The sequence below is a fragment of the Pseudomonas vancouverensis genome, assembly GCF_004348895.1.
Classification (GTDB): domain Bacteria; phylum Pseudomonadota; class Gammaproteobacteria; order Pseudomonadales; family Pseudomonadaceae; genus Aquipseudomonas; species Aquipseudomonas vancouverensis.
Map to the genome: position 1 here is coordinate 111355 of NZ_RRZK01000008.1, position 338901 is coordinate 450255.

Below are 338901 nucleotides of genomic sequence, written 5' to 3' on the forward strand. Positions count from 1 at the left end.
GCCCTTCAACTCACTGACAATCACCGCCGCCACGATCAACCCGGCACCAACCAGCGCAATGCCCGGCAAGCGTTCCCCGGCGATACGCCCGACGATGCCGGCCCACACCGGTTCGCCGGCGTAAATCAGGGTCGCGCGGGTCGGTGATACGCTTTTCTGTGCCCAGTTCATCGCCACCTGAATCGCCGCACTGGCCGCCCCCAGGCCCAGCGCGGTGCTCAGCAGCAGCCAGGAAAACTCGGGGATCGCTTCGTGGGTTGGCACTATCATCAGGAACGACAGTGCCGAGGTCACCGCCAGTTGCACCGCCGTCACCCGGCGCACGTCGACTTGACCGGCGTAGCTGCTGATCAGAATGATCTCGGCGGCAATCGCCACGGCGCTGATCAGCGTGGCGATTTCGCCCGGGCTGAAGTTGAAAGAGGCGCCCGAAGGCCCGGACAACAACATCAACCCGGTAAAGGCCATCATGATGCCGATGCTCGGCATCAGCCCCGGGCGACGCCCCAGCACCAACCATTGCAACAAGGGTACGAAGGGCACGTAGAGCGCGGTGATGAACGCCGACTGGCTGCTGGGAATGCTTTGCAAACCGACCGTCTGCAAACCGTAGCCAAGCAGGATCGCCACACCAATAAAGGTACCGGCCTTGAGTTCAAGCAGGGTCAACTCGCGCAGGTGGCGCCAGGAGAACAGCGCGACGATGCACGCTGCCGCGGCAAAACGCAGGCCGACGAAGAACATCGGGCCGCTGACGGTCATCGCATGCTGCACCACCAGAAAGGTGCCGCCCCAGACCATGGTGATCAGTATCAGTACACACTCGGCCTTGCTGAGGGAGGTGAAGCGGGAGGAAGCCTGGGGAGAGTTCAGCGACGTCATGACCTTGCACGCTACATAAGAGGGACGCACAATGCGCCGAATGTTGCGCAGTATACTGCCCAACCCCACCAAGTGAGCAATATAGTGCACAAAGATTCCACGCAGCGCGCCTCCGTCCTCCAGCACGTCAGCCAGAACGTTCGGCGACTGCGCCACGCCGCCGACATGAGCCAGACCACATTGGCGGAAAAGTCCGGCGTCAGCCGGCGCATGCTGGTGGCCATCGAGGCGGGGGAGAAGAACGTCAGCCTGACCACCCTCGACCGCGTTGCCGAAGCCCTTGAAGTCGGTTTCAGCGACCTGATCCAGGCCCCCGACGCCCGCGACCCCAGCCGCATCAACGAACTGGCCTGGACCGGTACGATTCCCGGCAGTAGGGCGGTGTTGCTCTCCAAAGCTGCTGCCAGCCGCGAAGTCGAACAGTGGGAGTGGTGCCTGCAACCGGGGGAGATCTACCCCTCGGAACCGGATGCCGATGGCTGGAGTGAGCAGATCTATGTCTTCGAAGGCTGCCTGACCGTGATGCTCGGCGAGCATGCGCAGAATATCGCGGCGGGCGAGTTCTTCATGTTCGCCAGCAACCAGCCGCACTGCTATCGCAACGACGGCGCGGTGGCGGCCCGTTTTGTGCGTAATGTGGTGATCTGACCCGAACTTTAATAAGGAAGGAGCCTGACCTTGACCCATGACGCGGACATCCTGATCGTCGGCGGTGGCCTCAGTGGCGCGATGTTGGCGGCGCAACTGCTGCGTCTGCCGGGCAAGCGCAAAGTGCTGGTGATCGAGCCCCGCGCAGAGCTTGGTCGAGGCGAAGCCTACAGTGCAGTGGAGCTGGGCCACACGCTCAACGGCAACGCGGCACGGATGAGCGTCGACCCGGACAATGCCGACGATCTCACCCAATGGCTGACCGAATACATCGCCGCCGGCGGCTGGCCGCAGTCCCATCAGCAGGCTGTACCGATCAGCGAGCTGTTTCCGCCCCGGGGCATTTTCGGTCTGTACGCCCGCCAGCGTCTGGCAGAAGCGCAAGCGAAGGGCGCCTTGAACGGCTCGACGGTCGAGCACATACAAGCTGAAGCCGTCGATTTGCAAAGCGATGCCGACGCCGTGCACCTGACCTTGAGCGACGGCCAGCAATTGCAGGGGGCCTTTGCGGTGCTGGCCACCGGCATGTTTCCCGCCGCGCGTACCCCACAGACCCAATCCAGCGGCTTGAATGCCGCCGCACTCGATCCCTGGGATGTGGCCGCCATGCGCCAGCTCGATCCGCAATCGACGGTGCTGATCATCGGTTCGGGCCTGACCATGGTCGATGCCGTGGTGTCCCTCGAACAGGCCGGGCACCGCGGGCCGATCGAAGTGTTTTCCCGGCATGGCCTGCTACCCCATGTGCGCCGCCAGCCACCGGCCTGGGTCGACTTTCTTGCCGACGACCTGAGCATCCGCACACCCCGTCAGCTCATGCGCGAACTGCGCCGCCACTGTCGCCAGGCCATGGCCGAGGGCATCGACTGGCAAGCGCCACTGGACACGATGCGTGCGCACATCGGCCGTTTGTGGCATCAGGCCACGGACGTGCAGCGCCGCCAGTTCGTGCGGCATGTGCGACCCTGGTGGGAAAGCCATCACCATCGCTCGCCACCCTTGAGCGCCGAGTTGGTGGCGCGCCTGCATGGGGAAGGGCGGCTGCGCATTCACGCGGCGTCCTTCAAGGGCCTGGTGCCTGGTAGCGGAAACGGCGTGAGTATTTGCCTGCGCCGTCGCGGTGAGGCGCAGACTTGCGTGGTCAGCGGTGCAGCGTTGATCAACTCCAGCGGCATCGAATACGACTGGCGCCGGGTCGCCCGGCCACTGCCACAGCAACTGCTGGCCCGTGGACTGGTGCAGCCGGGGCCGTTGGCCTTGGGCATTGCGGCGCAGGTCGATGGCGCGGTGCTCGGGGCTGATGGACAGGCGTCCAGCCGCGTGTTCGCCATGGGGCCACCGCTGCGCGGCATGTGGTGGGAAAGTACCGCCGTGACCGACGTGGCGAGCCAGGCCAAGGCGCTGGCTGCGCGCCTGGTGCAATAAAAAAACCGCAGCCCCTCACCCGGGCTGCGGTTGTTCATGCCGCGCGATTATTGCTGCAACACTGTTGCCTGGTTGGCCGTACCGTACTGTTGCACGGTGGCGGTCTGGGTCATGCCGCTCTGGTCGACGCTGGCAATGTTGCCGGTGCCGCCCTGGGTCACATAAGCCACGTTCATGGTGTCAGCCTGCTTGACGGTGATCATGTTGTCGCTGCCATACAGCTGCGCGGTGTACGCCTGGTTGCCGCTGCCGGACTGGTCGAACTCGGTGCTGTTGCCCGAACCCACCGAACTGCCCATTGCCAGGTTGGTTTCGCCACGCTGATCGGCGATGAGCACGTTGTCGCTGCCGTTCTGGTCGAAGTACAGCTCGTTGTACGAGTCGGCCTGGTTGATGGTGGTGGTGTTGCCGGTCCCGGTCTGGTTGGTGGTCACGACATGGCCGGCGCCATTCTGGGTGAAGTTGGCGACGTTGTTGGTGCCGTTCTGGTTGATGGTCGCCCGTTGGTTGCTGCCGAACTGGCCGCCGGACTGCGGGCCTTTCCAGTTGCTGGCATAGACCTTGTTGCCATTACCCACAGAGGTGGCGTTGAGCACATGGCTGTCGCCGCTCTGATAGGTGTAGTGCACGTTGCCGGTGCCTTGCTGGTACAGCGCCAGGGTCGAGCCGATGGACTCGAACTGGTCGGCATAGATGGCGTTGAGGTCGCCGACTTGCAGCACCTGCGCCGTGTTGTTTTCGCCGAAGCTCTGGTCGACCACGGTTTCGTTGGTGTTGCCGTACTGGTTGATGGTGGCCTGGCTGGCGAGCTGGGTGTCTTGCCAGACTTCGGTGCCGTTGGCGTCACCGTACTGGTTGATGGTCACGTTACCGCCCTGGCCGTTGCGCTGGTCGCCATAGGCATAGTTGTCGTTGCCGGCCTGGTTGATATTGATCTGCCCGCCGTTCTGGAACACCTGTTCGGCGGTGCCGTAGTTGGTGTTGCCGTACTGGATGATGGTCGCGTTGTTACCGACGCCCAGTTGCATCTGTTCGATGTTGGCTTCGTTGTTGTCGCCGAACTGGAAGGTCTGGGCAGTGGTGCCGTCCTGACTGTCCTGATAGACGAACGAGAAGTTGCCGTTGCCTTGTTGCTGCTGCAACGCCTGACTGCTGCCCACGCCGATCGACTGGCTGGCATGGGCGGTGTTGAGGCTGCCGCTCTGTTGCTGATTGATGGTGCTGCCGTTTTCGTACAGCTGTTCGGCGTAGCCGGCGTTGTAGTTGCCGAGCTGGTTCTGGTTGATGGTGCTGGAGGCGTTGTCCTGCACCGAGGCCGCATCGTTGCCTTCACCGAGCTGTTGCTGGGTGGAGGTGCTGATCGGCGCCAGGTTCTGTTTCACGTCGGCGATGTTGCTGGTACCGACCTGGGTCTGGTTGGACACGCTGTCGTCGGCCATTGCCTGGACACTGACGATGACCAGGATGGCGGCGGTGAGGGGCGTCAGTTTGAACATGATGGAACCTCCAAGGGGTGCAGGGCTTTAGCGATATTGTTTGACCGATACGCTCATGCCGTTTCCGGACTGGCTCACGGCGCTTTGCAGCCCCGTGCCGGCCTGGTCGATGCTGGCGCTGTTGTTGTTGCCGTTCTGGGAGATCTGTGCACGGTTGTGGCTGCCGGTTTGAGTGATCGAGGCATCGTTGCCGGAACCTTGCTGGGTGATCATTGCCATCAGGTCGCTGCCTTGTTGCAGGATGTAGGCTTCCTGATTGCTGCCTGACTGGACGATGTTGCCGAGCAGCGACTGACCGTTCTGTTGCACCAGCGCGATGTTGGCCTGGCCGTTCTGGTCGATCAGTGCGTGCTGACCCACGGGCGGTGGCAATTCACCCAGATCGCCGCCGGGACCGAGGTCGCCGTTGTCCATCAGGTCATCGGCCCGCACGCCGGCAGCGCTGCACAGCAGGAGCAGGCAGAGCAGGGCGGCGGTCGATGTTTTCATGACAGGGTCCTTGAGTTGGGGGGCTGGCCCCACCGACCGAACCGGCCGGTGGGGCATGCACTCACTGCACGGTGACAGTGACGTTGCGTACCGAGCCCGGGGTTGATCGGATGGTCGCCGTCGGGTTGAGCGACGGAGCGACCGTGGTGTTGGTGACTGTCAGCGTCCAGCGTCCGGTGATCGCCACAGGGGCGGTGCCCAGGGTGACCAGCCCGGCCGGGGTGGTGACCTGAACGGTGACCGTGTTGCCCAAGACCGTCGACGAGGTACCGGTGAAGTTCCAGGTGAAGCGGTTGCCGGCACGGGCAGTGACGGTGGCCGCCGTCACGTTGAACACTTCAAGCACCAGCGGTGGCGAGACTTGCACGGTGACCGTGGCCGGTGCCGACAGGGCGCCAAAGCTGTCCCGGGCGACGTAGGTGAAGGTCGTGGTGAAAGGCGTCAGTACCACGGCTGGCGGGGTGTAGGTCACGTTGGTGCCGCTGATGGCGACCGTACCGCGGCCAGCTGCCGGTTGCGTGATGCTGTCGATCGCCAGCGGGAAGTTGCCTTCCACATCAGTGTCGTTGGCCAGCACGCTGATGGTCACCGGTACACCCTGGGTTGCCGCGCTGTCGGCATTGGCTACCGGTGGTTGGTTAGGCGCCACGGTGACCGTCACGGTCGCCGGAGTGGCCGAGGCCAGTCCCTTGGCGTCTTGAACCTTGTAGGTGAAGGTGGTGGTCAGCGGCGCATTGACCACGGCCGGTGGGGTGTAGACCACGTTGTTGACCGCCATGGCCACGGTGCCCTGGCCTGCGGCCGGTTGGGTCAGCGCGGTGACGCTCAATGGCGTGTTGTTGTCCGGGTCGCTGTCGTTGGCCAGCACGTTGATGGTGACCGGCACGCCGAAGGTGGTGCTGGCGACATCATTGACGTTGATCGGCCGTTGATTCTGCCCGGAGTCCGGCGCTGTTCCGACCACCACGACCGGCTCGGTATCGCTGCCGCCAGCGGCAGATTTGACGGTGACGGTCGCGGGTGGCTGCTTCAGCTCAGTAACGGTCAGCGATTGCGTCAGGCCGTTCTTCGTCAGCCGACCGAAGCCCTGGGCAACCATGTCCGGCACTACCACTTCGTCCGTGGACGTGGCTTCGATCAGCAGCTTGTGGCTGCTCCAGTCATAGCGTGCCGTCTGCACTTTCACCACGTCGGACAGCTTGCTCGATACGGCGGTAGGTCGCGTGGTTCCGGCGGGATTGGTGGCGGTCACGACCACGACCGGCGGTACAGTGCCGTTGGCCAGCAGGTGCTGACCGAAGTAGTGGCCGTTGTTGTCCCCCAACATGCTGGTCTGGCACGGCGTGACAGGCGGGCCGGGGACCAGTGCAATGCTTTCGCGGAAGCACAGGGTCGAACCGTTGCCGGCCTTGGCGAACACTTCCACCCGGGTGTTGGTTCCATTGGTGCCATTGGTGCGCCGGTACGTGGCGCGATCGAGGTCCACCGCGGTTTGCGCGCGGCTGTCGAGCACCTTGCCGGCCACGGTGAAGAGGTTGGTCTGGATGGTCCCGGCCGGCCCCTGGATACGCACGAAGTTGGTGTTGTTGGGGCTGCCGGTCACTTGTTCGGTGAGGTTCGGATCGCCGACGAAGGTTTCCACCGCGCCCGTGTCCGGGTTCACCTCGGTGTAGGGACCATTGACGCTGCGCAGGAACGGACCGATGTCACCGGCCAGCGCGCCACTGAACACGCCCGGTGCGCCGATGCCGACATCGCGGGTGATGTTGATCGCCCGACGCCCGGGGGTGTCCACCCTGACGGTTTCCACGCCGTAGGGGTGAGTGATGGTGTAGGTCCCGGCGACGGGAATGTTCACCCTCATGCGAATCCGCGCGAAGCTGATCTGGTCGCCATCGAGCGGATTGCCACCGGCGAAGGCGGCTTCGATCCCGGCAACGTACGCGTCCATGCCATAACCGGCAGCATTGTTGGGGATGTTGGTTTCGGCGAGGAACCAGAAGGCTTCGTCCGGCCAGTTGTCGGGGAATACCATTGGCTGGGTGTCATCGAAAATACCGGGTGTCGGCAGCAGGGTGCACATGTACGCCGGTGGCGTGGTAGCACCGACCCGCGAGCTGACGGCCCGGGATTGGCACAGTTCCATCGACAGCAGATTCTTGTCCTGATACCAGATCGGGAATTTACCCGTGGCGAAGGTGTAAGGGCCGGGGTCGACGGCATTGAGTTGCGCGAAAGCGCTGCCGGACAGCGAAAGAGTCAGTCCCAGGGCGTTGAGCGCCAGGCGTGGCCAATTGTTCATGATGCCTCCTGATGGGGATCTGGGCATGTGAGCGTTCATTGCACGATGACCACTTCTTCGGTGTCGCTGCCGCCATTGGATGACGTCACGCGCACCTTGCTGGGTGGAATCGGCGAAATGCCGGTGGCCAGGCTTTTCGTGGCGCCGTCGCCACTCAAGGCGCCGATGGCGACACCTGTGTCGGTGGTCGCGGTCAGGACCGGTGGCGAGGTCTCGTCACTGGTCGAGGCGACGATGGTGATTTGCCCGCTGCCCAGGCTGTACTCGGCGCGGGAGATCACCACCAGGTCAGTCAGGGGCATGGGCAGCGTGGTGGGGGTGCTGCTGGCAATGGCCAGATGGTTGTCGGCGGTCACTTGCAGGGTGCTGGGCAGGGTCGGGTTGGTCGACGATTGCGCGTACCAGTGGCCGGTGGTGTCCGCTTCGGTGAAGTTCAGCACCGGGTTATTGCTGTCCAGGGTGACCGTGGCCGGTGGCGGTGGCGCCTGGACGAACACGTCCTGCTGGGCCACCGGGGCGCTGGTACCGGCATGCCGGGAATAGGTGCTGCGCTGGGTGATGACCGGCGTTGGCCGGACCACCGTCGACAACTTGCCGGACACAGCAAACAGCTCGGTGCGCAGGTCCAGGCCATTGGGCCCTTCGATGCGCACGTAGTTGGTATTGAACGGGCTGCCGGTGACGGCCTCGTTGAGGTTCGGATCACCGACGAACTGTTCGGCCTGGCCGGTAGTCGGGTTGGTCTCGGTGTAGGGGCCGTTGATGCTGCGCAGGAACGGCCCGACGTCACCCTTGAGCGCGCCGTCGTAGGTTTTCGGAGCACCGATGCCGATGTCCCGGGTCATGTTGATCGCCCGCCGCCCGGGGGTGTCGATGTTGAACACCTCGACGCCGTAAGGGTGAGTGATGACGTAGGTGCCCGCGGTGGGCACATCGACGCGTATGCGGATACGGGCGAAGCTGATCTGGTCGCCTTCAACCGGATCGCCGCCACTGAACGCCGCTTCCAGCGCCGAGACGTAGGTCAGGTCAATGCCCCGGGCAGCGTCGACGATGGTGGTTTCACCGGTGGCCCAGAACGCTTCGTCGGGGAAGTTGGTCGGGAAGACCAACGGTTTGGTGTCATCGAAAATCCCGGGATTCGGGATCAGCGAGCACATGTAGGTCGGCGTGCCCGGCGTCGTGGGAACCCTGGAACTGACAGCCTTGGACAGGCACAGGTCCAGGGTGCGGCCATGGGTGTCCTGATACCAGGCGGCGAAATTGCCATTGGCGGGCAGGTAGGGTCCGGGGTCTACAGCGAACAACGCCGCCTGGGCGACGCCTTGGGCCAGAGCGCTCACGACCAGGACGGTCGCGGTTTTGGACAGTAAAGGGTGCATGAGTATTCCCTCTATCAGATTACCTGCCCTTGGGGCTGGGTCAGTTGCGAGGGCATCGGCAGATTCCATGCCAACCGGCGAAAATGGCTGCGTAACGCCCGGCTCACAGGCGTTTGGCGCTTTGCTCGACGCCTGTGGGCTGAGCCGTCAGGCGGGCCACTGTCCCCAGCATTGGGGGCAAATGGGTGCAACGGGGCAGGTGGGGAATGGCAGACCCAGGTTCGGGCAAAACGCCATGAGTGGGCTATAAACCAATAGGGATTTTTGGAACTGCATCAAAATGAACACAATGGCCAAGACACTTCCGTCCGAAAGCGATATTCGCCTGAGCACGCGCAAGCAGCCGTTCAACCTGCTGCGCTGGTTCTCGTTGATCAGCATGGCGGTGATCGGCACGGTGGCCGTGGCGTTGGGGGCGGTGTCGACGCGGTTCGTGATTACCGAAAGCGTGCAGCGGGATGCTCTGCTGACCTCGCAGTTCATCCAGGCGATTGCCTCGGCCGAGGTGCGCCATGTGTCGATCCCCAACGTGCGCACCATGGGCGAGTTGCTCGACCCGCGCAAAGACCGCGAATACACCGACGTCGACCCCCTGGCCCGGGCCGCCGCCCGGGGCGAATTCCTTGACCATATCGAGCATCTGCCGGACGTGATCCTGGCCAACATCTATGCCCCCGACCGCATGGTGATCTGGTCCACCAACCCGGCGTTGATGGGCACCACGATCCATGCCGACGAAGACCTCGACCGTGCTTTCAAAGAGAAAATGCCGGTGTCAGCCAGTTACCACGACGTCGACAAGACGCGCATGGAACAGAAGTTCGTGACACCGCCGGAGTACATCTTCCTCGAGAACTACATTCCGCTGTTCGATGCCGATGGCAAGACGGTCACCGCCATGGTCGAGATCTACAAGGAACCCCAGGACCTGATCAATCGCATGGAGCGCGGGCTGGTGCTGATCTGGCTGGCCACGGCCCTGGGCGGCGGATTGATCTACCTGGGCCTGTACTGGATCGTGCGGCGCGCGGCGATACTGCTGGCGGCCCAGCAGAAACAACTGATCACCAACGAAACCTTCGTCGCCCTGGGGGAAATGTCTTCGGCGGTCGCCCACAGTTTGCGCAACCCGTTGGCCACCATCCGTTCCAGCGCCGAGCTGGCCCTGGAGTTCGACAGCGGCGCGGCGCACAAGAACATCAGCGACATCATTGGCCAGGTCGACCGCATGTCGAAATGGGTACGCGAGTTGCTGCAATCACTGCGACCGCTCAGCGACGAGGCGGAACCGGTGAACCTGGTGGCGGCGCTGCACGACAGCCTGATGGCCTACGAGCAGCAGATCGCCAAGGCCCGGGTCACCGTGGTATTCGACCCGGACCAGACGCCCATGGTGCTGAGCCAGCAGGTGCAGCTCACGCAGATCCTCAACAGTCTGCTGTCCAACGCGGTGGAAGCCATGGACAGGGGCGGCACACTGAGTATCACCTTGGAGCCTGGCGGCACCCAAGGTGTGAGCGTGGTGGTCGCGGATACAGGCAAAGGCATGACCGCCGAACAGCGCAGCATGGCCTTCCGGCCGTTCTTCACCACCAAGCAGGGCGGGCTGGGCGTCGGCCTGGTGCTGGTCAAGCGGATCATGGAGCGTTTCGGCGGTGCCGTGGCCCTGGACAGCCGCGAAGGCAAGGGCACGTCTGTCCGTCTGTCGTTCAAGTTGGTCCCCTGATTCTGGGGATGAACTTTCCCCGTTAGCGGGTGTCAATCCCCAGTCGTTTTTCCCGGTCATGGCACATTGATATCCATAAGCCATTGTTTTTCAGTGTGTTAATACTTTTGTATAACCCCGTTACAAAATTGGCGAGCTCCTTGCAAATCCCCCATCACCCCCTTCCCGAATACGAGGCGGCTGGTGATGGACAGAAAAGCGCGGTACCCCTCCAAGTGGTTCAAGCTGGCGCCATTGAGCGTCCTTCTTTCGATGACTTTGTGCACAGGGATCACGCGTGCCAGCCCCATAGACGACGAACGACAGCCGGAGCCTTCGGACCCTTCGGCCTACTACGATGAACCTGCAGATGAACCGGCGGCGCTCAATGCCATCCTCAGCATGCCGGAGGCCAACGAAGACTCTTTCGACCTGCCTGACGGGGTCAAGGGCACCCGTAACACGACCCGGGTAGAAAACCAGCTGCCACCGGCGCAGCAGACCAGTTTCAACTACCCCACCAATGGCAAGCCCAGCCCGTTGTTTGGGGCGCAGCCGTTCACTCAGCAGATGCTGCTGTTCGAAGAGTTCGGACCGGAAAAACTCGACCCCACCACACCGGCAGCGCAACTGCCGTTCCCGCCACCGGGGATTGGTCCGCTGCCAGCGCAAGATCCGACCAGTATCGCCCGCAGTGCGCCGCCCAGCCTGGCCCTCGACGCGTTCCTGCGCCAGCCAGGGTTGACGCCGTTCCCCAGCCAGTACTCCAACTCGGTCGACCGCAACCCTTGGCAGGTGCAGATCGAACAGTTCCTCAACCGCCATATCGGCTCGTCCGCCGAAGGCCGTCCACCAGGAAAGGGCTGGTCGCACCAGCGCTGGAACGAATTCTACCCGCAGTACGCCTACAAGACCGTGCAGACCGGTATCCGCACCAACGGCGGCCTGCGTGACAGTCGGCAAATGCACCACTACGCCGTGGGTGAGTTCGGCCCGGGCGGCCTGTATCACAACGTCGCCGGCATTCCGGCAACCGACGGTACGTCCAAAGGCGTCGAGCCACGCCTGCATCCGCTGATGCCGGTGCAGAACCACAACTCGGTGTGGACCTTCGACGGCACCTTGCCGCCCAAACTGTTGATGGTGCGCTACGGCCAGCCCGTGCTGATGCGCCACTACAACGGCCTGCCCATCGACCCGTCGGCGAACATGGGTTTTGGTCTGCACACCATCACCACCCACGAGCACAACGGTCACGCACCGGCGGAAAGCGACGGCTATGCCAACGCGTTCTTCTTCCCGGGGCAGTACTACGACTATCGCTGGCCGATCCAGCTGGCCGGCTACGACAGCATCAACACCACCGCGACCGACCCACGGGCAGCGTTCCCCTGCTCGCCGGGGGAAACCCTGTGGACCAATGACATGAGCCCGGGCCTGAAGACCTGCGACCACGGCACCATCAAGATCCGTGGCGACTGGCGCGAGACCATGAGCACCCACTGGTTCCACGACCACATGCTCGATTTCACCGCGCAGAACGTCTACAAGGGCAACGCGGCGATGATGAACTACTACAGCGCCCTGGACCGTGGCAACGAGGCCGTCGATGACGGCGTCAACCTGCGTTTCCCCAGCGGCAGTGGCTTGCCATGGGGTAACCGCGACTACGACGTCAACCTGGTGTTTGCCGACAAGGCCTGGGATCAGAACGGTCAGCTGTGGTTCAACCCGTTCAACACCGACGGCTTCCTTGGTGACCAGGTGGTGGTCAACTGGGGCTGGAAACCGACCCTGGACGTGCGCGCCCGCAGTTATCGGTTCCGCATGCTCAACGGCTCGGTGTCGCGCTACTACAAGTTCGCCCTGGTACGGGAAATCAAGGGCACCAGTGGCGAGTTCCAGGGACCCAAAGGCTCGGGTGTGTCCTATGCCCGTGTGCCGTTCCACATGATTGCCAACGACGGCAACATCATGGAGCACGCCGTGCCGTTCGACGGCACCATGGACCTCGACGCTGACGGCGACAAGCAGAACCACAACGCCATCCTGCCGACCCAAGGTATCGCCGAACGCTTCGACATCATCGTCAACTTCGCCAAGAACGGCATCAAGCCGGGGGACAAGATCTTCTTCGTCAACCTGCTGGCCCATGACGACGGCAAGGGCCCGAAAGAAGCGATCTCCCTGGCTGACGTGCTCTCCGAGAAATACCTGGCGGTGATCAAGCAGACCAGCAAGGGCCCGCAATGGGACAAGGGCGATCCGGCGGTGGGCAAGGTGTTGCAACTCAACGTCAAGGCCTATACCGGTCAGGACCTGGCCATGGACCCTTCGAAGTACGAACCGGCCAAACCGGGCAAGGCTGAAGGCCTGGTGATGATCCCGCTGAAGATCCACCGCGACAACGCCGCCGACAAGGTGCTGCTGTCCCAGGCCCGGCATCGCAGCTTTGTCTTCGGTCGCTCCGACGGTACCGATGAAGCGCCCTGGACCGTCAAGACCGACGGCGGCTTCGGCTATCACATGGACCCTCGTCGCCTGAACGCGGCCACGCAGCTGAAAACCGGCCCAACCGACGCTGGCACCAACGGCTTCGGCACCCTGGAAGTATGGAACATCAAGCTCGGCGGCAAGGGCTGGAGCCACCCGGTGCACGTGCACTTCGAGGAGGGGATCATCTTGAGTCGCGGCGGCAAGGCACCGCCTGAGTGGGAAAAATGGGCACGCAAGGACGTGTACCGCATCGGTTCGGAAAACGATGGCCTGGACAGCGTGGAAATGGCAATCAACTTCCGTGAGTTTGCCGGGACCTACATGGAGCACTGTCACAACACCCAGCACGAGGACAACTCGATGCTGCTGCGTTGGGACATTGAGAAGCCCGGACAATTCCAGTTGATGCCGACACCGCTGCCAAGCTGGGACGGCGTGCGCTACGTGAACTCTGCCGCGCTGCCAACCTTCCGCACTGGCGACGGCCTGGGTCCACAAGTAACAGTCAAACCATGAAGAGGGAGGGTGTCGACATGACGTTGAATACACCACGCAAACGCGCCTTGGGCATGCACCTGATCCTGGTGCTGGTCACGGGGTTGCTGGCGAGTCGACTGCTGATCGCCAACCAGGCGTCGTCGACACCCGCACCTGCTTCGTCCACCGAGCAAGCCCTCGCCAGCGCACCGGTCGAGAAGGCAGCTGCAGAACAATCCGCCACCCCGTGGGGTGGCGACTATTTCCCCAACACCCTGCTGACCGACCAGGACGGTCAGCAGCTGCATTTTTTCGATGACCTGATCAAAGGCAAGGTGGTGGTGATCAACTTCATCTTCACCTCCTGCAGCGACTCCTGCCCACTGGAAACCGCACGCCTGCGCCAGGTGCAGAAACTGCTGGGCGACCGGGTCGGCAAGGACGTGTTTTTCTATTCCATCAGCATCGATCCCTTGAGCGACACCCCCGAGGTGCTCAAGGCCTATTCGCAACGCTTCCAGGTCGGGCCGGGCTGGCGCTTCCTTACCGGGGAGTTCGCCGACGTCACCGAGCTGCGCAAGAAGCTCGGGCTGTTCATCGAAGGCGTCGACAACGGTCGCAGCAAGGACCACAACCTGAGCCTGATTGTCGGCAACCAGGAAACCGGGCGCTGGATGAAAGCCTCGCCCTTCGAAAATCCGTGGATTCTCGCCGACCAACTGGCCAATACCTTGCAAAACTGGAAACAGCCCAGCGTTGAACAAAGCTACGCCGACGCGCCGCAGATTCGTCCGCCGAGCAACGGCGAAGAACTGTTCCGCACCCGCTGCGCTTCGTGCCACAGCCTCGGCCCCCTGGACGGGCAGGGCATCGGCCTGCGCAGCATCGGCCCGGACCTGATCGGCGTGACCCGGCAGCGTGATCCGGCCTGGCTCAACCGCTGGATTCGCGAACCGGACCGCATGCTCGCCGAGAAAGACCCGATTGCCATGCAGCTGTTTGATCAGTTCAACAAGATTCCGATGCCCAACCTGCGCATGGACGAGCATTCCGCCCAGTCCATTATCGAATTCCTCCAGGCCGAGACCGACCGGCAGCATCCGCCAGCGCAGTCCTTGGCCAGCGAAAACGAAGAACCGCAGCATTACCACTCGGTCGCACCGACGAAAACCACGCAGATGCAATGAGTTAGCAGCAAAAGTATCGAAATAGTTACGGTGGCCAGTCAATTGCTATCAATTGTTACCTACACTGATTCGAAACATCGCTGAACAGGCTTGATTCACCAACCCAGGACACACCCATGCAGATACTGGAACAACAAAAAGTACCTGCGCCGGACGCTCCGGCAGCACCAGGCAAGGGGTGGCGACCGCAGTTCAATCTGCTGCGGTGGTTCTCTCTGGCGAGCTTTTTCATCATCGCCGCAGTGGCGCTGGGGCTGGGCTATATCTCCACGCGTTTTGTGGTGGATGAGAGCATCGAGCGCGACTCGATGTTGACTGCGCAGTTCATTCAGGCCATCGGCGAAGCCGAGATCCGTCATGCCGGCATCAACACCCGACACACCATGGGCGAGATGCTCGATCCGCGCATGGACCACAGCTATCCCGATGTCGACTCCGCTTCCCGGGCAGGCGCGCGCATCGAGTTTCTCGATCATGTGGAGCATCTGCCCGACATCCTGCTGGCCAACGTCTATGCCCTGGACCGGACCGTGGTCTGGTCGACCAACCCGGAGTTGATCGGCGCGCGCATCGACGATGACGACGAGCTGGACGAGTCGTTCGAAATGAAATCCCTGGTGTCCACCAGCTACCACGAGATCGACGAAGAGCGCCCCGAACAGCGCCTGCTGCGCGAGCCGGAATACCTGTTCATCGAGAACTACATTCCGATGTTCAATGCCGATAAAAGCAAAGTGATCGCCATGGTCGAGATCTACAAGGAGCCTGCGGACCTGGTCGAGCGCATCCAGCGCGGCTTCAAGTCGATCTGGCTGGCCACGCTGATTGGCGGCGCCGCCATCTACCTGGGGCTGTTCTGGATCGTGCGGCGCGCGGCGATGCTGTTGCAGACCCAGCAGAAGCAATTGATTGCCAACGAAACCTTCGTCGCCCTCGGGGAAATGTCCTCGGCGGTGGCCCACAGTTTGCGCAATCCGTTGGCCAACATCCGCTCCAGTGCCGAGCTGGCCCAGGAAATCGCCAGCCAAAGTGCGCAGAAGAACATTGGCGACATCATCAATCAGGTCGACCGCATGTCGCGCTGGGTTCGGGAGCTGCTGGTGTCGTTGCGGCCGATGAACGACGACTTTGAAACCGTTGATCTGCAACTGGCCATCGAAGACGCCCTGAGCGCCTTCGATCCGTTGATCAAGCGTTCGAATGTCGAGGTGCGTTTCAGTCCGAAAAGTGTCCCACCGATCGTCAGCCAACAGGTGCTGCTCACGCAAATTCTCAATAGCCTGTTTGCCAATGCCCTGGAAGCGATGCCCAAGGGCGGCGTGCTGACGATCGAGATCGACTCACCGGCCCCTGACGCGGTCCGCATGGCCTTGACCGACACCGGCAAGGGCATGTCGCGGCAGCAACAGCAAATGGTCTTCAAACCGTTTTTCACCACCAAGCAAGGTGGGCTGGGCGTCGGCCTGTCGCTGGTCAAAAGAATAATGGAGCGTTTTGCAGGCTCGGTCGAACTGACCAGCCAGGAGCAGGAAGGAACCCGCGTTTGTCTCAATTTCAAAGTGGCAACGGGAGGGGAATATGGAGCACAGCATTCTGCTGGTCGAGGATGACGAAATCCTTGCCGAGAACATCCAGACCTATCTGGAGCGAAAGGACTTCGAGGTGACCGTCTGCCATTCGGCCGAAGACGCCCTCGAGCAATTGGGTTCTTTCATGCCGGACGTGGTACTGACCGACAACTCTTTGCCCGGTATGAGCGGTCACGACCTGATCCAGAAGCTGCGCATCAGCGCGCCGGATCTGAAAGTGATCATGATGACCGGCTACGGCAATGTCGAAGACGCGGTGGTGGCGATGAAAGAGGGGGCGTTTCACTACGTCACCAAGCCGGTTGCATTGCCGGAGCTCAAGCTGCTGCTGGACAAGGCCCTGGCCACCGACCGCATGGAACGCACGCTGTCGTTCTATCAGGAACGTGAAGCCCAGGGTTCCGGCGTGCAGGCACTGATCGGTGAGTCGGCGCCGATGGCGTACCTGAAGAACACCATCAGCCAGTTGCTCGACGCCGAACGGCGCATGGCCAGCGGCGACCTGCCACCGGTGCTGGTCGAAGGCGAGACCGGTACCGGCAAGGAGCTCGTGGCTCGCGCCCTGCATTTCGACGGCCCGCGTGCCAAGGGCCCGTTCATTGAATTCAACTGCGCCTCGATCCCCTCGAACCTGGTGGAGTCGGAACTGTTCGGTCATGAGAAGGGCGCCTTCACAGACGCCAAGGACCGTCGCCTCGGGCTGGTCGAAGCCGCTGATGGCGGCACGCTGTTTCTTGATGAAATCGGCGAGATGGACCTGCTGCTGCAAGCCAAGCTGCTCAAGTTGCTGGAAGACCGCACCATTCGCCGCGTGGGTTCGGTCAAGGAGCGCAAGGTCGATCTGCGGGTGATCAGCGCAACCAATTGCAACCTCGAACAAATGGTCCAGCAAGGCAAGTTCCGCCGCGACCTGTTCTTCCGCCTGCGCATCATCTCGATCAAGGTCCCGCGCCTGTATGCCCGGGGCGCCGACATCCTGTTGCTGGCCCGGCATTTCCTGGCGATTCACGGTAAACGTTATGGCAAGCCGAACCTGCATTTCAGCGATCAGGCCGAAGACCTGCTGCTGAGCTACAGCTGGCCGGGCAACGTGCGCGAATTGCGCAATATGCTCGAGCAAACCGTATTGCTGACCCCAAGCGACACCATCGCCGCCCACCAGCTCAACGTCTGCCTGAGCCTGGTGGATGAGCCGCCGCTGTTCCAGCACGAACCGCAGTACAGCGAACCGCGTCCGTCCTACAACGGCACCGAGTCGATGAACCTGCCGGAGGTGGAACGCGACATGGTGCGCAAGATGCTCGACAAGACCGACTGGAACGTCACCAAATCGGCACGCCTGCTGGGCCTGAGCCGCGACATGCTGCGCTACCGCATCGAAAAACTCGGCCTGGCGCGCCCGGATAAACGCCAGTGGTAGCTGTCATTGCAACACCGGCCCTTGGCGCAAGCAGGACATCATGCAACCAGGATTGACCACTTCCTGGTTGACGTAGACACCACGCTCGGCATCGTAGGAGCGGATGAACACGCGCACCGAGGCATCGGCCACGGTTGGCAGTTGCGAGTCGGAGAACACGTGCTCGCTGGACACCGGGATGAAATCCCCGGGTGCAGTCGGGATATACGAGCCCGGCGGTACGGTGCTCAGGGATGGCGGCACGGGATGAGCGAAGGGCTGGTCCGCGCCGTAATAGTTGAACTCACTGCTGTAGTCGGTGGTGGGGGTGAGGTCGTCCGCCTGGGCGGCCATTGTCGCGGTCAGGCAAAGGGTGAACAGCAGCGTCAGATCGGTTTTTTTCATGGCAACACCTGCGGCATCGATTGAATGGCGTTTCCCCAAGGCCATTAACTATAGCTCTCGCCGCTGAACGTCGGCGCCGGGCGGCTTACATGTTCACAACACTCTACCGATTGGGCTGCTTCAGGCGCTGATCTAGACTCGTGCCGGTCAATCAGACTCGAGTGCAGGAGCGTGCAATGGAAATGCCGACAAAAGAACAGGCCATCGCGAGCAACCGCGAGGCGTGGAACGATTCCGCCCGTCATCACCGGGATGCGCCCGATTGGCAGGCGTTGCTGAACAACGTCAGCCAGGCCGGATTTACCTGTCTGGATGAGACGCTGACCGGGTTGCTGACCCAGGTCGGTGTCGACGGTAAGGATGTAGTGCAACTGGCCTGCAACAACGGCCGTGAAAGCCTGTCGTTGTACGCACTGGGCGCCCGCAGCGTGGTGGGCGTCGACCAGTCCTCAGCGTTCCTTGAACAGGCACGGGAGCTGGCATCGCGCTCGCCCCACGCCGCGCAGTTCATCGAGGCGGATATCCACCACTTGCCCGTTGAATTACATGAGCGTTTCGACCTGGCGTTGATCACCATCGGCGTGCTGAACTGGATGCCCGACATCGGCGAATTCATGTGCCACGTCGCCCAGACCCTGAAGCCCGGCGGGGCACTGGTGGTGTACGAAACCCACCCGTTCCTGGAAATGTTCGACCCGGATTCCGTCGACCCTTTCAGCCTGTCCAGCTCCTACTTTCGCCGCGAGCCGTTCGTGCAACACGAACCCATCGTCTACGAAGGCAAGGTCGAACAACCGGCCGCACCGTCCTACTGGTTCGCCCACACCCTGGGCGACCTGTTCACCGCCGCCCTCGCCGCAGGGCTGCGCATCAGCCACTTCCAGGAGTATCCGCATTCAAACCGCGAAGAGGCCTATGACCGTTACCAGCAACGGCCGGCGCAGTTGCCGTTGTGTTTCACCTGGGTGGTGATCAAGGACTGAGTCGAGGGATAGCCTTTAGTGATTGGCTGAATGACCCGCTTGGGCGTATAGGTTCATGCCCAGCGCGTGGAGAACACGCAAGACCGTTTCAAAGCGTGGTTTTGCGCCGGGTGCGAAGGCCTTGTACAGACTTTCGCGTCCCATTCCGGAGTCTTTGGCGATCTGCGTCATGCCCCGAGCCTTTACTACATAGCCAATGGCGCGAAGAAACTCCTCGTTATCACCGTCAGCCAGCACCTGGGACAGGTATTCGCTGATGGCTTCATCGCTGTCCAACAGTGTAGCCATGTCGAAAGCGGTCAAAGTCTGGCCCATGGTCAAACCTCCTGTGCCATTTTTTTTGCACGTTTGATATCCGCGCGTTGTGAGGACTTGTCACCTCCAGCCAGCAGGATAATGACCAGACCCTCTCGTATGGTGAAGTAGACCCGGTATCCCGCGCCCACGTCCACGCGCATTTCCGACACGCCATCCCCCACTGATTTGTTGTCACCCAGGTTGCCAGCCATCGCACGATCAATGCGACGGGCGATGGCGATCCTTGCGCGCAAGTCGCGAACAGAGGCGTGCCATGTAGCGAAAGCTGCGGTTTGCTGGACAAGATAATTCATCGCGCAACTGTATCCAAGTGGATACGGATGAGCAGTCAGACTTTTCCGCGAATGAATGGTTTTTATCTGTTCGTCGTGTAGGACCTGATCGCGAGCAGGCTCGCTGCCACAAGGCGATCGAAATCAATTTGTGGGAGCGAGCTTGCTCGCGATGGCCGCGACTCGGTTTGCGCGATGGAATCAAGCCTCCGCCGAAGCCGCCGCCACCACTGGCCGCCCCGGTTTGCGCAGTGGATCGAGGCGTGAGCCGCTGTAGGTGCTCTGCCGGTAGAAGCGCCAGCGGCCGAACAGCCCATACACATGGGTGACGCGGCCTTGCTCGTGGTAGCCCATGCGAATGTGCAGCTTCAACGCCGGGATGTTGTGGGTTTCGCAGGTGTCCACCACCTTGTTGCAGCCTTGCGCCGCCATGGCTTCCCACAGCGCCACTTGCACATCGACGGACAGGCGGGTGCCGAAGAAGGCACGAGTCATCTCGCCACCGAATTCGAAGAACTCACCTTCCTTCACCGGGAACCAGCAGCCGTAGTAATGGCGGTCGTGATAGTCCCGGGTACTGCCCCAGATGAAGGCCACGGCGTGGCCTTCGTCATCCAGATACATGTGCCCGGTATGGCCTTCAGCGGCCAGCTCGGCCATGGTCTCCACGCGATTACCGAAGTGCTTGGCAAAGGCAATGGCATTTTCCGGCGTAATGTCGACTTTGCGCACAGGCGGGTAGGGCCGCAACTTGTGCGGCGGGACCGGACTGACCAGGTCGCGCTCCATCCACAACAGTTCCCAATGAAAGAACACATAACGTTTCCACAGCGTGCCGAATGTTCGGCCCAAACCCTTTTGTCTGATGCGGTCGCGAAGCTTGTCGAGTGTGCTCATGAAGCCCTCCTTAGCGAAGGAAAGATGCTGCGGGGGTGAAGGTTATGATGGGTATAGATCACCATTGCGGGGGCATGGCCATCCTCTTGCCATCAATTTGTTTCAATGTATGTAACGTTATTGACACAATTTTCAGGCGCCAAAAAAGCGCCCGTCCAGCACTCAAAACTTTGCAGGAGCGAGCTCGCTCCGGGCGGCGTTCCGACGATGGAAGCACGGACAACGCGGGCGGTCTGGTTCCCCGCGTTATCGTCGACGACCATCGCGCGGATCGTTAATCGAGAAGGGCCTGTGGGCGCGCCGCGTGGCCATCAAGCGCTGCGGTATAGGCCACCCTCGGCACACCCGGCAAACGTTGCGCGAGCAAGGCACTCAGCGACTCTCCCGGCTCCAGGTAAGCGTCACCGAAATCGGCGCCAAGCTGGTTGGGGTGCGCGACGATTTCCAGCAGGCCGTCGCTTGGCGGGGCTGCGTTGCGCAGGTCCACCGGCGTACACACGTAGTCGGCGGTGGCGCCGCACAGATTGCTCAGGCGTCGATTGAGCAAGTCCTTGAAGACCCGCTTGGGCAGGCTGAGGTTTTGCCCGAGGTTGCGGGCCAGGCGCACCGGCACACCCTGGCGAGCGGCGAAGCGCGCGACGATTTCGCCGATCGGCCAGATGTTGTGCACGTGCTGATGCGAATCCAGATGGCTGGGGCGCATGCCGTGGTCCACGCAGCGTTGCCATTGCGCTTCGAGTTCTTCCTGCACCGCCGCGCGGTCACGCCGGCCGAGCCACAGGCGAGTGCGCGACAGGTTGAAGTCGAACACCCCGGCGCTGTCGCAAAACAGCGGACGCTGGAGGATGCTCTGGCTCAGCGGCTTGCCGTAGGTCAGGTTGAAGTGCAGGCCGATGCGCCCGGCAAGCAGCGGATGTTGCGCCAGGCCGCAGGCTGCTTCGAATGCCGGCATGTTGGCCATGGCGGTGGCGGAGCTGATGATTCCGGCCTGGAACGCACCGAGAATCACCGCGTTTTCGCAGGCACTGAGGCCGAAATCGTCAGCGTTGACTATCACTTGCCGAGGCATGTTCACCCTCCCTGTTTTTATTTTTTTTCGCGCTTGCCACCTCGGCGGGCACCGCCGCGAGGGGGGTAACCGGTCGAGTGGCGGCCGCTGCACGTTTGGCGCGCCATTGCTGCAATCCGGGTTTCAGACGCTGCCAGACCCGCAGCGCGAGGCCCAGCACCAAGCCACTGGGGCGCCAGGAATAGAAACTCCAGCGCCAGTGTTCCACTTGCCCGGTCATGCGTTCATGCAGTTGATGGCTGGAGTTTTCCAGGCTGACCCGTGACGCATCGATCCAGCGCCAATCGTCCTCCAGCCCCCAACGAATCCATTCTTCAAGCAGCACCCGGCCGCTGCCCAGATCGGCATACTGCGGCAGGAACGCCAGGTTGTAGTCATACAGCCGCCCCTGTTCCAGCAAGCCCAGGCGATAGCTGATGCAACGTCCTTCGAGCTCCAGCACCACCACCCGTACCAGACCCCGGGCGGCAAGGGCGGTGAAGGCACGGTTCATCCATTGGCGGTGGCGCTCGTCGGCGAAGATCCCCACGCCTTCGTCGCCTTTCCAGCTGACCGCTTCGACTTCACTGATGTCCTGCAACAACGGGCCCATGGTCACGGAATCGGGGATGATCCGCCGCACCTGCGCACCACACGCGGCGATACGCTTGCGCGCCCGGCGCAGTTTGTAGCGCGGATCACCGGACACCTCCTGATGGTCGGCGTCGCTGATCAGGTGCACCGGCGCCCGACAACTCAGGCGTCGCTCGGATGTTGAGGAGCCGGCTGCCCAGGCATTCAGCACCTGGTCGTCACCGGTCATCTCATTGAGTTGCAGCAGGGCATGGGGCAGGTGCCCGCGTATCTGCCTCAGGGCCATGCGCAGTTGATCGGCATCGAGTCGCGAGATCAGCGCGAGGCGGTCGGCCAGCGGGTAGCCCAGATGATGCAGGACCCGAAACGGCACACGTGCAAAACGCTCCAGCGAAGCCACCAGCGGCAGACACAGGGCGAGTTCGTCCTCCTGCCAGGCGAGCAGCACGTGCAGTTGTTCATCGGCCTGCAGTGCCCGTTCCGAGGCGCACAGCCAGGCCAGGGTATTGAACGGTGTGTGCGCCGTCACCCGCACGCGCAGCGCCTCATAGGCCGCTGCGGGAAAGTCGGGGGCGCACAACGAAGTGCGCCATTCGAATCGAGCCGCCATAGGGTCAGGTCGCCTCGGCCGTGGCCGGTTCACGCACCGGTTTGCGCAAGGTGTCCAGGCGCGAGCCGGTGTAGCGTGATTCACGGTAGAAGCGCCAGCGGCCAAACAGTTCGTATACGTTCATGATGCGTCCCTGTTCACTGTATCCGGTGCGGATGTGCAGCTTGAGCGCCGGGATGTTGTGCCATTCACAGACGTCCACGACTTTGTTGCAGCCCTGGGCGAGCATGGCTTTCCACAACTCGGTCTGCAGGTCCATCGACAGCCGGGTGCCCCAGTAGGGCCGGGCCAGCTCGCCACCGAATTCGAAGAACTCGCCGGGCTTCACCGGGAACCAGCAGCCGTAGTAGTGCTTGTCATGGTAGTTGCGCGCCGCGCCCCAGATGAACGCCACGGCATCGCCGTTTTCATCCACGTGCATGTGCCCGGTGTAACCCTCCCGGGCCAGCTCGGCCATGGTGTCGACCCGATCACCGAAATGCCGGGTAAAGGCCACGGCGTTTTGTGGGGTGATGTCCAGAATCCGCAGCGGCGGGTAGGGCTTGAGCTTGTGCGGCGGTACCGGGGTGACCAGGTCGCGTTCCATCCACAGCAGTTCTTCATGGGAAAACACGTAGTGCTTCCAGGCCTTTTTCAGGGTGGTGCCGAGGCCCTTTTGGCGAATGTGTTCGCTGATCTTGTGCAGTACGCTCATGTTATTGGCTCCTGACGGGATGTCCCGTGAGTGGAGTGAACCAGCGCGCGGCGACATGCCTGCGCGGCCAAACACAGAAGAGGCGGTCATGAGGCGATCCAGCTGAGGGCGAACAGGGTTTGCCCGGGCAGCTCGAAGGTCACGCGACCGTCCCGGCAGTCGAAAGGTGCGTCGCGGCTGCGGTTGTCCGCGCCGAAGTAACGCAATGAGCCCTTGTTCAGCGGGCATTTCGTTCCATTCAAGTCGACACGCTGCAAGCGCGAACCCTTGTTGACCCCCAACAGGCTGCGCTTGGCGTCGTCGGCCATGGCCAGTACGTCCACCTCGAAAGCGTCGTTTTCCAGCGGCAAGACCTTTTGCAGCCAATGCTGCTGGATGAACTGTTGGGCCAGACCCACCGGCTTGAGCTCGAAACGGTCGTCGCCCATTACCCGCAGCATGCCTTTGGGATACTCGGGTTCATCGGCGGCCTGGAACCAGTTGAGCATTTCCAGCAAGCCGTCCTGGGATGCGTTGATCACCACCGAAGCCCACCACAGGGCGGCGTAGTGGGTTTCCTGGTCATAAGGGCTCAGGCTCGAGCCGCTGGACATGTTGGTCTGGTCCAGCAGCAGGGCCTTGCGCGGCCGGCCTTGGGCATCCAGCCCGACGAGGTCGGCGGCACGCCGCACGCTGTCGCGATAGCTGCGGGTGGCCAGCAGATCGCGGACCATCCACTCGTGCCAGGCCAGTGCATCGACCTGCTCGCCGGACTCCTTCAGCAAGCGTCTGGCCCAATCGATGCCACGCTTGTCGGCGGCGTTGTCGGCAAACGGGCCGTTGACCAGTCGTGAACTGGCCGGCATGGCGATGCGCACGCCGGCCTTGGCATTGTCGGGGTTGCTGCGCACCTGGCGGGCCATGCTGTTGAAAATGCGTTGGTAGCTGGCGTAGTCCGGGTAGTTGAGATTCGGTTCGTCGGCAAAGCCGATGTAATGGGTGCCTTTGCCGCCGAGGGCTCGGGTCGAAGCCAGCCAGGCGTCGAGGCCGCTGTTACTCATGACGTCGGGGCGTAAATCGGCCTGACGCTGACTGCCGGCGAGCAGGGTGATGTCCTGGCGGATGCCGAAGCGGTCCTGATACAGCTGGCGGAAAGCGTCTTCGTACTGCGGCTTGCGCGCGGTGACATCGACAAAGCTGTAGTAGGCCCCGGCTTGCGGCTTGAGTGCATCGAGCACGGCATAACTGGAGGGCGGTGGCATCGTGTAGGGCAGGGCGATGCCCAGGTACGGCGTGTTGCCCACGGATTTCTGGCCCAGGTTCAAGCGGGTCTGGCCGGCGTCCTCGCGCAGCGGCTTGAGTTGCTGCGGACTCTGTGCAAACAGGTTGGCCGTGCCGTCGAGCCAGAACGCGGCCTTGCCGCTGCCTTGCAGGCGCAGGCGCCAGACTTGATCCTGGCTCTCGACCGGCAGCTCGGTTTTGTCGAATTGCCAGTAGGCGCGATAGGGTTTCAATGCCAGTGTCAGCTGTTTGCCGTCACCCACCCGTTGCGCCTGCAGGGCGCCGACACCGCCGTGGAACTTGCCGGCCAGCACCGCGTGTTCGCCGGCCGCGACCTTGAAGTACAGCTCGTCACCGTCGTGGGTTTCTGCACTGAAGTGCACCTTGGCCGGGGCAAACAGGGCGACGGTGCGCTCATCGTGTTCGACCCGGTAGCGACGGAAGCTGTAGCCGGGAATTTCCAGCCGATAGCTGCTGGCGCCCGGTGCCAATGGCCAGCTCTGGCTGCCGCGGGTTTCACTGGCGGCGATCTGCCGTTCACCTTGCAGCTTGCCTGCGCCATCGAGCAGGTACAGGTGTTCTTCGTTGGCCTCGGCCTGCCACGCCGGCACCCATTGCACGGTCAGGGTGTCGGGCCGATCGGCTTGCAGGTACAGGCTGCCGTCGCGGATGTCCGCCCAGCGCATCGGCCCGGCGTAGGCATCGACGGACAGGCCAAGACCCACCAGCAGGGCAAAATACTTCATGCCGACTTCCGTTGCAGGACCAGCAGCATCGGCGCGATGTCGCTGGGCAGGATAATCAGGGTTTGCCAGAACGGTACGTGACTGAGGCGGCAGTACATCACCAGCAGGGCGACCGTGACCGCGAGATAAGCGATCGACGAAGCCGCCGCCGCGCCGACAATGCCGTAGGCCGGAATCATCACCAGGTTCAACGCCAGGTTGAGCAGGGCGCCGAGGCCCATCATCAGCGAGATCGAACCGGGTCGATTCTTGCCCAGCAAGTCCAGGCGCAGGATGCTCGCGTAGCACAGGCCGAGCAGGCCCGGCAGCAATGCCAGCAGCGCTGGATAGGCCGGTTGATAGGCCACGCCGAACAGGGTGACGATCAGCCATTCGCCGATCACCGCCATGGTCAGGCAGGCGCCGAGCATCACGGTAGCGGTCAGGCGCAAGGCCAGTGGCGTGACTTTTTCGATGCCTTCTTCCTGTTGCAGCAAACGCTTCATCAGCGGTGTGGTCACGGCCTCCGGAACGATCAGCAGCAGTTCGGCGGCGGCGCTGGCCATGGCGTAGTGACCCAGTGCGGTGCTACCGAGCAGGGCGCCGATGAACAGGTAGTCCGAGCGCAGGATCACTTGCTGGAACAACAAGTCCGGATGACTGCGGGCGCTGTAGCGCAGCAGCTCGTTCTGGCTGGCGCGGTCCCATTGCAGGGTCAGCGGCTGATTGCGCTTGAGCCAGACCCAGCCGGCGACCACCACCAGGCTGATGCCGGCCAGCCAACTGATCAGGGCCGCTTCCAGCGCTGCGCTTTTCCACATCCAGAACAGGGCGAGAAACAGCAGCAACGGCGCCAGGGACTCGATCAGGCGCAAGGCGTTGAATGCGACCACACCGCCGGACGCGTTGTGCAGGGTCAGCAAACCGCTCTTGAGCACGGTCAGCGGCACCGCCAGCAGCAACAGCCAGGCGAGCAGGCCCAGTTGCGTGGTGATGTCCAGCTCGCTGCCAAACTCACGGGTCAGCGCCACCACCAGCAAGGTCAGCAAACCTGCCAGCAGGCAACCGAACACCAACACCTGACTGAGCAGCAAACCCATCGGCCGTTGCTTGGCCGCCTGGTAGCCCACCGCCGAATTCAGGCCGCCGCTGGTGGCGGCGCTGATCAGATCGGGCAGGGTGCTGAGCAAGGCAAACAGGCCGCGCTCACTGGGACCGAGAATGCGCGCCAACAGCACGTTGCGCAGCAGGCGCAGCGCAATCATCGCCAGTTTGGTGCCCATGCTCAGGGCCAGGTGTTTGATGTAGCTGCTGCGACTCATGGGCGAGCCCCGCGGTAAATGCGCCACGAGAGCAAGTCAGGATTGCGCGCGGTGCGCTGGCTCACGCCAAAACGCGGCAGCGCCATCGGGTCTTCAGCGCCGCCGCGATAGATCCCGGTGCCGGTACCCAGGGCAAACGAGAAGTCATGGTTGGCCACGTGCTCGCGCACCCGCGCATCGTTGTCGCCGTTGGGGTAGCAGTAAACCGGCAGCGGCCGATTGCAACCGTGGCGCAAGGCTTCGCGGCTGCGGCTCAGCTCTTCGTCCAGGCGTTGATCGTCGAGGCCGGTGAGGATCGCGTGGCTGGCGCCATGGGGGCCGAAGCGCACCAGGCCAGAGGCCTCCAGTGTGCGCACCTGTTGCCAGTCCAGGGCCTGGGGCAACGATTCTTGCGGGCACGCATCGGTGAGGTGATTGAGGTCCAGCGGTGACAGGGTTTTCAGGCTTTGCAGAAAGTGCAGCAGGGCCAGGCTGCGGCGCTGCATGTCCGGGTCGTCGCACAGCGCCGGCAAGGGTCGACCCATGTGTTGCAGGCATTCGATCAGGTGCGTGCGCGGCTGTTCGCCGTGAGTGCCCCAGAGGGTTTCGCCAATGCTTTCCCACCAGAACCGCTGGCGGCTGCCGATGTAATCGGTGGAGAGGAATATGCTCGCCGGCACCTGATACTTCTGTAACAGCGGAAAGGCATTCAACGCGTTGTCACGCCAGCCATCGTCGAAGGTCAGCGCCACCTTCGGCCGTTCCGAGCGCAAGGCACCCGGTTGCAGGATGTCCATCAGCGGCACACAGTCGAAGTGTTTTTTCAACCACGCCAGCAAGTGCTCGAAGGCTTTCGGACCGACGCACAGTTCATTGCGGTGCGGCAGCTCCGCGGCGCGGTCGTTGGCCAGCACCCGATGCAGCATCAGGATCACGCCCGCGCCGTGCAATTGATTGCGCCCGACCGGGGAGTTGAGGTACAGCCAGCCACTGGTGCGTTTAAGCAGTTGTTTGATCGCCATGGCATGCGCCTCTCATCGATTTTGCTCAGGGTTCCATTGGGCATATCGCTGACCGCGCAGGAACTGCCACAGGCCGATACTCATCCCGGCGAGGGTCACCAGCAGGAACGCGGCGAGGCGAAAAGGCTTGGGCAAGCGGTGTTGTGAATCGAGCAGGCCGGCAATCGCCGCCGAGTAGCCGAGCAATTGCGCAATCAGGCTCAGGCGATAGAAGCCGTGGTCGTCCCACAGCCAGAAATTGCTCAGCAGCAACGGCAGCAAGAGGATGGGCGCCAGACGCCGGATCAGCTTGTGGCTGATCAGGGCAATCGCGTACAGGCCGTGGGTCAGCGGATTGAGCAACTCCCGGCGTTGGGCCAGGCTTTGCAGACCGCCGACCGTGACCCGCTGGCGACGCCGGAACTGCTTGTCGGCCTCGTCCACACCCTGGTCGATCACCTGGGCTTGGGGCACGTAGACAATCCGCTTGAATGCCACCGGTGCGCAGGTGCTGATGAAGAAGTCGTCGTTGACCTCCGCCGGCACGTTCTGGAACAGCTCGCGACGCAGGGCGAGCAGCGCACCGTCGGCCGAGACCATGCAGCCGGTGCGATTTTCCACGTAGCGCAGCCAGCCTTCGTAGTGACGGTACAGGCTGTCGCCGATGCTCAAGCCCTTGCCGGTGACCGGGATCACCATGTGCCCGGCACAACCACCGACGCGCGGGTCGGCCAGCGGCGCGAGCAAGTGGCCGAGGGTGTCGGTCGACCACTGGTTGTCGGCATCGGTGAACACCAGAATGTCACCGCTGCTGACCGCGACACCTGCATTGAGCGTCGCGGCCTTGCCCTGGCGGGGCAGGTCGAGCACGCTGATGCGCGGGTCGTCGACACGGCGGGCACAGGCCACGGTGTCGTCGGTCGAGCCGTCGCTGGCCAGGATGATTTGCAGGGACGCCGCCTGATAATCCTGGGCGAGCACCGTGCGCAACTTTTCCTCGATATGCCGCGCTTCGTTGTGCGCGGCAATCACGATGCTGACGTTCATCGGTGCCGCCGGCCCGTGCCGCGCAGCCTTGTAAAACGGCGCCAGCAAGGTCAGTAACAACGGGTAGCCGAGGTAGGCGTAGACCGGGAGCAACAGGCACAACCAGAAAATGAATTCAGCCACGTGCAGGCCTCCTGGCATTCCAATGACAAAGGCTGAGGATGAAAGCGGCGCCGGCCAGGTGCAGGCGCACCCAGTGCAAGCCCCAGAGTTGCAGGGTCAACAGCGGATCACGATGCTTGGCGCTCTGACGCAGGCTGAGGGCCAGGCCCGGCAGCAAGGTGATCAACACCATGACCGCCGCGTGATGGGGAAAACCGTTGAACAGTGCCGAGACTGCAAAAAAGTCGAGGATCCACACCGCGATCGACAGCAGTGGAAAGCGCAGCAGGCGCAGGCTCATGCCGTGGGTACGCAGCAGCTGCAGGTGACTGCCCTGACGCCACATTTCCTTGCCCAGCCACTCACGCCAGCTGCATTCGTAACCCCAGTGCAGCGCCACGCTCTGGTTGACCGCGCGCAGGTTGGCGCCGCCGGCGGCCAGGCGCAGGGTCAAATCCTTGTCTTCACCGGTGCGCAGTTCTTCATTGAAACCGCCGACCTTGTCGAACCAGCGCTTGCGCATCAGCAGGTTGGAGGTGGGCAGCCATTGCACGGCGTACAGCGGCTGGTGGCGGGGGCGCAAGGTGCGGCGTTGCCAGGCATCGGCGAACCACGGCGCCTGTGCCGGGGTATGCAGGTCCAGCCCGATGACATCGGCCTGGCCACCGGCCTCGATGTCGAGCAGCAACGTCAGCCAGTTCTCCGGCATCTCCACGTCGGCGTCGATGAACGCCAGCCATTCGCCGGTGGCCAGTTGTGCACCGCGATTGCGCAGGGCGCCGATCAACAGGCCGGGCAACACCAGCACCTGGGCGCCGAACTGCCGGGCAATCTGCGGGCCCTGATCGCTGGAGCCGTTGTCGACCACGATCAGCTCGCATTCGAGATTGGCGGCATCGGCGGCAAGCTGCGCGGCGAGCAGGGTCCGGGCGATGTGCCGGGCTTCGTTGTACATCGGGATGACAATGCTGATACGACTCATACCCTGGCCTCCCTGCGGGGTGCTTCTTCAGCCTTGATGCGCAGCACGCTGGTCAGGGCCAGCATGATCCACACGTATTTCTGGTTGGGTGCGCTGAGGAACATCAGGAACAACGTCAGCGACAGAAAGCTCACGGCCAGGTGCGTCATCAGGTCGGCCTGGTGCCAGTCGTGACGTTGCAACCAGGCCGCGCGGGCGCGGATCAGGTTGTACAAGCCCAGCGCGAGCATGCCGACGAACAACAGCCCGGCGGGAATCCCCAGCTCACTGAAAATTTCCAGGTAGGTGTTGTGCGCGCGACGGTACAGGTCACCGATCTTGCGGTTGGCGGAAAACGCCTTGGCATAGCCGGTGGTGGCGTAGTGCAGCGGAAAGGTGCCGGGACCGGAACCGAGCAGCGGATTCTCGCGGATCATCTGGCTGCCAACCACGATGTACGAGGCGCGACGACCGAGGGATTCGTCCTGGCTCTTGGCACCGGCGCTGAGAATGCTCAGAGACTGGATGCGGGCGACATACCCGGCAGGCATCGCATAGATCGCCAGCGGGATGACGATGACCAGTCCGAGCATGGCAAAACCCAGGTGCCGTGGACGGATACGCGGTAACTGCGCGCGGTAGTGCCAGACGCCGATCATCAGGCTCAGGAACAACACCACCAGGCCCGAACGGGATTCGGTCTTGGTCATGCCGCCGAGCAACAGCAGGCAGCAGCCACCCCAGAACAGACGGTGCAACAGATTCGGACTGCGGATCACCAGCAGCAGGGCCATGGGCACGGCGAAGGCGATGAGCATGGCAAAGGCGTTGGGGTCTTCCAGCAGGCCGGCGGCGCGGCCCTGGTCCTGGTACTTGGTGGAAAACATCGCCAGTGCGCAGGTCAGCGAAACGCTGAGGGTCACCAGGCGCAAAAACAGATCGAGGTTCAGCTCGCGGCCGATCAGCAGGGTGATCACGAACAGGATCAGGCCGACACTCAATTCGCGTAAATGCCCCAGCGACATGCCCATGTCATCGGTGTTCAACAGGCTGAGCAAGTACAGCACCATGAACCACACCAGAAAGCGCCAGATGTTGCTGTGCAAGCGTTCGGAGGGGAGCTGCCGCAACGCCAGCTGCAGCATCAGGATCAGCGCCAGCGAGGCGCCGATTAGCTTGGACCCGGTCAGCATGCTGTCCTTGAAGAAACCCTCGAGTGGCACCAGTGCGGCAATGCCCAGCAGGCCCCACGCCGGTTTGCGGTACAGCACCGCGACGCCCACCAGGCCCAGCACCGCCCCCGGCGCCAGGTACGGATAAGGGCTGGCCAGCAAACCGAGGCAGACCAGACCGAGCAGACTGACGATCGAGAGCGGAAAAATCACGCGCGTGCCTCCCGTGCAGTGCGGATGTACAGCTGCGACCAGCGTTCGGCCAGGGCCTTGAGGTCGTAGCGATCCTTTTGCGTACGTTTTGCGTTGTCGATCAATTCGCCGGCCAATGCCGGGTCACGCAGCAGGGCGCCGATCTGGCGGGCGAGGGCAGCACTGTCGGCGGGAGTCGCCAGCAGGCCGTTGTGGCGGTCCTGCAACACATCGGGAATCCCGCCGACGCCGAACGCTACCACCGGCACGCCGGCCTGCATGGCTTCGAGCAGAATCATCGGTGTGCCTTCGGTGCGCGAGCTGATCACCAGCGCGTCGAGTTGACGCCACCACGGACGCATCTCCGTCTGGTAGCCCGGCAGCGTGATGCGTTGGCCAAGACCGGCCTCGTTGATCCGCGCCAGCAAAGCTTCGCGTTCAGGGCCGTCGCCGAGCATCACCGCGTCCAGTTGCGGGTACTGCTGGCACAGCGGGATCAACGCATCGAGAAACAGGTCAGGACCTTTTTCACTGCTCAGGCGCCCGACGTAACCGGCCAGCCAGCGCTGACGTTCGCCTGTGTGTGGCTGCACATCGGTGCTGGCCGGCAGACCGTTGGGGATCACCTGAAGCTTCTCGGCCCGCACGCTGGCCTGGCGGCACAACGTGGCGATGCTTTCAGCGACGCAGACCACCCGGTCCACCGAGGCGGTGCGGCACAGTTGCAGGCTCAGCCAGGTGTAGAACTTCTGCTTGCGGCTGCGTGGGGTGAAGCCGTGCTGGGTGATCACCAGGGGCAGGCGCAACAACGTCGCGCCGACCCAGCCGAACACCAGGCCCTTGAAGTTGTGCGTGTTGATCAAGGGCCGCTGGTCCCGCCGCTGGCGCAAATGCCCCAGCAACTGGCCAAGCCCCGCACAACCCCGGCAATCGACGCCGGCTTCCTGAAAGCGCGCGATCAGCTCCGGCGGCGCATCGAGAAACAGCACCTGGTGCTGTCCCGGCGTCGCCAGGCAGTGGTCGAGCAGCATCCGCTCCGCGCCGTAGAAGCCGCCACTGCTGAGCAAATGAATGATCGGCAGGTCGTCGCGGGCGGTGTCCAGAGGCGTACTCAATTGCGCACCCAATGGACGAAGCTTGGCACGCTCCAGTTCTTGTGCGGATTGCTTGGCAGGGTGTTCTGGTCGTTGATCACCAGCAGCACCGGCAGGCCCAGTTCGTGGGTGATTTGCGCAGGGTGCTTGAAGCGATGATCGAAGAACTCACGCACATAGACCAGGGCAATCGCCAACAGCAAACCGGTGAACAGGCCGAACGGAATGATCAGCAGCGGTTTGGGGAACGCCGCTTCGGTCGGTTCGAACGGTGGGCTCAGCACCCGGGCGTTGGACAGGTCGTTGTCCAGCGAACGGGCGGTGCTGCTTTCGGCGAAGCGCTGGGCGTAGGTGGAGAACGCCGCGTGCAGGGCGTCGATCTCGGTGTCCATCTGCCGCAGCTTGCTCTGGGTTTCCTGCAACTGGTGGATGCGGTTCTTGAACTCGGCGATGCGCGCGGTTTTCTGGTCGATCACCGAGCTGACAATCGCCAGGTCGCTGGTGCGCTCCTGAATGCGGTTGCTCACCACTTTGAGGAACTGCTGGCGGGTGCGGGCAATTTGCTCGCGGGTCAGCAGCATCGGCTCACTGCCCGGCTGGAAAATCGCCAGGTCGTTCATGTAGCGGGTGACCTGAGTGGTCAGCGCTTCACCCATCTGTTTGATTTCGCGGTCTTCGAAGGCCACGTTGTCGACGGTGGTGGTGAAGGTGTAGGGGAAGGTGTAATCGTTGAGTTTGGAGTTGCTGGCGGCGGCCAGGGCACCTTTGAGGTAGTCGAGCCAGCGCTGGCTTTGCAGCAGACGGTCCTGATACAGGTTGAGCGCCTGTTCCTCGGTGTTGATCGCGTTGAGGCGGAAGGTGATTTCCTCCTTCGGATCAGACGAGCCAACGCTTTCGAGCAGCGCCAGGCGAGTGCCTTCCAGGCCATCGAGGCGCACCTGGTATTGCTTCTTCTTGGTTTCGTAGAAGCTTTGCGGCAGGTCGATCGATTGCAGTTCCTGACGGCTGGCCAGGTAGTTCTGCAGCAACGCTGCGACGAACTTGGTGCCCTGGGCCGGGTCGGGGAAGCTGTAGACGATCGAGATCACGTTGGAGCCGGGCAGGGTCTCGACTTTCAGGCTGTCGACGGCTTGCTGGGTCAGGCCGTCGAGCACGGTGTCGCGCACCGGATCGGTGGCCATGCCCAGTGCGGACTTGACCGGGTTGATCAGGTGTTCGCGCAGCGGCGAGGTGATGTAGCGTTTGATCGGTTCAAGCACCAGTTTGTTGAACATGCCCGGTGGCGGGGTGTATTCGCCCTTGTCGCGCAGTTCGCTGATGGTCTGACGGATCAGCGCCGGCGAACGCAGGATATTGCTCTCGGTCTCCATGTCCGCCAGTGACGGTGGAATGAAGGTCGCGTTGTCCTGGGTCAGCGAGGTGGTCGCGTCGCCCTGGGACAGTTTTTTCGACTGGACGATCACTTGCGCAGTGATGTCGAAGCTTTGTTTAAGGACCAGCGGCAACACCAGGGCGATCACTGCAAAGATCAGGAATACACGCTTCACCAACTGCTTGTTGGCAAAGAAGATCCTGAAGAACTCGTGCAGGTAGTTTTCCTTTGGATTCATGTCAGGTCACCTGAGAGTCAGTTGTTGTTGCTGTCTTTGTTGTCGACGCGGTAGCCGAAGCTGAAGCCCACACCCTGGAACAGCACGACGTCAGCCAGTTGCCGTGCCAGCTCGCCGGCGCTGGCCAGCTTGGTCTTGGGCACGTAGAGCATGTCGTCCGGTTGCAGGTAGGCGATCTGCGAGGCGTCTCCCGCCAGGGCTTTTTCCACGTCGTAGCGCTGGGCCTGAACCTGATTGCCGGTGCGGCGCATGATCACCACCGAATCAAGCCGTGCCTTGACGTTGGAACCGCGGGCCAGGGTCAGGGCTTCAAGCACCGACACCGGACGGCGGATCGGGTACGAGCCCGGTTGGCCGACTTCACCCAACACATAGATTTCGTTGCCGGCGGTGGACTTGAGCAGCACGTCGACGGTCATCCGCCCAGGCAGTTGCGCGTAGCGTTTGTTGAGGAAGGCTTCCAGTTGGTTGACGGTCATGCCTTGCAGCGGCACGGCGCCGATTTCCGGAAAGCTGGCATAGCCGTCGGTGCCCACGGTGATCTCCCGGCTCATGCCGGTGGCGGGGTGGTTGAGGGCGCTTTTGAGGTTCTGCTCATTGGTCAGCGGGCTGATGATTTGCACGGTCAGCTGATTGCGATTGGGCTGGAACAATTGCTTGCGCTGATAGGCCCGCTGGATTTCCTCACGCGCCTCGTCGCTGGTCAGCCCGGCGATTTTCACCGAGGTGTTGGCGCCCGGCAGTTCGATGGTGCCGTCCGGCAGCACCAACTGATTGCCGTTGAGCTGACTGGCCGCGGTGAAGTTCAGGCCGATCTGGTCACCGGACTGCACGCGGTAGGCGTCCGAGCCACTGGTGCTGATATGGAAGATCACGTCCAGCACGTCCTGAGGCCGCAAAGTCTGCTCGACCTTGGGCATGTCGGTGGCCTGGGCGTTGGCCGGCGAAGCCGTGAGGATCTGCACCGGCATGCTCTGGGTTTCGTTCTGGTTACCGGTACTGGAGCAGCCTGCGAGCGGGAGCAACAGCAGGAGTAGCAGTTTGGTGTTCATGGTGTCGTCCTTTTCCGTTTGCTCACAGGTTTTTGTACAGCCACTTGGGCATGTAGTACTTGCGTCGGTTGAACACGCTGCCGACCAGCTTCGCCCCGGCCTGGCTCAGGCGCTGCACCGCTGCCTGGGCCACTTCCCAGCGGGTGTCCTCGGAGCGCACGACCATGATCACGCCGTCCACCTGGGTGCTGATGACCAGGGTGTCGGCAGCCGAATACACCGCATCGCCATCGATCACCACGAAGCGGTACTGGCTGGCGAGTTGATCGAGCACCGGCCCCAGGCGTTCGGCGGTCAGGTGTTCGGTGCCACGCGAATAACGCCCGAACGGCAGCACGTGGAAGGGCAGGCTGGACACGTTCACCACACAGTCCTGCAACAGCGGCGGGCTCTGGGTGTTGAACAGCAGGTCGCGGAAACCGCGCTCCTTGGTCAGGCCCAATTGCTGGGTCAGGTTGGTGGTCGACTGGCTGGCGTCGACCAGCAGTACCAGGCCGCTGCTCATCTGCGCCAGTTGACTGGCCAGTGCCAGCGCACTGGTGGTCGTGCCGGCGCCGGGGTTGGCGGCGGTCAGGAAGAGGATGCGCAAGTCCTGATCGAGCACGGTAGACGTCAGGTTGGACTCGCTCGGGTTGGCGATGCTGAGGCTTTTTGCAGTTGAACCGTCCATTTAACTTGCTCCGTGGCCGCTGAACACTTTGAAAGGGGTTTTCAACAGGATCTTCAAATCAAGCAGCAGGCTCTGCTCGGCGATGTAGCTGAGGTCCAACTCAACGCGCTGGTCGAAGTCGATATTGCTGCGCCCGGAGATCTGCCACAGGCCGGTCATGCCGGGGTAGATGCTCAGGCGGGCGAGGTGGCTGTCCTTGTAGCGGTAGGCATTGAACGAGGTTGGCCGCGGACCTACCAGACGCATGTCACCGGTGACCACGTTGAACAGGTTCGGCAACTCGTCGAGGCTGGTGCGCCGCAGGAAACCACCGATGCCGGTGATGCGCGGGTCCTTGTCGATCTTGAAGTCGATGGCGTCGGCACCGTGCTTGTTCAGGTGGCGCAGCGACTCCTTGAGCTCCTCGGCGTTGGTGACCATGGTGCGGAACTTGTACATGCCGAACATGCGGCCGCGGTAACCGGTGCGTTTCTGCACGAACATCACCGGTCCCGGGCTGGTGAGCTTGATCGCCAGCGCCAGGCCCAGCAGGACCGGCGAAATCAACACCAGGATCAGCAGTGCGCCGAAGCAGGCGACCACGCGATTGGTCCGCGACAGTGTCCACGGGCGACCGCCATCGCGACCGGTGATCCAGCCGCGACCCTGCATGTGGATCGCCGCATCCATGCGCATGCGATGCTCAGGATCCAGGCGCTTGTCACGGCGCATTTGATTGAGCGGCACACCTTTTTCATGTCCAGTCATAGAGTCCTCCGCAGAGTTCAGCCGCGAGCGGCGTTGGCGATAGGCAGTGAGTAATAAGTACGAAACCAGGCAACGAAGCGTCCAAGCCCTTCATCCAGTTCAATACGCGGCTGAAACCCTGTTGCGTGGGCCAGGTCACTGGCATCGGCGCAGGTATTGAGCACGTCGCCCGGTTGCAGGGGCAGCAGCTCGACCCGGGCTTTGCGGCCCAGGTGTTTCTCCAGCAATGCCAGGTAGTCCTTGAGCTCCACCGGGTGCTGGCCGCCGATGTTGTACAGGCGCCAGGGCGCCATGCTGGTGGCCGGGTCCGGTTGCTGGCGGTCCCAATCGACATCGGCTTGCGGCGGCCGATCGATCAGTCGCGCGATGCTTTCGATGATGTCGTCGATGTAGGTGAAATCGCGTTGGTGTTCGCCGTAATTGAACAGCTTCAGCGGCGAGCCTTCGGCAATCGCCCGGGCGAACTGGATCGGCGACATGTCCGGCCGACCCCAGGGGCCGTACACGGTGAAAAAGCGCAGGCCGCTGCAAGGTATGCCGAACAGGTAGCTGTAGCTGTGCGCCATCAACTCGTTGGACTTCTTGGTCGCGGCGTACAGCGACAAAGGGTGGTCGACGTTGTGCTGCACCGAGTAGGGGGTGTGGTGGTTGGCGCCATACACCGAGCTCGACGAGGCGTAGATCAGGTGCTTGACCGGGTGATTGCGGCAACCTTCGAGGATATTGAGGAACCCGCTCAGGTTACTGTCGACATAGGCCCGCGGATTCTCCAGGGAATAGCGCACCCCGGCCTGGGCACCGAGATGGATCACCACTTCGGGTTTCTCCCGGGCAAAGAGGGCCGCTATGGCCTCGACATCGGCCAGGTCAATCGTTGAGAGCTGGAAATCGCCAACCTGCTCCTGCACCCAGCGCACACGGTCGTGCTTGAGTTGCGGGTCGTAGTAATCGTTGAAGTTATCCAGGCCGAACACTTCGTGCCCATCACGCAACAGGCGTAATACGCAATGGGCTCCGATAAAACCGGCCGCACCGGTGACGAGTATCTTCATGGGTGCAGGGCCTCGGGCACGATGTGGCGTAAGCCGATGCCGCTGTAGTGCAGGCCCGCCGCTGCGACGTGTTCGGGGTTGTACAGGTTGCGGCCGTCGACGATGACCCGTGCGCGCAGCTTGCTCGCCAACAGGTCGAGATCGACCACGCGGAAATTCTTCCACTCGGTGCAGATCACCAGGGCATCGACATCTTCGAGGGTGTCGTCGCGGGTGGCGCACAGGTGCAGGTCATCACGGTAGCCGTAGAGGCGCCGGCATTCGGACATGGCTTCGGGGTCATAGGCGTGCACGCGTGCACCTTCGGCCCACAGCGCTTCCATCAGGTAACGGCTGGGGGCTTCGCGCATGTCGTCGGTGTTGGGTTTGAACGCCAGGCCCCACACGGCGATGGATTTGCCGGCCAGGCCGCCGGGGAACTGCGCCTTGAGTTTGCTGAACAGGATGTGCCGCTGGGTGTCGTTGACGTCGGTCACGCTGCGCAGCAAGCGCAGGGGCATGCCGCTTTGCTCGGCGGTGTGCAACAGGGCACGCAGGTCCTTGGGGAAACACGAGCCACCAAAGCCGCAACCGGGGTAGATGAAGTGATAGCCGATGCGCGGGTCCGAGCCGATGCCCTTGCGCACCGCTTCGATGTCGGCACCGAGCAGTTCGGTGAGGTTGGCCAGCTCGTTCATGAAGCTGATGCGCGTGGCGAGCATCGCGTTGGCCGCGTACTTGGTCAGTTCAGCGCTGCGGTTGTCCATGAACATCAGTTTTTCGTGATTGCGGCAGAAGGGCGCGTAGAGATCGCTCAACTGCTCGCGCGCCTCGTCGTCATCGGTACCGACGATGATGCGGTCCGGGCGCATGCAGTCGGCCAATGCGCTGCCTTCCTTGAGGAATTCCGGGTTGGACACCACCCGTACTTTCAGCGCCTCTTTGCCGCGACGCTGCAGTTCCTGCAGGGCCGTGGCATTGACCTTGTCCGCGGTCCCGACCGGTACGGTGGACTTGATGATCAGGGTGCGGTCGGCCTCCATGTAGCGGGCAATCTGCTGCGCCACATTCAGCACGTGGCTGAGGTCGGCTGAACCGTCTTCATCGGCGGGCGTACCGACGGCGATGAAGATCAGCTCCGCGTGCTCGACTGCATCACTGGCCTGGGTGGTGAACAGCAAACGCCCGGCCTTGATATTCTCTTCCAGAGTGCCCGACAGGCCAGGTTCACTGATCGGTGGAACTGCTTGTTGTAATTGCCTGATCTTATTGGGATCAATGTCGACACATAAGACGCGATGTCCAACATCGGCCAGTGCCGCTGCTTGTATCAGGCCAACATAGCCCGTACCAAATACGCTCACGTCCATATTGGCGTGCCTCGTAAGACGGTGGAGAGGTAAGAAATAAGACTGTCAAAAGGGGTATAGCCCAGCTGTGGCAAACCGTGTCAGCAAAATGACATGTTAAGTGGGTAAGACACCCCCAAAACTGGGGGGCCATTTGCCATCAAAGGCACGCCACTATTGGGCTCACCGTGATTTTGAAAGGGCTGCAGAGAATTTAAAGAAATCGATAGACGGTCGTAAGCCATAAAAATCAAGGGCTGTAGCTGCTTGAGTGTGTCGGAAATGAGTCAACTTTTTTTTGACGCTTTGTCAAAAAAACGGACATTTCTTGCGCTTTGATGGCGCAGTGCTAGTGTCAAAAAATGGCCGACAATCTATTGGCCCGTGCCCTTGAATGAACAGTGCGAAGATAATGACTCGATACATTAAAGAACTGTTGTTAGTTATTTATGTACTTACCAATTACGACTATTACTTTGAGCGCCTCAATGCAATTGGGATTGGTTTTCCATTAGTGTTATTTGGCGGGATGTTTATTGTCCTGACGGTGGCATTGTTTCTGACCGCTTACATTCGCCAGACCCTGCTGCGACATCTTTTTGCCCTGGCGATGTTTGTCTCGGCGGTGTTCTTCGACGTGTATTCGCGGGTCACGGCGGACTACCTGACCTACAGCAGCTTCGTCTCGCTGGTGTATTCCGGTGGTTTCATCCAAGAGGCCGTGTATCAGTACCGTGACGCAATCATCCACGGGCTGCTGCTCGGCTTGCTGCTGCTGTTCGGCATCGCGCTCAAGCCCCGTCGCCGGGTGCCGCTGCCGGGGGCGCTACTGGTGATGGCCCCGATCATGGGGGTCATGCTGCTCAGCGCGGTGCTGTTCGTGCGCGCGGGCGAGGGGGCCCGAGGCCTGCCGGTCATGTACACACCGCTGGCGTATTTGAACCTGTTCGCCTATGAGTCCCTGCACAACACCGTCGGTCCGCGCGAGCCGGTCAAGCTGGCGCGCATCGACCAGCCGCTCAACCACGACATCGTACTGATCATCGACGAGAGCATTTCCGGCAATTACCTGGACATCAACGCGCCGTTCGGCGTGCACAGCAACCTCAAGGAAGTGCACCCGGGGGTGGACATCTTCAACTACGGCTACGCGGCGTCCATCGCCAATTGCAGTGCTGACACCAACGTCACCTTGCGCTACGGCGGTACTCGCGCCGACTACATGCGCATCAACAGCACTTTGCCGTCGATCTGGCAGTACGCGAAAAAAGCCGGCTTGCACACGGTCTACATCGACGCCCAGCGCACCGGCGGCAACCTGCAGAACCTGATGACCGATACCGAGAAAAAGGACATCGACCAGTTCGTGCAGTTCGACCAGACCAGCGTGCGTGACCGCGACATGGCCGCGGCGGCCAAGCTGATCGAACTGCTCAACGATGACACCCCGCAACTGGTGGTGATCAACAAGGTCGGTGCGCATTTCCCGGTGCACGACAAATACCCCGATGCCTTCATGGCCTACCGGCCGACACTGCCCCGTGGCCAGTTCACCGAAGTGGCCGATACCGGCAAGCGTGATGGCTTCAATGGTCAGCCCGATGATTGGGTGCTGTACCGCAACGCCTACAAGAACACGCTGTTGTGGAACGTCGGCGAGTTCTTCTCGCGGGTTTTTGCCCAGGGCAGGCTCGACAACGCCTTGCTGATCTACACCTCCGACCATGGCCAGGACCTGCATGAACGCGGCAACCCGGGGCTCAATACCCATTGCGGCGGCGACCCGGTGGAGGAGGAAGGGCTGGTGCCGCTGGTGGTGATCCAGGGCAGCAACCTGAAGATCCTCGACTGGCAGGCACAACTGCCAACCAACAAGAATCGCTCCAGCCACTACAACATCTTCCCGACGCTGTTGCAGTTGATGGGGTATGACCTGGCCGCAATTGAAGCAGTTTATGGCAAGCCGTTGAGTGTGCCGACGACGGACGACTTCACCTTCAACTATCGCTTCAACGCGCGGCTGGGGGCCAAGCCCGAGTGGAAGCACATCGATCTGAACAGCATCGTGACGCCGGAGCAGTCGGCGACCAGTGTGGCGGCGGGGCAGTGAGGTTTTGATGTGCCTGCGCCGGCCCCATCACGAGCAAGCTCGCTCCCACAATGGATCGGCAGTGTCCACACGACCCCTGTGGGAGCGAGCTTGCTCGCGATGGGGTCAGTAGTTTCAACCCATCCGTGAAGGCCGCTAATGGCGCCCTCGATACACCCCCGGCGCACACTCCAGCCAGCGCAAACACGCGCGTTCTAGCGGTGATCAGGCAGGTCGGCAGATCTCGAGGATGAGGAGCCGGCCGGGTGGCCAACGCCAACGGACAAAACCTGTTCAAGGCCGCTATCCTTGGCCGACGTAAAGCGAACGGGATGTTCCATGCTTGAAGTCCGAGGCGTTTACAAAAGCTACGCCACACCGCAAGGACCGCTGCCGGTGTTGCAAGGCGTCGACCTGACATTGCAACCCGGCAGCAGCCTGGCGTTGACGGGTGAGTCCGGCAGCGGCAAAAGCACGCTGCTGCACTTGATTGCCGGGCTGGACAAGGTTGATCGTGGCAGCATCCACAGTGGCGAACACCACCTGGAGCAGATGAGCGAAGCGCAATTGGCGAACTGGCGGCGCAGCGAAATCGGCCTGGTGTTCCAGCAGTTCAACCTGATCGGCAGCCTGCGGGTCGAGGACAACCTGGCGCTTCAGGCGCGGCTGGCGGGGCGTCATGATCCGCGCTGGCAGGCGCATCTGGTACGGCGCCTGGGCTTGGGCGAGCTGCTCGGGCGTTATCCCGAGCAACTTTCCGGCGGTCAACAACAGCGGGTGGCCTTGGGCCGGGCGCTGGCCTCACAGCCCACATTGCTGCTCGCGGACGAACCCACCGGCAGCCTCGATGAAACCACCGGCGCCGAAGTGCTCAAGCTGTTGCTGGAGCTGGTCGATGACAGCGGCACGACCCTGTTGATGGTCACCCACAGCCCCAACGTCGCGGCGCGACTGACCCGGCAGGTGACGCTCCACAGTGGCCGACTGCTGCCGACGCCAGGGCACTGACATGCGCATTTTTCGCGAAACCCTGCGCGCGCTGCTCAGCCACTGGCGTCGGCATCCGGTGCAGTTTTTCAGCGTGCTCACCGGATTGTGGCTGGCCACCAGCCTGCTCACCGGGGTGCAGGCGCTGAACAGTCAGGCCCGCGACAGTTATGCCCGCGCCAGCCAGTTGATTGGCGGCGAGCCCCAGGCCAGTCTCAGTGCCCTCGGTGGCGGGACGTTCCCGCAGCAGTGGTTCGTCGATTTGCGCCTGGCCGGGTGGCCGGTGTCGCCGGTGCTGCAAGGTCGGGTCACGCTCAAGGGCCATGAAGATCAGCGCCTGCAGTTGCTCGGCATTGAACCGGTGTCGCTGCCGGCCGGTGCGGCGCTGGCCGGGCAGTCGATGGCCATCGAACAGGTGGTCGGGTTCTTCAGCCCGCCGGGCAGCACCTGGGTGTCAGCGCAGACCTTGCAGGCATTGGGCATGCAGGCCGGTGAGCGTCCGCTGGCGCTGAACGATCAGGCCTTGCCACCGTTGCGGGTGCAAGCCGGCATGGCCCCGGGCGTGCTGCTGGTGGACATCGGTTTCGCCCAGCAGATCCTCGGGACGCCGGAGCAACTGTCGCGGCTGTTGTTGCCGAAGAATTTCCACGCTGAGTTGCCGGAGCGGTTCGAGGGCAGCCTGCAGTTCAAGACCAGCGATGAAGAAAACAACCTCTCGCGTCTCACCGAGAGTTTTCATCTGAACCTTGATGCATTGGGCGTGCTGTCCTTCGTGGTCGGGCTGTTTATCGTTCACGCGGCCATCGGCCTGGCACTGGAGCAACGCCGAAGCCTGCTGCGCACCTTGCGTGCCTGCGGTGTCAGTGCACGGATGCTGATCAGTTGCCTTGCTGTCGAGCTTGGCGTCCTGGCCTTGCTCGGCGGTGTGGCCGGGGTGGTCAGCGGTTACTGGCTGGCCAGTGTGCTGTTGCCGGATGTCGCCGCCAGCCTGCGCGGGCTGTACGGCGCTGAAGTGGCGGGGCAGTTGAGCCTGAGCCCGCTGTGGTGGTTCAGCGGCATCGGCCTGAGCCTGTTGGGCGCCTTGCTCGCCGGCTTCAACAGTCTGCTGCGGGCCGCACGCTTGCCCTTGCTGGCCTTGGCTGACCCGCAAGCCTGGCATCAAGCCCATGCGCGCTGGTTGCGTCGCCAGGGTTGGGCGGCGCTGCTGGCCGGAATCATTGCCGGGTTGGCGTTGATCTTTGGCGACAGCCTGGCCAGTGGTTTCGTGTTGATGGCAGCGTTGCTGATCGGCGCGGCGCTGGCCTTGCCGGTGGCGCTGGGCACGCTGCTCAACATCGCCTTGCAACGCAGCAAGTCGGTACTCGGTCAATGGTTTCTCGCCGATTGTCGCCAGCAACTGCCGGCGTTGAGCCTGGCATTGATGGCGTTGCTGTTGGCCATGGCAGCGAACATCGGCGCCGGCAGCATGACCGCCGGCTTTCGCCAGACTTTCAGCAACTGGCTTGAACAGCGGCTGACCGCCGAGCTGTACATCACTCCACAAAACCCGGCCCAGGCTCGCGAGCTGTACACCTGGCTTAAACAGCAACCACAACCGGGCGCGGTGTTGCCCAGCTGGCAGGTCACGATCCAGTTGCAGGGTTGGCCGACGGATGTATTCGGCGTGATCGATCACCCGACCTATCGCCAGCATTGGCCGTTGCTGGAAGCGCTCGGCGACAACCCTTGGGAGCGACTGGCCAAGGACGATGCCTTGATGCTCAGCGAGCAACTGGCACGACGCCTGAAGGTCCGCCTCGGTGATCGCCTGACGCTGCCCACGCCCAGTGGGACATGGTCGCCACGAGTGGTCGGTATCTACGCCGATTACGGCAATCCCAAAGGGCATATCCTGGTCAACAGCAATCACCTGCTGCGGGTCTGGCCACAACTGACGCCGAACCGATTCAACCTGCGCATCGAGCCGCCGCTGATCCCGGCGTTCGTCAGTGCGTTGCAGGCGCGTTTCGCCCTCGATGACAGTCGCATCGTCGATCAGGCGCGGCTCAAGGGCTGGTCGAGCCAGGTGTTCGAACGCACCTTCGCCGCCACCGCCGCGCTCAACAGCCTGACCCTGTGCGTGGCCGGCATCGCCCTGTTCATCAGCCTGTTGACCCAGAGCCAGAGCCGCCTCGGGCAACTGGCGCCGCTGTGGGCGCTGGGGGTGACCCGGCGCCAACTGATGCTGCTCAACCTCGGGCAGACCTGGCTGCTGGCGCTCTTGACCCTGATCCTGGCGCTGCCGCTCGGTATCGCCCTGGCCTGGTGCCTGGATGCGGTGATCAATGTGCAGGCGTTTGGCTGGCGTTTGCCGTTGCAAGTCTTTCCGTTGCAATTGGCACAGTTGCTGGGGCTGGCGGTGCTGGCAACCTTGCTCGCCTCGGCATGGCCACTGTACAGCCTGTACCGCGCACAACCGGCGGACCTGCTGAGGACCTTTGCCCATGGGGATTAGGGCCGGCGTGTTAGTGCTGCTGATGCTGCTCGGCGGCTGCGATGCGCAGTCACCGCCGGAGCAGGGCTTCGCCGGGCTCGGCACCCAGGCGGCCGAGTTCACCAAGGTGGTGCCCGGTCGAGTGTTCAGCTTCCCGGCGGACCATGGCGCGCATGACGGTTTTCGCATCGAATGGTGGTATGTCACGGCCAATCTCAAGGATGCGCAAGGCAATGACTACGGCGTGCAATGGACCTTGTTCCGCAGTGCCTTGAACGCTTTGCCACAGTCGCCGGGGTGGAACAATCAAACCCTCTGGCTCGGTCACGCTGCGCTGACCTCGGCGTCCGTGCATTATGCCGCCGAGCGCTATGCCCGCGGCGGGGTCGGTCAGGCGGGCGTCGATTCCGCGCCCTTCAAGGCCTGGATCGACGACTGGCACTTCAGCAGCCAGGCATCCGCCGCCGACCCATTGGCCGATATGCAACTCAGCGCTGGCGACCAACACTTCAGCTACCAGTTACGGCTGACCTCGACAGGCCCGCTGGTGCTTCAGGGTGAGCAAGGCTTCAGCCAGAAGTCCGAACAAGGCCAGGCGTCGTACTACTACAGCCAGCCGTTCTTCCAGGCCAGCGGCACGCTGATCATCGACGGCAAGGCCGTTCAGGTCAGCGGTCCGGCGTGGCTCGACCGGGAATGGAGCAGCCAGCCCCTGACCGCCAATCAAAGCGGTTGGGACTGGTTTTCCTTGCACCTGGACAGCGGCGAGCAAGTGATGCTCTACCGCATGCGACAACGGCAGGGCGAGCCCTACCTCACCGGCACCTGGATCGATGCGCAAGGCCGGACGCAGGTGCTGCACGGCAGCGACTTCAGCCTCACGCCGCAAGACACCAGCCGTGTGGCGGGCCGCCGAATGCCGGTGCGCTGGGCCATCAAGATCCCCGGCAAACACCTCGATATCACCCTCGAGGCGGTCAATGCCAAGGCCTGGATGGATCTGCGCATTCCCTACTGGGAAGGGCCGGTGCGCCTGAGCGGCAGCCAGGCGGGGCAGGGGTATCTGGAGATGACCGGGTACTGAATTCGCCCCAGTCGATCCAGTGGCAATCCACCGCAGCAGAAACTGCGATCAGTCGCCGATCAACGTCTATGCTCATCGCACACACGGCGTTGAATGTCGTTTCGATGCCGTTTGCCGTCATCCATCACAGGGAAAGTTCTGCCTATGAAACGCCATGCACTGACCAAAGCCATCGCTCTCGCCACCGTGCTGTCCGCCACCAGTCTGGGCGCCATTGCTGCCGACATCCCGTTGTCTGCCGTCGTGGTTGCCGATCAGGTCACCACCACCGTCGTTTCAGTCGATACCGACAACCGCCTGGTGACCCTCAAAGGCCCGCAGGGCAATGAGTTTCCTGTCCAGCTGACCGAAAAGGCGAAGAATCTCGACAAACTGAAGGTCGGTGACAAGGTTGACGTCAAGGTCACCAGCGCCGTCGCCGTTTACCTCGACACCGACGTCGACTCCGGCCTGCCGGGCACCGTCGAGAAAGCCGGTGAGGTGCGTGCTGCGCCGGGCAGCGATAATCCGGCCGGTGAAGCCTATCGTCAGGTAAAAGTGCAGCTGAAAATCACCCATATCGATCTGAAAAAACACCAGGTGACCTTCGAAAACCCTCAAGGCAAATCGAAAACTGTCGACGTCAAGAAGCCTGAGGTACAAGCCAAGCTCAAGGACCTGAAAGTCGGGCAAAGTGTCTTCGTGACCTATACCGATGTCCTCCAGGTGACCAGTCGGCACTAAAGTTGTATAGGTTTTAGCCAAGTTTGATTATTCTTGTGCAAGTCTTGTACAAGAATAATCAACTTTTCAAACTTGCTGGTGAGTTGAGATATTAATCTCGATAATATTACAAATGACATTTTGTTAAATATTATGTCTATAAATTTCACTTTAATTATTCGGACAACTTCCGTTGCTTCCACTAAGATGCTTGGGGTTCGCCCAGTGCAGGCTCTTTACCAGTGCACGGATTGCCGAGGCCAAGGTGCTGGGCGAACGCTCCTTGTCTGTGCAGTATTGAAGTCTTGAAATGAAAAGTTTTGAAATAAAACAAGGCGACCTTCGGGTCGCCTTGTTTTTTTGTATTGCCTGCCTTGTCGGCGGGTTTGAAGAGCGGCGAGGTTTGTTGTTTAAAACCTTGATCAACTCTTAATCATTGAAACCGTGTTAATAGTTCGGTGCAGACCGGCATGTGCCAGAGTGCACCCTTCATACTTCAATCAAAGCCCAAGTTCGGCAAAGCACTGCTCGAGCGATCGCCGCTGACTCTCGGCGTACAGCTGCAACTCATCGATGGTGGAACGGCCCAGGGCTTGCTCGAACGCTTGCTGATTGGAATGCACCCCGTAGTGGGTTTGCGCCGCATCCCCGAGGTTTGACTGAAAGATCCCCGCTGCGCTGACGGGCAGAAAGTCCTCGTACACCAACGGCTCCATGCGCAGATAGCCCGCGCTGAGCAACGCCTCCACGGACGAGCCTTCTGGCTTTGCGGCGGCCACAGCCTTTTCCGTGACGAAGTAGCGAAAGAACGCCAGTTCCTGTTCACGCATGCCTTCCCAGGTATCGGGGAACGCTTTGAAATGCAGGGTCATCAGTTCGTTGTAACGCGCCGCGTTGCCCTCATTGGGGAAATCACCGAGCTCGTCCCGTGCCGCATTGAGCAATTGATCGTAGAGCGCGCGGCCCTTGGGGGTCAGGGCGGCGCCGCGCTGTTCGATTTCGCCGAAACGGGCACTGTGGCTGCCGCGGGGGTCGGCCTGATCGGTGAAGGCAATCGGTTCGTCCAGCGCCTTGAAACTGGTCTGGCGCAGCAGGATCGGGCACTGGCGACGTGGCGGCCCCTCGATGACCGCCTTGGGCGTGATGCCATGGGCCGGCATTTGTGCCTGCACGATGTCGATGTCCAGGGTGCGCGGGGTTAGGTGATTGATGTGCGGGCCCTTGAAGGCCACCACGTCGGCGATCAGCCGATGCTGGGCGCTGAGCTGTTGATACTGTGCGGCGGTGACCGTGGCGCTGTGGTGCCAACGGAAGGTTTCCAGGGCCTGTTCGACGAACTCATCGGCTTCCTGCTCAGTCAGTCCGCCCTGGGCCTCCGCACGTTCGATAAGCGCCAACGCAGACGCTGTGAAGATGGTACGTTGCTCGAGCACCGACTGGGCGAAGGCGCGCAACTCCGGGTTTTCGATCAACTCAAGGCGCAACAGGGAAGTGAACACCCGGAACGGGCTGACCTGTAAAGCGGTTTCGTGTACCGCGCGAAAGGCCGTGGAGTGTACCGGCACACCGGCCGGTGTCAGGTCGTAATAACCCACCGGCTGCATGCCCATCACTGCAAACAGGCGGGCGAGGGTGGCCAGTTCCTCAGCGGTGCCGACGCGGATGGCGCCGTGGCGCTCGAGGTCCAGGCGTTCGATTTCACCGGTGCTGCGCAGTTGCCGGGCAATCTGCGGATCGCTGTCGAGCACCTGGCGGTTGGTCTGCTCCACCAGTTCCATCAGGGTGCCGTACAGCGGCACTTCCTCGCGATACATGTCGGACATCGCCCTGGAGAAGCGTTGGCGGATCAGGTCGGGGCTGATGAAGGTCGGCTGGTTCATGAACGGGGTTCCTGGCGCGGTGACGTGAAGGATGCAGAAAAGATCGCAGCCTTCAGCGCCGCCGACAAACGAAGTTTCTGACGAACTTCATTCTTCCAGGGACTGCTTCGTCAATGCAGTCGTTGATCCTGTGGGCTTTCAGAACGCAGTGATGCCAAAAACTCCCGATACAGTCGTGCCGAACCGGACGGCGCCTCGACCATGGGCATGTGACCGATGGCGTCCCAGATGTACACGCGCAGGTCGGTGATGCCCTTGCTCCACACCGCCACGGCGCTGACATCGATCAAGCGGTCCTTGCGTCCCCACAGCAACAACGCGGGGGCGTTGATATCCGGCAGGTGTGGCTCCATCGGCGGGCTGGCGCGGAAATCCTGGAAGATTTCTTCCAGCTCTTCCCGCGACTGCTCGTAGCGCTGGGCAACGGCGTCGAGCACGATCTTCGGTACCCAGGGCGGCACGGCCATGGTCATGGCGTAAAAGCGGCGGAACTCTTCGCGTGAGTGAATCAGGAAAGGGTTGTGGCCCCTGGCGAGGTGCCGCTCGAGGTCGCTGGGTTCGGGGGAGGTAACGCCTGCCGGGTCGAACAGGGCCACCGAGACGATGCGCTCGGGGTAATTGGCTGCGAGCCATGCCGCCAGGTAACCGCCCATCGAGTTGCCGATCACATGGACCTTTTCCACGCCGCAGACATCCAGCAACTGGATCAGGCGCTTGGCCTGAAGCGGGATGTCATAACCACCACCGGCCTTGAAGCCGGTTTCGCCATGACCGGCGATGTCCGGAATGATCACCCGGTGACTGCCGACGAAATGCCGGGCAAAGCGCAGCCAGATGTTCTTGTCGGCGCTGAAGCCGTGGAGCATCAGCACATTGCTGGTGGCTTCGTACGGTCCACCTTGCCAGGTCGATACGGTCATTTCAGGGATGGGCACGACAATCTTGTGCAGCCGATACAGCTTGGCTTCAGTCGCCATGCTCAAGTCATACAGCCAATAGCCGATGGCCGGGTAGGTCAGCCAGCTCCAGGCCAGGAAAACTGCAACAACGACGACCAGTAACAGCATCTCGCATCTCCCTCTACAGCTCAGGACAACATGTGATCGGCGGGTTTGAGTGCCCGGGTCAAACGGTGAAAGCTGAAACTGAACCCGGGGAACATGGCAATCACATGACCGCTCTTGCTTTGATACCAGCTGTGGCAGCCACCGGATTTCCAGACGGTGCGTTCCATTTCCCGGTGGATCATTTCAGTGTAGGTACGTTCTGCCTCGGGGCGAACTTCGATGCTGCGCAGGCCGCGGCTTTTCAAGGTGCGAATGCAGTCAATGATGTAGTTCATCTGTGATTCGATGATGAACAGCGCCGAGGTGTGTCCGATGCCGGTGTTCGGGCCGGTGACGATGAACAGGTTGGGAAAGCCAGGCAGGGCAGTGCCCAGATAGGCGCGCGGATAGTGTTCCCAGACATCCTTGAGGCGAACCCCGTTCTTGCCGCTGACCGGGTAGGAAATCACCCCGTCGGTCGCGTCGTAGCCGGTCGACCAGACAATCAGATCCAGATCGATGTGCTGGCCGTCCCGGGTGACGATGCCGGTCTCATCGATGGCGGCGATGCCTTGTTCGCGACTGTGCAGGGTCACGTTGGAGCGACCCAGGGCCGGGTAAAGCGTGCTGGAAAGAATGACCCGCTTGCAGCCGATGGTGTAGTCCGGCGTCAGCTTGCGTCGCAGTTCCGGGTCCGGGACTTGCCGCTTGAGAAAGCGCAGGGCCTGTTGCTGGACCATGTGCACGGCGGGCCTTGAATACTTGAAGGCAATCACCCGGGTTTCGAACTGCCAGTAGATCATCCAGCGCAGCAGTTTGTACGCGGGTTTGAGCCCCAGCAGCCATTGCTGGAATTTGCCGAATGTACGGTCTGCCCGGGGCAGCACCCAATGGGGCGTGCGCTGGAACACATGCAGGTGCTCGACATCCGCGGCAATCGCCGGAATCACCTGGGCCGCGCTGGCGCCGCTGCCAATGATGGCCACGCGTTTGTGCCGGTAGTCGTAGCTGTGGTCCCAGTGGTTGGTGTGAAATGACTTGCCCTGAAAACGCTCGCGACCTTCGAAATTCGGGATCACTGGCTGGCTCAACGGCCCGGTGGCGTTGATCAGGAACCGTGCGCGAAACTCGCCCTTGCCGGCGGTGTAAACCGTCCAGCATTTCTCGCTGTCGTCCCATTCGACGCGCTCGACGTTCGCGTTCAACTCGACCTTGTCGCGCAGGCCGAAGTCCTCCACCACATGGCGGGTGTAGCGATGCAGTTCAGCCTGTGCGGCGAACATCTGCGTCCAGCGCCAGGGCGCGAATGACAGCGAGTACAGCGGCGAAGGCACGTCGACGGCGGCACCGGGGTAGGTGTTCTGGCACCAGGTGCCACCGAAGAAGTCCCGGCGTTCCAGCAGGCGAAAATCGTCGATGCCGGCCTTGAGCAAATTGATTGCTGCACACTGGCCACCAAAGCCGCTGCCGATGATCAACACTTGAAAGGTCTGCATGGGCCTCCGCTTCTGGTCATTGCCCACCTTCATGTATAGCCGTTTCTACGTCGCAGGCTTTCGCTTTTGCGCGTCGGGAATGACGGGATATTCAGCCTGCCAGCCGGTGATGGCTATTTAACCTCGCCCTGATAGACTCCAGCAGGCAGGTATACCGGTGTGATCGAGTCCGTCCAGTGGCACAGAGGCCCTATGGAAAAAACCGGAGGAAAGGGACTTTCATTGGCCAGGAGGCTTTACTCATCGCGCATTCTGGGGGTCACCCTGGGATTGGTGTGCGTCAGTGCGGCGATGTTCCCCCTCGACCCGGCACCCTGGGTCTGGTGCCTGATGCTGTTCAATGGCCTGTTCTGGCCGCATCTGGCGTATCAGTGGGCACGACGCTCGCGGGCACCTTATCACGCCGAACATCGCAATTTGCTGGTGGATGCCTTTCTCGGCGGCTTCTGGATCGCCGCCATGCAGTTCAATCCGCTGCCCAGCGCGACCACCATCTCGATGATGGCGATGAACAACGTGGCCATCGGCGGTTTGCGTTTTCTCCTGGCCGGAACGGCGGCGCAGATTCTGGGTGTTGGCGTCGGCTTGCAGATATTCGCCCCGGTATTCATTCCCGCCACCAGTCCCTTGCAGCTCTACGCCTGCCTGCCTTTGCTGTGCTTCTACCCGCTGGTGCTGGGCTGGATCTGTTTCCGCCAGGCGCACACCCTGGGGCGGCAGAAACGCGAACTGCTGGCTCTGAGCCGTACCGACAGCCTCACGGGCCTGCTCAACCATGGCACCTGGAAGGACCAGCTGGAAGTCGAATTTCAACGCTGCAAACGTCAGCAGAAGGGCGGCGCGATTGCGCTGATCGACATCGATCATTTCAAGGCCATCAACGATACCTACGGCCACGTGGCCGGGGACATCGTGCTGCGCCAGTTGGGCAAGATGCTCAAGCAGCACCTGCGGGCCACCGATGTCGCCGGTCGCTACGGTGGCGACGAGTTTTGCGTGATCCTGCCGGACTTGCCACTGAACCGTGCGGCGGCGGTGATGGAAGCCTTGCGTGATCGCTTTGCGACCCTGTGCTACGAGCACAACCCGACGCTGAAGGTCGGCCTGAGTATCGGCCTGGCGGCGTTCGACCCCGGGCATGCCGACGCAACCCTGTGGCTCGACGATGCCGACCATGCCTTGTACGAAGCCAAGACCAGCGGACGCAATCGGGTGATCTGCAGCAGCGACGACAAGGCGCCGCGGGCGTTGGTGGATTCGGCATAAATCCTTCTGGCAACGAACCCTTATGGCGAGCGAGCTTGCTCGCGCTGGGCTTGGAAGCAGCCCCCAGCCTCTCAATGCACCCAGAGACGGTTGCTGCGCCACCGAACGGGACGGTGCGGCGAGCCGACAAACGCCCTCGTCACAAAGGCAGTTCGCATCACTCTTTCACACTCATGAACTCCCTGGCCCAACGGATGTACTCCTCCGGCTGGGTGTAGGTGTGGGTCAGTTCGGTGGCGCTCAGGTCCGAGGCCTGGGTGAAGATCTGCCGTTGTTCGCGCAAGCAGTCATAGGTGGCCTTGATCGCGGCGAAGTAGGCGCCGTGGCCGTCGATGGTGACGCGCACGCCCAGGTCTGCCAGGCGTTGGTCGTCGCGCAGCGCCGGGTTGCCGTAGGTGACCAGCATCAGCGGCACGCTCAGGTGCTCGGCGATCTGTTCCAGGTGTTCGAAGTCCTTGATGCCGACCATGCAGATCCCGTCTGCGCCGGCCGCCTGATACTGCTTGGTGCGGTTGATGATTTCCTGCACCGGCAGGATGCCGGCGTGGGTGCGGGCGATGATCGCCATTTCCGAGTCACAGCGGGCTTCCAGCGCCGCGCGGATCTTGCCGACGCCTTCGGCGACCGTGATCAGGTCGGTGGATTTACGCCCGAACTGCGCCGGCAGCAAGGTGTCTTCGATGGTCAGGGCGGCAATGCCGGCGCGCTCGAGCTCGACGATGGTGCGCATCACGTTGAGGGCGTTGCCGTAGCCATGGTCGGCGTCGGCGATCACCGGTAACTGCGCGACACGGCCGATGCGGGTGGCCTGTTCGGCGAACTCGCTGAGGGTGATCAGGGCAAAGTCAGGGGCACCCAACACTTGCAGGGACGCGACCGAGCCACCGAGGATGCCGACTTCAAAACCCAGATCAGCGGCAATGCGCGCCGACATCGGATCGAAGACCGAGGCGGTGTGATAGCAGGTTTTGGAAGCAAACAGCTGGCGAAAATTGCGGCGCAAATCTTGATGGGAAAGCCTGGACATATGAGTTCCACCAATGGAATGGAAGGGCTTGAGCAAAAGTGTCAACGCCGAAGAAACGAAAGGCTATCACGCGGACGTGGGGAAAATGATGACGAATTTGCCCTCGGGCGACGATTGATAGCGAGCCCGAAGCGGGCTGAATTTGTGTAGTCGGTTTGAGTGTCGACTACAGAAAACGCTTCACGCCGCTGCAACCTGTCGTCGCTGATTGAGCAGCGGCACGGCGCGCACCGAGTCGCCCGGTTGCAGTTGCAGGCGCTTGGCGGTCAGGCGGTCAACGACCAGGCAGTTGCCGGAGCGAAATGCCGGTGCGCTGGTGATGCGGCAGTTTTCCATACGGCGATTGTGGATCAGCCAGACCGCCGCCCGTTCGTCCGGGGTGCCGACCGCCAGCACCAGGCATTGGCTGTCACGCACAGTGCGGATGCCCGTAACGGGCGCTTCGATCACTGGACCGGCGTCGAAGATATCAATGTAGCCTTTGTGGGCAAAACCCTCGGCGGTGAGGATGTTCAGCGCCGGTTCGATGCTCGGGTGGGCTTTGCCGATCACCGCCTGGGCCTGTTCGGTGAGCAGGCAGGTGTAGAGTGGTTGGCGGGGCATGAGTTCGGCGATGAAGGCCTTGTTGCCCAGGCCCGACAGATGATCGGCATGGCTGAAGTCCATCTTGAAGAAGTGCCGGCCGAGGCTGTCCCAGAAGGGTGAGCAACCTTCGTCGTCGGTGGTGCCGCGCAGTTCGGCGATCAGCTTGTCGCCGAACAGGTGCGCAAACTCGGCCACGAACAGCAAACGCCCCAGCGACAGCAGCCTGCCGTGGTTTTCACCGCGTTGATCGGCGCGTAGATACAGCGAGCAGACTTCCGATTGCCCGGTCATTTCATTGTTCAGGAACAGGGTCGGCAGATGACGCTGGATACCCAGGCCCGGCGACGCGTTGACGGTCAAGCCGAGCCGATAGTTGTACCACGGCTCGCGCAGTCCAACCCCTCCGGTCAGGGCGCTGACGCCCACCACTTGCTGCTCGTCATCCTCGAGCACGAACAGGTAGGCGGCATCGGCGCGGTCGACCTGCCCGGCAAAGGCACGTTGCCCCCAGCGAATGCGGTGGGCCAGTTGTTCTTCACTGTCGGGCAGGCCGCTGCCGCCACGCCCGGCGTGATGCGACAGGGCGAGCAGGGTGCCGAGGTCGGTGGGTTGTGCCGGGCGGACAATCATGTGGCTTGTCCTGTTTCGCGATTGCGCGCGCGAAGCGGGCTCACAGGGCGATCAGCCGGATCGGGCTGCCTTCGACGACCTGCAACGCCCGGCACATGTCGGCATCCAGCGCCAGCGGTTGCCCCGGCCTGAAGTCGAGATCGGCGACGATGGCGCGATAGCCCTGCAACGCTTCGTTGCTCAGCAGGTAGCGGCCACGGGCATCGAGGGAGGCGGTTGGTTGTGCCACTGCAAGGTGACTGTGGACGATCGAACGGATAGCCGTGGTACGCGCATACAGGGTCGGGCCACCGTCGAAAATATCCACGTAGCTGTTGGTCTCGAACCCTTCCCGGGCAAGGATATCGAAGGCTTCCTGGCCATCGGGGTGAATCCTGCCGATGCAGTCCTGTGCCGCCTGGGGCAGCATGGGCACGTAGATCGGGTATTGCGGCATCAGCTCGGCGAGAAACCTGCGGCTCTGTAGCCCGCACAGGCGTTCGGCTTCGGCGTAGGGCAGGTCGAAAAAGTGTTTGCCGACTGCGTCCCAGAAGGGCGAGTGGCCTTCGTCGCTGCTGTAGCCGACGATTTCGGTGATCACTGCCGGCGAAAAACGTCGGCCATGGGCGGCGATGAACAACAGGCGTGCCCGGGAAAGCAATTCCGAATACGCGGTGCGCACCAGCGTCGGGTCGATGTGGAAACCGCGTAGCAAGGTGTGTCCATTCAGGTCATGGCACAGCGACAGCGCTGCGACACCGTGTTCGATGTTCAGCTCACGCGAAGCACTGGTGAAATGCCGGTTGCGCAAGCTGTAGAAGGGTTCGTTGAACCCGGCAGTGGCGAGGATCTCCGAACAGCCGAGCAGTTGCCGTGTCTCCAGGTCTTGCAGGACGAAGACGTAGCTTTCCGGCCCCGGTTCCTGCACCAGCTTTTCCAGAGACGCACAGGCATCGGCGATTTTCTGTTGCAGGCATTCGCGATCGTCGGGCAGCGAGGTGACGCCCACCAGGCTTTCGCGGGCCAGGCGCTGCAACTGAGGCAGGTCATCGGGCTCGACCGAACGCAAGACCAGCATGGAGACACTCCTGTATCAAAAGGATTCGGTCAGACCGAACCTGACTATCACTGTCGGTTTTTTTCACACATCAAATCGACGGTCATCTGAGTGGTCGTCAGCTACCGTTGTTGTTCTTGTCAAATGCGTCTTGGTTGTTGCCGGATTAAACGCGGTTCGCGGCATTTGGCTAAACGCGGCGTGTTGAGGTCAGGGCGTGCGATGGAATTTTCGAGAGGGGGCATCCGGGCTCCTGCTGGATGAGGTGGGTGCGTTTCATAGTCCATTGAAAACAGTATTTAATTATCCCGTGGTGCCTGTCTAGTTAATTTTTGACGGGTCAAGGCGTGCGCGAAAATGGGGCGAAACGTCTGTCAGATGCGGCTGCAAGAAGGCCGAATTGCCTTGTAGGCCAACACCCATAACCTATGTCGGAAATTTCCGAATTGTCAGTCATAAACACGTCTGACGTTGTTTTTAAACGCGCAGTCTTACAACCCTGGACCACCTTTCTTGCAGCACATTTGCACAAGGGCCGATAACATGGCGTCGTTTTCTTTTTATCGACTGAGCAACCCTTTCGTGCAGGCAACCCATTTAACCTTGATCTGCCACGCCAGAACCGCCGCGCAAAAGCTTGCGCGCTTTGCCCTGGACGAGCCGCTGGAATTGGACTGGCAATCGGCCAGGCTTTCGCGGCGCGGGCAATTGAAGGGCGCAGCCCAGCTGTTGTGCGGTCCGGAATTGCGCACCCGGCAAACGGCCGCGCTGTTTGGCAGCGACCCGCAAGTTGTTGAAGCGCTGCGTGATTGCGACTTCGGACGCTGGGCGGGTGTGCGCATCAAGGATCTGCAGAAGGCGGAGTCCGAGGCGCTGCAGGGGTGGACGGTGGACCCGGACAGTGCGCCGCACGGAGGAGAATCCCTGACACAGCTAGAGGCACGGGTGGCCGCTTGGCTGACGTCATTGCAGTCGACACCCGGCCACATTGTGGCCATCACTCATCCCTTTATCATTCGCGCTGCGCTGGCTCATGTGCTGCAGGGCGTTTTGTCCAACCTGATCGACGTCGAACCGCTGTCGGCTGTTGAGCTGCGGTTCCATGGTCGCTGGCGGCTGCGCCTGCCGGGCATCGACCCCGAGGAAACACTTTAATGAAAAAGCTACTGGTCATCGGCATCGGCGCCGGCAATCCCGACTACATCACCCTGCAAGCCGTGAAGGCGTTGAATCAGGTCGACGTATTCTTTTTGATGGACAAGGGCGAGAGCAAAAACAAACTGATCGATTTGCGCCGTGAAATCTGTGAGCGCTACATCACCGAACCGGATTATCGATTTGTCGAAGCGCACTGCCCGGAGCGCGAGCGCGGCGACGTGGACTACAAGGCCAGTGTCGATGATCTGAACTTCGCCAAGCAGCAGACCTACGAGCGGATGATCCTTGAGGAAATGGCCGACGGTGAGTGCGGTGGTTTTCTGGTCTGGGGTGACCCGGCACTGTACGACAGCACCATCCGCATCCTGCAGGCGATTCAGGCGTCTGGTGCTTGCACCTTCGAGTTCGATGTCATCCCCGGCATCACCAGCGTCCAGGCGCTGACGGCGCAGCACAAGGTGCCGCTCAATCAGATCGGCCGCTCGGTGGAAATCACCACCGGCCGCAGGTTGGCGGCGGGGCAGGTGAGCGATGCCGACAGCGTGGTGGTGATGCTCGACGCCCATGATTCCTATCATCACGTCGCTGACCAGGAGACATACATCTACTGGGGCGCGTACCTGGGCACGCCGGATGAAATCCTCATCAGTGGCCAGCTCAAGGAGGTCGCGGACGAAATCGAACGGGTGCGCAAGGCGGCCCGGCTGGCCAATGGCTGGATCATGGACACCTATCTGTTGCGCAAATCCTGAGGGTGTCGCTCCCCCAACGTCCGCGCAGTAGCCTCTGTGGGAGCGAACTGCTCGCGATGGCGACCGGTAAACTACCTCAGGAAATCGCTTTACCCTCGCGCCCAAAACGTTCGCGATACACCGACGGCGGTACGCCGACCACACTGCGAAAGGCCACGCGAAAGCTTTCCACCGAGCGATAGCCGCAGCACAGGGCGATCTGCTCGGTGTTGTGGCGGCTGCTTTCCAACAATTCCCGGGCGCGTCCGAGGCGTTCGTGTTGCAACCAGGTTTTCGGTGACTGACCGCTGGCTTCGCTAAAGCGACGCAGGAAGGTGCGCTCGCTCATCGCCGCTTCGCTGGCCAGATCGCGGACTTCCAGTGGCTCATGCAAACGCTCGCGGGCCCACTGCATGACGCGGGACAGATCGCTTCGCGGCGTCGGGCTGACCGGTGTTGGAATGAATTGCGCCTGACCGCCGGTACGCTGCGGCGCCATCACCAGGCGTCGAGCCACCGCATTGGCCACCTGTGTGCCGAAATCCCGGGCCACCAGATGCAGACAGGCATCGATACCGGCGGCGCTGCCGGCGGAGGTAATCAGTTGGCCCGAGTCGACGTAGAGCACATCGGGGTCCACCTGAATGAGTGGAAAGCGTTCGGCCAGCTCGGCCGCGTAACGCCAGTGGGTCGTGGCGCCATGCCCATCAAGTAATCCGGTGGCTGCCAGCACGAACACTCCGGAACAAATCGACAGCAGCCGTGCGCCCCGGGCGTGGGCATGGCGCAAGGCCTCGATCAAGGGGTCGGGCACCGCGGCGTTGCGGTCGCGCCAGCCGGGAATGATGATGGTCCGCGCCTGGGCCAGCAGGTCGAGATTGCCATCGGCCAGCACCTGAATGCCGCCCATGGCGCGCATCGGGCCTTGATCAACGGCGACGATTCGATGCTCGTACCACTGAAAATCGAACTCCGGCCGCGCCAGGCCGAAGATTTCCACGGCGATGCCGAATTCGAAAGTGCAGAGGCCGTCGTAGGCAAGAATGGCGACCAGTCCTGGGGCGGTGTTCATTTGGCGGAAAGTTCCCGGTGAGTGTCCTGTGCGCCACTGTAGCGGCATGTGTGTGTCGGATAAAGTCCTCTCACACCCACACAGATCAAGGAGCTCGCCCCATGACCAGCCTGGTTCGGGAAATTCCCGCGGCACCGTCCGCCATTGCCCTGATGCATTTCAGCAATCGTCTGACTTTCGAAACCGATTGTTCCGACGTCTTCAGCAGCCAACAGGCGGGTCCCATCGATTTCATTCTGGTGGATGTGCGGGGACCCTTGGCCTTCGAGCGTGGGCACGTGCCGGGGGCGATCAATATCCCGGGACGGTTGCTCAGCGCCGAGACCCTGGCGGGCTACGGGAAAAACAGCCTGTTCGTGGTTTATTGCGCCGGCCCACACTGCAACGGCGCTAACAAGGCAGCGGTGAAGCTGGCGGCGCTCGGTTACCCGGTCAAGGAGATGATCGGTGGGGTGACCGGCTGGCTGGATGAGGGTTTTGTGCTGAATGTGCCGGTGCAACGGCCGGCCAGTGCGGTGATTGGCTGCGAGTGCTGAGAGGACCGAAAGCATCGCCGGCCTTGAAACAGCCGGCGATTGTTCGCAGCAGCGATCACGCTGCTGACGCCCACCACGAATCCAGTGTCGCCTGCAGCCACGCGGCGACCTCGGCGTAATCCGCATCGTTCTGTGCCCCGCGAGGCAGCGGTGACTCATCGGCAAAATGGGCGTTGAGCGTTGCCACCGATTCGGCGTTCCACTCCGGATGAAACTGCAAACCGACCCGTGACGGGCCGACGCGATACATCTGCTGTTCACACTGAACGCTGCTGGCCAGCAGTTCTGCCTGGGGTGGCAGGTCGATGGCGTCTTCGTGCCATTCCAGCACGTTCAGTTTCTGGCCATCGGTAAAGTTCACGGTGGTCCAGCCGGTTTCCGTCTGCGGCATGCGTCGCACATTGCCACCCAGGCTTAACGCCAGCAGTTGGGCGCCGAGGCAGATGGCAAATACCGCCGCACCTTGATCGAGACAGCTCGCCAACCATTGCCGCTCGGCTGCCAGCCAGGCCGGACCGGCGTTGGATTCATAGGGCCCGCCCAGCAGAATCGCCGGCGCATTACTCACCGGCGGCAGTTCGCCGAGGTCGGCGCGAAACACGTTCAGCGCCAGTCCCCGGGAAGCCGCCCATTCGGCAATGGCGCCAGGACCTTCGGCAGGGTGGTGCTGAATCAGGTTCAACGGCTTCAACCTCGACATCATGGGCTCTCGCTGGAATTAAAGGCTGCCAATGTGCAGCAAAAAAGCCTGTCCCGCCAGCCAGCTTGTCGCGCTGGTGTCATCAGCAAATCTTGCAGGTTTGCCTTGAAAAAAGTGAGCGTCAGGCAACCTCTGCACCGCGATGGAGCGCCCATCCAGCCATGGCCAGCTACTGGCCTCTATTTTGTAAGTATTTGTCGCCTCAACGCAATTTACCCGTTTATAGCCACTCTAGACTGCCGCCCACTTCGGTGATCGCTCACAAGGCGATGACTGAAAGCTGCCTATCGAAAGCTGCCAATAAAAGTCTCCGCACACGGGAGTTATAAATGAAGAAGCTAGTGATGTTCGGTGCCCTGGCACTGTCGATGTTGTCCCTGACCGCCGTGGCCGATGACGCCAAGCCGATCCGCATCGGTATCGAAGCCGGTTACCCACCGTTTTCGATGAAAACCCCTGACGGCAAACTCACCGGTTTCGACGTGGATATCGGCGATGCGCTGTGCGAGCAGATGAAAGTCAAGTGCACCTGGGTCGAGCAAGAGTTCGACGGCCTGATCCCGGCACTGAAGGTCAAGAAGATCGACGCGATCCTGTCGTCCATGACCATCACTGACGACCGCAAGAAGAACGTCGATTTCACCATCAAGTACTACCACACCCCGGCGCGCTTCGTGATGAAGGAAGGCACCGATGTGAAGGACCCGCTGACCGAACTCAAAGGCAAGAAGGTCGGTGTGCTGCGCGCCAGTACCCATGACCGCTTCGCCACCGAAGTGCTGCAACCGGCCGGCATCGTGCTGGTTCGCTACGGTTCCCAGCAGGAAGCCAACCTGGACATGGTCTCCGGTCGCGTCGATGCGCTGCTGGCGGACTCGGTCAACCTGGACGACGGTTTCCTGAAAACCGACGCCGGCAAGGGCTTCGCGTTCGTTGGTCCTGAGTACAACGATCCGAAGTACTTCGGTGGCGGCGCCGGCATTGCCGTGCGCAAGGGCGATACCGCCCTGGCCGAGCAATTCAACAAGGCCATCACCGAGATCCGCGCCAACGGCAAGTACAAGCAAGTGCAGGACAAGTACTTCAAGTTTGACGTTTACGGCGAGTAATCCGGCCGTTTGAAAAAGTGGCAGCCGTGGATGCGGTTGCCATTTTTTTTGTGATTTTTCCAATGCAAGGAGATCCTTGTGGGAGCAAGCCTGCTCGCGATAGCGGTCTGTCAGTCAAAAAGTCCGGTACTGACCCACCGTTATCGCGAGCAGACTCGCTCCCACAGGTGATTTCGCCGTTCTGACCCCAGGAGTTTCCCCCATGCAACGCATCGACCACACACTGCCCTGGAGCCACCTGGGCACCGAGCGCACCCTCAGCGTCTTCCGTTATGGTACGGGCACGCGCAAGGTGTATATCCAGGCCAGCCTGCACGCCGATGAGCTGCCGGGGATGCGCACCGCGTGGGAGCTGAAAAAACGCCTGGCGGAACTGGAAAGCCAGGGGCAACTGAATGGCGTGATCGAGCTGGTGCCGGTGGCCAATCCCATCGGTCTGGACCAGCACCTGCAAGGCAGCCACATGGGCCGTTTCGAGCTGGGCAGCGGCAAGAACTTCAATCGCTCGTTCGTGGAATTGAGTGCGCCGGTGGCCCGATTGATCGGTGATCAACTGGGCAGTGATGCTGCGACCAACATCGCGCTGATTCGCCAGACCATGGGCCAGGTCATCGACGACTTGCCGCCAGCACCTTCGCAACTCGAAGCGATGCACCGACTGTTGCTGCGCCATGCCTGCGATGCCGATATCACCCTCGACCTGCATTGCGATTTCGACGCGGCGATCCACATTTACGCCTTGCCGCAGCACTGGCCGCAGTGGCAATCCCTGGCGGCGCGATTGAAGGCTGGCGTGGCCTTGTTGTGTGAAGACTCTGGTGGCAGTTCCTTCGATGAATCCTGCTCGTCGCCGTGGTTGCGTCTGGCCCGGGCCTTCCCCGAGGCGGCGATTCCACCGGCCAACCTGGCGACGACCCTGGAGTTGGGCAGCATGGGCGACACCCGGGTTGACCAGGCCCAGGCCAATTGCGAGGCGATACTCGGCTTCCTCGCCGAACAGGGGTTCATCGCCGGCAACTGGCCCGCGGCACCGGGCGAGTGCTGTGAGGGCATGCCGTTCGAAGGCACCCAATACCTGTTCGCACCGCATCATGGCGTGGTCAGCTTCCTGCGCGAAGCGGGCGAGTGGGTGGAGAAGGGCGATGCACTGTTTGAAGTGGTCGACCCCTTGAACGACAAGGTGACCACGGTCTGTGCCGGTACCAGTGGCGTGCTGTTCGCCATTGACCGTGGCCGCTATACGCAGCCAGGTACGTGGCAGGCGAAAGTGGCCGGACGTGAGCCGATTCGGGCGGGCAAGCTGATCAACGACTGACAGGCCCGCCCCATCGCGAGCAGGCTCGCTCCCACAGGATTGCGGGTGTCCTTGTGGGAGCGAGCTTGCTCGCGAAGGGGCACTGGCGGACAACGAAGATCATCAGACAGGCATCGACTTCCCTCGCCACAATGCTAGGCTCTTCCCCGAATCCTGCGCTCTGTGAAGGAAGACCCATGCTCAAGCTTCTCGCCTTGTTCACCTTGCTGGTGTCCGCCGCTGTCCACGCCCAACCCTCGCTGCAATCCGACCTGCCACTCAAGTACCTGGAGCAGGCCAACCCCGATTCGCAAGACCAGCCTCTGGTGATTTTCCTCCACGGTTACGGCAGTAACGAACAGGACCTGTTCGGCATCAAGGATGACTTGCCGGCGACTTACACCTACCTGTCGGTGCGGGCGCCGCTGGTGGTCGGAGAGGGCAGTTTTCAGTGGTTTCGCAAGAAGGGCGAAGGTGCCTATAACGGCGAGACGGATGATCTGAAGACCAGCGCTCAAACACTGCTGGATTTCATAACCCAGGCGACAAAGAAGTACCACACCGAACCCGAGAAGGTGTTCCTGGTGGGCTTTAGCCAGGGCGCGATCATGACTTACGAAGTGGGCCTGCGCCATCCGGAAGCGGTGGGCGGGATCGCTGCCTTGAGCGGGCGTATCCTGCCGGTGCTCAAATCCGAACTCAAACCGGATGAAAAGCGCCGGTCGCTGGCGGTTTTCATCGGTCATGGCGAGCAGGACAAGCGCCTGCCCGTCACCGACGGCAGCGAGGCCAACAACCTGCTGCAAAGCGTGTCACTCGAACCCGAGTTTCACGCCTATCCGGGTGTCGGCCACAGCATCAGCGCCGATGAAATTCAGGATTTGAGCGCCTGGTTGCAGCGCCTCAATCCATAAGCTTACTTGCCGCTGACGATTTGCTTGACCAGGGTTTCGTGTGCCGCCATGTCGCCAGGGCGGGAAATCACCTGGATTACCGCGATCCGCTTGCCGGACGCAGCGACCAGTGTGGAGTTCAGGGTCTTGCCGCCACCCTGGGTAGCCGTATTGTCGACCTGACGCAGGCCCAGGCCGTTTTTCAGCGTGAAGCTCTTTTCGCTCAGCTTGTTGTAGTCGGGCAGGGATTTGCGCTGGGCGGCGTCGAAATCATTCACGGTGCCGTCAAGGAACGGGCCGTCGTTGTCCTTGACGTTGACGTCCGGGGGAAGGGTGTGTTCAGCGGCAATCACCACGGTTTTGGTGGCCTCGTTGCTGTACAGGGTACCGTTGGCTTCATCCGGCCCCTTGGGCAGCGGGTTGGCGACAAAGCCTTTGGGCAGGTTGTAGGTGAGCTTGCCATCCAGCATCGAGACTTTCTGAGCCGGTGCTTCAGCGGGCTTGGCCTTGGCGGCCTGCGCATTCAAAGCCCCCAGACTGGCAGTGGCAGCCAGCAGCAGGACCAGGGCTTTTTTACTCAACAGTGACATTGGGATCTCCAGGGAGGGTCGCGCGGTGAGGCGCGATCATCCCACGGAGGTTGCACTGCATTCCAGCGTGCCGTGCGCTCAAACTTCGCGACGCGACGGATAGCTTTCGATCACGTGCAGAAACTCGATCCGCCGTTCACTGGCCAGCAGCTCCGGCAGCAGCGCTTCGTAGGCTTGACGATACGGCTTGTTGAGGTGACGAGCGATAAAGTCTTCCTTGCTGCAATTCCAGGTTTCGTACAGCACCAGGGTATTGGGCTCGTCCTGAAGCTGATGCACCCAGGTGTTGACGAAGTCGGGCTCTGCCGACATCCGGTGCACCACGTCCAGCAGGCGTTCCTTGGTTTCGGCAAAGCGCGCCGGCTTGGCCGGCAGATAAACGACGAACGCGACTTGATCACTCATTTCATCACCTCACAAGGCAGCATGGACGGGGTTACGCCTGGTTCTGCGGGAACAGGTTGCGACGGGTTTCCTCGTCGAACTCGGCCTTGAGCACCAGCTTTTCTTTCAGGCCATGGGCGCGCTTGGCGGCCGGGCGGGCGCTGATTTCATCAAACAGGCGCTTGACGTTCGGATAGGCCGCCAGGCCGTTCTCGCCGAGGATGTAAGGCGCGTAGTTGGCCCAGCCCCACAAGGCGATGTCGGCAATGCTGTAGCTGTCGCCGGCCAGGTAAGGATGTTCGGCCAGACGTTGATCGAGCACGCGGTAATGGCGTTCGACTTCCTTGAGATAACGGTTTTTCGCGTAGGGCAGGTCTTCCGGGGCGTGGTGCAGGAAATGCACCGCCTGACCGGAGAACGGCGACAGGCCGGTGCCGATGAACATCAGCCAGGACAGCATCTGGGCGTTCTCGGCGGCGTTGGCCGGCACAAAGCGCTGATGTTTCCGGGCAAGGTGCAGGAGGATGGCCTGGGAGTCGAACACGGTAGCATCGCCGTCTACCAGCGCCGGCACCTTGGCATTCGGGTTGATGGCCAGAAAAGCGGGTTGGTGTTGTTCGCCCTTGAAGGTGTCGACGCCGATCAACTCGTAAGGGGTTTGCAGCTCTTCGAGCAGCAGGGCGACTTTCATCGGGTTGGGCGAAGGGTGGAAAAAGAATTTCATGGTGTTGGCCTCAGTCGGGTTGGGTTTGGACTGAGGCCATGGTGGGCGAAACCTGTTCGATTGACGTACGAGCTTGTTGGGCTACTCGTGCGAAACAATCGAACGTTGTCTGGTGGTCTTGAACGGTACCTTGGCGGTGGCAATGACGGCACCGGTGATGATCAGCAACGCCGGCACGATCAGGATCGCGCCGGCCTGGCCCTGACCGACGACTATCAGCAACAAGGTCGAGATCAACGGCGCGAGATAGGACAGCGCGCCCAGCGTGGCCAGGTTGCCGTGCTTGGTCGCGTGATCCCAGGCAAAGAATGCCAGCCCGGCCGGTCCCAGGCCGAGGATGACAATCGCCGCCCATTGATTGAGATTGGGCGACACGGTGGTTTCCAAGGCCAGGTGGCAGACCAGCCCGGCAGCCGCCGACATGCCGCAGATACCGCCGATGATGCTGCTCGGTACTTCCTTGAAGCGACGGTTGAACACCGAGTACCCGGCCCAGATCAGGGCACAACCCAATGCCGCCAGGTACCCGGCAATGAGCATCGTCGCGTCCGTGTGCGTCGCCCGCTGCTGCATGATGAACGCCGTACCCGCCAGGCCCAGCAAGGCGCCGAGCGCCTGGCGCCGGTGCAGTTTTTCGCCGGCGGCATAGGCGGACAACAACACCAACATCAGTGGCCATAGATAGTTGATCAGGCTGGCTTCGGCGGCGGGTGCCACTTTGAGGGCGAAAAAATACAGCCCGTGATAAACGAAAATCCCCACGAAGCCGGTGGTCCAAACGGCCCAGGGCTGACGCCAACTGCTGAACCCGGCGAGTCCGCGGCGCCCGAGGATGAGCAGACTCGCGACAAAGGCCACGGCAAAGCTCAGGGTCAGCAGTTCGAAGGGCGGAATACCTTCAGTGAGGGTGGTCAACAGCGCCAGACAAGACCAGAGGAAGATCGCAATCACGCCGACGGCCGTCGCCGAGCGGGCGTTGCGCACACGAGACGGGGCTTGAGTCATGTCTGTTCCTTCAGCGCGTTGAGGCGGGCAACATCCTGGCCCGATGACTCGATGCAGCTTAGCGCCTGATGACAGCCCGTCCAGCGTCGGTCGTCGGGCCGAACGGTCGCGCCAGCAAGCGTCGGGTCACGCCGAGCATGGCCACCGAAACTCCGACGGCCAGCACGAAGGCCTGCATGCCCATCGTCGGCAACGCCAGTGCCAGCACCAGGCAGAAGGCGGCAAACGAGTACATGCCGATAGCGGTGGCGCGCAGTAACAGGGCAGTAAAGGCCGGCCCGCGGGCTTGCTGGGAGAACACCGCCATCACGCTGCCCAGTACCGGGAACACCGCGAGCAGGCCGCTCCAGCGTTCGCCCACGGTGCTGGCGAGCAGGGTCACGAACAGGGTGAGCAAGGCACCGGCGACCATGCGCAACCAGAGCTTGTCGGATTTTGGTGCAGGGCCATTCAGTGCCGGTTGCACAACCGGGAACAGGTACGGCGCGGCGAGCAACGCCGTCGCAGCGGCACAGGCGGAAAACACCAGGGACGCTGGAATCAGCGACAGCACCACGGCGATCACTGCCCAGACCGACAGTGACACCAGCAGCGCCACCGGCCAACCGGCGCGCTGTGCCACCTGGGCGTAGCTGGCGCAGAAGGCAATCATGGCGAACATCGCCGACAGCGCCGCCGTGGCCGATTGCGCGGCGAACGCCGGGCCTTGTTCCAGGGCAAGGAACAACAGGATCGGTCCCACCACCACCGGCAAACCCGACAGCCAGCCGGCCACGCTCGGCCCCCAGCGTTTACCGGCCAGGGAAATCAGCAGGAGGAATCCAGGAATCAGCAACAGCTTGAGAATCAACACGGGCACGCGTCCTTACGATGTCATGTGGCAACGTTACCATCGCGAGGCGCAAATGGCGCTATCTGTATGCATAAGTTGTATACAAAAAACAAAGCCTGCTGAAAATTGTACGAAAGCACGTTTTACGCATAGGTTTTAAACAGGGCTTGTACGGGGACATCGCCATGAATCGCCAGCGCTCAAGGTTGCGCCACTGTTTTTGGTTGTTGTGGTTGCTTGGCTGCCCGGCGTTTGCCAGTTGGCAGGACTCGTTGCCGGGGGCGCAATTGATCGGCAGCGGCGAGTTCCGCAAGTTTGGTTTCGATGTCTACAGCGCGCGGCTGTGGAGTCCGTCGCGGCCGATGGTGGGGGATCAGCCGTTCGCCCTCGAGCTGATTTATCAGCGTTCGATTTCCCGGGAGGACCTGGTACAGGCCAGCGTCAAGGAGATCAAGCGCCTGGCCGGCCCTTCCGTCAGCGCTGAGCAACTGGCGGCGTGGCAGGCGCAGATGCAGGAATCGTTTGTCGATGTGCAGGCCGGCACACGACTGACCGGCGTGTACCTGCCGGGGCAGGGGGCGCGTTTTTTCCTCGGCCAACAGTTGCTGCGCGAGGTCGATGACCTGCAATTCGCCCAGGCATTTTTCGCCATCTGGCTGGATCCGCGGACCAAGGATCCCGAGTTGCGCGCGCAGCTGCTCGGCACCGTGCCCTGAAGTTTGCGATGATCAGCGAGCAACCCTGCGCCTAGTCACCTGCTGATGGATCATCGTGTGAAATTCAGTCACCTGCCGAAAACTGCAACTGCGCCGTTTTGCCCACCGGAAGTGGCCGGGACGGTAGTTGTCGATGCCCGCGCGTCTTTTTTCAAGCGCGCCTTGCGCTTTGCGGGGCCCGGTTTGTTGGTGTCCATCGGCTACATGGACCCGGGCAACTGGGCCACCGCCATCGAGGCGGGCTCTCGGTTTGGCTACAGCCTGTTGTTTGTCGTGCTGCTCGCCAGTCTGGCCGGGATGGCGGTGCAGTGCCTGTGCTCGCGCTTGGGCATTGCCACCGGACGTGACCTGGCGCAGCTATCCCGCGAACGCTACAGCACCGGCACTGCGCGAACCCAGTGGTTCCTTGCGGAAATCTCGATCATCGCCACCGACCTTGCCGAGGTGCTGGGTTGTGCCGTGGCGTTCCATCTGCTGCTGGGTTGCTCACTGACAGTCGGCATCGCCCTGACGGCATTCGACACGCTCTTGGTGCTGGCTTTGCAGAACCGCGGCTTTCGCCGGCTCGAGGCGATCATGCTGGTGCTGGTGGCGACCATCGGTGTGTGTTTCTTCGTTGAGTTAGTGCTGATCAAACCTTACTGGCCGGAGGTGGCCCAAGGTTTCAAACCCTCGTTGTCCGCCATCAGCGATGCCGCGCCCTTGTACCTGGCCATCGGCATTCTCGGGGCAACGGTGATGCCGCATAACCTGTACCTGCACACTTCCATCGTGCAAACGCGCCTGATCGGCCAGGACCTGGCGAGCAAACAGGACGCGGTCAGACTGGCGCGCATCGACACCATTGGTTCTTTGGCCCTGGCGTTGCTGGTCAACGCGGCGATCCTGATTCTCGCGGCAGCCGCGTTCCACAAAACCGGGCATAGCGATGTCGTCGACATACAGGACGCCTATCACCTGCTCGACCCATTGGTAGGCGGGGCGCTGGCCAGCGTGTTGTTTGGCGTTGCCTTGCTGGCTTCCGGGCAGAGTTCGACCTTCACCGGCACCATCGCCGGGCAAGTGATCATGGAAGGCTTTTTGAACCTGCGCATTCCCTGCTGGCAACGCCGTCTGATCACCCGCGGACTGGCGCTGATCCCGGCCTTCATTGGGGTGTGGTTGATGGGCGATGAGGCCATCGGCAAATTGCTGGTGTTGAGTCAGGTGGTGTTGAGTTTGCAATTGCCTTTTGCGTTGTACCCGTTGATTCGCATGACCAACGATGCGCGGTTGATGGGACCCTTTGTCAATCGGCTGCCGACGCGGGTGTTGGTGTGGGGATTGTTTGTGCTGATCAGCGGGGCGAACAGCTGGTTGATACTGCAGCTTTTTGGCTGACTGGACTGGGCTCATTGCGGTCTGCCGGATAAAACCCCAGGCAAAAAAGAACCCGGTGCGACTTGTATCGCACCGGGTGTTTTTCCAGCCGGCCAGCGGATCTTCGTGGGTCCCCGCCGCCGTCTGTTGAACACTTTATGCCCGCTCAAGCGCCAGGGCCACGCCTTGACCGCCGCCGATGCACAAGGTGGCGAGGCCTTTTTTGGCGTCACGCTTGAGCATTTCGTGGAGCAGGGTGACCAGCACGCGGCAACCCGAGGCACCGATCGGGTGACCGAGGGCGATGGCGCCGCCGTTGACGTTGACCTTGTTCAAGTCCCATTCCAGGTCCTTGGCCACCGCCAGCGATTGTGCAGCAAAGGCTTCGTTGGCTTCGATCAGGTCCAGTTGGTCGATGGACCAGCCAGCCTTGTCCAGGCAGCGACGAGTCGCCGACACCGGGCCGATGCCCATGATGGCCGGGTCGACACCGGCGTTGGCGTACGCGGCGATTTTCGCCAGAACCGGCAAGCCGAGGGCCTTGGCTTTTGCCGCGCTCATCAGGATCACGGCAGCAGCGCCGTCGTTCAGCGACGAGGCGTTACCGGCGGTCACCGAGCCGTCTTTCTTGAAAGCAGGCTTGAGCTTGGCCAGGGCTTCGGCCGTGGTGCCGGCCCGTGGTTGCTCGTCGGTGGCGAAGGACAGCGGATCGCCCTTGCGCTGCGGAATCAGGATCGGGGTGATTTCATCGACGAATCGTCCGGCTTCGATGGCAGCGACGGCCTTCTGCTGCGAGGCGGCGGCGAAGGCATCCTGCTGCTCGCGGCTGATGTCGTATTTTTCCACCAGGTTTTCGGCGGTGATGCCCATGTGGTAATCGTTGAAGGCATCCCACAGGCCGTCACTGATCATGGTGTCGACGATTTGCGCGTGACCCATGCGCAGGCCGGTGCGCGCACCGGGCATGACGTAGTTGGCCAGGCTCATGTTTTCCTGGCCACCGGCGATGATCACCTCGGCATCGCCGCAGCGAATCGCCTGGGCGCCCAGGTGCAGGGCCTTGAGGCCCGAGCCGCAGACCTTGTTCAGGGTCATGGCCGGTACGGCGAAGGGCAGGCCGGCCTTGATCGAGGCCTGGCGTGCAGGGTTCTGCCCGGCACCGGCAGTCAGTACCTGGCCCATGATCACTTCATCGACTTCAGCCGGGTTCAGGCCGGTTTGTGCCAGCAACTGACGGATCACCGCCGCGCCGAGGTCAACGGCAGAAACATTGGCCAGGGCGCCCTGGAAACTGCCGATCGCGGTACGCGTGGCGGCAACAATGACAACTTCTTGCATGGACTGATTCCTCACTGGGCAGCGAACTGCATTTCCGGCACGTGATCCGGGACGATCAGTTTACCAGCGGTTTTTGCGACGATTTCCTCGACGCTTACGCCAGGTGCGCGTTCCTTGAGGACAAAAGCGCCATTTTCGATTTCCAGGTAGGCCAGGTCGGTCAGCACGCGCTTGATGCAACCGGCACCGGTCAGCGGCAGGCTGCACTGGCTCAGCAGCTTGGACTCACCGTCCTTGGACGCGTGGGTCATGATCACGATGATGTTGTCGGCACCGGCCACCAGGTCCATCGCGCCGCCCATGCCCTTGACCAGTTTGCCGGGGATCATCCACGAGGCAATGTTGCCCTGCACGTCCACTTCGAAGGCGCCCAGCACGGTCAGATCGACGTGACCGCCGCGGATCATGGCGAAGGATTCGGCCGAGGAGAAAATCGACGCGCCGATACGCGCAGTTACCGTTTGCTTGCCGGCGTTGATCATGTCGGCATCGATGGTTTCTTCAGTCGGGAACGGACCCATGCCGAGCAGACCGTTTTCCGACTGCAGCATGACTTCCATGCCTTCGGGAATATAGTTGGCGACCAGGGTCGGAATGCCGATGCCCAGGTTGACGTAGAAGCCGTCCTGCATTTCGCGGGCGACGCGTTGAGCCATTTGTTCGCGGGAAAGTGCCATTGTTGTTATTCCTTCATTCGGTCCGGGGGCAGGGGATCACTTACGCACGGTGCGCTGTTCGATGCGCTTCTCGAACGTGCCGCAGATGATCCGGTCGACGTAGATGCCAGGGGTGTGGATCTGTGCCGGGTCCAGCTCGCCGGGTTCGACGATTTCTTCGACTTCGACCACGGTGATCTTGCCGGCGGTGGCGGCCAGCGGGTTGAAGTTCTGGGCGGTATGACGGTAGATGACGTTACCGAAATGGTCGGCTTTCCAGCCTTTGACGATGGCGAAGTCGCCGGTGATGGACTCTTCCATCAGGTACTTGCGGCCATGGAATTCACGCACTTCCTTGCCTTCGGCGACGGGGGTGCCAACACCGGTGGCGGTGAAGAAAGCCGGGATGCCGGCGCCGCCTGCGCGCATTTTTTCGGCGAGGGTGCCTTGCGGGGTCAGAATGACCTCGATTTCGCCTTTGAGCAGTTGTTCTTCGAACAGCTTGTTTTCACCGACGTAGGAGGCCACGACCTTGCTGATCTGGCGATCGGTGAGCAGCACGCCGAGGCCGAAACCGTCGACGCCGCAGTTGTTGGAAACCACGGTGAGATCACGGGTGCCCTTGCGCTTGATCTCGGCGATCAGGTTTTCCGGGATGCCACACAGGCCGAAGCCACCGGCGATCACGGTCATGCCGTCTTCAAGACCTGCCAGCGCTTCCTCGTAGGAATTCACGCGCTTGTCGAAACCTGCCATATGCACCTCTTTTATTCTTTGTGGGCGGCTGGCTAGCCGAATGGGGTTGAGTGTCGCGCTGGTTTATTCATTTGTTAAGTTGATTTTTAAGGTTGATTGATAGATAAAACTCAACAAACCACAGTCTTTAACTTGCAGCTTAAAGCTAGCAGCCTACAACTTGAGCGAAGCGAGATGACCGTCAAACAGATCCGTGCCTTCCTCGCCGTCGCGCAAAGCCTGAGCTTCGCCGTGGCCTGCGAGCGTCTGCACCTGTCGCAATCGGCCCTGAGCCTGACCATCAAGGCGCTGGAAGAGGGCCTGGGTGGGCGCCTGTTCACCCGCAACACACGTAACGTGGCGCTGACCGCTGAAGGTGAATCCCTGCTGCCACTGGCTCGCCGGCTGATTGCCGACTGGGACAACGCCGAGGATGAAATGCGCCAGCGTTTCACCCTGCAGCGCGGCCGGGTGACCCTGGCGGCCATGCCGTCGTTTGCCGGTAACCTGCTGCCGCCGATCCTCAAGACCTTCCGCGCCCGCTACCCGAAAGTCAACGTCACGGTCAACGACGTGATCAACGAGCATGTGCTGGAAATGGTCCGCGACCGCCAGGTGGAACTGGGCGTGGCCTTCGAGCCGACCCAGAGTTCGTCACTGCATTTCACGCCCCTGTACGTCGACCGTTTCGTCGCGGTGGTGCCGCTGGATTCGCCCTTGGCCGAGCTTGATGACATCGACTGGCTGACCTTGCTCAAGGAGCCGTTCATTACCTTGCAGCGCCCGTCGACGGTGCGGGTGATGCTCGAAGAACACTTGCAGGCCCGAGGCATGAAGCTGCCGGTGGAGTTCGAGAGTCATCAACTGGCGACGGTCGGGCGCATGGTCGCCAGCGGGCTGGGGGTGAGCGCGGTGCCGGCGCTGTGTGCCGGGCAGATGCGCGAGCTGGGCGCGCAGTGCATCACCTTGCGCGACCCGGTGGTGGAACGGGCGCTCGGCGTGCTGACCTTGCCGGGGGGCGAGCTGTCGGCGGCCGCGCAGGCGTTGTTTGATGTGTTGAAAGAAGAGAACTTCGGCGAACAACTGTCCATGGCCTGAACACGGGGCCCTGTAGAGAGGTCCTTGTGGGAGCGAGCTTGCTCGCGATGGTCGTTAACGATGGCGCGGGATACCTGAATTTACGCTGCGCCCTCACGTCCATCGCGAGCAAGCTCGCTCCTACAGGGGGTTGGGTTGCTCAGGGCGAGAGGCGTTGAGCCAGTTGCGGCAACAGCGCTTCGCAGGACGCTTCAATCTTCAGATCAAGCAGCTCATCCGCCCGGGTCTTGCCGATATTGATCGCGATCAGCGGCTTGCCCTGATCCACCACCACCCGGCACAGGCGAAACGCCGAATAGGCCATCAGCGAAGAACCGACCACCAGCAATCCCGCCGCCTGTTCAACCGCCGCCATCGCCTTGACCGCCGTGGCCTGTGCGACGTTTTCGCCGAAAAACACCACGTCGGGTTTCATCCGCTCACCGGCACAAAACGGGCAATGGGGCACCTGAAAGCGCGCTTCGAACGCCGGGTCGAGCAGGGTATCGCCGTCCGGTGCCTGCACCGCATCGACACCGGCCAGATAAGGGTTTTGCGCTTCCATCAAGCGCTGGATCCCATCGCGTTCGCTGGGCTGGCCACAATCCAGGCACAACACGCGATGCAGGCTGCCATGCAGTTCGATGACGTCATGGCTGCCGGCCTGGTCGTGCAGGGTATCGACGTTCTGCGTGATCAGCGCGCTGATTTGCCCTGCGCGTTGTAATTGCGCCAGGCTTTCATGGGCCACATTCGGCTGCGCCTGGCGCACCCGTGGCCAGCCGAGCATTGCCCGCGCCCAATAACGGCGGCGGGATTCCGGGGCGGCGAGAAATTCCTGATACATCATCGGCTGCCGGCCTCGGCGTACGCCCTGATTGTCGCGATAGTCCGGGATGCCTGAGGGCGTGCTGATACCGGCACCGGTCAACACGGCAAACGGTGCATCGGCCATCAGCGCCTGGAGACGGTCGAGCTGTTCATCAAAGAAGTTCAACACTCGGCGAAACCCCTTGCAGGAGCGAGCTTGCTCGCGGTGGTGGGTCAGGTAGACCAATGTATCTGATACACCCTCGCGAGCAAGCTCGCCCCCACAAGGGAAGTGGGCGGGATTACTTGCGCGCCTCCAGGATCAGGTTGAACGGCGTTTCCGTGGCCCGGCGGAAATGGCTGAAACCGGCTTCGCTGAACACCTTGCGCAGGCGCGCTTCACCGGCCTGGGCACCGAGGCCGAGGCCGACTTCCTGGGACAGCGAATTGGGCGTGCAGATGAAGGTCGAGGCCGCGTAGAACAGCCTGCCCACCGGATTGACGTTGTCGTCGAGCGCGTCGTTGGCGTAAGGCTCGACCAGCAGCACGGTGCCATCGGGTTTCAGCGACTCATAGGCGTGTCTGGCTGCGCCCACCGGGTCGCCCATGTCGTGCAGGCAGTCGAAATAGCAGATCAGGTCGTAATCGTCGCCCGGGTAGCTTTTCGCCGTGCCCTGGAAGAATCGTGCGCGGCCCGATACACCGCCTTCTTCGGCCCGTTGGGTGGCGACGGTGACGGAGGGGGCGTGATAGTCGAAGCCGACGAAGCGCGACTCGGGAAACGCCTGGGCCATGATCACTGTCGAGGCGCCGTGGCCGCAGCCGATGTCGGCGACTTTGGCGCCGGCTTCCAGTTTCGCCACCACGCCATCCAGTGCCGGCAGCCATTCGGCGATCAGGTGCGCCTTGTAGCCTGGCCGGAAGAAACGTTCGGTACCGCTGAACATGCACGGATGGTGATCGCCCCAGGGCAGGGCGCCGTTGCCGCGCATGGCCTTGACCAGTTTGTCCTTGTCGTGGAAAAACGACGCCACCACGCCGATGCCGCCGGCAATGTAGACCGGCGAGTCTTCGATACCCAGGGCCATGGCCTGTTCCGGCGGCAGGCAGAACTGGCCATCGCGGTGTTCCATGTAGCCAGAGGCGGCGTGGGCGCTGAGCCATTCGCGCAGCAGGCGGGTGTTGCAGCCGGTTTTTTCGGCGAGGGTTTCGGGGGTTGTGGGTTGGCTGTCGGCCATTGCCCGGTACAGGCCGAGCTCTTCACCGAGAATGACGTTGGCGAGCATCGCTGCGCCGCCCATGTCGTTGACCAGTTTGCCCATGAAGTCATTGAGTTTGGCCTCGTCCATCACGTGTGCTCCTGTGGCGGGATCAGGGTCCAGAGGGCATGTTTTTCGAGGCATTCGCCCCTGGGCGGTGGTCGTGGGAATGAACAGGACGCCGAGCGGGTCCTGTGTGCATTAAGTCTAGTTCGTCGATCGTGCACACGCTCCTACAAGGGATCTGTGTATCGCACTGTATCGGGAGCCACGACGGACACACTGCCTTGAAATCCGCCATGGGGTTGAACACAGAGCCGATACACCCCGGCGCTTAACTGTGTCTCAAGGCGAGCAAGGTGCTCGCGCCTTTGAACACAGTGCGAGATCAACATCATGCAGACTCCCATCACCCCGGTAACCAAGGCCAGTGCCGGCCTTGGCCTGCGCCGCGGTTTGATCAAAGACCTTCAGGCCGCGCCCACGGGCGATTTCGACTTTCTCGAAGTGGCGCCGGAGAACTGGATCGGCATCGGTGGCGCCCATGGTGCGGCGCTGCGCGCCCTGGCCGAGCGCTATCCGCTGTCCTGCCACGGCTTGTCCTTGTCCCTGGGCGGACCGTCGCCCCTCGACGTCGACTTCCTGGTGGAAGTCCGGCAGTTTCTCGATCACTTCAAGGTGCCTCTGTACAGCGAGCACCTGAGCTACTGCAGCGACGACGGTCATCTTTACGACCTGCTGCCATTGCCGTTCACCGAAGAGGCGGTGCACCACGTCGCCGCGAGAATTCGCCAGGCCCAGGACATTCTCGGCCGCCGCCTGGCGGTGGAAAACGTCTCCTATTACGCCGCACCCCGGCAAGACATGGACGAAGTGACCTTCACCAATGCCGTGTTGCGCGAAGCTGATTGCGAACTGCTGCTCGACGTCAACAACGTCTACGTCAATTCGATCAACCACGGCTTTGATCCGCAGACCTTCCTCACCGGGATCGATGCGAATCGGGTGGTGGCCATGCACATCGCCGGGCATTTCGACGAGTCCGACAGCCTGAAAATCGACACCCACGGTGCGTCTGTCAAACCGGCAGTCTGGGCCTTGCTGGCGCAGGCCTATGCACGCTTTGGCGCACAACCGACCTTGCTAGAACGGGATTTCAACTTCCCGGCGTTCAGCGAACTGGTGGCGGAACTGCGGACCATTCGCCGCCTGCAACAGGAGGGCATGAACCGTGGATAACGCCAGCCTTCTGCAGCAACAAACCGCCATGGGTCAGTACCTGCGGGACCCGGACAGGAACGCGTCACCCGGCGAAATGGACCCGGCGCGGGCACAGGTTTATCGCGATCTGGTGTTTGCCAATCTATCGACCCTGTTGAGCAGCACTTTTCCGGTGTTGATCCGGATTCTTGGTCAGCAGCGCTGGCGTCTGCTGGTGCGCAGCTTTCTGCGCGACTACCGCGCGCGCACGCCAAAATTCGGCGAGATTGCCCAGGAGTTCCTCGAGTTTCTCGCGGCTGATCCGCAGGTGTTGAGTGAGGGTGACTGGCCGCCGTTCCTGGTGGAACTGGCGCATTACGAGTGGGTGGAGATGGTACTGCAACAGTCCGATGACGAGCCGCTGGCTGTCGGCGACGCAGGGTTGTTGCTGCATCGGCCGCTGCAAGTGTCGCCGCTGGCCTGGCCATTGGCCTATGCGTGGCCGGTCCAGAAAGTCGGCCCCGATTACCAGCCGGATGCTGCGCCGTCGCAACCAACCTTGCTGCTGGTACGTCGTGGCGAGGACTGGAGCGTGAAGTTCTCCGAGCTGAGTCCGTTGGCCTGGCGACTGCTGCAACGCATTGGCGAGTACCCCGATCTGAGCGGGCTCGAGCAGTTGCACGGCCTGGCCGTCGAGGCCGGGATCGCAGCTGATACAGCCTTTCTTGAGAACGGTTTGGCGCTGTTGCAGCAGATGCACGGGGAAGCGGTCGTGGGTCTCCGGCACGAATGAGCGTGCCGGCCATCCCAAGGCGATCAGATCCTCAACGCAAACGCTCGAGCATCTGGTAATACCACATACCCGCCGCGAGCATCGGATTGCCCAGCAGGTCGCCCATCGGTACGCGAATATGCTGGCACGCGGCGAAGGTGTCGAACTGCTCCAGTTGCCCGGTGATCGCCCGGCCCATGATTTCGCCCATGATGTGGGTGGTGGCGATGCCATGCCCGGAGTAGCCCTGGCAGTACCAGACGTTGTCCGAAAGTTTGCCCAGTTGTGGAATGCGGTTGATCACGATGCCCATGGCGCAGCTCCATTGGTAATCAATGGCCACGCCCTTGAGCGCCGGGAACGTCTGCTCGATGCACGGTCGCAACTCGGCGGCGATGTCCCGTGAATCCTTGCCGCTGTAGTTGGCACCACCACCGAACAGCAGGCGACCATCAGCGGTCAGGCGGTAGTAGTCGAGCACGAAGCGGCAGTCGTACACCGCCAGGTCTTCTGGGTTGATCTGCTTCGCCAGGTCGCCCAGGGGCGCGGTGGTGACGATGCCGCCCATGGCCGGGAAGATCTTGCCCTTGAGCTTGCCCGGTTCGAGCTTGTGATAAACGTCGCCGGCCAGCAGCACCTGATTGGCGTCGATGCGCCCGTGGGCGGTGCGTACGCCAGGAACATCGCCGTGAATGATTTCCAGCACCTCGCTGTTTTCGAAGATCAGCGCGCCCAGGCTCTGCGCCGCACGAGCTTCGCCAATGCACAGGTTGAGCGGGTGCAGGTGCATGTTGCGGGTGTTCTTGATCGCGCCGTGGTACAGGTCGCTTTGCAGCAGGTCGCGCACCTGGCTGCGGTCGAGCAGGCTGACTTCGTCGCCCATGCCACGGCGCACCGCTTCGTCGTAGTCCTTGCGCAAGCCGTCCATGTGCGCGGGTTTATACGCGGCATGCAGATGGCCGTGCTTGAGGTCGCAGGCGATGCCGTACTTCTCCACCCGTTGCTGGATGATCTGGTGCCCGCGCCAGCGCAGGTGCCAGATGAAATCATCGACTTCATCGCCAAGGGTGCGGCGCATCTGCTTGCGCATGGCCTCGTCACCCGAGAGGCTGCCGGTGACCTGGCCGCCATTGCGCCCGGTGGCGCCCCAGCCGATCTTGTTGCTTTCGACGATGGCGACTTTCAGGCCTTTTTCCGCCAGTTCGACGGCGGTGGCCACGCCTGTGAAACCGCCGCCGATGATCACCACGTCAACCCGGTGTTGACCGCGCAGGGTCGGGTAGTCGGTGTCCTGGTTGAGGGTGGCGGTGTAGTAGGAGTTGCTGCGTTGTTGGGTCATTTCAGCGTCCAGACAAAAAAGGTAAGACGTAACGCAGACCCTGTGGGAGCGAGCTTGCTCGCGATGGCGGTTTGTCATTCAACATTTTTGTCGCCTGACACTCCGCCATCGTCGGAACGCCGCCCGGAGCAAGCTCGCTCCCACAGGAAAGTGGGGTATGGCTGATCGGAGGGCTTACGCCTCCGTCAGATACCAGCGCCAATCCTGTTCACCCACCTCGGCCATGAACTGGCGGTACTCGGCACGTTTGACCGCCAGGTACACCCCGAGGAATTCCGAGCCCAGGGCATCCCGGGCCCAGGCCGAGTTCTCCAGCGCCCGCAGCGAGGTCAACCAGTCGGTCGGCAGCAGTTGCGTGGCCTGGGCGTAGCCGTTGCCTTGCACCGGATCGCCCGGGTCGATGTTCTCGCTGATGCCGCGATGGATGCCCGCCAGGATTGCCGCAGCGGCCAGGTAGGGGTTGGCGTCGGCGCCGCAAATACGGTGCTCGATGTGCCGACTGTTGGCTGGGCCGCCCGGTACGCGCAGGCTGACGGTGCGGTTGTCGACCCCCCAGGTTGGCGCCAGCGGCGCATAGCTGTTGGCCTGGAAGCGGCGGTAGGAGTTGGCGTTGGGGCAGAACAGCAGCAGCGAATCCAGCAGCGACTTGAGCATGCCGCCGACCGCCGTGCGCAACAGTGGCGTACCGGCCGGATCCTGCGAAGCAAACAGGTTGCGCCCTTCGGCGTCGGCGATGCTGACGTGCATATGCATGCCGGTGCCGGCCAGGTCATCGAAGGGTTTGGCCATGAAGGTCGCCTGCATGCCGTGCTTGTGGGCTATGGCCTTGACCAGCCGCTTGTAGCGCACCGCCTGATCCATCGCTTCCAGCGCATCGCCGTGTTCGAGGGTGATTTCGACCTGACCCGGGGCGTATTCGGAGATTGCCGTGCGTGCTGGTATGCCTTGCAGTTTGCAGTTGGCGTAGAGGTCGGCGAGGAAAGGTTCGATCTGTTCCAGTTCACGCAGGCCATAGACCTGGGTGTGTCGCGGTCGGCCGCCATCAACGTCCAGTGCCGGTTGCGGTCGGCCATTGTGGTCGCGCTTGGCGTCGAGCAGGTAGAACTCCAGTTCGCAGGCCATCACCGGGTAGTAACCCTCGGCTTTCAGGCGGTCGATCACGCGGATCAGCAGGTGGCGCGGGTCGGCGATGCTGGCCGGCATGCCTTCTTGCGGGTGCATGCTGACCTGCACCGCGGCGGTGGGAATCTGCCGCCACGGCAAGCGCACCAGGCTGCCATCGAGGGGGTAGGCGCGGCAGTCGATATCGCCGACGTCCCAGACCAGCCCGGAGTTTTCGACGTCTTCGCCTTGCACGGTCAGGCCGAGGATGGTGCTCGGCAGCGGGCGGCCGCTTTCATACACGGCCAGCAGTTCTTCGCGGTGCAACAGCTTGCCGCGGGGCACGCCGTTGGCATCGAGAATGAACAGCTCGATCATGTCGATATCAGGATTTTGATCGAGAAAGCGTTGGGCATCTTCAAGGGCTGCAAATTTCATGGACAAGCACTCACGTTGGCGCCACTCGGGCGCACGAATTCGAGCCAACACACAGCAACGGGCAGACGAACCCGGGGCGTGCAGGCGTAAAAAATCAGCGAGGGGGAGGGCTCGACGCGTGGGGAACGCGCTTAAACGAGCTGAGTGCTATCCGGCGGACGTGCGGAGTGACGGAGTTTGGAACGGCTCAAGGCCATGGGCAAATTGACAATGCGGTTCATAAAGGATGTTTCCAGCATTGGATTTCGTCGGGCGGCCAGTGTGACAAGCCGTCCGGGCGTCGCTGGATACTAGGGGTGAAACCCACGGCTGTAAATGTCTATTGTTGGACAGTCCTGCGTGCGGGTCCGCATGGAGACATTTTCCCCTGTCAGTTCAGCACGAAATCCACCGGTTCCAGCAACGGCGGCAGCGGCGTATCACCCAGCGTGGCCAGCACATCGCGCTCGAGGATGCGCACCAGGGCATCGATGGGCAGCTGGTTTTCATCGCCACCGAACGGGTCTTCCAGCGCATCGGCAATCGCGTCCAGGCCGAAGAAGGTGTAGCTGACAATCGCGGTGAACACCGGCGTCATCCAGCCCAGCGGTTCGGCCATGGCGAAGGGCAACAGGATGCAGAACAGGTAGATGGTGCGGTGCAGCAGCAAGGTGTAGGGGAAGGGCAGCGGGGTGTTCTTGATGCGCTCGCAGATGGCCTGGACCTGGGTCAGGCGCGTCAGGTGATTGGCCATCAGCGTATAGCGCCATTCGTTGACCACGCCTGATTCGGCGAGGGTCGAGCATTGCTCGCCGGCCTGCATCAGAATTCGTCCGCAGAGGTCACCGGCGATGTCTCCCGGCACCGGGTCGAGCCAGGCCGTACTGGCGGCCAGTTCGTCCTTGCGATGCAGCCTGGCGTTGAGTGCGTGGGCGAAACCGCAGAGGCTGCGCAGCAGACGGCGGCGCGCCGGTTCGTCCTGAATGAACTGGGTTTCCCGCGCCATGGAGCGCACTTCCACCAGCAGGTCACCCCAGGCCTTGCGGGCTTCATACCAGCGCTCGTAGCAGGCGTTGTTGCGAAAACTCATGAAGATCGACAGTGACAAACCCAGCAGCGTGAACGGCGTCGCGCTGACCTTGGAGAAGTAGCTGGGGTGCCACATTTCCACCAGCACGATGACCGAGGCCAGCAGCGTGACCATCAGCGCGCGCCAGGCAATGCGTTTGGCGATCGAGCCCTTGAGCGAAGTCAGAATGCTGATGAGGTTGGGTTTGGGTCTGACGATCATGGTTGTGCGCCTGGGGTAAGCGGTGATGAAGCTGGCGTGCAAGCGCCGGTCAGGTAAAGGACGCGGCGCAGGCTAGAGGCTGTCCGGGCCTGCGTCCAATCACTCTGAATGACCGGCTGATCGATGGAGTCTATGAGCGTTTCCTGCCGTCATTGCGCGCCAAACATCGCCGTCCAGTAGATCCCCGCATCGCTCCTCGGGTCGGTCGCATAGGCCGCACCCAGTTCGCGGAATTGCGGGTTCATCAGGTTGGCGCAATGCCCGGGGCTGGCCAGCCAGCCTTCGACCACCTTGTGCGCGGTGTCCTGTCCGGCGGCGATGTTTTCGCCGATCTGCTGGAAGTCATAGCCGGCCAGCTCCGCACGATCGCCCGGGGTGCGGCCGTCGCGGTCCTTGTGGTCGAAGTAATTGTTGTTGGCCATGGAGCGCGAATTGGCTTCGGCGGCACCGGCCAGGGTAGCGTTCCAGGCCAGGGGCGCGGCGGCGGCAAAGGCTTGTCCGCCGCATTGGCGTGCCTGGGCGCGTGCATTGTTCAGCTCGGTGAGCACTTTCTGGCCTTCGGCCTGCGCGTCACCGAGGCGTGCGCTGAGCAGCGGGCGGGCGACGACGATGCGCCACTCACGGTCCTGGCGACTGACGCCAACGTCGACGAATTGCGGGTCGAGCACGATCTGGCAAAAGCTCTCCTGGATCGCCTTCATCGCCGAGGGCGCATCCCGCGGTCCGGACAGGCTGATCGCCTGCACGTTTTTCATCGGGTAATTGGCGCTGGCCATGGCCTGCTGCAGATTGACCACGCTGGCGGCGGACAGCACCAGGCGCGGATCGGCGGCCAGCGGCGGCAGTTCCGAGGAGGCCTGCCCGGCGCAGCGCTGCGGTTGGCTGCGGTAAAGGTTGATCGATTCGATCAATTGCATCTCGTCGCCGGCCACAGCCGAGGCGGCGAACGCCAGGCCCAGCGACAGCCCGGCAAAACGCAGTGCGAAAGAGTTCAAACGCATGAAAATCCCCCTGTGAGCTGACGGCACCCATGATGCGCGAAGTTGTCCCATCTAAGACAACGGATTTTTCCAAAGTGTAGTGGGCAGGATGCAATCATTTTACTACTACACTGATGCGTCACTGCCCAAGAGGTACGCCGACCATGCGCCTGCACTGGATCGCTTCATGCCTGGCCCTCACCTTGCTTGCCGGTCCGGTTTTTTCTGCGGACCAGGAACAACAAAAACAGTCAGCGGAAAGCAAGGCCGAAGTGCTGGAACAGAAAGCCGCGGAAAAACCCTCGCCCGATCCCACACCCGCGCCCAAGTCACAAGCCATTACCCAATCGGAAGTCCAGGCGGTCGACCCTGCCGGCGTCGCGCCGATGGACGACGCGATCACCTGCCTGGCCCGGACCATCTACTGGGAGGCCAAGGGCAAGGACACCGCCGACATGGAAGCGGTGGCCAACGTGGTCATGAACCGGCTCGGGCATGAGGGGTTTCCCGACAAGGTCTGCGGTGTGGTCAAGCAGGGCTCGGAGACCAAGAGCTGCCAGTTCTCCTGGTGGTGCGACGGTAAGTCCGATTCGGTGCAGGAGGAAACCCACTACGCGATGGCCAAGGAAATCGCGCGCAAGGCCTTGAACAAGGAGCTGCCGGACCGTACCGGTGGGGCGCTGTACTTCCATGACCGCACGGTTAAACCGGATTGGGCCAAGCAGTACATCAAGACCGTGGATATCGGTATGTTCCAGTTTTACAAGCCCCACAACGGCGATGCCAAGTAATTGCGGTTGATTTACAAATGCGGCTTTTTATTTGCAAAGTGGCTGCGAGGCATTATCAAAACTGAAATGTTTCTGTTTTATAAGTTTCATGACGTAACAACACGTTTGAAGCCATAAGCAGGGACACCAGATGAAGCTGACGAGGGTCTTGATCAGTCACTACGCGCCGCGGGCGCTGCATTTGTCGGCGTATGCCTCATGACCGTGCTGGTCACCGGCGCTGCCGGTTTCATTGGCATGCACACCGTACAGCGCCTGTGCCGTGAGGGGCACGAGGTGGTCGGGATTGACAACCTCAATGACTATTACGACGTGACGCTCAAGCAAGCGCGTCTCAAGGTGCTTGAGACCCTGCCGGGTTTTCGCTTCGTAAAAATGGACATCGTCGACAAACCGGCATTGTTGGCGTTGTTCCACGAGCACCGCTTCAGTGAAGTGGTGCATCTGGCCGCCCAGGCCGGGGTGCGTTATTCACTGGACAATCCTGACGTCTACGCACAGTCGAACCTGGTGGGTTTCCTCAACTTGCTCGAAGCCTGCCGCCAGCATCGCCCCGAACATCTGATCTATGCCTCGAGCAGTTCGGTGTACGGCACCAACAGCAAGATGCCGTTCTGCGTCGAAGACCCGGTCGAGCACCCGGTTTCCCTGTATGCCGCCACCAAACGCGCCAACGAGTTGCTGGCCGAGAGCTATTGCCATCTGTATGGGATGAAGGTCAGCGGCCTGCGCTTTTTCACCGTCTACGGTCCGTGGGGTCGTCCGGACATGGCGTTGTTCAAGTTCACCGACGCGATGCTCAAGGGCCGCCCCATCGATATCTACAACCAGGGCCAGTTATCCCGCGACTTCACCTATGTCGACGACATCGTCGAAGGCGTCGTCCGATTATTGCCACGGCCACCGCTGCCGCAAGGTTCGGCTGCCGGGGTTCATCGCCTGTTCAACATCGGCCGCGGACAACCGGTGGCCCTGCTGGATTTTATCGAGTGCCTGGAGAAAACCCTGGGGATCGAGGCGCAGCGCAATTACCTGCCGATGCAGGCCGGCGATGTGCTCAAGACCTGGGCCGACGTGTCGGCGCTGGCCGAATGGACCGGTTTCAGCCCGCAGGTGGCGCTGGACGTCGGCGTTGCTGAATTTGTGAAGTGGTATCGGCAGTACTATCAGATTTGAAGCGTTCGCCTCTGATCTCGAATAAATCAAACAGGCGAAGGGAGCACCATGAGCCAAGACATCTTTGTATCCGTACTGATTCCTGCAAAAAACGAAGCGAACAACCTCAAGCCGTTGCTCGAGGAAGTCCGGGTGGCGCTGGCCAATGAGGCCTATGAAATCATCGTTGTCGATGACGGCAGCACCGACGCCACCTTGCAGGAGCTGCGGCAGATCCGCCACAACGGTTTGACGCAGTTGCGCATCCTGCGCCATGAACGCTCCCTGGGCCAAAGCACGTCGCTCTATCACGCCGCGCGCGAGGCTCGCGGGCAATGGCTGGCGACCCTCGATGGCGACGGACAGAACGATCCGGCGGACATTCCCGGCATGCTGGAAATGGTCCGCGGCGAGCGAGGCAGGGGTGATGTGCAACTGGTTGCCGGGCACCGGGTCAACCGCCGCGATACGGCCAGCAAGCGCTACGCCTCGCGCTTTGCCAACAACCTGCGCCGCCGCTTGCTCAAGGATTCGACCCCGGACACCGGGTGCGGCCTGAAGCTGATCGAGCGCGAAGCCTTCCTGCGCCTGCCGTACTTCGACCACATGCACCGGTTTATCCCGGCGCTGATCCAGCGCCACAACGGCCGCATGATCGTGCATCCGGTCAACCATCGTCCGCGCACCGCCGGGGTGTCCAAATACGGCAACCTTGACCGCGCACTGGTAGGCATCCTTGATCTGGTGGGGGTCTGGTGGCTGATCAAACGCACCTGCCTGAACACTCACGCCCAGGAGCTGGAAGGATGATGCTGACTCGCGAAACCCTGTGGCTGGTGGTTGGTTTTATTGGCCAGATCGCCTTTACCGGGCGCTTCGTCCTGCAATGGCTGTACAGCGAATACAAGAAACGCAGCGTCATTCCGACCAGTTTCTGGTACCTGAGCATTGTCGGCAGCACGCTGTTGTTCGCCTACGCCATCTATCGTCAGGACCCGGTGTTCATCGTCGGCCAGGCCTTTGGTTCCATCGTGTATTTGCGCAATCTGCAACTGATTGCCAAAAGCAAAACCGTCAAGGAATAACTGATGCGTAGAACCCTCTCGCCCCGGGTGGAATGCCTGGGCCTGATGCTCCTTGCCCTGTTGCTGATCGGCGCCGGTCTTGGTTTTCGTACGGCGCAGAACGTCGATGAGGAACGTTTCCTCGGCGTTGCCCTGGAGATGCTGCAGAACGGCGCCTGGCTGATTCCACACCGTGCCGCGGAAATTTATGGCGACAAGCCGCCGATCTTCATGTGGACGGTCGCGTTCTTCACTTGGCTGACCGGCAAGCCGAATATCGCTTTGTACCTGCCGGGGCTGTTCTCCGGGGTGACGGTCACGGCGATGGTCTATGACCTGGGCCGGCGGTTGTGGACCCAGCGCACCGGGCGCAACGCGGCGCTGCTGTACCTGGCGACCTACCAGACCTACAGCATCTTGCGCACCGGGCAGATCGACAGTTTCCTGATCCTGTTCACCAGCCTCGGCCTGTATGGCCTGGCCCGGCACCTGTTGCTCGGGCCGGCGTGGCGCTGGTTCTACGTCGGCTGCGCGGCCATGGGCATTGGCGTGATCACCAAGGGTGTGGGCTTCCTCCCGGCCTTGCTGCTGATTCCCTACGCCTGGGCAGTGCGCAAGGACTGGCCCGGTGTCGTGGCCATGCCGGGCGAGGCGCGCAAGTGGCTGTTCGGTTTCGTCGTGATGCTGGCGGCGATTGCGATCTGGCTGCTGCCGCTGGCGCTGTCGATCATCTTCAATGGCGGGGCCGATGAAGTGGCCTACGCACGGGAGATCCTCCTGCGTCAGACCGCTGGCCGTTACGCCGATGCCTGGCATCACCGCGAGCCGTTCTGGTACTTCTTCACCAACGTCATTCCGCAATACTGGCTGCCGCTGTTCCTGGTGCTGCCGTGGCTGGTGCCGGCCTGGCGTCGGCAACTGAAAAAACACGATGGCCGGGTGCTGGTGCTGCTTGGCTGGGTGGTGCTGGTGGTGCTGTTTTTCTGCTTCAGCAGTGGCAAGCGCAAGCTGTACATCTACCCGGCGCTGCCCGGCCTGGTCCTGATCGCCGCGCCCTTGATTCCGTGGTTGCTCAAACGCTGGTTCAAGGGCCGTCCGCGCTTGCAGCGGGCCTTCCCGGCACTGGTCGCGGCCTGGTTCGTGCTGTGGTTTGCGCGGGGCTTCATCGAGCCGGTCAAGGACGGTGAAAACCCGGATCAGACGCTGATGGTCAAGGCCGCCAGCGTCAGCCACGGTGCCGACCTGGTGCTGGTCAACTGGCAGGAAGGACACTGGTTGTTCGCCCATCAACCGGTGGTGCATTTCGGCATGCTCGATTCCACCGTGCAGCGGGCCGCGCAATGGTTGAGCGAGCACCCCAAGGCCTACGCCCTGGTGCCGAGCGAACAGGTCGGCGAATGCTTCAAGACCGAAGGTGCGCAGGCACTGGGTGAAAGCTCCGGGTCGCAGTGGTCGATTGTCAGCGCCGATGCCGATAACGGCAAATGCCGGCCGGGCAGCGCCACGACCGTCTACCGGTTTGCCTGGGACAAACCGCTGTCGCCCGGCAAAAGCGTAACGCCGGCGCAAGCTTCGAATCCCTGATCAACCGGCAACAAACCGCCGACCTGTGGGCCACGCCCGGCGGGTCGGCGGCGTGTCTCACGCGCTTGTTGGCGATGGCCGGTTCTCGCTGCGCCAACGGATTTCGTCATCGGTCCCCGGTAACGGCGGGCGCACCCCGCCAATGGTCCACAGGCTGAACGGCGTTTCATCCACGTGCATTTCCCAACGCAGCCCGCGTTCGCTGAGGTAAGGCGTGAGCAGTTTGGTCACGGCGCCGAGGAAGCGCTGCTTGGTCTCATCGTCTTTCATCTGCCGCGCGATGTGGTCAACGCTGATGCGCACAAAATCATCCGCCGGTTCGCCGCCGATGTAGTACGACGATTTCGCCACCGCTTCGAACACCACTCCGACATAAAACGGCGGCAGATCGCGATAGATGCCGGTGATGCGCTGGGCGATGGCGTGTTTGTCCTCGATCGAGAACGCGTGCTCGGGGTGATAGACCTTCCAGAGTGGCATGCTGATTTCCTGTTATCGGTTGTTATGAGGGAAACTCCAGTTACTCTTGTTACTGGAGTGACAAAACCATAACTCTGGTTATCAGAGTAATCAAGGCCGATCCTTGGTCTGGCCGCTCCGGCCCGGTTATCCTCCACGTCAACGTTTCGAAAAAGGTTGATACCCATGCGATCCAAAGGCTTTGAAGGCATGACGTGCTCGATTGCCAGCGTGCTCGGTGCCCTCGGTGATCGCTGGGGCGCGCTGATCATGCGCGACATGCTGCTGGGACTGCGGCGCTACGATGACTTTCGCCAATCCACCGGCATCACCAACGCCACGTTGACGGACCGGCTCAAGGTGTTGGAGCACAACCAGTTGATCGAGCGTCGCCTGTACCAGACTCGCCCCGATCGCCATGAATACCTGCTGACGCCCAAGGGCACCGACATCGCACTGGTGGTGATGGCCTTGGCCCAGATCGGCGACCAATGGGACCTCGACGAACGCGGTGCGCCGCCCTTGAATTTCATCAACGGTCGCACGGGGAACGGGATCAAGGTGGCACTGCTCGACGAAGTGACCGGCGAGCCAGTGCGCTTGCGTGATGTGCGAGTGGAAGAGGGGCCGGCCGCCGACGACATGATTCGCTGGCGGCTGGCCAAGGCGCAGGAGTACAAGGCTACTGCGCAGTGACTACGGAGTTTTCAGCACGCTTGAGTGGATGGCCCGAACGTCACTTGCTGGCGTCCAGCACCACGCGATAGCGCGCCTTGCCGCTGCGCAAATGTTCGACCGCTTCGTTGACCTTGCTCATCGGGAACATCTCCACCTGCGGCAGAATCTGGTGACGCGCGCAGAACTCCAGCATGGTCGCGGTGTTGCTCGGCGAGCCGACGGGCGAGGCGGACATGGTTTTCTGCTGCGGGATCAGGTCGAACACATGCACCGGGATCGCCGCCGGTACCACCCCGACAAAGTGCAGGCGGCCCTTGCCGCGCAGGGTGGCGAGCATTGCCGTCCAGTCGAGGTTGGCGTTGGCGGTGACCAGCAGGAAGTCCAGGGTGCCGGCAATGGCCTTGAGCGCATCGCTGTCGGTCGAGGCCACCACTTTGTGCGCGCCCAGCCGCTTGGCTTCGTCCTGTTTGCTCAGGGATGAAGTGAAAGCGGTGACTTCACAACCCCAGGCATTGAGAAAACCCAGGGCCAGATGGCCGAGACCGCCGATGCCGACCACGCCGACCCGGTCGGTGGGTTTGATGTCGAATTCCACCAACGGGTTGAACACCGTGGAGCCTGCACAGAACAGCGGACCGGCCTTCGCCGGGTCGAGCCCCTCGGGGATCGGCAAGGCCCAGGCCCAGTGCGAGCGCAAGCGGTCGGCGAAGCCGCCGTTGCTGCCGATGATGGTCGGCTTCACCGTGCGGCACAGGTTGTGGGAGCCCTCGATGCACGACGAGCAATGCATGCAGCTTCCCTTGTACCAGCCGATCCCCACGCGCTGACCGACCTTCAGGCCATGGGCCTGATCGCCGACCCGCACAATGCGGCCGACCACCTCATGTCCGGGGACGAAGGGGTATTGGCTGATGCCCCAGTCGTTATCGATCAGCGACTGGTCGGAGTGACAGACGCCGCAATACTCCACGGCGACTTCCACTTCATCCTGTCCCAGAGGGCCGGGATCGTAGCTGTACTTTTCCAGTGGCGCGCCAGCCGCCGTGGCAGCCCAACCGGTGAAAGTCTTGAGTTCAGTGCTATCGCTCATGGGCGTTCTCCAGATCCGCAATCGAGGGGTGGCAACGTATGGCCACTGCAGAGCGAAGCAAGTGTAGCGGGTTGTGCAGGGCGCGCCGGGGCGTGACGCAGCCGTGGGGCGGCGATACAGGGTATGCAGTACCGGCGGCCGGCACTGAAGAAGCAACTACACTCGATGCTCAGGCATGGCGCCCCCGAACCTGTTGCATCGACAGGTAAACGCTTTGCGTCAGAGGAGTACGTCGCTTCCATGGACAATCCTTCCAAACCCCGCACCACCCTCAATCCGCCGGTTTTCTACACCAGTGCGATCCTCATCCTGCTGCTGGTGCTCTACGCAGTGGTGTTCCAGGCCGAGGCCCAGGCCCAGTTCAACAGCATTCAACTGTGGATCAACGCCAACGTCAGCTGGTTCTACATCCTGGCCGTGGCGCTGATTCTGATCAGCGTGGTGTTCCTCGCCGTAAGCCGCTACGGCGACATCAAGCTCGGACCGGACCACAGCGAGCCGGATTATCGCAATAGCAGCTGGTTCGCCATGCTGTTTTCCGCCGGCATGGGCATTGGCCTGATGTTCTTTGGCGTTGCCGAGCCCGTGATGCACTTCACCACACCGCCGGTGGGTGAGGGCGGCACGGTGGCCGCCGCCCGTGAAGCGATGAAAATCACCTTCTTCCACTGGGGCCTGCACGCCTGGGCGATCTACGCCATGGTCGCGTTGATCCTCGCCTATTTCAGCTTCCGCAACGGCCTGCCGCTGACGCTGCGCTCAGCCTTGTACCCGTTGATCGGTGAGCGCATCTACGGCCCGATCGGCCACGCGGTGGACGTGTTCGCGATTCTCGGCACGGTGTTCGGCGTGGCCACCTCGCTGGGCTATGGCGTGCTGCAAATCAACAGCGGCTTCCATCATCTGTTCGGCCTGCCGGTGAACACCACGGTCCAGGTGTTGCTGATCACGGTGACCTGCGCGCTGGCTACCTTGTCGGTCGCCAGCGGCCTGGACAAGGGCATCCGCATCCTGTCCGAGATCAACCTCGGGCTGGCGGTGATTCTCATGACTTTCGTGCTGTTGCTGGGGCCGACGGTGTTCCTCCTGCAGGCCTACGTGCAAAACACCGGCGCCTACCTGTCGGACATCGTCAACAAGACCTTCAACCTGTATGCCTACGAACCGACTGACTGGATCGGCGGCTGGACCTTGCTCTACTGGGGCTGGTGGCTGTCCTGGTCACCCTTTGTCGGACTGTTTATCGCGCGCATTTCACGGGGGCGGACCATTCGCGAGTTCGTCTGCGGCGTGTTGTTCGTGCCGGCCGGTTTCACCCTGTTGTGGATGACGATCTTCGGCGACACGGCGATCCACATGATCCTCAACGAAGGCGTGAAGGACCTGGCGGCAATCATCGGCCAGGATACGTCGCTGGCCTTGTTTGCCTTCCTCGAGCACTTTCCGCTGGCCGGCGTGGTGTCGATGGTGGCGGTGCTGATGGTGGTGGTGTTCTTTGTCACCTCCGCCGACTCCGGGGCGCTGGTGGTCGACATGCTGGCTTCCTCAGGACATGACCACTCGCCGCTGTGGCAGCGCGTGTTCTGGTCGGTGACCATCGGTGTCGTGGCCATTGCGCTGTTGCTGGCCAACGGTTTGAAGGCATTGCAGACGGCAACCATCGCCAGTGCCTTGCCGTTTTCGATCATCCTGCTGGCGTCCATCTGGGGGCTGTTCAAGGCGCTGAACCTGGACGCTACGCGCCGTAATTTGCGCAATCAGGCGATGCCAGGGCCGCATCATGCGCGTCATCCCCACGGCGGCTGGCAACGGCGTCTGCGCAATATTTCGATGATGCCCCGGCGCGCTCACGTCAATCGCTTCATCGCCGAAGTGGTCAAACCGGGGTTCGAGGAAGTGGCCGCCGAACTGCGCAAGCAGGGCCATGAAGTGACGATCAGGGAGGACGAGGAGGGCAGCATTGCCCTGGAGTTGTTCCATACGGCTGAGGAGCGTTTTCTCTACGAAGTGCGCCCGCGGGCCTTCACCACCCCCAGCTTTATCATGCGTGACACTGAGGATGGCACGGATGCGCGCAAGTATTTTCGAGCCGAGGTGCACCTGCGTGAAGGCGGTCAGGATTACGACATCATGGGCTGGAGCCGCGAAGACGTGATCGGCGACATCCTCGATCAGTACGAGCGGCACCTGCACTTTCTGCACGTGGTGCGTTAAGGCGCCCAAGTGGGCGCCTTTATCGAATGGCTCAGGCTTGGGTCACCGCTTGAGTCATTCGCGCATCGGCACGCCGTGACTGCCAACCCAGGCCCAACACCATCAGCAAGCCAAGGCCCGCCATCGTTGCACCCGCCAGGGAAATCGCCGGGTAGCCAAGGCCGGCATTGATGACTGCGCCGCCCAGTGCCGCGCCAATGGCATTACCGAAGTTGAACGCACCGATGTTCATGGCCGAGGCCAGGTTTGGCGCATCCTTGGCGGCTTCCATCACGCGCATCTGCAGAGGCGGCACCAGGGCAAAGCTCGCCGCGCCCCACAGCAGAATCGACACGGCAGCAGCCAGCGGCCATTGCATGAGGACCGAGAAGGCCAGCAACACGGCAATCAGCACCACGAGCGAGGTGATCAGGGTGCGGTCGATCGAACGGTCCGCCGACTTGCCACCCCAGACGTTGCCCAGGGTCAGGCCGATGCCGAACAGCACGAGCATGCCGGTGACGAAGTTGGTCGAAGCGTGGGTGACGTCCCGCAGAATCGGCGCGATGTAGGTGAACACGGTGAACATGGCACTGGAACCGACGACGGTCAGCGCCAACGCGGCGAGTACCGGCCCGCGAGCCAGGACGCGAATCTCGGCCATCATGTTCCCGCCTTTTGGCGCGGGCATGTTCGGCAATGCCCACCAGAGTGCTGCCATGACAAACGCACCGAGGCCGCTGATACCCCAGAACGCGCTGCGCCAGCCAAAGTTTTCACCGAACCAGGTGGCCAGCGGCACACCGCCTATGGTCGCCAGGGTCAGCCCGAGAAACATCGCGGCGACGGCCCCCGCGCGCTTGTCCGGTGCGACGAGGCTGGCGGCCACGATCGAGCCGATGCCGAAGAAGGCGCCGTGGTTGAGCGAGGTCACCAGCCGGGCAATCATCAGGGTCTGATAGTTGGTGGCCAGTGCCGACATCAGGTTGCCGAGGGTGAAAATCGCCATCAGCCCGATCAGCAGGTAACGGCGGGGAACCCGGCCCGTGGCGAGGGTCATGATCGGCGCACCGATCAATACGCCCATGGCGTAGGCGCTGACCAACAGCCCGGCGGCAGGAATGGAAACGCCCAGATCGGCGGCGATGCCGGGCAACATGCCCATGGGGGCGAACTCTGTGACCCCGATGCCGAAGGCACCGATGGACAAGGCTACAAGGGGTGGATTGATACGCATGGTGGGTTGACTCCTCATCTGTGAGCCAAATGCTACAATCCAGTCCTTGTCAAGCAGAAGCCCGTGGTCGGGCACTACAGTTTTGCGTGAGGCGCACAGATGGACATAGGCGGGCGTTCGGGGGAGATGGAAGTGTTCGTCATGGTCGCCGAGCACGGCAGCCTGTCGGGGGCGGCGCGCGTCCTCGGGCTGACGCCGTCAGCCATCAGCCGCACCATCACCCGCATCGAGCAACGTATAGGTACGCGTCTGCTGCTGCGTTCCACCCGGGCCATCACCTTCACCGCCGAAGGGGAGGCGTACCTGCGTGGCGCCCGGCGGATTCTCGCGGACATGGCGGAAGTCGAGGATGCGATCACCGACCAGGGCGCGCCGCGCGGGCGGCTCAGGGTCAGTGCCTCGCTGGCCCACGGGCGACTGATTGTCGTGCCGTTGATTGCCGAGTTCAGCGCGCGTTATCCGGCCATCGTGGTCGATTTGATGCTGGGTGACGAGGTGGTGGACATCCTCGGTGGGCAAGCGGACGTTGCCATTCGCTTCGGCGAATTGGCCGACAGCCCTTTGACCGCGCGTTACCTCGGCACCACCGGGCAGGTGGTCGTCGCCTCACCGGACTACCTCGCCCGTCATGGCTCGCCCCTGGTGCCGCAGGACTTGCTCGAGCACAACTGCCTGCGCTTCAACTTCCGCCGGGCCACGTCCGATTGGCCGTTTCGCGTGGACGGTCGCGATTTTTCCCTGAAAGTCGCCGGTACCATTGAGGGCAACAGTGGTGAGGCGCTGTGCCAATTGGCCCGGCTGGGTGCGGGTATCGCGCGCATTGGCGCCTTCAGCGTGGCGGACGATCTGAGAAACGGTCATCTGGTCCCGCTGCTTGAAGCGTTCAACCCCGGCGACCAGGAGCCGATTCACGCGGTGTTTGTCGGCGGTGCGGCGATGCCTGCGCGGGTGAGGGCCTTTGTCGATTTTCTGCTGGCCCATCACCGCACGTGATGAGTCGTCGCGCGCGGCGTTTCGCCGGGCCTGTGCTAACGTCCAGCGCATCCACGCACACCGAGACCCTGTGTTCATGTCCATTGTCGAAAACCTGATTGCCTTTACCTTTGCCGCGACGGTGTTGACCCTGACGCCGGGCCTCGACACTGCACTCGTGTTGCGCACGGCGACGGTCGAAGGCAAGCAGCAGGCCATGCGCGCCGCGCTGGGCATCAATGCCGGTTGTCTGTTGTGGGGGGCCGCCGTGGCTTTCGGTCTGGGCGCGCTGATCGCCGTGTCGGAAGTGGCGTTCAATGTCCTGAAGTATTGCGGTGCCGCTTACCTGGCCTGGCTCGGTGTGAACATGTTGCTGCGCCCGCGGCGCTCGCTGTCGTCTGGCGAGGAGCAAGGCAGGCCGAGCGCCAACTGGTTCGTGAAGGGCCTGCTGGGCAACCTGTTGAACCCCAAGGTCGGCATCTTCTACGTCTCCTTCCTGCCGCAGTTCATTCCGCAAGGGCAACCGCTGGTGGCCTGGACCTTCGGCCTGGTGAGCATTCACGTCCTGCTCGGCCTGCTCTGGTCAATCACCCTGATCGCCGCCACCCAACCTCTCGCCGGTGTATTGCGCCGAGAGCGGGTGATCCAGTGGATGGACCGCACCACCGGCCTGATTTTTGTGTTGTTTGCTGTGCGGTTGGCGTTGAGCAAGCGGTAGGCCAGATGGTCAGTTCATGGACTTGCACGCCATCTCTACCCCATTGAGCACAAAATCAAAAATATCGAAATTGCGCAGGCGAGTTAACGCTGCACGCTGCCGGTATTCCCCGTTCAGCGGATGCGAGATCAGGAACGGCACCGACTGTTCGGAATAGCCGCCATGGGAGCGCAGCGGCCTGTCGCCGACGCTGGACAGGTCATGTTCGCTGGCGCAGGAACCCAGTACGCAGGACTCGCTGGCGATCACCACGATGTCGGCCTCGCGGTCTTCCGGCAGGCCCAGTTTTACCGCGGCCTGATGGCGGCTCAGGGTGTCTTCGATGCCGCTCAGGCCGCTGATGTAGTCGATCATCGGCGCGATGTCGGCGGGGTCTTTGGCGTAGACGCGGACAAAGGAACCCAGGGCGCCGTGGTGACGGACAAAGGGGTCGGTGATCGGGCAGATGACCCGCGCGCTGCCCGCGCCAAAGCGCACTTCTAGCAAGTCCTGGAGGAAGACGACATCAGGGGTGCCATTGGCGTTGTTCTTGTCCGACATGCCGTGGTCGGCAACGCAACCGACAATCGCACCCTCATCGATAAAGGCTTGCAGACGATCATCGATGGCTTTCAGGAAGTCGTTGGACTGCGCAGTGCCCGGGGCAAACTTGTGCTGGATGTAATCGGACAGCGACAGGTACAGCACCTGCGCGCGTTGCTGCCTGAGCAAGGCGAGGCCCGCATCGAGCACGAACAGCGACAGGTCGGCGCTGTACATGTCCGGTGCCGGCCGCCCAACCAGGGTTTCCACATCATCGATACCGTGTTCTTCGAGGGTGCAGCTGGCGGCCTTTTCCGAGGAAAAACAGATGCCGTGCAGATGGTGGCCGAGGACTTTGCGCAGCTTGTCCTTGGCGGTGATCGCCGCGACCGCGATGCCTGCCTTTGCCAGCAACGCCAACAAGGTCTCGCCCCGCAGGAGGCTGGCGTCGGTCATCATGATTTCCTTGCCGGTGTCCCGGTCCAGCGAGTAGTTGCCGGCAATGCCGTGCACGGCCGGGGGCACGCCGGTGACGATGGACACGTTGTTGGGGTTGGTAAACGAGGGCATCACGCAATCCGCCGTGTCGGCAAAACCCTGGCTGTGCAAGCGGGCAATGGTCGGGCAAACGCCATCGGCGATGCCTTGGCTGATGTATTGCGGGTCGCAGCCATCGATGCAGATCACCACCACCGGCTGGGTCGGCAGGGCGTATTGGCGTTGGTGCAGGGTGATTGATTTGGGCATGGCGGGCTTCGCTTGCGTAGGACGGTGAAGAGGACATTACCGTGCGCATAACGAGCAAGCTGTGCTAGTTTTTCCGCTGTGTGTGAGTTTCGCTCACAGTCGCTGCCAGGTTACCCATGTCTCGTATTCCGCCATTGCCCGCCCTCAAAGCCTTTCTTGCTGCCTGTCGTGCGGGCAGCTACAGCGCCGCCGCCGAAGAGCTGAACGTCACCCATGGAGCGATCAGCCGACAGATCCAGACCCTCGAAGAATGGCTGGGTCAAAAACTGTTTGAACGGGCAGGGCAGCGCATGGCACCCACGCCCCATGCCCTGGCCTTTGCCGTGGAAGTCGGCGAAGCGTTCGAGCGCATCAACGATGCTGCTGAGCGCTACGGCAAGGGCAGCGCCAGCATGTTGCTGCGGGTCAGTGCCCCGGCTACCTTCGCCATGCGCTGGCTGATTCCGCGTCTGGATGACTTCCATCAGCGCCATCCCGGCATGCTGATCCAGGTGCAGACCGCGACCACCCAGCAAATCTCCCTGGCCGGCAGCTTCGACCTGGCGATCCGCCGCGGTTCGCCACAGACCGGGCACTTCAGCGCCCAGGCGTTTCTCGATGAATGGCTGACCCTGGTCGCTGCGCCGAGCCTGTTGGCCCGTCAACCACTGGATACGCTGATGGATCTGCACCGACATGTATTGCTCGAAACCGAGACGCGTCCGGGTGACTGGCAGCAGTGGTTGAATGCGGCCGGGTACCGCGCCGAAGGCACCCTCAGGCGGCAGCGTTTCGATCATTTTTACGTGACCTACAGCGCGCTGATTGACGGCTTGGGCCTGGGTGTCGGTCCCATGCCGACCCTGGAACATGACGTCACGGTCGGCCGGCTAGTCCAGCCATTCGCCGACCTGCGCACGCCCAGCCGGCGCTATTACAGCCTGACCCCGGCAGGCGTGAGCAAGACCCTCATCCACCGCCGCTTCGAAGATTGGCTGGTGGAGCAAGGCAACCTCGGCGACAGCGACAAATGAGCCCTTCGGGTTTCAGGCCGCGCGTAGCTCGGCGGTCGTTGAGTCGCGCAACGTGAGCCACCACAGCAGCAACGCCACAGCACTGATCAACGCGCCCAAAAGGCTCACGGCCAACCAACCCCATTGCGCATACACCTGGGTAGCCGCAAGGGCGCCCAACGCACTGCCCACCGAGTAAAAGCACATGTAGGCGCCGACCATGCGGCTCTGGGCATCCGGGCGCGCCGCGAAAATCAGGCTCTGGTTGGTGACGTGAACCGCTTGCACCGCAAAATCGAGCAAGACCACCCCGCACGCCAGGGCGATCAGGGATGATTCGGCAAACGCGATGGGCAGCCAGGACAGCAGCAGAATGGCCAACGAAAGCCCCGTCACCTTTTGTCCAAGGCCCCGGTCGGCCCAGACCCCGGCGCGTCTGGCCGCCAGGGCCCCGGCGACACCCGCCAGACCGAACAGGCCGATGGCCGTGTGCGAAAGGGACAGCGGCGGGGCGCTCAAGGGCAACACCATGGCCGTCCACAGCACGGAGAATGCGGCAAAGATCAACAACGCCAGCAAGCCTCTGATGCGCAAAAGTGGTTCGGTCAAAAACAGTCTGAACAGCGAACCCAGCAGTGCCGGGTAGGTGACTTGATCACGGCGCGCGACAACGGTAGGCAGCGCTTTGTAGAACACCAGCGCGAGGGCCAGCATCAGCCCCGCAGAGAGGAAATAAACCGCACGCCAGCCGGCCAGGTCGGCGATCAGCCCAGAGGTCAAGCGCGCCAGCAGGATGCCCAAGACAACGCCGCTGGTCACCGTGCCCACGGCCCGCCCGCGTTGCGAGGTTGTTGCCAGCACCGCCGTATAAGCCACCAGCACCTGAACCACCACCGCCAGCAGTCCCACGGCAATCATGGCCGCCAGGAGCACCGACCATTGCGTGGCGGCGCCGACGGTTGCCAACGCCAGGGCCGACAAGAGCATTTGCGTGAGGACCAGCCCTTTGCGGTTCAACAAATCGCCCAACGGCACGATAAACAACAAGCCCGCCGCGTAACCCACCTGAGTGGCGGTCACCACCACGCCAATCATCGCGGGTGCGACATCCAGGCTGCGGGCGATTGAATCAAGCAGCGGCTGGGCAAAGTAGACATTGGCGACCGCCAGCCCACAGGTCACGGAAAACAACCAGATGAGCGCCGGGGACAGTCCCGAAGTCTTCTGGACAATGGGTTGGATGGTCGAATCGGTATCAGCTGTCACGAGAACCTCCGTAGCGCTAAACTGGTTTCAATTAAAAACTTGATTCAATGATTGGCTGATCAGGTTTCAAATTGCAACCACATTCCATGAGTCCGAGCGCGAGACGGGGTCCACAGGTAGAAACGATGGTCGAAGACACTTCACTGCAAAACCACGAATGCCCGGTAGCCAGGGCCCTGGAGGTTATCGGCGATCGCTGGTCGCTGATGATCATTCGCGACGCGTTCGACGACATTCGCCGCTTCAGCGAATTTCAGAAGAGCCTGGGGGTGGCCAAGAATATTCTCGCGGCGCGCCTGAAGGCCTTGGTCGAAGTCGGTGTGTTCGACATCCGCCCGGCGTCGGACGGCAGTGCCTATAAGGAATATGTCCTGACCGAAAAAGGCCGGCAGATCTTTCCGATCGTGATCGGCCTGCGGCAGTGGGGCGAACATTTCCTGTTCCAGCCAGGGGAAACCCGCTCCGTGTTGCTCGACAAGGCGACCGGTCAGGCGTTGCTGCCGATGGAGGTTCGCGCTGCGAACGGTCAGCAATTGGGGCCTTTCGATTGCCATCGGGTCAGACGCGTCGAAGGTGACTAGGCGGACAATTCAAAGGTATTTCATGACAACCATCAGCCAATAATTTGTTGTCCGTCGCAAAGTTGGCACTAATGCCGATGAAACTGTTGTAAAAAACAGTTACAACCATTAAACGAGAGGGTGGCTGGCATATTGCTAGCAATCAAGGCAATCACAAAGTGACTATCGCCCGTATCTGGATCAGGGAGCGCTGATGAGTTTTCGTCCATTGACCGACTCCCCACGGCAATCGGAAGCCTGCGACATGGTCGTATCGCCACGCAAAGGGCCAGGGGCTCCTGTTAGCAAGGCACCCACGGTTAAGGAAGACGCCCTCGAGCATGTGCTGGACAGCGCGCGCCACTGGGCACATACCACCGCGTGGGTCGTCTACCGCGCCGGCGAACAGATGCACCTGATCGGCCAGGGCGACCCGCACATGCACTGGCCGGCCAGTGTCGCCAATGATGAGTTCGAAGCCTTTTGCACTAGCCGACACCTGCAGCGCTGGCCGACTGGTCGTGGGGAAAGCGAGCTGGGCTGGTTGCTCGCGCCGGCCAATGATCCGGCAGAACCTGCGCTCGCCGATTTGGCGCGGCGCCTGGGTGTCGAGTTGCAGACCAATACCCTGGCCCGTGCGCAGATCACCCAGCGCGTGTTGTATGAGATCACCTACCTGGCCAGTTCGACCCGCGACCGTTCGGTGTTCCTGGTCGGCGTCCATCGACTGCTCGCCAGCCTGATCGACGCGGAAAATTTCTATCTCGCGCTCTACGACCCGCACACGGGAAAAATCGATTACCCGTATTACGTCGACATCATCGACGTCGATGCACTGGAGTCGGAGAACTACGAATACCTCGACCCTGCGCGCCTGTCGCTGACCGGCCAGGTGCTGACCTCCGGCCAGCCGTTGCTGATCGACGCCGCCGGGATTCTCGCCGCCCAGGCGGAAAAGCGCTTTTACTGCGTGGGTGACCGCCCCGAGTTCTGGATGGGCGCCCCCTTGAAGAACGCCTCGGACGATGTGTTCGGCATGTTGGCGATGCAGGTCTACGACGTTTCACGCATCTACAGTGCTGAAGATCGCGCACTGTTTCTGGTGGTTGTCCGCCACGTGGCGATGGCCCTGGACCGCATCCTGCATCGTGAGGATCTGGAACAGACGGTCCTGCGGCGGACCCAGGAACTGTCAGCGCTCAATGATGCCTTGCGCCAGGAAGTGGCCGACCGCGAGCGCGCCGAACACCTGCAGAATGCGTTGTTCCAGATTGCCGAACTGTCGAGCCAGCCGGGGGACATGACCGAGTTTTTCCAGACCCTGCACGGCATCGTCGGCGACTTGCTGTTCGCGCAGAACTTCTACATCGCGCTGTTCGACGATGGGACTACTGAAGTGACCTTTCCCTATTACGTCGATGAACGACAAACCACCTGTCCGCCGGCGCGGCGTGGCCGACGCGGCTTGACCGAGTACGTGATTCGCCAGCGTCGGGCGTGTCTGATCGATGTCGCCGAGGCTGAGCGACTGGCTGTGGCCGGTGAAATCGAAAGGGCCCACGAGTCGGTGCGGTCCTACTCGTGGCTGGGTATTCCGCTGTTCGACGGCGACACCGTCCGGGGCATACTGGCGGTGCAAAGCTACACGTCCGAGGTGAGCTACAGCCAGCGCGACCAGGAACTGCTGACTTTCGTGTCGCGGCACATCGACACCGCGTTGTCGCGGCGTACCGCTGCCGAAGCCATCCATGCCGCCAACCTCAAGCTCGAAGCACGGGTGCAGAGCCGCACCCGCGAACTCGATCACGCCAACGCCAAGCTGCAACACGAAAACTCCCACGATGCGCTGACCGGGCTGCCGAACCGCACTTACCTGCAGCAGCGCCTCAATCAGGCCTGGGCGCGCTTTGGCAGCGAAGGCGGGCACCTGGCGGTGATGTTCATCGACCTTGACCGTTTCAAACTGGTCAACGATAGCCTCGGCCACCATTTCGGCGACCTGCTGCTGATGCAGGCTGCCCACCGTTTGCGCGGTTGCCTGCGCGACAGCGACATGCTCGCGCGGCTGGGCGGTGACGAGTTTTCCGTGCTGGCGCCCGAAGCACCGCTGGACGTGTTGATCGACATCGCCGAGCGCATCCTCGTGGCCTTCGACCTGCCGTTTTTCATCAACGGCCATGAAGTGTTTTCGTCGTGCAGTATCGGCATCGTCAGTGCTGACAGTCAGTTCCACCTCGAACCTGCCGACCTGCTGCGTGATGCCGATGCGGCGATGTACCGGGTCAAGAGTGCCGGGCGCGACAGCTACGCGGTGTTCAACCAGGAAGTGCGCCGGGAAGTCTCTGACCAGGTCGAGCGGGAAGGGGCCTTGCGCAACGCGCTCAAGCGCACCGACGAACTGCAGCCGTATTTTCAGCCGATCGTCAGCGTCGAGACCGGCGAGGTGCTGGCCCTTGAAGCGCTGGTGCGTTGGCACCAACCGGGCGGCCGCGTGATCGCACCGGGGGACTTCCTGCCGGATTTCGAAGGCCTGCGCCTGATCGGTCGACTGGACCTGTACATGCTCACCAGCGTCGCGGTGATCCTCGCGCAACCGCAACACGCCCACTGGCCGCCGGTGCACGTCAACTGCTCGAGCTACAGCATGACCCGCGCGGAATTCGCCGGTGAAGTACTCGCACTGCTGGCGCGCCACCGCGTCGCACCGTCGCGCATCTGCCTGGAACTGACCGAAGGCGCACTGGTGGCCGAACCGGCGATGGCGCGCCGGACCATGCAACAACTGGCCGATAACGGCATGTCGGTGGTTCTCGACGACTTCGGTGCCGGCTTCTCATCCCTGAGCTATGTGCATCAGTACCGCTTCAGCGGCCTGAAAATCGACAAATCGTTCATCCTCGAACTCACCACCAGCCCGCGCAGCCGCGCCATCGTCCGCGCCATCGTGCGTATGGCCGAATCCCTGGACCTGAGCGTGGTGGCCGAAGGCGTCGAAGATCAGGCGACCCTCGACCTGCTGCGCGAAATGGGCGCAAGCCAGGCCCAGGGCTACTACTTTGCCAGGCCGATGGGGCTGGAGGATCTGGCGGCGAGTGCGTTGATTCGTCGGGTGCAGTGATGGGTGTGACAGGGCGGGTTGCACCCTCTGCACCCCTGTGAGACGTTGGGGTGACACCAAACGCTCAGGAAGATCATGGACATTCGATCGACGCAAATAAAAGACTGGATGCTTTTAAAACTAATCCGACTCGCCGCACTCCTGGACGCGCCCACGGCCTTCGGCGTGACTTACCAAACCGCCGCTGACTACAGCGATGAACAGTGGCAAACAAGAGCCGCATCAACCGGCACGCAATTCTGGCTGGCCTTCGAGGGCGACAGAGCCGTTGGAATGATCGGCGCCGCAGTCAGCAACGCGAATCGCTACAACTTGATCGGGATGTGGGTAGAACCCGCAGCTCGGGGTTCAAGTGCGGCCACTCAACTTGTGGAGGCGGTGAAGGCTCGTGCGATGGAAAAAGGCTTTGATCGCGTTTTTCTTGATGTCTCTCCCGATAACGCAAGAGCGTCGAACTTCTATTTGAAGCAGGGATTTGTTTATCTGGAGGAGTGGGAGCCGTTGGAGAGTCATCCGCACATCAGGGTGCAGACGATGCTTTGGGTGGGGAACTGAAGTAATTGATATGCCGAAGTCCGTACGGCACCTCAAACTCGAATGATCGGAGAAATAGAATGGAAATCAAGATTGATATATTGGATTCTCCATCAGAGAAGGATCAGAAAGTACTGAATAATAGGTTTGCAGAATATCTTAAAATTCAGTATCCGGATCTGCCGCCAGAGTCGGAAGATAAGAATTTTATGGTAGTTGCGCATGATGAAGCAGGCGAATACATCGGTGCAATAAGCTGCAACTATTATTGGGATGGCCTTGAAATTAATACATTTTGGGTCAAGGCGTCTCATCGCGGCAGAAAAGTCGGTTCTATGCTATTGGAAAAAGCAGAAGCATTTGGCGCTGAGAATGGTGCAGGAGTTGCATTCCTAAAAACCGTTGATGCTAAACAATTCTATGAAAGGCATGGGTATGAGACCTATGGTGTTCTTGAGGATCGACCCGTCGGGACTAGCCTGTATCACTTAAAGAAACGGCTGGTAAAACATGCATAAAAACGGGTTCAATCCAATCAGCTTCGATAAAGGGGACAGATTTATTTCTGATTAATTAAATCTGTCCTCTATAGGCGTTCGGGTTCGCCAGCCTTGGCAAGTTGTCGCCATGTACGCGGCGACATCCCCGTCCATTGCTTGAATGCGCGACTGAACGCCGTCAGGTCGGCAAAGCCCAGGTTCAGTGCCAGGGTGGTCAGGTCGATGGGCGGGCTGGCGAGGTGGTGTTTTGCCAATCGCAGGCGTGCGGATTTGAGGGTCTGCGCGAAACTGCTGCCTTGTGCCTGCAGTCGTTGTTGCAGGCTGCGCGGATGCATTTCCACCAGTTTTGCAACCATCGCCAGGTTGCACTCGCCGGTGGGCAGCAAGGCATCGATTGCACTTTCCACCTGCTGCGCGAGGCTTATGGGAACCCTGCGTGACCAGGCGGTTCGCCATTGTAGTGTCAGGTGATTGCGCCAACGCTGTTCTACGGCGATGGGTTGCTCCAGTAGCGTGGCAGGATAACTCAGCAGATTCGCCGATTGGCCGTAGCGTACGGAGCAGAGCAAGGCCTGCTCATAGGCTTCAGTGTTGGCGGGCCTGGGCATTTGCAGAGCGGCATCGAGCGGTGGCTGCGTGGCGTTGTGCAACTGCGCGATACCCTGGGTAAAGACTGCCAGGGTCAATGCGCTGAGTTGCTCGCAATCCACTTCTGTCGCGAACGCGAAGTCCAGCTGGATAGCGAATCTCGACCCACGCCTGTCGATCTCCCAAAGCATCCCGCGGGCATGAAAATCCATGTTCTTTCGCAGCAACTGCATGGCATCGCCCACTGTGGCCTGTAGACAAAGGCAAGAGCCCAACGGACCGAGCACTTCCAGCCCCTGACGGTTGCCCAGGCGTACACCGAAGTCGGGCGCCTTGCAGCGCCAGGCGGCCAGCTGCAGAAGCTCGGCCATCGCCACGTAGGGGATGTAGAGGTCCGGTGAGTGAAGCACCGCTTGGCTCAGTCCCGCCTCGCGCATCAGTCGTTCCGGCTCCTGGCCCAGTTCGCGGACCAGACCGGCAAACCCCGACAACGAGCCACTTCGGACGAAATAGTTCATCAGTTCATCGCCTGCTGGCACTCCATAAATCAACTCGCAAATAGTCAAGTTCTCGTTCGTGAATGGTCAAGTTATTTCACGGCGTTTTGTTTACTTTCCCATGTCCCGAGCCTGCCTCTGGTGCACTCGATTTGCCTCTGTGGAGCGTACAACGATGACAATAAAACCCACCGACAAGGAGTCAGTCGAATGACTCGCAAACGCAAGTGGTTACCCAAGCTCGCCCTGGTGGCGGCCTCACTCATCACGTTATCAGGCGTCGCCACCGCGGCGGATAAACCCAACATTCTGGTGATCTTCGGCGACGACATCGGCCAGACCAACATCAGCGCCTATGGTGACGGCGTGGTCGGTTACCAGACGCCGAACATCGATCGAATCGCCCATGAGGGCATGAAGTTCACCGATTACTACGCGGAGAACAGTTGCACGGCCGGACGTTCAACCTTCATCACCGGGCAGTCGCCGCTGCGCACGGGGCTGTCCAAAGTGGGCATGCCCGGGGTGCCGGTCGGTTTGCAGGCCAGGGATGTGACGATCGCCCAGGCGCTCAAGACCCATGGCTATGCCACGGGGCAATTCGGCAAGAACCATCTGGGCGACAAGGATGAGTACCTGCCGACCAACCACGGCTTTGACGAGTTCTTCGGCAACCTCTACCACCTCAACGCCGAAGAGGAACCCGAGCGCCCTTACTGGCCGAAAGATAACCCGGCATTCGTCAAGGCCGCCTCGCCGCGCGGGGTCATCCACAGTTTCGCCGATGGCAAGATCGAAGACACCGGCGCGCTGACCCGCAAGCGCATGGAAACCATCGATGACGAAACCACCCAGGCCGCCATCGGTTTCATGGAAAAACAAGTCAAGGCGGATAAACCGTTCTTCGTGTGGATGAATACCACGCGCATGCACGCCTTCACCCATGTTCGCGACTCGATGAAGGGCCAAAGCGGCATGCCGGGCAACGACTATGCCGACGGCATGCTCGAACACGACGGTGACGTCGGTAAGCTGTTGAAAAGCGTCGATGACCTCAAGATCGCTGACAACACCATCGTGATCTACACCACCGACAACGGCCCGAACCAGTGGTCCTGGCCAGATGCGGCAACCACGCCGTTCCGCAACGAGAAAAACTCCAACTGGGAAGGCGCCTACCGTGTACCGGCGATGATCCGTTGGCCCGGCAAGGTCAAGCCAGGCAGCGTTTCCACGCAAATGTTCTCCGGGCTGGACTGGTTCCCGACCTTGCTGGCGGCAGTGGGGGACACCGATATCAAGGAACGCCTGTTGAAAGGCACGGACGTCGGCGGGAAGAACTTCAAGGTTCACCTGGATGGCTACAACCAGCTGGATTACCTGACCGGCAAGAGCGACAAGAGCGCGCGTAACGAGTTCTACTATTTCAGCGATGACGGCGATCTGGTCGGCATGCGTTACGACGACTGGAAGATTGTCTACTGTGAGCAGCGTGCCCCCGGTGGCTTCAAGGTCTGGAGCGAGCCCTTTACCTGCCTGCGCGTCCCCAAACTGTTCAACTTGCGCATGGACCCCTACGAGCGTGCCGATGTCGTGTCCGACCAGTACTACGACTGGCTGACCAAGAATAGCTACCTGATCATTGACGGTACGCGAAGAGCCGCCGCCTTCTTGAAGACGTTTGTCGAGTACCCGCCAAGCCAACGTCCGGCGAGCTTCAGCATCAATCAGGTTCGCGCCGATGTAGACAAACAAATTGAAGAGAAAATGAAGCAGCAAAAACAGTAAGGTTTTTCCAAGGCGCCCGCCGGCAAACGGGCGCCTTGTGATTATCGTCGCTGAGCGTTCCTGAAGGTCGTTGAGTCGCTTCGATGTGAGTGTCCGCTATTGGCCAACTACTCCCCCTGACGCACCTACCAACTTCCCCACGACCTCGCCTTCAACCACGCCCTCACCAACCCCCGCCTCAAAAACCGCACAACACGCCGATCTCTCCCCATCACACATCCGGTAAACCGCAATCACACTGCCAGGCCCGCAGCCTGTATGTCCGCAAACGGTAAAACCACCCTCAATCGCCCCTCGCATCACACCCAGCCCATACCCGGGTGCAATCCATGGGCGTCCGGGAATCGGGCCGCCGAGGGTGCGTGTGGTCTGCATGTCCTCGAGCAATTCCATTGGCAGAAAATCTGCGCAGAAGAGTCGGTCGAGCAACAGCGCTGCCTGCGAAACCGGGCCGATCAACAGGCCGTGATAGACCCAGGCGGGATCGTAATTTGACAGGCTTGCAAGGTGGGGCGCTTGCAAGTCTGCTCGCGTCTTGGCGAAGCGAATGTTCGACAGGTCCAGAGGCGTCAGTACGCGTTGCTTGACGGCATCATCAAGGGGCAGATCGGTCAGTCGTTCAATCAGCCTGCCAATGAACCAGTAGCCCACGTTCGAGTAGCGCCAGGCGGTTCCCGGGTGGTAGCGGAGTCGATCGCCGTCAAGACGCTGCATCATTTCACTGGCAGACCAGGCGGGCTCACCTTTGGCGACGGCGGCGTGATATTCGGCCAGTTCCGCGTAATCAGCCAGGCCTGCCTCATGCCGTAGTAGCTGGCGTAATGTGAATGGTTGATCGGGCAGTGGCTCGTCCAGTCCGATCAGCCCGTCGCGCACCAGCGATAACGCTGTCGCCGCCAATACCGTTTTGGTGAAACTCCACCAAGGGACCAGGGTGTCTGGCTCGTGAGGCGTCAGTAGCTGACCCTTTACTACCCGTGAACTGAACATTGGCTTCCTTGGCTGTCGAGAACGCTGCCTATTGTGACGACAACGACGTTGCACTGAAAGGTTATGGAAAGCTGCTGGCCTTAGCATCTCTGCCGGGACGCCGAGACAGGTCGCACCCGTGATAAACACCTCGATGTGTTTATCGGCACTTACAAGAACAATACTGGAGTCATCGAAGATGCTGTTCATGCAGCTTCAAAACACCGTGCCCACTCGGGCCTTGCAGCGTTTTGCCCTGGCGGCCCTGTGCATGCTGGTATCAACCCGTCTGCTGGCGATGGAGCCTCTGCATCCGGAATGCATTGTCCCCGGCGCTCCGGGTGGCGGCGGTGACCTGACTTGCCAACTGATCAAAACCGCGTTGACCGAGAGCAAGGTGTTCAACGAGCCGATGCAAGTGTCCTACCTGCCCGGTGGAGTGGGGGCGGTCACCTACAACACGGTCGCGGCACAACGCACTGCGGAGGATGGCACGCTGATCGCCTGGTCCAGTGGCTCATTGTTGAACCTTGCGCAGGGCAAGTTTGGGCGTTTCGATGAAAACGCGGTGCGTTGGGTGGCTGCGGTGGGCAAAAGCTACGGGGCGATTGCGGTCAAAAGCGATTCCCCCTACAGGAATCTCGATGACCTGGTCAAAGCGCTGAAGAAAAATCCCCGGCAAATCCTCTTTGGCACCAGTGGTACCGCAGGCAGCCACGATTGGTTGCAGGCCGCGCTGATTGCCAAGGCGGCGGATATCAACATCCAGGACTTGCGCAATATCGCCCTGGAGGGTGGTGGGGAAATCACCACGGCGTTGCTCGGCGATTACATCCAGGTCAGCAGCACCGACGTGTTCGAATCAATGCCTTATGTACGGCGCGGTGAGGTTCGTTTGCTCGCGGTGTTCTCGGAAAACCGCCTGGACATACCGGAATTGCAAGACATCCCGACGGCCAGGGAGCAGGGCTACGACATCGTCTGCCCGGTGGTTCGCGGTTTTTACTTGGGGCCAAAAGTCAGCGACGAAGCCTACGCCTGGTGGAAAGACATCTTCGATAAGCAACTGGCTTCGCCGGCTTTCGCCGAGCTGCGCAAAGAACGGCGATTACTGCCCTTTGCCTTGACCGGCGAGGCCTTGGACCAGTACGTCAAGCAACAGGTGGCGGAGTACAGGCAGGTGATTCAAGAGCTCGACCAGGCTCGGTAATCGATCACGGGATGACCGGGCTCTTGCCTTTGCATGCCTGTCTGCATTGCTACGCAGGTTTGTCGATGTGGCGGGACGTGGATAGCGAAGTCCAGGTGTTCGGCGAGCCTGGAAGCAGGCTCGCAGGGTCGAGTGACCATCATTGCTGCGGTTTGTTTTCTCCCTCCAGCTGAGCTATCTCTTTTTCGATTGGCCATTCGCTGAATGCAAATATCCAGTACACGAATATATTCAGGATAGGAATGTAGAAGAGGACTGTGGTTCCCAAACCATAACCAGCCTTCTTGGCAATTTTAAAGGGTGCTATCAACATGATAATCACCACGAACATGGCGAGTGATCCAGTGACTAATGAAAAAATTAAACTCGGCTCTGATTGCATCTCGATGTCCTGTTTATAAAGTGATCGCGACTCAGTTACTTCTTGTCTTTCAGGTTTGATAGTTTCTCTTCAATCGGCCATTTGATGAACGCAAACAGGCAATGTGTAAATACACTTATCAACGGAAAGGAAAACAGGAGCGCTGCAATCCCATCGTACCCTGCTTTTTTCGCAATCTTGTAGGAGGGTATGCACATGAGAACCAGAATAATAAAGCCCAGGGCTCCTGCCAGCGGTGAGTGTGCCGAGCCTGTTTGTGCGTACATGTCTGTTTCCTTTGTTTGAGTGTCTGAAGTAGCTGTGTATTTCATAGACATTAAGGGCTCACCCGGTCGAGTGATGTAGGAAACATCCCAAAAGCTGCTTGGCAGCCGGGTTTGGCATCATTGCCTGGTTGCTGTTTGCGTCGGAAATTCGCTCAGTACCCATTCGGCACAATCGCCGCTCGGAGCGAATGCCGTAGCAATAGCCCATGATCAGCATGCGAATCATCAGTTCAGGATCAAGCTAGTTGAACGGTCACTGATACGAAAAGGTAAAAGTGGCTGCACCAATAGCACTACCTGCCCCCACCGTACCGGTGGTGCGCACGTACTGAACGGTCAGCGGTACCGATAATAGACCCCCCGTCGATGTGCCGACTGACCAGCGATTGGGATTACTCGGCGAGGCCGAGTCAGGGCCATAGGCAATGGGTGTCGAACCGTTGAAGATTTGCATGCCCACCCCTTGGGCGGTCGAATCCGGCGTCAGGGTCAGGACGTTCGAACGATTGGCGGGATTGGTCACGTCGGTCAGGGTGACGCTGACTTTTGCGCCTGTCGCACAGTTGATATCCAGTGAAAAAGCGGCTGATTTGGTTGCTCCGGCGTTGAGTTCTTTCACTTGAACAGGGGCCAGATTCACATTGACGGCATTTTTGGTGACGACGCAGGTTTTGTTGTTCAGGGTGGCATTGACCTGAAGATTCGCCACTACCACCGGGCCATTGGCGTCTCGGACCTGAAACCATTGATCAGTGAAATAGCTCAATACATTGGTGCCACCCACCGAAATGGGGCCGGTCACTATCAGTTCTGCGCGAACCTGCGTCAGGCCGGTACCCAGCGATTCAGATGCGGTTGCCTGGTAGCCCCATTGCCAAGGAACGACCTGGGGAGAGGTGGGGTAGCCGTAATAGGAGCCGCTGGCCCAGATTGAAACACGGACACCGATACCCGGAATGTTGGTGGGGTAGATGCCTGAGTTGCCGGCGCCAGACATCAAAAATACAGCAGCTTTTGTACTTGAGTGGTCGCATTTGACGGCTGAGTGGGTGGCGATCGAGTCGTAACTCATGTTTTTTGTCGCGATCACATCACCGACTGTCGATTGGGTGACCGTGATCGCTCCGAAGTTGACGGTGGCTGTCGAGAAGGCACCATCGGTAAAAGAGCAAGTTGCATTCGCCAATGACGTCAAACCCAGGCAGAAAACAGCCACGATAAAAACGGCTAATCGACGAATTTTTACTGAAACAAAGTCCATTAATAGCAAAACGTGCATGCTTGTTTACCCACATTAAATGATGGTGCGGCAACAGAGTCGGTCAGTTACAACTAATGACTCAGCGGTGCTTCGCCCATGACAATGCCGCCGATATCGTTGATCGCCTGGTATTGGATCAATGCACTCGCAGTGACGGACTTGATGGCGTTGAAGTGCATTTGCAGGGTGCCCTTGGGCGGAACCATCGCGGCCAGTTCGTTTTTGAATGTTTGGCCTGCATCTTTGATGTCGACCTCACTCAACGAGACGAAATAGGGGCTTGGATTGCTGATGGTGAGCGTTGCGCCCGATTCCGCTCCAGCAGGGCTGAGCTGCCAGTGCAGCTTGGCCGCCGATTGATCCGCCATGCCGGGCAAGTGTGGAGGGCGGAGAAAAATTTTGACCCTGGTGCGAAATGCCAGCTTCAGTTCATCGCCGGGAGCAGCACCCGTTGCCTTTTGCGGAACTTCCAGAAGGTTCAGCCAATACACCGACTCACGGTCCTGTGCCAATGCCTTGCCGCTGTAAATAATCCGCAGTGACTTGGTACCGTTGGCTTCAAGTCGAAACAGGGGCGGCAGGATCAGAAACGCGACATCTTGAGCATTCGGTTGCGCATCCAGATCACCGTTATCAACCCAGCTCTGTACAAGGCTCGGCGTGTCGACGGCGTTCTCCACGTCCACTACGACATCCCGCTGGTTGGTCGGGTAAATGATGCGCGTGCTGGACAAGGCCAGCGCCGCCGGGGAGGCACAGCTCCACAGTGCTGCACAGACGCATAGGGCGGTACTTGCCCATTTTTTTAACTGCCAGTTGGCTCGATACATTGGCGATGGATTATCAGTACCCTTAAACACAATCTGTTCCTCACTTTGCTTTGTCCTTACCTGACAAAAACATCGGTCAACAGCCTTCATTAAAGGGGCTGGGCAGGTACAAGTCGGATGAAGCATCATCAAAAGGTTAACCATCAGGCCAGCGCAAAGCTGTAGGAAGCGTCCGAGTTACAAGGGATGAGTGGTTGACTCACGCGCCAAACGTGCTGAAAGAGGTTGCCTAAAGGCTCAAACAGAACACCCCAAAGTATTGCCATATCCAATGTCAGCTATTGGGTGATCACTGTCGTCTGCAGGCTGGCCAATAGGAAAACTCCTTCCCGTTGTAGGAAAAACTTTTCCGTTCAAATGAGTGGTCCCTACGGCTGATCTATGGCGGCGTTCTGCGTCGGCAGGCGCACTCCCACTCTTGCTGACCCCACGCATCGAGCGTCCGCTCCAAAGCTGTCGCCGGTATTGTTCTATTGATCCATGTCATTAATTCGACGTGTTTCTCCATTTTTGGCCAGCGCTCAGACGTTTCCTACGTCGCACTGCTCGGTGTCCTACAGGCTTTTACGCCTGAGGGGAGGAAGATTCATCCCAAGACAAGCTGACTTAAAAGTCAACTCATATGGATGAATCTACGCCGAGGTAAACATCATGCTGTCGCAACAATCGAAATCACGCACAGGCTCCCGCCGTCGTCATCAGGTCGCGGCGGCACAATTCCCCACCCAACTCAAAAAGCTCAGCGTCAGTGTGATGGTGGCATTGAGCGTTTTTACCAGCGCCGCCTTATTGAGCCCGACGGATGCGTTTGCCTTGAGCGTGTTGGATGGCAGTACTCAAGATCTCTCGGGGCAAACGCTTGGTGACGGAAGCATGTTTGGCTTGAGTGTGGGCTTCTCCAGCACGGTCACTGGTGATGACGTAACAGTTAGCGGCGGCATATCCGCCAGCGGCAGCTCCTCCGCCGACCTGACGAATAGCACCATCACGTCTGAAGACGGGAACGGTGCACAGGTGTCTGGCAGCAGTCAGATCACGCTGACCAACTCCCGGATTGACACAAGCGCTGATAGAGGATTCGGACTACTGGTTCAAACGAACAGCGTGGGAACGCTGAACAACAGCACCGTATCCACCACAGGTCAAGGCGCCATGGGCATTCAGTCAGCCTACGGCGGCATTAGCAATGTCAACGCAGGCAGCCTGGTCCATACCACCGGCTCCAATGCCGTGGGGATCTTCGGTAATCTCAATATGTCAGACTCGGCTGTACACACGGAAGGGGCCAGTGCGACTGGCCTGCAGGGCTCTGCCAGTTCCGGCGTCGATACGACAATGACCGTCCAGCGGTCATCCGTGGTCACCGATGGCCAAAGCGCTGTGGGCGCCGATTTCTATGGCATCAGTACTGCCAGGCAGGCACTCACGATGGACCAATCCTCGATCACCACGCATGGTTATTCAGCGCATGGATTGCAAGTCCAAGGGGGGGCGGCGTCGAGTGGGGACCCTATCGTGGCAGGGGTGCAGCTCAAGGACTCGTCCATCGAGGTGTTCGGTGATAATGCCAGCGGTGCCAGGGTCCTGGGCACAGGGGCTAGCGTGGCGCTGCAGGACAGTGATATCGCCGTGCACGGCACGGGGGCAGGCATTGCCCTGGAAACGGGTGGCACCGTTACCGTTGATGGCGGCTCTATCGTGGCCCAGAACAATGGCGTCACCTTTCGTGGCACAGCTGCCAGCCAGACCAACACACTTGCCGTGCAAAACAGCCGCCTCGCCAATACCGACGGCATCGCCCTGACGGTCACCGGAAAGGGCGCTGCCAACATGACCTTCACCAATAGCCGCATCGACAGCGGCGCCGGCGGTTTGCTCGATGCCTCTGGCGGTAGTCAGACCATGTTTGCGCTGAATGACCACTCGCAGGCCACTGGCGATGTCGCTGTCGCCGGCGACACGCAAGTCGACATGGCGCTCGACAACGGTAGCCAATGGCAAGGCGCGGGTAACGGCATCAACAACCTGAGCCTGACCCAGGGCAGCACCTGGCACATGACCGGCGACTCCTCGGTAAACAACCTGTCGCTGAGCGCCAGCACCGTGCAGTTCGAACATACCCCAGGCGGCGACTTCAAAACCCTGACCGTCGATGGCGACCTGACGGGCAACGGCAACTTCGCCATGAACACCGACCTGTCCACTCAGCAAGGCGACCTGCTGCGCGTCAATGGACAGACCAGCGGCAGCCACACCTTGCTGATCGCCGACTCCGGCGTCGAGCCCAGCGCTGGCGGGCAACAACTGATGGTGGTCAACGGCCATGGCGGTGACGGTGCCTTTGCCTTGCAAGGCGAGCATGTGGATGTCGGTGCCTTCCGCTACGACCTGAAGAAGAGTGCCGATAACTGGTACCTGGTGAACAGCGCGGTGGTTGATCCAACACTGCCGGTCGATCCAGGCACACCAACCGAGCCGGGTAATCCCGGCAGCCCTGGCAACCCACCGGTGATCGACCCGAATCCGGGCAACCTGTCCAACGGCGCCAACGCTGCCGTGGCCGCTCAGTCTGCCGCAGCGAGCCTGTGGAATGCGCAAATGAACGCCCTGGTCAAACGCCTCGGCGACCTGCGCATGGGCAAGGATGACGGTGGTGTCTGGGCCCGTGGCATCGGCAAGAGCTACAAGGTCGATGGCGGTTCCAGCCGTGGTTACGACCAGAACGTGACCGGTCTTGAGATCGGTGCGGACAAGGCCATCCCGGTACAGGGCGGCAAGGTCTACCTCGGTGCCATGGTCGGCAGCGCGCACTCGGACCTGGACTTCGGTGCCGGTTCTTCCGGTGACGTCGACAGCAAGATGGGCGGTGTCTATGCGACCTGGATCGACGACAGCGGCCTGTACCTGGACAGCGTGCTCAAGTACAGCCACTTCGATAACGACATCAAGAGCGTGACCAACGTCGGCGAAGCCGTGAAGGGCTCCGACAGCACCCACGGCCTGGGCATGGACGTGGAAGTGGGCAAGCGTTACAACCTGGAAAAAGGCTGGTTCGTCGAGCCGCAGCTGGAGCTGACCGCGATCAAATCCCAGGGCAGCAAGTACACCACCAGCAATGGCCTGAAAGTGAAATCGGACGACATCGACTCGCTGCAAAGCCGCGTCGGCGCGCTGTTCGGTCGCAACATCCACCTGGACAACGGCATGCAGGCCCAACCGTATCTGAAAGCCTCGTACGTGACTGAACATGCCGGCGCCAGTGATGTGAACGTCAACGGCTACAAGCTCAAGGCAGACTTGCCGGGCAATCGCGCCGAGGTGGGCTTCGGTACCATCCTGCAGGTGAGCGAACACAGCAAGATCTCCCTCGATGCCGAGTACTCGAAGGGGCATGACATCGAAGAGCCGTATGGCATCAACGTTGGCTACCGCTACCTCTGGTAGTTGCGGCGCAGCCGGTAGCGGCTGAGGTCAGCAGCAAAACAACGCCCCGTGAAACCGGTTTTCACGGGGCGTTTTTGTGTTGGGTGAACGCCAACTTGCCCGCGTTCGGCAGCCCCCCGTCAATCGTGAAATGTCGGACGATTCCTACATGCAACTGCTCAACGTCCTACAGGTTATTGAGCGTGAGGGTGCAAAGATCGTACGCCTTAGTGGAGCTTGAAAAAGCCTGATATCAGAGATGTCGAGCGGGGCGACGGACAGGCCAAATCCCGGTGGGATGACTCAATACCCACAAAAATAACTTTGGAGAGTTGTACCTATGCGTTTGTTGATTTCCCTGTTTCTGCCGTGGCTGACCTTCTTCACGATTGGACGACCGATTGCCGGTGCCATCTGTTTGCTCCTTCAAATAACGCTCATTGGCTGGATCCCTGCAACCATATGGTCTGTGTATGCCCTGAGCCAGTACAAAACCGATAAGAAGATCAAGAAAGCGCTCGAGCAGAGAGATTGAGGACGACGTTTTTTCTATAAGGAAAAAGCCTTCGTTCTCCAGGCGGACACTATTGGAACGTTTTACTGATCGTGAAAGAGGCATGTTGAATCGTGCTGTCTCGGGCGGGGGCTGAACTGCTTCTGGCTTGCACGAAAGTTATTCGCATCAAAGCTAAAACTCATTGGGGATATACATATGATCAAGCCAAATGCTTTCGCGATCATTGGCGGTGTTATCGGTATTGGCGTGCTTTTCGCCGCCGCCGGAAGTTGGTACACAGTCGACGAAACAGAGCGCGGCGTACTGTTACGTAATGGCGCGCTGGTTGGGGTGGTTGATCCAGGCTTGTCGTTCAAAATCCCCTTTGTCGAGTCAGTTCATCTGATCAGTACGCAGAGTCAGGTCACGGCCTACGAAGGGCTGCAGGCTTACAGTCAGGATCAGCAGTCCGCGCAGCTCAAGGTGTCTGTGTCCTGGCACATTGCGCCTGTTGATGTGGCCAAGGTCTATAGCCAGTTCAAGGACCTCAGTGGTGTCCGTGACCGAATGATCAGCCGACAGGTGCCGACGCAGGTTGAAAACGTCTTCGGGCGGTTCAACGCGGTAGCGGCTGTGCAAAATCGCGTTCAGTTGGTCAATGAAATCCAGGCCGCGGTCAAAGCAGCAATCAATGGCCCTGTTGTTATTGAGAGCGTGCAGGTCGAAAATATTGATTTCAACGATGCCTATGAACGGGCTATCGAGGCGCGGATGGCGGCGGAAGTGCAGGTCAAGACCCGCGAGCAGGAACTGGCGACCGAGCAGGTGCAAGCACAAATTCGCGTGACCCAGGCTCAGGCCGAGGCGGACTCCAAACTGGCCGAAGCCAGGGCCGATGCCATGGCAACCGAATTGCGCGGCAAGGCAGAAGCCGAAGCCATCAAGGCGCGGGCGCAGGCACTGGCCAGCAATCAGAATCTGGTGGAGTTGACCAAGGCTGAGCGTTGGAATGGCGTGCTGCCGACGACTGTTTTGCCCAACGGTGCACTGCCATTCATTGATGTCAAATAAGTCGGGTTTCAGGCCGTCGAGCAGCAGATTCAGGTTGTTGCAGACTGCCTGACTGTGCGTGGAGGTTTAGAGCAATTACCTCCAGCCCAACCTCTCGGCTGTCGTTAAATGCCAAATGCCTGACCGCAAATGACAATTCTTCAAGCGGGCGCAACCGCAATATGGTCACAGGACGCAGCACAGGTCCAGACCATAGCCCGCATGAGGATAATAACAATGCCGATGCCTACGCCGATCTTCGATCACAAAGAACTGCTGACGATCAACACCAATGAACTGCCGATCTATGAGGACGCGCTGGCGCCTTATTTTCCTGGCGTTGACGTACAGCCTTTGTACCTTGACCCGAACCTGGGCATCTGGACATTGCGGGTGATTTTCCAGCCGGGCGTGCGCCTGCCTTGCCACTACCACACCGGCCCCGTGCACCTGTTCACCATGTCGGGCCGCTGGCACTACGTCGAATACCCGGACCAGCCGCAGACCGCAGGCAGCTACCTCTACGAGCCGGGTGGCTCGATCCACACCTTCATGGTGCCGGAAGACAACACCGGGCCGACCGACACCTTCATGGTGGTCTACGGTGCGAACATCAACTTTGACCAGGACGGCAATTTCGTCAACGTCATGGACGCCACCGACATCATGCAAATCATCGAGCGCCTGGTGAAGGAGCGCGGCCTGGAGCCGGCGCGTTACATCCGCCCGGGCCAAGCCGGTTACACCGTCGGCTGAGCATGAATGACGGGCACGTTGCTGCCCGTCACATCCTTCCTTTTCCGGAGAGTGCTCGATGAGCCATTCCCTCATGCCGGTCGGCGCCCAGGGCCAGACGCCCGACGTGCCCCGTTCGGTATTCATCACCGGTGCCAGCGGTTTTATCGGCCAGGCCCTGGCGCGGCGTTATTGCGCGCTGGGTGCCGAGGTGCGCGGCATGGACCTGCGTGCCGACCCGGCCAATAACGTCGTTGCCGGTGACCTGACCCGCCCGCAGCAGTGGGCACAGCACGCCCAGGGTTGCGAGCTGTTCATCAACACCGCGGCCGTGGTGTCGCTGGCGGCACCCTGGAAGCAGTACCGCGAAGTGTCGGTGCGTGGTGTGCGGCATTGCCTGGACGTGGCCATCGCCAGTGGCGCCCGGCGCTTCGTGCAGTTTTCCTCGATTGCCGCACTGGGCTGGGAGTACGCCGAACAGGCCGACGAGCGCAGCGACGTGGTGATCGGCGATCACTACCGTTATGGCGTGGCCAAGGGTGCGAGTGAGCACGTGGTGCTGGCGGCCCACGCCGCTGGCGAGATCGACTGCACCATCGTTCGCCCGGGCGACGTTTATGGCCCCGGCTCGCGGGCCTGGCTCAGCGAACCGCTGAAGATGGCCAAGGCCGGTGCGCTGATCCTGCCCAATGCCGGCAAGGGCCGCTGGACGCCGGTGTACATCGAAGACTTGCTCGACGGCGTGATGCTGGCGGCCGGCTTGCCCCAGGCGAGCGGGCAGATCTTCCACATCAGTGCCAGCGAGTCGGTCAGTTGCCGCGAGTTCTTCAGCAACCACTGGCGCTGGGCTGGGCGCAGCGGTGCGCCGCGCAGCCTGCCGCTGGGGTTGGCGGTGCTGCTGACGCGGTGGATCTGGAACATCAATCGCCTGCTGAAACGCTCTGACGAAGTGACGCCGGACACCATGTACATGTTCTCGCGTACTGGGGGCATTTCCATCGACAAGGCGCGACGCCTGCTGGGTTACGCGCCCAAGGTCAGCCTGGAAGAGGGCCTGCGCCATTCCGAAACCTGGCTTCGCGAAGTAGGCCAGTTGAGCTGATGCCTGCCCGCCGCCGGTTGCCGGCGGCGCCATCTGATACGGAGAAATGCCATGAAAGCCGTTGTCATGCGCGACAAGCAATTGTTGGTCGATTCGATCACTGCGCCAGAGCCGGGGCAGGGCGAGGTGCTGGTCAAGACCCTGGCCTGCGGGATCTGTGGTTCGGACCTGCACATGTTCCATCACTGCGAGCATGTGCTGGCCAACTTCAAGCGTGGGCACATTCCGATTGCCTTCGATGACCAGCAGGACGTGGTGTTCGGCCACGAATACTGCGCGGAAATCCTCGACCATGGGCCGGGCAGCGATAAAAAGCTCAAGGTCGGCACACGGGTGTGCTCGCTGCCGTTCGTGATCACCCCGCAGCACTTCCATCACATCGGTTTTTCCAACCGCTATCCCGGTGGTTACGGTGAGCAGATGGTTCTGGCCGAGCAGATGTTGATGCCGGTGCCGGGCGATCTGCCGGCAGACATCGCCGCCCTGACCGAGCCGCTGACCGTGGCGGCACACGCGGTCAACCGTGCGCGATTGGACGGCAGCGAAGTGCCGGTGGTGATCGGTTGCGGCCCGATCGGCCTGGCGGTGATTGCGATCCTCAAGTCCCGCGGCATCGGCCCGATAGTGGCTTCGGACTTTTCCGCCGGGCGCCGTGCACTGGCGGAGAAAATGGGTGCCGACGTGGTGGTCAATCCCGCCGAACAGTCGCCGTACCAGTCCTGGTTGCAGGTGGCGGCTCCCGAAGGTTACGACATCAACGGTCCGATGGCGCTGCTCGGCCTGGGCCCGCAACCCAAGCCCTGCGTGGTGTTCGAATGCGTGGGCGTTCCGGGGTTGATCCAGCAGGTGATCCAGCATGCCGCGCCACGCTCACGGCTGATCGTGGTCGGGGTGTGCATGGAGAGTGATCGCATCGAGCCGCTGATCGGTATCGGCAAGGAGATGAACGTGCATTTCTCCTTCGGTTATACCGGCGAAGAGTTTGCCCACACGCTACATGCCCTGGCCGATGGCAAGCTTGAAGGCGCACCGATGATTACCGGCAAGGTCTCGCTGGATGAGGTGGCCGGTGCGTTCGACAGTCTGGCCCAGCCGGATGAGCACGCGAAAATCATCATCACCTACCCGTGATGCAGCACCAGGGTTAACCGCTTGCGCGCCGGCCAGCCGTTTGTGGCTCGGCGCGCAGTTGCAGGCGTCGGGCACGCGGGGTCACCCCGTACCAACGCTTGCAGGCGCGGTTGAACGAGCTCTGTTCGGCATAGCCGAGCAGGCCAGCGATCTGTGCCATGGGCATGGTCGCTTCGCTCAAATACAGCTCGGCCAACTCCCGGCGCGCTTCTTCGACCATGTCCTCGAATACCCGATCGTTCTCCGCCAGGCGACGTTGCAACGAGCGCTCACGCATGCCCAGGCGTTCGGCAATCAGCGGCAGGGCGCAGCGTTGCGTCGGTAGCAATCGGCGGATCGAGTCTTCGACCTGGCTGCCGATGTCCAGCGGGTTGGCCGCACCGATGCTGCTGATGTAATCCATCATGGTTTCGTGCAACTGGTGGTTGTGCTGGTCGATGGGCTTGCTCAGGCAATCAGGCAGCAACACCAGCGCCGTGTGGGCCTGGCCGAAATAGGTTCGGGCACCGAAAAAACGCTGGTAGCGACTTTGCGGCAGGCTGGACTCGGTACGCGACAGCACCGAGTGCGGGCGGAATCCCGGGCCGTAAAGCATCTGCAGGGTCTTGAACATCACCCCCAGGGACAGCTCGATGATCTGTCGTTGGCGCGGCGCCGGGCGCAGGCGGCATTCATAGACCAGATACGGATGCAGCGGATCGATCTCGGTGTCCAGGTGCACCAGCACGCCGGGGCTGTAGATGTGCAGGAAGCGAATGATCTCGGTCAGCGCCTCGCCGAGACTGCGGGCATTCTGCGCCACCACCGCCAGCGGGCCGAGGATGGTGATGCTTTGCCGTTCGGCCAGGCGCAGGCCGAAGTCGATGCATTGCAACTGTTCGGCGCTCAGTTCCAGCAGGTTGATCAGCGCACGGTAAGGCAAGACCGCCGAACCGTTGTCGAGCAGTTTCGGGTCGATGTTCATCTGCCCCAACAAGTCGTCCGGGTCACCCCCCAGATCCCTCACCAGTTGCGGGTAGCCGGTCAGCGATGTGGTTTTTATCAGCTCAGTCACGGTGCATGGCTTCCGTTTTACGCGCTTCGAATGTCAGTTTTCGCGGCAATGCCATCCTCGGCGTTTTTGCCTGTTTGTAACAGCCTTTGACTAACGAATGTCAGCAAATGACAAATATCTGACGTGATCGGACAAATGAATCCGGGTGGCCGCTAGGCATGCTTGTTCAAACAAACAAGAACGCTCACCCAAGGGCCGAATCCGGCTCCGCAGGTAAGGGCGATGGCGGAGATCTGCATGCACTATAAAAACAAGAGTGTCCGTATTTTCCTGAAACCGCTCGCCGCGGCCATTGCCTGCATCAGCGCAGGTGCGGTCCAGGCCATGCCATTCCAGCTGGAAAACGGCTGGGAAGGGGAGTGGAACACCACCCTGTCCGTGGGTTCGCAATGGCGTGCCGAGGGGCAGGACAAGGCGCTGTACAGCGGTGCCAACGGCGCGTTATTGGGCAAGTCCGGTGGTACCGGCGGCTCGGTAGACGCCGGCAACCTCAACTACGACAAGGGTGACCGCGTCTCGACCATCGCCAAGTTCGTCACCGACCTGTCGCTGCGCAATGGCGACATGGGTGGGCTGGTGCGGGTCAAGGGCTGGTATGACGAAGCGCTGAAGGACGAAGACGTCAATTTCGGCAGCGCCTCGAACGGCTATCAGAAGAAGCCGCTCAACGACGACGGTTATGCCGATCTACAGAAATTCAGTGGCGTCTACCTGCTCGATGCCTACGCCTACAACACCTGGTACCTCGATGATACGCCGGTGCAAGTGCGCCTCGGCCGTCAGGTGATCAACTGGGGCGAGAGCGCCTACATCCAGGGCATCAACCAGATCAACCCGCTGGACGTGCCGGCCCTGCGCCGCCCAGGCACCGAGTTGAAGGAAGCCTTGATCCCGGTGTGGATGGGCTACGTCAACATTGGCCTGCCGGCCGGGATTTCCATGGAGGCGTTCTACCAGCTCAAGTATGAAGCCACCGCCATCGAAGGCTGCGGCCACTATTGGTCGGTGACCGAAAGTGCGGTCGGCCAGGACTTCGGTGATTGCCAGTTGGGCACCTTCCTCGGCGGCACCAGTCCGTCGTCGCCGACCAAGATTGCCGCCGGCGCCTACCTGCCCGAGGTCAAGGGCCAGGACCCGCATGACAGTGGTCAGTGGGGTGTGGCGTTCCGCTTCCCGGTCGAAGCCCTCGATGGCGAGCTGGGCCTGTACTACCTCAACTATCACTCGCGCACCCCTTACCTGGGCATGCGCAGCACCGATTCGGCGGCGCTGTCGGAGTTTCCCAACGCCGGTACGCCGGGGGTGGTGGCACGCAACGCCCAGGGCCAGTTCGTCGGGCCGAGCTGGGAATACCCGGAAAATATCCGCCTGTACGGCCTGAGCTTCAGTACCACCCTGGCTGGCTGGTCGATCGGTTCGGAACTGAGCTACTCGCCTAACCAGCCGGCACAGATCAACGGCGCCGATTTGCTCAACGGTGCACTGGCGGGCATCGGCCCGGCGGCCGATTTGTTGCAGTCAGTGAAAGTGCAGAGTTCGGCCTTCACCGCGGGCTGGGATCGCTATGAGAAAACCCAGTTCCAGATCAACGGCGTCAACGTCTTCCCCAACGTGCTCAAGGCGGAAAACCTGACGGTAGTGGCCGAGGTCGGCTTCCAGTGGAACAACATCGGCCAGGGCGACGACGACCGTCGTTACGGTCGCGGCTTCATCTACGGTCTGGGCTCGTCGCCGACGATTCCGGCGGGTGGCGACACCTGTACCAGTCCGGTGGCCAGCCTGCGCAACAGCAGCCCGGCCGGCTGCAAGAACGACGGATATGTCACCGATTTCGCCTGGGGTTATCGCCTGCGCGGGCAGCTCGACTACAACAACTTCCTCGGCTCCAGCGTCACTGCCTCGCCCTATGCCTTCGTTGGCCAGGACGTGGATGGCGTGTCGATGGACGGCCAGTTCAACGAGGGTCGTGTGACCTCCGCCGTGGGCATCACCTTTGACTACAACAAGCAGCACAAACTCGATTTCAGCTACGTGAGCTTCACCAACAGCGCCGAATACGACCCGCTGCATGACCGCGACTTCTACTCCGCCAATTACAGCTACAGCTTCTGACATAACAATAAGAGGTAAGACCGATGAACACGATTCTTCGTGCCGCGCGCCTGAGCGGCATGGCGTCTGCCTTGCTGCTCGCGCTGAGCAGCCAGGCCCACGCCCAGATCAGCGCCGACCAGGCCGCGCGCCTGGGCAAGGACCTGACGCCGCTGGGTGGCGAAATGGCCGGCAACGCCGACGGTTCGATTCCGGCGTACACCGGAGGCCTGGCGCAACCGCCGGCCGGCTGGACCCCGGAACAGGGTTATATCGATCCGTACGCGAATGAGAAACCACTGTTCACCATCACTGCGGCGAACATGGCGCAGTACAAGGACAAGATCACCCCGGGCATGCAGGCGTTGCTGGCCAAGTACCCGAGCTACTCGATGCCGGTCTATCCAACCCACCGCACCGCCATGGTGCCGGCGGCGATTGCCGACAAGGTCAAGCAGGAAGCGGTGCATGCCGAACTCAATGGCTTCGGGATAAACAACCTGAACGGCTCGACCACGCCTTTCCCGATTCCGAAGAACGGCCTGGAAGCGATCTGGAACCACAACGTGCGTTACCTCGGCGGTGGCTTGCAGCGTACCTACGCCTCGTTCCCGGTGCGCAGCGGCGGTGACTACTACGCCTTGCGCATCGAAGAAAACCGCGTGTTCGATTCGAACATGGACAAGCAATCGGACAACCGCCTGCTCAACTACTCGGCGCGCTTCATTTCCCCGGCCACCCTGGCCGGTACCGTGCAACTGGTGCAGGAGCCGATCGACCAGGTCAAGGAAGTGCGCTCGGCGTGGATCTACAACGTCGGCCAGCGCCGCGTGCGCCGCGCCCCGGACCTGGCCTACGACAACGTCAACGACGGCACCGAGGGACTGCGGGTAACCGACGACTTCGACGGCTACAACGGTGCACCGGATCGCTTCGACTGGAAGCTGGTCGGCAAGCGCGAAATGTACGTGCCGTACAACGACTACAAGCTCGGTTCGAAGCAGGCCAAGTACAAGGACATCCTCACCGCCAATACGCCGAACCCGGATTTCATGCGCTATGAGCTGCACCGCGTCTGGGTGGTGGAAGGGACCTTGCGTCCGGACGCCAAGCACGTTTACGGCAAGCGCGTGATGTACCTCGACGAGGATTCCTGGACCGTACTGGCCAGCGATGCCTACGACACCCGCGGCACCCTGTGGCGTATCGGCGTGCACCCGTTGGTGCAGTTCTACGACGCCCAAGTGCCGTGGTACCGCGCCAACATCTGGCATGACCTGAGCAACGGCGGTTACTACCTGGCCGGTCTGGCCAACGAAGAAGCGCAGCCGTGGAAGTTCGGGATCAAGGGGCGTTTTGTCGACTTCCAGCCGGACGCACTGCGACGCATGGGCAAGTGATCAACTGACCTGTTCGTTCAACCCGCGACGAACTGCCAGCCGGCAGTTCGTCCGCACAGCGGAATCCTTGTTATGTGGTTACGCCACCTGAAATTAATCACGGGCGTCGGCCTGGGCCTGCTCGCCAGTGCCGCGCACGCCGAAGCGCCGAAACTCGACTATCAGATCAGCCCGGAACACGTGTTCCTGCTGAACATCGCCGACAACGGCCGGCACCTGGTCGCCGTGGGCGAGCGTGGCGTGGTGCTGATCGGTGACGAAAAGGCCCAGGCCTGGAGCAGCGTGCGCACGCCGACCACCCGCACCCTGTCCGGCGTGGCATTCGCCGACGGCCAGGTCGGTGTGGCCGTCGGGCATGGCGGCACGCTGTTGCGCACCACCGATGGCGGGCAACACTGGGCGGCGGTCGAGACCGATGCCAATGACGATTCGCTGCTGGGCGTCACCCTGCTGGGTGATGGGCACATGGCGGCCTGGGGCGCGTTCGGCCTGTACCTGTTATCGAAGGACAACGGCGCCACCTGGGAGCGCCTGCCGTTGCTGGACGGCGATTTCGACCGGCACGTTTCGCAGATCATTCGCCTGGCCAACGGCGACTGCCTGCTGGTGGGCGAGAGCGGCACCCTGGCCAAATCAACCGATCACGGCGAAACCTGGCAGGCCTTGCAAAGCCCTTACGCCGGCAGCCTGTTTGGCGCCCTGCAAATTAGCAACGGTGACCTGCTGATCTATGGCATGCGCGGCAACCTGTGGTTGTCCAGCGATGGCGGGCAAAGCTGGAGCCAGCGCAACAGTGCCACGACCTTTGCCTTCAACGGTGCCATCGAGCTGAAAAGCGGTCGCATCCTGGTGTTCGGCAACAGCGGCCTGTTGCTGGCCAGCGACGATCAGGGGCGCAGCTTCAAGGCTTTGCCTTCCACTCACAAAAGCCTGGCCAAGGCCCTGCAACTCGACGATGGACAACTGCTCACGGTCGGTGACCGGGGTGTGACTTCGCTCGCCGCAGATATCACCGAGCAACAGGAATAAGCCATGAGCATTCAGGAAAAATACGTCAAGAATGCCGATGAGCTGGCACGCAAGGACTTTGCCGGCGGCCTGGTCGGGCGGGTGTCCTACTGGATTTTCCACCAGCGCAAACCGCTGCTGGCGCTGTTCATTCTGATCACCCTCGGGCTGGGTTACAGCGCGTCGAATCTCAAGGTCGAAGCCGGCTTTTTCAAGATGATCCCGCTGCACCACGAGTACATGAAAACCTTCCTCGAGTACCAGAAGGATTTCGGTGGTGCCAACAAAGTGTTGGTGGCGGTCAAGAACAACAAGGGTGAAATCTTCACTCCCGAGGCCATGGCGGCCGTGCGCAAGGTGTCGGATGAAGTGTTTTTCATCAACGGCGTCGAGCGCAGTTCGGTGACGTCGCTGTTCACCTCCAACGTGCGTTACACCGAAGTGGTCGAAGACGGTTTTACCGGCGGCAACCTGGTGGACTCCAGTTACTCCGGCACACCCCAGCAGATTGCCCAGGTCCGCGAGCGCACGCTGAAGTCCGACTGGGTCGGGCGCATCGTTTCCAACGACCTGTCCTCGGCCATGGTGGTGGCCAACCTGCAGGAAACCGATCCGGTCACCGGCAAGCGCCTCGACCTGCAAGAGGTGGCCCGCAAGCTGGAGCAGATCCGCCAGGACAATCAGGGCGCCGGCATCAGCATTCACATCATCGGCTTCGCCAAGTCCATCGGCGACATTGCCGAAGGGGCCGGTGACGTGCTGGTGTTCTTCATCATCGCCTTCGTCATCAGCGCGCTGCTGTTGTACTGGTACTGCGGCTCGCTGATGTTGACGGGCTGGGCGCTGATCTGCGCGATGGTGCCGGTGGTCTGGCTGCTCGGCCTGCTGCCGCTGGTGAAGCTGACGCTCGACCCGATGTCGATCCTGGTGCCGTTCCTGATCTTCTCCATTGGCGTCTCCCACGCGGTGCAGATGACCAACGCCTGGAAGCTGGAAACGCTGAACGGCGCCGATGGCGTCACCGCCTCGCGCAACTGCTTCCAGAAGCTGTTCATACCCGGCGCCGTCGCGTTGCTGGCCAACGCCCTGGGCTTTATGGTGATCGCCCTGGTCGACATCGAGATGGTGCGCGAACTGGCGATCACCGCGACCCTCGGTGTGTCGGTGATGATCGTCACCAACAAGATGCTGTTGCCGATCCTGTTGTCGTTCATGCGCCTCTCTGCCGCTGATGCGCAGAAACTGCGCGGCAAGGAAACCCTCGGTGCCGGGCTGTGGGAACGTCTTGGCGTACTGGCGACCCGTCGCGGTGCGGCGTGGGCGTTGTTGTGTGCCGGGCTGCTGACGGGCTGGGGGCTGTTCGAAGCGCGCCATCTGCACGTTGGCGACATCGGTGCCGGCGTGCCGGAGTTGCGTGCCGATTCGCGCTACAACCAGGACGTGGCGGTCATCACCCGCGACTTCGCCATCGGCGTCGACTTGCTGCAGGTGATCGTCAAGGCCCAGGGCGACGAAACTCCCTGCGTGAAGCGCGAAGTGCTCGACCCGATCAGCGAACTGGAACTGTACCTGCGCCAGGACCCTGGTGTGTCGTCGGTGCGCAGCCTCGCCGGTTTCGTCGGCAACATCACCCAGGCCTACGCCGAAACCGACCTCAAGTGGCGGGTCCTGCCTGAGCCTACGGCGCAGATCGCCCAGGGTGTCGGCTTCGCCACCCGGGTCGGCACCGAGTACATGAACAGCGCTTGCAATGCGATCCCGGTGTCGATCTACACCAAGGATCACCAGGCCGAGACCATCAGCGAGTTGATGAACCGGATCAAGGCGTTCAAGGCCGCCTACGACAACGACCAGGTCAGCTTTCAACTCGCCTCGGGCAACGTCGGCGTGATGGCGGCGACCAACGAGGTGGTACATGCCGGCGACAGACTGGTCAACGGCGCACTGTTTGCCTCGGTGTCCTTGCTCTGCCTGTGGATGTTCCGCTCCGTGCGCATCACCCTCTGCGTGATCATCCCGCTGGCGCTGGTGACTGTGTTGTGCAACGCGCTGATGGCGTTGCTCGGCATCGGCGTCAAGGTCAACACCTTGCCGGTGGTGGCGCTGGGAGTAGGGGTGGGCGTGGACTACGGGATCTACCTGTTCGAGCGGATCAAGCACGAGATGCATGAGAGCGGCCTGAACCTGCGCGAAGCCTTCGTCGAAGCGCTCAAGCAGCGTGGCACCGCCTCGGTGTTCACCGCCGTGACCATGACCCTGTCCATCGCCACCTGGGCGTTCTCCAACCTCAAGTTCCAGGCCGACATGGGCATCCTGCTGGCGTTCATGTTCCTGGTGAACATGCTCGGCGCCATCCTGCTGTTGCCGGCGCTGGCGGCCTGGTTGTTGCCGGACGCAAAACGCGCCAAGGCGCTGTAGAAATTCTGTGTATGCCCGCCCGGTAGTCGTCGCGGCAGGGTGGACATGCAGGGAAGGTAATCGACGCTTGTCGGAATCATTGCCGATAAACCCGGCTCATTGGTTTGAGTCGGGTTTTTTTTCCGGATCGAAAAGTCCGTCTTCTGTTGTTGGTCTATGACTCGGCTGACAGGCCTGTTCCAGAGCCTATGGAGCGGCTGGCTTGGCGATGAGTCAAAAGGAGCTTGAAGCGAATGCGCAATGTCTTTAGCTACTCCATGCTTGCCCTGGCGATGAGCGCCGTTGCGGTGGGCACTGTTCAGGCCGGGGAAAACTCGGCGGGCAAGCCTGCCGCCGAAGTGGCGGGCGTACCGGCGGGCAGCGTGATCACACCGTCCAGCGCCACCATCATTGCCCAGGACGCCTACCTGTGGGGATGGCCGATCGTCAATGCCTTCAACCGTCGCGCGTCCTTCTCCAAGGCACCGGAACCGGGGTTGATGGGTGGTTTTCTGCCAGCGGCGCCAACCGGCTACGTGAGCATGCTGACCGACTACATTTCGCCTGAGCAACGCTGGGTCGCGCACCCTAACCAGGATGTGGTCTACGGATTTGGTTACGGCGCGGTGGATGATGATCCGATGGTCTTGCAGGTGCCTGACTTTGGCGATCGTTTCTGGGTCTACGCACTTTACGATGCGCGCAGCGAAGAGTTCTCCAAGCTCGGCAAGCAATACGGCACCAAACCAGGCAACTATCTGGTGGTCGGGCCGAACTGGAAGGGCACTGTTCCAGAGGGCATCACCGCCGTCATCAAGTCCCCCACTGAACTGGTAGCCGTCGGGCCGCGTACTTTCATGGACGACAGCGACGCAGACCGCAAGGCGGTCCAGCCGATCCTCAATCAGGTTGTGGTCTACCCGCTGAGCAAGTACACCGGCAAGAGCGTGACCAAGGACTGGAAGGCGACGCCGCACTTTCCACAGCCGCAGAAATCCGCCGCCGAGTCGCGCTGGGTCATCCCCGAGAAGTTCTTCGATCAGTTGCCTGAGATCCTCGCCAAGGTGCCACCGCTGGCCGGCGAAGAGAGCCGCTACGCGATGATGAAAGCGCTGCTGGACGCTGCGGCGAAGGACCCGGCGATCAAGGACGCCATGGTCAAGGCCGCGGTGGATACCGAAGAGAAGGCGGTGACCCCGCTGTTCTCCTTCCGCACCAATGGCTCGCGCCTGCCCAATGGCTGGAACTCGCCGACCAACGTCGCCCGCTGGGGCAACGACTACCTGACCCGCACCGCCACCGCCAAGTCGAACATGTACACCAACCAGCCCGAGGAGACCCGCTACTTCTTCCTCGAAGTAGATGAAAAGGGCGAGCGCCTCAATGGCGACCATGGCTACACGGTGACCTTCGCCAAAGGCAAGACGCCACCGGCTGACGGGTTCTGGTCGCTGACCCTGTACGACCCGCAGCACTTCTTCGCCCCCAACGATCTGAACCGTTATTCCCTCGGCACCAAGAACAGCAAGAGCATGAAGTACAACGCCGATGGCTCGCTGACTTTGTATGTGCAACACGACTCGCCCGGCAAGGACAAGGAGGCCAACTGGTTGCCGGCGCCCAAGAGTGAATTCGAGGTGACCATCCGCACCTACTGGCCCAAGCCTGAAGTGTTAAGCGGTGAATGGACTCCTCCGGCTGCTGTACGCGTTAACTGATCAAAGCCCGTGGGCCTGCTCCACGTCGATAAGGAAAATCCATGAAAAAGGTTTTATTCGCTGCATCCTTGCTGTCTGTCGCCTGCTCGGCCTTCGCTGAGATTCCGGACAAACTGGCCCAGGATGCCTACGTCTACGCGTACTCGATGGACAAGGCCTACGCGTTCTTCTATGACACCGCGGTCAAGACCGACACGCCGCTCAACCGCTTCCAGAACATCCGCCACCTGGCCGACGACACCTACACCGACCACCCGACGATCAACAACGACACCCTGCACCTGCAAGGCTGGCTCGACGTGGCCGCAGAGCCTGTGATCGTCAGCGTGCCGGACATGGACAAGGGCCGCTACTGGATCCTGCACACCATGGACATGGGCCACTACACGACGTCGATGATCGGTTCCAGGACCCGGCAGACCAAGGGCGGGCATTTCATGTTCGCCGCGCGAACCTGGAAGGGCACGGTGCCTGACAGCGTCGATGAAGTCGTGCGGGTCGACTCCAACCTCGTCAAGGTGATGGGCCGGATCATGGCCACCAGTCCGGCCGACGAGAAAAAGGCGCTCAAGTACATGGACGACTGGAACGTCAGGACGCTGTCCGCCTACCTCGGCGAACCCGGCCCCAAGGCCAAGGAGCGTACCTATCCGGACCCGGCGAAAACCAACTGGTTGCAACGGGTGAACTTCGTCCTGTGTGATGGTGACATGGGTACAGCGGACAAGAAGTGGCTCGATCAATACAAGGCGATCGGTTTGGAGCCGTGCAAGGAAGACTTCACTCCGGAACAACTGGCGGCGGCTGAAAAGGGTGAAAAACTCGGCCTGCAGCACATCAAGGACCTGGCGCCGAGCATGAAGAGTGCCGACAAGCTGCTGGGCACTCGCGAACAACTGGGAGATGGCGAGCGTGACCTGTTTGCCGAGGGCACCCACATCGGTCAATGGGGGTTGCCGCCGGACGAGTCCGTCTACCTGCAAGCGGTGAAAGGTTCGGACGGCCAGAACATCAATGGTTCGAACGGCAAACAGTATCGCCTGCACTTCAAGGCACCCAAGGTCAGCGAGTTCTGGTCCTTCACGGTCTACGGCAGCGACAACCGCTTCATGGCGCACAACGACCTCAACCGCCATAGCCGCGGCGACCGCACGCTGAAGCCGGGCAAGGACGGCATGTACACCATCGAACTCAGCGCCAAGGGCGATGGCAACAATCCGAACTACCTGCCGATTCCGGAGAAGGACGCCTACATCGTTCTGCGCATGTACGGGCCGAGCAAGGAAGTGAAGGCCGGGCAATACAAGTTCCCGGTCGTTGAAGTCGTGAAATAACCGGAGCGCTCCATTGCCGGAATTTTCCTGGTAATGGGGTTCATGTGAGGTTGAGGGGGCCTTCGTTCCAGCGGGCGGCCCTCACATCAAGGTTTCCGAGCCGCGCATCAGCCTGGGGAAAAAGAACGGGTCGAATATCGTGACGCCTGAGAAGAAGCCTTGGTGAGTGTTTGCACTGGTTTGCGCTCCATCCAAAACTCAAGCGTTCAATACAGCATCCGCGAGTGTTCCTGAAAAAGTTATCTCTACCGGCCCGGTGAGAAAGACGGGGCCTGCGCCATCCCATTGAACCGTGACAACGCCGCCGTCACATTCCACTTCAACACAACTGTCCAACAAGCCACGACGAATGCCGTTCACCACGGCGCCGCAACAGCAGGAGCCTGACCCCAGCGGAATACCTCCGCCACGCTCCCAAATTCGCAAGCGGATGTGCGCTCGGTCAATGACCTGGACGAAATGCACGTTCGTTCTGAGGGGGAACAAGGGATCGTTTTCAATTGCAGGTCCAATCGTCGCTACTTCAATGGCTGCCAGGTCATCCACAAAGTAAGTGCAGTGCGGATTTCCCATGCTGCAGGCGGCCGGGTCACCGGCCAGTGGCAACACTGACGTGTCCATTTCCAGCGCCAGAGGAATGTCAGACCAGCCTGAAAGTGGCTTGCCCATGTCGACGGAAATGGCGCCGGTCGAAGTTCGTTGGCACGTCAGCAGGCCACGCTGGGTTCGCAGTACTACCGACGTCAGGCTGGATTCGCGCATCAGCCTATCCGCAGCCCCCCGGGTTGCGCTGCCGCAAGCGCCGAGCGTTGAGCCATCGGCATTCCAGAATACCAAACGCGCATCGGCATCATCGCAATCGAGCACCACCGCGAGTTGATTGAAGCCGATTCCGCGGTTGCGGTCTCCCATTCGCCGCGCCAGATGGCTGGTGATTGGATTCGGTGAGTTTCGCGAGTCCACGATTACGAAATCATCGCCATTGGCGTGCATTTTATGAAAGCTCAACGGCATAAATAGACCCGATGCAGAGACAGGGTAGGGATGGACGTTTGCAAGCGATCTATCCCTGTTCGCGCGACTTCGGCAAGCGCCAGCATCACCCCAAATCACCGGCCGAATGCCGTTCCGGCACCTGACTGTCCTCATCCCCCCAGGTCCGATTGACCCGTTGCCCGCGAATCACCGCCGGCCGTTTGGCGATGTCTTCGGCCCAGCGCTGCACATGGGTGTATTCGTGGGCGGAAAGGAACTCCGCCGCCGAGTACACCTTGTCACGCACCAGTTGGCCGTACCAAGGCCAGACGGCGATGTCGGCGATGCTGTAGTGGTCGCCGGCCAGGTAGGGCGTTTCGGCGAGGCGGCGATCCAGCACGTCCAGCTGGCGTTTGGTTTCCATGGTGAAGCGGTCGATCGGGTATTCGAGCTTCTCCGGTGCATAGGCGTAGAAGTGTCCGAAGCCACCGCCCAGGTAGGGTGCTGCGCCCATTTGCCAGAACAGCCAGTTCAGGGTTTCGGTACGACCGGCGGGATCCTTGGGCAGGAAGGCGCCGAACTTCTCGGCGAGGTACAGCAGGATCGAACCGGACTCGAACACGCGGGTCGGTGGCTGCGTGCTGTGATCCATCAAGGCCGGAATCTTCGAGTTCGGGTTGACCTCGACGAAGCCGCTGGAGAACTGATCGCCCTCGCCGATGCGGATCAGCCAGGCGTCGTACTCGGCGCCGCTGTGCCCGAGAGCCAGCAACTCTTCCAGCATGATGGTGACTTTCACGCCGTTGGGCGTGGCCAGGGAATACAGCTGCAAGGGATGTTTGCCCACCGGCAGCGCTTTGTCGTGGGTCGGGCCGGCAGTAGGGCGGTTGATGTTGGCGAACTGGCCACCGGACGGGGCAGTGTGTTTCCAGACCTTGGGAGGCACGTAGGACGCTTTGCTCATGGGACGACCCTCAACGTTAACTGGCTGTGATCACATCGACCACGGAAGGACAATGTGACCGACCATGCCAGAAGGCAGGGCGCTTGTCATCGTGTCCATGGCTATGACCATTGCCCTGCATCAATGGGATTGCACAGCCTCGTCCTGATCAAAAGCGCCGCCCAGGTACCGCGTCAGATGGTCGTACACCAGGCGAACACGGGCGGGTACCGGGCCGCGTTGCGGACGGTAGATGAACAGGTCCAGAGGCTCCGGCGCACTTTGAGGCAGCAGCTCAATCAGGCGTCCGCTGGCGATGTGGGCACTGACCATGTAATCGGGTAGCTGGGCGATGCACAGGCCGCACAGCGCCGCTTCGCATTCGGCTTCCTGGTCGTCACTGGTGAACGCCGGGTGGCTGGGCACGAACTGCGGCTGGTCGGCAAAGTACCAGGGCCAGATGCGTCCGTTGTTGCGGTCCACCAGTGCCGACAGGGGCAGGCGTTGCAGATCGAGCGGGTTGTCCGGCAGGCCGCAGCGCTCAAGCAGTTCGGGTGTCGCCACCACCTGCAAGGCAATCGGCCGGACCACCCGGGCGATGTAGCTGCGGTCGCGGACCGTGCCGATGCGAATGCCGATGTCGATCTGCGCTTCCACAGCGTCAGCCATCACGTCATTGAGGCGCAGGTCCAGTTCGATCTCCGGGTGTTCACGCAACAAGGGCGCCAGCAGCGGCACCAGCACGCGATGGCCGATGGACTGGGTCACGGTCATCCGCACCCGGCCGCCCAAAGTCTGGTCGCGGCCTCGGCTGTGTTGATGAAACAACTGATCGATGCCGCCGAGTGCAGGCCGTGCCTCTTCTACCAGGCGCGTGCCGAAGGCACTGAGCTGCACCTGGCGTGTGCTGCGATGAAACAGCGGTTCGCCAAACAGGCGTTCCAGTTCCTTGACCGCGCGGGTGACGGCCTGGGGTGAGATGCCCAGGCAGTGGGCAGCCTCACGAAAGCTGCTGGACTCGGCGGCACAGCAGAAGATGCGCAACAGTTCGGTGCGATTGAGCATGGGATTGTTCCGATTTCTGGAATTCCTAAATCCTATCTATTCCATTCATTCCCCTAAAGCTTTTTTCCATACTCGCCTCACGCAGAACGCTTCTGCCTTTATCCAAGTGAGGACATCAAGATGAGCAACAACATCAGCGGCAAGGTTGTGGTGATTACCGGCGCCAGCAGCGGCCTGGGTGAGAGCACGGCGCGGTATCTGGCGGCACGCGGTGCCAAGGTGGTATTGGCGGCACGCCGTGAAGAGCGCTTGCAGGCCATTGCCGAAGAGATTCGCGCTGCCGGTGGTGACGCGCTGGCGGTGGCCACGGACGTGACGGTGCAGGCTCAGGTGCAAGCGCTGGTGGCAGCCACGCTCGAGCAGTTCGGCCGAATAGACGTGATGGTCAACAACTCCGGACTGATGGCGATTGCCCCCATCGCTCAAGGGCGCACGGACGAATGGGACCGGATGATCGACATCAACATCAAGGGTGTCCTGTACGGCATTGCCGCTGCGTTGCCGGTCATGCAGCAGCAGAACAGTGGGCACATCATCAACATCGCCTCGGTTGCCGGGATCAAGGTGTTCGCACCCGGTGGCACGGTCTACAGCGCCACCAAGTTTGCGGTGCGCGCGATCACTGAGGGCTTGCGCATGGAAGTGGGCGGCAACATTCGTGCGACCCTGGTTTCCCCGGGCGCGGTGGACTCGGAGCTCAAGTACGGCAGTGCCGATGAGGCTTCGACGCAGAATCTCAACGAGTTCTACAAACAGGCGATTGCCGCCGAATCGGTCGCACGGGCCATTGCCTATGCCATCGAACAACCAGCGGACGTTGATATCAGTGAGGTGGTGCTGCGCCCGACCGTGCAGGAGTTCTGAGTTTTAATCGCTGACCCCGCTGCTCTCCTGCCCGAAGTCGGGGCAGGAGAGCAGTGGGCTTTAGAGCAGACTCCACGACACTCCGACATACGCCGCCATGCCTTCATCCGGCGTTGAACGCGCCGCATCCAGCCCTTTGTCGTCATAGCCCGGCGTCACGGTAGCGGCGTAGTGCTTGTCGGTCAGGTTGCGCAGGTCCAGCCAGGTCTGCCAGTCGCCCTTGGGCGCGTTGTAGCCGAGGGTGGCGCCGAACAGTGCGTAGGGATCGGCGTAGTAGCTGTTGGCGTAATCGACTGCGACCTTGGACACCAGTTGCGTGTTCACCCCAGCGAAAAAGCCCTGCGCCCAGTCGTAGCGCAACTCGCCCTGGTAGTAATGCATCGGCAGGCCCGGCAGGCGGTTGTCGCCGAAGCGCTGGTCGTCACGGTAGTGGAAGTCGCTAAAGGTGTAGCTCTGGCGCAGGCTCAACTGATCGCCATTGCCCGGCGCCCACAAGGTGCTCAGCAGACTGGCTTCCACACCCTGATGCACGGTGGGGCTGGCGTTGAGTTCGTAGGGCGTGGTGGCGTTGGCATCCGGCAGCACCGAGAGCAATTCGTGGCGCACCTGGGCGTAGTACCAGGCCAGGCTCCATTGCCCGGCCAGGCTGTCGCCGCGTCCGCCGATTTCCAGGGTGGTGGCGGTCTGGTTTTGCAGCTTGACCGGATCGCTCTGGGTCCCGGTGGCCGGGCCACTGCCGGCCGGGAAGCGAATGTTGGAGCTGTAGATCAACGACCAGGGATGCGGCGCCTCCACCGAGCGGCTGAGGTTGCCGAACACTTGCAGGTCTGGATTCACCTGATAACGCAGGCCCAGGCGCGGCGCGTAGTCCCAGTCGTGCAGGCTGGTCTTGCCGCCACTCGCGGGGTAGGTCACGTCGCTTTCGCGGCGGGTGTAGATCGCCGCGAGGCCGGTGGTCAGCCACAGGTCGTCGGCGATTTCCAGGTCGTTGCCGACGTGCAGGACGCTGTCCGAACCCTGATAGGTGAAGTTGCGCATCAGCGTGCCCGGCGTGTAGCCGGCGGTGTTGCCCGTAGGGATACGCACAAATTCGCTGGCACCGTCATTGGGCAGGTGTTTGGTAGTGCGCAGGCCCAGGGTGCTGTGGCTTTCCATACCCCAAAGGGTGTCGCGACGTTTGTAGTCGAAAGTGCCGCTGACATCGGTGTACGCCACCTTGAGACGGTTCGGGCCTTCGCGCAGGTCCATCGGGTAGTCGTGATAGACCAGGCCGGTCTGGATGCTCGAATCGTCATCGATGTAGTAAGTGGTCTTGTTGCCGATGAAGGTGCTGCCCGGTTCGTCGCGGCTGTCGTTGCGCGCTACATAGGCCGGGTTGGCCGCCCGTGGGTCGTGTTCGATGGATTGCTTGGTCACGCGCCCGGCGAGGTCGTTGTCGGTCTCGCGATGGCGGAAATAGAAGCGGGTTTCCAGGTTCGGGTTGAAGCGATAGCCGAAGTTGGCGATCACCCCCTGGCTCTTGCTCGCGGTGTGGTCCTGATAGCCGTCGGCGTTGGCATCGGTGATCGCCGTGTAGTAGTCGAAAGCCCCCAGCACTTGCCCTGAGCTGACCTGGCGTTGCTGATAGCCGTGGCTGCCGGTCGCGTAGCGCACTTGCAATTTCGGCGAGTCGTAGCCGGTGTGGCTGACGTAATCGATGGCGCCACCCAGGGCCAATGCGCCCCGATCAAAACCATTGGCGCCACGCAGCACTTCCACGCGATCGAGCCACAGCGGTTCCAGCAGCTCATAAGGCGTGCCGCCAGGGCCGGTCAGCGGCAGGCCGTCGAGCATGGTGTACAGGCCCGACGCGTGGGCGCCCGGTGCGCGGTTGATGCCGGATCCGCGGATCGAAATCTTCACCCCTTCGTTGCCGGCCGACTGCGCATACACCCCCGGTTGATAGGCCAGCACATCCTGATTGCTCGCCACGCGGCCTTGCAAAGGACGGCGCATGTCGACCAGATTGCTGCCACCGGGCACCTCGGCCAGCCGCGCCTTGGCGTCCTCGATGCCTTGATCCTCGTCGCTACGGTCCTCGGCGCCGATCAGCACTTGCCCCAGCTCCAGGCCTTCAGCGGTCGCCATGGCCGGATAAACAAGGGCCAGGCCGAGCAACGCGGCGGGCAAGGATTTGGGCGAGGGCATCGGGGAAACTCCAGTCAGGAACGGACAATGAACAGTGCGACGTTGCAAGGAACGAAGGAAACACATGGGGATTTTGCTTTTTGTTGTCGAACAGGGCCGGGTCGGCACGAACGCCGCGATCAATCCGTCGGGCCTGACTTGTTAGCAAATGTGCGAATGTTATCAAGCGGTTAGTCAGCCATGAAGCCTCGCTGATAAAGTCGGCAGCGCGATCAACACCAATAAACAGGAGTTACACATGAGTGATTATGGATGGGCGCTGGTTTTGGCATTCGTGGTGGTTGTGGGGGCCTTCAGGATCTTCACCCGGCGAACAGGCAAGCGATTGACGCCGATGCAGGCGATGCTGCCAATCCCGGTTTCATTTGTCGCGGCGGCGATCTTCGTTTCAGCCTGGCGTGCCGTTCAGGGCTAAGCGGGCAGGGCGTATCAAGCGAGATGCAACATCGCGCTCGGAATACCGGCCAGAAGCCAGCACGAATGCTTGCAGGTTCCGGTGGTGATCGGGATATGATCGCGCTACACGAACCGGACCCTCTCCACCATGCCCGTCGACCTGCAAGCGCTCTACCCCAAACTGATCAATCTGATGCTGGACACGATCTTCGTGGTCGATCGCGACAACCAGATCGTGTTTGTGAGCGATGCCTGCGAGACGCTGCTCGGCTATCGCGCCGAGGAACTGACAGGCACCCCGATCACCCGGTACATCCACCCCGACGACCTGACGATTACCCGCGCCTCCATCGTCCGGGTCATGAATGGCCAGGCGCACATGGATTTCCGCAACCGTTACATTCGCAAGGATGGCGGTATCGTGCACATCCTCTGGGCGGCGTTCTGGTCGGAGGAAGTCGGTGCGCGGATCGGCGTTGCCCGTGATGTCACGGCCCTGCGCCAGGCCGAAACGGAGCTGCATTTTCTCGCTCACCACGACCCGCTGACCGCACTGACCAACCGCTCGCTGTTCAACGAGCGCTTCGACGCGGCCCTGCACGCGGCGCGGCGCCACAACAACAGCCTGGCGCTGCTGTTTCTCGATATCAACGACTTCAAGGGCATCAACGACGTCCATGGGCATGCCGCGGGTGACCGGGTGCTGTGCACCATTGCGCGCCGTCTGGAAAGTTGCGTAGGGACGACCGATACCGTTTCCAGAATCGGTGGCGATGAGTTCACGGTGCTGTTGACCGACATCCAGTCCGAAGACGCCGTGGCTCAGAAGATGGCGCAAATCCGTAAGGTCATGGCCGAACCGCTGGGCTTGGAGTTCGGCGCAATCAGGATGCCGTCCTGCAGCATAGGCGTGGCCTGCTTCCCCGCAGACGGTGAGGATGCTGATGCGCTACTCAGTCACGCGGACGGCGACATGTACCGGATCAAGCGGCAGAAGACTGCTGCGAATTGAGCAGCCCCGTTTGCGTCAACATCCCAAGCCGATGCTGGCGTCAGGCGGGGTGATCATGGCGACCTTCAGGTTTGCCGATCGCTGACGATACAGTCCTTACAACGAGGAGCGTCAGCATGAAAAAACAATACCTATCGCTTGGCGTCATGGTTCTTTTCGGCTTGAGCGGGAATTGCCTGGCAAATGGAACGGCAGAGCAGGGCAGCCTGCGCATCCAGGGGTACATTACCGAAACCTTGTGCACACCTGCTTCCAGGGCGGGAACGGACGGGCAGGCCATCATCCAGCTGACCCAGTGTCCTGGCGACACGCGCGACAACGTCATGAACGCAAGCCGCCTGGCGCCGACCATGACGGTCAGCGCTGTCGGAAACTCTTCTGGCGAAGCCCGAGTCAATGCCATCGGTGCCAAGGCTGATAACCGCTACACCCTGGTCGACAGCAAAGGCCAACCGATGGAGACCGGCGCCTACGTCGTGACCCTGACCTATCGCTAGCACTTAACGATTCGCCATTTTCGCGGTGCCGATCGGGCACTGTGCCGGCACTTGTTCATAGGCTTGCGCAGTGGTGCCTTTTGGCTCGGTGTAAGTCAGCTGGCAGTGCTGATCGGCGTCGATGCCCCACACCACACGCAACGCCGACTGTTCACCGCGAATAAACACCAGGCCACCCTGGCCGACCATGGCCACCGACTCACCCTTGTCGTTGAGGACGTCGGAGCCGAAGGGGATTTCGTGACCGGCAACGGGCTGGATTTGCAGCAGCAGCGGTTTGCCGACAACGGTGTCGTATTCGAGCTTGACGATGGCGCCACGACGCGGCGCGACAGTTTGCGAAGTGCTCTTGAGCTCGACGTCGTCGGACAGGCCTTTCGGGTCCAGGCCGACGCTGTTGTTGCGATAAGGGTTCAAGCCGGCCACGGCGCCATAGCCTGAGCTGTCGATCACGTCACCGTCGCCACTGGTCAGGCGTGCGCCCTCGGCACCCTTGGCTTCGACCAGGGCCATGGTTTCGCCCTGTGCCGGGGTGAATACCACGCCGCCGGAGTGGGCGATAACGGTGCCGCGTGCCGAGGCCGAGTATTGCTTGTAGTGGGCACCGGAGCTGGCACTGGCACCGACCTGTGCGACCGACGTCTGGTACTGCGCATTGCCGCCGAAGCCCTGGGACGAGTCACCATCGGTTTTGCCGACGTTGGCGTAGACGCCGTAGTTCAGCTGGTTGTTCTTGCCCGCCGAGCCACTGAGCATGGTCTGTGAGTTGTAGTCGCCGGCCTCGTTCACATTGAGTGTGCTGCTCAAGCGCGGGCTGTGCGCGTCGGAACCCAGGGGCAGGCTGACGGTGAACATGTATTGATTACCGTAACCCTGTTCATCATCCAGGCTGCGGCTGGCAGTGACGCCGACCGAGCCCCAGTTGAACGACTTGCTGTAGCCGACCTGGTAGGTGGTGCTGTTTTGGCGTCCGTCCCAGTAGCTGCGGGTCAGGCCGCTGACGTACAGGTCGCCGTAATCGCCAATGGGTTGGCTGACGTTCAGTTGGGCGCGGTTGCGTTCCCGGTAGACCGGCGTGCCGTTGTTGTCCTGCAAGGCGGCGAAGTCGCTGAAGTCCAGGTATTCATCGCTGGAGAAGCGATACGCCGCCACGGCCAGGTTGGTGTTGGTCGAATCGAGCAGCTTGCTGTAGCTGACACGATAACTCTTGCCCGACGCACTGCCGTCCAGCGTGTTGCGCGACTGGTCCGTGCCGTATTGATCCTGGGTTCGCGGCGTCGTGGGCAGGTTGCTGGCCCGGGAAAAGGTGGTATCGAAGGCGAAGGCACCGTAAGGCGTGCCGATGGCGATACCCGCCAGGCCCGAGGCGTAGTCCTGGGACATCAGGCCACCGGTGTACACGCTCAGGTTGTTGGTGATGCCGCGGCGGTAGGTGGCCTGGGCAAATTTGGGTTTTTTGCTCAGGCTGTCGTCGCGGTATTCACCCGTGGTCACCGAGAAGCGTGAAGAGCCCGGACGCAACATCTGCACCACCGAGGCGAAGGGCACGGTGAAGCGTTTTTCCTGGCCGTTGGCTTCGGTCACGGTGACCTCCATGTCGCCGGAATAACTGGTGGCGTACAGGTCATCGATGACGAAAGGCCCGGGCGCGACCGAGGTCTGGTAGATCACGCTTTCGCCCTGGCGCACCGTGACCTTGGCGTTGGTGTCGGCGACACCGCGAATCACCGGGGCGAAACCACGCTCGCTGTCCGGCAGCATGCCGTCGTCACTGGCGATCTGCACACCGGAAAACGGAATGCTGTCGAAGCTGTCGCCGGGGGTGAAGTACTCGCCCAGGGTCAATTGCGATTTGAGCGGCGTGACGTCGGTCTGCGCGTAGCTGTTGAGCGACTGGTAGGCGGAAAGCCCCTTGCTGTTGGTGTAGTTGCCGTTATGGCGCAGGCGCCAGCCGGCCACGTTGAAGCCACTGTTGATACTGCTGCTGTATTGGGTGTTGGAGTCACCGCTGTCAGGCTGCGAGTGGTAGGCGTTGGCGTTGTAGCTGACAAAACCGGCGGTAATGCCTTCATCCCAGTCTTCAGGGGCCACGTAGTTGCGTTCAACCCGGCCGGCATAGGCCTGGGGAATGCTCAGGTTGCCGCTCAACGAGCCCATGTCCATTTCGAAGGTGGCCTGGGGGATCAGCTTCTGCGGTTCGATGCAGTCGCTGGCAAGGATCTTCGCGACGTTTTCCTGGTCCGGCAGTTTGCTCGCGTCGACACCCCATTGTTTGACGTGGGATGCCTTGAAGCAGTAGCGCGGAGACTGTCCTTCAGCGCCAGCCTTGACTTCGACCGTCTGGCGCACCGAGCCCTTGGCATTGATGAAGATTTCCAGCTTGTAGGTACCCGGCTCGACGCTACCGGCTTGTTCGAAGCGCTTGAGGTCAACGTTTTGCCCCAACACCTGGAGGAACTGGCTGTCGAATTCGGTCGTGGCAGGGCTGGTGGATTGATCGGCATGGGCGCCAGTGGCCGAGAGCAGGCCCATGGCAATCAGCAGGGCCACACGCAGTGGCGTCAGGCGGAATACAGCGCGAGTGTTTTTTTGAGCATGCACTTGCAAAGACATATTGTTAACCAACACCTTCACAACCGGGTCGGGTTGCGCCTCATTAGTTGAATGCCCCCGCACTCGGTCTATTCAGAATTCGTTGCTCTGTTCGCTTGAACCTTGGAGTTGATTTGAGTTCTGCGAATGTCAACTTGAAATCGGTAAGTTGATATTAATGAGTGGGGTCTTGGCGATCTGTAGGAAGCGTCCTACGCGCTAGTAGGACGCTACTTAAGGGGTGCAACTAATGGTGCGAAAATTTGGCCGACAACAAATGCCGCATTCGCCATAAACTAAGCGTCGGGAAAAAACCAAGTGTCGGTCGTTAACGGCTGATAAAACGCAGCGGCAACTAATAAAGTTGTTTAACAGTCAGCTGGCTTTCTTGTGTATTGCACCAAGCGCTATAAGCCAAGACTCGCCGTTTGCGTCACGCCGGAACCATAATCATTGATCCAGCTGTAGGTGATCTCACCGCCACCAGCGGTCGAGGTCAGCCCCTTGAGCGGGAAGTCGTAGGACTTCAACGGCTCGATCATTCCGCCCTCCTTGTTGCTGTAGGCCTTTCCCGCCAGGGTGATCGAAACATCGCCCAGGCTGACGTGATAGACCGCGGAATTGGTGGCGCGCAAGGCATAACCCTGAGGGTCCTTGACCAGCGTCCAGCGCAGGGCGCGTGCCGCTTCGGCAGGTTTGCCCGGCAAACCTTCGGGGCGGTAAAACAGTTTGATCTTCGAGCGAAAGGCGACCTGTACCTGGTTCTGGCCCTGGCCATCAGCACTTTTGCTGCGCGGTGGAATTTCCAGCACATTGAACCAGAATGCCGATTCGCGATCCTTGGGTACGCCGCTCAAGCCGGTTGCCGTGACCCGGATGGATTGGCCGCGCTTGGGCTCGATGCGGGTAATGGGCGGGGTGATCACGAAGGGAACAGCCTCGGAGCCCGGGCGCACCTGTGGTCCGCCTTTGTCGATCCAGGACTGGACGAGGGTAGGGGTCGTGCCCTCATTACGCAGCGAGACGATGACTTCTTTTTCACTGGCCGGGTAGACAACCCGGGTTCCCGATACCACCACCGAGGCGCTGGCTGCGACCGGCAACAAGGCCAGCGCAACGCAGACACCCAACACACAACGCTTGATTTCAAATTTCATACAGCACCTCCACGCAAGACAAAAACTGTCTGGCTGGCGGACAAGTCCGCCGGCCAGGGTCGTTCCGATCACTTGTATTGCATGGTGTACACAAGCTGGGTTTCGACGTCGCCGCCGCCGGCAGCGCCGCCAGTGGTGATGTACTGGGCGCTGTAATCCAGGGTCGCGGTACCACTGGCGTCCAGGGTGATGCCGTCGTTGTTGGTGTTGTCACGCAGGTCGATGGCACGGCCGGTGGCGTCGAGGATCTGCACCTGGACGTTTTGGGCAGGTGCGGCCGCATTGTTCTTCAGGAAACCGGTAGAAGGGTCGACGTTGGTGCTTTCAAAGTAAGCCAGCACGGCGCCGGTGACAGGGCAGCCCGACAGGTTGAACTGGAAACCGGTAGCGCCTGCTGTGGCACCATCGCTGGCCAGCGCCGATTTGAATACGGTCGGCAGCGGCAGGTTGTTGCCGGAGGCATTGCCTGCGACGGTGACGTTGCAAGACGCGTCTTCTACTTTGCCGGTGATGGTGATAGTGCCGTCAACTGCAAAAGCGCTGGTGGCAAACAAAGTAGCGCCGACAACAGCGGCAGCGGCCATGGAGATTTTTGCAAACTTAGTCATAACGTTCTCTCAAGTTAAAGTTGAATACAAAATCGAATCTGCACTTGCGGGCATTCAGTTGCGCCTGATCAAAACTGATAGGCAGTTTGCATGCATGCAAGTTGTCGCGTTTATCACAGCACTACTTTTAAATTTTCAAAGTTGGCGAGGTGTGTTTCGATTGATCAGCTATTTGATTTATCGAACCTTGGCCGTGCTCGGTTTTCATGTTTGGGCAAATGTCACATCGGCTGTGCATTTGTGAATGCCAGATAAATATAGTGGGCATTGTCGCCGCGAGATGTCAGAAACGGACTACACGGGAGTAGGAAGTGTCCTAAGCTGTGAGAAGGAAAAATCCTTCAAACTTCTTCCGTTCTTCATGCTCTAGCGGCTCGTTTCTACGCTGCGCTGAAGCGATCACTCTGCAAATTCTCTGGCAAGGCTTCCTCTTTATGCGCTGCAAAGTTGTTCTTCTGATGCTTGCCCTGATCGCTTCGTGCGCCACTGCCGCCGAGAGCGAGCAGGCGTACAAACCCTTCCAGCTCATGGGGCGTTCGCAACTCGCCCAGCAGGAACTGTCGTTGAGCAATGACGATTGGCATTGGTTGCGACAGAAGAAAAACCTGGTATTGGGTGTCTCGGTACCGGACTACAAACCCTTTGACGTGACCCTCAGTGGCAGCCAATACGAAGGCATTACCGCCGATGTGTTCGGCTTGGTCAGCCAGTTGCTGCACATGCCCGTGCAGGTGCGTCAGTTTCCCAACCGTACAAGTGCCATCGAAGCCTTGAAGAAGGGTGAGATCGACCTGTTGGGCAGCGCCAACAATTACGACGTCAATGATCAGCCGATGAACCTCAGCGCGCAGTACGCACCGGAGCAATCGGCGTTGTTCAGCCGGCTCAACGACAAGCGCACCTTCGGACCGTCCCTGGACGGAATGAAAATCGCCATGACCTACGACTACCTGTCACTGGACGCGGTGCGCAAGGCGTTTCCAGGGGCCACATTTCAGGTCTTTGACTCACGCCAACAAGCCTTGGGCGCTCTGGCCTTCGGGCATGTTGACTTCTATCTGGGGGATGCGCTGTCCAGCAACCTGCTGATCAACGAAAACTACTTCAACTACGTGAAATTCGAACGCAACCTGGAGATCGACTCCGGGGGCGTGCGCTTTGCCTTCAGTCAGGATAATCCGCGGCTGCTGGGCATCATCAACAAGGCGTTGGCGGTGATCACACCGGATCAACTGGGCACCATCGTCAAGCGCTGGGGCGGCGGCACCGGGACTGCCTTGAATGCGCACTTGAATTTGACGGCCACCGAAAATCACTGGATCAGCGAACACCCGGTGTTGCGTGTGCTGATCAGCAGCGACCAGGCACCGGTGGCGTTCCTGGATGCCGACGGCAATTTCAACGGGATTGCCGCAGACCTGTTGAAAATGGTCACGCTGCACACCGGCATCCATTTCGATATCGAGTACACCGATCACCTGCAAAATCTGGCCAATGCCGTGGCCAGCGACAAGGCCGATCTGGTCTTGCTGACCGCCAGCGAAGAACGCCAGAGCACCGTGCGTTTTTCCCACCCCTTCCTGTCCAACCCCTTTGCCCTGATCACCCGCACCGACGACAACCAGCACATCAGCCTGGAAACCATGCACGGCGCGCGCCTGGCCATTCCCCAGGGGCATATTTTTCTCAAGACCGTGCACACCGATTATCCCGACCTGAAGATCATCGAGACGCCGACCCTGCTTGAGGCCATGGGCATGGTTCAGCGCGGCGAGGCCGATGCCACGGTCGCTGAACTCAGCGTGGCGCAGTACTACTCCCTGCGCCTGTTCGACAAGAAGCTGCGGGTGGTCAATGTGCTGGGGGCCAACTCCGCGCGTTTTTCCTTTGCCATGTCACGGGGCAATACCGAGCTGCAGTCGATCCTGGACAAGGTGCTGCTGAGCATTCCGCCCGATGAAATGAACGTGATCAGCACCCGTTGGCGCTCCAACGCCGTCACGCGCGGGCAGGCCTGGCACGACTATCGACCGCTGATTTACCAGATCAGCGCGGCAGCGGCGATGCTGATTCTGGTGTCACTGATCTGGAACGCCAATCTGCGGCGCCAGGTGAAACTGCGGCGCCAGGCCGAGCAGGCACTGGATGACCAACTGCGTTTCAAACAGGCCTTGATCAATGGCACGCCGCACCCGATTTATGTGCGTGATCGTCAGGGCCGGCTGGTGTCGTGCAACGACAATTACCTGGAAACTTTCGGCCTGACCCGCGAGCAGGTGATCGGCAAGACGGCCATCGAAGGGGCCAAGGGCAATGCCTCCGAAGCATTGAATTTCCACGACGACTACATGCTGGTGATGGCCGAGGACCGGCCGCTGGAACTGGACCGCCTGCTCAAGCTGGGTGACCGGACCTTGAGTATCTATCACTGGATTCAGCCTTATCGTGACCTCTCCGGCGACATCAAGGGCGTCATCTGCGGCTGGGTCGACATCAGCGAGCGTCGTGTGCTGGTAGAGCAGTTGCAGGCCGCGAAGGAAGAGGCCGATGCGGCCAGCCGTGCCAAGACCACCTTCCTGGCGACCATGAGTCACGAGATCCGCACGCCGATGAATGCGGTGATCGGCATGCTCGAGTTGTCGCTCAAACGCGCCGACCATGGCGATTTCGACCGTGGCGCCATCGAGGTCGCCTACGGCGCTGCGCGCGGCTTGCTCGAGCTGATCGGTGACATCCTCGACATCGTGCGCATCGAGTCCGGCCATCTCAACGTGTCCCCGCAGCGGGCCAACCCACGGGAACTTGTGGAGTCCGTGGTGCGGGTGTTCGATGGCCTCGCTCGGCAAAAGACCCTGACCTTGAGCCTGGAAATGGATTCGACGGTCAACACCGATGTATTGATCGACCCCGTGCGTTTCAAGCAGGTGTTGTCCAACCTGATCAGCAACGCCATCAAGTTCACCGAGAAGGGCCAGATCAAACTGCGGGTGCGCGGCAAACCGCTCGACGACGATCGCCTGCACCTGCAGTTGCTGGTCGAGGACACCGGCATCGGCATTTCCGAAGAAGATCAGCAGCGCCTGTTCCAGCCCTTTGTCCAGGCGGACCAGCCTGCACAAACCGCCCGCGGAGGGACCGGCCTGGGCCTGGTGATCTGCCGTTCACTGTGCGCCATGATGGGCGGCACCTTGAGCCTGCGCAGCACGTTGGGGCAGGGCACGACGGTGATGGTCGACTTGACGTTGAGTACGCTGTACCCGCTGCCGCGCGAGCATCTGCCGGAACCGACGCAGATCTCCGATGCGGGCAGTTCCCTGCGGATCCTGGTGGTCGACGACCATCCGGCGAACCGCTTGTTGATGGCCCGCCAGTTGACTTACCTGGGGCACCAGATCGCCGAAGCCGTGGACGGCGCGCAGGGGTACGAAGTGTGGGCGCGAGGGCAGTTCGACGTGATCATCACCGACTGCAACATGCCGGTGATGAGCGGTTACGAGCTGGCGCAAAAGGTGCGAGAAACAGAGGCTGAGCGGCAGATGCCGACCTGCACGATTCTTGGCTTTACCGCCAACGCCCAGCCCGATGCCGTGGAGCGTTGCCTGGCGGCGGGGATGAATGACTGCCTGTTCAAACCCATTGGCCTGGCAAGCCTGAGCAATACCTTGTCGAGCCTGAGCGCTCTGGATCTACCGGCAGCAGATCAGGCTGACACTGATGTCGCTCAGGTCGAGCCGGTGTTGTTCAATCTGGAAGAGCCCGAGCGCCTGACCGGTCGCGATCCCGAGTTGATGAACATGCTCCTGGGCGAACTGATGCGCACCAACCGCAGCGACCTGCAGCAACTGTTGCTGCTGACGCCGTTCACCAGCAATCGTCAGGACCTGTCGGACCTCGCCCATCGGATCAAGGGCGCGGCGCGGATGATCCAGGCTCGCCAGTTGGTTCAGGGATGCGAAACGCTGGAGTCGTTGTGTGATCAGCCGGAGACCAGCGATGAACAACTCACGACCCAGGTGCACAAGGTCGAGCGCGCCATTCTCGAACTTGAGACGGCTGTGAGTGAGCACCTGAGTTAGCAATTGGAGGGACAGGTCACTCCAGGTGGTTGCGCTTGGCGAACTCGATCAGGTCCAGGGTGGTGTGCGCGTCGAGCTTTTCCATCAGCCGGCTTTTATAGGTGCTGATGGTTTTGTTGCTGAGCAGCAGATCGTCGGCGATTTCCTTGTTGGACATGCCCTTGCCCAACAAGCGCAACACCGCCACCTCGCGGTTTGAGAGGGTACCGATCTGCGAGTCCTCGGTGATGTCAGCGTTGTAGGCCTGGACCGAGTTGTGCAACTCACGCGGAACATGCTGATAGCCGGCCAATACCGCCTTGACCGCGTACTCCAGTTCGTCCAGCGTTTCACCCTTGGTCACAAACCCCAGGGCGCCGGCGGCCAGGCAGCGCACCGCGAACTGACTGACCGACTGCGACGTCAGCACCAGAATGCGCATGGGCAATTCCAGTGCCTTCAGGCGCTTGATCACTTCCAGGCCATCGAGCCTTGGAATGCCGATATCCAGGATCACCAGATCAGGCAGCAAATCACGAGCAACCTGCACCGCTTCCACGCCGTTGTCCGTCTCTGCGATCACCTCGTGACCCAGCTGTTTCATCAACATGGCGACTGCCATTCGGATCACCGGGTGATCATCGACGATCAAGACCTTGCTCATTCATCCACTCCAAGACTGCATCACTACCGTGTTCAGATCGCGACCACCGGTTTCCAAGCGGATGCTTTTACCCCACTTGTAGGAATTCGGAGTGCCTGAAGTAGGAAAATGCCGTTTTATAGGAAGTTTCCTACAAGAGAAGAAAAGCATTCCTGCATGAGGACTACAAGCAGAACTGTAGGCTTTTACCCTTATTCGACTCTTGGGGTTCACCATGTCAAAGCTCAGGGTGCTAGTACTGGAAGATCATCCGTTCCAGAAATCCCTTGCGGTCATCGCCTTGCTCAAGGCTGGCGTCACCCATGTGATCGAGGCCTCCGAGGGGCAGGAAGCGCTCAAGAAACTCAAGGTGTTCGGCCGTGCGGACATCGTCATCTGTGATCTGCGCATGCCGGGCATGGATGGCCTGACGTTCCTGCGCGAAGCTTATGAAAATGATCTGGCCGGCTCGGTCATTCTCAGCAGCGATGCCGATGCATCGTTGCGCCAGGGCGTGATCAGCATGATTGATTGCCTGGGGTTGCCGTTCCTCGGTGATCTGGGCAAACCCTTCAATCTGGAGCGCCTGCGCCTGTTGCTCAATCGCTACGGCGATTTGCAGCAACGGCAACTGGCACCCCGCCATCCGGACCCGATCCCCAGTCTTTTCGAAATTCGTGACGGCTTGCAAAACGGCGAATTCTTCGCTTATTACCAACCGAAGATCGACCTGCAAACCCAGAAGATTGCCGGGGCCGAAGTCTTGGCCCGTTGGCAGCATCCACAGCGCGGACTTCTGGCGCCGGGGCAGTTCCTGCCCGCCGTCGAATCTTTCGATCTGCTTGATGAGTTGTATGAGTGTCTGTTCGAACAAGGGTTGCAGCTTCAAGCAAATCTGCTGCGGCAAGATCGGCGCCTTGAGTTGGCCTTCAACCTCGATGCCTCGCAACTGAGCAGCAAGGGCTTGCCGGAGGCCATTCGGGAAAAGCTGCAGCAGTATCAACTGCCGGCGCACGGCTTGATGTTCGAAGTCACCGAAATCGGTCTGCTCGAGGCTCCCGCCGACAGCCTGGAGAACCTCGCCCGCCTGCGCATGATGGGCTGTGGCCTGGCCATGGACGATTTTGGCGCGGGCTATTCATCGCTGACGCGTTTGTGCGAACTGCCGTTTAACCAGATCAAGCTGGACAACACCTTCATCCGCAACATCGAACACCGGCCACAGAACCGCGCGATCATCCGCAGCGTCGTGGCCCTGGCCAAAGAGCTGAACATTTCGTTGGTGGTGGAGGGCGTCGAAACGCTGGAACAGTCCAGTGAACTCCAGCAGATGGGCGGCACGCTTGCCCAGGGCTATCTGTTTGCCCGGCCGATGCCTGCGCTTGAACTGTGCAGGTTCATCGACTCCCTGGAGTTGCCCGTTGCCAAACCCTATTTTCAGCAAGCCGCTGGTCATCTGCCTGAGGATGCCAATGCCGAAGCCGCGGTTCACTCAGCGATAACCGGCAAACACGCTGTTGAAAGTTGCCCGAAACTGGTCAATGGAAAAATTGAAATGCCGCTACCGATTGAATGCGTAGTGGAAATTATGCCCGGTTGTCAGGAATGCAAGAGCTTTCGCCATCGAACGAGCTGATTAAACCCATTAACGGAAGTTTCCTACATTGCCCGGGAGGGCTTAAAGGCTAAGCTCTAAATTTGCGCGCTGCGCGGGCGGCATTGCGCAGAACTGCGGTTAACGGGAGACATCAATGACGCACTGGGTTCGAGTAATGACGATGGCGGCCACGCTGAGTCTAGGACTGTTCCCGATGCAGGTATGGGCAGGGGTGGTGTTATCGGGGACACGCGTCATTTTCAATGCGGGCGAACGAGAGGTCGGCTTGAACCTGAAGAATCAGGACGAGTCACCCTCGTTGGTGCAGACCTGGGTAGACGCAGGCGATGCGTCAGCGGCTCCGGAAAAAATACACACACCTTTCTTGATTACCCCGCCGATTACCCGTCTGGAACCCAACCAGCAGCTGGCGCTACGAATTATTTTTACCGGTGAGGAACTGCCAAAAGATCGCGAGTCGGTGTTTTTCATCAATGTGCTGGATATTCCGGCACGGCCGAAAGTACAGGAAGGCGATAGTCTGGTTCAGGTGGCCTTTCGTACGCGGATCAAACTGTTTTATCGCCCGTTGAATTTATCCGGGAGTCCGATAAAGGCGGTGGATGAACTCAGTTGGCGAATTTCGTCAACGCCAACCGGATTAGTGGTGCACGTCAGGAATCCCGCCGCCTACTCGGTAAGTTTTAATCAGGTCGCGGTAAAAGTGGATGGCAAGGTTTACAATAATGCCAATGGAGGGATGGTAGCGCCCTTCAGCACTCAGGATTTTCCAATTGATAATGTCAAGGCGAATTCGTTAGCCGGTGCAAGTGTGGTTTTTAATTGGGTGGGTGACTATGGTGAGGACACTCAAAAAGAAGCAAGGAATGATACGAGTAATTGATATTTTGTTTTATTCGGCTTGTGGGTTTTGGAAGTAGAGGTTGGCATGAGACATTGTTGGGTTAAAAGATTGGCGAACGTCAGTTTAGTGGTTGCGTCAGTGGTGAATGCTCTTTTTTATTCACTTGCGTTTTCTGCTGATTGCACGGGGTTGGCTGTTTCGAGCTGTGCAATCACTGCGCCAACTACCTATTTGGCAAACTCCAATCCGATCAATAGTCAAATTGCCAATGGCGTCGTCAATGGTTTGAATGTGAGCTATTCCTACACCTGCCGTGTTGCCAGTGGTGGGTATACGGTTGTCGGAATAAGCTCGGAAAGCAGTTTCAGTGGTGGGGATTTTTTGACCAATGTCAATAATCTGGTTTTTCGAGCGGCTCCGACTTTGGTTGGCAAACTGGGCGGTATCGACAATCGAATCAATCTGCATGTTGTCTATGATGATGGAACGCAATGCGTAAGTGGCAGTTATACTAATAAAGTATTTGATGTGGTCAAGGTCGGGCCGCTTACCGCTCAGGCACCGATCGGTTTAACGTTGAAATACACTTCAAGCTTGTTGACGAATCGGTACAACACATCAAATGGAGGTGGATCTGTAGCGATCACCCCTTTCCCGCAACCCGTTTCAATCTCCCTGATAGCACCCACTTGCAATGTCGTGGATAACGCATTACAGGCCAACTTCGGCAGCATGGAGAAAAGAAAATTCACGGGCTTGGGCGTTATGCCTTACGCCATGACCAAAAGGGTTGACCTGAATTGTTCGTCTGCTGCAATGACCATTAATTACAAGCTCGAAGCCAGCAGTTACATCGACCAGCAAGGCGGAGTTGCCGGGTTGTCGGCAGACTCTACAGCCGCCGGTATTGGTTATCGGGTGACTGATTTGCGCAGAAATAACGCGTTGGTGGCTTTCGGAACGGTCTACACATTGAACAAACCGGTCAATGAGCTGACTTCGTATCTGGAGTATCTGATTACAGCCAAGCAAACCGCTGCACAAGTGAAGCCTGGCAGCGCCAATGCGTTGTTAACCTTTACCTTGAACTATCAGTGATGATGTTTAACGCGAGTTGGTTGACAGCATCCGGGCAGGCTTATTAAGCCAGTATGCGTCCCATGGTTGCCTCCATCTGGCTTGCAACAGGGATGCGGGTCAGCAATGTTAGCTGGATCAAGGGTTCTTCCTCCGCTCTGGAGGGAGAACCCTTGTTCATTCAACACCTGCTTCCTCCCGGCATTCTTTTTCCGGCGCGACACCTCAACCCTCATACCCCGTCACCCGCGCACACAACGCCGTCAACTGCTCTGCCAGATCAATCACCCTACGCGGCGCATCAGGTCGCAGGTGCAGGGCGATTTCCAGCGGTGCCAGTTCGGGGAAGGACTCGGCCTCGCCCAGGCGGCGATGGCCGGGCAGGGCCAGGCGTGAGGGCAACACGCTGACCCCAAGGCCATTGGCCACCGCCGAACGAATGCCGGCGAGGCTGGCGCTGCTGTAGCCGATGCTCCACCGGCGGCCCGCACTTTCCAGCGCATGGATCATTTCATCGCGGTACAGGCCGCCCACCGGGAACACCACCAGTGGCAGTGGGTCGCGCTCGTGGGTCGGCTCGCTGAGGCTGTCGAACCAGGCCAGCGGTTCGGGCCACGCGGCGTGCCCGACGGCCTGGCCGGGGCGCTGCTTGATCAGCACCAGGTCGTAGTCGCCGGCGCAGAACTGTTGCCACAGCGTGTTGCTCAGGCCGCTGCTGATCTCAAGCCGGATCGACGGATGGGCGCGGGCAAAGGCACCCAGGGTCGGCGTCAACAAGTCCGAGGCGAAGTCTTCCGGTACGCCGATGTGCACCTCGCCCTGGGCGTGGCCCTTGCGCAGCGCATCCACGGTTTCCTCCATCAGTCCCAGCAGCCGACGCGCATAGCCGAGCAGGCGCTCGCCGTCCTCGGTGGTGACGATGTAGCGCCCGCTGCGATTGACCAGCTCGCAGCCGAGTTGCTCTTCAAGGCGCTTGATTTGCTGGCTGATGGTCGATTGGCTGAGGTGCACACGCTCACCGGCGCGGGTGAAGCTGCCGCTTTCGACCACCGCGACGAAGCTCTTGAGCAACAGCGGATCGATCAGGGTTGAAGTCATTTGATTTCCCACTACCAGTCATTCAAACATTTCATTTCCGAATGATAGCACCGGCTTTTACTCTCGCAGAACAGTCGCTGAATGAACGGCAGCTGGACCGAATTCCGAGGTAAAGCAATGAGCAATGACGTGACGCTGATGCAGGAGAGGGTGCCCGAGCCTGCGGGTATTTCGCGCACGGGTACGGTGTCGCTGCTCGCCTTGGTCCTGCTGGTGTTGCTGGGTCTGAATTTGCGGCCGTTCCTGACCTCGGTGGGGCCAGTGCTCGATCTGGTTCGCGCCGACATCGGCCTCGATTTTCGCGCCGCCGCCATGCTCACCACCTTGCCCTTCGTGCTGATGGGCCTGATTGCCTTTCTGGGTATTGGCGTCGCCCGTCGCTTCGGCGAAAAGCCCGTGCTGGCCGCTGCACTATTGCTGTTGATGCTGGGCTGTGCGGTGCGTGCCGTGGTGACGGACGGCGGTCAATTGATTGCCAGCGCCGGTATCGCCGGTACCGGCGTCGCGTTGATCCAGGCCTTGATTCCGGGGGTCGCCAAACGCTGGTTCGCGGATCGCATTGCCATGGTCATGGGCCTGTACTCGGCAGCACTGGTCGGCGGCGGGGCGCTCGGTTCCCTGGCCAGTACCTGGCTGAATGCCTATGGCGGCTGGCGGATGGGGTTGTCGATGTGGGCCTTGCCCGCGCTGGCGGTGTTCCTGCTGTGGCTGGTCTGGGCGCCACGCACTGCGCCTATCGCCGCCGGTGGACCGCCAGCGGTCCTGACCGGGCGCTTCTTGCGCAACCGCCGCGCCTGGCAGTTGGCGGCTTATTTCGGGCTGACCAACAGCGGCTATTCGAGCCTGGTGGCCTGGCTGCCGTCCTTCTATCAACAGCAGGGCATGGACCTTGCGCTTTCGGGCAACTTGCTGGCGTGGCTGGCGATGTTCCAGGCCACGGCGGCGTTCGCCATGCCGATGCTGGTGCGCCGCAGCGCTGACCGCCGCGCGGCTTTGTGGCTGACGATCGCGGTGCAGATCATCGGGTTTACCGGTTTCGCTCTCGCCGCCAACGCAGCGCCGTGGCTGTGGGTCGCGCTCGCCGGATTCGGCCTTGGCGGGTTCTTCTCACTCAGCCTGATTGTCAGCCTCGATCATTTGTCGTCTGCGCAAGCGGCCGGGACGCTGGCGGCTTTCGTCCAGGGCATCGGTTTCCTGCTGGCCTCGAGTGCGCCCTGGCTGATCGGCTGGCTGCGCGATTGCGGCGGCAGTTTCATCACCGGTTGGTGGCTGCATGTGGTCGTGCTCGTGGCGATGGCAGGGCTGACGTTCAAGTTCTCGCCAGCGAGCTACCGACGCAGCATGCCGCAGGTGTGAGCCGACTCGATATCAAGTGCATGACCGGCCGCCCCGTCACAACAAAAGCCCGTACCGGGGCGGCCCTTTCCACAACTTCAGTCCCACTGTGCTAACGGAGAATAAGATGAAGAAGTCCGCAGTTTCAGTTGTTCTGGCCCTGGCCGCCAGCGGCGTGTACGCCAAGGACTTGCAGGTCATACGCTTCGGCGTTGATCCCACTTACGCGCCGTTCGAATCGAAAGCTCCCGATGGCTCGCTGGTCGGTTTTGACATCGATCTTGGCAATGCGATCTGCAGCAAGCTGCAGGTCAAATGCGTCTGGGTCGAGAACTCCTTCGACGGCATCATCCCGGCGCTGAAAGCCAAGAAGTTCGACGGCATTCTGTCGTCCATGAGCGTGACCGAAAAACGCCAGGCGCAGATCGCCTTCTCCGACAAGATCAGCAACGTGCTGCCGCGCTTGATCGCGAAAAAAGGCTCGGACCTGCAGCCGACCGTCGAGTCTCTCCAGGGTAAACGTATCGGGCTTGAGCAGGGCTCCACTCAGGAAGTCTATGCCAAGGCTTACTGGGCACCGAAGGGCGTAACCATCACCACCTATCAGAACCAGGATCTGGTGTATCAGGACCTGATCGCCGGCCGTCTCGACGCGGCGCTGCAATCATCAGTACAAGCCGACCTGGGTTTCCTGAAAACCGCAGCCGGGGCTGATTTCGCCTTCGCCGGCCCCGAGTTGCGCGACCCGAAAACCCTCGGCGTCGGTGCGGGCATCGGTTTGCGCAAGGAAGACACCGAACTGCGCGAACAGATCAATGGCGCCCTGGCGGACATCATCAAGGACGGCACTTACCAGAAGATTTCCGACAAGTACTTCACCTTCGACGTTTACAACTGACTGATCGGTTATTGCGCCTGAATGTATTCGAATCACTGACGAATCCATACTTTTGCGGCATTCAAAAACAAGAAAAGTACGATTGAACAAGAGCGTCAGCTTCGGTTGAACGATCGCGTTCAAGGAGAATGCAATGTCCTTGGTAGATTATGGGCCGCTGATCGCCAGCGGCACCTGGATGACGCTGAAGCTGGCGATATTGTCGCTGCTGGCTTCGGTGCTGATTGGTCTGGCAGGCGCCAGTTCCAAGTTGTCGAGTCATCGCTGGCTGCGCAATATCGCCACGCTCTACACCACGATGATCCGCAGTGTTCCGGATCTTGTGACCATGTTGCTGCTGTTCTACAGCATCCAGATTCTTTTGAATCAGGTCACCGAAACCCTGGGTATGAATCAGATCGATATCGATCCCTTTGTCGCGGGCGTCGCGACGCTCGCGTTCATCTACGGCGCCTATTTCACCGAGACCTTTCGCGGTGCTTTCCAGGCGGTGCCGCGTGGCCAGATCGAGGCGGCCATGGCCTACGGTCTGAGTCGCTGGCAGGGGTTCCAGCGCATCCTGTTCCCGCAAATGATGCGCTTCGCCTTGCCGGGTATCGCCAACAACTGGCAGGTGATGATCAAGGCCACCGCGCTGGTCTCCATCATCGGTCTGTCCGACCTCGTCAGGGCCACCCAGGACGCGGGCAAGAGCTCCATGCAACTGTTTTATTTCACGGTGATCGGCGCCCTGATCTACCTGGCGATCACCACGGTTTCAAACGGTGTGCTGATCTGGCTGAAACACCATTACTCGGTGGGTATCCGGGAGGCGGAACTGTGATCGCGATTATCCAGGAATACTGGCAAGCGTATTTGTGGTCGGACGCGGGCAACTTTTCCGGCCTGGCGATTACCCTGTGGCTGCTGGTGCTGTCGATTGCCATCGGCTTCGTCCTGTCGGTGCCGCTGGCCGTGGCGCGTGTATCGAAGAACCGCTTCGTGCGCTTGCCCGTGTGGTTCTACACCTACGTGTTTCGGGGTACGCCGCTGTATATCCAGCTGCTGATCATCTACACCGGGGTCTACAGCCTGAGCGTGGTGCGCGAGCACGCTTTTCTCGACATGTTCTTTCGCGAAGGCTTCAACTGCACGGTATTGGCCTTCGCGCTCAACACCTGCGCCTACACCACGGAAGTCTTCGCCGGCGCGATTCGCTCGGTGCCCTATGGTGAAGTGGAAGCGGCGCGCGCCTTCGGCATGTCGAGGTTCAACCTGTACCGGCGCATCATCCTGCCGTCGGCGCTGCGTCGTGCGCTGCCGTACTACAGCAACGAGGTGATCATGATGCTGCATTCGACCTCCGTGGCCTTCACGGCCACGGTGCCTGACATCCTCAAGGTTGCCCGTGACGTCAACTCGGCAACCTATGCATCGTTCGAGGCTTTTTTCATCGCCGCCCTGTTGTACGCGGTGATTGCGCTGTCGCTTGTCTGGCTGTTCCGACGCGGTGAAAGCCGCTGGCTGGCCTTCCTGAAACCACAGGCCGCCTGAAGGCCGCATACCCAGGGTCTTATCCATGTACAAACTGACCGTAGACGATCTGTACAAGAAATATGGCAACCATGAAGTGCTCAAGGGCGTGTCGATCAAGGCCAAGGCCGGCGATGTGATCAGCATCATCGGCTCCTCGGGGTCGGGCAAGAGCACGTTCCTGCGTTGCATCAACTTCCTCGAACAACCCTGCGCCGGGCGCATCACCGTGAATGCCGAGGAAATCCGCACCGAGAAGGACAAGCACGGTGGGCTGCGCGTGGCCAACCAGAAGCAGTTGCAGAGCATGCGCACCAAACTGTCCATGGTGTTTCAGCACTTCAACCTGTGGGCACACATGACCGTGCTGGAAAACGTGATCGAGGCGCCGATGCATGCCCTCGGCCTCAGCCGTGACGAGGCGCTGGCCCGTGGGCGCAAGTACCTGGCGAAAGTCGGCCTGCCGACCAGCATGGAAAGCAAGTACCCGGCGCATCTGTCCGGTGGCCAGCAGCAGCGCGTGGCGATCGCCAGGGCGCTGGCGATGGAGCCGGAGGTGATGCTGTTCGACGAACCGACCTCGGCCCTTGACCCGGAGCTGGTCGGCGAGGTGCTGAAAGTGATGCAGGCGCTGGCCGAAGAGGGCCGGACCATGGTCGTGGTGACCCACGAAATGGCCTTCGCCCGCGAGGTGTCCAACCATGTGATCTTCCTGCACCAGGGCAGGATCGAGGAAGAGGGCAACCCGGAGCAACTGTTCAAGCACACCAGGAGCGAGCGTCTCAAACAGTTCCTGGCGGGCAACCTGAAATAGTGTTTTTGTTGAAGCCGTAAAGCGTGCCTCGTGGACGATCCGATGTCCGGGGCCGCTCACACAGTGATGAGGTTCAAATGAGCAATTCATTCTGGCTGCGCAACGTCCGTCCTTATGGCGGCGACGCGCAAGATGTACAGATTGTCGACGGTCGCATCGGCGCTCGTCAGCCCGCCGCCGGCAAGCCTGTCAGCGGCCCGGACCTGGACGGGCAAGGCCAACTGCTGGTGCCTTCCCTGGTGGAAAGCCACATCCATCTGGACAAGACCTTGTGGGGGCAACCCTGGCGCCCGCACAGTGCCGGCCCGAACCTCAAGGCACGGATCGCCAATGAGCGGCAGATCCTGCGCGAGCTCACATCGCCCATCGCCGAGCGGGCGGGGGCGTTGCTGGAACAATGCATCGCGCGCGGTTCGCTGACGTTGCGTTGCCATGTCGACGCCGATCCGGAGTTGGGCATCGAACATGTGCAAGCCATGCTGGAGTTGCGCGAGCGCTACGCCGACCTGGTGGACCTGGAGTTCGTCACCTTCCCCCAGGTGGGTCTGGTCAACCGTCCCGGTGTTGAGGACTTGATGCGTGAAGCACTGGAACTGGGCGTTGAAGTGGTCGGCGGGCTCGACCCTTGCGGCATCGACAATGATCCCATCACCCATCTCACCATCCTCTTCGAACTGGCGAGCCGCTTCGATCGCGGTATCGATATCCATCTGCATGACGGCGGCGAGCTGGGGCTCTGGCAGATTGCGCGCATCGTCGATTTCACCGAGCGTTATCAGCGCCAGGGACGGGTGATGATCAGCCATGCCTTTTGCCTGGGCATGAACAGCTGGGCTCAAGTGCAGCCATTGGCCGAGCGTCTGGCGGCCAATAGAATTTCGCTGATGACCACAGCACCGTCCGACATTGAAATTCCGCCCTTCACCGAGTTGCTGGGAGCGGGGGTGAACGTGTGCCTCGGCTCAGACGGCATTCGCGATGCGTGGACGCCGATGGGCAACGGCGACATGCTCGAACGCGCGATGCTGCTGGCGTTGCGCTGCGGCATGCGTACCGATCCGCAAATCTGCACCGCCTTCGACGCCGCGTCCACCAATGGGGCGTTGGCACTGGGGCGCAGTGATCATGGGGTGGCTGTCGGTCAGGCGGCCAACTTGATGTTGCTGCCGGCACAGACACTGAGCGAAGCCGTCGTGTCGCGTCCGCTGGCACGCACGGTGATCAGCCGCGGTGTGGTCGTGGCGAAAGATGGCCAACTGGTCGGGAGCCGCCTGTGACTCAACCGACACTCAACAAGGTCGATCTGCTGATCGAGCACGGTGTGGTCATCACCGTGGACGAGCAGCGCCGGGTGATCGAGGATGGTGCTGTGGCTGTGCGTGGCAATCGCATCGTTGCGGTAGGGCGCACAGACGAACTGCGCGCAAATTTCACAGCAGACAAAGTCATCAACGCCCGCCACAAAGCAGTGCTGCCGGGCCTGATCGACAGTCACGCCCACGCCGGCCACGCCATGCTGAAAACCATCGGCGGGGCGGAGGGCGATGCCTGGATGCAGGCCTGCGAGAACATCTACACCCTGGCCTCCGGGGTCGGCTTCTGGGAGGCCGATGCGCGCTTGTCGGCGTTGGAGCGCCTCAAATGCGGCACCACCACCGGCGTCTCGCTGTTGGGCGGTGGCGACTCGATCATGCGCGTCGACGATCCGGTCTACGCGCAACGTCACGCCCAGGCAATCGCTGAAATCGGCACCCGCTCGGTGGTGGCGGTCGGACCGTCGCGTTCGCCCGCACCCCGCACTTATCTTGACTGGTCAACTGAACCACCGACTCGGCGCAGCGTCAGTTTCGAGCAGATGTTCGAGGTCTGCGATGACATCGCCAGGACCTGTGACGGCATGGCCGACGGCCGCGTGCGCATTGCACTCACCTTGCCGGTGTACGCGCCGCAACACGAACCCGGTCACCGACAGCTGGCCCCGCTGTACCGTCAGCAAGCGCAGCAATACCGCGAGCTGGCCCAGCGACATGGCCTGACGTTCACCCAGGACGGCCACCGCGCGGGTACGTTGGCGCTGGCCCATCACGAACTGGGTCTGCTCGGTCCGACGGCCTTCATGTCCCACAGCATCGACCTCACCGAGGAAGACATCGCCCTGTGCCGGGAGACGCAGACCAGGATCGTGCATAACCCGAGCGCCATCATGTCGATCCTCGGCCGCTGCCCGGTGCCGGAGCTGATCGAAGCCGGTGTCACCGTCGCCCTCGGTTCCGACGGCGCCGCCCCGGACCGTGGCTACGACATGTTCCGCCACATGTTCCAGTGCATGCATTACCACCGTCGGCATTTTCGCGACCCGGACATCCTGCCCCAAGGCAAGGTGCTGGAAATGGTCACCATCGATGCCGCCAGAGCGCTGTCGATGGAGCATGAGATCGGCTCGCTGGAGGTCGGCAAGAAAGCCGACATCATTCTCATCGACCTGCTCAAGCCGCACCTGATGCCGCTGAACATGCCGGTGCACCGCGTCACCTGCTTCGCCAACGGCGCAGACGTGTGCACCACCATCGTCGACGGCAAGATCCTGATGGAAGACTACCTCGTACGTGCCGTGGACGAGGCGGCTGTGCTGGCTGCGGTGCAGGAGGAATCGGAGCGCATGCTCGACCGCAGTGGCTTGCGTCATCTGACCATCGAATCGGAAAAGCTCTGGCGCACGGCACGGTATCGCTCGGCCGATTGAACGACAGGCAAAACCTGTGGGAGCAAGCTCGCTCCTACAGGAGCAAATACAAAAACAATCCATCGCTACCCCGGTTACAGGAACATCAACATGCACACGCTGAACATCCACCCCGGCCAACTGAGCCTCGCCCAACTGCGTGCGGCCTACCAACACCCGGTCCAGGTCAGTCTCGCCAGCAGCGCCGCCGCGCAGATCGACGCCAGCGTCGCCTGCGTCGAGCAGATCCTCGCCGAGAACCGCACCGCCTATGGCATCAACACCGGCTTCGGCCTGCTGGCCTCGACCCGCATCGCCAGCGAAGACCTGGAAAACCTGCAGCGCTCGCTGGTGTTGTCCCACGCCGCCGGCGTCGGCCAGCCGATCAGTGACGACCTGGTACGGTTGATCATGGTGCTCAAGGTCAACAGCCTGAGCCGGGGTTTCTCCGGCATTCGCCGGGTGGTGATCGATGCGTTGATCGCCCTGATCAACGCCGAGGTCTACCCGCACATTCCGTTGAAAGGCTCGGTTGGCGCCTCCGGCGACCTCGCACCATTGGCGCACATGTCGCTGGTGCTGCTCGGCGAAGGCAAGGCGCGCTACAAGGGCGAGTGGATGGAAGCGACCGAGGCGCTGAAAGTCGCCGGTCTGACCCCGCTGACTCTGGCGGCGAAGGAAGGCCTGGCGCTGCTCAACGGTACCCAGGTGTCGACGGCGTTCGCCCTGCGTGGCCTGTTCGAAGGTGAAGACTTGTTCGCCGGCGCCCTGGCCCTCGGTGGCCTGACTGTCGAAGCCGTGCTCGGCTCGCGTTCACCGTTCGACGCACGCATCCACGCCGCCCGTGGCCAGCAAGGCCAGATCGATGCCGCCGCCGCTTATCGCGACCTGCTCGGTGAGCGCAGCGAAGTCTCCGATTCCCACGAAAACTGCGAAAAGGTCCAGGACCCGTACTCCCTGCGCTGCCAGCCGCAAGTCATGGGCGCCTGCCTGACCCAGTTCCGTCAGGCCGCCGACGTGCTGGCGGTTGAAGCCAACGCCGTGTCCGACAACCCGCTGGTGTTCGCTGCCGAAGGTGACGTGATTTCCGGCGGCAACTTCCACGCCGAACCGGTGGCCATGGCCGCCGACAACATGGCCCTGGCCATCGCCGAAATCGGCTCGCTGAGCGAGCGGCGCATCTCGTTGATGATGGACAAGCACATGTCGCAACTGCCGCCGTTCCTGGTGGCCAACGGCGGGGTCAACTCAGGCTTCATGATCGCCCAGGTCACCGCTGCGGCACTGGCCAGCGAAAACAAGGCGCTGGCCCATCCACATTCGGTGGACAGCCTGCCGACCTCGGCCAACCAGGAAGACCACGTGTCCATGGCCCCGGCGGCCGGCAAGCGCCTGTGGGAAATGGCCGAGAACACCCGCGGCATTCTCGCCGTGGAGTGGCTGGCGGCAGTGCAGGGGCTGGATTTGCGCAACGGTCTGAAGACTTCGCCGAAGCTGGAAAAGGCCCGCGCCATCCTGCGTAACGAAGTGCCGTTCTATGAAAAGGACCGCTTCTTTGCGCCGGACATCAACGCCGCGAGTGAGCTGCTGGCGTCGCGTTGCCTGAACGAGCTGGTGTCGGCGAAATTGCTGCCGAGCCTGTAAAGGGCTCATCCTGTAGGAGCGAGCCTGCTCGCGAAAAACGTCCGGGCAACGCGGGCACTCAGGCAGGGCGCGTTATCGTTGACGACCATCGCGAGCAAGCTCGCACCCGCAGAGGAGTGCATTTCAATGGAGGCGCGAGCTTGCTGGCGATTACGTCAGCCGGTTCAGCGCCGACGCAGTTCCCCCGGACTGATCCCCAGCCGCTGCCTGAACGCAGTCGTCATGTGCGCATGGGAGTTGAAGCCGCAGGCGAGGGCGATCTCGGTCAAACCGGCTGTCGAGTCGCGCAGCAGTGCCCGGGCCCTGGCGAGGCGCCTGTCGATCAGGTAACTGTGCGGGCTTTGCCCGGTGGCCTGTTTGAAGGCGCGCATGAAGTAGCCTTCGGACAAGCCGAGCAATTGCGCCATCGCGGTAACGCCGATCGGAGCGTCGAGGCCGGCGTTAATGAACTCGTCGAGCAGACGCATGCGCCGGCCGGTGATCGCATCCATGGCCGTTGCCGACGGGGCGTCGCTGCCGGTTGCCCGCTCGGCCAACGCCAGCGCCCAGGCCTCCCAGTCGTCTTGCACTGAACCTCGCAACAGCGCCATACGCATGCGCAAGGCGAGGGCGGTCGCCTGCGGGTCGATGCGATTGTTGAAGGCGTGGTCGCCCGGCAAGGCCAGGCCGTCGGTGCGAATCACCCGCAGGTATTCACCGCCGCTGGGTGACTCAGACAACACATCACAGCCCTGCGGCACAAACGCCAGGCCATTGGGCACGGCGTCGAAGGGGCGCACGCGGTCGCTGCCGATGGCGTGCACGCCGCGCTGGCTGTCGAAGGCGAAGCCGATACCGGCCTGGGTCGCGACATAGCGCGCGGCATAAGCGGCGCCGGGCAGCAATTCGATCGCCCAGGGTCCGGCCTCGATACGGCGTACCGGTTCGGACTGGCGCGAGGGTTGCGGGCGATTGCGAGGGTTCATGGGCACCATAGTAGTGAAGCCGGCACAGAAAAGTCAGGTCAGTTTTTTGAAAGCCCTGGCAGCTCGTCGGCGTCTACTCTGGACAAAACCTCAAGGAGCCTCCCCATGCAGCCACTGACACTCGCAGACATCGAACAAGCGGCGCGTCTCGTCTACCAGGTCATGCCCGCGACTGCCCAGTACTCCTGGCCGTTGTTGGCTGAGCGCCTGGGTTGCAAGGTCTGGGTCAAACACGAAAATCACACACCCACCGGTGCCTTCAAGGTGCGTGGCGGCATCACCTTTTTGCACTGGCTGAAACAGGCGCACCCCGAGGTCAAAGGTATTGTCACGGCGACCCGCGGCAACCATGGCCAGAGCCTGGCGCTGGCGGCGAATGCGCTGGGCTTGCAGGCGCTGATCGTGGTGCCGCTGGGCAACTCGGTGGAAAAGAACAACGCGATGCGCGGGTTTGGCGGTGAAGTGGTGGAGTTCGGTCGCGATTTCGACGAAGCGCGGGAAGAGGCCGCACGCCTGGCACAACAGCACAACCTGTACCTGGTGCCACCCTTTCATGCCGAACTGGTCAAGGGCGTGGCCACCTATGCGCTGGAGCTGTTCCGCGCAGCGGCTGACCTGCACACCGTCTACGTGCCCATCGGCAGCGGCTCGGGGATCTGTGGCGTGATTGCCGCCCGTGACGCACTGGGATTGAAGACCCGTGTGGTCGGCGTGGTCTCCACCGAGGCCGAGGCCGCGAAGTTGTCCTTTGATGCCGGCAGTCTGCAGGAAACCCCGTCGGCCAATACCTTTGCCGACGGTCTGGCCGTGCGCAAGCCGATTGCCGAAGCCTTTGCGGTCTACGCCACCGGCGCCGAGCGGATCGTTTCGGTCAGCGACGCGCAGATCGCCGAAGCCATGCGCGTGTATTACACCGACACCCACAACCTCGCCGAAGGCGCCGGCGCCTCGGCGTTGGCCGCCCTGATGCAGGAGCGTGAGGCCATGGCGGGCAAACGGGTCGCAGTGATTCTGTCCGGCGGCAATGTCGACCGCTCGGTGTATGCGCAGGTGATTGCCTGATCTGACGTAGAACCCACTGACGCAAACAGAACAGGGCACAGCGCTTTTGGCGGCGATGGCCGGGGCGTAGATCGTATAGTGGCCGATCAGGAACAGGGAGGCCGCGCCATGTCGATCAAAGCCGTTATCGTGCTCTTGCTCACCGCACTGGTGGCGGCCACCTACGGGTTTGGCATCTACCTGTTCGCCCAGCTGGTGCCCGACATGCGTGCGGCGCTGGGTTTCGACTTCGCTTATGTCGGCGCAATTACCGCGGCGGGCCAGTTCGGTTTTCTCGTCGCGGCGCTGTTTGCAGCGTGGCTGACACCCCGGGTTGGCGGCGGGCGAGTGATTCTCGGCTCGGGAGTGGTCTGCGCGCTGGCCTTGCTGCTGGTGCCCCTGGCGCGGAACATCCTGCTGATCGGCGCCTTGCTGACCGTGCTGGCCGGGACGGCAGCGACCGTGTTCGTGCCGATGGTGGATGTGATTTCCAGAAGCGTGCCGTTCCGTTATCGCGGCATGGCGATGGGGCTGGTCTCCAGCGGCACCAGTTACGGCGTGTTCATCAACAGCCTGTTGGTACCCATTTACGCGCCATCGGGCGAGTGGCGCAGTGTCTGGTGGTGGGTCGGCGGTATCACGGTGGTGGCTGCCGCACTGGTGTGGCTGGTGTTTCAGCGTGCAGGCTTGCTGTCTCGCCCGACGCCGGCTCAGGTGCCTGAGCGTGAAGGTTTGCCGTCGAGCCGATTGTTCAGCCGTGACAGCGAGATCATCAAGCCCTGGGTGCTGTCGGTGTGGGCGATGAACTTTCTGGTCGGTTTTTCGACCTTTCCCTTTCAGAACTTCATGTCGTCCTACCTGCGCACGGAATTGGGCTTCAGCGTGGATTTCACCGCGCAGATCTGGGGCACCATGGGCCTGGTTGGCATGTTCGCCGGGCTGGCGGTGGGCTGGCTGTCCGATCGTGCGGGGCTGCGCACGGCGATGCTGATGGTCTATGGCGGTGTCGTTGCCGCCGCACTGATCCTGGTGTTTTACCCGCAAGGCTACTGGCCGCTGATTGCCGGCGTGCTGTTTTCCCTGGCGTTCTATCCGATCTTCGGCCTGATTCCGGCCTATGTCTCGAAAATGGCCACCACCCCGGCCATGGCGGTGGCAATCTTCGCGGTCGCCAACGTCATGCAGGGCACTGGCGGCATGCTCGGTAACTACAGTGCCGGGTGGCTGGCCAGTTACAGTGCGACCTTCACCGGCGTCTACAGCAGCATCGCCGTGGTTGGCCTGATATTGATGGTGATTACGCTACGGCTGCCGGCCGCTCGGACGCAAGCCGAGCCGGACAACCTTGAGGCCAGTCATTAGCTCGTCGAATCGGCCTTCAACAGCACCGACACGCACAAACCGCTGTGCGCCGCCTCGTCGGTGAAGCCCAGTCGCACCTGCGCGCCCATGCGCTCGGCAATGGCCTTGACGATGGACAGACCCAGCCCCGAGCCACTCTCATCGGTGCCCATGCTGCGATAGAACGGGTCGAACACTCGCGCCTGTTCTTCTGCGCTGATGCCGGGACCGGAGTCGCGGACCTGAAGAACGATAGACGCTGCCGTGCGTTCGACCGACAGATCGACACGTCCACCCGCAGGCGTGTAGCGAATCGCATTGTCCGCCAGGTTCTTCACCAGGATCAGCAGGTCCATTTCGTTGACTGTCAGCTGCACGTCCTCGTCGCCTTCGACGCCAATGTCGATGCTTTTGCGTTCGGCCTGCGGCAGCAAGTCTTCCAGCACCCGCCGATAGATCTGGTGGACGGAAACCCGGGTCAGCGCCCGTTCGGGGCTCGATTGCGCGGCCGCCAGCGCCAGTAACTGGTCGATCAATTGCCGGCTGCGCTCGATGCCCCGGGACAACGGCAGCAGGCGTTCACGGGCCGGGGCCGGCAGCTCGGTGGCCGCCAGGCGTTCGGCCTGCAACGACAGCGCGGTCATCGGCGAGCGCAACTCATGGGCGGCATCGGCGATGAAGCGCCGCTGGTTCTCCATCGACTGGGCAACCCGCGCCAGCAGGCGGTTGATGGCGACCACGAACGGACGAATCTCCGTCGGCAGATGCTGTTCGTCGATGGGGTGCAGGGCCTGTTTGTCCCGTTGATCGATCTCGGCCGACAGGCTGGCAATGGGGCGGAACAGCTTGCGCACCAGATCGCTGACCAGCAGCAACAGCACCGGGAACAGAATCATGAACGGCAGGAGGCTGCGCCAGGCACTTTCCCGGGCTTCCTTGTTGCGCACGCCGATTTCCTGGGCGACAACGATGCGCTCGCCGGTGGCCGTGGTCCGGACCAGCGCGCGAAAGTCTTCGCCGGCAATGTTCAGCGTCGTCAGGCCGTCGGCGAGGGTGGTGGGGAAGGGCAGCGGTATCACGCTGTCGTCGTTGCCGACGGCGAGGTGACTGTCGGCCAGGTACTGCACGATGATCCGCGATTCCTCGTCGTCACCGGCGACGTGCTCACCCGCCGGGTAACGCAGGGTCATGTGCTGGCGGTCGAACAGCACCGCGACATGCCGCAGGCTTTCGTCCTGCATTTCGTGGGCTTCATCGATGGCCGAGACAAAGGCGAACACCCCGGCCAGCAGCGCCACCAGCAAGATCGCCAGCGACAGCGCCACCGACAGGCGCAGCTGCAGCGACTCGCTCAAGCGCTTTTGGAAACCATCCATCCCATCCCCCTGACGTTCTTGATGACCTGGTTGCCCAGCTTGCGCCGCAGCGAGTGAATCAGGAATTCCACGGCGTTGCTTTCCACTTCATTGCCCCAGCCGTAGAGGCGGTCTTCGAGTTCGCTGCGCGAGAGAATCGCCCCCGGTCGGATGAGCAGCGCTTGCAGCAGCGCAAACTCGCGGGCGGAGAGTTGCACATCGGCAGCGTCGGCGGTGCTGGCCTGTTTCGACACCAGGTCGAGCGATACCACGCCGTTGTCCAGTACCGACTGGGCATTGCCACCCTTGCGCCGCAGCACGGCACGCATGCGCGCCAGCAGTTCGGCCATCGCGAAGGGCTTGAGCAGGTAGTCGTCGGCGCCACCGTCGAGGCCGCGCAAACGGTCATCGAGATTGTCCCGGGCGGTGATGATCAGCAACGGCACCGGGTTGTTGCCCCCACGGATGCTGTCGAGCACGTCCAGCCCGTCCTTGCCCGGCAGGCCGAGGTCCAGCAATACCAGATCGTAGGCTTGGGTTTGCAAGGCCGACAGCGCGGTCAGGCCATTCTTCACCCAGTCGGTGGCGTAGCTCGCATCCATCAGTGCGCCCTGGATGGCGTCACCAATCATCGGGTCGTCTTCGACCAGCAATATCCGCATGTCCCGCTCCATCAAAAAAAAGCGCGAGGGCCAGGGCCGTCGCGCTTGTATTGAAGCACCTGTGCCGGCGTTTGTCCGCCGTCGCAATCAGGCCTTGGCTTGCATGGAGTCGAAGGCTTTCATCAACTCATCCATGCGTGCCTTGCAGTCGCTCTGCTGAGGACTGTTGGCGCGCAGGGCGTCGAGGGCACGGTCGATGGCCTTGTCCAGCACGTGCCAGTCACTGGCGGCGCGTGGCTTGATGCCCGCTTCGGCGGAGTCCCAGGCGGTTTCCAGGTCCTTGATGCGGGCCTTGGCGCCGGCCAGGTCGTTTTTCTCGACCAGGGCACTGACGTCGGCGGCGATGGTGCGGAACTCCGACAGGTCGCCCAATTTCGAGGCGGACTGGCTTTGCGTGCTCGCCGAACTGCTGGCTGCGCTGCTGGCGGGTTTGTCGGCCGGTTTCGAACAGCCGGTGGCGATGCCCAGCAGGAAAATGGCCGAGACGATGGCGGTGTGACGAATGATGTTTTGAAGTACGCGCATGATGATTCCTTGTTGAGTCGTTAAGCGTTTATTGAGTAAGGGGCTTGCGGTTGCCGACGCTGATTTGCGCAGCGGCCACCAGCAGCACGATGACGGTCAGGAAGATCGCGCTGGTCCAGGCCGCGCCCATGCCGAGGCCGCCGTAGGTCTTGGCCTGGGTCAGCAGGTCGCCGAGGGAGGCGCCGAACGGGCGGGTCAGGATGTAGGCGATCCAGAAGGTCAGCACCACGTTGGCGCCCATGCGCCAGGCAATCAGGGTGGCGGCAATCAAGGCACCGAAAATCACTGCGCCGAGGGTAAAGCCAAGACCGAGGGCTTCGGTGGCCAGGTCACCGGCGGCGGTGCCGAGGGCGAAGGTGCACAGCACCGTGGTCCAGTAGAACCACTCCCGGCGTGGCGTGACGATCTCGCGGATCGACAGGTTGTGCTCCACCCGATACCAGATGTAGAAATTGATCGCCAACAGCACGGAGAACACGGCGGTGCTGGCGTACAGACTGACGTCGAGCATGTCGGTGAGGATGTCGGTGATCTGCGTGCCGACGATGCTCACCAGCACCACGGTCAGCCAGTAGATCCACGGCGTGTAAGCCTTGGTGCGCAGTTGCAGGAACAGAGCGATGCCCAGCAGCAAGGCCATGCCGATACTGGTCGGACCGGCGCCGAAACCGACGTCGACGGCGAGAAAGTCGGCGCCGGTTTCACCGACTGTGGTGGACAGGATCTTGATGATCCAGAAGGCCAGCGTCACTTCGGGTACTTTGTTGAGCCATCCGGCTTTTACGGGATTCATGGGTGGTCAGCCTCTCCTGAGCAGCGCAGGACTTGCGCAGGAGAGAAATTACCCAGCGAAACTTAGCTCAGACTGAGGGCCGGCAAATGGTTTGCCGAACCGAGCAGATCGATACGGCAGCCTGGGGCGGCATCGCTGACTGTCAGCTTCATGTCATGCAGGCGCGCCACCGCCGAGACCATGCTCAGGCCCAGGCCATTGCCCGGTGTATGGCGGCTGGATTCGGCGCGATAAAGACGCCGGAGGACAGCTTCGCGTTCCGCCGGGGCGATCCCCGGCCCGTTGTCCAGCACACGAATGCCGACGCTGCCGGGTTCGGCGATCACACTCAGGCTGATCTGGCTGTGGTCCGGGCAAAACTTGATGGCGTTGTCCAGCAGGTTGCAGATCGCATCGAACAGCAACTGCGCATCGCCGGCGATGATCGCCGGTGCCTGGCTTTCATTGAGGGTCAGGCTGATGCCACGCTCTTCGGCCAGTGGCTCGTACAGCTCGGCGGCGTCGGCGCTGATCAGGTTGAGGTCCAGCGGCGCGAAATGACTGCGCCGTGCGCTGTTTTCGATTTCCGAGATGCGCAACAGGGCTTTGAAGGTCAGCAACAGGGCTTTGGCTTCGATCAGCGCCGCGTCGATGCTGGCCGCGTACTCGGCCTCATCCAGGCCACGGCGCTGGGTGCGCTCGAGGCCGGCGATCAGCCGGGTCAGCGGGGTACGCAAGTCGTGGGCGATGTCGTCGCACACGCCCTTGACCTCGCTCATCAGCCGCTCCAGTTCATCGAGCATGCCGTTGACCACCGAAGCGAGGCGGTCGATGTCGTCGTTGTTGCCCTGGATCGGCAGGCGTCCGGTCAAGTCGCCTTCGATGATGCCCTTGATCGAGCGGCTGACCTTGTCCAGGCGGCGGTGTGCCGAGTAACCCAGCAGCACCGCACCGAACAGGCCCACCACCAGCAGCAACACGCCGCCAGAGATCAGCGCGCGGATCAGCAGCTCATCGAACTCACGAATGTCGTGAATATCCTGGGCCACCAGCAAGGTCTTGCCGTCGGCCAGACGATGGACGATGAAACGCACCGGACGCTTGCGCCCGTTGTCCTTGACCCAACTGAATTCCTGGGGTTTGTCGTAGGCCGAGAAGGGCGGCAGCTGGCGGATGGCGCCAGCGATGAAGCGGCCGTCAGCATCGAACAGGCTGTGGGGCAGGCGGGCCTCGACGTCCTGCACGGCATGGTTGCGGATCTCCTTGAGCTGCAATTCGGGGTCCTGGGCGCTGCGGTTTTCTACTTGGCGGTACAGTGCGGTATCGGCTTCGGCTTTCAGGTAGAACGCGGTCTGCCAATAGACGTAGCCGAACAGTGCGAGGAACGAGCAGCCGAACAGGCCGAGAAACAGCAATCCCGTGCGAAAGCTGATGGTGCGCGGGATTTCACTCAGGCGAACGGAGGACATAACCGGCTCCACGAATGGTATGGATCATCGGCGGCTCACCTTCACCGTCGATCTTGCGGCGCAGGCGGCTCATGTGTACTTCGATCACGTTGGTGCGCTCGTCATAGCTGTAGTTCCACACCGCTTCGAAGAGCATGGTGCGGGTGACCACTTGTCCGGCGTTGCGGATCAGGTGTTCGAGCAGCGCGTATTCCCGAGGCACCAGCTCGATCAGCCGTTCGCCACGACGGACCGAGCGGCTGAGCAGGTCGACTTCCAGATTGGCGACGCGCAGGCGCGTCTCCCGAGGCTCGGCAACCGGCTCGGCACGACGGCGGTTCAAGGCGTCCAGACGGGCGGTCAGTTCGATGAACTCGAACGGCTTGGTCAGGTAGTCATCACCACCGGCGCGCAGGCCACGCACCCGTTCGTCGAGGGCGCTGAGGGCGCTGAGGATCAACACCGGCGTGCTGACACTGGCCGCGCGCAACGCCGTCAGCACGCCCAGGCCATCGAGGCCGCCGGGCAGCATGCGGTCGAGCACGATCAGGTCAAACGGTTCGCTCAGCGCCTTCAACAGGCCCTCGCGGCCATTGTTCACGCAACTGACGGTGAAGCCGTGGTCACACAGGGCCGCTTCGATTTCACGGCAGGTGGGCAAGTCGTCTTCGACGACCAGTACATGGGTCATGGCAGTTGAACCGCTCACTTGATCGGGCAGAGATGGCATAGTGTGGCAAAGCCTGCGCCGGCGTCACGTTCCCGTTGGCTAAATAAAAGTTCAGGTTCGAGTTCAGGAGACAGTGCCTTGCGCATTCTCGTGGTTGAAGATGATGCCCAGACCGCCGCCTACCTGCTGCGCGGCTTGAGCGAAAGCGGGCATGTGGTCGATATCGCCGACGATGGTGATGCGGGGCTGGGCATGGCCCTCGAAGGCATTTATGACGCCTTGATTGTCGACCGGCGCTTGCCCGGCCTCGACGGCATCGAGCTGATCAAGGCGGTGCGTGCGCGGCAGCTGCGGGTGCCGATCCTGATGCTCAGTGCACAGGCCTCGACCACCGACAAGGTGCAAGGCTTGCAGGCCGGTTGTGACGATTACCTGGCCAAGCCCTATGCCTTCGCCGAGGTGCTGGCTCGGCTCGATGCCTTGCTGCGCGGGCGCGACCCGGTCGCCGGTTCCTCGCGGCAGTTGCAGGTCGGCGAATTGCAGCTGGACTGCGCCACGCGCACGGCGGTGCGGCAAGGTCGGGTCATTGCCTTGCAGCATCGCGAGGCGTTGCTGCTGGAAAAACTCATGCGCCACAGCGGCCAGGTGGTCACCCGCGACATGCTGCTCGACAGCGCCTGGGACTATGACTTCGACCCCAACGACAACGTCATCGACAAACACATCCATCGCCTGCGGCGCAAACTCGATGAAGGTTTCGCGTACTCGCTGATCAAGACCATTCCCGGCGCCGGCTACAGCTTTCAGGTCGCACCGGCGCAAGGCTGAACAAAAGTTTATCTGCCGGCGAACGCTCTGGCAGGCACCCCTGGTTATCTTCGCGGCATTCGTGGATTGCTCCACAGAGGCTCAAGCGAGGGGATGGCTTGCCCATGTCGGTTTCAACCTTGGCGGCGCGCGGTTGGCGCGCTGCGTGTCGTTCACCTTTATCCGTGGCGTTGCTTGGCGCGCTGATGCTCGGCGGCTGTTCCATGGTGCCCGAGTATCGGCAGCCAGCGCTGCCGTTGGCGCAGCAATGGCAGGGCGCCGAGGCGGGCTCGGCGGCCGCCGGTGGTCAATGGTGGCGCGAATTTCACAGTGCCGAGTTGGATCAATTGATCGCTCGCGGACTGGCGTCCAATTACACCCTCAAGGCCGCGGTCAGCCGCATCGATGAAGCCCGCGCCTCGGCGCAGGTGGCGGGTGCGGGGCAATACCCGGCACTGAACCTGGGCGGCAATTACCAGCGCCAGAACAATTACGGCACCACGGAAAAACGCAGCGTGTTTGCCGAAGCGACTTATGAAATCGATTTCTGGGGCAAACAGCGCGCGGCGGCGGATTCGGCCGATGCCCTGGCCAATGCCACGGTGTTCGATGCCCAGACCCTGCGCATGAGCCTGGGCGCGAGCATTGCCGACCGTTACTTCGAAGTGCTGTCGCTGACCGATCGCCTGCGCCTGGCCCAGTCCATTGCCGATGACGCGCGGCAGGTGCTGGACCTGGTGCAGGTCCAGGCCAGTCAGGGCGCGGTGTCGAACCTCGAAGTCGAGCAGCAGCGCAATGCCATGCAGACCTTTGAAGCGGCAATGCCGCCACTGCGCCAGCAGCGCGATCTGGCCTTGTACCAGTTGGCCGTGCTGGTCGGTGCACCGCCGGAAGGCTTCACCGTGCAAGGCGACGGCTTGAAGGCCCTGCAAGTGCCACAGCCATCGACCGGACTGCCGATCGGCCTGCTGCGCCAGCGTCCGGACATTCAGGCCGCCGAGGCACGGCTGCAATCGGCCAACTTCGACGTCGGCGTCGCCCGCGCCGCGTTTTTGCCCAACCTGTCGCTGGACTTGCTGGGCGGTATCGACACCCTGGCGGGCGGGCAGATCTGGAGCGCCATCGGCAGCATCAGCCAACCCTTGTTCGCCGGTGGTCAGCTCAAGGGCCAACTGCATTTCGACCAGGCCCATGTCCAGGAACTGACGTCGAGTTATCGCGAGTCGATCATCGAAGGCCTGCAGGACGTGGAAACCCAGCTCAGCGCCGCCCGTGAACTGGACAAGAGCTACGCGCTTAACCAGTCTGCCGTCGACTCGGCCCGTGAAGCCGCGCGCCTGGCCCAGGTGCGCTACCGCCTCGGTTCCACCGACTTCCAGACACTGCTGATCGTCGAGCGTAACCAATATCAGGCCGAAGACACGCTGTTGCAGGTTCGCCTCCAGCACTTGCAGGCCGCCGTCGGTCTGTTCCGCGCCTTGGGCGGGGACTTTTCCGCCGACACCCTCGCTTCCAATTCCATTGCTCAGGTGGCTCACCCATGAATGCCTTGAACCCAGGTCGTCGCGTTGTGTTTGGGGGACTGGCCGTGCTCTCGCTGGCTGCTGCCCTTGGTGGTTTTCAATGGATCAGGCAGGCCCACGCCGCGCCGGTGCAGACCGACAGCGCGGCAGTGCCGGTGCAAATGAGCCAGGTCAGCCGGCAGGACCTGCCGATCTGGATCAGCGCCATCGGCAATGTGCAGGCGCTCAACAGCGTCAACGTGCGGGTGCGGGTCGACGGTGAACTGCAAAAGGTGCTGTTCAACGAAGGTCAGACGGTCACCGCCGGCAGCCTGCTGGCGGTGATCGATCCACGGGTGTATCAGGCCCAGGTCGCGCAGGCCCAGGCGTTGGTGGCCAAGGATCAGGCGCAACTGGCCAACCTCAAGGTCAACCTGGATCGCGCCAGTAAACTGGCCGCCGCCAAGGCCGGGCCGACCCAGGACGTCGACACTTACCGCGCGCAACTGGCCGCCCAGCAGGCCACGGTGCAAGCGGATCAAGCGGCGCTGGATAGCGCACGCCTGCAACTGGAGTTCACCCAGGTCAAGGCGCCGCTGACCGGGCGCACCGGCCAGCGCCTGCTGGATGTCGGTTCGATTGCCCATGGCGCCGAAGCCACGGGACTGGTGACCATCACCCAGATGGACCCGATTTCCGTGGCGTTCGCCGTGTCTCAGGATGAGCTGGCGGAAATTCTCGAAGAGAACGCCAAGGGTGCCTTGCAGGTGGTCGCCATGACCCGCGACGGCCAGCAGGAAATCGCTCGCGGTCAACTGAGTTTCATCGACAGTCAGGTGACCGCCGCCAGCGGCCAGATCCAGCTCAAGGCGCAGTTCGACAACGCCGCGGCGAAACTCTGGCCAGGTGAACTGGTGAGCGCACGGCTGCTGGTGCAAACCCGCAAGGACGTCGCGGTGGTGCCGGCCGATGCCGTGCAGCTGGGACGCCAGGGTAATTTTGTCTACGTGGTCGATGCCGATCAGCGGGTGCAGCCACGCCTGGTCGATGCCGCCACCGTGGTCGATGGCAAGCAGTGGATTCGCCAGGGGCTGGCGGCGGGAGAAACGGTGGTGGTGCAGGGCCAGTCCCGGGTCGCGCCGGGGCTCAAGGTCACGCCGGTGAAGACCGACGCCGCTGCCGATCTGGCGGAGGCGGCGCAATGAGCGGCCTCGCCGGACTGATTCAACGCCGCACTGGGCTCAGTCTGCTGGCCCTCGGGGTCATGCTGCTGGGTGCCTTCGCCTATTTTCACCTGCCGGTGGCGCCGCTGCCGACGGTGGATTTTCCGACCATCCAGGTCACCGCCAAACTCTCCGGGGCCAGCGCCGAAACCATGGCGTCGTCTGTGGCGACACCCTTGGAGCGGGCCTTTGCCGCGGTGCCGCAGGTCACCTCGATGACCTCGTCCAGCGCCGCCGGCAAGACCCAGGTGGTGCTGCAGTTCGACCTGTCGCGGGACATCGACGGCGCCGCACAGGACGTGCAGACGGCGATCAACACCGCCACGCCGAACCTGCCCAAGACCATGTCCAGTGCGCCGACCTTCAACAAGGTCAACCCGGCCGAAGGCACCGTGATGTCCTTGGCTGTGACCTCACCGACCCGCACCTTGCCGGAGCTGGATCGCTACGCCGACAACTACATCGCCCAGCGTCTGTCGCAGATGCCGGGGGTGGGCCTGGTGGATTTTCACGGTGAGCAAAAACCGGCAGTGCGGGTGCAGATCGACCCGGATGCCCTGGCGGCCCGTGGCCTGACCCTGGAGGACGTGCGCAGCGTGATCGGTGTCAGCACCCTCGACCAGCCCAAGGGCAGCCTTGATGGCCAGAGCCGCTCGATCACCCTTGGTGCCACCGACCAGTTGCTCGACCCGCAGCACTATCGCGATCAGGTCATCGCCTACAAGAACGGCATGCCGATCAAGCTGGGTGACCTGGGGCGGGTGATCGCCGGTGCCGAAGACACCCAGCAGGCGGCGCAACTGGGTGCCGAGCCGACGGTGATCGTCGACATCCACAAGCAACCGGGTTTCAACCTGCTGTCGACCATCGCCACGATCAAGGCCAAGTTGCCGGAACTGACCGCCTCCTTGCCCCGCGACGTGCAGGTGCAAGTGGTCGGCGACCGCACCCAGACCATCGAAGCCTCGGTCAACGACATGCAGTTCACTTTGCTGCTGTCGATTGCCCTGGTGGTCGTGGTGATCTTCGTGTTCCTGCGCAAGGCCACCGCCACCTTGATTCCGAGCCTGACCATCCCGCTGTCGCTGGTGGCGACGTTCGGCGTGATGTATTTGCTGGGCTACAGCCTCGACAACCTGTCGATCATGGGCCTGGCGATTGCTGTCGGCTTCGTGGTCGACGATGCCATCGTGGTCATGGAGAACATTGTCCGTCACCTGGAGATGGGCAAGTCACGCCTGCAAGCGGCGGTCGATGGCTTGCGCGAGGTGGCCTTTACCATTGTCTCGATGACGGTGTCGCTGATTGCGGTGTTCCTGCCGATCCTGCTGATGTCGGGCATTGTCGGGCGCCTGATGCGCGAGTTCGCGGTGACCGTCAGTGTGGCGATCATCATGTCCGGCATCGTTTCCCTGACCATCACGCCGATGCTCTGCGCCTGGTTGCTCAAACCCCATGCCGACCAGGAAGAGAGCCGCTTTGCTCTGGCCTGCGAGCGGGTATTCGACCGCCTGCACAACGGCTATCGCCGCAGCCTCGACTGGGTTTTGGATCATCAACGCATCACCCTGGCTGTCGCCGTTGCCACACTGGCGGCGACTGCGGTGCTGTACGTCGGCATTCCCAAGGGTTTCTTCCCACAGCAGGACAACGGTCTGATCCAGGGCGTTGCCGAAGCGGCGGCAGACATCTCGCCCATCGCCATGCGCGCCCAGGTCAACCGTGCCGCCGAGATCATCGGCCAGGACCCGGCCGTGGCCCGGGTGTACTTCTGGATCGGCCCCAACCCGACCGTCAGCCAGGGCAAGGTGATGATCAACCTCAAACCCTTCAGCGAGCGCAGCGCCAGCGCCGGCGAGGTCATTCGCCGCCTGCAACCGGCCCTCGACCGGCTGTCCGGGGTCAAGGTGTTCATGCAGGCCAACCAGGACATCCAGATCGGTGGCCGGGCCAGCAAGACCCAATACCAGTACACCCTGCAGGACCCGGACAGCGTCGAACTGGATCATTGGAGCGGCGTGTTGCTGGCAAAACTCAAGACCCTGCCGCAACTGCAACACGTGACCTCGGACCAGCAGCAGGCCATCGCTCAGTCGACCCTGGTGATCGATCGCCCCACGGCGGCGCGATTAGGCGTCACGGTGCAAGCCATCGACGATGTGCTGTATGACGCCTTCGGTCAGCGGCAGATCGCAACCATGTTCACCCAGCTCGACCAGAACCACGTGATCCTCGAACTCGACCCGAGCTGGCAAACCTCTACCGCGACCCTGGAGCACCTGTTTGTCCGCGCCGGTTCCGGAGCCATGGTGCCGCTGAACCTGCTGGCCAGCGTCAAGACCGAGCAGGTGCCGATCATCATCAACCATCAGGGGGTATTCCCGGCGATCACGCTGTCGTTCGACCTTGCGCCCGGTCATGCCTTGAGTGATGCGGTCACGGCGATCAACCAGGCATCGCTGGCGGTGGCCATGCCGGACACGGTGGTGGGCAGTTTCCAGGGCACGGCCCAGGCGTTTCAGGATTCGTTGAAGTCGCAGCCCTGGCTGATCCTCGCGGCGATTCTCACCGTGTACATCGTGCTCGGGGTGCTGTACGAAAATCCGATCCATCCGCTGACCATCATCTCGACCCTGCCGTCGGCCGGCTTCGGTGCGCTATTGGCGTTGATGCTCTGTGGTCAGGATCTGTCGGTGTTGGGGATGATCGGCATCATTTTGCTGATCGGCATCGTCAAGAAGAACGCGATCATGATCGTCGACTTCACCCTGCAGGCGCAGGAGCGGGGCTTGTCGCCGCGGGACGCGGTTCGGGAAGGCTGTCTGTTGCGCTTGCGGCCGATCCTGATGACCTCGTTGGCGGCCTTGCTCGGCGCCGTACCACTGGCCTTCGGTCATGGTGCCGGCTCGGAGTTGCGCCAGCCGTTGGGCATTGCGATTGTCGGCGGTCTGGCGGTGTCGCAGATCCTCACGCTGTACACCACGCCTGTGGTGTACCTGTGGTTCGAGCGTCGGCGCCGTAAAGGGCCGGTGGCGAGTGAAGTGGTTACCGTATAAGAGAAAATCAAACGAGCCGCACAGCTGTGCGGCTCGACTGTTTCTGCGGTTGGTCAGTCCAGCGGCTTGCCGGCCATTTCCTTCACTCGCGCCAACCCGATCAGGGTCAGGCACAGGCAAAACATCACGTACAGCGCCGGCGCATTGTTGTTGCCGGTCAGGCCGATCAGCCCGGTGGCGAAGAACTGCGCGAAGCCGCCGAACACCGAAACCCCCAGGCAGTAGATGATCGACAGCCCGGTGGCACGAATGGCCCGTGGGAACATCTCGGTCACCAGCACCAAAGTGGGCACGGTGATCAACACCAGCAGCAGGGTGGTCAGCAGCGACACGAGCAACAGGGTGCCGAGGGTCGGGAAGTGGTTCATCAGGATGAACGCGGGGTAGATCAACAGCAGCATCGGTATGGCGCCCAGGGCAATGGTGCGCCGCCGGCCGATGCGGTCGCTGAGCCTGCCGGCCCAGATCGACAGGCCGATCTGCACCAGCGCACCGAGGCAGGCGGCGGTGGTGCCCATGGTCATCGGCAGGTGCAGCACGGTGACCGTGTAGTTGGTCATGTAGTCGAGCACGATGTAGCTCGACGCCGTGCTGCCGATCACCAACAGCACGCCGGTGACGATCAGTCGGCGATAGCTGCTGAAGATCACCCGCACACTGGACGGTGCCTCATGGCCGTGGGCGGTTTCGGCGGCGGTTTCCTTGAGATGGCGACGGATGTAGATGCCCACCGGAATCACCAGCATCCCCAGGGCAAACGGCACGCGCCAGCCCCAGCTTTCCAGGTCTTCGGGTGCCAGTGATGAACTCAGGGCCAGGGCCACCAGCGCACCGAGCAGGAAGCTCAAGCCCTGGCTGAACAGCTGCCAACTGCCATAGAAACCCCGGTTGTGGTCATCGGCGTGCTCCATCAGCATCGCCGTCGAGGCGCCGACCTCTCCGCCGATGGCGAAGCCCTGAATCAGCCGCGCCAGCACAATCAGCAGCGGCGCGGCGATGCCAATCTGCGCGTAGGTCGGTGCCACGGTGAACAGCAGCGAGCCCAGGGCCATCAGCCACAGGGTCAGCATCATTGCCGGTTTACGTCCGGCGCGGTCGGCGTAGGCGCCCAGCACCAGACCGCCGATGGGGCGCATGCCGAAGCCGACGCCGAAGGTCGCCAGTGACAGCAACAGTTGCCCGAGACTGCTTTCCACGGGGAAAAACTGCCGGCCGATAAGCGTGGCGAAAAAGCTGTAGACCGAGAAATCGTAGAACTCCAGACCCGAACCGATGGTGATGGCGGCGATGGACTTGGCACCGATCGGCCGCCGATCCGCCGAAGCGGCCGGCAACGCAGTGGTCGCAGAATGGGACATGTGACGAACTCCTGAAGACGTGGGCGATAGGGACGAACTCAGACGAGAAAGGTCTCGACCAGGCGTACCCAGTAGCTCGCGCCTGTCGCCAGGCAGTTGTCGTTGAAGTCATAGCCGGGGTTATGCACCATGCAGCCGCCTTCACCGTCGCCGTTGCCGATCAGTAGGTAGCAGCCGGGGCAATGTTCGAGCATCACGGCGAAATCCTCGCTGCCGGTCAGCGGTTGCATGTTGGCGATCAGGCCTTCTTCGCCGACCCAGTCGAGTGCCACTTTGCGTGCGAACTCGGTGTTTTCCGGGTGATTGAACAAGGCCGGGAAGCGTTGCGCCTGGTCGACGGTGACCGTGGCGCGGGCACCGAAACTGGCGGCCTGGGCTTCGGCGACGCGGGTGATGCGTGCAATCAGTTCGTCGCGGACCTCTGACTTCAGGGCGCGTACGCTCAACTGCAAATCGGCATGATCGGGGATCACATTGGCGGCGATCCCGGCGTGGAACGCGCCGACCGTGACCACGGCGGTGTCCAGCGGCGCGACGTTACGCGCGACGATGCTCTGCAAGGCCATGACGATGGCCGAGCCGGCCAGCACAGGGTCGACGGCCTTGTGCGGCATCGCCCCGTGACCGCCGACGCCATCTACGCGGATACTCACGGTGTCGGTCGACGCCATGAACGGGCCGGGCAGAAAACCAAGTTTGCCCTCCGGCAGCCCCGGCATGTTGTGCATGGCGAATATCGCATCGCAGGGGAACAGCTCGAACAGGCCGTCGTCGAGCATGCGCTGGGCGCCTCCGTCACCTTCTTCGGCGGGCTGGAAGATCACCACCAGCGAGCCGTCGAACTCACGGCTGTCGGCCAGGTGTTTGGCCGCGGCCAGCAGCATCGCCGTGTGACCGTCATGTCCGCAGGCGTGCATCACCCCTTCGTGGCGGCTGGTGTAGGGCAGCCCGGTCTGCTCGATGATCGGCAGCGCGTCCATGTCGGCGCGCAGGCCGATGGTTTTGCTGCCGCTGCCGTTGCGCAGCAGGCCGACAACGCCAGTGCCGCCCAGACCGCGGTGCACCTGATAACCCCAGTCCTGCAGCTTGCCGGCCACCAGGTCGGCGGTGGCGAACTCTTCGAAGCTCAGTTCCGGGTGCGCGTGGATGTGTTGGCGCAGGGCGATCATTTCGGCTTCGAGCGCACGAATACCGGGCAGCGCGGGCAGGTTGTTCATCAGGTTCTCCTGGTTTTTATTGGTCGTTATCGGCGGTGGGGCTGATACCCTGCGATCCTAATAAGTTGGCGAAGGCCGCGGCAGTCGCAAAAAGGGTGGGCTGAAAACCAGTGGTTTACACCCCCAGGGTCAGGAGGGAAGGGATGAAGCTGCATCAATTGCGCGCGCTGGTGATGATTGCCGATTGCGGCAGCATTCGCGCGGCGGCGCGGCAACTGGGCGTATCGCAGACGGCAGTGGCCAAGGCTTTGCGTGAGCTGGAGGACGACCTCAACCTGCCGCTACTGGTGCGCAACGCCAGTGGTGTGGTGCTGACCCATTACGGGCAGTCGCTGTTGCAGCATGCGCGGCAGATGCTCAGCCAACTGGAGCGTGCGCAACTGGAACTGGCGCACCTGAGCGATCAGGCCGAAGGGCAGTTGCGCCTGGGCATCTCGCCGTGGATGGGCATGACGTTGCTGCCCGAGGTGGTGACCCTGTTCCGCCAGCGCATGCCGCGGGTGCGCCTGGAGATATTCGAAGGCCTGATGGCGGTGACCTTGCCGCGTTTGCGCGACGGCACCATGGAGTTTGCGGTGGGGCTGGTATCGTCGTTGCTGCCACGCCCGGAGTTCGTCAGCGAACAGATTTTTTCCTACGGCATGGCGGTGGTTGCGCGCCACGGTCACCCGCTGCGCGACAGCCGCAGCATCCATGACTTGCTGGAGCAGGACTGGGTGGTCAACTACCCGGACAGCAACCACGAAAGCGTGATGAATGAACTGTTCTGGCAGCACGGCGCACAGATCGACATGCAGCACATTCACCGCGCCCATTCGCCGCAACTGTCGTTGTCACTGGTCGAACAGACCGACATGCTCAGCTACTTTCCCGAGCCGATGCTGACCATTCCCGGCTACCGCGAACGGGTAGGGCGCCTGGCGCTGGAGGAAACCTTCGCCACCGACACCATCGGCATCGTCACCCGGCGCAATGCCCAGCTGGGTGTGGCCGGGCAGTGCTTTGTTGACTGCCTGTTCCAGGTCATCCGCCGCCGCGCACGGTCGGCCAAGGCGGAGGATGCGGCGTTGTTCGATACCCTGGAACTGCTGATTTAAGCGTCCTCTGTAGGAGCGAGCATGTCTCCGGGCGGCGATCCGACGATGGCGGCATGACTGACACCCATGCAGTGACTGTTAGTCTGCTATCGTCGGATCGCCGCCCGGAGACAAGCTCGCTCCCACAGGAGTCCTCTGTGCACACAAAATCTTTAGACGACTCGGACCACTGTGGGAGCGAGCTTGCTCGCGATGACGGAGTGTCAGTCACCGACAATGTTGAGCATCTTCTTACTTCAAATACCACCCCCAAGCCTTGTCACTGACGTACTCGGTCACCTGCTTGACCTCCAGGTAATTATGCAGCCCCCATTCACCCAGTTCCCGACCGATACCGCTGTGCTTCATGCCGCCCCACGGTGCTTCGACGAAGGTCGGCTGCGAGCAGTTGACCCAGACGATCCCCGCACGTATCTGGTTGGCCACTCGGGCGGTGCGTTGCAGGTCCGCACTCATCACGGCCGCAGCGAGACCGAAGCGGCTGGCGTTGGCCATTTGCACGGCCTGTTCCTCGGTCTTGAAGCGCTTGACGCACAACACCGGGCCAAACACCTCTTCGCGCCATAGAATGCTGTTGTGCCCCGGCTCGTCGAAAATCGCCGGCTCGACGAAATAACCCTCTTTCAAATGGGCCGGACGCCGCCCGCCAGTGAGCAGCTTCGCCCCACTGGCCAGCCCTTGATCGACAAAACCCAGGACCTTGTCGTACTGACCCTGACTGACCAGCGGACCAAGCAACACACCGGGCTCCATGCCCGGGCCGATGCTGATTTTGCGGGTTTCCTCGACCAGCCGCTCGATCAGCCGCGGAGCAATGCCGTCCTGCACCAACAAGCGTGAGGTAGCGCTGCACACCTGGCCCTGGTTCCAGAAAATCCCGAACAGAATCCACTCGACGGCGGCTTCGACATCGGCATCGTCGAACACGATAAAGGCCGACTTGCCGCCCAGTTCCAGGCTGATGTTCTTGATGTCGCGGGCCGCCGCCGACATGATCTTCGCCCCGGTCGGCACGCTGCCGGTGAAGGCCAGTTTGTCCACGCCAGGGTGCTCGGTGAGCGGGCTGCCAGCGTCGGCACCCAGGCCGGTGACCACGTTCAGTACCCCGGCAGGCAGGCCGATACGGTCGGCGGCGGCGGCCAGTTCCAGCGCGGTGAGCGGTGTCAGCTCTGAGGGTTTCAACACCACAGTCGTACCTGCCGCCAGGGCCGGGGCGACTTTCCACGCCGCCATCAGCAGCGGGTAATTCCACGGAATGATCTGCCCGGCTACGCCTATCGGTTCGTGGCGAATGCGGCAACGGAAACGTTCGTCGGGCAAGGCCAGCGGCTGGTCCTGCTGTTGATCCAGTTCCCTGGCCAGCCCGGCGTAATAACGGAAACAACCAATGGCATCACCGATGTCCCACTGGGCTTCGGGCAGGGGCTTGCCGTTATCCCGTACTTCCAGCTCCGACAACGCCTGCTGGCCGCTTTCCAGTTCATCGGCGAGGGCTTCCAGCCACTGCGCACGCTCGGCGCCGCTGGTTTTGCCCCAACCGTTGTCGAAGGCTCGCCGCGCCGCGCGCACCGCGTGGTCAACGTCTTCTTCAGTGCCCGCCGCAACCTTATGGAAAACCTGCTCGGTGGCCGGGTCGATGACATCCAGGTAACCGCCCAGGTCGGGGCTGACCCACTCGCCGTTGATGTAAAGCTGATCACGCATGGTGCGACTCCTGGACGCCGGTGCGGCGGTTTTGCAGATGGCGGGAAGTGAACAGCAAGGCCAGCGACAGGCAGATGATCACCGTGGACACTGCGTTGATCTCCGGCGTGACCCCACGGCGGATCGAGGAAAAGATGTAGATCGGCAAGGTGGTTTCCGAGCCGGCGACGAAGAACGCGATGATGAAATCGTCGAAGCTGAAGGTGAATGCGAGCAGGAATCCGGCCATGATCGCCGGACTGATCTGCGGCAGGGTCACGCGCCAGAAGGTGTCCATTGGCGGTGCGTACAAATCCGCCGAGGCTTCCAGCAGTGCCTTGTCCAGGGAATCCACACGACTGCGCACGATGACCATCACCAGGGCCATGGTGAACAGCGAGTGCGCGGCAATCACCGTGGCAAAACCCATGTTCAGGCGCGGCACGTCGGGCAACCAGCTCGCCAACAGCGGGTTGATCAGGTCGAACAGGCTGATGAAGGCAATCAGCGTCGAGATGCCGATGACGATGCCGGGTACGATGATCGCGCAATAGGTCAGCACGTCGAACAGCAGGCGCACCCTGCGACTGGCCCGCTGCAGGCCGAACACCGCGAGGGTGCCGAACAGCGTGGCAATCAGCGCCGAGCTGAAGGCAATGAAGGCGCTATGACCGAGGGCTTCCATGATGAACGGGTTGCTGAAAGCGGTGCCGAACCACTGCACTGAACAGCACTGGAACGCCAGGCCGCTGCGCCCGGCGTTGAAGCTGAACAGCACGATCAGGGCAATCGGCGCGTAGAGAAACAGGTACAGCGAGGTTGAATAGCTGCGCAGCCACATGTCACAGCCCTCCATCGGCAGGGCGGCCGCCGTAGCGCGCCACCAGTTTCAAGTAGACACCGATGATCAACAGCATCATCACCACCAGCGTCATGGCCAACGCACTGCCGAACGGCCAGTTGCGTGATTGCAGGAACAGGTCGACCAGTGCGTTGCCGACAAAGAACACCTTGCCACCGCCGAGAATCGCCGGGATCAGGAACTCGCCCATCAGCAGGATGAACACCAGCATCACCCCGGTAATGATCCCCGGCGCCGACAGCGGCAGGGTGATCCGACGGAAACTTTCGAAAGCGCTGGCGCCCAGATCCGCCGAGGCTTCCAGCAGGCGTTTGTCGAGCTTTTCCAGGCTGACGTAAATCGGGAACACCATCAGCGGCAGGTAGCCGTAGACGATGCCGATCAGCACCGCCCAGGGCGTGTTGATCAATCGAACATCTTCAAGGCCGAGGCTGGCCAGCATCGCCGGAATGCCCTTGCCGCTGAGGATGAAGATCCACGCGTAGGTGCGGATCAGGAAGCTGGTCCAGAACGGCACGATCACCAGTGTCAGCAACAGCGAACGGTTCTCGGTGACCTTGACCGCGAGGAAGTACGCCAGCGGATAGGCCGCCACCAGGCACACCAGGGTGCCCAGTGGCGCCAGCATCAGCGTGTTGCTGAATGCCGCGCCACGGGAGCCGAGGTTGAGGTAGTTGGCCAGGGTGAAACCACCGGCGTAACCGCCCACGGCGCTGCGCTCGCCGAAACTGAAGACCATGATGATCACCAGCGGCATCAACAACAGCAGCAGGAACCACAGGGTCGAGGGCAAGAGCATCAACAGGGTGATGCGCCGGCCGAGGCTGCGCCGCTGGCGAACCTCGACAGACAGGGCATTGCCCGGCTGCACCAGCGGCGGGTGGACGGTGGCATTCATCGGTGGCTCCTCATTGGCCATGGTCAGGCGATCACGCGGACTTGAAGCGCGCCATCAGTTCGGCGCGGGCCGGACTGGTCAGCGTGGCGGCGGCACCGAACTCCAGCGGGCTCAGGGCTTCGGCGGCCGGGTACATGATCGGGTCGTTGAGCATGGCGGTCGGCAGCAGCGCATCGACTCGCTTGTCACCGCTCGGGTAGCCGTGGCTGAGCACTTCCAATTTGTTGTGCTGCGGGTCGAGCAGGTAGTTGATGAAGGCGTAGGCGGCGTCCTTGTGCTCCGAGCTTTTCGGGATCGCGAAGAAATCACTCCACAACTCGCCACCTTCCTTGCCCAGTTCGAACTGCATCTGCGCGTTGTCGCGGTGCAGTTGCGACGCGTCGCCGGTCCACGACATCGCCAGCCAGGCATCGCCGCTGCGCATCGATGGCTGGATGTCGGAGTTGATCGCGAACAGGTGCGGCTTGGTCTCGATCAGCAGCTTTTCCGCATCGGCCAGTTCTTTCGGATCGAGGGAGTTGAAGCTGTAGCCGAAGCTTTTCAGGGCGTTGCCGATGGCCGTCAACTGATAGTCGTGGACCATGGTGCGACCGCTGGCCGGGCCCTGGGCAGCGGCCCAGAATTCCTTCCAGCTGCTCGGGCCATCCTTGAGCTTGCTGGTGTCGTAGAGCATGCCGGTGGTGCCCCAGTTTTTCGGCACGGCGTAGATCTTGCCGTCGACGGTGCCCTGGGCCATGAACTTCTGCTGGAAGGCCGAGGCGTCGAAGTTGGGAATGCGTGACAGGTCCAGTGGCTCGATCAGGCCGAGGCCGACGTAGGTGCTGATGGTGTAGTTGGTCGGCACCAGCACGTCCCAGCCGCTGCCGCCGGCCTGCAACTTGGCGAGCATTTCTTCGTTGGAACCGAACACGCTCATCGACACCCGGGCGCCGGTGGTCTTGCCGAAGGCGTCGAGGTTTTCCTGACTGTGGTAGTTCGGCCAGGTCGCCAGCGACAGGCGATCACCGAGCTTGGTGGTTTCCGCCGCCTCGGCCGTGGAGGTCAACAGCCCCGGCATGTTGGTGGCGACCACAGCGGCCGCGATGCCCAGGCCCGTGCGGCCAAGGAAATCACGACGGGTGATCGAGCCGTTCTGCCAGCTGCGCAGGGTTTTTATAAAAGTCTTCTGGTCCATAGCACGCTCCACATCCGGTTGATGAAACGAATCGATGATTTACAACGCCATGGCCAGGCCATTGGCGTGATCCCAGCCGACGCGAACCGCTGCGCCGTGTTCGAATGCATTGGCGCCGTGATCCTGCTGGCGCGGTACGCGCACGCAGACCACGCCAAAGGCCTGGGTGCGCACGCGGTATTCGGTGGTGTTGCCCAGGTAGATACGGTCCTCGACCGAACCTGGCAGCTTCACTTCCCGGGCCATGTCGGCGTTGGCGCCGGCAATGCTGATCAGCTCCGGGCGTACGGCGATGCAGCCCGGCGCGTTGGCGCTCAGGGCCTTGCCGTTCGGCGTGAGTGGGCTGGTCAGTTCCAGGCCTTGTTCGGTGCGCAGCACCACCGAGTTGCCGTTGAGCTGGCGCACGGTGCCGTCGAACAGGTTGGATTCGCCGATGAAGTCGGCCACGTAGCGACTGGCCGGGGCTTCATAAAGTTGTTCCGGCGTCGCGGTCTGAATGATCGAGCCGCTGTGCATCACGCTGATGCTGTCGCTCATCGACAGGGCTTCTTCCTGGTCGTGGGTGACCAGCACGAAGGTGATGCCCACTTCCCGTTGCAGGCGCAGCAGTTCCGACTGCATTTCCTTGCGCAGCTTGCGGTCGAGCGCCGCCAGTGGCTCGTCGAGCAGCAGCACGGTGGGCTTGTTGACCAGGGCGCGGGCGAGGGCGACACGCTGTTGCTGGCCGCCGGACAATTCGCTTGGCTTGCGCTGCCCGAAACCGCTGAGGCGGACCATTTCCAGGGCCTCATCGGCCATGCGCAGTTGCTGTTTCTTGTCCGGGCGCGGGTTGCGATAACGCAGGCCGTAGGCAATGTTCTGCGCCACGGTCAGGTGCGGGAACAGCGCGTAATGCTGGAACACCATGTTCACCGGCCGCTCGAACGCCGGCACACCGGCCACGCTTTTACCGGCCAGCCGCACTTCGCCGCTGGTGGGCTGCTCGAACCCGGCGATCATGCGCAACGTGGTGGTCTTGCCGCAGCCCGAGCCGCCGAGAAAGGAGTGGAACGAACCGCGCTTCACCGCGAAATTCAAACCACTGACGGCCTGCACCTCGCCATAGCGTTTGACCACGTTGCAGAATTCGATATCGCTTGGCGGGGTGTCGTTCATGGTCGGGCTCCCTTGCAGTGATGAACAGTGCGTCGGGGGCCAAACTAGCAATGGGGGTTTTGCGGTGTATATATCCCTTGGGGGATAGGCGTGGACAGATACTTGTTTTTATCCGTGGTGGGTTCTCTCACTCATGCTTATTTCAGCAGGCGTGGATCGAGCCCAAAACGTTCCTGTGACACCAGCTTGAATCGGTCTGTTGCCAGGTCACAGCTGACCAGCAGATTCCAGGAGTGGCGAGAGACAGCAGACGGAATCAGTACGAACGGATGCTCGGCCAGTAAACCATCAGCAAAGCTTTGCTGGTTGGGAGAGAGTTCAGATGGGACAAGCCAGTTCGGGTTCGGCACATCTTCGGGCTGCACAACTTTGATGGTGTTCGAATCCAGCACTTCGAAACACGTCAGCACATGAGGCACCCTGTCGAGGGTATCGAAACCTGTGTGGGTGGCGACTTCCAGAATGGCTGTAGCCGGGTCGGCCGAGGCATAGATAACCCGGCGGCCGGGTGGGTTCCATCGGCCACCGGACCGCTGTGCTCCAATGCCGCTGTCCCAGGTATCCTTGAACGCTGCGCGGTCCAGACGCCAGGCGTGCCAGGTTCCATCCCAGGGCAAAGGATTCATTGATAGACCCCGTGTTCAATCCGTGACAGATAGTCTTCAACTACCTGGAAGCCCAACGTGTTGTCGATCAGTTCCAAGGGGATATGGCCCTCAAGGAACTTGCAGGGTTTCTTCAACCAATCCTCTGCCAATGGCTGACTGCCAAACACGTTGATGGCGTGCTCCAGAACCTGTGCGTACTGAAAGGCAACCGTGCTTTGCTGCCGGTTCAAACGCACTGGTTCGGTTTCCTTTGCCAACCGTTGTACGGTTCGAAGCGATTTCCCGGTTATGCGCTGAACGAGGTCGTGCTCCATGTAGAGCTCAGAGGTGGAAATCATGTCCCTGACATCGCTTAAATCAAAACCTTCCTGTGTGTACCGGATAATCAGCATGCGCGTGTCGCCCTTGCGACCATGCAGCAACATCTCGGTCGGCGTGCGGGTGGCACGCTTCGTTTTGACTCCTTTTTCTGTGGATTTGACGGCGGGCATTCCCAGTACCTCCATGCGACATTTGACGCGATCATAGCGCCAAATGTCGTCAGTGGGGTGGTTTGATTTTTCGACGAGTGTTTTGTTCATGCAATGGTTTCACCCTTCATACCCGAAAGAGCACCCTGTCTTGGGCGAGCTGACTTTCTTCCCTAATTGGATACATCACGTTAATGCTCGTGCTTCCGGTCGCCAACCTGAAAAATACGTAGGACATTTCCATTGTTTGCCTGGGAAAATCAGCACCGATAGCCCCGTAAATCGGGGTCTGTACGCGTTTGTTTAACCGCTGTCAGCGTTACTTGATGAAAGCTACAACACCTTGCGTCATTGCCTACAGGTACGCCAGAATCCGCCGGCTTGTGCGTCTAGACCGTGGGTTTTATCGTTTCCCGTCGCTGAAAATCAGCGATCGGGTTTGGTAGCCCGAGTTCGTTCTAGGCGCATCGCGTCACCTTGATGCAGTCATTGTTGAGACTGTGTTTTCTATGGTGGCCATGCGCGGGGCTCCCTTGCGGGCGCCGGGTTCTAGTGCGACCGGTCTACCAACCCGCGTGTGGCCGCCACCCTTCGTTTGGTAGCGGGGGTGATGGCTCTTTTGCTAATCGCGCTAGAGGCTCACTTCATAATCAAACCAACACCCAACCCGCCCGACACCGATCCGACATCCCCGCACGAAAGTCCCGATCCCGGCCCTGCAATCATGGCCACCCCGCGCACCCCCTGCACGATGTTCATCGTCAATCCCGAACTCAGTACAGAAACCTTGCTGGTGCATGCCAGTGAGTCGCTGGCGTCGGCCAATGTCATGGCCAACGATCTGGTGGATCACTTGCAGGGGAGCAGTCGTCATGCGCTGCTGGGGATTGCGCAGGTGATTATGCTGGGGGAACTGGCGGTGAATCGGGCGCTGGATCGGCTTGATCCGCCCTGACCACGATCTTCAAGCCACCGATGGACCTGTGGGAGCGAGCTTGCTCGCGATGACGGCGGTACATTCAGTATTTTGCTGTCTGACACACCGCTATCGCGAGCAAGCTCGCTCCCACAGGTTTTTGCATCAGGCCTGCAGTTTAAGGCTGTGGGCTGGCAGCTGATCTTCGGTCAACTCACGAATAAACAACCCCAACAACTCCGACTGGCTACCGATCCCCAGTTTCGCGTAGATGTTCTTGCGATGGATCTTCACCGTACCGGGGCTGATGTTCAGTTGTTCGGCCACCGAGGCGCTGGAGTGGCCGCGCAGCAGCAGTTGCACGATCTCCTGCTCACGACCGGTGAGGATGTGTGCGCCGAACTGGTCGAAGGCTTCGCGGATTTTGAAGTCGAGGTCCTGCACCGGGCGTGGCTCCTGGGCCTGACGCAAACGCCAGGCTTCGTTGATGACCTGTTCGACCACCGCTTGCGCGCATTCGACCAACTGCATTTCGTCGCGACTGAAGGCGCAACTGGCGCTGGAACGCATCAGCGACAACACCGCCATGGCGCCGCCGCCGAGGTCGACGAAAAACGCCACTTCTTCCGCCAGGCCGGTCTGCTGGTAGTAGGTCAGGAAATATTCGCCGAGGTAGAAGTGGTCCGGGGCGAATTGCCGTAAACGCCACAGCCCCGGTGCCTGACCCCGGGTGCAGGCGAGGTAGAAGGGGTCGAGCAGATACGGCCCGCACTGGTAGTCATCGACATAGATCGCGCGTTTGTCCGCCGAGAAGGTGTCGAACAGCGCCAGTGGCCGGTGGTTGCCTTCGTAGACGAACAGGACGAAATGATCGACCGGGCAGATCTGCCGCAGCCAGTGGCTTAAACCCGACAGTCGCGCATGCCCGGCGGGCAGGTCGAGCAGGTGGGCGACTCCGGTGGTCCAGAGTTTCAATTCCTTGGGGCGCATGGCGACTACAGGCAGCGGAAGTTGGCGATTAGATGCACAAAGTACGCCATGGCGGTTTTCACCGTGGAGTGGGGGCCCGCCAGCGGTGCGCCCTGGAAAAGACGCACCGCAACGGGGCCGGGTGTTACCGAGTGCTACAAAGTTGGTAGCAGAAGTGATCGGTTCAACTTATCCGCGTGCACCACGAGTCGACGGCAGCAGAATGGTCAGGATCCCCAGCAACGGCAGGTACGAACACAGGGTGTAGACGTACTCGATGCCGTGGATATCCGCCAAATGACCGAGCAGCGCCGCACCAATCCCGCCGAAACCGAACATCAGGCCAAAGAACACCCCGGCGATCATGCCGACGTTGCCGGGCACCAGTTCCTGGGCGAACACCACGATGGCCGAGAACGCCGAGGCGAGGATGAAACCGATGATCATGCTCAGCACGCCGGTCCAGAACAGGTCGACGTAGGGCAGGGCGAGGGTGAAGGGCGCAGCGCCGAGGATGGAAAACCAGATCACCTGCTTGCGGCCGATGCGGTCGCCGATGGGGCCGCCGAAGAAGGTGCCCGCCGCCACCGCGCCGAGAAACAGGAACAGGTACAGCTGCGAACTGGCCACCGACAGGTCGAACTTCTCGATCAGGTAGAAGGTGAAGTAGCTGGTGAAGCTGGCCATATAGAAATACTTGGAGAACACCAGCATCGCCAGCACCACCAGGGCGAAGGTCACCCGGCGTTTCGACAGGCCGTGAGTGGCCTTGCTGCCTTGCTTGAGCTTGAACAGGTTGAGGTGGTTGCGGTACCAGCGGCTCAGGCCGTATTGCACAAAAATGGCGAACACCGCGAACAGGCCGAACCAGGCCACGTGGCCCTGACCGTAGGGAATGATGATCGCCGCCGCGAGCAACGGACCGAAGGCGCTGCCGGCATTACCGCCGACCTGGAAGGTCGATTGCGCCAGCCCGTAGCGACCGCCCGAGGCCAAGCGCGCCACCCGTGAGGTCTCCGGGTGGAAGGTCGACGAACCCACGCCCACCAGCGCCGAGGCCAGCAGGATGGCCGGGAAGCTGCCGACCATCGACAGCATCAGGATGCCGATCAGGGTGCAGACCATGCCCGCCGGCAGCAGCCACGGCTTGGGGTGGCGGTCGGTGTAGAAGCCGATCCAGGGTTGCAGCAGCGAGGCGGTGAGCTGGAAGGTCAGGGTGATCAGGCCGACCTGGGTGAAACTCAGGCCGTAGTTGGCCTTGAGCATCGGGTAGATCGACGGCAGTACCGCCTGGATCAGGTCGTTGATCAAATGCGCCAGGGCGCAGGCGCCGATGACGCGCATGACCAGGGGGCTGGCTTGGCTGGCCACCGAAGCGGTGGCCAAAGGTGAAAGCGTGGCAGGGGTAGACATGGGCGATCTTCCGTTAAAAAAACGCAAACTGCGGACGCAAGGCGCAGCCAATTTCAGGGTTCGGCGTTATCCTAGGGCTCGCAAAGTTGCCCGTCTCGCGCAACTCGGGAGCTGACCATCGCAAAAAGGGCGTCATGATCAAGCCATTGGAAAAATTTCTGGTTGAAATCGACGAGGGCGGCTGGAACGTGCGCAGCAGCGCCACCGACTACCCGGAAAACTGGTTCATCCCGCCGCACTCCCACGAGAAGCATCAACTGATCTACGCCATCGAAGGGGTGATGGTGGTGCACTCGGCGCAAAGCCAATGGACGGTGCCGCCGAGCCGCGGCATCTGGATGCCCAGCGGCGAGGTGCATTCGATTCGCTGCGTGGGGCCGATCAAGATGCGCAGCGTGTTCGTGCGGCCGGATGCGAGCCTCAACCTGCCCGCCGAAACCCGTGCGGTGAGTGTGTCGACCCTGCTCAGCGAGTTGATCAAGGTCTCGGTTGATTTCCCCACTACCTGTGAAGCGGATTCGCGGCAGGCGAGGGTGCTACGGCTGATTCTCGATGAGCTGACGATCCTGCCGGTGCTGCCGCTGAACCTGCCGCAACCCGTCGACCGTTGCATCAGCGTGATTTGCGAAGCGTTGCACCGTGATCCGGGTGACGGCTCCACCTTGGCGGAATGGAGCGTACGGCTCGACCTTGACGAAAAAACCATCCAGCGGCGCTTTCGCAAGGAAACCGGCCTGACCTTCGGCCAATGGCGCCAGCAGGCGCGTTTGCTGCTGGCGCTGGAGCGCATTGCGGTGGGCGAGAAGATCATCGACATCGCCGGCGAGCTGGGCTACGACAGCCCGAGTGCCTTCACCACCATGTTCAAGAAGCAGTTCGGCAAGACCCCCAGCGACTTTTTCAAATGAACACGGCCGCCCCTGGGGCGGCCGCTGAAGTCACTGACCGGCTCAGCAACCCTGGGGCGTTTCACCCCGTGCCAGGCGTGCGTTGATGTCGTCGATCACCGCCGGCAGGTCGACGATGGTGTCGATCAGGTAGTGCGGGCGTGAGCCTTCGAACATTTTGCCGATGCGCTGGCGCTCGCTGTCCAGCTGGTCCGCCGGCAGTGCCTTGAACTGCTCGTAGGTCAGGCCCAGGGCGTTGCCGGAGCAGGTTAGCGCCACCGTCCACATCCCGGCGCTGCGGCCTTCGAGAATGCCCGGCCAGGTGTCGTCGACCTTCACGCAGGCGGCGACATCGCTGACGCCCAGGGCGATCACGTTGGCCAGTGCCTGGGCCGGGTGCGGGCGACCGTTGGGCACCTCGTCGGTGGCGACCACGTGGTCGGCGACGTAGCCGTTGTGCCGTGCCAGCTCCACTACTTTCTCCATCACCACCGCCGGGTAACCGGAGCAGGAGCCGATTTTCAGGCCCTTGTCGCGCAGCGCATCGATGGTATTCAGGGCACCGGGAATCAGCGCCGAGTGCAGGGCGATTTTCTCGATCTGCAGCGGCATGAAGCGCTCGTACAGGGCGGTCACGTCATCGTCGGTCGGCAGGCGATCAAACACTTTGCGATAGCGTTCGGCGATCTGTGGCTGGTTGCACAGGGTGCGGATGTGGTCCCACTTGCCCATGCCCATCGGGCCGCGGGCTTCTTCCAGCGAGACCTCGACGCCGAACTCGGCAAAGGCTTCGACGAAGATCTGGGTCGGGGCGAACGAGCCGAAGTCGACCACGGTGCCGGCCCAGTCGAGGACCACGGCTTGCAGTTGTTTTGGTTGTTGGTAGTTCATGGGGCGTCTCCATTTTCGGGTGAGGGTGGGCCGTCCCTCCCGTCATCGGGAAGTAGGCCGGTACAGTTGCAAGAGCGAGGTGGAATCAGCTGATCGGTGTCGGGCTCGAATCGAACAACTCGGCGATCATCGGCCGGTTGCGGCGAATGCCCAGGCAACACAGGTGGTAGTCGATGGAAAACGGGTGATTGACGAAGGTGATGGGTTTGGTCCCCGGGGTTTCGGCGTACTCCACCGCCGAGACGAAGCCGATGCCGATGCCCTTGGCGATGGCGTGCACGATGGCCTCGCGGCTGTTCAACTGCATGACACAGTTCAACTCAACGCCAAGCTGCTTGCAGCGTTCTTCCACCAGTTGCCGGGTGCGTGAGCTTTTCTCGCGCATCACCCATTTTTCTTCGCTGATTTGCTCGACGTACACCGCTTCCTGACTGGCCCACGGGTGGTCTTCACGGACCACGGCAATGATCGGGTAGCGTCGGTACAACTGGGTGTCGAAGCGTTGATCGAACTCGGAGAGGGCGAGGATCGCCACGTCAATGTCGAAGTTGAACAGGCGATCCAGGGTTTCCTTTTCCGGGGAAAACGAGGTTTCCAGCTCGATGTCGGGGTGGCGCTGCATCAGCTCGTAGGTCAGGTTCATCGCGATCGGCGGCGATACCGCGCCGAGGCGCAGCATGCCGGTCTTGCGTTGCTTGAAACTTTGCAGCAGTTGCACGGCTTCGTCCTCCTGGCCGAACAGGCCCTGGGTGATCGCATACAGCTGGTGGCCCGCGGCGCTCATTTCGATGAAGCGCCCGCGGCGGTGGAACAGTTCCACAGAGAACTTCTTCTCCAGCGCGTTGACCTGCTCACTGACCGTGGGCTGGCCGACGCTCAGGTACTCGGCGGCGAGGGTGAAACTGCCGGTTTTCGCCACCGCGTGAAATGAACGAAGCCACTTGTGGTACTGGTACATAGTCGATCCTGTGCAGAAGCCGAGCCCTGGTTTCAGGCAGTCACCGGCGGATGAACAACGCGACCGACGCGCTGCACAGGCAGGCGGTGGTGACCACGATGAAGATCAGCGAGGTGTTGCCGGTGCTGTCGAGCATACTGCCGATCAGCGGTTCCGCCAGACCGGCGAACAGATAAGACGAGAAGTTCATCACACCGGTGGCCGTGCCGGCGCGTTTGGCGCCCACCAGGTCGGGGCACAGCGCCCAGAAACTCGACGCCGGGCCGTAGACGAAGAAGCCGCAGAGGAACAGCGCGATCAGGCCGGTCGCGCTATGCGGGGCGAGGGTCCACATCCACAGGCTGGTGGCGGCACCGAGGAACATGTAGAGCATGATCGCCAGGTAGCGCTTGGAGCCGAACAGTTTGTCCGAGATCCAGCCGTTGCTCAGGGCGCCGATGGCCATGCCCACCGGCAGGGCTACGGTGATCCATTTCGGATCGATCATGCTGTCGCCGCTTTTCCAGTTGGCGCCGAGAAAGTGCACCGGCACCCAGACGATCAGGCCGTAGCGCGCTGCGTTCTGAAACCCCAGGGACACGGCGGCGATGATCAGGCGGAAATTCTTCAGCACGGCTTTGTAGCGTTGCGCCGAGGTTTCGGTCTCGCCGTGGGCGACCTCATGGTTCTTGTCTTCGGCGTTGGCCACACCGGTATCGGCCAGGGGGTCGAAGCCCATGTCCTGTGGACGTTCGCGGGCCACCAGGTAGAAGATGATGCCGCCGGCCAGCATCAGCAGGACCGGCAGGCGGAAGATCCAGCGCCACTCCAGGTGCATCACCTCCAGCACGACGATGGAGGTCACGTAGGACAGCACCGACGCGCAACCCGCGGCGAACACGTAGAAGCCGTAGACCTTGCCGCGCTCGCCGGCGCTCCACCAGTTGGAGATCAGCCGGCTGCCCGGTGCCCAGCCCAGTGCCTGGAAGTAACCGTTGATGCCCCACGGCAGGATCAACCCGGCAAAACCGCTGGCGAAACTGGTGACCCAGTTGGCCGCACAGGACAGCACGGCGCCTAGGGTCATGATGCGCCGGCCACCGAATTTGTCGGCGAGGTTGCCGTTGATGGCCTGGCCGATGGCGTAGGCCCAGAGCATCGCGGCCGAAGCCCAGCCGAGGGTTTCCTTGCTCAGGCCGAACTCGGCCTGGATCCCGGGAATGGCGAAACCGAAGGTCTGCCGCCCCGTGTAGAAGAACAGGTAACAGAACATCGCGGCCAGCAGCATGCGCCACTGGGCGACTCGAAAGGATGATGTATGGACGGCGAGTCCGGGCATGGCTTGGGCACGATTCATGATCTTTTCCTTGTTTTTGTTCTTCGATCCCTTCGTGTCGAGCGAAGGGTGCGCTTTTTTCGGGGCAACAGGAAATCGTCGCGGCTCGCTTCGCCGCAGGCAGTCGTTGTGTCTGGGGTGTGAGGCTCTAGGCCGCGCGTGAACCGATGAAGTTCTTGCCCCGTGCGCCTTGCATGGCGAACTCGACCATCTGTTGGGCATCGCTGGCGTTGACGCCGTAGTCGGCGAACTCGGTCTTCACGTCGAGGCTGTGGAGGAATTCGCGCAAGCGTGTCTGCGCAATCTGCAGGTCGTTGCCGAACACCCGTTGCAGGGTCTTGTCCCGGGCTTCGTCATGCCCCCAGGCCAGGCCCAGCACCAGCGGCAGGGTGAAGGAACAAGCGATGCCATGGGGCAGGCCGTAGCGCAGGGTCATCTCGTAGGAAATGGAGTGGGCCAGCGCGGTCTTGGTGTTGGAAAACGCCATCCCGGCCTTGAGTGCGGCCAGGGCCATTCGCGAGCGCAGTTCCTGGCTGGCGAGATCACGGCGCAACAATGGCAGGCATTCGAGGATGTCTTCGATGGCCGAGACAGCGAAGGTGTCCGAGAGCGGATTGGCGTTGATGTTCCAGATCGACTCCAGCGCGTGGGACAACGCGTCCAGACCGGTGGACACGGTGACGCCGCCGGGCACCGTCAGCATCAACTGCGGATCGATGATTGCCACGGTCGGCCAGGTGCATTCCAGGTGCAGCGAATATTTCTTCTGGCTGGCGCTGTCCCAGATGGTTGCCCAGGGTGTGACTTCGCTGCCGGTGCCGGCGGTGGTCGGCGCGGCGATCAGCTGTTTGCAGCGCGGCGGCACGAAGGGCTTGCCGCTGGCGAGCAGGGCCAGCAGTTCATCGAAGCGCCCGGACTCGGTGCCGACGATCAGTGCCTTGGCCGTATCGATGGCGCTGCCGCCGCCGACGGCGATCACCGTGTCGCAGCTGCCGGCTTGCTGCCAGAAACCCTCGTAGGTGGCACGCAGTTGCGCCACGTCGGGATTGGGTTGCACGTCTTCGATCACGTACACCAGGCGCTCGCCAAGCAGTGCCTGCAGACGGTCGACCAGGCCCAGTCCGCGGGCTTCGGGAAAGGTCACCAGGGCAACGGTCTGCTGTTCGGTGATGTCAGCCAGTTGGTCGAGGCTGCCCCAGCCGAAGCGGGTGTCCACGGGGTTGTGATATCGGGCGGTCATGGCAGGTCCTTGGTTTTGTTGTTGGAGTGGCGCCATGCTCGCGGCCTGAGGCGTGCGGCACAAATCGATAATTCGCAGGTTTGAATCGGCTGGACCGATAACAGCGCCCTCATTGAAAAACCAGTTTTTCCTGTGGCGAGGGAGCTTGCTCCCGTTGGACTGCGGAGCAGTCCCCCCGCTTTTAAAGAGAGGAGCCAGGGCCGCTGCGCGCCCCAACGGGAGCAAGCTCCCTCGCCACAGGGGTTGTAGTCAGGCAAGCATGCGCAACAGGATCGTGGCCAGAATCACCGTCGACGCACCGCCAATACGCGTGGAAATCTGTGCGAAGGGCATCAGCGACATACGATTGGACGCCGACAGGATCGCCACGTCGCCGGTGCCGCCCAGACCGCTGTGGCAGCAGGTGACGATGGCTGATTCGATGGGGTACATCTTCATCAGGTTGCCGATGAAAAAACCGGCCACGGTCATCGACACCACCACCGTGACGCACACCAGCACATAGCCTGCCGAGAACACCTTGACCACGCTGTCCAGCGGCACGTAGAGCATGCCCAGGCCGATCATCACCGGCCAGATGAAAGCGCTGGACACCAGTTTGTAGAAGGTGTGCGCGCCTTGCTCCAGTCGCTGCGGCAACAGGCGAACGTATTTGAACAGCACCGCCGCCAGAATCATCATCACCGGGCCGGGAATGCCGAACACCTTTTCCAGCAAACCGCCGAGCACGAAGAAGGCACAGATCAACAGCACACCTGCGCCCATGACGCGGAAGTCCACGGCGGGGCTCGATTCTTCCTTGATCTGAAACCGGTCGTTCTCGGCCTTGGCGCGAATCAGTGAACCTTGGCCATTGATGTCCGGACGCTTGAGCGCCAGGCGCGACAGGTAACCGGCGCAGATGATCGCGACGATATTGCCGACCACCGCGGCCGGCGCCAGTTGCGCGACGTAGAGGTCCGGGGTGCCACCGAGGATCGCCGAGTAGGCCAGTGACAACGGCAAAATGCCTTCGCCAATGCCCCCGCCGATGATCGGCACGATGATGTAGAAAAACGTGTGGTGGAAGCTGTAGCCCACGAGTTTGCCCACCAGCAACCCGCTGGTCACCGCCGCAAGCGTGCCAACGAGCAGGGGAATGAACATGCGCAGCATGCCCTGGACCAGGATGAAACGGCTCATCCCCAGGATGCTGCCGACCACCAGGCTGGCGATCACGAAGTAGAGGAAGTTGGCGTCCTTCATCAGCAGTTTGGTGGCGTCGATCGTGGGTGCACCGAAGAAGCCGTAGAACACCAGGATTGACGGCAGCATCAGGCACAGAATGGCGCCGCCACCGATTTCCTTGAGGATCGGCAGGCGCGAGCCGAGCTGACCGAAAAAAACGCCCATGGTCATGATCACGGCCAGTCCGCCGATCATGTTCTTGGGCAGGAAACCCAGGTGGGCAGAGAGGTAAACGATCAGGGCGATGCCGAGAAAGACCGGCAGTGGAATCACGCCGATTTCATAGGCACATAGGCGTTTCAGCCACCCCGCATCGCGCAGGGTGTCGGCTTCAAGAGATTGCTCATAGGGCTTGTTCATGTCGCGAGTTCCTCATGTTTGTTTTTATCGAGGATTCAGAAACCACGGTTGGCCGGGGATGGATTGCCACTCGGTAGATCGATGGTATCCTTCGCAAATAGCGTGATAAACAGCGAAAGTATGAGGCTTATGAACACGAATCGTGATCAATTTCCCCTGCCGGAAGACCTCAAGGTGTTCCTCACCGTCATCCGCAAAAACGGCTTTGCCAGCGCCGCCGAGGAGCTGGGTTACTCGCCGGCCTACATCAGCAAACGCATTTCGGTGCTGGAAACCACGCTGTCGACAAGGCTGCTGCATCGCACCACACGACGCATTGCGCTGACCGACGACGGTGAACGGGTGCGGGTCTGGGCGGAAAAGCTGCTCGGCGATTTCGACGATTTCGTTGGTGAGATTTCCGAAGCGCGCCAGCAGCCCATGGGCTCGCTGCACATCTGCAGCAGCTTCGGTTTCGGCCGCAACCACGTGGCCCCGGCGATCTGCGAACTGTCCCGAACCTATCCGAAACTTGAATTGCGCCTGGACGTGTTCGACCGCGTGGTCGACATCATCGGCGAAGGTTTTGACCTGGAAATTCGCGTGGGCGACGACCTGCCGGGACAGCATCTGGGGCGCAAACTGGTGAGCAACCAGCGGGTATTGTGCGCAACCCCCGAGTACCTGGCGCAGCGCGGTGTGCCGCAGACGCTGGACGACTTGAAGCACCACGATTGTCTCGTGTTGAAGGAACGCAACAATGCCTTCGGCGTGTGGAACCTGACGAAGGACGGCCGGGAAGAGTCGGTGCGGGTCAGCGGACCGTTATCGTCCAACAACGGCGAGATCGTGTTGCAGTGGGCACTGAGCGGCGGCGGGATTCTGTTGCGCTCGATGTGGGACGTGAAGCCGATGCTCGAACAGGGACGACTGGTGCAGGTGCTGCACGACTACAGCCAGAGCGCCAACGTCTGGGCGGTGTACCCGACGCGGCTCAGCCAGTCGGCCAAACTGCGGGTGTGTGTGGAATATCTGGAAGCGTACTTCCGTCACCTCTCGCTCGAATGAACCACACAGCTATCCCGGTTGTTCGCCGATTTCGAGTACACCCGATAACCCTGCAGGAGCGAGCTTGCTCGCGATGGTCGTTAACGAAGACGATGGCTCACTGGGTGAACGCGGCGTCTTCGAGTCCATCGCGAGCAAGCTCGCTCCTACAGAAACAGCCTCTCATGGAAGATTTTCATTCAAGCCAGGGATTGTGCGCCAGATGCCGTACTTCAAACTCGCGAATCTGCCCGGCCCGTTGCAAGGTGGTGCCGATCGCATCCAGGCCCAGCAGCAGTGATTGTTTGCGCAATTCATCGATCTCGAAAGGGATCAATGTACCGTTCGTCAATGTGATGGTTTGCTGCGGCAAATCCACGGTGATCTGTGCCGTGGCCGGTACGCTGACCACCGTCGCAACGTGCGCGTGTTGCGCCTCCGTCAGCTGAATCGCGAGCACACCATTGCGCTGGCAATTGTCATAGAAAATGCCGGCGAAGTTTGTGCCGATCAGCGCGCGGATACCCACTTGCTTCAAACCCCAGACCGCATGCTCGCGGCTGGAGCCGCAACCGAAGTTGGCGCCGACCACCAGAAAGGCCGCATCGGTCCAGCCCGCCTGGTTGAGGATGAATTCAGGGTTGGCTTCGCCGGACGAATCAAACCTCAAATCAAAAAACAAACCCCGGTCCAGGCCCTGGCGATCGATGCCCTTGAGAAACTGCTTGGGCATGATCACATCGGTGTCGATGTTGGCCGCCAGCAGGGGCGCGGCGCTGCCGCTGACGATGTCGAATGGTTGCATGGCTCAGGCCTCCAGGATGAAAGTGCGAACGTCAGTCAAATGCCCGCTGATCGCGGCTGCCGCGACCATCGCCGGGCTCATCAGGTGGGTGCGCGCTCCGGCGCCCTGACGGCCTTCAAAGTTGCGGTTGGTACTCGACGCACAGCGGTCACCCGGCGCCAGCACGTCGTCGTTCATCGCCAGGCACATCGAGCAGCCCGACTGACGCCATTCAAAACCGGCGTTGAGGAACACCTGTGCCAGACCTTCCTGTTCCGCCTGATCGCGCACCAGAGTCGAGCCGGGCACGATCATCGCCCGCACATGGGCCGCCACGTGTTTGCCGCGCACCACCCGCGCGACGTCGCGCAAGTCTTCGATGCGGGCGTTGGTGCACGAACCGATGAAGGCATGGCTGATTACCACGTCACTCAACGGCATGCCCGGCTCCAGGCCCATGTAGCGCAGGGCGCGTTGCATGCCCTGGCGCAGGATCAGGTCCGGTTGTGTTGCAGGGTCCGGCACATGGCTGCCCACCGGCGCCGCCTGGTCGGGGCTGGTGCCCCAGGTCACCATGGGTTCGAGCGTGTCGATGTCCAGTGTGACTTCGCGATCGAAAAGCGCACCGTCGTCGCTGTACAGTTCGCGCCATGTCGCCACGGCCTGTTCCCAAAACTGCCCTTGCGGAGCGCGAGGCTTGCCTTGCAGGTAGGCGAACACCTTGTCGTCCGGCGCCATGAAAGCGCCACGGGCACCAGCCTCCACCGCCATGTTGCAGATGGTCATGCGGGCTTCGACGCTGAGCTCGCTGATGGCCGGGCCGGCAAATTCGATGGCGTACCCTGTGGCCCCCGATGCACCGATGTTTTCGATCAGGGCCATGATGATGTCCTTGGACGTCACGCCTGCACCGAGCACACCGTTGACCGTTACCCGCAGGGTCTTCAGGCGTTTGTAGACCAAGGTCTGGGTGGCCAGCAGGTGTTCGATTTCCGAAGTGCCGATGCCGAAACCGAAGGCCCCCAGCGCGCCGTAGGTGGTGGTGTGGCTGTCACCGGCGGCGACTACCATGCCCGGCAGGATGAAACCCTGTTCGGGGGCGACCACGTGTTCGATGCCCTGGCGCTTGTCCAGCACGTCGAACAACTCTATACCGAAGTCGCGGCAGTTCTCCGCGAAGTACGACACCTGTCGCGCGCCTCCGGCATCCGGCATGGTCGCGATGCGCTCGGGGGCGGTCGGGTTGACATGGTCGACCACCGCCAGCGTCGCGCTCGGCCGCCAGGCCTGGCGACCCGCCTCACGCATGCCGCTGAAGGCTTGCGGGCTGGTGTATTCGTTGGCGACCTGACGGTCGATGTACAGCAGCACATGGCCCTGGTCATCGAGTTCGCACACCGTATGGCTGTCGATGTGTTTCTGGTAGAGCGTTCTGGGCTTGTTCATGGAGGTGGGCTGCCTGGACGAGATCACGGGAAACGTAGGCACAGCTTATTCGTCGTGATTTCTGCATCAAGCGCCATTGAGTGAAGGCATTGAACACGGTTTGTGAATGATTATTCGGCGCCGGACCTAAGGAAACTACCTAGCTGTCTGCGCAAATTGCCGTAGGCCATGGGGTTCGCCTCTATACCGTCCCAGCGAGGGCTGACTTAGGCTGTGGGCTTTTGGCAAATCGGTCGGCGGAGTCCTCATGCGTTTATTTGAATTGATCACCTTCACCGTGCGCGTGCGCACGGTCGCTCAGGCGCTGGCGCGTGTTGAAACGGCATTGCAGGACCCGCAAGTCGGCGGCGTGCTCATGGGCTGCTGGGCGTCGGAGATCGGTCAGTTGAACCAGATCTCGCTGCTGCGCGGCTACGGCGATGAGCAGCAGCGGCAAGCCGAGCGCGAGCGTTTTCTGTTGGACGGCCAGGCATTCGGCATCAACGAATTCATCACCGACCTGCGCATCGAGAACTACACGCTGTTTCCGTTCCTGGAGCCACTGAGTGCCGGGCGCCATGGCCCGTTCTACGAGCTGCGGGTGTACGACCTGGTCAGCAGCGGCCTGCAACCAACTCTCGTTGGCTGGAAAAAGGCCATCGAAGCGCGCACCGCCGAGCAGTATTCGCCGGTGTATGCCGCGTTCTATGCCACCGACGGTTCGTTGCCGCGCTATCTGCACATCTGGCCCTGGGCGACGCTGGAGCAACGTTTGCAAGTGCGCACCCAAGCGGTGGCGGACGGCGTTTGGCCACCGGAAAACTCCGGCCCACAGTTGCGTGACATGGCGTCGACCATCTACCTGCCGGCGAACTTCTCACCCCTGCAATGAGCGGCGCGGACCGAGACTAGCCAGCGGTGAATTCAAGATGGTTGAATAGCGCTCCTTGCGCCTGTTATCCGGGCGCGTTCGAACCCTTCAGCCATCGGGAACCCCTGTGCTCAGAAACGTGACGGACATGGATTTGCGCCTGCTGCGCATTTTTTCCATTGTCGTGAAGTGCGGTGGTTTCACCGCGGCCCAGGCCGAACTGAACATGAGCCAGTCGAACATCAGCACGCACATCTCCGGGCTGGAAAAACGCCTCGGCTACCGGATCTGCGAGCGGGGCAAGGGTGGCTTTCGCCTGACGGAAAAAGGCCAGCGCATTCTCAAGGCGTCGTCGGCGCTGTTCGGCGCGGTGGATGCGTTTCGCGATGAAGCCCAGGACCTGGCGGGGCGCCTGGTCGGTGATCTGCACCTGGGGTTGGCCGATAACATCGCGACCTTGCCGACGGCGCGGGTTGATGCCGCGATTGCGCGGTTCTATCAGCGCGAACACGACATGCACCTGCACATCTTCATCAACTCGCCGACCGAGCTGGAGTTGGCGGTGATTGACGGGCAGCTGGACATGGCGATTTCGTACTTCAGCCGACCCTTGCCGACCCTGACCTATCAGCCGTTGTACATGGAAGAAATCGGTGTGTTCTGCGGGCGGGCGCATCCGTTGTTTACCGTCGAATCGCCGAGCCTGGAACAGCTCAAGGCCAGCGACTGGATTCGCCATGGTTTCCTGCCGGTCGATCAGGTTTTGCCGATCGCCCCGGAACACGCCTCGGCCACTGCCTACCACATGGAAGCGGTGGCCCACGGTGTGCTCGCCGGAACGCACCTGGGCTATCTGCCGGCGCACTACGCACGGCCATGGCTACAGAGCGGGGAGATGCGTGCGTTGCACCCTACAACGCTGCGCTACGAGGTGCAGCACAGCATGATCACCCATGCCGGCCACCCGCAAAGCGAGGCGGTGCGCGCCTTCATTGCGGATTTGCTGGCCGAGCACGGACTCGATGCAGGTATCAGCCCAGGCAGTGCGTGACGTGCTTGACCGACTGATAGGCTGACAAACCCCAAGGCCCGAGTTCCCGGCCGATGCCGCTGCCCTTGGTGCCGCCCCAGGAGGTTTCGACGAACACCGCCTGAATCGAGTTGATCCACACGTGACCGACTTCCAGGGCATTGGCCACCCGTTCGGCGCGCTGAAGATCGGCGCTGATCACCGTTGCCACCAGACCGAAGCGGCTGTCGTTGGCCAGCGTCAAAGCCTGTTCTTCGCTGCTGAAACGATGGCTGCACAGCACCGGACCAAAGATCTCTTCGCTCCACAGACGGCTGGTCAGAGGCACGTCGGTATACAGCGTCGGGCAGACGAACCAGCCCGAATCACGCAGCACGTCACCGCCACTGGCACAGCGCAAACCTTCTGCACGGGCAATGGCGAAGTACTCGTTGACCTTGTTCCATTGCGCCAGGCTGGTCAGCGGCCCCATGTCGACTTCGCCGGTGAGCGGGTTGCCGACGCGCAGGGTTTCCAGTGCGGTTTTCAAACGTTCGCTCAGCGCATCGGCAATGCTGTCCTGCACCAGCAGGCGCGAGGTGGCCGAGCACATCTGGCCGGCGTTCCAGCAGATGCCGGCGACAATCCATTCGACGGCCTGATCGAGGTCGCAATCGTCGAACACCACGATGGCCGATTTGCCCCCCAGTTCCAGGGTGACCGGTCGGCAATGGGTGGCGGAGCTGCGCATCACCTGGCTGCCGACGCCGTTGCTGCCGGTGAACGACAGCTTGTCCAGGCCCGGATGATTACTCAGCGCCGCACCGGTTTCAGCCTTGCCGCCGACGATGTTCAGCACACCGGCGGGCAAGCCCACGGCATCGGCGATCTGGCCGTAAGTCTGTTCGATCAGCGGCGTCACTTCGGAGGGTTTGAGCACCACAGTGCAACCGGCGGCGAGGGCCGGGGCGAGTTTCCAGGCGCTGGTCACCAGCGGGAAATTCCACGGCACGATCAGGCCCACCACACCTACCGGCTCAAGGCGCGTGCGCGAGGTGAAACCGGCTACGGGCAGCGGTACGTCGCGGTTCTGTCGCGCATCCAGTTGTTCGGCAAGCCCGGCGTAGTAGTTGAAGGTGGCCACGGCGTCATCGATATCGACGACCGCTTCATGGCGCGGCTTGCCGTTGTTCTGCATCTGCAGGGTGATCAGTTCTTCACGGCGCTGATCGATCTGTTCGGCGAACCCGCGCAGGTACGCGGCACGTTGACTGGCGCTGACGTTTTTCCAGGCTGGCAGTGCCTGGCGTGCGGCGGCGACGGCTTGATCGACCTGGGCTGCACTGGTGGCCTTGAGTTCGGCAAACGGCTGGCCGAGGGACGGGTCGAACACGGTGATCAGGTCGGCGCCTTCGCCGGCCACCCACTGTCCATTGATGTAATGAGCTGCGGTCATGCTTTCACTCCTGGCAGCACGCCGTGCACGGCGTTGCGGAAAATCTGGCTGTAATCGGCGGCACTGAGCACGCAGGCGTTGGTATCGGAGGAGGAGATGTCGGCGAGGGCCTGCTCACCGACCCAGTCCGCCGCGTCAGCGTCGAGGCCGATCTCTTCCAGCGAATGGGGAATGCCCAGGCGCTGGCGCAGGTCGAGGACCCAGCCGAGGAAACCGTCGAAATCCGCTTGTGGCAGTTCCAGATAACGCGCCAGTCGAGCGATGTCGGTGCTGATGGTGGCGCGGTTGGCGATCAGCACGTAAGGCAACAGGATCGCGTTCAGCAGGCCGTGGTGTTTGTGGTAGCGCGCGCCCAGCGGGTGGGCCAGGGCATGCACGCCGCCCAGGCCTTTCTGGAAGGCCACCGCAGCCATGGCCGAGGCCACCAGCATGCCTTCGCGGGCGACCATGTCCTGACCGTCGCTGAAGGCATTGAGCAGGTGCTGCTGGATCAGGCGCACACCTTCGACCGCGACGCCGGAGGACATCGGGTGGTAGAGCGGCGAGCAGAAGGCTTCGATGTGGTGGGTCAGGGCGTCCATCCCGGTGGCGGCGGTCAGCGCCGGCGGCAGGCCGCGGGTCAGCACCGGGTCAAGGATGACCGTGGCCGGGAGCATTTCCGGGTGGCTGATCACCCGTTTGATGTTCAGCTCGCTTTGCGTCAGCACGGCTTCGCGCCCCAGTTCCGAACCGGTGCCGGCAGTGGTCGGCAGGGCGATCAGGCGTGGCAGGTTGAGGTGCGGGAAGTCCGCCAGGCTCGGGTAGTTGGCCAGCACTTGCGACCACTCGAAACGTTCCAGGCCCTGGGCATCGACGGCGGCCAGGCAGATGCCCTTGGCTGCGTCCATGGCACTGCCGCCACCGAGGGTGATCAGCGAGTCGTGTTTTCCGGCGTGGTACGCGGCAACGCCACGGGCGACGTCGTCCATGCTCGGGTTACTGGCGAGGTCACTGAACAGGGCGAACGGGATCTGTGCATCGGTCAGCCGGGCCTTGAGCAGCGCCAGGGGTTCCAGCGCGAGCATGCCAGGGTCGGTGACCAGCAGCGGGTTACGCATGCCCAGCAGGTGGCAACGCTCGGTCAGCAGGTCGAGCGCGCCCGGCCCACAGAACATTTCCGTAGGGTAATTCCAATAGTGAACAGACATCTGAAACTCCGGATCGGCGAGGCGCCAGTTGGCAGCGCCTCGCACAGCAAGGCAGGGGGGTTATTCAGTACGCAGTTGCAGGACAGGGCTGCGCAGGTAAGGCTTGGCCCAGAACATGTAGATCAGGCCCAGCACCGCGAGCACGGAGAACACCAGAATCACCGCCCACACCTGGAACCAGGGCGCACCGGGTGGGGCCAGGGATTCACGCGGCCAGGCGACGTTGATGCTTTCGAACACCAGCCAGAAGAACGCGGCAAGGTTGACCAGCAGGCCCCAGCGGCCGAGGCTGAAGGTGCCGGGTTCGGCTTTCCAGCGGCCACTGAGACGGGCGAGCAGTGCGCAGCTGACGACGATCAGGAACACCACGAAGAAGCCGCCGCTGCCGAAGGCGATCAGGGTGCCGACGGCGGTGGCATTCAAGCCCAGGGCCAGGCCGAAGCTGGCGAACAGGGTGCTGAAGACCATGGCCGCGAACGGCACCTTGCGCTTGTCGACCTGGCGCAGCAGGGCCGAGGCCGGCAGGATCGAATCACGGGCCATGCCGAACACGGCGCGGCCGATGTAGGTCTGCACCGATACCACGCAGGCGATGAAGGCGACCAGCACGATGCCCACGAACGGACGCTCCGACCAGGCACCGAAAGCATCGACCACGGCCGGGGTGACCGGGTCGATGATCTGCCCGGAGACCATGCCGGCGGTATTGGTGTAGGACAAGGTGACGGCGAAGGCGGTGAGCATCACGGTCAGGCCGACCAGAATCATCGAGCGCAGAATGGCACGGGGCGTCGAGGTCCGCGCATCGGCGGTTTCTTCCGAGACCTGCGAGCAGGCATCGAAGCCGAGGAAGGCCCAGCCTCCGACCGCCATGGCCGTGAGGAAACCGGAAAAGTACGAACCGTCAGCGCCTTCAGTGGCCGGCAGTCCTTCAAACAGCAGCGACAACGAATGATTGCGGAAGAACAGCAGCAACAGCACGCCGATGCCAATGGAAGCAATCGCCTCGGCGACAATGCCGGCGTTGACGAAGTACTTCAGCGGGTTGATGCCGAACAGATTGACGCCCAGGCCCACCAGCAACAGCACCGCGCCACAGAACACCTGGGCGTTGGCCGAGGGTGGTTCGCCGGTGAAGAACAGCCACAGCCAGAAGCCGCCCAGGTACGCCACTGTGGTCAGCGAAGCCAGTGCCGACGCCAGGTACATGAACCCGGTAAACCAGGCCCAGCGGTCGCCGGCCAGGCGCTTGACCCATTGGTAGCAGCCGCCGGCCAGAGGGTATTGCGAGGCCAGTTCGGCATAGACCAGCGCGACCAACAACTGCAACGCCAGGCACAACGGCACGATCCACACCCAGGACGGCCCGGCACTCATGGCGCCAAGGGACATCACCGAATAGATCCCGACCACCGGGGACACGGTGGCGAAACCGACGGAGAACGACGACCACAGCGACAGGCCGCGGTGCAGCTCCTGGGAGTAACCCTGGCTGTGCAGCAGGTTCTCATCGGCATTTGAACGCGAAAGCGGGGCGGTCATTGCCCACCTCCGGAAGAAGCGCAGTGACCGGCACGGCGAAGTGCGAATGTAGACGACATGGGAATTCCTTGGGTCGGCAGACACATTATTTTTAGGATCGCCCTTGTATTCGGGCGTACCGACGAAACGGCCTCCCTGGGGAGGATGGGAGGGAGCTTAAAGCAGCCAAACATTGGGAAAAATTCATATGTTTGTAGGCTGACTTCTGGATTTTTAGATGTTTGCGCGGGCAGCCCTCTCCCGGAGGGAGAGGAAACTGTTGGGAAGCAGGAGAGGGGTTGAGCAGTGGGCGATTCAGGGACGTGAGTGTGAGGGGCTGCTCAGAAGCGATCCAGCCGGTACGGCGCAGTCGCTGGCAGGCTTTGCGCCTGATTGCCGGTCAAAGGCGCAGCCATCTGCGCAATCATCTCCGCCGTCACTGCCGCTTGCGTCAGCCCCAGATGCTGGTGGCCGAAAGCGAGCATGACCCTGCCGTCGCAGACCCGGTCAATGATCGGCAGCGAGTCCGGTAGCGATGGGCGAAAGCCCATCCACGGCGTCGCCGCTTCAGCACTCAGGTCACGCTTGAACAGACCTTTGCTCAAACGGTGCAACTGCCAGGCGCGTTCCATGGTCGGCGGGCAGTCGAGCCCGGCGAATTCGACTGTACCGGCCAGGCGCAAGCCGTCGGTCATGGGTGTCATGATGAACTTGCGCTCCAGCGACGTGACGGCGAACGGCAGGCGTTGGTGTTCGTGGGGCAGCATCAGGTGGTAGCCGCGTTCCGTGTCCAACGGGACTTTTTTGCCGGTCAGCGCCGCGGTGAGTTTTGCTGAGTGGGCACCGCAGGCGACCAGCACCTGTCGGCTGTCGAGGCGGCCCTGATCGGTGAGCAGCGACACACCCTGTTCACTGAGGTGAGCGCCCTCGACCCGGCGCTGGAGGAACTGCACGCCGCTGTTCTTGGCAGCCTGCACCAGCTCGCAGACCACCCGGTACGGGTCTAGAAAATGCCCGGTTTGCGGAAAGAACAAGCCGCCCTGGATCTGTTCGCTGAGTTGCGGTGCTGCCTGGCGTACAGCCTGGGCATTCCAGAAATCGACGGGGACCTGTTGCTGGGTCATGCGCGCTTGCAGCGCTTCAAGCGCTTGCCGGGATTCGGCGCGTTCGAACACCAGCAGCGAGCCGTCTTCCTTGAGCAAGTCGGGGCGCTCGAGGGTGGCCAGCAAGCGCTGCCAGGCGCCGAGGCTGCTTTCGTTGAGTGCGCGGATGCCCGCCACTGTGCGCTTGAACGGCGCCGGGCGCAGGTTCAGCAGCAGGCGGGTGAACCAGGGCAGGGCGCGGGGCATGTATTTCCAGTCCAGGCGCAGCGGGCCCATCGGGTCCATGAGCATGGCCGGCAGGCGCTTGAGGATCGACAGGTCGGCGATGGGGAACACCTGCTCGGTCGCCAGGTGCCCGGCGTTACCGAACGAGGCGCCGTGGCCGGGCGCCTGTTGATCGATGACCACCACGCGACGACCCTGGCGCGCCAGGCGCAGGGCGCAGGCGACGCCGATGATGCCGGCGCCGACCACGGCAACGTCGGCCGGCTCGGTCAGGTGGTTGAACGGGACGTAGTCGGTCATGGCCTAGGCTTCTCTCTGGCCGTCGAGCAGGCGGCGCAAGTGCAACGGATTGCCGCGTTTGAGCGAGGCCGGCAACAACTCGTCGGGGAAGTCCTGATAGCAGACCGGGCGCAGGAACCGCAGGATGGCGGCGGTGCCGACCGAGGTGCTGCGCGAATCGGAGGTCGCCGGGAACGGGCCGCCATGGACCATCGCGTCACTCACTTCCACACCGGTCGGCCAGCCATTGACCAGCAGGCGCCCGGCCTTGCGCTCAAGCGTTGGCATCAGGTTTCGCGCACTGTGCAGGTCTTCGTCGTCAAGATGCAGGGTGGCGGTCAACTGGCCTTCGAGGTGTTCCAGCACCTCGCGGACTTCTTCGTCGCTGGTGCATTGCACGATCAGCGAGGCGGCACCGAACACTTCGGCTTGCAGGGCCGGGTCGGTGAGGAAGGCCTGGGCCTTTGTGACAAACAGCTGCGCCTGGCACTGGTTCGGGCTTGTGCCCTGGACGCCGGTGGCCAGGGTCTGTGCGTGTTCGGCCAGCGAACCGATGCCTGATTCGTAGGCTGCGAAGATGCCCGGGGTCAGCATGGTCTGCGCCGGGCTGCGGCGCACCTGTTCCGATGCCGAGTCGATGAAGCGATCCAGAGCCGGTCCTTGCCGGGCAATGACCAGACCGGGATTGGTACAGAACTGTCCGGCGCCTTGAGTCAGGGAAGCCACGAAGCCCTGGGCCAAGGTTTCGGCCCGCGCTTGCAGGGCTGCCGGGAACAGCAACACCGGGTTGATCGAACTCATTTCGGCGTACACCGGAATCGGCTCGGGACGCGCCTGCGCCGCCTGGCATAAGGCGAGGCCACCGCTGCGTGAACCGGTAAACCCGACGGCCTTGATGCGCGGGTCAGTGACCAGGGCGATGCCGACCTCACGACCGGAGCCGTACAACAACGAAAACACGCCCTCGGGCAGTCCGCATTTTTCCACGGCACGCGCCACCGCGCGGCCCACCAACTCACTGGTGCCGGGATGGGCGCCGTGGGCCTTGACGATCACCGGGCAACCGGCGGCCAGCGCCGATGCGCTGTCGCCACCGGCCACGGAGAACGCCAGTGGAAAGTTGCTGGCGCCGAACACGGCGACCGGGCCCAGTGGGATGTGCCGTTGCCGCAGGTCCGGACGCGGCAGGGGCTGGCGTTCCGGTAGGGCAGTGTCGACCCGTACATCGAGCCATTCCCCGGCGCGAACGGTGCGGGCGAAGGTGCGCAGTTGCTGGCAGGTGCGCCCGCGTTCGCCCTGGATGCGCGGGCGCGGCAAGCCAGATTCGGCGACGGCACGGTCGATCAGCTCATCGCCCAGGGCTTCGATTTCGCTGGCGATGCTTTCGAGGAATTCGGCGCGGGCGTTCAAGGGCGTGGAGCGGTAGCTGTCGAAGGTGGCCCAGGCCAGGGCGCAGGCTTGTTCGACGTGCTCGGCGCTGCCGCCGTGATAGGCCGGTTCCAGGGGCAGGTGGGTGGCCGGGTCGATGGCGTGGATGGCTTCGCGATCACCGGTGATGGCCTGTCGGCCGATCAGCATGTTGCCTGTCAAAGTCATGAGGATTCCTTAAAAAATGGCGCGGTCCGCTAACGGATGTTGCGTTATGCCGCGGTGACGAAAATAAAAGCGGCGCGCCTCGCACGCCGCTGTGTTACGTGGTGATCAGGCGACGTTCTGCTCGGCCGACCAGTGCTCGTACCACTGGCGGAACAGCGCGTACTGGTTCTCGGCGTAACGACGCTGGGCATCGCTGAGCACATCGGTTTCGTTGAAATGCAGGGCGTATTCCTTGTCGCCGTTGAGCACCATCAGGTGCTTGTAGTAGAGCACCAGGTCGCAGCCTTCATCGAAGGACGACAGCACCGCCAGCGCCGATTCCAGCTCACGGGCCTGACGGCGCGCCTTGGCATCACCCTTGGCGGCTTTCTTGCTCAGGGCCACCAGTTGCAGGACCTCACGGGGCAGGGCGTTGCCGATGCCGGTGATGGCGCCGGTGGCGTTGCAGTTGACGAAGCCGTGAACCACCTGGGTGTCGACACCGACCATCAGGGTCACGTCATCGTCCTTGGAGGTGATGTGTTCGGCGGCGTAGCGCAGGTCGGCGGCACCGCCGAACTCCTTGAAGCCGATCAGGTTCGGGTACTCGCGGCGCAGTTCGAAGAACAGGTCGGCGCGGGTGGCGAAACCATAGTACGGGCTGTTGTAGATCACCGCCGGCAGGCCCGGTGCAGCTTTGAGAATGGCGGCGAAGTGGGCTTTTTGTGCCGTCGCCGAAGCGCCACGGGACAGGACGCGAGGAATGACCATCAGGCCGTGGGCGCCGACTTTGGCGGCGTGGGCCGCGTGGGACACCGCTTCGCGACTGTTGACGGCACCGGTGCCGACGATGGTCGGCACGCCAGCGGCCACCAGGCGGGCCACGCCTTCCTGGCGCTCGGCCTCGGTGAGCAACGGCCAGTCACCCATGGAGCCGCAGTAGACGACTGCGCTCATGCCGATGTCGATCAGTTCGCGACCCTTGGCCACCAGCGCGTCGAAGTCCGGTTTACGCTCGGCCGTGCACGGGGTCATCAGGGCAGGGATGCAGCCGGTGAAGATGTTGTCGTTCATTGTTGTTTCTCCTTGAAGCCTTTGTTCAGTTCAGTTGAAAGAAGTAGTGCGGGGCTCAAATGCCCCACGCAAAAGCGTCCTGTTCGTCGATCAGCAGGGTGCTGTCGGCGGTCATGAAGGCGCGACCGGTGATGAACGGGATGACGCGTTCGCCGTCCCATTCGTAGCGACCTTCGAATTGGCTGCCGGTGATGCTGGCTTGTACCCAGCGTTCACCGACGGCGAGTTTTTCGTCGGCAGCCAGGCAGGCCAGCTTGGCGCTGGTACCGGTGCCGCAAGGCGAGCGGTCGTAGGCCTTGCCCGGGCACATGACGAAGTTGCGGCTGTCGGCGTGGTTGTCGTCGGCGAACAGCTCGACGTGATCGATCAGGGCGCCGTGTTCGCCGTGGATGCCCTGGGCCTCCAGGGCCTTGAGCATCGCCCAGGTGTATTCAGTGAGGGCTTCGACGTTGGCCATGTCGAGGGTCTTGCCGTGGTCGGAAACGAGGAAGAACCAGTTGCCGCCCCAGGCGATGTCGCCGTACACGCGGCCATGGCCGGGCACTTCGACCGCGACCTGTTGGCGATAGCGATAGGCGGGCACGTTGCGCAGGGTGACGTTGCCGTCTTCATGCAGCGTGGCACTGACCGGTCCGACTGGGGTGTCGATCTTGTGCACGCCCGGGACGATGCGTCCCAGGTGGTGCAGCGAGTTGACCAGGCCGATGGTGCCGTGGCCGCACATGCCGAGGTAACCGGCGTTATTGAAGAAGATCACACCGCAAGTGGCGTCCGGCGAGACCGGCTCGCAATACAGCGCGCCGACCAGCACGTCGTTGCCACGGGGCTCCAGCAGGCAGGCGCGCCGCCACTGGTCATGCTGCTCACGCAGGCTGTCGCGCTGCTCGGCGATGGTGCGCCCCGCCAGTTGCGGGAAGCCGCTCAGCACCAGGCGCGTCGGCTCGCCGCCGGTGTGGGAATCAATGACCTGTACTTTTTTCATCACGTTATCCATGCAAAGAAATTCAGCGTGAAGCCTGGACGGAGGCGCCCACCGGGCGTTGGCCGAAAGTTGTTGTGCTGTGCACCGCATCGGCTTCGCTTTCACCTTCGTCGGCATCCAGACGCACCAGGTGCGCCGGTACGCCGGTGGCCGCGCCCCAGTAGTAGATAGCCGTCGCACAGGCCGCTACGACCAGGGTGTCGAAGGGGTGGGTGAGTACGCCCATGCCGCCGAAACTGCCCAGCCAGGACAGCACGATGGTCACGGCGTAGAAGCCGATCAGCCAGGCTGAGGAGCGCACTTGCTGGGCCAGGCTCAGGTGTTGGGTAGGTACGAAACGTCCGCACAGCAGGTAGATCACGAACATCAGGATTTGCAGGCCGAGCAGCCAGGACACGGTGCCCCAGCCCGACCAGTAGACGATCAGCGCAGCGATGATGAACGACAGCGGACCGAGCAGGCCCATGCGCTTGACCCGGAACGGGCGCGGCATGTCAGGGGCATTGCGACGCAGGGCGGCAACGGACACCGGGGCCACGGCGTAGCTCAATACCAGGGCGGCGGAGACCACGTTGATCAGTGCTTCCCAGGACGGGAAGGGCAGGGTCCAGAACACCGACAGACCAAAGGTCAGCCACAGCGCCGGGCGCGGGATGCCGGATTTTTCATCGATGCGGGTGAAGATCTTGAAGAAGGTGCCGGTCTGCGCCCAGCCATAGATCACTCGCGGGGTGGCGTTCATGTAGATGTTGCCGCAACCGCTGGGGGAGATCACCGCGTCGGCGACGACCAGATAGGCCAGCCAGCCCACACCCAGGGCCATGGCAATGTCGCGGTAAGGCAGCGCCAGTTCCTTGGACACGCCGGCCCAGCCGTTGGCGAGCATTTCAGTGGGTACACCGCCGAGGAAGGCCACTTGCAGCAGCACGTAGATCAGGGTCGACAGCAGCACCGAGAGGATCATCGCAATCGGAATGGTGCGCTGCGGGTTCTTCACTTCACTGGCCACCGAGATGATTGGCGTCAGCCCCAGGTAAGCGAAGATGACGCCGCCGGCGGACACCGCCATTTCCACGCCTGACAGGCCGAACGGCATGAAACCCTGGGACTGGAAGTTCTGCGGTTTGAAGAAGGTGAACAGCACGCCGATCACCAGCAACGGCACGATGAACTTGAACACGCTGACCAGGTTGTTGGCTTTGGCGAAGGTCTTCACGCTGTGGTAGTTGAGCATGAAGAACAGGCACAAGAGGCCGAACTGCAGCATCCAGCCGATCACCGTCGGGTCACTGGAACCGGTCTTGGTCAACGCCGGAAACCAGGCCGCGGCGTATTGCCGGGCGGCAACCACTTCAATGGCCACCAGGCTGGAAAACGCGATGAGGGTGATGAAGCCCATCAGGTAACCGAGCAGTGGGCCGTGGGAGTACACCGGGTAGCGAATCACCCCACCGGCGCGTGGCAGCGCGGCGCCGAGTTCGCAGTAGACGATGCCCAACAGCAGCACCGCAAAGCCCCCCAGCAACCAGGAAAATATCCCGGCCGGGCCGGCGATGGCCGACACGTGACTGGCTGCAAACAGCCAGCCGGAACCGAAGATGGCCCCCAATCCGATAAACGTGAGGTCTATCAACGAGAGCTGTTTTTTGAACTTGCCTTGGCCTGACATGGCATCGCCTTCTTGTGAGTTATTGGATAGGCAGGTGTGCACTTCAAATCGCCCCTTGTTGGTTTTGCCGAGGAGGGCGGTGGCCATAGAGTGAACGTGGGCGCAGGTTGGCGATTGATGTTTTTCTTGGGTGTCGATGACGAAATCAGCACAATGGGCGCTGTCTGATTTTTACGGGTAGCCGGTTCATGACTGAAAACGCGTTTGCGCTGTTGTGCCAGGGTGACGAGTCGAACCGGCCGGAATCCATCGAGCAATTGTTGGCCGGTGTGGCGTTGTTGCTGCCCATGCTCGACGTGATTCCCAATGCGGCGATCTTCATCAAGGACGTCCACGCGCGGTATGTCCTGGCCAATCAGACGCTGGTGCAACGCTGCGGCTTGAAGCAGCTCAAGCCGTTGCTGGGCAAGACCAGCGCCGAGGTGTTCCCGGCGCAATTGGGCCCGGGTTACACCGAGCAGGACCGCCGCGTGCTGGAAGAGGGCTGGGTGCTGGAAGATCAGCTGGAACTGCACCTGTACGGCAGCCGCGAGCCCGGTTGGTGCCTGACCCACAAGCGCCCGTTGTACAACCGGCGAAACGAGATCATCGGCCTGGTCGGCATCTCGGTGGACCTGCAATCAGCCAGCGACACGCACCCGGCCTATCAGCGTCTGGCGGCAGTGGACGAGCACATCCGCGCGCATTTCAACCGACGTGTCAGCCTTGGTGAGTTGACGCGCATCGCCGGGATTTCCGTGGCGCAACTGGAGCGTTACTGCAAGCGCGTATTCCACCTGACGCCGCGGCAGATGATCCAGAAAGTTCGCCTGGAGCATGCCCATCGGCTGTTGCACACGGACTTGCCGATCACTGACGTTGCCCTGCAATGCGGCTACACCGACCACAGCGCATTCACCCGGCAGTTCAAGGCCTCGACCGGGTTCACTCCGCGTCAGTACCGGCAGGCCACCGGTCACGAACAACCTGCAGGACTGGATTAGCGACGACTCGCGGTGAGCACGGTAAACTGGCCCCGCACAAGGCAGACGCCTTACCTTTTTCTGCATGAGATTTCCCATGGCCAATCACGACCTGAGCTTCACCCCTGACCTCGATGCCGATTCGATTTCTTCCGACGTTGTCGGTTTCGCCGGCGTGCTGGTCTCCACCCAGATCCCGACCCGTGCCGACGGCAGCCTGGAACTGGGCGACATCACCCTGCAAAGCGAATGCACCCTGCAAGCGCTGAAGGTGGCACTGGAACGCGCCGGCAGCTCCATGGACCGGGTCATGCACCTGACCATCTACCTCACCGACATGGCTGACCGCGCCGCCTTCAACGAAGTCTACAGACGTTACTTCGCCAAGCCATGGCCAGTGCGCGCCGCGGTGGGTGTGGCGGCATTGGCGGTCGAAGGCATGCGCGTGGAAGTCACTGCCATGGCGGCCAAGGCCTGAGTACGACCACACAATCAACGGTAGGAGCCGGCTTGCTGGCTCCCTCAGGCGTCTACGCAAAATCGGGTCAATTCCGTGCGGCAGACGCCACCCGGCAGTACACGGGTGCCGGTCGGGCATTTCGCCGCTACAATGCACGCCTCGACCGTGACAGCCTGACTAAAAATATCTATGTCCCTGCCTAAACATCACCTGGAATTGCTCAGCCCTGCCCGCGATGTCGCCATCGCCCGCGAGGCCATTCTGCATGGCGCCGACGCCGTGTACATCGGTGGCCCGAGCTTCGGTGCCCGCCACAACGCCTGCAACGAAGTGAGCGATATCGCCCAGTTGGTGGAGTTCGCCCGCCGTTATCACGCCCGGGTGTTCACCACCATCAACACGATCCTGCACGACAACGAACTGGAGCCGGCGCGCAAGCTGATCCACGAGCTGTACGATGCCGGCGTCGATGCGTTGATCGTGCAGGACCTGGGTGTCATGGAGCTGGACATCCCGCCGATCGAGCTGCACGCCAGCACCCAGACCGACATCCGCACGCTGGAGCGGGCGAAGTTCCTCGATCAGGCCGGTTTCTCTCAGCTGGTGCTGGCCCGTGAGCTGAACCTCAAGGAAATCCGTGCCATTGCCGATGAAACCGATGCCGCCATCGAGTTCTTCATCCACGGTGCGCTGTGCGTGGCGTTTTCCGGTCAGTGCAACATTTCCCACGCGCAAACCGGGCGCAGTGCCAACCGTGGCGACTGCTCCCAGGCCTGCCGTCTGCCGTACACCCTGAAAGACGAAAAGGGTGGGGTGATCGCTTACGAGAAGCACCTGTTGTCGATGAAGGACAACAACCAGAGTGCCAACATCCGTGCCCTGGTCGAGGCCGGTGTGCGCTCGTTCAAGATCGAGGGGCGCTACAAGGACATGGGCTACGTGAAGAACATCACGGCCTACTATCGTCAGCGCCTCGATGCCGTGCTCGAAGATCGCCCGGACCTGGCCCGCGCTTCCAGCGGCCGCACCGCGCACTTCTTCCTGCCCGACCCGGAAAAAACCTTCCACCGTGGCAGCACCGATTACTTCGTCACTGACCGCAAGATCGACATCGGTGCCTTCGACTCGCCGACCTTCACCGGTCTGCCGGTGGGCGTCGTCGAGAAAGTCGCCAAGCGCGACATGCAGGTGGTAACCCACGAGCCGCTGTCCAACGGTGACGGCCTCAACGTGCTGGTCAAGCGTGAAGTGGTGGGTTTTCGCGCGAACATCGCCGAACCCAAGGGTGAATTCGAGGAAGACGGCGAGAAGCGTTATCGCTATCGCGTCGAGCCCAACGAAATGCCCGAAGGCATGTACAAGCTGCGCCCCAACCATCCGCTCAATCGCAACCTCGATCACAACTGGCAGCAGGCGCTGCAAAAGACCTCGGCCGAGCGCCGCGTCGCTCTGCGCTGGGTTGCCAAGTTGCGTGAAGAACAGCTGGAAGTGACCGCGACCAGCGAAGAGGGGATCAGCGCCAGCGTCACCCTCAATGGCCCGTTCGGCGCCGCCAACAAGCCGGAGCAGGCGCTGGAGCAATTGCAGGATCTGCTCGGCCAACTGGGGACCACCCAGTACCATGCCGTGGACATCAAGCTGGATGCGCCGCAGGCCTACTTCATCCCCAATTCGCAGCTCAAGGCCTTGCGCCGTGAGGTCATCGAAGCCCTGACCGAAGCGCGGATCGCCGCCCACCCGCGTGGCAACCGCAAGGCCGAAACCTCGCCGCCGCCGGTGTACCCGGAGTCGCACCTGTCGTTCCTGGCCAACGTCTACAACCAGAAGGCCCGGGACTTCTACCATCGTCACGGGGTCAAGCTGATCGACGCGGCTTACGAGGCCCATGAGGAAACGGGCGAAGTGCCGGTGATGATCACCAAGCATTGCCTGCGCTTCTCCTTCAACCTGTGCCCGAAACAGGCCAAGGGCGTGACTGGCGTGCGCACCAAGGTCGCGCCGATGCAGTTGATCCACGGCGATGAAGTACTGACGTTGAAGTTCGACTGCAAGCCTTGCGAAATGCACGTGATCGGCAAGATGAAAGGGCACATCCTCGACCTGCCGCAACCGGGCAGCGTGGTGGGCTACATCAGCCCGGACGACCTGCTCAAGACCATCCCCCGCGCCCCGCACTGAGTGACGATGGGCGCGCTGCTACGGCGGCGCGCTCATTGTTCCCGCTCACCTTGAAATGCTGAAGTAGATGAAGGCCCCGAACGCGGCAAAGCCGAAGGCCGTCACGGCCTTGATGGTGGAGTGGGGCAGGATCATCGGGCGCTTCAGGGGTTGCGCGTACACCACCGGCAGCCCGTTGCGTTGCCGGCGAGGGGTGTACAGCCAGCCGAGCAGCAGGAAAAAACCGATCAGGCCCAGGGTGATCCAGCGAATGGCGACTGGCATGACCGACTCTTCGGCGACATCCTCCGCACAGGCAGCGCTGTTGAATTCGACGATGGTCACCGGTTGATAGCTGGCCGGCGATTGCCTTGTATCACTCTGCAGCGCGGCCTGTTGCTCCAGGTCCAGGGCCTGATACTGCCAGAGCGTGGAGGAGCCTTCGCGGCAATAGGTGAAGGTGACAGGGTTGGAAGCGCCGATGATGCAGGCGTCCTGGATGCCGATTTTTTTCAATGTCTCTGTGGCCGATCTTGTGAAATCGAGGTCGAATACCGGCATGACTCCGGTGGCCGACGCGGCGAGCGGCATCAGCAGGCTCGCCAGGGCGCAGATGATTGAAATTTTCAACGTCGGGCATCCTCGGAGTTCGCAGGTTTTTGTTATTAGCGCGGAGCCTGGCTGCAACTGTGCTGTGGTGAAGTCTAGACGCTATTGCGAATCCTTATCGCGGTGGATCAAGTTTATTGGCAGTCTTCGGCAACGGCCTTCTCGGCACGTTTGAACTCTTGTTTGACGTCGGTGGTGATCTTCTGCTTTTTCAGTTCCTGGCCGAGAAAGGGCTGTTCGCTGCGGTTTTCGACCTCGGCGTCCTCGGCGACAATCTGCGCCTGAATGGCGGTGGCGTGCTGGTCGATCACGGCATCGACCTCGGCTTCATTTTTGGCGGTGTCGAGTGCCTGGACCAGCTTGCCGGCGTCCTGTTTTTCGGCTTCGGCGTAAGCCTCGACCGATAACCCGGCGGCCATGGCCCTGGCCTGGGTTTCGAGGCTTTTCAGATGCTGTTGTGCGGTCTTGCAAACCGCCTCCTGACGTTCGCGCTGAATGTTTTCCCAGGTGTTGAGCCCATATAGCGCGCCGCCCAGGATCACAAGCGTGGTGGTCATCAAGATCAATCTGCCTTTCACATTCGACGCCCTCAAATGGCAGGGAATGGCCGTTCCATAGTTTACGCCCGACTCCATTCGAGGAAAGAAAAGCGTAGCAGAGCCCATGGGGCTTCGAGCTGGATGGCCGCCGGTTGAGCCTGGTTGATCCTAGTAAGCGTCTGTTTTAAAAAACAAAATGTTTAATTGGGGCTTCCCATGTGCGTTAAATCTTGATAAATTTGCGCCCGTTCCCGCACAGGCACTTACGCCTTTGTCTGGAAACACCGCAATACCGTGCTGGCTCTGGCCAACACACTCTCGCTACAGCTACAGGGGCGTCGCCAAGCGGTAAGGCAGCAGGTTTTGATCCTGCCATGCGTTGGTTCGAATCCAGCCGCCCCTGCCATATTCCTGCTTTCATCCCGGCAACCGTTGTGTTCGCCGCGGATGATCGTAAGCACAAAAAACGCCAACGCCGATCAGGCTTGGCGTTTTTTTGTGGCCGAAGTTTTCTCACATTCAACCCATGGCGATGTCTTTCGCTTTTTTTTCGCCTATCGCAATATATGAAAATATATAGCGCATAAGGATGCGCTTGGCTGAAAAAGGAATGAGCGATGACCACGGCCCTGAGCAACAAAGAAGCGGTAGGCGAGCGTTACGTGCTGGAAACCATGCGCCACGCGCAACAGATGACCTGGGAGGCCGTTGAGCGGATCGCCCGCGCCATGGTGCCTGGCATGCGCGAATCCGAAGCGCAGTTGCGCGGCAAGGAGATCCTGGCCGGCATGGGCATGGACCGCATCTGGCATCCGCTGTTGATCCGCTTTGGTGCCAACACGCTCAAGACCTTCAAGCAGCGCTCCGAGGGTGACCCGCAATTGGCTGAAAACGACATATTCTTCGTCGACATGGGCGTGGTCTGGCAGGGACACGAAGGGGACGCCGGCGCCACCTTCACCACCGGCTCCGACCCGGAAATGATCGCCTGTGCGGCGGCTTCCAAAACCCTGTTCACCCAGGTCGAGAACCTGTGGCGCAAGGGCGTGGCCGGCACAGAGCTCTATCAATATGCCGCCGATCAGGCCCAGGCGATGGGCTGGAAGCTCAACCTCGATATCAAGGGTCACCGGGTCAGCGATTTCCCCCATGCCATTCACCGTGGCGGCGATTTGGGTGATTTCGAGGCGCTGCCGAATGCCGGTCTGTGGATTCTGGAGATCCAGATTGCACACCCTGAGCGGCCGTTCGGCGCGTTCTACGAAGACTTGCTGATTTGATCGACTATCGTGCATTGGGCGCGCTGTAGTTGTTTTTACACAGCGCTAAACTTGATGATGTCGGCCGTTTCCTAACTCTGAAGTCAAGAAGGACGCCTTACATGAAAGTTAGTGCACGCAACGTATTCAAAGGCAAGGTCAGCCATGTCCAGGCCGGTGCGGTCAACGCCGAGGTGGTACTGACCCTGGCGGGCGGCGAGCAACTGGTTGCCGTTGTCACCATGGAAAGCATCAAGAGCCTGGGCATTGCGGTCGGCAAAGAAGCCGTGGCGTTGGTCAAGGCGCCTTGGGTCATGCTGATGACCGAATCCAGCGACATCCGCCTGTCCGCCCGTAACTGCCTGGAAGGCAAGGTGCTGAGCGTGACTGACGGCGCGGTCAACGCCGAAGTGGTGATCGAGCTGGCCGGCGGTTCCAAGGTCTATTCGATCGTGACCCGCGATGCCGTTACCGAGCTGGGTCTGGCGGCAGGCGTGAGCGCCACCGCGGTGATCAAGGCATCGCACATCATCCTGGGTGTTCCGGCCTGATCCATTGCCCGTTTCACCCGGACGCCCGATGCAATGCATCGGGCGTTTTCGTTTTCAGCGGAACCGCGCAGGGATCGCCTCGGCAAACGGATAGAGTGAGAAATACGGCTTGGCTTCTTCGAGCGTGCGCCGGTAGGACGGCCGCTGGGTCAAACGCTCGAAATACTCGCGCAAGTGGCGATGCTCATCGGCAAAGGGCATCAGAGTGCTGGCGTAGAACAGCGCCGGGCAGGCCGCGCAGTCGGCCAGGCTGAAGTCCGTGCTGGCGATCCAGGTTCTGCCGTTCAGTTGTTTTTCCAGCATGTCGTAGGCGGTCTTCAGGGCTGAGCGCTCGCGGGTCAGGTCGCCGTTGGCCGAGCGTATGCGATCGACCACGATCAGATTCATCGGCCCCTGTACATGCAGGTCGAAGAAGCGGTCCCAGAGGCGCACGTCCAGCGCGGTGTCCCGATCCGTCGGCATCAGCGGGTGTGGGCCCGGATAGAAGCGGTCGAGGTATTCGATGATGATGCTCGATTCCGCCACATCGCGTTGCCGGTCGTGGTCGCGGATCACCGGAAACTTGCACAGCGGCCAAAGCGCCTGCAGCGCCGCCCGGTCAGCGTCGTTACCCAGGTCAATGAGGCGTTTCTCGAACTCGACGCCCTGCTCATAGAGGGCGACCAGCACCTTGTGGCAGTACGACGACAGCGGGTGGTAGTAAAGAGTCAGCGGCATCGTTCGGGTTCCCCGGCGGAATGGACATCCAGACATTATCGACCCGGATCCAGGATCGTGCGAGGTGCGCCATCCTGGTGCCTTTATTTCTGCCCAACGGTTATCAGTGCTTGCAGCCCGCTGCAGGCAGCGCTTTTGCAAATCAACAGGATAGCGACGTGCAGGACGATTCGAGCGCACGTGGCACGGGCATTGCTGGATCGCTCGGGCACCCATGGCGGTGCGCTTGATCCGGGACGACCCGGTGGCCTCGCGGCTCTGCGATATCTGGACGACCAGGTGACATTTTGACTAATCATCAGGAGGTTACTTATGGCGCCCATACCTCGATCCACCCCTCACACTGCGTTCGAACGCTTGCCGCTGGTGGACATCAGCGGCCTGTTTTCCGACTGCGCGGCCCGGCGTATTCAAACGGCTGCAGCGTTGGGGCAAGCAGCCGCGCAGGCAGGCTTTCTCTACGTGACCGGGCACGGCATCGATGCGCAAATCATTGAGCGCCTCAAGCAGCGCACGGCGGAGTACTTCGCTCAGCCCCTCGAGCGCAAGATGCACGACTACATCGGGCTTTCGAACAATCACAGCGGGTATGTACCCGAAGGCGAAGAGCAGTTTGCCGAGGGCAGCATCGATCACAAGGAGGCGTTCGATGTCGGTTTCGACTACCTGCAGACGCAAGGTCGGCAGCCGATGCTGGGCGCCAATCGTTGGCCAGGGCTTCCGGGTTTCAAAGAGGACATCAAGGCCTATTACGATGCTGTGTTCAGCCTCAGCCTTACACTGTTCAGAGGCTTTGCGCTGGCCCTTGGCTTACCGGAAAACGCGATCAGCCAATGGGTCAATCATCCGCCCAGTCAATTGCGTCTGATCCACTATCCATTTGCCAAGGATGCAGCGGTGGATCGCCCCGGCATCGGTGCCCATACCGACTACGAATGTTTCACCATCCTGCTGCCCACCGCACCGGGGCTGGAAGTGTTGAACGGGGCAGGGCAGTGGATCGACGTGCCGCTGGTGGACGGTGCCTTCGTCATCAACATCGGCGACATGCTCGAGGTGCTGAGCAATGGCGCCTATGTCGCCACGTCGCACCGGGTGCGCAAGGTGGCCGAGGAGCGCTACGCATTTCCGATGTTTTGCGCCTGCGACTATGAGACGGTCATCGAGCCCATTGCGCAACTGGTCAATCCGGCAACGCCGAGTCGTTACGGCCCAGTGGTGTGTGGTGAGCATCTGTACGCGCAAACCCTGCAAACTTTCCATTACCTGAAGCAGCGCGTGGCCCGGGGTGAGTTGAGTTTGCCGGCGGGGGCGAAAGCCTTGTCCTCTTTCGGCCTCGTGGCCAAGGGTGAGGAGGCGTGTCATGCACCTTCGTGACCTTGTCTATCAATACCCGCAGCAAGCGGCGCACGGCGTGCCCGACTGGATGTTGGGTTTCTACAAGCGTCACTCGATCAGTTTTGCCGATGGCCTGACGGATACCCGGACCCACGTGTGCTGGTTTCAAAGTCGCAACTTCAGCATCGATTTGCGCCTGCCCCTTGAGCAGGATCAAGTGCCGGCCAAACCCTTGGCGCAATGCAGCGCCGAGGAGCTGCAACGGCTGGCCAACTATGAAGGCTGGGAAGCCTTGTCTGCGTGGCGCGACGAGACCTTGAGCTGGCACGGCGAAACCTCCCTGCAACTGCACAATCGCTGGCCGGAGCCCGCCGTGCTCAAACGCATGGGCAACTGCATGATCGAGTTCGCCCCGAGCGGCGCCTATGTTGAAGACTGGCGTCTGCAAGTGTCGGCGCCGGGCCCTCTGATCGGGTTACGGTTGTTGCACGAAAAAGAGCTGAAAAGCGGCCAGGTGCACCATCGCGGCGGCGGTTTGATCCTGTGTGGCGACTATGCGGCAATGGTGCTTGGGCGAGCGCAAGCGCTTGAGACTGAGCCAACCGGGCTGATGCTGCGCGATCTGGTGGTGCGCCATGCTGGTGATCGGCAGTGGCTCGATCGTGCTTTCAATTTCGAGACGTCCGTGGCCACTGGTTCGCTCGACCAAGGCTTTACGGTCACGCTGTCCACCTGCGCTGCGCGAGTGGGCAAGCCATTAATTGCCCTTGACGGTTTTGAACTGCAGCCCGATGGCAGGCATGTAAGGCAATTGCTGCAGGTCGACGGCGTCGAGTTCGAGCGTCTGTTCGTCATCGATACCCTGGAGCCCGAGCCCAGCTTCGCGCAGGCCACCGGTTTCACCGCTGATGCGGCGCAATGGCATGCGCGCGAAGCGCCGACCTTGAGCCGCTATACCCAATCGCTGGTTTGAATCCAACGCGTCATCCCATTTCATAGTCCGTGAGGTTTCCATGAAGGCATTCTCGTGCGTGATGTACCGCTGTGCTGTCGTGTTGTTGGCACTGTGCTGTGTGGCATTCGGGGCTTCGGCTTCGGCTTCGGAAAAGAAGCAGTCTTTCAAGGTGGCCTGGTCGATCTATTCCGGCTGGATGCCCTGGGGTTACGCCAGTGAGCACGGGATCATCGACAAATGGGCGAAGAAGTACGGGATCAAGATCGAACTGGTGCAGCTCAATGACTACATCGAATCGATCAACCAGTACTCGGCCGGTGCGTTCGACGCCTGTGGCATGACCAACATGGATGCCCTGACCATCCCGGGCGCCAACGGCGTGGATACCACGGGCCTGATCCTCGGTGATTACTCCAATGGCAACGATGCGATTGTCCTCAAGCACGGCAAGACCTTCGCCGACATCAAGGGCCAGCAGGTCAACCTTGTGGAGTTGTCGGTCTCGGATTACCTGATGTCCCGGGCCCTGGATATCCATGGCCTGAGCCAGCGCGATATCAAGATCATGAACACCTCCGATGCCGATGCCGTGGCTTCGTTTGCGACGCCGGGTGTGACGGCGGCGGCATTGTGGAACCCGCAGTTGAGCATGGTGATGAAGCAGTCGCCGACCGCGGTTCAAGTGTTCACCTCGAAGGAAATTCCCGGGGAGATCATCGACATGATGGCCGTGAATACCGCCACCCTGGCGGCCAACCCGGAGCTGGGCAAGGCACTGGTGGGGGCCTGGTTCGAGACCTTGCAGTTGATGAGCGGCGACGACGCACAGGCGATTGCTGCGCGTACTTCGATGGCGGAACGCTCGGGGACGGATCTCAAGGGCTATGAGGAACAACTCACGCAAACGATGCTGTTCTACACCCCGGCGGTGGCGTTTGATTTCGCCAACTCCGAGGCGATTCGCCAGACCATGGACAAGGTCCGTACCTTCTCCTTCGCCAAGGGTTTGCTGGGGCAGGCGGCGACCAGCGCCGATGCGGTGGGCATGCAGTTCGCCGATGGTTCGACCCTGGGCGACAAGAACAATATCAAGCTGCGTTTCGATAGCCGGTACGTCAGCATGGCAGTCGCCAATCAGCTTTGATCCAGTGCATCTGCGCTGTAGGAGCGAGCTCGCTCACAGGGTTGTGGGGAGGCTAGAACTTCGCGTAGTTCAACGCGTCGACAATCGCCGAGCCGCCGATGCCGGTCAGCGACAGCAGCAGGGCGCGGATCAGCGGGTCTTCGGAATAGCGTGAGAACGAGCCGGTGTTCAGGGTCGAGACCCGCTCGCGGATCATCTTGAATTTGTCGTAGCACGGCGCTTTCTCAGGGGTTTGCAGCAGGTAGGCGTCGAGCCGCTGCAGGGCCAGGGAGCGGGCCTTTTCTGCGGCGCGACGCAGCGACAGCGCGGAGAACAGCAGGATCAACGCGGTGAACAGGTAAGAGATCACCAGCGCCGGCGGCGTCTGCCAGTTGTCGAACAGGCTGCTGCGCGAGGCGACGAGGATCAGCATCACTACCGTCGGTGCATAGATCAGCCGGTTGACCGCCGAAGTGCGTTGCGCGATCAGTTGTACGTCCACCCACTCATCGATGCACGGATGACGGAGCATGCCGAAGATTTTCTGGTGTTCGAGCTGCAGGCTGCCAGGCCATATGGCGTGATGTTCGCTCAAGTGGCGGATGAATCGGGTCAGTAGCAGGTTGGCATCGACCACCCAGAACACCAGCAGCTGGAACACCAGGGTCGGGGCCAGCCAGCCGATCATCCACCACACCGAGTCGCCGCGCACGGGCATGCTTTCCATCGGCCAGATCACGAACAATACGCTGGTGGCGACCAGGTACAGCCAGGTGGCCAACGCCGCGCGCAGCATGCGTGCGCCAAAGGAGCCGCAGACGCAATGTTCGCCCCAGAAGCGCGCGATGGAGATCATCTTGCGTCCGTCCGAGCAGGTGAGGCGGGCTGATTCGCAGGACCTGGACCACTCTTCGCTGGCGTTGAGCAGCGGGAAGAAGATCAGCAGCAGGCAGTGGCCCAGTTCGTTGCACCAGCGCCGCAGGGTCCAGCCCTTGCCTCGGCGGACAAAGCGCCGCGCCTGACCCCACAGGGTCATTTCGTAGCGACGCATGTGCAGGCGCAGGTGGTAGGCAGTTTCGATCTCGGAACGGTTGATACACAGCTTGCGCCAGCCCCACACCAGCGCGGTCAACGAGATCAGTACCGCCAGCAGACGCAGGGCCATGGTCGGCCAGGCACTGATGCCCTCGAACAGGAACATCGGTTCGCCGAGACCGTTGTTGGTCAGGTTGCTGCGCATCTGGTAAGCCAGCATCAACGCCAGGACAAACAGCACCAGCGGCACCACGACGTACCACGCCCGTGATTCGCGAACGCTGACCAGCTCATCGGGCGAAGCCTTGGCCAGCGCGAGCTGCCGCTCCGAGCGCCGGGTCAGGTTCGATGAGACGATGCCCAACAGAATCAAGGCAAAGGCCAGCCAGAGAAATTCCGCGTGCCAGTAGCGGGTGGCGATGAATGCGCAGACCACCGCCAGCATGAACAGGCTGATCGGCACGCCGCGGACCCAGGCCATCGGCGTGTCGTGATCATGGTTCGGCCCTTCGATTTTCCACCAGACGATGAATCCGGCGAGTATCAGCAGGGTGATGGTCAGCGGTCCGGCACGGTAGAACGCCTGGGCTTGCTTGAAGCGATCACGGATCGACTGGGAGGGTTCCGGGTAGGGCGGTGGCGAAGGGTCCTGCAAACAACGCAGGGCCATCAGGTCGTGGGGGCGGATGCCCCGCTCCGACTCGGACTGGCTTGGCGCCTCGCAACTGGCCGGGCGTGACGCGGTCAGGCGGCTCGCAAGGGGAATAAAGCCACTGATGCCCACTTCATAAATGCCCGGCGAGAGCAGCTCGGACCTTGAATAGTCGAACTTGGCACGCTTGGCGTCGAAGGATTGCGGAGCGAGCGCCGCCAGTACCGAAATGAACACTGCACTTTGCAGGCTGTCGCGAAACGGCGGGACGTCCTGTTGCAAGGCGCGGGTCAGGGTCAGGCCATAGGGGGCGGCGAGGATCAGGTTGCGCGTGGTTTGCGCCTGACCCCGCTGCAGCATGCGCGCGTCCAGGTCGGTGGAAAAGTACAGCTTGTAGGGCATACGGCTCTTGAGCGCCTGCAACACCAGCAGCTTGTCATAGGCATCCACCCCCAGCACGCCAATCGCACCGATACCGCTGTCGCCATTGCGTCGGTAGGTCGCGTCGACGTTGGCGATGTGGTCCGCTAGGCGCCGCAGGTAGTCCAGTTGCGAGTTGCCGTCAGACTTCTCCAGCGGACTGAGATCAAGTTGCACAACACCGGCGGCGTTTTTGCTGGCGTCGGGTGTGGCTGTTTTATCGGAGCTCGCCGACTCTTCCGGCAGGCGTCCATCCAGCCCGCGCAGATAGCTGAAGCGCAGAACCCACTGGTCAACCACATCTTTTTGAGGCTTGCCGCCGCCCAGATGGGCATCTTCAGCCACCTGTGACTTGAAGCTTTCGATCAGCGCGCGGCTGTAGAAACTGTCCCACTCGGAAATCAGCGCGATGCGATGGTTGCTGCGTCGCAGATCGCGGGTACAGGGTGGCCCTTTGTGTTGCGCGTCATCCTGACTGCAGCGTATGCCGGTGGCGGGGTCGACGCGGCGTAACTTCAGTTCCTCCAGCATCAGTTGGGTCATGGTGCCGTCGTCACTGACGGTGCGCAGCAGTTTCATCGAGGGCCGGTTGGCCAGGGGCGGGGCCAGTTTTGTGTAGCCGCGATCGAGGGTTTCGTTGTCGGCTGTGGCGAGCGGTGAGTAGATCTCCACATTCGGCGTAGCCTTGCCGAGGTCCTGGTCGTGGAACATGTCGAGCAGCACGGTCGAGGTGGCCGGCCCGATGATTTTCAGCACCGGGTTATCAACGGGCTCCGCGCAGGGTGTGGGTGAACAGGCGGCGGCGACTTTGCTGATCAGGCTGCTGCGCAAGGTGTCCAGGGCTTGCAAGGGTGACGGGCCGAGGGTGTCCTGCTTGAGCCAGAACACCAGGGTCCGGTTGGCCGGTGCCGGTTTTCCTTCGAGCGCTTTCGGCGGATCGAAGGGGTTGGAGACGAAGACTTCATAGGGCGCGTCCACGAAGGCATGGGCTTGCGGCGCATCAGTGGACAAATCGCTGGCCAGGCGCAGGCAATGAATGTACTGCTCCTGATCCGGCACCCGATGAGCGTTCTTGAAGCCGGCCAGCAGTGCATAACGAATACGTCGACGCCGTTCGACTTCGTCGGCGTAAGGCCCGCCCTCGACCAGTGCGACCATGATGTCGGGGCGCTGTTGTTCGGCAGTTAATGGTGACAGGTCGGTGCTGCACACATTGGCGGCGTCGGCGGTATTGCCGTCGGCCTTGAGCATCTTGCGATAGCGCTCCACGGCATCGAACGGGTCCTGCCACAGGCGCGCCTCGATGGGCAATTGCGCCTGAAACTGCGCACCAGCCGGACGCGGCTCGAGGAACGGGTCGCGGTTGAGGGCGAACATCGATACCACCAGACTCAGGATGACCGCACTGCCTGGCACCCAGAAGGCCAGATTGGTGCCCGAACCCTTGCTGTCCATGGCCTGTGCCTCGTGTTGTCGGCCAATTGTTCATCCTTATGTATAGACCTTATAAGCACGGGGGCCGGGGGCCATGGATCGATTATGTGCCCAGTGGTCGGGTATTTGCCGCTGGGCATTCGATGGTCGACAGGTGCTGATTTCATCGCCGCCAGAAGTAGCGGGCGAGCAGGGCGTCGAGACTGAGTTTGCCGGGTCCCGACAGCAACAGGGGCATGAAGGCCACCAGGTAGATCAGCGGCAGCTTGAAGTTGCCGAAGCCCTTGTTGGTGATCGCATAACCCTGGGCCAGTTCGCTCAGGGTCGACCAGTCGGCCGGCCAGTGCACGGCGGCGGTGGCGACGACAGTTACGACAATGAGGATGAACGCCGAGATGCGCGTTCCCAGACCGACCAGTATGGCCAGGGCGCAAAGCAGTTCGGCCCACATCGACAGTTCCCAGTTCAGCGTCGCCGAAACGTGATTGAACGGAAACGGGAAGCGGTTCTGGATGTCGGCGAACCAGTTCTGACCGTTGAACTTTTCCAGGCCGGATTCAAAGAATTCCCAGGCAAGGAACAGGCGCAGGGCCAGGGGCGCGATCCAGTTGCCGGTGCGGTCGAGGTTCAGGTGCAGGCCTTGGACGGCGGAAGAAATCGAGGTGCTCATGGTCTTGGTCTCCATTGGGGCAGGGAAGCAGCGTGAGTTGTGTGCCTGGATCGGCGTGGCCAATCGGTGAGCACATTTGACCCATGGGCTGTATCGGCGATGTGTCGTTGGCGTGGGTGTTTGGCGAGGTGGTGTATCAGGGGCGAGGCTGTACACACTGTGATACTTGACGTCGCTCTTACATGGAGGAATGTCGGGTGGTTGCAATCGCCAGCCTGACGCGTGACGCTCCAGGCGAATTGCTATACATTTTCCGGCCGCCCACAGCATGGTGATACCGCTTCATGTCTCTCGCGCTCGAACGTCTAGTCGCTGGCACGCCCATTCCTTTCGCCGGTAATCGTGTCACTGTCGTCAGCCCCGAACTGGCCGCACGCTTCCAGCCCGGTGACCACCTGCTGGTGGAGCAGGTCAGCGGCGAGTTGTTGCTGATTCCGGTGGCTGACCAGCAAGCGGCCAGCGTCGCGATCGAACGTGCCGAAGCGGCATTCAAGGCGCTGTCAGCGGTGCCGGAGCAAGCCATCAGCGCCTTCTTCGATCTGTTCGCCAAGGGCCTGGAAAGCCCTGGGTGCTGGGCGCTGATCGAAACCGCGAACCGCGCTGACATCGAGCGGGCCAAGGCACGCGGTCGTTCGACCACGCGTTTGCTCGCCGATGAGCGCATGCGTCGCGACATGATCGCCGGTTTGCGCGCCTGGCGTGACGCCGAAGCCACCCGGGGCAAAGTGGTCAGCTGCGTTGAGCATGACGGCTGGAAAGTCGAGCAAGTGGTCTCGCCCCTGGGCATCGTCGCCTTCGTTTTCGAAGGTCGACCGAATGTCTTCGCCGATGCCGCCGGTGTCTTGCGCACTGGCAATACCGCGGTGTTGCGCATTGGCAGCGATGCGCTGGGTACGGCGCAGGCGATCGTCACCCATGCGTTGAATCCGGCATTGAGTGAAGCCGGTTTGCCGGTCGGTGCGGTGTCGTTGGTGGAAAGCGTCAATCACGCTGCTGGCTGGGCGATGTTCGCTGATCGTCGACTGTCGCTGGCCGTGGCCCGGGGTTCAGGCCGTGCGGTCAGTCAGTTGGGCAGCATCGCGCAACAGGCCGGCACTGCCGTCAGCCTGCATGGCACCGGCGGCGCGTGGCTGGTTGCCGACACCGACGCTGATGCCCGGCGCTTCGCCGCGGTGGTGCGCAACTCCCTGGACCGCAAGGTCTGCAATACCCTGAACGTATGCCTGATCCATCGCGACCGCGCCGCAGAGCTTGTGCCATTGTTCCTTGATGCGCTGCAACAGGCGGGTAAAGCCCGTGGCCAGGGCTGCAAATTGCACATCGTCGAAGGCAGTGAGTCGTACCTGCCCAGCGAATGGCAGACGGCAACCGTCGAGGTGTATCGCGCCGAAGGTTATCAGACCGAAGCACAGGCTGAGCCGCTGCCCGAGGATCAACTGGGGCGGGAGTGGGAGTGGGAAGAGACCCCGGAAGTCAGCCTGAAAATTGTCGACGATCTGGACAGTGCCATCGCCTTGTTCAATCGCCACAGCCCGCAGTTCACGGTGTCGTTGATCAGCGACAGTGACGAGGCGCAGGATCGTTTCTACAACGCGGTCAACGCGCCTTTTGTCGGTAACGGCATCACCCGTTGGGTCGACGGCCAGTACGCGCTGAACAAGCCGGAGCTGGGGCTTTCGAACTGGGAGAGCGGGCGGCTGTTTGCTCGCGGGGCGATTCTTTCGGGTGATGGTGTGTTCACTGTGCGTAGCCGCATGACCCAGATCGATCTGGGCGTGAAGCGCTGAAACCCTTCCTCAGCGACCGCCGATAAGGCGGTCGCTGCCGTTGTAGTTGTCATCAAGCCGCTTGAACCACGCTGGCCTGCACTGCGCAGGCGTTCGGGTGCTCGACCAGTGAGACGAAGCTGCGGCTGGTGCCGTCCAGTGCGTCGATCGAGCCGGTTTCGATGTCATAGACCCAGCCATGCAGGTTCAACAGGCCTTTCTCCTGGGCCAGTCGCACGCTCGGGTGGGTCTGGATATTGGCCAGTTGTGCAATCACGTTCTCGCGCACCATCGAACTGACCTTGGCCGCTTCATTGGCGTGAGGGCGCGATTCGTTGATCACCTTGGCCGATTCGGCGTGCTGCAGCCAGCCGCTGACGGCGGGCAGGTGATCCATGCAGGTGCACTTGGCGACGGCGGTCATGGCGCCGCAATCGGAATGCCCGCAAATCACGATGTCAGTGACACCGAGCACGGCGACGGCGTATTCCACCGTGGCCGACACCCCCCCGGGATGCGGGCTGTAGGACGGCACGATGTTGCCGGCATTGCGAATCACGAACAGTTCGCCGGGTTCCTGTTGCGTGAGCAACTCGGGCACTACACGGCTGTCGGAGCAGGTGATGAACAAGGTGCCAGGGTGCTGCGTGGTGGCCAGGTGCTTGAACAGGTCGGTGCGTTGCGGAAAGGCTTCTTGCTGGAACTTCAGGAAACCGTCGATGAGCGCTTTCATGGGGGCATTCTCCGGATCAATTGTGTGAGTGTTCCAATGGCCGGCCCGTACCGGCGGCGCGGGCCGGCCTGTGCTTAGAACGGACGCAGGGGCAGGAACTTGCCGTCCAGGGTGATCACGGCACGGGAGCCGCCTTCCGGGTCTTCGACTTTTTTCATGTCGAGCTTGAAGTTGATCGCACTGATGATGCCGTCGCCGAACTGCTCGTGGACCAGGGCTTTGAGCGTGGTGCCATAGATCTGGATCATTTCGTAGAAGCGGTAGATGGTCGGGTCGGTGGGCACGCCCGAGAGGCTGCCGCGCAGCGGGATGATCTGCAGGTGAGCCACGGCATCGGCGTCCAGTTCGAGCTTGTCACCGACCACTTCGGCGGCGCTTTGCGGCAGCGGGTGCTGACCGAGCAGGGCGGCGGTGACATAGGCCAGGCTCAGGCCGGTGCCGTCGGCCAGGTCCTGCCAGGACAGATTCTTGCGTGCCTTGGCGTCGAGGATGGCGGCGGTCAGGGTCAGGCTGCTGTCGTTGTAGGCGTGGGACTGTTGCATGGTGTATCTCCTTTCGGCAGTGCTGTTGCTTGGGTGTGAAGCCATCTTCAGCGGGATGGCTGATAGCGTCCAAGACCGATATGCAATGCAATCTATAAGTGGTGCCTATAGATGGGAGATGCCAGCGCGTTGCGTCAGTGCAGTGTTCAAATAAAAAATGGCCTGCGTCTTAAAAAGAGGCAGGCCATTTTATTTATCAAATTGGATATCAGTAGAACCGGTCAATGACCCGAACTTCATTGTTGTTCTGCATCGAATCCCACGCCTGTTTCAGCGTTTGCAGAACATTGCCGATGAAGTCCTTGTCGGCCGCGGCTTTTTTGCCGACATAACCGTGGCCGCGACGGTACATCTTCAGTCGGGCCAGCAGGTTCTGGTTGTTCTGGTCGAATTCCGCTTCATGAGCATGCGGCGACAGGCAGTCGATATGAACCTGGCCCGACTTGCTGATCCACAGAATATGGCTGTCATGGCTGTCTTTTTTAGCCGCGAACATACGAGCCAGTTCTTCGATAGTAGGTTGATTGTTCAGATTCATGATAAAGCCCCTTGACCAATTGGTGATCTTTCTAAAGTTGATTCGCTAATACAGGTAGCCCATCGGTTAGTTGATCCCTGGCACCGAAACCAGGACGTCAGCGTTCGACCGCCATAAAGGGCGGGGTCCTGCGTCTGTTGCATGTAGTCGTGTTGAATAACTGCTACGCAATAGCGTCACAACGAAGAGAAGCGGCGAAAACCTTAAGGCCATTGCCGACGTTTTCAGGGTCGGCCACAAGCGTCATGAGGATTGCTCGCCAAGTCTTCTCGCCCTTGTACTGGACGTTCAGGCCAGGTCAGCTTCTTCAATCTGCCTTGTGGGCAGCGTGTATCCGGGAAAAACAGCTCGGCGGTCAGACGAGCTTGCTCAAACATGTTGCCTGTACTCCCGATCGGGGAGACGGCTTCATCATGCAAGGGCCAAACGGACGAGTCAACGGTTTTGTAGTGATTATTTTTGGTCACTACATATTGTCCGACAAAGCCGTTGGGAATTAGCGCGGATGACGGGAGGAGGGGTGGTCAGGTCTGTGGCGGCACAGACTCGAAGCGGTAAAAGGTGCAGAGGTGATGATCAACCCTGCGTTGATGCAGCGTGAGGCCGCTGACTGCAAGGCTTGGCATTACCGCGGCCCAGAACAGGCGTGCGGGCTGGTTCGCCTCGATATGGAAAATTTGCCATTGACCGGGGAATTGGCTCAAGAGGGTGGAAACGACAAATCGCGCGACACCCTGGCCACGGAGGCGGCGACTGACAAACAGGTAGCCGATGTTGTAGCGAGCGCCGGGCAGGTGTGTGTTCTCGTCGACCGTCACGAACCCGGCCAGTTCGCCATCGGCCTTGATCAGAAAGGGTCGGGTCCCGGGGTTTCGCCAGTAGTCCGGCATGGGCAGGATGCTGAAGAAACCGTGCTCGCCGAGTTTCAGTGGCAGCCATTCACTGAAGTCGTAGGTGTAGAACTGCATCAGGTTTTCGATGGTTTGCAGTTCGTCCCGTTGGGCGGGATGAAGCGTGATCGATGGCATATGCCTGGCTCCTGATTTCAGTGCACCACAGGAGCATTATGGCTTGGCCTGCTTCGGCGCGCGGCGGGTTCCGCTGGCAGGTTTGCGTGGAGCGGCCTTGCGTTTTTTCTTCCACGGCGTAGCGGCGCGCCCGGAGGGCGGCGGGCCGCTGATGGAGAGGCTCAGACCGGCACAGCGACTGACCTGTTTGCTCATCCATGCCGCTTGTTTGGTGACGAATTCTTCAAGGCTCATTTCTCCACTTTGCACCATGTCCAGCGCCTGTTCCCAGATGGCCGTGGTGCCCGGGTCGGCGATGGCGCGGGGCACGGCGTCGATCAGGCTGAAGGCGGCAGGTGTGGCGGCCAGTGCCTTACCGTTCTTGACCAGGTAACCACGGTCAAGCAGGCCCTGGATGATCGAGGCGCGGGTCGCCTCGGTGCCGATGCCGGTGGTGTCCTTGAGCTTTTGCTTGAGCAGCGGATCTTCCACCAGTTTGGCGACGTTTTTCATCGCCTTGATCAGGTCACCTTCGGTGAAGGGCTTGGGTGGTTGCGTCCACAGATCCTTGAGCTGTACACCGGCTACGCCGCACTCAATGCCTTCGGCCAGGTTGGGCAGCGTCTGCGGTGCCGGTGCTTCTCTTCCCTTGGCGGGTGCGAGTGCCTCGGGCAAGGCGCGCTTCCAGCCAGGTTCTATGATCTGTTTGCCCACGGCGCGCAGGGCTTCCCCGGCACAGTCGAAATCCGCCTGGGTGCGATCGTATTCGTGATTGGGCAGGAACTGCGCCAGATAACGCGCGCGGATCAATGTATAGACCGCCCGATGCTTGCCGGTCAGGCGTTCGAGGTTCTTCGCGGCGGCGGTCGGGATGATGCCGTGGTGAGCGCTGACCTTGGCATCGTTCCAGGCTCGGGAGCGTCGTTGCGGTTCAAGATGATCGTGCAAGGCGTTCAGCGCCGGGTCGGCTTGTCGCAGCGCTGCCAGAATGGCCGGCGCCTCGCTGTGCTGACTGAGCGGCAGGTATCCGCAGTCGCTGCGTGGATAAGTGATGACCTTGTGGGTTTCGTAAAGCGCCTGGGCAATGTCGAGGGTTTCCTGGGCGCCGAGACCGAGCTTTTTCGAGCAGACTTCCTGCAGGGTGCCCAGATCGAACGGCAGCGGCGCGACTTCACGCATGCGTTCGGTGCGCAACTTGATCACCCGGGCAGTGGCGGCTTGGCTCATGGCTGTGGCCGCCTGTTGCGCCAATGTCTGGTTCAGGCAGCGATCCTGATCGTCGCAGACCTCGCTGGGGGCCCGCCATTGCGCGGTAAACGCGGTGCCGTTGTGCAGCAACTGCACGTCGATGGCCCAATAAGCGACGGGTACGAAATCGGCAATGCTGCGGTCGTGATCAACGACCAGGCGCAAGGTCGGCGTTTGGACTCGACCGACCGGCAGCACGCCCTGATAACCGGACTGGCGCCCCAGCAACGTGAACAACCGGCTCATGTTCATGCCGATCAGCCAGTCGGCTCGCGAGCGGCCGAGGGCCGAGTGATAGAGGCTGAAGGTTTCGGCGCCTGGCTTGAGCGCGGCCAGGGCCTTGCGGATGGAGGCATCGTCCAGTGCCGACAGCCATAGCCGACGGATCGGCCCGCGGTAACGGCAATGTTCCACGAGCTCCCGGGCGATCATTTCGCCTTCACGGTCGGCGTCGGTGGCAATGATCAGTTCGCTGGCTTCGCCGAGCAGGCGCTTGACCGCCTTGTACTGGCTGGCAGTGCGCGGCTTGACGGTCATTTTCCACTGGTCGGGAATGATCGGCAGGTCCGCCAGCACCCAGCGCTTGTAGCGTGCGTCGTAGGCGTCCGGCGGGGCGGTCTCCAGCAGATGGCCGATGCACCAGGTGACCGTGACATCTGTTCCCAGCCAGCAGCCATCGCCCCGACGCTTCGCACCGAGCACGGTCGCAATGTCTTTGGCCTGGGAAGGTTTTTCACAGAGGTACAGCCGCATAACCACCGTCGTCGATCAATGTGTCTGGGGGTGCACAGAATGGCGGTTGAAGCGTCTGCGGGCAATCATTATCTGTATGCATGTACAGCTTTTTGTGTCCCGGGTGACTGACGGCTCTTGCCAGAAAAAAACCGGAAGAGTACAAATGTACTCCATGACGACTTTAACCCCCCGCCGTACTGCCATCCTGACTTTCATCCGCGAGCGCATCGCCGAGCATGGTCAGCCCCCGAGCCTCGCTGAAATCAGCGAGGCGTTCGGCTTTGCCTCCCGCAGCGTGGCGCGCAAGCATGTGCTGGCGCTGTCCGAGGCTGGCTTCATCGAGGTCAACCCGCATCAGGCCCGGGGTATTCGTCTGCTCGGGCAGCCGCCGCGTCCCGAGTTGCTCGATATTCCCGTGCTCGGTCGCGTGGCGGCCGGTGCACCGATTGGCGCCGATGCCGAGGTGCACAGCCGCTTGCTGCTCGATCCGTCGATGTTTTCCCGAGTGCCGGACTACATGCTGCGGGTGCGTGGCGACTCGATGATCGAAGACGGCATTCTCGACGGTGATCTGGTGGGCGTGCACCGCAGCCCCGAGGCGCTGAATGGCCAGATCGTCGTGGCGCGGCTTGACGGTGAGGTGACCATCAAGCGTTTCGAGCGGGTCGGTCACCTTGTCCGGCTGCTGCCGCGCAACCCCGCTTATCAGCCAATCATTGTCGACGCCGATCAGGACCTGGCCATCGAAGGCGTGTTCTGCGGTTTGTTGAGGCAAGGCTGATGGGTGCCGTCGTTGCGCTGGATACGCTGTTCAATGGTGGCCAGGTCTGGAAGGGCCGGCCTGCGCCGCCAAGTGCCAGCCCGCAACCCACCGGGCACGCCGTGCTGGACGCGGCGCTGCCCACCGGCGGCTGGCCGGAGGCGGCGTTGAGCGAAATTCTCCTGGCCGGGCAGGGCGTGGGCGAGTTGCAGCTGGTGTGGCCGACCCTGGCACGGCTGTCGGCGGCGGGCGAGCGTATCGTGCTGGTGGCGCCGCCGTTCGTGCCATACCCCCAGGCGTGGCAGAGCGCCGGGGTCGATCTGCGACAACTGTCGATCATCCAGGCCAGTGAGCGCGATGCGCTGTGGGCGGCGGAACAATGCCTGCGCTCGGGCAGTTGCGGTGCCGTGCTGTGCTGGCCGCACAAGGCCGATGACCGTGCGTTGCGACGCTTGCAGGTGGCGGCGGAAACCGGTCAGACCCTGGCCTTTGCCTACCGCCCGATCAGTGAGGCCATCAACCCTTCGCCAGCGGCCTTGCGCATTGCCATCGATGCCAGGCCTGCGCAGTTACGGGTGCTCAAGTGCCGGGGCGGGCTGGCCCGTTCGGCACCCATTGCCTTTGCCGTGGGGCATTGAGGTTGCCATGCGCTGGGTGTGTATTCTGTTCCCGCAATTGGCGCTGGACGCGGTCCTGCGTCAGCGCCCCGATCCCGATGAGCCGCTGGCGCTGCTGACCGGTCCGGCTCAGCGCCGGGTGCTGCAAGCGGTCAATGGTGCGGCGCGGGTCCTGGGTTTGCGCCCCGGGCAGTCCATGAACGCTGCGCAGGCCTTGAGCAAGGGGTTTGCCACGGCCGAGTATGACGCCGCTGAAATTGAGCACTGGCAACAATTCCTCGCCGCGTGGGCCTATGGCTTCAGTTCCCAGGTCAGCGTGCACTACCCGCGCGCGGTGGTGTTTGAAATCGAATCCAGTCTTGGTCTGTTCGGTGACTGGCCGCAATTCGAAGCGCGTTTGCGCCGCGAGTTGGCCGACCTGGGGTTTCGTCATCGGATCGTTGCCGCCCCCAACCCGGTGGCGGCGCGGGTGCTGGCCAACGCCTATGACGGGCTGGTGGTGCCCGACGATCAAGCCTTGCAGCATCACCTGGGGCAATTGCCGGTCGACCGTATCGGGCTGGAGGCTCAAGTCGCCACGGCGTTGTCGCGCATGGGCTTGCGCACACTGAAACAGGTGCAGGCATTGCCCCGTGACAGCCTGGCCCGGCGCTTCGAGGCGCAGGTGCTCAAGCATCTGGATGCCCTGTTCGGCTTGCGTCGGCTGGCGCTGGCGTTCTACCTGCCACCGGACCGCTTCGATGTGCGCATCGAGCTGAATTTCGATGTGCAATCCCACCAGGCCCTGCTGTTTCCGTTGCGCCGCCTGACCGGCGACCTGTCGGCATTTCTCTGTGGTCGCGACAGCGGTGTGCAGCGCTTTGACCTGCACCTGGAGCACGCCGGGTTGCCGGACACGCTGATCAAGGTCGGCCTGCTCAGCGCCGAGCGTGATCCGGCAATGCTGTTCGAGCTGGCCCGGGGGCGGCTGGAGCAGGTCCAGGTCGAGGCGCCGGTGCGCGGCTTTCGCCTGCGCGCCGAAGACTTGCCGGCCTTCGTGCCCCAGTATCAAGAGCTGTTCGACGATCGCCCGCAGCAATCCTTGCCCTGGGAGCAGTTGCGTGAACGCCTGCGCGCCCGGCTGGGGGACGAGGCGGTGCATGGCTTGCGCTTTCAGGCAGATCATCGCCCCGAGCGTGCGTGGCAGGCCATGGCTGACCAGCAGTCCACACCCGGTTGTAGCGCAGCGAAACGCCCGGGCTGGTTGCTCACCGAGCCCTTGGCCCTGCCGCAAGGTTCGGCGCGCATCCTCATGGGCCCCGAGCGTATCGAGTCGGGCTGGTGGGACGGCGGCGACGTGCGTCGCGATTACTACCTGATCGAGACCCGCGCCGGCCAGCAGGGCTGGGCCTGGCGGGCGGTGGGTGAGGACGGGCCGTTGTGGCTGCAGGGCTGGTTCGCATGAATCAGGACTATGCCGAGTTGCACTGCCTGTCGAACTTCAGTTTCCAGCGCGGTGCCTCCAGTGCCCTGGAGTTGTTCCAGCGCGCCAAAAAGCAGGGTTACCAAGCCCTGGCCATCACCGATGAGTGCACCCTGGCCGGTATTGTCCGGGCCTGGCAGGCGGCAAAGTCGGTGGAATTGCCGCTGATCATCGGCAGTGAGGTACGCCTCGAAAACGGTCCGAAACTGGTGCTGCTGGTGGAGAACCTGGAGGGGTATCAGGGGCTGTGTCGTTTGATCACCCGGGCCCGGCGGCGTACGCAAAAGGGCCAGTATCAAGTCCTGTGCGAAGACTTCGAGCAACCGCTGCCGGGGTTGCTGGCCTTGTGGGTGCCCGATGCAGTCGACGCCTTTGAGCAGGGGCACTGGCTCAAGCAGGTGTTCGCCGAGCGCTTGTGGCTGGCGGTGCAATTGCATCGCGGTCAGGATGACAGCCGGCGCCTGAGCGATCTGCTGAGCCTGGCCAGGGCGCTGCAGATCACCCCGGTGGCCAGCGGCGATGTGCACATGCACGCGCGTGGACGCCGTGCCTTGCAGGACACCATGACCGCGATCCGCCATCACCTGCCAGTGGCCGATGCCGGCTTGCGCCTGCACCCCAACGGCGAACGGCACCTGCGCAGCCTGGAGGCGCTGAATGAGCTGTATCCGCCGGCCTTGCTGGAAGAGACGCTGAGCATCGCCCGCCGCTGCACCTTCGACCTCGGTCAGTTGCGTTATCACTATCCCCGTGAGCTGGTGCCGGAGGGGCACACCGCGACCTCGTGGCTCAAGGTGCTGACCGAGCAGGGCATCGAGCAGCGCTGGCCCCATGGCGCGAGCGAGAAGGTGCGCGCACTGATCGACAAGGAGCTGGGGCTGATCGCGGAACTGGGTTATGAAAGTTATTTCCTGACGGTCCAGGACATCGTCGCGTTCGCCCGACGCGAGAAGATTCTTTGCCAGGGGCGAGGCTCGGCGGCCAACTCGGCGGTGTGTTTTGCCCTGGGCATCACCGAGATCGATCCGGATCGAATGAACATGCTGTTCGAGCGTTTTCTTTCCAAGGAACGCGACGAGCCGCCGGACATCGACGTCGATTTCGAGCATGAGCGGCGCGAAGAAGTCTTGCAGTACGTGTTCAATCGTTATGGTCGGGCCCGGGCCGCGCTGACGGCCGTGGTCAGCACCTACCACGCGGCCGGCGCAGTGCGCGATGTCGCCAAGGCGCTGGGCTTGCCACCCGATCAAATCAACGCCCTGGCCGATTGCTGCGGTCACTGGAGTGACGAAACTCCGCCAGTGGAGCGTTTGCTCGAGGGCGGCTTCGATCCTGAAAGCCCGATACTGCGCCGGGTGCTCAGCCTTACCGGGCAGTTGATCGGCTTCCCGCGGCACCTGTCCCAGCACCCCGGCGGCTTCGTGATTTCCGAGCATCCGCTGGACACGCTGGTGCCGGTGGAGAACGCCGCCATGGCCGAGCGCACCATCATCCAGTGGGACAAGGATGACCTCGACGCGGTCGGGCTGCTCAAGGTGGATATCCTGGCCCTGGGCATGCTCAGTGCCATTCGCCGCTGTTTCGATTTGCTGCGCCGCCATCGCAATCTGGATTTGAGCCTGGCGTCGGTGCCCTCCGAGGACTCAAAAACCTACGACATGATTGGTCGTGCCGACACTGTCGGGGTATTCCAGATCGAATCGCGTGCCCAGATGTCGATGCTGCCCAGGCTCAAGCCGCGCAAGTTCTATGACCTGGTGATCGAGGTGGCCATTGTCCGGCCCGGACCGATTCAGGGCGGCATGGTGCACCCGTACTTGCGCCGCCGAAACAAGGAAGAACTGGAAAGTTATCCCTCTGAAGAGCTGCGCGAGGTTTTGAAGCGCACCCTTGGGGTTCCCCTGTTTCAGGAGCAGGTGATGCAGATCGCCATCGTTGCCGCCGACTACAGCCCGGGCGAGGCCGATCAGTTGCGTCGCTCCATGGCAGCCTGGAAACGTCACGGCGGCCTTGAACCGCACCGGGATCGTTTGGCTGCGGGCATGAAGAAAAAAGGCTATAGCGCAGATTTCGCCGCGCAGATATTCGAGCAGATCAAGGGTTTTGGCAGTTACGGTTTTCCCGAGTCCCACGCCGCCAGTTTTGCCTTGCTGACCTACGCCAGTTGCTGGTTGAAATGCCACGAACCGGCGGCTTTCGCCTGTGCGCTGATCAACAGCTGGCCCATGGGTTTCTACAGCCCGGACCAGATTCTGCAGGACGCCCGTCGTCATGATCTGCAGGTGCGCCCGGTGGACGTGCGGGCCAGCGACTGGGATTGCAGCCTGGAACCGATCAGCGGCGCACAACCGGCGATTCGCCTGGGTTTACGCATGATCAAGGGCTTTCGCGAGGACGCGGCCCGGCGTATTGAGGCGGCGCGGGCGAATGGCGCGTTTATCGACATTGGCGATCTTGGTGAGCGGGCCGGCCTCGATGCCCGTGCCCAGGAGCAACTGGCCGATGCCGGTGCATTGCGGGGGCTGGCCGGGGATCGACATCGGGCGCGCTGGGAAGTGGCGGGGGTGGAGAAACAGTTGGGCTTGTTCGCCGGGTTGCCGAGGCAGGAGGAGGGTGCTGTGGTGTTGCCCAAACCCACCGTGGGCGAAGACCTGCAAGCCGACTACAACAGTGTCGGTACTACGTTGGGGCCGCACCCACTGGCCTTGTTGCGCGTTGAGTTGAAAGCCCGGCGCTGTCGCAGTTCGCAGGAATTGCTGGCGGTCGAGCACGGCCGTCCGGTCAGTGTTGCCGGGCTGGTGACCGGACGGCAACGGCCGAGTACCGCCAGCGGCGTGACCTTTGTCACCCTGGAAGACGAGTTCGGCAACGTCAACGTGGTGGTCTGGCGGGATCTGGCTGAACGCCAGCGCCGGGTGTTGGTGGGTTCGCAGTTGCTCAAGGTCGACGGGCGCTGGGAAAAAGAGGGCGAGGTGCGGCACTTGATTGCCGGGCGCTTGAGCGACCTGAGCCCGTTATTGGACGGTATCACCATTCGCAGCCGCGATTTCCACTGACCTTGTAGGTGCGAGCCTGCTCGCGATGAACCTGAGAGCGCCGCGGGGTGACAGGTTGCCATCGTTATCGTTAACGACCATCGCGAGCAGGCTCGCTCCTACAGGAGATAGGCGCAGTGTACTATTTGCCCATTGGCCAGAACCGCTCGCCACCTCCCGGCGCTTCCGTCCAGGACTGCAGCGAACGGGTCGGCAGGTCGAAATAGTCCCGGGTGCGTGCATAGCCATGGCCGCCCATCCGCCCGATCGCATCAAGCCCCAACTGATCGATGTACAGGGTTTTCGGGTCAATCAGTTCATCGCGAACATGGGCCATCAACACTTCGCCCAGGATGATCTCCCGGGATTGGCCAATGGACAATGCCATCATCCGCCGGCACTCCAGTGCGACCGGCGCTTCGCCGATGCGCGGGCATTTGACCGTGGTGCCCGGTATGGCCGTGAGCCCGGCGGCAGTCAGTTCGTCGAAGCCCGGTGCGAAGGGCACGGCGCAGACGTTCATGGCTTCCACCAGAGCGTCGCTGACGATGTTCACAGTGAATTCCTGGCTGAACTGGATATTGCGCGTGGTGTCCTTGGGGCTCAGGTCGCCGTAATTTTCCACGCCCAGGGCGAGGATCGGCGGATCGGCCGACAGCGCGTTGAAGAAACTGAACGGTGCGGCGTTGATCCGGCCTTCGCCGTCGACCGTGGTGACCAGGGCAATCGGTCGGGGCACCACGCTGCCAATCAGGATCTTGTATTTGTCCCGTGGGCTCAGTGTGCTGAAGTCGAAGCTTTGCATAGGCAAGAATCCCTAAAGAAGTGGATCAATCGCGCTCAGTGGCGCGTCAGCGCTGTAGTCATCGGCAAAGGGGATGGCGGGGCGGAACAGGGTTTTCCAGTCCGGTTGGCCAAAGGCCCGGTCGCTGTGGCTGCGCATCAGCTTTTCGAATTGGCGCTGGGCCTGACGTTGCAGGGCGGTGTAGTCGACACCCTGGACCTGGCCGTCGTGCATCACGCAGCGGCCGTCGATGTAACTGGCGATGCAGTCATCACCGCGCCCGGCCAGCAGCAGGTTTTTCAACGGATCAAACAGTGGCCCCAAGTGCAGGCCACGCAAGTTGAACACCGTGATGTCAGCCTTGCAGCCAGGGGCCAGGCGGCCGATATCATCGCGACCGAGGGCCTTGGCCCCGCCAAGGGTGGCGGCGTTGTACATATCCAGGGTGCTGGTCAGCTCGTTGCCGCCCTCCATCAAGCGGGCAATGTTCAGGCCCTGGCGCATGTTGTCCAGCAGGTCGGCGGGCCAGGTGTCGGTACCGAGGGCGAAGTTCATGCCCTTGGCACGATAGCGACCGAAGGAGTCCAGCGCCTCGCCATCACGGGCAAACACCACTGGGCAATGCACCAGGCTTGCGCCGCCGTCCACCAACCGTTGCAGGTCGTCATCGCCACGGGTGTAGATGCCGTGTGGCAGCAGGCTGCGCGGGGTCAACAGGCCGAGTTGCTGCAACCAACTCAGAGGCGAAGCGCCGCGCAATTGTTCAACCATCGCCACCTCGCCCTGACCCTGGCAGCAGTGCAGGCGCATCGGCGCGTTCAGCTCCCGACTCAGCGCGGCGGTGCGTTGCAGCAGTGCGGGGGTGCAGGTCTGAATGCGATCGGGCAACAGCGCGCCGCGAATCAGATCCTGGTGGCTGCCATCGAAGTCCTTGAAGAACTGTTCAGCCGCCTCAAGCCCGGCCATGCCGCGGTTTTCATCCCAGTGGTGCGCCAGCGTGCCATCGGCACGCCAGTAACTCATGCCGCTCATGTAGCAAGGACCGAGATAGGTACGCAGCCCCAGTTCGGCGGCGACACCGGCCACCGCGGCAAACTCGTCGTAGGTTTCGGCCCACTCGCGGTAGTACATCGAGGTGATCGGCATCGCCGTGGTGATGCCATTGCGGATCAACTGGGTGAAGGCGTAGCGGTACTTGAAGACCTCCTCTTCAGGGCTGTAGCTTTCCCGAGATCCCTCAGACAGGTACTGCTGCGACCACATCCGGCCCATGTCGCGCTCGTCACCGTTGTCCAGGGTCAACACGGTGGAGTCGAGGTCGCCCAGGGCATCCAGGTCGATGAAGCCGGGGCCGATCAGGGCATTGCCGTAATCGATCCATTGATCCACCGACCCGGGATACCCGCGTCCGACAAACTCGATGCGCGAACCATGGAACACCACTTCGCCGTCACGCCACAGGACGTGCTGCATGCCATCGAAACCGACCAGGCAGCTGGCGCGCAGACCGATGCGCTTCACAAACGGCTGTCCAGCAAGCGACCGCCCGCAGCGACCAGATGACCGGCGCGATAGACCTGACGTGCCGGCCGCGAGACCACTGCCTCACCGAGAGTTTGCACAGGCATCAGCAAGAAGTCCGCGGGTTGGCCGATTTCAATACCAGCGGGCTTGCGACCCAGTGCCAAGGCGCCGTTGACGGTGGCGGCTTCGAACGCCGCCGTCAGTTCCTCGTCCTTGTTCAGGTCGAAACGGAACGCCAGCAGCATCGCGCGCTCGAGCATGTCGCCGTTGCCCATGGGCGACCAGGCATCGCGGATGCCGTCGGAACCCAGGCACAGGTTCACGCCGGTCTCGCGCAGGGCCAGAAACGGTGGCACCGCGCAATCGGCCGGGGCGGAACTCATCAGCGAGATCCCCAGTGTCGCCAGGCGTTCGGCCAGCGGTTTGACCTGGCTCCATGGCAACATGCCCAGGCAATAGGCATGGCTGATCATCACCCGGCCTTCGCGGCCGAAGCGTTCGGTGTAGTCGGCGATCAGCTTGATCTGCCACAGGCCCAGTTCGCCCTTGTCGTGCAGGTGGATGTCGACGCCACGGTCGAACTCGCTGGCCAGGTTGAAGACGAAATCGAGTTGGGCAATCGGGTCGTTGTCGATACCGCAAGGGTCGAGGCCGCCGACGTTTTCCACGCCCAGCGCCATGGCTTCGCGCATCAGTTCGGCAGTGCCGGGGCGGCTGATCAGCCCCGTCTGCGGGAACACCACCAGTTCCAGGTCAATCAAGTCGCGATAGGTGTCGCGCAACTGCTGCATGGCCTCGACATGACGCAAACCGAATTCCGGGTCGATGTCGACGTGGCAGCGCATGGTCAGCGAACCACGGGCGATGCAGTTTTCCAGCAGGGCACCGGCGCGCTGGGCGATGGGCGCACTGATTTCGCGCAGGACGCGGCGCTCGTTGGCGATGTAGTCCTTGAGGGTTGGGCCGGCGCTGTTGGGGCGCCAAGGCTGGCCGTAGAGGGTTTTGTCGAGGTGGACGTGGCTTTCCACCAGGGCGGTGGTGAGCAATTGGTTCTGGCCGTCGATGTCGGTGGCAGACAAGGCTTCCTTCGAAGCGGGGCGGCGTTGGCTGAAGCGGCCGTTCTCGATCAGCAGGTCTTCGGCGGGCTGGCCGTATGGGCGCACGTTGCGCAGCCATTGGGGGTGGGTCATACAAACCTCGAATCTATGTTGTGAGTGACGGCCTCATCGTCGGAACGCCGCCCGGACCAAGCTCGCTCCCACGGGAGGGCGAACACTGAAGATCCCGTGTGGGAGCGAGCTTGCTCGTGATGGCCGTGACTGGGTTTCAAGTCAGGCAATCAGCCCTTGAGCTTGGCCCAGATGCGGTCCTGCAGCTCCCGCGCCTTGTTGCTGCATTCCTTTTCCGGACGCAGGCGCGAGGCGTATTCGTCGGGCATGTTGATCGCGTCCATGACCTTCCATTTCGGATCGAGCAACTGGTCGCTCTGGATGCCGTTGGCGTAGGCGATGGCGTTGGACACGGCCGCGGCGTTTTCCGGCTTCATCATCCAGTCGATGAAGATCTTCGCGTTGCCGGGGTGCGGCGCGCTTTTCGGCACGGCGAAGTTGTCCTGGAACATGGCCAGGCCTTCACGGGGGTAGACGTACTTGATGGTGCTCTTCTGCAGGGTGGCGCGGGCCGTGGAGCCGTTCCAGTTCTGCATCATGATCACTTCACCGCTGGCCATGCGGTCGACGGTGTTGTCCGAGCTGTACATCTTCAGGAAGGGTTTCTGTTTTTGCAGCAGTTCGAGGATGCGCTTGGCGTCCTGCGGGTTTTCGCTGCATTCGTCGACATTCAGATAGTGACTGGCGGCGTTGATCACGCTGCTGGAGGTGTCGAGGGCGGCCAGTTGGCCTTGCAGTTCCTTGCGCGGTTCGAAGAACTCTTTCCACGAGTCGTCAAGCTTGCCGCCCGGCACCCGCGCACTGTCATAGGAAAACCCCGTGGTGCCCCACAGGTAAGGGGCGGAGAACTTGCGGCCCGGGTCAAAACTCGGGTCACGGAACGGCTCTTTGACGTACTGGAAGTTGGGCAAGGTCGGGGTGTCGATTTCAAGCAACAGGTTCTGGTTGATCAAGGTCTGCATGATCGATTGTGACGGCACGATCACGTCATACGCCGCACCACCGGCCTGCAGCTTGGCCAGCAGGGTTTCGTTGCTGTCGTAGCCGTCCATGGTGACCTTGATGCCGGTTTCCTTTTCGAATTTGGCCAGCAGGTCGACCGGGTAGTAGTCGGTCCAGTTGTAGAAGAACAGTTCCTTGGGTTCGGCGGCCTGGGCGCTGAACGCCGTGAACGCGGTGAAACAACTCAGGGCCAGACCGGACATTGCCAAACGCATGTTTTTCACTTTCATGAGAGCGCTCCAGGTTTATTGTTGTTTGCCGCGTTGGCCAAGCCAGAAGGCCAGCACTACGAGAACGATGGAAATCACCAGCATCAGCGTTGAAATCGCGTTGATCTCCGGGGTCACGCCGGCCTTGATCGCCGAGAAGATGTACACCGGCAAGGTGGTCGAGCCGGGACCGGCGACAAAGAAGGTCATGATGAAATCATCGAGGCTGACCACGAACGCCAGCACCGACCCGGACAACACCGCCGGCCACAGCAGCGGCAGGGTCACCCGGCGAAACACCTGCCAGGGGTTGGCGTACAGATCGTTCGCCGCCTCCAGCAGGCTCTTGTCCATGTCATTGAGGCGGGCACGGATCGGCAGGTAGGCGAACGGAATGCAGAAGCCGATGTGGGCGATGATCACTGTCAGCAAACCGAGCTTGATGCCCAATGCCATGAACAGCAGCAGGGTGGCCACGGCGGTGACGATCTCCGGCAGGATCAGCGGCAGGTTGATCCCGCCCTCGACCATCTTCTGCCCATAGAACGGCCGGTAGGTCGCCAGCGCCGCGAGCAGGGCAATGGCCGTGGCGCAGACCGTGGCAATGCTGGCGACGATGATCGAGTTCAGCGCCGCGGTCTGGATCGACGGGTTGGCGAGGATGCGTCCGTACCAGGCGAACGAAAACTCGGTCCACACTGTTGCCGAACGGTTGGCGTTGAAGCTGTAGGCGATCAGGACCAGGATCGGCAGGTACAGATAGGCCAGCATCAACAGGCTGACTTCACGGGTCAGCGGCAGTTTCTTCAGGTGCAGGGCAATCATGCTTGGGCTCCCGGGCGTTGGCTCTTGGCGGCACTGCGGCTATAGAGGGCGTACAGCACCAGGGACAGCAGCATGATCCCCAGCAGCAGGAACGACAGCGAACTGCCCAGCGGCCAGTTGCGCGCAGTGCCGAACTGTTGCTGGATCAGGTTGCCGATCATCAGCGTCTTGCCACCACCGAGAATCGCCGGAGTGATGAACGCGCCGAGGCTGGGTACGAACACCAGCAGCGCACCGGCAATCACGCCGGGCATCGACAGCGGCAGGATGATCCGGCGCAGCGCGTGCCAGCGATTGGCGCCCAGGTCGTAGGCGGCCTCCACCAGGCGCCAGTCGAGTTTTTCCAAAGTCGAATAGATCGGCAGGATCATGAACGGCAGGAAGCTGTAGACCAGCCCGACGCTGACGGCGAAGTCGTTGTAGAGCAGGGTGATGCCACCGGCCTGGGGGAACAGTGCGTTCAGGCCCTGGGCGACCCAGCCTTGCTCGCGCAGGATGATCAGCCAGGCGTAGTTGCGGATCAGCAGGTTGGTCCAGAACGGGATGGTGATCAGCAACACCATCAGGTTGCGCCGGCGCGGGGTCAGGCTCGACATCCACAACGCCACCGGAAAACCGAACAGGAAACACAGGACAGTGGTGCCGCCGGCCTGGAACACCGAGCGCAACAGCGCCTGGGCGTAGACCCAGTTCAATTCAAGCTCACCGTCGAAACCTTCCTGGAAAAACAGCTGCACGTAGCTTTGCAATTGCCAGTTGGCTTGCCAGTCGACACCGCCGTACACGTTGCGCGGCAACAGGCTGATGTAGCCCATGATGCCCAGTGGAATGGCGATCAGGGCCAGCAGGGTCAGAACCACCGGGCTGAGCAACAGCGCACGGTTGAGGGCTGGGGAAGTGCTGCTGACGCTCATCTCAGGCCTCCATCAACAGGCAGGCGTGGGGCGGCAGGTTGACCGCGACGCGATCACCGACCACCCGGCCATGGTTCAGGCCTTCGTTGTTTTCGCGCAGCATGACCTTGATGTCGTTGTTCAGACGGCACTGGTAGAGGGTCGCGGTGCCGACGTACAGCACGGCCTCGATCACGCCGCGCAGATGATGGGGCTGGGTGGGGTCGACCAGTTGCGAGCGCTCGGGACGAAACGCCAGTTGCACCTTGGCGCCGTTGACGCCCTGGGGCGGGCAGGGAATTTCCACCGGCATGCCATTGGGCACGAACAGGTGCTCGTTCTGCTGGCCGCGCTTGAGGTGGCCGGGGAGGAAATTGATGTCGCCGATGAACTGGGCGACGAACTGGTGTTGGGGGCGCTCGTAGATCTCGTTGGGCGTGCCGATCTGCAGGATCTTGCCGGCGGACATCACGGCGATGCGGTCGGACAGGGTCAGGGCTTCTTCCTGGTCGTGGGTGACGAAGATGAAGGTGATCCCGGCTTCTTTCTGTACGCGCTTGAGCTCGACCTGCATTTCCTTGCGCAGCTTGAGGTCCAGCGCCGACAGCGGTTCGTCGAGCAACAGCACTTTCGGTTTCGGCGCCAGGGCCCGGGCCAGCGCCACGCGCTGCTGCTGGCCACCGGACAGTTCAGCCGGTTTGCGCCCCGCCAGGTGCTGCATTTGCACCAGCGCGAGCATTTCGTCGACCCGCTGCGAGATCAGTTTGCGATCCAGGCCCTGCATCTCGAGGCCGAAGGCGATATTCTGCGCCACACTCATGTGTGGAAACAGCGCGTAACTCTGGAAGACCGTGTTGACCCGGCGCTTGAACGGCGGCAAATCATTGACCGGCTCGCCGGCCAGGCGAATCTCGCCGTCGCTGACGTGCTCGAAGCCGGCGATGGTGCGCAGCAAGGTGGTTTTGCCGCAGCCGGAAGGGCCAAGCAGGGTGAAGAACTCGTTGTCGGCAATGTCGACGGACACATTGTCGAGGGCCGGTGCCAGCCCGGGATCTTCAGAGTATCGCTTTGAGACGTTTCGCACTTGAATTGCAACTGGATGACCCATAATGGTGCATTCCTCTAATTATTGTATGCAAAATCTGGATGCAATTTAGAAATACCCGGATTAACCTGCCCGTGCAAGCCCCTTTTTCAATGGCTATCCACTCGCCAGGGCTGTTTGCACAGGGCGCGAGGAGTTGATGAATGACCGAGAAGAAACTGGAAACCACGGTCGACCGTGTCTACCAAGGGGTTTACGAGGCGATCAGCAAGCGCTCGTTACGCCCGGGCATGAAGCTGGGCGAGGCGTCACTGGCCGAACTTTTCAATGTCAGCCGCACTTCCGTACGTGCCGCGCTCAAGCAATTGGAGGCCGATGGACTGGTCACCACCGAGCCCAATAAAGGTGCGTCGGTGTCGTTGCCCAGTGACGAAGAGATCCGTTCTTTGTTCGAAACCCGGCGCCTGATCGAGATCGGCATCGTTAGTGAACTGTGCCGACGGCGTGATACGGCGGTCACCCGCGACTTGCGTGATCATCTGTTGCTGGAGGACGAGGCGCACCAGAGCGGCGACCACGAGCGCTTGATCCATCTATTGGGCGAGTTCCACATCAAGCTGGCCCGCAGCCTGAATAACCCGGTGCTGCTGGACTGGTACCAGAAGCTGATTTCCCGGGCGTCGCTGTACGCCGCGGCGCTGGATGACGACAGCCACGAAGCCTGCCGGGACGATGAGCATTTGCGCTTGATCGAATACATCGAGGCGGGCAACCAGAGTGCGGCGATTGAACTGACCTGCATGCATCTGAATGGCATCGAGAAGGCCATTCTTGATGTGGCGGCGACCCTCAAGACCAGCTACAACCCGCTCAAGCATTTGATTGAGGTATAGGCCCTCGTGGGAGCGAGCTTGCTCGCGATGGAGGCATGAACGACGCGGGGCATCTGGTGCCCCGCGTTTTCGTTGAGACCATCGAGGGCAAAGGGGGGAGCCTGGGCCCGGGAGAATCAGCTATACCTCATATGAAACGAATGACGTGCAGGATGCTCGAAACACACGGGTGTCAATGACCGGGGTAGAGCGAGCCAATGCAGTTTCTAGAGGAAAGCCACGGGTGTTCCGGCTGGAACGGCGAAATGGCCGGGCGCATTCGTGCGTTCGACTGGAGCCGGACCGAGCTGGGCGCGCTGGGTAGCTGGTCGAAAAGCCTGAGCAGTTCGGTGCAATTGATGCTCGCCTCGCCGCTGCCGATGGTCATGCTCTGGGGGCCGTCCGGGTACATGATCTACAACGATGCGTATTCGGCATTTGCCGGAGGACGGCATCCTTATCTGTTGGGTTCTCCGGTCGAGCTGGGCTGGCCGGAAGTCGCCGAATTCAACCGTCATGTGGTCGACACCTGCCTGGCCGGCGGTACCTTGTCCTATCGCAATAAAGAGCTGGTGCTACTGCGCGATGGCATTCCCGAAGAAGTCTGGCTGGACCTCTATTACAGCCCGGTTTCCAATGATGACGGGCGCCCGGCCGGGGTCATGGCCATGGTGGTGGAAACCACTGAACGAGTGAACTCCGAACGTCGGCGCCAGGCTGCCGAAGACGCCTACCGCGCCGACAACGAGCGGGTCCGCCTGGCATTGAATGCCGGAGCCTTGCTTGGTTCCTTCGTGTGGGACGTCAAAACCGACGTGCTGTCCGCCGATGAGCGTTTTGCCCGGACTTTCTATTTCCCACCCGGGCAGGACCTCAACCATCTTTCCCAGGAAGAAGCCGAACGACGCATCCACCCCGACGACCTCGCCTGGGTGCGCGAGCGAGTGCGCCTATCGGTTGAAACCGGCGAGGCCTACAACGCCGAGTACCGCATCTTGCGGCCCGACGGCAGTTACCTTTGGGTGCTCGCCAGTGGTTGCTGCGAATTCAATGCGCAGGGTGAGGCTTTTCGTTTCCCCGGGGTACTGATCGATATCCATGAACGCAAGATTGCCGAAGAGTCATTGCTCAGGTTCACCCGCAACCTGGAGCAGCGGGTCGCCGAGGAAGTAGAAGCGCGCCTGGCGGCCGAAGAGCAATTGCGCCAGTCGCAGAAGCTGGAAGCCATTGGCGGTCTGACCGGCGGCGTGGCCCATGACTTCAACAACCTGTTGCAGGTGATCGCCGGCAACCTGCACCTGCTGGCGCGACACGAACCCGGCAACGCCAATGTGCAGCGCCGGGTAGCAGCGTCGATTGCCGCTGTCGAGCGCGGCGCCAAACTGTCTTCGCAATTGCTCGCGTTTGCCCGGCGTCAGCCATTGTCGCCGGCGGTGGTGACCTTGCGACAGATCTTCGATGGGTTGGCAGAGCTGTTGCAACGCGCATTGGGCGAAACCGTGCAGGTGCACATGAGCGCGCCGGAGGACGCCTGGGCGGTGTTTGTCGATGGCAATCAGCTGGAAAACGCCATTCTCAATCTGGCGATCAATGCCCGTGATGCCTTGCAAGGCGAGGGGACCATCGAGCTGAGTGCCGAGAACATTGTGCTGGCCCCTGGGTTTTGTATGGGCAAGGGTATCGTTCCCGGTGAGTTTGTGCGCGTGTCAGTGACTGACAACGGTATTGGCATGCCGTCCGAGGTCCTGGCCCAGGTCTTCGAACCCTTCTTCACCACCAAGGCCGACGGGCAGGGCACCGGGCTCGGGTTGAGCATGGTGTTCGGTTTCGTCAAGCAGAGTGGCGGCCATATCGAGATCGACAGCGAGGTCGGGCAGGGCACACGGGCGCAGCTGTATTTTCCGCGCACCTTGCGTTCGACGCCGGTGGAAACGCCGGACAGCGACGTGCAACAGCAGGGCGGTCATGAACGCATCCTGGTGGTCGAGGACAATGACGCGGTGCGGGTGTCGGTGGTGGAGTTGCTGCGCGACGAGGGCTACCAGATTGTCACGGCGAACAACGGCGACATGGCCATGCAGATGCTACTCGAGGGGGTGGCCGTGGATCTGATCTTCACCGATGTGGTGATGCCCGGCCTGATCAAGAGTTCAGACCTGGCAGCCTGGGCCAAGGTGCAGGAACCGCCCGTGGCGGTGTTGTTCACGTCAGGGCATACCCGCGACATCATTTCGCGCAACCATCAGCTGAGTCCGGATACGCACCTGCTCAGCAAGCCTTACAGCGCAGAGGCGCTGACCCGCAGGGTGCGCGCCGTCCTCAACGGCTGACAAAATTCCCCTGTGGGAGCGGGTTCGCGAAGACGGCCGTCTATTCAATAGAATTGTCGCCTGATGCACCGCTATCGCGAGCAAGCTCGCTCCCACAGGGTTTGTTGGGGATTTCAGACGCCGTCCAGGGTACGTCGCACCTTGTCCAGCAGTTCGTTGATCTGGAACGGCTTGATCAGCATTTCCATGCCATTGCCCAGGAACACCTGTCGATTGATCGCGGTTTCGGCGTAGCCGGTCATGAACAGGATCGGCAAGGTCTCGCGCCAGCCCCGGGCGACATCCGCCAGTTCACGGCCGCTCATGCGCGGCAGGCCGACATCGGTGAGCAGCAATTCGATGGAGTGGTCGTTCTGCAAGCGCTCCAGGGCGCTTTCAATATCGCCCACCTGGGTGCAGCGGTAGCCCGCATCCACCAGCACTTCGGCGACGAACATGCGCACAGACGGTGTGTCTTCGACAATCAATATGTGTTCGCCGGCGCCCTGCGGGTCAACGCAGGCAGGCTCGGTCAGGCTCACCGTAGGATCGGAGCTGGCAGGCAGCATGATGGTCACTTCTGTACCGCGTCGCGCCACGCTGCGGATGTGTGCATCACCGCCAGACTGTCGGGCGAAACCGTAGATGCTCGACAGCCCGAGCCCGGTGCCCTGGCCCAAAGGTTTGGTGGTGAAAAACGGATCGAAGACCTTGCCGATCACGCTGTGGTCGATGCCGGTGCCGTCATCGCGCACCGACAGGGCGACGTAGGCGCCATCGGCCAGATTGGGGTCGCCATGGGAAAAGGCTGCGTAGGTGTTGACCCAGATATTGCCGCCTTGAGGCAACGCATCGCGGGCGTTGATCACCAGGTTGAGCATGGCGCTTTCCAGCTGGATCGGATCGACCAGGGCGATGGCCGGTTTGGTGGTGAGTTCCAGCTTCAAGGCGATGCGTTCGCCAATGGTGCGTACCAGCAATTCTTCGAGGGAACGGATGTGTTCGTTGATGTCCACCGGCCGGGTATCGAGGGGCTGCTGGCGGGCAAAAGCCAGTAACCGGTGGGTCAATGAAGCGGCACTGGTGGCGGAGGCCAGCGCCGCTTCGGCGTAGAACTGCACCTTGTCGGTTCGGGCTTCGGCGACGCGCTTCTGGATCAACTCCAGGCTGGTGATGATGCCGGTGAGCAAATTGTTGAAGTCGTGGGCGATACCGCCGGTCAACTTGCCCAGCGCGTCCATCTTCTGCACCTGCAACAATTGCGCCTCGGTGCGTGCGCGTTCGGCCACTTCCTTGGCCAATTGGGTGGTGGCGTCATCCAGTTGCGCCAGGTGTGAGCGCTCGCGGTGACGGTGTTCGGTGACATCCTCGACGAAGACCAGGCTCAGTTCAGGCGTGCGGTAGGGGGAAATCTGCCACTCGGTTTCGCGGACTTCACCCAGTACGCGCATATTGAGCGTGCCCTTCCAGCGCTCGCCATAGGCCAGGCGCAGGCGCAGTTCTTCGATCACGGCGCTCTGGTCGTCGTCGAAGCACTCGCGCAGCGTGTCAGCGGCCAGGTTGTCCTGCACCAGTTGCGCGAATGCGTGGTTGCATTCGTGAACTTTCAGCTCGGCATCCAGCACTGCAATAGGTGCCGATACGTTGATAAAGATCTCGCGAAAGCGCGCCTCGCTTTCGCGCAGGGCATTCTCTATGTCTCGTACCCGCAGCAACGTGCGCAGGGTGGCCAGCAGCACGTCCGGGTCCACGGGGTGGATCAGGTAGGCGTCGGCCCCGGCATCGAGCCCGGTGATGATGTCGCCGGTCTGGATCGAGGCCGCCGACACGTGAATCACCGGCAACAGCGCCGTGGCGGCTTCCGAGCGCAGCTTGCGGACGATGTCGAAGCCGCTCATGTCAGGCAGGTTGACGTCGAGAATCAGCGCATCGATGGACACGCTGTCGATCAGTTCCAGGCCCTCATTGCCGGTGCCTGCTTCCAACACTTCGTAGCCGTGGCGCTCCAGACGCCGACGCAGGGCGTAGCGGGTGGCAACGTTGTCGTCGACGATCAGCAAGCGCAGATCACGTTTCATCGGCAGGCTCCATTGCGATGGCCAGCGGGATGATCACGAAAAAGGTCGAACCCACGCCGGGTTCGCTTTGCACCCCGACTTCACCACCGAGCAACCCGGCAAAACGCTTACACAGCGACAAGCCGAGGCCCGTGCCGCGCAGGCGTTTTTGCAACGGTGAATCGACCTGGGAGAAGTCCTCGAACAAGGCACCATGCAGCTCGGGAGCAATACCGATGCCACTGTCGCTGACGGCAAAACGCACATGGGCAGGGTTTTCCAGCCGGGCGGAGACCCGTATTTCACCGCGGGTGGTGAACTTCAGCGAATTGGCGATGAAATTGCGCAGGATCTGCGCGAGTTTCTTGTCATCGGTGTACAGCCGCGGCAGGCCCACCGGTTCTTCGAAAATCAGGTCCACGGCACTGGTGTCGACAATCGGCCGGAACATGCCGCGCAGGGCGGCGAATAGGTCGAGCATGTCGAACCAGGCAGGGGAAATGGTGATGCGCCCGGCTTCGATTTTCGCCAGATCGAGCAGGTCATCGACCATGTCGCTGAGTTCCCGCGCGGCATTGCTGACGAACGCCACCTGTTTGTGCTGCTCATCGCTCAGCGGACCGTCGAGTTCGTCGGTGAGCAGGCTGGCGATGCTCAGGATCGAGCCCAGCGGCGTGCGAAACTCGTGGCTCATGTAGGACAGGAAACGGCTTTTCAGGTCCGATGCCTGGCGCAGTTGTTCGGCCTGGGTATCGAGTTCGGCATACAGCGCCAGTACGCCCTGATTGGTTTCATCCAGCTCGTCGCGCAGGGCCGAGGCTTCACCTTGCAGTTGCGCGATCAGTGCCGCCTGTTCGTCGAGCGGGTTCACGGATGTTTCAGCCATGGGTGGCCTCCAGAGCAATGACCAGCACCGTAACATCGTCCCGCCCGCGACAGAAGTCGCGATGCAGCACAGCGGCGATCACGGCCGGGTGCCGGTGCACCAGGCCGGGGTAGTCCTGCAGGTTCCAGCGCGATTGCAGGCCGTCGCTGTACATGATCAATAGCTGTCCGTTCACTTGAGCATAGTCAAAGGGTTGCGCCTTTCGAAATTGCACGCCGACGATGCCGGGATGGGAGGCCAGGCCGCGGGATTTGTCCGCAGTGACCAGGCAGGCACCAATGTTGCCGATACCGGCGAAGGTCAGCCCGTCGCGCGCGGCATCGAACTGCGCCACGGCGGCAGCCCCTCCGCGAGTGGCGGTCATGGCGATGTGCATTTCCTCAAGCAGTTGCACTGGCGAAGCGAAGGGGATAGGGGCGAAGGCGCTTTCGCCTGCGCGGGCGGCCTTTTCGGCGTCTTCGCCGTGGCCCAATCCATCAATCACCAAAGCACTGATGCGCGCGCCGTCATAGGCCAGGTGCCAGACATCACCGCAGGCCGGGTCGTCGTGCAACGAATGCTGACTGATGCCAAAGCGTCGGTCCGCGGCCTTGTCTTCCCGGGGATAGACACGTGTCAGCAGTACGGCACCGCGGGCATCGGCGTAGACATCGAACACTTCCGTCTGGCGTGAAACCGCTCCGAGGCCGATGCCTTGGGTGCCACCGGTTGAAAAACCGTCGGTCAGGCACGCCTGCAGATCAAAACCCTGGGCTCGATCGATGGCGAGCATCTCGATGCCAGCACCGTTTTTGCGGGGCAGAACCCTCAGGTGAATTTCACCCCGGGCGGCGTGCTTGAGGATGTTGCTGGCCAGTTCCGTGGCGACCAGGGCAACCCGCCCGGCGTCCGTCGCATCGAGCCCGTGTTTTTCCGCGAGCTTCTGCGCGGTGCGCCGGGCGTGACCGATCTGGCTGCTGTCTTCGATCGCCAACACCTGGGTCAGCGAGCCGCTCAGGGTCATGTCCATCGGGTGATGGTTACGCGTGTGCCCTGGCCCGGCGCGGTATCCAGTTCGAATTCGTCCACCAGGCGCTTGGCGCCGGTCAGGCCCAGGCCCAGGCCGGAACCGGAGGTCCAGCCATCGGTCATCGCCAGCTTGATGTCGGGGATGCCGGGGCCTTCGTCGCGGAAGGTCAGGCGCAGGCCGCTGCGGGCATTTTCATCGAGGATCTGCCAGTCCATATTGCCACCGCCGCCATAGACCATGGTGTTACGCGCGAGCTCGCTGACGGCGGTGACCAGTTTGGTCAGGTCGATCAGGCGCATGCCGCATTCCTGCGCGAGCTTGCGCGCAGTCTGGCGGGCCAGGACGACGTCCTGCTCTATGTTGATCGGTTGAGTACCGCTGCTGCGCACGGTCATTGCTGGTGTACTCGGTCCTGTAACAGTTGCATGCCGCGCTCGACGTTCAAGGCCGTCTTCACGCCCGGCAGGGTCAAGCCCAGCTCGACCAGGGTGATGGCGACGGCGGGCTGCATGCCGACCAGCACGGTCTGGGCATCCATGATGCTCGACAGGCCGGAAATGGTGCCGATCATCCGGCCGATGAACGAGTCCACCATGTCCAGCGCCGAAATGTCGATCAGCACGCCACGGGCAGTGGTTCTGCTGATGCGTTCGGACAGATCGTCCTGCAGGGTCAGGGCGAGCTGGTCATGCATGTCGACCTGGATGGTCACCAGCAGGAAGTCGCCCATCTGCAAAATAGGAATCCGTTCCATGGGCTCAACCTGCCTTGTTGACGCTGAGCCCCAGTCGGGTCAGGGCCAGTTTCAGGGCGTCGGCCAGGTTGGCTTTGGTCACTACGCCTTGCAGGTCCAGGCCCAGGTGCACGATGGTCTGGGCGATCTGCGGACGCACGCCACTGATGATGCAATCGGCACCCATCAGGCGAATCGCGGTGACGGTCTTGAGCAGGTGCTGGGCGACCAGGGTGTCGACAGTCGGCACGCCGGTGATGTCGATGATGGCGATTTCCGAACCGGTGTCGACGATCCGCTGCAACAACGACTCCATCACCACCTGGGTGCGTTGCGAGTCGAGGGTGCCGATCATTGGCAGCGCCAGTACGCCGTCCCACAGCTTGACCACTGGGGTCGACAGTTCCAGGAGCTCTTCCTGCTGGCGCTTGATCACCGATTCGCGGGACTTCTGGAAGGTACGGATGGTGTGCATGCCCAGCGCATCGAGGAGCTCGGAGATTTCCCACAATTGCTCGGCCAGCAAGGCAGGGCTGTCCTGATAGTGGTTTTGCAGCAGCGCAAACATCGGGCCCTTCAAGGCAAAAATGAAACTGGCGGTCTGCTGCGAATCCTGGCCGAGCGTGGCGCGACTGTGGGAGAGTTTTTCCAGGAAGACCCGAATCTCGTCCCAGCCCGGCGTATTGATATTCTGGGTGTTGCCATTCTGCAGGCCGCGGACCAGCAGGTGCAGGAACTCTGAGGTTTGTTGCTTGAGGTCCTGTTCCTTGAGGTTGCGCGTGGCACCGCTGTTTTCCAGGCCGTTGCTCCACTCGGCAAGCAGTTGGGCCTGGTTTTTTGACATCGCCTCGAGAGTGCTGCTTTGCAGTGCCGCCATGTGCTTTTGCTCCTTGAAAAGTGGGGGCCGGGCCACCGAAAGATGACGCGCGCCATTCAATGACATTTGCCGCACGAAATAGTTGTTCGTGTTTGCCGTTAATTTCTATTCAGTGCACATAGACTCTAGTCGGCGAAACGCAAGGTGATGATTTATTTAGTCATTCCTGCACAACAAAAAAGCCGCATCCATCGATGCGGCTTTCGTCTTGGCAAGGGTGAATCTATTTGCTCGGGTGGGCAGCCTGAAGCTGTTTGGCCATGTCCAGGTGCTTCTCCAGCGCAGGCAACATCTTCTGCGCAAAGCCCTTGAGTTCGGTGGCCCCTGCAACCCGGTCGTCCGTCACCGTGTCGGCCTCTTTCTTGAACAGCTTGATGGTCTCTTCGTGGGCCTTGACCTGATTGTTGGCGTAGGCCGCATCGAAGGACTCATCGCGCATGTCGAGGATCTTCTCCTTGGCCTGTTTCACCAGCGTCGTGCTGTCCGGCACCTTGATGTCGTGCTGTTTGGCGATGGCGGCCAGTTCGTCATTGGCCTTGGAGTGATCGCTGATCATCATGTTGGCGAACGCCTTGACGTCGGCCGAGGCGCTTTTTTCCAGGGCCAGTTTGCTGGCTTCGACTTCGGCGATACCGCCGGCGGCAGCGTTGTCGACAAAGTCATTGGAGGTGGCAGCAAATACGCTGCCCATGCAACTGCTCAAGGCGATGGCGAGGGTGAGGTGGCGCAGGTTGAATCCGTCCATTGGTCATTCTCCACGGGGATGTATGAGGGTGTTCAGTCATCGATAACCGGTGGAGGCCTGAAAACAGGCAAAGGTTTTACCGGATCAGCCACAGGACGACGAACGGGCACCGCTGGTCTGACAGGCGGTCGACAGAAGCGCCTAACCAAGGCCATTCTGATAGTTGGTGAACGCAATTAGTCGCGTTTGCTACCGATTAACAAACGGAGGTGTTCCATGCCGGTGCCCCACGACCTTTTTCAGGATCTGAAACGCACAAAGGAAGAAATTCAGAAGAAACGCGCTGAAGATCCGTTACTGGATTCACTGATCAACAAGTATTCCCAGGCGGATAAAGCGGTGGTGGAGGCAGAGGAGGCCAAATCCAGCGATGACGCGGTGACCAGACTCAAAGCCAAGCGCCTGGAGGTCAAGGACAAGATCGTCAGGCAGCTCCAGTCGCCTTCCTGACTCACCAGCGGTCGCCGACGACGGTTGAGCGAAAAATGGAACGGCGATAAACCCCGGCACCTCGAATGTTCAGAGACCGACAATACGGCTCCATGCGAGGTGCCCCATGAATCAGCCAAAATTCCCAAGTGAACAGCAGGGCGGTTACGACCCGATCCCCACGCACCCGGAACCCTTGAGTCCGGAGCACAACACGGTCAATCCCGAGGAAGATCCGGGGCTTGATGACCTGCCGCCAGACGATGCTGGCGATCCTGATCCTGATTGAATCCCCGCCCTTTGCAGGAGCAAGCTCGGTCCCACAGGGGGGGGGATTGAATCAATGCAGCGCCTTGCCCAACGGCATCCGCGCCATGTTCTGTGCCTTCAGCGATCCGAAATACAGCCAGTCGCCGTACTCGCGTACGGTGGTGATGGGTGAGTAATTGTCGCTGCTGCCGTCCTGCAGGTTGGCGATCACCTTGCCTTCGAGGTCCAGTCCCAGGGCAAATCCGCGTTTTTCCACTGGCTTGGGCAGAACGGTCATTGCCCGCACGATCATCTTGCGTATGAATGGATGGGCCGCCGTGCCATCGAGCAGGGCGTTGCGTGGTGCATACAAGGCCACCCAGAAGCGGTCGTGGCCGTTGAAGGAGAGGTTGTCCGGCAGCCCCGGCAGGTTGTCGATGAACAGGTCGTGGGTTCCCGCTTTCGGGCCTGTCAGCCAATAACGGCTGATGCGGTAGGCGCCGGTCTCGTTGACCAGTACATAGGCATCCTCGGGGCCCAGTGTCACGCCGTTGGCGAACTCCAGTTTGTCCAGCAGGACGCTGGTATCGCCGGTCTGGAAGTCGTAACGCAACAGTCGACCGTCACCGCCGTGCTCGATGATCGCCTCGCCGTCGTGACCATAGCCGTAACGGCTGGAGGCATCGCTGAAATAGGCGTATCGACCCGGCTTGTCGATGGCCACGTCGTCGGTAAAGCCAAAGGGCACACCGCCGGCCTGTGTGGTCAGCGGTACGAGTCGGCCTTGGGCATCCAGTGACAACAGGCCTTTGACCGCATCGGCAATCACCAGCAAGCCGTTGGGATGCCGCGCCAGGCCCAGGGGGCGGCCGCCGGTGTCGGTCAGTACCTTGCGCACATCGCCGTCAATGCTGGTGCTGATCACTCGGCCGTCATGCAGGCCGGTGATGAGCCTGTCGTTTTCCAGTAGCAGGGCTTCCGGACCGTCGATCCCGGCGGCGCCAGCGCGTTCAAGTCCCTTGAGGCGTTGATTGTCTGCGTAGGGGCCGCTGCTCAGCGAGGGGGCCGGCGCGGGTGACCAGGCAACCGGTTTGACCTTGGTCGGCCACAACAGCAGGAAACCGGCAATCGCGACGCTGGCCAGCAGCGCAACATGACGCAGCCTCACGCGCTGATTCTCTTGGCTGCCAAATGTTGTTGCGCCATCTCGGCCAATGCCAGCATGGATTGCGCGGACTCATGATCGATACGACGCTTGAGCAGCAAGCGGTTGGCGATGCGCATCGCCAGGCCACTGAACTGGTACTCCAGCGTACGGACAAAACGTGTGCTGCTGCCCTCGGCAACGCACTCGTAGGTCAGCACCAGCGACAAACCGTGATCACCCTGTGCGCGAGCGTTCCAGCGCCGTCCCGGCAGGTACTCCGCGACTTCCCAGCTCAAGTGTCCATCGCGTCCGCCGGCGCGTATGTCCTCTTCGAAACGGGCACCTGCGTGCAACGGGCCGGCCGGACCCTCGATCCGCAACGACGAGGGATGCCACTCAGGCCAGAGCGTCACGCTGCTGGCGTAGGCGAGTATCTCGATAGGGTGTCCGGCAATGACAATCTGATGCTGCATGCGGGTCATGGCGTGTCTCGTCAGGTTGAGCGAATCATTTTCAGGCTCCCAGTAAAGGGTGCCGAACAGGTAGTCCATCAGCGGGAAGACGATGTTGAAGTTGCGCTCCTGCATCAGCTCGCGCCGATGATGCAGTTCGTGCAGGCGACGCATCTGGCTGATCCAGGGTAAGCGCGCGACAGGGTGGTGCGCCGGTAAGTGCTCGCAGGCGTGGAACACTTCATAAGCGAGGTAACCGAGCACCAGGCACCCGGCGACCAAGCCGGCGACGTTTGCGTCCAGTTGCTTGAGCAGCCACCACAAGGGCAGGGTGATCACCAGCGTGTGCAGCACGATCAACCAGGCTGGGAACAGGATCACCCGCCAGTCGCGGGCACTGTCATAGGCCATGTGCCCAGGGGCGAAGAAGCTGTGGTGGTCACCGGCATGCCGCGCGTAAAACATGCGCGCGTAGTTTTTTTTGTGGTGCCCCAGGTGGCGGTGAATCAGATAAACGCCGAGATTGAACAACAGCAGTGACGCAGGCACTGCCAGCCATTCCAGCGGCTGAACCTGGTGCACGCTGCTCCAGAAAACGCTGATGGCCAGCGACCCGAACAGCAGGACAAAAGCGCCATGCAGCCAGGGGTTGTACAGCGGATGAATGGCCGCGCGATAGCGGCTGCGAAATCCTTCGGTGGTCTGCCTCATGCAATCACCTGTCGTTTTTGTTATCTCCTGCAGGTTAGTTGATTTCGGTGATCCGGCTGGCCGAACCTTGAGGGTGGAACGGCCATGATCCGGTGCAATCCGGCGTCAGGTCAGCGGGTTCCAGCGTTGCGACCAGTCTTCGTCGGAGTCGATCACTTCGCGCAGCAGGTCGAAGGCGCGTTGCAGGGTCGGTGAATCACGGTCGCGGGAGTAGACGAGGTAGGTGGGATAGTTGAATTCCGGTGCCAGGGGCACCCGTTCCAGAGCGCCGCTTTGCAGGTAGCTCTGCACGACGCGGGTGCGGAAGTAACCGCTGCCACCGTTCTCCAGCAGAAATTGCAACGCCGGCGGTCCGAGGTTGAACGTCAACGCCGCCTTGGCTTTTTCCGGCAGGGCGGCGTCGTGCTGGCGGCGGAAGTCGGTACCCCAATCGATGTACACGTACGGCTCGGGTTTTTCCGCAAGGCGTACGAGGATGAGCTTTTCTTCGAGCACCTGCTCGACCTGCAAGCCCGGCCAGTATTCGGGCTGGTAGACCAGCGCGGCGTCCAGCACGCCCAATTCAAGTTGGCGCAACAGGTTTTCGCCGTCGCGGATTTCCATGCGCAGGGCGTGGCTGGGGATTTTTTCGCGCAGTTGCCCGGCCCAGGCGAGCATCAGCGGGTTGCACAGGCTGACTTCGCCGCCAATGTGCAGCACGTCGCGATAGCCTTCCGGCAACGGTAGATCCCGGCGCGCTGCTTCCCAGGTTTGTACCAGTTGATTGGCGTACATCACGAAGGCCTCGCCGTTGGGCGTCAGGCGTGCACCGGCGCGATTGCGCACGAACAGCGTGCTGCCCAACTGGCTCTCGAGTTTTTGCACGCGGGCGGTGATGGCGGTCTGGGTGACATGGAGTTTTTCCGCTGCCGCCGCGAGGCTGCCGTGACGGACGATTTCCAGGAAGGTACGGGCGAGATCGATGTCCATGGACTGGCCAGTTTGTGATGAGCGAGCATTTTAGGAGCGCTGACTCCCTCGCCACAACGACGAATCCCGCCAAAGGGCGGGATTCGTTTGCAGCGCTGCACGCTCCCGCAAGTCGGGAGCAGATGCTTAGGCCGGGAACAGCTCGGACAGCTTCATCGACAGCATCATGTCGCCTTCAACGCGCAGCTTGCCGCCCATGAAGGCCTGCATGCCGTCGGTTTCGCCGCTGACGATACCCTTCAGGGTTTCGCTGTCCAGGACCAGAGTGCAGTTGGCATCAGGGTTTTCGCCTTCCTGGATGTCGCAGGTGCTGTCCTTGACGATCAGCGCGTAGTGCTTGTCTTCGTCAGTGATGTTGAAACCGAAGACCAGGTCCAGGCCGGCAGCAGCGGCTGGGTTGAACTTGGCTTGCATTGCTTTTACGGCGTCTGCTACGGAGGTCATGGTTCGATCCTTTCTTGGGTAGGAGCTGGGTAAACAGCCAGGGTCACAATAGTCCGGACTCAGCGAAACGTGATGAGTTCCGGGGTCTTCAACAGTTGCAGGTGTGTATGACCGTTGAAGGAAGCCAGGGACACCTCGCGACCACGAAATTTCAGTTGGTTGAGCGAGGTGTTGACGATTTGCCAGTTCAGTTCAAAGGCCTGTCGGGCAGGCATTTGCGTAATCAGGTGGAGCAGGGCAGTGATGGTGCCGCCGGAGGTGAACACGGCGATTTTCTGGGTGTTGTCAGCCTGCTCGAGGATTCTGTTCAGCCCGCCCCGAACGCGCTCGACAAACCCCAGCCAGCTTTCCAGCTCGGGGGTGTCATGTGTGCCGGCCAGCCAGCGCTCGATGATCAGGGCGAAAATGCGCTGGAACTCGGCGCGGTTTTGCGCGGCGTTGCGCAGGATGTTCAATGCGTTCGGTTCTTGCGGCAGCATCGCCGGCAACAGGGCACGGATGACCGCATCGGCATCGAATTCGTTGAAGGCGGAATCGGTTTCCAGGATCGGTACCGGCAGGCCCACGGCGGCGAATTGTTCCAGCGCGCTGTTGGCGGTGTGCTGTTGGCGGCGCAGGTCACCGGCCAGGCAGCGATCGAAGCTGATCCCGAGTTCGGCCAGGTGTTGACCGAGGATTTCTGCCTGACGAACACCGGTCGGCGAAAGGACGTCGTAGTCGTCCGCACCAAAGGAGGCCTGGCCATGTCGAATCAAGTAGATACTGCCCACGTCCGCGTCATCCCGGTACGTTGAAGGTTTGGCGAGGTTATGAGGATGGCGGTGAGCTGTCAATGAAAAAACATACGCTTGTTTGAAATGCTCGTTACAGGCCTGTTGCCAGAGGTTTCACGGCTGGTCGCAACGCCGGCTCATGGGTATGCTGGAGGTATCCCGCGCGTTTAATCCGCGCATCGTTCAAAGGAGTCCCTGTGGAGTTTTTCACCGAGTACGGCATTTTCCTGGCCAAGACTGTGACCCTGGTGATCGCCATTCTGGTGGTCCTGATCAGTTTTGCGGCCTTGCGCAGCAAGGGGCGGCGCAAATCGTCCGGGCAGTTGCAGGTCAGCAAGCTCAATGATTTCTACAAAGGGCTGCGTGAGCGCCTGGAGCAGACCCTGCTCGACAAGGATCAGCTCAAGGCTCTGCGCAAGTCCCAAGCCAAGACCGATAAGGCCGACAAGAAACAGAAGAAAAAACCCGAGCCAAAATCGCGAGTCTTCGTGCTCGACTTCAACGGCGACATCAAGGCCTCGGCCACCGAAAGCCTGCGTCATGAAATCACCGCGTTGTTGACCCTGGCCACACCGAAGGACGAAGTGGTACTGCGTCTGGAAAGCGGCGGTGGCATGGTCCACAGCTACGGCCTGGCCTCGTCGCAACTGGCGCGTATCCGTGAGGCCGGTGTACCGCTCACCGTGTGCATCGACAAGGTCGCTGCCAGCGGCGGTTACATGATGGCGTGCATCGGCCAGAAGATCATCAGCGCGCCCTTCGCCATCCTTGGTTCGATCGGCGTTGTGGCGCAATTGCCCAACGTCAACCGTCTGTTGAAAAAGCACGATATCGACTTCGAAGTGCTGACCGCCGGCGAGTACAAACGCACTCTCACCGTGTTTGGCGAAAACACCGAGAAGGGCCGGGAGAAGTTCCAGCAGGATCTGGACATCACCCATCAACTGTTCAAGAACTTCGTCGCCCGTTATCGCCCGCAGTTGGCGATCGATGATGTCGCCACCGGGGAAATCTGGCTCGGCGTTGCCGCGCTGGACATGCAACTGGTGGACGAGCTCAAGACCAGCGATGAGTACCTCGCCGAACGGGCGAAAAAGTCCGAGCTCTATCACTTGCATTATGCCGAGCGTAAAACCCTGCCGGAGCGAATCGGCATGGCCGCCAGCGGTTCGGTGGAGCGCGTGCTGGTCAATGGTTGGGGACGCCTGACCCAGCAACGTTTCTGGTAACACCTGAGCCGGGGCGAAAGCCCCGGTTTTATTCTCGAGTCACCTACCCAATGCCCTTTCTGTGGCATGGCAGCGACTTTTCCTGCATCCGGCGTATTCATGAACAGCTATTTTGACGGCTCGATTGAATGCAACGGAATGCACAATGATCCAGCCTCCCAGTGACACGGGCACAGCCCGCAATCCCTCATCGGCAATGCGCGACACACTCGAAAAAGCCGTGTCCGTCGCCTTGCCACAAACACCCACCCAGTTCGCACGCCACCTGTTCATCGATAAATGGGGCAGCCACATCGACCCCTACACGGCGCTATTGGTGACCCTGGATTACAACTACAAGGGCCATCCGCTGCAGGAGGGTGTGCATCAAGGCCAGGTCGCGAGTAGCCAGACCCTGATACAGGCATTGCTGTCCAATTATCAGACCGTGGGTGACGGACGATTCGGTGAAACCGGCTTTGGCCTGTATACACCGCCCTACATAGGGCCGCCCGTGCGCATTGTCGACCACGTTGACGAATTCGCCGATCATGGCAGCGGCAACCACCAGACCTACGAGGGCATCTATCGGCGAACCGTGCCGCAGGTCTACGGACCACTCACCCAGATTCGCCTGAGGCCCGCCGATTTCAAACAATGGGTCTGGACCCTTGATCTCAGGGATTTGTATCAGGCGTATCTCGATCAAGCCTGGCCCGCAGATGATGCGATGACAGCCACTCGTGCCTATCCATTACGCACCTCGGTCAAGGCTGCCTTTGTCATGAGTGCGTGGTTGCAGCGCAAGGAAAACACCCTGACGCAAAAGGGCCTTGAACTGGCGTTGCGGGCCGCCGGATTGCCCGCCGGCCAGACCTGGCAAGACCTGACGCTCAAGCAGTTGCAGGTACCGACCCGGGTGCCAACCAGCATCAAGGCCGGGCGTCTTGTACTTTATCGATACACCGCGACGGATATCTGGACCTTCCGCGAAGTCGGCGTAACGAGGATATTGCTCTACATTCCCGGCAACTCGTCGCCACTTCATGAATTCGCCGATGCAACACAGCTGCAGCACTGGGTTGTCGCGCAACAGGCGGCGCAAGCTACCACGCAGGCGCTCGTCGACCACTTCGATGAAGATGATCGTACAGACGGCACCTTTCATGCTGGAGTATTCACGGCGCTGGAAGGCATGGCGATCTTTCCGCAAAAGCACCGGCTGACCAAGAGTGCAGGGCTGTTCAACGACGATGGTTATTGGGACCCGGCCCAGTACGTTGGCTTTGAGCAGGCAGTCTCGACGGTCGATCCTTTTGCGCAACTGGTGACGACCATGAAACGTGCGGCACAGGCCAGCGCACAGAGCATCAGGGACGATGCACAGGTCAATCGGGATGACTTGAGCGCCTGGGTCGAGCCGCTTGTGCAGTGGATCAATAGCTTTGGGCCATTGGCCCTGTTTGTTCCTGGCAGTGAGGGGTTGCTGGCGCTGGCCGGTTTGATCGATGCCGGCTATGGCCTGGATCAGGCGGTCAATGCGCAAACGGCAGGGCAACGCTCGGAGGGCGTGACGCGGACGGTGTTTGGTCTGCTCAATGCGCTGCCTCTGGCGGCGGGTGCGATGCTGGAGGGCGAGACAGTGAGGGTGGTCGAGCGCGAAAAGACACCGGTGGAGCCTTTGCCGGAACCCGTCGCCGGACCCGCTCCAACATTACCGGAAACATTCCCCTTGCCCGAAGAGACAAATCGGTTGCAATTGCTGCGGGGAATCGGTCCGCCCGTGGCCGGTTTCAGCGATGAAACCCTGACACAGATCGGCAAGGTCAGTGCAGTCGACAACGATACGCTGCGTGTGATGCACACGGGGCGTGCGCCTTCGCCACTACTCGCCGATACCATCAGTCGCTTCAGGATCGACCTGGAACTCGAACAGGTCGCTGACAGTGAACGCACAGCGCTGTTCGACCAGCAATATCAGGCATTGCAGCAGTCGGAGAATGCCTGGGTCAAGCTGTTCCAGCGCCAGTATTCCGATCTGCCCAAAAGCGCGATCGAGCAAATGCTTGATCGTTATGGCGTAGATCTTCAATCAACACCCGATGCGGCCGAGACCAGGCGTTTGTTCAGCCGTCTGGACGGCAAAGTTCGTCAGTATCAACAACAAGTGCGACTAAACCGGGCGTATGAGGGCCTCTACCTTCGTTCGATGGACAATCCGGACTCGACCACGCTGGCATTGCATTCGCTGCCACAACTGCCGGGCTGGCCGAAAGGGGTGCGCGTTGATCTGTTGGAAGAGTCTCTCAACGGCCGATTACTCGACCGTTGCGGTCCGCGTGATGCCACCGACGTGCGACGGCTGATCAAAACCGTCTCGGGTCGTTTCACCACTGCCGGCGATCTTGAAGGGCAGGGCTTTTTTGACGTGCTTCTGAGCGTGCTGTCCGACACGGAGCGCTCCGCCTTGCAGTTGCCGACGCAGGAAGCGGTGGCTGCATTGAAACGCTCCATCTCTGATCAGTTGCTGTCACGTGACGAATTGATGGAAGGATTGGGCAGGATGGACGCCGGTTTGCCGTTCGACCGTCAGGGTTTGCGAGGCGGTGGTTTCCCTTCCACACCGCAGGGCGACGCCCTGACGCATCAAATGATGCGATTGCAGCTTCAGGAAGTTTATCCAAGCCTGAGCAACGCACAAGCCGACGGGCTTTTGCAGGCCGCGGGCGCCGGTGCCCAAGCCTATATCGATGGCTTACGGCTGCAGTTGCAACAATTGAATATTGATCTGGACACCTGGGTCGAACAACTTGCCCAGGACATCGATGCCATGGATGTCCCGATGCTTGCGCCCGGCGATGGGGCGGCTCAAGGCATGAACGCACAACAAGTTGCGTGGCATAACGTCGAAGCGGTGCAAGCGGCAATGGATTATGAACACGATACCCGGACCGAACTCGCCGTCGAACTCGTGTCCATCTGGGAGAAACGAGCGGTCGACGCCAACCGGGTCTACGTCAATGGCCAGATGCAGGGTTATAGGCTGGACATGGCGTTCGAGGAGTACCACCGCTTGCCGTCCCTCAACGTCAGATTCGAGGAGGTGATCGAGCTGTCCATGCGAAACATCTGGGTGACTGAACTGGCGAGTCTGGACGGCTTTCTCGATGGTTTTCCCAATCTGCGCATTCTCAACCTTGAGGGCGTCGATTTGCGCGTCTTTCGGGTGATCAACGCTGAAGGACAAGTGCTGCGGGCGCTCCCACGTTCCATAACGCGCATGCAAGACCTGACCACGCTGAATTTGAGTACGTGCGGGCTGACATTCAGTGATACCGCTGCCGCACAGCTCAATGGCCTGACTCGCTTGCAAAACCTGGATCTGAGCGACAACCCGTTGAATGTTCCTCCTCTGCTTCTGGGGATGAATGAACTACGCCGGCTGAACCTCAGAAACTGCAACATCAACACCTGTCCGGTCGGCCTGCTCGAACAGCCGGACATGACAACTCTGGACCTTCGTGATAACCGTATTACCCGGCTTCCGCAGAACGTGATCAATCAAGCCATCGTCCGCGGGCGGGTAGGTGTGAACGGCAATCCACTGACGGATGAAGATACGTTATGGCGCTTGATCGACCATCGCGACCGAACCGGTATCAATCTGTGGTTGAGCCAGCCGGGGGCCAACTACGGCGGTCCCACTGTCTGGCTGCGAGATATGCAGGAGCCTCAGCGAGGCGTGCACCTGGCAATCTGGCAACGCCTGGCCAGCAAACCTGCTGGTGAGCGCTTCTTGCGCATAATGGACGGTATGAGTCTGACTCCGGACTTCCTGGTCAAATACCCTGAAGTTCAGGCACGGATCTGGCGGCTGTTAAGCGAAGCGGATGCTGCAGATGAGTTATGGACTCGAATCAGTCAGGACGTGGAGGTGGCGGAGGTTGATGCGGACAATCCTTTCCTGATCTTCACGGCACTGGAGAACAGGGCAAGGCTTTTCAGGGACTGGGAAGCGATGGGAAGGCCGATTCAACTGAATGGGATACAACCCATATAAATGTGACTGGCTTTGAGGTTCTTGTACGAATTTAAATACTCTGTATTTATTCATAGTCATTAACTTGAAGCAGTTCGCTTAGACTGGGCTTTCCCTGAAGCTGCAGCAAGGAAGTTGCACGATGAAAGTAATTAATAAAGATAATTTTGACTCGGATGAGTTTGATCTTTTTGTAAGGCTACTGCCGGAGAAACTCATGTTTCTCATCGATACGAGGCCGAACAGGGATCACAAGGTGGTGCATCGTTCGACGAGTGATGAAATGCTCATCACCTTTATCAAGGCTTATCGCCCCAGTCAGTGGAAGCCAGATTCCAAGGTGTTTATCGAAGGGGAAAAGTGGGGAAGTATAAACAAAGTGTTATTTGATGATATTGACGCATTGGCCTACGCCATACAGAAGCGAGGGTTGAAGCAAGTCAAATTCTAACGAATAGGCAGTGTGAACAAATTACTCATCTTTAATAAAGCCTTGATGACTAACGTCATCAAGGCTTTATTGTTTCAGCGACGACGGAACAGCGGCAGCGGTTCGTCGGTGGCGGCCTGATAGGTCACCGAGAAGTCCTTGAGGCCTTCAAGGGCTTCGTAGGGGTCTTTGTCGGGGCGCACGGCAAAGGCATCGAAACCGCAGCGGTGCATGTAGAACAACTGGTCACGCAGCACGTCGCCAATCGCCCGCAGTTCGCCTTTGAAACCATAACGGTCGCGCAGCAGACGGGCGTTGGAGTAGTTGCGGCCGTCGGTGAACGCCGGGAAGTTCAAGGCAATAACCTGGAAGCTCTCGACGTCCTCGCCGATTTCTTCAGCTTCTTCGTCAGCGTCCAGCCAGACGCCCAGCCCGCCATCGCGAGCCAGCAGCATGCGACTGTGTTCGCGCCACAACTGCAGCGGCACGATGTAGTCGTCGCAGTTGGTGATCTCGTCGATGTTGAAATCCTTGGGCAGCAGGTGCCAGGTTTCGTCGACGACTGCGTTGTTCTTAATGATTCGCTGCATAGACGCGCTCCTTGAAGAGGTCGATGCCAATACGCTGATAAGTGTCGATGAAACGTTCGTCTTCGGTACGTTGTTCGATGTACACGGCGATCAGTTTTTCGATCACGTCAGGCATGGCTTCCTGGGCGAAGGACGGGCCGAGGATCTTGCCCAGGCTGGCGTCGCGGCTGGCGCTGCCACCGAGGGACACCTGGTAGAACTCTTCGCCTTTCTTGTCCACCCCGAGAATGCCGATGTGGCCGACGTGGTGGTGACCACAGGCGTTCATGCAGCCGGAAATGTTCAGGTCCAGTTCACCGATGTCGAACAGGTAGTCCAGGTCATCGAAACGACGCTGGATCGATTCGGCGATCGGGATCGACTTGGCGTTGGCCAGGGAGCAGAAGTCGCCACCTGGGCAGCAGATGATGTCGGTCAGCAAGCCGATGTTCGGCGTGGCAAACCCTTGCTCGCGCAACTCACCCCACAGGGCGAACAATTTGTCCTGCTCGACGTCGGCCAGGATGATGTTCTGCTCGTGGGAGGTGCGCAGTTGACCGAAGCTGTAGCGATCGGCGAGGTCGGCGACCGCATCCAGCTGCTTGTCGGTGATGTCGCCCGGGGCAACGCCGGTCGGCTTCAGGGACAGGGTCACGGCAACATAACCCGGCTTCTTGTGGGCCAGGGTGTTGCGTGTACGCCAGCGGGCGAAGCCTGGGTGTTCTTTGTCGAGATCGGCCAGTGCGCCAGCCTGGTTGTCCAGGGCCTTGTAGTCCGGATCGACGAAGTGCTTGGCGACGCGATGCACTTCGGCTTCGGTCAATGTGGTCTGGCCACCGCGCAGGTGTTCCATTTCCGCATCGACTTTTTGCGCGAAGACTTCAGGGGTCAGGGCTTTTACCAGAATCTTGATCCGCGCCTTGTACTTGTTGTCGCGACGGCCATAGCGGTTGTAAACCCGCAGGATGGCGTCGAGGTAGCTCAACAGGTCTTGCCACGGCAGGAATTCATTGATGAACGCGCCCACCACCGGCGTACGACCCAGGCCACCACCGACCAGCACGCGGAAACCCAGCTCGCCGGCGGCGTTGTGCACCGGCTCAAGGCCGATGTCGTGGACTTCGATTGCGGCACGGTCCGAGGTCGAACCGTTGACGGCGATCTTGAATTTGCGCGGCAGGTAGGCGAATTCAGGGTGGAAGGTGGTCCACTGACGAACGATTTCGCACCATGGGCGCGGGTCGATCAGTTCGTCGGCGGCGACACCGGCAAACTGGTCGGTGGTGACGTTGCGCAGGCAGTTGCCGCTGGTCTGGATCGCGTGCATCTGCACGGTGGCCAGTTCAGCGAGAATGTCCGGAATGTCCTCCACGGCCGGCCAGTTGAACTGCACATTCTGGCGGGTACTGATGTGGGCGTAGCCCTTGTCGTAGTCGCGGGCAATCTTCGCCATCATGCGCATCTGACGCGAAGTCAGTTGGCCGTAAGGCACGGCGACCCGCAACATCGGGGCGAAGCGCTGGATATATAGGCCATTTTGCAGGCGCAGAGGGCGGAATTCTTCTTCGCTCAGCTCGCCTGCCAGATAGCGTCGGGTCTGATCACGGAACTGCTTGACGCGGTCCTCGATGATCCGCTGATCGTATTCGTCGTATACGTACATATGAGTCCTGTTCTCAGGCTTGGGTCGCTCGGATACAGCTGCGTTTTTTGTGCTTGCCGCAGTCCAAGAGCCACTGCAATTCTGCGCGCACGGCCGCGCACTCCCTTCGGAGCCGGGGCAAGATACCAGTTTGCAGTTATGCGTAAAAGTGATGTTTGAGCATATGTAAAGAACCAAATCGCCTAATGAGAATCGTTGTTGCAAAGACCCTGTTTGTGGTGCGGGCAATCGTCGTCTTTACTCTGATCGAGTCTTCCTGCAATCACCGATAAAACCGACAAGAGGCGATGCAATGAGCAACCCAACCAAAGCACGGAAAAGCGATAGCACCGTTGATGCCTGGGCAATTTTGTTCCTGATCATCCTGGTCGTGGGAACTGCCGTTTTCTGGGTCAGCCATCAGTAAAAGACCCGTCCGGGCCCGGCGTTGACGATTGTCCGACAATTATCGGAAAAATCGCCGTGGTACGGGTGTTCGCTGGCTATAATGCGCGGCGAATTTCCGGGGCTCGGACGATAAATGTTGAAGTTTCTGCGTGGCGTAATACTGACGCTGGGTGTTCTGCTTGTACCAGGTGCCCAGGCGGCGTCGGTGCTGTTCCTGAATCCGGGAACACCCGTGGAAGCGTTCTGGGTGAGTTATTCGCAATTCATGCAGGCGGCGGCCCATGACCTCGGCATGGACCTGCGCATCCAGTATTCCGATCGTGTCTCCGAGAACATCATCAAACAGGCCCGCGAAGCGCTACAGGGGCCGCATCGTCCCGATTACCTGGTATTCGTCAACGAGCAGTATGTCGCCCCGGAAGTCCTGCGCCTGGCCAAAGGCAGCGGGGTGAAGCTGTTCATGGTCAACAACGCCCTGACCCCGGACCAGATGAAACTGATTGGCCCGCGCGCCGACAAGTATCCCGACCTGCTCGGTAGCCTGGTGCCCAACGACGAGGAGGGCGGCTACCTGATGCTCAAGGAGTTGATCCGATTGCACGGTCCGGTTGCTCCCGGCCAGTCTATCGATCTTCTGGCATTTTCCGGCTTGAAAATCACCCCTTCGGCGCAGTTTCGTGAAAAAGGCATGCGGCGTGCACTGGCCGAGCACCCGGAAGTGCGATTGCGGCAATTGGTGTATGGCGGCTGGACCCGGCAGCGTGCCTATGAGCAGGCCAGGTTGCTGTTCAAGCGTTACCCGCAGACTTCACTGGTGTGGTCGGCCAATGATGAAATGGCCTTCGGGGTGATGCAGGCGTATGTCGAAGCCGGCGGCGTTCCCGGCCAGGGCGCATTGTTTGGCGCGATCAACAACTCACCCGCTGCATTGCAGGCGTTGCTCGACAAACGCTTGAGTGTACTGCTGGGTGGGCATTTCACCTTGGGTGGCTGGGCGCTGGTGCAGTTGCATGACTATGACGAGGGTGTTGACATCAGTCAGTACGGCGGTCGTGATCGGCAGATTCCACTGTTGCAGCTCATTGATCGCACACAAGCCAGGCGTCTGCTGGCGATGGGCGATGCGCAGGGTTTTGGTGTGGATTTCCACAAACTCTCGGCCAAGGGACGACCTGCCACTTACCGTTACCCGTTCAGTCTGCAGACGCTGATGCATTAGACTTTTGCCAGATGCACCACCAATTGCACGATGCCGTAGAGCGTCAGTGCGAAGACCACGGTGAATAAAATCCCCAGAACAATAAAGTGACCGGGCTTGCCGTGAGTGAAGTCCCGAGCACGATTTTTCCCGCTTTGCACCCCAAAAGCCGCCGCCATGACGCTGTGCAGCATCTGCCAGAACGTTGGGGGCTTGTTGTTCGAATCATCCATAGCAGCCTCGTTGGCATCCACTCGCCAGTGATGCTGTCAGGATAGTCAATGCTCGGGGCCACGGCCGAGAATTCACTGTCCTGGCGATGTTTATCCAACAATTATTTACCGCATGGCGAGTGCGTTGGCGTGATGTCCTGATGCTTCAACTCTGACATCAGGAGATTCACCGTGTCTGCAATGGACTCACCCATGGACGCCGGTTTGCACACCGATCTGATCAAGGATCGGCTGCCCGCCTGGATCAATCACCTCACCACCGCCGATATCAAGGCGCTCGGCCAAAGCCGCATACCGGCCCAACTACCCGTCAATGCCAACCCTGACTGGCTTGCTCGAGCTACGCCGCAGATGCGCCAACGCCTGCGTGACAGCCAGACGCGCAGTCGTGCCGCGAATGTGGCCTTGGCCAGGACCCTCAAGGATCTCAAAGGGATCACCGAATTCTGCGAACCTTTGCTCAAAGAGGCGTTGCGCAGTCAGTTCGGGGTCGAGCCCGACTTGAAACACAATCAGTTGTATCACCTGCGCTATCGGCAACTGACGATCACGCAGCCGTTGCTTCAGGCGGCCCTCGGCAACTTCGAAGCGAACATGGCATTCGACGAAGTGGCGCTTGAACAAACCAGTGCCATAGCGCCACTCGGCGCTTTGCTGACTGAATACTACGGAGAGCCCAGGGCGGACGGTACGCGTGCGGCGCGATACCGGTACACCGAAAAGCTTGCCATGAAACCGGCAGAGTTCTCGGCCCTGTGCCGTCGCCTGGATCTAGGCAAACAATACCAGGATCATCTGGCAGGGATATTCGATGCCCCGGCAAACAAGGCCCGGGTGCGCGAGCAGATGATCAGTGCGCAGAAGGCCGCGATGGAAGTGCGTGTGCACAGCGCGCGCATCCGCGATGAAATCACCCAGGCAGGTTATGAAACCTTGCTGGCGCTGTTGAGTGGCCAGTCTGCCCCGACGTTCAACGGCCATCCGGTTGTCTGCAGTCAACTGGAGATGTTTGGCGCTTCTCTGGGTGAGATTGTGATCATCGGTGCGGGAACTCGCGCGACCCAACAATTGCTTAAGCGCGGTGAACCCTGGACGGCATTGCTACACCTTAATCCGCTACCATTTTTGAGAAAACAGCTGAGCGCAAATGAAGAGCGGATCATCGTTTATATTCCTGGCGCGCCGCTGTACCCCATTAAGGAGTACGCCTCGTTCAAGGCCTTCGAGCACGATCTGCGGCTCAATGTCCGCCATGCGCAGTACCAGCGTTTGTTGACGGGGTATGCCAAACACGATGAAGCCGGGCATTTCATTGCCACACTCAAGGCAGCGTTGATGACCTACAAATGGAACGCCAATGCCGGGAGCAACGGGCGTTACGAGCAGGTCTACGATGACGAAGCCAACCTGCGGCTCAAGGAAAGTTTCTTCGCAACTGAATTGTTTGGTGAACTTCACACTCGCCACCAACAGCGTATGAAGGCCAACGCACGCCTGCTGGTGGTGCCGACAGCGGACGTCGACAACGAGGCGTTCTGGGCGCGGCTCAAGCATTTTGCCGGGCTCGGCCTGGACTTTCTCAACGTTGCGGCGTTTTTTGTACCAGGCCTTGGCGAGGTGATGATGGCAGTGGCCGCAGTGCAACTGTCCGTCGAGGTCTATGAGGGGATTGAGGCCTGGCAGGAGGGTGACAGTGATGAGGCTTGGTCACACCTCGAGTCTGTGGCCGTGAACGTGGCGTTCATTGCAGCATTGGGGGCTGCCGGTGCAGCGGCAGGCAAGGCCCCGGTCATCCAGGTTTCGCGATGGGTCGATGGCCTGGTCCCGGTCAAGTTGCCAAACGGTGAGGCGCGGCTGTGGAAGCCGGATCTGGCACCTTACCGCAGCAGCTTCTTTCTTGATCCACACGCCAGTCCCAATGCGTTGGGGCAATTCAAATCCGACGGCAGAACCTTCATCAAAATCGACGGACATCTGCATGAAAAGGTCTTCGACAGCGATGCAGGGCAGTGGCGCATCAGGCATCCATCCAACCCGGATGCCTATCAGCCGTTGATGCAACACAATGGTCAAGGTGCATGGCGCCATAGTCTGGAGCGCCCGCTGGAGTGGGATCGCCCCACGTTGCTCAGGCGCATGGGGCCGCAAGCCGAGGGCTTCACCGATCAGGAACTTGAGCGCATCGCCGACGTCAGTGGCATCAGCGACGATGCCTTGCGCAAGATGCACGTCGATAATCTGCCGATGCCTCCCTTGCTTCGCGACACCCTGCGTCAGTTCCAGGTGGATCGGCAGGTGAACAATCTGATCCGGCAAATGCGCAGCGACCAGCCCCTCTCTGACGAGTACAGCCATCTTCTACCCTTCATCAGTGAATTGCCCGGCTGGCCCCATGGACGCCAAATGGAGGTATTCGACGGCGTGAAGGGCTCAGGTCCTTCAACTCTTTATGGAGTCGCCGGCAGCGCGGTAGCGGAGCCGATCCAGTTCAGTCGCAATGATGTGTATGGGGCGAGATTTGCCGATCGGCTGCTGGCGCAGCTCAACGAGCAGGAAATTGTCGGCTTGCTCGGGGTGGAAGGGGCTCGAGTCAATACATTGCGCGGCTCGGTGCTCAGGGAGCAGTTCGCAGAACTGGCACAGCGCAAAAAATCAGCGTTGTTCAATAGACTGTATACCGCCGAGACTTCGGGCGACCCAGGGGTGCAGTTGTTTCAACGGCATCACCCGGGACTTTCGGTGAGAGCTGCAAGTGAATTGTTGGGCAACGCCACCGAGCTGGAGCGCGGCAGAATGCGCGACAGTCAGCGCGTACCCCTGCGGCTGGCGGAAGAGGCACGCTGGTATGTGCAGCAAAACCGCTTGAGCCGCGCCTTGGCCGGTTTGCAGCTGGAAAGCATGGCGGCGGCCGACAGTGACAGGCTGGCGCTGCATGCATTGAAAAAACTTCCGGGCTGGCCAAGTGATGTGCGGCTGGAGGTGCGCGACGGCAATATCCGTGGGCAATTGCTGGACAGCATCGGCCCGGAAACGGCGTCAGTGCGCAAATTTCTGGTCAGGCAATCCGAAGGGTATCGCGCCTTCGACGAGCAAGGCCAGGCACTCAATAGTGTTCCCCGGCATGGTCGCAACCTTTACGCCTCGATCATGCACGCCTTGCCGGACGCAGCACGTCAATCACTGAACCTGCCCCATGTGGGCCAGGGCGCCGATCTCGAGCAAGCGATCCTCAAGCAGGCGTTCTTGAATCGCAGCGAAATGGCGCGGGCCCTTGGGCAACAACCGTCCAAATCCTGGTTCAAGCCACCAATGCGTCTGGCGGACGGCCGAACAGGTTATCCCTTGAGTGGTCGTGGGGCGGGCCGGGCGAGTCCTTCGCTGATCGCCCGTGTCGAGGATTTCTTCCCCGGTGTGCAGGAGTGGGAAGCCAGCCTTTTCATTTACCGATGTCAGTTGGAGGGCAATACCGATCAGCAGATTCTGCATTTGTTGAATACCAAGGCTCGGGAGCTTGAGGGGCTGCGCAACTCGCTTGATCAATGGGCCGCACAAGATGCGCCAGAAACCTCTGCCATGGACATGAACCCGGTGGGTCGGCAGCAGACCGTAGATCGAATCATCGACAGCTGGCGTCGTTCATTCATTGGTGCGGGTAATGAATACCAGCGCTTGAACCTGCAGGGATTAACAGACTTGCCGAATTTGCCGGACGGGTTTTCGCAAGTCAGCGAACTGTTGATCGGAGGTCAAGACTTCACCGGTCATCAGGCTGCCACGCTGTTACAGCGCTTCCCGGCAGTGAAAAAACTCACCATTCGACTGAATGACCTCACTGGCTTGCCTGACGCTTTGGCATTGCAGACATCGCTCACCGAACTGACGATAGAAGGCTACCGTGTGCAATACCCGGCAGAATTTCAGGCACGGTTGAATGCCATGCCAGCTCTTGAGCGCCTGAGGCTTCTAGGCACGGGATCACTCAACCGTATTGATGTCTCCAGGTTGACCGGGTTGCGTGAGCTGAACCTGTCCGGGGCAAAACTGATCGAGTGGCCGGGCGGCGCATTAGGGCTTGAGCATCTGGAACAACTGAACTTGCGCGGTAGCGATCTGCAATCACTTCCCGCGGAGCTTTTAAGCGGTCATGAACAATTATGGCGCGGCTTGACCCTGGACTGGTCGACGCTCAATCACGAATCGTTCATGGCGGCGTACGCCTGGCTCAAGGACAACCCCGCGCATCTGGTTGACACCGGGGCAATGGTCGACAGCTACTGTCGTGGCGTTTTGAGTCGTGCCATGGGCCAACTTGACACCCGGGCGGTGGAAGGATGGCGCCTGGCAGGGGATTCCAGCGATGTGATGCTCGATAGAGTCGGACAACTGCGCCAGCAGGAAAGCCAGCTGGACCAGGTACTTCTCAACTGGCAATCGCGAGCGCATACGGTCGATCAACAGCCGGTCGATTCGCGGAGCCTGCTTTCGATCGGGCAGCATCTCAAATCCGCCTGGCGCAATGGCGTTCGTGCACGCATCGAACTCCAGCCATTGGTTCCGGGCCCGTCTTGGCGGCCTGGTGGCAGCGGCGTTGGCAACATTCTGGACCTTTCCGGCGTGGCCCTGGGTGGATTGCCCGCACTACCGGAAAATACCTTCGCTCATGTATTGGCGCTGCGTATCGCCGGTGTCAGGGCGTCAGTCGAGGAAATCGATGGCTTTTTAAAGGGCTTTTCGGAGCTGCGAGAGTTGGATATCAGCGGTAACGCCCTGGCCGAACTCCCGGCCGCCGTTGAAGGACTGGCACATCTCGACAGGTTGAATGCTTCCGGCAATCAGATTCTGGTGACTCCGGCGGTTCAGCAGCGATTAAGCGGATTGGCAGGGCTTCAGCAACTGACATTGAAGTCCAACCCGCTGCGGGCGCTGGATGTCACGGGACTGAACCGATTACAGACACTGGATGTGAGCCACAGCGCCCTGCGCGAGTGGCCAGCCGGCATACTGGGTCTGCCAGAACTCACGCGTCTGGACCTGAGCTACAGTGCCATCCACAACTTGCCGACTGAGCTATGGCTCGGGCACGACGGTCTGCTGGCCAACTCCAACGTGCGCGGCTGCCCATTGAGTGCGCAGACATTGGCAGAGCTGCAAGCCTGGTCGCGAGGTAACGGCAGTTCGCTCGGCATTCCTGCGGACGCGTTGCTGGAAGGACACACGGGCGGCGAACCGGAATATTTTTCCGGAGAGGAAACCCAGGACGCCATCAATCGTGATCTGCTGCCGGCCGTGGCGGCGGATGTGCCTCGCAACGATCCAGGGTTTTCCCTGGTGAACCGCTTGAAACTTTTGGACCCGGCCATGAGCGAAGCGACGGCCGAGCAAGTCATCGAACTGATGCGCACGAAAGGATTGCCATTTCTGCAGATCGACAGCCGGATCAGCCAATGGCGGCTGCAACTGGAAACCCTGCATCAGCAACTCAATGACTGGATCAACATTCGTACCTATCGCGAAGGCAATTACCGGGTGTCCTCGACCTATCGTCGGCGCGCGGCCGAGCGCATCCTGAGTGTCTGGCGCGAACAGCTGCGCGGCGTACCCGCGGTGTCGAACAGCAACCCCGGAAGCTTGCTGGATCTGAGTCAGATTCCTTTGGGCGAACTACCGGCGCTGTCCGGCGATTTCAGCCACGTAGGCAGCCTCAATCTGACACGGGTGAGTAACGGTGGGCAGGGGTTCGATGCTTTTCTAGGCGTGTTTACGCAGATTCGTACGCTGGTCATCAATCGCAACGGGCTGGCTGAATTGCCCGCCGCCATCAGCAGGCTCGGACAACTTGAGCGGATGGAAGCAGCGCACAACAACCTGACCGATAGCGAGGGACTTCAGCGCGAGATCAGTGGCTCGACTCAACTGCGTTGGCTGGACCTGAGTGAAAACGACCTGCAAAGGATCAGTGTTGGCGGGCTATTGCGCCTGGAAAACCTGTATTTGAATAACAACGCGCTGACTGAGTGGCCGCAAGCCTCCCTGGACTTGCCAAGCTTGCGGACCCTGAATTTGAGCGACAACAGCTTGAGCGAGTTTCCGTTGGAAGCCACCGTCGGCCACGACGAATTGATGAGGGGTACGGTTCTGTCCAACAACGTACTGCCGGCCGATGAGCTGAGAAATCTGCAGGCGTATGCTCGTCGTTCTGGTAACACCCTGGGGTACAACCTGGACGAAATCGAGCAGATGATCGAGGACTATGAGCGTGACGAGTGGGCTGCGAGCGACTTCTCCTCCGAGGATGAGGGGGGCGACGAAACCGAGAGTAAGCAAAGCGAGCGCTGGATCGACAGCGATGAGGAAATGGCTGCGGACAAACAAGCCACATGGGACAGCTTGAAGGATGAAGAAGGCAGTCAGGACTTTTTCCACCTGCTTTCGCAACTCCGGCATACCCGGGACTTCATCAGTGATCGGGCGGGACTTACCCGGCGGGTCTGGCAGGTGCTCGAGGCGGCGCAAAGCAGCACCGATTTGCGCAAGGATCTGTTCCTCATATCCGAGCGCGGGTACACCTGCGGCGATGGTCGAATCCTTCGATTCAGCGATCTGGAGGTCAAGGTGTTCGAGTTCAACGCCTTGCGTTCCGTTGCGCCGGGTCAGGAAGGGCGCGAGCTGTTCAAGCTGTCGAGAAACCTCTTCCGTCTGGGCAAGGTCGAGGAGATTGCCAAGGTCCAGGCTGAACGCCCACCCAAGAAGGACCCCGCCGAAGTGCGCCTGGCCTACCGCATCGGCCTAACCGAGCGCCTGGAACTGCCGGCGCAACCGGATTCGATGCTGTATCAAGGTGTGTCCGGTGTGACGTCCCGGGACCTGGATGCGGCCTATACGACCGTTACCAATGCGGAAAACAGCCGAGAATTCGTCGATGAAATCGTGCGGCGTGAGTACTGGATCGATTACCTCAAACGCAAGTACCCGGATGAGTACGCGGCACTGGCCACGCGCCAGGCCGAGGCGGCGGATGCACTGGAGTCGCGTTACCCGGATTTCAGTGACGCTTATCTGCGGGAAGTGGACGAGTTGAATTCAGCCAAGAACACTGAGTCGCTCAACCTTGCGGTACAACTGACCGGACGCGAGCGCGCCGAGATCGGCCTGTAAGAGCGGCCATGAAAAAACAAACGGCCTCTGGATCAATCCGGAGGCCGTTTTTCGTTCGGTGCTACCGCTCGATCAGTTGTCGTAGCCGAGGTTCGGTGCCAGCCAGCGCTCAGTCACGCTCAACTCCTGGCCTTTGCGCGAGGTGTAGCTTTGCACCTGATCCTTGTCGACCTTGCCCACGGCGAAGTACTGCGCCTGCGGGTGAGCGAAGTACCAGCCGCTGACGGCCGCGGCAGGGAACATGGCGTAGTGTTCGGTGAGGAACACGCCGCTGCGGCCGGCGCGCATTTCCTGCGCTTCAGGATCAAGCAGGGCGAACAGGGTGGCCTTCTCGGTGTGATCCGGGCACGCCGGATAGCCCGGGGCAGGGCGGATGCCGGAATACTGCTCTTTGATCAGCGCCTCGTTGTCGAGGGCCTCATCCTTGGCATAACCCCAGTGCTCCTTGCGCACCTGTTGGTGCAGCCATTCGGCGCACGCCTCGGCCAGGCGGTCAGCCAAGGCCTTGACCATGATCGAGTTGTAGTCGTCGCCCGCATCCTGGTAGGCCTTGGCCACTTCCTCGGCGCCGATGCCGGCGGTGGTAATGAAGCCGCCGACGTAGTCGGTCACTTCGCTGTCTTTTGGCGCGACGAAATCAGCCAGGGAGAAGTTCGGCTTGCCATCGGTCTTGATGATCTGCTGACGCAAGTGATGCAAGCGGGCCATCGGCTTGCCGTCATCGCCATAGAGCTCGATGTCGTCGTCATGCACCTGGTTGGCCGGCCAGAAACCGAACACGGCACGGGCGCTGATCAGCTTCTCGTCGATCAGCTTGGTTAGCATTTCGCGGGCGTCCTTGTACAGCGCGGTGGCGGCTTCACCGACCACCTCGTCTTCAAGGATGCGCGGGAACTTGCCGGCCAGGTCCCAGGAGATGAAGAACGGCGTCCAGTCGATGTAGTCGGCCAGGACGTTGAGGTCGATGTTGTCCAGCACCCTGGTACCGGTGAACGTCGGTTTGACCGGGGTGTAGGTGGCCCAGTCGAACTGCGGCTTTTTCGCGATGGCAGCGGCGTAGCTCAGGCGTTCGGTTCTTGCGCTGCGGTTGGCGGTACGCTCGCGGACTTCGATGTATTCCTCGCGGGTCTTCTCGACGAAGCCGGCCTTCAATTCCTTGGACAACAGCTGCGTCGCCACACCCACGGCGCGGGAGGCGTCGGTGACGTAGACCACGGCGTCATTGCTGTACTTGGGTTCGATCTTCACCGCGGTGTGCGCTTTGGAGGTCGTTGCGCCACCGATCATCAGCGGCAGGTGGAAATCCTGGCGCTGCATTTCGCGGGCGACGTGGACCATTTCATCCAGCGATGGGGTGATCAGGCCGGACAGACCGATGATGTCGCACTTCTGTTCCTTGGCCACCTGCAGGATCTTTTCCGCCGGGACCATCACGCCGAGGTCGACGATGTCATAGCCGTTGCAACCCAGTACAACGCCGACGATGTTCTTGCCGATGTCGTGCACGTCACCTTTTACCGTGGCCATGAGGATCTTGCCTTTGGCTTCCGGCTTGTCGCCTTTTTCCAGTTCGATGAACGGGATCAGGTGGGCCACGGCCTGCTTCATCACACGAGCCGATTTCACCACCTGTGGCAGGAACATCTTGCCGGCGCCAAACAGGTCGCCAACGATGTTCATGCCCGCCATCAACGGGCCCTCGATCACTTCAATCGGACGGCTGAAGGACAGGCGCGATTCTTCGGTGTCTTCGACGATGTGGGTGGTGATGCCCTTGACCAGCGCATGCTCCAGACGCTTGTTGACGTCCCAGTTGCGCCACTCTTCGGTCTCGGCTTCCTTGACGCTGCCGTCGCCCTTGTACTTGTCGGCGATGGCGAGGAGGGCGTCGGTGCCTTCCGGGGTGCGGTTGAGGATCACGTCTTCGACAGCGTCGCGCAGCTCTTGCGGGATCTGGTCGTAGATCTCCAGCTGACCGGCATTGACGATGCCCATGGTCAGCCCCGCACGGATCGCGTACAGCAGGAACACCGAGTGGATCGCCTCGCGCACCGGGTTGTTGCCGCGGAACGAGAACGACACGTTGGACACGCCACCCGACGTCAATGCGTACGGCAGTTCGTCGCGGATGTAGGCACAGGCGTTGATGAAATCAACGGCGTAGTTGTTGTGCTCTTCGATACCGGTGGCCACGGCGAAGATGTTCGGGTCGAAAATGATGTCTTCCGGCGGGAAGTCCACTTCGTTGACCAGAATGTCGTAGGAGCGCTTGCAGATTTCTTTCTTGCGCGCCTCGGTGTCAGCCTGGCCGGCTTCGTCGAAGGCCATGACCACCACCGCAGCACCGTAGCGCTTGCACAGCTTGGCGTGATGGATGAACTGCTCGACGCCTTCTTTCATGCTGATCGAGTTGACGATGCCCTTGCCCTGTATGCACTTCAGGCCGGCTTCGATCACGTCCCATTTCGAGGAGTCGATCATGATCGGTACGCGGGAGATGTCCGGTTCACCGGCGATCAGATTGAGGAAGGTGACCATCGCCTTCTTCGAATCGAGCATCCCTTCGTCCATGTTGATGTCGATCACCTGGGCACCGGCTTCGACCTGCTGCAGGGCGACCTCCAGGGCTTCGGTGTAGTTGTCTTCACGGATCAGACGGGCGAATTTCGCCGAGCCGGTGATGTTGGTGCGCTCACCGACGTTGACGAACAGCGAATTGCGATCGATGGTGAAGGGTTCCAGGCCCGAGAGGCGGCAAGCCTTGGGAATGTCCGGAATCTGCCGTGGTGCATAACCGGCCACCGCCTTGGCAATGGCTTCGATGTGGCCCGGGGTGGTGCCGCAGCAGCCGCCGACGATGTTGAGGAAGCCGCTTTGGGCGAACTCTTCGATGACCTTGGCGGTTTGCGCCGGCAGTTCGTCGTACTCGCCGAATTCGTTCGGCAGGCCGGCGTTCGGGTGCGCCGAGACGTGAGTGCTGGCCTTGTTCGACAGTTCTTCCAGATACGGACGCAACTCACTGGCGCCGAGGGCGCAGTTCAGGCCGACGGAAATCGGCTTGGCGTGGGCCACGGAGTTCCAGAAGGCTTCGGTGGTCTGGCCGGACAGGGTACGGCCGGAAGCATCGGTAATGGTCCCGGAAATCATGATCGGCAGTTCGATATTCAATTCTTCGAAGACACCCTGCACGGCGAAAATCGCCGCCTTGGCGTTCAGCGTGTCGAAGATCGTTTCGATCAGGATCAGGTCGGCGCCGCCCTCGATCAGGCCCTTGGTGGATTCGGTGTAGTTTTCCACCAGCTCATCGAAGGTCACGTTGCGGTAGCCGGGGTTGTTCACGTCCGGGGACAGTGAGCAGGTGCGGCTGGTCGGACCCAGTACACCGGCGACAAAACGTGGCTTGTCCGGGTTTTCCAGGGTCTTGGCGTCGGCCACCTTGCGCGCCAGGCGCGCGCCTTCTACGTTTAACTCATACGCCAGTTCCTGCATGCCGTAGTCGGCCAGGGAAATCCGCGTCGCGTTGAAGGTGTTGGTTTCCAGAATGTCGGCGCCGGCGTCGAGGTAGGCCTTCTCGATGCCGCCAATCACGTCCGGACGCGTCAGGACCAGCAAGTCATTGTTGCCTTTGACATCGCTCGGCCAGTCCGCGAAGCGTTTGCCACGGTAATCCTGCTCTTCGAGCTTGTAGCTCTGGATCATGGTGCCCATGCCGCCATCGAGAATCAGGATGCGCTCTTTGAGGGCGTGCTTGAGAGCTTGAAGGCGAACACTGCGATCGGACATTGGGACTACTCGGAAAGACCATGACGAAGGGGCCGGATAATATCAAACTTGTGCTGTTTTAGAGCATGGGTCGGATTTACATGAATATCGCTCATGTTGATGTGGGTGCCGGACCGGTAGAATCGCGGCGTTTTTCAAAGGATCGGGACCAGGGACATGTCGTATCGTATCGCCATCAGCGCGTTGCTGTTGTGGTTAAGCTGGGGCGCCATGGCGCAAAGTCCGGCGAATTCTCCTGCTATTTCCTACACCCGCGACATCCAGCCGATCTTCACCGAGAAATGCGTGGCCTGCCATGCGTGCAACGATGCGGCCTGCCAGCTCAATCTGGGCAGTGGCGAAGGCGCGGCGCGGGGGGCGACCAAGATCCCGGTCTACGACGGTGACCGCAGCAAGGCCGTGGCACCGACCCGATTGTTTTATGACGCGTCCGGCAAGCAGGCCTGGCAGCACAAGGGCTTCTATTCGGTGCTGGATGCCCAGGGCTCTCAAGCCGCGCTGATGGCGCGGATGCTGGAGCTTGGCCACAAAACGCCTCTCCAACCCAATGCCAAATTGCCGGAAGACATCGTCCTGGGCCTGAACCGGGAAAACATGTGCCCGATGCCCGCTGAGTTCGATGCCTATGCCGGTGCGCATCCGAAGGAAGGCATGCCGCTGGCGGTGACAGGGCTGACCGACCGGCAATACCAGACGCTGCAACGCTGGCTGGCCGCCGGCGCGCCGATCGATCAGCAAGGCCTGGCCCCCAGCGCGCGCGAAGCCGCACAGGTGGTGCAGTGGGAGAACCTGCTCAATTCGCCGGGAGCGCGCCAGGCGCTGGTAGGGCGTTGGCTCTATGAACACTGGTTTCTGGCGCATATCTACTTCAAGGATGGCGAGCCGGGGCATTTCTTCCAGTGGGTACGCTCGCGTACACCCACCGGCCAGCCGATCGACCTGATCGATACCCGTCGTCCGAATGACGACCCGGGTACCCAGTTCTATTACCGCCTGTGGCCGGTCCAGGGCGTGATCGTGCACAAGACACACATCACCTATCCGCTGAGCGCGGCGAAAATGGCGCGGGTCAAGACCCTGTTCTACAGCGGCAACTGGCAGGTCAATGCCTTGCCGGGGTATGGCCCGGAACGCCGCGCCAACCCATTTGCCACTTTCGAGGCGATTCCGGCGCAAGCGCGTTATCAGTTCATGCTCGATAACGCCGAGTACTTCGTGCGCACCTTCATTCGCGGCCCGGTGTGCCGTGGGCAGATCGCTACCGACGTGATCCGCGACAACTTCTGGGCATTGTTCCAGGCGCCCGAGCACGACCTCTACATCATTGATCCGAACTATCGCGGCCAGGCCACGCCGCTGCTGGCCATGCCGGGGCAGAATGACGATGTCGGCAGTGTCCTCAGTCTGTGGCACAACTACCGTGACAAACGTAACGAATACGAAGCGCTACGTCGCGACAGTTACGCCGAGCAGCCGGCGCCGAGCTGGTCGACCCTGTGGGCCGGCAACGACAACGCGCTACTGAGCATCTTCCGCCACTTCGACAGTGCTTCGGTGACCAAAGGCTTGATTGGCGATGTGCCGCAAACCCTGTGGTTGTTCGACTATCCGCTGCTGGAGCGCACCTACTATCAACTGGCGGTCAACTTCGATGTGTTCGGCAACGTGTCCCATCAAGCGCAGACACGGCTGTATTTCGACCTGATCCGCAACGGTGCCGAACAGAACTTCCTGCGCCTGATGCCCGCCGATTCCCGCGACGGGTATCTCGATGACTGGTATCAGAACAGCGGCAAATTCAAGATGTGGCTGGATTACGAGTCCATCGATAACGACAAGCCGACGGCATTGAAACTCGACCCTGCCGATCCGAAACGTGATTTCGCCAACCAATTGCTGGCGCGCTACGGTGACCTCAACGCCAGGCCCGACCCGATCAATCGCTGTGACGGTGCCTACTGTTCACGGCCGAACATCGATCCCGATCTGCAAGCGGCGGAGCAGGCCTTGAGTCGCCTGGCTTCACGTCCGGCGGCCGGGCTGAAAGTCATTGACCAGTTGCCGGAAGCAACCATGCTGCGCATTCAGACCCGTAGCGGCAAACGCGAGGTCTACAGCCTGTTGCGCAACCGTGCCCACAGCAACGTTGCTTTCATGCTCGGTGAATCGTTGCGCTACCAACCGGGGCTCGACACCCTGACGATTTTCCCCGGTGTGCTCAGCAGCTATCCGAATTTCATGTTCAATATTCCGGCCGATCAAGTGCCGGCGTTTGTCGATGCAATGGAAAACGCCAAGGACGCTGATCGTTTCGAAAAAATCGTCGAACGGTGGGGGATCCGTCGCAGTCACCCGCAATTCTGGGAGTATTTTCACGACCTGAGTCGTTACATCCACGAGACCGATCCGGTGGAAGAAGGCGTACTGGACATGAATCGCTACGAGAATCTCTGATCGATCGCCCCTTTGTGGTCGCTTCCACAAAGGGGTGGGATCGTCGGATTCTTTCCCGACAAAAATACTAGGACTTTGTCCGGCGCGATGATTGGCGTAAACTGCGCCCAAGCCTGCGAGGAGTTTCCATGACCGCTATTACCATCACCGACGCCGCCCATGATTACCTGGCCGATCTGCTCTCCAAGCAGAACACCCCGGGTATCGGCATCCGCGTCTTCATCACCCAGCCTGGCACCCAGTACGCCGAAACCTGCATTGCCTACTGCAAGCCGGGCGAAGAAAAACCTGAAGATACCGCGCTGGGGCTGAAAAGCTTCACCGCCTATATCGACTCGTTCAGCGAAGCGTTCCTTGACGACGCCGTCGTCGACTACGCCACCGACCGCATGGGCGGCCAACTGACCATCAAGGCGCCAAACGCCAAAGTTCCGATGGTCAACGCCGACAGCCCGATCAACGAGCGCATCAACTATTACCTGCAGACCGAGATCAATCCGGGGCTGGCCAGCCACGGCGGTCAGGTCAGCCTGATCGACGTGGTCGAAGACGGCATCGCCGTTCTGCAGTTCGGCGGCGGTTGCCAGGGCTGCGGCCAGGCGGACGTTACCTTGAAGGAAGGCATCGAGCGCACCTTGCTCGAGCGCATTCCGGAGCTCAAGGGTGTCCGTGACGTCACCGACCACACGCAGAAAGAAAACGCCTACTACTAAGGTGTTCGCTGCGACATGAAAAACAGCGCTGTGGCGAGGGAGCTTGCTCCCGCTTGATGGCATAGCCATCACAAAATCAGTCGATGCATTTTCCCGTGATGAGTGGGTTGATTGAAGTTGGGACCGCTCCGCGGTCCAGCGGGAGCAAGCTCCCTCGCCACAGGTGCTTCAGGGTCTGTAAAGGTGTGCGTGCCCCGCGCGATACAGCGATGACTCGCTGAAGTGGTCACTGCCCAATACCCGACCCACCAGAATCAACGCCGTACGCCGAAACCCTTTGGCTTCAACCTTTGCGGCGATATCGTCCAGGGTTCCCACCACCCAATCCTGATCCGGCCAGCTGGCCCGGTGCACCACTGCAATCGGGCAATCCGCGCCGTAATGCGGCAGCAGTTCCTCGACAATCTTCACCAAGTGGTTGACCCCCAGATGAATCGCCATAGTCGCCCCGTGCTGCGCCAGGCTGGAGAATTCCTCACCCGGCGGCATTGATGTCTTGTCGGCGTAGCGGGTGAGAATCACGCTCTGGGAGACGTCGGGCAAGGTCAGTTCTGCACCCAGCAGCGCCGCACAGGCGGCCGTGGCTGTCACGCCGGGTACGATCTCGAACGCTATGCCGAGCTCACGCAGATGGCGGATCTGCTCGCCGATGGCCCCGTAGAGGCTCGGATCGCCGGAGTGCACGCGGGCCACGTCCTGGCCCTTGGCGTTCGCCGCTTTAATCAGATCGATGATCTGTTCCAGGTGCAATTCAGCGCTGTTGACCAGCTGTTCGGCGCGATGACCTTCCAGTACGGCGGCAGGCACCAGTGATCCGGCGTAAATGATCACCGGGCAGCTTCGAATCAGTCGCTGGCCCTTGACTGTAATCAGTTCGGGGTCGCCGGGACCTGCGCCGATAAAGTAGACGGTCATGGTCAGTTCCTGTGAAAAAAGGGGCCGAACAAGGCTTCAGATGAAGATTGCTCATGATAGAAGGCAGGGATTATCGGGGATTCTACGCAACAGAGGCCAATGCCAGGGTCGCCTGGGCGTACTTTTGCCGGGGAATCAACAGTTTTGCCGGTGCCTGGGCCAGTTGTTCGGCCAGTGCCAACGCAGCACTTTCCGCCACGCCGTAGCATCCGGTGCGCTCGAAAGCGATTTGTGATTGGTGGCTGAGACGTGGCTCATACACGGCGAGCTGTTCGCTGCTGAAGAAGGTCACCGGCAGGCCCAGTTGCGAGGCCAGTTCGATCAGGGCCGGCTCGTCACGCTTGAGGTCGATGCTGGCCAGGGCCTTGATGTCATGCAGGGCGATCTGGTGCGCCCCCAGTGCCTGGTCGAGCAGCGCCCGCAAGGTGCTGACGGGGCAGCCGCGCTGGCAGCCCAGGCCGACCACCAGGGTCGGCGCTGCGCCGGCATCGGTCATGCGTGGTATTGACCGTCGCTCTTGCGGCGGAACAACCAGGTGCTGATCAGGCCCAGGGCCAGCCAGAATGCCAGGTTGGTCAGCTGCGAAGCGATCTTGAACTGGGCTTCCAGTGCCTCTGGGGCGAGCATCGAGTGCACTTCCGGTTGCGGTGCACCGATCACGTGAGGCACAGCGATAATCAGCGCGCCCAGGACTTTCATCAGCCAGTGACGGCTGAAGGCGATCAGGGCGATACCCACTGCGGTAGAGGCGGCAGTGCCCACCCACCAGATTTGCCGTTGCGCCAGATCGGCCGCAGCAGTGCCGGGCAATTCCGGTGGCAGGCCGAGGGTTGGGGCGAGGACAAAGGTGGCGTAACCGGCCAGGCCCCAGAGCAGGCCCTGGGAAGTCTTGCTCGGTGCGCGCAAGGTGTACAGGCCTGCCAGCATCAGCGCAAAGCCGACGGCCACCACCAGATTGCCACCGGTGGTCGACAGCACGCGCTGCCAGCCATTTTCCGGCTCCCAGGCTTCAGCGTCGTGGCTGTGGGCAGCCATCGCGCCCTCGGCATGCTGATGAACTTCAACAGCGGCCGGTTCGGATTTTTCGTAGGTTTCGGCCTGGAGAATCAGCGGGGCTACCGCGAAGCTCTGCAGCAGTGTCAGCAACAGGGCGGCCAGGAGCCCCGTGAAGCCTGCGGTTTGCGCAATACGCTTGATCATGTCTGCAGGTCTCAATGGCACGGGAACGCGGAGCTGTGACGAGTATCGTGCGCCGCATTGTGCACCGCCTCGATATGCGAGAAACCGGCGAAATACACCAGGCACGCGCCCAGGATCGACGCACACACAGCGGCGGTCAGGCGTTGAGTCAAGGTTGCGGTGCTGCTGGCGCTGCTTTGGGCGGTGCTGCTGATGGTGGACATGGCGCTTCCCTCTGGTCTGTCAGCGGGTGATCGAGCGCAGGTGAAACGCCGCGTGCAGGCGCGCGGCGTTTTCTAACAGCGCCCGCCCACCGCGGGTTTGTTGTGTCGGTGACGTAAACGTCACTTTGTGTTGCGGGCCGGTCTCCGGGCTCACGAGGGGTCTGGACAAGTTGTCCGAACCTGCAAGCATCACCTTCCCATGCCGTGGCACAGTGGATCTGACGCTTCACTCGCTTACCGTTGCGGGGGCAGCACCGGACTGACATGGCTTTAGAGTAAAGCACATGATTCACCGGTTTCCCGTTTCACCCTGTGAAGGGCACCCGTAACAAGTTGTGTAGCAGAGCATGGGCGAGGGTGGGGCGTCAATTGGAAGAGGTTCTCGTTTGAACTTTCTACACAGCACTCTGTGGCGAGGGAGCTTGCTCCCGTCGGGTTGCGAAGCAGCCCCTTCCATTTCTTCGGCCAAACGCTGCACACCGAATTGGCGACGGCTTCGCCGTCGAACGGGAGCAAGCTCCCTCGCCACAGGCAAGCTCCTTTTTGCCACAGAGGAGCGCATTCTCCGATCGGACATTGACCCACCCCAATACGATGCGTAGCCTTGCGCTTTCGAGGTTCTTCGGCGTTTGCCGAAGCTAAGAAGGGAACGCGGTCAATGCCGCGGCTGCCCCCGCAACTGTGAACGGTGATGTTCGTTGCCATGCCACTGCAGGCCCAATCCACGGGGCCGGCGGGAAGGCGCAGCGAATGCCGGGCGTCAACGCCGGCACACCGTCAGCCAGGAGACCTGCCTCGACACAGATTCTCACTTTCAACCGGGCGGGGTGATCCGGTGGCGAACTCTTCCAGGCACGCGCTCGCGTTGCCGGTCGTCGTCCCGTATGCCCGCCATTAACGCCAAAGGGCATCCGATGAAATCACTGGCCAAACTCCCCGTCACCATCGTCACAGGTTTTCTCGGCTCGGGTAAAACCACGCTGCTGCGGCACATGCTCGACAATGCCCAGGGTCGCCGCATCGCGGTGATCGTCAACGAGTTCGGCGAATTAGGCATCGACGGCGAAATCCTCAAGCAATGTTCCATCGGCTGCACCGAAGAAGAGGCCAGCGGCCGCGTCTACGAACTGGCCAACGGCTGCCTGTGCTGCACCGTTCAGGAAGAGTTCTTCCCGGTGATGCGCGAACTGGTGGCCCGTCGCGGCGACCTCGACCACATCCTTATCGAAACCTCGGGCCTGGCCCTGCCAAAACCTCTGGTCCAGGCCTTCCAGTGGCCGGAAATCCGCAGCGCCTGTACCGTTGACGCGGTGATCACCGTGGTCGACAGCCCGGCCGTGGCTGCCGGCACTTTCGCCGCGTTCCCGGACCAGGTCGACGCCCAGCGCAAACTCGACCCGAACCTGGACCACGAATCGCCGCTGCACGAACTGTTTGCCGACCAGTTGTCCAGCGCCGATCTGGTGATCCTCAACAAAACCGACCTGATCAACCCTGAAGACCTGGCCCGCGTGCGCGCCGAAGTCGCCGAAGAGTTGCCGCCGGCGGTGAAAATCATTGAAGCCAGCAGCGGGCGTCTGCCGCTGGACGTATTGATCGGTCTCGGTGCCGGCTCCGAAGAGCATATCGATAGCCGTCACAGCCACCACGACCATCACCACGATGACGACGATCATGATGATCACGACCATGACGCCTTCGACTCGATTTCCATCGAGCTGCCACAAGCTGACGAAAGTCTGCTGATGGACGCGCTGACCCAACTGGTGGTCAAGCACGGGATCCTGCGGGTCAAAGGTTTCGCCGCGATCCCGAACAAGCCGATGCGTTTGCTGATCCAGGGCGTGGGCACGCGTTTCGACAAACACTTCGATCGCCAGTGGGGCGCCGACGAAACACGCATCACCCGTCTGGTGCTGATCGGCCAGGCGCTGGACGCCGCGCAACTCGAAGCGCAATTGCGCGCTGCGCTCAGCGTGTAAGCCATGCACCTGCTCAGGACCCAGCCCGGCGGTTTCGTGTCGGATGACAACATTGCCGACCTCGGACAAACCCCCGCCGAGCTGGTGATCCTGTGCAGCGGTGATTCCAGCCTGGCACTGCTCGCCGAAGCGGCGCAGCAGTTGCCCGACGATTACCCGAGCGTGCGCCTGGCCAACCCGATGCAGGTGCAGAATCATGCCTCGGTTGACCTGTACGTCGACGAAGTGCTGCGCCACGCCAAGGTGATTCTTATTTCCCTGCACGGCGGCATTGCTTACTGGCGCTACGGCGTGGAGCGCCTGGTGGAACTGGCCGAGCGCGGCGTGCAGCTGATTCTGGTGCCCGGCGATGACCGCCCGGACCCGGAACTCAGCGACCTGAGTACCGTCGGTGTCGAGGATCGCGACCGTCTCTGGCAGTTTCTGCGTCAGGGCGGCATGGGCAATGCCCTGGACTTTTTCCATTGCCTGGCCAACCGCTGGCTGGCACGTGACTACACCTGGGGCGAGCCGCAGGTGTTGCCACGCACCGCGATTTATCACCCGCGCAAATCCAATGCCACGCTGAGTGACTGGCAAGCCGGCTGGCAGGCGGGTTTACCCGTCGCGCCGGTATTGTTCTACCGCTCGCATTTGCAAGCGGCGAATACCGCATTCATCGACGTGTTCTGCCAGCGCCTGCAGGCGGCCGGGTTGAACCCGTTGCCGATTGCCCTGGCCAGTCTGAAAGAGCCTGGCTGTCTGGCGACGGTCGAGGACTGGCTGGACGAGGTGCAGGCCGGGGTCATTCTCAATACCACCGGCTTTGCCCAGTCCAGTCCTGAAGCGCCGCACTTGCGGCCATTCCGTCGTAATATCCCGGTGATCCAGGCCATCTGCGCCCAGGACAACGAGCCTGGCTGGCGCGCCAGCGAGCAAGGCCTTGGCCCGCGTGACCTGGCCATGCACATCGCTTTGCCGGAGCTGGACGGGCGCATCATCAGCCGGCCGATCAGCTTCAAGGACCTGGCGTGGCGCAGCGAACGTAGCCAGAGCGACGTGGTCTGCTATCGAGCGGCGCCCGAGCGCATGGATTTCGTCGCCGAACTGGCGCGACGCTGGGTCGATCTGGGGCGGTTGCCCAACGCTGAAAAGCGCATAGCGCTGATACTTGCCAACTACCCGACCCGCGACGGCCGGATTGGCAACGGCGTGGGCCTCGACACGCCGGCGGCGGCCTTGAACATCCTGCGTGCCTTGCATGCCGAAGGTTATCCGCTGCCGGCTGAATTGCCGGACAACGGTACCGCGCTGATCCAACAGTTGTTGGGCGGCGTCAGCAATGACCTGGAAAGCCTCGATCAGCGTCCTTGCGCGCAAAGCCTGGCCATGGACGAATACCTGGCGCTGTTCAATGCGTTGCCCGAAGCCAATCGCCAGGCGGTGCAGGCGCGTTGGGGTGCCCCCGAGAACGATCCGATGTGCCGCAACGGGCGGATGATGATTGCCGGTCTGCGCTTTGGCCTGACCTTCGTCGGCATTCAGCCCGCACGGGGGTATCAGGTGGATCCGAGCGCGGTGTATCACGATCCGGACCTGGTACCGCCCCACGGTTATCTCGCCTTCTATTTCTGGTTGCGCAACACCTACGGCGCCCATGCGGTGATCCACGTCGGCAAGCACGGCAACCTCGAATGGCTGCCGGGCAAGGGCGTCGGCCTGTCCGAGCAGTGCTGGCCGGATGCACTGCTCGGGCCGCTGCCGAACATCTATCCATTCATCGTCAACGATCCGGGCGAGGGCGCCCAGGCCAAACGGCGCACTCAGGCGGTGATCATCGATCACCTGATGCCGCCGCTGACCCGTGCCGAAACTTACGGTCCGCTGCGTAATCTGGAGTTGCTGGCCGACGAATATTACGAAGCGCAGTTGCTCGATCCGCGCCGCGCACGGGAGTTGCAGCGCGACATTCTGCAACTGGTGCGCGACAGCCACATCGACCGCGAATTGCAGCTGGATGAACAGCTCGACAGTGATGCGGACGCGGCGATCTGGTTGCCGCGCCTGGACACCTATCTGTGCGACTTGAAAGAGTCGCAGATTCGCGATGGCCTGCACGTGTTCGGCGAATCACCGACCGGGCGTTTGCGGATCGACACGCTGCTGGCGCTGTTGCGCATTCCCCGTGGCGATGGCAAAGGGGCGCAATCGAGTCTGTTGCGGGCGTTGGCCAAGGCGTTCGAACTGGGGATCGATCCGCTGGATTGTGTGTTGGCAGAGCCCTGGGGCGGGCCTCGGCCTGAAGCTTTGTTGTCGGTCAGCCACGATCCTTGGCGCATCACAGGCGATACTCGCGAACGCCTCGAACTGTTTGCCGGACAACTGATTTCACAGGCCTTGAATACCTCCTGTAGGAGCGAGCATGCTCGCGATGATGTTTCAGGCACATCAGTGTCGACTGACACTCCATCGCGAGCAAGCTCGCTCCCACAGGAAGAACCGTGGAGCGAAGTACAGGCCATTCTCAACGGCCTGCGCGAGGTGGTTGCGCCACGGCTCGACGCCTGTGGCCCGGCGGAAATGCGCGGTTTGCTCGACGCCTTGAACGGTCGCTTCGTCCCCGCCGGCCCTAGCGGCGCCCCCAGTCGCGGACGCCTGGACGTATTGCCCACGGGCCGCAACTTCTATTCGGTGGACGTGCGCAATCTACCGACCACCACCGCATGGCGCATCGGCTTCCAGTCGGCGAACCTGATCCTCGAACGTCATCTGCAAGACCACGGCGATCATCTTCGCCAGCTCGGCCTGTCGGTCTGGGGCACCGCAACCATGCGCACCGGTGGCGACGATATTGCCCAGGCCATGGCACTGATGGGCGTGCGCCCGGTGTGGGCGACCGGCAGTCAGCGGGTCGACGATTTCGAGATTCTGCCGCTGAGCCTGCTTGATCGTCCGCGGGTGGACGTGACGCTGCGTGTCTCGGGGTTCTTTCGGGATGCCTTTGCCAACCTGATTCGCTTGTTCGATGCTGCCGTGCAGGCGGTTGCGGCGCTGGATGAACCTGATGATCTCAACCCGCTGGCAGCCAAGGTGCGCGTCGAGCGCGAAGCACTGCTACAGGCGGGGCTGGATGAAGACGCAGCCCGGCGCCAGGCCGGCTGGCGCATTTTCGGCGCCAAGCCCGGTGCCTATGGCGCGGGCGTGCAGGGCGCCATCGACGGCCGTTTGTGGCACAGCCGCGAAGACCTCGCCGAGGTCTACCTGAATTGGGGCGGCTACGCTTATGGCGGTGCGGATGAGGGAACAGCCGCCCGCGAACAGTTCGCCCAGCGTCTCGGCCAGATGCAGGCGGTGCTGCAAAATCAGGACAACCGCGAGCATGACTTGCTCGATTCCAATGACTACTACCAGTTCCAGGGCGGCATGCTGGCTGCGGTGGAAACCCTGCGGGGCGAAGCGGCGGCCAGTTATCACGGCGACCACAGCCAGCCGGACCTGCCGAAGATCCGCACCTTGAAAGAGGAACTGAACCGGGTGATTCGCTCCCGGGCGGCCAATCCGAAGTGGCTCGACGGGGTCAAGCGGCATGGCTATAAAGGCGCATTCGAAATGGCGGCGACGGTCGACAACCTGTTTGCCTTCGATGCGACGACGCAGCTGATTGACGATCACCAGTATGCCTTGCTAGCGGATGCTTACCTGCTTGATCCGGCGACCCGGGATTTTGTCCGTGAGCACAATCCCCATGCATTACGCGACATGACCGAGCGCATGCTCGAAGCGCAGCAGCGGGGAATGTGGAAAGAGCCCGGGGCGTATCGCGAGGCGCTGGAGAATTTGTTGCTGGACATAGAAGAAGACAACTAACGCACCTGTTGGCGCGAGCTTGCTCGCGAATGCGCACTGACATTCACTACCGACCACGACTGAGAAAACCCGATGATCGACACCCCTCACTTCCCACTCTCCGCCGTGGTCGGCGCTGACGATCTGAAACTCGCCCTGTGCCTCACCGCCATCGACCCGAAAATCGGCGGCGTGCTGATCGAAGGTCCGCGCGGCATGGCCAAGTCGACCCTGGCCCGAGGCCTGGCCGACCTGCTGGCCAGCGGCCAATTCGTCACCTTGCCACTGGGCGCCACCGAAGAGCGCCTGGTCGGCACCCTCGACCTCGACGCCGCACTCAGCGAAGGCCGCGCACAGTTTTCCCCCGGCGTATTGGCCAAGGCCGACGGTGGTGTGCTTTACGTCGATGAGGTCAATCTGTTGCCCGATCACCTGGTCGACCTGCTGCTCGACGTCGCCGCCAGCGGCACCAACCTGATCGAGCGCGATGGTATTTCCCACCGGCACTCGGCGAAGTTCGTCCTGATCGGCACCATGAACCCGGAAGAGGGTGAATTGCGCCCGCAATTGCTCGACCGTTTCGGCTTGAACGTTGCCCTCAGCGGCCATACCGCACCTGCCGAGCGTGGGCAGATCATTCGTCGGCGCCTGGACTTCGACAGCGATCCCCAAGGTTTCTGCGCGCAGTGGGATGTCCAGCAGCAATCGTTGCGTGAACGCTGTGAAAACGCCCGTCGCGCGCTGGCGGAGATTCCCCTTGATGATGCCGCGTTGGCGCAGATCACTGAGCGCTGCTTTGCCGCCGGCGTCGATGGGTTGCGCGCCGACCTGGTCTGGCTGCGTGCGGCCCGTGCACACGCGGCATGGCGTGGGGCCACGGGCATCACCGAGGAAGATATCGACGCCGTTGCCGAGTTCGCCTTGCGTCATCGGCGGCGAGAACTGCCCGCTTCAGCGCCACAGCCGCCCCAAGCTGCCCAGGCACCTCAGCAATCGCAGCAAAATCCGGGTGAAGGGCAGGGGCAGTGGGGCGACATGCCCGCTCAGGCGTTGCCGGTCGGCGCACGACGAGAAGTGCCGAGCTGGCCAAAAAAGCCCTAGGCATTCGCCCTCGATCCGACGCGGGGGCGAATGCCAGACCCCGTGCCGGACGGTTGGATCACGGCAAGCAGGGTAAACGTCATGCGGCGCGCAACGGCACGGTGAACTGGCCCGGAACTTTGCTCGCGGGCCGGCCGCGAAAACGCGACGATCTGTTGTTTCAACTGCGCACGCGTTCGCCCCATGAGTTGTGGCTGGTGATTGTCGACGCGTCGGCCTCGACCCGTCGTCATCAGGCCTTGAGCGATGCCAAGGGATTGCTCGCGCAGCTGTTTGATGACGCCTATCGCCAGCGCGCTCGACTGGCGTTGCTGACCGCCAGTGGCCCGGTACCGCAGTGGCAGGTGCAAGGGTTGAAGGCGTCCAGCGGTTTGCGCCATTGGCTCGATGGACTTGGTGCGGGCGGTGGAACGCCATTGTTGGCGGCACTGGCGCAAGCGAGTCACTGGCTGGATGCGCGACGCAAGCGTTTCCCGGCAGAACAGCAGCGGTTGTTGCTGGTGACGGATGGGCGACTCAAGGACTGGGCGCAGTTGCCGGCGTTGCCATGCCCTGGATGCTTGATCGATATCGAGCGCGGGCCGATCCGGCTCGGGCGCAGTCAGGTGCTGGCGGCACAGATGCAGGTGGAGTATCGGCATATCGATGAGTTGCTGCCGGGCTGAGGAAGACGATTCGGTCAGGCCTTCTTCGCTCCCACATTTGCAGGCATCTACCTGTGGGAGCGAGCTGCTCGCGATGCGATCTCACGGACCGTTAACCGCCCATCGCCCGCCGATACTGGCGTGTCCGCTTGGCGATATACACCCGATCGACAATCAACGCCCACAGTGCCGAGACCTGCGGATGGGTCTTGCGCCCGCGACTCAAACGCTGCAACTGGAATTTCACCACCGCCATGCTGGCCAGCGCCGCCAGCGGTTTGCGTTTCCAGCGAATCGCCGGTAATTGCGGGTGGCTATTGCGGCCTTCGCGCCAGTGCTTGACCAGATGGGGTTCCACCGCCAGCGCAGTGCCGATGCCGGCCATGGCGACGCCACTGTCCAGCACTTGCTCGACGATCGCCAGACGCCGGATCCCACCGGTGACCATCACCGGCATGCTCGCCACGCCGGCCAGTTCGCTGGCCATCTCCAGAAAGTACGCTTCGCGCGCCAAGGTCCGGCCGTCGCGAGCCTCGCCTTGCATGGCCGGCGCTTCGTAACTGCCACCGGACAGCTCCAGCAGATCAAGAGGCAACTCATTGAGCCACTCGATCACTTGGCGGGCGTCCTCGGCGTCGAAACCACCACGCTGGAAATCCGCCGAGTTGAGTTTCACCGCGACACAAAACTGTGGTGAAACCGCTTTGCGCACGGCCTTGACCACTTCCAGCAGCAGGCGCGCACGGTTTTCCAGCGAGCCGCCCCAGCGATCATTGCGACGGTTGGTCAATGGCGACAGGAACTGGCTGAGCAGGTAACCGTGGGCGGCATGTATCTGCACGCCAGTAAATCCGGCCTTTTCCGCCAGTGCCGCACTGATGGCGAAGCGTCTGATCACCTCGCTGATATCGGCTTCGCTCATGGGTTTGGGCTCGGCGAACATTTTCGAGAACTGACCCAGGTCCAATGCCACTGCCGACGGTGCCAGCGCTTGCTGGCCGAGGTTGGCCATGGTCTGGCGGCCCGGATGATTGAGCTGCATCCAGAACTGCGCGCCACCTGCGCGCCCGGCGCGAGCCCAACGCGCGAAGCGCTCAAGGTGTTCCTCGTTTTCCAGGGCAACACCGCCGGGTCCGGTCATGGCGCGGCGGTCTATCATTACATTGCCCGTCAGCAACAACCCGGCTCCGCCTTCGGCCCAGGCCTTGTAGAGCTGGAATAACTCGCGATCAGGCGCTTGGCGAGTATCTGCGAGGTTCTCTTCCATTGCCGCTTTGGCGATGCGATTACCGATGAGCTGGCCGTTAGGCAATTTCAAGGTCTGGAAGGGCGACATGCGGAATTCCTCTGAGGTGATGAACAGAGGCTAAGCTTGAAGTGAGGTTTAAGGTCAAGCGCAAAGTTGAGACGGCGTTGCCGAGATCTACAAGTTTTGAAATGATTTCAGGCTGTAGGAAATAACCCTATCGCCTGTACGATCCAGGTCCTTTTTTCCTGACAGGATTTGCATGAACACCCCCTCGGAGCCTCCCAGTAGTCGATTCTCCCCGCGTCAACCTCCGGACTTGAGCCACGCCAAGCACCCGGTCTTCAGACATTCCAGCTTCTTTTTCATTGCAGTCCCACGGCCTCTGCGCCGCGCCTTGCCGTGCCCGGCATTCTGAATTCGCTGAAGAGAACGAGACGATTTTATGGAATGGATAGTTGACCCGACCGCGTGGCTGGGCCTGTTGACGCTGATTGTGCTGGAGCTGGTGCTGGGTATCGACAACCTGGTGTTTATCGCGATCCTGGCCGACAAACTGCCACCGGAACAGCGTGACCGCGCCCGGTTGATCGGCTTGTCCCTGGCGTTGTTGATGCGCCTGGGCCTGCTGGCGAGTATTTCCTGGCTGGTGACCCTGACCCAACCCTTGTTCGAAGTGTTCGACAAGAGCTTCTCCGGGCGCGACCTGATCATGCTGTTCGGCGGTGTGTTCCTGCTGTTCAAGGCCACCATGGAGCTGCATGAACGGCTGGAAGGTCATGTTGGCGAGCGTACCTCCAACACGGCGTACGCGCTGTTCTGGCCGATTGTGGCGCAGATCGTCGTGCTCGATGCGGTGTTCTCCCTGGACGCGGTGATTACCGCAGTCGGCATGGTGGAGGAGCTGGCGGTGATGATGATCGCGGTGATCATTTCCATCGGCCTGATGATTGTCGCGAGCAAGCCGCTGACCCGCTTCGTCAACGCCCATCCGACGGTGATCATGCTGTGCCTGGGCTTCCTGATGATGATCGGTTTCGCGCTGACCGCCGAAGGCCTGGGCTTCCACATTCCCAAGGGTTACCTGTACGCGGCCATCGGTTTCTCGATCCTGATCGAAGTGTTCAACCAGATCGCCCGTGCCCGACGCAAGAAGTCCATGCAGGGTTTGCGCCCGATGCGTGAGCGCACGGCCCACGCGGTGATGCGCCTGCTCGGTGGGCGCAAAGTGGCGGTGGAAGAGGTTGGTGAGGAGATTGCCGACCTGCTGGAAAACGGCGAAGGGCCGAGCGAAGAACTCTTCGGCCGTCGCGAACGGGTGATGATCAGCGGTGTGCTGCAACTGGCTGAGCGACCGATCCGTACCTTGATGACGGTACGCGCCGACGTCGACTGCATTGACCTTGCCGAGGATGCCGAGGCCATTCGTACGCGGCTGATGCACTCGTCTTACTCGCGCCTGCCACTGATTCGTGCGGGCGCGGTGGATGAGCCGTTGGGGTTCGTGCACAAGAAGGAGTTACTCAAGGAATACCTGGCCGGCAACGAGCCAGACCTTGAGCACCTGGCACGCCAACCGCTCAATCTGCTGGACAGTTACTCGATCCTCAATGCCCTGGAGCAGATGCGCAAGGCGTCGACGCACATTGCCTTTGTGGTCAACGAATTCGGCGACTTTGTCGGGGTATTGACCATGACCGACATTCTCGAGTCGATTGCCGGTGAACTGCCCGATGCCAGCGAAATCGAAGGCCCGGATGTGCTGGAAGAGAAGGGTGGATACATCGTCAGCGGCGCCTTGAACCTGGCCCGGGTGCGCCAGCGTACGGGGTTTGCGGCAGAACCCACCGATGACTATCAGACCCTGGCCGGGCTGGTGGTGAGTGTGCTGGATCGACTGCCAATGATCGGTGACAACCTGGAGTGGGAAGGCTGGCGGATGACAGTGTTGTCGGTTGAAGAACGGCGCGTGACGCGGGTCTTCCTGATGCGTATCGGCGGGTAGTTCATGGGCCGGATGTGATGGCCCATGACTCACTGATGAAAGGTGTACCGGTCCTTGCCCGTGTGCTTGGATTCATACAGCGCCTCATCCGCCTTTTTTAGCGCCTGATTCAGGGTTTCACCTTCCAGTACCTGCGCCAGGCCGATACTGATGGTCACCGGATGTCGGGTGGTTTGTTCACGAACTACCCGACATAGCTCGGTGGCCAGCGCGGCCATGGTTTCATGGCTCACCCCGGCCAGGTAAATCGCGAACTCTTCACCGCCCAACCGTGCATAGTCGAAATCGGCCATCACCGATTTGATGTTCGCGGCCACGCGCGCGAGCACCTCATCGCCAATGTCGTGGCCGTAGACGTCGTTGACCTTCTTGAAGTTGTCGATATCGACCATGGCCAGGTAATGACCCTGTTCGCGAGGCACTTTGTTCATCTGCAGGTCGGCGCGGGTCATGAACGAGCGGCGATTGGGTATTGCGGTGAGCGTGTCGATATAGGCCTGGTCCAGCAACAGCCGGGACATGATGAAGTTGTAGAGCTTGACCTTGTTCAGCGTCAGGAAGCTGTAGATCGTCAGGGCACCGAGAAAAACCGTGTAGCTGACGGCCATGATCCCTTTGAATTCGTGCAGCACGATGCCGGTGCCGTAGAAAGGGTTGAGCAACGTCCAGGTAATGGCCTGTGCGGCAAAGTAGGACCAGCGACTCAGTGGCAGGACCGAGGCGCTGAACAGGGTCGTCGAGGCGGCCAGCAACAGCCACGCGGGCTGGTGAGTCACGGGCAAGCCCTCGGTCAGTAAGCGCGAGCCGTAGGTGATGGTGGCGACGAACAGCAGATTGAGCCAGTCAAAATGCCGAACCTGGCGGGTAAACGTCAGGATGATAATGATGATCGCGAAGACGGCGAAAAATACCAGTGAACGCCAGGTGAACGGCTGGCCGCCGATGAAACTCAGAATCAGGTCGTAGACAATCCAGATCACGCTGCTGGCGACATAGATCAGCAGGCAGAACTTGTGCAGGCGCTCGAATTCGTGTTGCAGGAACTCGGCTTTCAGTTCAGCGGGGGCGGCCTTTTTCAGTACTTCGTCTTCAATGGTTTTGTACATCGCTGGCCTTGTTCTTGTGCTGGTTGTCGAGAATCACCTTGCCCCATGGCCGGTAGCGCAGGGAGAACACCGCGGTCGGGTGACACGCTGTCGGCACCGCTTGCAAGGGCACCGGTTCAGCCTTGAACGGCTGGCCCTCGGCACTGACCTGACGAAATGCTTCCTGCACGATGCCGACGGAGCAGGGCAGCGCACTGGCGTAGCCGTTGCGCACCACCGACGACAACCGGCCAGTGCCGGCGCCGTCCTGCCACCAGACCTGAATGCCGGCGTTGGCCAGCTCACCCAGCCACTGGCCGTTCACCTGCGGCGCCAGTTTGCCCACGTTGAACACGCTGACGTGCAGCGGCGCATCGAGTTTGCCGGCCAGGTCCTTGAGCTGACGCTGCAGGGTTTGCCTGCGATCAGGGGCGAGAAAGTGCAGGTCGTCCAGCTCCATCGGCAGGTACCAGCCACTGACCGGCAGTTTCCAGTCCTTGCGCAGCTTCTGCTGTTGGGTTAGCGATTGCCCCAGTTGCGCCTGCCAGTAGGTGGCCAGACCGGCGCTGTCCAGTTCATTGATGCGTTGGTAATAGGCCGGGTCCATGCGCAGTCCCAGCACCAGTTTCAATCCCTGGGCCTGGGCCTGTTTCAGGCTGTTGGCCAGCCAGCCCCCCGGGCCGCCGAAGTCCGCATCGCCGTAGGCCGTCCATTGCACGATCACGGTGTGGGCGCCTTGTTTGGCGCTGTCCTGCCAGACACGTTGCCATTGCGCCGGGCTCAGGCTGGCGTCGACGTTCAGCGGCTGATAGAAAATCCGTTCGTCTGCCGCCACCAGGGTGTTGGTCAACAGCAGGCAGGCCAGTAAGAGAAATCGCTTCATCAGAAATTCAACTCCACGCCCACCAGCACGCCATCACCCCCTTCATACAAGTTGCCACCCAGCGACTGCTGGTATTCGGTGCGCACGGTCAGGTGCGCGCGGTAGGCGTTGTAGATGTCATCGTTGAACCACCATTGCCAGCGCAGACCGAGACCGGTGCGCAGGTCCTGGCGCCAGTCGTTGCTCGGGTCCTGGCTGGCGAATTCGAGGAAGCCGTAGGGCATCAGGGTCTGTGCGCCGTTGAACGGCAGTTTCCAGGTGTGCCCCTGCTGGAAGCGCGACAGCCATTGGTGATCGCCAGCCTTGGTCCACCATGCCGCGTCGAGGTAGAGAAAACGTTCCTCCCAGTCGTTTTCGTCAACCCGCCAATCGTTGCGGAAGCGCCCCTGATCGAGGAACGACGCCGTGGAACGCAGCAGGTAATCGGTGCTGGTGTGGCCGTCCTTGCGATGATCGTTGAGCTGATCGAGGAGTTTCTCCGGGACCAGCATCTCTCCCAGGTTCAGATGCTGGTTGTCCTCGTCGTCAAACTGGCTCTGCTTGTAGATCTCGCCGTAGAAGTTGATGTTCGCGGTGCCCCAGGGCTTGTAGCGCAAGCCGACACCGGTGCCGACGGACTCGGCGTAGTTCCAGCGGCCGACGCCACCCAGCAACACCCGCCCATAGAGCGACAATGTACTGCCGGCACGGCTGGGTTCGTCGCCGAGGGCATGGTCCCACATCGCCAGTTGCACGTTCTGCGAGGTCGCGCGACGTTGCGAGCCGGTGCTCTGGTCCGGGCGCAGGAAGTCGTTGGTGGACGTCCCGGCCGGTGACCAGGTGCTGGCAATGGTCCTGCTATCACGACGCGACAGGGTTTCGTGGGCGCGGCGCTGACGATAGCGACGCGCTTCCATACTGCCGTCCTCGTCGTCGGCTGCTACCGGGTTCTGTTCCAGGTCGATGATTCTTTCCAGTTCCTTGCGGGCCGCCGCGCTGTCTTCCACTTCGTCATAACGCCAGGCCAGGGTTTCACCGAGGCGATAATCTTCCGGGAAATCCTTGGTGGCTTGTTGCAGGTAAGGAATGGCTTTGGCGCGTTCTTCCTTGGTGTCCGCACTGGCCAGGCGCACGCCGTAATCGGCGCGGTAACGCGGGTTTTGCGGATCGCGACGCACGGCTTCGGCCAGCCACGCATTGCTTTGCGGCAGGTCACCGGCTTTCTGCGCGGTGACTGAGGCGGCGTAGAAATGCTCGGCGTCCGGTGCCTGCTTCAGGGCTTCGCGCTGGCGTTGCAAGGCCAGGCTGTGATCCCCGCGCGCGTCGGCAATGGCCGCGCCCAAGGCCCATTCGTTGGCGCCACGGCTACGGCTTTGCTGCCAGTAGCGCTCGGCGCTCGCTGCGTCACCAGCCGTCAGCGCGCTGCGACTGGCGGTAAGGCGAGCGTTGTCGCTCAGTTCACTGTCGGGGATGCTGCGCCAGATCTTCATGGCACCGGCAGAGTCGCCGGCAGCTTCCAGCGCGTAAGCCAACGGCAGGCGGCTGTTGCGATCGCCGAGTTTTTCCGCGGTCTGGTAATACACCACTGCCTCGCCCGGCCGATCCGGCATTGCGCAACGTCCGAGGGCGCGGTAGTCGCCCGCCGATTGCGGATGCTCGCCAATAACCTGCTGCACGGCGGTGCACTGACCATTTTCCGCCAGTTGTGCCAGCAGTTGACCACGGGTGGCGGGGTCTACGCGGTTGAGCAAGGAGACCATGCGTTGCTGTTGCGCCGGGGTCGGCGACGACGAGGCGTAAAGCCCGGCCAAGCGTTGCAGCATCGCGGTCGGCAGCTTGCCGCCGTGACGGTCGTAGGCGTTTTCCAGTAACTGTTGCGCGTGATCGCGCTGACCGGCGTTCAACGCCAGGTAGGTTGCCTGATTGAGTGAATTGAGGTTGCCGGTCTGCTGGTAATGGCGCTCCCAGAGCGTCGCGGCTTCGCTGTTGCGGCCTTGCTTCTGCAACAATTCGGCGCGGCGCCTGGTCACGTCGGCGGTTTGCGGCTGGCTGGCGAGATAGGCCATGACCTTGTCACTGCGGCCCTCGTCTTGCCAGCTCTGCAGCAGACTGTCGCGACGCCGCGTATCCCACGGCTCCGGCAGACGCGTGCTTTGCAACAGCTGCGTCGCTTGCAGGCGCTGGGCGAGGATCAGCCAGGTCTTGGGGTCGGCATCGGGTGAGCAACCCTGCAACTGAGCGAGTGCCGCTTGTGGGTCGTGCCGGGACAGCCACTCGGCGGTCTCCAGGCAAGGTCGTTGCAACTCGCTACTCAAGCGCTGCACGGTGGCGCTGTCGTCGGTTTGCCGGGCCAGTTCCCACAGGCGTTGACGCTGGGCTGGATCGGCCAGGTCAGCCGCCGGCAGCGATTGCATCCAGCGCTGGGCCTGCTGGACGTGGCCCATGGCAATGGCGCGATCGACCATGGCCAGCCGGGCTTTGCGCGCCGCTTCCGGGCTGGGCGGTTTTTGCAGCAGCTTTTGCAGCGGTTCTTCGTCCAGACGCTGCACATAAGCATTGGCCAGCCGTTGCCAGCCATCGGCATCGAGCTGGTTCTTCGCGGCCAGTGGCGCGAGTTGTTCGATGGTGCCGTTCCAGTCGCGCAATTGCTCGGACCAGTTGGCCCGGGCCATGTGCAGGATCTTGTCATCACCTTTGGGGGGCAGTTGCGCCAGCCAGTCGTGGGCGCGACCGGCGCCGCCGAACTTGGCCAGGCTCAAACTGTAGGCCTGCCACAAGCGCACGCGCTGGTTCAGGTTGCTGGTGGCGATCCACTGTTCCACCAGGTCGCTGCCCGGCGGGTCCTGTTCGATCCAGGTCAGGCGCAGGTTGAGCAGGGCCTCGCTGTTCTGCGGATTGTCCGGCAGTGCCTGCACGGCGTCCTTGTAGCGGCGTTGCTTGGCCAGCGATTGCACGAGCAAGGCGCGGGCCTCGTCGTTGTTCGGCACCTTGCTCAGCAAGTGGCGCATCAGGCGCTCGACCTCGGTCCAGTTGCCTTTTTTCGCTTCGCGGTAACTGCGGTCCATGTAGGGGTAGCTGCGGAACTGTTCAAAATCGCTCAGGGGCGCGGCCTGCACCCAGGCTGCGCCGCTCAGGCTCAACATCAGGCTACCGACCAGCAGGGCATGACGATTGACTGGCTTCATGCGTACTCCCGGGCGATCTGGTAGGCGGCGTTCTGTTCTTTGTGCTGATCGGCCAACGCCTGCTCCAGAACGTCCTGAGTGATCATGCCGCGTTCGATCAGGTGTTCGCCCAGGGACATCTGCGAGGCGTCGAAATCGATCAGCGCCTGGTTGAACAGCGTCGGCGGCACCATGCCGCGCACTTGCAGCAGAGTGCCCAGCAGCACCTGGTGATGGCTGATGCGTTCGATCAAGGCTTCATCGTCCTGATGCTGTTCCAGTACCTGGAGCATCTGGCGCACGTCCTCGCTTTGCCGAGGCCCGGGATACCAATAGCGAATACCCAAAGTGACACGGCCTTGCGGTGCGAGACGACAACGTACCGGGCGTTTCAACTGGCGGCTGATGGCGCCCAGGGACACCTGGCTCACCGGGCCCTCCGAGGCCAGCACCAGGGTGTCGCCTTCCTCGGCCACCGGCAGTACGCCGTAGTGGGTGGCGATCTTGCGCGGCACGGCATCGATCAGGCGTTTGTCGAGTTTGAACGGATTGAGCGGCGCCCATTCCAGGTCCAATTGCTCGGCCAGGGTCTGCACCAGTTGCGTGGTGTCGATATGGCCACGCAGCAACAGTTCCTGACCCAGGCGTCGACGGACCGGGTTGGTCACCGCCGCTTCCAGTTGATCTTCGTTCAGCAGGCCTTTTTCCACCAGTCGGTGACCCAGCGGCGTGCGTTGGGCCTGGGCCAATGCCGGGAATTCGTGGGTGGTCTTGTCCCACGCCACGCGGCGCGAATCGCCCATTTCCATGACCTGACGCAGCGCCCGCAGGTTGGCGAAGAAATTGACGAAGTTGCTCCACATCATCCGCGGGGCCGACAACAGGCCTTCGCCCAGACCGTAGTAGCGGGTGACGAACCAGCAACGCTGGAACAGGCGGTTAAGCAGCATGAAACCGTTGAGCCAGAGCAGGGTGGACAACAGGGTACTGTCGGAAAGGATCGATGGATAACGCCAGGCATTGGGCGCGATCACCGTGACCAGCCACATGGCGATCAGCACCACAAACAGCAAGTTGACCAGGAAGCTCAACAGGTAGGCGATCAAGCCGCGACGGTCGCGCCAGAGAAAGTAGTTGAGCAGGCCCTTGGGGCTCCAGCCGAGGTTCTTGGTGCCCTGGAAGACGATGCCGACGATCCAGCGCGATTTCTGCCGGATCGCGTGTTGCAGGTCCCGGGGAAAGTGTTCGCGCACGCAGATGACCTGGGAAAACGAGCGATCCATGCCGAATGCCCAGGGCTGTTCCAGCGCCAGCTTCGGGTCGCTCACCGAGTAGCGGGCGAAGATGCACTTCATGCCCTTTTGCTTGAGGCGGAAACCGATGTCGTAATCTTCAGTCAGGCTCTGCACATCGAAGGCGATGCCATCGCCGTCTTCGAGCAGGGCACTGATGGCCTTGCGGCTGAAGCAGGTGCCGACCCCGGCGCTCGGCACCTGGCCGGTCAGGGCTTCACGCACGATGACGTCCTTGCCGTGGTTTTCCGCGAACTCGTCGACGTAGTGCCCGGCGGTAAAACCTTTCCATTCCGGCGCGTAGGGGTAGACCGGGATCTGGATCAGGTCCTTGGCGGGCAGCAGGTAGTTGAACAGGCGCAACTCCATCGGCGAAATCACGTCTTCGGCATCGTGCAGGATGAACCCGGCAAACTGGATTTTCGCGTCGCTTTCAAAACGCAGGATCGCGTCGATGACGTTGTTCAGGCAGTCGGCCTTGCTGGTCGGGCCGGGCCGGGCGCACACCACCTTGTGCACGTTGGGGTAGTGCAGGCAGACCGCATCGACGTCGGCCTGGGTTTCAGCGTCGTTGGGGTAGGTACCGACAAAAATCTGATAGTTCTCATAGTCGATGGTCGAGGCGGCCAGGCGCGCCATTTCACCGACCACACCGACTTCATTCCACGCCGGCACCATGATCGCCAGGGGTTTTTCAGCGATGGAGTACAGGCGCTCTTCGTCTGCGCGCTTGAATTTTTCGTAGATCCGCCAGCGGCGGATCAGCTTGCGTCCCCAGTAAACGATATCGATGAACAGGTCATCGAGCCCGAGGATGAACATCAACAGCGCGAGGGTAATGGCGAGGTATTTGAGTCCGAACAGCACATAGGCAAAGAAATCGACAAAACCCAGGCTCATACCGCTTTACCCGCGTTCGCGCGGTGTTTGAGCCAGACGCCGAGGCGGTTGGCGATACGCTCGCTGGCATGTCCGTCGCCATAGGGACTGTTCACCCGGCTCATGCGCTGGAAGGTGTCCTCATCATCGAACAGCAGGCTGGCCTGTTTGACGATGCGGTCGGTGTCGGTGCCTACCAGCAGCACCGTCCCGCCCTCGAGCACCGAGGGCCGCTCGGTGACATCACGCAGCACCAGAAGGGGTTTTCCAATCGCCGGGGCTTCCTCCTGGATGCCGCCGGAATCGGTAATGATGAAATGCGCGCGGCCCATCAGCCAGACGAAGTGCTGGTAATCCTGCGGCGCCACCAGATAGATGTTGGGTTTGTCCGAGAGCACGCCGTACACGGCGTTTTGCACTTGTGGATTGAGGTGCACCGGGTAAACGAATTGCACATCGGGGTAACGCTGGGCGAGGGTGGCCAGCGCGAGGCAGATGTTGCGGAAACCGCCGCCGAAGTTTTCCCGACGATGCCCGGTGATCAATACCATGCGCCGGCTGTCATCGAGCACAGCCAGCGGTGAGTCGGCCGCAGGGTGCCAACCGCTGGCCTGTTGGTGCTCGCGCATCCACACCAGGGCGTCGATGACCGTATTGCCCGTCACCTCGATGTTGGCCTTGGGCACGCCTTCGCGCAGCAGGTTGTCCTCGTTCTTGGTGGTCGGGGCGAAATGCAGGTCGGCGATGACGCCGGTCAAATGCCGATTGGCTTCCTCCGGCCAGGGAGCACGCAGGTTACCGGTGCGTAAACCGGCCTCGACATGGCCGATCGGCAACTGCCGGTTGAAGGCGGCGAGGGCGGCGATGAAGCTGGTGGTGGTGTCGCCGTGGACCAGCACGATGTCCGGCTTGACCCGCTCGTAGGCACTGTCCAGGTGCGCCAGCAGTTGCTGGGACAGACCGTTGAGGGTCTGGCCCTGGGTCATCACCTGCAGGTCTTCGTCGACGGCCAGTTCGAAGGAGTCGAGGACCTGCTTGAGCATTTCCCGATGCTGGCCGGTGGAGCAGATATTGAGATCAATACCGGGCCAGTTGCGCAGGACCCGTGCGAGGGGGGCCATCTTGATGGCCTCCGGTCGTGTGCCGAAAACCATCATCACCTTGAAAGACATTCATCCTCCTGGAACTTCGTGAAAGGCTGTCGCGGCTGGGTGCCCGGCCTTCATTTCATACCTGTCTGGAACTTGAATAAAAGCAGTCGAAACCGGGGTTGTCCAATTCGCCGGGGAGCGGGATAGAGGCATCCGCAGGGTTTTCTCGCGGAAAAAACCCGCGCAGAGGGCGCAGGCGGGGGACAGGAAAGTGAATCCTTTAAGCAGTCAGCGTCCGGTAACGGGGCAACGACCGGTGTTGCGCACCCGTTTGGGGCCCGGCTACCCGCACCCTGTGGCCAACGGTAGCGCTCGTCATTGGGGTGCGCAGTAACACCGCTTCGCGATGATTTGCCATCTCATTGATTGTGTTCAGTTTTCAAATGCACTGGGAAACGTCTGATGTCCTGTGGCACACTTTCTGCTGTCTGTTCCGTTGTTACATACCTACTTCCGGTATAGCGGAATAAACATGACCCTGGAGTGCTTGCCATGCATCGCCGTCCTTCCTTGTTCAAAGCGTGTGTTTTTCTTTTCGCGGCCACTGCCGCTGCCGTGGGTGTAGCCCAGGCCGCGGACAGCAAGCTCGATAGCGTTCTGGCCCGCGGCAAGCTGATTGTCGGGACGGGCAGCACCAATGCGCCTTGGCACTTCCAGGGCGCGGACGGCAAGTTGCAGGGTTTCGATATCGATATCGGGCACATGATTGCCAAGGGCCTGTTCAATGACCCGGACAAGGTCGAGTACGTGGTGCAGTCTTCCGATGCGCGGATTCCCAACCTGCTGACCGACAAGGTCGACATCAGTTGCCAGTTCATCACCGTGACCGCCAGCCGTGCCCAGCAAGTGGCGTTCACCCTGCCGTACTACCGCGAAGGCGTCGGCCTGCTGTTGCCGGCGAACAGCAAGTACAAGGAAATCGATGACATGCAGGCGGCCGGCGACAAGGTCACCGTGGCGGTGCTGCAAAACGTCTACGCCGAAGAGCTGGTGCACCAGGCGCTGCCCAAGGCCAAGGTCGACCAGTACGACAGCGTCGACCTGATGTACCAGGCGGTGAACTCCGGCCGTGCCGACGCGGCGGCCACCGACCAGTCTTCGGTCAAATACCTGATGGTGCAGAACCCTGGCCGCTACCGCAGCCCGGCTTACGCCTGGAGCCCGCAGACCTACGCGTGCGCAGTCAAGCGCGGCGATCAGGACTGGCTGAACTTCGTCAACACCACCTTGCATGAAGCCATGACCGGTGTTGAGTTCCCGACTTACGCGGCATCGTTCAAAAAATGGTTCGGCGTAGATCTGCCGTCGCCGGCCATCGGTTTCCCCGTCGAATTCAAATGATCCCGTGAGAGCGGGGCGATCATGAATCGCCCCGCTCAAGGTACTGCTGACCATGAACTATCAGTTGAATTTTGCCGCCGTGTGGCGCGATTTCGACACCTTGCTGGCGGGGCTCGGCCTGGGCCTGCAACTGGCGCTGGTGTCGATCGCCATCGGCTGTGTGATCGGCCTGACGATGGCGTTTGCTTTGCTGTCCAGGCACCGCGCCTTGCGGGTGCTGGCGTCGGTGTATGTCACGGTGATTCGTAACACGCCGATCCTGGTGTTGATTCTGTTGATCTACTTTGCCCTGCCGAGCCTGGGGATCCGCCTGGACAAGATCCCCTCGTTCATCATCACCCTGTCGCTGTATGCCGGGGCGTACCTGACCGAAGTGTTCCGCGGCGGTCTGCTGAGCATTCCCAAGGGCCAGCGTGAGGCGGGCCTGGCCATCGGCCTGGGCGAGTGGCAGGTCAAGGCCTACGTCACAGTGCCGGTGATGCTGCGCAACGTATTGCCGGCGCTGTCGAACAACTTCATCTCGCTGTTCAAGGACACCTCGCTGGCGGCCGCCATCGCCGTGCCGGAGCTGACCTATTACGCGCGCAAGATCAATGTCGAGAGCTACCGGGTGATCGAAACCTGGCTGGTGACCACGGCGCTCTATGTTGCGGCCTGTTACCTCATTGCCATGCTGCTGCGTTACCTCGAGCAGCGCCTGGCGATCCGCCGATAGGAGGCCCCATGTACGAATCCCCCAGTTGGTTGCATGAGTTGTGGGTGGCGCGGGACGTTTTGTGGCAAGGCTTTTTGACCAGCGTGCAGGTGTCGGCGCTGGCGATTCTGCTCGGCACGTTGCTGGGTGTTGTCACCGGGCTGGTGCTGACCTACGGCAAGTTCTGGATGCGCGCGCCGTTTCGTTTCTACGTCGATGTGATTCGCGGCACACCGGTGTTCGTGCTGGTGCTGGCGTGCTTCTACATGGCGCCGGCACTGGGCTGGCAGATCAGTGCGTTTCAGGCCGGGGCCCTGGGTTTGACGTTGTTCTGCGGCTCCCACGTCGCCGAGATCGTGCGCGGTGCGTTGCAGGCGTTGCCCCGTGGGCAGATGGAGGCGAGCAAGGCCATCGGCCTGACCTTCTATCAGTCCTTGGGTTATGTGCTGTTGCCCCAGGCCTTGCGGCAGATTTTGCCGACCTGGGTCAACTCGTCCACCGAGATCGTCAAGGCCTCGACCCTGTTGTCGGTGATCGGTGTCGCCGAGCTGTTGCTCAGCACCCAGCAGATCATCGCCCGGACCTTCATGACCCTGGAATTTTACCTGTTCGCCGGTTTCCTGTTCTTCGTCATCAACTACGGCATCGAGTTACTCGGCCGGCACATTGAAAAGCGGGTGGCTTTGCCATGACACAGACTCAATCCAATGCACAAAACGGCCAACCCCTGCTGGACATTCGCGGCCTGCACAAGCGTTACGACCAGCTCGAAGTGCTCAAGGGCGTCGACCTGACCATGCAGCGCGGCAACGTGGTGACGCTGATCGGCTCCAGCGGTTCGGGCAAGACCACGCTGTTGCGCTGCGTCAACATGCTTGAGGAATTCCAGGGCGGGCAGATCCTGCTCGACGGCGAATCCATCGGTTATGACGAGGTCAACGGCAAACGCATTCGCCACCCGGAAAAGGTCATTGCCCGTCATCGCGCCATGACCGGCATGGCGTTCCAGCAGTTCAACCTGTTCCCGCACCTGACCGCCTTGCAGAACGTCACCCTCGGCTTGCTCAAGGTGAAAAAGCTGCACAAGGACGAGGCAGTGGCACTCGCGGAAAAATGGCTGGAGCGGGTCGGCCTGCTGGAGCGTCGCGATCACTATCCGGGCCAGTTGTCCGGCGGTCAGCAGCAGCGCGTGGCGATTGCCCGGGCGATTGCGATGAATCCGAGCCTGATGCTGTTCGACGAAGTGACGTCAGCGCTGGACCCTGAACTGGTCAGCGAAGTGCTCAACGTGATCAAGGGCCTGGCGGATGACGGCATGACCATGCTGCTGGTGACCCACGAAATGCGCTTCGCCTTCGAAGTCTCGGACAAGATCGTTTTCATGAACAAGGGGCGTATTGAAGAGCAGGGGCCACCCAAGGACCTGTTCGAGCGCCCACAGTCGCCGCGTCTGGCGGAATTTCTCAAGAGCACGCGGTTTTAAATACTTAATTTCAATCAGGAGAAACCCTCATGAGCATTACTCGATACGGCACCGGCAGCACCGCCGCTGGCGGCACGCCGCGTCCTTTCGCCCGCGCCGTTGAAGCCGATGGCTGGCTGCACGTCTCCGGCCAGGTGCCGGCGAAGGATGGCGAGATCATTGTCGGTGGCATCGTCGAGCAGACCCACCAGACCATGCAGAACCTGATCGCGATTCTCCAGGAGGCCGGTTACGGCCTGGAAGATGTGGTGCGTGCCGGCGTGTGGCTGGAAGACCCACGGGATTTCACCAGTTTCAACAAGGTGTTTTCCGAGTACTTCAAACCCGAGCACGCCCCGGCACGGGCCTGTGTGCAGGCGCACATGATGGTCGATTGCAAGGTCGAGATCGACTGCATTGCGTACAAGAAAAAGGCTTGAGGTTTGCGTGGCCTGCATCGCGAGCAAGCTCGCTCCCACAGGGATTGAGGCTGTGGCTGAATTATGTGGCAGCACACAGAACCTTGTGGGAGCGAGCTTGCTCGCGATGGCGGCCTAACAGTCACCGCAACACCCTGGGTAAACTCCCGGCACTTTGAATGGGAACCTGAAAGATGACCGAAGACACCATCAAGCGCCGGGCACGCGGTCTGGACCGGGCGTTCGATATCCTCGATTTCCTCAAGGAAATCGGCCAGCCCCTGCGCCCGAACGACATCGCCAACGGTATCGGCAGTCCGAAGTCCACGGTCTACGAACTGGTGGCATCCCTGCTGGAGCGGCGCATCCTGGAGCCGGTGGGCAAGGACGGTCACGTTTACCTAGGCCGCCAGTTGTACTTCCTTGGCCAGGCACATCTACGCCACTTCGATCTGACCCGTGAGGCCGATCACGCCTTGCAGGAGATCGTCAGCCAGACCCATGAAACGGCGCAGATGTGCCTGCTCAACGGGCGCAAATACACGGTGGCGCTGATGAAGGAGGGCGAGCGGCATTTTCGTATTTCCTCGGACATCGGCGAAAACGCGCCGATCCCGTGGACGGCCTCCGGGCGCTTGCTGCTGGCGCACCTGAGTGATCAGGAGATCGTCGACCTGATCGACCACGACGACTTCATCCTGCCCGACGGCGAACGCCTGCCGCTGGAGCGGTTTCTCAAGGAAATCCGCCAGGCCGGCATCGACGGATTTTTCTCTTTCGACAGTGTGGCCGACACCTTTACCCATTGCTTTGCCGCACCGGTCAAGGACGCCAAGGGCGTGGCCATTTGCACCTTGTGCATCGTCGCACCGCGCGCCGATGCCAAGACCCATTACAACGAATACCGCCGCGTGCTGATTGAGAGTGCCAACAGCCTGGCGCGGCGCATCAATGAATAACCGCGGCTGATTGCGGCCGCGAATGTGAGGAGTTCGACCATGTCTTCTGCCCCCAATACTGCCAACGTCGACAAAGGCGCCGCCGCGACGGGCGCCAGCCTGGTACGTGACGTCAGCCTGCCGGCGCTGGTCCTGCACCGCGAGGCGCTGGAGCACAACATTCGCTGGATGCAGGCGTTCGTCAGCAACAGCGGTGCAGAGCTGGCACCCCACGGCAAGACCAGCATGACCCCGGCGCTTTTTCGTCGGCAACTGGACGCCGGCGCCTGGGGCATCACCCTGGCCAGCGCCACGCAAACCCGCGCGGCCTATGCCTATGGCGTGCGCCGGGTGTTGATGGCCAATCAACTGGTCGGCACGCCGAACATGGCATTGATCGCCGACCTGCTGGCGGACCCGGATTTCGATTTCTACTGCATGGTCGATCACCCGGACAACGTGGCCGACCTCGGTGCCTACTTCGCCTCACGCGGGGTGCGTCTGAATGTAATGATCGAGTACGGCGTGGTTGGCGGTCGTTGCGGTTGCCGCAGCGAACAGGAGGTCCTCGACCTGGCCCAAGCCATCGCCGCGCAACCGGCACTGGCCCTGACCGGGATCGAAGGTTACGAAGGGGTGATTCATGGTGATCACGCCATCAGCGGCATTCGTGCGTTCGCCGGATCCCTGGTGCGCCTGGCGGTGCAGTTGCAGGACAGCGGCGCGTTCGCCATTGCCAAGCCGATCATCACCGCGTCGGGTTCAGCCTGGTACGACCTGATCGCCGAAGAGTTCGAAGCGCAGAACGCCGCCGGACGTTTCCTCAGCGTGCTGCGGCCGGGTAGCTACGTGGCCCACGACCATGGCATCTACAAGGAGGCGCAATGCTGCGTGCTGGACCGTCGCAGCGACCTGCACGAAGGCCTGCGCCCGGCGCTGGAAGTCTGGGCGCACGTGCAATCGTTGCCGGAGCCGGGCTTTGCGGTGATTGCCCTGGGCAAGCGTGACGTGGCCTACGACGCCGGCTTGCCGGTGCCATTGCTGCGCTACAAAGCCGGGGTGCTGCCGGCGACGGGTGACGACGTGGGGGCGTGCAAGGTGACGGCGGTGATGGACCAGCATGCGTTCATGACCGTGGCACCGGGCGTTGAGTTGCGGGTGGGCGACATCATTTCCTTTGGCACATCGCACCCGTGCCTGACCTTTGACAAGTGGCGTGTCGGCTGCCTGGTGGATGAGCAGTTGAACGTCATCGAGACCATGGAAACCTGTTTCTAGGGCTTGAGACCGCTGCGATTGCCCAGACACCACCGGAATACCAGAGACCCCACCACCATGAACACTCGCAACCCCCCACGCATCGCCCTCATCGGCGAATGCATGATTGAACTGCAACATCGCGCCGACGGCAGCCTGCAGCAAAGCTTCGGCGGCGACACCTTGAACACGGCGGTGTACCTGTCCCGCGAACTCGGCGAGCAAGGCGTCGTCGATTACGTCACCGCGCTGGGCGATGACAGCTTCAGTGATGCCATGTGCCAAAGCTGGGCGGCCGAGAACATCGGCCTGGGCATGGTCCAGCGTTTGCCGGGGCGGCTGCCGGGCCTGTATTGCATCCAGACCGATGCTGCCGGGGAACGGCGTTTCCTCTACTGGCGCAATGAAGCGGCGGTACGCGATTGTTTCACCACGCCGGCAGCGGCACCGATTCTTGCGGCGTTGCCGGAATACGACGTGCTGTATTTCAGTGGCATTACCCTGGCGATCCTCGGTGTCCAGGGCCGGGAGAGATTGCTGGAAGTCTTGAGCCAGGCCCGCAAGCGAAATGCGCGCATTGTATTCGACAACAACTACCGGCCGCGTCTGTGGGCGTCAGTCGAGGAGGCCCGCGCGGCGTATCGCAGCGTCTTGCCCTTTGTCGACATCGCCTTGTTGACCGTGGATGACGAGCAGGCGCTGTTCGATTACGTCGACTGTGAGGCGGTGTTCACGGCGTATGAGCAGATCGGCACGCCGGAAGTGGTGCTCAAGCGTGGTGCCGAGACTTGCCTGATTCGTTGTGCCGGTGAGTCGTTCGAAGTACCGGCGCAGAAAGTCGAGCGTGTGGTGGACACCACGGCGGCGGGGGATTCGTTCAGTGCGGCGTATCTCGCTGCGCGGCTCAAGGGCGCCAGCCCGGCGGACGCGGCCGAGGCCGGGCATCGACTGGCCAGCCGGGTGATTCAGGTGCCGGGGGCGTTGATTCCCCGAGGCTGATTCTCAGTTGTTGTGGTGAGGGATGCTGTTGTAGTCAGGGATGCCCTTGTGGCGAGGGAGCTTGCTCCCGCTTGAGTGCGCAGCGCTCACAGTTTTTAGGGCCGCTACGCAGCCCAACGCGAGCAAGCTCGCTCGCCACAGGATGGATTTGTAATCTGGAGTTATGGTTGCGGATCTGACCTGACACAGGGCCCTGCTGGGTCAATCCCGGTAAAACACCTGCACCAGGTGATAACCGAACTTGCTCTTGATCGGCCCGTGCACCACCCGCAGCGGCTTCTTGAAAATCACCGCGTCGATCGCGCCAACCATTTGCCCTGGCCGCACTTCACCCAGGTCACCACCGCGCTTGCCGGACGGGCAGGTCGAATATTTCTTGGCCAGCACATCGAAGGCTTCGCCCTTGGCGATGCGTTGCTTGAGCTGCTCGGCTTCTTCCGAGGTTTTCACCAGGATATGGCGGGCTTGAGCTTTCATGGAGGTACCTTGCTGCGGTGGTGACATCGGGGCGCGGGATTATGCCTCAAGTCAGTGGGATTGACTGATCATCGTGCGGATCTTGTTGGCCAGCAGGTCGATGGAAAACGGTTTGGCGACCATGTCCATGCCGTCCTCAAGGAAACCCTGGCGTTCGGCGGCGATTTCCGCATAGCCGGTCATGAACAGCACTTTGAGCCCAGGCCGATGCTGGCGGGCGATTTCCGCCAGCTGCCGGCCGTTCATACCCGGCAAGCCGACATCGGTCACCAACAGGTCAATGCGCCGGTCAGACTCGAGCACTGGCAGCGCGCTCCTGGCATCTTCGGCTTCGTACGCGCGATAACCCAGCTCGTTGAGCAGGTCCATGACCAGCATGCGCACCGCCGCATCGTCTTCGACCAGCACCACCGCTTCACCGGCAATCGCCGCCGGCGCCTGGTTGACCACCGGCGTCAGGACGTCTTCAACCGGTACGCAAAGCAGGCGCGGCAGGTACAACCGCACGCTGGTGCCGCGGTCTGGAAGGCTGAACAGACTGACATGACCGCCCGATTGTTGGGCAAAGCCATAGATCATCGACAAGCCCAGTCCCGTACCTTGGCCGATGGGCTTGGTGGTGAAGAACGGGTCGAAGGCCTTGGCCAATACCGAGGGCGTCATGCCGATGCCGTTGTCGCTGACGGCAATCATCACGTAGTCGCCAGCCTTGACCGGTTCCAGGGTGGTGATGTCGCTGCCATCGAGGTAGACATTGGCAGTTTCGATCTGCAATTCGCCGCCATCGGGCATCGCATCGCGGGCGTTGATGACCAGGTTCAACAGGGCGTTTTCCAGCTGGCTGACGTCGGTGTTGACCTGCCACAGGTTATCCGCCAGACGCAGCTTGAGTTCGATGTGATCGCCGGTGGTGCGGCTGAGCAGGTCTTCCAGGGAGTGGATCAGTTCGTTGGCGTTCAACGGCTTGCGATTGAGCGACTGGCGCCGCGAGAACGCCAGCAGGCGATGGGTGAGGGCGGCAGCACGGTTGGCCGAGGACACGGCAGCTTCTGTGAAGCGTCCGATTTCGTCAGTGCGGCCTTCGGCAATGTAGCGTTGCATCAGGTCGAGGCTGCCAATGATGCCAGTGAGCATGTTGTTGAAGTCATGGGCGATGCCGCCGGTGAGCTGGCCAACCGCTTCCATTTTTTGCGCGTGACGCAGGGCGTCTTCCGCACGCTCACGTTCGAACATCTCGTTTTGCAGGCGCTCGTTGGCTTCTGCCAGTTGCTGGGTGCGGGCGCTGACCCGTTCTTCAAGGGTTTCGTTGAGATTGCGCAGGGCTTCTTCGGTTTGCTTACGCTCGGTTTCATCGATGACGAAGATGTAGAAACCGTTGACCGCGCCGTCTGCACCGTGACGCGGCAAGTAGTTCATCAGGGCATGGCGCAGGCTGCCGTCACGGTGTGGCGTGCTGATGCTGAAACAGCAGGGCTTGCCGGACAGGGCCTGGACTATATAGGGCGCGCGCAACGCGTAGGCGTCCTCTCCGAGCACTTCGAGAATGCTGCGCCCATAGAGTTCCTGGGGCGTGTAGCCATACCAGTTGAGGTAAGCGGAGTTGTTCAGGCGAAAGCGTTCTTCGCGGTCCACGTAACTGATCAGGATCGGCATCGCGTTGATGATCAGCTGCAGTTCGGTCTGGCTCTGGCGCAAGGCTTGCTCGGTGCTCTTGCGTTCGGTCAGGTCCAGGGCTGCACCGAGGAAGCGGATCGGCCGCCCGTGATGGTCCTTGTAGCAACGGCCGCGGGCGAATACCCAGCGGATCTGCCCGTCGGATTGCAGCAAACGGTATTCCTCGGCGTACTCGGTGCCGTGGGTGATGCAGTGCTTGATACTGCGGGCGATCATCGCCCGGTCTTCCGGGTGCACGCCGTGCAGATACTCGCTGATGGGTAATTGACCGGCCCTGGCCAGGTCGATGCCATGTAACTGAGCGAAATGCGCATCGGCAATGAAACGATCCTCGGCAATGTCCCAGTCCCAGGTGCCGACGGCGTCCGTGGCGGCGAGGGCCAGTTGCAGGCGCTCTTCGGTTTCGCGCTGGGCCTTGAGGCTGGCGGCCGAACGTTGTTCGAGCTCCAGGGCGATGCGTCGGCGCTCGTTGGTCTCAATGGCCGTGACGAGGATGCCGGCGACCTGGGCATTTTCATCGCGAATGGGGCTGTAGGTCAGGTCGAGCCAGAAGTCGGCATCGCCACCGTCGCGCTGCAGGGTAAAGCGTTGCTCACTGTAGGTGCGCACCTGGCCTTGCAGGACGGCGCTGTAGATCGGGTCGGTAAAGTCCTTGAGCTCCGGCCAGGTCAGGTGGGCTGGTTGTCCGAATGCCTGCGGATGCTTGTTGCCAGCCAGCAGGGCGAAGCCGTCGTTGTAGATCTGCGTCAGCTGTGGTCCCCACAGCAATAGCATCGGCATGGGCGAGTGAATCACGATGTCGACGGCGGTGCGCAGACTTTGCGGCCAGTTGCCCGCATCGCCCAACGGGCTGGCGGCCCAGTCAATTCGGGCTATCAGGGCCTGGGCATCGCTGGCGGTGGGTGGTGCGTTCATCGCTGAGTCCTGCACAAAAAATCGCTTGGGCTGGGGCTATTCTTGCACAGGTGGCAGAGGCTCGCTGAGTCCGGGGCTTGAGCGGTCAGTGTGGGAGCGAGCTTGCTCGCGAAAGCGCAGTGCCAGTCGACATATCTGTTGAATGTTCCTCCCTCATCGCGAGCAAGCTCGCTCCCACAGGTTTTCGTGGCGCTTCAGGTGTTGAGTTCGGGCCTGTTACGGAACTGCTCCAGCGCTTCGGGATTGGCCAGCGCATCGGTGTTTTTCACCGGTAACCCGTGCACCACATTGCGCACCGCCAGTTCCACGACCTTGCCGCTGATGGTTCGCGGAATGTCCGTCACCGCGACAATCTTCGCCGGCACATGCCGTGGCGTGGTGTGGCTGCGAATGACCTGGCGAATCTGCTGTTGCAGGGTTTCGTCCAGCTTGATGCCTTCGCTTAAACGCACGAACAGCACCACGCGCACGTCATCCTGCCACTGCTGGCCGATGGCGACGCAGTCGAGCACCTCGGAGACTTTCTCCACCTGCCGATAGATCTCCGCGGTACCGATACGCACGCCGCCGGGATTAAGCACCGCGTCGGAACGCCCGTGAATCATCATCGCCCCATGGGGCAACTGTTCGGCATAGTCGCCTTGCGCCCACACGCCGGGGAACTGACTGAAATACGAGGCACGGAGTTTTTCCCCGGCGGGATCGTTCCACAGGCCGATCGGCATCGCCGGGAAGTGCCGGATGCAAACCAGTTCACCTTTTTCACCGATCACCCCGTGGCCGTCGTCGTTCCACACTTCGACCGCCATGCCCAGGCTCTTGCCCTGGATTTCGCCACGCCGTACTGCTTGCAGCGGATTGCCGTTGACGAAGCACGAGACGATATCGGTGCCACCGGACATCGACGCCAGGCACAGATCGTTTTTCACATCGCGATAGACGTAGTCATAACTCTGCGGCGACAGCGCGGAGCCGGTGCACAGCAAGGTTTTCAGGCTGCTCAGGTCATGGCTTTGCCGAGGTTTCACGCCGCTGCTTTCCAGGGTCGCGAGGAATTTGGGGCTGGTGCCGAACACGCTGATGGCTTCGTCGTCGATCAGGTCGATCAGGCGTTGCGCATCGGGCTCGAAGGGCGAGCCGTCATACAGCACCACGCTACTGCCCACGGCCAGCGCCGAGACCAGCCAGTTCCACATCATCCAGCCGCAGGTGGTGTAGTAGAACAGCCGCGAGCCAGGGCCGAGATCGACATGCAGGCCGTGCTCCTTGACGTGTTGCAGCAGCACGCCGCCGGTGCTGTGGATGATGCACTTGGGCACACCGGTGGTGCCGCTGGAATAGAGGATGTACAGCGGGTGGTCGAAGGGCACCGGGGTGAAATCCGGTTCGCCGCCGGGCTCGTAGAAGTCGTCCCACAGCGTGACGTTGGCCGTGGTGTGGAAGTCGACGATGTGTGCCTGAGGGCGTGCGTAGGGCACTACGATCAATTGTTGCAGCGATGGCAGCCGCTGCAGAATCTCGTTGATCTTGGCGGTCTGATCGATGTCTTTGTCGGCGTAGCGGTAACCGGCGCAGGTCACCAGCACCTTGGGTTCGATCTGACCGAAACGGTCGACCACGCCCTGGGTGCCGAAATCCGGCGAAGAACAGGACCAGACCGCCCCGAGACTGGTGGTGGCGAGCATGGCCACCAGGGTCTGCCAGGTGTTGGGCATGCAGGCGGCAACCCGGTCGCCGAGGCCGACACCGGCGGCGATCAGGCTGTGCTGGAAACCGGCGACCTGTTCGGCCAGTTCCGCCCAGCTCAGGTGTTCGCGCTGGCCGTTTTCGCCAATGGCGATCACTGCGATTGCGTCGTCGCGGCGATGCAGCAAGTGTTCGGCGAAGTTCAGGGTGGCGCCGGGAAACCACTGCGCGCTGGGCATCTCGCTGCCTTCGAGCAGCACTGTATCGGCTTGTTCATGGAAGCGGATGTCGAAGAAGTCGACGATGGCCTGCCAGAAGTCCGGGCGTTGCTCGATGGACCACTGGTGCAGGGCGGGGTAGTCATCGATCTTGAGATGATGACGCTGATTGACGAAGCGCCGGAAGGCTTCCATGCGGCTCTTGCTGATGCGCTCGGCACTGGGTTGCCACTGTACTTCGGACATAAGGTGCCTCTTCTTATGAATGCACTCGGTCTGTTTTTTGTGGCGAGGGAGCTTGCTCCCGTTCGGCTGCGAGGCAGGCGCAAATCCGGCTGATTCGGTGTGTTTGATCATCACCGACCCAGGTCATAGGGCGGCTTCGCCACCCAACGGGAGCAAGCTCCCTCGCCACAAAGTTTTAACGTCTGATCACTGAGCCAGCCACCCACCATCCACATTCCACGCCGCACCACGCACCTGGCTGCCGGCCTCGCTGCACAGGAACAGCACCAGCTCACCCAGGTGCGTCGGCGTGACGAACTCCAGAGACGGCTGCTTTTCCGCCAGCAGATCATGCTGCGCCTGCTGCGGATCGATGCCACTGGCGGCGCGGTCATCGATCTGCTTCTGCACCAGCGGCGTCAGCACCCAGCCAGGGCAAATGGCGTTGCAGGTGACATTGCTGGTGGCGTTTTCCAGGGCAACCACTTTGGTCAGGCCGATGACCCCATGCTTGGCGGCCACGTAAGCCACTTTACCGACCGAACCCACCAGACCGTGCACCGAGGCAATGTTGATGACCCGGCCCCAGCCCTTGGCGCGCATGCCAGCCAGACTCAAGCGCGTGCTGTGGAACACCGACGACAGGTTGATGGCGATGATCGAGTCCCAGCGCTCCACGGGAAACTCATCCACGCTGGCGACGTGCTGGATGCCAGCGTTATTGACCAGGATGTCGACACCACCGAACTCGCGCTCGGCATAGGCGATCATGTCGGCGATCTGCGCCGGGTCGCTGACATCGGCCGGGTGATGGCCGACCTTGCCGCCAAACTGCGCGACTTCGGCAATCACCTTGGACGCATCGCCAAAGCCGTTGAGGATCAGGTTGGCGCCGGCCTTGGCCAGGCACATAGCGATGCCCAGGCCGATGCCGCTGGTGGAGCCGGTGACCAATGCAGTCTTGCCGGAAAGAGTCGTCATGAATACCTCACACAATGCCGGTGGCGTAGAAGGTGCCGATCACCACGAAAACCGCCAGGGTCTTGATCAGCGTAATACAGAAAATGTCTTTATAGGCTTCGCGGTGGGTCAAGCCGGTGACCGCGAGCAGGGTGATCACCGCGCCGTTGTGCGGCAGGGTGTCCATACCGCCGCTGGCCATGGCCGCCACCCGATGCAGGACTTCCAGTGGAATGTTGGCCGCATGGGCGGCGCTGATGAACTGTTCGGACATCGCCGCCAGCGCGATGCTCATGCCCCCCGACGCAGACCCGGTGATGCCGGCCAGCAGGGTGACGGTGATCGCTTCGTTGACCAGCGGATTGGGGATGCTCTTGAGCCAGTCGGCCAGTACCAGGAAGCCCGGCAAGGACGCAATCACCGCGCCGAAGCCGTATTCCGAAGCGGTGTTCATCGCCGCCAGCAACGCGCCGCTGACCGCACTTTTACTGCCCTCGGCGAGTTTGCTGCGAATCGCCTGGAAGCCGAACACCAGCACCATGAGGATGCCGACCAGTAGCGCCGCCTGCACCGCCCAGATCGCCGTGAGCTTGGCGATCTCGGTCGTTACCGGCGCGGCCATGCCCGGCAGCGCCAGGCTGTGGGTCTTGCCGTACCACTGCGGAATCCACTGGGTGAACAGCAGGTTCATGATGCCCACCGCCAGCAACGGCGACAGCGCCAGCCAAGGGTTGGGCAGCTTGAGATCGGCGGCGGTTTCCGGCTCATTGCGCAGCTCGGTGCCGTAACCTTCACCGGCGCGCTGGGCTTTATTGCGCTGGCGCTGCAGGAACAGCATGCCGGCGCAGAACACGAAAATCGTGCCGATCAGGCCCAGCCATGGCGCGGCCCAGGCGGTGGTGTTGAAGAAGGTGCTGGGGATGATGTTCTGGATCTGCGGGGTGCCGGGTAGGGCGTCCATGGTGAACGAAAAGGCGCCGAGGGCAATGGTCGCCGGGATCAGGCGCTTGGGGATGTTGCTCTGGCGGAACATCTCGGCGGCAAACGGGTACACCGCGAACACCACCACGAACAGCGATACGCCGCCGTAGGTCAACAGGGCACAGACCAGCACGATCACCAGCATCGCCTGACGGGTACCGAGCAGGCGAATCGCCGCAGCGACGATCGAGCGGGAGAAGCCCGACAGTTCGATCAACTTGCCGAACACCGCGCCGAGCAGGAACACCGGAAAATACAGCTTGATGAAACCGACCATTTTCTCCATGAAAACCCCGGTGAAAGCAGGGGCGACGGCGGAAGGGTCGGTCAGCAGGACCGCACCAAGGGCGGCAATCGGGGCAAATAGAATCACGCTGTAGCCACGGTAGGCAGCCAGCATCAGCAGCGCGAGGGCTGCCAAGGCAATGATCACACTCATGGTGTGTCTCTCCTGGGTTGTTATTTTTGTATAGGTGAAATCTGGTAGGGAGTGCTGTTAGCGAGTTTCGTGCCAGAGCTATAACTGATTGAAATATAAGGAAATGTTTATGCTGGATGGATAAAGATTGAGAATGCCGTCTCTATTTTGAGACGTTTGCTGTCAGGACTGGCCGTTTCGCGAGCAGGCTCGCTCCCACAGGTTTAGCGGAGTTACTTGAAAAGCGCGGCCTCTGTGGGAACGAGCCTGCCCGAGAAGAGGCAAGTTCTACCAAAAGAGATGTGTGTCCCTCTATTGAGACTCTGCAATCCCCAGCGCCACCATCTTCTTGTACAAAGTGGAGCGTCCCAGCCCCAACCGCGCCGCCGCCTCAATCACTTTCCCCCCACATTGCGCGAGGGTGGTTTCAATCAGATGTCGGTCAAAGCGCTCTCGCGCCGCGCTGAAGGTTTCCTGGGTCAAGGGCTCGATGGCCTGCGGTGTCATGCGCGCCACGGGTGTGAAGGTGCCGATGGCCCCACGAATATCCGCCGCCGTCAGGCGCAGGTCATCACTGAGCAGCGCTGCACGTTCCAGCACGTTGCGCAGTTCGCGGATGTTGCCCGGCCAGGCGTGTTGCCCGAGCAGCACCAAGGCTTCGTGATGCAATTCATGCTGGCTGCGCAGTTCCTCGAGAATGGCTTCGCTGAGCGCCGGCACGTCGTCAAGACGCTCGCGTAACGGCGGCACCTGGATTGGCAGCACATTGAGACGGTAGTAAAGATCGGCGCGAAATTCGCCGCGCTTGATCGCCGCTTCAAGGTCAGTGGACGTCGCAGCGATCACCCGCACATCGCTCTGGATCACTTCGTTGGAGCCCACTGGCTCGAATTCCTTTTCCTGCAACACCCGCAGCAGTTTGCTTTGCAGTGGCAGCGGCATGTCGCCGATTTCATCGAGAAACAGGGTGCCGCCCTGGGCAATCTGCAATTTGCCGGCGCGACCCTTGCGATCGGCGCCAGTGAAGGCGCCAGGCGCGGTACCGAAGAACTCGGCTTCCAGCAATGACTCGGGAATCGCCGCGCTGTTGACGCTGACAAACGTCTTGTGCGCCCGTGGCGAGGCATTGTGTATGGCTTGCGCGAGCAGCTCCTTGCCCGTTCCGGTTTCTCCGAGCAACAACACCGGTGACTCGGTGCTGGCGCTGCGGCGTGCCCGGCGTTTGACCTCCAGGCTGGCGGCACTGGTACCGATGAAGTGGGCGAAGTTGTATCGGGTCTGGCGCGCTCGCAACAGCGAACGGGTAGAGGCGAGTTCTTCCTGCATGCTCATGTAGCGCTTGAGCATCGGTGACAGGCTGCGCAATTCATCGAACAGCGCAAAGCCGATGGCACCGATCACCACGCCGGCATCGTCATGAATGGGCAGGCGCATGACCACCAGCGGTTCCTTGGGTGTGTCCTGCATGTCGAGCAGGATCGGACGGCCGGTGCGCACCACTTCGCGCAACAAGCTGCCGGGGATCACGCTTTCGCAGGGCTTGCCGATGGCACTTTCGGCGGATTCCAGACCAAAGCGCCGGGCGTAGCGCTCGTTCATCCAGACGATGTTGGCGTCGCGGTCGACAATCACCGTGCCCTCACTCGATTGCTCGATGATCTCGAACAGTGAGCGGATCGCCAGCAGGCGCACGCGCTGGTAGTCCTTGAGGCTTTCGGTGGTGTTCATCGATTCTGATCCTGAATGTATATTGCTTTTGCCGGCGCCATCGCTCCGCCTGAAGGCAAGCGATTATGCCTGCCCCAACAGCGCCGCCGCCAACAGCTCCTTGGTGTAGGGATGCTGCGGTGAATCGAACACGTCATGACTGGCGCCACGCTCGACTACTTTGCCGTCCTTGACCACGATCATGTCGTGGGCGAGGGCGCGGACCACCGCCAGGTCGTGGCTGATGAACAGGTAGGTCAAACCGTGTTTTTCCTGAAGCTGGCGCAGCAGGGCGACGACCTGTTTCTGCACGGTACGGTCCAGCGCGGAGGTCGGTTCATCGAGCAGGATCAACGCCGGTTTCAACACCAACGCCCGGGCGATCGCAATGCGCTGGCGCTGGCCGCCGGAAAATTCGTGGGGGTAGCGATGACGGCTCTGCGGGTCCAGGCCGACTTCTTCCAGGGCGCGGATCACTTCGGCGTTGCATTCATCGGCGTTCAATTGGCGATGGACCTCCAGGCCTTCGCTGATGATCTGCGCTACCGACATGCGCGGGCTGAGGCTGCCGAACGGGTCCTGGAACACCACCTGCATTTTCTTGCGCCACGGGCGTAGTTGTTTCTGCGTCAAACCGTCCAGCGCCTGACCCTGAAAACGGATGCTGCCTTTGGAGTCGAGCAGCCGCAGGATCGCCTGACCCAGGGTGGACTTGCCTGACCCCGATTCGCCAACGATGCCCAGGGTCTTGCCGCGCTGAATGTTCAGGCTGATACCGTCGACGGCCTGCAACCAGGTCTTGCGTTGGAACAAACCGCCGCCGACCGGGAAACGCACCTGCAGATCGTCCACTTCCAGCACGTTTTCACGCTCGTCCCGGGGCAGGGCTTCACCTTCGGGTTCGGCGTTCAACAGGACGCAGCTGTAAGGGTGCTTCGGCTCGGTAAACAGCGTTTCGCAGGGTGCCTGTTCGACGATCTCCCCGGCCTTCATCACGCACACCCGCTGGGCGATGCTGCGCACTAGGTTGAGGTCGTGGCTGATCAGCAGCAGTGACATGCCGAGGCGTTGTTGCAGGGACTTGAGCAGCAGAAGGATCTTGCGTTGCACCGTCACGTCCAGCGCCGTGGTCGGCTCATCGGCGATCAGCAGCTCGGGCTCGCAGGCCAGGGCCATGGCAATCATCACCCGCTGGCGCTGGCCGCCGGACAACTGATGGGGGTAGGCCTTGAGGCGTTCTTCGGGCTTCTGGATACCGACCAGATGCAGCAGCTCGAGGATCCGCGCCTGGGCGGCCTTGCCCGCCAATCCCCGATGCACCAGCAGGGTTTCGCCGATCTGCTTTTCAATGCTGTGCAGCGGATTGAGCGAGGTCATCGGCTCCTGAAAAATCATCGCGATGCGGTTGCCGCGCAATTGCCTCAATTTGCTGGCGTCGGCACCCACCAGTTCCTGGCCGCGATAGCGAATGCTGCCGGTGGTTTCGGTGCCGCTCTCGGGCAGCAGTTGCAGGATGGAGTGGGCGGTCACCGACTTGCCCGAGCCGGACTCGCCGACCAAAGCCAGGCACTCGCCGGGGCGGATGTCCAGGCACAGGTTGCGCACCACGGTCTGGCCACTGAAGGCGACGCTGAGGTCGCGGATTTCGATCAGGTTGGTCATCTCAGGCGTCCGCGTCACGATCTCGGGTCATAAGCATCGCGCAAGGCTTCGCCGATGAACACCAGTAGGGAAAGAATCAGCGCCAGGGTGAAGAACGCCGTGAGGCCGAGCCAGGGTGCTTGCAGGTTCTGCTTGCCCTGGCCGATCAGTTCACCCAGTGAGGCGCTGCCCGCCGGCATGCCGAAACCGAGGAAATCCAGCGCCGTCAGGGTCGAGATGGCACCTGTCAGGATGAAGGGCAGGTAGCTCAAAGTCGCGTTCATGGCGTTGGGCAGGATATGCCGGACGATGACTTTGCGGTCGGTCAGGCCCAATGCGCGAGCGGCCTTGACGTATTCCAGGTTGCGCCCGCGCAGGAACTCGGCGCGCACCACGTCCACCAATGCCAGCCAGGAAAACAGCGCCATGATGCCCAGCAGCCACCAGAAATTCGGTTCGACGAAACCGGACAGAATGATCAGCAGGTACAACACCGGCAACCCGGACCAGACTTCCAGCAGGCGCTGTCCGAGCAGGTCCACCCAGCCACCGTAGTAGCCTTGCAACGCCCCGGCGGCGATGCCGATCAGGGCGCTGACAAAGGTCAGCATCAAGGCAAACAGGATCGACACCCGCGCGCCGAAAATCACCCGGGCAAGGACGTCCCGCGCCTGATCGTCGGTGCCGAGCCAGTTCACGCTCGTGGGCGGGCTGGGCGCTGGCTGGTTCAAGTCGTAATTGGGCGTGTCGTCACTGAACGGGATCGGCGGAAACAGCAGCCAGCCGCCGTCCTTCTTGATCAGCTTCTGCACGTAGTCACTGCGATAGTCGGCCTGGAACGGCAGTTGCCCGCCAAATTCCTGCTCGGTGTAGCGTTTGAACGCCGGGAAATACAACGAGCCCTGGTAACTGACAATCAAGGGTTTGTCGTTGGCGATCAGTTCGCCGCCCAGGGTCAGGGCAAACAGGCCGATGAACAGCCACAGCGACCACCAGCCCCGGCGGTTTTTCTTGAAGCGCTCGAAGCGTCGACGCGCCAATGGGGAAAGCTTGAACATCAGGCGTTCCTCGCGGCGAAGTCGATGCGCGGGTCGACCAGGGTGTAGCAGAGGTCGCCCACCAGTTTTATCAGCAGCCCGAACAGGGTGAAGATGAACAGCGAGCCGAACACCACCGGATAATCACGGGATACCGCCGCTTCATAACTCATGCGTCCCAGGCCATCGAGGGAGAAGATCACTTCGATCAGCAAGGATCCGGCGAAAAACACGCTGATGAACGCCTGGGGAATGCCCGACACCACCAGCAGCATGGCATTGCGAAACACGTGGCCGTACAGCACACGCCGTTCACTCAGGCCTTTGGCCCTTGCGGTGACCACGTATTGGCGAGTGATTTCATTGAGGAAGGAGTTCTTGGTCAGGATGGTCAGCGTGGCGAACCCGCCGATCACCAGCGCCGTCACCGGCAACACCAGGTGCCAGAAGTAGTCGGCGACCTTGCCCAGGGTCGACAGTGAGTCGAAGTTGTCCGACACCAGCCCACGCACCGGAAACCAATTGAGTGAGGTCCCGCCGGCGAACACCACGATCAGGAACATGGCGAACAGGAACGCCGGCATCGCATAGCCGATGATGATGGCGGTGCTGCTCCAGATGTCGAAATGACTGCCGTGATGCACCGCTTTGCGAATGCCCAGGGGAATCGATACCAGGTAAGTAATCAGGGTCGCCCAGAGCCCGAGGGAAATGGTCACGGGCATTTTCTGCAGGATCAGGTCAGTGACCGTGGCACCGCGGAAAAAGCTCTTGCCGAAATCCAGGCGCGCGTAGCTGGTGAGCATCAACCAAAGGCGCTCGTGTGCCGGTTTGTCGAAGCCGTACTGTTTTTCGATGTCCTTGATCAGTTGTGGATCGAGGCCACGGCTGGCCCGTGAGGTGGTGCTCGAAGTTTCCGCCGAGCCACCGCTGACGGAGGCGCCGCCAATACCTTGCAGGTGCGCGATGGCTTGCTCGACCGGACCACCGGGAGCCGCCTGGACGATGACGAAATTGACCAGCAGGATGATCACCAGCGTCGGGATGATCAGCAGCAGACGCCGCAGTATGTAAGCCCACATCAATGCGGTCCTCCGGGTTTGCCACGGCTGATGCGTTCTGCCGTCATCTGCTGATTGGTCAGCGGCGTGGTGCTCATTTCCCACCAGCTCTCGATGGCCTCGTCATTGCTGGCCTGCACGTTCGGGATACCGAAACGGTTCCACCAGACCGTCGAAGTGCCCGGCGGGTAGTAATTGGGAATCCAGTAGTAGTTCCACTGCAGGACGCGATCCAGGGCATGGGCATAACGCAACATCTCGACCTGGGTAGTGGCGCGCACCAGGCCGGTGATCAGGGTGTCGACGGCCGGGTTTTTCAGGACCATGTAGTTGTTGGCGCCCGGGTCGGTGGCCGAGGCCGAGCCGAAGTAGTTGAACAGTTCACTACCCGGCGAAGTGGTGACCGGGTAGCCAGTGACGATCATGTCGTAGTCGCGACTCATCAGGCGGTTGACGTATTGGGACGAGTCGATGCGGCGGATGTTCATGTCGATGCCGATCTGTTTCAGCGTGCGTTTGTAGGGCAGCAACAGACGGTCCATGCCGTTCTGGCTGACCAGGAAAGTGAAGTTCAGCGGTTCGCCTTCGGCATTCACCAGTTGGTCGCCATCGGGTTTCCAGCCGGCCTGTTCGAGGAGGGCCAGGGCTTGCAGCTGTTTGTCGCGAATCACGCCGCTGCCGTCGGTCTTCGGCGCCTGGAACACTTGGGTGAAAACCTCGTCCGGAATCTGCCCACGCAGCGGTTCAAGAATCTTCAGTTCATCAGCGTCAGGCAGCTGCCGGGCCGCCAGCTCGGTGTTGGAGAAGTAGCTTTGCTGGCGGATGTACATGTTGCGCATCATCTGCCGGTTGCTCCACTCGAAGTCCCACAGCATCACCAGCGCCTGGCGAACCCGGCGGTCCTGGAATATCGGGTTTTGCAGATTGAACACAAAACCCTGGGCCGGTTGCGGGGCTTCGGTGGCCAGGTGGGCCTTTTGCAGGCGACCGTCGGCGAGCGCCGGGCTGTCGTAGCCGATGGAGTAGCCGGTGGCGGAAAACTCGCGGTTGTAATCGTAGGCGCCGCCGCGCAGCACCTGACGCGCCACGTCGGTGTCACCGAAATATTCGATGCTGAAATGGTCGAAGTTGTACAGGCCGCGGCTGACCGGCAAGTCCTTGCCCCACCAGTCGGGGTTGCGCTCGAAGGTGATGCTGCGCCCCGAGTCGACCTTGCTGACCCGGTACGGCCCACTGCCCAGGGGCGCTTCATAGCCACCGCCACCGGCAAAATCGCGGCTCTTCCACCAGTGCTCGGGGAATACCGGCAGGGTCGCGATATCGAGGGGCAGGGTGCGGTTTTCATTGCTTTTGAAGTCGAAGCGAACCGTCAGTGGCGACTCGACGACGACGCCTTTGACGTCGGCAAACTGGGTGCGATAGCGCAGGCTGCCCTGGGTCATCAGCAGGTCGAAGGTGTAGCGGACGTCTTCGGCGGTAATCGGCGTGCCGTCGGCGAAACGTGCCTTGGGGTTGAGGTAGAAGCGCAGGAACAGACCGTCCTCGGAACGCTCCATCTTTTCGGCCACCAGACCGTAGACGGTGTAAGGCTCGTCCAGCGAACGCTGGGCCAAGGGAGAGTAAAGCAGGCCGTCGACCTGGCTTACGCCGATGCCTTTGTCGATGTAGGGCAGGACATGGTCGAACTGACCGATTTCGATGGCCGAGCGGCGCATCGTGCCACCTTTGGGGGCTTGCGGGTTGGTGTAGGCGAAGTGACTGAAACCGGCAGGGTATCTGGCCGGTTCGCCGTAAACGGTCAACGCATGCTGCGGTTGCGCATTCACACCGGTGGCAGTCAACAGCAGGGCCAGGGCCGTGAACAATAAAGTAGGGAAAGCCAGTCGCATTGTCAGCCTTAGAGCCGGGTGGTCGATAACGACAATTTGTACGCTAGCGGCGCGTCCCTTGCCAGCCGCATGCGCACCGCAAACACAACGGCCCACCAAAAGGCGGGCCGTTGTCAGCAAAGCTCAGGCGTCGATCAGTCCTGACGGCTGGTCACTTCCAGCAGGTGATAGCCAAACTGGGTCTTGACCGGGCCTTGCACGACGTTGATCGGTGCGCTGAAGACCACGGTGTCGAACTCCTTGACCATCTGGCCAGGACCGAACGAACCCAGATCACCGCCCTGACGGCTGGACGGGCAGGTGGAGTTTGCCTTGGCAACTTCGGCGAAGTCCGCGCCACCTTCGATTTGCGCCTTGAGTTCGTTGCACTTGGCTTCGCTGGCAACCAGGATGTGACGGGCAGTGGCTTTGGCCATGGGGAAATACTCCTTTCAATGTTCGGTAAAGTGCTGAGCCTACCGGATTCAGTGAGTCATTTCTTCTCAAAGTTCAGATCCGCGGGTGATCCCGACAGGGTGCGGGCTACAGGCCGGCTTTTTTCAGGCGTTCAGCATGCTGTACATAGAGGTCCACCGGGTCGATACCGGCACGAATCTGACCGGCTGGCTGGCTGAGGGTATCCAGGTGATCCATGGCGTAGTCGGAGCGGATGACCGTGCCCAGATGGGAACTGAAGCGGCCTACCATGCCGTCGTTTTGCTCCGGTTCAGTGATGAAGTAACGCGACAGTGCCCGGCAAAAAGCGTGAAAGGGATCCAGTGCATTGAGTTTTTCCTGGAGTGTGTTCGTTCGCAGGACCCCGCTCCAGGAATAGTAGCGGACGCCATTGACCAGCTCGCGACCTTTGCCGCCCCAGGTGCTTGGCAATCCCTGGGGGTGTTTTTCATTGAAAGCGCCAACACCTTCAGTGGTCAGCGAATCCAGTGCGGCGATGGCGTTTTGCGGTTGGTAACGATTGTCGCTGAGCAGCGCGAGGAAGTCGGCGAACAGCGTCACCACCGTTTCCGCCACCATTTCCGGCAGATGCCCGGGTTTCAATGCTTTGCGCACGAAGTCGGCAAGTTCCGAGCCGTGATTCGGCCCGCTGACCGAGGTGACCGATGCGACGCTGCGTGGCGCCACCGCGGCGGCATAACGTATGGCCAGGGCACCTTGGCTATGACCGATCAGGTTGACTTTGCTGGCGCCGGTGCCTTGCAGCACCCGCTCGATTTGCGCAAGGAGTTGCTCCCCGCGGGTTTCATTGTCATGGGTTGCCGACAGTTGCGGCACGAATACCCTTGCGCCGGCGTTTCTGAGGGCTTGGCGGATGTCATGGAAGAGTTCGAATTTGCCGATCCGGTCAAATCCGAACAGGCCATGGACCAACAGGATCGGGTAACAAGTGTTTGCATTCCTTTGCATGTTCGTACCTTTTCACAGAAGTTCGCGGGGGGATATTGCGCTTCACTCTAAATCACCGAGTGCTGGACGCGATGCCTGAAAAGTCCGCTGGTCGCTGTTGAAAAGGGAGTAAAGCCAGTATGAATAGGCGGCGTGTTTTGCAGTTCTTTTCCGGGATGAATGATCTATTACGGTTCGTCAAACCCGGGTAAAAGGTCTTGCCCCTCAACGCCTTGTGCTCAGTGCGAGCCAAGGCGTTGGCGTCGTGCGGCGGCGATCAGGCGTCCTGCTGTTTGCGCAGTTTCGATACAGCCTGGCGCAACATCTGCTCTGTCGCGCTCCAACCCAGGCAACCGTCCGTTACCGAGACCCCATACTTCAAGGTCGGGCCCAGGGATTGGCAGCCTTCGAACAAGTGACTTTCGATCATCATGCCGATCAACGAGCGATCACCTTGCAGGCGTTGTTCGAGCACGTCGTTGAACACCGCCGGTTGGCGCAGGGGATCCTTGCCGCTGTTGGCGTGACTGCAATCGACCATGATCCGTGCCGGGATCTTCAGCTTGATCAAGTCGTTGTTCACCTGGGCCACATGGGCGCGGTCGTAGTTCGGACCGCGATGACCGCCGCGCAGCACCAGATGGGTGTCGGCATTTCCGGGCGTCTGGATGATCGCCGGATGCCCTTGGCTGTCGACACCGAAATGGCGATGGGGATGGGCTGCGGAGCGCATCGCATCGCTGGCCACGCCGACACCGCCATCGGTGCCGTTCTTGAAACCGACCGGCATGCCAAGCCCACTGGCCATTTCCCGGTGGATCTGCGATTCCGTGGTGCGCGCGCCAATGGCGACCCAGCTCAGCAGATCGTCGAAGTAGCCGGCGGCCATCGGTTGCAGCAGCTCCGTGGCGACCGGCAGACCCAGTTGGAGCATTTGCCGCATCAAATCCCGTGACAGTGTCAGGCCGCCGGCCATGTCATCGCTGCCATCCAGGTGCGGGTCGTAGGCCAGGCCTTTCCAGCCGACCGTGGTGCGCGGTTTTTCGACGTAGGCACGCATCACCAGCAGCATCTGATCGCTGACTTCACTGGCCAGGCGGGCAAGATTGCCGGCGTATTCAAGGGCTGATTGCGGGTCGTGAATCGAGCAGGGGCCGACGATCACCAGCAGACGGGAATCTTCACCGTTGAGGATCGCGCGGACGGCTGCGCGGTGGGCATGGACTTGCTGGGCAAGAGCGGGCGTGAGGGGCAATTGCTGCTTGAGCTGCAAGGCACTGGGCAGACGCAGGGTCAGCGCTTCGTTGGCAGGGCTCAAGGTGGACAGCGGCAGTGCGGAGACGGACGAGTTCATATTCAGGTTTCCTGGGCGGATGGCGGGTTCAGGCCCGCGCGTTCGGCCCTATTGGGGTGTTCGACAATTGGCCGGATTGGCTACGTGTGTGTGCTTGCCACCTGTGGGTGACCGATCGGAGGCGGCAGGCTGTCCCGAGCGGAGGGTGGTAAATCGCCAGGCGGAAAAACTGTCGTAACGGTAATAAGTGCTGTAGTTCATTGCGGTAATCCTCTGAATGTCTGGTGTGTTGCTGAAAATTCGGCGCTGAAAAAACAAAACCCCCGGTCGGGAGGCCGACCGGGGGTTGAGAATTCTCTGGTGGCGACCCGTTTAAAGTGGGCGCCGTGTGGGTATCAGGCGCGCCAGTGGCTAAACCAATACCCAAAATAAAAGCTGGCTGGGGCATTAACGTCATTCACCCGGGCAGCCGCCAGCGAGCGCAATGCGCTGCAAGTACGAGGCTGTTGAAGGGTGTTGAACATGGTCTGTCTCCGATGAATGGTCCGAGCTTACTAGAGGCCGGTACAAGGATTCAATCGGAAAATGCTATTGAGGAGAACAACAGGCTCTATCCCTTGAGTGCGCCAAATGTTGTGACACACTCCACCGCTGCACCCATCACCACGCCGTCACAAGGACGCTCCATGAAGCCGCTGATCATCGCCGCTGCTCAATCAACCGCCATAGCCGGGGACCTGGCAGGCAACATCGCCAGGCATCAACACTTCATGAGGCACGCTGCGGAGCAGGGAGTGCAACTGCTGGTGTTCCCGGAATTGTCGCTGACGGGCTATGAACGCGAGCTTGCGGGTGAGTTGGCCGTGTCCCCGCACGACAGTGTGTTGCAGCCGCTGCGCGATGTAGCCCGGGAGACGGGGGTGACCGCAGTCGTCGGCATGCCGATTCGCCTGTCAGTCGATACGCCGGTGCTGATCGGTGCGCTGGTATTGGCGGCCGATGGCTCGCTCGCGGTTTACAGCAAACAGCACTTGCACCCCGGGGAAGAAGTCGCGTTTGCGCCAGGGAACGGCGGCGATCCACTGACGATCGGCAGCGACACCATTGCCCTGGCGGTATGCGCCGACTTTTCCCACGCCAGTCATGCCGCAGCGGCGGCAATCTCAGGTGCCAGCATCTATGCCGCTGGCGTGTTGATCACGCCCAACGGCTATACACCGGACACGGCTTTGCTCCAGGGATACGCCGTCGAGCACGGGATGGTCGTACTGATGGCCAACCACGGTGGTACAACGGGAGGCTGGGCGTCGGCCGGCGGCAGTGCAATCTGGGCCCCCGATGGCTCCCTGATCGCGCAGACTGCCGGTACCGGCGACTTCATCGTGATTGCCCGGCGTAACGCGCACGGCTGGAGCGGGCAAACTTTGGGCGTTGAGGTGCCGCAATGAGCGTCGAATGGCGCTTGGCGACACCAGACGACCTGGCATTCGCCCGCGATCTGACCTGCCAGACCATGCTGCGTTATTACATCCAGCATGATTTGTTGTGGCAGGACGAGGCGTTTGATGTGGCCTGGGACGGGCGCGAAAACCGGCTGATAACTGACGGCAATCATTTGTTGGGTTATGTCAGCCTCAGCCGAGATGCCAGGGCGCTGTATATCCGTGAACTGCATGTGGTCGAGGCGTATCGCGGGCAAGGCGTCGGGTCCTGGGCCATCGATCAGGTGCTGGCCATTGCCTGTCGGGAACGGCGCCCGGCGTTGCGCCTGACGGTATTTGAAGATAACCCGGCGCAGGCCTTGTACCGACGCAAGGGGCTGCAAGTGGTGGGCAAGGACGAGTGTTTCCTGAGGATGCAGCTCGATATCGATCCGGCTCATGCGGCTGAAACACGTATGCGGCAAGCCTTTCAAGATGAATTGAAACTTTTTATCTGATCCTTTCCGCTAGGTCTGTCACAAGCTTTTTGCTAAGGTGTCAGGCAAGCCAATAAGACCATATCACGAGGTGTCTGCTTGATTAGGGTGCTAGTAGTCGATGACCATGATCTCGTTCGTACAGGCATTACACGCATGCTGGCCGACATTGATGGCCTGCAGGTGGTCGGCCAGGCCGAATCGGGTGAAGAGTCCCTGATCAAGGCGCGTGAGCTCAAGCCCGATGTGGTGTTGATGGACGTCAAGATGCCGGGTATCGGCGGTCTCGAGGCCACGCGTAAATTATTGCGCAGTCATCCGGACATCAAGGTCGTGGCGGTGACGGTCTGCGAAGAAGACCCGTTTCCTACCCGGTTGTTGCAAGCCGGTGCGGCAGGTTATCTCACCAAAGGCGCCGGTTTGCCGGAAATGGTCCAGGCCATTCGCCTGGTGTTTGCCGGTCAACGCTACATCAGCCCGCAGATCGCACAGCAGCTGGCGATCAAATCCTTCCAGCCGACCAACGATTCACCCTTCGATGCCTTGTCGGAGCGAGAGATCCAGATCGCGCTGATGATTGTCGGTTGCCAGAAAGTGCAGATCATTTCCGACAAACTTTGCCTGTCACCGAAAACCGTGAACACCTACCGTTACCGCATTTTCGAAAAGCTTTCGATCAGCAGTGATGTTGAGCTGACACTGCTGGCGGTTCGTCATGGCATGGTCGACGCCAGCCTCTGAAAATGACCGAAATCTTTGATCCGAGCGCCTTTCTGTCGACCGTCAGCGGTCGCCCAGGCGTGTACCGCATGTTCGATAGCGACGCGCGGCTGCTTTACGTCGGCAAGGCGAAGAACCTCAAGAATCGCCTGTCGAGCTACTTCCGCAAGACTGGCCTTGCGCCGAAAACCGCCGCACTGGTGGCGCGCATCGCCCAGGTCGAAACGACCATCACCGCCAATGAAACCGAGGCCTTGCTGCTTGAGCAGACGCTGATCAAGGAATGGCGGCCGCCCTACAATATTCTGTTGCGCGACGATAAGTCGTATCCGTACGTGTATCTGTCGGACGGCGACTTCCCGCGCTTGAGCATCCATCGCGGGGCGAAGAAGGGCAAGGGCAAGTATTTCGGTCCTTACCCCAGCGCCGGTGCGATTCGCGAAAGCCTCAGCCTGCTGCAAAAGACCTTCTTCGTTCGCCAGTGCGAGGACAGCTACTACAAGAACCGCACCCGGCCGTGCCTGCAGTATCAGATCAAGCGCTGCAAGGCGCCTTGTGTTGGCCTGGTCGCGCCCGAGGTGTACGCCGAAGACGTGCGGCACTCGGTGATGTTCCTTGAAGGGCGCAGCAACGCCTTGACCGACGAACTGTCGGCGGGCATGGAGGAGGCTGCGGTCAACCTCGAATTCGAGAGGGCTGCCGAACTGCGTGACCAGATTGCACTGCTGCGTCGGGTCCAGGACCAGCAGAGCATGGAAGGCGGCACCGGTGACGTCGATGTGATCGCCGCGTTCGTCAACCCGGGCGGCGCCTGCGTGCATCTCATCAGCGTGCGTGGCGGGCGAGTGCTGGGCAGCAAGAACTTCTTTCCGCAGGTGGGCATCGAGGAAGACGTGTCCGAGGTCATGGCCGCGTTCCTCGGGCAATATTACGTCAGCAGCCCGGAACGCGACCTGCCCAGCGAATTGATCGTCAACGTGGTGCACGACGACTTCCCGACCCTGATCGCCGCCATCGATGAACTGCGCGGGCGAGAACTGAGTATCAGCCATCGAGTGCGCGGCACGCGGGCGCGCTGGCAGCAACTGGCCGTGACCAACGCCGAGCAGGCACTGGGCGCACGCCTGGCCAACCGTCAGCACGTTGCTGCGCGTTTCGATGCGCTGGCCGAAGTGCTGAACCTCGACGAGCCGCCGCAGCGTCTGGAGTGCTACGACATCAGCCACTCCAGTGGTGAAGCGACCGTGGCGTCCTGTGTGGTTTTTGGGCCGGAAGGGCCGATCAAATCCGACTACCGTCGCTACAACATCGAAGGCGTGACGGCTGGCGACGATTACGCCGCTATGCACCAGGCCCTGACCCGTCGTTTCAGCAAGTTGAAAGACGGCGAGGGCAAGCTGCCGGACATCCTGCTGGTGGACGGCGGCAAGGGCCAGCTGTCCATGGCACGGGACGTGCTCAACGAGCTGGCCGTGCCCGACCTGATTTTGCTGGGCGTCGCCAAAGGTGCAACACGCAAGGCCGGTTTCGAGACACTGTATCTCAACGATGCCGCCCACGAGTTCACCTTGCGCGGTGATTCGCCCGCCTTGCATTTGATCCAGCAGATTCGCGACGAAGCTCACCGTTTTGCCATTACCGGGCACCGTGCCCGTCGCGGAAAAACCCGCCGCACGTCTACACTGGAGGGCGTCGCCGGCGTCGGACCGACACGTCGACGGGATCTGTTGAAACATTTTGGTGGATTGCAGGAGCTGTCTCGTGCCAGCATCGAAGAAATCGCCAAAGCCCCCGGGATCAGTAAAAAGCTCGCAGAGTTGATTTATGCAAATCTGCACAGCGAGTAGAATGCCCCCTCACCTCGTAGCCAGTTGTGCCGATGAATATCCCTAATCTGATTACCGTTCTACGCGTCCTGCTCATACCGATCTTCATTTTACTGTTCTACCTGCCGTACCAATGGAGCTACATGGCCTCCGCCTCGGTCTTCGCATTCGCTGCCGCTACGGACTGGCTCGACGGCTATCTGGCTCGCCGCCTGGAGCAAAGCACGCCGTTCGGGGCTTTTCTCGATCCGGTGGCCGACAAGCTGATGGTCGCCGTTGCCCTGGTCTTGCTGGTACAGGAGCATGGCAACCTGTGGCTGACGCTGCCCGCTGCGGTCATCATCGGTCGCGAGATCGTGGTGTCCGCGCTGCGTGAATGGATGGCCGAACTCGGCGCCCGTGCACACGTTGCCGTGTCGAACCTGGGCAAATGGAAAACTGCGGCGCAGATGCTGGCGTTGGTCATCCTGCTGGCCAATCCATCCGACTTCAGTTTCTGGGTATTGCTTGGCTATACGTTGCTGATGATCTCGGCAGGGCTGACGCTGTGGTCCATGGTCCAGTACTTGCGGGCTGCGTGGCCGCATCTGAAGACCGACGTTGAAAAGAAATAAACTTTTTTGAATCAAGGGGTTGACGTACCTTCTGGATTCTATAGAATGCGCATCACCAAGCGGGAATAGCTCAGTTGGTAGAGCACGACCTTGCCAAGGTCGGGGTCGCGAGTTCGAGTCTCGTTTCCCGCTCCAAATATCGATCTACAGAGTTCCAAGGAATCCTTTAGATCATCGAAAAAAGACGCTTCGGCGTCTTTTTTCGTTTCAGTACGATTCGTCAAAATCCATCCTCAACCACGAATTTCAAGTACATCGAATTCGGGTAGTGGTCACAGCGGGTTTTGCACGGAACGCCCCAGGCCGGCATCGACATACATCTCCTCGAACTTGCGAGACGGCAGATGTACTGATGGCCTTGATCCATACCGCCTTTGCCTGGCAAATCCCTCCGGTATAAATGACACCCTCCAGGACATGGATGGCCTCGCGCTGGACTCAAAACAGCCGGGCCATGGCACTTCCGCATCCATTGACGAGGGAGGCAAGCTCATCTCCTTGGGTCTTTCTCGGCCATCAGCCTCAATACTGCGCGCGAGACGGGGCAAGGCCCTTGATTGTTCAGGGTGCCGTCCTCGATTCCAGGTCCAGGTCGGCGGGCCACTGCACTTTGGGAGCCAGGCGGCGCGCAAGGTTGAAGCTCACGTCCTCGTTGTTCCAGTCCCGGGGCGGGCGGGGAAAGGTGGGCAGGGCTTGTGGGCCTTGCTGCATGAACAGCTGGGCCATGGCCCAGTACATTTCGCCCTGCTGAAAATCGTGGGCGAAATGAAAGCGTTCGGTGACCTGGTTGGTACCGGGTTTGACCACAGCCATGGTCACCGTTTCGATGAGACCGCCGGTGCCCATGGCGCCGTACACGCTGCAAGCTTCGGCGCGCAGGTCATCCCAATCGTAGACTTCGGCTCGCGTGCCCCAAGCGCTGCGACTGAATAACCTCAGGCCGTCATGGCGGAAGCGATAGACATAGACTTTGCGGCGGGCGCGATTAAAACGGATGGGCTCGTCGCGAGGGCCTGCAACGTCCATGCGCCAAAAGTAAGTTCCGAGCCATATAGTAAAACCTATCGTGCTTAGTACAACGATTATGATTAACAGGGGTGTAGAGACTGGAGAACTGGATTCGACCATTATCAGGAAAACGGAGAGATATACCGTCATTGCAAATATGGATATTGCGCATAAAACGCCAACTCCACGCATTCTCAACGTGGCGCGCGCCAGTTCGAGATACACGTCGTCAACATGATTGGGTGGGTTCGAGAGTACGGGAGGATACGGTTCAGTGGAGGGAGCCTCGTTCGGCCCCGGTAGATCGTACTTCCAGCCAGGAACGGGTTTGGAGAGTAGCGGTGTTGTGAATATCATCAGGGTAGCTCCAGTTGAAGGGGAGAGCTGTATGTAACCTTTGGCTCGTCGAGCGGGCAGCAGGCAACCCATAGGCAGACACACAGTTGGTGACGACCAGCAATGATCGCCATGGAAAAGCAGGCTGATGAGTACGCCATGTGGGCCATCGGCTGAGGTTCACAAGCTGTCCATCAAGATGAGCTCTGCATAGGCATCGTCAATATCGCGATCGGGCCAGTAGGTCACCGACAAGGTCGCCGTTTCAATGTTGTGCCGGCGGGTGTCGGGCAACAGTACAATGGCGCCCTTGATGTCCTTGACTTGCAAGGTACGGGCGTCGGCCAACGGGACGGTGCGTACTTCCTGCGTGGGTACGACGCTGTCGGTTCGATAGTCGGACTTGTTCGGGCGTTTGCCGGTGCATGCATGTGGTTACAACTGGCTGGACTCCAATAAGCAGGCCGCGTTAAGGCTTGCCGAGCGCATCGATGAGCTGATGCGCCAATACGGCCGCAATTGTCAGCAAGTGATTCTGGTCACCCACTCCATGGGTGGATTGGTGGCGCGGCGATGCGCGCAATTGCCCGGCATGGCCGACAAAATTGCCGGTGTCGTGCACGGGGTAATGCCTGCCACAGGGGCGCCGGTTGCTTATCGCCGTTGCAAGGTAGGCATGAGCGATGAAGACCCCATTGCCGGTGCGGTGATTGGTCCGAGTGGCCAGGAAGTAACCGCCGTTTTCGCGCAGGCGCCGGGTGCGCTGCAGTTGTTGCCCACGCAAGATTACGCCCCTGGTTGGCTGAGACTGATCGACGATCAGGGCGCTTCGGCGATGCCACGTCAGCCTGTGAAAGACCCCTACGAAGAGATCTATTTGCGCCGTGATCGATGGTGGGGGTTGTTGCGAGAGGAATGGTTGGCGCCGAAGGATGGGGATCCGATCACGTGGAAGGATTTCGCAGATAACATCGGAAGTGCAAAAGATTTTCATCAGAGTATTGCGGGCTCATATCACCCTCAAACCTACGTCTACTACGGCAGCGACGATAACCACCGCAGCTTCGAATCCATCACCTGGCAAATGCGGCGTGGCTCTAGCCTCAATGGCCCCCACGCCTCACGCCCTGATGCCTTCACAGTGTCGAGCTTGCAGATGCATGAGGTCCGCGACAGCGGACGCAGCCCGTTGTACGTGGGCGGCAGGGCCGAGGCCGTGCCCCCGTCCCGTGGCGATCCCGATGCACCCGTCAGGACCGTGCAGACCAGTCACTGGGAATTGCATTGCCAAATGCAGGATGGCGCCGGCGACGGCACCGTCCCGGTGAGTTCGGGCAGTGCGCCGATGAAGCGTGCGCGTTATGGCGAAGTCCGCCAGCAGATCAAGGCAACCGGCTTCGATCATGAAGCCTCCTATGCCAGTCCGCTAGCGCAGCATTTCACCCTCTATTCCCTTATCAAAATAGCGGCGAAAGCCAAGAGGCCCCTATGCGCCAGTTGAGTATTTTTTTTGCAGGCCTGGTGCTGGCTTCACTCGCCGGCTGTGCCGCCTTCAAACAACCCAGCGAACTGGAGAAACACAACGTGAGCGAAATGACTACCCACATGCGCACCTGGGCGCTGGGCCGTGGCTTGATCGACTTGCCTGCCAACTGGACGGGTGGCGGCGATGTGAAGTTGTACTACGGGCTGGGTGCCGATCACTCATCGGTAGAGGTGCGGGTATTGGGGGAGGGCGTGACACAGGAGCGGTTTGATGCAGCTTTGGATGAGCGGGCGCGTCGAATTGCGGCGGTCAAAAACGATGAAATGAACAATATACCGATGCTGGTTTCTGTGAAGCGTACTTCACCCCGGGAAAAGCTATTGCAGTACTACAAACAAACAACGCGTCGTCAAACGTTTGCACATGAACTTCACATGCTGATCGATGACGCCTACGTCATGCTCAGCGCCGTGTCCTACGAAGGCGATACAGCCCCTGTAGAGGCGCAACTGTTAAAACTCTCCAAGGAAATCTTCAAGGTCAGCGCTCCCGAGAATGCAGGCGCGGGCTTCGCATTGGGCCCCATCGTGATCCGAAGTCATCACGATCAGGAAATCGCCAGCTTCGCTTTTAGTCCCCCAGCGTCTGATGTATTGCTTCAGGTCTATATCAACGCCTTATCACCGGACGATGAAGAGCCACTGAGTGTTCGTACTAAAAAAGACACGCAAATATTTCTCGCCGGCGATTATGAAAACCTGCGACTCGGGCCAGTTACATTGGCCG

Annotated in this window: 283 protein-coding genes, 2 tRNA genes, 2 pseudogenes and 2 riboswitches (1 of these 289 only partly in view); of the genes and pseudogenes, 127 read left to right on the forward strand and 160 right to left on the reverse strand. The window is 61.3% G+C overall.

Translation table 11 applies throughout. From position 1 onward, the window contains the following. A protein-coding gene (locus EIY72_RS08250; protein WP_093218631.1) for a DMT family transporter crosses the window boundary here: on the reverse strand, window positions 1–972 show its 5' portion. It extends 54 nt beyond the left edge of the window; only the first 972 of its 1026 coding nucleotides appear in the window; it begins with the start codon at window positions 970–972; its stop codon lies off the left edge, out of view. On the opposite strand from EIY72_RS08250, the gene EIY72_RS08255 reads away from it, so the two are divergent. Together EIY72_RS08255 and EIY72_RS08260 are read left to right on the forward strand one after the other, a co-directional pair. Then, window positions 967–1530 carry a helix-turn-helix domain-containing protein gene (locus EIY72_RS08255; RefSeq protein ID WP_093218633.1) on the forward strand — a complete coding sequence of 188 codons (564 nt, stop codon included), beginning with the start codon at window positions 967–969 and terminating at the stop codon, window positions 1528–1530. The genes EIY72_RS08250 and EIY72_RS08255 overlap by 6 nt on opposite strands. Window positions 1531–1554: 24 nt before the next feature. Beyond that, on the forward strand, window positions 1555–2955 hold the full coding sequence (locus EIY72_RS08260) for an FAD/NAD(P)-binding protein (RefSeq protein WP_269457314.1): 1401 nt from the start codon (window positions 1555–1557) through the stop codon (window positions 2953–2955). A 47-nt stretch (window positions 2956–3002) separates the two neighbouring features. On the opposite strand, the gene EIY72_RS08265 is transcribed toward EIY72_RS08260, so the two are convergent. From EIY72_RS08265 to EIY72_RS08280, 4 genes are all read right to left on the reverse strand, one after another. Next, on the reverse strand, window positions 3003–4451 hold the full coding sequence (locus EIY72_RS08265; RefSeq protein WP_093218635.1) for a curlin: 1449 nt from the start codon (window positions 4449–4451) through the stop codon (window positions 3003–3005). A gap of 27 nt (window positions 4452–4478) precedes the next feature. Then, entirely contained in the window at window positions 4479–4940 is a 462-nt protein-coding gene (locus EIY72_RS08270; protein WP_093218638.1) for a curlin, read from the reverse strand. Between the two features lie 61 nt (window positions 4941–5001). Continuing rightward, window positions 5002–7242 carry an Ig-like domain-containing protein gene (locus EIY72_RS08275; RefSeq protein ID WP_093218640.1) on the reverse strand — a complete coding sequence of 747 codons (2241 nt, stop codon included), beginning with the start codon at window positions 7240–7242 and terminating at the stop codon, window positions 5002–5004. Window positions 7243–7277: 35 nt separating this feature from the next. Continuing rightward, the gene (locus tag EIY72_RS08280; protein ID WP_093218642.1) at window positions 7278–8624 is read right to left on the reverse strand and encodes a hypothetical protein; all 1347 of its coding nucleotides are present in this window, start codon (window positions 8622–8624) and stop codon (window positions 7278–7280) included. Between the two features lie 280 nt (window positions 8625–8904). On the opposite strand from EIY72_RS08280, the gene EIY72_RS08285 reads away from it, so the two are divergent. The 5 genes from EIY72_RS08285 to EIY72_RS08305 all read left to right on the forward strand — a co-directional run bounded on the left by EIY72_RS08285 (window position 8905) and on the right by EIY72_RS08305 (window position 17498). Then, window positions 8905–10350 (forward strand): sensor histidine kinase, encoded by a 1446-nt coding sequence (locus EIY72_RS08285; protein ID WP_093218644.1) that lies wholly within the window; start codon window positions 8905–8907, stop codon window positions 10348–10350. A 186-nt stretch (window positions 10351–10536) separates the two neighbouring features. Next, on the forward strand, window positions 10537–13341 hold the full coding sequence (locus EIY72_RS08290; protein ID WP_093218646.1) for a multicopper oxidase domain-containing protein: 2805 nt from the start codon (window positions 10537–10539) through the stop codon (window positions 13339–13341). Between the two features lie 17 nt (window positions 13342–13358). Beyond that, window positions 13359–14489, forward strand: coding sequence for an SCO family protein (locus EIY72_RS08295; protein WP_371315390.1), 1131 nt, complete (start codon window positions 13359–13361; stop codon window positions 14487–14489). Window positions 14490–14605: 116 nt separating this feature from the next. Beyond that, entirely contained in the window at window positions 14606–16099 is a 1494-nt protein-coding gene (locus tag EIY72_RS08300) for a sensor histidine kinase (RefSeq protein ID WP_093218650.1), read from the forward strand. Next, window positions 16068–17498 carry a sigma-54-dependent transcriptional regulator gene (locus EIY72_RS08305; RefSeq protein ID WP_093218652.1) on the forward strand — a complete coding sequence of 477 codons (1431 nt, stop codon included), beginning with the start codon at window positions 16068–16070 and terminating at the stop codon, window positions 17496–17498. The genes EIY72_RS08300 and EIY72_RS08305 overlap by 32 nt, the downstream gene beginning before the upstream one ends. Before the next feature lie 3 nt (window positions 17499–17501). On the opposite strand, the gene EIY72_RS08310 is transcribed toward EIY72_RS08305, so the two are convergent. Then, on the reverse strand, window positions 17502–17882 hold the full coding sequence (locus EIY72_RS08310; RefSeq protein ID WP_093218654.1) for a hypothetical protein: 381 nt from the start codon (window positions 17880–17882) through the stop codon (window positions 17502–17504). Between the two features lie 176 nt (window positions 17883–18058). Between EIY72_RS08310 and EIY72_RS08315 the strand changes: the two genes are divergently transcribed. Beyond that, window positions 18059–18865, forward strand: coding sequence for a class I SAM-dependent methyltransferase (locus tag EIY72_RS08315; protein ID WP_093218656.1), 807 nt, complete (start codon window positions 18059–18061; stop codon window positions 18863–18865). 15 nt (window positions 18866–18880) lie between these two features. On the opposite strand, the gene EIY72_RS08320 is transcribed toward EIY72_RS08315, so the two are convergent. The 19 genes from EIY72_RS08320 to EIY72_RS08410 form a co-directional block, all read right to left on the reverse strand. Further along, window positions 18881–19180 carry an addiction module antidote protein gene (locus tag EIY72_RS08320; protein WP_093218658.1) on the reverse strand — a complete coding sequence of 100 codons (300 nt, stop codon included), beginning with the start codon at window positions 19178–19180 and terminating at the stop codon, window positions 18881–18883. 2 nt (window positions 19181–19182) lie between these two features. Next, the gene (locus EIY72_RS08325) at window positions 19183–19476 is read right to left on the reverse strand and encodes a type II toxin-antitoxin system RelE/ParE family toxin (protein ID WP_093218661.1); all 294 of its coding nucleotides are present in this window, start codon (window positions 19474–19476) and stop codon (window positions 19183–19185) included. Window positions 19477–19656: 180 nt separating this feature from the next. Then, a complete protein-coding gene (locus EIY72_RS08330) occupies window positions 19657–20352 on the reverse strand; it encodes a GNAT family N-acetyltransferase (protein ID WP_093218664.1) in 696 nt (231 codons plus the stop codon). A 274-nt stretch (window positions 20353–20626) separates the two neighbouring features. Then, window positions 20627–21421, reverse strand: a complete 795-nt coding sequence (locus EIY72_RS08335) for a ChbG/HpnK family deacetylase (protein ID WP_093218667.1) — start codon at window positions 21419–21421, stop codon at window positions 20627–20629. Then, window positions 21393–22604 carry a GNAT family N-acetyltransferase gene (locus EIY72_RS08340; RefSeq protein WP_093218670.1) on the reverse strand — a complete coding sequence of 404 codons (1212 nt, stop codon included), beginning with the start codon at window positions 22602–22604 and terminating at the stop codon, window positions 21393–21395. Before EIY72_RS08340 ends, EIY72_RS08335 begins: the two co-directional genes overlap by 29 nt. Window positions 22605–22608: 4 nt before the next feature. Further along, entirely contained in the window at window positions 22609–23298 is a 690-nt protein-coding gene (locus EIY72_RS08345; RefSeq protein ID WP_093218673.1) for a GNAT family N-acetyltransferase, read from the reverse strand. An 86-nt stretch (window positions 23299–23384) separates the two neighbouring features. Further along, window positions 23385–25304, reverse strand: coding sequence for a hypothetical protein (locus EIY72_RS08350; RefSeq protein WP_093218676.1), 1920 nt, complete (start codon window positions 25302–25304; stop codon window positions 23385–23387). After that, window positions 25301–26605: a lipopolysaccharide biosynthesis protein gene (locus EIY72_RS08355; RefSeq protein WP_093218679.1), complete on the reverse strand. Its 1305-nt coding sequence runs from the start codon at window positions 26603–26605 to the stop codon at window positions 25301–25303. The genes EIY72_RS08350 and EIY72_RS08355 overlap by 4 nt, the downstream gene beginning before the upstream one ends. Next, complete coding sequence (locus EIY72_RS08360) at window positions 26602–27606, reverse strand: polysaccharide deacetylase family protein (protein ID WP_093218682.1); 1005 nt, start codon at window positions 27604–27606, stop codon at window positions 26602–26604. Before EIY72_RS08360 ends, EIY72_RS08355 begins: the two co-directional genes overlap by 4 nt. A 12-nt stretch (window positions 27607–27618) precedes the next feature. Next, window positions 27619–28755: a glycosyltransferase gene (locus EIY72_RS08365; RefSeq protein WP_093218685.1), complete on the reverse strand. Its 1137-nt coding sequence runs from the start codon at window positions 28753–28755 to the stop codon at window positions 27619–27621. Next, window positions 28748–29716 (reverse strand): glycosyltransferase, encoded by a 969-nt coding sequence (locus EIY72_RS08370; RefSeq protein WP_093218688.1) that lies wholly within the window; start codon window positions 29714–29716, stop codon window positions 28748–28750. Before EIY72_RS08370 ends, EIY72_RS08365 begins: the two co-directional genes overlap by 8 nt. Continuing rightward, complete coding sequence (locus tag EIY72_RS08375) at window positions 29713–31080, reverse strand: O-antigen ligase family protein (RefSeq protein WP_093218691.1); 1368 nt, start codon at window positions 31078–31080, stop codon at window positions 29713–29715. The genes EIY72_RS08370 and EIY72_RS08375 overlap by 4 nt, the downstream gene beginning before the upstream one ends. Then, a complete protein-coding gene (locus EIY72_RS08380; RefSeq protein WP_093218694.1) occupies window positions 31077–32186 on the reverse strand; it encodes a glycosyltransferase family 4 protein in 1110 nt (369 codons plus the stop codon). The genes EIY72_RS08375 and EIY72_RS08380 overlap by 4 nt, the downstream gene beginning before the upstream one ends. Then, window positions 32171–33763, reverse strand: coding sequence for a GumC family protein (locus tag EIY72_RS08385; RefSeq protein WP_093218696.1), 1593 nt, complete (start codon window positions 33761–33763; stop codon window positions 32171–32173). The genes EIY72_RS08380 and EIY72_RS08385 overlap by 16 nt, the downstream gene beginning before the upstream one ends. A gap of 17 nt (window positions 33764–33780) precedes the next feature. Continuing rightward, complete coding sequence (locus tag EIY72_RS08390) at window positions 33781–34815, reverse strand: polysaccharide biosynthesis/export family protein (RefSeq protein ID WP_093218698.1); 1035 nt, start codon at window positions 34813–34815, stop codon at window positions 33781–33783. A gap of 22 nt (window positions 34816–34837) precedes the next feature. Further along, window positions 34838–35485 carry a CpsD/CapB family tyrosine-protein kinase gene (locus EIY72_RS08395; RefSeq protein ID WP_093218701.1) on the reverse strand — a complete coding sequence of 216 codons (648 nt, stop codon included), beginning with the start codon at window positions 35483–35485 and terminating at the stop codon, window positions 34838–34840. Then, the gene (locus EIY72_RS08400; protein ID WP_093218704.1) at window positions 35486–36232 is read right to left on the reverse strand and encodes a sugar transferase; all 747 of its coding nucleotides are present in this window, start codon (window positions 36230–36232) and stop codon (window positions 35486–35488) included. Window positions 36233–36249: 17 nt separating this feature from the next. After that, entirely contained in the window at window positions 36250–37284 is a 1035-nt protein-coding gene (locus tag EIY72_RS08405; RefSeq protein WP_093218706.1) for an NAD-dependent epimerase, read from the reverse strand. Further along, window positions 37281–38633: a UDP-glucose dehydrogenase family protein gene (locus tag EIY72_RS08410; protein ID WP_093218709.1), complete on the reverse strand. Its 1353-nt coding sequence runs from the start codon at window positions 38631–38633 to the stop codon at window positions 37281–37283. The genes EIY72_RS08405 and EIY72_RS08410 overlap by 4 nt, the downstream gene beginning before the upstream one ends. A gap of 391 nt (window positions 38634–39024) precedes the next feature. On the opposite strand from EIY72_RS08410, the gene EIY72_RS08415 reads away from it, so the two are divergent. From EIY72_RS08415 to EIY72_RS08435, 5 genes are all read left to right on the forward strand, one after another. Beyond that, window positions 39025–40722, forward strand: coding sequence for a sulfatase-like hydrolase/transferase (locus tag EIY72_RS08415; RefSeq protein ID WP_093218711.1), 1698 nt, complete (start codon window positions 39025–39027; stop codon window positions 40720–40722). Window positions 40723–41040: 318 nt separating this feature from the next. Next, window positions 41041–41709 (forward strand): ABC transporter ATP-binding protein, encoded by a 669-nt coding sequence (locus EIY72_RS08420; protein ID WP_093218714.1) that lies wholly within the window; start codon window positions 41041–41043, stop codon window positions 41707–41709. Between the two features lies 1 nt (window position 41710). Further along, window positions 41711–44182 carry an ABC transporter permease gene (locus EIY72_RS08425; protein ID WP_093218717.1) on the forward strand — a complete coding sequence of 824 codons (2472 nt, stop codon included), beginning with the start codon at window positions 41711–41713 and terminating at the stop codon, window positions 44180–44182. After that, window positions 44172–45245, forward strand: coding sequence for a lipocalin-like domain-containing protein (locus tag EIY72_RS08430; RefSeq protein WP_093218724.1), 1074 nt, complete (start codon window positions 44172–44174; stop codon window positions 45243–45245). The genes EIY72_RS08425 and EIY72_RS08430 overlap by 11 nt, the downstream gene beginning before the upstream one ends. A gap of 144 nt (window positions 45246–45389) precedes the next feature. After that, window positions 45390–45968 carry a hypothetical protein gene (locus tag EIY72_RS08435; protein WP_093218728.1) on the forward strand — a complete coding sequence of 193 codons (579 nt, stop codon included), beginning with the start codon at window positions 45390–45392 and terminating at the stop codon, window positions 45966–45968. A gap of 479 nt (window positions 45969–46447) precedes the next feature. On the opposite strand, the gene hglS is transcribed toward EIY72_RS08435, so the two are convergent. The 3 genes from hglS to EIY72_RS08450 all read right to left on the reverse strand — a co-directional run bounded on the left by hglS (window position 46448) and on the right by EIY72_RS08450 (window position 50369). Further along, a complete protein-coding gene (gene hglS, locus EIY72_RS08440; RefSeq protein ID WP_093218730.1) occupies window positions 46448–47827 on the reverse strand; it encodes a 2-oxoadipate dioxygenase/decarboxylase HglS in 1380 nt (459 codons plus the stop codon). Window positions 47828–47937: 110 nt separating this feature from the next. Next, on the reverse strand, window positions 47938–48894 hold the full coding sequence (locus EIY72_RS08445) for an alpha/beta fold hydrolase (RefSeq protein WP_093218732.1): 957 nt from the start codon (window positions 48892–48894) through the stop codon (window positions 47938–47940). 20 nt (window positions 48895–48914) lie between these two features. Beyond that, window positions 48915–50369, reverse strand: a complete 1455-nt coding sequence (locus EIY72_RS08450) for a flavin-containing monooxygenase (protein ID WP_093218735.1) — start codon at window positions 50367–50369, stop codon at window positions 48915–48917. A 192-nt stretch (window positions 50370–50561) separates the two neighbouring features. Between EIY72_RS08450 and EIY72_RS08455 the strand changes: the two genes are divergently transcribed. Continuing rightward, the gene (locus EIY72_RS08455) at window positions 50562–51635 is read left to right on the forward strand and encodes a diguanylate cyclase (RefSeq protein WP_093218738.1); all 1074 of its coding nucleotides are present in this window, start codon (window positions 50562–50564) and stop codon (window positions 51633–51635) included. 157 nt (window positions 51636–51792) lie between these two features. Here EIY72_RS08455 and EIY72_RS08460 read toward each other — a convergent pair whose 3' ends face one another. The 3 genes from EIY72_RS08460 to EIY72_RS08470 form a co-directional block, all read right to left on the reverse strand. Then, window positions 51793–52662: an isocitrate lyase/PEP mutase family protein gene (locus EIY72_RS08460; RefSeq protein WP_093218740.1), complete on the reverse strand. Its 870-nt coding sequence runs from the start codon at window positions 52660–52662 to the stop codon at window positions 51793–51795. Between the two features lie 180 nt (window positions 52663–52842). Continuing rightward, window positions 52843–53877: an arginine N-succinyltransferase gene (gene astA, locus EIY72_RS08465; protein ID WP_093218743.1), complete on the reverse strand. Its 1035-nt coding sequence runs from the start codon at window positions 53875–53877 to the stop codon at window positions 52843–52845. 40 nt (window positions 53878–53917) lie between these two features. Then, entirely contained in the window at window positions 53918–54934 is a 1017-nt protein-coding gene (locus EIY72_RS08470; protein WP_093218746.1) for an arginine N-succinyltransferase, read from the reverse strand. Window positions 54935–55495: 561 nt separating this feature from the next. Here EIY72_RS08470 and EIY72_RS08475 point away from each other — a divergent pair. Further along, complete coding sequence (locus EIY72_RS08475) at window positions 55496–56068, forward strand: histidine phosphatase family protein (RefSeq protein WP_093230430.1); 573 nt, start codon at window positions 55496–55498, stop codon at window positions 56066–56068. Next, window positions 56068–56823: a precorrin-6A synthase (deacetylating) gene (gene cobF / locus EIY72_RS08480; protein WP_093218749.1), complete on the forward strand. Its 756-nt coding sequence runs from the start codon at window positions 56068–56070 to the stop codon at window positions 56821–56823. The genes EIY72_RS08475 and cobF overlap by 1 nt, the downstream gene beginning before the upstream one ends. Before the next feature lie 76 nt (window positions 56824–56899). Here cobF and ftrA read toward each other — a convergent pair whose 3' ends face one another. Next, window positions 56900–57874 carry a transcriptional regulator FtrA gene (gene ftrA / locus EIY72_RS08485; RefSeq protein ID WP_093218752.1) on the reverse strand — a complete coding sequence of 325 codons (975 nt, stop codon included), beginning with the start codon at window positions 57872–57874 and terminating at the stop codon, window positions 56900–56902. Between the two features lie 101 nt (window positions 57875–57975). On the opposite strand from ftrA, the gene EIY72_RS08490 reads away from it, so the two are divergent. After that, window positions 57976–58410: a rhodanese-like domain-containing protein gene (locus tag EIY72_RS08490; RefSeq protein ID WP_093218755.1), complete on the forward strand. Its 435-nt coding sequence runs from the start codon at window positions 57976–57978 to the stop codon at window positions 58408–58410. Between the two features lie 55 nt (window positions 58411–58465). Here EIY72_RS08490 and EIY72_RS08495 read toward each other — a convergent pair whose 3' ends face one another. Beyond that, window positions 58466–59101, reverse strand: coding sequence for a type 1 glutamine amidotransferase (locus EIY72_RS08495; RefSeq protein ID WP_093218758.1), 636 nt, complete (start codon window positions 59099–59101; stop codon window positions 58466–58468). Between the two features lie 338 nt (window positions 59102–59439). On the opposite strand from EIY72_RS08495, the gene EIY72_RS08500 reads away from it, so the two are divergent. The 3 genes from EIY72_RS08500 to EIY72_RS08510 all read left to right on the forward strand — a co-directional run bounded on the left by EIY72_RS08500 (window position 59440) and on the right by EIY72_RS08510 (window position 62427). Next, window positions 59440–60219: an ABC transporter substrate-binding protein gene (locus tag EIY72_RS08500; protein ID WP_093218760.1), complete on the forward strand. Its 780-nt coding sequence runs from the start codon at window positions 59440–59442 to the stop codon at window positions 60217–60219. Window positions 60220–60421: 202 nt separating this feature from the next. Then, a complete protein-coding gene (locus EIY72_RS08505) occupies window positions 60422–61534 on the forward strand; it encodes a succinylglutamate desuccinylase/aspartoacylase family protein (RefSeq protein WP_093218763.1) in 1113 nt (370 codons plus the stop codon). Between the two features lie 176 nt (window positions 61535–61710). Next, a complete protein-coding gene (locus EIY72_RS08510) occupies window positions 61711–62427 on the forward strand; it encodes an alpha/beta hydrolase (RefSeq protein WP_093218766.1) in 717 nt (238 codons plus the stop codon). A gap of 2 nt (window positions 62428–62429) precedes the next feature. Here EIY72_RS08510 and EIY72_RS08515 read toward each other — a convergent pair whose 3' ends face one another. The 5 genes from EIY72_RS08515 to EIY72_RS08535 all read right to left on the reverse strand — a co-directional run bounded on the left by EIY72_RS08515 (window position 62430) and on the right by EIY72_RS08535 (window position 65962). Next, window positions 62430–62996 carry a DcrB/PsbP domain-containing protein gene (locus tag EIY72_RS08515; protein WP_093218768.1) on the reverse strand — a complete coding sequence of 189 codons (567 nt, stop codon included), beginning with the start codon at window positions 62994–62996 and terminating at the stop codon, window positions 62430–62432. A 78-nt stretch (window positions 62997–63074) separates the two neighbouring features. Then, entirely contained in the window at window positions 63075–63401 is a 327-nt protein-coding gene (locus EIY72_RS08520; protein WP_093218771.1) for a putative quinol monooxygenase, read from the reverse strand. Between the two features lie 31 nt (window positions 63402–63432). After that, entirely contained in the window at window positions 63433–64104 is a 672-nt protein-coding gene (locus EIY72_RS08525) for a glutathione S-transferase family protein (protein ID WP_093218773.1), read from the reverse strand. A gap of 81 nt (window positions 64105–64185) precedes the next feature. Continuing rightward, window positions 64186–65109: an aromatic amino acid exporter YddG gene (yddG, locus tag EIY72_RS08530; protein ID WP_093218776.1), complete on the reverse strand. Its 924-nt coding sequence runs from the start codon at window positions 65107–65109 to the stop codon at window positions 64186–64188. 58 nt (window positions 65110–65167) lie between these two features. Beyond that, complete coding sequence (locus EIY72_RS08535) at window positions 65168–65962, reverse strand: hypothetical protein (protein WP_093218778.1); 795 nt, start codon at window positions 65960–65962, stop codon at window positions 65168–65170. 164 nt (window positions 65963–66126) lie between these two features. Here EIY72_RS08535 and EIY72_RS08540 point away from each other — a divergent pair, with 164 nt between their 5' ends. Together EIY72_RS08540 and EIY72_RS08545 are read left to right on the forward strand one after the other, a co-directional pair. Then, window positions 66127–66657, forward strand: a complete 531-nt coding sequence (locus tag EIY72_RS08540) for a chalcone isomerase family protein (protein ID WP_093218780.1) — start codon at window positions 66127–66129, stop codon at window positions 66655–66657. Between the two features lie 57 nt (window positions 66658–66714). Further along, complete coding sequence (locus tag EIY72_RS08545) at window positions 66715–68037, forward strand: Nramp family divalent metal transporter (RefSeq protein ID WP_093230433.1); 1323 nt, start codon at window positions 66715–66717, stop codon at window positions 68035–68037. 135 nt (window positions 68038–68172) lie between these two features. Here EIY72_RS08545 and EIY72_RS08550 read toward each other — a convergent pair whose 3' ends face one another. From EIY72_RS08550 to EIY72_RS08560, 3 genes are read right to left on the reverse strand one after another with little or no spacing between them, the layout of a single operon-like run. Beyond that, a complete protein-coding gene (locus tag EIY72_RS08550; protein ID WP_093218783.1) occupies window positions 68173–69354 on the reverse strand; it encodes an acetyl-CoA C-acetyltransferase in 1182 nt (393 codons plus the stop codon). Between the two features lie 11 nt (window positions 69355–69365). Further along, on the reverse strand, window positions 69366–70031 hold the full coding sequence (locus tag EIY72_RS08555) for a CoA transferase subunit B (RefSeq protein WP_007975748.1): 666 nt from the start codon (window positions 70029–70031) through the stop codon (window positions 69366–69368). A 36-nt stretch (window positions 70032–70067) separates the two neighbouring features. Beyond that, on the reverse strand, window positions 70068–70766 hold the full coding sequence (locus EIY72_RS08560; protein ID WP_093218785.1) for a CoA transferase subunit A: 699 nt from the start codon (window positions 70764–70766) through the stop codon (window positions 70068–70070). A gap of 174 nt (window positions 70767–70940) precedes the next feature. On the opposite strand from EIY72_RS08560, the gene EIY72_RS08565 reads away from it, so the two are divergent. Continuing rightward, a complete protein-coding gene (locus EIY72_RS08565; RefSeq protein WP_093218788.1) occupies window positions 70941–71843 on the forward strand; it encodes a LysR family transcriptional regulator in 903 nt (300 codons plus the stop codon). A gap of 139 nt (window positions 71844–71982) precedes the next feature. Here EIY72_RS08565 and EIY72_RS08570 read toward each other — a convergent pair whose 3' ends face one another. Both EIY72_RS08570 and EIY72_RS08575 read right to left on the reverse strand, forming a co-directional pair. Further along, complete coding sequence (locus EIY72_RS08570) at window positions 71983–72822, reverse strand: NAD-dependent protein deacetylase (protein ID WP_269457301.1); 840 nt, start codon at window positions 72820–72822, stop codon at window positions 71983–71985. A 112-nt stretch (window positions 72823–72934) separates the two neighbouring features. Next, complete coding sequence (locus EIY72_RS08575) at window positions 72935–73981, reverse strand: class I SAM-dependent methyltransferase (RefSeq protein WP_093218790.1); 1047 nt, start codon at window positions 73979–73981, stop codon at window positions 72935–72937. A gap of 306 nt (window positions 73982–74287) precedes the next feature. On the opposite strand from EIY72_RS08575, the gene EIY72_RS08580 reads away from it, so the two are divergent. Continuing rightward, window positions 74288–75130, forward strand: a complete 843-nt coding sequence (locus tag EIY72_RS08580; RefSeq protein WP_093218793.1) for an HvfB family MNIO-type RiPP peptide maturase — start codon at window positions 74288–74290, stop codon at window positions 75128–75130. Beyond that, window positions 75123–75884, forward strand: coding sequence for an HvfC family RiPP maturation protein (locus EIY72_RS08585; protein WP_093218795.1), 762 nt, complete (start codon window positions 75123–75125; stop codon window positions 75882–75884). The genes EIY72_RS08580 and EIY72_RS08585 overlap by 8 nt, the downstream gene beginning before the upstream one ends. Before the next feature lie 31 nt (window positions 75885–75915). Here the strand turns inward: EIY72_RS08585 and EIY72_RS08590 are convergent, their stop codons facing one another. From EIY72_RS08590 to EIY72_RS08605, 4 genes are all read right to left on the reverse strand, one after another. After that, the gene (locus EIY72_RS08590) at window positions 75916–77202 is read right to left on the reverse strand and encodes an NAD(P)/FAD-dependent oxidoreductase (RefSeq protein WP_093218800.1); all 1287 of its coding nucleotides are present in this window, start codon (window positions 77200–77202) and stop codon (window positions 75916–75918) included. A gap of 174 nt (window positions 77203–77376) precedes the next feature. Beyond that, a complete protein-coding gene (locus tag EIY72_RS08595) occupies window positions 77377–78741 on the reverse strand; it encodes a glutamine synthetase family protein (protein ID WP_093218803.1) in 1365 nt (454 codons plus the stop codon). A gap of 370 nt (window positions 78742–79111) precedes the next feature. Further along, window positions 79112–80011, reverse strand: coding sequence for a bestrophin family protein (locus EIY72_RS08600; RefSeq protein ID WP_093218806.1), 900 nt, complete (start codon window positions 80009–80011; stop codon window positions 79112–79114). Window positions 80012–80160: 149 nt separating this feature from the next. Beyond that, window positions 80161–81012, reverse strand: coding sequence for a CAP domain-containing protein (locus tag EIY72_RS08605; protein ID WP_093218809.1), 852 nt, complete (start codon window positions 81010–81012; stop codon window positions 80161–80163). Window positions 81013–81155: 143 nt separating this feature from the next. Here EIY72_RS08605 and EIY72_RS08610 point away from each other — a divergent pair, with 143 nt between their 5' ends. From EIY72_RS08610 to EIY72_RS08630, 5 genes are all read left to right on the forward strand, one after another. Continuing rightward, window positions 81156–81782 carry a cell wall hydrolase gene (locus EIY72_RS08610; protein ID WP_093218811.1) on the forward strand — a complete coding sequence of 209 codons (627 nt, stop codon included), beginning with the start codon at window positions 81156–81158 and terminating at the stop codon, window positions 81780–81782. Between the two features lie 198 nt (window positions 81783–81980). Further along, complete coding sequence (locus EIY72_RS08615) at window positions 81981–82958, forward strand: NAD-dependent epimerase (protein WP_093218813.1); 978 nt, start codon at window positions 81981–81983, stop codon at window positions 82956–82958. Window positions 82959–83006: 48 nt separating this feature from the next. Beyond that, window positions 83007–83747 carry a glycosyltransferase family 2 protein gene (locus tag EIY72_RS08620; protein ID WP_093218816.1) on the forward strand — a complete coding sequence of 247 codons (741 nt, stop codon included), beginning with the start codon at window positions 83007–83009 and terminating at the stop codon, window positions 83745–83747. Further along, complete coding sequence (locus EIY72_RS08625) at window positions 83744–84022, forward strand: lipid-A-disaccharide synthase N-terminal domain-containing protein (protein WP_093218819.1); 279 nt, start codon at window positions 83744–83746, stop codon at window positions 84020–84022. Before EIY72_RS08620 ends, EIY72_RS08625 begins: the two co-directional genes overlap by 4 nt. Window positions 84023–84025: 3 nt before the next feature. Next, window positions 84026–85585: an ArnT family glycosyltransferase gene (locus EIY72_RS08630; RefSeq protein WP_093218822.1), complete on the forward strand. Its 1560-nt coding sequence runs from the start codon at window positions 84026–84028 to the stop codon at window positions 85583–85585. 57 nt (window positions 85586–85642) lie between these two features. Here EIY72_RS08630 and EIY72_RS08635 read toward each other — a convergent pair whose 3' ends face one another. Then, window positions 85643–86065: a tautomerase family protein gene (locus EIY72_RS08635; RefSeq protein ID WP_093218825.1), complete on the reverse strand. Its 423-nt coding sequence runs from the start codon at window positions 86063–86065 to the stop codon at window positions 85643–85645. 165 nt (window positions 86066–86230) lie between these two features. Between EIY72_RS08635 and EIY72_RS08640 the strand changes: the two genes are divergently transcribed. Then, on the forward strand, window positions 86231–86740 hold the full coding sequence (locus EIY72_RS08640; RefSeq protein WP_093218827.1) for a winged helix-turn-helix transcriptional regulator: 510 nt from the start codon (window positions 86231–86233) through the stop codon (window positions 86738–86740). A gap of 40 nt (window positions 86741–86780) precedes the next feature. Here the strand turns inward: EIY72_RS08640 and ahr are convergent, their stop codons facing one another. Continuing rightward, a complete protein-coding gene (gene ahr / locus EIY72_RS08645; protein ID WP_093218830.1) occupies window positions 86781–87812 on the reverse strand; it encodes an NADPH-dependent aldehyde reductase Ahr in 1032 nt (343 codons plus the stop codon). Window positions 87813–88052: 240 nt separating this feature from the next. On the opposite strand from ahr, the gene betT reads away from it, so the two are divergent. Next, entirely contained in the window at window positions 88053–90026 is a 1974-nt protein-coding gene (gene betT / locus EIY72_RS08650; protein ID WP_093218834.1) for a choline BCCT transporter BetT, read from the forward strand. 31 nt (window positions 90027–90057) lie between these two features. Here betT and EIY72_RS08655 read toward each other — a convergent pair whose 3' ends face one another. Next, window positions 90058–91242, reverse strand: a complete 1185-nt coding sequence (locus EIY72_RS08655) for an MFS transporter (RefSeq protein WP_132680114.1) — start codon at window positions 91240–91242, stop codon at window positions 90058–90060. Between the two features lie 99 nt (window positions 91243–91341). Here EIY72_RS08655 and EIY72_RS08660 point away from each other — a divergent pair, with 99 nt between their 5' ends. Further along, complete coding sequence (locus tag EIY72_RS08660) at window positions 91342–92235, forward strand: LysR substrate-binding domain-containing protein (protein ID WP_093218838.1); 894 nt, start codon at window positions 91342–91344, stop codon at window positions 92233–92235. 76 nt (window positions 92236–92311) lie between these two features. After that, entirely contained in the window at window positions 92312–92932 is a 621-nt protein-coding gene (locus EIY72_RS08665) for a LysE family translocator (RefSeq protein WP_093230438.1), read from the forward strand. 9 nt (window positions 92933–92941) lie between these two features. On the opposite strand, the gene phnA is transcribed toward EIY72_RS08665, so the two are convergent. After that, window positions 92942–94201 carry a phosphonoacetate hydrolase gene (gene phnA, locus EIY72_RS08670; RefSeq protein ID WP_093218841.1) on the reverse strand — a complete coding sequence of 420 codons (1260 nt, stop codon included), beginning with the start codon at window positions 94199–94201 and terminating at the stop codon, window positions 92942–92944. A gap of 116 nt (window positions 94202–94317) precedes the next feature. On the opposite strand from phnA, the gene EIY72_RS08675 reads away from it, so the two are divergent. Continuing rightward, complete coding sequence (locus tag EIY72_RS08675) at window positions 94318–95214, forward strand: LysR substrate-binding domain-containing protein (RefSeq protein ID WP_093218843.1); 897 nt, start codon at window positions 94318–94320, stop codon at window positions 95212–95214. A gap of 12 nt (window positions 95215–95226) precedes the next feature. Here the strand turns inward: EIY72_RS08675 and EIY72_RS08680 are convergent, their stop codons facing one another. Continuing rightward, window positions 95227–96459 (reverse strand): MFS transporter, encoded by a 1233-nt coding sequence (locus tag EIY72_RS08680; protein WP_093218846.1) that lies wholly within the window; start codon window positions 96457–96459, stop codon window positions 95227–95229. 125 nt (window positions 96460–96584) lie between these two features. Between EIY72_RS08680 and EIY72_RS08685 the strand changes: the two genes are divergently transcribed. From EIY72_RS08685 to EIY72_RS08700, 4 genes are all read left to right on the forward strand, one after another. Beyond that, complete coding sequence (locus EIY72_RS08685; protein WP_093218849.1) at window positions 96585–97040, forward strand: winged helix-turn-helix transcriptional regulator; 456 nt, start codon at window positions 96585–96587, stop codon at window positions 97038–97040. A gap of 193 nt (window positions 97041–97233) precedes the next feature. After that, entirely contained in the window at window positions 97234–100137 is a 2904-nt protein-coding gene (locus tag EIY72_RS08690) for a sensor domain-containing phosphodiesterase (RefSeq protein ID WP_093218852.1), read from the forward strand. Window positions 100138–100212: 75 nt separating this feature from the next. Beyond that, entirely contained in the window at window positions 100213–100692 is a 480-nt protein-coding gene (locus EIY72_RS08695) for a GNAT family N-acetyltransferase (protein WP_093218854.1), read from the forward strand. A 59-nt stretch (window positions 100693–100751) separates the two neighbouring features. Then, window positions 100752–101189 (forward strand): GNAT family N-acetyltransferase, encoded by a 438-nt coding sequence (locus EIY72_RS08700; RefSeq protein ID WP_093218857.1) that lies wholly within the window; start codon window positions 100752–100754, stop codon window positions 101187–101189. Window positions 101190–101257: 68 nt separating this feature from the next. On the opposite strand, the gene EIY72_RS08705 is transcribed toward EIY72_RS08700, so the two are convergent. Continuing rightward, on the reverse strand, window positions 101258–102277 hold the full coding sequence (locus EIY72_RS08705; protein ID WP_093218860.1) for an AraC family transcriptional regulator: 1020 nt from the start codon (window positions 102275–102277) through the stop codon (window positions 101258–101260). A gap of 189 nt (window positions 102278–102466) precedes the next feature. On the opposite strand from EIY72_RS08705, the gene EIY72_RS08710 reads away from it, so the two are divergent. Further along, window positions 102467–104044, forward strand: coding sequence for an arylsulfatase (locus EIY72_RS08710; protein WP_093218863.1), 1578 nt, complete (start codon window positions 102467–102469; stop codon window positions 104042–104044). 96 nt (window positions 104045–104140) lie between these two features. Here EIY72_RS08710 and EIY72_RS08715 read toward each other — a convergent pair whose 3' ends face one another. Next, complete coding sequence (locus tag EIY72_RS08715) at window positions 104141–105034, reverse strand: serine hydrolase domain-containing protein (RefSeq protein WP_093218866.1); 894 nt, start codon at window positions 105032–105034, stop codon at window positions 104141–104143. 187 nt (window positions 105035–105221) lie between these two features. Here EIY72_RS08715 and EIY72_RS08720 point away from each other — a divergent pair, with 187 nt between their 5' ends. Further along, window positions 105222–106223 carry a tripartite tricarboxylate transporter substrate binding protein gene (locus tag EIY72_RS08720; RefSeq protein ID WP_093230440.1) on the forward strand — a complete coding sequence of 334 codons (1002 nt, stop codon included), beginning with the start codon at window positions 105222–105224 and terminating at the stop codon, window positions 106221–106223. 139 nt (window positions 106224–106362) lie between these two features. Here EIY72_RS08720 and EIY72_RS08725 read toward each other — a convergent pair whose 3' ends face one another. The 5 genes and pseudogenes from EIY72_RS08725 to EIY72_RS08745 form a co-directional block, all read right to left on the reverse strand. Next, window positions 106363–106554: a hypothetical protein gene (locus EIY72_RS08725; RefSeq protein ID WP_093218869.1), complete on the reverse strand. Its 192-nt coding sequence runs from the start codon at window positions 106552–106554 to the stop codon at window positions 106363–106365. An 86-nt stretch (window positions 106555–106640) separates the two neighbouring features. Further along, window positions 106641–106871: a hypothetical protein gene (locus tag EIY72_RS08730; protein WP_093218872.1), complete on the reverse strand. Its 231-nt coding sequence runs from the start codon at window positions 106869–106871 to the stop codon at window positions 106641–106643. Between the two features lie 58 nt (window positions 106872–106929). Then, window positions 106930–107112, reverse strand: a pseudogene (locus EIY72_RS30205) (transposase); the annotation flags it as partial. Window positions 107113–107124: 12 nt separating this feature from the next. Further along, window positions 107125–108150: a fimbrial protein gene (locus EIY72_RS08740; RefSeq protein ID WP_132680115.1), complete on the reverse strand. Its 1026-nt coding sequence runs from the start codon at window positions 108148–108150 to the stop codon at window positions 107125–107127. A gap of 53 nt (window positions 108151–108203) precedes the next feature. Further along, complete coding sequence (locus tag EIY72_RS08745) at window positions 108204–108992, reverse strand: fimbrial biogenesis chaperone (RefSeq protein ID WP_170290044.1); 789 nt, start codon at window positions 108990–108992, stop codon at window positions 108204–108206. A gap of 1122 nt (window positions 108993–110114) precedes the next feature. Here EIY72_RS08745 and EIY72_RS08750 point away from each other — a divergent pair. The 6 genes from EIY72_RS08750 (at window position 110115) to EIY72_RS08775 (ending at window position 116899) form a co-directional block, all read left to right on the forward strand. Next, complete coding sequence (locus EIY72_RS08750; RefSeq protein ID WP_165939590.1) at window positions 110115–112406, forward strand: autotransporter outer membrane beta-barrel domain-containing protein; 2292 nt, start codon at window positions 110115–110117, stop codon at window positions 112404–112406. A 319-nt stretch (window positions 112407–112725) separates the two neighbouring features. Continuing rightward, the gene (locus EIY72_RS08755) at window positions 112726–112920 is read left to right on the forward strand and encodes a YqaE/Pmp3 family membrane protein (protein WP_093218887.1); all 195 of its coding nucleotides are present in this window, start codon (window positions 112726–112728) and stop codon (window positions 112918–112920) included. A gap of 177 nt (window positions 112921–113097) precedes the next feature. Then, window positions 113098–113952: an SPFH domain-containing protein gene (locus tag EIY72_RS08760; RefSeq protein ID WP_093218890.1), complete on the forward strand. Its 855-nt coding sequence runs from the start codon at window positions 113098–113100 to the stop codon at window positions 113950–113952. A 216-nt stretch (window positions 113953–114168) separates the two neighbouring features. Then, window positions 114169–114687, forward strand: coding sequence for a 2,4'-dihydroxyacetophenone dioxygenase family protein (locus EIY72_RS08765; protein WP_093218892.1), 519 nt, complete (start codon window positions 114169–114171; stop codon window positions 114685–114687). 58 nt (window positions 114688–114745) lie between these two features. Then, window positions 114746–115768: an NAD-dependent epimerase/dehydratase family protein gene (locus EIY72_RS08770; RefSeq protein WP_197678828.1), complete on the forward strand. Its 1023-nt coding sequence runs from the start codon at window positions 114746–114748 to the stop codon at window positions 115766–115768. Window positions 115769–115819: 51 nt separating this feature from the next. Next, complete coding sequence (locus EIY72_RS08775; protein WP_093218895.1) at window positions 115820–116899, forward strand: zinc-binding dehydrogenase; 1080 nt, start codon at window positions 115820–115822, stop codon at window positions 116897–116899. A gap of 13 nt (window positions 116900–116912) precedes the next feature. Here EIY72_RS08775 and EIY72_RS08780 read toward each other — a convergent pair whose 3' ends face one another. After that, a complete protein-coding gene (locus EIY72_RS08780) occupies window positions 116913–117953 on the reverse strand; it encodes an AraC family transcriptional regulator (RefSeq protein ID WP_093218898.1) in 1041 nt (346 codons plus the stop codon). A 237-nt stretch (window positions 117954–118190) separates the two neighbouring features. Between EIY72_RS08780 and EIY72_RS08785 the strand changes: the two genes are divergently transcribed. From EIY72_RS08785 to EIY72_RS08810, 6 genes are all read left to right on the forward strand, one after another. Next, on the forward strand, window positions 118191–120065 hold the full coding sequence (locus EIY72_RS08785; protein WP_093230446.1) for a DUF1302 domain-containing protein: 1875 nt from the start codon (window positions 118191–118193) through the stop codon (window positions 120063–120065). A gap of 23 nt (window positions 120066–120088) precedes the next feature. Further along, the gene (locus tag EIY72_RS08790) at window positions 120089–121444 is read left to right on the forward strand and encodes a DUF1329 domain-containing protein (protein WP_093218903.1); all 1356 of its coding nucleotides are present in this window, start codon (window positions 120089–120091) and stop codon (window positions 121442–121444) included. Between the two features lie 72 nt (window positions 121445–121516). Further along, a complete protein-coding gene (locus EIY72_RS08795; protein ID WP_093218912.1) occupies window positions 121517–122473 on the forward strand; it encodes a WD40/YVTN/BNR-like repeat-containing protein in 957 nt (318 codons plus the stop codon). 3 nt (window positions 122474–122476) lie between these two features. After that, window positions 122477–124870, forward strand: a complete 2394-nt coding sequence (locus EIY72_RS08800) for an efflux RND transporter permease subunit (RefSeq protein WP_093218916.1) — start codon at window positions 122477–122479, stop codon at window positions 124868–124870. 233 nt (window positions 124871–125103) lie between these two features. Next, window positions 125104–126567, forward strand: coding sequence for a DUF1254 domain-containing protein (locus EIY72_RS08805; RefSeq protein ID WP_197678829.1), 1464 nt, complete (start codon window positions 125104–125106; stop codon window positions 126565–126567). 41 nt (window positions 126568–126608) lie between these two features. Continuing rightward, window positions 126609–127901, forward strand: coding sequence for a DUF1254 domain-containing protein (locus tag EIY72_RS08810; protein ID WP_132680117.1), 1293 nt, complete (start codon window positions 126609–126611; stop codon window positions 127899–127901). Window positions 127902–128099: 198 nt separating this feature from the next. On the opposite strand, the gene dapF is transcribed toward EIY72_RS08810, so the two are convergent. From dapF to EIY72_RS08825, 3 genes are all read right to left on the reverse strand, one after another. After that, window positions 128100–128915 carry a diaminopimelate epimerase gene (gene dapF / locus EIY72_RS08815; RefSeq protein ID WP_093218925.1) on the reverse strand — a complete coding sequence of 272 codons (816 nt, stop codon included), beginning with the start codon at window positions 128913–128915 and terminating at the stop codon, window positions 128100–128102. 85 nt (window positions 128916–129000) lie between these two features. Then, window positions 129001–129840: a glutathione-dependent disulfide-bond oxidoreductase gene (gene yghU, locus EIY72_RS08820; protein WP_093218928.1), complete on the reverse strand. Its 840-nt coding sequence runs from the start codon at window positions 129838–129840 to the stop codon at window positions 129001–129003. A 120-nt stretch (window positions 129841–129960) separates the two neighbouring features. After that, on the reverse strand, window positions 129961–130884 hold the full coding sequence (locus tag EIY72_RS08825; protein WP_093218931.1) for a LysR family transcriptional regulator: 924 nt from the start codon (window positions 130882–130884) through the stop codon (window positions 129961–129963). A 120-nt stretch (window positions 130885–131004) separates the two neighbouring features. Here EIY72_RS08825 and EIY72_RS08830 point away from each other — a divergent pair, with 120 nt between their 5' ends. Beyond that, complete coding sequence (locus tag EIY72_RS08830; RefSeq protein WP_093218933.1) at window positions 131005–131748, forward strand: SDR family oxidoreductase; 744 nt, start codon at window positions 131005–131007, stop codon at window positions 131746–131748. 60 nt (window positions 131749–131808) lie between these two features. On the opposite strand, the gene EIY72_RS08835 is transcribed toward EIY72_RS08830, so the two are convergent. Further along, entirely contained in the window at window positions 131809–133935 is a 2127-nt protein-coding gene (locus EIY72_RS08835) for a TonB-dependent receptor family protein (RefSeq protein ID WP_093218936.1), read from the reverse strand. A 238-nt stretch (window positions 133936–134173) separates the two neighbouring features. On the opposite strand from EIY72_RS08835, the gene EIY72_RS29880 reads away from it, so the two are divergent. The 3 genes from EIY72_RS29880 to EIY72_RS08845 all read left to right on the forward strand — a co-directional run bounded on the left by EIY72_RS29880 (window position 134174) and on the right by EIY72_RS08845 (window position 135840). Next, entirely contained in the window at window positions 134174–134350 is a 177-nt protein-coding gene (locus EIY72_RS29880; protein ID WP_157720933.1) for a hypothetical protein, read from the forward strand. Window positions 134351–134479: 129 nt separating this feature from the next. After that, on the forward strand, window positions 134480–135343 hold the full coding sequence (locus EIY72_RS08840) for a sensor domain-containing diguanylate cyclase (RefSeq protein ID WP_093218938.1): 864 nt from the start codon (window positions 134480–134482) through the stop codon (window positions 135341–135343). 116 nt (window positions 135344–135459) lie between these two features. Next, complete coding sequence (locus tag EIY72_RS08845) at window positions 135460–135840, forward strand: hypothetical protein (protein ID WP_093218941.1); 381 nt, start codon at window positions 135460–135462, stop codon at window positions 135838–135840. A 3-nt stretch (window positions 135841–135843) separates the two neighbouring features. On the opposite strand, the gene EIY72_RS08850 is transcribed toward EIY72_RS08845, so the two are convergent. The 3 genes from EIY72_RS08850 to EIY72_RS08860 form a co-directional block, all read right to left on the reverse strand. Beyond that, entirely contained in the window at window positions 135844–138453 is a 2610-nt protein-coding gene (locus EIY72_RS08850) for a fimbria/pilus outer membrane usher protein (RefSeq protein WP_197678830.1), read from the reverse strand. Window positions 138454–138839: 386 nt separating this feature from the next. Then, window positions 138840–139589, reverse strand: coding sequence for a fimbria/pilus periplasmic chaperone (locus EIY72_RS08855; protein ID WP_093218944.1), 750 nt, complete (start codon window positions 139587–139589; stop codon window positions 138840–138842). A 68-nt stretch (window positions 139590–139657) separates the two neighbouring features. Next, entirely contained in the window at window positions 139658–140197 is a 540-nt protein-coding gene (locus tag EIY72_RS08860) for a fimbrial protein (RefSeq protein WP_093218946.1), read from the reverse strand. A gap of 458 nt (window positions 140198–140655) precedes the next feature. Between EIY72_RS08860 and EIY72_RS08865 the strand changes: the two genes are divergently transcribed. Next, a complete protein-coding gene (locus EIY72_RS08865; protein ID WP_093230453.1) occupies window positions 140656–144273 on the forward strand; it encodes a transporter substrate-binding domain-containing protein in 3618 nt (1205 codons plus the stop codon). 16 nt (window positions 144274–144289) lie between these two features. On the opposite strand, the gene EIY72_RS08870 is transcribed toward EIY72_RS08865, so the two are convergent. After that, on the reverse strand, window positions 144290–144916 hold the full coding sequence (locus EIY72_RS08870) for a response regulator transcription factor (protein ID WP_093218949.1): 627 nt from the start codon (window positions 144914–144916) through the stop codon (window positions 144290–144292). 214 nt (window positions 144917–145130) lie between these two features. Between EIY72_RS08870 and EIY72_RS08875 the strand changes: the two genes are divergently transcribed. The 3 genes from EIY72_RS08875 to EIY72_RS08885 all read left to right on the forward strand — a co-directional run bounded on the left by EIY72_RS08875 (window position 145131) and on the right by EIY72_RS08885 (window position 148455). Then, window positions 145131–146531: an EAL domain-containing response regulator gene (locus tag EIY72_RS08875; protein WP_093218952.1), complete on the forward strand. Its 1401-nt coding sequence runs from the start codon at window positions 145131–145133 to the stop codon at window positions 146529–146531. 115 nt (window positions 146532–146646) lie between these two features. After that, window positions 146647–147396, forward strand: a complete 750-nt coding sequence (locus EIY72_RS08880) for a fimbrial biogenesis chaperone (protein ID WP_093218955.1) — start codon at window positions 146647–146649, stop codon at window positions 147394–147396. Between the two features lie 69 nt (window positions 147397–147465). Beyond that, complete coding sequence (locus EIY72_RS08885; RefSeq protein WP_157720934.1) at window positions 147466–148455, forward strand: fimbrial protein; 990 nt, start codon at window positions 147466–147468, stop codon at window positions 148453–148455. A gap of 204 nt (window positions 148456–148659) precedes the next feature. Here EIY72_RS08885 and EIY72_RS08890 read toward each other — a convergent pair whose 3' ends face one another. Then, on the reverse strand, window positions 148660–149532 hold the full coding sequence (locus EIY72_RS08890) for a LysR family transcriptional regulator (protein ID WP_093218960.1): 873 nt from the start codon (window positions 149530–149532) through the stop codon (window positions 148660–148662). Window positions 149533–149649: 117 nt separating this feature from the next. On the opposite strand from EIY72_RS08890, the gene EIY72_RS08895 reads away from it, so the two are divergent. The 8 genes from EIY72_RS08895 to hutH all read left to right on the forward strand — a co-directional run bounded on the left by EIY72_RS08895 (window position 149650) and on the right by hutH (window position 158457). Then, window positions 149650–150888: a cyanate transporter gene (locus EIY72_RS08895; RefSeq protein ID WP_231985548.1), complete on the forward strand. Its 1239-nt coding sequence runs from the start codon at window positions 149650–149652 to the stop codon at window positions 150886–150888. 106 nt (window positions 150889–150994) lie between these two features. Then, complete coding sequence (locus EIY72_RS08900; protein ID WP_093218962.1) at window positions 150995–151765, forward strand: ABC transporter substrate-binding protein; 771 nt, start codon at window positions 150995–150997, stop codon at window positions 151763–151765. 133 nt (window positions 151766–151898) lie between these two features. Continuing rightward, window positions 151899–152588 carry an ABC transporter permease gene (locus EIY72_RS08905; RefSeq protein ID WP_093218965.1) on the forward strand — a complete coding sequence of 230 codons (690 nt, stop codon included), beginning with the start codon at window positions 151899–151901 and terminating at the stop codon, window positions 152586–152588. Further along, a complete protein-coding gene (locus tag EIY72_RS08910) occupies window positions 152585–153298 on the forward strand; it encodes an ABC transporter permease (protein ID WP_093218968.1) in 714 nt (237 codons plus the stop codon). The genes EIY72_RS08905 and EIY72_RS08910 overlap by 4 nt, the downstream gene beginning before the upstream one ends. A gap of 25 nt (window positions 153299–153323) precedes the next feature. Next, window positions 153324–154091, forward strand: a complete 768-nt coding sequence (locus EIY72_RS08915) for an ABC transporter ATP-binding protein (RefSeq protein WP_093218971.1) — start codon at window positions 153324–153326, stop codon at window positions 154089–154091. A gap of 77 nt (window positions 154092–154168) precedes the next feature. Then, window positions 154169–155368, forward strand: coding sequence for an amidohydrolase family protein (locus EIY72_RS08920; protein ID WP_093218974.1), 1200 nt, complete (start codon window positions 154169–154171; stop codon window positions 155366–155368). Continuing rightward, window positions 155365–156834 (forward strand): amidohydrolase family protein, encoded by a 1470-nt coding sequence (locus EIY72_RS08925; protein ID WP_093218976.1) that lies wholly within the window; start codon window positions 155365–155367, stop codon window positions 156832–156834. The genes EIY72_RS08920 and EIY72_RS08925 overlap by 4 nt, the downstream gene beginning before the upstream one ends. 90 nt (window positions 156835–156924) lie before the next feature. Beyond that, the gene (hutH, locus tag EIY72_RS08930) at window positions 156925–158457 is read left to right on the forward strand and encodes a histidine ammonia-lyase (protein WP_093218979.1); all 1533 of its coding nucleotides are present in this window, start codon (window positions 156925–156927) and stop codon (window positions 158455–158457) included. 164 nt (window positions 158458–158621) lie between these two features. Here hutH and EIY72_RS08940 read toward each other — a convergent pair whose 3' ends face one another. Then, entirely contained in the window at window positions 158622–159431 is an 810-nt protein-coding gene (locus tag EIY72_RS08940; protein WP_371315391.1) for a helix-turn-helix transcriptional regulator, read from the reverse strand. A 96-nt stretch (window positions 159432–159527) separates the two neighbouring features. Here EIY72_RS08940 and EIY72_RS08945 point away from each other — a divergent pair, with 96 nt between their 5' ends. Further along, complete coding sequence (locus tag EIY72_RS08945) at window positions 159528–160484, forward strand: threonine dehydratase (protein WP_093218985.1); 957 nt, start codon at window positions 159528–159530, stop codon at window positions 160482–160484. A 108-nt stretch (window positions 160485–160592) separates the two neighbouring features. Then, window positions 160593–161825, forward strand: a complete 1233-nt coding sequence (locus EIY72_RS08950) for an MFS transporter (protein ID WP_093218988.1) — start codon at window positions 160593–160595, stop codon at window positions 161823–161825. On the opposite strand, the gene EIY72_RS08955 is transcribed toward EIY72_RS08950, so the two are convergent. The 6 genes from EIY72_RS08955 to EIY72_RS08980 form a co-directional block, all read right to left on the reverse strand. After that, window positions 161822–163180, reverse strand: coding sequence for an ATP-binding protein (locus tag EIY72_RS08955; RefSeq protein ID WP_093218991.1), 1359 nt, complete (start codon window positions 163178–163180; stop codon window positions 161822–161824). The two genes, EIY72_RS08950 and EIY72_RS08955, sit on opposite strands and share 4 nt — an antisense overlap. Then, complete coding sequence (locus EIY72_RS08960; RefSeq protein WP_093218993.1) at window positions 163156–163821, reverse strand: response regulator; 666 nt, start codon at window positions 163819–163821, stop codon at window positions 163156–163158. The genes EIY72_RS08955 and EIY72_RS08960 overlap by 25 nt, the downstream gene beginning before the upstream one ends. Before the next feature lie 87 nt (window positions 163822–163908). After that, complete coding sequence (locus EIY72_RS08965; RefSeq protein WP_093218996.1) at window positions 163909–164346, reverse strand: hypothetical protein; 438 nt, start codon at window positions 164344–164346, stop codon at window positions 163909–163911. A 28-nt stretch (window positions 164347–164374) separates the two neighbouring features. Then, on the reverse strand, window positions 164375–165139 hold the full coding sequence (locus tag EIY72_RS08970; RefSeq protein WP_093218999.1) for a COG4705 family protein: 765 nt from the start codon (window positions 165137–165139) through the stop codon (window positions 164375–164377). A gap of 62 nt (window positions 165140–165201) precedes the next feature. Next, window positions 165202–166587 carry a sensor histidine kinase gene (locus EIY72_RS08975; RefSeq protein WP_093219002.1) on the reverse strand — a complete coding sequence of 462 codons (1386 nt, stop codon included), beginning with the start codon at window positions 166585–166587 and terminating at the stop codon, window positions 165202–165204. Beyond that, a complete protein-coding gene (locus EIY72_RS08980; RefSeq protein ID WP_093219006.1) occupies window positions 166565–167257 on the reverse strand; it encodes a response regulator transcription factor in 693 nt (230 codons plus the stop codon). The genes EIY72_RS08975 and EIY72_RS08980 overlap by 23 nt, the downstream gene beginning before the upstream one ends. Before the next feature lie 117 nt (window positions 167258–167374). Between EIY72_RS08980 and EIY72_RS08985 the strand changes: the two genes are divergently transcribed. From EIY72_RS08985 to EIY72_RS09000, 4 genes are all read left to right on the forward strand, one after another. Continuing rightward, entirely contained in the window at window positions 167375–168064 is a 690-nt protein-coding gene (locus tag EIY72_RS08985; RefSeq protein WP_093219013.1) for a response regulator transcription factor, read from the forward strand. Window positions 168065–168168: 104 nt separating this feature from the next. Further along, window positions 168169–169587: an efflux transporter outer membrane subunit gene (locus tag EIY72_RS08990; RefSeq protein ID WP_093219016.1), complete on the forward strand. Its 1419-nt coding sequence runs from the start codon at window positions 168169–168171 to the stop codon at window positions 169585–169587. Then, window positions 169584–170750 (forward strand): efflux RND transporter periplasmic adaptor subunit, encoded by a 1167-nt coding sequence (locus EIY72_RS08995; protein ID WP_093219018.1) that lies wholly within the window; start codon window positions 169584–169586, stop codon window positions 170748–170750. Before EIY72_RS08990 ends, EIY72_RS08995 begins: the two co-directional genes overlap by 4 nt. Further along, window positions 170747–173824, forward strand: a complete 3078-nt coding sequence (locus tag EIY72_RS09000; protein WP_093219021.1) for an efflux RND transporter permease subunit — start codon at window positions 170747–170749, stop codon at window positions 173822–173824. Before EIY72_RS08995 ends, EIY72_RS09000 begins: the two co-directional genes overlap by 4 nt. 53 nt (window positions 173825–173877) lie before the next feature. On the opposite strand, the gene EIY72_RS09005 is transcribed toward EIY72_RS09000, so the two are convergent. Both EIY72_RS09005 and EIY72_RS09010 read right to left on the reverse strand, forming a co-directional pair. Further along, window positions 173878–175182 carry an MFS transporter gene (locus EIY72_RS09005; protein ID WP_093219024.1) on the reverse strand — a complete coding sequence of 435 codons (1305 nt, stop codon included), beginning with the start codon at window positions 175180–175182 and terminating at the stop codon, window positions 173878–173880. A 38-nt stretch (window positions 175183–175220) separates the two neighbouring features. Then, window positions 175221–176399 carry a M20 aminoacylase family protein gene (locus EIY72_RS09010; RefSeq protein ID WP_093219027.1) on the reverse strand — a complete coding sequence of 393 codons (1179 nt, stop codon included), beginning with the start codon at window positions 176397–176399 and terminating at the stop codon, window positions 175221–175223. A 143-nt stretch (window positions 176400–176542) separates the two neighbouring features. Between EIY72_RS09010 and EIY72_RS09015 the strand changes: the two genes are divergently transcribed. Further along, entirely contained in the window at window positions 176543–177496 is a 954-nt protein-coding gene (locus EIY72_RS09015) for a LysR family transcriptional regulator (RefSeq protein WP_093219030.1), read from the forward strand. A gap of 231 nt (window positions 177497–177727) precedes the next feature. Here EIY72_RS09015 and EIY72_RS09020 read toward each other — a convergent pair whose 3' ends face one another. The 7 genes from EIY72_RS09020 to EIY72_RS09050 form a co-directional block, all read right to left on the reverse strand. After that, window positions 177728–179200, reverse strand: a complete 1473-nt coding sequence (locus tag EIY72_RS09020; protein WP_093219032.1) for an aldehyde dehydrogenase family protein — start codon at window positions 179198–179200, stop codon at window positions 177728–177730. Next, entirely contained in the window at window positions 179193–180020 is an 828-nt protein-coding gene (locus EIY72_RS09025) for an ABC transporter permease (protein ID WP_093219035.1), read from the reverse strand. Before EIY72_RS09025 ends, EIY72_RS09020 begins: the two co-directional genes overlap by 8 nt. 1 nt (window position 180021) lies before the next feature. Continuing rightward, window positions 180022–180939: an ABC transporter permease gene (locus tag EIY72_RS09030; protein ID WP_093219038.1), complete on the reverse strand. Its 918-nt coding sequence runs from the start codon at window positions 180937–180939 to the stop codon at window positions 180022–180024. 31 nt (window positions 180940–180970) lie between these two features. After that, window positions 180971–182113 (reverse strand): ABC transporter substrate-binding protein, encoded by a 1143-nt coding sequence (locus EIY72_RS09035; RefSeq protein ID WP_093219041.1) that lies wholly within the window; start codon window positions 182111–182113, stop codon window positions 180971–180973. Between the two features lie 39 nt (window positions 182114–182152). Then, on the reverse strand, window positions 182153–183268 hold the full coding sequence (locus EIY72_RS09040; protein ID WP_093219044.1) for an ABC transporter ATP-binding protein: 1116 nt from the start codon (window positions 183266–183268) through the stop codon (window positions 182153–182155). Window positions 183269–183405: 137 nt separating this feature from the next. Beyond that, window positions 183406–183894, reverse strand: coding sequence for an RES family NAD+ phosphorylase (locus EIY72_RS09045; protein WP_093219046.1), 489 nt, complete (start codon window positions 183892–183894; stop codon window positions 183406–183408). After that, window positions 183891–184367 (reverse strand): antitoxin Xre/MbcA/ParS toxin-binding domain-containing protein, encoded by a 477-nt coding sequence (locus EIY72_RS09050; RefSeq protein WP_093219048.1) that lies wholly within the window; start codon window positions 184365–184367, stop codon window positions 183891–183893. The genes EIY72_RS09045 and EIY72_RS09050 overlap by 4 nt, the downstream gene beginning before the upstream one ends. 625 nt (window positions 184368–184992) lie before the next feature. Here EIY72_RS09050 and EIY72_RS09055 point away from each other — a divergent pair. Further along, the gene (locus EIY72_RS09055; RefSeq protein WP_093230459.1) at window positions 184993–185301 is read left to right on the forward strand and encodes a DUF6124 family protein; all 309 of its coding nucleotides are present in this window, start codon (window positions 184993–184995) and stop codon (window positions 185299–185301) included. Between the two features lie 126 nt (window positions 185302–185427). On the opposite strand, the gene EIY72_RS09060 is transcribed toward EIY72_RS09055, so the two are convergent. Both EIY72_RS09060 and EIY72_RS09065 read right to left on the reverse strand, forming a co-directional pair. After that, a complete protein-coding gene (locus tag EIY72_RS09060) occupies window positions 185428–186252 on the reverse strand; it encodes a response regulator transcription factor (protein WP_093219051.1) in 825 nt (274 codons plus the stop codon). A gap of 168 nt (window positions 186253–186420) precedes the next feature. Continuing rightward, entirely contained in the window at window positions 186421–187644 is a 1224-nt protein-coding gene (locus tag EIY72_RS09065) for an MFS transporter (protein WP_093219054.1), read from the reverse strand. Between the two features lie 134 nt (window positions 187645–187778). Between EIY72_RS09065 and EIY72_RS09070 the strand changes: the two genes are divergently transcribed. Beyond that, window positions 187779–188552, forward strand: coding sequence for an AraC family transcriptional regulator (locus EIY72_RS09070; RefSeq protein ID WP_093219056.1), 774 nt, complete (start codon window positions 187779–187781; stop codon window positions 188550–188552). Window positions 188553–188594: 42 nt separating this feature from the next. On the opposite strand, the gene phnX is transcribed toward EIY72_RS09070, so the two are convergent. From phnX to EIY72_RS09095, 5 genes are all read right to left on the reverse strand, one after another. Next, complete coding sequence (gene phnX, locus EIY72_RS09075; RefSeq protein ID WP_093219059.1) at window positions 188595–189422, reverse strand: phosphonoacetaldehyde hydrolase; 828 nt, start codon at window positions 189420–189422, stop codon at window positions 188595–188597. Between the two features lie 85 nt (window positions 189423–189507). Further along, on the reverse strand, window positions 189508–190380 hold the full coding sequence (locus EIY72_RS09080) for a LysR substrate-binding domain-containing protein (RefSeq protein WP_093219062.1): 873 nt from the start codon (window positions 190378–190380) through the stop codon (window positions 189508–189510). Window positions 190381–190420: 40 nt separating this feature from the next. Further along, complete coding sequence (locus EIY72_RS09085; RefSeq protein ID WP_093219065.1) at window positions 190421–191716, reverse strand: MFS transporter; 1296 nt, start codon at window positions 191714–191716, stop codon at window positions 190421–190423. Between the two features lie 127 nt (window positions 191717–191843). Beyond that, window positions 191844–192935, reverse strand: coding sequence for an iron-containing alcohol dehydrogenase PsrA (psrA, locus tag EIY72_RS09090; protein WP_093219068.1), 1092 nt, complete (start codon window positions 192933–192935; stop codon window positions 191844–191846). Between the two features lie 249 nt (window positions 192936–193184). Then, a complete protein-coding gene (locus tag EIY72_RS09095; protein ID WP_093219071.1) occupies window positions 193185–194522 on the reverse strand; it encodes a 2-hydroxycarboxylate transporter family protein in 1338 nt (445 codons plus the stop codon). A gap of 129 nt (window positions 194523–194651) precedes the next feature. Between EIY72_RS09095 and EIY72_RS09100 the strand changes: the two genes are divergently transcribed. Beyond that, window positions 194652–195569: a LysR substrate-binding domain-containing protein gene (locus tag EIY72_RS09100; RefSeq protein ID WP_093219074.1), complete on the forward strand. Its 918-nt coding sequence runs from the start codon at window positions 194652–194654 to the stop codon at window positions 195567–195569. 175 nt (window positions 195570–195744) lie between these two features. On the opposite strand, the gene leuD is transcribed toward EIY72_RS09100, so the two are convergent. Both leuD and leuC read right to left on the reverse strand, forming a co-directional pair. Continuing rightward, complete coding sequence (leuD, locus tag EIY72_RS09110; RefSeq protein WP_093219077.1) at window positions 195745–196353, reverse strand: 3-isopropylmalate dehydratase small subunit; 609 nt, start codon at window positions 196351–196353, stop codon at window positions 195745–195747. A gap of 3 nt (window positions 196354–196356) precedes the next feature. Then, the gene (leuC, locus tag EIY72_RS09115; RefSeq protein ID WP_093219080.1) at window positions 196357–197778 is read right to left on the reverse strand and encodes a 3-isopropylmalate dehydratase large subunit; all 1422 of its coding nucleotides are present in this window, start codon (window positions 197776–197778) and stop codon (window positions 196357–196359) included. A gap of 247 nt (window positions 197779–198025) precedes the next feature. Here leuC and EIY72_RS09120 point away from each other — a divergent pair, with 247 nt between their 5' ends. Both EIY72_RS09120 and EIY72_RS09125 read left to right on the forward strand, forming a co-directional pair. Beyond that, complete coding sequence (locus EIY72_RS09120; protein WP_093219083.1) at window positions 198026–198649, forward strand: NIPSNAP family protein; 624 nt, start codon at window positions 198026–198028, stop codon at window positions 198647–198649. Window positions 198650–198755: 106 nt separating this feature from the next. After that, window positions 198756–199679: a LysR family transcriptional regulator gene (locus tag EIY72_RS09125; protein WP_093219086.1), complete on the forward strand. Its 924-nt coding sequence runs from the start codon at window positions 198756–198758 to the stop codon at window positions 199677–199679. Here the strand turns inward: EIY72_RS09125 and EIY72_RS09130 are convergent. From EIY72_RS09130 to EIY72_RS09165, 8 genes are all read right to left on the reverse strand, one after another. Then, window positions 199660–201093, reverse strand: coding sequence for an aldehyde dehydrogenase family protein (locus EIY72_RS09130; protein WP_093219092.1), 1434 nt, complete (start codon window positions 201091–201093; stop codon window positions 199660–199662). The two genes, EIY72_RS09125 and EIY72_RS09130, sit on opposite strands and share 20 nt — an antisense overlap. Further along, window positions 201090–202280 carry an iron-containing alcohol dehydrogenase gene (locus tag EIY72_RS09135; RefSeq protein ID WP_093219095.1) on the reverse strand — a complete coding sequence of 397 codons (1191 nt, stop codon included), beginning with the start codon at window positions 202278–202280 and terminating at the stop codon, window positions 201090–201092. Before EIY72_RS09135 ends, EIY72_RS09130 begins: the two co-directional genes overlap by 4 nt. Window positions 202281–202340: 60 nt before the next feature. Next, the gene (locus tag EIY72_RS09140; RefSeq protein WP_093219098.1) at window positions 202341–203822 is read right to left on the reverse strand and encodes an APC family permease; all 1482 of its coding nucleotides are present in this window, start codon (window positions 203820–203822) and stop codon (window positions 202341–202343) included. A gap of 320 nt (window positions 203823–204142) precedes the next feature. After that, complete coding sequence (locus tag EIY72_RS09145) at window positions 204143–205429, reverse strand: NAD(P)/FAD-dependent oxidoreductase (protein WP_093219100.1); 1287 nt, start codon at window positions 205427–205429, stop codon at window positions 204143–204145. A 3-nt stretch (window positions 205430–205432) separates the two neighbouring features. Beyond that, window positions 205433–207004: an aldehyde dehydrogenase (NADP(+)) gene (locus EIY72_RS09150; RefSeq protein ID WP_093219103.1), complete on the reverse strand. Its 1572-nt coding sequence runs from the start codon at window positions 207002–207004 to the stop codon at window positions 205433–205435. Between the two features lie 105 nt (window positions 207005–207109). Continuing rightward, on the reverse strand, window positions 207110–208057 hold the full coding sequence (locus EIY72_RS09155) for a dihydrodipicolinate synthase family protein (RefSeq protein WP_093219106.1): 948 nt from the start codon (window positions 208055–208057) through the stop codon (window positions 207110–207112). A 55-nt stretch (window positions 208058–208112) separates the two neighbouring features. Then, the gene (locus EIY72_RS09160; RefSeq protein ID WP_093219109.1) at window positions 208113–209039 is read right to left on the reverse strand and encodes a 4-hydroxyproline epimerase; all 927 of its coding nucleotides are present in this window, start codon (window positions 209037–209039) and stop codon (window positions 208113–208115) included. A 22-nt stretch (window positions 209040–209061) separates the two neighbouring features. Next, window positions 209062–210708: an APC family permease gene (locus tag EIY72_RS09165; protein WP_093230463.1), complete on the reverse strand. Its 1647-nt coding sequence runs from the start codon at window positions 210706–210708 to the stop codon at window positions 209062–209064. 188 nt (window positions 210709–210896) lie between these two features. Here EIY72_RS09165 and EIY72_RS09170 point away from each other — a divergent pair, with 188 nt between their 5' ends. The 3 genes from EIY72_RS09170 to EIY72_RS09180 all read left to right on the forward strand — a co-directional run bounded on the left by EIY72_RS09170 (window position 210897) and on the right by EIY72_RS09180 (window position 214308). After that, the gene (locus tag EIY72_RS09170; RefSeq protein WP_093219112.1) at window positions 210897–211691 is read left to right on the forward strand and encodes an AraC family transcriptional regulator; all 795 of its coding nucleotides are present in this window, start codon (window positions 210897–210899) and stop codon (window positions 211689–211691) included. A 76-nt stretch (window positions 211692–211767) separates the two neighbouring features. Continuing rightward, the gene (locus tag EIY72_RS09175) at window positions 211768–212148 is read left to right on the forward strand and encodes a RidA family protein (protein ID WP_093219115.1); all 381 of its coding nucleotides are present in this window, start codon (window positions 211768–211770) and stop codon (window positions 212146–212148) included. A gap of 171 nt (window positions 212149–212319) precedes the next feature. Continuing rightward, on the forward strand, window positions 212320–214308 hold the full coding sequence (locus EIY72_RS09180; RefSeq protein ID WP_093219118.1) for a peptidase U32 family protein: 1989 nt from the start codon (window positions 212320–212322) through the stop codon (window positions 214306–214308). A gap of 45 nt (window positions 214309–214353) precedes the next feature. Here the strand turns inward: EIY72_RS09180 and EIY72_RS09185 are convergent, their stop codons facing one another. Further along, entirely contained in the window at window positions 214354–214917 is a 564-nt protein-coding gene (locus EIY72_RS09185) for a hypothetical protein (RefSeq protein ID WP_093219121.1), read from the reverse strand. A 113-nt stretch (window positions 214918–215030) separates the two neighbouring features. Further along, window positions 215031–215453, reverse strand: a complete 423-nt coding sequence (locus EIY72_RS09190) for a hypothetical protein (protein ID WP_093219124.1) — start codon at window positions 215451–215453, stop codon at window positions 215031–215033. A gap of 313 nt (window positions 215454–215766) precedes the next feature. On the opposite strand from EIY72_RS09190, the gene EIY72_RS09195 reads away from it, so the two are divergent. The 3 genes from EIY72_RS09195 to EIY72_RS09205 all read left to right on the forward strand — a co-directional run bounded on the left by EIY72_RS09195 (window position 215767) and on the right by EIY72_RS09205 (window position 217245). Beyond that, window positions 215767–215841, forward strand: a tRNA-Gln gene (locus EIY72_RS09195). Window positions 215842–216052: 211 nt separating this feature from the next. Further along, window positions 216053–216715 carry a M24 family metallopeptidase gene (locus tag EIY72_RS09200; RefSeq protein WP_093219127.1) on the forward strand — a complete coding sequence of 221 codons (663 nt, stop codon included), beginning with the start codon at window positions 216053–216055 and terminating at the stop codon, window positions 216713–216715. Between the two features lie 101 nt (window positions 216716–216816). Continuing rightward, on the forward strand, window positions 216817–217245 hold the full coding sequence (locus tag EIY72_RS09205; RefSeq protein WP_093219130.1) for a TOBE domain-containing protein: 429 nt from the start codon (window positions 216817–216819) through the stop codon (window positions 217243–217245). A gap of 54 nt (window positions 217246–217299) precedes the next feature. Here the strand turns inward: EIY72_RS09205 and EIY72_RS09210 are convergent, their stop codons facing one another. After that, window positions 217300–217962, reverse strand: a complete 663-nt coding sequence (locus EIY72_RS09210) for a glutathione S-transferase family protein (protein ID WP_093219132.1) — start codon at window positions 217960–217962, stop codon at window positions 217300–217302. Between the two features lie 312 nt (window positions 217963–218274). On the opposite strand from EIY72_RS09210, the gene EIY72_RS09215 reads away from it, so the two are divergent. From EIY72_RS09215 to EIY72_RS09225, 3 genes are read left to right on the forward strand one after another with little or no spacing between them, the layout of a single operon-like run. Next, window positions 218275–219339 carry an isopenicillin N synthase family dioxygenase gene (locus tag EIY72_RS09215; RefSeq protein ID WP_093219135.1) on the forward strand — a complete coding sequence of 355 codons (1065 nt, stop codon included), beginning with the start codon at window positions 218275–218277 and terminating at the stop codon, window positions 219337–219339. Continuing rightward, window positions 219326–220273 carry a hypothetical protein gene (locus EIY72_RS09220; protein WP_093219138.1) on the forward strand — a complete coding sequence of 316 codons (948 nt, stop codon included), beginning with the start codon at window positions 219326–219328 and terminating at the stop codon, window positions 220271–220273. The genes EIY72_RS09215 and EIY72_RS09220 overlap by 14 nt, the downstream gene beginning before the upstream one ends. A 40-nt stretch (window positions 220274–220313) precedes the next feature. After that, on the forward strand, window positions 220314–221399 hold the full coding sequence (locus tag EIY72_RS09225; protein ID WP_093219141.1) for a putative urea ABC transporter substrate-binding protein: 1086 nt from the start codon (window positions 220314–220316) through the stop codon (window positions 221397–221399). 52 nt (window positions 221400–221451) lie between these two features. Here the strand turns inward: EIY72_RS09225 and EIY72_RS09230 are convergent, their stop codons facing one another. Beyond that, complete coding sequence (locus EIY72_RS09230; RefSeq protein WP_093219144.1) at window positions 221452–224940, reverse strand: hypothetical protein; 3489 nt, start codon at window positions 224938–224940, stop codon at window positions 221452–221454. A gap of 142 nt (window positions 224941–225082) precedes the next feature. Then, entirely contained in the window at window positions 225083–225589 is a 507-nt protein-coding gene (locus tag EIY72_RS09235) for an HvfX family Cu-binding RiPP maturation protein (RefSeq protein ID WP_093219147.1), read from the reverse strand. 284 nt (window positions 225590–225873) lie between these two features. Here EIY72_RS09235 and EIY72_RS09240 point away from each other — a divergent pair, with 284 nt between their 5' ends. Beyond that, entirely contained in the window at window positions 225874–227376 is a 1503-nt protein-coding gene (locus EIY72_RS09240; RefSeq protein WP_093219150.1) for an aldehyde dehydrogenase family protein, read from the forward strand. A gap of 52 nt (window positions 227377–227428) precedes the next feature. On the opposite strand, the gene EIY72_RS09245 is transcribed toward EIY72_RS09240, so the two are convergent. The 5 genes from EIY72_RS09245 to EIY72_RS09270 form a co-directional block, all read right to left on the reverse strand. Further along, entirely contained in the window at window positions 227429–228088 is a 660-nt protein-coding gene (locus EIY72_RS09245) for a carbonic anhydrase (RefSeq protein WP_093219153.1), read from the reverse strand. Window positions 228089–228162: 74 nt separating this feature from the next. Continuing rightward, the gene (gene cynS, locus EIY72_RS09250) at window positions 228163–228630 is read right to left on the reverse strand and encodes a cyanase (protein ID WP_093219156.1); all 468 of its coding nucleotides are present in this window, start codon (window positions 228628–228630) and stop codon (window positions 228163–228165) included. A 208-nt stretch (window positions 228631–228838) separates the two neighbouring features. Further along, the gene (locus tag EIY72_RS09255) at window positions 228839–229168 is read right to left on the reverse strand and encodes a hypothetical protein (protein ID WP_093219159.1); all 330 of its coding nucleotides are present in this window, start codon (window positions 229166–229168) and stop codon (window positions 228839–228841) included. Window positions 229169–229692: 524 nt separating this feature from the next. Continuing rightward, on the reverse strand, window positions 229693–230196 hold the full coding sequence (locus tag EIY72_RS09265; RefSeq protein WP_093219162.1) for a GNAT family N-acetyltransferase: 504 nt from the start codon (window positions 230194–230196) through the stop codon (window positions 229693–229695). 36 nt (window positions 230197–230232) lie between these two features. Continuing rightward, on the reverse strand, window positions 230233–232176 hold the full coding sequence (locus EIY72_RS09270) for a DNA topoisomerase III (RefSeq protein ID WP_093219165.1): 1944 nt from the start codon (window positions 232174–232176) through the stop codon (window positions 230233–230235). A 145-nt stretch (window positions 232177–232321) separates the two neighbouring features. Between EIY72_RS09270 and lexA the strand changes: the two genes are divergently transcribed. Genes lexA through EIY72_RS09290 form a run of 4 tightly spaced genes read left to right on the forward strand, consistent with a single transcriptional unit; the run spans window position 232322 to window position 238053 of the window. Next, the gene (gene lexA, locus EIY72_RS09275) at window positions 232322–232939 is read left to right on the forward strand and encodes a transcriptional repressor LexA (protein ID WP_093219169.1); all 618 of its coding nucleotides are present in this window, start codon (window positions 232322–232324) and stop codon (window positions 232937–232939) included. Next, window positions 232939–233556 carry a translesion DNA synthesis-associated protein ImuA gene (gene imuA / locus EIY72_RS09280; RefSeq protein WP_093219174.1) on the forward strand — a complete coding sequence of 206 codons (618 nt, stop codon included), beginning with the start codon at window positions 232939–232941 and terminating at the stop codon, window positions 233554–233556. Before lexA ends, imuA begins: the two co-directional genes overlap by 1 nt. A gap of 7 nt (window positions 233557–233563) precedes the next feature. After that, the gene (locus EIY72_RS09285; RefSeq protein ID WP_093219177.1) at window positions 233564–234979 is read left to right on the forward strand and encodes a Y-family DNA polymerase; all 1416 of its coding nucleotides are present in this window, start codon (window positions 233564–233566) and stop codon (window positions 234977–234979) included. Then, on the forward strand, window positions 234955–238053 hold the full coding sequence (locus EIY72_RS09290) for an error-prone DNA polymerase (RefSeq protein WP_162276441.1): 3099 nt from the start codon (window positions 234955–234957) through the stop codon (window positions 238051–238053). Before EIY72_RS09285 ends, EIY72_RS09290 begins: the two co-directional genes overlap by 25 nt. Before the next feature lie 121 nt (window positions 238054–238174). Here EIY72_RS09290 and EIY72_RS09295 read toward each other — a convergent pair whose 3' ends face one another. The 7 genes from EIY72_RS09295 to EIY72_RS09325 all read right to left on the reverse strand — a co-directional run bounded on the left by EIY72_RS09295 (window position 238175) and on the right by EIY72_RS09325 (window position 245546). After that, complete coding sequence (locus EIY72_RS09295) at window positions 238175–238837, reverse strand: flavin reductase family protein (protein ID WP_093219185.1); 663 nt, start codon at window positions 238835–238837, stop codon at window positions 238175–238177. A gap of 12 nt (window positions 238838–238849) precedes the next feature. After that, a complete protein-coding gene (locus EIY72_RS09300; RefSeq protein WP_093219190.1) occupies window positions 238850–240337 on the reverse strand; it encodes an amidohydrolase family protein in 1488 nt (495 codons plus the stop codon). Next, window positions 240334–241530 carry an amidohydrolase family protein gene (locus EIY72_RS09305; RefSeq protein WP_093219196.1) on the reverse strand — a complete coding sequence of 399 codons (1197 nt, stop codon included), beginning with the start codon at window positions 241528–241530 and terminating at the stop codon, window positions 240334–240336. The genes EIY72_RS09300 and EIY72_RS09305 overlap by 4 nt, the downstream gene beginning before the upstream one ends. Window positions 241531–241679: 149 nt before the next feature. Beyond that, window positions 241680–242741, reverse strand: coding sequence for an extracellular solute-binding protein (locus tag EIY72_RS09310; protein ID WP_093219201.1), 1062 nt, complete (start codon window positions 242739–242741; stop codon window positions 241680–241682). Window positions 242742–242756: 15 nt separating this feature from the next. Continuing rightward, the gene (locus EIY72_RS09315; protein WP_093219206.1) at window positions 242757–243545 is read right to left on the reverse strand and encodes an ABC transporter permease; all 789 of its coding nucleotides are present in this window, start codon (window positions 243543–243545) and stop codon (window positions 242757–242759) included. Then, window positions 243542–244459: an ABC transporter permease gene (locus EIY72_RS09320; protein WP_093219211.1), complete on the reverse strand. Its 918-nt coding sequence runs from the start codon at window positions 244457–244459 to the stop codon at window positions 243542–243544. Before EIY72_RS09320 ends, EIY72_RS09315 begins: the two co-directional genes overlap by 4 nt. Before the next feature lies 1 nt (window position 244460). Beyond that, complete coding sequence (locus tag EIY72_RS09325; RefSeq protein WP_093219215.1) at window positions 244461–245546, reverse strand: ABC transporter ATP-binding protein; 1086 nt, start codon at window positions 245544–245546, stop codon at window positions 244461–244463. Window positions 245547–245686: 140 nt separating this feature from the next. On the opposite strand from EIY72_RS09325, the gene EIY72_RS09330 reads away from it, so the two are divergent. After that, window positions 245687–246376, forward strand: a complete 690-nt coding sequence (locus EIY72_RS09330) for a GntR family transcriptional regulator (protein ID WP_093219220.1) — start codon at window positions 245687–245689, stop codon at window positions 246374–246376. A 197-nt stretch (window positions 246377–246573) separates the two neighbouring features. Beyond that, complete coding sequence (locus tag EIY72_RS09335; protein WP_093219224.1) at window positions 246574–248685, forward strand: hybrid sensor histidine kinase/response regulator; 2112 nt, start codon at window positions 246574–246576, stop codon at window positions 248683–248685. A gap of 113 nt (window positions 248686–248798) precedes the next feature. Here the strand turns inward: EIY72_RS09335 and EIY72_RS09340 are convergent, their stop codons facing one another. The 7 genes from EIY72_RS09340 to EIY72_RS09370 all read right to left on the reverse strand — a co-directional run bounded on the left by EIY72_RS09340 (window position 248799) and on the right by EIY72_RS09370 (window position 254971). Beyond that, complete coding sequence (locus tag EIY72_RS09340) at window positions 248799–250742, reverse strand: response regulator (RefSeq protein WP_093219229.1); 1944 nt, start codon at window positions 250740–250742, stop codon at window positions 248799–248801. Continuing rightward, on the reverse strand, window positions 250732–251607 hold the full coding sequence (locus EIY72_RS09345; RefSeq protein ID WP_093219233.1) for a sensor histidine kinase: 876 nt from the start codon (window positions 251605–251607) through the stop codon (window positions 250732–250734). Before EIY72_RS09345 ends, EIY72_RS09340 begins: the two co-directional genes overlap by 11 nt. Continuing rightward, the gene (locus EIY72_RS09350) at window positions 251600–252610 is read right to left on the reverse strand and encodes an ATP-binding protein (RefSeq protein ID WP_093219238.1); all 1011 of its coding nucleotides are present in this window, start codon (window positions 252608–252610) and stop codon (window positions 251600–251602) included. Before EIY72_RS09350 ends, EIY72_RS09345 begins: the two co-directional genes overlap by 8 nt. Then, window positions 252607–253011 carry an anti-sigma regulatory factor gene (locus EIY72_RS09355; protein WP_093219242.1) on the reverse strand — a complete coding sequence of 135 codons (405 nt, stop codon included), beginning with the start codon at window positions 253009–253011 and terminating at the stop codon, window positions 252607–252609. The genes EIY72_RS09350 and EIY72_RS09355 overlap by 4 nt, the downstream gene beginning before the upstream one ends. Beyond that, window positions 253008–253370, reverse strand: a complete 363-nt coding sequence (locus EIY72_RS09360; RefSeq protein ID WP_093219246.1) for an STAS domain-containing protein — start codon at window positions 253368–253370, stop codon at window positions 253008–253010. The genes EIY72_RS09355 and EIY72_RS09360 overlap by 4 nt, the downstream gene beginning before the upstream one ends. A 4-nt stretch (window positions 253371–253374) precedes the next feature. Then, complete coding sequence (locus EIY72_RS09365) at window positions 253375–254226, reverse strand: STAS domain-containing protein (RefSeq protein WP_093219250.1); 852 nt, start codon at window positions 254224–254226, stop codon at window positions 253375–253377. Between the two features lie 223 nt (window positions 254227–254449). Further along, the gene (locus EIY72_RS09370; RefSeq protein ID WP_093219254.1) at window positions 254450–254971 is read right to left on the reverse strand and encodes a DUF4142 domain-containing protein; all 522 of its coding nucleotides are present in this window, start codon (window positions 254969–254971) and stop codon (window positions 254450–254452) included. 216 nt (window positions 254972–255187) lie between these two features. On the opposite strand from EIY72_RS09370, the gene EIY72_RS09375 reads away from it, so the two are divergent. Next, window positions 255188–255421 (forward strand): DUF465 domain-containing protein, encoded by a 234-nt coding sequence (locus EIY72_RS09375; protein ID WP_093219259.1) that lies wholly within the window; start codon window positions 255188–255190, stop codon window positions 255419–255421. A 106-nt stretch (window positions 255422–255527) separates the two neighbouring features. Then, entirely contained in the window at window positions 255528–255689 is a 162-nt protein-coding gene (locus tag EIY72_RS29885) for a hypothetical protein (protein ID WP_165939591.1), read from the forward strand. A gap of 51 nt (window positions 255690–255740) precedes the next feature. Here the strand turns inward: EIY72_RS29885 and EIY72_RS09380 are convergent, their stop codons facing one another. The 5 genes from EIY72_RS09380 to EIY72_RS09400 form a co-directional block, all read right to left on the reverse strand. Continuing rightward, window positions 255741–256817: an SMP-30/gluconolactonase/LRE family protein gene (locus EIY72_RS09380; RefSeq protein WP_093219264.1), complete on the reverse strand. Its 1077-nt coding sequence runs from the start codon at window positions 256815–256817 to the stop codon at window positions 255741–255743. After that, window positions 256814–257959, reverse strand: a complete 1146-nt coding sequence (locus tag EIY72_RS09385) for an SRPBCC family protein (RefSeq protein ID WP_093219268.1) — start codon at window positions 257957–257959, stop codon at window positions 256814–256816. Before EIY72_RS09385 ends, EIY72_RS09380 begins: the two co-directional genes overlap by 4 nt. A 105-nt stretch (window positions 257960–258064) precedes the next feature. Further along, a complete protein-coding gene (locus tag EIY72_RS09390) occupies window positions 258065–258928 on the reverse strand; it encodes a LysR family transcriptional regulator (RefSeq protein WP_093219272.1) in 864 nt (287 codons plus the stop codon). Between the two features lie 126 nt (window positions 258929–259054). Beyond that, the gene (locus EIY72_RS09395) at window positions 259055–259372 is read right to left on the reverse strand and encodes an SCP2 sterol-binding domain-containing protein (RefSeq protein ID WP_093219277.1); all 318 of its coding nucleotides are present in this window, start codon (window positions 259370–259372) and stop codon (window positions 259055–259057) included. A 59-nt stretch (window positions 259373–259431) separates the two neighbouring features. Beyond that, window positions 259432–260142: a histidine phosphatase family protein gene (locus tag EIY72_RS09400; RefSeq protein ID WP_093219282.1), complete on the reverse strand. Its 711-nt coding sequence runs from the start codon at window positions 260140–260142 to the stop codon at window positions 259432–259434. Between the two features lie 200 nt (window positions 260143–260342). Here EIY72_RS09400 and sohB point away from each other — a divergent pair, with 200 nt between their 5' ends. The 3 genes from sohB (at window position 260343) to EIY72_RS09415 (ending at window position 265843) form a co-directional block, all read left to right on the forward strand. Then, window positions 260343–261374, forward strand: coding sequence for a protease SohB (gene sohB / locus EIY72_RS09405; protein WP_093219286.1), 1032 nt, complete (start codon window positions 260343–260345; stop codon window positions 261372–261374). Between the two features lie 145 nt (window positions 261375–261519). Beyond that, window positions 261520–265413, forward strand: coding sequence for a dermonecrotic toxin domain-containing protein (locus tag EIY72_RS09410; RefSeq protein ID WP_093219291.1), 3894 nt, complete (start codon window positions 261520–261522; stop codon window positions 265411–265413). Between the two features lie 121 nt (window positions 265414–265534). Continuing rightward, window positions 265535–265843 (forward strand): hypothetical protein, encoded by a 309-nt coding sequence (locus tag EIY72_RS09415; protein WP_093219296.1) that lies wholly within the window; start codon window positions 265535–265537, stop codon window positions 265841–265843. Window positions 265844–265917: 74 nt separating this feature from the next. On the opposite strand, the gene EIY72_RS09420 is transcribed toward EIY72_RS09415, so the two are convergent. Together EIY72_RS09420 and EIY72_RS09425 are read right to left on the reverse strand one after the other, a co-directional pair. Next, window positions 265918–266412, reverse strand: coding sequence for a DUF934 domain-containing protein (locus EIY72_RS09420; protein WP_093219301.1), 495 nt, complete (start codon window positions 266410–266412; stop codon window positions 265918–265920). Then, a complete protein-coding gene (locus EIY72_RS09425) occupies window positions 266396–268054 on the reverse strand; it encodes a nitrite/sulfite reductase (protein ID WP_093219306.1) in 1659 nt (552 codons plus the stop codon). Before EIY72_RS09425 ends, EIY72_RS09420 begins: the two co-directional genes overlap by 17 nt. Window positions 268055–268574: 520 nt before the next feature. On the opposite strand from EIY72_RS09425, the gene EIY72_RS09430 reads away from it, so the two are divergent. Further along, window positions 268575–269660 carry an ABC transporter substrate-binding protein gene (locus tag EIY72_RS09430; RefSeq protein WP_093219312.1) on the forward strand — a complete coding sequence of 362 codons (1086 nt, stop codon included), beginning with the start codon at window positions 268575–268577 and terminating at the stop codon, window positions 269658–269660. Here the strand turns inward: EIY72_RS09430 and EIY72_RS09435 are convergent. Further along, window positions 269657–269872, reverse strand: coding sequence for a DUF2970 domain-containing protein (locus EIY72_RS09435; RefSeq protein WP_093219320.1), 216 nt, complete (start codon window positions 269870–269872; stop codon window positions 269657–269659). The two genes, EIY72_RS09430 and EIY72_RS09435, sit on opposite strands and share 4 nt — an antisense overlap. A gap of 180 nt (window positions 269873–270052) precedes the next feature. Between EIY72_RS09435 and EIY72_RS09440 the strand changes: the two genes are divergently transcribed. Then, the gene (locus EIY72_RS09440) at window positions 270053–277027 is read left to right on the forward strand and encodes an NEL-type E3 ubiquitin ligase domain-containing protein (protein ID WP_093219325.1); all 6975 of its coding nucleotides are present in this window, start codon (window positions 270053–270055) and stop codon (window positions 277025–277027) included. A gap of 72 nt (window positions 277028–277099) precedes the next feature. Here the strand turns inward: EIY72_RS09440 and metH are convergent, their stop codons facing one another. Continuing rightward, entirely contained in the window at window positions 277100–280810 is a 3711-nt protein-coding gene (gene metH, locus EIY72_RS09445; protein ID WP_093219332.1) for a methionine synthase, read from the reverse strand. Window positions 280811–280966: 156 nt separating this feature from the next. Here metH and EIY72_RS09450 point away from each other — a divergent pair, with 156 nt between their 5' ends. Next, the gene (locus tag EIY72_RS09450; protein ID WP_093219337.1) at window positions 280967–283264 is read left to right on the forward strand and encodes a fatty acid cis/trans isomerase; all 2298 of its coding nucleotides are present in this window, start codon (window positions 280967–280969) and stop codon (window positions 283262–283264) included. 128 nt (window positions 283265–283392) lie between these two features. Next, on the forward strand, window positions 283393–283977 hold the full coding sequence (gene nfuA, locus EIY72_RS09455; protein WP_007959519.1) for a Fe-S biogenesis protein NfuA: 585 nt from the start codon (window positions 283393–283395) through the stop codon (window positions 283975–283977). A gap of 168 nt (window positions 283978–284145) precedes the next feature. Here nfuA and cobM read toward each other — a convergent pair whose 3' ends face one another. From cobM to EIY72_RS09475, 4 genes are all read right to left on the reverse strand, one after another. After that, window positions 284146–284892 carry a precorrin-4 C(11)-methyltransferase gene (gene cobM, locus EIY72_RS09460; RefSeq protein ID WP_093219341.1) on the reverse strand — a complete coding sequence of 249 codons (747 nt, stop codon included), beginning with the start codon at window positions 284890–284892 and terminating at the stop codon, window positions 284146–284148. Window positions 284893–284974: 82 nt separating this feature from the next. Beyond that, window positions 284975–285388, reverse strand: a complete 414-nt coding sequence (locus EIY72_RS09465; protein WP_093219345.1) for a cobalamin biosynthesis protein — start codon at window positions 285386–285388, stop codon at window positions 284975–284977. Further along, window positions 285385–286092 (reverse strand): CbtA family protein, encoded by a 708-nt coding sequence (locus tag EIY72_RS09470; RefSeq protein ID WP_093219349.1) that lies wholly within the window; start codon window positions 286090–286092, stop codon window positions 285385–285387. The genes EIY72_RS09465 and EIY72_RS09470 overlap by 4 nt, the downstream gene beginning before the upstream one ends. Before the next feature lie 11 nt (window positions 286093–286103). After that, complete coding sequence (locus EIY72_RS09475; RefSeq protein WP_093219353.1) at window positions 286104–286295, reverse strand: CbtB domain-containing protein; 192 nt, start codon at window positions 286293–286295, stop codon at window positions 286104–286106. A 118-nt stretch (window positions 286296–286413) separates the two neighbouring features. After that, window positions 286414–286637, reverse strand: a riboswitch (cobalamin riboswitch). Between the two features lie 256 nt (window positions 286638–286893). Next, window positions 286894–287107, forward strand: a riboswitch (cobalamin riboswitch). A 102-nt stretch (window positions 287108–287209) separates the two neighbouring features. On the opposite strand from EIY72_RS09475, the gene cobW reads away from it, so the two are divergent. The 4 genes from cobW (at window position 287210) to EIY72_RS09500 (ending at window position 293868) form a co-directional block, all read left to right on the forward strand. Then, window positions 287210–288277, forward strand: coding sequence for a cobalamin biosynthesis protein CobW (cobW, locus tag EIY72_RS09485; RefSeq protein WP_093230466.1), 1068 nt, complete (start codon window positions 287210–287212; stop codon window positions 288275–288277). 3 nt (window positions 288278–288280) lie between these two features. After that, window positions 288281–292123: a cobaltochelatase subunit CobN gene (gene cobN / locus EIY72_RS09490; RefSeq protein WP_093219357.1), complete on the forward strand. Its 3843-nt coding sequence runs from the start codon at window positions 288281–288283 to the stop codon at window positions 292121–292123. Between the two features lie 72 nt (window positions 292124–292195). Beyond that, complete coding sequence (locus EIY72_RS09495; RefSeq protein WP_093219361.1) at window positions 292196–293203, forward strand: magnesium chelatase ATPase subunit I; 1008 nt, start codon at window positions 292196–292198, stop codon at window positions 293201–293203. Window positions 293204–293256: 53 nt separating this feature from the next. Further along, window positions 293257–293868 (forward strand): vWA domain-containing protein, encoded by a 612-nt coding sequence (locus tag EIY72_RS09500; RefSeq protein WP_093219364.1) that lies wholly within the window; start codon window positions 293257–293259, stop codon window positions 293866–293868. Between the two features lie 91 nt (window positions 293869–293959). Here the strand turns inward: EIY72_RS09500 and EIY72_RS09505 are convergent, their stop codons facing one another. Further along, window positions 293960–295183 carry an NADH:flavin oxidoreductase/NADH oxidase family protein gene (locus tag EIY72_RS09505; RefSeq protein WP_093219368.1) on the reverse strand — a complete coding sequence of 408 codons (1224 nt, stop codon included), beginning with the start codon at window positions 295181–295183 and terminating at the stop codon, window positions 293960–293962. A gap of 355 nt (window positions 295184–295538) precedes the next feature. Here EIY72_RS09505 and EIY72_RS09510 point away from each other — a divergent pair, with 355 nt between their 5' ends. Next, window positions 295539–297098, forward strand: a complete 1560-nt coding sequence (locus tag EIY72_RS09510; RefSeq protein ID WP_093219372.1) for a TerC family protein — start codon at window positions 295539–295541, stop codon at window positions 297096–297098. Between the two features lie 29 nt (window positions 297099–297127). Here the strand turns inward: EIY72_RS09510 and EIY72_RS09515 are convergent, their stop codons facing one another. The 5 genes from EIY72_RS09515 to wecB are packed head-to-tail and all read right to left on the reverse strand — an operon-like array spanning window position 297128 to window position 305552. After that, on the reverse strand, window positions 297128–298204 hold the full coding sequence (locus tag EIY72_RS09515; RefSeq protein ID WP_093219376.1) for a GGDEF domain-containing protein: 1077 nt from the start codon (window positions 298202–298204) through the stop codon (window positions 297128–297130). Then, window positions 298188–299066, reverse strand: a complete 879-nt coding sequence (locus tag EIY72_RS09520; protein WP_093219381.1) for a DUF4434 family protein — start codon at window positions 299064–299066, stop codon at window positions 298188–298190. Before EIY72_RS09520 ends, EIY72_RS09515 begins: the two co-directional genes overlap by 17 nt. Next, window positions 299066–302230, reverse strand: coding sequence for an NfrA family protein (locus EIY72_RS09525; protein ID WP_093219384.1), 3165 nt, complete (start codon window positions 302228–302230; stop codon window positions 299066–299068). Before EIY72_RS09525 ends, EIY72_RS09520 begins: the two co-directional genes overlap by 1 nt. Then, the gene (gene nfrB / locus EIY72_RS09530) at window positions 302227–304401 is read right to left on the reverse strand and encodes a cyclic di-3',5'-guanylate-activated glycosyltransferase NfrB (protein WP_093219389.1); all 2175 of its coding nucleotides are present in this window, start codon (window positions 304399–304401) and stop codon (window positions 302227–302229) included. The genes EIY72_RS09525 and nfrB overlap by 4 nt, the downstream gene beginning before the upstream one ends. Beyond that, a complete protein-coding gene (gene wecB, locus EIY72_RS09535) occupies window positions 304398–305552 on the reverse strand; it encodes a non-hydrolyzing UDP-N-acetylglucosamine 2-epimerase (RefSeq protein ID WP_093219392.1) in 1155 nt (384 codons plus the stop codon). Before wecB ends, nfrB begins: the two co-directional genes overlap by 4 nt. A gap of 471 nt (window positions 305553–306023) precedes the next feature. On the opposite strand from wecB, the gene EIY72_RS09540 reads away from it, so the two are divergent. The 8 genes from EIY72_RS09540 (at window position 306024) to EIY72_RS09575 (ending at window position 312641) form a co-directional block, all read left to right on the forward strand. Then, on the forward strand, window positions 306024–306872 hold the full coding sequence (locus EIY72_RS09540; protein ID WP_093219395.1) for a transporter substrate-binding domain-containing protein: 849 nt from the start codon (window positions 306024–306026) through the stop codon (window positions 306870–306872). A gap of 52 nt (window positions 306873–306924) precedes the next feature. Then, entirely contained in the window at window positions 306925–307587 is a 663-nt protein-coding gene (locus tag EIY72_RS09545) for an amino acid ABC transporter permease (protein ID WP_093219398.1), read from the forward strand. A gap of 8 nt (window positions 307588–307595) precedes the next feature. Beyond that, window positions 307596–308258 carry an amino acid ABC transporter permease gene (locus EIY72_RS09550; RefSeq protein ID WP_093219402.1) on the forward strand — a complete coding sequence of 221 codons (663 nt, stop codon included), beginning with the start codon at window positions 307596–307598 and terminating at the stop codon, window positions 308256–308258. After that, complete coding sequence (locus EIY72_RS09555) at window positions 308255–309049, forward strand: amino acid ABC transporter ATP-binding protein (protein WP_093219405.1); 795 nt, start codon at window positions 308255–308257, stop codon at window positions 309047–309049. Before EIY72_RS09550 ends, EIY72_RS09555 begins: the two co-directional genes overlap by 4 nt. A gap of 29 nt (window positions 309050–309078) precedes the next feature. Next, a complete protein-coding gene (locus EIY72_RS09560) occupies window positions 309079–309468 on the forward strand; it encodes a RidA family protein (RefSeq protein ID WP_093219410.1) in 390 nt (129 codons plus the stop codon). 173 nt (window positions 309469–309641) lie between these two features. Continuing rightward, window positions 309642–310406, forward strand: coding sequence for an IclR family transcriptional regulator (locus EIY72_RS09565; RefSeq protein ID WP_093219415.1), 765 nt, complete (start codon window positions 309642–309644; stop codon window positions 310404–310406). A gap of 39 nt (window positions 310407–310445) precedes the next feature. Next, a complete protein-coding gene (locus tag EIY72_RS09570; RefSeq protein WP_093219419.1) occupies window positions 310446–311663 on the forward strand; it encodes an amino acid deaminase in 1218 nt (405 codons plus the stop codon). A 57-nt stretch (window positions 311664–311720) separates the two neighbouring features. Further along, window positions 311721–312641 carry a sugar kinase gene (locus tag EIY72_RS09575; protein ID WP_093219423.1) on the forward strand — a complete coding sequence of 307 codons (921 nt, stop codon included), beginning with the start codon at window positions 311721–311723 and terminating at the stop codon, window positions 312639–312641. A 201-nt stretch (window positions 312642–312842) separates the two neighbouring features. Here EIY72_RS09575 and EIY72_RS09580 read toward each other — a convergent pair whose 3' ends face one another. From EIY72_RS09580 to EIY72_RS09640, 13 genes are all read right to left on the reverse strand, one after another. Then, window positions 312843–313118, reverse strand: coding sequence for a peptidylprolyl isomerase (locus EIY72_RS09580; RefSeq protein ID WP_007933743.1), 276 nt, complete (start codon window positions 313116–313118; stop codon window positions 312843–312845). A 51-nt stretch (window positions 313119–313169) separates the two neighbouring features. Beyond that, entirely contained in the window at window positions 313170–315707 is a 2538-nt protein-coding gene (locus EIY72_RS09585) for a PAS domain-containing hybrid sensor histidine kinase/response regulator (protein WP_093219428.1), read from the reverse strand. Between the two features lie 194 nt (window positions 315708–315901). Further along, the gene (locus EIY72_RS09590) at window positions 315902–317857 is read right to left on the reverse strand and encodes an acetoacetate--CoA ligase (RefSeq protein ID WP_093219432.1); all 1956 of its coding nucleotides are present in this window, start codon (window positions 317855–317857) and stop codon (window positions 315902–315904) included. Window positions 317858–318043: 186 nt separating this feature from the next. Then, complete coding sequence (hbdH, locus tag EIY72_RS09595) at window positions 318044–318817, reverse strand: 3-hydroxybutyrate dehydrogenase (protein ID WP_093219435.1); 774 nt, start codon at window positions 318815–318817, stop codon at window positions 318044–318046. A 7-nt stretch (window positions 318818–318824) separates the two neighbouring features. Further along, complete coding sequence (locus EIY72_RS09600) at window positions 318825–320216, reverse strand: GntP family permease (RefSeq protein ID WP_093219440.1); 1392 nt, start codon at window positions 320214–320216, stop codon at window positions 318825–318827. Between the two features lie 291 nt (window positions 320217–320507). Then, window positions 320508–321923: a sigma-54 interaction domain-containing protein gene (locus EIY72_RS09605; RefSeq protein WP_093219444.1), complete on the reverse strand. Its 1416-nt coding sequence runs from the start codon at window positions 321921–321923 to the stop codon at window positions 320508–320510. Between the two features lie 63 nt (window positions 321924–321986). Further along, window positions 321987–323564, reverse strand: a complete 1578-nt coding sequence (locus tag EIY72_RS09610) for an ABC transporter ATP-binding protein (RefSeq protein WP_093219449.1) — start codon at window positions 323562–323564, stop codon at window positions 321987–321989. 14 nt (window positions 323565–323578) lie between these two features. After that, on the reverse strand, window positions 323579–324601 hold the full coding sequence (locus EIY72_RS09615) for an ABC transporter permease (protein WP_093219453.1): 1023 nt from the start codon (window positions 324599–324601) through the stop codon (window positions 323579–323581). After that, window positions 324601–325662 (reverse strand): microcin C ABC transporter permease YejB, encoded by a 1062-nt coding sequence (locus EIY72_RS09620; RefSeq protein WP_093219457.1) that lies wholly within the window; start codon window positions 325660–325662, stop codon window positions 324601–324603. The genes EIY72_RS09615 and EIY72_RS09620 overlap by 1 nt, the downstream gene beginning before the upstream one ends. Further along, on the reverse strand, window positions 325662–327530 hold the full coding sequence (locus tag EIY72_RS09625; protein WP_093219462.1) for an extracellular solute-binding protein: 1869 nt from the start codon (window positions 327528–327530) through the stop codon (window positions 325662–325664). The genes EIY72_RS09620 and EIY72_RS09625 overlap by 1 nt, the downstream gene beginning before the upstream one ends. 134 nt (window positions 327531–327664) lie before the next feature. Further along, complete coding sequence (locus EIY72_RS09630; RefSeq protein ID WP_008150918.1) at window positions 327665–327946, reverse strand: peptidylprolyl isomerase; 282 nt, start codon at window positions 327944–327946, stop codon at window positions 327665–327667. 106 nt (window positions 327947–328052) lie between these two features. After that, window positions 328053–328934 carry an esterase/lipase family protein gene (locus EIY72_RS09635; protein ID WP_093219467.1) on the reverse strand — a complete coding sequence of 294 codons (882 nt, stop codon included), beginning with the start codon at window positions 328932–328934 and terminating at the stop codon, window positions 328053–328055. Between the two features lie 256 nt (window positions 328935–329190). Next, complete coding sequence (locus EIY72_RS09640) at window positions 329191–330267, reverse strand: 3-deoxy-7-phosphoheptulonate synthase (RefSeq protein WP_093219471.1); 1077 nt, start codon at window positions 330265–330267, stop codon at window positions 329191–329193. A gap of 626 nt (window positions 330268–330893) precedes the next feature. Here EIY72_RS09640 and EIY72_RS09645 point away from each other — a divergent pair. From EIY72_RS09645 to EIY72_RS09670, 6 genes are all read left to right on the forward strand, one after another. Further along, window positions 330894–331655, forward strand: a complete 762-nt coding sequence (locus EIY72_RS09645; RefSeq protein ID WP_093219474.1) for a carbon-nitrogen hydrolase family protein — start codon at window positions 330894–330896, stop codon at window positions 331653–331655. Continuing rightward, complete coding sequence (locus tag EIY72_RS09650; RefSeq protein ID WP_093219477.1) at window positions 331652–332146, forward strand: GNAT family N-acetyltransferase; 495 nt, start codon at window positions 331652–331654, stop codon at window positions 332144–332146. The genes EIY72_RS09645 and EIY72_RS09650 overlap by 4 nt, the downstream gene beginning before the upstream one ends. A 78-nt stretch (window positions 332147–332224) precedes the next feature. Then, complete coding sequence (gene gacA / locus EIY72_RS09655) at window positions 332225–332866, forward strand: response regulator transcription factor GacA (protein ID WP_032829778.1); 642 nt, start codon at window positions 332225–332227, stop codon at window positions 332864–332866. Window positions 332867–332868: 2 nt separating this feature from the next. Continuing rightward, complete coding sequence (uvrC, locus tag EIY72_RS09660) at window positions 332869–334692, forward strand: excinuclease ABC subunit UvrC (RefSeq protein ID WP_093219481.1); 1824 nt, start codon at window positions 332869–332871, stop codon at window positions 334690–334692. A gap of 32 nt (window positions 334693–334724) precedes the next feature. After that, window positions 334725–335285, forward strand: a complete 561-nt coding sequence (pgsA, locus tag EIY72_RS09665) for a CDP-diacylglycerol--glycerol-3-phosphate 3-phosphatidyltransferase (protein WP_093219484.1) — start codon at window positions 334725–334727, stop codon at window positions 335283–335285. Window positions 335286–335344: 59 nt separating this feature from the next. Next, window positions 335345–335420: transfer RNA gene (locus EIY72_RS09670), tRNA-Gly, on the forward strand. Between the two features lie 426 nt (window positions 335421–335846). Here the strand turns inward: EIY72_RS09670 and EIY72_RS30240 are convergent. Further along, window positions 335847–336722, reverse strand: coding sequence for a DUF6708 domain-containing protein (locus EIY72_RS30240; RefSeq protein WP_306664137.1), 876 nt, complete (start codon window positions 336720–336722; stop codon window positions 335847–335849). A gap of 87 nt (window positions 336723–336809) precedes the next feature. Continuing rightward, complete coding sequence (locus EIY72_RS29890; protein WP_157720935.1) at window positions 336810–336977, reverse strand: hypothetical protein; 168 nt, start codon at window positions 336975–336977, stop codon at window positions 336810–336812. A 55-nt stretch (window positions 336978–337032) separates the two neighbouring features. Between EIY72_RS29890 and EIY72_RS09680 the strand changes: the two genes are divergently transcribed. Together EIY72_RS09680 and EIY72_RS09685 are read left to right on the forward strand one after the other, a co-directional pair. Next, the gene (locus tag EIY72_RS09680) at window positions 337033–338130 is read left to right on the forward strand and encodes an esterase/lipase family protein (protein ID WP_231985551.1); all 1098 of its coding nucleotides are present in this window, start codon (window positions 337033–337035) and stop codon (window positions 338128–338130) included. Then, a pseudogene (locus tag EIY72_RS09685) lies at window positions 338118–338901 on the forward strand (T6SS immunity protein Tli4 family protein); the annotation flags it as partial. The gene EIY72_RS09680 and the pseudogene EIY72_RS09685, both read left to right, overlap by 13 nt.

What these genes read in the sequence shown, in the direction of transcription:
- EIY72_RS08865 (WP_093230453.1), top strand. Translation starts at nt 140,656, where the DNA reads ATGCTTGCCCTGATCGCTTCGTGCGCCACTGCCGCCGAGAGCGAGCAG.
- EIY72_RS08950 (WP_093218988.1), top strand. Translation starts at nt 160,593, where the DNA reads ATGTCGATCAAAGCCGTTATCGTGCTCTTGCTCACCGCACTGGTGGCG.
- EIY72_RS09005 (WP_093219024.1), bottom strand. Translation starts at nt 175,182, where the DNA reads ATGTCCCATTCTGCGACCACTGCGTTGCCGGCCGCTTCGGCGGATCGG.
- EIY72_RS08515 (WP_093218768.1), bottom strand. Translation starts at nt 62,996, where the DNA reads ATGTCACTGTTGAGTAAAAAAGCCCTGGTCCTGCTGCTGGCTGCCACT.
- EIY72_RS09350 (WP_093219238.1), bottom strand. Translation starts at nt 252,610, where the DNA reads ATGACCCTGAGCGGCTCGCTGACCCAGGTGTTGGCGATCGAAGACAGC.
- EIY72_RS09025 (WP_093219035.1), bottom strand. Translation starts at nt 180,020, where the DNA reads ATGTGGCTGCGCAGCTATTCAACCTCGCTGTACCTGTTTCTCTACGCG.
- EIY72_RS08945 (WP_093218985.1), top strand. Translation starts at nt 159,528, where the DNA reads ATGCAGCCACTGACACTCGCAGACATCGAACAAGCGGCGCGTCTCGTC.
- EIY72_RS09435 (WP_093219320.1), bottom strand. Translation starts at nt 269,872, where the DNA reads ATGGATGATTCGAACAACAAGCCCCCAACGTTCTGGCAGATGCTGCAC.
- EIY72_RS09050 (WP_093219048.1), bottom strand. Translation starts at nt 184,367, where the DNA reads ATGCCCGCCGTCAAATCCACAGAAAAAGGAGTCAAAACGAAGCGTGCC.
- hglS (WP_093218730.1), bottom strand. Translation starts at nt 47,827, where the DNA reads ATGAACCAGCCGACCTTCATCAGCCCCGACCTGATCCGCCAACGCTTC.
- EIY72_RS09575 (WP_093219423.1), top strand. Translation starts at nt 311,721, where the DNA reads ATGAACACTCGCAACCCCCCACGCATCGCCCTCATCGGCGAATGCATG.
- EIY72_RS08675 (WP_093218843.1), top strand. Translation starts at nt 94,318, where the DNA reads ATGTCTCGTATTCCGCCATTGCCCGCCCTCAAAGCCTTTCTTGCTGCC.
- EIY72_RS09180 (WP_093219118.1), top strand. Translation starts at nt 212,320, where the DNA reads ATGTCCCTGCCTAAACATCACCTGGAATTGCTCAGCCCTGCCCGCGAT.
- EIY72_RS09505 (WP_093219368.1), bottom strand. Translation starts at nt 295,183, where the DNA reads ATGTCGCCCTTCCAGACCTTGAAATTGCCTAACGGCCAGCTCATCGGT.
- EIY72_RS08390 (WP_093218698.1), bottom strand. Translation starts at nt 34,815, where the DNA reads ATGAACACCAAACTGCTACTCCTGCTGTTGCTCCCGCTCGCAGGCTGC.
- EIY72_RS09590 (WP_093219432.1), bottom strand. Translation starts at nt 317,857, where the DNA reads ATGTCCGAAGTACAGTGGCAACCCAGTGCCGAGCGCATCAGCAAGAGC.
- EIY72_RS09000 (WP_093219021.1), top strand. Translation starts at nt 170,747, where the DNA reads ATGAGCGGCCTCGCCGGACTGATTCAACGCCGCACTGGGCTCAGTCTG.
- EIY72_RS08800 (WP_093218916.1), top strand. Translation starts at nt 122,477, where the DNA reads ATGAGCATTCAGGAAAAATACGTCAAGAATGCCGATGAGCTGGCACGC.
- EIY72_RS08395 (WP_093218701.1), bottom strand. Translation starts at nt 35,485, where the DNA reads ATGGACGGTTCAACTGCAAAAAGCCTCAGCATCGCCAACCCGAGCGAG.
- dapF (WP_093218925.1), bottom strand. Translation starts at nt 128,915, where the DNA reads ATGCCGTTGAGCTTTCATAAAATGCACGCCAATGGCGATGATTTCGTA.
- EIY72_RS09550 (WP_093219402.1), top strand. Translation starts at nt 307,596, where the DNA reads ATGTACGAATCCCCCAGTTGGTTGCATGAGTTGTGGGTGGCGCGGGAC.
- EIY72_RS09540 (WP_093219395.1), top strand. Translation starts at nt 306,024, where the DNA reads ATGCATCGCCGTCCTTCCTTGTTCAAAGCGTGTGTTTTTCTTTTCGCG.
- EIY72_RS08850 (WP_197678830.1), bottom strand. Translation starts at nt 138,453, where the DNA reads ATGTCTTTGCAAGTGCATGCTCAAAAAAACACTCGCGCTGTATTCCGC.
- EIY72_RS09320 (WP_093219211.1), bottom strand. Translation starts at nt 244,459, where the DNA reads ATGAGCGTCAGCAGCACTTCCCCAGCCCTCAACCGTGCGCTGTTGCTC.
- EIY72_RS09645 (WP_093219474.1), top strand. Translation starts at nt 330,894, where the DNA reads ATGAAGCCGCTGATCATCGCCGCTGCTCAATCAACCGCCATAGCCGGG.
- EIY72_RS08335 (WP_093218667.1), bottom strand. Translation starts at nt 21,421, where the DNA reads ATGCCTCGGCAAGTGATAGTCAACGCTGACGATTTCGGCCTCAGTGCC.
- EIY72_RS09425 (WP_093219306.1), bottom strand. Translation starts at nt 268,054, where the DNA reads ATGTACGTATACGACGAATACGATCAGCGGATCATCGAGGACCGCGTC.
- EIY72_RS08350 (WP_093218676.1), bottom strand. Translation starts at nt 25,304, where the DNA reads ATGAAGTATTTTGCCCTGCTGGTGGGTCTTGGCCTGTCCGTCGATGCC.
- EIY72_RS08500 (WP_093218760.1), top strand. Translation starts at nt 59,440, where the DNA reads ATGAAGAAGCTAGTGATGTTCGGTGCCCTGGCACTGTCGATGTTGTCC.
- EIY72_RS08990 (WP_093219016.1), top strand. Translation starts at nt 168,169, where the DNA reads ATGTCGGTTTCAACCTTGGCGGCGCGCGGTTGGCGCGCTGCGTGTCGT.
- metH (WP_093219332.1), bottom strand. Translation starts at nt 280,810, where the DNA reads ATGTCCGATCGCAGTGTTCGCCTTCAAGCTCTCAAGCACGCCCTCAAA.
- EIY72_RS08370 (WP_093218688.1), bottom strand. Translation starts at nt 29,716, where the DNA reads ATGAGTCGTATCAGCATTGTCATCCCGATGTACAACGAAGCCCGGCAC.
- EIY72_RS09640 (WP_093219471.1), bottom strand. Translation starts at nt 330,267, where the DNA reads ATGAACTCGTCCGTCTCCGCACTGCCGCTGTCCACCTTGAGCCCTGCC.
- EIY72_RS09340 (WP_093219229.1), bottom strand. Translation starts at nt 250,742, where the DNA reads ATGAAACGTGATCTGCGCTTGCTGATCGTCGACGACAACGTTGCCACC.
- EIY72_RS08560 (WP_093218785.1), bottom strand. Translation starts at nt 70,766, where the DNA reads ATGGCAGGTTTCGACAAGCGCGTGAATTCCTACGAGGAAGCGCTGGCA.
- EIY72_RS08555 (WP_007975748.1), bottom strand. Translation starts at nt 70,031, where the DNA reads ATGGCACTTTCCCGCGAACAAATGGCTCAACGCGTCGCCCGCGAAATG.
- EIY72_RS09510 (WP_093219372.1), top strand. Translation starts at nt 295,539, where the DNA reads ATGGAATGGATAGTTGACCCGACCGCGTGGCTGGGCCTGTTGACGCTG.
- cobW (WP_093230466.1), top strand. Translation starts at nt 287,210, where the DNA reads ATGAAATCACTGGCCAAACTCCCCGTCACCATCGTCACAGGTTTTCTC.
- EIY72_RS08540 (WP_093218780.1), top strand. Translation starts at nt 66,127, where the DNA reads ATGAATCGCCAGCGCTCAAGGTTGCGCCACTGTTTTTGGTTGTTGTGG.
- EIY72_RS08325 (WP_093218661.1), bottom strand. Translation starts at nt 19,476, where the DNA reads ATGAATTATCTTGTCCAGCAAACCGCAGCTTTCGCTACATGGCACGCC.
- EIY72_RS09630 (WP_008150918.1), bottom strand. Translation starts at nt 327,946, where the DNA reads ATGGCCAAAGCCACTGCCCGTCACATCCTGGTTGCCAGCGAAGCCAAG.
- EIY72_RS09375 (WP_093219259.1), top strand. Translation starts at nt 255,188, where the DNA reads ATGCCGGTGCCCCACGACCTTTTTCAGGATCTGAAACGCACAAAGGAA.
- EIY72_RS09235 (WP_093219147.1), bottom strand. Translation starts at nt 225,589, where the DNA reads ATGAGCACCTCGATTTCTTCCGCCGTCCAAGGCCTGCACCTGAACCTC.
- EIY72_RS09225 (WP_093219141.1), top strand. Translation starts at nt 220,314, where the DNA reads ATGAAGGCATTCTCGTGCGTGATGTACCGCTGTGCTGTCGTGTTGTTG.
- EIY72_RS09525 (WP_093219384.1), bottom strand. Translation starts at nt 302,230, where the DNA reads ATGAAGCCAGTCAATCGTCATGCCCTGCTGGTCGGTAGCCTGATGTTG.
- EIY72_RS08860 (WP_093218946.1), bottom strand. Translation starts at nt 140,197, where the DNA reads ATGACTAAGTTTGCAAAAATCTCCATGGCCGCTGCCGCTGTTGTCGGC.
- EIY72_RS09245 (WP_093219153.1), bottom strand. Translation starts at nt 228,088, where the DNA reads ATGAAAGCGCTCATCGACGGTTTCCTGAAGTTCCAGCAAGAAGCCTTT.
- EIY72_RS09365 (WP_093219250.1), bottom strand. Translation starts at nt 254,226, where the DNA reads ATGGCGGCACTGCAAAGCAGCACTCTCGAGGCGATGTCAAAAAACCAG.
- pgsA (WP_093219484.1), top strand. Translation starts at nt 334,725, where the DNA reads ATGAATATCCCTAATCTGATTACCGTTCTACGCGTCCTGCTCATACCG.
- leuD (WP_093219077.1), bottom strand. Translation starts at nt 196,353, where the DNA reads ATGCAACCATTCGACATCGTCAGCGGCAGCGCCGCGCCCCTGCTGGCG.
- EIY72_RS08750 (WP_165939590.1), top strand. Translation starts at nt 110,115, where the DNA reads ATGGGCATTCAGTCAGCCTACGGCGGCATTAGCAATGTCAACGCAGGC.
- EIY72_RS08575 (WP_093218790.1), bottom strand. Translation starts at nt 73,981, where the DNA reads ATGGACGAGGCCAAACTCAATGACTTCATGGGCAAACTGGTCAACGAC.
- ftrA (WP_093218752.1), bottom strand. Translation starts at nt 57,874, where the DNA reads ATGAACACCGCCCCAGGACTGGTCGCCATTCTTGCCTACGACGGCCTC.
- phnX (WP_093219059.1), bottom strand. Translation starts at nt 189,422, where the DNA reads ATGAACTACCAACAACCAAAACAACTGCAAGCCGTGGTCCTCGACTGG.
- EIY72_RS08915 (WP_093218971.1), top strand. Translation starts at nt 153,324, where the DNA reads ATGTACAAACTGACCGTAGACGATCTGTACAAGAAATATGGCAACCAT.
- EIY72_RS09465 (WP_093219345.1), bottom strand. Translation starts at nt 285,388, where the DNA reads ATGACCGATGCCGGCGCAGCGCCGACCCTGGTGGTCGGCCTGGGCTGC.
- EIY72_RS08315 (WP_093218656.1), top strand. Translation starts at nt 18,059, where the DNA reads ATGGAAATGCCGACAAAAGAACAGGCCATCGCGAGCAACCGCGAGGCG.
- EIY72_RS08405 (WP_093218706.1), bottom strand. Translation starts at nt 37,284, where the DNA reads ATGAAGATACTCGTCACCGGTGCGGCCGGTTTTATCGGAGCCCATTGC.
- EIY72_RS08610 (WP_093218811.1), top strand. Translation starts at nt 81,156, where the DNA reads ATGCGCCTGCACTGGATCGCTTCATGCCTGGCCCTCACCTTGCTTGCC.
- EIY72_RS08595 (WP_093218803.1), bottom strand. Translation starts at nt 78,741, where the DNA reads ATGAAATTTGCAGCCCTTGAAGATGCCCAACGCTTTCTCGATCAAAAT.
- imuA (WP_093219174.1), top strand. Translation starts at nt 232,939, where the DNA reads ATGGGTGCCGTCGTTGCGCTGGATACGCTGTTCAATGGTGGCCAGGTC.
- EIY72_RS09560 (WP_093219410.1), top strand. Translation starts at nt 309,079, where the DNA reads ATGAGCATTACTCGATACGGCACCGGCAGCACCGCCGCTGGCGGCACG.
- EIY72_RS08715 (WP_093218866.1), bottom strand. Translation starts at nt 105,034, where the DNA reads ATGTTCAGTTCACGGGTAGTAAAGGGTCAGCTACTGACGCCTCACGAG.
- EIY72_RS09615 (WP_093219453.1), bottom strand. Translation starts at nt 324,601, where the DNA reads ATGTTCAAGCTTTCCCCATTGGCGCGTCGACGCTTCGAGCGCTTCAAG.
- EIY72_RS09285 (WP_093219177.1), top strand. Translation starts at nt 233,564, where the DNA reads ATGCGCTGGGTGTGTATTCTGTTCCCGCAATTGGCGCTGGACGCGGTC.
- EIY72_RS08810 (WP_132680117.1), top strand. Translation starts at nt 126,609, where the DNA reads ATGAAAAAGGTTTTATTCGCTGCATCCTTGCTGTCTGTCGCCTGCTCG.
- EIY72_RS08695 (WP_093218854.1), top strand. Translation starts at nt 100,213, where the DNA reads ATGGACATTCGATCGACGCAAATAAAAGACTGGATGCTTTTAAAACTA.
- EIY72_RS08970 (WP_093218999.1), bottom strand. Translation starts at nt 165,139, where the DNA reads ATGAATCCCGTAAAAGCCGGATGGCTCAACAAAGTACCCGAAGTGACG.
- EIY72_RS09570 (WP_093219419.1), top strand. Translation starts at nt 310,446, where the DNA reads ATGTCTTCTGCCCCCAATACTGCCAACGTCGACAAAGGCGCCGCCGCG.
- betT (WP_093218834.1), top strand. Translation starts at nt 88,053, where the DNA reads ATGGACAATCCTTCCAAACCCCGCACCACCCTCAATCCGCCGGTTTTC.
- EIY72_RS08460 (WP_093218740.1), bottom strand. Translation starts at nt 52,662, where the DNA reads ATGTCCAGGCTTTCCCATCAAGATTTGCGCCGCAATTTTCGCCAGCTG.
- EIY72_RS08690 (WP_093218852.1), top strand. Translation starts at nt 97,234, where the DNA reads ATGAGTTTTCGTCCATTGACCGACTCCCCACGGCAATCGGAAGCCTGC.
- EIY72_RS08565 (WP_093218788.1), top strand. Translation starts at nt 70,941, where the DNA reads ATGACCGTCAAACAGATCCGTGCCTTCCTCGCCGTCGCGCAAAGCCTG.
- EIY72_RS09555 (WP_093219405.1), top strand. Translation starts at nt 308,255, where the DNA reads ATGACACAGACTCAATCCAATGCACAAAACGGCCAACCCCTGCTGGAC.
- yghU (WP_093218928.1), bottom strand. Translation starts at nt 129,840, where the DNA reads ATGAGCAAAGCGTCCTACGTGCCTCCCAAGGTCTGGAAACACACTGCC.
- EIY72_RS08600 (WP_093218806.1), bottom strand. Translation starts at nt 80,011, where the DNA reads ATGATCGTCAGACCCAAACCCAACCTCATCAGCATTCTGACTTCGCTC.
- EIY72_RS09370 (WP_093219254.1), bottom strand. Translation starts at nt 254,971, where the DNA reads ATGGACGGATTCAACCTGCGCCACCTCACCCTCGCCATCGCCTTGAGC.
- EIY72_RS09060 (WP_093219051.1), bottom strand. Translation starts at nt 186,252, where the DNA reads ATGCGCCCCAAGGAATTGAAACTCTGGACCACCGGAGTCGCCCACCTG.
- EIY72_RS09020 (WP_093219032.1), bottom strand. Translation starts at nt 179,200, where the DNA reads ATGCGTGATCAGCTTTACATCAACGGCGAGTGGGTCAGCCCCGACCTG.
- EIY72_RS08700 (WP_093218857.1), top strand. Translation starts at nt 100,752, where the DNA reads ATGGAAATCAAGATTGATATATTGGATTCTCCATCAGAGAAGGATCAG.
- EIY72_RS08995 (WP_093219018.1), top strand. Translation starts at nt 169,584, where the DNA reads ATGAATGCCTTGAACCCAGGTCGTCGCGTTGTGTTTGGGGGACTGGCC.
- EIY72_RS08285 (WP_093218644.1), top strand. Translation starts at nt 8,905, where the DNA reads ATGAACACAATGGCCAAGACACTTCCGTCCGAAAGCGATATTCGCCTG.
- EIY72_RS08840 (WP_093218938.1), top strand. Translation starts at nt 134,480, where the DNA reads ATGCCCGTCGACCTGCAAGCGCTCTACCCCAAACTGATCAATCTGATG.
- EIY72_RS08360 (WP_093218682.1), bottom strand. Translation starts at nt 27,606, where the DNA reads ATGGCGATCAAACAACTGCTTAAACGCACCAGTGGCTGGCTGTACCTC.
- EIY72_RS09270 (WP_093219165.1), bottom strand. Translation starts at nt 232,176, where the DNA reads ATGCGGCTGTACCTCTGTGAAAAACCTTCCCAGGCCAAAGACATTGCG.
- EIY72_RS08605 (WP_093218809.1), bottom strand. Translation starts at nt 81,012, where the DNA reads ATGCGTTTGAACTCTTTCGCACTGCGTTTTGCCGGGCTGTCGCTGGGC.
- EIY72_RS09200 (WP_093219127.1), top strand. Translation starts at nt 216,053, where the DNA reads ATGACCACGGCCCTGAGCAACAAAGAAGCGGTAGGCGAGCGTTACGTG.
- EIY72_RS09080 (WP_093219062.1), bottom strand. Translation starts at nt 190,380, where the DNA reads ATGTACCAGTACCACAAGTGGCTTCGTTCATTTCACGCGGTGGCGAAA.
- EIY72_RS08870 (WP_093218949.1), bottom strand. Translation starts at nt 144,916, where the DNA reads ATGAGCAAGGTCTTGATCGTCGATGATCACCCGGTGATCCGAATGGCA.
- EIY72_RS09095 (WP_093219071.1), bottom strand. Translation starts at nt 194,522, where the DNA reads ATGAACAAGCCCTATGAGCAATCTCTTGAAGCCGACACCCTGCGCGAT.
- EIY72_RS08435 (WP_093218728.1), top strand. Translation starts at nt 45,390, where the DNA reads ATGAAACGCCATGCACTGACCAAAGCCATCGCTCTCGCCACCGTGCTG.
- EIY72_RS09305 (WP_093219196.1), bottom strand. Translation starts at nt 241,530, where the DNA reads ATGACCCACCCCCAATGGCTGCGCAACGTGCGCCCATACGGCCAGCCC.
- EIY72_RS08660 (WP_093218838.1), top strand. Translation starts at nt 91,342, where the DNA reads ATGGACATAGGCGGGCGTTCGGGGGAGATGGAAGTGTTCGTCATGGTC.
- EIY72_RS09565 (WP_093219415.1), top strand. Translation starts at nt 309,642, where the DNA reads ATGACCGAAGACACCATCAAGCGCCGGGCACGCGGTCTGGACCGGGCG.
- EIY72_RS08730 (WP_093218872.1), bottom strand. Translation starts at nt 106,871, where the DNA reads ATGTACGCACAAACAGGCTCGGCACACTCACCGCTGGCAGGAGCCCTG.
- EIY72_RS08720 (WP_093230440.1), top strand. Translation starts at nt 105,222, where the DNA reads ATGCAGCTTCAAAACACCGTGCCCACTCGGGCCTTGCAGCGTTTTGCC.
- EIY72_RS09635 (WP_093219467.1), bottom strand. Translation starts at nt 328,934, where the DNA reads ATGCAAAGGAATGCAAACACTTGTTACCCGATCCTGTTGGTCCATGGC.
- EIY72_RS08420 (WP_093218714.1), top strand. Translation starts at nt 41,041, where the DNA reads ATGCTTGAAGTCCGAGGCGTTTACAAAAGCTACGCCACACCGCAAGGA.
- EIY72_RS09625 (WP_093219462.1), bottom strand. Translation starts at nt 327,530, where the DNA reads ATGCGACTGGCTTTCCCTACTTTATTGTTCACGGCCCTGGCCCTGCTG.
- EIY72_RS09620 (WP_093219457.1), bottom strand. Translation starts at nt 325,662, where the DNA reads ATGTGGGCTTACATACTGCGGCGTCTGCTGCTGATCATCCCGACGCTG.
- EIY72_RS08900 (WP_093218962.1), top strand. Translation starts at nt 150,995, where the DNA reads ATGAAGAAGTCCGCAGTTTCAGTTGTTCTGGCCCTGGCCGCCAGCGGC.
- EIY72_RS09545 (WP_093219398.1), top strand. Translation starts at nt 306,925, where the DNA reads ATGAACTATCAGTTGAATTTTGCCGCCGTGTGGCGCGATTTCGACACC.
- EIY72_RS09065 (WP_093219054.1), bottom strand. Translation starts at nt 187,644, where the DNA reads ATGTCTACCCCTGCCACGCTTTCACCTTTGGCCACCGCTTCGGTGGCC.
- leuC (WP_093219080.1), bottom strand. Translation starts at nt 197,778, where the DNA reads ATGAACAAGCCCAGAACGCTCTACCAGAAACACATCGACAGCCATACG.
- EIY72_RS08525 (WP_093218773.1), bottom strand. Translation starts at nt 64,104, where the DNA reads ATGAAATTCTTTTTCCACCCTTCGCCCAACCCGATGAAAGTCGCCCTG.
- EIY72_RS08905 (WP_093218965.1), top strand. Translation starts at nt 151,899, where the DNA reads ATGTCCTTGGTAGATTATGGGCCGCTGATCGCCAGCGGCACCTGGATG.
- EIY72_RS08445 (WP_093218732.1), bottom strand. Translation starts at nt 48,894, where the DNA reads ATGCTGTTACTGGTCGTCGTTGTTGCAGTTTTCCTGGCCTGGAGCTGG.
- yddG (WP_093218776.1), bottom strand. Translation starts at nt 65,109, where the DNA reads ATGACTCAAGCCCCGTCTCGTGTGCGCAACGCCCGCTCGGCGACGGCC.
- EIY72_RS09130 (WP_093219092.1), bottom strand. Translation starts at nt 201,093, where the DNA reads ATGACCGCAGCTCATTACATCAATGGACAGTGGGTGGCCGGCGAAGGC.
- EIY72_RS09210 (WP_093219132.1), bottom strand. Translation starts at nt 217,962, where the DNA reads ATGCCGCTGACTCTTTACTACCACCCGCTGTCGTCGTACTGCCACAAG.
- EIY72_RS08835 (WP_093218936.1), bottom strand. Translation starts at nt 133,935, where the DNA reads ATGCCCTCGCCCAAATCCTTGCCCGCCGCGTTGCTCGGCCTGGCCCTT.
- EIY72_RS08775 (WP_093218895.1), top strand. Translation starts at nt 115,820, where the DNA reads ATGAAAGCCGTTGTCATGCGCGACAAGCAATTGTTGGTCGATTCGATC.
- EIY72_RS09610 (WP_093219449.1), bottom strand. Translation starts at nt 323,564, where the DNA reads ATGACCAACCTGATCGAAATCCGCGACCTCAGCGTCGCCTTCAGTGGC.
- cynS (WP_093219156.1), bottom strand. Translation starts at nt 228,630, where the DNA reads ATGCAACAGTCCCACGCCTACAACGACAGCAGCCTGACCCTGACCGCC.
- EIY72_RS09155 (WP_093219106.1), bottom strand. Translation starts at nt 208,057, where the DNA reads ATGAACGACAACATCTTCACCGGCTGCATCCCTGCCCTGATGACCCCG.
- EIY72_RS08305 (WP_093218652.1), top strand. Translation starts at nt 16,068, where the DNA reads ATGGAGCACAGCATTCTGCTGGTCGAGGATGACGAAATCCTTGCCGAG.
- EIY72_RS08790 (WP_093218903.1), top strand. Translation starts at nt 120,089, where the DNA reads ATGAACACGATTCTTCGTGCCGCGCGCCTGAGCGGCATGGCGTCTGCC.
- EIY72_RS08450 (WP_093218735.1), bottom strand. Translation starts at nt 50,369, where the DNA reads ATGCAGACCTTTCAAGTGTTGATCATCGGCAGCGGCTTTGGTGGCCAG.
- EIY72_RS08275 (WP_093218640.1), bottom strand. Translation starts at nt 7,242, where the DNA reads ATGAACAATTGGCCACGCCTGGCGCTCAACGCCCTGGGACTGACTCTT.
- EIY72_RS08705 (WP_093218860.1), bottom strand. Translation starts at nt 102,277, where the DNA reads ATGAACTATTTCGTCCGAAGTGGCTCGTTGTCGGGGTTTGCCGGTCTG.
- EIY72_RS09410 (WP_093219291.1), top strand. Translation starts at nt 261,520, where the DNA reads ATGATCCAGCCTCCCAGTGACACGGGCACAGCCCGCAATCCCTCATCG.
- EIY72_RS09160 (WP_093219109.1), bottom strand. Translation starts at nt 209,039, where the DNA reads ATGAAAAAAGTACAGGTCATTGATTCCCACACCGGCGGCGAGCCGACG.
- ahr (WP_093218830.1), bottom strand. Translation starts at nt 87,812, where the DNA reads ATGAGCGATAGCACTGAACTCAAGACTTTCACCGGTTGGGCTGCCACG.
- EIY72_RS08855 (WP_093218944.1), bottom strand. Translation starts at nt 139,589, where the DNA reads ATGAAATTTGAAATCAAGCGTTGTGTGTTGGGTGTCTGCGTTGCGCTG.
- EIY72_RS08975 (WP_093219002.1), bottom strand. Translation starts at nt 166,587, where the DNA reads ATGTCCTCCGTTCGCCTGAGTGAAATCCCGCGCACCATCAGCTTTCGC.
- EIY72_RS08740 (WP_132680115.1), bottom strand. Translation starts at nt 108,150, where the DNA reads ATGCACGTTTTGCTATTAATGGACTTTGTTTCAGTAAAAATTCGTCGA.
- EIY72_RS08550 (WP_093218783.1), bottom strand. Translation starts at nt 69,354, where the DNA reads ATGCAAGAAGTTGTCATTGTTGCCGCCACGCGTACCGCGATCGGCAGT.
- EIY72_RS08765 (WP_093218892.1), top strand. Translation starts at nt 114,169, where the DNA reads ATGCCGATGCCTACGCCGATCTTCGATCACAAAGAACTGCTGACGATC.
- EIY72_RS09515 (WP_093219376.1), bottom strand. Translation starts at nt 298,204, where the DNA reads ATGTACAAAACCATTGAAGACGAAGTACTGAAAAAGGCCGCCCCCGCT.
- EIY72_RS09355 (WP_093219242.1), bottom strand. Translation starts at nt 253,011, where the DNA reads ATGACCGTGCGCAGCAGCGGTACTCAACCGATCAACATAGAGCAGGAC.
- EIY72_RS08755 (WP_093218887.1), top strand. Translation starts at nt 112,726, where the DNA reads ATGCGTTTGTTGATTTCCCTGTTTCTGCCGTGGCTGACCTTCTTCACG.
- EIY72_RS09580 (WP_007933743.1), bottom strand. Translation starts at nt 313,118, where the DNA reads ATGAAAGCTCAAGCCCGCCATATCCTGGTGAAAACCTCGGAAGAAGCC.
- EIY72_RS09040 (WP_093219044.1), bottom strand. Translation starts at nt 183,268, where the DNA reads ATGAACGACACCCCGCCAAGCGATATCGAATTCTGCAACGTGGTCAAA.
- EIY72_RS09240 (WP_093219150.1), top strand. Translation starts at nt 225,874, where the DNA reads ATGTCTCTCGCGCTCGAACGTCTAGTCGCTGGCACGCCCATTCCTTTC.
- EIY72_RS08400 (WP_093218704.1), bottom strand. Translation starts at nt 36,232, where the DNA reads ATGACTGGACATGAAAAAGGTGTGCCGCTCAATCAAATGCGCCGTGAC.
- EIY72_RS09145 (WP_093219100.1), bottom strand. Translation starts at nt 205,429, where the DNA reads ATGACCGACTACGTCCCGTTCAACCACCTGACCGAGCCGGCCGACGTT.
- lexA (WP_093219169.1), top strand. Translation starts at nt 232,322, where the DNA reads ATGTACTCCATGACGACTTTAACCCCCCGCCGTACTGCCATCCTGACT.
- EIY72_RS08630 (WP_093218822.1), top strand. Translation starts at nt 84,026, where the DNA reads ATGCGTAGAACCCTCTCGCCCCGGGTGGAATGCCTGGGCCTGATGCTC.
- EIY72_RS08655 (WP_132680114.1), bottom strand. Translation starts at nt 91,242, where the DNA reads ATGCGTATCAATCCACCCCTTGTAGCCTTGTCCATCGGTGCCTTCGGC.
- EIY72_RS09600 (WP_093219440.1), bottom strand. Translation starts at nt 320,216, where the DNA reads ATGAGTGTGATCATTGCCTTGGCAGCCCTCGCGCTGCTGATGCTGGCT.
- EIY72_RS08795 (WP_093218912.1), top strand. Translation starts at nt 121,517, where the DNA reads ATGTGGTTACGCCACCTGAAATTAATCACGGGCGTCGGCCTGGGCCTG.
- EIY72_RS09165 (WP_093230463.1), bottom strand. Translation starts at nt 210,708, where the DNA reads ATGTCAGGCCAAGGCAAGTTCAAAAAACAGCTCTCGTTGATAGACCTC.
- EIY72_RS08920 (WP_093218974.1), top strand. Translation starts at nt 154,169, where the DNA reads ATGAGCAATTCATTCTGGCTGCGCAACGTCCGTCCTTATGGCGGCGAC.
- EIY72_RS09605 (WP_093219444.1), bottom strand. Translation starts at nt 321,923, where the DNA reads ATGAACACCACCGAAAGCCTCAAGGACTACCAGCGCGTGCGCCTGCTG.
- EIY72_RS09150 (WP_093219103.1), bottom strand. Translation starts at nt 207,004, where the DNA reads ATGACTTTGACAGGCAACATGCTGATCGGCCGACAGGCCATCACCGGT.
- EIY72_RS08385 (WP_093218696.1), bottom strand. Translation starts at nt 33,763, where the DNA reads ATGAATCCAAAGGAAAACTACCTGCACGAGTTCTTCAGGATCTTCTTT.
- EIY72_RS09215 (WP_093219135.1), top strand. Translation starts at nt 218,275, where the DNA reads ATGGCGCCCATACCTCGATCCACCCCTCACACTGCGTTCGAACGCTTG.
- EIY72_RS08425 (WP_093218717.1), top strand. Translation starts at nt 41,711, where the DNA reads ATGCGCATTTTTCGCGAAACCCTGCGCGCGCTGCTCAGCCACTGGCGT.
- EIY72_RS09230 (WP_093219144.1), bottom strand. Translation starts at nt 224,940, where the DNA reads ATGGACAGCAAGGGTTCGGGCACCAATCTGGCCTTCTGGGTGCCAGGC.
- EIY72_RS08590 (WP_093218800.1), bottom strand. Translation starts at nt 77,202, where the DNA reads ATGACCCAACAACGCAGCAACTCCTACTACACCGCCACCCTCAACCAG.
- EIY72_RS09390 (WP_093219272.1), bottom strand. Translation starts at nt 258,928, where the DNA reads ATGGACATCGATCTCGCCCGTACCTTCCTGGAAATCGTCCGTCACGGC.
- EIY72_RS08625 (WP_093218819.1), top strand. Translation starts at nt 83,744, where the DNA reads ATGATGCTGACTCGCGAAACCCTGTGGCTGGTGGTTGGTTTTATTGGC.
- EIY72_RS09120 (WP_093219083.1), top strand. Translation starts at nt 198,026, where the DNA reads ATGCGTTTATTTGAATTGATCACCTTCACCGTGCGCGTGCGCACGGTC.
- EIY72_RS08295 (WP_371315390.1), top strand. Translation starts at nt 13,359, where the DNA reads ATGACGTTGAATACACCACGCAAACGCGCCTTGGGCATGCACCTGATC.
- EIY72_RS08665 (WP_093230438.1), top strand. Translation starts at nt 92,312, where the DNA reads ATGTCCATTGTCGAAAACCTGATTGCCTTTACCTTTGCCGCGACGGTG.
- EIY72_RS08890 (WP_093218960.1), bottom strand. Translation starts at nt 149,532, where the DNA reads ATGACTTCAACCCTGATCGATCCGCTGTTGCTCAAGAGCTTCGTCGCG.
- EIY72_RS08345 (WP_093218673.1), bottom strand. Translation starts at nt 23,298, where the DNA reads ATGAGCGTACTGCACAAGATCAGCGAACACATTCGCCAAAAGGGCCTC.
- uvrC (WP_093219481.1), top strand. Translation starts at nt 332,869, where the DNA reads ATGACCGAAATCTTTGATCCGAGCGCCTTTCTGTCGACCGTCAGCGGT.
- EIY72_RS09205 (WP_093219130.1), top strand. Translation starts at nt 216,817, where the DNA reads ATGAAAGTTAGTGCACGCAACGTATTCAAAGGCAAGGTCAGCCATGTC.
- cobN (WP_093219357.1), top strand. Translation starts at nt 288,281, where the DNA reads ATGCACCTGCTCAGGACCCAGCCCGGCGGTTTCGTGTCGGATGACAAC.
- EIY72_RS08685 (WP_093218849.1), top strand. Translation starts at nt 96,585, where the DNA reads ATGGTCGAAGACACTTCACTGCAAAACCACGAATGCCCGGTAGCCAGG.
- cobM (WP_093219341.1), bottom strand. Translation starts at nt 284,892, where the DNA reads ATGACCGTCTACTTTATCGGCGCAGGTCCCGGCGACCCCGAACTGATT.
- EIY72_RS30240 (WP_306664137.1), bottom strand. Translation starts at nt 336,722, where the DNA reads ATGGGTTGCCTGCTGCCCGCTCGACGAGCCAAAGGTTACATACAGCTC.
- EIY72_RS09385 (WP_093219268.1), bottom strand. Translation starts at nt 257,959, where the DNA reads ATGAGGCAGACCACCGAAGGATTTCGCAGCCGCTATCGCGCGGCCATT.
- EIY72_RS09015 (WP_093219030.1), top strand. Translation starts at nt 176,543, where the DNA reads ATGAAGCTGCATCAATTGCGCGCGCTGGTGATGATTGCCGATTGCGGC.
- EIY72_RS08615 (WP_093218813.1), top strand. Translation starts at nt 81,981, where the DNA reads ATGACCGTGCTGGTCACCGGCGCTGCCGGTTTCATTGGCATGCACACC.
- hutH (WP_093218979.1), top strand. Translation starts at nt 156,925, where the DNA reads ATGCACACGCTGAACATCCACCCCGGCCAACTGAGCCTCGCCCAACTG.
- EIY72_RS09135 (WP_093219095.1), bottom strand. Translation starts at nt 202,280, where the DNA reads ATGTCTGTTCACTATTGGAATTACCCTACGGAAATGTTCTGTGGGCCG.
- EIY72_RS08330 (WP_093218664.1), bottom strand. Translation starts at nt 20,352, where the DNA reads ATGAGCACACTCGACAAGCTTCGCGACCGCATCAGACAAAAGGGTTTG.
- EIY72_RS09310 (WP_093219201.1), bottom strand. Translation starts at nt 242,741, where the DNA reads ATGAAAGTGAAAAACATGCGTTTGGCAATGTCCGGTCTGGCCCTGAGT.
- EIY72_RS09030 (WP_093219038.1), bottom strand. Translation starts at nt 180,939, where the DNA reads ATGAATGCCACCGTCCACCCGCCGCTGGTGCAGCCGGGCAATGCCCTG.
- EIY72_RS08265 (WP_093218635.1), bottom strand. Translation starts at nt 4,451, where the DNA reads ATGTTCAAACTGACGCCCCTCACCGCCGCCATCCTGGTCATCGTCAGT.
- EIY72_RS09175 (WP_093219115.1), top strand. Translation starts at nt 211,768, where the DNA reads ATGGCCAATCACGACCTGAGCTTCACCCCTGACCTCGATGCCGATTCG.
- EIY72_RS08355 (WP_093218679.1), bottom strand. Translation starts at nt 26,605, where the DNA reads ATGAGTCGCAGCAGCTACATCAAACACCTGGCCCTGAGCATGGGCACC.
- EIY72_RS09010 (WP_093219027.1), bottom strand. Translation starts at nt 176,399, where the DNA reads ATGAACAACCTGCCCGCGCTGCCCGGTATTCGTGCGCTCGAAGCCGAA.
- EIY72_RS08310 (WP_093218654.1), bottom strand. Translation starts at nt 17,882, where the DNA reads ATGAAAAAAACCGATCTGACGCTGCTGTTCACCCTTTGCCTGACCGCG.
- EIY72_RS09475 (WP_093219353.1), bottom strand. Translation starts at nt 286,295, where the DNA reads ATGTCCACCATCAGCAGCACCGCCCAAAGCAGCGCCAGCAGCACCGCA.
- EIY72_RS08805 (WP_197678829.1), top strand. Translation starts at nt 125,104, where the DNA reads ATGCGCAATGTCTTTAGCTACTCCATGCTTGCCCTGGCGATGAGCGCC.
- EIY72_RS08430 (WP_093218724.1), top strand. Translation starts at nt 44,172, where the DNA reads ATGGGGATTAGGGCCGGCGTGTTAGTGCTGCTGATGCTGCTCGGCGGC.
- EIY72_RS08895 (WP_231985548.1), top strand. Translation starts at nt 149,650, where the DNA reads ATGAGCAATGACGTGACGCTGATGCAGGAGAGGGTGCCCGAGCCTGCG.
- EIY72_RS09440 (WP_093219325.1), top strand. Translation starts at nt 270,053, where the DNA reads ATGGACTCACCCATGGACGCCGGTTTGCACACCGATCTGATCAAGGAT.
- EIY72_RS09420 (WP_093219301.1), bottom strand. Translation starts at nt 266,412, where the DNA reads ATGCAGCGAATCATTAAGAACAACGCAGTCGTCGACGAAACCTGGCAC.
- EIY72_RS09430 (WP_093219312.1), top strand. Translation starts at nt 268,575, where the DNA reads ATGTTGAAGTTTCTGCGTGGCGTAATACTGACGCTGGGTGTTCTGCTT.
- EIY72_RS09140 (WP_093219098.1), bottom strand. Translation starts at nt 203,822, where the DNA reads ATGACCGCCCCGCTTTCGCGTTCAAATGCCGATGAGAACCTGCTGCAC.
- EIY72_RS29880 (WP_157720933.1), top strand. Translation starts at nt 134,174, where the DNA reads ATGAGTGATTATGGATGGGCGCTGGTTTTGGCATTCGTGGTGGTTGTG.
- EIY72_RS08270 (WP_093218638.1), bottom strand. Translation starts at nt 4,940, where the DNA reads ATGAAAACATCGACCGCCGCCCTGCTCTGCCTGCTCCTGCTGTGCAGC.
- EIY72_RS09585 (WP_093219428.1), bottom strand. Translation starts at nt 315,707, where the DNA reads ATGAACGCACCACCCACCGCCAGCGATGCCCAGGCCCTGATAGCCCGA.
- EIY72_RS08875 (WP_093218952.1), top strand. Translation starts at nt 145,131, where the DNA reads ATGTCAAAGCTCAGGGTGCTAGTACTGGAAGATCATCCGTTCCAGAAA.
- EIY72_RS09330 (WP_093219220.1), top strand. Translation starts at nt 245,687, where the DNA reads ATGACCGAGAAGAAACTGGAAACCACGGTCGACCGTGTCTACCAAGGG.
- wecB (WP_093219392.1), bottom strand. Translation starts at nt 305,552, where the DNA reads ATGTCTTTCAAGGTGATGATGGTTTTCGGCACACGACCGGAGGCCATC.
- EIY72_RS09045 (WP_093219046.1), bottom strand. Translation starts at nt 183,894, where the DNA reads ATGAATCCTTTGCCCTGGGATGGAACCTGGCACGCCTGGCGTCTGGAC.
- EIY72_RS08710 (WP_093218863.1), top strand. Translation starts at nt 102,467, where the DNA reads ATGACTCGCAAACGCAAGTGGTTACCCAAGCTCGCCCTGGTGGCGGCC.
- EIY72_RS09325 (WP_093219215.1), bottom strand. Translation starts at nt 245,546, where the DNA reads ATGGGTCATCCAGTTGCAATTCAAGTGCGAAACGTCTCAAAGCGATAC.
- EIY72_RS09190 (WP_093219124.1), bottom strand. Translation starts at nt 215,453, where the DNA reads ATGACCACCACGCTTGTGATCCTGGGCGGCGCGCTATATGGGCTCAAC.
- EIY72_RS09470 (WP_093219349.1), bottom strand. Translation starts at nt 286,092, where the DNA reads ATGATCAAGCGTATTGCGCAAACCGCAGGCTTCACGGGGCTCCTGGCC.
- hbdH (WP_093219435.1), bottom strand. Translation starts at nt 318,817, where the DNA reads ATGACGACTCTTTCCGGCAAGACTGCATTGGTCACCGGCTCCACCAGC.
- psrA (WP_093219068.1), bottom strand. Translation starts at nt 192,935, where the DNA reads ATGACCGCCCGATATCACAACCCCGTGGACACCCGCTTCGGCTGGGGC.
- EIY72_RS09220 (WP_093219138.1), top strand. Translation starts at nt 219,326, where the DNA reads ATGCACCTTCGTGACCTTGTCTATCAATACCCGCAGCAAGCGGCGCAC.
- EIY72_RS09450 (WP_093219337.1), top strand. Translation starts at nt 280,967, where the DNA reads ATGTCGTATCGTATCGCCATCAGCGCGTTGCTGTTGTGGTTAAGCTGG.
- EIY72_RS08825 (WP_093218931.1), bottom strand. Translation starts at nt 130,884, where the DNA reads ATGCTCAATCGCACCGAACTGTTGCGCATCTTCTGCTGTGCCGCCGAG.
- EIY72_RS08785 (WP_093230446.1), top strand. Translation starts at nt 118,191, where the DNA reads ATGCACTATAAAAACAAGAGTGTCCGTATTTTCCTGAAACCGCTCGCC.
- phnA (WP_093218841.1), bottom strand. Translation starts at nt 94,201, where the DNA reads ATGCCCAAATCAATCACCCTGCACCAACGCCAATACGCCCTGCCGACC.
- EIY72_RS08520 (WP_093218771.1), bottom strand. Translation starts at nt 63,401, where the DNA reads ATGAGTGATCAAGTCGCGTTCGTCGTTTATCTGCCGGCCAAGCCGGCG.
- EIY72_RS08965 (WP_093218996.1), bottom strand. Translation starts at nt 164,346, where the DNA reads ATGCGCGTACTTCAAAACATCATTCGTCACACCGCCATCGTCTCGGCC.
- EIY72_RS09255 (WP_093219159.1), bottom strand. Translation starts at nt 229,168, where the DNA reads ATGAATCTGAACAATCAACCTACTATCGAAGAACTGGCTCGTATGTTC.
- EIY72_RS09395 (WP_093219277.1), bottom strand. Translation starts at nt 259,372, where the DNA reads ATGACCTCCGTAGCAGACGCCGTAAAAGCAATGCAAGCCAAGTTCAAC.
- EIY72_RS09295 (WP_093219185.1), bottom strand. Translation starts at nt 238,837, where the DNA reads ATGCAAAGCTTCGACTTCAGCACACTGAGCCCACGGGACAAATACAAG.
- EIY72_RS08980 (WP_093219006.1), bottom strand. Translation starts at nt 167,257, where the DNA reads ATGACCCATGTACTGGTCGTCGAAGACGACTTGCCCACCTGCCGTGAA.
- EIY72_RS08340 (WP_093218670.1), bottom strand. Translation starts at nt 22,604, where the DNA reads ATGGCGGCTCGATTCGAATGGCGCACTTCGTTGTGCGCCCCCGACTTT.
- EIY72_RS08960 (WP_093218993.1), bottom strand. Translation starts at nt 163,821, where the DNA reads ATGCGGATATTGCTGGTCGAAGACGACCCGATGATTGGTGACGCCATC.
- nfuA (WP_007959519.1), top strand. Translation starts at nt 283,393, where the DNA reads ATGACCGCTATTACCATCACCGACGCCGCCCATGATTACCTGGCCGAT.
- EIY72_RS08410 (WP_093218709.1), bottom strand. Translation starts at nt 38,633, where the DNA reads ATGGACGTGAGCGTATTTGGTACGGGCTATGTTGGCCTGATACAAGCA.
- EIY72_RS08880 (WP_093218955.1), top strand. Translation starts at nt 146,647, where the DNA reads ATGACGCACTGGGTTCGAGTAATGACGATGGCGGCCACGCTGAGTCTA.
- EIY72_RS09335 (WP_093219224.1), top strand. Translation starts at nt 246,574, where the DNA reads ATGCAGTTTCTAGAGGAAAGCCACGGGTGTTCCGGCTGGAACGGCGAA.
- nfrB (WP_093219389.1), bottom strand. Translation starts at nt 304,401, where the DNA reads ATGAGCCTGGGTTTTGTCGATTTCTTTGCCTATGTGCTGTTCGGACTC.
- EIY72_RS09070 (WP_093219056.1), top strand. Translation starts at nt 187,779, where the DNA reads ATGATCAAGCCATTGGAAAAATTTCTGGTTGAAATCGACGAGGGCGGC.
- EIY72_RS09520 (WP_093219381.1), bottom strand. Translation starts at nt 299,066, where the DNA reads ATGAAGCGATTTCTCTTACTGGCCTGCCTGCTGTTGACCAACACCCTG.
- EIY72_RS09495 (WP_093219361.1), top strand. Translation starts at nt 292,196, where the DNA reads ATGATCGACACCCCTCACTTCCCACTCTCCGCCGTGGTCGGCGCTGAC.
- EIY72_RS09415 (WP_093219296.1), top strand. Translation starts at nt 265,535, where the DNA reads ATGAAAGTAATTAATAAAGATAATTTTGACTCGGATGAGTTTGATCTT.
- EIY72_RS09345 (WP_093219233.1), bottom strand. Translation starts at nt 251,607, where the DNA reads ATGGCTGAAACATCCGTGAACCCGCTCGACGAACAGGCGGCACTGATC.
- EIY72_RS08760 (WP_093218890.1), top strand. Translation starts at nt 113,098, where the DNA reads ATGATCAAGCCAAATGCTTTCGCGATCATTGGCGGTGTTATCGGTATT.
- EIY72_RS08830 (WP_093218933.1), top strand. Translation starts at nt 131,005, where the DNA reads ATGAGCAACAACATCAGCGGCAAGGTTGTGGTGATTACCGGCGCCAGC.
- EIY72_RS08290 (WP_093218646.1), top strand. Translation starts at nt 10,537, where the DNA reads ATGGACAGAAAAGCGCGGTACCCCTCCAAGTGGTTCAAGCTGGCGCCA.
- EIY72_RS08320 (WP_093218658.1), bottom strand. Translation starts at nt 19,180, where the DNA reads ATGGGCCAGACTTTGACCGCTTTCGACATGGCTACACTGTTGGACAGC.
- EIY72_RS08640 (WP_093218827.1), top strand. Translation starts at nt 86,231, where the DNA reads ATGCGATCCAAAGGCTTTGAAGGCATGACGTGCTCGATTGCCAGCGTG.
- EIY72_RS08955 (WP_093218991.1), bottom strand. Translation starts at nt 163,180, where the DNA reads ATGGATGGTTTCCAAAAGCGCTTGAGCGAGTCGCTGCAGCTGCGCCTG.
- EIY72_RS08770 (WP_197678828.1), top strand. Translation starts at nt 114,746, where the DNA reads ATGAGCCATTCCCTCATGCCGGTCGGCGCCCAGGGCCAGACGCCCGAC.
- cobF (WP_093218749.1), top strand. Translation starts at nt 56,068, where the DNA reads ATGAAAAAGCTACTGGTCATCGGCATCGGCGCCGGCAATCCCGACTAC.
- astA (WP_093218743.1), bottom strand. Translation starts at nt 53,877, where the DNA reads ATGATTGTCCGCCCGGCACAACCCACCGACCTCGGCACCCTGCTCGCC.
- EIY72_RS08635 (WP_093218825.1), bottom strand. Translation starts at nt 86,065, where the DNA reads ATGCCACTCTGGAAGGTCTATCACCCCGAGCACGCGTTCTCGATCGAG.
- EIY72_RS08470 (WP_093218746.1), bottom strand. Translation starts at nt 54,934, where the DNA reads ATGCTGGTCTTGCGTTCGGTCGAGCCCGATGACCTGCCTCAGTTGCAG.
- EIY72_RS09085 (WP_093219065.1), bottom strand. Translation starts at nt 191,716, where the DNA reads ATGAATCGTGCCCAAGCCATGCCCGGACTCGCCGTCCATACATCATCC.
- EIY72_RS09170 (WP_093219112.1), top strand. Translation starts at nt 210,897, where the DNA reads ATGACTGAAAACGCGTTTGCGCTGTTGTGCCAGGGTGACGAGTCGAAC.
- EIY72_RS09100 (WP_093219074.1), top strand. Translation starts at nt 194,652, where the DNA reads ATGAACACGAATCGTGATCAATTTCCCCTGCCGGAAGACCTCAAGGTG.
- EIY72_RS09035 (WP_093219041.1), bottom strand. Translation starts at nt 182,113, where the DNA reads ATGGACCAGAAGACTTTTATAAAAACCCTGCGCAGCTGGCAGAACGGC.
- EIY72_RS09360 (WP_093219246.1), bottom strand. Translation starts at nt 253,370, where the DNA reads ATGGAACGGATTCCTATTTTGCAGATGGGCGACTTCCTGCTGGTGACC.
- EIY72_RS08280 (WP_093218642.1), bottom strand. Translation starts at nt 8,624, where the DNA reads ATGCACCCTTTACTGTCCAAAACCGCGACCGTCCTGGTCGTGAGCGCT.
- EIY72_RS09315 (WP_093219206.1), bottom strand. Translation starts at nt 243,545, where the DNA reads ATGATTGCCCTGCACCTGAAGAAACTGCCGCTGACCCGTGAAGTCAGC.
- EIY72_RS08300 (WP_093218650.1), top strand. Translation starts at nt 14,606, where the DNA reads ATGCAGATACTGGAACAACAAAAAGTACCTGCGCCGGACGCTCCGGCA.
- EIY72_RS09650 (WP_093219477.1), top strand. Translation starts at nt 331,652, where the DNA reads ATGAGCGTCGAATGGCGCTTGGCGACACCAGACGACCTGGCATTCGCC.
- EIY72_RS08845 (WP_093218941.1), top strand. Translation starts at nt 135,460, where the DNA reads ATGAAAAAACAATACCTATCGCTTGGCGTCATGGTTCTTTTCGGCTTG.
- EIY72_RS08620 (WP_093218816.1), top strand. Translation starts at nt 83,007, where the DNA reads ATGAGCCAAGACATCTTTGTATCCGTACTGATTCCTGCAAAAAACGAA.
- EIY72_RS08415 (WP_093218711.1), top strand. Translation starts at nt 39,025, where the DNA reads ATGACTCGATACATTAAAGAACTGTTGTTAGTTATTTATGTACTTACC.
- EIY72_RS08455 (WP_093218738.1), top strand. Translation starts at nt 50,562, where the DNA reads ATGGAAAAAACCGGAGGAAAGGGACTTTCATTGGCCAGGAGGCTTTAC.
- EIY72_RS08505 (WP_093218763.1), top strand. Translation starts at nt 60,422, where the DNA reads ATGCAACGCATCGACCACACACTGCCCTGGAGCCACCTGGGCACCGAG.
- EIY72_RS09265 (WP_093219162.1), bottom strand. Translation starts at nt 230,196, where the DNA reads ATGCCATCGATCACGCTTCATCCCGCCCAACGGGACGAACTGCAAACC.
- EIY72_RS29885 (WP_165939591.1), top strand. Translation starts at nt 255,528, where the DNA reads ATGAATCAGCCAAAATTCCCAAGTGAACAGCAGGGCGGTTACGACCCG.
- EIY72_RS08940 (WP_371315391.1), bottom strand. Translation starts at nt 159,431, where the DNA reads ATGGTGCCCATGAACCCTCGCAATCGCCCGCAACCCTCGCGCCAGTCC.
- EIY72_RS08725 (WP_093218869.1), bottom strand. Translation starts at nt 106,554, where the DNA reads ATGTTCGTGGTGATTATCATGTTGATAGCACCCTTTAAAATTGCCAAG.
- EIY72_RS08510 (WP_093218766.1), top strand. Translation starts at nt 61,711, where the DNA reads ATGCTCAAGCTTCTCGCCTTGTTCACCTTGCTGGTGTCCGCCGCTGTC.
- EIY72_RS08490 (WP_093218755.1), top strand. Translation starts at nt 57,976, where the DNA reads ATGACCAGCCTGGTTCGGGAAATTCCCGCGGCACCGTCCGCCATTGCC.
- EIY72_RS08580 (WP_093218793.1), top strand. Translation starts at nt 74,288, where the DNA reads ATGCAGACTCCCATCACCCCGGTAACCAAGGCCAGTGCCGGCCTTGGC.